This window comes from Geomicrobium sediminis, from assembly GCF_016908595.1.
GTDB classification, from domain to species: domain Bacteria; phylum Bacillota; class Bacilli; order Bacillales; family Marinococcaceae; genus Geomicrobium_A; species Geomicrobium_A sediminis.
In genome coordinates this window covers 230687-562483 of the sequence record NZ_JAFBEC010000001.1, presented here as the reverse complement: position 1 = coordinate 562483, position 331797 = coordinate 230687, and the positions used below count along the sequence as shown (strand labels likewise).

The following is a 331797-nucleotide window of genomic DNA, read 5'->3' as shown; positions in this document are numbered from 1 at the left end:
AAAACTAAAACTGGCTGGTCAAAGTCCGATTCAATATCGAACATCAACCAGCCAATCAGCTGTTTAACAAACTCTAACTTTTTGGGGTCACTACCCTCGATTAAATTCGATTGTCCGTTCTTTAGTAGATACTTTTTCAGTGCCCTCACGTTTTATTGGGGTCCTTTTAAAGAGTGACATAAATTATCCGTCAATCTCGTTACTCGAGAACCATCGTTTTAAACGATCGAACAGCTTTTCTTTTTCTTTGCTAATCTCTTCTTTTGCTTCTTCTGCATTTAGTTCATCATTTTCCAAGTACTCGGTACACGATTCAGTTGGTGCTGTGTTATGAACAAAAGCTGCAGTGTAGGCATTGCCACAAGCTTCATCAGCGAGTAAACCAGTCGCAAGATCGATGTCGACATTCTCAACACCACGAGGCACCTGGAACTCATGTTTCAGCTCTCCTTCGAGACTTTTTTCTAACGTTTTAACCCAGATTTTTTTGGCGATTTGACCGTGTTTTCGGTGGTCGAGTGGTGTATTATCATCATAGCCGACCCATACACCAGTAACGAGGTTTGGTGTATAGCCGATCATCCAATTGTCATTCGGTGTACTTCCACTCTTACCTGCCATTGGGCGTGTAATGAGATGCGAAATAGAATTCCCTGTTACAGATGTGTAATCATTTAATTCACTGTTAAACATATGACGCATCATTTCAGTCATCATGTACGTCTGTCGCTCATCAAAGGCTTGTTCGACTTCTGGTTCAGTGTCAATTAAAACGTTGCCTTCAGCGTCTTCGACACGTTCAATTAGTCTCGGTTCAACCCGAGCCCCACCATTGGCAAAGGAACTATAAGCCGCCGTTAGTTCTAATACACCAACGTCTGAAGCGCCGAGTGCAAGTGACAAGTTCGGTGATAGTGGACTTTCAATACCTGCCGCTTGAGCGGTTTCAATAAGACTTTCAGGCTCTTGTAAAACGTGCGTTTTCACAGCGTAAATATTGTCCGAATAGGCGAGTGCTTGGGTCATCGTAATAAAGTCATTGGCGTAAATTTCTCCGTAATTTCCTGGCTCATAATAATCGCCATCTTCGTTAAGTGGAAATGATGTCGGTTCACTACGCAAAAGTGTTGCAGGTGTGAAGCCATTTTTTAATGCTGCATAATATAAAAACGGTTTGAACGTAGACCCTGGCGAACGTCTCGCATCGTATGCACGATTAAAAGGACTTTCATCATAATGCACACCACCGACCATTGCCTTTACATCACCTGTCGTTGGATCGACACTAACAACCGCCGTTTGTAGAGGTTCATCTGCAGGCATTTCTTGCTCTACATATGTTTCAGCCGCTTTTTGCATGTCCGTATCGAGCGTTGTGAACACTTTCAGCCCACCTGCTTCAACGATTGCAGGGTCGAGGTCGTAACGCTCTAACAATTCACGTTCAACCACGTCTTGGAAATACGGTGCCACACGCTCCTGACTTTGCTGAGTTTCGGAGAATTCAATATTAGTCGCGAGTGCCTCTTCGTACTGTTCAGCGGTGATTTTACCTTGGTCTTTCATCTCAGAAAGGATGAGTTCTTGACGATCTTTTGCTCGTTCTGGATGGTTATATGGTGAATAATAAGATGGTCCTCGGGGCAAGCCAGCGAGTAAGGCAGCCTGTTCGAGAGAAAGGTCGTTTGCTGATACTCCAAAATACAGCTGTGCCGCTCGTTCTATTCCGTAAGCACCATGTCCAAAATTAATCGTATTTACATAACCTTCTAAGATATCATCTTTCGGTACGTGCCACTCTAGTCGCAGTGCATAGAGTGCTTCCCTCGCTTTACGATCCCATGTCTTCTCATGATTTAAAAACAAATTGCGGGCATACTGTTGGGTAATCGTACTCGCCCCTTGACTACGAGACATCGTTTGTACGTTTTTTAATACCGCAGCCCCAATTCGCATGTAATCAAAGCCATGATGATCATAGAATTTGCGATCTTCAATAGCAACAAAGGCATCCAAAACAAAAGGCGAAACATCATCAATGTTCGTCCAGTTTCGTTGATGTCCTTGCTGAGTTTCGTTTACCACATTGCCATCGTCATCATAAATGTACGTTGATTGTGCCACTTGCATCGGTGGAGGGCCTAGTAAATAGGAATAAGAAAAAATAAAAAGAAGTGCAAGAACCGATAGGATGGCGATAACCATTGTGGAACGGAAGGTAAATCGGAACCAAAACCTACGTCGTTTTTTTCTTTGGCTACGTCTCGTTGCGACTTCCACGTCGAGCACCTCATTTTGTAAATTATAGTTATAAACAGTGTCGGTAGAAATGACACAATTTAAACCTCGCTGTTAGGAAAAATTTACAATGGGATGTCGCTCGTTTACATACCCTTATGGGTATTTGTATAATGGATATAGAAAACGTAAGAAATGAAAAACTGTTTAAGAGATTTTAAAGTGATCGATGGGGGTAACTATGTCTATTGTCGTAATACTAATCTTTGCAATTGTGATCATGTATGTTATTAAGCAAATGAGTCCAGGTAACATCCGCCAAATTACAACAGAAGAATTAAAAGCAAAGCTTCGTAACAAAGATCTACGACTCGTTGATGTTAGAACAGAAGGCGAGTTTTCAAATCATAGCATCCGAGGAGCAATAAATATTCCACTTCACACGTTGAGTAACCGTATTGACGAACTAGAACACGATAAAGAGATTGCTGTAATCTGTCAGAGTGGCATGCGCAGCTTAAAAGCTTCAAAACAACTAAAGAAAAATCAGTTTACGAATGTCGTGAATGTTCGTGGTGGGATGAATAGCTGGAAGTAGAAACGTAGAACCATAGATTGTAAGACGAAGTTAAGGCCGACAAGGCGTGAAAAGCATGACACATGCGGCAACAATTAGAGGTTTGTGGAGGTTAAAATGTTTCAACTCGGACCATTTGTCATCCAATATGAGATGCTTCTCGTGTTTATTTCTGTAGCACTAGGAGTTAGTTTCTTACGCTATTTCTCCCCAATGCAACACCGTGACGACAAAGCGATTCGGGAGGTCGTATACAATGGTTTGTTAACATTGTTTGTGACGATGCAGTTTGGAACGCTTGTCATGAGGCCAGAATTGCTCGTGACAGATCCGTTATCTGCAATTGCTTATCCTAGTGGTAGGCAAGAGTTATGGTTAGCAACCATCATTGTTATGGTTTATTTTCTCTATGCATCATGGCGTCATCAACATGCGTTACAGCGCATATTCATAGGGTTATTACTCGTCTTAATTCCTGCAGAAATGGTCTATGTTACGGTGCAATCCACGGGCGTTGAAACGCTCGTTTATTTAAGCGGATTTGCCCTGATATTATGGAAGATTTTTCAACATATACAGAAACGATGGACCGGATGGATTGGTCTCGGTTTATGGGCACTCCTCCAGCTTATTGCCATTGTAGGTTTTCAAAATCCCTTCTTGTTTCACGTTGTGATCCATTGGAGTTTTCCTGTAGCAGTGATTGGGTTTGTGATCGTGATGATATTGGTTGACGCTGTGAAGTCGTTGCCAAAAGAAACGAAAGGGGGCTGATCATGAAACGTTGGGTATTACTTACGGTTTTAGTCGGGATGGTTGCTTGTGTTATGTACGATACGTTTCGTGAACAAGAAGATTCGTATGTGATTATAGACCAAGGAGAAGAAGCGGATGAAGACCTTGAGACTGGCTTAAGTCCAGGAGATCAAGCCCCTAACTTTGAGCTAGAGACGATGAGTGGTGAAACCATTCGATTATCGGATTACCGTGGGGAGAGAGTGATCTTGAATTTCTGGGCAACATGGTGTCCACCGTGCCGTGCAGAAATGCCTGATATGCAGGAGATTCATGAAGATGCAGACGCGGATGTAGAAATTATTGCAGTGAATACGACAAATAGTGAGACGAGCATAGAGAACGTAGAAAAGTTCGTCGATGAATTGCAATTAACGTTTCCGATCCCACTTGATACAAGTGCAGAGGTCGCAAATGAATACCTTGTGCAAGTGATGCCAACGACGTATTTCATTGATCGAGAAGGTCGAGTCGATCGTGTCGCTTACGGAGCGCTTAATCATGATTTGTTCCTACAACGAGTTGAAGAGATGGAGTAAGGGCCATCAGCCTTTACCCCATCTCTCTTTAACTATATAAATCCCAAGACGTCTTCAACGACTTAATGAGATAATCACTCACTTCATCAATGTCTAAGTGGTCCGTCGTAAACTTTGAGTTATGATCGGCATAGATGCCTTGTCGTTTGTAGAAAAGCTCTTCAATTTCTTCAATTGATTTCCCTTGTAGCACCGGACGGCTTGGCAATAATAATGTCAATCGCTCTTTCCAAGCGTTAAACGAAAGATCAAGGAAAAAGACGATGCAATTTTGTAAACAGACTTCGCGTATTTCTTCGTTCATAAACGCACCGCCACCGACAGAGATAATCTTTAATGGTCGCTCACAGTATCCTTTAATAAGCTCTTTTTCTTTTGAACGAAAGGCTTCTTCACCGTGAACTTTAAAAATATCGATAACGGGCATGCCATATTCTTTTTCAATTTCTTCGTCAATGTCGACAAAGTCACGATAAAGTTTCTTAGCGACTTGTTCCCCGATTGTGGTCTTACCAGAACCCATGAACCCAATGAACACAATGCTTTTTTCTCGATAAGAACTCATAAGTAATTACTGCCCCTCTGTTCGTTAATGTCGGTCGTTCTTTACTTCTGTATTGTAACAAAAGAATACAATTAATGTGCAGTGTTGTAAAAGGAGCACGATATGTATACTAGTAGGTAATGACAGTTGAATATATTTCAATACGTTGAACTAATCACGTATATTTGAATGACGAGCATAGTTACATAAGGAGACATTTGATGAAAAACTTAGGACAACTAACAGCGATCGAAAAAGATGAGCAACGTAGACCATTAATCGTAACACCGCTCGTAGGAAAAGATCGTCATCAATTGATGACCCAACTTGATGAGATTGTTAAGAAAAAACCAGATGTGATCGAATGGCGGATTGATTATGTAACTGATTTGCACGATACAGAAGGTGTGTTGCGCTTAACCGAAGAAATTTATGAACGTTCAGCGAACATCCCGCTTCTGTTTACACGTCGGTCGAGTCGTGAAGGTGGAGAAAACATCACACTTACGGAACAAGAAGTATTTGATCTTTATGAAGCTGTCGTTCAGACGGGTTTAATCTGGGCGATTGACGTAGAATTAAGTTCAGAACAAGCAGAGATCGATCGTGTGGTGGAGTTCGGGAAGGTGTATGGTGTCCAAGTACTGATGTCTTACCATAACTTTGAACGAACACCATCAAAACAAGACATTGTGCAAAAGCTAACCGAAGCGAAAGAACAAGGTGCTCATATTGGCAAAGTAGCTGTGATGCCTACATCTGTAGAAGATGTTCTAACGCTCATGCAAGCAACACAAGAAGCAGCGGCAGGCTTGCCCATTCCAATCGTAACGATGTCTATGGGACGATTAGGTGCATTGTCTCGTATGATGGGCGGGGCATGTGGTTCGGCGATGACGTTTGCTGTTGGTAGTGAGAGTTCAGCTCCTGGTCAAATTCCAATGGAAGAGCTACAAACTGTTCTTGATGTTGTAGAGCGCGTGATGGAGGAGTGAAACTGTAGCTGTGTGAATGTACAGCTGCAGTTTTTTTATTTGTACGAGGTGGAAAAAAGTATTCAAACAAAATTACACAATTAACTGAAAAAAAGGTGATATAATAAAACGATTATCATTGATTACGATATAGGAGATCGCACTTAAAAAGTAGGTGAAAGCGATTTTTATTTTATACTTCATGATTGTCTTGCTCTATATGGTTAATGAGATTTTTGCTATGTCACTTGTGAAGACGTTTATTGGAGTTATTGCCCTTCTTATTATTATTCTAAATGTTACGAAAGCCAGCCGACTTTATAAATGGGCTGGTCTTTCTTTCTTCGTGCTTGGGTTAGTATTCTACTTTGTTTCTGTTCCACAAGAAGTAAATTTCTTTCATTTGTTTGGTTCGATGACGGGGTTATTGGCGTTATTGTTCGTGTTGCCGTTTATGAGTACGATCATCAAAGTAGGGAAATACGACTTGGCATTGAGTAAAATGATCAGCATGCCGCCCAGACCAAACTTAGTACGATTGTATAAACGCACGTCGATTATGTCGTACTTATTGACGTTATTTTTAAATGTGGCGACGGTACCCGTTGTTGTAGCCACGGTCAAAAACAAGTTAACGAAGTTCGGCAAAGGAGTTATTGAGCGTTTTTTTGCGCACAGTATTTTAAGAGCGTATGCACTTGTCTTATTATGGAGCCCCACTGAGATTCTTGTTGCATCAACCATTGATATGACCGGCACAAGTTACTTGTTATTGTTACCGACACTTCTAACGATTAGCTTTATCTTTATTAGTGTTGATTGGTTTTTACATAGTCGTCAATTAAAAGGTCGAGATTTGAACATCATTCAAGAAACAGAAGATTATGGGGAGACGCTTCGGAAAAAACTACTACAATTAGGTATTGCTATTACGTGTTTCATTGTTGTTTTGCTTACGTTTAATGGGTTTATCCCTCAATCGTTTTTGTTTACAGTCACGATTTTAATTGGGCCTTTCACCTTTTTATGGTCACTGTCGATTGGAAGATTAAAACGGTTTAAAAAGCTAAGTTATACGTATTTACGTGGTAACACAACACAACTCCACGGGTTGTTTTTCTTGTTTTTATCGGCGGGTTTTTTCGTGGAAGTGTTTCCATACACCATTTGGTTCGATTACATGAACTCGTTGTTCGTATTCACGTATACAGAAGGCGTATTAATCGTTTTTTATTTGCTCGTAGCGATTTGTATTTTTAGTCTTGCACTTGTTGGTTTTCATCCTTTGATCTCAATTGCCCTAATTTCACCGTTTTTAACGGATGCCATTGCACATCACCCGTACGGCATGAGCATTTTATTGATTGGTGTTGGAATGGGTACGGTCATGATTGGCCCGTTTAACGTTACTCCAACGATATTAGCGATGCAGCTTCAAGCGAACCCATACAGCATCATTCGCAGGAATTTAGTGTTTGCAAGTTGTTATTTTCTTTTTATCGTCATCATTGCAACGCTTTTTAGTTGTTGGTTAAGGTGATAATTTTCAAAGCCATCTCTCAAAAAATTTGAGGGTGGTTTTTTAATTTCAGCAAAAGCGGAGGACAGGGCATAGGTAAGCGTCGTGACAGGCAGTACTCGTTCGCAATACAATAGAGTAGTACTGGAGGTGAGATGCATCATGGTAAGCAACTATTGTGGATGTTCAAGAGGTCGTCGTCGTCCTCAACCAAAGTCACCTGTTGAAGAGTGTGGATGTGGCTGTGGCGAAATCGTAATCAATAATAACTTAATTAACGGTCCTGGGGTCGTTACGAACCCTGCGAACAATACAAGCGGAAGACGTTTTTAGTAGTCCAAACCAGTATGCTCTTCTTCTGTAAACTCAAATCATCCTCGATTTTCCTTCAAAATATGAACGTAAAATAACCCCCTGATGTGGAATCGCAGGGGGTTTTATAATGACACGATTTGTTTTAGAGTTCGTCAAAGCCGTTATCAGCATCAACTTTCTCATAACTACGATTTCTCGCTTCAAAGAAATCGGTTTTTGTTTCATCAAAGTTATCGACAAAAGCTTTAATCCATGGCATGCCATTATCATGAGCATCTTCATAGATTGGGTCAAGTCCGAGAGTTTTTAGCATTTTGTTGGCACGGTACTTAATGTAGGTGCTCATTTCATCAAGGTCAATCCCGACAAGTCCTTGTAAAACCTCTTCTGACCACTCAATCTCAGACTCAACAGCATATTGGAATTCTTGCTCGATAAATGTTGTTAATTCTTCTGTGTTTAAGTGAGGGTTTTCACCGAGTACAGCACGTAAAAGTTCAGACATAAACTTGCCGTGTACGAGCTCATCACGGTTAATAAAGCTAATAATTTGAGCTGTTGCGTTCATTTTCTGTTGGCGTGCAAGGTTGTAGAAATATGCAAACCCGCTGTAGAAGAAAATACCTTCAAGAATAATTGAATAGATAATAACTTTCACGAGATTTTGTTCTGTTGGGTTTTTAAGAAATTCATCGTATGCGGCCATAACACGTTCATTACGTTGAATGATTGTTTTGTTTTGGCGTGCATCGTCAAAGATTTGTTTTTGCTCTTCGTAACTAAATAGGGAAGAAAGAGCATAAGAATAGCTTTCATTGTGTACAACTTCTTGTTGCGCAATGACTGCTGCAATTGCATGTACACTATCGTCACTTACGTACTCACTTACACCATGAATGAGGCGAGCTTGAGGAGTATCAAGCGTTGCAAGTAGACCGATTGTTAATTTGTATGCACGTAATTCTTCTTCTGTTAAGTCAACGATCGACTTTGAATCCGGGCTCATGTTGACTTCTTGTGGAATCCAGAAATTAGACATTAATTCTCGATACGTTCGGTAAAAAGAAGGATACGCAATGTCATTCCAATTGAGAATACCACTTGAACGGCCATTTATAATTCCTGTTGAACGAACAGGGTTGGTCGGTTCCATTATTGCTACTTTTTGCATCATATTATTCACTACCAATCGCCTCCAGCCATTCAATAATTGTTTCAAGGTCAGTTTTTGCAGGCATTTGTTCTATTTTTAGTACAGGGTCTTTTGATTGAGATTCTTTAGCAACGACATCGGCTGCATAGCAGTAGCTGTCTCCCCACTGAGTGTCTCCGGTGCCAAAAGCTGCTACATTGTACTCGGTTAAGTCGTACGTTTCGAGTAGCTCTTCAATCAGTTCAGGAGGTTGATGGGAATCATCAGTGTACGTGCCAATGAGTACTTTATCATACTGCTCAAGCTGCATTTGTGTACGCGCTTTAGGCTCATTTAAAAAGGTGCGAAGCGATTGTACGTCGACAATCGCTTCTCGTTGTTTAAGAAGTTCAGCTACAAGGTCCGCAAGACGTTTTGTGTTTCCACTTAACGATTCATGTAGCACTAAAACATGCTTCATTAACTCGCGCACCATTCACATTCTTGAATGTTAATCTTACTGCTTCGTACGTAGTACGTCGTTTTAAGTCCTGCTTTCCAAGCAGAAATGTGTAGGTCAAGTAACGTCTTTGCCTTAATTGAAGCTGGTACATAAAGGTTAAACGATTGAGATTGATCTACGTGCTTTTGACGAGCAGCGTTATGAGCAATGCTTGCAAATTGATCTTGTTGAAAGGCTGTTTTCTCATAGTATTTATAGTTTTCGCCTGTAATATCAGGTGCAGTTACTGTAATTCGATAGTTTTTCTTCTCTTCCACGTAGCTTGGACCAAATGTTGGGTCAATACCTGCAGTACTACCCGCAATCGTGGCCGTGGAACTGTTCGGTGCTACAGCCATTAAATAGCCGTTACGAATTCCTGTTTCTTGTACTTGCTTTGCAAGTTTTTGCCAACGCTCATAGTGGGAGTAGGCTTTGTCTTCGTCAACTTCAGTGTAACCATGACGTTCAAAGTATTTCCCGTCGCTCCACTCAGATCCTTCATAGGCAGGATAGCTTCCTTTTTCTTCTGCGAGTTGTGCACTTGCTTGAATCGTGCGATAAGCAATTTCCTCGTACAATTCATCGGCCAATTGCACGGCTTTAGGATCATCCCATGAAAGTTCTTTTTGAACGAGCAGGTGATGCCAACCGAACGTTCCTAACCCAATTGCACGGTATTTCTTGTTCGTAATCTGTGCTTGGAGTACAGGTAGGTTGTTAATATCGATTACATTATCAAGCATACGCACTTGAATCGGGATCAAGCGTGATAACACATCAGAACGTACGGCACGTCCTAAGTTAATTGAAGAAAGGTTACAGACGACAAAGTCACCTGGCTTTTTGCGAACGACGATCTCTCCGTCGGCTTCAATTTGTTCAATAACAACCGTCTCTGACATGTTCTGCATAATCTCTGTACAAAGGTTTGAGCTATAAACAATACCTTCATGTTTGTTCGCATTCATACGGTTTACTTCATCACGATAGAACATATATGGCGTTCCAGTCTCAAGCTGGGATTGCATGATTCGCTTCATGACATCAATTGCTTTGACTTTTTTGCGACTCGTAAGTTCTGTTGATTGTACACACATCTCATAACGATCGCGGAACGTTCCTTTACCAGGTTCTTCATCGTAACTATCTTCAAGTGACCAACCAAATACTCGGCGTACTTCGTGTGGATCGAATAAATACCAGTCACCACGTGACTCAACAGCTTCCATGAAAATATCAGGCAAGTTAACCCCTGTGAAAATGTCATGTGCACGTTTACGCTCATCACCGTTATTTAGTCTAAGGTCGAGGAATTCAAAGATATCTGCATGCCACACATCTAAATAGACGGCAACAGCTCCTGCACGTGTTCCAAGTTGGTCGACACTAACTGCTGTGTTGTTAATTTGACGGATCCATGGCACGACACCAGAAGAAGTGTTTTTGTAGCCACGAATATCAGAGTTTGCAGCACGTACTTTTCCGATATAAACCCCAACACCGCCACCGTACTTACTTACGTTTGCAATGTCTGTATTCGAATCATAAATGCCTTGAAGGCTGTCATCAATCGTATCAATAAAGCAGCTTGATAGTTGGCCAGCTTTCTTTCCTGCGTTCGCGAGTGTTGGTGTTGCAACGGTCATGTAGAGGTTGGAGAGCGCCCAATATGCTTCTTTTACGAGCGATAAACGTTTGGAGCGGTCTTCTTGAGACATGAGAGTCATTGCGATTGTCAACCAGCGTTCTTGTGGCAACTCATAGACTTCCTTACCGTCATAGCCTTTCGCTAAGTAACGATCACTTAATGTTCTTAGTCCAGCATAAGTAAGTAAGTAGTCGCGATCAGGCTCGATAAACTTGGCAGCTTCTTCAATTTCATCTTGTGTGTAATCGCGTAAAATCGTTACATCATAAATGCCGAGTTGACCAAGACGCTTTTGGAGGCCGTAGAAGCTTCCGTATCGTTGTTTTGCATCATAACTACGGTTATATGCTGCTTTTTTATAGAGGTCACGAAGGAAGATCTTCGATGCAACATATGTCCATTCAGGCACAGCGATGTCATTGTTCTCAGCGGCAGTTAAAAGCAAGAGTTGGGTGATGTCCGCTGCTGCATATTCTTCTTTTGCTTCGATGGTTTTTACGATTTTCTCTTTATATTGATCAACGTATTTAGTAATACGAATGTCGGTTGTTACTTCATCAATAAACGCAAACAAGCGCTCTTTGTCAAAAGGCATCTTACGAGCGCCATCATGCTTCATTATGATCGTCATGTATTGCCACTTCCAATCCTCTTTGTTAACTCTATCTTAGCATTATTTACCCTGAAAATCTACGCCTAAACCACAACTTGTTGTGTCAAAAATAAAAGCAAACCACTATAAGTTGTGGTTTGTCGTATTTGTGTATAATGTTCGAATTTGAAACAATAACCGTGCTGACATTGGAAGTATCTAGTTCTTCCTATCAACCATTGATTTCGTTTCACAATGTAACCATTTAGTTATAGATGGTCATTATTGTCGAATAACGAGATTTAAAAATCGACTCCGTTCGTAATTATAATGGATGTTTCGGTTCATTGTAAGAGGAGAAATTATGAAAAAAACCGACACAAATTAGAAAAGCGATGAAACCACATGTTTCATCGCAAAAAAATTATTCTACATCATACGTTTCCATTAATTCATTTAACAATTGATCAAATTCCATTAATTTTTCGTCAGCGAGATCATAATACTCGTCTCGTTCATTAAAAAGCTCATCAGCACTTTCTCCGTTTTCAAGAACGATCCGATATGCTTCTTCTTCGGCAAGCACAGCTTCTTGGTTGTAGCTCGTTTCTTCAATAAGCAGTTCATTTAATGCTTCGATGTCAGCCTCTTCAAAAGAAAGCGACGTTAAATGATCGTACATCTCATCGTATTGAGGAATTAAATCTGTTTGAATAATCTCAAGAACTTGTTCATCGTCACCTTGTGAACCAGCGTCTTCATAATCATCATAAATATAGCTAAGTTCATCATACATATCTAGAAACTCATCATAAGGACCATTTAAGTAATCTAGAAGTTCTTCTTGGGCGGAATCTTGACCACATGCGGTCAGGAGTCCAATTGTAAGTATTCCCGGTATAAGTGAAGCCTTCGATACGTTCATACAGCCGCCGCCTCTCTCTCCTTCACTGAAATTTAATAATACAAAGAAAAGGAGAGGTTTACAAGTAAGCTGTACGTGATTTCTAGGTTAGAAATCACGAATAATCAGGAACAAAGTGGTAAGGAACATAGTTCATCAATCCGTTTTTCAATTTATATGCAGGAACGATCGTGATTTTTGACGAAGAGAGTGACCCTACAAAGATCACAACATATAGAGAGACTGGAGAGTGTAATCAATGACAAACCATTCGAGATTTCTTAAAGAAGCGATAAACGTTGCTTGTGAAAACTTAGAAAGCGGTGGCGGACCGTTCGGAGCCATTGTCGTAAAAGACGGGAGCATTGTCGGTCGAGGCGGAAATGTCGTAACGAAAGACAATGATCCGACGGCTCATGCTGAAGTAACCGCCATTCGCGATGCGTGTAAAAACTTAGGGACTTTCCAGCTAGACGGTTGCATTATCTATTCAAGCTGTGAACCGTGTCCAATGTGTTTAGGGGCGATCTATTGGGCACGCCCCACACATGTGTATTATGCGATGAACAAAGACGATGCCGCAAAGATCGGTTTTGACGATGCGTTCATTTATGATGAAATTGCTAAAGTTGAAAATGAACGACTGATCCCGTTCGTTCGACTCGATTTAGATGATCAGCGGCCGTTTGAACAATGGAAAAGTAAAATCGATAAAGTGGAATACTAAACAAACGTGGGGGATTCAATTCCTCCGCGTTTTTCGATGTCTTTAGACAAAGTTAGAGACGGGGATTTCTGAAGAAAGGGCGAATGTTACTGTAGAGCAATTGCAGAGCAAAGTCAGATTGGATACACTCATTAATAGGAAAGGGGAGGCCGAAATGAGTGAACAAGGCATTCCAGTATTTGTTACAATGGAGACGAACGTAGAACAAGAGGGCGAAAAGAAAGAGATCTCAGTTAGTGGCTCTGGACAACTCGTCAAAAAGAGTCAAAGCACGTTTGTGACGTGGAACGAACAACTTGAGGACATTGGTGAAGTTAAGACGGTGCTTAAGATTCAGCCGGGCAGTCTAACGGTGCTTCGGCAAGGAGCCGTATCAATGCGCCAAGAATATACACCAGGTAAAGAAACAGAGGGGTCTTATAAAACCGCGTATGCAACTTTTCAAACGTTAGCAAAAACGGAAGACCTCCAAATAAAATGGTTTAAAGAGGAAGCATTGCTCGGTCAATTGGCCTTTACGTATGATTTAGAGTTGCAAGGACAATTGGCGGGGCATTATGATGTAAAGATAAAAATCAAGGAGGAGCAACAGTAAACAATGAACATCTTGGACCAAGCGAAGGAACAAATGAAAGAAGCCATTCAAGTAGCTGTGGTTTCTTCAGGGCTTGCAAGCAGTGAACAAGTACCTGACATCATATTAGAAACGCCAAAAGACAAAAACCATGGGGATTTTGCGACGAATGTGGCCATGCAATTAACGAAAATTGCAAAGCGAAACCCCCGCGAGATTGCACAAGCGATTTTGGATCATTTAGATCATGATAAAGCCTATGTAAAGCAAGCGGATATTGCAGGACCTGGTTTTATCAACTTGTTCCTTGATTTACGCTTTCTCCGCGATGTGTTACCTGCTGTTCTTACAGAAAATCATGAGTACGGAAGGTCGAATGCAGGAAAAGGGACGTCTGTGTTGCTCGAATTTGTTTCAGCAAATCCGACAGGTACGCTTCACCTTGGCCATGCTCGTGGAGCAGCGGTTGGAGATGCGCTTAGTAACATTTTAGACATGGCAGGATATCAGGTTGAGCGAGAATACTACATTAACGATGCAGGTAATCAAATTGATAACCTAGCAAAGTCTGTAGAGGTTCGGTACTTACAAGCACAAGGTCAAGAAGCTGAAATTCCTGAAGATGGTTACCAAGGTGCGGACATTGTCGAAATTGGAAACCGTATTTCTGAACAATACGGATCAGAATTTGTCGAGATGGATGAAACTGAACGTCTACGGAAATTTAGAGAGCTCGGACTACAAGAACTTTTAGAAAAGCTAAAACAAGATTTAGCCGATTTTAGAGTTCGCTTTGATACGTGGTTCTCTGAGACATCACTTTATACGTCGGGCAAAGTCGTTGAGACACTTGAAACACTTCGTGAGAACGGAGAAGCTTTCGACCAAGACGGCGCAACTTGGTTTAAGTCATCAGCTTACGGTGATGATAAAGACCGTGTACTCGTCAAACAAGATGGAACGTATACGTATCTACTTCCAGACATCGCTTACCATAAAGATAAGCTAGATCGTGGATTTGATCATCTCGTTGACTTGTTTGGTGCAGATCATCACGGATACATTCCTCGTATGCAAGCAGCCGTACAAGCTCTTGGCTACCCGAAAGACAAGCTCTCTTTCCAAATTGGTCAAAACGTGAACCTAATGCGTAGCGGTGAGCGTGTAAAGATGAGTAAGCGTACGGGTAACGCAGTAACAATGCGAGAGTTATGGGAAGAAGTTGGACTTGATGCGACTCGGTATTTCTTCGCGATGCGTAGCGTTGATACACATTTAGACTTTGATATGGATCTTGCAGAGCAACAGTCTAATGAAAACCCAGTGTACTACGTCCAATATGCACATGCCCGTGTTAGTAGCTTGTTTAAACAAGCTGAAGAAAAAGGCATTACCTACGATGAACAATCTCTTAATTTAGAGCTTATTGATTCAGACAAAGCTTATGAGCTGCTTAAAAAGATCGGGGAGTTCCCAAGTGTTATTGCAGGTGCGGCAGATCAATACGCACAGCACCGAATTCCGAACTATTTACACGAACTCGCCTCCACGTTCCATAGTTACTACAATGCGGAACGAATTGTAGATGAGTCGAACAAAGAATTAACGAACGTGCGATTGGCACTCGTTAAAGCAGCCCAGACTGTTTTACGAAACGGACTTACATTAATTGGTGTACACGCACCAGAGAAAATGTAAATAAAAAAGAAGCCTTGGAGTTAAGCTGATTACTTTGCTTAGCCCCAAGGCTTTTTTGTATAGATTGGCATTACTAAGCTGATTAAATTGCGGGCATCGTAAGTGTAAGAGGTGGAAGAGATGAAACGAATAAAAACAGAAGATGGCACATGGTTGCACTATTTTACTCTTGGAGAAGGCGTACCTATTTATTTTTTTCATCCACCTGCACTCGGAGCAGCGGTGTTCAGAGAGCAAAAATCATTAGCCAATGGACACAAGCTTGTAGCGCTCAATGCACGAGGACATGGATTAAGTGAGGTCGGTAAAGTCCCACTTACGATTAAAAGATGGGCAGCGGATGCGTACGACGTTACAACCGTTGAAAAAGACCATTCAGTTGTCTTGTGCGGGTATTCTTACGGTGGACTGCCAGCACTTGAGTTTGCACTATCCTACCCAAACCGTACAAAAGCGTTAATTTTAATCGGTGGTTTCCCGGTCGTTGATACGTTGTTATTAGAGAGAGAATTTCAGCTTGGTGTTTTTGCGGCTAGTCACCATTGGCAGTCTTTAATGGCATACGTGTTGTCCCATTCTCATACGAAACATCATATAACGCGTAAAAAAATCCAAGCGACCGTTAGAAGTGTACGATCTGATGTGTTACGAACGTGGTATTCAGCTGGAAAACAAACGGACTTTACTAGGCGCTTGCACCAGTTGGAAGTCCCGCTGTTGCTTATTTATGGCGTTCATGATCGCTACGTTCAAGGGTACCAAATTAACTTCTATGAGCAGGTTACAAAGGGTGAAGTTCACACCGTATACATTGATGATGTAGGTCACCAAGTACCGACAAGACGTTCAAAAGAACTGAACCATATCATTCAACGATTTACAGAGCGTTTGTGAGTAGAAGCTTAGGGATGTTTGTATGATTTATGCTTAATAAATCATACAAGTGGTTGATGAACCATAGATTGGGTTAGTGAAGGGTTAATTTAGGGCGATGCAACAACGAGTCAACGTCATAAGCAGGGGACACGGTCTATTTGTCTAAATACATGATTGACCATGGAAAGTATGTGATTCACCGTACGCGATTCGTGACGGATCAATGTGCACATAAACAAATTATCATAGAGGATCAGCAATTCCTCGTAAGTGCGGCGGAGTATGAAGGGTTAATCGCGTTAGGCTACAATCTTTGTATACATTGTCATTGAGCAAATCCAAATAGATTCGAGAAAAAAGCTAACGACAATCTGACAACGTTAGCTTTTTCGTTTCGCTCTCACTTTTTTTACTATTCTAATTACTATAATATAGAAGAAAAGGAGTGTGAACGAATGATTACGTTAGAAAACGTTAGTTTCAAACGAGATAAAGTCATTTTAGATTCGATTAATTGGCATGTAGAACGGGGAGAACATTGGGCAATTCTCGGAATGAATGGTGCTGGAAAAACAGCGCTATTGAACATTATATGTGGATATCAATTTCCATCGAGTGGTGATGTTTATTTATTTGGAAAGCAGTTCGGTCAGTACCCTTGGCAAGAGCTCCGAAAAAGAATCGGGCTCGTCAGCTTTTCGTTTTCAGAAAAGATGCATGATCAACTCCAAAATTACGGCATTGAAGTCGTATTAAGTGGGCTGCATGCAAGCATTGGCTTACATACATATCCAAGCGAACGTCAAATGCATAAAGCTAAAAAAATCTTAAGTGATTTAGGGATCAATTACCTTGAACGGCAGCCGTATGAGCAAATGTCACAAGGAGAGAAACAGCGCGTTTTAATCGGACGAGCGCTCATGGCAGAACCAGAAATACTCATGCTCGATGAACCGTGCAATGGACTGGATTTCTTTTCAAAAGCGCAGCTGCTTGAGAACGTAAAGAAATTAGCAGAAGAGCAAAAAACAACAATTCTCTACATTACACATCAAGTTGACGAAATCCTCCCCGCATTCAAATCGACCCTTTTATTGCGAGAGGGGAGGGTGTTTAGAGCAGGAAAAACAGAACAACTGCTAACATCTGAACAGCTCTCTGAGTTTTGTCGTCATCCGGTAACTATTCAAAAAGAGAACGAGCAATATCAATTAAACATTGATGAATACACCAAATGAAACCGAAAAGAATTCTAAATTAAATATTTAACAAATATAAAAGAATCCTTTATGGTTCCAAATGAGGGTGAGGAGCAATTTATGAGCAATGAGCTTAAGGGAAAGACGGTCATTGTAACAGGTGGGAGCAGTGGTCTTGGATTAGAAACTGCGCGTACACTCGCAAAAGAGCAACAAGCAAATGTAATCATTGCCGTTCGAAATGTCGACAAAGGGAAAAAAGTAGTTAAACAGCTCCAAGAGAATAAACGTACCAACTCGATCGAAGTTATGCAACTAAACCTTGCAAGCCTAAAAAGCGTAAAAGAGTTTGCGGATGCATTTCAAAAAAAGTACGAGTCATTAAGCCTTCTAATCAATAACGCTGGTGTGATGATGCCACCTCATAAGTTAACCGAAGATCGGTTTGAACTGCAATTTGGTGTGAACCATCTAGGGCATTTTGCGCTGACTGGGCATTTGTTGCCAATGCTAAAAACGAGCCCACATGCAAGGGTCGTAACGGTTAGTAGTCTTGCAGCACACAAAAAAACGATGTTTTTTGAGGATCTTCAAGGAGTGAAGCATTATCGTCCGTTTCAATATTATCGTCAAAGTAAGTATGCTAATTTACTGTTTGCACTCCGCTTGCAGCAGTTATTTAAAGATAACAATTGGGCCGTTAAGAGTGTTGCTTGCCACCCCGGGATTACGAAGTCAAATTTATTGTCACGGGGAGAGGAGCGAGTAGCCAAAGGGCTTATCTATTTGATGCAAGAGCGTTTTGCACAATCGACGCAAAGGGGAGCAAAATCAATTTTGTTTGCAGCATTACATCCGTCGATTCATGGTGGAGAATATGTCGGTCCTCACTCAAAACGACGACGAATCGGGGATCCGTTTATTGATTCGATTGGAGACGAGTTATATGACGAGGCAAGTGCATTACGTTTGTTTGAGGTTTCTGAGCATTTGACGGGTGTGTTTTATCCAAAATCGAAATCTAACGCTTAGCATAAGAGCTAAGCGTTAGGAAAGTTTAGTCGTTTAAAAATTGTCGTACCGCTTCGACCTGAATGGCAGCACCAATGGCTAGCGCAGCTTCATCAACATCAAAACGATTCGTATGCCCGCCATGAACAATTCCACGAGCATCATTACGAACACCTAGACGATAGAAGGCACCCGGTACTTCTGCTGCGAAAAAGGCAAAGTCTTCAACGCCTAAACTTGGTTTCTCAATCGGCTGTAGATGATCGTTTCCGAGAAGTGTTGTGACCGATTTTTTGATGTGATCAATCATCGAGTCATCGTTAATAAGCGCACGATAACCGGGTTCGTGATTAATCGTTGCGCTTGCTCCAAATCCTTTTGCAACGTGCTCAACGGTCTCTTTAATCCGAGAGACGACATAGTCACGTGTTTCTGGAAGTAGCGTTCGTAACGTCCCTTCAAACGTAACCGAGTCCGCAATCACATTTCGGGCGTTCCCTCCTTGAATCATTCCAAATGATAGTACAGCGCTATCACGAGCATCAACATTGCGGCTTACGATCGTTTGAAGAGCAGTAATGACATAACTTGCAACGACGATCGCATCAACACTTGAAGAAGGGTAAGCTGCATGTGAACTATTACCGTGAATGGTGATATAAAAAGCATCGGAGGCGGCGTTCATTTGTCCGTAGCGCACACCGACGTTGCCGACTGGAATCTCTGGTGCTACATGCAAACCAAAGATTCCTTCCACGTTTTCGAGTACTCCTTCTTTAATCATCGGTAATGCCCCACCTACAGTTTCTTCTGCTGGTTGGAATAACAGTTTAATCGTACCATTTAAGTGGTTGCGCTCATCTTGTAATAACTTTGCTGCCCCAAGTTGGACGGCCATATGTGCATCATGTCCGCACGCATGCATGACCCCATCGTTTTTTGAGCGATAAGGAACATCATTTTGTTCGTGTATTGGTAAGGCATCCATGTCTGCGCGAAGAGCAACGACAGGATGTTCCTTTGCTCCTTGAATGGTGGCAACAACCCCTGTATTAAAAATTCCTTTTTCATATGGAATAGAAAGTTCATCTAAGTAATGGCAAATGCGGTCCATCGTTCGAAACTCTTGTGTACTTAATTCAGGATGTTCATGAAAATCCCGTCGAATCGCAGTGAGCCAAGGAAGTAATTCGTTTGCTCGTTTTAACGTCATGAAGGAAGCACCACCTGTTCTAAAACATAAATGTGTTGAGCTGTTGCATCGATCCTTACTCGAGCTCCGAGTGGGAGCGTCAATTGAAGTCGGCTATGGCCAGCTTGTAAATTAGAAAGCATCGGTTTCTTATACGGTGTAAGAATACGTGTAAGGACGTCTTCGACGGTATCTCCATCTTTGTAGTCTTCAGACTCACAACCTTCCCACGTCCCGATTAGAAAGCCGCTCACATCGTGAAGTTTCCCTGATAAATGCAATTGTGTTAACATTCGGTCAATCGCATACGGTTCTTCACCAACGTCTTCAAGAATTAAGATCTTTCCTCGTAAATCCAATTCATATGGCGTCCCTATTAAGCTCGTTAAAACCGATAAGTTTCCACCTACTAATTCACCTTCTGCAATCCCAGGCATCATCGTTGTTAATGGTATATTCTCTGGATTCATAATCCTACCAGGATACGTTTCGGCTTGAAGTGAAGCTAGGAGATGATCAATGGATGATTGTGGTGCCTTAAGTAGATCAGAAGTTGCCATAGGAGAATGGAAGGTGACCATTTTCGCTTTTTGCCAAAGGGCGATATGCAAAGCAGTTACATCGCTATATCCTAAGAACGGTTTGTGGTGCCTAGCAATTAAATCAAAATCTAAATAGGGAAGGAGCGATGCACTTCCATATCCACCACGTAAGGAAAGGATTGCATCAACATCAGGATCGACGAATAGTGTGTGCAATTCTTCAACGCGCTCTTCAATTGACCCAGCTAAATAGCCAGGGTATTCACGAAAAGGGCGAGCTGTCGTCACGTTAAACCCTAAGTTTTGCAAAAGTGCAGTCGCTTTGTCGAAACTTTCATGCTTCGCTGGACCTGATGGACTAATTAAACCGATCGTACTCCCCGGCAATGCAGAGGATGGTTTGCGTTTTTTTTTCATAAAAACACACCTTTATCATTAGAGCTGAAAAGATCCATAGAGTAAAAGTCGGACATGCAGGGAATGGTAACTATGAAATGAAACCATAGGAGGTTACTGCGGATGTCAAATCACGAACAATTAAAAGAGCACGTGATCGAAGTGCTAAAAGAAAATCGAATTGGCGTACTTTCTACGATGAAGGATGACCGTCCATACGCTCGTTATATGACCTTTTATCATGATGGATTAATGCTTTATACACCGACAGGCAGACATACGCATAAAGTCGAGGACATTGAAGAAAATGCCCATGTTCATATTTTACTCGGTTATGATGAAAAAAACGACAGCTTTGTTGAAATTGAAGCGACCGCAACAATTGTAACGGACGCCACAGAAAAACAAAAAGCATGGTCAGAAAAAGTAGCAGAAAAATACTCAGGTCCTGAAGATGAGGAATTTGTGGTTCTTGCCTTAAAACCGAGCGTGATCCGCTATAAAAATGACGAAGAGTTTGACACCCCCCAAGAACTTCGACTGTAGTGAGTAAATATAAAAAGATGCTGTCTAATGGCAGCATCTTTTTATTTAGAGAAATTCAGAAATCATAACGGCAATCTTAGTTTTAATTTTGTTTAGCACACTACGGTTTTTGACTTCTTCAAGGGTTAGAGGGGTAGCCCCTGCAATATCTTTTCGAAGTGTCGTTGCGATCGTTTGCACAAAGGGTCCACCAGGAACAACAAGGTCAAGCTCATCGTTTAAATGAAAGCTACGTTTATCAAAATTTGCAGAACCAATTTGGGCTTCTTTTCCATCAATGACAATCGCTTTCCCGTGATAAAACCCGTCTTTGTAACGATAAAATTTGCAACCTGCTTCCATTAGAGAAGGCAAGTAACCATAGGCAGCTGATTTCACGAACGGATGGTCCTCAATATCTGGAATGAGTATTTTAACGGAAATACCTCTACGTGCTTTGTTCATAAGCGTATGGTGTAAGACTTTGCTTGGGATAAAATAAGGGGTAACAATGGTAATGGAATGCTCAGCACGATTAAGCCATTCATTTAATTTGTCGATAACCCCTTTGCCTTCCGAATAAAAAAGCTGGAAGACCTCCTTTCCTACTTTGTCACTAGGTGTTGTTGTGAGATTTGGTTTAGGTGCTCTCGCCCCTTCCCAATCGTCTAAAAATCGTTGTTGAATGTCATCTAAAATGGTCCCTTCAATGCGAATGTGTAAATCGCGCCAAAATCCGTATTTCGGATCTTTGCCAATGTATTCATCGCCCACATTAAAACCGCCTATATAAGCTGTTCGTTGGTCAATCACCGCAATTTTGCGGTGGTAACGTCGATTCGCATTATAAAACCAATAAGGAAATTTAGGTGAATGTGTGTATGCGAAAACAACACCAGACTGTTCTACTCTTGTTTTGACTTGCTTTGTAATCGCGCTTCCTAATCGATCTACAAGAATGAGCACTTGCACACCGTCTCTAGCTTTGCGCTCGCAAAGAGCGAGCAATTGTTCGCCGATTCTTCCTTCTTTCCAAATAAAAAACGATAAATGAACATGATCGCGAGCCGTTTCAATATCTCGGAATAATGTATTAAAAAAAACTTGTCCATCATCAATCAATTCGGCTTTTCCATTGCGTTTCGAAGTAATCACGGCATCTGTAGCTTGTGCTTGGTGTTTGGAGCGACCGCCACGAAAATCGAGGACGACCAAGATGACGAATAAGATGAGGAGGAAAAGAATAGAAAAGAAAATCGTTAAAGCCATAACAGTCACTCCTTTTACTGTTACTTTGCCCGAAATGAGTGGAATCATGAATGAAATTTACAAATGAATAGTCATTCAGTCGCTTTTTTGTTATACTAATTATTAATAGTAGAAAGAAAATTCATAGGGTTTGGAAAGGAGAGTCATTCGTGGAGGTCTTTCACTGGATTCATGTAATCGCTTTCATGTTAGTTACAGTGTATGCCGTATTTTTATTCGCAAAATTAGTAACAACGCGAATCGGTTTTATTAAGCTTGGACAAGAAGCGAAGTTTATTCTTACGTCAAAAGAAAGACGCGATGCCGTACTTACGAATGTTTTTGGGCAAAAGAAATTACTGAAAGATAAGAAGAGTGGTATCATTCATGTAATTTTCTTTTATGGATTTTTAATTGTTCAATTTAGTGCAATTGATGTGATTTGGAAAGGGTTAAATCCGGGAAGTCATCTGCCATTAGGACCGCTTTATCCGTGGTTTACACTTTCGCAAGAGCTCGTTGTAGTCATGATTTTATTCGGTGTTGTTTGGGCGTTTTACCGTCGTTATATTGAGAAGATTGTGAGATTGAAACGCAATTGGAAAGCTGGTCTTGTACTCATCTTCTTGTCAGGCGTTATGGTCTTTAAGCTCATGACTAAGGGTATGGATCAAATTGTACAAGGGTACGCAAGCTGGTCAGTATTTGAACCTGCATCCTCAGCTATTGCTCAAGGGATGGCATTTGTAGGTCCAGATGTAGCAACTGCATTGTTCTACGTGTTCTGGTGGTTGCACTTACTCTTCTTGCTTTCGTTCTTAGTGTACGTTCCACAATCAAAGCATGCTCACTTGATTGCAGGACCTGCAAATGTATGGCTTGGACCAACGAAGCCTACAGGTAAGCTCGAGTCAATTGATTTCGAAGACGAAAGCAAAGAAGTATTCGGTAAAGGAAAGATTGAAGATTTCGATCAAAAGCAACTTCTGGATTTATACGCGTGTGTAGAGTGCGGTCGTTGTACGAATATGTGTCCGGCAACAGGAAGTGGTAAAATGCTTTCGCCAATGGACCTTCTATTAAAGATGCGCGACCACCTTACAGAAAAAGGTGCAGCTGTTACTTCACAAAGCCCTTGGCTACCGGCTTATGCATTTAGCGGTGCAACTGCAAACCAGCTTGCAGCTAAAGGTAGCGAGGAAGCTGCAGCGAGTTATGATGTGAACTTGATCGGTGATGTTATTACTGAAGAGGAGCTTTGGGCTTGTACGACGTGTCGTAACTGTGAAGATCAGTGTCCGGTTATGAATGAACACGTCGATAAAATTATCGACATGCGCCGTTACCTCGTTTTAACTGAAGGGAAAATGAACCCAGATGCTCAACGTGCAATGACGAATATTGAGCGTCAAGGTAACCCGTGGGGGATTAACCGAAAAGAGCGCGAAAACTGGCGTGATAGTCGTGAAGATATCGATGCACCGACAGTAAAAGAAATGAAGAAGCGCGATGAAGAGTTTGAATACTTGTTCTTTGTCGGAAGTATGGGTTCATACGATAAGAGAAGTCAGAAGATAGCTGCATCGTTTGCGAAGTTAATGAATGAAGCCGATGTGAAGTTCGCAATTTTAGGCAATAAAGAAAAGAACTCTGGAGACACACCACGTCGAATCGGGAATGAATTTTTATTCCAAGAGCTTGCAACAGCGAATATCGCTGAGTTCCAAAAGAATGACGTGAAGAAAATCGTCACGATTGACCCACATGCGTATAATGTGTTCAAAAACGAGTATGGGGAATTCGGACTTGAAGACGTCGAAGTGTATCATCACACAGAGTTACTCATGGACTTAGTGAAAGACGGAAGACTTAAGCCAAGTCATGAATTAAATGAAACGATTACGTACCATGATTCCTGTTATTTAGGACGTTATAACGGGGTTTATGATCCACCACGCGAAATTCTACGTGCGATTCCAGGACTTAAAGTTGTGGAAATGGATCGCAACCGTGAAGACGGCATGTGTTGTGGTGCCGGTGGCGGTATGATGTGGATGGAAGAAGAAGCCGGGCAACGAGTTAACGTATCACGTACGGAGCAAGCGCTTGCTGTGGATCCGACGATGATTGGTAGTGCTTGTCCGTATTGCTTAACGATGCTAAGCGACGGTACAAAAGACAAAGAAGTCGAAGAATCCGTTGAAACATTAGATATCGTAGAAATTCTAGAACGTTCAGTTATTGGCGTGAAACAAAATGAAACTGTATCTGCATAACTTGTTCATCCCGAACGGCTTTGGCTGTTCGGGAATCCTTAGGATAAGAGGGTGAGTAAGTTGAAAAAGTCGTTCATAATGGAAGGTGCAAGAACACCGTTTGGTCGCATGGGCGGGGCGTTGCACACGGTGAGTGCAATGGAACTTGGCGGCCGTGCGATGGCAGAAGCATTGCGTCGAAGTGAGCTTCGACCAAATGAAGTTGACGAAGTGATTGTCGGCCATGTATTACAAGGCGGACAAGGTCAACTCACATCAAGGCAAGCAGCTAGAGCTGCACTCATTCCATGGGAAGTGAAGACAGAGACCATTAACAAAGTATGTGCCTCTGGCATGAGAAGCATTACACTTGCTGACCAAATTATTCGAAGCGGAGATGGTTCTAAAATTGTGGCGGCTGGAATGGAATCGATGAGTCAAGCGCCTCATTTTACAAAGAGTGTTCGTTTTGGTCAGAAGATGGGCGACATATCGCTCATTGATAGCATGGTTCATGATGGACTCACGTGTTCTTTTGAAAGCGTTCACATGGGTGTGTATGGAAACGAAAGTGCAACGAAATTTGGGATTGGTAGAGATGAACAAGATCGATTTGCGTATGAATCACACAAGCGTGCTAAGAACGCGCAAGAATCAGGCAAGTTTGCGGAGGAAATCGTAGGGATTACTGTGAAATCAAGACGTGGCGATGTTGTTGTGAAGGAAGATGAAGCCATCCGTCATGACATTCAGCTTGAAGCATTAGGAAAGCTTTCTCCTGTCTTTGGAAAAGACGGAACGATTACAGCAGGCAATGCTCCTGGTGTTAATGATGGGGCGAGTGCTGTTGTGGTAATGGATGAGGCGTCCGTTAAGGCAAGTGGGAAGGAGCCTTTAGCTGAGATTGTTGGACATACAGCAATTGCAGTTGAAACAGAACGTTTCCCAGAAACCCCAGGGTTAATCATTGAGAAGTTATGCGAGAAAACGGGCATCAACGTAGAGCAAGTTGATTTGTTTGAATTAAATGAAGCCTTTTCGATGGTCGCTCTTGTTGGTAAGCAACTTGGTAGTATTCCAGAAGATAAACTCAATGTAAACGGTGGGGCGGTTGCGCTTGGTCATCCAATTGGAGCGAGTGGGAATCGAATCGTATTAACCCTAGCTTATGAACTGCGAAGACGTGGTGGTGGCATTGGGATTGCCGCAATTTGTAGTGGAGGCGGTCAAGGTGACGCCATCATGATCAAAGTTCCACAGTCGTCATACTAACCGGTATAAACGTTACCTTTCTTTGGAGCGAGAATGAGCGATCGCTCAGAATTTTACGTATAAGGAGTGGCGCCGAGTGGATTTAAGAGTGAAAGAACAAGATGCTTTATTGAAACTAACGGTCCAACGATTTGTAGATCAAGAAGTGAGACGATCGATTCCATCGATGGAAGAGGATCAATTTCCATTTGAATTGATTAAGAAAATGGGGTCGCTCGGGTTAATGGGGATCCCTGTACCAGAGAAGCATGGTGGCGCTGGTATGGGAATGACCTCCTATATAACGGCTATTCACGAAATCTCTAAAGCGTCGCCATCGCTCGGTGTCATTCTTTCTGTACACACGTCAGTCGGCACACTGCCGATCGTTAAATTTGGGACAGATGATCAAAAGGATCGGTACGTTTCTGATCTTGCTCAAGGAAACAAAATTGGCGCATTTGCGTTAACCGAAGAAAGTTCAGGTTCTGACGCAGGTTCTTTAAAAATGAAAGCCGTCCGTGATGGTGACGATTACGTGCTAACGGGCTCGAAAATGTTCATTACGAATGCAGGAGCGGCTGAGGTATATGTCGTGTTTGCGATAACTGCACCAGATCGAGGGAGCAGAGGGGTTACAGCATTTATCGTAGATGGTAATACACCAGGGCTCACTGTCGGAAAAAAAGAAGAGAAAATGGGAATGCACGGTACGAATACGAGCGAACTAATTTTTGACAGTGTTCGGGTCTCAAAAGAAAACCGATTAGGTGATGAAAACAAAGGATTGAATATTGCTTTAGCGAACTTAAATGCAGGTCGAATTGGGATTGCCGCACAGGCACTCGGGATCGCAGAAGGTGCGTTACAATTAGCGATTGAATATACGAAAGGTCGAGAGCAATTTCAAAAGCCAATCCATCATTTTCAAGGTGTGTCGTTTAAATTAGCAGAACTTGCAGCGCAAGTTGAAGCAGCGAGGTGTCTCGTCTATCATGCTGCGAATCGATATGAGAATGGATTCGATTGTAAGAAGGAAGTTTCCATCGCCAAATTGCTTGCATCAAAGGCTGCAGTAACCGTTTCAACTGAAGCGTTACAACTATTTGGGGGATATGGCTATATGAAAGAGTATGACATTGAACGGTATTTCCGAGATGCAAAAGTTACTGAGATTTATGAAGGAACGAGCGAAATTCAACGTATGGTTATTGCAAAACAATTGCTCAACTAGAGGGGGAGTCAACAATGAATTTTCAACTAACAGAAGAACAACAAATGATTCAAAAAACCGTCCGTGACTTTGCGAAACAAGTCGTAGCACCAACGGCTGCTGAACGAGATCATGAAGAGCGTTTTGATCGGGAGATTTTTGAAAAGATGGCAGAACTGGGTTTGACAGGGCTTCCTTGGTCAGAAAAGTATGGTGGTGCGGATAGTGGCTATGTAAGTTATGTTCTTGCGATTGAAGAACTTTCTAGAGTGTGTGCAAGTACTGGTGTTACACTTTCGGCACATCTATCACTGGCTAGCTGGCCGATTCATCATTTTGGTAATGAAGAACAAAAGCAAAAATACTTAAAGCCACTCGCAGAAGGGAAATATTTAGGCGCATTTGCACTAACTGAAGCTGGAGCCGGTTCAGACGTTGCGTCGATGAAAACGACTGCTAAAGAAGATGGCGATGATTACATCTTAAATGGATCAAAGATTTTTATTACGAATGGCGGAGAAGCGGACGTTTATATTGCATTTGCCAAAACGGCATCCGATGAAAATCATAAAAGCATTAGCGCATTTATCGTAGAAAGTGGATATGAAGGATTTCACGCTGGCAAAAAAGAAGAAAAACTAGGGGTCCGTTCTTCCCCAACGACGGAAGTGATGTTTGAAAATTGTCGAGTTCCTAAGGAAAACCGACTCGGCAATAGTGGGGAAGGGTTTAAAATTGCGATGAAAACATTGGATGGCGGTAGAAATGGCATTGCGGCACAAGCGGTTGGGATTGCACAGGGAGCTCTCGATGCGGCGGTCGATTATGCAAAAGAACGCAAACAGTTTGGCAAGCCAATTGCCCACCATCAAGGCATATCTTTTAAGTTAGCGGATATGGCTGCCAAAATTGAAGCAGCGAGGCTGCTGACGTATCAAGCGGCATGGTTAGAAGAACATGGTGAGCCTTATGGTCATGCTTCTGCACTATCGAAATTGTATGCAGGTGATGCTGCGATGGATGTGACGACAGAAGCCGTTCAAGTGTTTGGAGGCTATGGTTATACACGAGAATATCCTGTGGAGCGCTACATGCGCGATGCGAAGATTACTCAGATTTATGAAGGTACAAATGAAATCCAAAAAATTGTGATCAGCAAAGGGTTACTCTCAGGTAAATAAGGAGGAGTGCTGATGGTAAAGCGTTACGTTCCGGCAATGGTCAAAGATGAAATACTCATTAAGAAACGACGAGAGCAAATGGTAAAAGCCGCCGTCAAACTTTTCCAAGAGAAAGGTTTTCATCGTACGACGACGAGGGAAATTGCAAAAGCCGCTGGTTTTAGCATCGGCACGTTATATGAGTACATTGAATCGAAAGAAGATGTCTTGTACCTCGTATGTGACTCAATTCATGACGGTGTAAAAACGCGATTTACTGAAATGCTCGATCGGAACTTACCTGGTCGAAAGCGGATTGAACAGCTCGTGCGTAGTCTCATTCATGTTATGGATGAATTACAAGATGAAGTATTGATTATGTATCAAGAATCAAAAGCATTATCGAAAGAATCACTAACGTATGTTTTGAACCGCGACCGTAGTATGACAGAAGGGATCCGATCGGTGCTCATCGAATGTCGTGAACATGGTGAAATTGAGTTATCAGACCTAGAAGCACAATTACTTGCTGAGAACATCATGACCAAAGGCTATATGTGGACGTTTCGCCGCTGGGCACTTCGAAAACATTTTACGCTTGAACAGTATACAGACCTTCAAGTAGAAGAGATTATGAGGTCGTTAAAAACGCCGAAATAAGAGTTTATGAAAGAAAGTCAATTTTTATAGCATAAAGGTTGTTTTTATGTTTATAATGGTAGGTATGCACGCCGCTAACGGTATGAGGAAGCGAGCGCTTACGAAAGGGTGTAGGTTGCATTGACCATTAAAGAACTTAGCAATGATGAAATCCTTGAAATGTCTGCCGTAGAGATTAGTTATATGATGTTGAAAGACAAAAACAATCCTGCGGAATTTCATACTTTCTTTAATGATGTTGCAGATTTGAAAAAAATCCCAAAATCTCAACTCGACGATCGCCGTACGAAATTGTTCACAACGTTAAATATCGACGGTCGTTTCGTACACCTCGGCAACAACCACTGGGGTCTAAAAGAATGGTATCCGGTTGATAAATCGGATGAAGATTTAAGCAACACATTCCAAGCTCCAGAAGAAGAAGTCGAAGAAGATCGTGAATTTGAAGACATTGAAGATGAGTTAGATGAAATTGCAAACGAAGACGATCACGATGAAGACAGTGATGAAGAGTTTGATGAATATGATGATGACGATGATCAAGAAAGCGATGAAGAAGACGACGAAGAAGATAATGAGTCGTAATAGAGTCTTTTGCTTAACGTCTCTTTAAACTCTTTTAGACTGATGAATTCAATAAGGCGGCCAAAGGGCCGCCTTATTTGTTTAGAAAACAATCGGGTTTGTTTGAGGAGTCGTTACAACACCAGGGCCGTTAATCAGGTTGTTGTTAATGACAATTTCAAAAGGAAGTTGAGAACATTGATTGGAATGGTAATAACCACCATCTCGAATCCAATCTCTTTTTGGGTTCCACAAATGATATGGTTGTCTCATCTTTTTCACTCCTTTTTCGTGACGTACCTTTTTACTATATGTCCAAGTTCGATAAAAGCATGTTCTTTTTAACTAGAAGTTGTTAAAAAAGGCAATTTCATTAACTTATTTCGACTGCTTGACTTTTCTATAAGGCGAAGGTAGAATCAATTTTGGGCTTGTCCAAACTGCGTATAAATTTTCTTTGAATGATAGATATTAATGAGTAACAAGCGAGAAGTGTGCCCCCCAAGTTTTGGCGGAGGTGTCACTTTTTTTTATTGAATGAGGATTTTAAGTATTGATTAGATGAATGATTGGGAAGGGGCTCATTAAATGGCGGTAAAGTATATTTTTGTTACTGGCGGTGTTGTTTCCTCACTAGGAAAAGGGATTACTGCTGCATCGTTAGGACGTTTGTTGAAAAATCGAGGACTGAATGTAACCATTCAAAAATTTGACCCATATATCAACGTGGACCCGGGTACTATGAGCCCTTATCAGCACGGCGAAGTTTTTGTCACTGATGATGGTGCAGAAACAGACTTGGACCTTGGGCATTATGAACGTTTTATTGACATTAACTTAAATCAGAACAGCAACGTAACGACAGGTAAAGTGTATTCTTCTGTTATTCGTAAAGAGCGTCGCGGTGATTATTTAGGTGGAACGGTTCAAGTAATTCCACACGTTACAAACGAGCTTAAAGACCGTGTGTACCGTGCAGGTAATGAAGCAAACGTTGACGTCGTTATTACTGAGATCGGCGGAACGGTTGGCGATATCGAAAGTCTTCCTTTCTTAGAAGCGATTCGCCAAATCAAAAGTGATGTTGGGCGTGAAAACGTCATGTACATTCACTGTACGTTGATTCCGTACCTTTCGGCAGCAGGCGAGATGAAGTCTAAACCGACACAACATAGCGTTAAAGAACTTCGTAGCCTTGGTATTCAGCCAAATGTAATTGTCGTACGTACAGAACAACCGGTTCCAGAAGAAATGAAAGAAAAGATTGCCCTTTTCTGCGACATTAACAAGAACTCAGTCATTGAAGCCCGCAACGCAAATCCACTGTATCAAGTGGCTTTAGATCTTCAAGACCAAAAGCTTGACGATATCGTTTGTAAGCACCTTGAGATTGACTCCCCAAAGCCAGAAGCAGATATGAAAGAATGGAAAGAGCTCGTTAATAAAGTGAAGCATCTTTCTAAAAAGACGACCATCGGCCTTGTTGGAAAGTACGTATCGTTACCAGATGCTTATCTTTCAATTGCTGAGTCGTTGAAACATGCAGGTTATGCATTTGATGCTGACATTGAGATTCGTTGGATCGATTCAGAAGGTGTTACTGCTGAAAATGTAAGTGATCAGCTAAAAGACGTCGATGGTGTTCTAGTACCTTACGGCTTCGGACATCGGGGGGTTGAAGGCAAGATTACAGCCATTCGTTATGCTCGTGAGAACAAAGTACCGTTCTTTGGTATTTGTTTAGGGATGCAACTCGCTTCAGTAGAGTTTGCAAGACATGCACTAGGACTCGACGATGCTGCATCGGCAGAGATGAACCCTGAGACGACGAATCCAATTATTGATTTGTTGCCAGAACAAAAAGATGTAGAAGACCTTGGTGGAACGCTACGCCTTGGACTTTACCCTTGTAAGCTTAAAGAAGGCACAATTGCTCGCCGTGCATACGGTGAAGAAGTTGTATATGAGCGTCACCGCCATCGTTATGAGTTTAACAACGCATACCGTGAAGCGTTTGAAGAAGCTGGTTTCGTATTCTCTGGAACGAGCCCTGACAATCGCCTCGTTGAGATCGTTGAGCTAAGCGACCATCCGTACTTTGTTGCAGCTCAGTTCCATCCGGAATTCGTCTCAAGACCGACACGTCCACAACCGTTGTTTAGAGAATTCATTAAGAGCTCCTTAGGAGAATAATAAAAAGCTGTTGAATTGGATCGCAATTCAACAGCTTTTTTTAATGGATTCGTGGTACACTGATTCTAAACATTAAGCGAGCAACTCTTGGATTTGAAACATTAATGCCTGGTACGTGTATACGATTGCGAGTTCTTCTGGGTACCCGCTTCTTGAACCATCAAGGTTCGGAATAAGGCCCCTGGATTCTATCGTAATATGGAACGGAGGTTCCATCCCATTTACATCGTGTAATGACGGTGCAGTAGGTCCAATGAATACAAGTGGCGTTTCACGATTTAATGCTGTTTGAAGTTGTTCAATTTCTTCCGTCGTCTCTTCTCCATCTGTAATGACAATTAATCGATCAACAGAAGTAAGCTGTGATGATTCTTTTTGGAGATTTAACGAAGCAACACGCGTAACTGTATCTTGGTTATGTACGAGCGCTTTAGCAAGTGCATCGTAGCGTGTACCCCCCACTACATAAATCGATCCTTCACCAACGAGCGCTTGGGCGAGTAGTCTTCCACATTCATCGATTTGTTCTTCTTGTTCTTGAATTTTTGTAAACACACGTTGTAGCTGAGTTGTGTACATTTTTAACATTGAACGATCACCTTTCTAGCATATCCTTTCCACAAGTCTAACCGATTATCAATTACCAAAAAAGAGGATATTACTTTGAAGTCTAGAAACCATGTCAAAGAGAAGACGCTAAGAGGTGATTGTTAGAAAGATCATTTTTTGTTCAGAGGTGAGCAAGTTGCAAAGAGTATTAATCGTAGACGATGAAGCAGGAATTCGAAAACTAATTGAAGCTGTCCTAATGGAAGAAGGGTATTATGTTCATCTCGCAAGTAACGGCTACCAAGCATTAGAAGCGATGGAGAAGATGACATTTGAACTCGTGATGTTGGATGTGAAGCTTCCAGGGTTAAGCGGCATCGACGTCCTTAAGAAAATCCGTAAACAAGGCTCAGACGTACGTGTGATTATGATGACCGCATATGAAGAGTTGAATTTTGATAAGGAATTACACGAACAAGGCGTAACAGCATCAATTGCTAAACCGTTTGACATTACCGTTATTCGACAATTGGTCGAAAAGGCAATGCTTACATAAGATATCGAAATGAAATTGGAATATGATATAATAGCGGAGAATCATTTACAGTCACTAAGGAGGAACCATTCTTATGCCATTAGTTTCCATGACAGAGATGCTGAAAACGGCTAAAGAAAACCAATATGCCGTTGGTCAATACAACTTAAACAACATGGAGTTTACACAAGCCATTTTACAAGCAGCCGAGGAGGAAAAGTCTCCTCTTATTTGCGGTGTTTCAGAAGGTGCCGCGAAATATATGGGAGGGTTTGAAGCCGTTGTTAATATGGTGAAATCCTATATGACAGCGTACAATGTAACCGTTCCTGTAGCGATTCACTTGGATCATGGATCAAGCTTTGAAACGTGTGCTCAAGCAATCAAAGCAGGTTTTACATCCGTGATGATTGACGGTTCTCACTACCCATTAGAAGAGAACATTGCCTTAACGAAGAAAGTCGTTGAAATGGCACATGCAGTCGGAGTTTCTGTTGAAGCGGAACTTGGACGCATTGGTGGTCAAGAAGACGATATCGTCGTTGATGAAGCAGAAGCGAACTATGCGATTCCAGAAGAGTGTGAGCGTCTTGTTAAAGAAACAGGTGTTGATTGCTTTGCTCCTGCACTCGGATCGGTTCATGGTCCTTATAAAGGCGAACCAAATCTTGGATTTAAGCAAATGGAAGAGATCAACAAGCTTGTTGGTTTAACACCACTCGTGCTTCACGGAGGGACAGGTCTTCCAGTTGACGATGTAAAGCGTGCAATTGAGTACGGTCACGCAAAAGTTAACGTAAACACAGAAAGCCAAATTGCTGCAACGAACGCCGTTAAAGAAGTGTTCGAGAACAGCCCGAACCAATACGACCCAAGAAAATATATGGGACCTGCACGAGATGCAATTAAAGAAACCGTTAAAGGCAAAATGCGCGACTTTGGATCAGCAGGAAAAGCAAACTAAAGGTTAGGTGTGAGAGCATGAAATTTTTCATTGATACAGCAAACCTAGAAGACATTAAAAAAGCCCACGACCTTGGCATTCTTGACGGGGTAACGACAAACCCAAGTCTTGTAGCCAAAGAGGGCATTGACTTTAAAGAACGTCTTAAAGAAATTACGTCCCTTGTAAGCGGCTCTGTCAGTGCAGAAGTGATCGCACTTGAAGCAGATGCAATGATTGAAGAAGGGAAAGAATTAGCTGCTGTAGCACCGAATGTTACGGTGAAAGTCCCGATGACAGTTGAAGGACTTAAAGCAGTTAAAGTGTTTAAAGAACTCGGCATTGAAACGAACGTAACGCTGATTTTCTCAAGTGTGCAAGCACTTTTAGCAGCACGTGCTGGGGCGACGTATGTATCGCCGTTTTTAGGTCGCGTTGATGATATTGGTGGCAATGGTTTAGACCTTGTTGAAGAGATTGCCGATATCTTTGCAACACACGACATTGATACACAAATCATTGCAGCATCTGTACGTCATCCTGTTCACGTAACAGAGTCTGCAAAACGCGGTGCAGACATTGCAACAATCCCGTATAAAGTTATTGAGCAACTTGCAGCACATCCGTTGACAGACCAAGGCATTGAGAAGTTTTTAGCAGACTGGGAAAAAGTAACAAACCAAAAAGGATAATGTCTACCTTCCTCTCTTTTTGACAATTCTAGTTAGAAAGAGGGGAAGGTTACGTTCATAGACAGTTGCTTAAAAATTAAGATTTAAACCGAAGGATGAGGAAGTGACGCAGCACATGGATAAGTTAATGGTTGAGGGTGGGCATCCACTACATGGAGAAGTTCAAATCGGTGGAGCGAAGAACAGTGCGGTCGCATTAATACCGGCTGCGCTTTTAGCGGACTCACCAGTGACGATTGACAATTTGCCGAATATTTCAGATGTGGAAGTGTTAGCTGAACTCGTTGAGCATATTGGTGGTCGTGTGAACCACAACGGTGATGCAATGACGATTGATCCAAGACAAGTGATGCCAATGCCACTTCCGAACGGGCGAGTTAAGCAGATGCGCGCATCGTACTATATGATGGGGGCAATGCTCGGACGCTTTAAAAAAGCTTCAATTGGTCTTCCTGGAGGCTGTAACTTAGGTCCACGACCGATTGATCAACATATCAAGGGATTTGAAGCACTTGGTGCTGTCGTAACAAACGAACAAGGATCGATTTACTTACGAGCAAATGAGCTAGTCGGTGCGAAGATTTATCTTGACGTCGTAAGCGTTGGTGCAACGATTAACATTATGCTTGCAGCTGTGAAAGCAAAAGGGAAGACGATCATCGAAAATGCCGCGAAAGAACCTGAAATCATCGATGTAGCGACACTTCTATCTAGCATGGGTGCAGATATTAAAGGTGCAGGTACCGATGTGATCCGTATTGAAGGTAAGGAGAAGCTTAAGGGTTGTGCACATAGCATTATCCCAGACCGGATTGAAGCGGGAACGTATATTATTGCTGCAGCTTGTATGGGCTCAGATGTAGCTGTTCAAAACGTTATTCCTGATCATTTAGAATCATTAATCGCTAAGCTCGATGAAATGGGCGTTGATGTTGATAGTGATGATGATGCCGTTTATGTAAAAGGAAGCAACAACCGTTTGAAGGGTGTCGACATTAAAACACTCGTTCATCCAGGTTTTCCGACAGATTTGCAACAACCGGTTACCTCATTGTTAGCAAAGGCCCAGGGAACGAGTATTATTACAGACACCATCTACAATGCACGTTTTAAACATATCGATGAGTTACGCCGAATGGGTGCAGACATTAAAGTCGAAGGCCGTTCAGCAATGATCAACGGTGGGAAGCGCCTCGAAGGTGCGCGTGTGAAAGCGAGCGACCTTAGAGCAGGAGCTGCTCTAGTTATTGCTGGTCTTATGGCGGATGGCGTTACGGAAATTACAGGCGTTCATCATATCGATCGAGGTTATGAATCTCTTGAAGAGAAATTAAAAGGACTCGGTGCAAAGCTTTGGCGGGAGAAGATGACTGAGGAAGAGCAAGAGCAACTAAAAAGTTCATAACAAAGGGGCATGATACAATGGAACGTAGCTTATCCATGGAACTCGTGCGTGTTACTGAAGCAGCAGCGCTTTCTGCAGCACGCTGGATGGGGCGGGGAATGAAAGAAGAAGCGGATGATGCAGCCACAAGCGCCATGCGTGATGTATTCGATACGATCCCGATGAAAGGGACCGTCGTCATCGGTGAGGGCGAGAAAGACGAAGCGCCAATGCTTTATATCGGGGAGAAGCTCGGAAATGGTTTTGGACCTCGTGTGGATGTTGCCGTTGATCCTGTTGAAGGTACGAATATTGTAGCTGCTGGTACGTGGAACGCACTTGCAGTTTTGGCAGTTGCCGACGACGGAATGTTGTTGCATGCTCCAGATATGTATATGGAGAAAATTGCTGTAGGCCCTGAGGCTGTTGGAGTCATTAGTCTTGATGCAACAGTGGAAGAGAATTTGAAAGCGGTCGCAAAAGCGAAATCCAAAGATGTTGAGGACCTCGTTGTCAGCATTTTACAACGTGATCGTCATAAGCAGTTAATAGAAGAGGTTCGCCAAGCTGGAGCGAGAATTAAGCTCATTCAAGACGGTGATGTCGCAGCGGCAATTAATACGGCATTTGATGAAACAGGTATGGATTTATTAATGGGAACAGGGGGAGCTCCTGAAGGAGTAATCTCTGCAGTAGCATTGAAATGTCTCGGGGGAGAATTCCAAGGTCGTCTATTACCAAAAGACGATGCGGAAGAAGCACGGTGTCATCAAATGGGGATTGAGGACACATCGAAAGTGTTATTTATGGACGACCTCGTCGGTGGAGATGACTGTATTTTTGCAGCGACTGGTGTTACCGATGGAGAACTATTAAAAGGTGTTCATTATAAGAGTACAAAAGCAACCACTCAATCACTTGTTATGAGGGCGAAATCAGGAACCGTACGTTTTATTGATGGTAAGCATAACGTTGCAAAGAAACCCGATTTTTTCATGAAGAATTAATTCGTAATACTAATACTTCGGAATTCGTTGTTCCCAACTCGTCCAAAAGTATGGTACGTTAGGTACAATGAATTCTCGCTTTATCTGTTTTTCCAAACCTCCCATAACATTCGAAGTTTTCCTTCTAATGTCCTGCCTTTCGTAATGATCCCAAGACAACTAACAATGAATTCAATTGAAATGATAAGTAACTTAAGAAAGTGGTGAAGACGTTTGAGTTATTCATTAGCTGAACTCGAGCAAAAGACACTTCGAGATTTATATAAGCTCGCAAAAGAGCTGAAGATCTCCTACTACAGTAAATTAACGAAGCAAGAGCTTGTTTTTGCAATATTAAAAGGACAAGCAGAACAAGATGGTCTCATGTTTATGGAAGGTGTTCTAGAGATCATTCAGACAGAAGGGTATGGATTTTTACGTCCGATCAACTATTTACCGAGCTCAGAAGATATTTACATTTCTGCCTCACAAATTCGTCGTTTTGACTTAAGAAATGGAGATCGTGTCTCAGGCAAAGTAAGAAAGCCTAAAGACAATGAGCGCTATCACGGTTTATTGCAAGTGTCGGCTGTAAATGGGGACGAGCCAGACCATGCGAAAGAACGCCCCCATTTCCCTGCACTAACGCCTTTGTTTCCGAATAAGAAAATTCAACTTGAAACAAACCCAGGGCGATTATCTGCGCGTATTATCGATATCGTAACGCCAGTTGGCTTTGGACAACGTGGACTCATTGTAGCCCCACCAAAAGCAGGGAAAACGTCTTTACTCAAACAAGTCGCAAATAGCATCTCTGAAAATCATCCGGATGCAGAGTTAATTGTATTACTGATTGATGAGCGTCCAGAGGAAGTAACGGATATTGAGCGCTCTGTTCAAGGTGAAGTTGTTCACTCGACGTTTGATGAAGTGCCAGAGAATCACATTAAAGTAACTGAACTCGTTTTAGAAAGAGCGATGCGTCTTGTAGAACAACGTAAAGACGTAATCATCTTAATGGATAGTTTAACTCGTCTTGCGCGAGCCTATAACCTTGTTATTCCTCCTAGTGGTCGTACGCTTTCTGGGGGTATTGACCCTGCAGCATTCCACCGCCCGAAACGTTTCTTTGGAGCTGCGCGTAACATTGAAGAAGGTGGAAGTATGACAATTTTAGCAACGGCTCTCGTGGATACAGGTTCACGTATGGACGATGTGATTTACGAGGAATTTAAAGGAACAGGGAACATGGAGCTACATCTTGACCGTAAGCTTGCTGAACGACGGATCTTTCCATCCATTGATATTCGCCGCTCATCGACTCGTAAAGAAGAATTGCTCGTACCAAAAGGCCACTTAGAAAGCCTGTGGGCGATGCGTAAAACGATGAGTGATTCCCCAGAGTTTGTGGATCATTTCATCCGTAGGATCAAGGATACGAAGACGAATGAAGAGTTTTTCGAACGTATGGAACAAGACAAGGCAAGACAACGTTCAAAAACAAAGTCCGGCGTTTAATGCCAATTTTTGAAAAGTCTTATTGTAGAACTTGAAAAATAGCTGTCCCATTGTTATAATCTTTTTATGTGTGAAAAGACCTCTGCGTAAGAGGGAGGAGGGAATACTTCATGAAAACGGAAATTCATCCGCAATATCAAAAAGTTGTTTTCTTAGATACAAGCACGGGCTTCAAATTCCTAGGTGGTTCTACGAAATCATCAGCTGAAACAACAGAATGGGAAGACGGCAATACGTATCCTGTAATTAAAGTTGAAATCAGCTCTGATTCTCACCCGTTCTACACAGGTAAGCAGAAGCTTGCTGATGCTGGTGGTCGTATCGATCGCTTCAAAAAGAAATACAACATGTAATGTTCAAGACAAGCCAGGGGGACTCCCACTTGTCTTTTTTTTGTTCAATTTCCTTAGATCTCCGAACATCATAACTAACACTCACGGACAAAATGATAGTGCACAATCAAAAAGATTGTTGTTGGATGACAACCTCCATTTGTATACGTATGCCACGTCTACAGATTTCATTAGGGGAAACATGGGATCATGATGAACAAGCAAGCCTTATCATAAGGCTTGCTTGTTAGCGTTCACGCCTTCTAAGCGCTTGTTGTATCGGGTCCCAAACACCGTTATAAGGTGGAGCATAAGCGAGGTCTAAATTCTCAATGTCCTCACACGTTAACTTCGAATAAAGTGCAGTAGCTGCGACATCAATACGTTTATCAGCGCCTTTACCGATAATTTGTGCACCGAGAAATTGATCGCTCGTACGATCGTAGACAAGGTTCAGGTGAATCGGCTTCTTCTCTTCGAAATAACCAGCAATATGAGAGCCTGTATAGTGAACGGTGCCAACATCATGTCCAAGAGCCGTAGCTTCTTCTTCAGATAAGCCAGTCATCGCTACATCAAGGTTAAAAAAGCGGAATATACTCGTACCTGTCATCCCTTCATAGCGACGAAGAGGGAGTCGCTCACTCATGTTCATTCCTGCAATACGCCCTTGTTTATTCGCATGTGTTCCTAATGGAGCGTAATCAGCTTCTTCTTTTAGTCGATGATATTGAAGGGCACAATCACCAGCGGCATAGATGTCGGGAACACTCGTTTGCAAGTACTCATCTACATAAATCGCTCCTTCTTTAGAGCGTGTAACAGAGCAGTCAGATAGAAAGGCTGTATTCGGCTCGATTCCTGTTGCGAAAATGACGAGATCAGTTGATATCTCGCTTTGATCTGTTTTCACAGCATGCACACGCGTTGTGCCTTGGACTGCTTCAATTTGTTCTGATAATCGCAAATCAACATTATGGAGTCGTGCTTCATCATGTAAGTGTTCAACGAGTTGGTCGTCAATACCAGGAGCCAACTGGTCGTTTCTTTGAATGAGACAAATATCATAACCTTGCGTAACGAGGGCTTCGGTCAGCTCAAGGCCGATGTACCCGCCTCCAACAATGGTGATGTGAGACACGTCTGGAAGGTCTTTTTGTAAGTTTTGTAAATCTGGAATTGTTTTTAATGTATGTGTACCTTTAAGATCTTTGCCTGGAATGTCAGGCACAATCGGGCTCGCTCCAGTGGCGATCAAAAGTGTATCGTAATCAATCGTTTCTTGTTTGTTCTCACTTTGTACGTAAACAAATTTTTTCTCACAATCAATGGATGTGACTTCACTATTCGTCCGAGCATCGATGCCATATCGACTTCGAAACGTCTCGACGTCTCGCGCGATTAAATGATCTTCGTGTTCAATTGCTCCTTCAATCACATAAGGAAGGCCGCATTGAGCATAAGAATAAATTGCACCTTTCTCTATGGTTGTAATCATCGTATCTTCTTTGTCTCGATTTCGTACTAGTTCCATTGCCGCGCTCATGCCTGCGGCATCTCCACCGATAATGACGTAACGTTTCATCGTACCCCTCCTAGTAATGTTTCACATGGAACAAGAGCAGAACCCGTTTTGACCAACTTACTTCCTTATACTATACTAAATTTAGAAGAAAAATGAGGTGAAGAATGTGCTTGAAAAACTTCAAACGGTTGAAGATCGCTACGAGCAGCTAAATGCATGGTTAAGTGATCCTGAAGTCATAAGTGATACAAACAAGCTACGTGAGTATTCTAAAGAGCAATCGAACATAGAAGAGACTGTACAGGCGTACCGCGAATATAAAACAACATCATCTGAATTGAGCGATGCAAAAGTGATGTTGAACGAAGAAGATCTTGATGCGGATATGCTTGAAATGGTTAAAATGGAGATTGAAGAGCTTCAAGAACGTAAAGTTGAAATTGAAGAACGACTGAAAATCCTCCTTATTCCTAAAGACCCGAACGACGATAAGAACGTAATTATTGAAATTCGTGGTGCGGCAGGCGGTGACGAAGCGGCACTTTTTGCAGGGGATTTATTTAAAATGTATAGCCGTTTTGCGGAGCAGAATCGCTGGAAGACGGAAATCATTGAGACGCATGCGACTGACATTGGTGGGTTCAAAGAAATTATTTTCTCCATTAATGGTGACGGTGCATACTCAAAGATGAAGTACGAAAACGGCGCACACCGTGTGCAGCGTATTCCATCTACGGAGTCGGGTGGACGAATTCATACATCAACAGCGACGGTAGCTGTACTTCCAGAAGCTGAAGAAGTTGAGGTAGAGATTCACGATAAAGACTTACGAGTGGACACATTTGCTTCAAGTGGTCCAGGCGGCCAGAGTGTTAACACGACGATGTCTGCTGTGCGAATCACACATGAGCCGACTGGGATCGTCGTGAGTTGCCAAGATGAGAAATCACAAATCAAAAACCGCGATAAAGCGATGAAAGTATTACGTGCCCGTGTGTATGATAAGTTCCAAAAGGAAGCACAAGATGAGTACGCAGAAAACCGTAAAGCTGCGGTTGGAACAGGCGACCGTTCTGAACGTATTCGTACGTATAACTTCCCGCAAAGTCGTGTTACTGACCATCGCATCGGATTAACATTGCAAAAGCTCGAACAAATTCTTCAAGGGAACTTGAATGAAATTATTGATCAACTCATTGTTGAAGAGCAAGCAAAAATGATGGAGCATACGAGCGAATGAAAGACGTAACATATGTATACGAAGCCCTAAATTGGGCTTCGTCTTTTTTAGAGTCTAAAGAAAAAGAAGCACATGCTGCGGTCTGGATTATGGAAGACCTTCTTGGCGTGGAGGGCATCGAATTTCAACTGAAACGTCGTGAGGAGTTACGAGAAGACCAAAAAGTGTCGTATCAAGCGGCTATTGAACGGTTTATCGCGGGCGAGCCAGTGCAATACATTAGTGGCCAAGCGAGTTTTTATGGCCGGAAGTTTAACGTAAACGAACATGTGCTCATTCCAAGACCAGAAACCGAAGAGCTTATTGAGCTTGCACTCAAATTGATGCAAGAAAAAGGCTTTCGTGCACCGAAGATTGCCGACATTGCTACGGGGAGTGGAGCGATTTCTGTGACGCTCTCTTTGGAATGCAAAGAAGCGAGAGTTGTGGCAACAGACATCTCAAAGCGTGCACTTGAAGTAGCCAGTGGGAATGCAAAGAAGCTTGGAGCTACCCGTGTAGCCTTTCGAGAAGGAGATTTGACTGGCCCGCTCGTAGGTGAGACGTATAACGTAATCGTCAGTAACCCACCGTACATTCCGATTGCCGAAGTGGAGAAACTTCATGAGCATGTCAAAAATCAAGAACCTCATTTAGCCCTCGCAGGTGGAGAAGATGGACTCCTGTTCTACGTGCGCTTAGCAGAGGAGCTTCCAGGTATATTAGCTGAAGACGGAATCGTGTTATTAGAAATTGGTTACGATCAAGGACCGACGGTTTCTTCGTTAATGGAAAAAGCATTTCCGCATGCTCACGTCCGCATACATCAAGACCTCAATGGTAAAGATCGAATCATAAGTATCACATAAGAAATTTGTCGTACGAAAACGAGTTTATCTCTCCCTCCCTCTGACCAAGCTTAACAGTAGAGAGGGAGAGTGAATGATCATGAAACAAGCACTTATTTATACATTTATCTGTTTATTTATGGTCGTCGGTACGTGGGAAAGCCAACAACAATATTGGATGGCGGAAGATAGCATTCCTGAAGATGCAATCCGTTTGCGAATCTTTTCGCATTCTGATGCACTTGTGCATCAACAGATTAAACGAGATGTTCGTGATGAAGTTGCCCTTTATACTCGTGAAATGCTAACAGGGGCGACGACGCAATCGGAGGCAAGAGCAACATTTACAGAGCAATTAACAAACATTGAAGACATTGCAGAAGACATCGTCGAACGACATGGTTTTGATCTACCTGTAGATGTTTCATTATCAGAAGACGTGGAGTTCCCAACAAAAGTGTATGGACCACTCGTATACCCAGCAGGATTATATGAAGCACTCGTTATTGAAATTGGTGATGGAAACGGAGAAAATTGGTGGTGTGTCTTATTTCCGCCACTCTGTTTGACTGACTTAGGGATCGGAACGGATGAAGAAATAGAAGAAGAGGAAGTCGAGTTATCAACAGAGGATGTAGACAAAACTGGGGATAATTCAGAGCCGGAATTCACATTTTTTGTGGCAGAATTATGGGACAATTGGTTTGGTGGAAAATCATAAGAGTTATCCTCAACAACAAACACCTATGTGGATAAACCCCTTCGAATTGTGGATAACTCGGCAGCGGTGTACACAGTGTCAAAAGCCTTGTTATAAAGGGGAATTTTACATTTTAAGGAGAAATACGTGTGAGTTACCAACATACAAACTGGTTGCCTGTGAATAACTTTCAAGACACTGAAAGCGTTTCAAAGGCAGTGGATATATGGAAAAAAGGCGGTCTTGTCGCCTTTCCGACAGAAACGGTTTATGGGTTAGGTGCGAATGGGTTATCCACAGAAGCGGTGGCTAAAATCTTCGAAGCGAAAGGGCGACCGAGTGATAATCCACTCATTCTACATATTGGACACATTGAACAGTTAGACACATTGGTTCTAGAAGTAAATGAAATGGCTACTATTTTGGTTGAAACATTTTGGCCGGGTCCGCTGACGTTAGTCATGAAACGAAAATCCGGGGTACCAGATATTGTGACAGCAGGACTTGATACGGTCGCTGTTCGTATGCCAGATCATCCATTAGCGTTAACGTTATTGCAATCTGTAAAATTACCGATTGCTGCCCCGAGTGCCAATCGGTCTGGTCGCCCAAGTCCAACGCGTGCTAGTCACGTAAAAGCAGATCTCGACGGCAGGATTGATGCCATTATTGATGGTGGTGCTACAGGATATGGACTTGAATCAACTGTTGTTGATGTAAGTGGTGAAGAACCTGTCATCTTGCGACCGGGCGGAGTTACTCAAGAAATGATGGAGGATGCTTTAGGGTTCCAATTTGAGCAGAATCGTTCGATCAATTTGACAGAGGAAGCACCTCGTTCACCAGGCATGAAATATCGCCATTATGCCCCGAATACAGAACTCGTGTTAACGACAGGGCTTGAGCATACGAACGACGTCCTCCGCGAATTGAAGCGATCAGGAAAACGTACGGCAGTTGCCGTCATTGATGAGTGGCGCGAACGAGTTACAGCGGATGTTGTGTTTACGCTTGGAGCGGGATCTGATTTGCATGCGATTTCTAGCAATGTCTATCGTGTCTTGCGTGAGGTAGACGATGTAGTGCCGAATGTTGATGTCCTTGTGTTTCAAACGTTTGAAGATAAAGGTCTCGGAAGAGCCATTATGAATCGATTGAATAAAGCTGCATCGAACGTCTAAAACCCTGCTTGTCTGCATACCCTTGTACAACAGACAAGGGGGTTTTTTATGTTTGAGTGGTTTAGTTTAATTGTGATGGCAGTTGCTCTAGGTATGGACGCATTTTCGATTGCGCTCGTTTTTGGTGTTGGCCCTGGCATTAATCGATCGGGAATGTGGCGAATTGCTACGAGTGTCGGTGTGTTTCATATGATTATGCCTCTTGCAGGAATGGCGCTCGGTGCATGGATCTCTAACTTTTATGGCGCAGGAGTTGCGAGTTTTGTTGCTGGAGTTATTCTGGCGTTGATCGGTATACAAATGATTTTCACAAGTGTAAGCGGGAAAAAGGAGCAATCATACCAATTAAGAGGGATCGGTGTGCTATTTTTTGCATTTATTGTGAGCCTAGATAGTTTTTCTGTCGGAGTATCACTTGGCGCACTTGGTGCGGAGGCAACTGCTGTCATTCTCATATTCGGTTTCGTAACGATGCTCATGACGCTAATTGGCTTAAGCCTAGGAAGCTTGTTTAGAAACCGGATTGGAGACTACGGTGAACTATTAGCAGGAATTGTTCTTTCATTATTTGGTGTGTATTCAGCCTATCCCTTTATTCTTCAATTTATTTAACATATGATAGTGGTATAGAGTTTTTATAAGGGGATGGATAGCGTGACGCGCGTATTATTTGTGTGCACCGGAAACACGTGTCGAAGCCCAATGGCTGAAGCACTGCTCAAACACCATACTGCAACAGTCGACGTTCAATCTGCGGGAATCCATGCATTTCCAGGTTCAAAAGCGGCAGAGCATTCAGCGATACTCGCAAAGGAATTCGGTCAAAGCTTGGACGATCACTCGGCGCAACAACTCGACGAATCGTTACTAGGTTGGGCGGATATTGTATTGACGATGACTGCGAATCATCAAGATGCAATTGCTTCAATCTTTCCAAACGAAAAGCAAAAGGTTTTCACTCTCGGTGAATTTGCAGGTGAACCCGATGCGAACATCCAGGATCCATTCGGAGGAAGCTTAGAGCAGTACCGCATCGCAAAGGAACAAATGGAAAGACTAATACAAGCTGCAAAACCAAGATTAGTGGAGGGAAAGTCATGAAGGTAATTATTGGATCAGACCATGCGGGTCTTCGTTTAAAGAAAGAAATTTTACCACTGTTAGATGAAAAGGGAATTGAGTATGAAGATGTTGGTGCTCACGAAATGGACAGCGTCGATTACCCTGATTTTGCAAAACCTGTGTCTGAAGCGGTAGCAAGCGGAGATTACGAGCGAGGCATTTTAATTTGTGGAACAGGAATTGGCATGTCGATCGCTGCGAACAAAGTCAAAGGCATCCGTTGTGCCCTCGTTCATGATTTATTTAGTGCAGAAATGACACGTCTTCACAATGACTCGAACGTGTTAGCTATGGGTGAGCGCGTTGTTGGACCTGGTCTTGCAACATCAATCGTTGAAAAGTGGCTCGATACTCCGTATGAAGGAGGACGTCACCAACGTCGTGTTGACAAGATGATGGAGCTCGATCAAACATGACAATCACAAGTGAGGTCAGAGACTTGCTCGCTGAGTTAAATGATCAGGCGTCACTTCAAGGCGGTGACGTACTTGTGATTGGTGCAAGTACGAGTGAAATTGCGGGAAAACACATTGGCACAGAAGGCTCTGAAGAAATTGCCAAAGCTATTGTAGAAGCGGTTGAACAAATCTGTTCAGAGACGGGGGTAATTCCTGCGTACCAAGGGTGTGAGCATATTAACCGAGCCCTCGTCGTACCGCGGTCGTTCGCGAATGCTCATCACCTTCCAATTGTAAACGTAATACCTGTACGTCATGCTGGTGGAGCGATGGCCGCTTATGCTTATTCAGAAGGGCAAGAGCGTGTCATCGTTGAACATATCGCGGCTGACGCAGGTGTTGATATCGGCCTCACGTTGATCGGAATGCATTTGAAACACGTGGCTGTGCCCGTTCGACCGTCGAACCCAAAGGTTGGACAAGCGATCGTCACGATGGCAAGAACTCGTCCAAAATATATTGGAGGTCCACGCTCACACTATAGCAATTCGTGATAAACTAGAAAAAAAGGATAGGGAAAGGGGAACAACTGTAAGATGAAACATGTCGCAAGTCAAGATCCTGCCATTTTTGAAGCTATTCAAGATGAATTACAACGCCAAAGAGAAAAGATCGAATTGATTGCATCGGAGAACTTTGTATCTGAAGCGGTCATGGAAGCCCAAGGTTCTGTTTTAACGAACAAGTATGCAGAAGGGTATCCGGGTCGTCGTTACTACGGAGGTTGTGAACACGTAGATGTCGTTGAAGATCTTGCACGAGATCGTGTGAAAGAAATCTTCGGTGGTGACCATGTAAACGTTCAACCCCACTCGGGTGCACAAGCGAATATGGGTGTCTACTTCACGATTCTTGAGCATGGCGACACCGTGCTCGGAATGAACCTTTCTCACGGTGGACACTTGACGCATGGTAGTCCAGTAAACTTTAGTGGTGTTCAGTACAACTTCGTTGAATACGGTGTAACGGAGAATGATCATCGCATCGATTACGACAAGGTTCTTGAGCTAGCTAAAGCTCATCAACCGAAACTCATCGTTGCAGGTGCTTCTGCTTATCCACGCGAAATTGACTTTAAACGTTTCCGTGAGATTGCCGATGAAGTTGGCGCGTATCTTATGGTCGACATGGCTCATATTGCAGGTCTAGTTGCTACTGGTCTTCACAACAACCCAGTTCCTCATTCTCATTTTGTAACGTCAACGACTCACAAAACGCTACGTGGGCCACGCGGTGGTTTGATTATTTGTGAGGAACAATTTGCGAAAAAAGTGGACAAGTCGATCTTCCCAGGTCTTCAAGGTGGTCCACTGATGCACGTCATCGCAGCAAAAGCAGTTTCTTTCCTAGAAGTATTGCAGCCGTCATTTAACGACTATGCAGCTCAAATTATTCGCAATGCAAAAAGACTCGGGGAAAGCTTACAGAAAGAAGGCATTAACCTCGTTTCTGGTGGGACAGACAACCACTTGCTTCTACTAGACTTAACAGGACTAGGTCTAACAGGTAAAGTGGCTGAAAAAGCGTTGGATGATGTTGGTGTTACAACGAACAAAAACACCATTCCGTTTGATCCAGAAAGTCCATTCGTGACAAGTGGTATTCGAATCGGGACGGCAGCCGTAACTTCTCGTGGCTTTAAAGAAGAAGATATGGATGAGATCGCTGCGATTATCGGACTCACGCTTAACAACATGGAACAAGAAGAGAAGCTTGCTGAAGCACGTCAACGTGTAAAAACGTTAACGAGTAAGTTTCCGATGTACGAATAAAGAGTGAGAGGAAAGCAGGAGGCACGTATTCCTGCTTTTTCTTATGACGGCTTTTATCTTGCCATAGTTTTGATGCAATTTGGATAAAATATGACTTGAATCAAGGTCTGTTTTTCTGTAGAATTTTCAAAGGCATTTATCGATTTCACTCTTTAGAGTTTAGAAATAGAACCAATAAAAGGAGCGTGTTTGCAGTATGGGTAAAGTATACGTATTTGATCATCCACTCATCCAACATAAACTTACGTACATTCGTGATGTATCAACAGGAACGAAGGAGTTCCGTGAGTTAACTGATGAAGTCGCGACGTTAATGGCATTCGAAATCACTCGTGATCTTCAACTTGAAGAAGTGACGATCAACACACCAGTAGGTCCAGCACAATCGTCAGTGATCGCTGGTAAGAAGCTTGGAATTGTCCCGATTCTTCGTGCAGGTCTAGGAATGGTAGAGGGCATCCTCGACTTAATCCCAACAGCAAAAGTAGGACATGTCGGTCTTTACCGCGATCCTGAAACGTTTCAACCTGTTGAGTACTACGTAAAGCTCCCTAAAGACATTGAAGAGCGTGACTTAATCGTTGTAGATCCAATGCTTGCAACTGGAGGATCTGCAGTTGAAGCGATTAACTCGTTAAAAACACGCGGAGCAAGAAACATTAAGTTAATGTGCCTCATCGCTGCTCCAGAAGGCGTTGCACAAGTACAACAAGATCACCCGGACGTTGACATCTACTTGGCAGCACTTGATGAAAAGCTAAACGAAAAAGGCTACATCGTACCAGGCCTTGGCGATGCTGGTGACCGTCTTTTCGGAACGAAGTAAATGACATTTATGAAAAAGAACCTTCTCAGCTCGGTGTGAGAAGGTTCTTTTTTTGTTGTAAAAAGTGATTGTATGTTTCGGCATCCTCTAGCGCATTCTAAATGCTATAAAGGAGGTCGGTGATGAAGAATACGTTCCGATGCATAACCGCCCTTATGATGTCGATGGTTATTTTACTAACATCATTTACGAGCGTACATGCTCAGCCGTCAAAAGAAATGTATATTGTCCAAATGAGTGAGTCGTATAGCGAAACGATGAACCGAATTGAAGAAGTAGTCGGTGGAATTGAACCGGAGTTTATATATGAGAATAGTATTAAAGGGGCAGCTTATCGGTTTACGAGCGAACAAGCAGAACGAGTAAAGGCGATTGCTGGCGTTAGTGCAGTTGACGCAAGTGTAGATTACGAAGTGTCTTTAAAAGAAAGTGTGCCGTTCATCGGCGCAGATAACCTTCGATCTGAACTAGAGGACCGCGGTGTGCGGCTGACTGGAAAAGGTGTCAAAGTCGGTGTGATTGATACAGGCATCGATTACAATCATCCTGATTTAAGCCGAAGTTATGTTAAAGGCTACGATGTTGTTGACAAAGATGACGATCCGATGGAGTCGAAGATTCGAGGAAAAGCACAGACGTTTCATGGTACTCATGTTGCAGGGATTATTGCAGCAAATGGACGTGTGAAAGGCGTAGCGCCTGAAGCGGAGCTGTACATTTATCGCGCCCTCGGTCCAGAAGGCCAAGGGTCAACATCCTTTATTCTAGAAGCAATTGAACGGGCGATTGATGACGAAGTTGACGTATTGAATTTATCACTCGGAAGCCCAATTAACGGTCCAGATTGGCCGACGAGTTTGGCGCTAGATAAAGCGACGGAAGCAGGCATTATTACAGTCACTTCAAATGGGAATAGTGGCCCGGACCTATGGAGCGTCGGTTCGCCAGGGACGTCTTCAAAGGCGATTTCAGTCGGTGCGTCTACACCACCATTAAAAGCGCCACAAATCCGTGTTTCAGACGGTGAAGAGAACATCGGTCTACACGCGATTCAAGGGTCGAAGCCTTGGGACCTAAAACGAAGTAATCTCCTCGTTGACGGTCATCTTGGGATGCCGGAAGATTTAATAAGTGTAGAAGGCAAGGTCGTGCTCATTGAGCGTGGTGGAATACCGATTAAAGCAAAATTAGAGAATGCAAAAGAAGCTGGAGCAAAAGCGGTACTTTTGATGAATAATATTCCTGGGACGTTTGCAGCGGGTGTCGAAGAACCTGTAGCCTTTACCGCTGCGACAATTGATCATCATGACGGTGTGCGGTTGCGTGAGTGGATTGAACAGAATGGTGAAGATGCCATGATTGAGACGAAGTACGTAGAAGAAACCGATCATATGGCGTTGTTTAGTTCAAGAGGTCCTGTCACGCAAACGTGGGACATTAAACCGGATGTGGTTGCACCAGGGGTTGATATCGACAGCACTGTGCCGAACGGTTACATGGCGTTGAACGGTACGAGTATGGCAGCGCCTCACATTGCCGGAGCGGCAGCGCTTTTGAAACAAGCAAAACCAGAGTGGGGACCCGAACAAGTCAAAGCAGCGCTCATGAATACGGCAGTTCCCCTCGTGTCAGAGAATGGCGAGCGCTATCCTCCATTTGTTCAAGGATCTGGTCGTGTCGATATCGAAGCAGCCGTTCGAAGTGATACACTCGTTTATCCTGGTGCGCTTTCTTTTGGTGTATGGGATGGGGATCCGAAACAACAAGAAAGCCAACGACTTGAGAAAGAACTCACGATTGAAAATCACGGTAAAGAGAAGAGAACGTATCGCTTTGATGTCCCGGCATCACTCGGTACAGGCCTAAAGTGGCAAATGCCAATGCCGGTTACAGTCGAACCGGGTCAATCGAAGGACGTGACGATCCGTGTTGAGATTGAAACCGACATTATCGACTTCAAGCGTGTTGACGGGCAAATTAAAGTAACAGGTGGGCAAGAGGATATCACGTTACCGTTTCTGTTATTCAGTGATGAGCCAGATTATCCGAGAGTTAGTGCATTTCAATTCGGGAAGCTACCTAACGGTGGGGATTGGATGTACGAAGTGTTTTTACCTGGCGGAGCAGAAGAATTGGAGATCTCTCTTTATGATCCAGATACCTTTACGTACATTATGACACTTGATCATGAAACGGATATTCCAAAAGGTGTATTTGAAAAACGCCTTCATAAGGACGCTGTGCAATTGGATCCAGGGCTTTATCACGTTCTCGTCTATGCAAAGTTAAAAGATCGAGAAGATACGGTCGAATCCAAAATTCTATTATTAGAATCGAGAAAGAAGAAGTAATGTGGATGGAGGAGCTTAACCTTAAGTTTCTCCAATCTTTTTGAGTCTTTAAAGCATAACTATCACAAAAATTTGATATTGCTGCTATGATACAAGACCTAATTTACAATTTGTCAATCTTTTGACACAAAGTAGAATTTACCGATCGCTGTTGCGGAGGGATTTTCCTTGTATATCCCTCGTTGACATCAATGTATCCCTATTGTACGATTACTGAGGGTATGATGATTGATTATCGTGTAGTAGTACAGGTGATTAATCTTAGATTCCGAAGGGAGTAACCAAATGGCAGGAGACAACGGCAAGCGAAACCCTCATAAAGGTGTCGCAATTGTGTCGTCGGTTCTTTTTTCCATGATCGGTTCGATGTTCGGAGGTTTATTATTAGGATATTGGGCTGATGGGCATTTAGGAACAACCCCATTTCTTCTTATTGTAGGCTTGCTACTTGGTATGACAGCAGGTTTTTATGGTGCGTATCAGGTAATTAAGCCATTTTTAGGAGACGATGACAAATGATGCCTACGCCACTACAAGAACGTATGAGATTATATTTTCGAGTGGTGGCAATCGTAGCAATTGTTTGTATGATTGGGCTATTCCTAACACCTTTTGAAGCCTCATTCCTCGGATTTCTTTTAGGGATTTTTTCCTCAATGATTAGCTTCACGTCCACGTACATTAAAACAGCCGTCGTAGGCTCAGCTGCAGTTGGCGAATCATCCAACTTCTTCTCAAATGTAATCGCGGGTTTTAGCATGGTCTTACGGTATGGGGTCATTGTACTAGCCGTAATCATTGCACTACTTAATCCTGAGTCATTTACGCTTTGGGCAGTACTTGCTGGGTATGGGGCCTTGTATTTGTTTGTTTCGGTGGACATGCTCTTACAATTACGAAAAGTGAGGTGAAATTATGAGCGCACAATCAATATACTGGACGCCCTTTGAACTTTTTGGCACTCCGATTACGTTCAACGTTACAACGATGATAACGTTTACGATCGCCGGATTAATCGTCTTTCTCTTTACATTCTTAGGAGCAAGAAAAATGGCGATGCGACCAACAGGTCTGCAAAACTTCATTGAATGGGTCGTCGACTTCTGTCGAGGAATCATTAAAGCGAACATGGACTGGAAAACCGGAGGCCGCTTCATCGCACTCGCATATACATTACTTTTCGTAATTTTTGTGTCGAACATGATGGGGATTCCGTTCGAGATGGCAACCTATGAAACACACAGTGTTATTTGGAAGTCACCGACATCTGATCCGTTCTTAGCACTTACACTAGCGGCATTTGTCGTTGTGTTAACACACATCTACGGAATTAAGCTAAGAGGTTCGAAAGAATACCTAATGGATTATTTCCGCCCGAAGTGGTTCTTGTTCCCGTTTAAGATCATTGAGGAGTTTGCAAACACGCTAACACTCGGAATGCGTCTTTTCGGTAACGTATTTGCGAAAGAAGTATTAATGCTTCTTATCGTAGGCCTTGGTGCCTCCAGCTTACTCTGGGGAGGAATTATGTTCGCACCAACGATGGTATGGCAAGCGTTTGGTATCTTTATTGGTTCCTTACAAGCGTATATCTTCGCGATGCTTGCAATGGTTTACATGTCTCACAAAGTTGAGTCGCACTAACTTTATGAATAACGCCTGCTCGCCTATAAGAGCATGTTATCAATTATAAATTTTTAACTACATTAAAGGAGGATGTCATTTATGCATCTTGGAATTGGATTAGCAGCTGGACTAGCAGCCGTCGGTGGAGCGATCGGTGTTGCAATTATCGTTAAAGCAGTACTTGAAGGGGTAGCACGTCAACCAGAACTTCGCGGTTCTTTACAAACTCTAATGTTTATCGGGATCCCACTTGCAGAGGCAGTTCCGATTATCGCGATCGTTGTATCAATCCTCATGCTCTTTGGTGTTGGTGCGTAAGTTTTGTCAATCGTAAGAAGATGATGGATGGCGATAGCGTTCTTGTTGTAGAACCTTCGCCATTCCTTATGTATCACTGTTTAACGAATGAGCTGAAAGGAGCGTAAACGATGGAGATACTCTCAGAAGGTATTGAGTGGGGCACGATATTTTATTCATTAGCTGCCTTTACTGTACTCATGCTTATCATTGGTAAGTTCGCCTTAAAGCCTTTAATGGGCATTATGGAGAAACGTCAAAATCAAGTGAACGACGATCTTGACAATGCCGAGAAGAGCCGTGTTGAAGCAGAAAAATACTTGGAGCAACAACGTGAAGAGTTAAAAGCAGCACGTGTTCAGGCACAAGAAACTCTTGAGCAAGCGAGCAAGATGAGTGAGCAACAATCTCGTCAAGTTCTTGAGCAAGCAAAGCAAGAGGCAGAGCGTATTAAAGAAGCTGCCGTTCAAGATATAGAGCGTGAAAAAGAGCAAGCCCTTGAGTCCGTTCGTAATCAAGTCGCCAGCCTTTCTGTTGCCATTGCAACGAAAGTGATTGAGAAAGAATTGGATGAAAAAGAACAAGAGAAGCTTATTGACAGTTACCTAAAAGAGGTTGAAGCAAAATGAGTGACTTCCAAGTAGCTGGACGTTACGGAAGTGCATTATTCCAACTGGCGAAAGAAAAGGAAGTCCTATCTCGCGTAAGCGAAGAGTTGACGACAGTCAAAAGCGTCTTCGAATCACTTCCGGAACTACAAGCCATTCTTGCTCATCCGCGTTTATCCAAGTCTGAAAAACGTGCTTTGCTTCAAGACGGGTTTTCTGCAATGCATGATTACGTAAAAAACACGTTGTACGTTCTAAATGATCGTGATCGCATGGCTGCGTTGCCATACGTCATTGATGAGTTTGTAGCACTTGCTAACGAAGCTCTTGGCATTGAAGAAGCGACCGTGTATTCCGTAAGAGCGTTAACAGACGAAGAGCTTCAAGCGATCACTTCGAAATTCCAAGCGAAGATCGGCGATCGTGAACTTCGTGTGAAGAACGAAACGGATAAAGATATGTTGGGTGGACTTATCGTTCGTATCGGTGACACTGTATACGATGGTAGTGTTCGTAACCAACTTAAGAAGCTCGAACGACAAATTATGTCAGTGTAAATTGTTAATTGTGAGGGGTGAACAGTATGAGCATCAAACCTGATGAGATCAGTGCGCTGATCAAAGAACAGATTGAAAACTTTCAATCGACAGTTGAAGCCAGCGAAGTCGGTACAATCACCCAAATTGGTGACGGTACGGCACGTGTACATGGCTTAGAAAACGCAAAAGCCGGAGAACTCCTTGAGTTTTCAAACGGTGTTATGGGTCTTGCTCAGAACCTAGAAGAAAACAACGTCGGTGTTGTTATTTTAGGACCATATGATCAAATTCGTGAAGGCGACCAAGTGAAACGTACAGGTCGTATCATGGAAGTACCTGTTGGTGAAGAACTTCTTGGCCGCGTTGTAAACCCACTTGGTCAACCAATTGATGGACAAGGACCAATTGGTACAACGAAGACTCGCCCAATTGAAGCGATCGCACCAGGCGTTATGGATCGTAAGTCGGTAGACGAGCCACTTCAAACTGGAATTAAGTCAATCGACTCGATGGTTCCAATCGGTCGTGGACAGCGTGAGTTAATTATCGGAGACCGTCAAACAGGTAAAACGCAAGTAGCGATCGATACAATTCTTAACCAAAAAGAAGAAGACGTTATTTGTATTTACGTAGCAATCGGTCAAAAGCAATCAACCGTTGTTGGTCTTACTGAGACACTTCGTCAAAAAGGTGCTCTTGACTATACAATCGTTGTTGCCGCAAACGCATCGGACCCAGCGCCACTTCTTTACCTCGCACCTTATGCGGGGGTATCAATGGGTGAAGAGTTCATGTACAACGGCAAGCACGTATTGATTATTTATGATGATCTTACGAAACAAGCAGCTGCTTATCGTGAGCTTTCATTACTTCTTCGTCGTCCTCCAGGTCGTGAAGCATATCCAGGGGATGTATTCTACCTACACTCTCGTTTACTCGAGCGTGCGGCTAAGTTGAGCGATGCAAAAGGTGGCGGTTCGATTACGGCCCTTCCATTCATCGAAACACAAGCTGGTGACATCTCTGCATACATTCCGACAAACGTAATTTCAATTACAGACGGACAAATCTTCTTGCAGTCTGACCTCTTCTACTCAGGTGTGCGTCCTGCCGTAAACGCAGGTAGCTCAGTATCTCGTGTAGGTGGTTCAGCACAGATTAAAGCAATGAAGAAAGTAGCAGGTACGCTACGTCTAGACCTCGCATCATTCCGTGAGCTTGAGTCATTCTCACAGTTCGGTTCTGACCTAGATGAGTCAACGAAAGCAAAACTTGCTCGAGGACAACGTACCGTAGAAATGTTGAAACAAGACTTGAACTCTCCGATTCCGGTTGAGAAGCAAGTTGCGATTATCTATTCTCTTGTTAACGGATTCCTCGATGATATTCCAGTAGCAGACGTTCTTCGCTTCGAGAAAGAATTGTTTACGTACATGGATAACAACGCTGCAGAATTGCTTAAAGGCATCCGCCAAACAGGTAACCTTCCTGATAAAGAAGAATTCAACGGTGTCATCTCTGAGTTCAAGAAGACATTTAGTACTTCTGACGAAGAGTAACGTTTTGAGTTCAGTGAAAAGGTGGTGAGACGACAGTGGCTTCTTTACGTGAGATAAAGTCAAGAATTAATTCTACGAAAAAGACGAAGCAAACGACCAAAGCGATGCAAATGGTTGCTGCATCTAAGCAGCGCCGTGCCCTAGCAAAAGCGCAAGCTTATCAACCATATATGGAGAAGATCCAAGAGGTTGTAGGAAGTATCGCAACTGGCGACACCGACATCAGCCATCCGATGATGGAGAGCCGTGAGGTGAAAAAGACCGGCTATGTAGTCATTACATCTGACCAAGGTCTAGCTGGTGGTTATAACGCAAGTCTCATTCGTGATTTGACGAAGAAACTCAAAGAACGACACAAGTCAACGGATGAATATACAATCATCATGGTCGGTAAAATCGGCCGTGACAATGCAAGACGACTCGGTCTCCCAGTGAGTGAGGTCGTAACTGAACTCTCTGATTCACCATCATTTGATGAGATCAAAACGATTACTCGTAAAGCGATCGGTATGTTTGAGAACGAGGAAATTGATGAGCTGTACATGTGGTACAACCACTTTGTCAGCGCGATCCGTCAAGATGTGACAGAGAACAAGTTATTACCGCTTACTGATTTGGCTGAGGAACTTGGCGAAAATGCAAGTGCTACGCCAAGCTACGAGTACGAACCAAATGAAGCTGTCATCCTAGAAGGTCTTCTCCCACAATACGGTGAGAGCTTAATCTATGGAGCTTTGCTTGATGCAAAGGCTGCTGAGTTTGGTGCGAGAATGACTGCGATGAGCGCTGCGTCCGATAACGCAGATAGCCTCGTTGGTGAGTTAACGCTCGTGTATAACCGTGCTCGTCAAGCTGCGATTACCCAAGAAATTAACGAGATTGTTAGCGGTGCGAACGCTGCCAACTAATCGATTATAGAACGACAGCAGGATTACAAAGGAGGTCAAAAGGATGAGCAAAGGAAGCATCACTCAAGTGATGGGTCCAGTTGTTGACGTTCGCTTTAATAGTGGCGAACTTCCAGAACTCAACAACGCCTTACTTGTTGAACAAAAAGCAACATCTGAAAATGATGCTGATATTAACGTTACACTTGAAGTCGCTCTCCACCTTGGTGATGATACAGTCCGTACCGTAGCCATGGGTTCAACAGACGGTTTGCAACGTGGAACTGCAGCTGTTGACACTGGAGCGCCGATTTCTGTACCGGTAGGTGAAGCAACACTTGGTCGTGTATTTAACGTAACCGGTGATGCAATTGACTTGGACGAGCCAATCCCGGCTGACGTACCAAGAGACCCAATTCACCGTCAACCACCAGAATTTGATGACATGACAACGAAAACTGAGATTCTTGAAACAGGAATTAAAGTCGTTGACTTACTCGCTCCTTACGTTAAGGGTGGTAAGATCGGTCTATTCGGTGGTGCAGGTGTAGGTAAAACTGTACTCATTCAAGAGTTAATCAACAACATCGCTCAAGAGCACGGCGGGATTTCAGTATTCGCAGGTGTAGGTGAGCGTACTCGTGAAGGAAACGACCTTTTCCACGAGATGACGGACTCTGGCGTTATTCGTAAAACTGCCATGGTTTTCGGTCAGATGAACGAGCCGCCTGGTGCCCGTATGCGTGTAGCACTTACTGGTCTTACGATGGCGGAGCACTTCCGTGATCGCGAAGGCGCGGACGTACTTCTTTTCGTTGATAACATCTTCCGTTTTACGCAAGCAGGTCAAGAGGTATCTGCTCTACTCGGCCGTATGCCTTCAGCGGTAGGTTACCAGCCAACGCTTGCAACAGAGATGGGTCAACTTCAAGAGCGTATCACGTCAACGAAAAAAGGTTCAGTTACGTCGATCCAAGCGATTTACGTACCTGCCGATGACTATACGGACCCGGCTCCAGCAACGACATTTGCTCACTTGGATGCAACAACAAACCTTGAGCGTCGTCTTTCTGATATGGGTATCTACCCTGCCGTGGATCCACTTGCATCAACATCACGTGCACTTTCTTCTGAAATCGTCGGTGAAGAGCACTATAACGTTGCGATGAGCGTACAGCAAACACTTCAAAAGTATCGTGAACTTCAAGATATCATCGCCATCCTCGGTATGGATGAGTTATCTGAAGACGATAAACTTGTCGTAGCTCGTGCGCGTCGTATCCAGTTCTTCCTTTCTCAGAATTTCCACGTTGCTGAGCAGTTCACAGGTATGGAAGGTTCTTACGTTCCAGTTGCTGAAACTGTTCGTGGCTTCAAAGAAATTCTTGAAGGTAAGCACGACGACGTTCCAGAGGACGCATTCCGTCTTGTAGGTGGAATCGATAAAGTTCTCGAAAAAGCACAGAAATAGTAAACCCGTTGGAAAAGGAGGACGATTACTTTGAAAACCATCAATGTTAGCGTCGTTACCCCCGACGGGAGCGTTTACGAAAATGATGTGCAAATGATTTCTGCGAGAACTGAAGTCGGAGAAATCGGTGTCCTACCTGGACACATTCCGCTCGTCACTCCACTAATCATCGGAACAGTCCGGTTGAAACGAGATGGCGGTGAAGATCAAATCTCTGTGAGCGGTGGCTTCATGGAAGTTCGCCCTGACAAAGTAACGATTCTCGCACAATCAGCCGAGCGCCCAGAAGATATAGATGTTGATCGCGCAAACGAGTCGAAATCTCGTGCCGAAGAACGTCTACGTAACGACAATGATGTCGATCAAAAACGGGCAAAAGCATCTCTAAAAAGAGCTGAAACTCGTTTACAAGTAGCAGGTAAATAATAAAAAGCTGTCTTGACCATTAGGTCAGGCAGCTTTTTTTGCGGGGACAGTTTCCCACTGCTTTAAAGTGATGGGGGACTGTCCCTGCACGAATTGATTATTCATACAACTGTCACAATTAAATATGTGATTTATTGGGTTCTTTGCATAGTAATAATCTTGGATTATTTGAGTAGTTTCACCATAAAAAGGCTAGGTTTTACTTAACTACAAGGGCGATTAGGAGGGATCGTCATAAACCTGTCAAAACCCTTTTAAACTGAGTCTATTCGTTCTGTCGACATGTTCAAAAGCATTTGATATAATTAACCCGTTGTGGATTTTTAGTGAGGTTCGTTTGATTAGTCGAAAGATTACATAGTAGTCGTTCGAACAGAAAGGAATTTTTCGCTTGTTGATGTTTGATCATATTGGACAACATGCACTGTTACACATAACGTTTAGTTTGTTCATTCTTGTGATCGTATGGTGGAGTTTGCAATCGCTAAAACTTGAGAAGTTAATCTGGCATCCGAAAAGTGGCAGAGGAATGATGCTATTTATTTTGATTGCTGTTGCGATTACTCACCTTGTGACAAGCTTCTTCCTTGAGTACCTAAATCAAGCGTTAAACTTGCGATATTTGTTTTGATCACTTTTTATGTATGGGGTCAATAAATTCGTAAACACTACAACGTAACAAGAAATAAAACGACACAAAGTAGTACAAAAAGCACGTTTTACAATGGTACACGTTGGGAATAGGCACTTGTAGCCTTTTAAAAAAATGAAATTTAATTTGTAACTTTTTATCACGCATGTCGTCTTAGTACGTGCGTTTTGAAAAGATACTTATGCAATGTACTTGTATGTAAGTGGATGACATAAGACATGACATGAATTTGGTTCCAGCCAAGAATGAAATGGGCGTAACGAACGAGGTCTTGATGGGAACGCCCATCCACGCTAGTGAATAGTATGAGAACGAAGTGAGCATTCCTGTCTGGTTGCCAAGCGATCCAGTATAGCCGATCCGCGGTACAGCGGAGGCGTGTTACAGTGAAATGATTTATTTATGGACGCGGAGGGGAATACGTTGGAAAAAATTAGAGTCAGAGGAGGCAAACGGCTCAAAGGAACGGTCAAAGCGGAAGGTGCAAAGAACGCCGTTTTACCTGTGCTCGCAGCCTCATTATTAGCCGAAGAAGGAACTAGCACCATATATGATGTACCAGCACTCGCAGATGTATACACGATGAAGAGTGTATTGAATCATTTGCAAATGGATGTTGATTATAAAGACGGGACATTCTATGCAAACGCAGAAGGGTCGTTACGACCGAATGCACCGTTTGAATACGTGAGAAAGATGCGCGCATCGTTTCTTGTAATGGGTCCACTTTTAGCCCGTACTGGAAACGTCCAAATTGCTCTACCTGGTGGATGTGCGATTGGTTCTAGACCGATTGATCAACACCTTAAAGGATTCGAAGCAATGGGTGCAACCGTTGAGATTGGTCAAGGATATATTGAAGCTCGTGTAGAAGGTCGTCTTCAAGGCGCGAAGATCTACATGGACTTCCCAAGTGTAGGTGCTACAGAGAACATTATGATGGCAGCAGCACTTGCTGAAGGAACGACTGTGATGGAGAACGTTGCAGAAGAACCTGAAATTGTCTGCTTGGCAAACTACTTGAATGCAATGGGAGCAAAAGTTCGCGGAGCAGGAACAGCGACAATTCGCATTGAAGGTGTTGATCGTCTCGTTGCTGCTGATCACACAATTATCCCAGACCGTATTGAAGCTGGAACGTTTATGGTTGCAGCTGCGATTACAGGTGGAGATGTGTTCGTAGAAGGTGCACTTACAGAGCACTTACGACCACTCGTTGCCAAGATGCGTGAAATGGGTGTTGTCATCGAGGAAGAAGAGAATGGAATGCGTGTTATCGGTCCAGATATTCTTCGTCCTGTAGATATTAAGACGATGCCACATCCGGGCTTCCCGACAGATATGCAAGCGCAATTCATGGCGTTGTTAACGCAAGCGAAAGGAACGAGTGTCGTTACAGAGACGGTATTTGAGAACCGTTTCATGCACATTGAAGAGTTCCGTCGTATGAATGCGAGCATTAAGATTGAAGATCGTTCAGCGATTGTAACAGGACCTACGAAGTTACAAGGTGCAGAAGTTGCTGCTACAGACTTACGTGCGGCCGCTGCATTAATTCTTGGAGGCCTTGTTGCCGAAGGTGTTACAGAGCTTACAGAGCTTCGCCACGTTGATCGTGGGTATGTGGATATTCACAAGAAGCTTGAGAGCATCGGCGCGCGCATTGAGCGTGTGACGGTTGAAGAAGCAACAGACGAAGATTCTGTGCGCTTGATTGATAACGAAGCCATCAACTAAATAGTATGATCATTAGTGCCGTAGACCGTTCGTGTCTGCGGTTGTTTTTTTGTCAAAACTTGACTGTTACGAAGCGTTTGCGTACGATTTTCTTACAGAATGTTGAAGTGAAGGAGGGAAAGTGATGGATTGGCGTTTTAAAGTTGCAAACCGTGAAGCCTGGATCGGTGTGGCACTTGCCGCGATCAATTTTCTCTGGTGGTACGGATTTGCCTATGGACTAGGTTCAGGACCTGTCTCGGAATATCAATTTATATTCGGAATGCCGGCATGGTTCTTTTACAGTTGTGTTGTGGGGTCATTTCTTATGATTATACTCGTCATCATCGTCGTAAAGTTTTTCCTAACTGAAGTTCCTTTAGATGAGGAGGAAGACCACTCATGAATTGGGGTGTGATGATTCCTCTTATTATTTTTTTGGCGATTGTATTTGTCGTTGGCTTTTGGTCATCAAAGACGGTTTATGCAAAATCGGATTTTATGCAAGAATACTTTCTTGGGAGTCGAGAGCTTGGCGGATTGATTCTTGCGATGACAATGATTGCTACATATGGAAGTGCAAGTAGTTTCGTAGGTGGACCAGGTGTTGCGTATACAGAAGGACTTGGCTGGGTGCTGTTATCGATGGCGCAAGTTGCAACAGGCTACTTCGTCTTACTTATTCTCGGGAAGAAATTCGCGATTATGGCCCGTCGTTACAATGCAGTAACGCTCGTTGATTATATGAAAGTGCGCTATGACAATAGTAAAGCGGTGGTCATTTTAAGTGCGTTTAGCATTATTATCTTCTTATTTGCTGCGATGACGGCACAATGGGTCGGCGGTGCGCGTCTTATTGAAGCGATTACGGGATTGAGCTATACAACGGCGCTTTTTGTGTTTGCGGCAGCAGTACTCGTTTACGTGATTATCGGTGGTTTTCGTGCTATTGCTGTAACCGATATGATTCAAGGTTTGATTATGTTTGCAGGAACGTTAATCCTTTTAGTCGCAACTGTGATTGCTGGAGGCGGCATGCAGAACATTATGACGGAACTCGCTCAAGAGAATGAAATGCTACTTACGCCGTTCGGTCACGATGGAAGTTTAACCCCATTATATGTGTCTTCATTTTGGATCTTAGTCGGTGTTGGGGTTGTTGGGCTTCCGCAAATCGCTGTTCGAGCCATGTCTTACAAAGATTCACGCTCAATGCACCGAGCATTGATTGTCGGAACGATCGTTGTGGCATTTATGATGTTCGGCATGCATTTAGCAGGTGTGCTTGCGCGTCCAATTTTACCTGGTATCGATGAACCGGATACGGTGATGCCAACACTTGCGATGACCGTGTTACCGGCGTGGCTCGCAGGTATAGTGCTTGCTGCACCGATGGCTGCGATTATGTCGACGGTTGATGCGTTGCTTCTTATGGTAAGTTCAGCGGTCGTAAAAGATGTGTATTATAACTATGTGAATCCAAAGGCAACGGAGAAGAAGATTAAACAAGTGAGTATTGGTGTGACGAGTGTGTTAGGGATCTCGGTCGTCTTCTTTGCACTTAGTCCCCCGGACTTGCTCATATGGTTGAATTTGTTTGCGTTTGGTGGATTGGAGTCAGCTTTCGTATGGCCATTAGTGCTTGGGCTCTATTGGGCGCGTGGAAACAAATACGGAGCATTGGCCTCGATTATTCTTGGGGTTGTCAGTTACATTGCCATTTCTGTCTTTGCTCCAGAACCGTTTGGCATGCACTCTGTCGTTCTTCCGGTCGTCTTATCACTCGTCGGTTATGTGCTTGCGAGTCTTCTTACGAGTTCAAAGCAGTCTCATACAATTGAAACGTCCTGATTCGATTTATTCCTGATGTTCTATTTGTGTTTTTGACGCCATACGATGATAGTGGTTCAGTCAAGATAGATGCAAGTGGACAAGTAGGAATGGAGGGACTTCAGATTTGAAGCAGATCTTCGTCGTCATCAGTGTACTAACTAGTGTATGTATCGTCCTTCCCGCTGTACTCGTGATGCTATTCTCTGATTCGAGGGCAGCAACGGACCTTGCCGTAGACCATGTGGCAGAAGACAAAGGAGAAAGAGCTGAAGAAGAAGTGGGCAAAGAGGAAGTTGAAGAAGTGTTTGTCCCTGTATACCGTGATGCAAGTGAGACGGTTCAAGAAGTAGAGCTTGAACAATACGTTGCTGGGGTCGTAGCAAGTGAGATGCCTGCATCATTTGAGATGGAAGCGTTAAAAGCACAAGCACTTGTTGCGAGAACGTTTGTTGTGAAGCAGATGGAGAATGAAGAAAGCATCCAATTACCAGAAGGCGCACTCGTAACCGATACGACGTCGCACCAAGTCTATCATAGTAACGAAGAGCTTCAAGAGTTGTGGGGCAGCGACTACGACGAGAAGATGGAACGAATTCAAAAAGCGGTTTACGCGACCAAAGGTGAAGTGATTACTCACGAAGGAACGCCGATTACTGCGTCGTTTTTTTCGACGAGCAATGGCTATACGGAAAATGCCGAAGATTACTGGGCAAATGAGTTACCTTATTTAAAAAGTGTTGAAAGTCCGTGGGACCAAAACAATTCCCCTCGTTTTACGAACACAGTAAGAATTCCAGTAAGTGATGCAGAAGCGAAGTTAGGTGTAAGTATCCCTGCTACGGAAGAATTCGCTCCAATTACGGAAAGAACTGAAGGCGGGCGTGTGCAAGAAGTTACGATTTCAGGGGAAACATTCCACGGTAGAGAGATTCGTGAAGCGTTAGGACTTGATTCAAGTGATTTCTCGTGGCATAGGGAAGCCGATGAACTCGTTGTAAGTACAAAAGGCTGGGGTCACGGTGTAGGCATGAGTCAATACGGAGCGGACGGTATGGCAAAGAGCGGGAAAAGTTATGATGAGATCGTCGCTCATTATTATCAAGAAATCCAAATTGAAAATCATCACTCACAGCTTGAACAGTACGCACTAAACACTGTTGAAGAGGATGAGTAATATGGAGAGTTGTCCTTTGGGGGCAACTCTTTTTGATTGTTTTTCAAGAACTATCTAAAAATTTTTTTAATAGGTGTATATCTTTCTGTGAAAATGATCAGACTGGTTGCTGAGGTGGTGATCAAATGAAAGATCAAGAGAAAAAAGTTTCTCAGGAAAAAGAAAACCAAGGCCAAATGAAACAAATAACAAAAAAACCGTGGTTTTGGCCAGCTGTTTATCTTAGCGTTTGTGCCGTGTTACTCAGTTCATTTTTTATCTTCCAAGGTGGCGGAACTGACCTTGCAGATGATGAGGGAGAACCAGCAGAAGAAGAAAGCATCTTCGACTTTGGAAACGATGCAAATGATGAAGAAGCAATGCCAGTTGGTGTTGAAGAAGAGCACATGCAACTCCCAGTTTTTGATGAGTCTGTCGTAGAAGTTGTTGGACATTTCTATGATCATAATGCGACGGCTGAAGAGCAAGAAGCTGCACTCGTTTACTACAACCAGACGTATTACCAAAATAAAGGAATTGACCTTGCGAATCCAGATGGAGAATCGTTTGACGTAACAGCAGCTCTTAGCGGTGAAGTCATTAAAGCTGAACAAGATCCACTTTTAGGACATGTTGTTGAAATCTCTCACGGTTCAGATCTTGTAACTGCGTATCATAGTTTAGAAGGGTTACAAGTTGAAGAAGGCGATACCGTAACAAAAGGAACAATCATCGGTTCAGCTGGAGAAAATGAGTACAATCAAGATGCAGGCGTACACGCACACTTTGAAGTTCGTCAAAGCGGTGTTGCGTACAACCCGATGGAAGCATTAGATCTACGTATGGCTGACATGTCATTTGATGATTCAGAAGGAATTCAAGAAGGTACAACCCCTGCAGATGAAACGGATACGCCCTCTGACGAAGAAGGCGAAGATGAAGCAGATGAACGTGAAGATGAAGACGCTCCCGTAGAAGATGAGTCAACGGATGAAGACGATTCAGACGACGAAGATACAGAAGAATAATAAATGGCAAAACGCTTAAGTCCTCGATTTCGAGGGCTTTTTTTGTTGTTTAAAACCGTCATCAGCAGAAATCTTTATGAAAGCGCTTTATTTAAATTTTCAAAAAATTATTCTTGCTTTTTCCTTTTTGAAGGATTATGATAATTTTCATAACGTTAGATGTTAACTATATTTACATAAGGGGGAGGAGCATGAAGAAAGTTGAAGCAATCATCCGTCCTGAACATTTCCAAACGCTTCGCAAACGATTAGAGAGTTTTGGCGTGAAAGGCTTAACTGTATCTGAAGTAGCGGGTTGTGGGAAGCAGAAAGGTCAAGAAGGGGTCTTTCGAGGGAATAAATTTGAAGTAACGTTGCTTCCTAAAGTTAAGATCGAAATGGTCATTGGCGAAGAACAGCTTGATGAAATTATCGAACTTATAACTGAATGTTCTTACACCGGAAAAGTTGGCGATGGTAAGATTTTTGTTTTTGATGTTCAAGAAGCGATCCGAATTCGCACGAAGGAACGCGGAGTTGAAGCAATCTCTTAAAACAAGAAAGAAACGACTAAGGAGGAACGAATATGGATGCTGTTGCAGTAGATACGATGTGGGTCATGATCGCAACGTTTTTGGTTTTCTTTATGCATGCAGGGTTCGCAATGTTAGAAACCGGGTTTTCTAGATCGAAGAACGCGGTTAATATTCTTATGAAGAACTTACTAACGATGGCAACTGCGGTCATTGCGTTTTACGTCGTTGGCTTTGCCTTTATGTTTGGCGATACGGCTGGTGGAATTCTAGGAATGAGTGGTTTTGCTTTAAGTGGCGTTGACGACATTGGCTTCTTTGCATTCCAAGCAATGTTTGCTGCTACTTGTGCGACGATCATCTCGGGGGCTGTCGCTGAGCGGATGAAGCTTGGCAGTTACATTGCACTTGCGGTAGCGATGGTTGTGATTATCTATCCAATGGTCGGACACTGGATTTGGTCAGACAATGGTTGGCTCGCAAACCTCGGTTTCGTTGATTTTGCTGGTTCGACAGTTGTTCACTTTACCGGTGCAGCAGCGGCTGCGGTAGCGGTGTTCATCCTCGGTGGTCGAATCGGGAAGTACAATAAGGACGGTTCGGCGAATGCAATTCCAGGACACAACTTGCCGCTCGGTGCTCTCGGTGTATTTATTCTTTGGTTCGGTTGGTTTGGTTTTAACGGAGGAAGTACATTGTCTCCGGCTGATCCGTTGTTAACGTCGATCGTCGTTTGTACAGCACTAAGTGCTTCAGGTGGGGTAGTCGCAACCGCCCTGTACACAATGCTTAAATATAAGCGAGTTGATGGCTCACTTACAATGAACGGTGCACTTGCTGGTCTCGTTGGGATTACTGCCGGTGCTGCTGACGTTGCACCAATTGGTGCCCTCATTATGGGTCTTGTGGCAGGGGTCATTCTTGTTGAAGCCGTTGCACTACTTGATAACAAATTAAAGCTTGATGATCCAGTTGGTGCGATTGCTGTTCATGGGATTTGTGGAATTTGGGGAACCGTAGCTGTCGGATTATTTGCCCTCGAAGGTGGGCTGTTCTATGGCGGTGGTGTTGCACTTCTAGGCATACAAGCACTCGGCGTTGCAGCAGTGATGGCTTGGGTACTCGGTTCTACTTTCGTAGTGGTTAAGATCATTGGTGCATTAGGTGGAGGCATTCGTGTTAGTGAAGAAGAAGAGCTTGCCGGTCTCGACTTTAGTGAACACGGTTCAAATGCATACGATCAAGGCTCTACTGCCTTAGGGCTCGGGAATAGACAGAGCACAGCCGGGGTGGGTGAAGATCTAATTACTCGACTTGATTCCATTGCAAAGGATAAAAAAGGTGCGAGTGTTTAAATGAATTTTTGAGGCGCGGTCTGTTGACCGTGCTTTTTTTGCGTTTAGGAGGTTAGAAGCAGTCATTTCTGAATGTACGAATCTAATCATCCCGATCGGTGCATGAGCTAGTGAGAAGCCCCATATCCTTTCTAAAGGATTATGTGATGGGTAGAAGACCTTTTCAGTTAAACGCGTGAAGTCACAGTGGATCTCCGTGAGAATGAAAGGAAATTTGGTTCGAAGTTTTAGTGAATGTTCGATGCAACATAAGTTATAAAGGGAAACGTTCTTAACTTTTTTTAGGGCAAACGGGCAGGTAGCGGTGTTTTTTGAAAGCTTTTTTTGTGCAAACCCTTGTCCTTACTGACTTTTTGGTATATCTGCCAGTCTAGGTTAATAAACTGTAATAAACCATCCAGACTGGGAGGCGAGCGGTGTGCATGACTACATCAAAGAGCGAACGATCAAGATTGGAAGGTACATTGTGGAAACCCGTAAAACCGTCCGGACAATCGCCAAGGAATTCGGTGTTTCTAAAAGTACTGTTCATAAAGATTTAACGGAGCGATTACCCGAAATTAATCCAGAACTTGCGAATGAGGTGAAAATGATTCTTGAATATCACAAATCAATTCGTCACCTTCGAGGGGGAGAGGCGACGAAAGTAAAGTATAAGAAGAACACAGAATCTGTATCGCAACGATAGTTACGTACACAACTTTTTCTGAATTTTTAACATAATTTTTTAAGAGGGTTTGATCGCTTTATTATGTTGCGATCAACCTTTTTTAACTTGGTGTAAAGACAAGCTTGTCGCTAAAACTGAGTGACGATTCAGTCAGAGTGTGATAAGCTATAAATTGAATATTCTAACGAGTTGGGAGAGAGTTCGATGCTAAAAGACGCAGTAGATTTACCCGTCATTGCAGCGCCAATGTTTCTCGTTTCTGGAACAGAGTGGGTGATCGAGACTTGTAAGCAAGGAGTGATCGGCACCTTCCCGCTACTTAATGCCCGTACTGGTGAAGCGCTTGAAGAATGGATGACGGAGATTAAGACAGAGCTTGAGAAAGCGAAAGAAGAGAATCCAGATCAAACCATCGCACCGTGGGGTGTGAACTTAATTGTTCATAAGTCCAATGCGCGTTACGAAGAAGACTTAGAGCGGATTCGTCACTTTCAGCCGCCACTCGTTATTACGTCTTTAGGAAATCCAACGCCCGTCGTTGATGTCGTACATAGTTACGGAGGCAAAGTTTACTCCGATGTCATTACGACGAAGCATGCGAAAAAGGCTGCGAGTGTCGGTGTTGATGGACTTATTCTCGTCTGCGCAGGAGCAGGTGGACACGGAGGGTTGCTCAATCCGATGGCGTTCATTTCGGAAGTGAAACAATTTTTTGATGGGACAGTCGTCCTTGCAGGTTGTATCTCAAATGGGAATGAAGTGCTCGCAGCAGAGGTTCTTGGCGCAGACTTTGCGTACATGGGAACAAGGCTGATCGCAACGACTGAATCGATGGCAAATGACGGATATAAAGAAATGCTCATTAACTCTAAAGTTGATGATATTCTCTATACAGATGCCATTAGCGGTGTAAACGCGAACTTCCTCGTACCGAGTATGCAAGCAGCAGGGCTTGACCCGGCGAATTTGCAGCCAGCAGGTGAATACGATGCTAACCGCTCAAGACGAGAAGCGAAGTCTTGGAAAGACATCTGGAGCGCGGGTCAAGGTGTTACATCAGTCAATCAGATTTCGAGCCTGAAAGATACGATTGATGAGTTAAAGCGAGAATACAAGCAGGCCATTGATGTAACCGCTGCCAAACGATAAACTATACGAACAAATGCGCATGCAAAAGCCCTGATCTTCGACGAGTAGGAGGATCAGGGCTACTTTTTTCTCTGTTTATTCATTTAGTGTCCCGAATCGATTCAAAGGCCAATAACGAAGGCTTGCTTTTCCGACGATCTCGTCTTCTGAAACGAAACCACTTGCTCGGCTGTCGATGCTGTTGTTGCGATTATCACCAACGACAAAGTATTCGCCTTTTGGGATTACTTGTCCTTCACCGATCACGTCGAACGTAAAGTCTTCGGTTGTATCATCCGTGAACGGTTCGTCAATCGGTTGTTCGTTTATATAGAGAGTATCATCCGCATATTCCACTTCATCGCCAGGGAGTCCAATTACGCGTTTTACGTGGTCGTTATGTTCATCGTAATGAAAAACGATAACATCGAAGCGATCAGGTTCTGAAAATGTATAGGCCATTTTATTAATGACCATACGGTCACCGTGTTCGACCGTGGGCATCATTGATGAGCCGTTTACGAGATAATTACCAAGTAAAAATGTTCGGACGACGAACAAAATGACGATAACGATAATAAATGTCTTAATCCATGACCAGAGTTCCTTCATCAATGCAAAGCCCCCTCTTTCTATATTGATTGTACACCAGTCATGTTTCAGTCTGCTACAAGGAATCTTCAAAGTTTCATTACAAATGAATGAAAGGTCGTGCCATCCCAATACAGAGTGACTGAAGAGTCGTTCAATATAGGGGCTTACTAAGTATGGAAAAGAGCAAGCAAAAAGCCTGCTCGCTATAAGTGCATATCATTACTCTAAATCTGCTTCGTCTGTGTTGCTATGGATTCCTTCGGAAACTTGTAAGTGTAAGTCGTCACCATTGATGTGCGCATTAACTTCTGGTTCATTTGGGGTGTTAAAATCATCATCGTTGCAAGCGGCAAGGGCGCTAATGACAAGAATGGATGAAAGAGCACCGTACATCATACGTTTATCCATTTTTAGAACCTCCTTCTTGCTAACAGGTTTCCCACTCGATTTAAGAACATGCATCGAATGAATAAAAGGACATGACCATATACTAAGGTAATAAGCAGATTGCTGTTCATTTGTGAGTCAAATGTGTATGGTGTCTTATAGGTATTAGATGCAAGAAGAAAGGATGTATCGAATGACTAAGCTCGCCTTGTCGGTATTGGATTTGGCGCCTGTATTGCCGGAACAAACCGCTACAGATGCGTTTCATAATAGTAAAGAACTTATTCAACATACAGATGAACTCGGCTACCATCGCTATTGGGTTGCAGAACATCATAATATGGAAAGTATTGCAAGTTCAGCTACGGCTGTTTTGATTGGTTACTTGGCAGGTCATAGTAAGAACATTCGTGTTGGCTCTGGTGGCATTATGCTCCCAAATCATGCGCCACTGATCGTCGCAGAGCAATTTGGGACATTGGAAAGCATGTACCCAGGACGAATCGATCTTGGAATTGGTAGAGCGCCAGGGACGGATCCGATGACGGTACAAGCGTTACGCCGTGATACGAGAAATGCCGTGAATCAATTTCCTGAAAACGTCAATGAAATTTTACAATATTTAAGTGATGCTGATCTGCCTGTAAAAGCGTATCCAGGTCACGATACGAACGTCCCTGTGTATCTTTTAGGGTCGAGTACGTACGGTGCACAATTGGCAGCAGCTATGGGGTTACCTTATGCGTTTGCCAGTCACTTTGCACCCAAGGAACTTCACAATGCGCTTAAGATCTATCACGAGCGTTTCCAGCCATCTAAGTACTTGGATGAACCTTACGCTATGGTAACGGTCAATGTGACATTAGCGGATACGGTTGAAGAAGCAGAGCGGTTAGCTTCCACAAGTAAGTTGAAGTTCCTAAGCATTATTCGTGGGAACCGTACCATTGATACAGCACCTGTTGACAACGTTGATGACTACATGTCGCCAATGGAAAGAGAACAAGTGATGAGCATGCTGAAATACTCATTCGTCGGTGATCAAGCTAAAGTTGCCGAAGAGTTAAAAGCGTTCCATGACGAAACGCGTTTCCAAGAATTAATCGTCACAACAGACATTCATGACCAACAGAAACGACGCTACAGCTACACGTTGCTAAAAGAGTTATGGAATGATCTAGACATCTAAGCAAAAGGAGCTACCTGGGCAAGGTAGCTCCTTTTGTTATTCCACAAAGCGTTTAATCGCACGTAAGTCCAAGTTCCCACCACTTGCAACAACGACAACGTTGCCACCGTGATGCGTCACTTTTCCAGAACGAAGAGCAGCGAGCGTGACACTTCCAGACGGTTCAACGACTTGTTTCATTCGTGACAAGTAAAATACGAATGCCTCGCGTATTTCCTCTTCACTGACTGTAATAATGTCATCGACATGTTCCTCGATAATTGGGAAGGTCATCTCGCCTGGTGTTGATGCCCTTAGCCCATCAGCGATTGTATCTGCACGATCAATCGTGATCCGTTGACCCGCTTTGCGAGATTTTAACGTGTCACTTGCGTTTTCAGGTTCTACACCGATGACTTTAATCTTTGGGTTGATGTGTTTAATCGCAGTGCTAATGCCAGATATGAGTCCTCCGCCCCCGATCGGAACGATGACAACTTCAGGATCGTGGACTTGCGAAAGAATTTCTAAACCGACCGTTCCTTGACCGGCCATGACCGCTTCATCATCATACGGAGGGATGAAAGTGGCATTAAGTTGTTCTACGAGTTGTTCTGCGTATTGGAGTCGCTCTGAAGACGTCGTACCAACGTGAACGACTTCTGCACCGTAATTACGAATGGCTTCTTCTTTCGCTGCATTTGCGTTCTCTGGGATGACAATCGTAGCGGGAATCCCAAGCTCTCGAGCGACAAAGGCAACCGCTTGACCGTGATTGCCTGACGAGGCGGCAACGAGATGACGCGCTCCTTGATCTTTGGCGATCATGACGCAATTTGTAGCGCCGCGAATCTTAAAGGAACCGGTTTTTTGTAAATGTTCGGATTTAATATATACGGATGCGCCAGTTTGTTCATCTAATGTGCGTGATGTAAGTACAGGGGTAACGTGTACAGTGTTGTGCAAACGAACCCGTGCTTCGTTTAATGCTTTGATCGTAATCATCAACGTTCACTCCTTTTGGTGGACATTCGCCATCGACGTTAAAATTCCTTTTTTTTCGACAAGTCAAACCGCAAAGTAGTGAATTCGGCATGTTTTCTCTGTCTTTGGTCATAATGAAAATAACAAAAGATTCGTTCCTTAGATTCATATTTCGACATCGTTGTGGTAAAATAAAGCATTAGTGAGTACGGATTTTGTTCGGTTCTAGATCATGTATATTGAGAGGAAGGTGCCAAATGTTTGGCAGAGATATAGGAATAGATTTAGGGACCGCAAATGTGCTAATGCACATTAAAGGTCGAGGCATTGTATTAAATGAGCCTTCAGTTGTCGCAATTGATAAAACGACAGGCAAAGCGCTAGCGGTTGGAGAAGAAGCGTTTCGCATGGTCGGTAGAACACCCGGTAATATCGTTGCGACACGTCCAATGAAAGATGGGGTCATTGCGGACTTTCATCTTACTGAAGCAATGCTGAGACACTTCCTTGCAAAAGTAAATGTGAAGTCTTCCTTTGTTAAACCGAGAATCTTAATTTGTTGTCCAACAGACATTACCTCTGTTGAGCAGAAAGCCATCCGTGAAACCGTTGAGAAAAGCGGCGGAAAGAACGTCTACTTAGAAGAAGAGCCAAAGGTCGCAGCAATTGGTGCTGGCATGGACATTTTCCAACCGAGCGGGAACATGGTCGTAGACATCGGCGGTGGAACGACAGACGTAGCTGTCCTTTCTATGGGCGGGATTGTTACATCGAAGTCGATCAAAACGGCTGGTGACCAATTTGATAGCGACATTTTAGCCTACATTAAACGGAAGTATAAGCTCCTTATTGGTGAGCGGACATCCGAAGAAATCAAAAAGCAAGTCGGAAGCGTTTCGCCAGGAGACCGTAACGAAGAAATGGACATTCGTGGACGAGATATGGTCAGTGGATTGCCTAGAACGATCACGGTTTATTCTGATGAGATTAAAGGAGCACTGAGTGAGTCGGTCGCAAACATTGTGGCGGCAGCGAAGTACGTGCTAGAACAGACACCACCAGAATTGTCTGCCGACATTATTGACCGAGGCGTCATCTTAACAGGTGGAGGAGCGCTTCTTCACGGAATGGATTCACTCTTAACCGACGAATTAAAAGTACCGGTCTTAATTGCTGAAGAGCCGATGCACTGTGTGGCAGTTGGAACGGGTATTATCTTAGAGAATCTCGACAAAATGTCAACGCGCCTTAAAGCCTAACGATTGGAGGAGGGTAGCTATGATCCGAGGATTTTACAACGCAGCATCAGGGATGATTACCCAGCAACGTCGTACCGACGTTCTGAACGACAATTTAGCAAACGTCACAACACCTGGATACAAAGCAGATCACGCAAGCGTTCGTGCTTTTCCGAACATGCTCATTCAAGCGATGAACACGAATTCAAGGCAACCGATTGGTGAATTGAACACAGGTGTTTACATGCAAGAGCGAACGGCTGATTTTCGTCAAGGGGATTTACGAGAGACGAATGTTGGGACGGATGTTGCCCTATTGCAAGGAATCGTCGGTGAAGGCAGTCTTCTCTTTGTCGTCAGTGATGATGATGGCGAACCGGTTTATACGAGAAATGGGAATTTCACTGTAGATAGTACGGGTTACCTTACGACGAGTAACGGCAATCGTGTGCTTGGAACGGACGGAGAACCTTTACTCGTAACTAATGAATGGTTTAGCGTGAATGACATGGGAACGGTTGTTAATCACGTTGGAGAAGAAGTTGGTCAGATGAACATTGCCTTTGCTGAGGATCATCACGACCTTGTAAAAGCAGGAGATGGACTTCTTCGTTATGATGGAGGCGAATTGCCGAGTGCTGTAGAGAACGAGGCGTTGCCTTATGCATTGCAACAAGGGTTTCTCGAACAATCAAATGTTGATCCTCTGCAAACGATGACAGAACTTATGAGTGCTCATCGTCTGTATGAAGCAAACCAAACGATCTTAAAAGCGTACGATCAGAACATGCAGCGAGCGGCCAACGACATCGGCAAGCTCGGCTAATGAAGGAGTTAGAAGATGCTTACTTCAGCCGTTTCAATGGGACAGCTTCAACAAGGCATTGATACGACCGCGCACAACTTGGCAAACGTCAATACGACGGGATATCAACGTCGAGAAGCGATGTTCTCAGACCTTTTATTCCAACAGATTAATAATCAGCAAGTTCCGCAACCAGAAGGTAACCGCTTAACACCACCTGGCATTCGTTCTGGATCAGGTGCAGCAATGGTCCAATCGGCATTAAGGTTTGAACAAGGATCAGTGAAAGAGAGCGAACGGGACCTTGATTTTGCATTGATTAGCCCGAATCATTTTTTTCCAGTTGAGCGAGAAGGCGAAACGTTTCTAACAAGAGACGGTGCGTTTTACTTATCGGAATCAGGGGATAATACGTGGCGGATCGTTTCAGGAGACGGTGCGGCGTTATTGCAAGCGGATGGCACGCCATTTGAAATTACCGGACAAGCCCAAAGTTTTACCTTACAAGCTGACGGTACCCTCGTTGCCCAAATGGCCGACGGTCAAGACGTGGAACTAGGTACTCTTAATCTTGCAAACGTCAGCAAACCTCAAATGCTCGAGTCAATCGGTAATAACTTATTTGCGTTACCGGACGTTGAGGCGCTTGATCTTACATTGGCAGATGTATTAGAATATGAAGCGGCGAACAACGGGACGGTCGTACAAGGAGCGTTAGAACAAGCGAATGTCGACATGGCCCAAGAGATGGTAAAATTGATGGAAATGCAGCGTTTGTATAGCATGCATGCGAGGTCTCTCCGTCAAACCGATCAAATGATGGGTCTTGTTAATAGCCTCCGATAAGTACATATTTCACCGATTGTCTTGGAAGAGAAGGGGACTCTCATGGCTGGACATGCAAAGGATGAAGTAAACGAAAACGAAACGAAAGCGATGCGAAAGCAGCGACGAAAAGAAAAACGACAAGAAAAGCGTGCCCTAAAGCGATCACGGAAAGTTCGCTTAGTGCCGATTTGGTTACGACTTGTCCTCATCGTCGTTCTTTTTGCTGCGATGATTGTGCTCGGACTTTTGTTCGGCTATCGAGTCATCGGTGGTGGCGAAGGGTATGATATACTGCAATGGGAAACATGGACAGATCTTTACGACTATATTAGCGGCTAAAGGACGGAGAATCGATGCTAAATACGGAAGAAATTAAAGAGATTATCGCACACCGCTATCCATTCTTACTCATTGACCGTGTACTAGAACTGGAAGAAGGCGAGCGTTGTGTCGCTCTGAAGAACGTTACTGCAAATGAAGAGTTTTTTAATGGACACTTTCCAGGATACCCACTTATGCCAGGCGTTCTAATTGTAGAAGCACTTGCACAAACGGGTGCGGTGGCCCTTTTAAAACACGAGAAATACGCAGGGAAACTAGCGGTCTTTGCAGGCATTGATAATTGCCGGTTTAAAGGACAAGTTACACCAGGCGATCAACTCATCTTAGAAACGACACTAACACGTGTGCGAGGAACGATTGGCAAAGGTCATGCTGTCGCAAAAGTAGACGATAAAGTCGTTGCAGAGCTTGATCTTATGTTTGCACTGACGGATAAAGAGGCGTAAAAACGTCTCTTTTATATATTTATATAGTAAAAGGTTCACAGAACATCCATGAATACGTTTGAAATGTGTAAGTAATAAGGTTGAAATGTAAGAAAACAATGACATTATGAAACAATGTCCAAAGACGTTCAAAAATGTACGCATTCGCTAGACGGTCGCGGATATCGTTGATATGATGTACACAAGTTAGCCGAAAGACAAATGGCTAACACAAAATCATGAACTCTTAAAGGGGACATTAACTATGAATAAGAAATTACTATATGGTGCACTTTCTTCAATCTTCGCAGTAGGTATGCTAGCTGCTTGTGGCGACGCTGAAGAGCCAGCTGAAGACGGCGTAGACGTAGACGACACTGAAGAAGAAGTAGATACTGACGCTGACGCTGATGTAGACGGCGACGATGAGCTTGAAATCGATGAGCCTGCTGACGAAGAAGAAGCAGATCTTGACGCTGACGAAGAAGAAGAAGTAGACGCTGATGCAGACGAAGACGCTGAATTAGACGTTGAAGACGAAGACGAAGACACTGAAGAGTAATTCGTAATCGATAACTAAGCTGTTTCTTGGATCACTTGATCCTTGAAGCAGCTTTTTTTATGTTTACATAAAAGAATCTCTTGGTGTTGCACACATAACTATATTAATGAAGAAATCGGTTTAAACGGTGAATCCAGTTGGATTTTTCTAGGTCTAAGGAAAACATTGCTTAAGCATAAAGTTGTGAAGTTAGTCGCTGTTAGGAATACACTGCCAACTATAAGAGTAGATGGAGACAGTAAATTTGAAAAATATCCCAAGCTTATTTTTTGTCGTTATATGTCGAATGACCTGTGTGTGATCGTGTGCTTTTTGGATACAGGAAAGACCTATGGAATAGAACCGTTGGTTGATCAAGTGTTTTCTCTTGTTATTAAGTGTTTAGTCACGATTTCTAAAATGGAGACCCGCAAGAATCAGACAGTATTGACCGTGTGATTTGTCTCATGAAATAGGTCATGCCCTCTGTATAGAATGAAAGTACTAGGTGTTTGCAGGGGGAGCTTATAGTCATGAGTAAAATAGCAGTGGTTACAGCAGTTTCAGCAGGGGCGTTATTCGTTTCACCAAGTGCAATCGATGCAGCAGAACTCATGCGTTACGGGCAACAATCAGACGATGTAAAAGAACTTCAAATCGCATTAAAAGAACAAGGTTATTTCAACGACCATAGAGCCACTGGGTATTTCGGTCAGCTTACGTTGGCTGCCGTTCGATCGTTTCAAGCCGATCACCAATTAGCGGTTGATGGAATCGTAGGTCCGAAGACATTGGCCAAACTCCACGGTGATTCACAGAATGAAGAGCCTTCGTTTCCGAATCTTAATCAACCGATTGAACTATTACAAAACGGTAGCTCAGGGGAAAAGGTAATTGCGCTTCAAGTCGAGTTAAAGCAACTCGGCTACTTTAATTCAAGAATCGATGGCTTTTTTGGCAGAATTACTCGTGATGCAGTCGTTCGTTTTCAACGGAGCCACGGATTGTCAGCGGATGGTATCGTCGGACCGAAGACGAAACAACAAATTGCCATTGCGATTGGAACTGAGGCAGTTCCAGAGGAAGTCGCACCACCGTATGAACCTGAAGAGATATTAACTGAAAAGAACCTTTCATATGGTCATACAGGAGACCGTGTGATTGAATTACAACAACTGTTAAAAGATCACGGGTATTATCATGGTGCAATGACAGGCGTGTTCGGGCAAGCGACAGAGCGTGCGGTACGTGCATTGCAATCAGAGAATGGGCTCGCCGTCGACGGAATTGCCGGACCGGATACGATGAACTGGCTACATGGGAACGAGCCGACAAATCCAGATTCGGACTTTTCGTAAGGCATAGGGGACACAGGTCCAATCGTTCAGAACATCCAACTGTATTTGCGAGACTTAGGGTATTTAGAAGACTATGCAACTGGTGAGTTTGACGAAGCCACACGAGACGCACTGCAAGCCTTTCAGCGTGCGAACAACCTTGAGGCAACCGGTGTAGCAAATCAAGCAACGATTGATCGCTTGGAAGACGTGCACGTATTGCCTGGCGAAGTTGAAGAGCCTACACCAGAACGACCAGATGTCGAGGAACGACAAGAACTGATTTACTTGGCATCCACACTTGTTGGTACACCGTTCGTCTTTGGTGGGGCGACTCTAGACGGGTTTGATGCGAGCGGGTTCATCTATTACGTGTACAGCCAGAAGGGTCATTCAATTCCAAGAACGATCCGTGACCAATATGAAGCGAGTCGATCTGTGGAACGACCGAACGTTGGCGACCTCGTCTTCTTTGATTCGTCAGGGGGACCAACTTATGTTGGGATGTACGTTGGAAATCAAACGTTCGTGCATGCTAGTCAATCTCAAGGGGTAACCGTATCAAGCTTAGAACAAGGCTATTGGAAAGAGCGTTTTATTGAAGCGCGTACGATAATTACTAAATAACGATGTAAGCTTCTTTGTTCCGTAAAGGAATGGAGGAGCTTTTTTGTTTTCTTCAATGGAGATATTCTGTGTAGCAATAGATGAAGTTGGGGATTTGTGGCATAATAGTTTCACAGAAAGGTGCGAATGGAATGACTTGGGATCTCTTAAATATTATCGGTACGCTCGCCTTTGCATTAAGTGGAGTGGTCGTTGCCATGGAAGAACGATATGACTTAATGGGCGTTTACATACTCGGATTTGTGACGGCATTTGGTGGAGGTGCCATCCGGAACTTATTAATCGGTGTTCCAGTTACCGCACTTTGGGGTCAAGGGCCGTTATTTATGATTGCATTCGTTGCAATTACGATTCTTTTTGTATTCCCGAAGTTCTTAGACCGGCGCGGCTCGATGTGGGGCGTGTTTTTTGATGCGATCGGACTTGCGGCTTTTGCTACACAAGGGGCAATCTTTGCAGCGGACATGGGTCTACCTGTGAGCGCAGCAATTGCGGCAGCAGCACTAACTGGAACCGGTGGAGGAATGGTTCGTGACTTACTTGCAGGACGTCGTCCTCTCTTCTTACAAAAAGAAATTTACATCGCTTGGACATTACTTGCAGGAATTCCAATCGGATTAGGTTTCATTACTCATCCAATCGGGTATGGAGTAATCGTTGTGAGTATTGTTGTGTTGCGGATGTTATCGGTCTATTATCAATGGCGCTTGCCGTCTAGACACCTAAGTGATGCTTAATACTTAGGTGTCAATATGGACATATAGACTATTTTTATGAAATGGAGGGAATTAAATAGTAATATTGAGTAATAAGTAGTAAAATAATTGTACTATGAGTAGTTATAACAATTAAATAATATTCGACAATATTCGACGTCGAAGAGGAGGACTGTGATGACGATCAGTACCGTGAAGAAGTTTGCAATTACTTCGGTTACTGTTACAGGAGCAGCGCTTACGGTTCCAATGATCGCTGATGCGGCGCTTGAGAACCAGGTGTTACGCTACGGGCAACAATCAGAAGACGTTCGCCACTTACAGACATTGTTAAAGGAAAAAGGATACTTTACATACCAAACCGCAACCGGGTATTACGGGGACATCACCGTTCGGGCTGTAAGGCAGTTCCAAGGTGATCATTCACTGAGTGTCGATGGCATTGCCGGACCACAAACGATCGGTGCCCTTCTAAAGGACCGACCGAGTGAACAAGTTAGAAGTAGCCAGAGTACTTCAGGAGGCTCTTCTGGTACACTTATTCGCAATGGCATGAAAGGCGAAAGCGTCTCGAATTTGCAACGACAGCTTAGAGATCTAGGATTCTTTAACTCAACGGTTGATGGCCATTTCGGTCGTGTCACACAAGCGGCTGTTCAAGACTTTCAACGATCACACGGTCTTGGGGTCGATGGCATCGTTGGTCCACAGACACAGAGACAATTACAAGTCGTTCAAGGCTCAGAAAGTGTTCTCGGCTCAGGAGGAGGCAATTCTTCCTCAGGAGATTCAGGAAACTTTACGCCGACATCGACAGGCTTAATAAGTCCTGGTGATCGTGGCAACCAAGTATCCGTCTTGCAACAACAATTAAAGGACTTAGGGTATTACAGCCATGCGGTAACGGGCGTGTTTGGTCCAGTTACAGAACGAGCAGTCCGAGACTTTCAACGAACGAACCAAATCGGAGCGGATGGCTTAGTTGGCCCGCAAACGCATCGAACACTCGCGAGCAGTCCGAAACGTGCGGGTGACAGCGTGAGTACGACACCGTCGGCACCGTCAGGTGGGAATGGGATCGTTCGCCAAGGGATGCAAGGTCAGCAAGTAACGAACTTACAGCAATTGCTTCGTGATAAGGGCTATATGAACATTGCACCAACAGGGGTGTTCGGGGATCTTACATATCAAGCAGTACGTAAGTTTCAACAAGATCAAAGCTTAGCCGTAGATGGCATCGCAGGCCCAGCAACATTTGGTGCCTTACAAGGGAACACATCAGCTCCGAGCAAGCCGTCAACACCGCCTTCATCAGGAGGAGGAAGTGGCGGGAACTTTGTGACGAACGTAGTAAATAGCGCATCGAATCACCTCGGTGTACCGTACGTCTGGGGAGGTACTTCTCCTTCAGGTTTCGATTGCTCTGGATTTATTCAGTATGTATTCAAAGAAAATGGTGTGAACACACCACGAACCGTTGCCAACATGTTTTCTAGTGGTTCGAGTGTAAGTTCACCAAGCGTAGGAGACATCGTCTTCTTTGATACGACAGGAGGACCATCACACGCAGGGATTTACATAGGAAACAACAAGTTCGTGCATGCTGGCTCTTCAACTGGCGTAACAGTCGCAGATTTGAATAACAGTTATTGGAATCCTCGTTATTTAGGAGCGAAGCGTCTTCATTAAGATTAACGTAGTCCTGTTCAACGAACAGGGCTTTTCTTTATGGATTTGACGTTTAGTCACTCGCTTGGACGGGAAAAAAGAAGGTCGAGAACTCGTACAGAAAGGTGTGTTTATGTGTTTGATTTTGATTTCCAAGCGATTATGAGCGCTGCAATTCCAGTGCTAATTGAAATTGTACTCATTATCGTCGGGTATTTGATCGTTCGTGCAGTCGGGGCGTCTGTGATTACACGGATTTTTAAGACGGTATCAGAGAAGCGTAATATTCATCCAGGACGAATTAAGACGCTAAAGAACTTGGTTCATAGCATTTTTACGTACGTATTATTATTTGTATTTGTGCTCGTCTTCTTAGGCGCCTTTGGCGTTGAGATTATGCCAATCTTAGCTGGTGCAGGTGTTGTCGGACTAGCTGTTGCGTTCGGTGCACAAGGGCTTGTGAGCGATATTGTGACAGGTTTCTTCTTATTAATAGAGAAACAAATTGATGCAGAAGATTATGTAACGGTAGCAGGGCTAGACGGGATTGTGGAAGAAGTCGGTCTTCGTACGACGCGAATTCGCGGTTTTGATGGTACCCTTCATTTCATTCCGAACCGTGACATTACGAGTGTAAGTAATCACTCCAGAGGAAATATGGAAGCATTTATTGACATCGGAATCTCTTTCAACGAAAATATCAATGAAGCCATTACAGTGCTTCAAAAAGCAACGAAAGAGTTGTATGAACAAGACGAGAATATCGTCGAAGAACCTTATGTTCTTGGGGTGTCTAGCTTCGATGAATACGACATGAAAATTCGCATCCTAACGTACACAACGAACATGAATCAGTGGGCTGTTGAACGTAAGCTTCGCCAAGTGTGTAAAGAAGCGCTAGAAGAAGCGGACATTCACATTCCAGTGCCAAAGCAAGTGTACGTGGAAGAGAAACAATCGTAGTAACGCGTTGACTCACCAGGAAACAAATTGAGGGAAAAGGGGAGCAGGGTTCTGGTGGATGCACTGCAGATGTTAAGGAATTTTCTCATTGCGTTTTTAGTCCTCATGACCATCATTGTCATCCCATTAAGTATTTTGGCAGTGGTGAACCCAGACGAACACGGCGTACCTGTCGGCACGATGATTAGCATCTCCATCGGCGCGGTCGTGTTTGTGATTAACAACCATCTTATTCGCAAGTTCGAACGACGAATTCAGAGCCGAATGAGAGAAAGTGAATCACATGGATAAAGCTACCGAGTTCAACTCGGTAGCTTTTTTTGAGTGTATGCAATTATAACGATTGCACTGCCCGTAGAATTGCACGTGCGCTTTGATCGCGCATGAGATCGGTCTGTTGCAAGCTTCGGTCATATTCATTCGTCATAAAACCAAATTCAATAAGAGCTGCAGGCATCGCGGTTTTCCTTAGGACAACGTAATTGCTCGGCAACACACCGCGATCACGCATGTCGATCTCGCGAACAGCTTCTGATTGCAAAGCATGAGCGAGCGTCTGGCCAGCCGCGCTACCAGGAGCATAGTAAGTTTCAATGCCGTTTGCGTCTAAATCAAAGGAAGCATTTGCGTGGATGCTAATAAAGATATCCGCACTTGTCCCATTTGCATAGTCCGCACGGTCGTCTAAAGCGATAAATGAATCATTTGAACGGGTCAGGCTAACGTTGTACCCGGCGTCCGTTAGGTACGCTGCTGCACGATTGGCGATGTCTAGTGTAATTTCTTTTTCATAGAAATTGTTTACGACCGCCCCGGGGTCTTGTCCACCGTGACCAGGATCAAGGACAATTCGTTGGATTGAACCAAGCGGTGCACCGTTTAACGGCGGTGACTCTGCTTCTTCATGGACGACAGTGTCTTGCGCATCGGTGTCTTCAACAGCATCAACACCCGTTTCTGTAATGTAGTCGAGGCTTACGTAACCCGTGCGACCATGATACGTAATTTGTCCCCAACCATTTCCTACATCTAAGTATTCAATCGTCTGCCGATCGACTAATGAACCGACGACCGGTGACTCAGTGTTTGCACTATCACGTACGAGCAATGAGCCGTTTGTATCGACATAGCCTGTTTGATAGGCATGTACAGAGACGGGCAAGAATAGAAATAACAGGAATAATGGTACGAATGATAACAACAATGATTTCTTCGACATGTACGAACCCCTCTCAAAATAAATCTATGAAAATGGAATAATCTAAGCGTAAGAGAATTGCAATCGAGAAGCAAGGGAAATTCCTCGCCACTTTTCGCTGAGAAAAGAACGATTCTCATACAAATTTGGAAAGGTTTGTTGAAGAAAGCAGAGGAAAAACATTTTCTCAAAAAAAATTAAAGAAAAAGGTTTAGAAACCGTTCAAAACGTGAATACAATAACTAACCCCATACCCCCTTAGTATAATAGATGATCGTTCGCAACCCCCTGAGCGAATGATCCCCCGATGAAACATAGATGACTACACCGATGTAGCGTCGCCGTTTCCTCGGCTACATATGAAGAAACCCGCCTCACGCAAATGCGGAGGCGGGTTTTGGTTTGTTAATTAGTTATGAACATTTAAAGCACGATCAAGGAATGCAGCGAAGTGACCACGATTTGCAACCCTTTCAGGGTCATAGCCACCGTCACGAGTTCCAGTAGATATTTCAGTGCCTGCAAATGCCATGATTTGATCATAGTACTCATGACCAGCTACATCATGGAAATTCTCTTCAGACTCAAAGCCTTCCAAGTTAAATGCTTCGTAGAATACTGCTGCAATTTCCCCGCGTGTGATCTTTGCTGAAGGTTTAAAATCATTACCCTTAACAATGCTATCGAAATAACCAGCGGATTCAACTGCTGAAATCACATCAGCATTATGGTGGCTAGAAGACACATCGTCATAACCTGGATTTCCATCAGGTTTGAGGTCTAAAGTACGTGCAATTAATGCAGCTGCTTGTGAGCGATCAATCTGTTGGTTAGGTCTATAAGTATAATCGCTATAGCCATTTATAATTCCTGACTCACCAAGAGATTTTATCTCGGCGTATGCAAAGTGACTTTCACGTACATCATGATATTGTCCTGCCGGAAGTGGTTTTGGCTCAGGTGGCGATGTCTCAGAAGCAACCTCTTCTTGTTCTGTAATGACACGCTGTGCACCGATATAGCGGCTACCCCAGTAGTAAGGATCATTAATGCTGACGATCGATACACCACGAGAAGATGAGGAATGGATCATATCTCCACCACCGATGTACATTCCTGAGTGCGAAACGCCTCTACCTGATGTATTAAAGAACACGAGGTCTCCTGGTTGTAGATTGCTCTTAGACACGCTGTCACCAGCACTTGCTTGCGCAGCAGCGGTTCTCGGTAAACTTTGGTCAATCGCTCTGTCAAAGATATAAACGAGATAACCTGAACAATCAAATCCGCTAGGGCTTGTCCCTCCGTAACGGTATGGTGATCCTAAATGCTTCTTACCCTCTGTAATTACTTGGTCGGCTGCGGATTGGGCGTCTGCTGTTTCGACGTCTGCAGAAAACACCGACAGTGCAAGTACTGCACTTGCCGCAGTCATTAGAAACTTACGCAATGGAATTCCCCTTCCCCTGTAGCTCCCCTGCTACGGTTCATAATTTTAATAGATTGTTGTAAAACGTTGTATGTGTAGTTCTAATAGAGTTCATCGATAGTTGGATATGTAAGTTACTTTTCAACAATTCATAGTCTATCATAGGCATTTAGATGTGTGCCTTTACAGTTGTGTAACAAGTTGGAGACATAATGAAACATTTTCTATAAAAAGACGTCAATTTAAACAGAGTCTCTCTGTACTTGCTGTAAAAAGAAGTCGTGAACGACTGTTACATGTCGATTTTTAGAGAAGAAAAGAAACTATTGTCTTTTTAGTCGTAGATCACGGGAATGTAACAGAACTGTAACAAGGCTATACAAAGAAACATGCATCCGCTAAAATAAAACGGTAAACGTTTAATCTTCAATAAAGGAGTTCCTATGAAAAAGCGACTGATGACCTTCGGAGTAATGATGTTAATTGTTGCTTCTGGTTGTACAACTACAGAAAATCCTGAAGACATTTTCAATCGTTCTAAAACGATCCTAGATGAATCGACGGAGAACGTTCATTTTAAAAAGTGGCAAAATCTACAAATCAATGGTGAAAGTATGAATGCAAACACACGAGGTGCGATGCAACTACACCCACTTGACGCATACGTGATTAGTACACTCGATCTGGTTGATTTTAATGAGCCGTTAGAGTTTCGAATTCACATCAATGATGAAGAAGCGTATGTTGAAGAAGGTGAGGACATACGACAGTTCAGTGATGACATTCAAGGTAGCTTCTTGTCGATGGTCAATCCGATTGATGAAATGAATCGATATGAACCGTTTCAAGAATCCATGTTGATGAAAGAAATAGAAGACTTCTATGAAGTATCTTTTCGAACGGATCAAGAACAACACATTCCACTTGTTCTGAATAAGATGGAACAATGGGGAATGATCGATGAAGAACTTGGTGAGGACATGGCTGACAACATAGAAATAGAACGAATTGATATGGTTGCTTTTATCGACAAAGAGACATACGAGCTTCATCAATTTGATACGCGCTATCGATTCACAGTGGAATTACAAGGAGATCTCCAGCAAGTCGATGATCAACAAAGCATTGTTTTCGATCATTGGAATGAAGTAAGTGATGATGTAGAGTCATTTGTTCACGAAATTTTAGAAGAAGAGCAACGACAAGCGCAAGACGACGAAGAGCTTGAAGAAGAAATAGAAACAGAATAGAGAAACCCACGTTGCCATCAAATTATGGTGAGCGTGGTTTTTTTTTTTTTTTTTTTTTTATGTGTGCCAAGCGTTTTAAGTTCGGGAAATGCCGAGTGATAATTTACGTACAGCGATTCAGAAAAATAGAGATAATTCACTAGGAAGAAATGTGCATGAGTAATTCATCTCATAAATATAAATTATAACAATTATCATATATAGAGAAAAAAGAACTATAAAAATATCTAAGATGTTTACTGGTATTACAAAGATATTTCATATTATTAATGCTAAAGTATCTATAAAATCAGGTTAAAATTATTAAAAATACAAAAAGTAAGAGACTAAATCACTAAAAAACTACCTTTTTATGATTAATAAAAGAAAATGCCTAGCAATATTTGCCTCCATCCTGTAAAATTGAGGTAACTTGTCGAAATATCAAAAAATACAAGACCCACGTATGGGAATCATTTCACATTAATAAGAAAAATCGACTATTTTTTGTTTGACACGTAGATTTAAAGCTCTATATAATGGGTGATGGTTAGTCTTGTTATCTAGTAAACTTTGAAGATTGACAAGAGTAAGAGGGCAAAGCGGGGTCGCAATTTAACATAACTAACTGTAATTATTTTTGTTTTGTTGTAATACTCGTAGCTTTCTGAATGTTTATGTTTATAAAGTCCAAGGCTGTGTCGTAGTTTCATCCTTCCAAGGCAGCTTTGTACTATACAAAAGGAGGAGTAATAAGAATGGCTTACCAACCAAAGTCTTATCGTAAATTTATTGCAGGAACAATGACAGCTGCAATGGCAGCATCAGCATTTGCAGTAACTACACCTCAACAGGTAGTTAACGCAGAGGAGCAAGAGCAAGCATTTTCAGATGTTTCTCCATCGTATTATGCTTATGAAGAAATCCAAAGAGCATATGAAAGAGGATTAATCAACGGTCATACCGATGGTACATACCGTCCAGGAGTAGAGTTAATTCGTGGACAAGCTGCACGTATGATTGCAAATGCTCTAGAGATGGAAATTCCTGAAGTAACTGAAGACCCATTTACTGACTTAAGTGCTGATAATGTATTTGCAGGTGTTGCAAAAGCGTTAAATGATGCTGGAATTATTGTTGGTCGACATGGTGGTACAGAATTCGGTGCAAACCTTGTCTTAACTCGTGAGCAAATGGCTACAATTCTAGTACGTGCTTTCGAATTGGAACCAATTGAAGGTGCTGAAACGAATCTTACAGATTTAGACAAAGCTTATCATGCACATACAGATAATATCGAAATCATCACTCAACATGGAATTTCATACGTTGAAAGTGGAGTATTTAAACCTCAAGATCCAGTAAACCGTGTTCAAATGGCAGTATTCCTTGATCGTGCGGTAGATGTACGTAACACACTTGACTCAGGAATTGCGGGACTTTCTGCAACGGATAACCAAACGGTTGACGTAACATACTACGAAGAAGTAGAAGAAGTTAGCGCGGAGCAGTTCGAATTCCCAGGGCTTGAAGTTCTTGATGCGAACATCATTGAAGGTGAAGACGGGGAGAACAATGTTGTTCGTCTTGTTACTGAACCACAAACTGCTGATGAAGTATACCGCCTACACTATGAAGGTGAACGTACGAGCTTGACATTCGTAGGTAGCGATGTAGATGCAGAAGCACCAGTTGAAGTTACATCTGTACGTGCAATCAATGAGAACACAGTACGTGTAAACTTTAACCAACAAATCAACAATGTAGATTTCAACAACTTTACAGTAAGTGATCGTACAGTTACGAATACTGAAATCTCTGAAGATGGAGATTATGTAGATGTAACGGTTAACCGTGCCTTTACTCGTAACCAAGAGTACACAATTAATTCTAGAAACATCGTTCCAGCACAATTTGAAGATGAGCCAAGAAACTTTGAAAATACGTTTACTTGGGTAGTCACAGAAGGAACAACAGTTTCTCTCGAAAGTACTTCATTAATTGAAGGTGATGAATCAAAACTGAATGTTGTTGACCAAAATGGTAATGCAGTTTCTGGTAGCACAGCGGTTGAATTAACTTCAAGTAACACGAATGTTGTATCGACTACAGGTCAATCCACACTTAGTGATGCAAAAGTAACAGCTATTAATGCTGGTACAGCCCAAGTGACAGCAAAAGTTACACTTGCTGATGGCTCAGTATTACGTAATACTTTTACAGTTACTGTAGATGAAAAAGTTGAAGAAATTGAAAATAGAGGATTTACTCTAGTTTCAGACATTGCAAATGCGCCTGATAACACAGTCGCTTTTGAGAACAGCTATCATGTGACAGATTTAGTTCACGGAGATAGTGCTAGCGTTGCTATGTTCGATGTTACTGATGGAGATCCTAACGATGCACCATTATCATTTGCGGGTGCAACAGTTAGAAGTTTGAACTCTACTCTTGCTAGTGCAAGTATTAACGGTAATGAATTAGTGTTAACAGCTAATGATGCAGGGCGTACCGGTGAGGCTAAATTCGAGGTTACATTCGACGATGATACGCAGCGAACGGTTACTATTGACGTCGTAGATGCTAGCAAATTCAACGATATTGGAGTAAACACTACCTCAATCAACTTATCAGGTGATACAAGAGGATCTGCTACTTATGTTGAAGGTGTAAATAGTCAAGAAGTAACAATCTCAGCTCTTGATCAGTATGATACTTGGTTTAATAGTTTCGGTTCTGAAGGTAAAATTGTAATTTCTTCTGATACAGAAGGATTGTATGTAAATGGAGACGATGATTCAGTAGAAGTACTAAATAGTGATATTACTGGTGGAGATTATACATTTGATGTCCAAGCTGGTGAGAATGAAGATTTATCAGGAACTGTAAAAGTTAACTACTTTGCTAAGGCGAGTGATGATGCGCCAACGAGCACGCATAATATCGCAGTTAATGTAGCAGATGTTGACATTACTGATACTGAACAGAGCTTAGACGTTGTAGCTCCTTCTGCTATTGACGCATTAGCTACTGCAAACGTGGGAAATTTTGTGAACTCAATTGATTTTGATAATGAAGATGAAGCTCGAGTATATGTATTAAATGATGAAGGTAATAGAATTGGACTTTCATCACCTGTGGAAATTACGTCTTCTAATGTGAATGATAACGAGTGGTTGAGCGATGTTCCAGAAACTGGAGGAACTACACTATCATTCTTTGATACTGATGAGGCTAGAACATTTTTAACAGACAGCGGCTCAGTAAATGTAGATGTAGAAGCTGATGGTATTACTCAGACGCTCTCAATCGATTACTTGAACAGTGCGAATAACCCTGCATCTGCATCTAGAGTATCATCAACAGCTGCAATCAAACTTGCGGATGCTGATACTTCAATCACTTTTGAAGAAATTCTATTTGGTAAGCCAGATGAAGAGCAGTTAGTATTAGATAGAACTCCTCTAGCATTACCTGATAACTATGCTATTGCTGTAGCTAATGCAGCTAGCAATGGTGGTTATCAATATAACAAGCCAGTATTATCATTTAAAAATCAAGCTGGAGAGGATCTAGCTACAGGTGTAAATGTCTATGGATTCGATCCTACTAGCGTTTCAGGTAATACATGGAACATCAATGCTCTAAATGATAGCTTTACACAAGATAACTTCGATGTTGATTTTACAGTGACAAATGTAAATCCAACTTCAGTAACTGTTCCAAATACAGGTGATTTATCTGACGGAGTTACATTATCGGCTGGAGATGCTGTTACTTTTACAATCGTCATTGAAGGCGTATATGTAAATGGTTACGAAGCGTTACCAATTGATAACGAAGTTCTAAACCTTTTAGATGATGCTGTAACTGTAGAAGTATCTATTTCTAAATAATAGTGAGATCTTTTGAAGCTGCACAGAGGTTAAAACCTCTGTGCAGCTTTTTATATTTGTGCTCTATATTGTTATTGAAATGACGTGAACACTTAAAATTAAAAACAAAATACACGTTTTCGCCTATACCTTTTAAAATGTAAATTATTAAATAAGCAAGGAAAGAGATCTGTGTCTCCATCCAATGATGTTAGTATGAATTAAGCTACTCGATATAGTTTTAACGTCTGCAGAAAGTACAGATTTAAAACTGACGCTATAATTGCCTATTTAATCATAGATTTTCTAAACAAACTCTCCTTTTAAATTGTCAAGAATATGAAAGAATGGAACCAGCCGATATGGTTTCAAGTTATGAGTATAAATATTTATAACAAACTAATTCCAACTAAGGGTACTGCGCTGGTTAAATGAATTCGCAGAAGAATTTTATTTAGTTGAGTATGAATTGTGATTACAATGAATGGATTTAGTGGAAGAGTACAGAACCGATCGCAAATTCGCTTATCCGTTCATTAAATGCGATTGAACGATACCATGCAAAGGGACAGTCCCCCAACGCTTTAACGCGCCAGGGGACTGTCCCTTTCTTTAATCTTCGTTAAGAATAGGTTCGAGTTCTTCTCGTAATGCAGGTCCGAGTGTCCTCGCATAGAGTGTGGAGATATGATTGTTATCTCTTAGCGTAATGACGTTACCGATAATCGGTAGGCACTCTCCGTCTACACAGAAGTGGTCCGTCAGGTCCACAAGGTGTACATTTGATGGAATATTCTCTTCACCAATCCAATCCCACGGTTGCTCCTCAGTTAATAACTCATCGCGAGGTGTCGCGCACTCAGACGAATCTGACGCTTGTTCTAAGCATTGTGGAACATCGAAATCCATCCGTTGATTGTCACGTAACGCTAGAATATCAATCTTACCTTCGAAGTTCTCCCACATCTCGACGAACCCTTCTGGCGTTAGTTCGATATTCGCATTAGCAGTCGTCACGATTAAGTCGGGTTCATGATCAATAAGCGGTTGAATAATATGCTCATTCCAATTCACACAAAGATCGGTAAGGGCTCCACCATGATTGTCTGTCGTAAAGCGACAACCGTCTTTAATGTACGTGTCGATTTGCATATTCAAGTCTCCTGCAATCTCTTCAAGTGCTGGAAACCAATGACCAGAATGGGAACCGCCGACTAATGCCACGCGATAATCAGGATCTTCTGTTTCCCCAAAGGAGCATCGATGAATGCGATCACTATCAAGTCCTGTGTAGCATTCCGAGTCGTCATACATTGACGGTAACTCTTCACTCGCTTGTAGAATCCGGTCCATCGGGTCAATGTCCGGGTTTGGTGTTACGTCATGTGAAACGGATTGGGCTCCAGGGAAATCGTTAATAGACGCTCCCTCTGAAGATACAAGGCTTTGTTGGACTTGGGTATGCTGCCACTGCCAGCCTCCGTTTGCGATGAACACCGGGATCATAAAAACTGCAAGCATAGCAATGACTTTTCCCTTGTCCTTGCGTGTTTTTACACTTCGGCTTCGAGTGGGTGATTCGATTATTTTTCCAGAGATTACAGAAAGAATAAGTGATAGTCCGAGTAATAATAACCCGTCTACGAATGAAACGGTCGCATTGTTCGTAATTGCAAAGTACATTATAAGAATCGGCCAATGCCAGAGATAAAAGGCATAAGAAATACTTCCAAAGTAAACGAAGGGCTTCGATCCGAGAACTTTTTGCACACCGAAGGTTGTACCATTTTCAGCGGCAATTAAGATAAAAATAACCCCAGAGATCGGAAGTAGTGCGGCATAACCCGGGAAGAGGTCGGAGACCGGGAGTACCATTCCGGTAAAGGCAATGATCAATAAGCCTAGCCAACCTAAAATGAAACTAACCGTACGATGTAGCGAGAAATAAGAGAGGGTAAGTGCTAAAATCCCGCCAATACTAAATTCCCACACTCGAGCGAACGTATCGAAGTACGCCCACGGCTGGTTGACCGTTGTAATGTATACAGAATAAGCAAATGATCCGAGAAAAATCGTAATAAGAACCGATAGTAACGTTTTTCGCACCGGTTGTTTGAATAGTTTCTTTGCTAAAAAATAAGCAAGTAAAATAATCAGTGGCCACGTAATGTAAAATTGGCCTTGAATGGACAACGCCCAAAAATGTTGGAGCGGGCTTGCTTCGTTATTTTGCGCAAGGTAATCAACGGAATTTGTTGCGAGCTCCCAGTTCTGAAAATAAAGTGCGGAAGCAAACACTTCTGAAATCATTTGTGACCATTGTGATTGCGGCAAATAGAAATAAGAGAAGATGATCGTAACGAACATCACGAAAAAGGCCAATGGAAATAACCGTCGCATTAATCCGAGTAAGTACGTACCAAACTGAATCGTTCCAGTCCGCTCAAGACGGGACAAAAGGGACGTTGTAATTAGAAATCCAGAAACGATAAAAAAGACATCGACGCCACCAGACACCGTGCCAAACCAAATATGATAGACCGCAACGAGCAAAGCAGCAACCGCGCGCACACCTTCTAGTTCGGGTCGGAATCGCTTATCAGGAACACGTAAATCATTCAATGACTACACCTCTTTTGCAAAAGCTACCACGCTACAGCATAGCACATATAGATGACAAAAAGATTAAATCTAATTATAGATTTTATTAAGACAAAGGGGACAGTCTCCCAGCGCTATAACGCACTGGGGAACTGCCCCCTCAGTTAATGAAGGTCTTCTTGTTTAATCTCTAGCTTGAACTTTCCGAATGCGAGCAACACAATCACGAACAGAATAAAGAAATTTGGTAACATATACCTAAAATCTTGTGCTGGTATCGCTGCAAGCATCGTTCCCCAATTTAAGATTACAGGGGTGGAGATGATCAAGAAGCGTAAGCCATTCTTTAACGTTCCTGCGCTCGTTGCTAATAGAATCAACAAGATAAATAGTGCAGGGCGCCAGATGAGTTCTAGCAGTTGCTCATCAGTAAATGTTAAATAACTTAGTAACCCTTGATGAACAGGTTCGCTGAGAGGTGACATCTCGAGCCCGTGTGGGTTATCCATTACTTGACTTGCATAAGATGCGGTATATGCGCGATTGGGTTCATGAATTTGCCAAACGATTGACGTTTGGTACAAGTAGCCTTCAACGGCTAGGCCGAAGTTATTGCCTACAATCCCCGCCCACGTACCAATGTATCCAGGAATATCATCAGCAAGTCGGTCACGATCAAGCTCTGGATGGAACTTAATATGGTCAGATAAAAATGGATGATATGCTTCCTTCCATGCGTCGACTGGCATGAAGTAATCAAGTTTTGCAGCTTGTTGCTCTGTTAGGGTCCCATCTTCATCATTTAGGATGTATCCAATTTGTTGATGTGGAATGCTTAAAGACTCGATAGATTGGGCAGCGTTTACATCTAGTGCCGAGAAGATCGGCCCTGTCACGACGATGTAAGTAACGAAGGTGACCACAATCGGTACAACAATGGCGCGCCAGTATTTTAAGTGCATCAAACCGAGTGCAATGAGTGAGACGAGCACAATCGGTAGGCCGTTATTACGGAAAAAAGCAAGCGCGAGCATTGTTACTGTAAGTAGAATTACGTTTCGCCAGACAGCGAGCCACGTTCCCTTTGAAATAACGATGTTCATAAAGTACACAGTGAATAACAATAACAATACACTATACAGAACGTCTTTCCAGAACGTCACCGCATAAATGCCAGTAATCGGAATGATCGTGACGATAGTGGTCGCAACGATTAAGGCAATGTGAGGCAGTCCGATGCGTCGCAATGAAAACATCGTATAACCCCAAACCGCTCCAATAAACAGCACTTGGAACAACGTGACGACGGCAGGATTATCCCAAAACGATGTGAGTACAATTGTCAATACTGTATAAATCATCGGATGCCAGTTACTGAAATCATAATCAAGCGACTGTCGCCAATGATGGAAAGAGTCAGGTGTCATCGGTCCTGGAAAGAACCCAATCCAATAAATAAAACCAATCAGAACGATCGGTAATCCAAAGTAAACAATCGTCCACGGAGAAGGCTGATTTTTTTTCCAATACATGTGCCAATCCGTTGCGATCATACGATACATGACGGCCCAAATGAGTAGCACGTATGTGAGTACAGCGATGATAATGATTGGCACTGGCCCAATACTACCTTCTTCTTCTAAATGAACCATTTCACCAACCGTACTAAAGTAAAATAAATAAGTAAGGATTGCTATAACGACTAGGTGAATCGGCCTTTTTAAAAAGCTAAGGAAGGACGGTCTTTCATAAACCATCTGATAAAAAAACAAAGCGAAACTTGCAATAAAGACAAGTGAGAAGATAACGACTCGCCACGGAGCGATCTCCCACGTTTCATAAACGGGCTCAAATAAAGTAAGTACGGCTCGTGCTGAAACGAGCCCCGCAATGGTTGAACTAACAATCACAGTTAAGAGTCGTAAAACATTCATTGTTCTTCTCGTCTCTTTTCTATAGCGAATCGATTCAACTCAATCTCAAATTGTTTCTTTTGCGATGATGCGACTGTGTCTAAAATTAAACCGCAAACGAAAGACAATGTACTCAATACAACAAGTCCTACTGCGAGTATTGCAGATGGTACTTTTGTTACGAAAGCGGTTTGAATGTACTCTACAATGACTGGAACACCAGCAATTAAGCCTAAAAGCATGAACAAAACACTCCATGCTGTAAAAAAGGACAAAGGTTTGTACTCTTTAAACAGAACGAAGATTTTGCGCAAGACTTTTAATCCGTCGCTATATGTATTGAGCTTGGACTCACTGCCGTCTGGCCGATCTTTGTAATCGATGGCAACCTCTTTAATAGGAAGTCTTTTGTCTAAAGCGTGAATTGACATTTCCGTTTCAATTTCAAAGCCTGAACTCATGACAGGCATTGTTTTGACGAACAAACGATCAAACGCACGGTATCCTGTGAAGATATCCTTAATGTCACTTTTAAACAGAAAATTAATTAATTTTTTAACCATATTGTTACCTAAGTCATGAAATGCTCGCTTATTCTCATCAGAATAGGAACCGTTCGTTAGACGATCACCTATGACCATGTTCGCAGTCTGATCTTTAATTGGTTGAATGAGTTCATGGACGAATGACGCAGGGTAGGTTAAGTCGCCATCAACCATAACGTAACAATCGGCGTCAATGTCACGGAACATGGACCTTACGACGTTACCTTTTCCTTGCTGGTTTTCTTGACGAACGATCGCACCGTGGGCACGCGCAATTTCTGATGTTTTATCACTCGAATTGTTATCGTAAACATAAATGGCTGCGTCCGGGAGTTCGGCTCTGAACTCGTCGATCACAGCACCAATGGTTTGTTCTTCATTATAACAAGGAATTAGTAATGCGATTTGCACAAAATTCCCTCCAAACGTACTAGTCTATAATTTCCATAAATAGTATATCAAATCTAAGACAAATAAACATATTGAATGATAAATTTACATAATTAAGAAAGCAGAACCAATAATGATTAATGTAGCTCCAATTAGTTTGCGAAATGTAATTGATTCTTTTAAGAATATAGAAGCAAGCGCAAAGGTCCATAAATAAGTAATTGATGTAAGTGGAAAGACTATGGTATATGGAAGAAATTGCAGTACATAAATGTTTAGTAATGCCCCAGAGCCGTAGGCGGCTCCACCAACCAACAAGTTTTGGATAAATGTTCGATGAAGACCAATGCCTTCACTGGTCGCTCGTTTGAAATAGTATGCACCAACGGACCCAAGTAGTGTAAACAACAAGATGAGTAGTATGAGCTGACTAATGATCGCCACCCCCGATTAACGTTGCCCCGACCATAATGAGGAGTGTCCCAACGATATTTAATGACGTAATTTCCTCTTGTAAAATAAAGACACCAAGTAATACTGCGATTACATATCCAATACTAAGCAAAGGATGCAACACAGAGAGTGAACCATAACGAAAGGCTACAATCATAAGAATAGCCCCAGCCCCATAAAAAAGAAAACCAATGACTAAATAACCATTTAAGTCAGCGTTAGAGAGCTTCCAAAGCAATTGCCCAATTGCGGTACAAAGTGAGGCAAAGAGCATGAGGACAATTCCCCAACGATTTTTAGATAAGGAATGTTGAAATAAGTTCATAAGTATCGTAGCGTACTCCTTTTCGATATTCTCTCTACAGTATACATTATTCCACTCTTCTAGAGAGATAGTCTACATCGCGGTGAAGTGTCAAAAAGCAAGGGATATGATTAATTGAAGCATTTCATACTGGATATTATGAAATGTAATTTACTAGTGTTCAGAAAAAGTCGCTCAAAGTGAGCGCTCAGGCTGTTGAGAAACTTAAACATACCAAAAGTGTACTCGTAAATGAGTAAGCGGATTCTGTGGCTACGCTTGCCGCGGGCGTTGCCCGAGCGTAGTGCTTCGCACGATGATCTTCGGCTAACGAATAAAGGAAGTTCAACAGTCATTGCTTATAGCAATGACTGTTGAACCAACCTGCTTTGCAGGCCGCCGCAGGCGTCTTCGCCACGACAGCCGCTTTTATACGGCATATTGAGTTTACAAAAGCAAAAGTAAAATGTATAACTTCAATACTTTGAAATCTACAAGTTCATTAACTTTCTACTTCATTTATATAAAACAGCACTTTTTCGACACTCTGAGTCGCTCACTTTGAGCGACTTTTTCTTCATACAAACTTATGATAGGATCAAAGAAGGTGTAACATATTACATCATCATGACGTCTGTGTGACAGGAAGGAGGTAGAGCGAATGTTGAAATGGTTTATATTTGTTGCTCTATCTACCATATCTGTTTCTATAGCTGCCTGCGCACCTGATGAAAATGATGAGATTCTTACATTAGAAGATATAGAAGCAAGTGTTGAAAAAGAAAAAAATTCAGATTTAAATGAAGAAGAGGTTAATGATAATGTTGTAATTGACTCTGTAATGGAAGAAAAGGTTGATGTGGTGGCTGAAGAAATTCTTTCTCATAGACAGTATTATAAACAGTTCAAGGATGATCAGTCAGATCGATTTGCTGAATTTGATGATGATGAGCGCTTTCTCGCTGATGAGATAGGACAAATCGAAGTCATGGAAGAGGACGGGGTAGAGCACGTCTATCATAGTTATCAAATGGATATTGTGCGTGATGGAAAAGTATTTATCCATTTAATGACCCATGAATATGTAGAGAAAGAAGGCAGCTTTGAGCTTATCAATACTACAACTAATATAGAGATTCATAGTATCGAGAGCGGGGAACAACTTGAGCTCATAGATTCGGATACAGGTAAAGTTATAGATGAAGCGAATTTCACAAATGATCAGGTGAGTAAAAAATACAGGGGAATTCATAGTGGTGATCAATATTAATTATTGGGGCTGTCCTCACATGAGGTCTTGATAGTGCTCAGATTGCGTTTTATCTGTTGATTCCAATGTTTGCTTACATGACTTATAGTGAATTTATAACTATTCCAACGTTAATTTGCATGAAATTCAAACGGGTAGAATTCTTTTGCGGTTGTAATAGTCAATCGTAGCGTAGATAATTGTAGCAATCTTGAAAGATCTATTTTTCTGACAATACATAATATAATACGATTTTAGCAATTCCTTTTTATTTGGGGCAGTCTCTCACTATGTTACAGCGTGCGATTACTGTTCTCATCAATGAGTATAACTAAAGGGGAAATTAACTCATGAAGAAAATTCACGGTGTTTCCGTAGCTCTCACATTGCCACTACTGTTGGTAGCATGTAATGGAGAGAATTTAGAAGCAGAGGAAGTTTATGAAGGGGATGGAGAGGTTGTAGATGGAGATGAAGGTGAAGTTGAAAATGAAGCATCATTTACACCGAGAACTGAAATAGAACAACTTGCCCATGAATCGGATATCGACTCACTTTATTTATATATGAGAGACGAGGATCTAGAAGAGCTCTATGAACGAGATGTTGACTCTGATGATCGTCTCACCGGACATATTCGTTTGAACTCTCCTGAAGCAGAGATAAAGCATCTTGATGGAGGTCTTCGTTTTCGGGGAAATTCAACGAGACGCATGGACAAAAAATCATTTAATGTTCGTTTCGAAGATCCACAAGCCATTACATTTGGAAGTAATCGAATGAACTTGAATGCCAATTATAGTGATTCTTCAATGATGCGGGATCAATTATCATTTCAAATGTTTAGGGACGCTGATGTTATGGCACCAAGAACAGAGTTTTTCAATCTCTTTATGAATGATTCATATGAAGGGTTATATGCACATGTAGAACGTATCGACTCTGATTTGTTACAAGCAAATGGCCGTAATGGCGATGGAACTCTCGTACGAGATCGTATACGAGATGTAGATGACATCGATATAAACTCTACCTTTTCCTATGATTTAAGCACTGTTGAAGATCAGGAAGTATTTTTTGAAGAGGTTTTCGACTATCGTGGGGACCCAGAATGGGAAGCATTAACAGAGCTAATAACGTGGGTGTATGAAACACCTGCTGGCGAAGAATTCGCGCAGAAATTCTATGAAGAAATGGACGCAGAACGAGTCATTAATTTCTTGGCAGTGCATTTTCTTGTAGGTGACATTGATGCCTTTGGTGATGATTATTGGTGGTATCTCGATCATGAAGATCCTGAAGCAAAATGGGAATTCATCCCGTGGGACAAAGACTTAACATTCGGCTCTCACAGTCGTACAGACTATGGAACGATGAACGATTTTATGCGTTATGATTACGGGTTGACTTCAGGTTGGGATAACGTTCTTTTCGAGAAGATGCTCGAAACACCGGAAATTAAAGCGCATATTGATCAGAACTTAGAGCAATTAATGGAGACGTTCAATGAGGACGAGTTAAATTCAAGAATTGATCGCTATTATGAACGCATACAGCCATTTGTATCCATTAGTTCGGACACAGAAGGGGCATTTAACATTCATCCTCAAAACCACTTCTCAGAGCTTAGCGATTTCGATGCTCAAGTGGATGTCGTAAGGGAGTATATTCCACTTCGTTATCAGACAATCAATATGCGGATTGGGAATCTTGAAGAGCAAGAACGAGATCAAGTCTCACACATGATTGATGAGAGTAACGTTGGAGAAGACGTATACTTTACGAATTCACGAGGCGATGTGTCTGCCGTCTTTACACCGTCGACGGTTGACCAAGCTGGTGAAATTACTTTAAGGGTAGATGAATTAACAGAAGGTGATGTTGTGGATGGGGTCCAGCGAACGTATACGTTTGACTCGGGTGAAGCGGATGTGAGTGGACAACTTACTTTATACTACATTAGTACGAACGACGTGACCAACTGGTACAAAGACGAAGAAGCAATCGGTGATCAATGGGGATTGTCAATTGCTGAGCGTGTTAACGGAGAGACGGACGTTTTGGAGACGGATGTGAATCCATATACGAACCGCACGACATCAGAAGGTGTGCAACTCAATGGCACTCAAGAATTTGTAATCACGCAATAATAACAAGGGGTCAGTCCCCCGGCGCGTTAACGCGCCGGGAGACTGACCCCTTAAGCTTTTACATCGTGTGATCCACGTTGTACATGTTGCCGTTCTCGAATTCGATAGAGAGTTCGACTTTGTATACGTCGTCTTCACTTAGGTCGAGCGCTTGTAGCACCTCGGTTACCATCTCTTCTTCATCGGCATCACCGTGAAGCTCAATGTCTTGTAGCAGTTGTTCAATCTCTGTGATTGCTTCATCATCTTGGATGGTTTCGTTATCACGTTCGATCGACGCTGTAACTTCACCGTCTTCATCTTCGTAGTCGTATTCCCAGTCATCGCCTTCTATGAACTCAATATCAAGTTCAAAGTCGACAACCCCACGATCATACGCCGATCCGTCCTCATCCATGGCATTGCCATCATCGCCGTCATTGTGCGCGTCAGTATCATCCTCCATGTCATCGCCAAGATCTAAGTCATCATGAGCATCTTCCTCGACGTCGTTAGCATGATTATCTTCCATGTCCATGTTCTCATTCGGTTCGTCATTCCCGTTTCCGCAACCTGTCAGTACGAGCGTAGCAATAAGACCAGATAATAAAAATTTCTTCAAGTACGTAAACCTCCTATTTCGGTTAAGATACGTATAGCCTGTCACAACTGACAGAAAGTATGCGAAAAAAATAACCGACCGAAAGGACGGTTAACGAAATGTAGAATTAATTGTTGATGCCGATGGAAAACTGCTTGAGTCGTAGTTCGTTTGCCATTCGCATATACGATAGTGCAAGTTCAAATTGCTGATCCGTCTCTAATGCTGCTGCAACCTCTTCATAAGCTTCTGTCGCTTCGAAATACAGTTCTTGATTTACTAATTCGTCAAGCCCCTGATCAACGAGTAAAAGGTCAATCGAAGAAACGTAAAGCCCTCGTGTGATCCGGTTTCTTGCAGTAAACTCAACAAGGTTAAAGGTTTTCATATCTTCTTCGGCCTCTTCTAGTAGTGCAACGCCTGAGCAATCACCTAGGCGCAATAAAACGTTCGCCAAGTTTGTTTTCGTTTTAGAACCAATAAGTGTGTCGTACTGATCTCCTGTATGAAGCGCCTCATCATAATAATCTCTCGCATCCTGAAGCATCCCGTTTCTCTCTTTATGCAAACCGTACGCCCGTAAGTGTATCGAACGATTGAACGGCTTAAGGTTCGGTTGTTCTAAACAATCAAGAAAAAACTCTTCTGCTTGATGATATAAGCGAAGCTCCGAGTAGATTGAAGCTTGTAAGCTCGTACAAGCAATGACCCGTTCATCATGTCGTGAACTAAGCTCGAAGATCTCTTTTGCTAAGTCGAGATATAGTGAAGCGTGCATATATTGATTAATTCTGTAGAAACCTTCACCGAGTAAAAAGAAAAATTCAGCTCTTTCTAGTTCACTCACTGAATGAATCGATCGCTCTGCTTTTTGATAATGACCCAATGATTGTAAATAGTTCTCGCGCTGAAACGCCATTCGACCTTCCATCAAGTGATACAAGTAATTAAGCACTTGATCAGTCTCCACAATGGATTCATCAACGTGTGCTTGATTCTCAGGAAGCGGATCTCTAAGAATTTCATTTGTAAAAATTTTATGACGAAATTCGACGAGTTGATGATACGTCTGAATCTTTTTGTCTGTTACAGCTGATCGTAAGAGCTGTTCTGTTAGCGCCTTCTGCATTTGGGCTTTCTTAGAATCATAAGAAACGATGGCATTATACCAATTCCCAATAGCACCGATGAGTAAATCTGGAGACGCAGTTGTTTTGCCCATGAGCCCCCTCCTTCTAGCGATCTCACCCCGATTATGGCAAGCATAACAGTTGCAATTCTTTATTGCTATGCGAAAAAAAAGATAGAAAGATAAAAGGCAATATCTTGACAAGATATGCTAATTTTTGTTGAACGAAATTGAATGAATTTGACATTATTTTACCAAAAGTCACGTTGAATATCGTACACACCGATTGATTCAAAAATGAACAGCGAAAATTTAAAAATGAATTATAAAGTCACTGCACCCAATGAAGTAAGCGCTTACAACTGGTATGTATTTTGCAATAACACCTTTTAAACCGATCAGCATAAAGGAGTGGTATGAATGGATGAACAGCATTATCTAGATGATTTGCGTAAACGTCGAGAAGTAAATTGGCCAAAACATTTGCCAAAGGAAGCGTACTATCCGTTTGGCAAAAAGTTCTTAACCGACTATCTTGAAGAACACGCACACAGAACACCGAACAAAGCATCGACGATTTTTTACGGTCGAGAACTGACATTCGCAGAGCTAAACGAAAAGAGTAGTCGATTCGCCACGTATTTATCAGAAATTGGGATTAAGAAGGGTGATCGGATTGCAGTATATATGCCGAATTGTCCGCAATTCATCATCGCATTTTATGCGATTTTAAAAATTGGTGCGATTCACGTTCCGGTAAATCCAATGTTTAAAGAAAAAGAACTGCACTACGAACTGACCGACTGTGACGCTCAAGTCATCGTGACGTTAGATCAATTCCTTCCACTCATTAATCAAGTGAAAGATCGTACGACCTTACACACCATCATTGCGACATCGTTGTCCGACTACCTCCCTGAAAACCCGACGTTACCAATACCCGACGGAATGACTCAAAAAGTGCAACATACTGAAATTGATTTCGAACAAGTCATCGCTTCAAGTTCTTCCACTTATCCACATGTGGATCGATCGTTAGATGACATCGCTGCATTGAATTACACAGGGGGAACGACAGGCTTGCCGAAAGGGTGCATGCATACACAAGGGGATATGGTGTATACAGCCGCCACGTCAACGACCTTTGGCTTAAGTCATAAAGGCGATCAAGTGACGCTGAACTACTTGCCAATTTTCTGGATTGCTGGGGAAGACGCCGGGGTGATCAATCCGATATTCACAGGTCATACACAGGTGTTGATGACTCGTTGGGATACGGAGACGTTTATTCAAGCTGTGGAAAAATACAGGATCACTTCGACATCAGCCATCACAGACAATCTCGTCGCAGTCATGAACGAAGCAGAAGGTCGCGACTTATCCTCATTCAAGACTACACTTGGCGTTTCTTTCGTAAAGAAAATCAATGTAGAGTACCGCAAACGTTGGTATGAACTGACAGGTACAGTTTTAAAAGAAGCTTCGTACGGCATGACAGAAACGCATACGATGGATTCGTTTACAGATGGTCAACAAGAACAAGATGCTGATTTGGATCGCCCAGGATTCGTCGGATTTCCGATGCCTGGTACTGAAATTAAAATTCTCGACTTCGATACGGGAGCATTGCTTCCGATTGGTACAGAAGGAGAAATCGCGATTCGAACACCATCGCTTATGAAAGGATATTGGAACAATGAAGAGAAAACTGCGCAAGATCTCGTCGATGGCTGGTTAAAGACGGGTGACATCGGCTTAATTAATGAGAAAGGTCAGTTTTATTTTCTAGGTCGGAAAAAAGAGATGTTAAAAGTGAACGGGATGAGTGTGTTCCCGGCTGAAATTGAAGTGATCGTCACCAATCATGCAGGCGTTGCAGTTTGTGGTGTTATTGGGATTGAAGATGAGCAAAAGGGAGAGCTACCAGTAGCCGCAGTGGTGTTAGAAAAAGAAACGACCGTTCAAGAACTGGAAGCATATTGCAAAGAGAACATGGCATCGTACAAACGACCGAGAATTGTCATTATGAAAAGCGTCCCAATGACAGCCACGGGCAAAGTAAAAAAACCTGAGCTGAAAGAGGAGATCGAGCATGGAAACTTACTTGCATGAGTTGCAAGAGCGAAAAGAGCGCGCACGTCAAATGGGTGGAGAGAAAAAGGTCGCAGCTCATAAAAAAAAGGGATTTTATACGGCAAGAGAACGGATTGCCAAACTCGTCGATGCGGGTTCATTCCTTGAACTTGGTCTACTTAATACATCGGATCAACAAGGTGCAGCTACGAAAAGCCCAACGGACGGACTGATCGGTGGCGTTGCCAAGATTGACGGGAGACCCGTCGTTATTAAAGCGTTTGATAAGACGGTCTTTGCGGCGACAGAAGGAGCCGTCTTTATGCGCAAGTCGAAGAAGCTCCATGAATACGCCGTCAAACGTGGATTTCCTTTGATTACTCTCGCTGAAGGTGGCGGACTGCGAATGCCAGATGGGATGGGCTCTGACAACATTAGTCGCTTTATGATGCCATATCAATTGTTGCATCATGACCGCAAAGTACCGTTAATAACAGGGATTTTTGGTGACAGTTACGGTGGTCCGACGTGGTTTGCTGTGAGCTCGGATTTCGTAAGCCAAGTAAAAGGAACGTGCATGGCTGTGGCAGGTCCAAGAATGCTTGAAATTGCTACGGGTGAACAGATTACACCAGAACAACTCGGTGGCTGGGAGATGCATGCAACTGAAACAGGGCAAATTGATCATGCTGCAGAAGACGAAGGTGACTGCATCCGAGCAATCAAGGAGTATTTGTCCTTCGTACCAAGTCATGCAGGTGAACAATCAGCGGTAATACCATCAAATGACGATGCAGATCGATTGCTACATGAAGCAACAGAGCTTGTCCCTACGCGTATGAAACGGGCATATGATATGAAGAAACTTATTGCATTAATTGTTGATGATCATCATTTCTTTGAGCTCAAAGAGGAGTTTGGTAAAGCGCTTATCACTGGTTTTGCGAGAATGAACGGTCGAACAGTAGGGATAATCGCAAACCAACCGATGTTTTTTGCGGGGGCAGCGGGAGCGCAAGAATGTGAAAAAGCGACAGACTTTATCGTGCAATGCGATTCATTTCATATTCCGTTAATTTTCCTACATGATATCCCTGGCTTTCGTGTATCAAGCGGGGCAGAACGCTCGAGAATTCCTTCAAAGATTATTCTCTGGAATCAAGCACTCGTACATTCAACAGTACCAAAACTGAGTGTTGTGATCCGCAAAAGCATCGGAGCTGCATATAGCAACATGTGTGGACCGGATATGGGCGGGGACTTTGTTGTCGCCTGGCCAACTGCAGATATTAACTTTACAGGTCCAGAAGTCGGTATAAATGTTGTGTATGGTCGAGAGCTTGAAGACGCCGAAGATCCAAAAGCAGCACGGCAAGAGTTACTTGATACGTGGACATTTGAGAGTTCACCCTATAAAGCTGCATCAAAGCATTTGATCGATGATATTATCGACCCTCGCGATACACGAGCGTTTCTCTGTCAGACTCTTGAATATGCTTGTCTTAATAACGGTTCAATCAGTGAGCGAAAGCTAGCGAATTGGCCAACAGGTTATTAGTAATTAACGATTAAAGGTGGCACGTCCACCTTTAATCAATCCCATTGTTCAACGTTTGAATGTTCGTTCTAAGTGATTGTACGGTATTAACGAGTTGCTGAATCGATTGGGTGCTCTCTAAGTTTTGTTGGTGTTGAGCGGTAGCAGCGGTGATCATAGCTTCGATTCGTTTTAGAAGTTCTTCGTATGTATGGACGTGATTTGAAAGCATCTTCGTTACATCATCGTATTTGACTTGCATTCCTTTCATCGACTGTTCTCCATCGGTAATCCGTTCTTCTAACCGCTTCGTTTCTTCGAACATGGTTGCGAGGTGTGTTTCTGTGTTGACGAGAGCGTCTGTTTTTACTTGTAACGTTTGTTCTTGTTCTTTTAACAATGTCGACGTACGAGTGGCTACATGTTCAATGGACTGAGCCGATTTAGCAATGACAGATCCTGTATGCTGTGATGAGACAGCGAGCTTTCGAATTTCTTCAGCAATCACAGCGAAATGCTTCCCTGCACGAGTGTGAGCCGCTTCAATTCCCGTATTAATCGCTAGAATATGTGATTGACGCGCGGTCTTTTCCACATCTTCCACGTCTTTTGCAATTTGTTGGCTAATCGTCTGGAGTTGTTCGATTCTGTTCACGATCTCTTCAGGCTGTGAGTCAATCCCTTCCATTCTCTTCGTAGCGTTTGAAATATCTTGTATCGTTTTTTCGGTCGTTTCTCAGAATGACTCGTACGAGAACGTAGCCCGACAAATGCATCGACGACATCGTCAATTTCAGTTTGCATTCGCAGTAATTCAGATTGGTCGTTTTCGGATGCGCGCACGTGCTGTTCCACTTGTTGAACGAGTTCGCCTTGAAGTTTATGAATGTGCTCATGTGCTTGTTCGCCCGTTATGGCTTGTGAAAAAACTTGATCGGACAGTTGAGTCACTTGATTTGAGCTTTGGTCGATGTCTTCAAGCAATTGGTGTAGAATCGATTGTTTTGCTGCACGCTCTTCTGCAATGGTCTGGTTCATCTTTTTGCTTGATTGGATTTGAAAGTAGAGTGCTGCTGTGAGTAGCACGACAAAGAACAAATGCATGAGCACCATGATAAACGAGTAATTAGAATCCCCGTAAACGGCTAAAGGGAAGAAAAAGAAACCGGCAACATGTTGGAAAGCGAATAGAGAGACAGAGGCGAGTAGAAACCGCGTTTGACCATAAAACGCAACGATGGCAAGCATGACAAACACGGAGAAGTGATATTCTACCATGCCATTTCCGCTTGCGATCATTGACATGCTCGTAAATGTTAATGTCAATGTTTGTAGCCAAGCATTTCGGGTTGGTTCACGAACGAGCAACGTTGCAACAAAGAGAGCGATTACAATTGCATACAAAAAAGGAACTAACGGGCTTTCCTGATTTTCGATCGTAACGTGATGGTGATGGTGGTCTGACCATGCTGCAACATCGACTAGAAACAAGAAGCTGGCAAGCAATACACTGACAGCGGTGATCAAAATCATTGTCCGGTTCTTTTGGCGCACGTTAATGACCTCCTTTCATATTTAGTATTCAATAATATACTTACTAAAAAACTATATATACAACCGTACACGAATAATTCAATAAATAACATTAATACCATTTATTTTGACTACAATTGGTCTATAAGTCATTAATTTATGGCAGGGAACTTCTAAAAAACTACAACAGCAGTTTCAGTTAGCTTTACATCTGAAAGCGAGCTAAGCTCGTTTGCATTGCTTGTGCCGAATGTGTTAATACATCACTTGATGAGGACACTTCATCCGTTGCTGCATGTTGTTCTTCTGCAACAGCGGCAACTTGTGTGGCATAGTCAGCGATGGATTGTGCGGCAGTTAGAGACTTCTGTGCAACTTGTTCAAGTGCAGTCACATGAGCGACATTCTCTTGTTGCTCGTTTTCGATCTTCGTTACATCAGTGGCAAGCGATTGGATATGAACGAGTAACGATTGAAATTGTTCTTTTGCTAGTTCGACTTGCTGTTGACTATCTGAAATCGCAACAGTTCCGGCCTGTACTGCTTGTTTTGATAAGTTCATTTCCGATTGGATTTTGTAAATCGTCTCTCGAATCTCAGTTGTTGCTTTCCCAGAATTTGTGGCCAACTTGTTGACTTCTTCAGCAACAACGGCAAAGCTTCTTCCTTGATGGCCAGCGCGAGCTGCTTCAATCGTTGCATTTAACGCAAGAAGGTGGGTTTGCTCGGCAATTTCTGAAATGACCGATACAATCTGTTCGATCGTTTCCGAATAACTGTTTAGATTATTGATCATCGTAGCCGTCGTTTCGTTACGGTCATGAAGGATGTGCATTTGTTTTGTTGCTTTGATCATCGTTGTTGAACCCTCTTCCGCGGCTGTTTGAACGTTTTGTGTTAGTGACTCGATTGATTGCAGGCGACGTAACGTTTCTTTAATCGTTTGATTCATCTGAGAAGCGTTGATGAGCGTGTGATTTGCGTGCTGCTTCTGCTCATCACTGTATTCTGCCATCGAAGAAATCGATTCGGCGGTATGAGACGCACTTGTACTAAGTTCTTCTGAACTAGCATGCAGCTCTTCGGCCGATGCTGCCACTGACTCAGATGATTCTTGAATATGAGAAAATAACTCGGCTAACTTCTTCTTCATAGTATTGTAATGTCTGGAAAGCTGTCCAAGCTCGTCTGCTGAAGAGTCATCAAGAACATTGGTGAAGTCTCCTTCACCAGCTGCTTCTAATGCATATGTGACGGCGCGGAATCGACGCTGAATTACCCGGTTAATAAATAAGAATATTATGAAAACAATCATGGTGAAAAAGACGAACGAGACAACGAATAGCAATACGTTTTGGATCGTGGCAAGTTGAATATGTTCTGTGGATTGGCCAACTGCCCACATTCCGATCATTTCAGAATTGGCATTATAAAGAGGGGAGTAAAGCAATTGGTACGACTCACCATTCATGTCGTGGTCAGCTAGGTAAGTTTCTTCTGCTTGCATAAGCGTGTTGAACGCACGATTGTCAGCTGTAAAAGACGCTGGGGTGGAGGAAGCAACCGTTTGATCTTGCGTAAATAGAAACGCTTCACCTTCGGTAAGAGACGTTACGTGTTCAACGAACTCGTCTCCAACAGCGCGGTTTCCTTTAACTAGTTGTTCGCCATCAAGTGACCAAGGTCCTCGGAATTGATAATCGATGACTTCAAAGCCAAGTTCAAGTTCAGATGACAATTTGTCGTGTACACTGGACTGTAAATGATTTACGGTCTGCCAGCCAGTTGCGACGGTGACGGCAATAACAAAGAAAAGCATGATTGCTGTGAATACCTTCATATAAGTACTCGTAATGCTCTTAGACCTCCAACGCATCGTAAGCAACCCCTGTCTACATGTAGTTATCTTTACTATCGGAGGGATTCGTCATGCCCTACAGTAAAAAAACATCGTTCGACAAAAATGGCTACAATTCGTAGGTGTAAAGTTCTATTTGGATTCTTTTGGCAATCTATTAGCATTCACTAGAAACTACTCGTAATTGCTCATAGCATTTTACTGGTAACTTCTGTATGATATGGTATAGGGAAACCTTAGTAAGAATGGAAAAGAAATCTATAAGGTTTCTTTTAGATGAATAGACAAGGAGCGATTACTGTGCTAATAGCAGCGGATCTTGGAAACTCAGAAACGAAAATGTACATTAATGATCAATTTCTTAAGCAACCTTCGGTCATTAAACGCTTGTTTTCTAAGCCTGAGAATTTAGAACTAGACGTTGAGAAGTCAATTTTGAACTTGGATCATGAGCTCCTCGTAAACGTATCAAGCCAAGCGATTCGTCGCGATGGATTGTTTATGATCGGTGAAAGAGCAAGCCGTTCAGCAGACGTTGAGAACATGAATATTAAACTAGGAAACAAATACAAGCACGACTTACCTGTCATTATGTTGCTTGGGATGGTTGCAAGCCATGAAGTGCGTAACCAGTACATGGAGCAAGGTGCCCTTCCTAACTTCTTGGAAGTGAAAGCGAAACTATCAACTGCAATTCCAGCTAGTGAGCATACGAATGAGAAGGCAGAAGCATTACGTCGCCGTATTCTCGATCACTCACACCATGTAACCCTTCATGTTGGCGAGCAACAAGTGAACGTTCAAGTCTCATTTGATGATGTGAACGTTACACAAGAAGGTATTCCAGCTCTCTACACATTACGTGCTGCAAACCATGAAATTCTAAAAGACTATGTTTCTCTTTATGATTACAACATCTCAGAAGAGAAATTGGACAAGTTGCCGAAGAAAATCGCTGAGAAGAATATCGTTCACGTGGATATCGGTGACGGCACGACAGAATTTAACTACACAGAGAAGCTGAACCCAGTACTTGATTTGAGTGATGGTCAACGTTTTGGTGTCGGTCATGCGACACAAGAAGCGATCAACTTGCTCAAGTCAGAAGTAGGCGGCTACCTTGATCTAAACCGTCAGCAATTCATGGACATTCACCGTGATCGTAACAACCCACTTCATAAAGACGCTGTGAACAAGCTCATGGAAGCGAAGTATACACAGTCTCGTTTACTTCTAGAAGCGGTACAAGAGAAAGTCGTACAAACAGCTGGTCGTGTGAACTTCATCATGGTATACGGTGGAGGAAGCATTCAATTTAAGACGGAACTCTATGAAGATCTCATTGAATTCGCAGCAGATGCGAAGCTTGAAGTAATCTGGGTTCCAGAAGAGTATGCAATTAATATGAACGTTGATGGTCTTCGAATCTTAAACGAAAAAGTTCTTTACGCATAGGTGATGAACGATGAGAAACAGCTACACTTGGAAATTAAATAAAGAAGAAAATGCCGAGAAGATTAATGAGTGGCTTGACTCCCAAAAAAACATTCGTGATTCATTGTCTTTTGCGGTTCAGTTAATGCAACAGCATTTAGGAAATGTTGACATCCGTAGTTTTGACAATGCGAATGAGTTAATGCGTTTGTTCCAAGAAGCGCAAACGACGAAACCTGAAGAAGTTGAAGCGCCTACACCGAAGGTAACGAATCGACCTGAACAACGTCATATTCCATCTCCGTTTGCGGACGATGAAGACGACGATTGGGCAGGGTTTGTTGACAAAGGTGCATTGTTTGGTAGGAAGTAAGTGAGTGAGTGAGCAGTGTTTACTGCTCACTCTTTTTCGTTTTTGTACCGAAAGGGGTAAAGGCTGCGAAGGTCGTCACGACCATGGCGAATAAGATGGAGACCAGCCAGTTTTGGCCGGTTGGAAGAGTCGTGTAAGCAAAGAAGGAAAACGCGAGTAGTGTGAAGAAGAGTAAAGTAAGGTTGAGATAGTGGATCGACCTGTTTTCCTTTTTAATAAACGGCACACTCCTTTTCGGTCATTGAAGGTAAGTCATGATCCATATTGCGTTTGGTGTTCGTGCTTTTTCTTTAAATAGTTTTCATCTTCACGAACCAATTTCCATTTCTCTTCGAAAATTGATGCTGCTTTTGCCTTTTGTTCATCAATGGATCGTTCATTTCGTTCGCCATCCGCGTTGTATTTCTTGCCACCAGGATAGTTAGCATACCGCCTTGCTCTTGTATAGCCCATTTGTAAGTATTTCCGTGCCATGTCCATGCCGACGAAATCCGCTTGTTCTTTATACGATAAGTATTGGTTGTAAATCTCATCTGCGGATGCTTGGGCAATCTCAGGGGTCTTGAATCGCCAATTCGGAAGAAGTTCACTTTTGTATGGTTCGACCATTAGCACGCCTTGTTCACCACGACCAACTCGGTATTTATCAGGCTGCTTTCGGAAGTCTGTATTGTCGAAATCCACTTCATCGTAGATGTTTCCCATAGCGAAACCTCCTTTTTAGTCAATTTGTAATACCCGTTTTAGATTATGATGAAACCTAGAATTCGAAATTGAGTTAGAGAATTCATAAATGAATCTATTGCTGGATTGAATATACTGATTTGTCAGTCTTGTTATTGGCATTAATTTTGCAATTAAAAAGGGTGCGGAGGTGTCAACGTGGAGCGATGTCGTTTATGGTTATCCAAAGAAGAAATTGATCCAGAACTATTGCAAGGAAAAACCGCGGTCATCATTGATGCATTACTTGCAACGACGACACTCATTACGATGATGGAACGTGGGGCAAAGTATGTCTATCCGGTTGATTCAATTGAAGCTTCTACTACCTTACGTGAAGAGCTGTTGCTTGAAGGCTCGGTCATTCGTGGTGGAGAACAAGGCGGTCGCCCTGTCGATGAATTTGACCTCGGTCATTTGCCGACGGATTACACAGAAGATGTTGTTTCGAATCAACGTATCGTCTTTTTGTCAACAAATGGCACGAAGGCTATTCAATGGACAGCTGCTGCTTCCAAGCGTTTGTTATGTAGCTTTCGCAATGTTCACTACGTCGCGGATTACATTCAGCGAAGTGATCCTGAAGAGCTTGTCATCGTGTGCTCTGGGGCAGGCAGTCATTTCTCAATGGAAGACTACTTGTGTGCGAGTCGTTTGATTGCTGAGCTGAACCTTGATGGTGTAAAGCTCGACGATGGTGCTATTCTAGCAAGTGAAGGGAAGTATTCGGATGAGCAGATCGTTTCGCTCGTTACGAAAAGTCGTGTAGGAAGATCGATGGTCAATGGGAATATGCAAGATCTTCTCGATTTTGTACTCGGATTCAGAACGCAAGATGTTCTCGTTGAAGCAACGGATGAGGGAATTCTTGCGGTATTGGAGAAAGGAGAGGTCGTTCATGAGTGAACAACGTGAAACGATCGCCGTTCGCTCTGGAGAAGAGTTGAATGAAGATGCAATCGTATCATTTTTGAGGAAGTCTTTACCGGAGTTCCCTCAAGATGAAACACTAACCATTCGCCAGTTTCCGGCTGGAGCTTCGAACTTAACGTATTTGCTTGAAAGTGATTCGTTTGAAGCGGTGTTGAGGCGTCCTCCGTTTGGTCCACTTCCAGCAAAAGGACATGACATGTTACGAGAGCACAACTTGCTAAAAGCGTTATCACCGAAGTTTCCTTACGCACCGAGGCCACTCGTTCTTGGCGAAGGAACGGATGTGATGGACGTAACCTTTTATGTCATGGAGAGAAAGCATGGAATCGTTTTAGACAGTAAAGATAGCGAGATTGTTCCCTCCAGAGAAGAAGCAAATCGTGTCTCAGAACGCTTTATCGATTTGCTTGCGGAGTTACACCAAGTAGATCCTACAACAGGTGGCCTTGAGAAGTTTGGGCATCCAGAAGGATTTACCAAAAGACAAGTCGAAGGTTGGCTTAAGCGTTATGAGAAAGCGAAAACCGAAGACGTACCAGGATTCGAAGAGTTACGGGCGTGGATGATCCGTGAAATACCGCCTGACGGTGAAGCGACGGTCATTCATAACGATTTCAAGTTGAATAACATGTTGTTTTCCGAAGGTTATGAGCAAGTCAATGCAGTTGTAGACTGGGAGATGGCGACTATTGGAGACCCGCTCTTTGATTTAGGTGTTGCCCTCGGTTATTGGGCTGAACCGAATGACCCACCTGGCATTCGAGCTGGATTCCAATCGGTGACGACTCATGACGGTTTTTACAACCGGCGCGACCTTATTGAACGCTACGCGAAGAAAACAGGTCGTAACCTTGATCATATTCATTTTTATCAAGTATTTGCCCATTTCAAGCTCGCCGTGATTGTTCAACAAATTTACTATCGTTGGAAAAAAGGTCAGACTCAAGATGCTCGTTTCAAAGTTTATGGTGATATGGCAACTGAACTCATTAAGCATGCAAACTCAATTAGGGGGAGTTATTCATGAACTTCGAATACAGTGATAAAGTCAAACGTCTACAACGAGATGTAAGCGCATTCATAGATCAACATGTTGTACCGAATCAAAAAGTCTTTTATGAGCAATTAAACGCAGCTCCAACGCGTTGGTCAGCGCCACCGATTATGGAAGAAATGAAAGAAAAAGCAAAGTCAGAAGGCTTGTGGAACTTATTCCTTCCTGAATCTGAACTCGGTGCGGGCCTTACAAACGTTGAATACGCACCGCTTTGTGAAATCATGGGTCGCACGCCACTTGCTCCAGAAGTGTTTAACTGTGCAGCACCTGACACAGGCAATATGGAGACGATCGTTCGGTATGGAACAGATGAACATAAAGAGCGTTGGCTTAAGCCGTTATTAAATGGTGAAATTCGTTCTGCGTTTGCGATGACTGAACCTGCAGTTGCGTCGTCAGATGCGACTAACATTGAAACACACATCATTCGTGAAGGCGATGAGTATGTGATTAACGGTCGCAAATGGTGGACATCTGGTGTGATGGATCCACGTTGTGAAATTCTCATCGTGATGGGTAAAACCGACCCGAATGGACCGACGCATACCTCTCAATCAATGGTACTCGTTCCACGTGATACTCCTGGTATTACTGTACACCGTCACCTACCGGTATTTGGTTACGACGATGCACCACACGGCCATGGGGAAGTTGAATTTAATGACGTCCGTGTACCAGTAAGCAACGTTCTATGGGAAGAAGGCAAAGGGTTTGCGATTGCTCAAGGACGTCTTGGCCCTGGCCGTATTCACCATTGCATGCGTTTAATCGGACTTGCAGAGCGGTCGCTTGAATACATGTGTGAACGTACGTATGAGCGTGCTCCATTCGGTAAGACCTTGGCAGAACAAGGAGTTGTTGGTGAATGGATCGCAGACTCACGGATTGAAATTGAGCAAGCGCGTCTTCTAACGCTTAAAGCAGCTCACATGATGGATACTGTCGGTAATAAAGAAGGGAAGAAAGAAATCGCGATGATTAAGGTCGTTGCGCCGAACATGGCACTAAAAGTCATTGATCGTGCGATTCAGACGTACGGTGGTGCAGGTGTGAGTGATGACTTCCCATTAGCTAAGGCTTGGGCAAATGCTCGTACACTTCGTCTTGCTGACGGACCAGATGAAGTTCATCGCCGTGCAATCGCAAGACAAGAACTTCGTCCATATCGTCCCAAAGAAGTTGAGGTGACAAAAGCATGAGTGTCCTTTCACTATTCAATCTAACAGGTAAAACGGCAATTATAACCGGTGGCGGACGTGGCCTTGGCGAAGCAATGGCAGAAGCACTATCAGAAGTTGGTGCAAACGTAGTCGTCTGCTCACGTAAAGTAGAGGCTTGTGTTGCTGTTAAAGAGAAAATTGAATCGAAAGGCGGTACGGCAATGGCGCTTGCTCTTGATGTTACAAATGAAGAGCAAGTTGAAAGCGTTGTCGAAGAAGTCCACCAACGGTTCGGTTCAATAGATATTCTTATTAACAATAGTGGCACGTCATGGGGTGGGTATGCGCCAGAAGACATGCCGATTGATAAGTTTAAAAAAGTTGTAGACGTTAACTTGAACGGAACGTTTATCATGACACAAGCGGTCGGAAAGCGGATGATCGCAGATGGAACAAAAGGGCGAATTATTAACATCGCTTCAATCGCTGGTTTCCGTGGATCAAATCCGGATGTCATGCAAGCCATTGGTTACAACAGTTCTAAAGGCGGCATGATCACAATGACGAAAGACTTCGCTGTGAATTGGGGTCGTTATGGGATTACGGTAAACGGTATTGCACCAGGGTTTATCCCGACGAAGATGTCCCAAGATGTAATTGCCCCAATTAAAGATCAAATGATTGCGAAAGTACCACTCAAACGATTAGGGGAAATGCAAGACATGCAAGGTGCTGCGTTGTATTTAGCATCAGATGCAGCGGCCTTTATGACAGGACAAACACTCGTCCTTGATGGTGGTGTGCTCTCTAGCTAAAGTGGATGCAAAAAGCTCCCTTCAAAGTCTACACGTTACGTGTAGGAACTTTGGAGGGAGCTTTTTTAATTTAGAGTATGCAGTCGATGTTGTTCGATAACCGTGCAGTTAATATATACGAAAAGTGTATATTTGGGTCAATCAAGTACGACTGAATCGATGAAAAGGCGCAAAGAAAGCGTTTTCTCTTTCTTTCCAAATTATGAAATGATATAATAGATAGAAAATTGCTATTAATTCTAACGTTTTGAGGGGGTGCATGTGATGTTGACGAAATCACTAGGGCATTTTCCATTTCCGACTGCCGTTACGAACGAAGAAGGCGACATCGTAGAGGCAAATAAAGCGTTTTATTCTGTCATGGATCACGCTGAAACATATATTCAAAGAGATATGCGACGGTTTTTACGTTCCAAGCAACAAGAACATAGTCCGGTTGTTATTCCCGGTACGTCTTATCGAATGATCGCTAGACCTTATGAAGATCAACAGGACATGCATGCACTCATCTTGTTTCGTGACGAACAATTTCATCAAATCAATCAGATTATTGAGCACTCGTATGACGGCTTATCGGTCACGGATGCGACTGGCGTGACGGTCATGATTAACGGAGCTGTTGAGCGATACACAGGGGTACCGAGGGAATACTTTCTAGGGAAAAGTGCCGAACGTCTCATTACGAGAGGGTTTCTGCAAGAGTCGGTGACGGCTCAAGTCATTAAAGCTCGTAAACCTGTAACGGTCTTCCAAGGTGGAACGAACGACCAACAAATTATGATGACGGGAACCCCTATTTTTAGTGGAGATGAAGTGAGACAAGTCGTCATTAATTTGCGTGACATTACAGAGCTTGTCTATCAATACCAAAGCTATCTACGAACGAAAGATACCGGTGATGATAGCACGGGTCACGTTGAGCATCAAGACGTTGAAATGGTTCAAATTAGTTCAATGGTAAGTCGGATTGCAAATGTCGATGCTTCGGTTTTGTTAATGGGCGAAACGGGTGTAGGGAAAGACGTCATTGCGAATCAACTGTACGAGAAGAGTGATCGCAAAAACCATGGTGAATTCATTAAAGTAAACTGCGGCGCAATCCCGTTTGATTTGCTAGAATCTGAATTGTTCGGGTATGAAGACGGAGCATTTTCAGGTGCGAAGCGCCATGGGAAACCAGGAATGTTCGAACTCGCAGATCGGGGAGTCATCTTTCTTGATGAAGTTGGGGAGCTTCCTAGTGCGTTGCAAGTGAAATTACTTCGCGTGCTTCAAGACGGTGAAATTAGGCGAATTGGTGGTACGGTTACGAAGAAAGTGGACGTGCGAATCATTAGTGCAACGAACCAGAACTTACGGCAGATGGTTCGCGAAGCGAAATTCCGAGAAGACCTTTATTACCGATTAAATGTGTTGCCGATTAAGATTCCACCTCTACGTGAGCGCCCGAATGATATTGATTATATTGCAACCCACTATTTGAAACAATACGGTGAAAAGTACCGTGTGCAAAAGAAATTCTCAGATGAATTTGTACAGTGGATGCATACGCATCAATGGCCAGGGAACATTCGTGAGCTAGCAAACTTAATTCAACGTTTGGTGATTACGGTCGCTGAACCAATCATTGATGTTGAGCATCTACCTAACGATTATCAGAATAAGTTTGATGATGAGGAATTAACGAATGAGAACCTTCTAAAGAAAGCCGCTGAGGATGCAGAACGCAATCTTTTAGAAAAGGCGATGGCGAAGTACAAAACGACATATAACGTCGCAAAGGCCCTTAACTCTAGCCAAGCGACGGTCGCAAGAAAAGTGAAGAACTACGGAATAACCGTGCATTAACCCTAACAATTCGTTAGGGTTTTTTTGTTGGTTCAATCTTGAATTGTATAATTCATTTTTGAATTAAACGTAAAGAATAAAGCCTAACAGAACAGCCTTCAAAGTTGGCATAGAAGTTGCAGATATAATGATCAAACTAGTATTTAGAAAGCGCTTACAATCGAATGATTAAAGGGGGATTAGATTTGGTTAAACAACCATCTAGTTATGAAGGAATTAGTATACCTGAGATGTCGTTGCCTGAATTGTTGCATGAAAGTGTAGCAAAGCATAGTCAGAAGGTCGCGATGACGTTCGGTGAAACGAGAACTTCATATGGTGACATGCTTGACCGCATTCAAAGCCTTGCTCAAAGCCTAAAAAACTTAGGAGTAAAGCGCGGAGATCATGTTGCGCTCATGCTGCCGAATTGTCCGCAATACCCGATTAGTTATTACGCAGTCTTATACTTAGGAGCAACAGTCGTGCAAGTCAATCCGATGTATAAGCCTCCAGAGTTGTTGCACATTCTTCGTGATGCAGAGGTGAGTGTGTTTTTTATCTTGGAAGACTTAATGCCTGTATACGATGCCATTAAAAATGATGTATCACTAAGAGAAATCATTCCCGTCTCTTTGACATCACCTAGTCGCTACGATGAACTAGTACAACAAGACCCCATAGAAACCGGTCCGGAGTACATTTTACCGAAACAAGACGTCGCAATTATTCAGTATACAGGTGGGACGACGGGACGCTCCAAAGGAGTTATGCTCACGCACTTTAACATTGTAGCTAATACGTTCCAAGCTGCTTCAACACAAGTGGAAACGGAGGAAGAGGAGTCGACGAGCCGTGTACTAACGGTCATTCCGTTGTTTCACGTCTATGGAATGACGAGTGCAATGGTGCTTACATTCCACCGGGGCGGAGACTTAATTTTATTGCCACGCTTTGATGTGGAGCAGGTCGTTCACGTGATTGAAACGATGAAGCCAACGTATTTCCCTGGCGTTCCGACGATGTACTTGGCGTTGTATCAGTATTATCAAAAACGTCCATTTGATTTATCTTCAATCATGAACTTTACGAGTGGATCAGCGCCATTACCTGTTGAAATGATGAACAAGTTACTCGGATTGTCGTCTGTACCTGTTCTTGAAGGATATGGTCTTTCAGAAGCTTCTCCAACCACACACCGCAACCCTGTGGATGGTGTGCAAAAGCCGGGAAGTATCGGCATTCCGATTCCGAATACGGAGTCAAAAGTTGTCGATGTTGCGACAGGTAAAAACGAAGTACTGACGGGCGAAGTTGGGGAACTTGTTGTTAAAGGTCCCCAAGTGATGAAAGGGTATTACAAGTTACCAGATGAAACAGCTGCGACGCTTCGTGACGGATGGTTATTTACCGGAGACTTAGCAAAGCAAGATGAAGATGGCTATTTCTATATTGTCGGACGCAAAAAAGAGCTCATAATTGCAAGTGGATTTAACGTTTATCCAATTGAAGTTGAAGATGTTTTATACCGAATTGATGGTGTTGAAGAAGCTGCGGTCGTTGGTGTTCCCGACCCTTATCGCGGTGAAACGGTAAAGGCATTTATCGTGAAATCTCAGGAAAAAGAACTAACGACTGAACAAATAGAACGTGAATGTAAAGAAAAGTTAGCAGCATACAAAGTACCAAAGATCATATCTTTTATTGACGAGCTACCGAAAACAGCGGTAGGAAAGATTTTGAAGCGTGAATTGATTACGTCCGAAAAGTCTAAATAAAGGGGTGGGGGAATGGATGTTTTATTGCAGCAACTGTTTAATGGGTTAACGGTTGGAAGCGTTTACAGTTTGGTGGCACTTGGTTTAACGCTCGTATATGGAATTCTTCATATTCCGAACTTTGCTCACGGTGCCCTGTATATGGTTGGGGGTTACATTACGCTTATGTCAATGGCGCTTATGGGGGTTCCGTATTTTATCGGAATTGCGATCTCCATAGTCGTTGTTGGATCTTTGGCGATGGTGATGGAGCGTCTCGTATTTAATCCACTCCGTCATGCACCGCCGATTCATGACAAAATTGCTGCAATAGGAATTCTACTCTTTCTTGAAACGCTCGTTCAACTCGTCTGGGGTGCAGATTATCGAGCGATGCCAACACCATTTGCAGACACAGTTTCATTTCTTGGTATTACGGTTACGTGGCAACGAATTATGATTATCGTTGCAGCTGTTGTCGTAATGATTTTGCTACAACTTTTCTTAAAGAAAACAATGGTCGGTGCTGCAATCGTTGCGATGTCGCAAAACCGAGAAGGAGCTTTTCTTGTCGGGGTCAACGCGAACAAAGTGGCGATGCTTACGTTCTTCGTATCCGGTGCGTTAGCTGCCATTGCGGCTTCAATTGCATCACCAATTAACCTCGTCTATCCAGGTATGGGACATCTCGTCATCTTAAAAGCATTTGTCATCATTATTATTGGGGGGATGGGAAGTGTACCAGGTGCCATCATTGGAGGCTATATTCTCGGCTTAACAGAGAGCTTAGGAGCAACCTTTATCTCAGCTGCATATAGCGACTTAATTGCATTTGTGCTGCTCGTTGTGATCTTAACGATGAAGCCACAAGGGTTGTTTGCACAGAAGGGGGCGCATTAGATGCAAGGATTGAAGAAAATGCGAATGCCGCTCATCTTTTTACTCGTTGCACTCTTGTTTCCGCTATTCACAGATAACCAGTATTACATTTACGTTGTCACACTCGCGTTCATTTATGCCATCGCAGTCTATGGGATGAACTTAGTTGGTGGGTATACGGGGCAATTATCACTCGCTCATGCAGGTTTCTTTGCAATTGGTGCGTATGCGCTCGGTTTGCTCACAGTCGATGCGAACGTTCCTTACTGGCTCGCCTTTGTTTTAGCTCTTGTTATTACAACAGTAATCGGAACACTCGTTGGACTTATTGCGCTTCGAACGAAGGAGCATTTCTTTGCCATCTATACGCTCTGTGTCGGTTACATTATTTATCTCATTATCTATGAATGGGACGCATTAACCGGAGGGGTTCGCGGATTGATCGGTATTGAGAGCCCAGCTGCGATTGGTCCAATTACGTTTGATACAGGAATCTCAAACTATTATTTAATACTCGTGTTCTTAGTGTTAACCGTGATCTTCATGAAGTTCTTGACGGAGTCGATTGTCGGTAGAACGTACGTGGCAATTCGCAATAGTGAGGAGCTTGCGCAAACGATTGGGATTAACACGATGAAACAGAAATTGATTTCATTTGTGATTTCTACGTTTCTAGCAGGTTTAGCAGGTGCATTATATGCATCGTTCGTTCGGTTTATCGGTCCTGATATCTCGTACACGATGATGACATTTGATTTCCTTATGTACGCCATTGTTGGTGGATTCGGAACGTTGTTCGGTCCAGTAGTTGGAACACTACTCATCGTTATTTTGACGCAATCTTTACAATTTATGGAAGACTTTAGAATGATCATTTTCGGACCGTTGCTCGTCTTGCTCGTTATTTTCTATCCACGAGGCATTGTTGGTGGATATCAGATGTGGAAAATGAAGCGAGCGTACAAGAAAAAGCAACGATCGGTTGATCAAGGGTCAACGTACGAGGGGGGAGATTAAATGCTCATCGAAACGAAAGGACTTACGAAGCGATTCGGGGGATTAGTTGCTGTAAATGATGTAGAAATCGGCATCGAAAAGGGTAAGATCACTGCAATTATCGGTCCTAACGGTGCCGGGAAATCGACATTGTTTAACCTAATCAGCGGGTATCACCCATCGAGTGAAGGTTCGATTACTTTCAAAGGTGAAGATATTACAAAAAAGCGTTCGTTTAACATCGCTAAATTAGGGATTGCGCGAACGTTTCAGACGACGAATCTGTTTGAAACCGCAACGGTGATGGACAACGTCATTGTAGGGCATCGCTTACGAACGAAATCGAATGTGTTTGATGCGGTTTTTCGTACTCCGCGCCTGCGCCGCGAGGAACAAGCGTCACGAGCAAAAGCAGCTGAAGTTCTAGAGTTTGTTGGCTTAGAGCATGAGGCACATCGGCTCGTTCAAGACATTTCACAAGAAGCTAAGAAACGTGTGGCCTTTGCATTAGCACTTGCTACTGACCCTGAAATTGTCTTTTTAGATGAGCCGGCTGCGGGCATTAACCCTGATGAAACTGAGAACTTAGCAGCCCTCATTCGTAAAATGATCGACCGTGGGTTAACCGTTTGCCTGATTGAACACAAGATGCAAATGATCATGGGGCTTGCGGATCACATTGTTGTCCTTAATTATGGCAAGAAGATTGCTGAAGGCACACCGGAAGAGATCCAAACGAATGAAGAAGTTATTGAAGCTTATTTGGGAGGGGGCGATAAACATGCTGAAGCTGAGTGACGTATCGGTTCGCTACGGGATGTATGAAGCACTGTCAGACATCTCTTTAACGGTTGAAAAGGGAGAGCTCGTCGTACTGCTCGGTGCAAATGGTGCCGGAAAGAGCACCATTTTCCGTACCATTAGTGGTCTTAACAAACCGGTAAAAGGTACGGTCGAGTTCAATGGAGAATCGATTGGCGGACGCTCGGCGAGTAAGCTTGTGAAAAAAGGAATTGGCCATTGTCCAGAAGGTCGTAAGTTGTTTCCCGCAATGAGTGTCTATGAAAATTTAAGAATGGGAACGTATGCGGTTCGTGGAGATAAGAAGGAAACCGCTCGAATGCTTGAGCATGTGTATGACTTGTTTCCAATCTTACGCGAAAAAGCAAAAGAAAACGCAGGATCATTAAGTGGGGGTCAACAGCAAATGCTTGCAATTGGGCGCGCGCTCATGTCGAGACCGAAAGTGGTCTTGTTCGATGAACCGTCCATAGGCCTAGCGCCACTCATTACAGAGCAAGTGTTTGATGTTATTCAAGAAATTAATAAAGAAGGTACGACGGTGCTTTTGGCTGAGCAAAATGCAAATGCAGCACTTCGTATTGCTGATCGTGGTTACGTCATTGAAAACGGAAGAATCGTCGTCTCAGGCACCCAAGATGAATTAATGCAAAATGATGAAGTTCGTAAAGCTTACATTGGTGCGTAAATTTTCTAAAGGGGGGGTTCTGTTTTGAAAAAGTTCTCGTTAATCGTTGGGTTGTCGGCAATCGTTGCTCTTAGTGCGTGTGATGCAGAAGAAACAATTGTTTCGGAAGAAGGGGCGCCAGAAAGTGAACCTGGTACTGAAGCGGATGCGGAAGCAGGTGATGATGAAGTTGAACCGGAAGAAGTTGTCACAGCGGAAGGAACGGAAGTTGTCACAATTGGCTATAGTGGTCCACTCTCAGGTGCAGCTGCTTTTTATGGGAATAACACGGTTAGTGGTTTAACGATGGCAGTAAACGAGATCAACGAAGCAGGTGGATTTGAAGTAGACGGTCAACAGTATTCGTTTAACCTTGTTGCACTCGACGATAAATATTTACCGAACGAAACAGGAGCAAATGCGAGGCGATTGATTCAAGAACACGACGTACCAATTGTGTTTATCCCGCATAGTGGAGGGATTTTTGCGACACAAGTGTTTAATGAGCAAGATGATTTCATCGTAGGGGCGTATTCAAGTGAGCCTGACATTACGGCACAAGACAATGCCCTCACTTGGCGAATTCCGAATACGTATGACATTTATGTTGAACCGTATTCTGAATACCAAATGGAACGCTTCGGTCCGAAGCTTGCGATGCTCCCACCTAGTACGCAGTACGGGTACGACTGGGCGGATGAGTTAGCTCCTGCATGGGAGGAACTTGGTGGTGAAGTCGTCTACGATGGTTCAATTGATTTCGCAAAGGAAACGGATTTCTTCACAACGATCACCAATGCGTTAAGTGATGACCCAGACGTTCTCTTTGTTGGAGGATCGTCCGAACCAACGGCTCAAGTCATGCAGCAGGCACGAGAATTAGGGTTTGAAGGTGGATTCTTCATCATGGACCAAGCAAAGCTCGATGAAATCGAACGAGTGCTTGGTGATAACGCCGCAGATGTTATTGAAGGGTCAGTTGGGGTTCCACCTCTAGTTGTGGACCAAACAGAAGGAAATCAGCAGTTTATTGAAGATTACATCGAGCACTATGACTCAATTCCTGGATCCGAGGCGGGTTATCACTATTACGTCGTCTATATTCTTGCTGAAGCGATGAAAGCTGCCGGCTCTGTCGATGATGCAGCAGCGATCCAAGCGAACTTAGGCGAAGGTGTAAATACCGTACCAGCTGATAAAGAAATCTACCCAATTACAGAAGTGAAGGCTGAGGGCGGTATGAATACAGAGTTCCGTATGGCAGTCGTTGAAGATGGAGAGATCATTCTCGTAGAGCCATAGAGAGTAAAGGAGAGATTATGGATGGGTGTTGCGAAACAGAGTCCTTTTTACCAGCTATTAGGGTTTCAGGACGGGTTGGATGGAGATGAAAATGTCTACTTGCAGCTTGAAATACGCGAAGATCATTTAAATAACAACGGTTCGTTGCATGGCGGTGTCCATGCAACGATGCTTGATAACGTATTCGGCGCAATGATTTATTACAAAACCGGATGCAGAAACTTAACGATTTCCCTTCATGTTCATTACTTAGCTCCAGCGCGTGAAGGTGTGCTAAAGGCAAAGGGTTCGTTCATGCAATTAGGATACAAATCCGCGCAACTCGAAGGTTATATCTATGATGAAGACGATCAATTAATCGCGAAGGGAAGCGGAACGTTTAAATTACTTAGGGAGGCGAAATCATGACTGAAGTTGTTATCGTATCAGCAGTTCGTACTGCCATTGCAAAGAAAGGGGGAGCCCTTGCAAAGGTTGATCATACCGTCTTTGGCGGTCAGGTAATTAAAGAAGCATTAAGACGTGCAGAAGTTGAAGGAGAGTCAGTTGAAGATGTGATCCTCGGCAACTGCCTTAGTGGTGGTGGAAATGCTGCTCGTAAATCTGCCCTTGAGGCAGGGTTACCGATTGAAGTGCCTGGTCTGACGATTGATCGTCAGTGTGGATCAGGCATTAATGCGGTCGCACTTGCTGCAGAGAAGATCTTGAGTGGTCAAGCGGACATTGTCGTTGCTGGGGGGACGGAGAGCATGTCTCGAAGACCACACTTATTGCGACCAGCAACGAGAGCGTACGATACGTTCCCACCACAATTCGTTTCACCGAGTCTTGCGCCAAAAGAAATTGGTGATCCACCGATGGGAATTACTGCTGAAAACTTAGCTGAGAAATATGAGATTAGCCGCAGTGAGCAAGATGAGTTTTCGGCACGTAGTCAAGAGCGCATGGTCAATGCGATTGAACAAGGCTACTTCAAAGAGCAAATCGTACCGATCGGTGAGTTCGATACCGATGAACACCCAAGAGCAGGAACGACGGTCGAAAAGCTCTCGAGCTTACGTCCGGTGTTTAAAGAAGGTGGAACTGTTACAGCAGGGAATAGTTCAGGCGTAAACGACGGGGCGTCGGCACTTGTTGTCATGAGTGCAAAAGAGGCGAAGCGTCGCGGGTTAACGCCACTTGCAGTCGTAAAGGACTGGTCGGTGGCAGGAGTGGACCCGAACATTATGGGGATTGGCCCAGTTCCTGCAGTTCAAAAGGTAATGAAGCGCTCTGGTGAAACACTCGATAACATGGACCTTATTGAATGCAACGAGGCGTTTGCAGCACAAACGTTAGCAGTTGACCGAGAGCTTGGATTTAACCACGACAAATTAAACGTAAACGGCGGAGCGATCTCCCACGGTCACCCTATCGCTGCAACGGGTGGGATGCTCATTACAAAGCTCGTGTACGAATTGCAACGTCGTGAGTTGAAAAAAGGCCTTGTGACAGCTTGTATCGGTGGCGGCCAAGGAATTGCATTAATCGTTGAAAGACCATAAAAAAAGACAAAAAGGAGTTTTTACGATGCATTTACGACTAACAGAAGAACAAAGAATGGTACAGTCCACAATTAGAAAGTTTGTAGAAAAAGAACTTATGCCGTTGGAAAATGACGTTTTACGTAACGAATTAGAAGGAAAACCGAGTCTTCCTGCCGAAAAGGTAAAGGAGCTGCAACAAAAAGCAAAAGCAGCGGGATTCTGGGGGATTAACACACCAGAAGAATACGGTGGAGCAGACCTCGGTCAGATGATGCTTGCGCTCGTACTTATGGAAGTTTCTAAGACCTTTGTTCCGTTTAGCTTCGGTGGTTCAGCAGACATTATTCTTTACCGTGCAAATGAAGAGCAAAAAGAGAAATACTTACTTCCAACAATTGCGGGAGACAAGAAATCTTGTTTCGCCATCACTGAACCTGGCGCAGGATCAGATACGCGTAACATTAAGATGACCGCCTACAAAGACGGCAATGATTGGGTACTAAACGGTGAGAAGACATTCATTACCGGTGGAAACGAAGCAGATTTTGTTATGGTTATTGCAATTACCGACAAAGAATTGCACGAGAAAACAGGTCGTGAAGGCGTGACGTGCTTTATTGCTGACCGTAGCATGGGCTGGACGTCAGAGTACATCCATACGATGGGTGAGTGGGGACCAGCGTCATTGTTCTTTGAAGACGTTCGTGTACCTGAAGAGAACATTCTTGGTGAAATTCATAAAGGATACGACTTAGGACTTGAGTGGATTGGATTTGCACGTTGGATCGTTGGTGCTCGCGCCGTTGGTTCTGCTGAGCGCTTGCTCAATATGGCGATTGACTATTCGAAAGAGCGTGAAACATTCGGACGCCCGATTGCAGATCGCCAAGCGATTCAGTGGCAAATTGCAGATTCTGCCGTAGAGCTAGAAGCTGCTCGATGGCTCGTCTTAAATGCAGCGTTTAGCCTTGATAATGGTGAAGACAACCGCCACCTCGCATCAATGGCAAAATTATACGGTGCAACGAAAGGGAACGACATTATCGACCGCGTTCTTCAAATCCATGGTGGAATGGGGTATACGAAAGAATTACCGATTGAACGTTGGTACCGTGAAGCACGTCTTTGGAGAATTTATGATGGAACGGATGAGATCCAACGCCTAATCATTAGCCGTAACTTAATTAAAGGTCACGTGAAACTCGGTCAATTTATCTAAATGTAACGTGGGTGAGTGCAGGTATTTCCTTACTGAGCGCTCACTCATCTTTCTAAAGGAGCGAATAAGAATGGGAAATTTCACAGGTAGATCAGCCATCGTGACGGGTGGTAGTCACGGGATTGGTTTAGGGATTGCTAAGCGCTTTGCAGACGATGGAGCGAAAGTGGCAATCGTTGATATTAATGAAGAGAACTTACAAGCAGCCAAAGCGTATTTCGAAGAACAAGGACAAGAAGCCAAGACAATTCAAGCGGACGTAAGTAATTACGAGTCGATGCAAGCAGCGGCACAAGAAGTGCATGATGACTTCGGTTCTCTAGATATTCTCGTGAACAACGCTGGCGTCATTCGTGACAACATGTTGTTTAAAATGACCGATGATGACTGGGATACCGTTATGAATGTTCACCTAAAGGGTTCATTTAATGCTGCCCGTGCTGTACAGCAATACATGGTGAATCAAAAGTACGGTCGAATCATTAACATTTCATCCACTTCAGCACTTGGTAACCGTGGACAGGCAAACTACGCAACAGCAAAAGCTGGCTTGCAAGGGTTTACGAAAACACTGGCTATTGAACTCGGGAAGTTCAACATTACGACAAATGCAATTGCACCAGGATTTATTGAGACAAATATGACAAGAGCAACGGCTGAACGCATTGGTATTTCATTCGATGATTTAATTCATGCGAGCGTTTCTAACATTCCGGTTGCTCGTAGTGGGAAGCCAGAAGACATTGCTAACACCGCGGCGTTCTTCGCAGACGAGCGTTCTGGTTTTGTAAATGGTCAAGTCATTTACGTCGCAGGTGGTCCGAAAGCCTAACAAAAGGAGGAATCGTAATGTTCCAAGATGCAGTAGGTTTAAAATCAGAGAAAATAAAGAATACCGTTGAACGTGGTGCTGTAAAGAAGTTTGCAGAATCAATTGGTGACGTCCATCCACTTTACGTAGACGAATCATACGGTAAAGACTCCCGGTTCGGGAAGAATATTGCGCCACCAACGTTTCCAAGAACGTTTGATTACGGGACAATTAAGGACTTACATTTGCCAAATGTAGGACTCATTCATGGGGAGCAACGATATCATTACAAACGCCCATTGCTCGTCGGAGAAGACGTCTATTGCTATGCAGAAGTGAAGAGTTACGCTGAAAAAGACGGAAAAAGCGGTAACATGGGCTTTTTAACACTAGCAAACAATGGTGTAGATGAAAACGGTGAAATCGTTTTTGAATCCACATCGACGGTCATTATTTCTGAGACGGTAAGGAGGAAGTTAAACGTATGACGGATGTAAAGACAATCAAAGCAGGTGAATCGTTGGAATCGATCACATTACCTCCAGTCTCCCGTATTGATTTAATCAAGTATGCCGGTGCTTCCGGTGATTTCAACCCGATTCATACGATTGATGAAGAAGCGACAGCAGCTGGACTTCCAGGCATCATTGCGCATGGCATGTGGACGATGGGCAACTTAACAAAACTATTCACACCATATCTTGAAGACGGTCTCGTTACAGATTACCAAATCCGTTTCCGAGGGATGGTATTCCTTGATGATGTCGTGACGCTTCATGCGACGGTGAAAGATCGTGATGAGAAAACGGTCACCTTTGAAATCGGAGCAAGTAAACAAAACGGAGATACTGCATTAAAAGGCGAAGCCGTTTACGAACTACACGGCGCTTAAAAAGAATAATCAACTACCTGTCCAAACGTGATGAACATTCGTGATCAAAATGATCCGAGGCGAGTCATGAGTAGGGCAGGTTTTTTTGTTAGATAAGCTGTCGAAAGTGCTGAAAAGGCTTTGTACGAGAAGGATTATAGTACAAAAGGGGGGTGTTCCTTGTTGGGTGATTTAACGTTATTAATGGTCGTCTGTTTACTGCCGATCGTTGCATCGTTCGTACTTGGTGGATATTGGCTCAAGCATGAACGGTTTCCGTGGGAGAAATAGAGAGGAGGTGGATTTTCCAAGATGATATACGTTGGGATGGCGATTGTATTTCTAATTATGATTGTGACGGGCGTATTGTCCTATATGCAATCCAAGGGGCTCGCATCGTTCTATGTGGCCGCAAGAAGCGGTCGCTGGTATTTAATTGCCGGATCATTGTTCGCCTCGGGTGTAAGTGGTGCGACTTTTCTTGGGGTAATGGCTTGGTTTTATGAGTTAGGTGCAGGAACGATGTGGATTCCGGCTGGTATTGCTTGGAGTTATTTTGTACTTTGCTTCTTAATCGGTCCTAAGTTGAGGCGTTTCGGTCAATTGACGATTTCAGATTACCTTGCTGAGCGCTTTGATAGTCCGCTTCTACGACCGGTATTCTCCATAATCGTCAGTGTATGGATGGTGATTTTACTCGGCTCACTTTATGTGCAAGGTGGATTGTTATTTTCGCAAATGTTCGGAATGAGTTACACCCAGAGTACGTTTATTACTGCAGCGTTTGTCGTCATCTTTACAGTGTTTGGTGGTATGGTCATTATTTTGAAAACGGATTTTATCGGTACGTTTATTATTATCGGATCTCTCGTCATCACGATGCCGTACTTAATTCAAGCTTCTGATGGTTGGGGAGCTGTTACGACGTCCATTCAATTGGAATCTCCGAATTATTTTACGTCTACAGGCGAATTGACAGCACTAATGGCGTTTTCTTGGTTTTTTATTTGGTTGTTCGGTTATCTTGGAAATCCTGGATACTTAACTCGTTTCTATTCAGCAGTAAACGAGCGTGAAATTATTAAAGCCGGAATTGCAATTGCTGTCATCTACTTACCGGCGTTAACGCTATTCTTTATTTCAGCAATTTATGCTCGTTCTTTGTTTCCAAGTATTGAAGATCCAGAGTTGCTCTGGATTGCTTATACGATGGAATATGCACCTCCAATTGTCATTGGGATGGCGATGGCGGGGATGTTTATGGCAGTCATGACATCGGCGACATCGTGGTTACTCGCAGGTGCATCAAGTATTGGACGAGATATTTACCAAAAGATCATCCACCGCAACGTTTCCGAAGAACGAATGCTCGTCGTTACGAAGCTACTCGTCTTAGTTTTAGCAGCACTCTCGGTACCAATTGGAATAGCAAGACCGGCGTACATTATGGAAATGATGAACCTTGCGTATTTGATTGCAGGAAGTGCGGGTGGACTCGTTATTTTACTTAGCATGTTTTATCGTAATATGACAAAAGAAGCGGCATGGGCAGGCATCATTTCGGGAGCTTTTATAGCGATTGGTGCCTCAATCCTACAAAACATTGGCATATGGCCTGCGAGCATTGATCCGATGATCCCAACTGTAATCACCGCGTTCCTCATCATATTGATTGTTAGTCGTCTTACAAAGCCAAATCACAAAATGCTTTCAGTCTATGATCGAATGAATGTGCGGGAGAGTTCAGCGTCGTCTTCAAGCAGGAATTCCTCGATTTCTGTAGAATGATCGTTTAGAGGTGATTTAAAATGAAGAAATTCCATGAGATGGAATACGATGGAATTAATGTTGAAGAAATTCAGAATAAAACCTATGCAATTACGGCACAGTTCCAAAAAGCGGACTCTTTTGACGAGCAAAATCGTCTATTGCACGACATGAACGAAATAAAAAAAGAGGTCACGACCCAAGAAACACTCGTGTCGATCCGTCATTCAGTCGATACAACGGACGAATTTTATAAGCAGGAACAAGAAAAGATGGATCAAGTTTTACCGGAACTACAAGAAGCATTTCAATCATTTTCGAAGGCGCTCGTTTCGGCAACGTACCGGGAGCAATTAGAGGAGCGATGGGGTTCCCAATTGTTTGCATTAAAAGATCTTCAGTTGAAAACATTCGCTCCAGAGATCGTACCAGACCTTCAAAAAGAAAATAAGTTATCATCCGAGTATTCCCAGCTCATCGCTTCTGCCAAGATTGAATTCCAAGGGGAAGAATATACACTTGCCCAACTGGCACCATTTGAACAAGATACAGATCGCTCGGTACGAGAAGCTGCAGCAGTTGCTCGTACGACGTTTATGGCAGATAACGAAGCTGAACTTGACCGCATTTACGATGAACTTATTCAAGTACGAACAGCCGCAGCTAAGAAACTTGGCTTTGAGAATTTCATTGAATTGGCGTATGCACGGATGTCGCGTACGGATTTTGATCCAAAAGATGTGGAGAAGTTCCGAGCACAAGTGAAAGAGCATATCGTTCCATTTGCATCAGAATTGAAAGAAAAGCAACGTCAACGCATCGGTGTAGACACGCTCATGTATTATGATGATCAATTTAAGCATCCTGATGGCAATGCGAAGCCAAAAGGTGACGCACAGTTTATTTTGGAACAAGGAAAAACGATGTATGTTGAGCTTTCTGAAGAGACGAAGTTCTTTTATCGACAGTTGCTGGATCGTGACTTAATGGATGTGCTCTCTCGAAAAGGTAAACAGAGTGGAGGGTACTGTACGTTCATCGCAAATGAAAAGGTTCCTTTCGTGTTTGCGAATTTCAATGGAACGAGTGGGGACATTGACGTGTTGACTCACGAAATTGGTCATGCGTTCCAAACGTATGAAAGCCGTGAATTAGGTGTTGAAGAATACCAGTTCCCAACGATGGAAGCTGCAGAAATTCACTCCTTTAGCATGGAATTCTTTGCATATCCTTGGATGGAGAACTTCTTCAAGGAAGATGTAGATAAGTACTTCTACGACCACCTTGCGGGCAAGGTTTTTGCCCTTCCGTACATGGTGGCTGTAGATGAGTTTCAACATCGAGTGTATGAACAACCTGAATTAACATCAGCGGAACGAAAAGCCATTTGGCGTGATTTAGAGCGTACCTATATGCCGCACATTAATTATGGAGATAACGACTACTTAGAAGGCGGTAGTCTCTGGCAACGACAGTTACACATTTTTGTGATTCCTTTTTATTATATTGATTACGGTTTAGCTCAAATTTGTGCTTTGCAGTTTTGGAAGAAGGCAAATGAAGATCGTGAAGCTGCCTGGAATGATTACCTTGCTCTCTGTAAATTAGGCGGTTCTCAATCATTTGTGAACCTCGTTGAGTCGGCAGGTCTTAACAGTCCGTTTGAAGACGGGGTTGTAGAAGACGTCATGCAAGAAGTGAAGGCATGGTTTAAGCAGTAAGAAACGACCACTTTAAGTAATGTACGTTGCTTAGAGTGGTTTTTTCGTGTCTAAACTGAATTTTTCTAGAAAAAAGTAGGACTCGTTCGACGACGCTTTGTAATCATTTTTTGTTTCATTGCTGAACGTACAGAATGCTCGACAGCAATCCCTACCGGTTGTCATCGTCTCGACAGAACCATACAAATTCTCACAGGTTTCATCATGACAATCGAAGTAAGGGTGTTGGTTCATTGGTCTCTCATTGAAGGATTGTTCACTTGAAGATTAGATGTTCCTCATCAACCATTTGTACTAAAAAATGGTAAAAACAAAAGTGGTTTATTCTCATTTTTTTAAATATTTAATCTAGTAGTATTAGAGTGACAACAAAGACTTCCGACATAAATCTTCATACTCATAAGGAGGTGACTTTCGGTTCGACATTCTCTGTTTCATGTAGAGCGTTCACCGGAGTATAAGAAAAAAGGAGGAAACGAATGAAAAAAGGTAAACTCGAAAGGCGTAGTCTGTCTGTCATGATGATTGGTGCACTTATTTTATCTCCTTATGCTAGTGTCCTCGCAACTCCCTCCATTGCAAGCGCAAATCAATCAGATGTGAACGATGTACAACGAGAGCTTGCAGATCGAGCAAGTGAAAAAATTGACGAAGAGGTAGTGCGAGCATTTCGACAAGACCAGCATGTGTCTGTACTTATTGAAATGGAAGAGCAAGTCGACACTGCTGTTGCAGCACAGCAAGGGTTGCAATCGGTTGGGTCTAATGCAACGCCACATCAACAACAGCGTGCAATCAGTAACAGTGTCTACAATGCACTAAGAAGCACAGCAACGGATACACAAGCAGCTACTGTCAGCTTACTTGAAGCCGCTGAAGAAGAAGGAAACGTCATCGAATACGAAGGGTACTACATTATGAACGTTGTCGCAGCAACCCTTGATCGAGACACCCTTCGTACTCTGTCTTATCGCCCAGAAATTAGCCGCATTAAACTCGATGAATTTATTGAGTTGGATTTACCAGAAGTCTCGAGTGAAGAAATCGAAGCGACTGACGACAATGTGGAATGGAACATTGACCGCATTGGTGCACCGGATGTGTGGGATGACATAGGCGTTACCGGTGAAGGCATTACGGTCGGTATTATTGACAGTGGAACGGATTGGACGCATGAAGCGCTTCAAGAAAACTGGCGTGGATATAATCCAGATGACCCTGAAAACTCCGATCCATACGGAAACTGGTTCGATGCTGTTGAAGGTCAGGATATGCCATATGATTTGGCTTCTCAGCCGCATGGTTCACACGTGATGGGGACTATTCTCGGTCAGGGTCCTGATGATGAGAACAAAATCGGTGTAGCTCCTGATGCCAATTGGATCTCTGCAAGGGCATTCTCGGCTCTTGGTGGTACACAGTCAGATCTCCTTGCATCGGGTCAATATATGCTTGCACCAGAAGATGACCCCTCTTTAGCACCAGACATTGTAAACAACTCTTGGGGTGGTCAACCTGGGGTGAATGATTGGTACCGACCAATGGTTCAAGCGTGGAAAGACTCAGGCATTATGCCGACATTTTCTGCAGGAAACTCCGGTCCAGGAGATGAAACAGTTACTCCTCCTGCAAACTATCCTGAAAGCTATGCAGTAGCAGCAACGGATATCAATGATGCGGTTGCAAGCTTTTCAAGTCGTGGACCTAGTCAATATGAAGGCGACCAAAAGCCAAATGTCTCCGCTCCTGGAGTGAACATCCGTTCATCAGTACCAGGTGGATATGAAGCCGGGTGGAACGGAACTTCAATGGCTGCTCCTCACATTGCAGGAACAGCGGCATTGTTGTTATCCACAGACAGTGGACTGACACCAAATGAAATTGAAGCCATCATCGATGAGACTGCAGATCCGTTAACGGACAGTCAATATACGACGGTTCCTAACGATGCATATGGCGTGGGAATGGTGAACGCATACGAAGCGGTTGCTTCGATTGCTGGTAACTTAGGAAGTATTGAAGGTTCTGTATTGCAAGAAGGAAGCGATGATTTGCCTCCTGAAATCGAACATTCTCCTTTAGAGAGTGTGTTTGCAGGGTACGATGTGCCGATCACAGCAACGATTACAGATGATGTATCTGTTACGGATGCTGAAGTTTGGATGACAAATGATGAGATTAATCACCATTACGTGTTCACGATGGAACAAGTATCGGGTGACCACGAAGAAGGTACGTACCGTGCTGTTCTTCCTGCTAACCTTCTTGGCGACGAATCATTTGAGTATTTCATTCAAGCTAGTGACTACGGTAATAACGTTGCACAAACAGAACGTTATTCTGTAGAAGTTGACTTTGGTGTTACACCTGACAACTACAGTGAAGATTTTGAATCTGAGCCAATTGGTTGGGTGCTTGAAGGTGACTGGGAGTGGGGAAGCCCTGAAGTCGGACCTGAACCTGTAAACGGGGAAAACCTCGTTGGCACAAACTTGAGCGGCAACTATAGTGATGATGAGCATGTACTTTATAGTGTTCCCATTGATTTGCGTGACGCTGAAACGGCATCACTTCGCTTAAATGAATGGCGAGAGGTCATTTCAGGTGTTGATTATGCAAATGTTCTTGTCTCGGATGACTACGGAGATCATTGGGAGCAAGCCTTAGAATTTACTGGTAACAGCGACGGATGGCAGTCCCTTTATGTAGACCTTGATGATTATGTTGGTAGTGAAGCGCCTGTTCTTGTTGCTTTTGTTCTAGAATCGAACAGTGCAACAACTGCTACAGGTTGGTATCTTGACAATGTTCATCTCGTCGGTGAAGACGTGACAGCGCCTTCAGTACCAGAGAACTTGGACGTTACATCTAGTACGGCAGGACTTCAATTAGATTGGGATGCACCAGTCGATGAAGAGCTTGATTTACACGAGTACACGGTTTACCGTGCTACAGATGACGAATTTGACTCCATTGCGACGACATCTTCTACAACGTTCCAAGATTTAAACGTTGAAGGTGGTACAGAGTATACGTACGTCGTAACAGCGAGTGATTATGATGGCAACGAAAGCGATCCTTCAAACGAAGTTTCAGCTGTTGCTCCGAACATCACCGTTTTCTATCACAATACATTCCAAGAGGATGATGGAGGTTTTGAAAGCGGTGGAACGAATAGTTCTTGGGAATGGGGAGAGCCGACCTCAGGACCAAATGAAGCACTAACAGGTGAGCGTCTGTGGGCGACGAACTTATCTGGCAACTACAATAATGCTGAAGATAGCTATATCGGTAGCCCAATCATTGAACTAGATGACGTAGATCTTGCTGAACTTCATGTAACTCATTGGCAAGACATTGAGAACAACTGGGACTATGGATTTGTGCAAGTATCAAGTGATGACGGTGAAACGTGGGATGAACTTGCTGAATTCACAGGCCGTGATCAAGCTTGGGCTCAAGCAGAGATCTCTCTTAATGATTATTTAGGCGAAAGCATTCAAATCCGCTTTGCTTTTGATTCTGACAGTATCATCGCTTACCCAGGTTGGTACATTGATGAAGTGACGGTTGTTGGAACGAGTGAAGATGTTGAACATGTTGCTGAAAATGATGACGTAAAAGCAGAACGCCCATCTGATGAGCGCATTGAGCGTGAACTTGAACAGGTGACAAATATCCCTGCTCCGGATGGCTCAACGCCTTATGAAGAGTCTGATGTACGCGAAGAAACATCAACAATTGCTCCTTCCGTAAGTGGATTACCAGTATCTTCAGCAGTCACTGTGCTTGAGACGAATCGCTCAGCGACAACGAATCCAGCGACTGGAACGTATCGCATTAACCATAGTGAAGGTACGTATACGGTCGAAGCAGATGCATATGGTTTCTACTCTGAGCAACAAGAAGTGACGGTTCAAGAGGGAGAAAGTTCAACGGCCAATTTCATGCTTACAGAGATTCCTACAGGTGAAATTACGGGAACTGTTGTAAATGAAAGAAATGATGAGCCGGTAGAAGATGCGACCGTTCGCGTCGTTGAAGACCCGGCAATTACAGATGCAATCACCGATGAAGATGGGAACTTCACATTGGAAGATGTGCTTGAAGGCGAGTACACGATCGCTGTCTCAGCACCGAGCTTCCACAGTACACAAATGAGTGGAATTGAAGTTGTCGGCGGTGAAGCAACCGAAGTAACGGTTGAAATGCGCCCATTTATCGGCTTTGATGATGAGATTGCATATGACAACGGCAATGCTGAAAATGCCGTCGTCTTAAACGCAGCAAACAACGGGATGGCTGTACAATTTACACCGAGTGAAGCTGCGAGTGTTAATGGCGTGAATCTTTACGTTTGGGGTGACGATTTCCCTGTACCAGGAGGTACAGAAACTCAAATCGCTGTCTATGATACAGACGGTGAAGGGAACCCAACGACTCAGCTCGTTGAGCCTTTTGAGATCGAAGTAGAACGTGGAGCTTGGAACTATGTTGACTTATCTGAATATGGCGTTGTAACAGATCGTGATTTCTTCGTAACGACCATTCAAACGCAAATTGGGGACTTATCTCCTGCGGTCGGTACAGATATGTCTTCCAACAACGCTGAACGCTCTTACCTGTATGTGAGCGGAAGCTTTGAACAAGAATTAAGCTATGGTAACTTTATGATCCGTGCCGACGTCTCTTATGAGTTAGAGGCACCGGTAATTGAGACGCCAGAAGATATGACGTATACGAATGAAGAGAGCATTGTTGTAGAAGGATCGTTGCATGAACAAGCAGAAGCAGAGATGGTCATTTACAACAATGAGGAAGAAGTAACGAGAACAGAGGCTGAAGCAGGTTCTTGGAGTGCGGAAGTTGATTTAACTGAAGGCGAGAACGTACTTGTCGCTCGTGCAGAAGTTGAAGACGGTCTATCTGATCCTTCAGATCCAGTAACCGTTATTAAAGACACGGTAGACCCGGTTATCACGATTGAATCACCAGAAGATGGTGAAGTCACGAACCGTGAAGCCATTACTGTTACTGGAACTGTTGAAGATGAGAACCTTGATTCTCTTACAATTAATGAACGAGAAGTAGAGGTTTCTGAGGACGGTGCATTTAGTCAACGCCTTCTTCTAGACCTTGGCGAGAACGAAATTGTTGTAGAAGCAACGGATCTCGCGGGTAATGTTTCTACAAAACAAGTTACAGTATATGCTGGGTTTGAAGCACCAACGATTGAAAATGTTCAACCAGCAGAAGATGTTCACTTGAATGCAGGGGAAACGGTTCAAATATCGTTTGATAGTGTAAGTGGATTGGATGCTTCGTTTGTCATTCAAATGCCACTCGTGAACTTGCCTGATCATGTCGTTGAATTACCGATGCGTGAAACGTCAGAAGGGCATTATGTTGGGTATTGGACAGCAATCTCAAATGCTGTAGCGAACGGTGCTGTCATTGAACTCCGTGCGACAGATCAATTCGGCAACGAAGTTCGTGAAACAGCAGATGGAAAATTGTTCATTAACGTACCGTCGGAAGAAGAGCCGGCACCAGCGCCAGATGCGCCAAGAGCTGAGTTTACTTTGCCAAATTCGATTGAATCAGGCAAGAGCTTCTTCTTAGACGCTTCGAATTCCGTTGCTGATGGGGAGATTGTAAATTACTCATGGGCATTTGGAGATGGAGAACGTGCTTCAGGTGAACAAGTGAATCATACGTATTTGCGTGAAGGTACGTACACCGTAACACTAGGAATTACAGATGAGCACGGTCAGACTGATGTCGTGACGAAACGAATTCATGCAACAGGAGAAGCATCTGTTATTCTACCAGTACCAAGACCAGGTTTTGGGCTCATGCGTTAATGATAGAAAGGGATGCAGGCTGGATTCATAGGCTTGCATCCCTTTTTTCCTATACTAAAAGAAGACTTTAAGAAAGATTTCCAGTCGCTCCCTATGTTGGGAGATTGAGTTTTCCGCCAGAATCAGCTATCTTAGTACTATAGGGTTGGGTTGAAATTGTAACAAGGGGCGATTGGAAATTAAACGTATAGGACGAAATGAACCGTGCCCATGCGGTAGCGGGAAAAAATATAAAAAATGTTGTGGGAAAAACGAAACAGTACAAATCTCTGAAACTGTAAACCAAAACTTACGTGATCTACAAGATCAATTATTCAAACACGTCATGAACAAAGAAATGAAAAAAGTAAACAACCTCGTTCATGCAAAAGTAGACAGTTCTGGATTGCACACAGAAGGAAAGAACTTTGTGCAGTTCTTCGGAGCCATTTGGGTAATGGTCTGTCATTCCTTTGAAGGTAAGACGATGATGGAGCGCTTTGTAGAAGGACGTCTGCCGAAACTGCATCGCCCTTCTGTCATTGAGAGCTTTAAGCAGTGGCCATCCGTTGCGCCATCGGTCTATGAAGTTCAAGAGATCAAAGGGGACAATGTGATTGTTGTTGATGATATTTTTACGCATGAACGTACTCACGTTCTACTTAATCAAGAGAACTATGAGCAAGGTCGCGAACCTGAAAAGGGCGAGTTGTTATTAACCGTTCTATTGCCAGCAGGTGAAATGAAGCAAGTCTTTGCAGCGCCATTGCAATTGTTAAAAGATCACGCCAAAGAACGTAAAGAGACGATCCTAGCTCAATATAACGATAGTGACTATCAAGATTCACGAGCATACATGAATGAAGAGTTCTTAAATGTACTACTCATTTGTTTATATGGTGAAAAAAGCTCATCAGAAGACAACGATGTAGAACCAGCTGCACTTGAGACGAATGAGCAACAAGAAGTTGTTGAACAGTACGCAGCGTACATGGCAGGTCAAGATAAGGAAGAGTACCGCCAAGTAGGAGAGCTGTTGTGGCGTCGTTATTGCGAACGTGAAGAGCCGAACATTCGCAAGGCAGAAGTGTTCTCAGCTACATTAAGTTACCTAATTGAAACGAAGATCGCGAAAGCGACTGTCACGAAGAAAGCCATTGCAACGCACTTTGGTGTATCACCAAGTACGCTATCAAAGCGCCTTAAAGAGCTTGAATCCTCACTAGCAGGCGATGTACGTGAAGTAAACAAGGCGTTAGAGCAATTGGAAAAAACGAATACAGGAACATGATATTGTTTAGAGCTTCCAAAAGTATAATAAAAAGGTTAGGTGTTGTGTACAAGTCAATTACAACACCTAACCTTTTTAAACTTACAAAACTAATGAAGTAAATGTTGAAAGAATTTGAGTGAACGTTTTGTGCTAAACTAGCATGCAGAACAATGAATGATGGAGGAAGAGAAAAGTGAGTCGAGCAACAGAGAATACACAATTCACATGTGAGCATTGTGGAATGGTAGTCGAACCTTTGGAAAACGGAAGTTACCGCAATCATTGTCCGAGCTGTTTATACTCCAAGCATGTGGACGTCATTCCGGGAGATCGTGCATCAACTTGTCACAGTCTAATGGAGCCTATAGACCTAAAATCTCATTCGAAAAAAGGCTTTCAATTGCTACATCGATGCCTCGCATGTGGTCATGAACAATACAACAAAATTGCCGAGAATACAGCACAAAGCGACGATATCATCGCTTTTATGCGAACACGAAGTCGTGACTAAAGACCCTTTTTCAATTTATGAAAAGGGTTATTTTTTTTGTGGGCGAAATTCTCGTATACGTCGAGACTGTTTTGCGCAAATCAGTTTATTCAAAATGTAGGGGAGTGCAGAATTTTGAAGAGACTGATCGGTATTAGCATGGTAAGTGTTTTATTATTTGGTGTTCATTATTCTTCCTTGTTTGCAACAGACACATTTATAAGTTCTGATGATGAAGTATCAACTTTGGAAGTGATGCAGATTGAACATCAACAGCATTCTACTCGAACAATTCAGCACCCGGGACAGCTGGAATTAGAGGAGAATCTTGAAGCCGATCAGTCGTTTGATTGGCGTACAGATCAAGAAGTCATTGCTGGACAATTGCTAACTGTCCACTTTGTTTTTGAGTCAAATGATCAAGCAAGTGGTACATTGACGTATAACGCTGATCAATTGGAGTTGCAAGATGTGGATTTAAGTCGTCATGGAGATGTTGATCAAAAAAAAGGATTGGTTTCTATAGAGGTATCGGATGAAGGAGTTCATAGCGGGGTTGCTACTTTTCATGTAAAAGAAGATGTGATTGGTACGACGGACATTTCGATGGAAGAACTTGTGATTGATCACAAGTCTCATGAAAGTGACGTGCTCGAAGTAAACGTCGTTCCAGGATTACATCTTGAGGTAGAAGGACGTTCTGTAGGGCATGAAACGGAGATTGTTGTTACAGATGAGAACGGGAACGGCGTAAAAGGCGCTTCGTTACACGTAGAGACTGAAATCCCGCGCGTACAGACGAAAGAGGCAACGTCGCTTTACCATGACCTTCACGAACAACAAGAGAGCCATTGGTTCCCCGTTGGACCAAACACACAGTATTATGTCTATGAAGAAACGGAGACGGGTGATGATGAATTTATTGAGATATCAGGGAATGAACAAGCGAAGACATATCTCAAAAAATCTGATGCAGAACCTGTTGATTGGAGTGAGATTCCAGTCACAAATGAAGAAGGGTATCTAGTTACTCGCATGTTAACAGCACTTGAAGGTGATGTGAGAATCCAAGCTGTTGCCCCTGATGGGCGTAAAAGCGAGGTGTGGGAAGGTGAGATTGTCAAAGCAATAGGTGATGATCAACCTGAAAATATAACGTTCGATTGGTACAATGAACACCCAAACAGACAGGCGATTCATTTTGAAGCGCACCCTAGAACAGAGTCAGGTTTTATAGAAGTTGTTGAAAAGCGAGATCCAGAGAAATTCTATAGCGCTGCGGCGAAGCGCTACGATGCGTCAACAAAATTAGTCTATGATGAACATGGTGAGAAGCGGTTGTACACGTCTTTGGCAACAGAACTTGAGCCTGGGACGACCTATGCTTATCGTGTAAACGTTGATGGAACTTGGAGTGAAGAATCATCATTTGTAGCGACCAATCGCTCTCGTGAAACGAAAGAAGAGCGATTGAGTACGGTGAAAAAGCCCAATTCGTTTCTTCCATATCACTTTAAAGAAAGTTAATTGATTGTATAGAGATCACTCACATCTCTGTGACGTTCGCATAGGCTGTAGTACGGATTTAAAGAAAGGGAGTGAGAGATCCGTGCAACACGAAACGTTATATCCTTATGCAGACGTAACCATTGATCCTAACCAGCAATCGCGTAATCATGGCGGACACGGACACGGACACGGACACGGACACGGACACGGACACGGACATGGACATGGACATGGACACGGACATGGACATGGACACGGTCATGGTCATGGTCATGGTCATGGACCACCAAGGCCGCCGTGGCCTGGATTTGGTGGAGGTTTTATTCCAGGGTTAGTAATTGGAGGGTTAGCAGGTGGCGGATTTGGTCCAGGATATTATCCATACCCACCGCCTCCGCCACCCCCACCTCCTTATCCGTACCCGCCTTATTATTAAAGGTGAGCGTAAACGCGTGCGAAAATTGCACGCGTTTTGTTTGTCACAAATTCGACAAAAGCGGTCAAAATCCTTGCCAATTGTCGAATCAAAATCCCTTTCCTTAGATGTTATTTTTTGTATTTAACAAAAAAGTTTGAAAATAAGTAGCGTTGAATGCTATGATGAAGGCAATAGTTAAGAAGTAGAGGTATATACAAAAAACAACCTTATGACTTATCTTAACTAGAGCATCGACCTATATAAAGAGAAAATAACATGTAAAAAGAAGGGTGAATACAGTGCAAATGAAGGAGATGGATTCTAGGTTTTTACGACCGATCATTGAGCAGGAGATCTTGTTTGCAAGTGAAGCGGCCGCTTATTTAGGGATTACACCGCAACGCTTAAATCAGCTTGTACATACTGGCAAGGTGAAGCCAGTTCGGACAAGCCCAAGTGGAAATTTATATTTGAGAAGTGATATGGAAGAACGTAGAAAACGTATGCACGGAAACCAAATTGCTTATATATCAGCACTTTTCGAAAAGAATGAAGCAACAACAGTCTATGAGGCGATGAATTACTTTACAATTCAATCGATTTTCAATGGTTCAGATAAGAAGGCAACGGCTGAGTTTGAACGATTAGCTGAGAAATTTCAATTAACTGAAGAATTGTCTAAAAGTTTACGTCTAATAGCTGATGATTTAGGCGTGGAGCTGGAAGTGATGGAGAAAGCGTACACTGCAGTCGTCGGTGGTTTCCAACAACTCGGAGCGGATGATTACATCGTAAAAAAAGGTCAAAATCATTATCCGAACAAACTGTCTGAAATTTCCGATGCTCCTTTATTCCTATTTATGCGTGGAAACCCTGAGTTGTTAACGAAGCGGCTGGTAACGGTTGTTGGAGGGAGAAAAACGACAGAAAACGGGGAAGCTATGGCTTACGAATTGTCGAAAGAGCTCGGACAAGAAGGCTATGTGATCGTTTCTGGATTATCGAAAGGCATTGACTCAGTCGTTCAGCAAGCGACCGTTAATCATCAATTGCCAACGGTTGCTGTTTTAGGAACACCAATCACTCATTTTCACCCACGTGAGCATCAAGTGCTCCAAGGGCAATTAGAAGATCACGGCCTTGTCATTTCTCAGTTCCCGCCTTCTGTAAAGGTGCAGCGTTGGCATTTTCCAATGCGCTACGCACTGATGAGTGGGATTTCTGAAGCGACGGTCATGATTGAGTCGACCGATAAGAGTGAAGTGCTTGAGCAAGCAGATTATGCTTGTAAATATAGACGCCCACTACTGTTACCCCAAGTTGCATTAGATGACCGCAAGTTACAATGGCCAAACCGGTATATCGATTATGGGAAAATGTACGCATACCGTAAACCTACCGACGTCTTGAAGCGTATGGAAATGTTAACAACTGAAGATGGAACGAGTGCGCGTTACGCTCAACAAACAATCGGATAGAAGGGATTATTATGACGAGAAAACCGATGATTGGCATTACTTCACATATGGATGAAAACGGAACGCACCATATGAGTCAGGATAATTTACGAAGAATTGCAAATGAAAATGGAATACCAATCATTCTTCCGAATGTTCCTGATGAAGCGTCGATTCCACGCATTATTTCATCGATTGATGGCCTTGTTGTTACAGGAGGGGGAGACATCGACCCAACTTTGTTTGGTGAAGAACCTCATCTTAAATTAGGAAGCATTCACCCTGATCGTGACGCTTTTGAAATGATGCTCATTCAAGCCGCTTTAGAAGCAAATCTTCCAATTCTTGCGATTTGTCGAGGGTGTCAAATCTTAAATATTGCTGCCGGCGGGGATATGTATCAAGACATTTACAGTCAATACGATGTAGACTTGTTACAACATCAACAACGAGCACCAAGGCAACATGTGTCCCATTTTATTGACGTTGATGAAGGTACGTTGCTACAGCGAATCTCTAAGTCTAGTCGCTATAAAGTTAATAGTTTTCATCATCAAGCGGTACGCCGACTCGCTTCAGGATTTCGGCGATCGGCAGTTTCATCTGATAACATCATTGAAGCTTTTGAAAGTGAACGCCACTCTTTTGTTATTGGAGTGCAGTGGCATCCGGAGAATTTAGTTGACGATGAGTATGCCAATCGTCTATATGAAGCGTTTATTGCGAGCACATAACAATCGGAGCAAACCGTCTTGCCAATTTAATTGGAGGCGGTTTGTTTCTCTTTTTATAGAATCGGGAATAAATAAAAAGATAATCAATGAATTGTACAGAGGGTAGATGGATAAAGAAGACGTTAACGAAAGAGAAAGGAAAAGAGCAATGAAGATCATCATTGATGCTGATGCTTGTCCCGTGCAAGATGTCGTTATTGAAGAATCAGCGAAGCGAGGGAAAGACGTGGTCCTTGTGAAAAGCTACGCCCACTACTCAAATGTCGAGCAAGAGGCCGAAGTCATTTATGTTGATCCAGGTAATGATTCGGCTGATTATAAGATCGTACAGTTAGCAGTGCCTGGTGACATTATTATTACGCAAGATTATGGTCTTGCGGCTTTAGCGCTTGAGAAGAATTGTAAAGTGTTGCACCATACGGGTTTTTTATATTCCAAAGATCGAATTGATGCGATGTTATTTGAACGCCATCAATCAGCGAAACGAAGAAGGAGCAAGCAAAGAGTTCGTGGACCTAAGCCATTTACAAATGAACAAAAAGAACATTTCAAAGAGCAATTTATAAAGGAGCTGGAAGCGTGATCAATGACTCGATTGCCATACAAGCACTGAAAGAAGTTTTAGAAATGGATACTTCAAATCCACCTGGTAATGAAGAACTTGTAGCAAACAAGCTTCAGTTCATTTTTACAGAGTATGGCATTGAAACGACAGCAATTGCTCATAGTGCAGGACGTACGAACCTCATCGCAACGCTGCCTGGAGATGGTTCAACCGATGAAGTGATTGGATTATCAGGACATATGGATGTGGTACCACCTGGAGATGTACCGTGGGATTCTCTTCCTTTTGACCCAGTAGAAGTTGATGGGAAGATTTATGCTCGAGGCGCATGTGATATGAAAAGTGGCTTAATGGCAGCTGTAGCAGTGCTTTGTCGAATTAAACATGAAGGAATAAAGCTTCCATTTGATCTTAAGCTCTTTGCTTCAATTGGAGAAGAACGGGGTGCGATAGGTGCGAAGCAATTAACCGAAGAAGGTTACACGGATTGCTTGAGTGCAATGATAATTACAGAACCTACAAACGGCAGGGTCATTACGTCTCACAAAGGTGCATTATGGCTAAGAATTACGACACATGGGAAGACTGCACACGGCTCCAAGCCTGAGCGTGGAGTCAATGCGTTGATGCATTTAATTTCCATTGTGAATGAGCTACAACGTGCCCTTCGTTTTGATGCGAATGATGAAAAGTTAGGGCGACCATCATTTAGCTTTAATGTGATGAACAGCGGTAAGAATACGAACATGGTTCCTGATCAAAGTAGTGTCGAAATCGACATTCGTACATTGCCAGGTCAAAGTCACGCATCAATCGTTCAAGACATTAAGAATCATATCCAACATGTAAGAGCCCAGCATCCTGAATTGCAAGCGAGTGTAGAAGTCATTAATGACCTGCCCCCATTAGAAACAGACGATCATCACCAGTTCGTAGAATTCGCTTGTGAACATCTTAATAGTCGGACGTTCGGAATGTCAGGCTATACGGACGGTTCAAGGTATCAAATGGGAACGAGTGATTACCCGATTATCGTGTGGAGTGGAATTGAAGGAAGCACAGCTCACCAACCAAATGAAGTCGTGTATATTGATCACTACACAAAAACAATCGAACAATTGCAATCGCTTCTAATGGCGTATAAGCCCTCAGAAGATTCATCAACTGTAAGAAAGAAAGCGTAATTCGGGATCGAGGCGAATTGCGTTTTTTATTTTGTTAAAACGATCGAACAGAGTTTGAAAAGTAGAAGGAATCCCGTCTAAATTGATCGAATTATTAAAATAGAAAGCGCATTCATAAATGGGATGGAGGTTACGAGATGAAATTAGAGCATAAAGTTGCCGTCGTTACGGGTGCAGGATCAGGCATTGGACGTGCAACGGCGATTCGTTTTGCAGCAGAAGGGGCATCTGTCATTGTTGCAGAGCTGAATGAACGTAGCGGTAAAGAGACGGAAGAATTAATTACTGAATCAGGCGGAAAGGCAACGTTCGTTCAAACAGACGTCACGAGTTTTGATGCCGTTCAAAATGCGGTCAACGTTGCAGTAGAGCAGCATGGAAAATTGGACATTATGTTCAACAACGCTGGCACTGGGACAAAACCAACGAGTGTGTTGGATATGTCCATTGAAGACTATGATAAAACGATTGCAGTTAATCAATACGGTGTTTTCTTCGGAATTAAGGCAGCTGGAAATGCAATGAAAGAAGATGGAGGAGTCATTATTAATACGGCTTCAATCTATGCATTTATCGCTGATCGCAATCGCATCTCGTATCATGCGAGTAAAGGAGCGGTTGTTTCAATGACAAAGTCAGCTGCGTTTGACTTGGCGAAATACAACATTCGAGTGAACGCAATTGCTCCTGGGTTGATTGAAACAGGGATCGTTACGGATTGGAGAAATCAACCAGAGGTATGGGAGCAAATCGAACGGGCGCAAATGCGTCGAAAAGCCGGTCAACCTGATGATGTTGCCAAACTTGTTACTTTTTTAGCAAGTGATGACGCATCATTCTTAAATGCACATGTTCACTACGTAGATGACGGCGCAGCCGCATTTAAACGATAAGGGAGGATTTTAAAAATGAAGAAATGGATCGTAGAAACGTTAGCAGACCCTACTGAAGCGCTCGTCTTAAAAGAAGATGAGAAACCGCTTCGCACAAAAGGACAGCTTCTTATTGATACGAAGGCAGCCGCTTTGAACTTCTTTGATATTCTACTCTGCCAAGGGAAATATCAAGAAAAGCCGCCCCTTCCATTTACACCAGGGGCAGAGATTTCAGGGACAATTGTCGAAGCAGACGAAGATAGTAAGTGGAACGTAGGGCAAAAAGTGTTGGCACGTCCGAAACTGCCTAACGGAGGGCTAGCAGAGTTTGTCGTTGTCGGGGAAGATGAAGTATTTGCAGTGCCGGAAGCGATGTCCTATGAAGAAGCATCGGCACTGTTTATTACGTATCAAACGTCGTATTATGCACTACACCACCGTGCGAAGCTACAACCAGGAGAAGTGCTTCTTGTCCATGCGGGAGCTGGTGGCGTAGGTTCAGCAGCGATTCAACTAGGTAAAAGCCAAGGCGCCACTGTAATTGCAACCGCAGGTGGTGAAGAGAAAGTAAACCAATGCTTAGAGCAAGGCGCTGATTACGCCATCGATTACAAAGAAGAAGATTTCGTTCAACGAGTGAAAGATTTAACGAATGGAAAAGGTGCAGACGTTATTTACGACCCTGTTGGTGGTCATGTGTTTGATCGTTCAAGGAAATGCATTGCCTTTGATGGTCGAATTCTTATCGTTGGGTTTGCAGGTGGGACGATCCCAGAAGCACCGATGAATCATGCTCTCGTCAAAAATTATTCCCTTGTAGGCGTACATTGGGGTTATTATGCACGACTGTATCCAGAGGGTGTTCATGATATTCATGAAGAATTGTGCAGGCTTTATGAAAAAGGTGACATTAAGCCACTCCTTTACAACGTGTTCCCTTTTGATGAAGTTCCTAGCGCATTAACGGCATTAGGGAATCGTTCGACTTATGGAAAGTTGGTTATTGGAGGCACATTTTCGTGAGGAATGTTGGAAACGAAGTTCAGTTTGCAATCTATCAATCACAACAAACCAATCCCTTTCCAATCCAATTTGAGGATTGGGTAAAAGGCGCTAGTGACAAGCTAACGAGTGAAGCATTTGATTATATTGCAGGCGGGGCAGGTAGTGACTACACTGTTCAAGCAAACGTTGATCGCTTTAAAGCGTACAACATCGTTCCAAGAATGTTTTGTAACGTTGAAGAGCGTGATCTTTCAGTAGAATTATTTGGACATACGTATCCGTTTCCAGTTTTGCATGCACCGATTGGTGTCCAATCTATTATCCATGAAGACAAAGAGCTTGGTTCTGCCCGAGCTTGTGCTAAGCTTGGTGTCCCTTACATTGCTAGTTCAGCAGCTTCGACTACGTTAGAGGACATTGCTGAAGCAATGGGAGATCACCCGCGCTGGTTTCAACTTTATTGGAGCCGCGATGCAGAGATTGCTGCAAGCTTTTTGCAACGTGCTGAGCGTGCTGGTTACTCGGCAATTGTGATTACGTTAGACACTCCAATGATGGCTTGGCGTGAGAAAGACTTAACGAATGCCTATTTGCCGTTTCTAAAAGGTGAAGGTGTTGCGAATTACCTGTCTGATCCTGCTTTTCGTGCAAAATTAGAAAAGCCACCTGAAGAGGACCCTCAAGCTGCCATTGAACAATGGGCTAAAGTGTTTGGGAATGCAACGCTTACGTGGGAAGACTTGTCGTTTATAAGGCAACATACAACACTTCCAATCATTCTAAAAGGAATTGTACATCCTGAAGATGCGAAGCTTGCAGTTGAGGCAAATGTCGACGGAATCATCGTCTCAAACCATGGTGGTAGACAAGTTGATGGCTCAATTACGGCAATCGATGCTTTACCAGAAATTGCAGACGTTGTCCGAGGGAGGGTTCCGATTTTGATGGACAGTGGAATTCGAAGAGGTGCAGACGTATTGAAAGCTCTTGCTCTTGGAGCCACTGCCGTCCTTGTCGGGAGGCCGTCTATGTATGCATTGGCTGTAGGAGGGGAAGAGGGTGTTGAAACGTTGTTCAAACAATTAGTAGCTGATGTTGATTTAACGTTAGCACTTGCAGGTGGCACGAACGTTCGCCACCTGGACAAGGAGTTTCTACAGTCGAGTTATGTGTCTAGTGAGCGCTCATTCAAGTAAACAATTCCTCGATTTCGTTCGGATTCAATGATTGAAGTAATCGCTTGAATTGCCTTAGACTCATCGCGTGATTGCATCGCAAAAAGCAGCTGTTCTTGTTCAGCGATACGTTCAGTAAATGATTCTCTGATTGTAGGCGCAACATAAATAAGTAGTAACGAGTGAACTGACTGTACGAGCTGAGCAAGGCGCCTGTTCGTACAGGCATCGATGAGGATCGAGTAAACGTTCACAAAAAACTCGATGCATTCATCCGGTTGCTCATTAGATAACCGTTTTGCGTAGTCAATTTGCTGCTCAATGCGTAAAAGATTCGCGTCGCTAATTGAGGTCGTAATATTTGCGATGAACTCTTTTTCAGTAATTTTCCGACAATCATACAAAGCGTCTAAATCGTCAAACTCAAGGTCAATGACGCGCAACACACCATTACGGTCTACGGTAACGAGCTGTTCCTTTAGCAGTTGCCGAAACGCTTCTCGAAGTGGTGTTCGACTTATGTTTAAGTCGTCTGCTAATTTGGCAACGATGACCTTTTCGCCCGGGGCGATTTTTCCGTAGAGGATCAGTCTTTTCACGAGATCATAAGCTTGTTCATATAAAGGTTTAACGTGATTGAAAGTCGTATTCATGGAGACCCCCTCATACATTATGAAATAAAATGAAAAAATCTATAATTAATTATTAATCTTAAGTATATTCGCAAGAACTGTCAAACATTAGGAAGTTGTTCTGTTAATCGGAATCTTCCCTCATTTGATGGTTAGCATTCAATAGAAAGAGCTCAGGCATAAGGTTGCCTGAGCTCTACTTGTTGATTTGTGTATTACTCTAGGTGATGAGTCTTTTGAAAACGCGGACCTGAAAGAATCCAGCTTAAGACGATGATTAGTCCCATCACGCCCCAGAAGATCAGCTTCCAAACGGTGCTTTCAGGGAAATGTTCAGGCAAAACGGCGAGACTTGGGTGTGCTAACGTAAACACAGCGAGCTTTACACCGACCCAGCCAACGATTAAATACGCACCGTTTTCAAGTCCTGGTCTTGAGTGGAGGACTTTGATAAAGAATCCAGCAGCAAAACGCATAATAATGACACCGGTTAATCCACCAATAAAGACGACGATAAATTGTGCACCGTCTAATGGGCCAACAGAGAACCATCCTGTCGGTGTCAATGTCATAGCTAGGGCAACTGCTGCGAGGATGCTATCAACCGCAAAAGCAATATCAGCGAGTTCTACTTTGAGAACAGTCATCCAAAAGCCTGACTTTTTAGGTTCTTTTTTCGGTTTTTCTTCTGTCGTCTTTTTACGTACAAATCGTTTGAAGAAGTGGTTCACCGTTAAGAAAATGAGATAAAGTGCCCCGATTGCTTGAACTTGCCACACATTAATTAAAACGGCAACGAAGGCAAGGGCTGCAAGTCGGAAGACGAAAGCACCTGCAAGTCCATAGAACAGTGCTCTCTTTCGTTGTTTTTCTGGTAAGTGTTTGACCATCATTGCAAGAACAACCGCGTTATCTGCTGCCAAGATTCCTTCTAGGGCAATTAAGACGATTAATACCCACCCATATTCAACTAGTAATGCTACGTCCATGTGGTTTTGCTCCTTTTTTGTATACGAAGTCTATGAGTCCATGAAAAAAGACCTTCGCCGTAATCGGCGAAGGTCAGTAATTGGTCATTTCATAGACCTCGCCCATAGTGGCAAAGGTCTTGCGACAGTCAAATAATGACTGCACTAAAGCCGGGGCGATTATATACCCGTCATGACGACTTTAGTGAGGAGCTACTCCCCTTTGATACTGTAATCGTAATGGACGGCTAAGGAAAAGTCAATAAATGTTTCACGAGAAACAAAGTTTAAAAGGATATTCGACAACTTTAGCGAAATAGTAGGTAATCACGGTTATTTAACAAAGGATGTGTCTAATGGTTACAATTCGAGCTGGTGTTGACATTGGTGGAACGTTTACAGACTTTGTGTTTTTAACGAGCGATGGGAAGAGGTTCTTTGGAAAGACGCTAACAACCTACCCTGACCCTTCCGAAGGGTTTATTAACGGGTTACAAGAGAATATGGAAAAGCACGGTTGGCGTTACGACCAACTTGAAAGTATTATTCATGGAACAACGCTCGTCGTCAATGCACTGATTGAACGTAAAGGTGCAAAAACAGGGTTAATTACGACGAAAGGGTTTCGCGATCAATTGGAAATTGCAACTGAGAGTCGCTATGATTTGTACGATTTAATGGTTGATAACCCGAAACCACTCGTACCACGTGCGTTAAGGAAGACGGTTACTGAGCGGTTGACGAGTGATGGGAGTGTCTTGACGAAGCTTGATGAGCAAGAAGTAGAGGAGACGTTGAAACAGTTCGTTAACGAAGGTGTTGAAGCAGTTGCTGTCTGTTTCTTACATAGTTATCGCAACGATCTTCACGAAAAGAAAGTGAAAGAAATTGCAGAACGAATTGCGCCACAATTACACGTTTCCATTTCGTCAGAAGTGTCCCCAGAAATTCGTGAGTACCAACGGTCTTCTACGACTGTTGCCAACGTATTTGTAAAACCGCTTGTGGAACGTTACTTAGGGAGTTTAGAGCGTGCTTTAGTGGAAAAAGGTTTTAAAGGTACATTCCTCATGATGCTCTCTGGTGGTGGTACGTGTACGCTTGAAACAGCAGCGAAGTTCCCAATTCGTATTCTAGAATCAGGCCCAGTAGGTGGAACCATTTCAGGTGCCCATTATAGTAAGCAGGCAAAAGAGAACTCTCTCATTGTGTTTGATATGGGAGGTACGACTGCAAAAGCAAGTCTCGTTGATGAAGGGGTACCGTTAACGACAACTGAATTTGAAGTAGGACGAGCAGATCGCTTTATGAAAGGCAGTGGTATGCCTGTAAAAGTACCTGTTGTTGAAATGATTGAAATTGGAGCGGGGGGCGGAAGTATTGCCCACGTGAATCGACTCGGGTTATTAAAGGTAGGTCCAGAAAGTGCTAGCAGTAAGCCAGGTCCAGCTAGTTACAATCTTGGTGGATTAGAACCTACAGTTACTGATGCGGATCTCGTTCTTGGCTATTTGAACCCAGATTATTTTCTCGGTGGAGAAATGAATCTTAGCGTGGATAAAGCAAAGGAAGCGATCCGGAAAAAAGTCGCAGAGCGACTAGGAATGTCCACGATCGAAGTTGCATGGGGAATTCATCAACTCGTCAATGAGAATATGGCAAGTGCGGCTCGAATCCATGCAGTAGAGAAAGGCAAAGACGTTCGCAAGTACGGGTTGTTTGCTTCAGGTGGGGCAGGTCCTGTTCATGTCGGCAATGTCGCTGAAATTCTCGGTGTCGATACGATTGTTCATCCTGTTGGTGCAGGCGTTAACTCTGCATTTGGCTTTTTGACGTCGCCACTTGCGTTTGATTTTGTGCGAAGTTTTTACAGTCGTTTAGATGATTTAGACTGGGCACATGTAATGCGTCTTTTAAATGAAATGGAAGCAGAGGGGTACGAGCTTCTTAAGCGTGCAGGCGTATCAGAGCAGATCTCTATTGTTCGAAAAGCGGAAATGAAATACAAAGGACAAACCCATGAAATTACTGTATCCATTCCGAACGGTACGTTAACTGAAGCTTCCAAAGGAGACATTGTAAACAATTTTAAGCAAGCTTATCGCGAGCTTTACGCTGAAGCAAATGAAGATATGGTCATTGAAACGTTGAACTGGCGTGTGGTTGTGGAAGGTCCAGATCCTGAACTCACACTCGAACAAGCCGAAGGAGGCGACGTTTTCGTTGAACCGAAGTCCACAAGACATGTTTATTTTGATGGTTGGTTTGAAACGAATGTGTACGAACGTAATGATTTAAATCCAGGCGTGGACATTGACGGACCAGCCATCATTGAGGAACGTGAATCAACGCTCGTCGTTCCACCGAGTTTCCGAGTATCGGTTGATCAATTCTACAATGTGAAGCTACATCGAAAAACTGCCAAAGGAGGCGTTTTTGTTGGCGAACACGAAAAAGCAAGAAGTGTTTGATCCGATTCAATTGGAAGTGATTTGGAATCGGCTTGTCACTTTGTTAGAAGAACAAGCAAAAACGCTCATTCGTACGTCTTTTACAAGTATTCTATCAGATGCAAATGACTTGTCTGCAGGGTTGTTTAATCAAGCAGGTGATATGATCGCACAAGCGAATACTGGAACACCGGGTCATATTAACTCAATGGCAACAGGTGTCCGTCATTTCTTGAAGAATGTCGATACAACAAAGCTTAAAGACGGCGACGTATTAATCGGTAACAATCCGTATGAAATATCAGGTCATTTGCTTGATGTAACGATCGTTACACCGGTCTTTTACAAGGAATCACTGATTGGATATTTCGCATCAACGTGTCATGTTTCTGATGTAGGTGGACGTGGATTCAGCCCAGAGGGCGAGAGTATATACGAAGAAGGCTTACATTTGCCGTACATGAAAATGTACGAGCGAGGTGTCGTAAATGAAACGTTACTTACACTCATTCGTGCCAATGTCCGTGCCCCTTATCAAGTGATTGGCGATTTGCGTGCCCAAGTAGTTGCTCAAGAGGTGGCAATTAGTCGTTTGCGGGAAACGTTAGAAGAGTTTGGTTTACGTGATGTAGAAGCCATTGGAGAAGAGATTATTGCAATCTCTGAAAAAGCGATGCGTAAAGCGATTGAAGAGCTTCCGGACGGAACCTATGAAAATGAGTTATATAGCGATGGGGCTGAAAAGCCAATTCTTTTGAAGTGCAAACTCATCGTTAAAGGAGATACGGTTCACGTAGATTTTGACGGAACATCTGATGGGAGTAAAAAGGCAATCAATGTTTGTCTTAACTACACACTTGCTTATGTGAACTACGTGTTAAAAGCGACCATTGCACCGGACGTTCCAAGTAATGAAGGTAGTTTTCGTCCAGTGAGTGTATCGGCTCCAGAAGGAAGCGTATTGAACGCAGTTCACCCAATGCCAACGGCTTCAAGACATATTATCGGTCATTTAGCACCTGTATGTGTATTAGGAGCGCTCCAACCCGTATTACCAGACAAAATCCCTGCTGAAGGTGCTGCCGCGATTTTCGCAATGCAAGTTCACGGTGTTGATCGGGCTGGGGAGTCTTTCTCGAACGTCGTATTTAATGCCGGAGGTGCTGGTGCTCGCCCAGGGAAAGATGGTCTAAATGCGACAACGTTCCCGTCAGGCGTGAAAGGAACACCGATTGAGATTATCGAAAACACATCGCCAATTCTCGTCTATGAGAAAGAACTTCGAGAAAACTCTGGAGGAGATGGTGAGTTCCGTGGAGGATTAGGTCAAACGATCACATTTGGCGTGCGGACAGACCAACCGTTCCATGTGCCATTAATGTTTGAACGTACTCGCTATGCGCCCCTTGGTTATGAAGGTGGTTTAGAAGGTGAAAAGGCTAGGGTATTTATAAATGATCAAGAAGTTGAAGAAACGAAAAAATTGTATACGCTTAATCCGGATGATACCGTAACCCTTCAATTGCCAGGTGGCGGAGGTTTCGGAGATCCTGCAAAGCGAAATGCAGAAGCAAGAGCGAGCGATGTAGAAAACGGTTATGTGATACGATCATAGATGGAGACAGATGGGAGAGATCATAATGAGGTTAGAAAACAAAGTAGCGATTGTTACAGGTGGTAGCCAAGGGATTGGCGCTGGCATTGCAAAGCGTTTTGGCCAAGAAGGAGCCAAGATCGTTGTTGCAGATGTGAATGAAGAAGCTGGAGAGAATGTAATTGCTGAATTGAAACAACAAGAAGTAGAAGCGATTTTTGTACACACGGACGTCAGTAACGAAGAAAGTGTACAAAACCTCGTGAAGGAAGCGACTTCAGCATTCGGTAAAGTCGATATTCTCGTCAATAACGCTGCGATTAACTTTCGCAAAAGCGTGACAGATACGAGCTTTGAAGAGTGGCAAACGTTATTAGGTATTAATCTAAACGGTCCATTCCTATGTTCGAAGTACAGCATTCCAGAAATGCAAAAGGTAGGCGGAGGTTCAATTATTAACATCGCTTCTTGGCACGCTGAGAAAACCATTACACGTCTAGCGGCTTATGCATCGGCGAAAGGCGCAATGACAGCGCTAACGCGACAAATGGCGCTCGACTATGGTAAAGATCAAATTCGTGTTAATGCGGTAGGTCCAAGTACGGTAGACACACCATTATTACAAAAAACATTTGAATCATTAGATGATCCAGAACAAGCATTCAAAGATACGTTAAAGTTCCAGCCGATGGGGAGAATTGGAACGGTTGAAGACATTGCGAACACATGTCTTTTCCTCGCGTCAGACGAAGCCACTTACGTGAGTGGACAAACGATTATGGTCGATGGTGGTGCGATCAACAAAATCGCTAGGCCAATTGAATTTGATTGATGATTTAGGGGGGACTCAGTGCGATAATAAGCGCTGAGTCTTTTCGATTTATCGTATGATGGCTCTGTATTCATACTAACTTCACGAGAGATCTTACAGAAAGAAGGATAACGATGGGGTCACTGTTGTCTGTGTTTGCGCTCATCCTATTTGGGCTTGGAATTGGCAGAGGCATACGCATTTACACGATAAAAGGGTATATGCCAGCGTGGGTTCCAGTTGCGAAAGTGTTACGTGTGTTAACTTTTACCGTTCTACTTGGTCTTATGCCTATTGTGTTAATCGGTGCATTTTGGAACGTTGACTTTAGTCAAACAGAATTTTTAATACTTCCTGTTATCGGTGTCTTTACGATTTTTCTAGGTGGCGGTTTGGCACTGGTCGCTTCGAAGATTCACGGTCTTACGAGGGAGCAAACAGGTTCCATGTTTCTTGCCGGCGCCTTTATTAATCTTGGGAGCTTTGGGGCGTTGTTTTCCGTATTTTTTATCGGGATTGAAGCATTGCCGTTTGTGATTTTGTTTCGTTTGTTCGAAGAAATTGTATATTATGCCATCTGTTATCCGATTGCGAAATCATTTGGTCCATTGCGACACGTTTCATCTTCTTCCGGTATTAAGAAAATTATAAAGGACCCCTTTATAATGGTGACCTTTTCTGCGCTTTGTATTGGGGCGCTTCTTAATTTTTCGCCGCTTGAGTACGGGACATTTTACGATACGATTAACAGCATTCTCGTCCCGCTTTCAGCAATTCTTTTATTAGTGCCTGTTGGATTTTCAATGAAGCTCGGTGCCGTTCGAATGTATATGAAACCGAGTGGATCGATTGCCCTTATTAAGCACATCATCGTTCCAATTACGGTGACGAGCATTGCTTACTTCATTGGTCTTGGAAACTATGGAAATGGAATCATTCTCTACGTCGTACTCATTCTTTCATCCATGCCACCAGCGGTTTCATCTCTCGTTCCGCCTCAATTGTTCAAATTGGATGTTGATCTTGCGAATGCTGCATGGGTAGTAAGCATGTGTTCATTACTGTTCACTCTCCCGATTTTGTATGTCGTAACGAATGTATTGTGATAGGACAACAGCAATGATTCATAAAGTATCATTGAGGTGAGTCGTATGAACAATGATGCATCGGTATTTTCTTTTATTTGTTGCGTGAATGACGAAGACATGTATCGTGTGTGTGAAAAGCACATTGATGCACTTTATGTTCCTGAAGGATTTACAGTTGAAAAGATCGTGATGAAAGAAGCGAAGAGTATGGTGTCGGGATATAACGAGGCGATGCGTAAGGCAAAGGGAAAGTACAAAATCTATCATCACCAAGATGCATGGATGATTGAAAAGCGGCTCCTCTATCATATGATATCGCTCTTTGAAGCATCTGAGGTAGGGATGATTGGTGTATGCGGAACGAATAACCTCCCTCCTCATGGCGTCTGGTGGGATGCACATCAGAGGGATTTATATGGTGTTGTTATTGAAGAAAGGAATACAATTGGTGTTCTTTCATTTCAAAATCCTAGTCAACGTTATGAACGAGTAGAAGCGATCGATGGTCTTGTGATGGCAACACAGTATGATTTACCGTGGGATGAGCAATTTGATGGTTGGCATTTTTATGATGTTAGTCAATCTTCTTTGTTTCAAAAAGCTGGATTAGAAGTAATTGTGCCTCATCAAGATTCACCTTGGGTTTATCATAAATGCGGGGTAGAGTTTGATCAACGGGCTTATGAACAGTATCGTAGACAATTTATTATGTGGAAGTTAGCAGTCCGAAATTGAAAAGAAGCAGCTTGGTTAACGAATACGATATGTTAACCAAGCTGCTTCTTTTTTTGAATGCATAGGTTTATGACCTGAATGCTTGCGATAATTGTTGCTTTCGAAATTCAAATATTTCTTCGAGTCGTTTCTCAACTAACATACGGTGAGCAAGCGTGCCGAGAGGTCCAAAGGGGAGAACGTAGTGAATGATGTCTTCAATTTCAACACCTAAGGGGTGATCATTAAAGTGGTGCTGGTGATGCCAAAAACGAAAGGGGCCGAATCGTTGTTCATCAACAAATAATCGTTCCTCGATCATGTGAGTAATTTCGGTTACCCATTGAACAGGGAATGCAGGGAGCGGTTTAAGGTCATAGTGAATAATCATTCCTGGGTGCATTGTTCGTGACATGGGAGATCTCATATTAAATTTCATATCACCAGGTGTTATGGATGATAGTTTGCCTGGATCAGAGAAAAATTCCCAAGCTTCCTGCTTAGAAAGTGGTAACACTTGTTTTTTGTGCAATGTGTATAAGCGCATGCGGAACGCCTCCTCTCCTCTTTTTTACCCGTTTGCACGCAACTAAACACAGCTTCTTTGTAAGATTGTGAAAATCTAGTTCTCCTACTTTGTTTTCACTACTTTTGTCCGATATAATTTGGATAGTTTGATAAGGAGAGTGGACAACATATTAAAGCCGTTAAAATGGACAATGACCGTAGGGTTGTTATCTATCGCCCTCGTTGCTTGTGGAAATGACGAAGTGGATGAGACAGAAGATGTGGACACTGAAACGGAAGAGACCGAAGAAACAGGCGCTGATGACAGTACGACAGAAGAATCGGATGACGTTAGCGTAGGTGGCAACGAAACGGATGCTGATACAGCTGAAACGTTAGAACAATTAGATGAAGTTGAAGAAGCATTAGTCGTATATGAAGGCGAAGAGTTTGTAAATGTTGACCTTACATTATCTGTATCAGAAGATGAGGCGAACGATGATCTATTCGAACGACTTGAGTCAGATGTAACAGAAGCAATCGATGAGCGTCCAATTGATTTAATTGTTATTGTCGATGGCACAGCTGTTCACCAGTCAATGATTGAAGACTAAAGATTTGATTGGTGAGAGTCAGTACGCTATGATTCTGTACAAGGAGTGATACATTCATGTACCGAACTGTAGAAGATTTTATCCAAGATTGGACACTTGAATCTCGTGGGACAGTAGCAGTCATTGCAGCGATCACGGATGAGAAGCTTGACGTGTCAATCGTTGAAGGGCATAGTTCACTAGGTTGGTTAGCTTGGCATTTGGCAACATCACCGGCGTTCTTTTTAAGTCTCGTTGGTGTGAATGTAAATCCTGTTGGAGATGGTAATGACGTGCCTTCACAAGTTGCGTCTATTCGTGACGGCTACCAACAGACTGTCGACAATACGGTTGAGGCAGTGAAGCGTGAGCTTACTGATGATGCGATGTTAGAAACGGTTGAAGCGATGGGACAAGATGTTCCACGTGGAGCATTATTACGTACGCTCGTAAATCATCAGACGCACCACCGTGGCCAAATGACTGTATTGCTACGTCAAGCTGGCTTACAAGTGCCAGGCGTTATGGGTCCTACAAAAGAGGACCAAATGTAAATGTGACAGGTTAGACCGTTTGGTCTAGCCTGTTTTTTATGACCTGGTATTAGAAGGTACTACGTTGGAGACGTCCGTTTATTATGCTAATATAGTGATAATTTCTTTCTGGAGACGTGAAGGAGGTCCTTGATGGCAGTATATAAAGAGGCTGAGTTTTACGAATTAAGTGAACGTGCAGTAACAGTTAAATTTGGTGACGGTATTGATCCAAAACTGCATGCACGTGTTAGTCAGTTTATGCAAGTAATCGATGAGCAACCGTTTCAAGGGTATGTTGAAGCGGTACCAAGTTATACTGGCATTACGTTTTTCTATAATCCTTTGAAAGTTATAAAAACGAACAATGAAACTACAATTCAACAACAGGTCATTGCGGAGTTAAAGGAGCGAATTGCTCAGCTAGAGTACGCAACGAAAAATAGCTTAGAAGCAAATAAAATCGAAATTCCTGTTTTATACGGTGGAGAATATGGTCCTGACTTGCAAGAAGTTGCACATGCCAACGGTTTATCAACAGATGAAGTGATTCAGCTTCACTCAGAGCGCACGTATCTCGTCTATATGATTGGTTTTGCGCCTGGGTTTCCCTTTATCGGTGGGATGAATGAACGTATTGCCACACCGAGAAAATCGAAGCCAAGAGAAAAGGTTCCTGCAGGATCTGTTGGAATTGCAGGGCACCAGACGGGTGTGTATCCCATGGCAACACCTGGGGGATGGCAATTGATAGGTCAAACACCGTTGAAGTTGTTTGATGTAAATAGGGATGTGCCAAGCTTATTGCAATCGGGTGATCAAGTTACGTTTAAACCAATTTCTAAAGACGCGTTTGTCGAACTTAAGGAAAGGAGTGAAAAGAGCCATGACAGTTGAAGTCGTAAAGCCTGGGGTGCAGACGACAGTACAAGACATCGGTCGATTTGGTTATTTGCGTCAAGGTGTGTTGCAAAGTGGTGCGATGGACACGATTTCGTTGCGCACTGCCAATCAACTCGTCGGGAACGATGAATTTGCTGCTGCTCTTGAACTAACGATTGCGGGTCCCTCGTTAAAGTTTGAAACCGATGCTTTACTCGCAGTTACAGGTGCTGGCATGCAACCAGTCATTGATGGAAAAGAATACAGCTTAGGTGTCCCTCTTTTCATTCCTAAAGGTCAAATGCTTTCATTTAAGCCGATTAAACACGGAATTCGTGCGTACGTTGCAGTAGCTGGTGGATTTGATGTTCCTCAAGTAATGGATAGTCATAGTACATATTTGCGCGCGGGCTTTGGTGGCTTTGAAGGACGAGCATTGCAAAAGGGGGACGTATTGGCAATTCAAGAAACAGATCATCCGTACTTTAACTGGATGAAAGAACAAGCAGGTGGTTTTGTGAAGGCTCTTAAATGGGGAGCAAATTCATTACGATTGGATGAAGAACCGAACCAAAGCATTCGTATATTTAAAGGGACGCACTGGGACCGTTTTACAGAGGATAGTCAGAAGAAGCTCATTCATACTGATTATTTCTTAACGACACAATCAGATCGAATGGGCTATCGTTTTGAAGCGGAGGAAACGCTCGAATTAAAGGAAGCCTTTAACGTACTTTCAGAAGCGGTTGATTTCGGTACTGTGCAAGTTCCAAGTGAGGGGAAGCCGATGATTTTAATGGCGGATCGTCAAACGACGGGAGGTTATCCGCGCATGGCACAAGTAATTGCTGCGGACCTTTCGCGTTTGGCACAATTGAGGCCAACAGAAACGATGCGTTTTGAACTTGTCTCATTTAAAGAAGCAGAAGACTTGTATGTACAACAAGAACGATCCATGACTGAGCGAAAAGCCGGAATTCGTTTGCGTTGGAACGAATGTTTAAAAGGAGCGGGTGTGTAATGAAAAAGCGAGAAGCTATTATGGAAGAGATCAGAAGTGCTTCATTTACAACACCAACGTCGGGAGTTGCTGACGGTTACGCTCAAGCGAACCTTGTCGTTCTTGATAAAAAGTATGCGTTTGATTTTCTCGTTTATTGTGAACGTAACAAAAAAGCATGTCCAATTCTTGACGTCACGGATGTCGGCTCACCGAAACCAGTATTGACCGGACAGCAAAACGATCTACGTACTGATCTTCCGAAGTATCAAGTGTATGAAGCAGGGAAACTCCTGAAGTCCGTCAACGATGTGACGGGGTATTGGACCGAAGACTCGGTCGCTTTCTTGCTCGGGTGTAGTTTTACGTTTGAAGAAGCACTAAGACAAAATGGCATCCCAATTCGCCACAATGAAGAGAAGTGCAATGTTCCGATGTTTGAAACGAATATTGATACCATTCCTGCAGGTCCGTTTAGTGGTCCAATGGTCGTTAGCATGCGCCCGATGTCACAGCAAGACGCGGTACGAGCAGTCCAAGTGACGTCACGTTTTCCAGATGTCCACGGGGCACCGGTTCATATTGGCGATCCTAAAGCGATTGGTATTGACGACATCACAACGCCTGATTATGGGGATGCCGTAACGATTAAAGAAGGCGAAGTTCCGGTGTTTTGGGCATGTGGTGTTACTCCTCAGGCGGCAGCGAAGGCAAATGGGTTAAGTATGATCACTCATGCTCCAGGGCATATGTATATTACGAATGTAAAAAATGAAACGCTAGGTGTACTGTAGCGCTAGGAGGAAACAAGCTCATGGGAGCAAATTTACAACGACAATTGACAGATAAGGAACGGAACCGCTTTTTGCGTGGTGCGGTCTTTTTAATGGCGACTTCTGCTATCGGTCCAGCATTTCTTACGCAAACGGCGACATTTACAGAGCAATTTATGGCGAGCTTTGCATTTGCGATTGTCGTTTCGTTGATTATTGATATCGGTGTGCAGCTAAACATCTGGCGTGTCATTTCGGTTTCGGGAATGCGGGGACAAGAAATTGCGAATAAGGTTTTACCTGGTTTAGGGTTTGTGATTGCCGGTTTGATTATTTTTGGAGGCTTTGCATTTAATATCGCGAACCTTGGTGGTGCCGGTCTTGCACTCAACGTGCTTTTTGATTTTCCACCTGCTTTAGGAGCTGGAATTACAGCAGTCATTACAATTATTATTTTCTCAATAAAGAACTATGGTAAAGTGATGGACAGACTTATGCAGGCTTTTGGTATCATTATGATTATTATGACGGGTTATGTGATGTTTTCTACAGACCCACCGTATCAAGAAGCTTTAATTCGGACATTTGTTCCTGAAGATTGGATGATTTTACTTTTACCAATTGTCACGATCGTCGGGGGAACCGTAGGTGGGTACATCTCATTTGCTGGTGGTCATCGACTTGTTGATGCGGGTGTAACAGGGAAAGAGAATGTTGGTTTTGTAAGCCGTGCAGCGTCATATGGAATCTTAACGACAGGGGTTATGCGAATCTTTTTATTCCTCGCTTTCCTTGGTGTCGTTAGTGCAGGTTTCACGTTGGATGAGAACAACCCGGCGTCTACTGCTTTTCTTGTAGGGCTTGGTGATATCGGGTATTACATGTTTGGTGTTGTGTTGTTCGTAGCAGCCATTAGTTCAGTAATTGGAGTAGGGTATACGAGTATTTCCTTCCTCCGCTCATTCCATCCCGTATTTGAGAAGTACAATAGCTGGTTTATTGCAGGATTTATTACGATTTCAGCTACAATTTTCATACTCATTGGTCAACCGGTACAGCTACTCATTATTGCTGGTGCGCTAAATGGGATGATCTTACCGATTATCTTAGTGACGATTCTCGTTGCATCACGTAAAAAGAGCATTGTTGGAGATTATAAGCATCCGATGTGGCTCATTATCTTTGGAGCGATCACAGCGGTTGTTACTGTAGGTGCAAGTATTATTGCATTCAGAGGACTATTGGACTTATTCTAGTTTGAACAGGAGGAGAAACAATGGTTAAAGTTGATTTGAACTGTGATATGGGAGAAAGCTTTGGTACGTATGTCAAAGGAACAGATGAGCAAATCTTACCTTACGTGACCTCTGCAAATATTGCTTGTGGTTTCCATGCTGGAGATGCAAGTACGATGCGGAAAACGGTGAAGCTCGCTTTGGGGCACAACGTTCGTTTAGGCGCTCACCCTGGCTTGCAAGACTTGATTGGATTTGGACGTCGTTCAATGGATCTTTCGTTTGATGAAGCGTATGACTTGGTACAATATCAAGTCGGTGCATTAATGGGCATTGTCAAAGCTGAAGGTGGTCACCTTCAACACGTTAAAGCTCATGGTGCACTTTACAATATGGCAGCAGGAAACGAAGAGATTGCGAACGGAATTGCGAAAGCTGTGTATGATATCGACGACCAGCTCATTTTGTTTGGTCTTGCTGGAAGTAAGCTGATCGAAGCAGGAGAAGCTGTAGGACTTCAAACGGCAAGTGAAGTATTTGCCGACCGGACGTATCAGAACAACGGTATGCTTACATCACGTCGTGAAGCGAATGCACTCATTGAAGATGTGAATGTCGCGAGTGAACAAGTCATTCATATGGTTACTGAGCATACAGTGAAAACGGTACAATCAAAAGACATTGCCATTCAAGCAGATACGGTCTGTATTCATGGTGATGGTGCACATGCCTTAGCCTTTGCAAAGCAAGTGCGTGAGCAAGTTGAAGCAGCAGGAATTACGGTACAAGCGTTCAAGTAATCATGTGAAACGGCCATTCGTTAGTAGAATGGCCGTTTGTTTTTAAAGTTAGAGACTACATCTTTTTGGGTGCTTCAATGACGAGAAGGTGTAAGCATTCTTTGATCGTTACGTTAATTGCGTCAACGAGGCTTAAGCGGTTTTGTAAATGGACATCGTCTTTTAGAATGTGCGTTTGACTGTAGTAACGGTTAAAGGCTTGTGAAAGTGACAGGACGTATCTAGCGACAAGCGAAGGGTCGTGGGTATCAGCCGCTCGTGCGATTGTTTCCTCTAGTTTAGAGAGGACAATAAGGCATTCCCAAGCTTCATCTTCAACATTTTGACCGTCTTGCCACGTATAGGACTGTTCACGTATTAATGAATACGTACGAACGTGAGTGTATTGTACGTAAGGACCTGTTTCACCTTCAAAACGAAGCGTGTCTTCTAATGAAAAATCAATATCGTTTCTACGGTCATTTTTCAAGTCGTTAAAAATAATCGCGCCTACACCGACTTGACGGGCGACTTCTTGGCGGTTTGGGAGATTAGGATTCTTTTCTTGCATGTACTGTTCAGCGAGAGCAGTCGCTTCGGATAAGACGTCCTCAAGATAGACAACACTGCCTTTTCGAGTGCTCATCTTTTTCCCTTCAAGACGCATCATCCCAAAGTTGATATGCTTCATCTGCTCAGACCATTCATAGCCAAGTTTACGTAAGACAGCTTTTAGTTGTTTGAAATGAAGAGTTTGTTCATTACCGACGATATAGAGTGAACGTGTAAACTGATACGTTTGTTTACGATAGATTGCTGCTGCAAGATCACGTGTAGCATAAAGCGTTGCTCCGTCTGATTTTTTGATAAGACAAGGGGGCAAATGCTCTTGATCAAGTGAGACGACTTGAGCGCCTTCGGATTGTTCGAGTAAGTGGTGAATTTCAAGCTGTTCAATGACAGCTTGCATTTTATCATTATAAAACGATTCACTGTCGTAGGAATCAAAGGCTACACCGAGTTTTGTATAGATGCCTTGAAAAGACGATAGAGACACAGTTTTAAACCATTTCCAAAGGCTAAGCGCTTCTTCGTTTCCTCGTTCAAGTTCGTAGAACCATCGTCTGCCATCAGCTTCGTCACCTTCTTTATGAAAACGTACATACAGTTTTAACAATTCTTGAATTGGCGCTTTTTCGACCTCTTCTTGTACGCCCCACTCTTTGTACGCGGCAATCAACTTTCCAAATTGAGTACCCCAGTCACCGATATGATTAATGCGAACGACCGTGTACCCTTGGTTTTCGTACAAACGAGCGATGGATTCACCGATGATGGTTGATCGTAGGTGTCCCATCGAGAATGGTTTGGCAATGTTTGGTGACGACATATCAATCGTAACGGTTCCTTGATTTGTGATCTTCTTTTTTTTCTTAGAAAATAACAAATCAGCAAATGTTGTACGGTTGAAATGCACGTTAGCATAACCTCCGATGACGTCGACTTCGTCGATACTCGTAACGGCAGAAAGTATCGTTTGAATACGCAATGCAATATCATGAGGCGACATTTTTAATTCTTTTGCGAGTATGAAGCAAGGAATAGAGAGATCGCCATGAATCGGTTGTTTAGGGTATTCAAACAGTTGTATTGAGATGGGAACGGACAGTTCTAACGATAAGACGTTCGCTATTTCTTCTTTTAGCAAATTCATAAAACGCTCCTTTTTACGACGAAAAACCCCCACCTCAAAAAAGAGGCGGGGGTCCCGCGGTACCACTCTCGTTAACGTATGAAACGTTCACTTTCACATAACGGTGTGATTGCCGGCTGTTCGTACTCAAATGTTCAGAACAGCATCTTAGAAGTCCGCTTCACGATTCTGTTCCTGCCGGCTTGCACCAAACCCGGCTCGCTGTGAGTGAACATCATCGCTACTCTCTTCATCGTCGATTGTATAGTGAGGTTTATTGTATCTTAATATCCTTGTTTGTCAAGCACTCATCTTCATGAACGAAGAAGACTGGACCTGTCATTTTTCATAACATTAGGCTTTTGTCGTTTCATATGCAGGACCTGCCTTCATGACCATGCCAGGAAGTGTTTTGCCCATCACGCGTTCTAGCCAGTTCGCGGTTTTGAGAAGTTTCTCTAAATCAACGTCTGTCGCAATGCCCATTTCATGCAACATATGGATGAGATCTTCACTCGCGACATTACCAACGGCATTTGGTGCAAATGGACAGCCACCGAGCCCTCCTAAAGCAGCATCGAATGTCGTAACACCTTCTTCGTAACCAGCAATGACATTGGCTAACCCAAGTCCACGTGTATTGTGGAAATGTAATCCAAGGGGTGTATCAGCGCCAAAGTTCTCCTTAAATAATCGCACCATTTGCTTTACTTTTGTAGGGTTCGCCATTCCAGTCGTATCGGCAAGAACAATTTCAGTCGCACCAGCGTTTAAGAAACGTTCTACGACGTGTAACACTTTTGTTTCATCAACATGACCTTCATAAGGGCATCCAAAGCTTGTAGCTAACACAGCTGCAGATGGTCGTCCGGCATTTTTCGCATCCCGAATGACGGCACTGTTTTCATCTACACCCTTATCAACTGTCCTTCTCGCATTTTTCTGATTAAATGTGTCACTCGTCGCAACGACGACGTGTAGTAAATCGACGTCTGTCTCAATTGCACGTTCAAGTCCTGAACGGCTTAACACGAGTCCGGCATACGTGACACCGTTACGCTTGTTGATCGCTTTCATTACATCTTCCGCATCAGCCATTTGTGGAACGACTTTAGGGTTCACAAATGATACAGCTTCAACTTTTTTTACGCCGGCATCAACGACTTGCTCAATAAATTGAACCTTGTCCTCTGTAGGCACATGCTTCGGTTCATTCTGTAATCCGTCTCTTGGTCCAACCTCACAAAGTGTAATCATCACAAATCACTCCTTTTTAGTTGTTCAAGGACACGATCTCTTCCTTGATAAATATGTTCATGCATTGCACTCCTTGCGCGAGCGCTATCTTGGTCTTCAATCGCACGTATAATGACTTCATGTAGTTCAAACGACTGTTCTAGTCCTCGTTGTTCAAACCAATAAAATGAATGGAACACTAGAGGTAAAACAACGACCTTACGGATGAGATCTTCAGTATGTGGGTCTTTGCTAGCTCGAATCACAGTGTCGTGGAACTTGTGGTTTTTCTTTAATACATCTTGAATATGTTCTGTTTTATTTGTCCCTCGACTCATGATAATCGTTTTAAAATCTTCGTTTGCCTTGTGCATGTCGGACAGGTCTTGCTCTGTTCGATGAATGGCACTCAAACTAGCAGCGTAGCCTTCGAGTAAAGACCGCACATCATAGATTTGACGGATATCATTTTGTGAAAAGGAACGCACGATGTACCCTCGCTTTAGCGGGGTGATGAGCCCGTCAAACTCTAATTGCTTCAATGCGCTACGAATCGGTGTACGACTCACCTTCCATTCTTCGGTTAACGCTTCTTCGGTTAAGCGATCTCCTGGTTTGTACTTTCCCGTAATTAACGCTTGTTTCATACGTTCATAAACATTCAAAGCCAACACCTCTTCGTTTATTGTAGCTGAATGTTGAGAAAACAACAAAATAAAAATCTCTTTTTGTATACAATGAAGCGTTTACACAATGTTATTTTAAATTATTATTGATCTTTTGTATACAATGGTGCTATTGTTTTCTTAATATTCAATCAGGAGTGATGGGAATGAATGAGACGTCTATGCCCCTTAAAGGCATTCGTGTACTAGAGCTTGGGACGTTGTTAGCTGGTCCTTTTGCTGGACGTTTGCTTGCGGATTTTGGTGCAGAAGTAATTAAGATTGAACCCCCTGATAAGCCCGATCCAATGAGACAGTGGGGAAAAGAAAAGGACGGAGTTGGATTGTGGTGGCCGGTGCAATCCCGCAACAAGAAATCGATTACGCTGAATTTACGCACGGTAGAAGGTCAAACCGTATTCAAAGAATTGGCAGAGAGTTCAGATGTTGTCATTGAAAATTTCCGAACAGGCACGATGGAAAAATGGGGACTCGGTTACGAAGATCTTAGGGAAATTAACCCTCGTCTCATTATGATGAGAACGACGGGTTATGGTCAGACAGGTCCTTACAAAGATCGTGCAGGGTTTGGAAGTATTGGTGAGGCGATGGGTGGTATTCGTTACGTAACCGGTTTCCAGGATCGTCCGCCAGCTCGAGTAGGTATATCAATCGGAGACACATTAGCGGCATTGTACTCGACAATTGGTTGTTTAACAGCGATTGAAGAACGACACAAGTCAGGGGAAGGGCAGATGATCGATACGGCCATTTATGAGTCGGTGTTCTCCGTAATGGAAAGTATGATTCCAGACTACTTGCTAGCTGATTATGTACGAGAGCGAACGGGCAATATTCTTCCAGGTGTTGCACCTTCAAGTATTTATCGTACAAAAGACGATACGTACGTCGTGATTGGCGCAAATGCAGATGCAGTGTTTTCAAGGCTTACGAGAGCGATGGGACAACCAGAACTTGCTGAGCATGATGATTATAAAACACATCTTGCTCGTGGAAAGAATCAAAAAGAGTTAGATGCTCTTATTGAGCGCTGGACAAAAACTCTCGATGCAAAGCATGTGCTTGAAGCGTTAGAGGAGCAAGGCGTTCCTTCGGGACTGATCTATAGTGCGGCAGATATTGTTAAAGATCCGCATTATGCAGCTCGAGACATGATCGTTAATACAGAGCATCCACAGCTTGGAGAGTTTCCGATGCCTGGAGTTGTACCGAAGTTAAGTCGTACGCCAGGGCAAATCGATCATGCGGGAAGTGTAAAGCCAGGCGAAGCAAATGAAGCGATCTATCAATCGATGTTAGGGATGACGAGTGAGAAAATAGAGCAATTGCAAGCGCGTGGTGTCATTTAAACAAATCAGTCGTAAAGGAGGGGTTTGGATGAAAGAACCCATTCAAAAGAAGTGGATTTGGGTAGGTTTTGTATTATTGATTCTGTTTAATGCTCCGTGGTATTTACCTGAGGGGATGATCGAACCGTATATTCTAGGTATTCCGTTTTGGGCGCTCATTAGTGTTGGATTGTCACTAATTCTTTGTGCGTATTTGAGTTGGCTCTGTATGACGCAGTGGAACTTAATAGAAGATGAAGAGGAAGAAGAGTTTGAAAAAGAGAGGAGACAATCATAATGGAGTTGCAATTTGGCGGTACTGATGCCCTGATCATACTAGGTGCATATGCCGTACTCATGATTGTCATCGGCTGGATCGCGGGTAGAGGAAAGAAGTTAGGGAAAAGCGTTGGAGAGTATTATCTTGCGGGACGAAACTTAGGGTTTATTACGTTGTTTTTCACTCTTTATGCGACACAGTATAGCGGAAATACGATTGTCGGTTACGCACCAACAGCCTACCGGGAAGGCTTCTCATGGTTACAGTCAATACCGTTTATGACAGCGATTATTGGTGTATACCTCATCTTCGCACCAAGGTTGTACGTCATTGCGAAGCGAGCGAAGTTCGTAACACCAACAGATTGGATTAGTTACCGTTTTGAGTCGAAGCGGGTAACGATCGTTGCAATCTTGCTCATGCTTTGGGGATTAGGGAATTACTTATTGGAACAACTTGTAGCCATTGGTCATGCTGTTTCTGGGTTAACGGCTGGAGCAATCCCATATGGGTATGCAGTTATAGGATTTATCATCGTTATGCTTATCTATGAGTGGCTCGGTGGGATGAGAGCGGTTGCAGTCACTGATGTACTTCAAGGAATCATCTTGCTTGTAGGTATTTTTGTTGTACTAATCGGTGCTTTAGCGTTAGCGGGAGGGAGTCTTAGCGGAGTTTCAGAAACGATTGCTGCAACCGAACCACAGAAAATTGGAGTACCTGATTTACAGACGAATATAAACTGGATTAGTATGATTCTTCTAGCAGGTATTGGTGCTGCCGTATATCCACATGCTGTGCAACGGATTTATTCAGCAAAGAGTGAGCGTACATTGAAACGATCATTTGCTCGTATGGCTTGGATGCCTCCGATTACGACGGGGTTAGTCCTAGTTGTTGGTATTATTTGTATCGTTTTATACCCTGGAATGGATACATGGCAATCAGAGCAAGTCATAGGTATACTTGCAAATGATATTGCTGCCATGCACCCATTCTATTATTGGATGATGATTATCTTCTTCGGTGGAATCGTTGGTGCGATTATTTCTACTGCGGATTCAGTATTACTAAGTTTCTCATCTATGGTGTCTCATGATATTTATGGGAAGTACATCAACCCTAATGCAACAGATGAGCGTAAAGTAAAAGTAGGAAAGTTCGTCGGTATTGTTGTCGTCTTCTTGTTGTTGTGGATTGCATGGAACCCACCAGGAACACTTTATCAAATCTTTGTTTTGAAATTCGAATTGTTAATTCAAGTTGCACCTTGCTTTTTGTTAGGCTTGTATTGGAAGCGTTTACGGGCAACGCCAGTGTTCTGGGGTATGGTGATTGGAGCCACAATTGCAGGGGTCATGACTCTTACAGGAAACAATACACTCTACGGAATTCACGGCGGGATCATTGGCTTGATTGCTAACTTTGTCGTCTGTGTCATTGGTTCATTGATGATGCCAGTATCCGAGGATTACAAAAAGCATATTCATACAAAAACATCTATTCATGATAACGGCGTACAAATGTAGTTCTGAGAAGGTGTAATTGTGCATACTTGTTGTTAATCAAACGTTTAATTAACGAACGAGAGCATCTTCTTTCCTTTCCGTCAGCAATGTTGTATGTTTAAAACATAAAAAATGAAACCATGACTCATTTTCAAACGTATTTAAGATTAATAAAGGAAAGGAGATGTTGGTATGTCAGAAATACAACGAACGCCGGACCGAGATGCGGAAGAAAATATGGGTTTAGGAATTGTTGCATACATTTTGTTCTTTATTCCGTTACTTGCTGGTAAAGATTCTCCATTTGCGAGGTATCATGCAAATCAAGGATTGTTGCTGTTAATCTTAGGGATTATTGTGGCGATTCTAGGATCGATTCCGATTATAGGGACATTTATTATTGGCCCAATCGGTTCATTATTTGTCCTCGCATTGTTCATTCTAGGTGTCGTGAACGCAGTGCAGAAGAAAAGAAAGCCTCTTCCAGTCATTGGTGGAATACAGATCATTAAGTAAATGGAAACGGTTGTCTAAGGTGCTAATCTTAAGGCAACTGTTTTTTTTTTGTGGTTGAAGAAAAGAAGGGTGCGCAATGAAAAGAGTTGAGCATGGTTGTCTCGACCATTCATCAAAAAAGTAGAGTATTTGTAGGCACTGGTTTCGTTAGTTAGCATGGATGTCATACTGATGGATGGTTACTTATATGTTCTAGAAGCGTTCTTTGCGAAGTGCTTACATACGGTGAAGTCGTTACGGGGGAAGTAGAAGGCACCCTTCTTTCACTTAATGCTAACATTTTTCAGATAAATTGCAATACTTTTATCATACTTTTTCACAATTTCAACGATAATAGTTCGGTTAAAAGAAGAATGGCATAAGCCTTAAGTCTGTTTTCTAATGATGATTCATTTTTCTTATAGGTAGCCATTCAGTATTCGTAGTAGTCCTTCTTGCTCTAGTACCATAAACTGAGTGTATAAAGGTAAAGAGGTGGTTATCTTGAACAACCAAAAAAATGCGGTGCAACAAACGTTCTCATCCTCTTCTCAGAACTATGTGAAAAGTGAGCTACATGCGAAAGGAAAAGATTTAGCAGCACTCGTTACGGAAATTTCAACGCTTAAACCGAAGTCATTACTAGATATTGCAGTAGGTGCTGGTCATGTTAGCAATGCGGTCGCGCCTTACGTAGAAAAAGTGACTGCAATGGATTTAACCGATGAAATGCTTACGACTGCAGAAGCTTTTATTACAGGGAACGGGCATCAAAACGTTCAGTTTGAGCGAGGGGATGCGGAATCGTTGTCCTATGAAAGCGATTGGTTTGATGTGTCGGTATGTCGAATTGCTGCGCATCACTTTGAACATCCGGTTCAGTTTTTGGACAGCGTACATCGAGTGACGAAGTCTGGTGGACGTTTCTATTTATTAGACAATACGGCACCAGAGATTGATGAGTATGATCACTTTTACAACGAAATAGAAAAAATGCGTGATCCGAGTCATTATCGAGCTTGGAAAAAAAGCGAATGGATCGCTATGATTGAACAGTCTGGACTTGTCGTTGAGCATTTAGAACGTTACCCGAAAGTTTTTCAATTTGACGATTGGTGTGAGCGTTTGAACCTTTCTAAGGAACTCCGTCAAGAACTTACTGAACGATTGAAAGATACAACTGTTGAACAGAAGAAGAAGTTCAATATTGATATTGACGAAAGCGGAGCTGTGAAGTCTTTCTCAGGGGAGTCTGTTTTAATTCGAGCAAGAAAGTTATAACCTAACTTGATAAAAATGTTTGTTTCAACGTCAATCATGTGATTGGCGTTGTTTAGTTATGCATCGTTTAGGAAAAAGTAGTGAATTCGGTTACAATAAAGGCAATTGTTGAGGTTAGAAAGGATGTTTAATATGAGTAAGAGTCATCAGTTTTTATATGAATTAGTCAATACACCGTCACCATCGGGTTATGAAGAGCTAGTGCAATCAAAATGGTTAAACTATGTTCAGCCGTTTGCGGATGAATTAAGAACGGATCATGCTGGAAACGCTTATGCGGTCTTAAATCCGAATGCGCCATTTAAAGTTCTAATCGCAGGACATGCAGATGAGATTGGGTTTTTAGTGAAATCAATTGATGAACGAGGATTTATTTATGTTGAGAAACTCGGAGGGATCTCTCCTGCGAATGCCTTAGGGATGGAAGTAACTATTCATGGTGAGCGTGGAGAAGTTACTGGAACGTTTGGGACGAATGCAGAGCACCATGGAGGTGCAAAAGATAAGATTACAGTTGATGATCTTTACATCGATATTGGGGCAACGTCAAAAGATGAGGTGATGCAATATATTCGTGTAGGAGATCCGGCGATATACGATGTAACACCTAAAACGTTACTTAACCAAAGGGTTAGTGCACGTGGCCTTGATAATCGTAGTGGTGCTTACATCGTAGCGGAAGTCATTCGTCGCTTGCAAGGTGAGAAAGTTCAAGTTGGTGTATACGGCGTGAGTACCGTCAATGAAGAAACGAATATGGGTGGCGCTTATTTTGCAGGTGCACAAGTGGAGCCGACGATGGCGATTGCTCTTGACGTTACATTTGCGACCGATTACCCGAGTGCAGATCCTAAGAAAAACGGTGATGTACAACTAGGCAAGGGACCAGTCCTTGCGATAGGTGCACCCATTAATCGCAAAATTAATGGCATCTTTGAACGTGTAGCAAGTGAAAATGGCATTGATTTACAGTATGAATTAACACCAAGAACGACAGGTACGGATGCGGATCGCCTTCGTGTTACGGGTCGCGGGGTGCCTGTAGCGGTCGTATCGCTACCGTTGCGATATATGCATGCACCTAGAGAGGTTGTTTCTCTTGAGGATATTGAACTGGAAATTGAGCTTCTCGTACGTTTTATTTTGAGCTTAGAGGGAAAAGAAGGACTAAAGCCAGTCGAAGTTCCTTCAAATTGATGATTTAAAGAAACGCCATTCCATGTTTCACGTAGAGCACGTTCTAGATGAACGTAAACGAGCACGTCTATTGAATGGAGTACGGATTCGGAATCACTCTTTGAAAGCTTTACTATTCAGAAGTACGTACATTCGATAGGAGGAATTCCATGAACGGCAAAGCAATTGCTTCAGTGATCTTAGGTCTCGTTTCGTTTTTTGTTTCATGGATTGGATTTTTAACCGGTGTTGTTGGACTCGTATTAGGAATTATGGCCGTGCGGGAACCAAACGGTGGTGGATTAGCGATTACAGGAATTATAATTAGTGGACTTTCTGTGTTCTTAAATATTTTACTCATCATTTTTGGTGTCGCGTTCCTCGGGTTTTTAATCTAATTAACAGAGCAATCGATCTAGCAATCGATTGCTCTGTTCTTTTTTGTTAAAGTTGTTCGGTGAGTTGTAAGTCTGTTAATTCATTCGATAATGTTGTTAAGGAATTAAATTCTTGCAACAACTCTTCAAAATGGTGTTGATAATCTGAAACGAACATAGAGAATTGCTCAATGGCTTCATAGTTTAATGCTACCCGTTTCGATGTTTCATTTAATCGTTCATTCATTGCAGCGGTTAACGTGTTCATCGCAAGGGCTCGCTCACTTAATGCTGTAATATCTTCATTTACATTTGACACGTGCGTCTGTGTATCTGCAATTTGAGCACGAATGCTTTCTAGTGCTGATTGCGTATCAGCTGCTAGATTCCCAACTTCTCTAGCGACTACTGCAAATCCTCTTCCGTATTCCCCAGCGCGTGATGATTCAATGGATGCATTTAACGATAAAACTTTTGTTTTTTTCGAGATTTCCCAGATTGTTTGTGTGATTTTACCGATGTTGATTGAGCTTTCTTGAAGGTGTCCTAACTGATTTTTCGATTCCTCTACTTCAGCGACCATTTCATTCAACCGCTTTATAGACGTCGTTGTTTCGTCTTGAGTGAGTTTCATTTCTGAACTCATCGCCAGAGAATCTTTCAGTAGCTGTTGAAGAGAGGTTGTCATGCGCTCCGTTTCTTGCTTTTGTGTTGATACTTTTTCTTTCATCAAGTCAGATTGAGTTTTTAAACTTTCAGCGGTATCAGAAAGCTTTAGATTTTGAGCTTTTCGTGCTTCATTGAAGTGTAGTAAAGATGTTGAATACGATTCGATATATGTTGTAATGGCTAGCTGCATGTCAATCGAACAGAGACGTTTAAATGCGTGATACGTTTTAACGGCTTCCGCTGTTTCCATCTCACGTAAAAGAATCGTTAACATTTCAGTTTGTAAGTGGTTGTAGGCGGCTAAATACCACCGTTCGTTCAGACCAATCTGATGGTGAATTTGACCGATTCGAATACGTCTATTTACATAGTCTTGTCCGACTTTACCTTGAAACATATCGAGAATGTATTCCGAGAACGTTTGCTTTAACCGTTCTGTAGATGAATATTGATCTATAATGTCGCGCAATTGTTCTTGTGCCAATATAGGTTCGTAAAATGTGTCGACGAGAGAAGTGATGTGAGGTTCAATGATTAAACGAACATGAGTTAAGTGTTCGATGTCTTCCAAAGTAAGCCCTGTAAAAACAATCATGTCTCGGTGGTCACTTTGTATAAGATCTTCGAATTCTTCTTTTAATTGTGGCGCTTCTTTCACAAGATTAGTCATAGTAAGCCAAGCCTCCCTACTCTATTCATCGGTTAACCATTTGTGTTCTTTAAGACTTCAATTAAGACTTCAATTCATAAGCACATAGTGCTACTTCAATGGATAATCGTTGAAAGCAGTCTTCGTTCAGCTTACATCCGAGTAGGTGCTCAATTTTGGATAGCCTATGGTAAAGCGTCTGGCGTGCAATGTTTAATCGTTCAGCTGTCTTTTGTTTTGAGCAATTGTTTTGCAAATATACATTTAATGTAGCCAACAGTTCTTCTCGGTTTCGTACGTGATCAATATAAAGGCCCTTAAGTTGTTGCTGGATGAAGCGATCCAATTCGTCGTTGCTAATCGTTAGTAAGAGTTGATAAATTCCGAGCTCATCATAAAAGCAAGGCGTATGAAACGACGTATGATGAAGTTGAATTACAAGTTCCGATTCTCTAGATGCTTCTTTGACGTGATGTAATTTCGTCTTTCGGCTACTAAATGAAAAATGTAACGTTTCTAGCGCTTCCGTAGAAGACATTTTGCTCAGAAAAAAATCATAAAAGTCTCTGTTGCATGCCTTTGATTCAATGATAAAAAGAATGATGGAATCATGATGGATTGTAATAAAGACTGGTATTGCCTTTTGTTCAAACAGAGCACGGATGCGTTGGATCATGTAATACTGATCACTGTTTTCAACAACTGTATGACGGTGTTGTACTTTACAGATCCGGTAATAAAAAGGTGTTTGAACAGACGGGAAACGACGTTCAATTGTCGTGAGTATTTCTCGTTCATTACACGATCGATCGTTCATTAAATCCAGAATCCACCGATTGCTTTGGAGAAGGGATTTCTCTTCATTGTACGTACGACGCAAAATCATTTGTGCAAGAGCAATCGAGGCACGGTCGAGTACGAGTTTCTCAAAAGACGTTACATCGGAGTGCTCAATTAGCAAATACCCCCAAGTTTGACCCATCGCTTCAATTTTTTGTACATAATACGTCTCATAATTAAATGTCCAATACGTTGATTCGAATTCTTCATCACGGTGTCGTTCGACTTGTTGTTGAAGAAATTGAATGTCTTCTTTAGGTTTTACAGGTATACAATAAGGCATTTCGCTTTGCAAGGGTAGATAGACGAGTGGATACGGTATGGCTTCTTTAATTTTCTTTATAAGCTTGAGCGTTCCTTGTTTGTGCAATGTAAGCTTTTGGAATGATTTTGACAGCTCATCGAGTTCGAGCAATTGGTGGTGATGGCGATCGATAAGAAACGCATGAATATCTTGTGTAAGATCAACAAATCGAACGACCTTATCGAAGACGATAATTGGAAATTGATGTTCATCTGCATAACGAATAACAGATTTCGGTACAACGTGAATATGTGTACCTAATTCAAAACAAAGCGCGGTTGCGCCTTGATCAATGAGCCCTTTGACATAATGGAGAGCATTATCATTTTGAATACCCGCACCCGTACTTAAAATTAATTCGTTACCGTGAATTAGTGATTCGAAGTTTGGTACATCAAGAATATGAACCCAACGAATCGAGCGGTTAAGACCTTCTTCACCACTAACGACTCGTGCTGTTTTGAAAAGGGGTCGAGTTAGAATCTCTTGCACAGAGATCATAAGTAGCCTCCTAAAGTGTCAAGTCTTTAACTATAAGATTAGACAACATGTAAAAGGAAATCAATCAGAATATTTGGTATAGTTTGTGTAAAATAACGGATGGAGGCTTGAGCATGAGTGACAAAACAATCGTGTCAAATGAGGAAATGGTCGAGAAAGATCGTCGTTTGCTTTGGCATCATATGACTCCTTATCAAGAGAATAGCGGAGCGATGATTGTTGATAAAGCAAAAGGAGCCTGGATCGAAGACCTTGATGGGAACCGCTTTTTAGATGCGATGGCTGGATTGTGGTGTGTAAATGCGGGCTATGGAAGAACGGAACTCGCTGAGGCGGCCTATGAGCAATTAAAGAAAATGCCTTTTTATCCACTGACACAAAGTCATCTGCCGGCAATTCGTCTTGCAGATCAATTAAATAAATGGCTTGGAGAGGAGTACCGCTTTTCGTTCTCGAATAGTGGATCAGAAGCAAATGAAACCGCGTTTAAGATCGCTCGTCAATATCATTACCAAAATGGTGATCAAGGACGTTATAAAGTCATCTCAAGATACCGTGCTTATCACGGAACAACGCTTGGGGCATTGTCAGCTACGGGCCAACCGCAACGCAAGTATCGGTATGAGCCCCTCGTTCCTGGATTTACTCATGTAACGGCACCTGATTCCTACCGTGTGCCTGAGGAGCATACTGAAGAAAGTTGGAGCAAGCATTGCGCCAATGAAATTGAACAAACCATTCGTTGGGAAAGACCAGAAACAGTTGCAGCAGTTATTATGGAACCGATTATTACAGGTGGTGGCGTACTTATGCCACATCCGTCTTATTTAAAGGAAGTTGAAATCATTTGTAAGAAGTATGGCGTATTGCTCATTATTGATGAAGTGATTTGTGGCTTTGGACGTACGGGTAAGCCATTCACTTTTCAACATTACGACATTTCTCCAGACATCGTAACGATGGCTAAAGGAATTACGAGTGCGTATTTACCGTTATCGGCAACCGCAATGAAGCCTTATTTATTTGAAGTATTTAAAGAAACTGGAGAAAATGATCATTTCAGGCATGTGAATACGTTTGGTGGGCATCCAGCTGCTTGTGAGGTTGCGATTAAAAACCTTGAAATTATGGAAAAAGAATCACTCGTTGAACAATCAAACGTACAAGGAACGAAGTTGCGAACTCAATTAGAGCCCCTTTTACGTCACCCACTCGTCGGTGACATTAGACAAAAAGGCTTGTTGCTCGGTATTGAGCTTGTCGAAGATAAGAAAACGAAAGTGCCAGCGGCACCTGAAGTGATCGCTGATTTGATGAAGCGTTGCAAACAAAAAGGATTAATTGTCGGTAAGAACTCTGACACGGTGAGTGGCTATCAAAATGTTATTGCGCTTTCACCACCACTATCCATTACAGATGAAGATGTTAATTTTATTGCTACCACGTTAAAACAAGTCTTTTCAATAGAGTAAGGTAAAAGGAATGCTGTGGTCATAGTCACAGCATTCCTTTTTTGATTGAGCTACAAATAATGATAGATTTTTTAACAAAGAAAATTTAGAATATTAAGTATAAAATAAGTGAGGAGTGATTGTGATGGCATTAGATCCTACCGTAAAAGCGATTTTGGCGGAGATGGAGAAACAAGGTTTACCAGGACTAGAAACGTTAAGTCCAGAAGAGGCTAGAGTGAACCGAAGAATTGGCACTGATGACGGTCAAGTCGTTGAAGAGGTAAACCGAGTAGAGAACTTGTCTTTTGAAAGTGAAGGGTACACGATTCCAGTGCGAATTTATCAACCAGAAGGTACAACCCCTCAACCTATACTCCTTTACTTTCATGGTGGGGGCTGGGTGCTTGGTGATTTAGATTCCCACGACCCAGTATGTCGTCGAATTGCAAATGCAAGTCAGTCGACCGTTATTTCAGTGGAGTACCGGCTTGCTCCAGAATATCCGTTTCCTGCTGCAGTTTATGATTGTTACAATGCCGTCCATTGGGTCAGAGAGCAAGCAGAGGTCCTTGGCATCGACAAAGAGAGAGTTGCCGTTGGTGGAGACAGTGCTGGTGGCAATCTAGCAGCAGTGGTCACACATTTGTTAAAAGAAAGAAACGAGCCGTTACCGGTGTATCAATTGCTAATCTATCCATCGGTTGATTTTACAAAAAAGTATCCATCTGATGAGAAGAACAAGGAAGGCTTGTTCTTAACGGGAGAGGCAATGAGTTATTTCCGTAAGCACTATTTGAGTCAGAAAGAGGATAAGTTTAATCCACTTGCTTCTCCAATGGTACGTGAAGACGTGATGGGGTTACCGCCAGCGCATATTATCACAGCAGAGTATGACCCGCTTCGAGATCAAGGTGAGGCGTATGCTACTCGATTGAAACAAGCGGGCAATGAGGTTACGTATATTGATTATAAAGGGATGGTCCATGGATTCATCAGTATGGCAAATCTTGTCCCGCAAGGTGCAGAGGCACTAACAGAAGCAGGACGAGCTCTTCAAGCTCGTTTTATTGAAGTGAAAGCAGGAAAATAAAAGAAAGAAGCAAGGGTAGGCGTGATTAACTTACCCTTGCTTCTTTAATGATTGATTGAGTTTGTTTTCCATTCGTTTGTAGTATAAGTAGAAACAAAACCAATGAATACAATAGAGGATTGTAAATGTACTAATTGCAATCGCGACGGCTGTCGTGCTAAATGGAAACCAACCTACAGCATAAGCAATCGTAAACCAAACGACAATGGACAGAGCATAGTGAATTGCCGTAGCCAATAATAAGCTCATCGAGTCATTTTCAAAGATAAGTGCAGAGATTGCGAAGTAAATGCCCATTAATATGCTGCCAAGCATTTGCGTCCAAAGGTAATGAGAACTTGGATTAATATCATTTATCATGAGAATTGTTAAAGCAATAAACATAATAAATCCACCAGCTGCAATCCCTGCTAGTATTCTAAAGAATAATTCACGAATCATAGCGTCATCCTTCCAACAATTTCTGACGTAGTGGCTTTACATATTTGCGTGATACATACTCTTTTTCTCCGGACTTAAAAAACACACAGAGATTTCCGTTAAAAGAGACTTCGAAGCGTTCAATTTGATTTAAGTTTCCAAGAACGGACTTTGAAAATCGTATGAACTGGTGCGAGGCGAGCTGCTCTTCAAGTTCATAAAGTTTCTGTTTAATTTCCGCACGTTCCCCTGCAAATACTGCAAACACTTTCCGTTCTTCTGCAACAATATAGTCAATTGTTTTTGGTTCAAGAACAATTGAGGAATCATCGGTCTCAGCAATAATTCTTCGTTGTGTCGTTGGTTCTTGATAGGCATGCACATGCTTTATAAATGATTCGACTTGATTGGACCATTCTTTCGCATGAATCGTCACACTCGTATCATTGTGTTTAGAATTTAAGTCTAGCTCGATGCGCATATGGTCGATCACCTCTTAGTATTTTCGCATCTATCTTATGTCGAACGTTATGTACATGACTGAAAGATCATCTAGAGGACATAAGTGGTCGAAATTGATGTATTAGATGTCTATACATAGTGTAAGGAATATTCATACATAGTGAAAGATAATTTTGAATTCCTAGAAATAGGTCTTTAATCTAGTTATGAGCTCCATTTATTTGAATAACGGTCATTTTTCAGGATGTATTAATGATAAAATCTATAATATAGAGCTATGACCTGCATCAAATCTATTGAACTAGTTAGATAATAATGGTAAATTAGTAGCAATAAAAGTATAAGTAAACACACATGGTAGAAAAGGAATTGATAATTGTGAGCACCCAGTTTGTCGTTGCGGATCGAGATCAAAATGACCGAATTGGAATGAAATGGGTCATTGAAACCATGGATGACCAACATTTTGTGCGCAATTTTACGACGACTTATGATGAGACCGTTGTGATGTTAGCCCAAAATGAAGCGGATATTGTGATTATAGAGTTAGATATGATTGCATCCGAAGATCATGAAGATCTCGCAAGTGCGATCGCTCGTTTTCAAGGTACAATCATCGCAGTAGCTTCAAAGGCCAATTTCGAGGCAGGAAAGTGTGCGGTTGAAATTGGAGCCAAGGCATTACTTCGTAAACCTGTTCAAGCAGATGATTTAAAGCGTGCCGTTTCCACAGTAACGAAGTGGAACTCACATAGGTTACAAACGAGTTCTCAACTGCCATCACTTTCAAAACGAGAGCGAGTATTGCAACAAATTTATGGCAAAGAGATACAAAGCGAACTCGAATTTAGTATGCTGATGTTTCGAACGCGTAATCGAGAGACTGTGTCACTCATTGAATATGTATTGCAGTTGAGTGCTTTACAGCCGTTCACTCACACGATTACATGTACGGAAGATAGCGTATTCGTAATTATTGATCAACAATCAACGAAAACGTACAATCTACCGAATGAATGTCTGAACGCATGGCCGTATTATGATCATAACCCACTCGTTGTCAGTTATTTCGTTTCAACGGGCAAAAACACCTATCATCAAGGATACTTGTCATGCCAACGAATAAACTTGCAAACATACTTTAGCGGTGAAGGAAAAGTGTTATTTGCAAACCAATCAAAAAGCGACCAACGCTTTGATTTCCCTTTTCTTACGATTGAAGATCATCGTCTTCTACTTTCATTTATTCAACATCGAGATGAATTTAGTTTTATCGAGTGGTGTAAAGAATGGCTTTATACGTATGAAGAAGAAGGTCGCAGTTTATTATTTACGAAAAAGCGGACAGCGGTCTGTATTGAATTTTTATACTATGAATTAGATTCATCGATTACAAAGGACGGAGAAACAGGCGTTCAATTAGCTACAAAAGTGCAAGAAATAGGTCACGTCGATCATGCAGAGCAAATTTTATCGATACTCACAGAAGCATTTCAAATGATCGTACAGTTACAAGCAAATGAAAAGACGACCATTAGTGTTGAAATTGTCAAATCTGCGCTTCACTATATGAAGTCCCAATATAACAATCCGTTGCTCACCTTAAAGGATGTTGCGGACTATGTTGATCGAAATCCATCCTATTTAGGACAATTATTCGTTCAACATGAGCAAGGAACGTTCCGTCAAGTGTTGAGAGATTTTCGATTAGATGCTGCTAAGAAGAAGTTAACGATGACCAGGCAATCTGTAAAACAACTTGCGTATGATGTAGGATATCGTGATCCAAATTACTTTAGTCGACAATTTAAAGACAAGACAGGTTTATCTCCGAGAGCATACCGAGATGAACATAAAGAGCCCCGCTCCTAAATTTGGATGGAACGGGGTTTATTCATTTGGGTGTATAGTTAGAGGGAAATACAACGACTGAGAGAGTCGACTTGGGAAAAATAGGTTGCTTTTAGAAATGGTAGTAGTGGTGTACGCTATAAAAGGTAAAAAAAGTTACGTTGAGGTGATTATTTCTGAAGGGTTGACGGGCTTTGTGTGTCCAGTAGAATCATCATACTTTAACTTGAGGAATCTTACGTCATCACCGATGATCTCTGTAATAAACACTCGTTCACCGTCTTCATTGACGTAATTGCGAGTCTGTATTCTACCGATGACTGCTATGAGCGCTCCTTTGTGGCAATAATGGGCGGTTGATTCTGCTTGCTTACGCCAAACTGTACAAGGCACAAAATCAACATCAAACTCTCCTTTTGCATTTCGGTAGCGTCTTTGAATCGCTAGAGAGAGTTTTACATAGGGCACGCCTGCATGTGTTACTTGTAAATTAGGATCCTTTGTCATCCTGCCAATGAGTGATACTTGATTCAATACGGCATACCTCCAATTCATTTCTAGTTATGGTTCTAGATCCTCCTTTCTGCTGTATTCTTAATGTAGCATAAGACCTGTAGTTATACTATCACTATTATTTGTATTATTGTAAAATATTTCGACAAAATGATTTTTACACTCCATAATTTTTCTAGTAAGTTCGCTGTGCTATACTGTTCATACATGCTTCACGTGTGGAAGGAGAAGATCAATGAAAGTTAAAAAGGCAGTCATTCCAGCGGCTGGACTCGGTACTCGATTTTTACCAGCTACGAAAGCTTTACCGAAAGAAATGCTCCCTGTTGTTGACAAACCAACGATTCAGTACATAGTAGAAGAGGCGATTGAATCTGGTATAGAGGATATCTTAATTATTAGTGGACGTGGAAAACGTGCAATTGAAGATCATTTTGATGTTTCATATGAATTGGAACAAACGTTAGAGCGTACGGGGAAGTACGATCGACTTGAAGAAGTGAAGAAGATCTCAAACATGGCTTCAATTCACTACGTCAGACAAAAGGAACCTAGAGGGCTTGGACATGCCATTGCTTGCGCTCGAACATTTATTGGTGATGAACCATTTGCTGTCATGCTCGGAGACGACATTGTCCGTTCCAACACGCCTTGTTTACAGCAATTGATGGAAATCTATGAAGAACAAGAGCGCTCGGTCTTAGGTGTTCAACAAGTGCCTGACCATAAAGTTTCTAGTTACGGAATTGTTTCGTCACAAGAATCAGGAGAAGTTGTGAATGTGACAGATCTTGTGGAAAAGCCAAAAGTAGAAGAAGCACCATCAAACATGGCAATTATGGGACGTTACGTGTTAACACCGGAGATTATGCCGATTCTAGATACCATCGCCCCAGGTGCAGGAAATGAAATTCAATTAACGGATGCAATTCGAGAACTCGTCAAAATTCAAGAAGTTCTTGCTTACCAATTCGATGGCAAACGTTATGATGTTGGTGATAAATTAGGGTTTTTACAAGCGACCATTGATTTTGCTTTAGAGCGAGAGGACTATCGCGAGGACCTTAAGGACTACTTACGTGGCCTAAAATTATAAAAAAACCGGAGCCGTAAATACGGCTTCGGTTTTTAATAATCAGGATTTGCCATACCAATGGAAACTTTTAAGTTCGCATTTAATTGGCGAATCGAGTCAATGATGTCTTTATCAGACGTGTTGTCTTTCGGTGTTATCATGTAAGTGAGCTGATACATCGTTCCTAAGTTTGTCGTTTCGACAGTCATTAACTTATGTTCATGCAAATACGTATCAAATGTTTCATCAAATACATTCTCATAATGCATGTTCTCTGGAATTGTAATTCTCATACGCTTCTGTACAGATTGTCCACCACCGTAATCAATCATATATAAGAAGTAAATAATGATTGATAAAGTAATTGTGAAAAGTACTGCGAGTAAGTAAAACCCAAGACCTGAAGCAATACCAGTAGCCATACCAAAGAATATAAAGGCAATGTCTTTCGGATCGCTCATCGCTGAACGAAAACGAATAATTGAAAATGCCCCGACTAAACCGAAGGCAACAGCAATGTTATTGCCAATTACAATCATGATAATTGAAACAACGATAGACATGATGACAATCGTATGTATAAATGACTGAGCATAGCGTGCGCCTTTATGTGTTTTCTGGTATAAGAAGGTAATGATCATTGAAAGAACAAAAGTAAGAGAGATGGCCATAAACCCATCGATAATCGATGACTGAGTCGTCATGTCGGTTAAGTTACGTAGTTCTTGTAGGAAACTATCCATTCAAATTCTCCTTGATCAGTTTGAAGATTTTCATTCTTAGAACCTAGGGACCTTACTATAGCAAGGTGCCCGCAGGTTCAACAACTGGGTTACGAGTGTACGGTTTCATTAAACCGTTCGAAATATCAATACATGTGCAAAACTTCGATACGGATTTACGCTCACATTCGTAATCACTTAACATACGAGATAACCAAAACGGCACACTATTAGAAACTTTTACTTCCATAATGACCATATTCGGATCTACAAACAAATCGCCATCAGGTCCATCTTCAATTTGAAGGTTGTCGCTGCGCGTCATTAAATTAAAGTCAAACGTTACACGTAGATCGGGTTCATCTATACCTGCTAATGCTTGACGGTCGTAACTGACGACAACAGAAGGTTTTAGTTCATATAATGAGCTAAATGCTGAAACCTCACCTAAGATTTGCGGATTAGAAACGTTGTAGTTTGCGCGATTGTTAGCGTTATTGTAAAGATAATCATACGCATCTTTAAGTGTAATTAACGTACGTCGTTTGTTTACCACTCGATTGTACTTTTGTTTAATTTCTAAGAATGAAGTGCTGTTTAAATCAGAGTCCCCATAAACCCTTAAACGAAGTTTCTGTCTGAAGTTCAAATTATTGCGAGTTTCATTGTATATTTTGTCATCGTCAGAATCAAAATAAAGGCTAACGATGTTATAACAACCTTGTTCATCTCCATAAGGGTCGAACTTCATGCGTTTTTGTAATAGGGAAGTAATTTCCTTGTAAGTGGAGTAGGGGATTAAATATTTCAGTTCATAGCGCTGGAATATTTCTAAAGCTTCCAACCTGTGTTCACCACCTCAAAATAACGATTCAACCGCTATTATATCATGTGTAAAAGCGGTTGTCCTTTGCAATGTCTAATTCTGAAGAAATCCCCTTCACTCATGAGCAAAGGGGAGGGTTTGCTAGTTAGCGTCTCGTTATGTTGTCTCCGATTCGCGTAAAGAACTTCATAAACGGCCTGAACTCTTTACCTACAAGTCCCACTTTCTCAGCGAACAATTCAATCAAGATCAGCAATGCTAAAACAATCAATACGGTTACCCATAACGTTGACATTGTGAGTACGATTGCGGCAATACCGAATAGTGCACTCATCGCGTAAATAATTAATACGGTCTGCTTGTGACTATATCCTAGATTGAGGAGGCAATGATGTAAGTGAGATTTATCAGCAATTGAGATTGGTTTCTTATTCACGATCCGTCTAATAATCGCAAACAGTGTATCCGAAATTGGAACGGCAAGCATAACGACTGGGATGAGAAGTGAAAATACAGTAATGTTCTTAAATCCAAGTAACGCAATAACACTAATCATAAACCCTAAAAATAATGCACCCGTATCTCCCATAAAGATCTTAGCAGGATTAAAGTTGTGAACGAGAAAACCTAGTGTACTTCCAAGCATAACGGCTCCTAAAGCCATTACGAATACGTTTGAATCGATAATTGCAACGACAGTAATTGTAGCAAGAACAATGGATGATACCCCTGCAGCTAGACCATCAAGACCATCGATTAAGTTAATCGCATTTGTAACTCCGATAATCCAAATCATCGTCAGAGGAATGCTAAGCCAACCAAGTTCCCACTGCATATCAAAAGGTAAGTTAATAAATTCAACATGCACCCCGCCAATCACGACGGCAGAAGCGGCGGCAATTTGTCCTAGTAACTTCCATTTTGCAGAAAGTTCAAAGAGGTCGTCAAGAAACCCTGTCAATGTAATAATAAACGCACCGATTAAGATCGGATAAAAGAATTCATGCGTATGTGCTTGCGTAATAAAGATTCCTGCAATAAATGCAATGAAAATTGCAAGACCACCGATTCGAGCCATTACTTTTTGGTGCACTTTACGATCATTTGGTTGATCAGTGGCACCAATCTTAATCGCAAATCGCTTAATAATCGGTGTTACGGCAAGCGCTATAATAAAACATACAATTAAGGAAATTGCAGTGATCATAACGAAACCTCCCTTAGTACCTTCTGCAAAATTAGCGAACAATATTTATAGTAAATATCGGTATCTCTTTCTCATTATAATGCGGATTAAACCTCATAAGATTATAGCATAGTTTTCTGAGGGAACACGACTTTTTTATACATTTACATAATCCATTGTCATAATATATTCGTGTATTTTGTATAAGTTTGTAGAAACAATGCGGAAGTCCTATCACTGTTTGTTTGAATTTGGTATAATTTTCACATCTTAGTTATATGTGGGGGTCTTTAACGTGAAGAAATTATTCATCACTAGTGCAATTGTTGTTGTGATGGTTAGTTCTGGGAGTTTATTGCTAAAGAATGACGCAATTGCGAATTCTCAACCAGTAGTGGCAAGTGTTGATTGGGTATTAGAACAACTCGCGCCTTATAGTGAGCGATTGACGAACTTAGAGTCTGAAATTGACCGTTTAGAATCAGAAGTAGAAGCGTTAAAAAACCGTTAGAAAGAGTGAATGAAATCTATGAAACTTAGAAAAGTAACTAAAGGAATTCTCGCTTTTCTTTTTGTCCTTACTGGCTTTTTCACTTTCTCTGATTTTAAGGCGAATGCAGCGTCTTACGATGATCAAGTAAACGTTCGACTCGTCGTACCTGAAACGTTTAAATTAACACCAACTGGATCTTATCGGCTCGTTAATGTCGATAATGGCAGATCAGTCGATTATCGTGGATCGTTAGAGTTTCGTTACTCTAGAACGAGCAATGCGATTGGTGTACGATCAGATTTGAACAATTCATACATTTATTCAGGTCGTGGTTTTCGACTTGAAGAACGTACCCCAAGTTCTGGGAATTCAGTTGTTGTGAATCAAGTGAGAGTTGCGGGGGCTGCGAGTTATACGAGCAATACATATCGTGGTTCGATGTCTGTGAGAGTCAATGAGAATGATCGTCGTCCAAGGTTACATAACGAATTAGGGATTGAGGATTATCTTAAAGGAGTTGTACCGAGAGAGGCCATCGCTAGTTGGCCAATTGAAGCCTTAAAAGCTCAATCCGTCGCAGCTAGAAACTATGCGAAGCTAAACATGTCAAAAGGGTATTTAGTCGATACAACGACGGACCAAGTGTATGCAGGGAAGACGGCAGAGCATCCGAATACAAACCGTGCTGTCGATGAAACGAAAGGCCGTTATGCGACACATAATGGCAATTTGATTACTGCGTTCTATCATTCAAGTTCGGGTGGTTATACTGATGATAGTGAAAATGTCTGGTTAAATGCTGTTCCGTACATTCGTGCAGTAGAAGATCCATACGATAATAACCCAGGTAATAGTCGTCATTCTTGGACAACGACAATGACACGCTCTCAGATCGGTGAGGCGGTTTTTGAAAGAGGATGGACGGCAACGGACATTACGATTGAAAGTAAAAGTCGGGCAGGTCGTGTTCAAAGCATGACCGTGACCGGAATGAGTCCGAGTGGTCGAGTAGATACCGTCCGAATTCCTAGTGCGAATGGATCTGCGGATTCAATACGTTGGTCACTTGGTCAGTCATTAAACAGTACAAAGTTCGATGTTGAATTTCCAGATCAAGATGCGAGAGTTCGCCTACCTGGCGGAGGGACAAGCTCTGTTGAGTTAAATGGTGCAAAGATGGCACTTCCAGGGGAACAAACGATTACACTTCGAAGCAACCAAATGCAAGTACGAACAGCGAATAGTGTCGAGGTAATTAGGCCTAGTAGTGACACTGTCGTGTTTAATGGGAATGGCTGGGGACACGGACTTGGAATGAGTCAATGGGGCGCAGCAACGATGGCACAACAAGGCTATTCCTACACAGAGATTCTGCAACATTACTATACTGATATTCGAATTGAACGAAGATAGGAAAGAGCAGTAGAATGTCAAAAGCAATTGATAAACACCCCCAATTCGTATTTCAGGAATCGAATTGGGGGTGTTTATCGTAAATGATGAATGAAACGTTTGAAAGACAATAGAGGTTTAAAGAGTACTAGTAATCGTCAATTAAAGAAGAAGTGAATACATAACAGATTCAGGGTTATTCATAATTAAGATTGAACGTTATACTCATTTTAAAATGTTGTTTGAGCAATATTTTAAAAAGGACGTGATTATGGCAGGGGGCATACTCACGTCCTTTTTACATTCTGACAAATCTAAATAGTTATATAACGTATAAAGCAAAGTAAATATTGTTAAGGTTTAGCGGTAATCTTCATTGATCGTTCGAGACATAAATAAAGCAAAATGAGAGCGTGTTGTGTGTTCTGACGGTCTAAATGCAGTGCCGACTCGATTTGTTATACCAGCGTCAGCTAATTGATTCACTTGATCATAACTAAAAGAACCTTCTCTTAAATCTGTATAAGTATATTGATTCGAAGTTTCAGGAATTTCATCTGGGAAAGCTCTTACGAGTACAACCGCCATCTGAGAACGCGTCAAAGGATTCGAGGGATTCATATGACCATCATTGTTCCCAGTCATTACCCCGTGGTATTCAACTTTTCGTAAGTCATCATAGTTTTGATGACTTTTGCTAACATCAGGTGCTTGAAGAACATAGTCATCTGGTACTGTCAAGGAAAGGTGCCTTGCGATCATGGCAGCGGTTTGCCCTCGATTGATACTATTTGACGGCCTAAATGTTTGATCAGAATACCCATTAATTATACCTAAAGAAGTTAAGTATTCAATTTCATGGAAAGCATTATGTTGTACATCAACGTCGATAAAACTGCGTCCTTCAGAGATCATTGCAATGTCTTGAGATAATTGCTCGGTGCGCGCCTCTGCTTCGGTTACTTTTGAGTCAAGTTCACGAATCTCACTATTGACCCAGCTATCACCAGCTACTTCAGGCTGTTCATCTGCTGTTGCAGAAGATGAACAACCGTAAAGCATAAGCAGGGAACCTGTAAGCGCAAGAAGCTTGGAATGTGCTTTCATGATTTCCCTCCTAAATGGTACTAGTATTAAGAATTACGTCCGATCCCGTAATAATCAATACCAGCATTTTTGTATGCGTCAGCATCAAAAGCATTTCGACCATCAATAACAAAGTTTCCTCGCATCTGTGCAAGAAGATCTGTAGGGTCTATTGATTTGTACTCTGCCCATTCGGTAATCAAAATAACTGCATCTGCATGTGCATACGTTTCTTCCATCGTTTCTACTAGTGTAACATTATTTGGTAAAAAAGGCTTGGCTGCATTTTGGGCAATTGGGTCATGAGCACGTACTATAGAACCAGCTTTAACGAGTTCATGGATAATATCTATAGAAGGTGCATAGCGCATATCGTCTGTATTCGGTTTGAAAGCAAGACCTAAAATTGCGATTTGTTTCCCCTCAATCGATCCATTGAACTTCTTTAAAAGTTGGTCTAACGGCTTGAATCGTTGTCGTTCATTAATACGATCTGCCGCATAGAGCATTTGAGGCTCGTAATTATGAGTTTCTGCCATATTAGCGAGTGCCTTCACATCTTTAGGGAAGCAAGAACCGCCATAACCAAGACCAGCATTTAAGAAATGTGGACTGATTCGTCGGTCTGAACCAATGCCTCGAACGACATCGTCAATATTTGCTCCGACATGTTCACTTATGTTTGCCATTTCATTAATAAATGAGATTTTTGTTGCTAAAAATGAGTTTGCCGCGTATTTAATCATTTCAGCGCTTTTCTCATTTGTTATCACAATTTTATCTCCTGTGGCGAGCTTTTCATGTAATTGTACGAGACGGGCTTTAGCCCAAGGAATGCTCGTGCCAATCACGATGCGATCTGGGTTCATCGTATCTTTAACAGCGGAGCCTTCACGAAGAAACTCTGGCACTGAACAAACCGCAACATCAACATCCTCATTCATGTTATGAATAATTTCTTTGACTTGATCAGCAGTTCCTACAGGAACGGTAGATTTATTGACAACCACATACTGCCCTGTAGAAGGAAGTGCTTGCCCGATTTCTTTTGCAACCGTGTGTACGTACTTCATATCTGCGGAGCCGTCCTCTGCTTGAGGCGTTCCTACTGCAATCATGATCACGTCGCTTGAAGGCGCACTTGTAGATAAATCAGTGTCAAAGGTTAGACGACCTGCCTGAATGTTCTTTTGTAGGAGTTCTTCGAGACCAGGTTCATAAATTGGGCTCTTTCCTGAGCGTAATTGTGCTACTTTATCTTCCATCTTATCTATACATACGACTTCATGTCCAAGTTCAGAAAAACAAACCCCTGAAACGAGGCCGACATAGCCTGTACCAACGATGGTCAGTTTCATCGGTCATCTCCAACTTTCCGTTTTAATAACTTTTGAATATCTTTTCGTTCTTGAAAGCGTAAGGCATACAATAGGCCAATAAATAATACTGCAAAAGTGAAACCGCCGAGCAAGATGTCAACAAGTGGGTACATAGTAATGAAGTGGTTCATGCCATAAAGAACCAAGCCAATAATAGCCGACATGACCAGTAACTTTATAAAGCCTACAAGTTGTTCTTTCATCTCTGTCGGAGCTTTTCTTTGCCATTTTAGCACATTGTTTACACCTACTAAAAGCAAGATGAAGTTAATCCCTGCACTGATGGTCATGGCCCATGCCAATCCTTCAGCTCCCATAGGACCAATCAGAACATAGCTAAGTGAAATGTTAATGGCTAGTACTGAAATTAAGCTGACGATGAGTGGATACATCGAACGCTCATAGGCATAATAAAACCTCGTTATGTATACATTTGCCGCATGGAAAAACATACCGATCACAAAAATCTGTAACAGAGGAGTAGCGACGAGTGTATCTTCTCGTGTGAAATCTTGGTACTCAAACAGTGTAATGATGATGTCCTTTGCATAGACGACGATAAATACAGTAACAGGAATGATGACCAATGCCATTAACTTTAAGCCTTGACCGTGAATCTTAGCAACCGTTTCATGTTCGCTCGCAGCAACCTTTCGCGCTAACATTGGAAAGATAACGGCGGTAACAGCTAACATTAAAACGGTTTGTGGAAGTTGCACGAATTTGGATGTTAGATTCAATGCTGCAATCGTACCTTCACCGATATGTGCACCAAAGATACGGTAGATAAGAAAGTACAACTGTAACGTTGCTCCTCCGAGCATAATCGGAATGGTGAGTCGGAACGTTCGCCAAACCTCTGGTGTAGTTTCTAGACTAGGCCTGAAGTTGAAATATCCTTTGTACCAAATAAACGCAACAAGAAAGGCAAACATTAAAAACGCACTGATTGAAGCGCCATACGCATGTGCGTAAGAAGATAAGCTTGGGTAGAATACAAAGGCAATCGCAACAAACGCACCGTTCATAATTAACGTTGACAGTGCAGCGATTGAAAATTTGTCATTCACGTTTAGTAATCCTTGCAGCCACATTGAAAGGATTAAGAAGAAAATAGCAGGAGCCATAATCATAAATAAGTTTACGGATAAAGAAATGGTTTCTGCTTGGTCTTGGAATAAGAATGGAATGAGTAATTCCGATGTTCCTATAAATAGTAGCGTGAGTAAGATCATGCTAAGCGATAACCAGCCGAACATACTTCTTAAATATTTTTTTTTACGTTCTGGATCTTCTATTTTGCTATAGACAGAAACGAATGCACTCGTTAAGGCTCCTCCGAGAACGATGTAAAGAAAGTTAGGGATCGTGTATGCAGTCGCAATACTATCTGCTTGAAAGCTAAAACCGAATTGATACGCAACGAGCATTTCTCGGAAGTAGCCAATTAAGCGCGAGACCAAATTAATGATCGTGACTGCACCAATTATCGCTATAATGTGCTTTCCCTTCATAGTTCTCAGGCCTTTCATTAAGGAGTAGTGATTAGATGTTGTTAATGTAGTTACGAATCATCGTAATAATTTGCGTTTGTCCGCTTTCGTACGGTGCTGGTTTAAATCCAGCAAAGGCGCGTTTGATATCTTCTTCGAGACTTTCGCTTGCAATAATATGTTCAGTTTCTTTAAATTGAGCAACAATTTCAGTTTGGTGATCATCATTATGTTCACCATGCTGTGAGAGACGCGCGACAGCAATTACAGGCTTGTTTTTCTTGATGCCTGTGATTAATGATCCTGTTCCTCCATGTGAGATAATGACGCTCGCCTGATCATACAGCCCGCTCATTTCATCATAGGAGAAAAACGGTGTTGCGTTTAAATGCGCAAATTGGTCGGCTGGCGTATGTCCGTTTTGGACGATAATTTCTTCTTCGATTACACCTTTTTCTTTCAGGTTATTGACTTGTTCTAAAAGACGAGTGAAGGGAAGTTCTTGTGTACCTAAAACGACGAGTATCAATAGATTGACCCCCCGTACTTTGCTTTTGGATAATGCTTTAACATCGTTTTCCACTGTACGATAAACAAATCTGCGATCGGATAAATCATTCTTCCTGATAACGTTGGAGAGTCGGTTTTCGCAAAGCTCTCAATGTAAATGACTTTCTTTCGAAACAACTTTGCGATGTAACACATCGGGACCGCAGTGTGTGTACCTGTTGTTACGACAACCTCAGGTCGCAGTTTTAAAAATAGAACGAGTGATTTGATGATGTTAAACGAGAATTTGAAGAGATAACGAACTGGGTAATTACGTGCACCATAGACAAGAAAGGATAAATTCGGATGGTCTTTCTTAAGCGCTTTCGTAACCTCTGTCTTTTCGGTAATCATGTGTGATTCGTATTCGTTCATTAGTGGTTGTAATTGCATCAGCTGTGTCAGATGTCCGCCAACCGATGAAATAAAAAGGACTCTTTTCATGAAACATCCCTCTTTGTTGTATCGTTGTAGATCGTCATGATTCGTGCGATGATCTTTTCGGTTTCATTTGCATCCGCTTTTTTGTACCCTGCTTGAACGAGCTGTTTGCGAAGTGATTCATCATATAAGACAGCGTCTATGCCACTTTTTAAGCTTTCAGGCTGTTCTGGTTCTACGAGTACACCAGCTTCATCGCTTAAGAGCGAAGGGAGTCCGCCAACGTTACTAGCAACGACAGGGGTTCCACAAGACATAGATTCAAGAACAACCAGACCAAAGCCTTCAATATGAGAAGGAAGTACAAATACGTCAGCATAAGTCATATGAATTGCGAGCTCATCTTGGGACTTAGGTCCATGGAAGAGAACAGATTCCTTAGGCAAGTGTAGTGCTTCAATCAGATTTTCAATTTCATCCTTAAAGGCGTCCGATTGGAAGGAACCAACGAGATGCAATTGTAATTGTTGGTCGTCTTCATGCAAGTGTTGAAAGGCACGAATAAGTTCTACAATCCCTTTTTGCTTAATGATGTTCCCAGCAAAAAGAATGTGTTTTTTCTCTTTATCAAACGGAGAAGGGACATCGGTTCTTTGATGGAAGACGTTGCGGTTCACGCCCATGTTTATCAAGGAAACACGATCTTCTGGGACGCCATACTCTTGAATGATTTCTTCATAAAGTGCGGGTCCAACAGCAATGACATGGGCAGCATTTTTCAGGATGCTTTTTGTCTGCTTCTTGAAAAATGCTCCCTTTTTAGCCATTTTGTTTAAATCACCACCGTGTACGGTGACGATATAAGGGACTCGACGAATTTTCGAATACAACTTCGCTAACCAGCCAGAAGGAAACGCATAATGGGCATGAACTAAATCATAGCGAGTAGAAAAACGCGTCATCGTCCCAAGTACCCAACGTGCGTATTTCTTTAAGACATTCGCTTTTCCATTTCGAGGATCACGAATTGCGGCAACGGTGATGTCAAGTTCATGTGCTTGTAATTGCTCCACTTGATTCCGAACAAAAATACCAAACGTCGGAGCTTGTGGGGCAGGGTACATATTACTAATGACGAGTACACGCATTAGACGCTTTCCTCCTTTGTTACGTGTCTGTTATTCTGGTGCCAATTTAGGACGATTCCTAAGAATAGCCAGAAGAAGATCGACAACGGATGGTTTTCCCAAGCCGTTGAGAGTAGGCCCATCAGCAAGAAGGCAATTCCGTACGTAATAACGAATACGGATAACCATCGTACAGCTGGGTTTACACTGTCAGACAACTTAAACATCCACCTGAATATGGACCAGAATAAGAATAGGAATAGTACCGTTCCAATGACGCCATATTCCACAAACACTGCAAGGGCATTGTTATCGACCGTCGTCATCAGTACCGGTAACATATCATACATGAATTGGTGGAACGGTGAGTCAAAGACAAATGCAGCGTTACTTCCAAACATTCCTGGTCCAACGCCGATTACTGGACTGAACATAAACACTTGTAAACCAGCGAATGCCATTAAAACACGATAGTTCCGTTCAAAATCAAACGTGTAAAAGTTACGCTGAGCAAACCCTTCTAAAAAGAGTAGAGCAAGCCCATATCCGATGACAAACAGTACACCGAGACCCACTGATGTGATCAGCATGATTCGGAAGGTTTTGTTGTGACGGAATAAAAGACCAATTAAACCTAGGCAACCAATTAAAGCCAAAAATGCCTGTCTTGAGAACGTGAGCGTTAAAGCTAGTAGCATAACCGCAAGCATCGATAAGAGAATAACTTTATGCTTTTTAGGTACTTCTGCTCGGTACATAAAGAGATATAAAACGATTAGAAGTACAGCGACGAGTAAGAATCCTGCAAGCGTGTTACTTGAGTCCATAAAACCAAAGGCACGAATTTCCTCACCAATCGCAACACTTCTTCGTTCTTCCATATTATGTAGTGGCAGTGGGATGCCCAGAATCACTTGGAAGATCCCAACAACGGATTGCACAAAAGCCATTCCAATAATTAAATAAAATAATTTCTTTACCCAAGTTGTTGGAATATCGAGCATTAGTACGATGATGACAAGTAGTACGAATTGGAACAATGCTCTTAGACCAAAAATTCCTTGTGCAAATGGAACGTTATTTAAAAACATACTTACAAATGCAAAAGCAACGAACAAAAGGAAGCTAAAATTAATCGGGTTTTTTAACTTCGTCCAAATATGTTTACGACCGAGTTCAGGGTGAAAAAGAACATACCCGAGAAGGGCGACGAGTAATGCTTCACCTAGATAGCCAACAACTCCAGGGAAAATTGACCATACTCGTGTGAAAAGTAGGTTAATCGTCGTCCAAAAAACGAGTAATAGGACACCTGTCAAAGCGAGTTGATTGGCTTTTTCTTTCGGATAAGCAAAGATGTTCATGAGGGTTGTCCACCATCACTTTCTTGACGTTTTTGTACGGAATGGTCGTATAACCATTCGATATTTTCCAGACTCTTAAACGATTCACGGTGCAATTTGCTGGATTTGTGAGCAACCCTTTGTTGCGTTTCATTCCAATGGCTCTGTATATCATTGATGAGTGTCACGATGCCATTACCGTGCTTGCCAATCTCTAAGCTAAAGGAACTTTCATCAATCGATTCCATAAAGTGGCGAACTTTATGATGATACTCAACACCAATTACAGGCGTTCCTACCGTCACAGATAATATTAAAGAGTGAAGCCTTGTGCCAATAATTAAGTCTTGTTCAGAGGAGACACGCATGATGTCATGTGGAAGTAGTTGTTGATCAATAATCATTGTCCGTTCTTGATGGGTCATCAACGCTTGAATATCCTTACTTACTTCAATGTCTTGTGGATATTTTGTTGAGAAGAAAGTGATAGTTGCATCATGCGTTTCAATGAGTTGGTCAGCAGCAAAAGCCATTCCTTGAATGTATTGTTGGTACTTGCTTTCATCATGTACGGGCCAATATTGTTGACTGTAATAAGGAGCTGCTGTCATCCCAATTTTAGTGAGGCGTTCTGTATGTTTTCGTTTAGGTGGCATTGGAATTGCAAATGCTGGGTCTGCAACGACTTTAATATCTTTTCTGTTTGAAATAGAAGCAATCAGTTGTTGTGAAGGTACATCACGAACACTCACGTGATCAGCCGCATTCACAAGTCTTTTTAAGAAAAACTTCCCGACTACCGTTCGAATAGGTCCTGCACCTACAGAATGAATGATAAGTTTACAACCGCATTTTTTGGCGGTCGTACCGAGCATGCTATACAAAGGCGCGTCTCTTCGGTACATATCCATTAACAATCCACCGCCGCCAATGATGACGAGTTCCAAATCTTTCATTATATGTTTAGCAGCTTTAATCGTAGCAAGCGCTGAACTTGCAGCTGTTCCTTTCTTTATTACGAGCGGAACGGCCTTTACGTTATACTGTTTAGTGGTTATGGCTGGATGGTTGCTAAATACGACGACTTCTTCTTTAGGTATCCCAATCACTTCGAGTTGCGAAAGTATACCGAGAAGAATCGCCTCATCTCCATTGTTGTTATGTCCGTAATTTCCAATAATCCCAACTCTCATATATAGAAGCTGCGCCTCTAAACGTAGAGCGCATGCCATTCACCTCACAAAAACAAACTCCTATACTTGCTTCTTGGAAACAAGCACAATGCTTTCATTATACACCGTGACCTACAAAATCGATAGGTGATTTCGTTTGGTTCCGACAATTATTCCTATCTTTCTACTCATACCAACGTTATTCGCACTGCAACGTTACACAAACCGTCCGATTTAGCAGGTATTAGACACTTATTTGCATTATTCTCCAAGTATTGACAGTTTAATGACTTTCACTTAAGCTACACCTATTATACTATGAAAAAAGGTGGGGTTTTTGTCGTGGGGAAACGGTTGTTGCGAGCACTTGGAGTATGTGCAATAGTAGGGCCATTAATGATTGCGGATGCGGGGGCGCAGTCATTGTCAACGGGAGTCAACCATGAAAGTAGTCAGGGGAATCATCATTTAAAAGTCAATCTTAATGACGTTCATACGAAGATGGGTGTCTCCTATTCACAACCTTTGAACCAGTTAACATCCACACTTTCACATGCAGAACGTGCATCAAGGGACGGTTTTGCTGTTGTAGGTGCCGTGAATGCAACGTTTTTTGATATGAATCACCGCGATCAACCATCATTTAGCTTAATTACAGATCATAATAAAATTATTAATTATGGCAGAAATTCACCAGATAGCAGTCATTATCGTCAACATCCGATTGCTTTTGGGATCATGAGTGATGGGACGGCAATGATTGATCGTTTTGAGAGTCGTTTACGAGCGAGTAGTGGAAGTCGAGAATTCTCGATACATAATATGAATGCTGAACGGTCGGCAAACTCTGTTAGTTTATATACATCTCAATATATACATGAGCGAACAGGAACGAATGAATATGGTGTGGAGGTTGTTGTTAGAGGTGCGGAACGAGATGCTGTACAAAATTTCGGATTTGGTGAAGTAATTGAAGGCACAGTAGAAACCGTAGGCTCTTACGGTCAGCCAGGTAATAGTCGAATTCCTAGTACAGGTTTTGTCTTATCAGGTCACGGAGATGGTGCAGATCACTTACGTCATTTAAGCCCTGGAGATTCAGTGAAAATTGAAGCGTCGATTGACTCGAAATGGCGCGATGCCGAGTTAATGCTAGGTAGTGGTCCACAACTCGTTAGAAACGGCCAAGTAGACGTTAGCATGGATCTTAATTCTTGGCGTGCGCAACAAGTTACTGAGCGAGCGGCTGTCGGAGTAAGTCGCGATGGACAAGAAGTGTTTATGGTAACGACACGAAACATGAACATGTTGCAGTTAGCTGAACATATGAAGAAATTAGGTGCGCATTCAGCATTGAACTTTGATGGTGGTGGGTCGTCTACACTCGTGGGTAGACAATACAATAATTTACGTGCTTTAAATCGTACAGGCTGGCTGCGTCCAGTTCCATCGGCACTCCTCGTTGGGTATACAGGTGATCTTTCTGTGCCTGTGCAAGCGAGCATAAGTTTTGGCAGTGGAAATCAATTTCTCGTTGGTTCAACATTTCCTGTTTCTGTTGACGTGTTAAATGGGATTGGACAGAAAGTCTCTAGTGACGAATCGAATGGCGAACTAAGGGTGAGCGCTTCGGTAGGAGAAGTATTAAATGGGCAAGTAACGGTTCAAAACGTGGGCTCAGGTGGGATTTCTTATTCAGTTGAAGGTAGCCAAATTGCAAGAAGACCGATTTCTTCAACGAATATCATTCATGATTTTGGATTGCCAACATCGATTACGACTTCTGTTGACGGGCGAACGAATCTCGATGTAAAGCCGAAAGATTCTAATGGGAATGAAATTCGCTATGACGGATTACTAGTCGAAAAAGAAGTTGTAGGAAACATAGGTCGAATTGATAGTCGTGGTCGTTTCCATGCTACGAGTGCCGGAGACGGCGAAGTCATTGTAACTATTGGTAAGGCAGAGACGAAGGTGCCAGTTACAGTGACGGAAGCTTCTCCATTCCAGGATGTTCCCACATCTCATCCTTCATATGAAAGTATACTTTTTGGGGTAGACAGAGGCTTTTTTAGAGGGTATTCAGACCAAACGTTTCGACCGAGTCAAAACGTTTTACGGCAGCATGTAGCTGCTGTGCTAGTGAGGGAGTTTGGATTAGAAGATTCCTCTGCTAGTGATCCGGGTTATAGAGATGTAAATGAAACTCATGGAATGTATTCTGAAATTGCAATTGCAACTGAAAAAGGATGGATAAGAGGAAGCACATCGACGGGTAAGTTTAATCCAGGAAACAATCTAACTCGTGGTCAAATGGCTCTAATCTTGTATCGTGCGTATGATTTAAGTTCTGTAGAAGGGGAAATTGAATTTAAAGATGTAACACCGGAAATGGAACAATATGAAGCGATTCAAGCTCTTGCATCAATAGGGGTAACAACTGGTTATTCTGACGAGACTTTTCGACCTGGAGAGCCGATTTCCAGAGCGCACTTTGCAACCTTTATGCACCGCTTAATTAACCATTTTGAAGAGTAGATCAAAAACCCTAGTCTATATTAGACTAGGGTTTTTGTTATAGCTATTACTAGTACGTTCACTCCGATACGATAACGATATTCTTCACATCCAACAAAGTCTAAACGATTTATTAAATGTAATATAGCAGGGTTATCGCTCGAATGAAAAGGAGTTTATATAAATCGATTGCCCCTTAGATGATTCATTCTTTTCATCGGTTACTTCAATAACCACTTCATGTACGGCATGATCAAGGTTGTTTATTTCATAGAGAAGTTCATGGTTACTCGTTTCACCATACGTATCGACCGTGTCAACGAGTTCGTCATTAATATAAACGTTAGCCGTACCATGTTCGCCACCTTGCATTCCATACCATTGAAAGCCTGTTCCTTCAAATGTGAATGTAGCTAGATCACCAGCACTGGAAGTTTTATAGGAAAAGCCAGATTCTCGAGGCGTTGCACGTTCCCATTCCCCGTCATAAAAGATGGCGCGATCACCAGCTAGTATTTCCTCTTCTTCTGTAATGGTATCAATTACTATCACATCAAAAGTTGCCACAAGATCATTGGCGTCATTAAAACCGCTAATAGTTGCTCGTCCAGCTTGACCGGTTTCGTAATTGCCGTCGGAATCTACTTTTAGAATTGTACTGTCTGAAGTGCGATAGTGTGATACATTTTCAAGTTCAAATTGACTAGTGTCATTTGCATCTAGTGTTAATGAATGTTGGTCTGGCAAATGTTCTACTTTAAAACTAACTGTGAGTAAAGGGTCACCTTCAGTAGTCGTAAAGCTTACAGTAGCCTCACCTTGTTCTTGTAAAATGATCTCGTTTTCGGTGTTAATGGTTGCCACGTTTTCATTTGAGGTTTCGACTTCTACGTTGCTGTTGTCTTGGTCCTCAAATTGAACAGTTAGTGGCGTATCAGTGTAATAGTGACCGTTCCAACCGTTATGGGCTTCAAACGTTTGATTTGCAATGGTTAGTTGGCTTCCGGAAATGTCTTCGATCGTCATTTCTGCAATTCCATTGAGGTTAAATTCGTTCGCATAATGATTTCTTAAATACATAGGACGATCATCTGCAAAAGTTCTTAAACTGTTGACTTGTCCTTCCCAATTTTCAATTGAGGCAGGTTCACCCCAACGTTCAATATGAGCAGGGATTTCAGGCTCAATAGTATTTGCCATCTCATCGATTGTAGAGACAACCGTTTCAGGATTGAAATTGGTATTTAAATATTGAGCGGAACGTTGAATAAATTCATTTCTAAAGTCCTCGTTTTCCAGTAAGGAACTAAAAAGGAATGTTGACCAAGCTTCCCTAGCTTCTCCTGTAGCCCAGGCTAATGTGTTGTGTGCAGCGTTTCGACCACTTGCAGGCAATGAGAAGCCAAAATCGGTATCGTACAATAACCAACGCCATTTTCCATTAGGACGCTCACGCCAAAAATCGATGTTATTATGTGGCCAATCTGTATTACCGAAATAAATTTGAGAGATATAATAATCTAAGAAGTTATCGAGGTCCATCTCTTGGCTAACAACCTCTAAGTTCTGATCAGACTCTACTCCGTTTTCACGGATGTAAGCAAGTAGTTGCTTATAGTCTTCGTTTGTACCTTCAATAACTTCTCCGTTCTTTTCAAGATAATCAAGGTGCTCTTGTTGGACGTTATGTGCAAATCTAAAGTAATGATGGTCATAACGTTCACGAATGTTGTAAATGCCCCAGCTTTCACCATTAACGTATAGCGTTACAGGCTGATATAGTTGTGTTTCCATATTTAAATCAGATACAAGTTCTTGCATCATGGCATCTCGAAATAAGGTTCGATTCCAATCTTGTCCAGAATTACGAAGAATAAAGCGATTAAATACATCACGTTCGTCTTCTCCAAATAACGGATGTTCAAAACGTGGTTCACCGTATTCTTGTCTAGCATAAAAACGCAAAGATTTTCGATCTACAGTGGCAGACTGACCGCCATGGATTCGAATTCCTGCATGCTGAGACAAAACGGTTCCTTCATCTGGATCAAACATTTGCATAAATACTGGGCGTTCCCATTCTTGACCACTTTGCATATAGTTCCCTGTTTGGTTCGGTCGTTCTTCATCGTAATAGATTCCCGGCACGTAAATTCCGTATTGTTCATCATACAAATTACGCTCATCTGTAGAAATTGCTATGATTGGTAATGTGGAATCTTCTTGGATGATATAGGAGTTTCCATATTCATTTGTTGATTCACCAGTTGAAGGGAAAAACTTAGCTCTTAAATTTGTATTCTCGTCAAGGGTTAAAGGGTTATTATATACAGGTGAATCTTCCGTAACTTCACTATTATCGACGGAGTAGCGTATTATTCCTTCAAGGTCGCCAGCAGTGCTTAACTCTACTTCAATAGGTTCTGTTTGAACTCCTGGTTCCTCTGAAAACTCTATTGTATACTCAGGTCTTGGAATATCAATGTTGCTAACTTCATCGTAAATCGACGATAAAAGTAGAGCATCTTCTAATGGATTGCCTTCAACATAAATGCGATCGCGTAATACAGGTAAATCAATAATTGGCTCAATAGAAGCAATTTCGTTGTATCTTAAATTGACATCTTCCAGTTGAGTTAACGATCGTAAAGGTTCCACGTCAACAATACGGTTCTCTCGAACGTTTAGTTCTGTTAGATAAATAAGTTCCAACAATGGTTCTAGTGAGGAAACATTGTTTTCTCTAATGTTTAAGCTAATAAGAGAAGAATTGTTTTCAAGTGGGGTCAGATCAGTAACTTGATTGTTCTCTATGTTCAAATCCTCAAGTCTCTCTAACGAACCAATGTGAGAGATATCTGTAATTTTGTTGTCAGCTAGATTTAAAGATGTGAGGTTTTCAAATTTCTCTAGCCCTTCTAAATTGGTAATTTGCATTGAAGAAAGGTTAAGGCTTGAAGCCGCAAAGATGTCCTCTTGCTTAATTGGCTCCCCTTCTTCAATTTGCAATTCTTCTCGCATCGCTTGTTCTAACATAGGATCTTCAAAGGTTACATTTTCACTTTGTGCAACCACGAATGCGCCTACCCATATAGCAAGAGATAAGCCGATGAGAAGTACAAGTGGTACAAATCGCTTTCTCTTCAAATTAGTTACCTCCTAAACACTGTGAAGAAGGCTGCGGAATCTTCCTTCCATCAGCCTTCTTTCATTACGATTGTTTTTGTGGCATATATACTTTCCATTTATCTAAGGAGTAGGTTTCCTTCTTTAGCATGCTCTTTGGAAAAATAAATACCCATGGTTTGCTCGTATTGGCTTTTACTTTTAAATCTTTAGGAGTAAAAGCGGCTTTAGCAAGTACATCGCCGTCAGCATCTTCTAATACGAGGGGAACTTTTTCAAGGTTAACAGTTTTCTCAGAACCGTTACGAATTAAGATAATGAGTTGGATGTCACCACTATCTCTTTTAGCAGCTTTTAACCCTAATAAATTTACTTCAGTTACTTTTGGACGTTCAAGACGGTCTACAAGTGATTTTAAGTCCGCAATATCTTTATCTGGTAAGGTTTTTTGCCATTTTTCATCGAGGTCAAGAGAGTGTTTACGTTGAGATGGTTTTAATTGAAATGCAATTTTCCAACCGTTCTCCGGCTTCTCAACGATGCTCAATTCTTCTTGCGTAAATGTAATAACCCAAGGGCGACTACTATTAGGAGGTAAATTGCCAACTTCTTTTAAATTGAGCTGTTTTCTACCAATGACTTGACCTTGGTGATCGATGAGCACCAGAGTTGTTTCTTTTAGTTCGATGGATTTATTTATGCTATGGCGTATAAATACAGTTGCATCCAAACCACCAACTTCATCCTCACGCTCTTCAATCTTAATTCCAGCGATTGATAATTGATTTGGTAGAAGTGGTGAGCATTCAATATTTAGAAATTGAAACGAATAAATATCTTCGGCTGGTAATGTCCAATCAGGATGGATCGAAAGTTCCGTTTCTATTTCATTTGTTGAATCGCTTTGAGCGGACTCATCGTTTAGAAGCTCCTGTGAAGAAACTGGAGCTTCATGTCCTTCTAACTGCATCTTCGTATCTTTCTTTGAAAAAAAGTTACGCATGATTCTTCACCCCTTTAGTCACTTGTGTAAGTGGTCGTAATATACGAGCTAAATACGTTGTGGCATCGTGTTCAATGCTGCTATACATTTGAGTGAAAAGCTCGTAACCTTCTTTATTGTAAGTTCGTAACGGATCTTCTTGACCATACGATCGTAAATTAATTCCTTCTTTTAATTTAGCCATATCTTCAAGTTGCTTTAACCAATATGAGTCGATAACATTTAGCAGTACTTTACGAGCTTGAGCCTGAACGCCACTTTTCTCATGTAGTGGTTCTAAAAGTACTAAATAATCATTGAGAGCACGCAAGCGAATATCTTGTAGATCTTTAGCTTCTTCGATGTTTTTAATTTCATAATTAGATAGCGTAGGAATCAACATCGTTAACGTTTCTTTTAGTTGATCCAAATCCCAGTTTTCTGGAACTTCATCTTGAGAAGTGTGTTCGTCTACAAGATGTTTAGATGAAGACGTTAAACTCTCGATCCACAATGACAGTGGATCTTCTGAAGTAATCACTTTATCACGCCACTCATAGACCACTTTACGTTGATCGTAAATGACATTATCCAATTTTAAGTTATACTCTCGAATCGAGAAGTTCCCTTGTTCACTCATGTCTTGCGACTTATCAATGAGTATTTTAGCTTCTTCATTGGAAATGACTCCATCATTGTCTACACTCAACTTAGGGCTTAATTCTTCAATGTCTTCTCGAGCAAAACGTTGCACCATGTCATCTTCTAAGGAGATATAAAACTGTGTTTCACCAGGGTCTCCTTGTCTGCCTGCACGTCCCTTTAATTGGTTATCAATACGACGGCTTTCATGTCGTTCTGTGCCAAGGATGAAAAGTCCACCGAGTTCGGCTACGCTTTCTCCCAACATAATATCAGTTCCACGACCAGCCATGTTCGTTGCAATCGTTACTTGCCCTTTTTGACCTGCAAGAGAAATTAATTGTACTTCGTTTTCGACACTTTTCGCATTTAATAACTCGTAAGGCACTTCGACCTCGTCCAAGTAAGAAGCCACTGTCTCTGACTGAATGATTGAGCTTGTCCCTACAATTACAGGCTGCCCTTTTGCATGCAATGATTTAACTTTTTTAGCAACTGCAGAATATTTCCCAGCGCTAGTTAGGAAAATGATGTCGCCATGATCAACTCGAATTCGCTCTTTATTAGATGGAATTTGTATAACATCCATTCCATAAAGTTGCTGCAACTCTTCTTCTTCAGTTTTAGCCGTACCAGTCATTCCTGAAAGCGTCGGATACATACGGAAATAGTTTTGTACAGTAATGGTTGCTTGAGTTTTATTTTCTTGCGTAATCTCTAAATCTTCTTTTGCCTCAATAGCTTGGTGCAAGCCTTCCCCTAAGCTTCGTCCTTCCATAATTCGACCGGTGAACATGTCGACGAGTTTAATCGTGTCTTCATCGACGATATAATCAACATCTTTATGAAACATCGCTTTGGCACGAAGAGCTTGGAGAACAAAGTGATGGAGAACATGATGGTCTAAATCATATAAATTGTCGATGCCAAATGCACGTTCCACTTTTGTAATTCCTTTATCAGTTAAATTAACTGATCGTGCAATTCGATCAAAGGTGTAATCTTTGTCTTCTTGAAATGAACGAGCCATTCGTGCGCAAACATAGTATAAATTAGGGTGAACGGTCGTTTTACCTGCGATAACGAGAGGGGTTTTTGCCTCATCAATTAATACAGAATCGATTTCATCAATAATTGCGAAATGGAATGGTCTTTGAACTCGCTCAGCATGGGTTGTTGCCATGTTGTCTCTAAGATAATCAAAACCAAATTCATTACCTACACCATATGTAATATCAGCTTGATAAGCTTTCGCTTTGTCTTCTGGAGACAATTGAGAATGATTCAATCCAACAGTAAGTCCTAGAAATTCATGGACTTTACCGATTGTTTCAAAGTCGCGTTTGGCTAAGTAATCATTAACGGTAATGACATGTACACCCTTGCCTTCAAGCGCTCTCAAGTAACTTGGTAAAGAAGCAACAAGAGTTTTTCCCTCACCAGTTCCCATTTCAGCAACGTCGCCTTGACTTATTGCTAGCCCGCCAAATAATTGGACATCGTATAGTCGCATGCCAAGTATTCGAGTTGCGGCTTCTCTTACAGCAGCAAATGCTTCTGGTGTGATTGCTTCAAGACTTTCTCCGTTTTGGACTCGTTCTTTTAAATGGCTTGTTACTTCTTGCAACTGTTCGTCTGTATAGTTCTGATAACTTGATTCTAACTCGTTAACAGTTTGAGTGATTTTCTCAAACTTTTTAATTTGTTTTTGCTGGTGGTCTGGAATGAACTTCTTAACAGCTGAAAACATCTTATGCATCCTCCTCATTATTTCCGATCAGACAAAGTAAGAGTTCGGGAAATTAGTCAACACTTTCCTCTAGGAATTGTTGATAAAAATTTAGTGTATCGTCCCCGAAATTAGTAATGAGGCTTCTAGACGGAGCAAATGCCATTTCCATCGCATCTTGTGCACGTTCATCATCGCCCATTTCTCGATAGGCTTGGCTCTGTAGATAATAAATTGACGCATCATCTGGAGAAAGCGTCGTTAGTTGATCATAAATTTCAATGCTTTCTTCGTAGTTTCCAACGTTGTGGTGTGCTCTTGCAATCGTAAAGAACCCGTCACTCCCTAATTCCTCATCGTTAGCAGTTTCTGCCCATTCAAAAATCATTTCTGCTCCACGTTCAATGTCACGTCCAGATTCCATTAGTGCTCGTGCATATCTTAAGGTACGTGTGTGATCTAAAGGATCTGATTCGTATTGCTCAGAAAAGGTTTGAATGGCATCGGTAACTAATTCCTCAGAGTTCGGGAAAGGACTTTCGATGTGTGCAAGCAGAGCATCGTAATATAAGTTTGTAAAAGGCGCAGCCTCTTCGGGCTCTTCATCCACCCAATCTCTAAAGAAAACGATCCATTCATTATAATGACCAGCATCTAGGTCGTCAGCAATAATGCTTGAGATATGGCTAGTTGATAGTTGATCAAGACGGGTTAAGTCAGACATGTTGTACATGACAGACTCATTTAAAGTGAAGTCATCGTCTTCTTCATATCCGAACTTTTCAAGGTCTACTTCCCGCTCATCAGCGAGGTGACGTTCCATTCCCATCGTTGAACAACCAGTAAGAAATAGTATCGATGAGAGGAAAATCGGAATACATTTATTCATCATAATCTCCTTTAATTTCATAAGGTCTACACGGAGGTAAATCTAGTTTTCTACATCTAATTTAGTGTATAAGAATTACATAGAAAAGAAAAGGTCATTCAAAAGATCTTTAAAGTTCTGACAATGAATTTGACGTTATTTGTCATATCGAGTTTCATCGAATTAATAATATTGATGGTTCCTACTCTATTTTTTTGTAATATAACTGTTACTCTATGACAATCTTTTCCATGATATGCTATAATGCGAGCATATTTAACTAGGAAATACGGAGGAGGGAAGATTAGGTATAATTACATAAACAAAAGGAGTTTTGGCACAAATGCGTAGAAGTATCATGCTTTTTGCTCTAGTGGCAGTCGTTCTATGCGCTCCATGGTTTGACTTGACGAAAGGTTCAATTTTCCAACCGGAAACGGTTGAAGCTGCTACTTTAGATGTGCCTTTTGAAGGAACGGTAGCTGTTGCTTCAGCTCTGAACGTTCGATCGGGTCCTGGCACAACGTTCGATCGAGTTGGCCAACTCCGAAATGGGGCGACAGTTACAGTTGTAAATGTTCATAACCAAGGTGAGTGGTATGAAGTAGAAATGAGTAACGGTACAGGGTTTGTACATAGTAGTTACATAACGAATAAGACGAGCCTTGTGCCAGAAGATGATAGTAAAGAAGTAATTGATCGTGCAATTGTAACAGCGAATACACTAGTAGTGCGTGACCAACCAAGTGGAAGTGCTACAATACTTGGGCGACTGACTTCGGGTACAGAAGTAGAAATTTTAGAATATCAAGAGAACTCTCGCTGGGTCTTGGTCATTTATAACAATGGTGTTGCGTACACTCATCTCGATCATCTTCAAATTGAAGAGGCGAGCTCCACTCCTCCTCCAGAAAATGAGGGTCCAGAGCTTAATCGCATTACATCAATTGGGATAGTGACTCATCATAACTTAGCGATTCGTAGTTTAGCAAGTGGCTCTTCAAGTCGACTTGGAGGAGCGACAACTGGTGATGCATTAGAAGTATATGGAGAAGTGAATGGTGGACCTTGGGTGAAAGTGAAGTTTAACAACGTTGACGCTTATACCCATAGTAACTACTTAACATTTCTTGATGTTGCTGATTCTTCATTGCCGATTGTTGAACGAGGAACAGTAAATCATAATAATTTGGCTGTACGAATAAGTCCAAGTGGATCATCAGAACGAATCGGCACATTAACACGGGGAGATTCAGTACTCATACATGAGCGAGTGGGTAGTGGTTCTTGGGTTAAGATTACATATAAAGGTGGATTGGCTTACACGCATCGCGATTATTTAAGAATTCAAGGTAGTGAAGAGCCACCTACTAGCCCAGAACCTCCCGAACAGATTCCAGATCCCGTCGAAGAACTTGGTGAAATTGTAGCTAAAGGTGTTGTAAACACAAGCTCAAGATTGGCAGTTCGAGTAACGCCAAGCGGTTCAGCGCAATCACTTGGCCACTTAGTAAATGGTAATGTTGTTGAAATTTATGAATTTGTTAATGGTGGACCGTGGGTGAAGATTGTCTATGACGGTCAAGTTGCATTTACACATGCGGATCACCTAAACGTTACTCAAGTTGGAGAAGCGATTGAATCGGCTAGCGTTACTCATCATAACCTTGTTGTCCGAAGTGGACCTGGAGCGAGTCATAATGTTATTCACAGATTACCACGGGGTACTCAAGTGCAAATCTATGAATATGTGAACGGTGGTCCTTGGGTTAAAATTTCATTCTCTGGTGGAGAAGGCTACACGAGTGTTGAACACTTAGCAATTGGTTCAACCGGTAGTGGCCCTCTTGCAGGAAGAACAATTGTCGTGGATGCAGGTCATGGTGGTCGCGATTCTGGTGCAACTGGCAACGGTTTAGTTGAAAAAACGATTAACCTACAAGTATCAAGAGAGCTTGCGAATCGCTTGGAGCGTGGCGGTGCAAATGTCATTATGACAAGATCTAATGATACGTTCATTGAATTAGTAGAACGTGCGCGCATTGCTAACCGGGCTAGCGCAGATCTCTTTATTAGCGTCCATGCAAACGCATTCCCAGCAGCAACTGCGAGAGGTGCAGAGACGTTTTATCATCCAAATGATGGGCCTGATAGTCGGAGGTTAGCTACCGCTCTTCAGAACCGTCTTGTTCGTGATACTGGGATGGTGCATCGTCGAGTTGATCCAGCAAACTTCTCAGTGTTAAGAAATACGAACATGACTGCCTCATTAATTGAACTTGGTTTTGTGACGAATGCAGGAGATGCTAGTATTATGCGTCAACCAGGATACCCAGCACGAGCTGGAGAAGCACTTTACCAAGGGGTTTTGGATTTCTATCGTTAATTTAAAGCGAGTAAGAAATCTGTGAGAATACTTTTTAGTAAGCAGATAAATAGTGAATGTATCGTTAGTAAATGGTATGACTCTTTAAGAGTCATACCATTTTTCATGAAAGCATCCTTCATCATAATCCCAATTCGCTTTTTATGAGTTCTAGTAAGGCTTTATGGAAATAACTAAGAGTTTCACGTTTAATAGGTTCCTTTAATAACCGAATAGCATTTCATTTCCTCAAAACTAGTAATATTTGTTATTATGAAAGAAAGAAATGGAGGCGTCATGTAGTGAAAAAGCTTATAGGTATAAGTATGATTGGAGCTATTGTGTTTACTTCACCGTTAGTAGAAGCAGAAGCAAGCTCTTTCGCAGATGTGACAAGTACACATTGGGCGTATGAAGAGATTAATTACATACTTGAAGAAGGAATTATTACAGGTTATTCTGACGGTACATTTCGTCCAACAGAAACCATTTCAAGGTCTCAAACAGCAGTGATGTTAGATCGGGCTTTGGATTTAGACGATGTTACCGAGTATCGAGAATATAATGATTTAGATGAATCCCATCAAAACTATGATGCTATCCAAAGAGTGGGCGAGGCTGGGGTGATGACTGGTGGATCAGATGGTACATTTCGTCCAACTGAAACATTGACTCGAGCTCAAATGAGTGCAGTGTTGACAAGAGCCTTTGAATTAGAAGCAGATCGTTCTGTTGAATTCAAAGACTTAAATGAATCGCATTGGGCATATGAAGAAATTGCCCCTGTTGTTACCAATTATATTTCTACAGGTAAAAATGATGGCACGTATAGTCCAAGTGAACATGTTAGTCGAGCTCAGTTTAGTATATTTATGGCAAGGGCTCTTAATGAGGAATTTCGATCGTCTTCGACCAATGAAACGTTTTATGGTGGAGACTGGTCATTTGATGGTATTAGTATCGGTGATCCACTAGAAGATGTGCAACGATTTCATGGTGATCCTGAAGAAATCCTAGATAGTGAGTATGGGTTCCGTTGGTATGTATATCACGACGATTGGGATCAATACATTCAATATGGAATTGAAGATGGGATCGTCGTTGCTGCGTTAACTCCTCAAGAGCGCTGGAGAGCAAGTGGTGAGATCAGCAAGGGAGCTAATAAAACAGACGTACGTGAGCAATATGGAAGTCCTGAATCGATAATTGTTAAGGACGGTATGCGTTATAGAATTGACAACGGACATAAAGACTTGTTCTCTGTAAACGATCATTTAGTAACGTTTTATTATGATACACACAATGATAATGAAGTTTCTAGTGTGTTTATTATTGATGAAGCAGTAGAAAATGCTTACGATCAATACTATCCAGATGCAACAGGTGCAATCCGTAGTACGTATGAAACTCAAATTGTTTATCTTGCAAATGCCATACGCGCATCTCACGATTTAGACTCACTAGAGCGTTTGGATGATGCATCAGAAACTGCCTTAAACCATAGTCGAGATATGGCAAGGCATAATTATTTTAGTCACACAAACCGTGAAGGTCTTAGCCCGTTTGATCGCATGGATGCCGACGGCGTAGATTACCGTTCGGCAGCGGAGAACTTGGCTAGAGGTCAGGTCCGCCCATTAGATGCGATTGAGGGTTGGTTGAATTCTCAAAATGGCCATCGGGAAGCTTTGCTTGGCAACTATTCACATACAGGCGTCGGAATTGCATTTGATGAATCACGTAACAATCGTCCTTATTACACGCAGCTTTATTACACGTTGCCATAAAACAAAGTTTAAATTCAAAAAAGCTAGAAGGTACATAACATGTACCTTCTAGCTTTTTTCATATTAGTTAGTTAATCGTGATTTCGTCAATACTTACATAACTGTCATCGTTTGCATCATCGCTAACATTATCAACAACAATCGTTACGACGTGTTGCCCTTCTTCCAAGTCAGCAACTTCGAAGGAACCATTGTTGTCTTGGACCGTATCATGAAGCTCACCGTTAACATAAACAGAGGCTACGCCAAACGGTAAGTTGGACATGCTCGTCCATTCAAACCCAGTACCAATAAAACTAAATGTTGCCGTTGCGGCGGTTTCTTGGGAATAACGCATAACATGATCGCTTTCATCATCACGTGTTTGTTCAGACCATCCGCCAACGAAGGTAACAGCACCTTCAGCATCAGGGTTAATCGTCGTGCCTGCTTCAGCAATTTCCTTAACGTGAGTATGATGTATTTCTACAATGTCGCCACTAGAATCCATTCCAAATAAGGTAGCAGCACCGTACTGTTGAGCTTCGAAAGTACCGTCCTCCTCAATAGCAATAATTCGATCATTACTACTAACCCAAGAGATTGTGTCGTTATGAGTAGGCGTGATGCTTCCTTCACCTAATTCAACATGCTCGACATCTTGCTCAACATGCTTAGTGTTGAAATGTAGATGAACGATAGAATTACCATCACCATTCGATATAGTAACATCTGCCTCACCTTCACCAACAAGCAAGATTGAATTATCGCTCGTTATTTGAGCAACATCTTCATTTGAAGATTGTATGTCAACTTCTTCATTAAAATCAGTTTGGATCGGTGTGTTTGTAAAGTAAATGCCTGTGTATCCAGCTTCAGTTTCGGATAAGTCAAAGCCTGCTAGGCTCCAGTTATCAAAATGAGTATTAACGACTGTCATTTCACTCCAACCATCTAACGCAAAGTGTTGAGCTAAGTGAGCACGATTAAACTGTTGACGGTTCATTGCAAAATCACGCAATATATCTACTTGGTCTTCCCATTCTTCAAGTGAATCAGGCTCATTCCAACGCTCAATATGATTCAACATCTCCGGTTCTAATGCTGAATGGAACTCATTAATACGATCTACAACATGGTTTGCTTCAAAACGAGTATTTAAATAATGCGCATAGCGATTAATGAATCCCTGTTTGAATTCTTCGTTTTGTAGTAATGAACGAAGCATAAAAGTCGACCAAGCTGCTGCTTCATTTGTCGCGTGCTCCAATGTGTTATGCATAGCAGAAGATTCAGTCGTCGGCAAGGCAAACCCAAAGTCGGTATCAAAAAGTGCCCAGCGCCACTTACCTTGAGGTCGTTCACGCCAAATGTTCACATTGTTGTGTGGCCAGTCCACATTCCCAAAGTAAATTTGTGAAATATGATAATCCATAAAGTTATTAATATCAATTTCATTCTTTAATTGTTCATACACTTCAGGATCCGATGAGTCAGAGGTCGTCAGCATTGAACGTAGTTGCATAAAGTCATGATTTGAGCCTTCTACTATTTCTCCGTGATTTTCCAATAAATCTAAGTCTTCTTCGGATACATCATGGGCAAACCTGAAATAATGATTATCGTAGCGCTCACGAATGTTAAACAATCCCCAGTCTTCACCGTTCACATAGAGCTTTGCTGGTCGATATAACTGAGTTTCCATATTTAAATCTTCAACGAGCGACTGCATCATGGCGTCTCTAAATAGTGTGCGGTTCCAGTCTTGTCCTGAATTTCTTAGTATAAAACGGTTAAAATAATCCCGCTCTTCTTCACCGAATAACGGGTGACGGAATCGGTTCTCTCCGTAATCTGAGCGAGCGTAAAATCGCAAGGACTTGCGATCTAACGAGCGTGATGCACCACCGTGGATCCGAATTCCAGCATGTTGTGTTAACCCAATTTTTCCATCTGGCTCGAATAATTGCATAAATACAGGGCGTTCCCATTGTTGTCCACTTTGATGATAGTTGCCGGTCGATCCTGGGTTTTGAGCTTCGGGATTATAGTAAATTCCAGGTGTGTAAATGCCGTATTCTTCGTCCCAAAGGTTCGCTTCATCGGTAGCAATTGAAATGATGGGCAGATGACTTGCCTCATCTATAATGTAAGATTGTCCTTCTTCAGGACCTCCTTCGCCGTTATCGCTAAAGAACTTTGCACGAACTGTCTGTCCTTCGTTAATAGATATGTTTTCATTATAAACAGGCGATTCTTCAGTGACTTCGCTGCCATCAACGGTATAGCGAAGGATACCATTGGCTTGTGCAAGGGTATTAATTTCTAGAGTAAAAGGTTCTGTATAACTGCCTCCTTCTTGAGAAAAAGTAAGATGATATTCTGGACGAGGAATGTCTATGTCTTCTAAATCATCATATACACTTGTGAGTATGAGGAGATCTTCGATTGGATTTCCTTCAATAAACAGGCGTTCACGTAAGTTAGGTAAGGTAAGGATGGGTTCAATAAGTGTAATTTCGTTGTAACGTAAATTCAAGTCTTCTATGAATTCTAAATCTTTAATCGGAACAATAGATGAAACCCTATTTTCTCGTAGGTTTAATTCTTCTAAATCAATAAGCTCTGAAATAGGTTCAATGTTTGTCACATAGTTTTCTCTTAAATTAAGACTCGTTAAAGCAGAGAGTTCAGCTAAGTAATCAATTGTATAAATATTGTTATCTTCTAGAGAAAGTGTTTCAAGCCTTCCTAGTTCTGTGAGGACAGAAAGGTCTTCAATCTTGTTATTGGCCAAATCTAAGGAATCAAGCATTTCAAAATATTCAAGGCCTGAAAGGTTTTCAATTTGTTGGTTTGATAAATCGAGTGAAGTAATTGAGCGGGCAAGCTCAGCAGTCACACCTTCGCTTTCTTCTAAATGTAAATCTTCTCGTATTGCCTGATCTAAGAATGGGTCCTCAAACGTAAGGTATTGATCTTTTGCAGCAATAAAAGCACCGCACCACGCGATCCCGGCAATAACGACAAATATAAAAAGTATCGTTATTTGCTTGCCTTTCATGTTAGCCCCCTTATCGTTACTAGTTGTTCGAAATGTAGGCATTCGTAATGCTCTTAATATATCAAATATAAAAGCAACCAGCAAAAAAGCGATGAAAAGAAGGTCTTTTCATCGCTTTTACGTAGTGTTAATCGTTTTGTTTCTCACCTGCGGTTTCAGTATGGTCCATAGGTGTGGAGTCATGATCAAGCTCTAAGTGATTGCGAAGTGCAATTCTTGAATTAGCAAGTGATGTGTCGTCCACATCAAAGTAAAACACACCATTCACGTAAGTGCCTTCACCTTCTAATTGATGTCGCTCAATGTCATCTAATGAAGTGACATAATTATGAAAAGCACTGATGTTATTGAAACTTCCAAAATTGTGCTTCATGTTGTTTTGGAGGTCTTGGAACGCTTGGCTGTAATTGGAGAGGTTAGAAACGGATGTTGCCTCTTCAATGAGTGCCTGAATCACTTCGGTTTGTCGCTCCCCACGAGCGAGGTCGCCGTCTGATTTACGGTGACGAACGTAAGCGAGAGCTTCTTCCCCAGTTAACGTTTGTTCCCCGGCTTGAATGTGATAGGCGTCTGGATTGCCATCTGCATCTTGTTCACTGAAGGCGTGAGATGCATCAACGTCTACACCGCCGAATGTATTCACAATATCAATAAATGCTTGGAAGTTAAGCGTCATATAGTAATCAACGGGCACATCAATGAAGTTCTCAACCGTCTCTACGGCAAGATCAGTACCTCCAAATGAATGAGCATGATTGATTTTGTCACGAGCTTCTCGACCTGGAATGCTTACGTATGAATCCCGAGGGATACTTAGCATCTTTACAGATTGTTCTCTGTGATTAAATGTTGCCAATACGATGGCGTCAGATATTCCCGAAACTTGACCATCACGATTGTCTACACCTAGAAATAAAACGGATATATTGTCTATGGAAGGGTCAACTTCAACATCTCGTTGCTTGGATACCGTTCCTCGATCGAGTTGTACATCGGTATCACGAGTGATTTGATCAGCTTGATAAATGGTATATGCAAGTCCAACCCCTACAGCAATAAAAGCCAGTGATGCAAGAGTAATCATTGAAACTATGATACGTTTCTTTCGACGTCTTTTGCGTTCAAGACGTAAGGAACGTGTTTGTTCTCTCGCCATAAAGCTGGCTCCTCCCATGCTTCGTTCACTTTAATTCAAAACACATTAGATATATTTTACATGATTAGTAGAACAAAAGTAAATAAAGTTATTTCTAAATGTGTCGGAATTTGTTGCCAAGCCTATGGATGCTCAGAATCATCTAATTCTAGGTGGTTTCGCAATTTCAATCGCGCATTTGCAAGTGATGTGTCGTCAATTACAATCACTTCAGACCCGTCAATTCGTTCAAACGTTCCCTCAAGCTGAAATCGTTCCATACTGTCTAAAGAAGAGGCATATGAATGAAAGGCAATAAGTTCTTGAAAACCTTCAATATTATGATTCATATTATTTTCCAAGCTTTTAAATGCATCATCATAATTACTAATGTTAGAAATTGACGTAGCTTCATTAATTAATGAGGCAATGACTTCCGTTTGACGATTTCCTCGTGCGAGGTCGCCATCTGTATTACGGTGGCGAACATAAGCGAGGGCCTCCTCGCCGTTAAGTTCTTGAACACCCTCTTCAATAAAAATAGCATCGGGATTGTGTTCTGAGTCTTGTTCGGAAAACGAAATATCGGAATCGACTGTTATGCCACCAAACGTATCAACAATCTCTATGAATGCTTGAAAATTAATCGTTGCGTAATAATCAACAGGTACGTCAAGAAAGTTCTCGACGGTTTCGACCGCTAAATCGTGCTCCCCATAAGCATGAGCATGGCTGATTCTTTCAGAGCCGCGGCCTGGAATCTCTACATAGGAGTCCCTAGGGATGCTGAGCATTTTAACGCTAGAGTCATCACGATTGAACGTAGCTAAGATCATCGCATCACTTCGGCCAGAAACTGCACCTTCGCGGCTATCCACACCTAGAAAGAGCACGGATACATGGTCGTCTTGAATGTTTACTGACTCTTGGTCAGGGCGCAAATCAGACACCTCTCTTGGGAGTGGGTTGAACGTATCGTTCGTTAAGCCTGATATTTGCGACCATGCCCACGTTAATCCGCCCCCTACAACGAGGAATAAAAGTGTCGCTACGGTTATGAAAAAGACAGCAATTCTTTTCCTTCTGCGCCTTCTACGCATTTTACGTCGTTGGAGTGTTCTTGATTGTTTTTCTTCTTCCATAGGAACCTCCTTTCTTGACTATTTCCCGGGAAATTTGTCTAACTTTGTTCATTATTGGATTATCTTTTTTCGCGATCTTCTTCAACATAGGACGTTTCTGTTGCATTGAACGTTACACGATCGTTCGAGATTTCTACGAGCCAGTTTTCATAATTTGTTGTTTCTTCAACGGGTGCAGCTGTGAGAAAGGTTACATTTTCTGCATAGTTTATGTCAATTAACGTGTACGTTGATTGACGAAGTTCATTTTCTATTTTCCCTAGCAATTCGTAGGAACACGTTACTTCGTAGTGTTGCATTAGGCTTCGCTCGACTGCCCCAATTTCTTCTATACCTACGGAAACACTGCTTCCATATGCACGAATCAACCCGCCTGCACCGAGCTTAATTCCTCCAAAGTATCGTGTTACAACGACAACTGTATCTTTTAGTTTTTGTTTGAGGAGGACATTTAGCATAGGCACTCCTGCAGTACCCGAAGGTTCGCCATCATCATTGGCTTTTTGAACTTCATCATTTTCACCGATTACATAAGCAGAGCAGTTATGAGTTGCATTCCAATGTTCCTTTTTAATCGTTTCTATGAATTCTTTAGCTTCATTTTCAGTTGTTACACGTTTCATGTGCGTAATAAATCTTGATTTTTGTATTGTTTGTTCAGCTTGACCCGTTTTTTTAACTGTATAGTACGAATTGAGCATAAAGTGGAATTTCCCCTTTCGAGACTGTAACTACTTTATAATGTTTTTGTAACACACGAAAAGCGATAAACATGATAGTGTCAGACATGTCAGCGTTTTGTATAACAACTAACGCAGAATATGTTATTTCTTGAACTTTTCTTCTTAATAGCCGTTTAGACCTCTAAGAATGTGCTAAAATAATCATATCGAATCGCACGATAGTGTCAAACAAACGATTCGAAAGGCTGGTGATTATGGAATGGGTTCTAAACAATCGCTAGACCAAATCATTGAGCAAATGATGGACACGGTTAGAGATAGTAAAGAACAGATCTTTGAAATCTGTGAGAAAACGAGAAAAGAATACGCGGGGTTGGAGATCGAATTAAAAGATTTGCGTGTGAAAGTTGCGGAGATTATTCGATTGACAGATCAGAAAGAAATCCATGCCAAATTGGCCCGCAACCGCTTAGCAGAAGTTAGTCGTGAATTTGGAAAGTACAGTAATGAAGAAGTTCGGAAAGCGTATGAGCATGCCAACGAACATCAAATACAATTGGCCGTATTAAATCAAGAAGAGAAACAAGTTAGAGAGCGACGAGATCAAGTTGAGCGCAGGTTGCTCGAGCTTGAGGACACGATTGAAAGAGCAGAATTGCTCGTTGGACAAGTGTCAGTCGTTCATAATTTCCTCGTTGGCGATTTACGTGAAGTTGGAGAAATTGTTGAAGACGCGAAAGAAAAGCAAGCTTTTGGTCTGAAGATTATCCAAGCGCAAGAAGCTGAAAGAAAACGTGTTGCGAGGGATATTCATGATGGTCCTGCCCAGCTTTTAGCGAATGTGTTACTTCGCGCTGAATTAGTTGAACGTCTCTATTATGATCAGGGCATTGAAAGTGCACTTCAAGAAGTTAAGGACGTTAGACAAGCAATTAAGATGAGCCTTGCTGACGTAAGGCGAATCATTTATGATTTACGGCCAATGGCTTTAGATGATCTTGGGCTCATTCCCACATTGCGAAAGTATTTAAGCTCAGTAGATGAGCGTGAAGACATGAATGTGAATTTACGTTTTCTCGTACTAGGCGATGAACGAAGAATGGAGCCGAATTTAGAAGTCGCGCTGTTCCGCCTCGTTCAAGAAGCTGTCCAAAACGCATTAAAGCATGCAAATGCGTCTCAAATTATTGTTAAAGTACAGTTACTACAAGAGCGGGTACTGCTCATTATCTCTGATGATGGTTTAGGGTTTGATCAGTCAGAGAAGAAAGAAGATAGTTTCGGTATAATGGGTATGAAAGAGCGAGTCAACATGCTGAAAGGTCAATTTACCATTGAGAGTGCTAAGGGTAAAGGGACTAAGTTAATGTTTTCCGTACCTGTTGAATTAAAACAAGAAGTTTAATAGACTTTGAATTTTAACGCGACGCACGAGGAGTAGATCCTTGTACGCGGAGAGGTGAGTATAGTGATGTTAGATCGAGAACAGGATCAAATAAAACTTCTTCTAATTGATGATCATAAATTATTTAGAGAAGGTGTCAAACGTATATTGGCGATGGAGAACGAATTTGATGTTGTCGCTGAAGGAGACGACGGTAGCGAAGCTGCTGAACTCGTAGCGAAACATCGACCAGACGTTGTTCTAATGGATATTAACATGCCAGGCGTTAATGGAGTAGAGGCGACAAAGCACCTCATTGAAAGATTTCCTGATGTGAAAGTGTTAATTCTTTCCATTCATGATGATGAAACGTATGTGACACACGTATTAAAAACAGGTGCTGCAGGCTATTTATTGAAAGAGATGGATGCAGATGCACTCATTGAAGCAGTGAAAGTGGTCGGTTCAGGTGGGGCGTATATTCACCCGAAAGTCACGCACAACCTAATTAAAGAGTACCGCCGATTGGCAACAGGTGATCGTGTTGCGGCAACGAGCGATCAAACTGAGGTTGGCTTTAGAGAAGTGGAATACCGCAAGCCACTGCACATTCTGACACGTAGAGAATGTGAAGTTCTACAGCTGATGACTGATGGTTTTAGTAACCGCATGATCGGTGAAGACCTCTATATTAGTGAAAAGACCGTTAAGAACCACGTAAGTAATATCCTTCAGAAGATGAACGTAAACGACCGTACGCAAGCTGTTGTTGAGTCCATTAAAAAAGGCTGGGTAAAAGTAAGATAACAAAAAGTCGGAGCATCCTACGTGCTTCGACTTTTTTTCTGTTTTTCTTTCATTTAGTTTGAAAAAAACTTATAGTATACATAGGAACATAATGGAGAAGTGGGGTCCAAATATGTCAAAAATAGCGATTGTAACCGACAGTACAGCATATCTTGATCAGGAAACGATCGAGCGATATCAAATTAAAGTACTTCCTTTAAGTGTGAACTTCGGGGAAGAGACAATTGAAGAAACAAACCTTGGATACGAGAAGTTTTACGATAAGATGAGAAGCTTCCCCAATCTACCGACGACCTCTCAACCTGCACTCGGTCATTTCATTGAAACGTACGAGCAATTAGCAAAAGACCACGATGCAATCTTGTCGTTTCATCTATCAAGTGGGATTAGTGGAACGTTCCAAACAGCTGTGAGTGCGGCACGTTCAATTGAACATGCGAAGGTATATCCTTTTGATAGTGAGATCAGTTGTGAACCTCAAGCATTTTTCATTAGGGAAGCTGCACAAATGATCGAAGACGGTAAAGATGTGGATGAAATCTTCAAGCGTTTATCAGAGGTACGTGAAACGTTACAAGCCTACTTCATCGTTGATGACTTAAATCACCTTCATCGTGGAGGCCGTTTAAGCGGTGCGCAACGCTTAATTGGTAGTGCACTTAAAATTAAGCCGATCTTAACGTTTGAAAACAAAGTCATCGTGCCTTATGAGAAAGTTAGAACGTACAAGAGAGCTCTGCAACGAGTCTTAAATTTTCTTGATCAATCAGCAAGTAAAGGTAAACAAATAAATGCTAGTGTCATTCATGCGAATGCCTTACCTGAAGCCGAGCGAATTCAAAAGGAGATCCAGGAAAAGTACGATAACGTTACCGTTTCCATCTCATATTTTGGCCCTGTTATTGGTACGCACCTCGGTGAGAATTCTATTGGAGTTACATGGTACGAAAGTAATTAAAAGACGGCTAAGCCGTCTTTTTTTAGGAGGAATGCTTTTGAAATGTGTTTGGGTTGTTCCGAAAGGACAGTTCGCGCCAGTCGTATTACCGTGTGACTTGGTCCAGCAAGATGACGACGTACAATCAGACGCTGCAGTCATTACACACCTTAAGCCAAGTCCACCACTTCCGACGCTGCAAGGGAAGTCTTTACTCATAAGTGAGCTCACTGACCAACAAATCATTACTCGTCGCCAATTGATTGCAGGAACTTTGCAGCTTAGTATAGGAATTTCATTAAAGCGTTCTGAAGCAACATGCAACCGTTGTGGGAATCAAGATCAAGAGCAATTCGCCATGTTTGATTGTTATTGGTGTGGCCGTAACAAGTGCTTATATTGTCGTTCTTGCATCATGATGGGTAAGGTAACAACGTGTACACCACTCGTACATATTCCGGTTGCTGAACCATTTCCAAAGACACGACTGAGTTGGCATGGTTTACTGACCGACGCACAAAAGAGTGCCTCTAAGCAAATGGTTGAAATTCTCCAACATCGTACAAACAATGAATTGCTCGTATGGGCGGTGTGTGGTGCAGGCAAAACTGAAATGCTTTTCCCGCTTATTATTGAAGCGATTGATCAAAAGAAAACGCTACTTATTGCGACCCCTAGAACCGATGTTGTACTTGAGTTAATCCCCCGAATCAGACAAGCATTTCCGAACTTACGGAGTATCGCTCTTTATGGCGGAAGTGAAGAACGCTTTCAATCTTCACCTTTAGTTATCTCAACAACGCACCAAACGCGACGTTATTTTCAATACTTTGACGTTGTAATCATCGACGAGATCGATGCATTTCCTTATCACTACGATGATTCTCTACGTTTTGCTGTCAATAAAGCGGCAAAGCCCTCTGCAAAATTCTACTATTTAAGTGCTACTCCTCCACACTCACTTATAAGAAAGTTAAAAACAAACAACCAAATTGCTATGATTAACCGCAGGTATCATGGCTACCCTTTGCCTGTCCCTAGCTTAAAGTGGATTGGTGATTGGCGTACTTATGTGGAACGTGGAAAATTACCTCCTAAATTAACAGCTTGGATGAACCGTCAAGAACGAGAGTCAGATCGTCAATTACTCATTTTCGTACCGAGTATCAACGTTTCTGAGCGACTGGAATCAATCATTGCTCGTAAAGATATCATTTGTGTTCACAGTCAACATGCCAAGCGAAAAGAAATTGTCGAAGCATTCCGCCATAAACAGTATCATTGTCTAATTACAACGACGATCTTAGAACGAGGTGTAACATTTCCGAGTGTTGATGTGTTTATTTTAGGTGCTGAAAACGATGTATTTACAATTGCAGCGCTCGTCCAAATTGCAGGCAGAGCGGGTCGGAGTTTAGAAGATCCAAAAGGAGACGTACTTTTTTTACATGATGGGACAACGATTGCGATGAAGCAGGCCGTTAAGCAGATTAAAAGGATGAATGAGAGATGAGCAGTTGCCTCTATTGTCAAAAAGCAATTGAAGAGCAACTAAGCTGGGATACGCTTTTTAGGCGTGAGTATCGTCGGTTTTGTTACGCTTGTTCGCAGCAAATGATATGGATTAATACTCTTCATTGCAGTCGTTGTTATAGACCTCAAGCAGACTCAGCCGTGTGTTTAGACTGCGTTCGTTGGGAGAATAGTACTTATTGGTCGAGCAAGTTAACCCGTAATGTATCGCTTCTTTCCTATAACGAATGGGCACAAGACTTTGTTGCGCGCTTTAAGTTCCGAGGAGACGTCGTTCTTGCAAAGGCATTTGAACAAGAACTTAAACGAATGTATGCAAGGAATTTCAATCAACACCTGATCGTTCCAATCCCCTTAAGCGAAAAAAGAATGATCGAGCGTGGTTTTAATCAATCAGAAGTGCTCGCACGTTGTATAAGAACAAACATTACTGATGTTCTTGTTCGTATCATTCATGAAGAAAAAACGAGCAAGAAATTGCGTTGGCAAAGGGTAGCAGGTCGCTCTCGACCATTTGAGGTGACGAATCAAAAGAGCGTAATGTCAAAGAATGTAGTGTTGGTTGATGATATTTATACAACTGGTGCTACCGTTCGTAAAGCGGCGACGGTTTTACTTGAAGCAGGGGCAACTTCTGTCAGTTCAATGACATTATTTCGGAGTTGAATTGTGAGCCTTTCGTCATACTTAAACTTCGCATGTACTAGCCGATATACTAAGTAGAAGAACAGTAGAGAGGTGGCAACGTGACAGAACTAGTTAATTGTGTATCGTGTGGGAGTTTGTACGTGAAAACGATTCGTGATCTTTGTCCTCGTTGCTATCAACAAGAAGAAGCCTATTTTAGACGAGTCAGTACGTTTTTAAGGCGACGAGAAAATCGACAATCAACGATTGCTGAAACGTCGAGTGCGACTGGAGTTTCTGAGCAGCGTATTTTGGATTACATTTCTCAAGGACGACTTCAGTTGATTGACTTACCGAATTTCGAATGGTCTTGTTACTTTTGTAAAGTGAAAACGAGATACGGAAAGTTGTGTAAATCATGCGAAAAGCAAATGTCAAAAGACCTTGCTGAACATATAGAAGAAAGCGATAATAAACGTAAACAAACGTATTTCGTCAGAAACGATCACGATGGAAGGAGATCATGAATATGAAGATTAATCCGTACGGTTCTATTCATTCTTATTACCAATCATCCGCACAAAACGTCCAGTCTAAAGCGTCAGGGCATGAGAAAAAGGATTCGGTAGAGATCTCTTCAAAAGCGTTAGAAATGCAAGAAGAGCCTGTTCCAACTGAACGTGAAAAGCGTATTCAAGAGCTACAACAAAAGATTGACAATGGTACGTATGAAATCGATGAACGAGCAGTAGTGGAGAAGCTTTATGAATTTTGGAATGGTCGTTGAGGTGAGGATTAGATGAGTCAAATTCATCAGTTTGTAGAAACGTTAGAAGAACTTCAGCAACGGCATCATTATTTGTTGTCACTTGCGAAGAAGAAGACAGAATGTCTCCAAAAAGCTGATATTCAAGGCATTCAAGACCTCGTGAAGCTGGAAGCAGAGCAGATGAAAGAGTTGCGATACCTTGAGCGGGAACGGAAGTCGAGAAGTGAAGAGGTCGTAAAGTGGTATTGTCCAAAGCACGTACAAGACTTGCCAATGAATGAATGGCTAGAGTATTTACCTGAAGAAGAGAAGAACGTCTTGCACTCTCTTAGAACAGACCTTAAAGCGACAATGGAAGAGTTGAAAGATCAAAATGAATTGAACCGCCAACTCGTAACCGATAGTTTATCTGTCGTCGAAGCGACGTTAGATATGTTACGACCAGAAGATAATTCACAGTCATATCAGCCACCGAATCAAGTACAAGGAAACGAAAATAAGCAGCATTTTTCTGCGTTTGATTCAAAAGCGTAAGGAAGGGGAACGTGATGACGTCAACATTTCACGGATTACAAACGGCTTATAAAGGGCTAATGGCCCAGCAACGAGCGTTACAGACGACTGGACATAATATCGCAAATGCGAATACACCAGGTTATACACGTCAACGGGTGAACTTCAATGCATCGCAAGCTTTTCCAGCACCTGGAATGAATGCGCCCTCGATTGCGGGGCAAATCGGTACTGGAGTCGATGTAGAATCAGTGCAACGGGTGCGTGATGAGTTTTTAGATTTACAATACCGAGGCGAGAGTTCAAGAGCAGGGTATTGGGGAAAAATGCATGAAGCGTACAACCGAATGGAAGACATTATGAATGAACCGTCAGACTCTGGCCTCGGAATTGTGATGGATGACTTTTGGCGTGCCATTGAAGTTCTAGCGGACAATCCAAGTGATAAAAGTGCTCGTGAAGTCGTACGCCAACAAGGTGAGACACTTGCGGATACGTACAACTATATCGTTGACTCATTAACAAGCGTCCAGCAAGAGCTAAAGCATGAGCTAGACGGTACGACAAAGCAAGTAAACACGTTATTAGAGCAGATTCATAATCTTAACGAGGATATCAATCGCTTAGAACCACACGGCTATTTACCAAATGACCTTTATGACGAACGCGATCGATTAATCGATGAACTGTCAGAGCTCATTCCAATTGAAGTGAAACACGCTGAAAATCAACCTAAAGATAACCGTCACCCAACTGCATTGGGCCCGTTAGAGATTCATTTGAAGAATTCAAATGGTGAAGAAAGTAAGATACTCGATGCAGATGGTTTTCTAGAGATGACAGTTAATGAAAGTGAAAGTGGAAATGCAGTAAGTACTATTACGTTCAATCATGATACGGATGAGGATAGCAACGTTTATTTGGATATCCCTTCACAACACGGAAAAGTAGCTGCCCTCGTTGAGAGTTACGGGTATGTTATGGGTGAGGGTGATGATGCTCAAGTAATTGGTGTGTATCCAGAAATGTTAGAAGAATTGCAAGGTATGATGAATGAATTTGTCACAGCATTTAATACAACACACCAAGCAGGGCAAGGATTAAATGAATCTACGGGAATCAATTTCTTTACTTTCGATCAACAGAACAATCGTCTAGGAATTGATAACGCAATCAACAACCTTGACAACATCGCAGCTTCCGGGAGTGGCGTTTCAGGTGACGGATCGAACGCGTTAGCATTGTCTAATCAAATCGAACAACTACAAGAATCATACCGTGCAATCGTCGGTGAAATGGCTGTTGCTACGAACAATGCTGCGCGTATGGATTATACGAGTGGTGTTCGTCAATCGACCATTGAACAAAACCGATTGTCGATGAGTGCGGTGAGTCTCGATGAAGAAATGGTGAATATGATTTCATTCCAGCATGCTTATAATGCGTCAGCAAGGCAGATTACAATGATTGATGAAATGTTGGATCGAATTATTAATGGTATGGGAATCGTCGGTAGGTAAAAGAAAGTGAGGTGACGATATGCGGGTCACTCAGTCTATGATCGCAAATCAAACGTTAAGGCATATCCAGTCAAACTACAACAACATTTCAAAGTACCAAAATCAACTGAACACGGGAAAGAAGTTTAGTCGTGCATCGGAAGATCCGTTATCGGCGACGAGTGGGATGCATTATCGTACTCAAGTTCGTGAAATCGAACAATTTCAACGGAATCTATCATCTGCACATACGTGGATGGAGACGAGCGATCAAGCGCTTTATGATGTAAACACGAGCTTACAACGGATGAGAGAGCTCACATCTCAAGCGGCAAATGATACGTACGATAGCGAGCAGCGCAAAGCGGCTGCAGAAGAAATTGGACAACTGATTGATCACATCAAAGACCTTGGTAATACAAAGGTCAATAACAAGTACATATTTAATGGTACGGATACAGAGAATCAGCCGATTGATAAATCGAAATTCGACATTACGGTAGAAGACCCTAACGCCCCCCCCGATGGGACGATGTTATTTTACGAAGGAGTCTTATACGAATTTACGGATGGTAGTTACCAAGAACATGGCATAGACCCTGAAGATGAAGGAAGAACACCTGGTGAGATCGATGTAAATAAAGCGGTCTTCTTTGAAAGTGGAGCCATTTCCATTAACGAAGATGACGTCGAATTGCAGATGATGAAAGGCGTAAACATGCCAATCAATGCGAATGGTGCGGATATTTTTGGTTATGAAGGGTTCGGTGAACTCATCTTACTAGAACGATCAATGAAAAGTGCGGACTCGGGTACGGAGATTGGTGACCATTTAGACGTGCTTGATCAACAGCTTGATCGTGTTTTATCAGCGGAGGCAAACATTGGTGCTCGGCAAAATCGGATTATGATGACTGAGAATCGTATGGATCAACAATTAATAACTGCTACCCGAATTATGTCGGACAATGAAGATGTTGATTTCGCGGAAGCGATTATCCAACTCGTATCGCATGAAAGTATCTTAAATGCATCTTTATCAGCAGGTGCTAGAATTATGCAACCGAGTTTAATAGACTTTTTACGTTAATAAAGCCTGAGTTTAGGCTTTATTTTTTTGTTACTAGCAAAATAATCAGGTAAAATAAAGAAAAAAAGTAGGTGAGGGTTGGTTGAACATTTCAACGAAATATTTCGGGGATGTTACTGTGGACGAAACGAAGAGCATCACATTCCCTTATGGGCTCCCAGCGTTTGAGACGGAGCATACGTTCTTTTTGCTGCCAATGGCTAGTGATGAATCTACACCCTTTCAAATTTTACAATCTGCAACAACGAAGGATTTGGCCTTTGTCGTTTGTGAAATCTTTCAATTTTTCCCGGACTTCGAAGCAGAACTTTCACCTTATGAAATTGAATCGCTACGTTTAAATGAAGCGAAAGATGCGACATTGCTCGGAATCATTACTGTGCAAGACCCATTTCAATCCTCAACGATTAATTTGGCTGCTCCGATCGTTATGAATGTAAAAGAGAGGTTTGCTAAGCAAGTGATCGTAGAAGAGAGAGTAGCGCGTCGTAGAGCGCTATTGTTTCAGAGGGAGGAAGCGTATGCTCGTACTGACACGTAAAGTCGATGACGCAATCATGATTGGGGATGACATCGAATTAAAAGTGATTAGCATCGAGAAGGATCAAGTGAAACTCGGTATTGCAGCACCAAAACATGTGAGCATACATCGAAAAGAAATTGTTGTTGATATTGCAAAAGAAAATCAAGCTGCTGCATCAATTTCACAGGAACTATTTTCCCAGATAACGAATCGGAATGAATAGCATAAATAATAGATATTTAGACTAGATATAGAAATATAAGTCTATAAGATTATATTCCAATTTACCTGTAATTGAGGAATTGGAAAAAGTTCAGAAAAGTGTACGGGAAAGCAATATAAAATACCTAGTCCTTTGCTGTCTTTTAGTAGGATCCCTTATTTTGTCATGATTATCGCACCTTGTTTGATGATTGGATCATTGTTAATCTTTCAACATAATTATGTTTTTCACCTGTGTGAAATATTAGACTTGATACAGTTTTTAGTTCTAAAGTCCTTTCATTAACTGTTGTGCTTGCTCAGTTGATGTTGGATTGATGATAAAGGAGGGATTGTTGATGCACACCTCTGCCCAACTGCACTTTGGCAATAAGACTGGAAAGACGCTTCCCTTTCTTTGGCTACAATTAGGTGGAAAAAGGAACGATGAATTCCTACTTACTGCTTTAAAGGCTAGTGGCTTTAAGACAAAGTACTTAGAACAGATCCCAGACACGGTAGACGATGTAGTAAATGATGTATCACTATTATCGAAAGAAGAGAGTTTTTATTTATTAGAGAGCGGACGACTGTATGGATTGATGAATCGTTTTCGTATCTGTGCTGCGATTCCAGCAGATACACCAGATCTTCTTAAGAAAACTGTAGAATCGGATATTACGACGTTAATTTGTATTAATCAAAGCTCAAGGTCGATTGCACAACACTTTGCTACAGCGATTGATTACTCGTCTTATGTAGATCCTCTATTACAAACGGAACTTATTGAAGTACTGCGACTAAATCGTTCGTCAGTCATTAACGAGCCTCCTTTTGAAATTGTAAAAAGGAATATGGACCCAGATGCTTTAATGCTTGATCATGCGAAAGCATCGATCCGCTTAACGGCATCTGAATGTCGAGTGCTAGATTCAATCTTAAAAGGAAAAAGCAATCGAAAGATTGCCGAAGATGATTTTTTATCTGTTTCGACCGTGAACAATCACGTCAGTCAATTGACGAAAAAGATCAACGCAAATGATCGGACACATGCTATTAAGCGGGTCATTCAATTGGGCTGGTTACGTTCTGGATAAGTCAATTAAACATTTTGACCAAACAAACCGATATAGGTAAGGGAAGCAACTCTATGAATGTTGCTTCTCAACTATCATTGTGGAGTTGGTGAATGTGCATGAACGGGAATTGTACAACCGGTTTGGCATTCTTGGTGACCGAGTCGTTTATGCTTTAGAACATGCTGAAGCTTTGATGGATTCAAAAGCAAAGTGTGATGAAGTTCTTCGGCATTTAAAAGAAGTGCTTCTGTTTTATTCTGAGCTCGAAGGTTTAATTCCTAGAACAGGTGATAATCGAGAAATTGGAAACATAAAGGCAAGGCTGACGCGAAATCGTCGTGGAATTGAGGAAGTGATGTATCTCGTGGAGCTAGGGAATACCGTGCGTGCATCTGAAATGCTCTCATTGACAATCCTACCGGCTAGTCGGCGTTTAAAAGAACAGTGCATGTCTGCATTATCACTTGAGCCAAATGTCTAAGTAGATGGAGGAACAAAGATGGATATCGCTGGTTTATCGATGTTGAAATCTCAACAGGCTACTCAACTTAATGTGAACGTTGCGCTACTTAAGAAAACGCAAGAAGTTGCTTTAGAGCAACATGAACAATTAGATCGTATGCAAGTTGATGCTAGAGTGGAAGCGGTAAAAGTTTCTGAACCGTTTAAAGGAGCATAGGTTGATATTCGTGCATAAGAACAATATCCTATTCGGATGTTGTTCTTTTTTATTATGGAATCCTGATTGTAGCAGTTTTATATGGCTAAAGAAGGATTTCTGCGTTTGGGACTATAGAGAGCGATCGATCCGCCGATATAGTAAACAAACATGTAAGAAAGTAGGTATCTGCTGTGCAAATGAATGACATTTCGGGCATGGAATTCAGAGGACGCATTAATGGAGTACAGGAACAGTTACCAAGTAAAGAGAAAACGAGAGAGCTAGAAGAGAAGGGTCGTCCAATTAGCAAGGATACGGTTCGTATTCATGTCGAAGAGGCGAATCGTCAATTTGAGTCGCGTCATACGAATTTGAGTTTTAAGATTCATGAAGATCTATCAAGGATTTATGTACAAGTCATCGATCGCCAGTCTGAAGAAGTAATCCGCGAAGTCCCTCCAGAGAAGCTTCTTGATTTGAACGCGGCAATTTTAAAGCAAGCAGGCGTGATTATTGATGTTGAACGTTGACAGTTGCATGTAGCAATTGTCTTTTTTATGGAGAGCTGAAAAGGAATTGTGATTGAACGTTAACAAGTTATGAAATGAGTCGATATAAAGAATAAGTCAAGAAGCGGGGTGGCTTTAATGAGAATTTCCGGTTTTGCGTCAGGGATGGATATTAACCAAATGGTATCAGACTTAATGAGAGCAGAACGAGCTCCGATGGATAAATTTACCCAACAACAGACATTTAAGAATTGGCAAGTCGATGCCTATAGAGAATTAAACACAAAGGTTCGGGCGTTTGAACAGTCGATCTTTGATCGCTTGTTAACACCGAGTCGTTTTTTAGCGAGAACAGGTAGTTCAACGAATGAATCACTCGTTTCAGTAACATCAACATCAGGAACAGGAAACTCTCACTATACGATCGATCGAGTAAGTCAATTGGCAAAGGCAGCTTCAACACATAGCAAAGAGAAAATTAACGGTGAAGAAGGCATTGATCCTAACACATCTTTCAAAGATCTAAATCTAGAATCAATGAATTGGGCTAAAGGTCAAGTGAAAAGAGATCTTGTAGAACGTGGTGAAGATGGCGTTTATAGGCTCGGACTCGAGGGTGAAAGCATTGGTGAGAGCCCAGTCGTTCGAGTGAATGGACGAGAATATGAAGTGGTAAGTGAGCAGGAGAAGCTTGTTGAAGGAAAGGTCTTCATCGAAAACGGAGAACTAACGTTTGCCCCAGATGAAGTCTCAGAGAATGCACGTGTTGAAGTGGAGTATGTTGACCCACATGGAGAAGGGAATTATACGAAAGCAAGCATTAGCACGTTTGACGCGAATGGCGAACAACAGACACATACGATGTTCATTACGGAAACCGATTCTTTACGTAGTGTGATGAACAATTTTAACAACAGCCCGATTGGGGTTACGATGTTTTATGATGAATTTTCGAATCGTGTGTCCGTGAGTCGAACGGAGACTGGTGTGTTTAATCCAAAAGAGGGTTCTGAGGAGATTATTTTCAATACGTTGAATCTGCCTTCAAATAATGAAGGTGATGACGTATCAAATGGTGGAGAGGCATTTAACTTTTTCAACAGTGTCCTAAATCTTGAATCAGGCCAACACGGTGCCCAAAACGCGGAGTTTGAGATTAATGGATTAAAGACTGAGAGACAATCGAATACGTTCACAATCGGCAACTTAACGATGACATTAAGAGGTCAATTTGATGAGCCGATCAGTGTTTCTTCCTCTGTTGATACAGAAAATATCGTGAAGAACATTACAGAGTTCGTTGATGAGTACAATGCGCTTATTGAAGAAATGAACGGGTTAGTCAATGAACGGCAAAATCGAGATTATCCTCCTCTTACGAGTGAACAACGAAGTGAGATGTCTGATCATGAGATTGAGCTTTGGGAAGAAAAGGCTCAAAGTGGACTAATGAGTCGGGATCGTGAGCTGCAAAGCTTCTTAACGAATATGCGGATGACGCTTTATCAATCTGTGGATCAAGATCAATCCAACATTCGCCATTTAGGTGATCTTGGGATTACAACCTCAACGGATTACTTGGATAATGGAAAGCTCGTCATTGATGAAGCGAAGCTTCAAGCAGCGGTGGAGAACGATCCAGAAGGGGCGTATCATTTCTTTGCTGGATCAGGTGAGAATCAAGGAATTGCCCGTCAACTTCGTCAAGATGTCAACAATGGTATTGACGCCATTTCTCGAAAAGCCGGTGGTTCTAACGGGCGTCACCAAAACCATCAATTTGCTATTGGTCGTGAATTGAACCAATTGGATTCGAGAATTGAGAACTTTGAACGGCGATTAGCACAAAAGGAACAGCGATATTGGCGCCAGTTCACTGCGATGGAACAAGCCATTGCCCGTTCAAACAGTCAAGGAGATATGCTGTATAACTTTATGTTTGGTAATGGTAATTTCTAAAGGGGGTTTACGGATGACGTATACTCAGACAATGTCTCAACAAGCGTATCAACAAAACCAATTTCAAACGGCTTCTCCCGGAGAGTTAACGTTGATGTTGTATAACGGCTGTTTGAAGTTTTTGAGGTTGGCAAAACGAGGATTAGAAGCAGAGAACTATGAAGAAAAGAATAAGAACATCACAAAAGCGCAAAACATTATTAGGGAATTGATGGTCACGTTGCAAGTGAACGATGAGACGAGTGAACAGATGCTCAAGCTTTATGATTACGTTCATGACCAACTCGTTCAAGCTAACGTACATAACCGCAAAGAGAACTTAGATAACGCAGAAGCGATTGTGACAGAGTTTCGTGATACGTGGAAGCAAGTCATTCAAGTCGACCGTCAAAACCGTCATCAAGGTGGGCAGTTGCCTGTATGAGCAGCTTAAACGCCTTGCATGAGTTAACGATTAAGCTATATGATCACCTTACGCTGCCGTTACCGACAAATGATGATGAACGGGATCAATACATCGAGAAAGTCGATCGTTATTTAGAGCGAAGAGAATTAAGACTGTCTTCGTTACACCAAGTTGAACGAAACAAAGAAACCATGATCGTCGCGAAAGAGATTATGGACATGAACAATAAGATCGATATGAAATTACACGAAGCAAGAAGCGTCATTGGTCGAGACTTACATCGTGTGCGTGCTCAAAAGCAGATCAATGATCAATACGAAGGAACAACACCGTCGCAACAACCGATGACGAGTTATTATTTTGATCAGAAAAACTAAGCTTCGAATTTAAATTTTCGAGGCTTTTTGCTATGGTTGCAGTGAGGTGATGACATGGAAATCGGCGTCGAGAGCCAAGTCAAATTTTTAGAGCGGTTAACAGAATATCTAGAAACCGTGACGGATGGTTTGCAGCTTGTTACTCAGTTTTACCATCAAGGTGAGACGGAGCCTGCGGATCGTTTGCGGGAAGAGCTTATTCAAGGGTTTGGACGGTTCGGGGATGAAAATGTCACGATGTATGCGATATTTCGTTCAGATGAACAGGTTTATGAAGAATGGCAAAAGCTCTTAGAAGAGGTAAAGCAACCGTTTGACTCGCTTTCTGTTAAAACAAAGCAAGAACGTATTGCTACAGTCACGTTGCCGGCATTTCAGCGTTTTTTATTAACATCACAGTGGTTACTACAAGAGAAGAAGTGAAATACAAAAATAAGCTGCCTACTGGAATAGGCAGCTTATTCAGTTCCTTCTTGTTGCATGTTTTGGAAAGCTTCTGTATCAATTTGTACAGGCTCTGCTTCTTCTTTGACAAAGTCAGGAATCGTGATGGGGTCAATCTCATTGTGGCGATCGTACGTCAGGTCTAATTGTTGATTTGCATGAATTTGTGCACCTTGTTCAGGCGAGATGAACAATTCAATCGATATTGAGAACGACTCTAAGTACTTTGATTCGCGATCGATTGTAAGTTCATAATTTAACGATTGGATGGTAAGAAGTGATTGCAAATCATCCATCATTAAACCAAACCCTCCTTGCAAAACGTCAGAAATCTGTTCACCTTGTTCATTGACAGTTTCCGTGTCACCAATTGCTGTAATCGTAATCGTCTCATCATCATTTTCTTCCATAGACAAGGAGCTTTCTACAAGATAATCAAGAAGGATCGTTAGTTGCTGTTCATCTTGGTAGTTCTGTAAAGAGTTCATGGATTGCAGCGTTTCATCGGGCATGTGCATCCACGTTTCAAAGTTAGGTTCATAAATGTAAAACCCTTCTGTTTCATGTAAATAAGTTTCAAATGTTCGTTCAAGTTCTTCATCATTCGGGTCGGTCATCGTCGCAATTTCATGATAAGCAAAGGGGTCCTTCGATACCCATTGCGTCGTTTCGGTGTGAACATAAGAAGTATTAATATTCCTTCGATTACGTTGTTCAGCAGACATGGATACTTCAAAGCTGTTTAATTGTTGCATTGCTTCCATTGATGAAGTGATCCATGAGAGCGCTTCTTCACTTTCATCTTCTTCAACGTGTTGGTCTTCGTCAGTTACACGTTCATCTTCGGGGACGTCTCGTTCTGTATCTTCTTCATCAGAATCAAGACAAGCGGTAACGACACTGACAGTTACGGCGAGAGTGATGGATAGAAGTAATTTTCGCACAGTCAGATCCCCTTTCATTGGAGCTTCTGACTGTATCGTACCATATATTTTTGGATACTGTATGTGCGACGGAATAGACGGTTAGACCCTTAGGAAGAATGTTGTCATTTTATTGTAACGAATTTGTCGTTTGAGAAGGGATTTAAGAGTGGTATATAGAAAGTGTAGACATCCTGAAAGGAGGAGTTCTTGATGATGAATTACAACATCCGTGGTGAGAACATGGAAGTAACACCATCATTACGAGACTATGTGGAAAAGAAAGTTGGCAAGGTGGAGAGGTACTTTGACTCGACCCCTGTTGCTGACGTTCATGTTAAAATGCAGGTGAGAAGCACAAATGAACACAGTATTGAAGTGACGATTCCCATGTCTCAGCTTCTTCTACGAGCAGAAGAAAAGCATTCAGATATGTACGCGGCGATTGATCTCGTCGTTGAGAAGCTCGAACGACAAATTCGCAAGTACAAAACAAAGGTTAATCGCAAGTTTCGTCAAAGTGGAACAAAGGATATCTTTAAAAACGAAATCGGTGTAACGGAACTGTCGAACGGTTATTCTCCTGAAGAGGAAGAAGATTACTTTAACCTCGTTCGTACGAAACGTTTTAATTTAAAGCCGATGGATGCTGAGGAAGCCGTTCTACAAATGGACATGCTAGGTCACTCATTCTTCGTATTTTCAAATGCAGATAACGGCGATACAAATGTTGTTTATCGAAGAAAAGATGGTCGCTACGGTTTGATTGAGCCAGAAGCTTAAAACGAGCGAAAGGGATCGCCCCAAATGATGGGCGATCCCTTTTTTTACGATACGACAAATTCCCCTCATTGTATCAAAGAAGACAAATTGTTAAAATAGGGATTGGAGACAATTGATACAAATTGGGTAAATAGGTAAAACCCTCATATACTCCATCAACATCAACCCAACTTTGAGAGGAAGATGGTCAAGTGATTGGTCTAATAAAGAAAGTTATTGGAGATACAGACGATAAAAAATTAAAGAAACTACAAAAGATTGTAGACAGTGTAAATGATCTTGGCGATGACATGAAAGCATTGTCTGACCACCAACTTGCCGAGAGAACAGAGAACTTCAAATCACGTTATGAAGGCGGAGAATCACTCGATGATCTACTGCCGGAAGCGTTTGCCGTCGTACGCGAAGGAGCAGACCGTGTGCTTGGAATGCGTCCATTTGATGTACAAGTAGTCGGTGGTGTTGTTTTGCATCGCGGTGATACAGCGGAAATGAAAACGGGTGAAGGTAAAACCCTCGTAGCAACGATGCCGGTTTACTTGAACGCGATTACTGGAAAAGGAGTCCATGTCGTTACGGTGAACGACTATCTTGCTAGGCGAGATAGTGAGCAAATGGGTGAACTGTACCGTTTCTTAGGGCTTACTGTCGGTCTAAATGAAAAAGGTCTAACAAAAGATGAGAAGCGCGAAGCATACAAGTGTGACGTCGTGTACGGAACGAACAATGAGTTTGGCTTTGACTATCTTCGTGACAATATGGTGTTATACAAAGATCAAATGGTTCAGCGTTCTCTTCACTATGCAGTGGTCGATGAAGTCGATTCAATTCTTGTTGACGAAGCAAGAACGCCACTCATCATTTCAGGTTCTGTTGAACAGAGCACAGACCTTTACGTAAAAGCCGATGGATTCGTTCGGATGCTTCGGGAAGAAGAAGATTTTACGTATGAAGAGAAATCCAAAAACGTACGTTTAACAGAAGAAGGCGTTAATAAAGCGGAGAATTATTTTGGCTTAGATAACCTATTTGATTCTGGAAACGTTCAACTTACCCATCATATTAACCAATCGTTAAAAGCGCATCGTGCAATGAACCGTGATGAAGATTATGTAGTCGAAGAAGGCGAAGTGGTCATCGTTGACTCCTTTACAGGACGTCTGATGAAAGGTCGCCGTTATGGAGACGGTCTTCACCAAGCGATTGAAGCAAAAGAAAGCTTAGCTATCCAAAAAGAAAGTATGACACTAGCATCCATTACGTTCCAAAACTACTTCCGTATGTACCAGAAACTGTCGGGAATGACCGGTACGGCTAAGACGGAAGAAGAAGAATTCCAAAACATTTACAACATGAACGTTATTTCTGTTCCGACGAACGTTCCGATTCAACGACAAGATCAATCTGATTTGATCTATCGTAAAATGGAATTTAAATTCAAAGCAGTTGCTGAACGTGTCGAGGAGATCCACAAAACAGGACAACCCATTCTAGTTGGTACAGCGAATGTGGATACGTCTGAGCTCGTTTCAAAGATGCTTAAAAAACGAAAGATTGAACACAACGTCTTAAACGCTAAGAACCACGCGAATGAAGCAAAAATCATTACAAAAGCCGGAGAAAAGGGCGCAGTTACGATTGCGACGAACATGGCCGGTCGTGGTACAGATATTAAACTTGGAGAAGGTGTACCGGAGCTAGGTGGTTTGTTCGTACTCGGTACGGAGCGTAACGAAAGTCGCCGTATTGATAACCAACTTCGTGGACGTTCAGGCCGTCAAGGTGACCCAGGAATGTCACAGTTCTATCTTTCAATGGAAGATACGCTCATGAGACGTTTTGCAAACGAACAAATGCAAAGTACGTTAGAAAAAATGGGTATGGAAGACGATGAGCCTCTTGAAAGTAAAGTTGTTACGCGAATTGTTGAGTATTCTCAAAAACGAGTTGAGGGGCACAATTTTGATGCTCGTAAACAAATTCTTCAATACGACGATGTAATGCGTGAGCAACGTGACATCATTTACAAGCAACGAATGGACGTGCTTGAGTCAGACAACCTTGAAGAAGTTGTAAGTGGCATGATGCAAAGTGTACTCGAACGAACGGTTGCGCAGTTTACGCCTGAAAATGAAGTACCGGAAGACTGGGATATTGACGGTTTGATTGCAGAGCTGAACAACTCCGTACTTTACCGTGGCGATGTTACGGTAAACGACTTGTATGGTAAGGAACCAGAAGAGATCGTTGAACTTCTTGAAGGCAAGGTCAAAGCCAACTACAAAGCAAAAGAAGCTGAAATTGGCGAAGAAAAGATGCGCGAGTTCGAAAAGGTCATTATGCTTCGTGCGGTTGATCGCAAATGGATGAATCACATTGATCAAATGGAGCAGCTTCGTCAGGGAATTCACTTACGTGCATATGCGCAAAACGACCCTCTTCGCGAATACCGTCAAGAAGGGTACAACATGTTCGAAATCATGGTTTCTGATATCGAGGAAGAAGTGACTCGTTATGTCATGAAAGCAAGAATTCGAAACAACATGCAACGTGAACAAGTCGCTGAACAACAACAAGCGACTCACGGTGAACAAAAGCAGGAACAAAAGAAAAAACAACCGATTAAAAAGACACCTGAAGCAGGTCGTAATGAGCCTTGCCCATGTGGTAGCGGTAAGAAATACAAACATTGCCACGGGGCATAATAAAGGATGATAAACATGGATAGCTCAGAAATTCGTAATGATATCTCAGCAATGACAAAACGTCTTGCGGACTTTAGGGGGTCTCTTTGACTTAGATGTCAAAGAAGATCGCATTAAAGAACTTGAACTCAAGATGACAGAGCCTGGCTTTTGGGATAACCAAAATGAATCTAAAAAGGTTATTGATGAATCAAACGGACTAAAAGACATCACGGTCACCTTCCGGAACTTAGAAGAAGAGCTCGAGAACTTGGAAGTGAGTTTCGAGCTGCTTCAAGAAGAGCCAGATGCTGATTTGGAACAAGAGCTATTAACGGGTTTGAAATCACTTGGACAACAAATTAACGATTTTGAGTTACAAATGTTATTAAGTGAGCCGTATGACAAAAGCAATGCTATTCTAGAATTGCATCCAGGTGCTGGTGGTACGGAATCCCAAGATTGGGCAGAGATGCTTCTTCGAATGTACAAACGATGGGCGGAGAAGCGAAGTTTTTCTGTAGAGACGCTAGATTACCTTGCTGGTGATGAAGCAGGTGTTAAAAGCGTAACGCTTCTCATTAAAGGTCATAATGCGTACGGATATTTAAAAGCAGAAAAAGGTGTGCACCGTCTTGTGCGGATCTCACCGTTCGACTCTTCAGGACGACGCCACACGTCTTTCGTATCGTGTGATGTGATGCCTGAAATGGACGATGACGTGAATATTGAGATTAATACAGAAGACTTAAAAGTTGATACGTATCGTGCAAGTGGTGCAGGTGGACAGCATGTCAATACGACTGACTCTGCAGTTCGAATTACACACCTCCCAACAAACACAGTCGTTCAATGTCAAAATGAACGCTCACAAATTAAAAATAGGGAACAAGCGATGAAAATGCTAAAAGCCCGTTTGTATCAATTAGAGATCGAAAAGCAGCAACAAGAAATTAATGAATTGCGTGGAGACCAAGGCGATATTGGTTGGGGTAACCAAATTCGTTCTTATGTATTCCATCCGTATAACATGGTGAAAGATCATCGGACGAACCATGAGATTGGAAATACGGGTGCGGTGATGGACGGCGGTATTGATCCATTTATTGATGAGTATTTACGTTCGACACTCTCCACAAAATAATAAAGGTCTCAATAAGCTGCCCGAATGGGCAGCTTAATTTTTGTGCATATTGAATGAAAGGGGTACGAATTCAAATGACTCAAATCGACACAAAACGAAGGCAACCGCTTGAAGGAAACGCGAGATTTTTCCTGAATTTATTTCTCGTACTTACTGGATCTGCACTCGTTGCGATATCATATAATTTATTTTTACTACCTAACCAAATTGCTTCAGGCGGAGTGAGTGGTTTTGCGACGATTGTCTACAATACGATGGGGATTGCACCGCACATTACGTTGTGGGCGTTAAATATTCCTCTGTTTTTAGTAGGGATGTTATTACTCGGAGGCTGGAAATACGGAGGCAAAACGATTGTTGGGACGTTGTTTTTACCTCTTGTTGTTTGGTTAACCGAAGATTGGACACCACTTACGAGTGATCCGTTACTCGCTTCGTTATTCGGGGGAATTGGTGTTGGTGCCGGATTAGGACTCGTATTTAGGTCAGGAGCTTCAACTGGTGGAACGGACTTGGCTGCCCAAGTTATTAATAAGTACACAGGCATTTCACTTGGTGCTTGTGTGTTTTTTATGGATGGTCTCATTGTGACACTTTCGGCTTTTGCGTTTAGTATCGAGCTGGCGTTATTTGCACTCATTGGGCTTTTTATTACAGGAAAAACGATTGATGTCGTTCAAACAGGGCTTGGGTATGACAAAATGGCATTCATTATCACGAGCGAAGAGGGCAAAGTAAAAGAGGCAATTCTTCACGATGTTGATCGTGGGGTTACGAAGTTGCAAGCAAGCGGTGGTTTCACAGATGATGAACGGCCGGTTTTGATGGTCGTTGTAAACCGTAATGAAGTCGCACTTTTAAAGCGAACGGTCCAAAAAATTGATCATGAGGCTTTCGTCGTTGTAAGCAATGCGACAGAAGTTCTTGGACGGGGTTTTAAAATGGATTGATTTAGGAACACTAAGGTCATGGGCATATGGTATGCCCCGTTTTTCCTAAAGGAAGGGAGGTATGAGGGGTGAAGAAGCTACTATTAATCACGGGTGCTCTTGCATTTATTCTTGGTGGTTGTGGAGGCGCTGATGACACTGAAGATCCAGCGATGGATGATGATGGTGCAATGGAGGAAGAAGCTGCTGATGATGGCGGTTCTGTAAGTGCTGAAGAAGGAATGGCACTGTATGAACAAAACTGTATGAGTTGTCACGGTGGTGACTTCGAAGGGATGTCAGGTCCAGCGCTTGAAGGCTATAGCGAAGACGAAGTGTTAGCAGCAATTGAAGAAGGTCCTGGTAGCATGCCAGCAGATATTGTGACTGGTGAAGATGCAGACGCTGTAGCGAAGTATGTTGCAGAAGAAGGGTAATGTACATTCAAAAAAGCTTTCGGTCAATCCGAAAGCTTTTTTTGAAGAAAGGGATGCGCTATGAAACGTTGTTTGATCATCGGAGTTGCAGTAATCGTTTTTTTAACAGGTTGTGGGGAGGATCGCGAACCGGTTAGCGATGAAGAAGGTGGAACGACTGATCAAGAAGCGGAAGTAGGTCGTACGTACGACAGCGCTGAAGCGGCTCATCTTTATGAACAAAATTGCTTAAGTTGCCACGGGCAAATGGAAGACAATGAAAGCGGTGCGACTGGCCCGCCTTTAGCAGGCTACAGTGCTGAGGAAGTACTAGACGCGATCGTTCAAGGTCCAGGGAGTATGCCAGCAGGCTTATTAGAGGGTGAAGAGGCCGAAGCTGTAGCGAATTACATTGCAGATTACGATTGAAAAACGAGCAAAATAGCTGCTCGTTTTTTCTTTTTGTTATATTTCTAGGGTAGGTTGTTAAACACATGAAATGAAACTGTAACACAAAAAAAGAGTGGGTCTGATATAATAATTTTCGTAGATCATGACAAAGAATGCCATGATTCTACATAAAACCTGAAAAGGTGTGCGATTACGTGATCAAGAAAAGTGTATTAGGTGTGGGGTTATCATGATTACGATGAAACGAGTGCGCAAGACGTATCCAAACGGGGTACAAGCGCTAAACGGAATGAATATCCATATAGACAAAGGTGAATTTGTATATGTTGTCGGCCCAAGTGGTGCCGGAAAAACGACATTTATCAAATTGATGATTCGTGAATTAAAGCCTTCTGAAGGATTAATTCAGATTAACGGGAACAACCTAGGGGATTTATCGGACAAGCAGATTCCTTATCTACGACGTAAGATCGGCGTTGTATTTCAAGACTTTAAGTTGTTTACAAAACTCTCGGTCTATGAAAACATCGCATTTGCTCTTGAGGTTATTGAAGAAGAACCAGAGCAAATTAAAACAAAGGTTATGGACGTTCTTGATATTGTAGGTCTGAAATCTAAGGCGAGGTTCAACACAAGTGAGTTATCAGGTGGAGAGAAGCAACGTATTGCGATTGCAAGAGCGATTGTTAATCAACCGGCTATCTTAATCGCTGACGAACCGACAGGGAACTTAGATCCAGAAACCGCTTGGAGTATTATGGGGACGTTAGAGGAAATTAACAATAGAGGCACCACAATTGTTATGGCAACTCATAACAGTCATATCGTCAACACGTTGAAAAAACGAGTCATTGCAATCGAAAACGGCAAAGTAGTACGTGATGAATTGGGAGGTTCTTATGGCTATCAAGCGTAAAACACTCACACGTCACGGTCGTGAAGGGTTTAAGAACATACGTCGAAATGGATGGATGAGCTTTGCATCCATGAGTGCAGTCGCAATTATGCTTTTCGTTGTTGGGGCGTTTGCATTCTTAATTGTCAACACGAATCATCTCATTGATACGATTGAGAACGATGTCGAAATTCGAGCGTTTTTTGAACATGATGTCGATGCATCAGAGCAAGAGTCTGTTCTCGAAGAAGTTGAAAGTCATGATTCAGTAGAAAACGTTGTTTATCGAGACCGTGATGAAGGTCTTGACGTGTTTATGGAAAGCATGGGTTCAGATGGTGAAGTATTCGAGAACTTGCGAGAAGAGAATCCATTAAATGATGCGTTAATCATTCAGGCTACAGATCCACAAATGACCGCTGCAGTTGCAGAAGAAGTAAACGCACAATCAGCCATCGAATCGGTCGAATATGGGGAGTCAATTCTCGGACAATTGTTCACAGTAACGAATTATGTACGAATACTAGGGGGCGCACTAGTTATTGGCCTCATCTTTACTTCTGTATTCCTCATTTCAAATACAATTAAACTTACAATTTTGTCCCGAAAAGATGAAATTCAAATCATGAAGCTTGTCGGTGCAACGAATAGCTTTGTTCGCTTCCCTTTCTTCATTGAGGGAGCGTTGATCGGACTGATTGGAGCCATCATTCCAATTGCCGGCTTAACAGTAGGTTACAGTTATCTTTACAGCTTTATGTATGACCAAGTTCCATTTTTCACATTTGTAGAGCCGAATCCAATGATCTGGCAAATCTCAGGTTTGCTACTACTAGTCAGTATTCTCGTTGGAATCTTTGGTAGTCAAATGTCGGTTCGCAAGTTTTTGAAGGTATAGATAAACGAGTAAGGTTTAGAGGAGGAGCATGCAGCATGCAGGGGAAGAAAATAATCATGTTTGCCGCAGCGTTCTTGATCGCCCTAGGAAGCTGGACGACGATTCACGATTCAGCTTCCGCCTCTAGTAGTCTAGAGCAGGAGCTACAAGATCTTGAGCGTGAACGTGAACGAATTGAAGAACGTTCCAATGAAAGAAAGCAAGAGCTTGGTGGGGTTGAAGAGGATCTAGACGCAATCAATGAAGAAATCGCTGAACTCGATCAAGAGATCGGAGAAACAACGAGCGAGATCGCGAGTCGTGAAGCAGAAATTGAAGAAATTGAAGCAGAAATCGAAGCATTAAAAGAAGAAATTAAAGAAATCGAAGCTCGAATTGCTGAACGAGATGAACTAATTAAAGATCGTGCAGCTTCAATGTATAAAAGTGGCGGCAGTTCAGTTGAATATCTAGAAGTTATTTTAGGCGCTGAAAGCTTTGGAGATTTCATTGAACGCGTACATACGTTATCAACGATTGCAGAACAAGATCGTGCGATCTTAGAAGAGCATCAAGCGGATCACGAATTGTTAGAAGAAAAGAAAGCAAAGGTTGAAGAAAATCTAGCAGCCTTGGAAACGCATTTACAAGAACTCGAAGAGTTACGTAAAGAACTTGAAGGATCAATGGCAGTTAAAGAAAGTGTTATGTCTGATCTAAAAGAAGAAGAACTCGAACTTCTTGATGAAATTAACGGATTTACGAATGAAAAGTTACTTCTTGACGATCAAGTAGCTTCTAAGCAAGCTGAGATTACGAAAGCTGAAGAAGAAGCGCGTGTTGCTGCTGCGAATGCACAAGCAGAACGTGAAGCAGTTGAAGCGGCTGAGGCAGCAGAGTCGGAAGCAGTCGCATCAGCGTCAACGTCTCCTTCATCTTCATCTGAATCAAGTTCTAACTCTAGCAACAATAACTCTTCAAATGCATCAAATCCTCCAAGCGTAGGTGATACTGGAGGCACACTTGCAACACCGGCTACAGGTAGAATTTCTTCACAGTATGGTCCCCGTTGGGGCAGCTTCCACCACGGTATTGATATCGGAGCGGGTGGACGTTCAAATGTACCAATCGTAGCAGCGGAATCAGGTACGGTTTCTTATGCTGGGTGGATGAACGGGTACGGAAACACCGTCATCGTTCGACATACGATTGGCGGACGGACTGTAGAAACACTCTATGCTCATCTTGATTCAATTGATGTTTCAAATGGTCAATCTGTAAGTCGAACACAACAAATTGGAATCATGGGTAATACGGGCGCTTCTCAGGGTGCACACCTCCATTTTGAAGTTCATGAAGGAACTTGGAATGGTAGCAAGTCGAACTCTGTTAACCCGATGAATTATCTATAATACAAAAACACAAGTTGCTTATGCGACTTGTGTTTTCTTTAGGTATGCTCTGTGATCTCATGGACGTTGCTGTATTCTTTAATCTGATGGTGAAGATCCTTTCTTGACAAGCCAGAAGAGAGGATTGTCGCTTTCAATGATTGAGCAGAAATTCCCGTAAAAACACGTCACAGAACGTGCCCATTTACCTTTTGTACTTGCTGATGAAATGTGTTTAAATGAGAAGAAGGAATAAGCGTCATACGTACGACGTGCTTGTCATACAATCATGAAGAGTCATTAGGTCTGGATATAAATAGAGGTGGAGCAACAATGAATAGAAAAGGTGTTTGGATCGTTGTTCTTGCTGTTACAGTTTTGGCAGCGGGTGGAGGAGGCTTGTTGCTCGGTATGGGTGTAAGTAATGGAAACAATTACGAAGCACCGATTGCTGGGAATCAGCTTTCATCTAGTGAAGGTGAAGGCTGGAATAAGGTTCATGATGCGTTTCAAGTCATCTCTGAATCCTATGTTGAAGATGTTAACGAAGAAGATTTGTACGAAGGAGCTATTCGAGGAATGCTCCATGAATTAGATGATCCATATTCGGTTTATATGGACCGTGAAACAGCTGCCGAGTTTACGCAATCTCTAGGTAATGAGTTTGAAGGGATCGGCGCTGAGGTGAACATGGTAAATGGTTCGGTTACGATCGTTTCACCAATTCAAGGCTCACCAGCAGAAGAAGCAGGGCTGATGCCCGATGATCGGATTTTAGAAGTTGATGGCAATTCAACGGAAGGATTGTCATTAAACGAGGCGTTAATGCAAATTCGTGGTGAGAAAGGAACAACGGTTGTTCTGACGATTGGACGTCCATCTGCAACGGATCCTTTCCAAGTTGAAATTGAGCGAGACGCAATCCCTGTTGAGACAGTACATGCGAATACGTATGAACATGAGGATCAAACAATCGGTGTGATAGATATTACATCGTTCTCAGTTGATACGGCACAAGAGTTTGAAGAAGGCTTGCATTACCTTGAGAATGAAGGGATCGACGGATTAGTAATTGATGTTCGTCAAAACCCTGGTGGATACCTAAACAGCGTTCAAGATATCGGCAGTTTACTATTGCCAAAAGGCGAAACAATTGTTCAGATTGAAGAACCAACAGGTGATATTTCACAAACGGTTTCTACACTTGAAGATCAAAAAGACTATCCAATTGTCGGTTTAATTAACGGTGGTAGTGCTTCAGCTTCAGAGATTTTAGCTGCTGCTTTACATGAAGCCGGTGGTTATGAGCTTGTAGGTGAAACGACATTTGGTAAAGGAACGGTCCAACAATCCTATGATTTTGGGGACGGAAGTGAGATGAATTTATCGATGTTCCGTTGGTTAACATCAGCGGGGAAAAACATTCATGAAGATGGGGTAGATCCGACGATTGAAATCAGTCAACCGGATTACTTCTATTCAACTGCACTATCCATTGATGAATCACTCGTTCTTAACGATAATAACGATCAAGTAAAGAGTGCTCAAGAGATCCTCCAAGGTCTTGGATTTGAGCCAGGACGAACAGACGGGTACTTTGATGAACAAACAGAAAATGCGGTTACGGCGTTTCAACAAATGCATGATGATCTTGATGTAACGGGTGAAGTCGATGATTCGACGGCACAGGCACTTCACACAAGCATTGTAGAGAAGATCCGTGACCCTGAGAATGATCGTCAATTAAACCGAGCATTAGAAGTTATCCTTGAACAGCAATAGGTGTCTATACATTTAGGTAAATACATCCGTGTAACGACGGATGTATTTATTTTATAAGCTATTTCGAACTGTTTCCGTTATACTAGAATTAATTGATTACGACAATAAAGGGGTCACACTATGCAGACATGGCTGGTCGATGTACTGACAGGGATAGGTATGTTTTTTGTACATCCACTTACATATGTAGCGATCGTTGCAATGGCGTGGGTTGGATTTAGGCGGATGAAGCGCGAGCGCAGGATGTTTCATACGTCAATTCGACCGTGGACAGAAGAATGGCTACACCCGTTAGTGCCTGGTGTGCTTGCAGGCATTATTGCATCCGTCGTTGTTGTACTACTTGGAATTGTATTATCAACAGAATACTTAATGATTACCGCTGTCGTTTACTTAATTCTTCTCGTAGTTGGAGGTACACGCTTTCTCTCTCCAATCTATAGTTTATTATTCGCTTTATTGATTGATCAATGGTTGCTTAGCTACATTACTTATGAAGCGGCTTGGCTTCCAACCGAAGCTACGACAGAGCCAGCATGGGTACTGTTGCTCGTTTTTGTACTAACAATAATTGAAGCGGTATTATTACGTGAAAGACGCAGTAGTAGACGTTATTCACCGCTGCGAATAAAGAGTTCAAGAGGGAAGTGGATTGGCGGTCAACGCTTTGATCGGCTATATTTAATCCCACTTTTTGTTTTTGTTCCTGGTGAGCTTGTGTCGAACGTAAACTGGTGGCCATTCTTACCTGTGGTTGACGGGCTTTCGGTAACACTCGTTCCATTTTTGTTAGGTGCTCATGCGGTGAGCTATTCCGAAAGGATCGGACATCAGCTTGCACGGACGAGCACTCAGCTCCTTTGGGTTGCAGCTCTTGCTGGTGCGTCTTCGTTTGCGGTTTTTTATTACCCAACCGCACTTTTGTATGTTTTGGTCGGTTTGTTAATACTGAGAATCACTGTCCAACTTTCGAAACGATTACAAGACCGCAAAGCAACTCCTTATTTTACGCCGCGAGCTGATGGTGTCGTTATATTAGCTGTTCGTCCAGGTTCGCCGGCTGAGAAGATGGGATTAATACCGGGTGAAATCGTAACGAAAGTTCACCAAGAACCTGTGAATAGTGAGTGGAGCTTCTATCAGAAACTACAAATTAACCCGGCTTACGGGAAAGTCGAAGTCGTAGATGAGCGTGGAGAAAAGCGGATTGAACAAGCGGCATTATACGACAATGAACACCATGAATTAGGCATCGTCTTTTTACGCCCAGAGATGGGTGTAGAGTGGAAGACGAAGGGGAACGAAGCAACATCAAATGAAACAAATGCGTAGTAAAAGTGATTAGACATTCCTAAAAGAGGTATTCTAGTGATATAGAATGCTGAAAAACGGGAATGTCTTTTTGTGTACAGAAATAAAAACCGAAAGTATGTTCGCTTTTATGAAATTATGATATAATTTTAGTAACAAAAGATGTGCGCACGGTAGGAGGAGAGCAACGTTGAATCAATTCGAACTAGTGTCAGCTTATGAGCCACAAGGGGACCAACCACAAGCGATTAAAGAAATTGTGAAGCAAGTGAACGAAGGAAGGAAGCATCAAGTGTTGCTCGGTGCGACAGGTACGGGTAAGACGTTTACGATGTCGAATGTCATTAAAGAAGTTAACAAGCCAACGTTAATTATTGCTCATAATAAGACGCTGGCAGGACAGCTATACAGTGAGTTTAAATCATTCTTTCCAAACAATGCTGTCGAATATTTCGTAAGTTATTATGATTACTATCAGCCAGAGGCTTATGTTCCACAGTCAGATACATTCATTGAGAAGGATGCTAGTATCAACGATGAGATTGATAAACTAAGACACTCTGCAACGAGTGCGCTTTTTGAGCGTGAAGATGTCATTATTATTGCTAGTGTATCTTGTATCTACGGCTTAGGTTCTCCAGAAGAATACCGCGATCTTGTCGTCTCACTTAGAACCGATATGGAGAAAGGTCGAGACGAACTATTAAATGATCTCGTTGATATTCAATATACGAGAAATGATATTAACTTCATACGCGGAACGTTTCGTGTACGTGGAGATGTTGTTGAGATCTTTCCTGCCTCGCGAGATGAACAATGCATACGCGTTGAATTTTTTGGCGATGAAATTGATCGCATTACTGAAGTTGATGCACTTACGGGTGAGGTGATTGGCGAACGAAATCACGTTGCCATATTCCCAGCATCTCACTTTGTTACTCGTGAAGAGAAGATGAAGCGTGCAATTGTCAACATTGAGAAAGAGTTGGAAGAACAACTAGAAGAATTAAATGCGAACAATAAATTGTTAGAAGCGCAACGTTTAGAGCAACGTACGCGTTATGATATTGAAATGATGCATGAGATGGGTTTTTGTTCAGGCATTGAGAATTATTCAAGACACTTAACATTCCGTGAAGCCGGTGATTCACCATACACATTGATCGACTTCTTTCCGAAAGATTTCTTATTAATTATTGATGAATCACACGTGACGTTACCTCAAGTTCGAGGGATGTATAACGGTGACCAAGCACGCAAGAAAGTTCTTGTAGACCACGGTTTCCGTTTGCCATCAGCAATGGATAACCGTCCGCTTAAATTCGAAGAGTTCGAGAAGCGAGTAGCACAAGCAGTATACGTGTCTGCAACGCCTGGTCCTTATGAAGGAGAGAAGGCTCCAGAAGTAGTAGAGCAGATCATTCGACCGACGGGGTTGTTAGATCCTGAAGTAGAGGTAAGACCAATCCAAGGACAAATTGATGACTTGATTGGTGAGATTAACAAAAGATCAGAACGCTCTGAGCGGGTTCTTATTACAACGTTAACGAAGAAAATGTCTGAAGACTTAAGTGCATACTTAACGGAAGTCGGTATTAAAGTGAAGTATTTGCATTCTGACATTAAAACGTTAGAACGACTAGAGATTATCCGGCAGCTTCGACTCGGGGAATTTGATTGTCTCGTTGGAATTAACTTGTTACGTGAAGGATTGGACATTCCAGAAGTATCTCTCGTCGCAATCCTAGATGCGGATAAAGAAGGGTTTCTACGAGCGGAGCGTTCATTGATTCAAACGATGGGTCGTGCGGCACGTAACGCAAACGGGCGAGTCATTATGTATGCAGATAAGATTACAGGGTCGATGCGGGTAGCGATGGATGAAACTGAGCGACGTCGTACGATTCAAATCGAATATAATGAAAAGCATGGCATTACACCACAGACGATTAACAAAGCGATCCCGGATACCGTACAAGCGACATTGTCAACGGATGATTCAGCCGAAGAGAAAACGATCAAGTCACCGAAGAAGATGACGAAAGAAGAACGGGTTGCAACCATTGAGAAAATCGAAAGCGATATGAAAGATGCTGCGCGACTGTTGGACTTTGAACGAGCAGCAGAATTGCGTGACGTTCTGATCGAATTAAAAGGGTCGTAGAACAATACCGTCATTATTGCAAGAGTTATGAAAGGAAGACGTCGATATGGGATTAGAGAACATTCGCGTGAAAGGTGCACGATCACACAATCTGAAAAACGTTGACATTACGATTCCAAGAGACAAGTTGGTCGTTTTTACGGGGCTATCTGGTTCCGGGAAATCGTCACTTGCTTTTGATACGATTTATGCGGAAGGACAACGACGTTACGTTGAATCACTGTCAGCGTATGCTCGGCAGTTTTTAGGTCAAATGGACAAGCCGGATGTGGATAGCATAGAAGGGTTATCACCGGCGATTTCGATTGACCAAAAGACGACGAGTCAAAACCCTCGCTCTACCGTTGGAACAGTAACGGAAATCTACGATTACTTGCGACTTTTATTTGCAAGAATTGGTGTGCCTTATTGTCCGAACCATAACATCCCAATCACTTCCCAAAGTGTACAACAGATGATTGATCAACTGCTAGAATATCCTGAACGTACGAAAATGCAAATTCTAGCTCCAATTGTCTCTGGACGAAAAGGTACCCATAAGAAAGTGTTTGATGATTTAAAGAAACAAGGGTACGTTCGTGTCCGAGTCGATGGAACGATTCTAGACCTCTCAGAAGAGATTGAGTTAGATAAGAATAAGAAGCACTCTATTGAGGTCGTTGTAGATCGTATCGTTATTAAGGATGGGATTGAAGCAAGATTATCAGGGTCACTTGAAACCGGTTTAGACCTTGCTGGAGGTCAAATTCTAATTGATCTAATTGATGGCGATGAAATTCGCTTCAATCAACATCATTCATGTCCACAATGTGGTTTCTCAATTGGAGAGCTAGAGCCGCGTTTGTTTTCTTTTAACAATCCGTTCGGAGCGTGTCCGACGTGTGATGGATTAGGCTCTAAATTAGAGACAGACGAAGAGTTAGTCATTCCAGACGCCTCTCTTAGCTTGCGTGAACATGCAATCTTACCTTGGAAGCCAACAAGTTCTAATTATTATCCGCAACTGTTAGAAGCGGTTTGCTCCCATTATGGTATTGATATGGATGTGCCATTTAACGAGCTTCCGAAAGAACATGTTGAAATTTTATTTTACGGTAGCGGAAAAGATTTAATTGTTTTTCGTCACGAAAATGAATTTGGATCGGTTCGAGAGCGTACTATTAACTTTGAAGGTGTTTTACGCAACATATCAAGACGTTATCATGAAACGTCGTCGGATTATGTTCGGGAACAAATGGAACAATACATGATTAGTAAGGCGTGTGGCACGTGTAAAGGACATCGTTTGAAGAAAGAAAGCTTGTCAGTTCTCGTTGCAGGAAAGCATATTGGGCAAGTAACAGACTTACCGATCCTTGAAGCGAAGAACTATATAACAACACTCGACCTTACCGATAAAGAAAAGCAGATTGCAAGGTTAATCATTAATGAAATCGATGAACGTTTAGGGTTTTTAGCAAATGTAGGGCTCGGTTACTTGACGATGAGTCGAACAGCAGGAACGTTATCAGGTGGGGAGGCTCAGCGAATTCGTTTAGCAACCCAAATTGGTTCTGCGCTGATGGGAGTACTGTACATTTTAGATGAGCCGAGTATCGGTCTTCATCAACGGGATAACACACGTTTAATTAAAACACTGGAACGGATGCGAGACCTCGGTAATACATTAATCGTCGTTGAGCACGATGAAGATACGATGTTTGCAGCAGACCATATCGTTGATATCGGTCCTGGTGCAGGCTTGGCTGGCGGCTATATTACGAGTGAAGGGACGCCTGATGAAATTATGGAGGATCCTGAATCATTGACGGGTCAATATTTATCAGGGAAGCGATTCATTCCTCTTCCTAAAGAACGACGAGCGTTAACCGATCGGAAGTTGACGATTAAAGGTGCTACGGCAAACAACTTGAAAAACGTAACGATTGACATACCACTCGGTGTTTTTAATGCAGTTACAGGCGTCTCGGGTTCAGGGAAAAGTACGTTGATTAATGATATTCTTCGTAAAGCGCTGTCCCAAAAGCTCCATCGTGCAAGGGAGAAACCAGCAAAGCACAAAGAAATTGAAGGCATTGATCAACTTGATTATGTTGTAAACATCGACCAATCCCCAATTGGTCGAACGCCAAGATCAAACCCTGCAACATACACAGGTGTGTTTGATTACATTCGTGAAGTGTATGCGATGACAAATGAAGCGAAAGTAAGAGGCTACCAAAAAGGAAGGTTTAGCTTTAACGTAAAAGGTGGACGTTGTGAAACATGTCGCGGTGACGGGATTCTGAAGATCGAAATGCATTTTCTCCCAGATGTGTATGTGCCATGTGAGGAATGCGATGGAAAACGGTACAATCGTGAAACGCTAGACATCAAATATAAAAACAAAAACATCGCTGACATTCTAGCGATGACGGTTGACGAAGCGATTGTGTTCTTTGAGAACATTCCACGGATTTACAGGAAGATAAAGACGTTACAAGATGTCGGATTAGGGTATATAAAACTAGGGCAGTCAGGAACGACGTTATCAGGTGGAGAAGCGCAACGAGTGAAGCTTGCATCTCAACTGCACCGACGTACGAGCGGACGCTCTTTGTATATTCTTGATGAACCGACGACAGGCCTTCATGTTGATGACATTAAACGTTTGCTACAAGTACTTCAACGCTTGGTAGATAATGGAGATACGGTTCTAGTTATTGAACACAATCTTGATGTCATCAAAACAGTAGATCACATTGTTGACTTAGGCCCAGAAGGTGGCGATGGTGGTGGAGAAATACTCGTAACAGGCACACCAGAAGTCGTAGCTGAAACGAAAGGTTCTTACACGGGAGATTACCTAAAACCGATCTTAGAGCGAGAAAAGAAACGCATGGATGAACTAAAGGAATCTGTTAGCTCCTAAACGCTTGAAACCTTATACCGTGGCTGTTCGTAAATAGATTGTGAGATAGCTAAATGTTAAGGAAAGCGAGGGTACCAACATGGAAGAGCGTAAGATGATTCTCAAGATGATTGACGAAGGTAAAATTAGTGCTGAGGATGGAGAAAAGCTTATGCGTGCCATAAGCAATAATTCATCGAACACTGAACCGACCGTAAGCAGCTCAACAACGAGAGACAAATCTCAACTTAGTACAGAAGTGAACTGGGAAGAAGGGAATCGCCGTTTTGATGAGCAATCGGACCAAAATGTAAATCAAGACGACAATAACCGTTGGAGTGAAGGGGCACGTTGGTTTTCGGATTTTGTTGAGTCAGCAGTTACGAAGATTAAAGAACTTGATCTTGATTTTAACTTTGGCAATGCGGTCGAAGTTAACCATATCTTTCAGCATACAGGCATGAGTGAAGACTTGTTTAACTTATCCCTCGAAAATGGTGCAGTTGAATTAAAGACGTGGGATGAGCCTGACGTGAAGCTTGAATGTACGGCGAAAGTATATAAAGCGAGCCACGTTGAAGAAGCTCGAAACAGCTTCTTAGAAAATACGGTCTTCGAATCCATTGACAACGAGCTTCATTTTTACACGAAGTCGAAGCGCATTAAATTGAATACGACTGTTTATTTGCCTAAGAAAAAGCTCGAAAAGGTAAAGTTGTATACATTTAACGGTAAGGTGACGGTTGCTGATGCAGATACAACGTATCTGTCCATTAAATCTGTTAACGGAAGTTTAGATGTTGATTCAGTAAAAACGGAGCTTCTAGAAGCAGAAGCGTTAAACGGTACCGTACACGTTAAAGGTGGTACAATTGACCGTATCGATTTGAGGACAGCTAATGGTAGCGTAGAGTTGGATGGAAGTTATAAAGACATTGATGCAGAAGCATTAAATGGAACGATCCATTGTCACTTTAAAGATGTGAAAACAGGGTATGCGTCCTTAAACGCCGGTACTGGTTCAGTGAAGGTTATTGTTCCTGATCAAGTGAGTACCAAAGCGAAGCTGAAGACAAATGTGGGAAGCTACCATTGGAAGCTCCCAAATGTTGACGTCCATGAGGAGAAGCGTGACTTTATCCAGAAAACGTTGACACTCGTTTCAAACCCTAACTTTGAGGATCAAATTCGTATTGATGCAAGTACGAAGACGGGTTCAATTTCAATTAAAACAGAGAGTGAAGAATAAAGGATAGAGCGGCGGGGTCCGCTCTCTTCTTTTATGGAAGGAGAGCTTGATCACAATGCTCGGATGTTTCTTTTATATAGTAGTAAATGCAGCAGTGTTGTTAATTACAGGATTGATTTTTGATGGGTTTGAATTAAGCGGATGGGGTGCAGCATTTATTGCTGCCGTTTTACTTGGTCTTGCCAATACGCTTGTACGTCCCATATTAGTCGTACTTACGCTACCGGTGACGGTTTTGACATTAGGTATTTTTATCTTTATTATTAATGCCTTTTTGCTCTACTTTATCTCATTTTTAATGGGAGATGCCTTTGTAATTGATCACTTCGGTACAGCGATTTTAGCTGCTGTCGTTATGGCGTTAATTAACGCATTGCTCAATCTAATTTCTAAACCTTTTACTTCTTAGTCGAAAAGGGACCTTGGCAGAAGGATAGCCAAGGTCTCTTTTTGCTGTATGTATGCTTGTCAAAGGGTGCTGGATGTCTAACATTCATCTTGAAGTTCTTTCATGCTACAATAGATAGGATCTGCAAAAAGATAATGGATAGTTTCGGAGGTGTGACGATGTCAAAAGTCACTGCGAAAAGTTTAATCGATCGATTCTCCATGGAGTTACTCGGTGGAGAAGATGGCATTTATCGACCGATTACGACGAGTGATATATCTCGACCGGGAATGGAAATGGCCGGTTTCTTTACATATTATCCGCGGCGACGGTTACAGTTGCTCGGGCGTACAGAGTTAACGTTTTTAGAACGACTTACCGATCAGCAACGTACAGAAAGAATGCAAAAGTTATGTACACCGAACACGCCAGGTGTCATTATTTCAAGAGGATTAGAAGCTCCACCGGAATTGATGGAAGCCGCTGAAGCTTCAGGCGTACCAATCATGCGTGCAGATATGACAACGACACGTCTCATCAGTATGATTACAAACTTTCTAGAAGCACAGTTAGCCGATACGACAGCTGTACATGGTGTTCTTGTAGACATATATGGAATTGGTGTATTAATCACTGGGGCGAGTGGAGTAGGTAAGAGTGAAACGGCTCTTGACCTCGTACGACGTGGTCATCGACTTGTTGCTGACGATTCCGTTGAAATTAGTCAACAACATGCGGACACATTGATGGGACAAGCACCTGAACTCATTCGCCACCTACTTGAAATCCGGGGTTTAGGGATTATAGATGTGATGACCTTATTTGGCGCTGGAGCGGTGCGACCATTTAAGCGAATTACACTAAATGTTCATTTAGAACTTTGGGATGAAAAGAAAGCGTATGACCGCTTAGGTATTGATGAAGAAAAATTACAGATCCTTGAAAGTGAAATACCGAAATATACGATTCCTGTTCGTCCAGGACGGAACTTGGCAGTAATTGTAGAAGTTGCAGCGATGAACTTCCGATTGAAGCGGATGGGAATTAATGCTGCTCAAGAATTTTCGAACAAACTAATGGATGTTATTGAAGATTACGACAAAGAAGAATTGTAATTGAAAGAGGTGACTGTAAGATGTTTTTATCCGTGCAACCTTTAAACCCCGTTGCCATTGAGATTTTTGGCTGGCCAATTTATTGGTATGGATTAATTATCATGCTCGGTGGTTTTCTAGGTTACTTATTGGCGAATCAAGAAGCAAAGCGCCGTGGTTTACCGAAAGATTTGATTTTGGACTTGCTCATTTGGGCTGTGCCGATCGCAATTGTCAGTGCCAGACTTTACTACGTCTTATTTAGGCTCGATTATTATTTAGAAAACCCTGGTCAAATCATTGCGATTTGGGAAGGTGGACTTGCAATTCATGGGGGGCTTATTGGAGCCGTCATAACTGCAATTGTTTTTGCGAAAAAGCGTGGCGTTTCTTTTTGGAAGTTAGCCGACATTACAGCACCGAGTATTTTGCTCGGGCAAGCGATCGGCCGTTGGGGTAACTTTATGAACCAAGAGGCACATGGTGGAGAAGTTTCTCGCCAGTTCCTTGAAAACCTTATGCTTCCAGAGTTCATTATTAATCAAATGTACATCAATGGTGCGTACTATCACCCGACGTTTTTATATGAATCACTTTGGAGCTTGTTAGGTGTAGCGATCTTGCTTTACTTGCGTCGAGTAAACCTTCGCCGTGGTGAGCTATTCTTAACGTATGTCATTTGGTATTCATTCGGTCGACTCTTTATCGAAGGTCTTAGAACAGATAGTCTAATGATCTTTGATTTACTACGCACGGCACAAGTGATCTCGATTGTACTCATTGTCGGTGCGATTGTACTGATCATTTACCGCCGAAAAACAGGGCAATCCGATATAAGATATTTAGATGACGAACCGAAGAAAAAATCGAAGAATACGAAGAAAAAATAATGAGTGCTTATTGAAAGAGATGAATAATGAGGTAAAGCAGTTTAAAAAATAGAATACCCTTGGGGGAGCGTATGAAGACGTTGAAAAACGGCCTAAGGTCGGGTATTAAAACAACTTGGATGTTAGCAAAAATTATTTTCCCGATCACGTTCCTCATTACAGTGCTTTCACATACGCCTGTGTTGGATTGGATTGCACGACAAATTGCACCAGTGATGAGTTGGCTTGGTTTGCCTGGGGAAGCAGCAATCCCACTCGTTCTAGGCAACTTTTTAAACCTGTATGCGGGAATTGGTGCAATTTTGTCGTTAGACCTTACTGTGAAGGAAGTTTTTATTCTTGCTGTCATGCTGTCATTTAGCCATAACTTGATCGTAGAGTCAGCAGTTGCTGCGAAGCTTGGTGTCCGAATTTCAGTGATTTTAAGTGTGCGGATTGGCCTTGCGATTTTTTCCGCCCTTATGATCAACTGGTTTTGGAACGGTGGAGGAGAACTTGCACAATATGGCTTTTTTGAGGCAAATGTTGCGGCTGAGCCTAGTGGGGTTTTAGGAATTGTTGCAGACGGACTTATCGGAGCAAGCCTTGGCATTATGCAACTCGCGTTATTTGTTTTTCCGATTATGCTACTCATTGAAGTGATGAGAGATTTACATTTGCTAGATTGGTTCTCACGTAAAATGCTGCCGTTTACGAAGATGCTAGGCATTGCGCCAAACACATCAACGACACTTGCATCAGGGCTGTTCTTTGGTCTAGCGTTAGGCGCAGGTGTTATGGTAGAAGAAGTAAAGAAAAACGGGGTAAAAAAGAAAGACGTCTACCTCGTCGTTATCTTTCTCGTAGCATGTCACGCGATTGTTGAAGATACGCTCATTTTTATTCCGTTAGGGATCCCCGTGTTACCGTTACTCGCGATTAGACTTGTAACAGCGATTCTTTTAACGATGATTGTCGCTTATTTCTGGAATCGATCTGAGAAGAAGCAAGCGTCTAAGGAGGAGATCATTCATGAAAACGGTCGATACAGTGCTTTTTGATTTAGATGGAACGCTTATTGACACGAACGAACTTATTATCGCATCGTTTGAACACACACTTGGAGAATATTATCCAGGGCATTACAAACGAGCGGATATTTTGCCGTTTATTGGCCCGTCACTTGATGAGACGTTCACTCGCCTGAACCCTAGTTTGGCGAACGATATGATTGAAATGTACATTGAACACAATCATTTGCATCACGATCAGTTACTTCGCGAATATGAAGGTGTTCGTGAAGCCGTAGCTCAACTTTTTGACAAAGGGTATAAGCTCGGTGTTGTGACAACGAAGCGCCGTCCTACAACTGAGCGCGGTTTGGAGATTACAGGTTTAAAACCTTACTTTTCAACGATCGTAACGTTTGATGATGTAGAGAATGTTAAACCGCACCCTGAACCAATTAAAAAAGCGATGGCACAGCTCGGTAGCACTCCAGAACAAACGATCATGGTTGGGGATAATACTCACGACATCGATGGAGGAAAGCGTGCAGGAACTCAAACAGCGGCAGTCGGATGGGCCGTTCGTGGACTAGAAGAAGTCCGCTCACTTTATCCTGATTACATTTTAGAAGATATGCGAGATCTACTACACATCGTAGGAGCAGACTAATTATGCCTCGAAATACTGAACGTTTCGAGGTTAATAAGGACAACTCGTTATGGCATATGTATAAGACGGTGTCGTTTTGGAAGGTTGCGAAGAACTTCATCGTCATTGAGGTTAGTCGTATTACACCGTTTTTACGTGTGAAAAACTGGATGTATCGTCATTTGCTTAAAATGGACGTTGGAGCCAAAACGTCATTTGCACTAAAAGTAACGCCGGATGTCATGTACCCAGAACGAATTTCTGTTGGCAGTAATACGATTATCGGTTTTAATACGACGATTTTGGCTCATGAATATTTGACGAATGAATACCGACTTGGTGACGTAAACATCGGAAGTAACGTCATGATTGGCGCACAGTCGCTCATCTTGCCCGGCGTCACGATTGGAGACGGTGCTGTCGTTTCAGCAGCAACACTCGTTCATAAAGACGTACCTGCTGGCGCATTTGTTGGTGGTAATCCGATGCAAGTGATCAAACGTTCTTGAAACCTTTGGCCCCTTGCATCGTACATAGAATAAGGAGGTGTTCGAATTGGCAGCAGAAGATGGTTTCTTTCTAGCTATTCTTGCATTTATGGGTATTTTTATTGTTTTTATGTTCCTTTTTGCTATTGTAATGTATTTCTTTATGGCATTTGGGTTGTATCGCATGGCTGAAAATCAAAATATTGAACTTTCTTGGTTAGCGTTTATTCCAATTGCACAGTATTACTTACTCGGTGTTCTCGTACAGAGTCGATTGACAGGTGGGATGCGAGAAGGGATTCCTTGGATTCTCGTTTCTTTGCTAGCGGCGAATTTTCTCCTCGGTATCATCGCTGGAGTCATGCCACTTATTGGTTTCTTGGCGCTACCTATTTCGTTAGCTTCAGTCGGATTTACAATCTATGCGTCCTTCCATCTCTACAAGAAATATTCAGAGCAGTACGTTGTGTTGTTTGTATTCACGATTGTTACTCTCGGAATGCTGGCACCGATCTTTGTGTTTTTCATTCGAAACAATATGCCGCTCGAAGAAGAAGCTGCAGCATAGACAGGAAAGAACGGCAAATGTGTCGTTCTTTTTTATTATGGGGATGAATTTCGTGTATAATTTTCTTATGATTCTGACTCGATTAACAAGTACATTCGATTATCGGTTGACGGATGAATGTGGAGCGTGTAAACTCATCAGTATCTTTAATTCATTATCACTCTACCAAGTTAAAGTGAAAAACGTTAAAATTGGGGGAATGAGTTATGTCTAGCCCTTTTATGTTTGAGAAGCCTCTTGGAATGAAAGACACTCTTCCGCTCCTTTATGATCGAAATGAAGAAGTGACTTCTCAAATTGCAGAAGAAGTTCGTTTATGGGGATACCAAACCTTACATACGCCTGCGTTGGAGTATTATGATACCGTCGGTGCAGCATCAGCCATTCACGATGCGAAGCTTTTTAAGCTCATGGACAGACAAGGAAGAACGCTCGTTTTAAGGCCAGATATGACAGCTCCGATTGCAAGAGTCGTGAGTTCCAGCTTAAAAGACGAACCGTTACCGTTACGCCTTGCTTATAATACAGCACTTTACCGTACACAAGAACATGAGGGGAAACCTGCGGAGTTTGAGCAATATGGTGTTGAGTTAATTGGTGATCAGACGGTAAGCGCAGATGGAGAAATTATGGCGTTGCTTATTTCCGCTTTTGAGAAGACGGGACTACGTCACTTTCGCCTTGCTTTCGGACATATCGGTTTCATGAATGCGTTGTTCACGGAAGTTGTCGGAAGTGGAGATCATGTTCATGCGCTTAAGCAGTTCTTGTTTGAAAAAAATTACGTTGGTTTCAAGCGATATGTCAGAAAGTTGCCGATTTCCGCACTAGATAAAAATCGACTAGAGCAACTCCTTTCACTACGTGGCGGTCCGGATATGTTAGAGACTGCAAAAGAGCTCGTCTCGAGCCCTGATGCACTGCGTGCATTGCAAGAAGTACAAGAAGTGTGGAATGTACTCGAAAGTTACGGTGTTAGTTCATACATGAACATTGATTTGAATGTTGTACTGCATATTGATTACTACACAGGCGTTGTGTTTGAAAGCTATGGTAAGGAATTAGGCTTTCCACTTGCGAGTGGGGGTCGGTATGACGAGCTCGTGCCGAAGTTTGGCCGTCAAGCAAGCGCTACTGGTTTTGGAATTCGAATGGATCGCCTATTGGAAGCGTTGAACCATATTGACTGCCCATTGAACCAAGAACGAACGTTAATCTTATTTAGTAAAGAGCGACAAAAAGAAGCGGTTGAAGAAGCAAAGCAATTACGAGAGTCAGGCAAACGTGTTGTGATCCAGCATGTTGCTGGCATTGAAGACTTAGACGCATACACCTCAACGTTCACAAACGTCATTCAGCGAATCGGAGGCAGTGCATCATGAATGAATGGATAACGATTGCGATGCCAAAGGGAAGAATCTTTGAAGAAGCAGCGACACTGCTAAGAAAAGCAAACTACCCATTGCCCGATGATTTTTCATTCGGTCGGAAACTGATTGTTGAAGCGCCAGAAGCGGGTATGAAGTTTTTCTTAGCGAAACCGATGGATGTAGCAACGTATGTTGAGCACGGTGTTGCCGACATTGGTGTTGCTGGTAAAGATGTTCTTATGGAAGAACAACGAGATGTCTATGAAGTGCTCGATCTAAACATTAGTGCTTGTTATTTAGCTGTTGCAGGTTTGCCGGGCGAAAGACGAGAGCAAGTGGCCCCAAAGGTCGCCACGAAGTATCCGAACGTAGCGACGCAATATTTTAAAGAACAAGGTGAGCAAGTGGAAGTGATCACGTTAAATGGATCGATTGAACTTGCACCACTGATCGGTTTAGCAGATCGAATTGTTGATATCGTTTCGACAGGACAGACGCTTAAAGAAAACGGACTCGTAGAACTTGAGACGATTGAAGCGGTAACGTCACGGTTGATCGTGAACCCAGTGAGTTATCGCATGAAAGATCAGCGAATAGATGAGATTGTTGAACGTTTATCTCAAATTGTAGAGGGGGGAGAGTCGTGAGAATTGAACGCGTAAAAGGTGAACTGAAAAGCCTACGTCGCAGTGTAGAAATGATTGATCCGAGCGTTCAGTCAAGCGTGAAAGAAATTTTGTCTGACGTGAAACAACGTGGTGATGAGGCCGTTTCGCAGTATACGAAAACGTTCGATGGTGCCGATCTCTCTTCCTTTTTTGTTACCGAAGAAGAAAAGCAAGCGGCTTATGAACACGTAAATAAAGACGTGCTGCGTGCCATCCGTCAAGCTGCTGAAAACATTCGAGAGTATCACGCACGTCAGCTGGAACAAACGTGGATGATGACAAAAGACGATGGCACGATTCTCGGTCAAAAAATTACACCGCTTGACTCGGTCGGGGTGTATGTTCCGGGAGGAACGGCCGTGTACCCATCTACCATTCTCATGAATGTCATCCCAGCTCAAGTTGCTAAAGTTGAACGCATTGTTATGGTCTCGCCGCCAAATGCAGAAGGGAAACTGCATCCAGCCGTACTCGTAACCGCTCATGAGCTAGGAGTAAAAGACATTTACAAAGCAGGTGGCGCACAGGCAGTAGCGGCACTGGCTTATGGAACAAAGACGTTAGAACCTGTAGACAAGATTGTTGGGCCAGGGAATGTATTCGTTGCTGCTGCGAAGCGGGAAGTTTTTGGACACGTTGATATTGATATGATTGCGGGTCCCAGTGAAATCGTCGTTTTATGCGATGATTCCGCGAACCCGTCTTATGTTGCTGCTGATCTTCTTTCTCAAGCAGAACACGATGAACGAGCATCGGCTATCGCTGTAACGACGTCCAATGCATTAGCAGAAAACATCCGAGATGAAGTTGAACGACAACTTCAGCAGTTGCCAAGAGAGGCGATTGCACGTCGTTCTATTGAAAGTTATGGTGCAGTTTATGTAGCAGAAACGTTGGCTGAGGCAGTTGAGGTCGTCAATCAACTAGCTCCTGAGCATCTGGAAGTCATGACGAAAGATCCATACTTACTCCTCGGGAAAATTAAGCATGCGGGTGCAATTTTCTTAGGTGAATATAGTGCAGAATCGGTCGGTGATTATTTCGCTGGAACGAATCACGTGTTGCCAACGAATGGCACTGCGCGTTTTTCTAGTCCGTTGAACGTGAGTGATTTTACGAAGAAATCAAGCATTATTTCTTATAGTAAACAAGCGTTAGATCAAAATGGACCTTTAATAGCGTCATTTGCTCGTGAAGAAGGTCTAGAAGCACATGCAAGAGCGGTCGAGATTCGTACAAAAGAAGGAGAGGTCTAATGACAGCGCGTAAAGGTGGAGTTGAGAGGAACACAGGAGAAACAGCCATCGCATTATCGTTGAATCTAGATGGAGAAGGGAATGGGAGCCTCGAGACGCCGGTGCCGTTTCTAACTCACATGCTCGACTTATTCCGAAAGCATGGACAGTTTGATTTGGATGTTAAAGCAAGCGGTGATACCGAGGTGGATGACCATCATTCAACAGAGGATATCGGAATTTGTTTAGGCGTGGCGTTAAAAGAAGCACTCGGTAATAAAGAGGGCATTAGACGTTATGGTGACGCTTTTGTTCCGATGGACGATGCGCTCGCGCACGTTGTCATTGATTTAAGTAATCGTCCTCATTTAGAGTGGCGTGTCGAGTTGCCGCAAGCGAAAGTCGGTCATTTTGATACAGAACTCGTTCGAGAATTCCTTGCGAAGCTCGCAATTGAAGCGCGAATGAACGTTCACGTAAATGTTCATTACGGCTGGAATACACATCATATTATTGAAGCAATTTTTAAGGCGCTTGGACGTGCATTGCGAGAAGCGGTAAGTCTTGATCCGCGGGTAAAAGGAATTCCTTCAACGAAAGGGATGCTCTAAATGATTGGAATTGTAGATTATGGTATGGGTAATTTACATAGTGTTTCTAAGGCGTTGGAGCGACTCGGTGCAACGTACATCGTTAGTGATAACAAAGAGAAACTGCAGTCGTGCGACGGTCTGATTTTACCAGGTGTTGGTGCGTTTAAAGATGCCATGGAGATTTTGAATGAGAACGGCCTTTCTTCGTTCTTAAAGCAATGGGTCGAAGATGAAGAGCCTCTACTTGGGATTTGTCTTGGTATGCAATTATTGTTTCAAAGTAGTGAGGAACATGGTCACACTGAAGGATTAGGGTTTCTCCCAGGTCACGTGAAACGATTTGCCGGTAAGACGAGAGCCGGAGATCGCTATAAAGTCCCGCATATGGGGTGGAATCAATTGCGTTATTTGCAACCAGAGCACCCAATCGTAGACGCAACTGAACCGGGGCATGTTTATTTCGTACATTCTTACGTTGTGCATGCGAATACGAGTGACGTAGTTGTGGCAACGGCAGATTATGATGGGGATGTTCCGGCAGTCGTCGGCAAACATCACGTATTCGGCACCCAATTTCACCCAGAAAAAAGCAGTACGCTCGGGATGAGTATGTTGAACAATTACATTCGTTATGTAGCGGAAGGGAGAGAATAAGGTGACGGCATTTTCTATTTATCCAGCGATTGATATTCGTGGAGGTAATTGTGTTCGCTTAAAGCAAGGGGATTACAATGAAGAAACGGTGTATCATGACTCTCCAGTACACGTTGCAAAACAATTCGAAAGTGAAGGAAGCCGCTATGTACACGTCGTTGATCTAGATGGTGCGAAACAAAAGGAACCTGTGAATTTTGAATCGATTAAAGCTGTGATTGAATCGACGAACCTACTGGTGCAAGTTGGCGGTGGGATTCGAACAGAAGCACACATCAAGCAATATTTAGATGCGGGTGCTAATCGTGTCATTCTAGGTTCGATTGCCGTAGCAGAACCAGCGTTCACAAAGGAAATGCTCGCTAAATACGGGAAGAGAATCGTAATCGGTCTGGATGCAAGAGACGGTTATGTTGCAGTGAATGGTTGGTTAGAAGCTTCTGAAGCCCGTGTAGAAGTGCTTGCTTCTGAAATGAAACAAGCAGGTTGTGAAACGTTTATTTTCACAGATATTCATAAGGACGGCATGATGGAAGGACCGAATGTCGAGGCGAATCAAGAACTTGCTGAGAAAAGTGGGGCGAACATCATTACGTCTGGTGGCGTTTCTTCGAATGAGGACATCTATCGTTTACTTGAACTGCGCAAATACGGTGTCACAGGTGCCATTATCGGAAAGGCGCTTTACACAGACGTTATTGAACTATCTTCATTACTTCAAGAGGTGGAACGAAGATGCTCACAAAACGATTAATCCCATGTTTAGATGTGAAAGAAGGTCGGGTCGTAAAAGGCGTCCAATTCGTTGATTTAAGGGATGCAGGTGATCCAGTTGAACTTGCCGCATTTTACGATGAGCAAGGCGCTGATGAACTCGTATTTCTCGATATTTCCGCCTCTCATGAAGGACGCAAAACGATGATTGACGTTGTAGAGGAAGTTGCGGGAACACTCGCTATTCCGTTTACGGTCGGTGGGGGAATTAACAGCGTTGAGGACATGCGCGCAATTTTAAGAGCCGGTGCCGACAAAGTATCGTTAAATACTGCAGCAGTTCTTAGGCCTGCGCTTATTGGAGAAGGAGCAGCCTTTTTCGGATCACAATGTATCGTCGTTGCTGTTGATGCAAAGTGGGATGAGTCGATTGAATCTTGGCGTGTGTATACGCACGGAGGAAGAAAGCCGACCGATTGGGATATCACGGATTGGGTTAAAGAGGCTGTTCATCAGGGAGCGGGAGAGATTCTGCTTACGAGCATGGACCAAGATGGACGGAAAACCGGCTTCGATCTGCCGTTAACGAGAACGGTCAATGAAGTTGTAGGGGTCCCTGTCATTGCGTCAGGCGGGGCAGGAAACCGACAAGACTTTGTAGAGGTGTTTGAAGATGCTGGTGCGGATGCAGCGCTTGCGGCATCAATTTTTCATTACAAAGAAACGTCAGTCGAAGAAGTGAAACAGACATTAAAAGAGAACGGAGTGGTGGTTAGGTGAAGATTGATTCTTTGCGATTTAACGACGATGGATTGATTCCTGCCGTTGTTCAAGACGCTCGAAGTAAAGAAGTGCTAACTCTTGCCTATATGAATAAAGAATCACTTCATAAGACAATTGAGACGAAAGAAACATGGTTTTACAGCCGAAGTCGAGAAGAGTTGTGGCATAAAGGCGCAACATCTGGCAATACACAGACCGTAACTGACGTAAGGTACGATTGTGACGCAGACAGTTTAGTCGTACTCGTTGAACCTCATGGCCCTGCGTGTCATACAGGTTCTTACAGTTGTTTTACTTCGTCACTTATTAAGGAGGATGTTGGGCAAGCGAACGATCCTTTCTCGATCATTCGAGATTTAGAGAAAACAATCGCTATGCGAAAGCGCGAACGTCCTGAAGGTGCGTATACGACGTATCTATTTAATGAAGGCATCGATAAAATTTTAAAGAAAATCGGTGAGGAAGCATCAGAAATTATTATTGCGGCCAAAAACCGTGACCGTGAGGAAATGCGTTGGGAGAGTGCCGACTTCCTTTTCCATTGGCTCGTATTACTAGAAGAACAAGGGATGACCGTTGATGACGTGCTAGAGACACTTAGAGAGCGGCATCAATAAGTTAAATAAACGCTTGTTTAATTTGAAGACGATCATAATGGTCGTCTTTTTTATGTGTGTTCACGTTTTTAAGCATCGACGTTAACATTGTGTCATAGTTAGAGTTGTGCTAAATTTCTAATATGTAAATTATATTTACTAGATTAAGAGAGGTGTGTGCGTATGGAGATTTTTGGTTTGCCTGCGGTCACCGCATTTTGGCTTTTCGTTCCAATGTCATTAACCATTCTTTTATCTGCAATTAGTTACATTCGCTTTAGAAGGAGGGAGTCTCAATGAGTGGTATTGAAATTCCTACCCTGATTACCTTTATTGTTTACATCATTGGTATGGCGGTATGTGGAGTTATTTTTTACCGACTGACATCGAGTATGTCTGATTATGTACTAGGTGGAAGAAGTTTAAATGGTTGGGTTGCCGCACTTAGTGCAGGGGCATCGGATATGAGTAGTTGGATCTTGATTGCTTTACCAGGAACAATTTACTTAAATGGTCTGAGTGAGATTTGGTTACCGATTGGTCTATCAATTGGTGCATACTTAAACTGGCAGTTTTTAGCGAAGCGTCTACGTCGCTATACACATATTTCAGGGGACGCCATTACACTACCTGACTTCTTGGAGAAACGATTTCGTGATACGTCTAGAACGTTACGTGTTGTATCCGCATTCTTTATTCTTCTATTCTTTACGTTCTATACGTCGTCTGGCCTCGTTGGGGGAGCGATTTTATTCGAGGGGACATTTGGTTGGGATTATCAGTTATCACTCATTGTAGGTACGATAGCAATCGTTTCGTATACGTTTTTGGGTGGATTTTTAGCGATTAGTTATACTGACTTCTTTCAAGGGACATTAATGTTACTTGCTTTAGTCATTGTGCCGATCGTAGCCATTTATGAAATTGGTACGTGGGACAGTGCCGTAGCGTCAGTTGCAGCTATTGATCCTACATATTTAGATGCATTTGCTGGAACATCACTGATTGCAATTATTTCTCTATTAGGTTGGGGATTAGGTTACTTCGGCCAACCACATATTATCACTCGTTTTATGGCAATTCGCTCTGAGCGAGAGGTTCCTGTCGCAAGGTTAGTTGGGATGACTTGGATGGTCATTTCGTTATTTGGAGCCATCTTTGTTGGGATTATTGGGATTGCATATTTTGACGGCATCGGTGCAGGTACGCCACTTGATAACCATGAAACTGTGTTTATTATGTTTAGTCAAATTCTCTTTAATCCGTGGGTCGCAGGATTTTTACTAGCAGCGATTCTTTCAGCGATTATGAGCACAGTTGATTCACAATTACTCGTGTCGTCGAGTGCCCTAGCAGAGGATTTCTACAAAGGGTTTATTCGACCGAAAGCTTCTGATAAGGAACTGGTTTGGCTCGGTCGTTTTGGTGTTGTTCTCATTGCAGTCATTGCAATGATCTTAGGATTGGATTCGGATAACACGGTGTTAGAACTCGTTGAGTATGCATGGGCAGGATTTGGGGCTGCGTTTGGACCTGTTATGTTATTTAGTGTGTTCTGGCGGAGGATGACGAGCTGGGGCGCTGTTGCCGGAATTGTAACCGGTGGTGTTACAGTGATTGTCTGGTCATTAATTGAAGGTGGGATCTTTGAACTTTATGAGCTCGTTCCAGGATTTATACTTGGAAGTCTAGCGATTGTAATCGTCAGCTTGTTGAACAAAAAACCTTCGCAAGAAATTCTAGATGAGTTCGATTTTGTTGAAGTGGCAAAATATGACGAAGAGAAACGTGAATACTATCGATAAATAGAGAGCCTGTGCAATTTCGCACAGGCTCTTTTTCTATGATTTATACCAAATGTTGGGAGAGAGTGGAATCTAATGTAGTTTTCGTATAAAATCGTACTTGAGCATTAGTTCTTAAGGTCAGGAGAGATGTATCGGGTGCGAACGAACAAATGGTTCCTAGTCATGTTCGTAGTACTTCTTTCTGCATGTACGTTGGAAGAGGAAGAACCAGTTGAAGAAGAACAACCAGAACATGAGGAACAAATTGAATCGACCTATGAGTTCGGAGAATTCTCACGCTTTGAAGGAGATTCGCCGAGCGAATGGATGCAGGCCGAACCTGGAAGTTTGTACAATGAGCCAAATGATGAAGAAAAAGCGCTAAAGATATTACGCGAGCAAGCGGAAAACGACGTTTCGGAATCTCAGTTGTACTATCAAATGTTAGATTTAGTTGCGAGTGATTATCGTGATTATCACGAGTATTTTGATCAATTAGATGACGTGTATGATGATATCGTTGAAGCGAGCGCACAAGTAAGAGAAGATGCACTGCAAATGAATGTGCATGTGATTTTTGATGCGCACATTGAAGCGTTCACAACGAGTGAAATCGAACCGTTGCTGTATGAGTTTTTAATGGACATGCCGGATGATACGAATGTTTCATTGAAATTACTCGGTTCGGGGCGAGTTGAGGAACCTTGTGAGACGAGTGTTGATGAGGATTCAGACTTACCATTTGACGAAAAAGAGGCAGAATCTTTACATGTCGAGTCGTATGACGAAACACCGATTGCTCATGCCCTAAATTCTGTTGAAAATATTTTCCCTTCGTATGATGAGGATAAGCCTGTTAAAAATGTCGTTTACTTAATCGCTGCCAATCAAGACAATTGTGATGGTGTTCCAGAGGAAGTAGCGAGCGAGTTGGATGCGATTATTAATGTAATTGGGTTTGACGTTGACGAAGAGACAGATGAATATCTGAAAGCCATTGCTACTGCGGGTAACGGAAATTACGTTCCAGTCACGACAGTTGAAGAGTTAACGCGCACAATAGAAATTGCTTCTATTGAAACGATTCAGTTATGGCGTGATTGGCAAGTAGAGTGGATGGAGGATGAGCGTGATCGTCAAATGGTTTACATTGATGAATCACGTGAACAGCAAGATGAGATGGTTGAAGAAACGAGACTTGAACAAGAGCGTTTACGTACTTTGACAGATCAATTAGAAGAAGAGTTTAATCTAAATGGTTCGATGATTCGTAGTAATGTCAACGAACGAGCGGTCGCCTTGCGCAATTACATGGAAGAAACATCGCTGAAATTCCGAGATGAAGCCTTTCAAGCAGGGACGATGACAGGAAATTAAACTAAGTTGCTATCGTGAGATTAGCGACTTAGTTTTTTTCGTGTGGAATTAATTCATTGAACAAAAAGGCGCTGTTCAGTAAGATAATGGTAACGACATAACGGTCGATGGAAAGGGGATCTAAATGACAAGCATCAATGCATTGCGCCGTTGTATGCCGTCTGATGTAGAGGCGTTACGAGCGGTGAGTATCGATACTTTTGTAGAGACTTTCGCTTCTCAAAATGAACCAGTTCAATTGGAGCGTCATTTGGAACGCGCCTTCGCCTACTCAAAGCTAGAGTTAGAGCTCCAAGAAGAACAATCAGAATTTTACGTGATTGATGAAGGTGATGAGTTTCAGGCACTTCTGAAGCTGAATGTTGGTGCTGCACAATCAGAGCCGTTTGGAGAGGACCACTTGGAGATTGAACGAATCTACATACGGTCTTCCAATCAAGGCCAAGGAATAGGGCGAGCACTACTTGAATTTGCGTTTCAGCGAGCGAAAGAGCTTAATAAAATGTATGTCTGGTTAGGAGTCTGGGAGAAAAACTTACGAGCTAAACAAGTGTATGAACGTCTCGGTTTCACAGCATTTGATGAGCATTATTTTTATTTCGGTGAGGAGCAACAAAGAGATATTCTCATGAAACGGAGTAGTGAGTGATGAACACTCGTCTGTTATCACTTTTAATCCTGATTACTGGTCTTCTTTACATCTTTATTATTCCTAATGTTTTTGAACAGAGCACAATCATCGTCGTTTTTAAAGTTATACCGATGTTGTTGATCATTCTATATGGTTTGAAAATCCGTGAACGTGGTATAAGGAACTTGGTGATGTATGGTCTGATTGTCTGTGCAATCGCTGACGTTGCTATTGCGTATTCGTTTCTTGCAGGTTTGATCATCTTTTTACTAGGGCATTTGCTTTATATTCCAGCTTTTTGGAAATATCGTAAACATACAACGTTGAAGTGGCCGTTTATTGCTATAGCGATTTACATGGGATCGATGGGGTGGATCTTTGGATCGACACTGATCGGTACGACTGAGCAAGGTCTGGTCTTACCTGTATTCTTTTATATTATTGTAATCGGACTGATGGGGATTGTCGCGATCAAAACGAGAAATCGATTAGCCATTATTGGCGCCCTTTTTTTTATCCTCTCGGATAGCATTCTTGCTTGGAATAAGTTCGTTGAACCATTATCAAGTTCTCATATATTAATTATGTCGACGTATTATGCGGCGCAGTATTGCATTGCACGAAGTCGATTGTAAGGGGATGAGGAAGATGTTTACGATCAAACAGTACTTAGAAATCGACGGTCATGAACATGGGATGATCATTGAAGGGACGAATGAAGACAATCCAATTGTTTTGTTTCTACATGGGGGGCCTGGGTATTCAGAATATCCGATGATCTCACGTGAGAAACTAGACTGGTTGCAACATGTAACAGTTTGTTATTGGGATCAACGCGGCGCAGGCATGTCTTACAATCGTTCAACACAAGGTGAGCTTTCTCCTGAACGGTTTGTTCAAGATTGCGTACACGTGACGTTGCATTTAAAACAGCAGTGGCGAAAAGAAAAGATCTATCTATTCGGTCACTCTTGGGGAAGTATAGTCGGCAGTTTAGTGGCGCATCAGTACCCTGAACATTATTACGCTTACATCGGAACCGGTCAAATCGGTCGCTATTTGGAATCGGCGAAAGATACCGTTCGTTTTGTGAAACAAAATGCTCAATACCGCGAAGATAAACGTGCGCTTAAACGAGCGAATAAAGTTGTGTTTGATCAAGAGTTACATACGAGCCGTCCGCTCGTTCAAGTGCTCAGTTACGTAAATAAATATCGTGGTGGTATGAAGCGATCTGGTTATTCTACGTGGCAAGGTTTTGTTGATGTCTTACGGAGCAAACATTATACAGATCGTCAGAAGTTTAATGTGATCCCCGGTTCTTTTCAAACGTATAAAGAAGTGGGCGAATTTATGGTTCATGCGGATTTGGCAAAATTAACTCCAAACTTTGATTTGCCTATTTATATCTTGCATGGAAGGCATGACTTCCAAACGAGCATTCTGGAGGCAGAACGTTTCTACGAATTGATCGAAGCACCTTACAAAGAGTTTCACGTTTTTGAAGAAAGTGCTCATTCACCATTTGTGGAAGAGAAAGAACAGTTCGTTACCGTTTTGCAACAAATCATTCACCAAACGAGCGCCTAAGTCGAAGGAGGAGACGATGAAACCTTACGTCTATATCGGACATCCAATTGAAAAAGAAACAGAAGCCTATATTGCCAAGCATTGTCACTATAAAATTTGGAACGAAGAAAATGAAAAAGTGCCTGAAGTGGTGTTGAAACAAGAATTAAAACATGCTGACGGGGCGATGTTGACAGCAACGAAAGTGACAGATGAGATCGTTCGTGATGCGAACCAACTAAAAGTCATTAGTACAGTGAGTGTTGGCTATGATCAATTTGATGTTGATGTGCTTTCAAAACATGGGATCTACGGTACTCACACTCCTTATGTCCTCGACGATACAGTTGCTGATTTGATCTTCGGAATCTTGCTATCAGCATCAAGGAGAATTGGCGAACTTCATCATTACGTGAAAAAGGGGAAGTGGACAATTGAGCCTGACAGTGCATTTTACGGTCAAGATGTTCACCATAAGACACTAGGCATTGTAGGGATGGGACGAATCGGAGAAAAGATTGTCCGTCGTGCAAAACTGGGGTTTGAAATGGACATCGTTTATCACAACCGTTCTCGTAAACCAGAGATTGAAGAACAATACGATGTATCGTATGTGGAGCTTGAAGAGTTGTTAAAAACAGCCGATTTTGTACTTCTTATGGTCCCGCTTACAGATGAGACTGTAAAATTGATCGGGGCAAACGAGCTTTCGCTCATGAAGTCCACAGCAGTATTGATTAACGGTGCCAGAGGCCCTGTTATTGATGAGGGCGCACTCGTTCAGGCGCTTAAGAATAAAGACATCTTCTCAGCGGCACTTGATGTGTTTGAAACGGAGCCTTTACCGAGTGATCATCCATTTTTGCAACTCGACAATGTTACGCTGACCCCGCATATTGGTTCAGCAACGTTGGCAACGACACGCGCAATGGAAATGCGTGCAGCAGAAAACGTCGTTCAAGGAGCATTGGGAAACGTTCCAAGAGACGTTATCCCTGAACTAAAATCGCGTAACCGAGTATAAAAAAACCGATGCTTAACAAGACCGAGAGCGATACGTAAACAATCATGTGAACGTATCGTTTTTGTGAGAATAAATCGAGTGCTTCGACACTGAACGTAGAGAACGTTGTAAAACCGCCAAAAAAGCCGATGGCAATAGTTGCATAGATGAACGAGTCTGATGCAAGTTGTTCAATCGCAATAAATGCACCAAGTCCAAATGAACCGAGAGCGTTCACGACGATCATGGATACAGGGATAAACGCGTTTTGAAAGGCTTTAGCTAAAGTGAGCCCAAGCAAATAACGCAAAAGACTCCCGATAGCACCGCCTATTGTCACGGCTAGAATGTTCAATGATTATCACCTCGGTTTATTCTTTTTCCAATCATGTAACCAATAAAGGCAAGCGTAATGCCACCGATGATTGAAACGCTCAAGTAGATCGTTAAGAAAGCCACACTTTCATGAAAGATTTGTACAACATCGTAACCGAAAGTCGACATGGTCGATAAGCCTCCACAAAACCCTACCCCAAGACCAACAAATAGCGGCTGTTTAAATCGTGATTTCGTTGCGGTAAGTATGCCAAGTAGAAAGCTTGCAAGTAAATTAACGATCATCGTTGCAATGTGAGGGCTTATAGGCAGTTCTAGCGCAAGATAACGCACTGCACTTCCAGTTCCGCCTCCTAGAAGAACGGCTGTGATTGTATAACAATGACCTCTATTCACAACAATCCTCCTTTAGACTCGTCCTAAATTAGTCGTAACAAAAAACTTAAGTAGCATCACGCAAAATAAACCGTAAAAACTCATGATGTAGTGCCACAAAAGAGAAACTTTTGGAAAGGATGAGAGGGTTTTTAAAGCGTCTTATCTATGGTATAATCAAAACGTTATGCTTTGTTTTAAGGTGCCTTCCTTGACAAAGTACATTTTTTATGTGAAGCCGAGAGTGAGGGTTTGTTCAATGGGTCAAGTTGTCCCTTTTATACAGAATCCAGAATACTTCTTTAAACAAGGAGTCGTTGCATATCAAAAGAAGGATTGGCAACGATCGATTCGCTATTTGCAACGTGCCATTGACTTGCGTCCCCTAGAAGGGGTTTTTCATTGTCAGCTGGCAGCCGTTTTATCGGATATGGGGCAATATGAACGCTCTAATGAAATTTTACTACATGTGATTGAACATATCGATTACAAGCTCTATGACTGTTATTACTTTCTCGCTAATAATTATGCCTATTTAGGCTTATTTGATCGCGCAAGAGACGCTGCGAATAAATATATCCAACTTATGCCTGACGGAGACTTCCGCGAAGATACAGATGAGTTATTGCAACTGTTGAATCTTGAAGACATCGGTAGCGATGATTTTTCCGATGATGAATCGTTAGATGCTCCAATGTCGGATGAGTTTATTTTACGTTTTGAAGAAGTGCACCAATTTATTAAAGATCAAAACTATCTCAAAGCAGAAGAACAACTGCGAGAATTGATCTTTGAAAACCCGAGTTATTATGCGGCTTACAGTCAGCTTGCTCGCGTATTACACCTTCTCGGGCGCACTGAAGAAGCCATTTATTTTCTTGATGAACTCTTACAAGTTGAAGCTTACGTTCCAGCAATATGTCAAATTGCATTACTGCTTGATCACGCTGGACACGACCAAGAACTTCATTATTGGAAAGAAAAATTAATCGATGTGATGCCAATTGATAAAAATCACATGTATAAAGTAGCAGCAACACTTTGCCGACTCGGTGAATACGAGGCTGCACTCCATGCTTTTCAATATTTGCATAAGCATTCGTACCAAGAAAAAGGTGTTTTCTTCTACCGATTCGGAGTTGCAGCATTTCATTGTGGTCACGATGCAAAAACGAAAAAATTCTGGTCGATGGCAAGGCGTACAGGACATGAAAAGGCCGCGCTGTTGTTACAAACTTGGGAAGAACGTTCGTTATCGAATGAAGAAGTACGGTGTGAAACGGTTCAAGATTTAGCGTTCGGTCTTGATTAAGCAGATCAATGGACGACAAGGTCTAAGATCCCATATACTCATATCAGGATAATAAATACTAGATCGCAAAGAATACTGAAAAAGGAGTGGGCAGGATGACAGGGGATATAGAAAAAATCTATGATGTCATTATTATAGGTGCTGGACCTGCAGGGATGACTGCGGCTGTTTACACGTCTAGAGCTGAAATGTCGACATTGATGATTGAACGGGGAATTCCAGGTGGACAGATGGCAAACACTGAAGACGTGGAGAACTACCCAGGATATGACCATATTTTAGGTCCGGATCTTTCCAATAAAATGTTTGATCACGCAAAGAAATTCGGTGCTGAATACGCATACGGAGACATTAAATCCATCGAAGATGGTAAAGAATACAAGACGATTCATGCTGGAAGTAAGACGTACAAAGCGCGTGCAGTGATTGTTTCCACAGGTGCGGAGTACAAAGCATTAGGAATTCCTGGCGAAAAAGAACTTGGTGGTCGTGGTGTGTCTTACTGTGCCGTTTGTGATGGCGCGTTCTTCCGTGAGCGTGAAATCATCGTCGTTGGTGGGGGAGATTCTGCGGTTGAAGAAGCGGTTTACCTGACGCGTTTTGCTAATAAGGTAACAATCGTTCATCGTCGTGACCAATTAAGAGCACAAAAGATTTTGCAACAACGTGCATTTGTAAACGACAAGATCGATTTTAAATGGAATACGATTGTTAAGGAAGTAAACGGTGAAAACGGGAAAGTGAAAAGCGTGACACTTTCTGATGTTGAAACTGGTGAAGAGTATGAGCACGAAACGGAAGGTGTATTTATTTACATCGGAATGCTCCCACTCAATGATGCAGTCAAAGATCTTGGGATTACGAACGAAGATGGTTACATCGAAACGAACGAAGAGATGGAGACGGCTGTGGCAGGTATTTACGCAGCGGGAGACATTCGTGAGAAGTCCCTTCGTCAAATCGTTACAGCGACTGGAGACGGCAGTTTAGCAGCTCAAAATGCACAACATTATGTTGAAGAATTGTTGAATCAAGTGGAAGCTGGCAAAGGTTCGTGACCAATCACCTAGGTCGTTACCCAATCTTTATAATTTCGTTATTCGCTTTTAACTGATTTGTAATCACGATGCAACACTCATGCGCTATGATGGGGTTAGTTAATTGACCCCCCTTTTATATATGTTGATGCGCAAGGCGAAATCGCCTTGCGCCTTTTTTGGGCATAAAGGTTATTGTCATGTATACTAGAGGGAGAGTTAAAGGATCGTGGCAGTATAGGGGGAGATCTTGTGAAGGAAGATATTCAAATTGTCGTCATTACGGGCATGTCAGGCGCAGGCAAAACAGTAACGGTTCAAAGCCTAGAGGATTTAGGCTATTTTTGCATCGATAACTTACCTCCAGCATTAATCCCTAAGTTATTAGATCTCATTGAAGCAGGTTCAATGAATCGAGTGGCACTCGTCATGGACTTACGTGGACGAGAGTTTTTTGAGCAAGTATTTTCAGCTGTGAGCTTGCTTGGAGATACGGCAAATTTACACACGCATATTCTTTTTCTTGATGCAGACAATGAGAAGCTCGTTTCCCGTTATAAAGAGACGAGGCGTTCCCATCCTCTAGCGCCGGACGGTTCATTGCTTGAAGGAATCGAAAAGGAACGTAAGATTCTCGAAGAAATCAAAGGTCGGGCAAGACACAGAATTGATACTACGAACTTAAAGCCAAAGCAACTTCGTGAAGAAATTAATCGCTTATTTTCATCACCGGAAGAACAGCCATTTACCGTTCATTTTATGAGTTTTGGATTTAAACACGGTGTACCGATTGATGCAGATTTAGTGTTTGACGTACGCTTCTTACCCAACCCGCATTACATTGATCGACTTCGTCCAATGACAGGCCTTGATAAAGACGTATCTGACTATGTATTGAAATGGGACGATACGAAGAACTTTATTACAAAACTTCAAGATTTACTTACGTTTATGCTCCCATTATACAAACAAGAAGGTAAAACGCAGCTTATTGTTGCCATTGGTTGTACAGGTGGACAACATCGATCTGTAACGTTAGTGGAACATTTTGCGAACCTATACGAACAAGAATACAACGTGCACAGAAGTCACCGCGATCGTAAAGTCGGGGGAGAAGAACGATAGTGGCCCCGCAAAAGGTGGTCGTAATCGGGGGCGGCACAGGCTTGGCAGTACTGTTAAGAGGTTTGAAAACGTTTGATGTCGAAATCTCCGCGATCGTAACGGTAGCTGATGATGGCGGAAGTTCAGGGAGGTTACGAAAAGAACTGAACGTGCCCCCACCTGGTGACGTACGAAATGTATTGGTTGCGCTTGCGGAAGTAGAGCCTTTAATTGAACAGCTGTTCCAACACCGCTTTAAAAACGGCGAAGGACTTAGTGGTCATTCACTAGGCAATTTGCTACTTGCTGGTATGACATCGATCACGGGTGACTTTGCTCAGGGAATTACCGAGTTGAGTCGCGTGTTGAATGTTCGCGGTAAGGTGTTACCTGCTTCAAATGATAGCTTGGAGCTTTCTGCAACGCTAACTGACGGTACAACGATTCACGGTGAATCCAATATCCCGAAAGCAAACAAGCCGATCGCTAATGTGTGGATCGAGCCTAAAAACCCAAAGGCACTTCCCGAAACATTAAAAGCGATTCATGAAGCAGACAAGATTGTCATCGGTCCAGGTAGTCTATTTACAAGTGTTCTTCCTAATTTACTCGTCCCTGAAATCTCAGAAGCGATCATGCAATCAAGTGCAAAGAAAATGTACATTTGTAATGTGATGACTCAGTTTGGAGAAACAGAACGTTATAGTGCTTCAGAACATGTAACGGCGATTCATCAACACGTGGGGACAGCACTCTTTGATTACGTGATTGTTAACGATGCCCCGATTCCGAATAAGGTGGCCATGCGTTATTTAGATGAGCAAGCAGAGGCAGTATCGTGTGATGAAGAAGCACTACTTCAACTTAAGCTACAAGTCATTCGAGATGATTTTATTCTGATTGATGATGGCGAACATATCCGTCATCATGCAAAAAAAATCTCCGAAGTAATATTATCAATATAAAAAGGTGGTGAGCGCCTATGTCTTCTTTTGCCGCAATGACAAAGAAAGAACTGACGCAAATCGATTCAGAGCATTGCTGTGAAAAGGCAGAGTTGGCTGCGCTCATAAGAATGAACGGCTCCCTTTCATTTAGCAATGGACGCTTATCTTTAGACATTTCTACAGAGAATGCTGCGATTGCTAGAAGAATTTATACGCTCTTAAAGCGATCTTATCGCAATATGAAAGCGGAACTAGTTGTTCGCAAAAAGATGAGACTTAAGAAAAACAACGTCTATATTGTTCGCCTATATGAACAAGTGAAAGAGATATTGGCAGATACAGAAATCATGAACGATGGATTTACGTTCACACGTACGATCTCAAAAGAACTCGTTAATGAGTCATGTTGCAAACGTGCATACTTACGGGGTGCGTTTCTTGCAGGGGGATCGGTCAATCACCCTGACACTTCATCGTATCATCTGGAGATATTCTCGCTTTACGAAGAGCATAACCGGGCGTTGCAACAACTGATGGCAGAGTTTGAATTGCAAGCGAAAGTGCTAGAACGTAAAAAGGGATTTATTCTCTATGTCAAAGAAAGCGAGAAGATCACTGAGTTTCTTAACATTATCGGTGCTCATCAAGCGTTGCTCTACTTCGAAGACGTCCGGATTATGAAGGATATGCGAAACTCAGTAAATCGACTAGTGAACTGTGAGACAGCGAACCTTAACAAAACGGTCGGCGCAGCACTACGACAAGTTGAAAACATTCAGTTGTTAGATCGTGAAGTAGGATTAGAGCGTTTGCCTCACAAAATTCGTGAAATCGCCGAACTTCGGGTACAACATCAAGATGTGACCCTCAAAGAGTTGGGAGAGATGGTTCCGAGTGGCAAGGTAAGTAAATCAGGGGTTAACCACCGCCTACGTAAAATCGATGAGCTCGCTGAGAAGATTCGTAATCATGAACCGATCCAAATTCCGCAAACATAACGTTTATAGAAAGGAAGACTGGCAATGATCCAACGCGAAGTGACTGTTTCCTTAAAAACGGGTTTGCAAGCACGCCCCGCGGCGTTGTTTGTACAAGAAGCAAATCGATTCGGCTCGAACGTATTTCTAGAGAAAAACGGACAAGAAGTGAACGCCAAAAGCATTATGGGTGTCATGAGTCTAGCCATACGTAAAGGAACAAGTGTTACAATTAAAGCAGATGGGAACGATGCAAACGAAGCATTAGATGCATTAGAAACGTTTGTTACAGAATAAAAAACGGCGTAGCTCCTTAAGGGCTGCGCCATTTTTTATGCCTTCGATGGTCGAAGTTAAATACTGTAAGTGTTCGCGTTATGTAGAAGCTCGCACAACAATCAAATTGAGTCCTCAAAAAACTCCCTTCAACGTAGATGTGTACGTTGAAGGGAGTATCGGAGTTAGTCTTGTACAGCTTTCCAAACGTCCCATTCGCCTGAGTCGTTCGGGTTGTTTCCTTGCGTCCACCATTTTGCTTCAAATAGTTGACCGTCATGCATGACGCGATCGCCACCGACGTAGACTTCACTTTGAGTCCAGACTGGGTATCCGTCTTCTAATTCAGGTTCTGTACAATCAGAGGCGATTTTCCAAACATCCCATTGTCCAGATTGTTCAGGGTTCTCACCTTGCGTCCACCATTTTGCTTCATAGAAATTGCCGTTGTGTTCAACGCGATCTCCACCAGTATAAATGTTTGAACTAGACCAAGCTTCGTGTTCACACAGTGGTGGGTTTTCAGGTTCGGGTTCTGGAGCAGGTTCTGTTGCTTCTTCGTCGTGAGCCAGAACTTCAAACACATCACTTTGTGCAGTGTTCGTTTGTTCGAGGTACGTCGCATAGCCAATCATGACGTACTCACCTTCATCAAGTGGGTTGCCGTTAAGTGTAGCGTCGTAGTTCGTTTCAAACGTACCACCAGTTACGTCGGAATACGTAGTTGCAAGACCTAAATACTCACCTGTTTCAGCATCATAGACCCAAAATCCGAGTTCCTCAGCTCCTCGAGGAACATTCGCGACTACATCGAACTCATTAATTTCGTCAGTCTCAAGCACATTAAGACTCGTAATACGCGGATAATCAGGCTCTCCGACGAAAAGAATTGTCGGTACTTCAATCGTATCAGTTAAACTCTGTACGGTAATCGTACCTTCATAGTAATCTTGTTCAAGTAGATCAGGATTTACCTGAATGTTAAGGCGTACTTCGCCAGAATCTCCTGGTTGAAGGGCGATATCGCTGCTTGACATCGCAGTAATTCCACTTGGATTGCCGTGGAATTCAATATCAAAGCCATAGGCTTGGCGTTGATCAGAAACGTTATTGATCGTAAATGAACTGCGCTTCGTTTGGATGCCATCTTCTTCTGTGAAAATACCGAATGAGTGGCTACCTGGTGAAACAGTTGAATCGACGGTTAATGCTTCAACGAGACGAATGCTACCTGTTCCTTGTGTGTTAAATGGATAAGCATTTCCGTCTGCATCATAAAGTGATTCAGCTGTGTTCATAAGCGCAGAACGTACATGATCAACAGATGCATTTGGATCAGCTTCGAGAAGGAGTGCAGCAGCACCGGCAACATGCGGTGAAGCCATGCTTGTTCCTTGCATTGATGAATACCCATGTGGATTCGAAGAATCGTGTGTTGGAACAGTACTCACGATCGCTACACCAGGTGCTGAAACATCTGGTTTGATCATCCAAGTGTTCATAACCGGGCCTCTTGAAGAGAAATCAGCGACAGTTTCGCCTACTTCACGTTCAAAATCAAGGTCAAAAGAAACGGTATTGTTTCCTTGAGCGATTTGAGATTGAAGTTGTTGACCATCTTCTAGTGAAAGCTTAATCGTTGGAATAGAAAGACCTGGTACGTCAGGTTGTTCACCGGCAACGTTGTTGAAAATAATTGCTCCAGTGGCACCTGCTGCTTCAGCGTTATCCGCTTTCTCAACGAATGGCAGGTCACCACGAACCATTAGCGCAATTTTGCCTTCAACATCAACGTCCTCAAAGTCTTCTGGAGCACCAATTCCTACATCAACGACTTCAAAGTCTCCGTCATTTAAGCGAAGAAGTTCTAACTCGCTCGGGAAGCCCATTACTTCTGCGGAATCAAAGCTTGCACTTCCACTCGATAATGCTGCGGAGTATTCTGGGAATGGAAGCTGAGTTGCACCGACAGAAATGGCATCTCGTGACGTTCCTGGTGATCCAACCGTCCAGTTGTTAGGACCTGAATTCCCGTTAGAAGTGACTGCAACAACACCGTCAGCCATTGCTTGATCTAAGGCAATGCTCGTTGCGAAGTCAGGGTCATTCAAGGTGTTTCCGAGTGATAAGTTCATAATATCTGCGCCATCAAGAACAGCTCGTTCGATCCCCGCAATAACGTTTGCTGTCGTACCAGATCCACCAGGACCTAATACACGGTAGGCCAAAAGATCTGCATCAGGAGCAATGCCCGTTACGAGTCCGTTACCTGCGACTGTACCTGCTACGTGCGTACCGTGGTTCGTTTGATTACCTCGAGGGTCTCCTGGAGGTGTTTCTTGTGGGTCTTCGTCGTTATCAACAAAGTCATAGCCTTTGTAAGAACCAAAGGAGCTTGCAAGGTCAGGGTGTGTGTAATCAACACCTGTATCAATTACAGCGACAGTTACACCATCCCCAGTGAACCCGAGGTCAAATGCGTCTTCATTCCCGATGAATGGACCGCTATCGAGCATATGCGGACTAAATTCCTCTTCTGTAATCGGAATTTCCTCACCGACCGTTCCTGTTTCATATTCAACGTCAGGGTAAACCGCTTTTATTCCGTCAATAGTAAGTAGTTGTGGAATTTCATTTTCAGGTAGTTCAATAGAAAAGCCTGAAAAAACGTATCCATACTCTTGAATCACATCGACTGAGCTTACGTTCAGTTCAATGTCATCGATGACGTTACTTCGTTCATCAGTAAGTACAGAGCGCGACTGACGTACCCCTCGTTGTTTTGCTTCTAGTTCGGAGTACTCTTCTAGCTCTACAATAACCGTCTTATTGGAAGAAGAAGAAAAGTCATGGTCCCCGAAAATTTGTGCCTGCATAAAGTCCTCTGCTTGTTGAGCATTAGCTCCTTGAGGTAATGCTGAAGACGCTAATAAAAAGAAAATACTAGAAAGTGCGAAAGTTTTGAATTTAGTCATCTTGTCCTCCTTTTTGCAATTAAAGCTTGTAATGTAAGTACGAATAACCCCCCTTTAATCTTCTATTGAACGACTATTTCTATATACGAAACAAAAAGCCTCCCCAAGTAATTGAATACAGTGATTTCGACCTCCATAAAAAGATGGATTTGTGACTTAGTAACTAAAAGATAGTTAGGTCTAAAATCGAGGGGGTTTTTGTTTTCATGAAGTAAAGGAGCCTAGCACACTCATTTCACAACATCATCGAAAAGATATGTATCTTTTGTGCTTGAAGATGAAATGAATGACGAACAACACAGTGGAGTCTAGATTACATTGCGTTGCATGTAAATGGGTGGGTCAAGACAGCGAATAACCATGCATCTTAAACATTCATACATATGCTGATAATAATGAGAGGAGGTTTAACATGTCGAGATCGAAAAAAGATCATTGTCACCAACAAATTGTCATTAACAATAACCTCATCAATGGTCCTGGTAACGTCCCACCGGTGCCAACACCAACGATTCCACCAGAGCCTGATATTTGTGGGAAGATCTACGTTGCAGATGGAAGGGATCGTTCAATAACTGTGTTAGACGTGGCTACCGGTGAAGTGATTGGAACGATCCCATTGTCGGGCAACCCATTCTCTGCGTATGTCAATCAAGACAAACGTCAATTGTACGTGATTGATAGTTTTGAAGGTTTATTGGAAGTGATTGACGTTGAAACAGATGAAGTTGTACAAACGATTCGAGTAGCCTTTGGAGCGGATATTGCAACCAACCTTGTTTATGACCCTGTACAAGAAATTATTTATGTAGCGGTTTCTTCAGGAATTCGTTTGTTAGATGCAAACACCTTTGAACAAGTTGGGTTTATTAATACCGATGCAAGTGCAAATAACCCTTATGATATTGCACGCGATCCAGTTACAGGTTATATATATGCAACGAATTCATTTGGTGATTTTGTTTACGTGATTGACGGTTCAACAATTATCGGCCAAATACCCGTAGGACAAAATCCAAACCAAATTACAATTGACCCAACGACGAGACGAGCGTACGTATCAAATCATGGCAGTCGAGATGTATCGGTGATCGATTTGACGACAAGTCAAGTCATTGCAACGATAACAACGGGGAATGTTACACCTTACAGAACCGCTGTTGATGTGGCAACGAATACGGTATACACCGCATTAAATAACGGTACAGTTGCTGTTATTGATGGTGATACAAACACAATTATTGATTATATTGACGTTGGGGGATTCCCAAGAGCAATTGCAATCAATGCCATTGATCGACTCGCTTACGTGAGTAACAACTTAGACAATACCGTTTCCGTCATTGACCTTAATACACGTGAAGTAATCGCTACAATTCCTGTTGGGAATGGACCGTACGGCATAGGAATTTACCAATTCCCTTGTTAACGAAGGCAAAATAAAAAACGGAGGAAATGAGACTCGCTCATCTTCTCCGTTAAATCGTTACCTTTGTTTATTTTCCAGGTTGACCGTTTTTCTCAAAGATTTGATCAACAAGACCGTACGTTTTGGCAGCTTCAGCTGTCATAAAGTTATCACGATCTGTGTCGCGTTCAATCACTTCAAGTGGTTGACCGGTTCTTTCAGAAAGAATTTGGTTTAGCTTGCCACGCATTTCGATAATACGACGAGCGTGAATCTCGATGTCAGATGCTTGACCTTGCGTTCCACCGAGTGGTTGGTGAATCATAATCTCACTGTTCGGAAGTGCGAAACGCTGACCTTCTTCTCCAGCAGCGAGAAGGAACGCTCCCATTGATGCTGCCATACCGATGCAAATCGTCGATACTTTCGGAGTAATGTATTGCATCGTATCATAAATTGCCATACCTGCTGTAATGGATCCGCCTGGGCTGTTAATATAAAGAGAGATATCTTTATCTGGGTCTTCAGCTTGTAAGAATAGCATCTGTGCAACGATGGAGTTCGCTACGTTATCATCGATTCCAGATCCTAGCATAATAATGCGGTCTTTCAATAAGCGGGAATAAATGTCATAGGCACGTTCACCGCGATTTGTTTGTTCAATAACTGTTGGGATTAAGTTCATTGTCGTACCTCCTCATATGTTCTGCATTTATCTTACCTCTTAGGTCAATAAAGGTCAAATCAAACGCATACTCTCATTATATGATTTCCGATCTGCAAATTATTCAAACCCATCTAGCATGATTTTGTGATGTAACGTATAATATAGAAAAAGTTCAACTTTTAGACATAATTTGAAGACATGATTTACGATAGGCAATTCTTATAGGGGGAGATTGTAATGAATCTGGAGATGGGCCTGTTCCAACAACAGACGATGAAGCTAGTCATGACGCAGCAATTGCGCCAGGCGATCTCACTGTTGCAGTACTCATCATTAGAATTATCGGAATACATTGAGGATCAAGCCCTTGAGAACCCGCTGCTTGAGGTATTGGAGTCTGAAGAAACGCCATTTATACCAGATGCTCCTGTACTTTGGAGAGATCGTGATGAGTCTGGAGTAGAAAACGGTGCAGAATCGTTCTTAGAACAAATTAAAGAAAGTCGTACGGACTTGACAACCATTCTGTTTGAACAGTTGCAACATTTGAATAGTGATAAAGCGACTCATGACCATATTACTTATTTAATTTATAACTTAAATGAACAAGGCTATTTACAAGTTGATGTTGATAAAGCAGTGAATGAAGGTAGTATGACTGAGTCACAATTTCATAAAGCGCTCTTTCATTTACAAGGGATGGAGCCAATCGGAGTCGGTGCAAGAAGCTTAGCAGAGTCACTATTGATTCAAATGCGTGAACATCCTGAGGAGTTTGAACTTGCAGAAACCATTGTAGAATTTTATTTGCAACCGTTTGCAGAGAAGAAATGGAAAGCGTTGAGTGAAGAATTACAAGTGACGATGAAAGAATTGCAAGACGTTCACGATTACATTCAGCAATTTAACCCTTGGCCAACGCAAGGAATGGGTGGCGAACAGCCACGTTTTATCACCCCAGATGTGTATGTCGTGCGTGAAGACGACCAATGGCGGGTGCAATTAAATGATGAATCGCTACCGAGAATTCGATTGAACCGACAGTATCGGAATTTATTAGAACAAAAGAATACCGAAAACAAGGAAGCTTTCGACTATGCCCATCAAAAGTACAAACAGCTTGTTTGGCTGTTAAAAAGCATTGATCAAAGACAGCAAACCGTTCGTCTTGTAACAGAAGCCATTGTTGACTATCAACAGCAATTTTTTGATACGGGTAATTTGCGACCGATGACGCTGAGGCATATTGCAGAGATGGCAGGTGTACACGAGTCAACAGTTTCAAGAACGACGACGTCGAAGTACATCCAAACCCCGCGGGGATGCTTTGAGCTAAAAGCCTTCTTTAGTAAAGGTTTACAACGTGCAGTTGGGGAAGATACTTCTGCGACCGTACTAAAGCAGTCGATTCGTGAGTGGATTGAGGAAGAAGATAAATGCAAACCTTTATCCGATCAGAAGATTACCGATCGATTTCAAAGTGAACAAGGGATTAAAGTTTCTCGTCGTGCAGTCGCAAAGTATCGAGATGAATTAAAGATTCCTGCATCTTCTAAAAGAAAACGTTTCGCTTAAAGGTCGGTGTTTTTTACACCGACCTTTTCAATTGGAAAGGATTATGATGATGAAAAATATCGCTCTACATAGTTTGTTAGTTTTAGCTTTTTCGATTTTGTTGATTAGTGATTTCTTCCCAAAATTTCCGGTAATCGGTGCTCTGCCTGTTTCGTTCCTATTCGTCGTTATTATTGTGATTTATATTGTCATGTTTATAACGAAAGCCATTGATTCGCGGGATCCACTTTATCGTTTTAAAACGCAGTTGTTTCTTACCACATACCTCGTTGTTATGGTGTTTGCATTAACTGCATTAGGTGGGGAATCAGAGCTTGGGATTACACCTTATCATGAGATTTTTTGGTTTATTGTCATTGTTTCTTTCGGTGACCTTCTATTTCAATGGCGACGAGTAAAGCGTCATCGCACAATGAACCCTGAAGACTAGTGAAGTCATAAGTTTAAGAGATTGCTTAGCCACTCGGCAGCAAAGATTGATAAAAGCATCATTACAATGGCAAGGATGACGACAGCAATACTAACCCATAAGGTTGCCTTGCCTTTAGAGTCTTCAAACGAGACAATAGCTGTAGCGGTCAATTGACTGCTAAGAAGGAAGGTACCTAAGAGCGAGAGACCTGCTACGCCATATTTCGTATAAAAATGTTCGAATTTAGGATTTGGTTGTTTTTTGATTCTTGTAGAGCGTCGCTTAATTCTCCGAGAGAATTTACGAATGCTGTTCCCCAAAAAAACAAAAACGACAATGCTCACAATATTTCCGACAGTCGCAACGAAGGTTGTCGTGACGGGGTGTAAGTTAAAAAGTACAATGCCTGTTGGGATCGCAATCATGACTTCCATAAACGGAATCAGACTAGCGATGAAAATGAAGAAGTAGTGTGAGAGATCGTTAAACATAAGCAATAACCTCCCTTTTATTAAGTCAATTGACTTAATAAAAGTATAACGTAAGAATTTATGAAAAAGCAAGAAAGTTGGATGCAACATGCCAAAACGAGTGGACCATCAAAAAAGAAAGCAAATCATAGCAAAAGCGGCTATGAAACTCATTGAACAAAAGGGGGCTGAGGCAACGACACTTCGAGATATTGCTAAAGAAGTCGGGCTGTCGCTCGGTTCCATTCAATACTATTTTCCAAAGCAAAGTGATTTATATCGGTATACAATGGAAACCTTATTTCAACGGACAAAGCAACGGATGGACGAAGTTGAACCGAAAGGTACGTCTGCATTTGACTATGCCGTTCAGATGATTGTTCAATACATACAAGTAGGCGATCAAGAGCAGCGAATGGAAAATGCAATCTGGATTCAATTTGCAGTGATGGAGCAAGAGGAGAATAAAGAACTATATCAGCGGTTTACAACGATTTACCGTGAATTTCTAGAAACAGTCTTTGTTCAATTGCAGAAAGGAGATTGTTTGAAAGAAGGGTTAGACCTAGATTTAGAAATAAAAAAATTAGAGATTTATACGGATGGACTTATTTTAAATGCAATTTCAAAGTTAAGAGGCTTTAGCCAAACGGAAATTGGGACATACGTTCGTCACTATTTAGCTCATATTTGTCGATAGAAATAACCTTTTTATAAAAATGGCTTTTGTGGCTTCGCCTTCAGTGGGCGTGGCCTCAGCGGTTGTGCTGTTTTTGTTTTGCCTTATAAGTGTCGACTCATGAAGGCAGTAAGAGTAAATTGTGAACAAAAAAAGTTTGTTTTATTAAATTTCTGTAAATTAATTGTGTGATGCTCATTTTAACTCTTTACGTTTAGCGCGATTTTGATATAATCTTCTTAACCCTCAGCAAGTAGGGGGTTCAAGCAGCATAGAATACGATTAATAGTTAGTGTTTTTAAAACGAATGATAATGATATGGAAAGATCGGGGTGATTGACTTTGGGAAGGTGTTAGAGCTTACAAATGGAGTGAGTTTGAGATTTTCATTTTGTTGGAGCGATTGCGTGTGCCTCTCGAAGAATTCCGAACCGATCGAACCTAAATGAACGTATAAGCGATTTGCCGGTTTGAATAGAAACACGCGAGAAGAAGTAAAATAGATGATGAATGTAAAAGTATTTCTGTTCAAAAAGAATAATAAAACAAATAATTCAAAAATAAATGTCTTTTCAAAATACGCGGAGGTGAATCCCTCTCACTGAGGGAAATAATTGGATTTAAGTACAATAATTAATCTTATTCTAATTGTGGTTTTCTTGGCATTAACTGCGTTCTTTGTGGCTTCGGAGTTTGCAGTTGTAAAGGTTCGAAGTTCAAGAATTGAACAATTAATTGCAGAAGGCAATAAAAAGGCAGTTGTCGCCAAAAAAATAACTCAAAATCTAGATTATTATTTATCCGCTTGTCAGCTTGGAATTACGATGACAGCACTAGGGCTTGGAGCATTAGGGAAACCAGCTGTCAGCAGTCTTATGTATCCGGTTTTTGATTATTTTAATGTATCACCTTCAATGTCATCGGTCATTTCTTACGCGGTTGCGTTTCTTCTTGTTACGTATTTACACGTTGTCATTGGTGAAATGGCACCGAAAACGTTAGCCATTCAGTTTTCTGAGAAGATGACATTAATGTTGTCAGGTTCTCTTTACTGGTTCGGTAAAGTGATGTTTCCTTTTATCGTCACACTTAATGGCGCTTCGCGTTTGTTGCTTCGAACGTTTGGTGTCAAACCAATCGGACACGACCAAGCGTATACGGAAGAGGAATTAAAAATTATTATGACGCAAAGCTACCAAGGCGGAACCATTGATAAAGAAGAGCTTCAATATATGGAGAATGTGTTCTCGTTTGATGAACACGTTGCAAAAGATATTATGGTCCCGCGAACTGAAATTGTGACCATTCAAGAAGGCATGACGAATGCAGAGCTCATCGCCATTTTTGATGAACACAATTTTACGAGATACCCAGTGGTTGATGATGGTGATAAGGATAAGATTATCGGTGTTGTTAATGCAAAGAAAATGCTAAAAGACATCGTTGCGGGAAAAGAGATAGACATTAAACTGTACATGCGCGATCTCCCATTTATTCTAGAACCGACGAGCATCCAAGATGTCATGGTTAAGATGCAACAAGACAAAGTTCAGATGGCGATTATTATTGATGAATACGGTGGAACTTCAGGAATCGTAACGATGGAAGAAGTCATCGAGGAGTTAGTCGGTGAAATACGAGATGAGTTTGATGAAGATGAAGAGAGCGACATTGAAAAAATAGCAAAAGATGTTTACTTCATTAACGGTCGTGTCTTACTTGATGATCTAGAAGAGCAGTTCGGGCTGGAGTTTGATAACCGAGAGCATATCGACACCATTGGTGGATGGATTCAATATATGACCCAAGAAAATGACGAATCGGCCCAAAAAGTCGAAGTGAAAATGGATGAACATCGATGGTCTGTAGTTGAAGCTGATCATCACCAGATAAAAAAAGTGAAATTCAAACAGCGCGCATCAGCGACATAACTCTAACAAAAAGCATACTGAAAACTGTGGAGGTGAGTCCCTCTCCTATTGAGAGGGAATAATTGGATCTATTTATTCTCGTTAATTTATTTTTCGTAGCCTTGTTTATTCTCTTAACTGGTGTTTTTGTAGGTGGCGAATTCGCCATTCTTAAAGTCCGCATGTCAAGGATTGACCAACTCATTGCAGAAGGCAATAAAAAAGCGATCTTAGCAAAAAAGGTTGCTCATAACCTTGATTATTACTTGTCGGCTTGTCAGTTAGGAATTACAATTACAGCTTTAGTGTTAGGTGCACTTGGTGAACCTACGGTTCAGAGAATGCTTCGTCCCGTGTTTGATTATTATAGTGTTTCTGATGCGATGGCGACTGTTCTTTCTTATGCAATCGCACTCGCTTTAGTAACGTTTCTCCATGTAGTTATTGGAGAGCTCGCGCCTAAGACATTAGCGATTCAATTCCCTGAAAAAATGACGTTATTACTCGCGCCACCACTGTATTGGTTCGGTGTCATTATGGGACCTTTTATTCGCATTCTAAATGGTTCAGCAAGGCGGATTCTCGGATGGTTTGGTGTGAAGCCAGCTGGACATGAAACAGCGTATTCCGAAGAAGAATTAAGGTTGATCGTTTCAGACAGTTATATAAAGTGGTCAAATCAATCAAACAGAACTTGCTTATTTAGAGAACTTCTTTTCATTTGATGGAAGAACGATGAATGAAATTATGGTTCCAAAAGAAAAAATGATCACGTTAAAGGTCGGGATGAAGATCGACGAAATTCTTCAAACCGTTGAAGATCATGGGTACACACGTTATCCAGTTATGGATAATGAGAATGACAAGCTGCTCGGTTTTTTGAATACAAAAGAAATGCTAACGAGCATTGCCGCAGGTCGTAACGGTGGGATTCAACAATTCCTTCATGAGATTCCACATGTGAAAGCTTCAATGGCGATTCAAGAAGTGTTCTTGAAGATGAAGAAAGCCCGAACGCATATTGTTGTTGTGACGGATTCTCAAGGTAAAATGATTGGACTTGCAACGATGGATGACATTCTTACTGAAATTGTCGGTGAAATGCGTGATGAATATGAAGATCATGCAGGCCTTGTAACGTAAGAATTCATACAATCACTAAAGAAACGCACCCTTTACGGGTGCGTTTCTTTGTTTCGTCTATAAAAGTAAGTCATTGCAAGCGGCCACCAAAGTACAGCGAAAATCGGGTAGACTGCCCAGATTTCATGGGGAGTTGTAATGAGGTTCACCACAACAAAAAAGATACTCGTCGTTGTTGCCATGAGATAAGAATAACGAATGGGGCGATTGCTCCATTGTCTCGTAAAGGGCCACCATAGTAATGCGAAGAGTAGAAAGATGCTCCAGGGAAAACGATCATCGTAAATAAAATTTAGCATTACATAATAGCCACCCAAAATTAGAAAGCTAATCCATGCAAACGGTTTTGTTTTAAATTGATGAGGATACCAAGCGGATAAAGGCCACCAAATGAGTGGAACAGTATAGAGAACCCATAAATATACCGGTGTCTCAATGACATTTATTGCAGTTAACAACCCTGCAATCCATATCGCTCCGATCGTACTGTAAACCGGATGTGGCAATAAAGAGAAAGGCCAGAGTAATAAAAACAAACTCACATAAATAGACCAACTCACGTTAGGATTTAGCAATAGATCAAGCGTGATAAAGACGATAGCAATGATTGATGTTGCGAGTAGTACCGCAGCCAATTCGGATCGTCGGCTCACGTTACTTGTCCTCCGTGCGTTTGTAAACGAACGTCATCGCTAGTGGCCACCACAGAATGGCGAACGTCGGGTAGATGAACCAAATCGTGTCGGGTGTGTAGTAAAAGTTGATAAAAAGAAACAGCAAGATTACAAGCGAGCTTCCCCATAGGGAAAAGTGCAAATTCAATTTCGCTTTTTTCTTTTTTGTAAGTGATGGATTGGTCGGGTATGATTCACGTAATTCGGCCTTTAATTCTTCGGCATCTCCAAATTCCACAATGGCTTTATTAACCGCATCTTCTTCTGACTTACCCGTTTCCATTAAGTCGCGTACCTTTTCTTCTAAGTTCCAGCAAAGATCATGAAGCATTGCTTCTTTTTCTTCGCTGTTAGGGATATCTCGAAAAAGATGTTCGACATGCGCACGTATGTCTTTCATTTGTTTCCCTCCAAAAATACATCTACAATTTCTTTCATTTCGAGCCATTCATGTTTCAGTTCTTGTAAGTATGCTTTCCCAAGAATCGTAATGGCATAATACTTGCGTTTCCCGCCGTGTGACTCAGTACCAAAGTAAGAAAGAATCAACTCTTTTCGCTCTAACCGTTGAAAGGCAGCATAGAGGGTTGCTTCTTTAATTATGAATCGTTCATTTGTTCTCAAGCTAATCTCTTTGGAAATTTCATAACCGTAACGATCTTTTTCGAGGATGAGTGTCAAAATAATGCTATCTAGGTGTCCTCGTAACAAGTCACTTCGTACCACAACGCACGGTCCTTTCTGTGTGTTCTATCTGATAGAGTAATCATAGCGTTAATTACTCTATCTGTCAAAGTAATGATGAATCAATTGCAAAAACGTCAATCTTAATTTATAATGATAATTAAGTTAGTGGGAACAGAAAAGTCAACGAGGGACTTTTTTGTTCCCGGAAAGATGAGCTGAGTAGATCATGGATGAAACATTACTAAAATGGCAGCAGAAATTGCAGCCAGATCTGATGGATAACCTTATAAGGAGGTATCATCTTTTACGTTACATTCGTGTGAGTGAACCGGTTGGTCGAAGAGCATTGGCACAAGAAATGGACATTTCGGAACGCGTGTTGAGAAGGGAAGTTGAACTGTTTAAAAATGAACAGTTGCTTTTAATTGAGACGCAAGGTATGCGCCTTACTGAAGATGGAAAGAATTTGCTCGAGGCATTAGAATCTTCGATTCAAGTGCTTACAGGTCGCACATCATTGCAGGCGAAACTTGAACGCGCGCTTCATGTGAAGCGAGTCATCGTCGCTCCAGGAAATAGTGATGAACAAGACTGGGTGAAAAAAGAGATGAGTCGCGCATGTGTGGACGAAATGATTCAAACACTTGGTGAAGGAGACGTTGTTGCAGTTGCAGGTGGAACAACGCTGGCCGCTTTGGCCGCTGCTGTGTATCCTCATGCCAGGCTTAGCAATGTCACATTTGTTCCTGCCCGTGGGGGACTTGGAGAAGACGTGGAATTGCAAGCAAATACGATTAGCGCTGATTTAGCGAAACAAGCAGAAGCGAACTATCGATTGCTTCACGTACCAGATCAATTAAGTGAAACAGCCTATGATTCATTGATTGAAGAACCGGGTATACGAGAACTACTACAGCTAATCCGTCACCCTCGTATGGTCATTCATAGTGTTGGTGATGCATTATCGATGGCGACACGAAGAGGATCAACGGAAGAACACCTTCAAGGTCTAGAAACGAAAAGCGCTCAATCTGAAGCGTTTGGGTATTACTTTGATCATCATGGGAAGATCGTTCATAAAGAACGAACGATCGGTTTACAGCTCTCTGATTTGAATGAAGAACAAATGGTCATTACGGTTGCAGGTGGTGCTTCTAAAGCTAAAGCCATTGCATCCTATATGACGCATCGACCGAGTGATTTATTGATTACAGACGAAGCAGCAGCGAAAGCTGTTTTAGATACTCTAGAGGAGGATTTATAAATGACAACGAAGATTGGTATTAACGGTTTTGGACGAATTGGGCGCTTGGTGTATCGTGCATCTTTAAACAACCCAGAGGTAGAAGTGGTAGCAATCAATGACCTTACAGACGCAGAGATGCTAGCACACCTCTTGAAATATGATACCGTACATGGAACGTTCCCTTCAGAAATTGAAGTAGACGGCGACAACCTTCTTATTGGTGGGAAGAAGATTGCGATCTCTTCTGAGCGCGATCCAGCACAAATTGGTTGGGATCAATATGGCGTTGACGTCGTAGTCGAAGCGACAGGTCGTTTTGCTTCTAAAGAAGATGCAAACAAGCACATTGAAGGTGGCGCAAAACGTGTCATTATTTCAGCACCTGGTAAAGATGTAGACGCAACGTTCGTAATGGGAGTAAACCATGAGACGTATAACCCAGAAGAGCATACGGTTGTTTCAAATGCATCGTGTACGACAAACTGTCTTGCGCCATTAGCAAAGGCATTACACGATGAGTTCGGAATTCGCCGTGGAATCATGAACACAGTACACTCGTACACGAACGACCAACAAATTCTTGATCTTCCGCACAAAGATTATCGTCGTGCGCGTGCAGCTGCGGAGAACATTATTCCTACGTCTACTGGAGCTGCAAAAGCTGTAGCGCTCGTGCTTCCTGAACTTGAAGGTAAGCTTAATGGAGCTGCGATGCGTGTGCCAACACCGAATGTATCACTCGTTGACTTCGTTGTTGAACTTAATCAAGATGTCACGGATGAGCAAGTAAACGCGAAGCTAAAAGAGCTTTCTGAAGGAGAAATGAAAGGTATTCTCGGTTATAGCGAAGAAGAGCTTGTCTCTAGCGACTATAACGGAAGTACGCTTTCTTCTACGATCGATGCGAAATCGACGATGGTTATGGAAGGAAACATGGTAAAAGTTATCTCATGGTATGATAACGAATACGGATATTCAAATCGTGTTGTCGACTTAGTCGCTCACATGGCTAGAGTTGGGTTATAATAAGATATGAAAAAGGAAAAGGGAGAGACGTACGCGTTCGCTCCCTTCTTTCTTATGAAAATTAACGTATAAATGCGTTAAGGAGGACCTTTTCCATGAATAAACGAACAATCCACGATGTAGATCTAGCAGGTCAAACGGTATTCTGCCGTGTTGATTTTAACGTACCCCTCGACGGTGAAACCGTCACTGATGATACGCGCATTCGCGCAGCAATCCCTACAATTCAACTTTTACAACAAAAAGGTGCGAAAGTGATCTTGGCAAGCCATCTCGGACGTCCAAAAGGCGAAGTCGTTGAGAAATTGCGATTAGATCCGGTCGCTAAGCGTTTAGAACAACTGCTTGGTACAACGGTACATAAAGCAGATAATGTCGTTGGCGATGATGTAACAAAAGCTGTTGATCAGTTGCAAGAACAAGGAATTCTATTACTTGAGAATTTGCGATTTGAAGCAGGCGAAGAGAAAAACGACGCTGCACTTGCTGAGCAACTGGCGAAGCTTGCGGACGTCTATGTTAATGACGCGTTTGGTGCTGCTCACCGTGCTCACGCTTCTACAGAAGGCATTGCACATCATTTACCGTCAGCTGCAGGACTTCTCCTTGAAAAGGAACTGGATGTACTCGGAAAAGCATTAGAAAATCCGAACCGCCCGTTTGTTGCGATCATCGGTGGTGCGAAAGTGAAAGATAAAATCGGTGTTATTGATCACTTATTAGATAAAGTTGATACGTTGATTTTAGGCGGAGGTTTAGCCTATACGTTTATTCGTGCACAAGGATATAGCGTCGGCAAGTCACTTCTTGAACATGACAAAATTGACATGGCAAAAACGTTCATGCAAAAGGCAAAGGATAACGGAGTTCAATTGTTACTTCCTGTTGATGTGAAAGTAGCAGACGCATTCAGTGATGATGCAAATACTGAAATTGTAACGGTCGATGCGATTCCAGATGACTGGCAAGCGCTTGATATTGGACCAAAAACGATTGAACAATTCAAGGCAGCTGTAAAAGATGCGAAACTTACCGTTTGGAATGGACCGATGGGTGTATTTGAAATGGATACGTTTGCTGATGGAACAAAAGGTGTTGCAGAAGCGATGGCAGAGAGCGGTACGTATTCTGTAATTGGTGGTGGCGACTCAGCTGCAGCAGTTGAGAAGTTTAACTACGCGGATCAAATGAGCCATATTTCTACAGGTGGAGGAGCTTCCCTTGAGTTTATGGAAGGAAAAGACCTCCCCGGTGTGACAGCACTTCAAGAAAAATAAAGGGTGATAATCAATGAGAAAACCATTTATTGCAGGAAATTGGAAAATGAACGTAACGGATGAAGAAGCCCTTCAATTCGTGACACAAGTGACAGAGAAATTGCCTTCATCTGACAAAGTTGAGTATGCACTTTGTGCTCAAGCGATTTCCTTAAAGGGAATGAAGGAAAAAGCGGTCGGCACAGATTTACAAATCGGTGCTCAAAATCTTCATGAGGAAGAAAAGGGTGCGTTTACTGGTGAGATTAGTGCCGCGGCACTCACTTCCATCGGTGTGAAGCTTGCGATTATTGGTCATTCTGAACGTAGAGAAATGTTCAACGATACAGATGAGCGTGTGAATGCCAAAGTCAAAACAGCCCTCAATCACGGAATTACACCGATTCTCTGTGTTGGAGAATTGCTTGAAGACCGAGAATCAGGAAGCGCTGATACTGTTGTGAAGGCGCAATTAGAACAAGCATTAGCGGGTATTGAATCTGCGCGAGCTGCTGAAGTTGTTGTTGCGTATGAACCGGTATGGGCAATCGGAACTGGAAAATCTTCAACGCCAGAAGATGCAGAAGCAATGTGCAAAACGATTCGTGAATTTCTTTTTGATACGTACGGACCAGAGACGGCTAATGCAATCCGCATTCAATACGGTGGCAGTGTGAAACCAGAGAACATTGCAAGCTACATGGCTCAAGATAATATTGACGGTGCCCTCGTTGGTGGTGCGAGCATAGATGTTGATTCGTACCTTGCATTGATCGAGGAGACAGTACGATGAGGCAACAACCGCCAGTTGCTCTCATCATTTTAGACGGGTTTGCTCTTCGAGATGAAGTAGAAGGCAATGCAGTTGCGAAGGCAAATACCCCTAACTTTGATCGGTTGTGGAATGAGTACCCTCATGCGACGTTAGTTGCTGCAGGTGAGGATGTTGGTCTTCCAGCTGGTCAGATGGGAAATTCTGAAGTTGGTCACATGAACATCGGTGCTGGACGAGTGATTCATCAAAACTTATCACTCATTAATAAAGGTATTGAAGCAGGAACATTTTTTGAGAACGCGGTTTTCCAAGAGGCAATTGATCACGTCAAAGCGAATAAATCTAATTTGCACATTTACGGGCTTCTCTCTGATGGAGGCGTTCATAGTCATATTGAACACCTATTTGCACTACTCGAGATGGCTAAGGAGAATGACGTGAACAACGTCTTCATTCACGGTTTTCTCGATGGGCGTGACGTAGGTCAGAAAAGCGCTAAAATCTACCTTGCTGCGTTACAAGAGAAGCTTGAGGAATTAGGTATAGGGACACTAAGTACGCTTCATGGTCGGTATTATGCAATGGATCGGGATAATCGTTGGGAACGAATTGAGAAGTCTTACCGTGTGCTCGTTCATAATGAAGGAAATGTCGCAGAAGACCCACTTGCCTTGATTGATCAGTCATATGAAGCAGGAACGTTTGATGAATTTGTTGAACCTACGGTATTGCCAGGTGCGAAGCCGATTCAATCGGGAGATGCGATCATTAGTTACAACTTCAGACCTGACCGTTCGATTCAGATTTCTAAAGTAATGACTGAACCGAGCTTTAAAGAATTCGAACGTGGGGGCAAACACCCAGAAATCTTCTACGCGACGATGACTAAGTATCATGACGATGTTGTAGGAGAGATTGCTTTTCCGCCAACGAGGCCAGTGAATACACTGGGTGAGACGATTAGTGAAGCTGGGTTCTCACAACTTCGTATTGCAGAAACGGAGAAATACCCTCATGTCACGTTTTTCTTAAACGGTGGTCAAAATAATGTCTTTCCTTTAGAAGAGCGGATTTTAATTGACTCTCCAAAAGTTGCGACGTATGACTTAAAGCCAGAGATGAGCGCTCCTGAAGTGACAGATGCTCTTCTTAAAACAATCGAAAACGACCAACACGATGCCATTGTGCTGAACTACGCCAACCCTGACATGGTTGGACATTCAGGACTACTAGAACCAACGATCAAGGCGATTGAAACTGTAGATGAAGGATTAGGTAAAATCGCTGACGCCATTCACGCAAAAGGTGGTACACTAATTGTGACGGCTGACCATGGGAATGCAGATGAAGTAGTGACAACTTCTGGAGAAGCGATGACAGCGCATACGACAAATCCAGTTCCGGTCATTGTTACGAATGATTCGTACACCCTTCGTGAAGACGGTATTCTTGCAGATTTAGCACCTACGATGTTAGAACTGATGGACATTAAGCAACCGAAAGAAATGACAGGTAAGAGCCTATTAAAGCGATAAAGGAGATTAGTTGAGCCATGACAATGATTGCAGATGTATTGGCACGTGAAGTATTGGATTCAAGAGGGAACCCTACAGTTGAGGTTGAAGTCGTAACAGAAGATGGAATTTTAGGACGTGCCCTCGTACCAAGTGGAGCTTCCACAGGTGAGCATGAAGCTGTTGAGCTTCGTGACGGTGGTACTCGTTACATGGGTAAAGGTGTTCTTAAAGCCGTTGAGAATGTGAATGAAACGATTGCACCACAACTTGTTGGCGTCGATGTAAGTGATCAAATCGGCATTGACCAGTTAATGATTGAACTAGATGGAACGACGAACAAAGGCAACTTGGGAGCAAATGCTATTCTTGGTGTCTCCATCGCTTGTGCTTATGCTGCAGCACAAGAGCAAGGTGTTGAGCTTTACGAATACCTTGGCGGGATCAACGCAAAAACGTTACCAGTTCCAATGATGAACATCTTAAATGGTGGCGAACATGCGGACAACTCTGTTGATTTGCAAGAATTTATGGTTATGCCGGTTGGTGCAGACGATTTCCGTTCTGCGATGATGATCGGAACAGAAATCTTCCATACATTGAAGAAAGTACTTCAAGAAAAAGGCTTGAATACAGCGGTCGGTGATGAAGGTGGTTTCGCACCGGATCTTGATTCAAACGAAGAAGCGCTAAGTACAATTATGGAGGCAATTGAACGCGCTGGATACAAACCAGGAGAAGATGTCGTCCTTGCGATGGATGCTGCAGCTTCTGAAATGTATGAAGACGGTAAGTACAACTTAAAAGGCGAAGGGGTCGTTAAGACTGTTGATGAAATGATCGACTTCTATGAGAACCTCGTCAACAAATACCCAATTGTCTCTATTGAAGATGGACTTGATGAAAACGATTGGGACGGATGGAAGAAGCTTACTGAGCGCATCGGTGACCGCGTGCAACTTGTCGGTGATGATTTGTTTGTCACAAACACAGTAAAGCTTGCTGAAGGCATTGAGAAAGGTGTCGGCAACTCGATCTTAATTAAAGTCAACCAAATCGGTACACTGACTGAGACGTTTGATGCAATTGAAATGGCGAAGCGTGCAGGCTATACAGCTGTCATCTCTCACCGTTCAGGTGAAACAGAAGATGCTACGATTGCGGATATCGCTGTAGCCGTAAATGCTGGCCAAATTAAAACAGGTGCACCGTCACGTACAGACCGTGTGGCGAAGTACAATCAGTTGCTTCGTATTCATGACCAACTCGGTGGACGTGGTGTTTACCCAGGTAAAGAAACGTTCTATAACTTAGACTAATTCTAAAGGGGCTGTCCAATCGATTCAGCCCCTTTTCTATGTCTAGAAGGTCAGTTTGCCTAATGTTGTCCTTTTGTGCTAAGATAAAATAAGGATAATTACGTGAAACAGGGGCAGTCCGACGGCTTCCTTTGTCGTACTTGGGAGGTGCGCACACGATGACTACCATTTTAATCGTATTATTGATCTTAAATGCGATCGCTTTAATTACAGTTGTCTTATTACAATCAGGGCGTAGTGCTGGACTATCCGGAGCCATTTCCGGTGGAGCAGAGCAATTGATGGGCAAGCAAAAAGCACGGGGTATCGAGGCTTTTCTCTCAAAAGCGACAGTTATACTGGCTGTACTTTTCTTCGTGCTAACGATATTATTAGCGTATTTCATTTAAGCAGCTAGGGAGCGTATTCTCCCAGCTGTTTTTTTGTTTGTTTGAATTACAATAAATTAGGGAATTCTACGAGCGTTAGCATTGAACGGAGGGGTAACAGTATGATCGGATGTTTATGTTTACACGGGTTTACTGGTTCCCCAGAAGAATTACAGCCCCTTACTGAGCGGCTCCAAAGAAAGAAAGGGTGGCTCGTTTATACACCAGTGCTCCCAGGTCACGGTGTAGGGGAAGATATAGGCGAAGCAGAAGGGGCAAAATGGATTTACACAGCTGACCGTGCTGCCGAAGAAATGCTAAAACACGTGGATGAATTGTATGTGATCGGTTTTTCAATGGGAGGGATGCTTGCTTGTTACTTAGCAGCAAAGTACCCAGTGAAGAAGCTCGTTCTCTTAAATGCTGCGGCTTATTATGTGAATAGACCACAGATGGTTCAAGATTTAGTGGCGAGTTATCGAGGATCTGAGAATCCTTGGCTTGATCTTGTAAATGATAAGCGTAGGGAAACGCCAATGACGGCTTTTTATCAATTTATTAAGACGATACGACTCATGCGCCCGTTCGTTGAAGGTGTTACATCACCTGTGATGATTGCGCAAGGAATGAAGGATATTCTCGTTCCTGAAAAGAGTGCCACCTATTTGTTTGAACAAATAGGTTCTAAGAATAAAACGTTAAGGATGTATGAACACTCGAATCATTTTCTATGTCATGATGTTGAACAAGACCTTGTGATTCGAGATGTTGAGCATTTTTTGAAAGGGTAGTTTCACCATGAAAATCAAACCAGCACAACCGTTTACCTTTGAAGGGGAGAACGATCATGCGATTCTCTTACTGCACGGATTTACAGGCTCATCAAGTGACGTAAGAATGCTCGGTCGATTTTTACAAAAGCATGGCTATACGTCACATGCGCCGATGTTCCCTGGTCACGGTGTCCCACCAGAACAACTAATGGAAACTTCTTGGCAGGACTGGTGGGGAGCCGTCGAGGAAGGCTACCAACACCTTGTGGATCTTGGTTACGAGAAGATTATTGTTTGTGGGCTTTCCCTCGGCGGTTTGCTCAGTTTAAAAGTCGGTTATACTTTTGATGTAAGAGGGGTTATTCCGATGTGTGCTCCAATTATGCAACAAGGGATGAATGACCGCTTATATGATGGTGTACGTCAGTATGCAAGACAATATAAACAATTTGAAAAAAAGGACGAAGAAACGATTGAAGATGAAATGGATGAGTTTGAAACACTTCCGATTTCTACACTTCATTCAATTGATGAATTGATCCTTGTAGTAAGAGAGCATTTGCATGAAATTAAACAACCAACCCTCGTTATTCAAGCAGGGAAAGACGAACTTGTTCCGCCTGAGAATGCAGATGTTATTTATGATGAAGTACAAGCCGAACCTAAAACCAAAGAGCTCTACGAAGATGCTCCACATATTATTACGCTTTGGAAAAATAAAGAGCGTGTTCACGAAAGAATCCTATCATTTATAAAAGAAATTGAAGCTAGATAGCAATAAGAAAGGAGATTAGTATGAGAGATAAAATACTAACTTATATACGAGAAGAAGCAACGAAGCCACTAAGTGTAAGTGAGCTTCAAGAAGCATTACAATTAGAAGATAACGCAGAAAACCATAAAAATTTAATGAAGACGTTAAATACGCTTGAAGAGGCTGGAGAATTAATTCGTACACGGAATAACCGTTACGGACTTCCAGACAAAATGAATTTAATAAAAGGAAGAGTGCAAGCTCATCAAAAGGGCTTTGCGTTTATTATTCCTGAAGATGAAGGTCTAGAAGATGTGTATGTAGCACCTGGTGATTTAGCTGGTGCCATGCACAAAGACATCGTATTTGTTCGAGTATCGTCACGTAAAGGCGGGAATCAAGGCGATCGTGCCGAAGGTACGGTCGTGAGAATTCTAGAGCGTGGAATGACGAGAGTTGTGGGTACGTACGAAGATTACGAACGATACGGATTTGTAATTCCAGACGATAAACACTTGTCGAGTGATGTTTTTATTCCAGAAGGGCGTAATCACGGCGCTGCTGAAGGTCATAAAGTTGTCATTGAAATTACGAAGTATCCAGAAGGTCGTCAAGGTGCTGAAGGAGAAGTCGTTCACATTCTAGGGCACAAAAACGATCCTGGAACAGATATCTTGGCGATTATTCACAAGCACGGGCTGCCAGGTGAATTCTCTGATGAAGTGCAACAACAAGCTGCAGATACTGCAGATCACATTAAGCCAGAAGAAATTGAGCGTAGACGAGATCTACGTAACGAAACAATCGTGACGATTGATGGTGCTGACGCGAAAGATTTGGACGATGCGGTGAATGTTGAAGAACTTGAAAACGGTAATTACAAATTAGGCGTTCACATTGCGGATGTAAGCCATTACGTAACGGAAGGTTCACCAATCGATGTGGAAGCGGCAGAGCGTGGGACGAGCTCATATCTTGTTGACCGTGTGATTCCGATGATCCCACACCGATTATCAAATGGTATATGCTCATTAAACCCGAAAGTGGATCGGTTAACACTTTCTTGTGAGATGGAGATTAGCCCTTCAGGTGAAGTTGTAAATCACGAGATTTTCGAGAGTGTAATTCGTACAACGGAGAGAATGACGTATCAAGCTGTAAATGAAATTCTTGCAGATCACAATGAAGAGACGAGAAAGCAATACGAATCGCTCGTGCCGTTTTTTGAGCGGATGGAGAAGTTGGCTGCAATTTTACGTAAGAAACGTTTTGATCGTGGAGCCATTGACTTTGACTTTAAAGAAGCTCAAGTCGTCATGGATGAACAAGGGAAACCTACGGATGTGAAAATTCGAGAACGTTCTGTTGGTGAGAAACTTATTGAAGAATTCATGCTTTGTGCAAATGAAACAGTTGCAGAGCATTTTCACTGGTTGAAATTACCTTTCGTCTACAGAATTCACGAAGACCCTGATGACGATAAGTTGCAAAAATTCCTTGAGTTCATTACGAGCTTCGGTTATGTCGTAAAAGGACGTGGTGACGCCATTCACCCACGTGCATTGCAAGAGATCTTGGCTTCTGTAAAAGGTGAAGCTGAAGAAACGGTTATTTCAACGGTTCTATTACGATCGATGCAACAAGCGAAATACGATCCATCGAATGTTGGTCACTTTGGACTGGCGGCTGACTTCTATACTCATTTCACCTCTCCAATTCGCCGTTATCCCGACTTGATCGTTCATCGTTTGATTCGAACGTATTTAGTGAATGGGCAAACAGGTAAGAAAACGACTGATTACTGGCAAGGGAAGCTTCCTGAGATCACATCCCATTCTTCTGAAATGGAGAGGCGTGCGGTCGACGCAGAGCGTGATGTGGATGACCTCAAGAAAGCAGAGTATATGAAAGATAAGATCGGTGAAGAGTTCACTGGTTTTGTTAGCGGCGCTGCAAACTTCGGCCTGTTTATTCGCTTAGAGAATACGATTGAAGGAATGGTTCACGTTAGTCACCTTACCGATGACTATTACCATTATGACGATCGTCAGTACGCACTCATTGGTGAACGCAGTGGGAACATGTTCCGCATTGGAGACCAAGTAGAAGTGAAAGTTCTCGAAGTGAACATGGATGAAACGACAATCGACTTTGAAGTTGTCGGCATGCCAAAGCGTAAGCGACGTGACACGCAAAAGCAAAAGGTCATTCAAGGTGAACGAGGCAAGAAGCCTGGCGACAAACGCGAAAATCGTGGAAAGAACCGTCAAAGCGGAGGAACCAAAGGCAAGGGTGGAAAAGGTCAAAAGAACCCACGCAATAAAGGTTTCCGCTCAAACAACAAGAAGAAAAAGAAATAGATCTAAAGCCATTTGAACGGTGTATGTTCAAGTGGCTTTTCTCTGGTGAAACGTTTAATCGAACGGTTTCGTAAATCATTTGATTGATTATGAGAGGAGTGTATACATGTTATATTCAGAACGTTTGCACTTAAGGAAGTTTACAGTCCACGATGCAGAAATTTATCATGCATGGCGGACAGATGAGCAAGTGATGAAAACGACGAGCTTGTCTTTAGACGATTTCACATTTGAAGAGACGAAGCAGTTTGTCCAAGAAGTACTTGTTGGTGACTCACATTCACGGACATATATGATCGTTAACACAAAATCGAACACGCCGATTGGTGTCACATCACTAATTCATATTGATACAAAAAATCGCAATGCAGAAATGATTATTGATATCGGTGAAAAAGAGTATTGGGGAAGTGGTTATGGGTTTGAAGCTGTGAATGTGCTGCTTAAATACGCATTTTTAGAACAGAACTTTCACCGTATATCCTTGAATGTATTTGCTTTTAACGAACGGGCGATTCATCTCTATGAACGAATCGGTTTCCAACAAGAAGGCAGGAACCGGGAAGCGGTCTTTCGAGATGGGTGTTATCACGACATCATACAGATGGGATTATTACAGACAGAGTTTATCGGTAAGCGCGCCGATTCTGACTCCGTAAAAAGCTCAGAATCAGAATCGGCCGTTCAGTAACAAATTCAGCGGAGTGAGTCATACGATTAGTTGATAGGAGCTTGACTATTGTCATTCTTTCTAAGTGTTTCTAAAAATGTTTTTACACGGTCGCGGTACGGACGAGTGTCGTAATGATTGTATAAGTTTGTTGATAGTCGAACAGGATCTCCATAGAAATAGCGTTCAAATTGTGTTTGCCTTGAACCAAAATCACCCATCGTCAAATCTTTGGCAAGTCGTAACAATTGGACTTTTTCTTTTGCTGAGGTGTCATAACCACCGATAAAGCGTTCGAGCAACGGAGCAATTGGAGATTGAAAGTCTTTTTCGTTCGGTGCGGCAATGAAATTACTCGCTCCGATTAATTGAATGATCTCGACAAGTCGTGGGTACGTCGTTTGGTAATAAGACACGGCAGCTTTAAGTGGTGGTGCAAATGGTACCATCATGCCATACTCATTAACCCCTGCTTGCGCTTCGGAAGAATACACGAACGCACGCATCGCTTCTAGCGCTGTGATCATTTCCGCAAGCTTTTGTTGAATGTGTTGAAACTGGCTGATCTTAAGCGTTTCAACCATCTCCTCAGCGAGACCGATGAGCCATTCCGTTTTAACAATTTGCCGGTTTGATGCGTGGAACAATAGTGCAGGTTCTAGACCTGTCTCAAAGAACAAGCCTTGTGATAAACGCTCACTTTTGTAAAGAAACACCCGATCCCACGGCACAAGGACGTTATCGAAAACAACGATTGCATCGCCTTCTTCAAATTGAGAAGAATACGGTTCGTCGTAAAGGGAATCAGTTGCGTAGGAAGGTCTGGCAAGAAACTTTAGACCTGGTGTGGCTGATGGAATGGAGAAAGCAAATAATGAGTCTTTCTCAAAACCTGCGGGCAAGACGATGACCTCATCGGTGATGCCTCCTTGAGTGGCGAGGAGTCGTGCACCATCGATGACAATTCCTTCGTCAGTTTCGTCTACAATTTTAGCAGCGATAGGCAGTTCCTCTTCTTCAGAAAAGAAAGACGATCGTTTTCTTGCTTTTGGATTCACAAACGTATGCGTAAACGTTAGATCATGTTCGAGTGCTTCTTTATGAATCCGTTCAATCCGCTCACCATACTCACTTCCCTCCATTGCAAAATAATCTTTTGCGTTCGCTAACGTTGTAATGATCGTGTTGCCGTATTCCGGGGATCTGCCGAGTAATCCCGCATTTTGATTTGCCCATACTTGTGTCGCGAGTCGGTGTTTCTCTAAGTCTTCTTTTGTTTTCATCGGTTCATATGAGAAATTGCTTTGATGATCTTTGGCACTTAAGATGTCTTCGTATTGCTTCTCATGCACAAGATCATAAAGTTTCGCTTTGCTTTGAAGTACCGCTTTGAATGCGGGATGCTCTGTTACAGGACCTTGTAACAGTGACCCCTCAAGCCATATTTCAGTTTTTAGCTTTGATATTCGATGTAAATACTCTTTACCCGTTACCGTTACCATGACATTCGCCCTCCTTACAGTTACCTTATGCAATGTCATAAAAACGGTAACGACAATCACAGGATAAAACGAAAAAGGGCCTATGTGGTATTCGTAAAAATATTATTAGGCTATACAAATATAAAATGTGATATACTTATTCTATCGATTGAAGAAAATGCGGAGGTATGAAATGGATAGAGAACTTGCATTAGAAGTAACGAGAGTAACCGAAGGAGCCGCACTTGCAGCCGCAAAGTGGTTAGGTAGAGGCGATAAGAATCAAGCTGATGGAGCTGCAACTAATGCGATGAGAGAGATTTTTGACTCCGTGAACATGAAAGGTCGCGTCGTGATCGGTGAAGGGGAAATGGATGAAGCACCGATGCTGTATATCGGTGAAGAACTAGGAACAGGTAATGGCCCTGAAGTTGATATCGCGGTCGATCCAATAGAAGGTACAACAATTGTTGCTAAAGGATATACGAACGCAATTACTGTTCTTGCAATTGCTGATCGTGGGAACTTACTCCACGCTCCAGATATGTATATGGAGAAATTAGCAGTAGGACCAAACGCAGCGGGTAAGGTAAGCATTGACGACCCTGTTGAAAAGACAATTGAAATTGTAGCAAAAGCGAATAATAAAGCGATTGAAGACGTTACGGTGATGGTTTTAGAACGTGAACGTCATCAAGATACGATTGACCGAATTCGTGAGAAAGGTGCACGTGTAAAGCTTTTCTCAGATAATGATATTAGTGCGGCAATCGCAACGTCCCTTCCTGGAACAGGTGTTGACTTATTCTTAGGAACTGGGGGAGCTCCAGAAGGAGTTGTTGCTGCTGCAGGACTGAAGTGCCTCGGTGGAGATATGCAAGGTCGCCTTGTCCCACAAAACGATGGAGAAATTGCTCGTTGTAAAGAGATGGGAATTGAAGATCCACATCGTATTCTGATGTTGAACGATCTCGTTGCTGGAGACGATGCAATTTTCTCGGCAACAGGTGTAACTTCTGGAACGTTTCTAAATGAAGCGAAGTTTCTAGGAGGCGGTCTTGTAGAAACAGATTCAATCGTTATGCGTGCGAAAACGAAAACCGTTCGTTACATCAAGACGGTTCACAATTTAGAACATAAACCGAATTATTACTTGAAAAGTAACGACTAAATGATACACTGAAGTTAATCAAATACGGAGATTTTTAGGAGGAGCCTGCCACTAAGGGACAATTATGTCTCGGTGGCAGGCTCCTTTTTTATTGGATAAGGAGTGGATGTAGATGGCAAAAGTTCAATTGTCGCATTTTAGAAATGGGCTCACACCACCAATAACCGCAATCGCCAATCATTTGAATTATATTGAACACAAAGAGCCACAGCAGCGTTTCTTTGGGAAATCGTTAACAGATCGACGAGCATTTGTTCAAAAAATTGATAGACAAACCTCCGCAATTGAACCGGCGTTTCGGTTGCAGATTTCATTTAGTTATCTTGAACTTGACTTTAAACAGGTTATTCAAGCAGCGATGTGGCGGTTGGAACGTCAATTGAGGATAGATTTCGACTGGATTGCAATGGTTCATTGTGAATCAAATGATCCACACGTTCACGTAATCATACGAGGGTGTGACTTACACGGAGAGCTCTTAATTTTCTATCCGTCCTACGTGCTTCAACTAAAAAAACAGATTGAAGCAATTGAGAACGAGCAACTGCGAAATGAAGAGAAAGAGAGGGAAATTGCCTCTTATCTTATCAACATTTCACGAAACTAACAATGTACCAGTCGTTTACAAATGAAAGAGGAAACAACTATGTTAAACTTACATGGAATGATCTTTAATGACTCAGGAGGATTATATGAACTTAGGTTTGTTCTTGTTGCTCTTAATCGGGACAACGATTGGAATTGTATGGACGCTAGCGATTGCTAAGAATCCTGGTTCGGAGAAGTATAGCAGTGAAAGTAGCTTTAATCTGTTATCGCTCCACTATTTAATTATCGTTCCAATCATACTCGTCATTTTAACGATTATATTATTCTTTCTAATGTAAAGTGAGTCAGCAATTGTTCATTGCGACTCACTTTTTCAACTTAAGGCAATGAAACGTCAGGGAACAAATACAGTGGAATCGGGAAGTAGGTAATCCCGTACACGTAAGGTAATAGTTCATATTGATTAAAAAAGATCACGAGTGTTTGGTCAGCAATGTAAAAGTTCGTATCATCATTTACTCCTGAAAAGGGGACGAGTAAATCACTTGTTAAATGGCGCTCATCGAGTTGACTTTTGATGTGCTCATTTATGATCGAACGATCTTCATTTGTTGTTAAGAACAGATCTTTAAAAGAAAGAAGTTGCCCGGTTTCTGTGTTGAACGTTAAGCCCTTCTCAAGCGTTGTTCCGTGTGCACCACCAGAAAATTGATAAATCGAAAGAGTTAAGCTTAAGATGTGTGGTTGATTTGTTTTAATGTCATACGTTCCTGTTAGCTCGGTTTCTTTTTGACCGTATCCTTGATCTTTCATCATACGCCACACCGTTTGTTTGATCGTTTGATTAATCCTCGTTTCAGCTTTTTTGTTGGTATGTTCCCGAATCGTTGGGTAGTAGACATTCACTCGAGGCTGTACAATATGATGTGACGAGACACTGAGTGGTAACTGTTCAATTAATGACATCGTATCCCTCCTAAGATAACGTATGTCGATGATGTAGAAATGGAGATGAAAAATCATGCAAAAACGTGCAAGTCATTATTTGCAGTTTGGTTCAATGCCAAAGGGTTCGAAAAATTCAATTACAGACGTGCCAGGCGTAACTGTTGGTCACGTAACCTTAGTAGAAGGAGCGGCAATCCGAACAGGGGTAACAGCGGTTTTGCCTCATCAAGATAATCTTTTTAAACATAAAGTTCTAGCGAGCTCTGCGGTCATCAATGGCTTCGGAAAAACGACGGGACTCGTCCAATTACAAGAACTTGGTACGTTAGAAAGTCCAATTATGCTCACGAATACATTTAGTGTGCCAGCCGTAACCGAAGGGACGATTCAATGGCTATTAGAACGTAACGAAGAGATTGGAACGTCGACAGGAACAGTTAATATCGTTGTTGGAGAATGTAATGACGGTTATTTAAATGATATAAGAGGGATGCACATACGCTCTCATCATGCGAGAGAAGCGATTAATAACGCAAGTTCTGAAGTAGCTGAAGGCTGTGTCGGAGCAGGAACGGGCATGAGTTGTATGGGTTACAAAGGTGGGGTTGGAACAAGTTCAAGAAAGGTTGGGAATGGTACGTTAGGTGTGCTCGTTGTCTCAAACTTCTCCCAATCTTTAGATCAACAAGAGCCTCCTGGTTCAATCATGATGATCGTTGCAACAGATTTACGAGTAAATGAAAGGCAGTTACATCGAATTGCGAAGCGAACCGCATTTGGACTTGCACGAACCGGATCGACGGCACATCATGGGAGTGGTGACATTGCAATTGCTTTTTCAACAGCACACCGAACGGCACATGATCAATCCGAACAAGTAGACACCTATTCTTTTCTTAGAGACAACGATGCAATCATGAATGAAATTTTTGATGCGACGGCGAGCGCCACAGAAGAAGCGATCTGGAACTCGTTGTTTGCTGCGGATTCAATGACCGGCAGAGAAGGTAACAAACGTTTAGCAATTACAGCAGAAAAAGCGAGAAAGATTCGAGCGAGATTTTCTTGATTGACTCGAAAAACAACTCCTTATATTTTGAATTTGTGTAATAATATAGACAAAAGGCGTTTCGAATAGAGAGGATGAGTGCCTTATCGTTCTAATCGTACAAGTATTAAGTATACTTCCTTATCTTATGTTCATGAGCGTATGGCTTTATAACACAATGAATCTGTACGAGCCAGTACGAACGTTAGTTTCTGGGATTGCGCTAACGTTGTTTTCTACACTGTCTTTTTGGGTCGTTTCATCGTCAGGTGTAATTTGGCTACCGAATTGGCAATTACTCATTGTTTGTGGGGGAGCAGGTGTCGTCTTTAGTGTTATTGGTGTGTACCAAATGAACCGAAAGGGGAATCATAATGAACATTCAGTTTCAGTCAATCACAGTAAATGAGATTACATTAAATGTGGCAAGTGCTGGAGACCTAGATGGTGAACCGATTATTTTATTGCACGGATTTCCTGAATTTTGGTATGGCTGGAGAAAGCAGATTGAACCGTTAGCAAAGGCAGGGTATCACGTCATAATCCCAGACCAAAGAGGGTATAACAAAAGTGATAAACCGACTGGACGCAGAGCCTATCAACTGGATGAACTACGAAACGACCTTGTTGGTTTAATTAAGAGCATAGGTAAAGGGAAAGTGACTGTAATTGGACATGATTGGGGAGGCGCTGTTGCTTGGCATCTTGCAACGACTCATCCTGAGTTAATCAAACGTTTAATTACCATCAATATTCCTCATCCAGCGGTCTTTCCAAAAGTACTACTCACCTCACCGATGCAATGGTTACGTAGTTCCTATATGGCTTTCTTTCAATTGCCTGAAATACCAGAACGGCTTCTAGAAGCAGGTGATTTTTCGTACATGAGTGAGGCACTTAAAATGTCGAGTAACCCGGGGACTTTTACAGAGGCGGACCTTGAGGTGTATGAAGCAAGCTGGCGTCAACCTGGAGCAATGACAGCCATGTTGAACTGGTATCGTGGGATGCCACAAAGCATTAAATCGATGGACCTTGATGTAGAAGTGACCGTACCAACGAAAATGATTTGGGGAGTCGGCGACCATTTTCTATCAACGAAACTCGCAAAGGAAAGCCAATCACTTCTAAGAAACGGTGAAGGAGTGTTTATCGGTGGAGCAACCCATTGGGTTCATCTTGAACAGCCAGAACTTGTAAATCAACACATCTTATCATTTATTAAGTAGACAAGCTGCCAGGCAACGGTGAAAAGAATAAACAGTGGTACCTAGAAATGAGTTAAGTGGCTTCACTTACTACGGTTGTTACCCAAACGATTCACTGCGCCTAACTCCATCGCAAAGCCGCTTTACTTAAAGACTAGGTTTAATCGATACTTTAAAAGGTGATCGACTTTCTTCGTTTCTGTTTTATTAAGAACGATGTGTATGTCCTTTTCTTGTGTTACGATGGACGCATCTATGTCTAGTCCATTAGGATGAATTGATAACTGATGATTTTGCTGTTTTTGATTATTTCGAAAATCGATTTTCACAAGATTGGGGAGAGTTCGATGGGGCAGCCAAAACGTAAGAATCATATTCCTTATCGTCTTAACGTACTGTTCTTTGGGGTATTTGTCTTATTTTCTATTCTTATATTGCGTCTTGGGTACGTGCAAATCGTTCAAGGAGATTCTTACGATTTAATGTTAAGTCAAGAGGAAGAGCAGACTGCGACTGTAGATGCTCCGCGTGGAATTATGTTTGATAGCAATAATTATGTTTTAGTTGATAATGACATGCAGCTCTCGCTTACGTATACGAATCGCCCAGGCAACGAACAAGAGCGTTATGAAATTGCGCATCAACTTGTCAATTACTTAGAAGTTGATGAAGAAGACGTAGAAGAAATTAACGACCGTGAGTGGCAAGATTATTTCTTATATGAAGCTTCGATTGAAGAGCGTGAGGAAGATGGTACGCTCGGGCCGATGGCAGCATTTGTAGATGAACTCGTGACGAGCGAAGAGATTTCTACAGACGACCTAAGTCAAAGTGATATTTATACAAGACAACTTAGTCGCTTAGATGCGGAGGAAATACGCGAGAGCTATAGTCTGGAAGAACAGCAAGCTGTTGTAATCTGGCGGGAGATGCTCAGCGGTTACAATCATTCACCAAACCGGATTGCTCGTGGATTAAGTGAAGAACAAGCACATCATATTGGTGAAGTCTTACATACAATGCCAGGGACAGATTTAATGAGAGATGCGGAACGAGTTTATCCGTACGGTGAACAATTTGCATCGTTTTTTGGAAGCGTAGGATCAATCCCAGCAGAGCTTGTTGATGGGTACTTAGGGAAAGGTTACGAACGTAGCGATGCTGTGGGAACGTCATACCTAGAGCAAGAGTATGAAGATCTGTTGCGTGGTGAGAAAGCGATCATGACGACATTGCCAAGTGGTGATGTAGAAATGCAAGAAGGTCGCAGAGGAAATGATTTACGACTCACGCTAGATATGCGTTTGCAACAAGAAGTTGATGCGATGGTAACACGCAGAATCGATGGGTACGGTGGGTATGCATTTCCTGCCGGGCGTGATGCGTATGTCGTCATGATTGAACCATCTACCGGTGACATCTTAGCGCTTGTCGGGTATCAAGGCCACCTCGGTACAGTAAACAATAGTTATACCGTAGGATCTTCAATTAAGCCGGCGACGGTGTTAGCAGGTTATCGTCATGGCGCAATTGGACATGGTTCAGTGATTCATGATTCCCCGATCACTCATTTACCGAATACACCATCCATTTCATCCGTTGTGAATATGGGCTATGTGAACGATATAGATGCGATTCGACGTTCATCCAACGTGTATATGGCAGAAATCGCGATGCGCCTTGCAGGTTACAACCGTAGCAACAATACGTGGAACACTCTTTCTGAATCCTACAATATGTTACGTGAGCATTATGCTCAATTTGGATTAGGGACGAGTACAGGAATTGATTTACCGTTTGAGTCTGAAGGCATTACGGGACCGAATACAGCAGGTATGGTGTTATTGTTAAGTTTTGGTCAATATGATGATTACACACCTTTACAACTTGGTCAGTATACGGCAACGCTCGCAAACGACGGAGTTCGAATGCGGACTCGCCTCGTCCGAGATGTACTTGAGCCAGGAGACATTCCAGGAGAAGCAGGTGGGAGCATACGCTATTATGAACCGGAAGTGCTGAATACGGTCGATAACCCGATCGGTGACATAAATCGTATGCAAACCGCGATGAGACAAGTGGTTAGCGTCTCAGGACAAGGTGGAGGAACGGCAAACCGTGAGCTCGGTAGTTTTGAATACCAAGCAGCTGGGAAAACAGGAACTGCCCAAGTGCAAGAAAATGGCATTCGCCTTAACAACCAAACGATGGTTGCTTATGCTCCTTATGATAACCCAGAGGTTGCCGTAGCGGTTGTTGTACCAAACGTAACCATTAGTCGTAACCGAGAATTTGCAGGAATTGCGAATAATATTGCCAGAGAAGCAATGGAGATTTTCTTTGAACAAAAAGAAAGTCACCAAGCACCAGAATTAGCGGAAGTTGAAGACATGGATATCGACCCTGACGATACAGAAGGATAAATAGTGAAAGCCGCTGATCAATCGATCAGCGGCTTTTTTTTGGGAAGATTTGTGTGCAACCAAAATGCTCATCGAAGCGCTGGTCGTTTTATGACGGTGTTCTCCCGTTTCATGACATCATTTCCGTAAACAGTCCGGTTTACGCCCTTTTGCATCAAAAGTACCGAGATAAGAGGTATTAAGCCGTACACTAGCAATAAGAAGAAATGATCAGTCGATTATTATGAATATGAAACAACGAAAAGGGTGGATGACGATGACAGCAATTTTAGAAGTTACTGATTTAAATAAATCATACAAAGACTCTTCATTTTCACTAGAGGATGTTTCCTTAACAATTCCTTACGGTTCAATTGTCGGATTCATTGGAGAGAATGGAGCTGGCAAATCGACAACGATGGGGTCTATTCTCGGAACGCTTCGCGTTGATACAGGTTCAATTCAAATGTTTGAGCGAGACGTGAACCATAAGAACAAAGCAGAAAAAGAGGACATTGGCGTCGTTTTTGATGATTTAAAGCTACCGAAGCGACTAACAGTCAAGAAGCTCAATCGAGTACTAAGTCATGTGTACAAAAATTGGAGTGAAGAAACGTTTTTCCACTATGTTGATTTCTTTCAATTGCCTAAAGATAAGGCTGTGGGTCATTTTTCAAGAGGTATGTCGATGAAGTTAAGTGTTGCAGTCGCACTGTCTCATCAAGCAAAGCTACTCATTTTGGATGAGGCCACGGCAGGACTCGATCCGACAGGGCGCGCGGAGCTACTTGAAGTATTACAAGCGTTTGTTAAAGATCAAGATCGAGGGATTTTAATGTCATCACACATTACGAGCGACATAGAGAAAATTGCGGATCAGTTAGTATTCATTAAAGGTGGAAAGATTCGTTTAAGTGTAAGTAAGCAGGTGTTATTAAACGAGTATGTTGTGGCACGGTTACGTAATGAAGAAGTACAACAATTAACAAAAACACACATCATCGCAAAAAAAGCTGACGGGGAGTATGTTGAAGTGTTGCTTACAAACCGTTCTGAAGTAAGCGAAGATCAGTTGATTCAAAATCGTACGATTGATGACATTAGTTTATTACTTATGAGGGGTGACATATAATGGTTGGATTATTCCTAAATCAATACTACTCAGTTTCTAAAACGATTCTTAGTTATGCAGTGGCTGCATTTGTTCTAGTTCTTGTCGTTATCGGAATTGGTAATGAACTTCTTGTCTTCTTCGCCATGTATATGCCGATTATTTTCCTCGTGTCCCCTGCTTTTGAAGTATTAAAGCATGAATCACAATCAGGTTGGAATAAGTTTGTGTTAACGTTGCCCGTAAATCGAGGCAATATCGTTCAAAGCCAATACCTATTCTTTCTGTTCTTAATGAGTATTGGCGTCGCAATTACAATTATGGCTTTTGTCGTTGCGGAATGGGTGCTTGGAAGTACCATGAACCAAGAATTAATGTACACGATGATGACGGGGATAGGCATTGCATTTATTATGGGTGCGATAAGTTATCCTGCAACGTATGTGTTTGGTACGGAAAAATCAGATACGATTGTTCTTGTTGCAACACTAAGTGGTGTTGGCCTCTTCCTACTTGCCCAGCAAGGGTTTGCGAGATTATTGGAACAAATGAGTATTGAAACGGTAGCATCAATGAATGGAAGTCTCGTATTTAATGGGAGCTTTCTAGTCATCGGTCTTGTACTCTTTGTAATCTCTTACTTCGTAACAATGGGCATTTACAATCGTAAGGAATATTAAAGATAAAACGCCTGTGAGAGTGACTCGCAGGCGTTTTAGGTGTAGAAAGCACGTCTGTTAGCTCGATCCGAGTGTGTGGCCGACTTGTAGACCGCTAAACAAGCAGCCTCCTAGAAATGTTCCTTCGAGAGAGCGGTAGCCGTGAACGCCACCCCCTCCAAACCCAGCTGCTTCACCTGCTGCATAAAGCCCTGGCAGCGGTTGTATTCCGTCTTTTAGAACAGCACCATCTAGGTTCGTCTGCAATCCTCCGAGGGTTTTGCGACTAAGAATATGGAGCTTGACTGCAATAAGTGGCCCGTGGTTCTGATCAAGAATTTGATGAGGTTTTGCGACGCGAATCTTTTGGTCTCCGATGTATTGTCTAGCGTTATGGATTGCTTGCACTTGTGCGTCTTTCGTAAACGGGTTGTTTAACTCACGATCTCGAGCTACGATTGTATCTTTGATCGTATCAAGGTTAAGTAACGACTCGTCAGTAAGGGTGTTCATTTTGTTAATGAGTTCTGTTAAGGACTGAGCGGTAACGAAGTCCTCTCCAAAGTCTAAAAAGCTTTGAACCGCAGTAGTAGGGCCAGGGAGTGCGCGTTTTAAAACAAGCTTTAAATTTTTTCCTGTAAGATCGGGATTTTGCTCCGATCCTGATAATGCAAACTCTCGTTCTACAATCTCTTTCGTCGTAATAAACCAAGAATAGTCATACCCGGTGTCTTGAATGGCTTTTAGTGTTGAGAGTGTATCAAACCCAGGGAAGTTTGGAGCGGAAAAACGATCTCCTGTTGCACTCAACCAAATGGAAGAAGGACCGGGTAGAATTCGTATGCCATGAGATTTCCACACCGGGTACCAGTTTCGAATCCCTTCTGTGTAATGCCACATCCGATCTTTATTGACAGTTCGGGCTCCAACTTGTTCACTAACTTGTAGTAAGCGACCGTTCACATATTCAGGAACACCGGCAATCATCTTTTTGGGTGCTTTTCCGAGCCAAGTAGGCCAATTTTTACGAACGAGATCGAGATTGCCACCAATTCCTCCACTTGCGATGACGACTGTGTCTGCTAGATAACGGAACTCACCGATTGCGGTCTTGCTTGATGCGCGACCTCGCATCGCGTTGGATTCTTCTAACCGATAACCTTCAACCCCAACGATTTTTCCGCCTGACATAATCAATTGTTCAACTCGATGCCTCGGCAAGTAAGTAAGGTTTTGTAAATCGTTCAGCTTTGTGATAAAAGGTTGTAGAATCGCAGGACCGGTACCCCAAACGATATGGAAACGAGGAACGCTATTGCCATGTTCGTGCGCTAAAGAACCCCCTCGTTCAGCCCACCCAACAATAGGGAAAAATCGAATGCCGAGAGATTGAAGCCACTCGCGCTTTCGACCTGCAGCGAAATTGACATAAGCTTCCGCCCATTTCTTTGCCCAAATATCTTCATCATAAGGGTCCGCTAAGCGATCCCAATTCGCACTTCCTTGCCAATCTTGCCAACCAAGATTGGCAGAGTCTTGAATATTCAGTTTCCTTTGTTCGGGAGAATCAATAAGAAAGAGCCCTCCGAATGACCAATACGCTTGTCCACCTAACGATTGCCTACCTTCTTGATCAATTAATAGAACACGTTTCTTTCGCTCAGCAATTTCAGTGGCTGCAACAAGTCCTGAAAGCCCTGAACCAACAACAATCGTATCGAATTTCATGAAGATCACGCTCCAATTCAGATCTCCCCAGAAAAAAATCCATGTCGATTCAAACCCGACACGGATGTAGTTATTCTAGAGGTTATATTGATTAATGAGACGTTCAATCTTTTCAGTTGTTTTGTCATAGACGACAGGGTCTCGCTTTTTAATACTAGCCATCGCGTAAAGGAAGGCTACTTCTTTAACATCATCCGGGAGCTTTCGGTACTCTTCCATAAATTCGGGTATTGTTTTCATTGCATTCACCTCGGGTCCCCTTTTTTAAAGTATACCTTGTTTTCTTAAATACTTCACTAACCATATGTATTTTGTCTATTTTTTTTATAGGTTTTAGAGAAGAGGAAGTGATCGTTGACATCTAACGATACAATAGGACAATAAACGGCAATTATTTCCCGGGAAATCGACAAACAAATGTAAAAAAGGACGCATGATTACGCCCTTTTTATGATCGATTAATGATTTAATGCAGTCTCAAGAGTTTCAATGTTCATTTCCATCATGCTAACGTAGTCTTCGCCGGCATCATAGTCCTCTTGTGAAATGCTCTCCATATTACGAAGAACAAGGCTTTCTGCACCAATCTCGGATTGAATAACTTCACTAATGGTGCTACTAACATTGTTTTCAAACACTACATAGCTAAGGTTATTTTCTCGTGCAGCTTCTACAATTGACGTTAACTCTGATTGTGAAGGTTCCTGAGTAGAAGACAAACCGTGAATACTTAATTGTTCAATGCCGTAGCGATCTTCCCAATAACCATAAGCAGCATGTGAAACGATAATTTGTTTATGATCTGCACTGTCAATCGTACTTTGAAGTGACGCGTCTAATTGTTCCAAATCAGCTTTTAATGACTCGTAGTTTTGTACGAAGTCTTCTTCGTGTTCAGGACGTAATTCACTTAACTGATTCATAATGTTTTCTGCTAGTTCAATGCTGTAAATGGGATCAAGGAAAACGTGAGGGTCAATTGCACCAGACTCCTCGTCATGATCATCGATGTGTATTGTTGTAGTTTCGGATTCAGCGACGGGTTGCTCTTCGTCGTCAATAAACGCTGCATACACTTGTTGTCCGTCTGTATCCACAGTGTCTTCAAAAGATTTGCCTGTTGAAGCTTCACTCCAGTCATCAGATTCAGAATCTCTTGTGTACCAGGTAACGTCTCCTTCGACATCTATGTCTGCGGTAGCAGTAAGGGCAATCGTATCACCGGTATGGTAGTGATCGTTGATGCCTTCAAGATCTACTGCACTCGTCTGATCTTCATTATGATCATGATCGTGCTCGTGCTCGTGCTCGTGGTCATGGGAATGGTCACTTTCGCTGTCATGACCGTGCTCACCTCGTAAAGAGAGGTGTTCACCTGCTGAAATGATCTCTACCGTTTCTTCATCGAGTAGGTCATGAATGGTATCGGCAAATGGTTCCATGCCAACGCCAGAATAAATAAAAGCATCATCTTCAGCAATTTTTACGTACGTACTAGATGAAGGGTCAAATGTATGTGCATCGGCATTAGGGGGATAGACACTTTCTACCTCGACATGTTCACCGCCAATTCGTGACGTGAAATCTTCAAGAGCAAACAAAGTTGTAGATATTTGTAAAGGTTCTGTTGCTTCTTGGTCAGTAGCATCATTCTCAGATGGTGTTTGGTCATCAGAACATGCGATTAACAAGAAAGGAAGAACTATGGATAAAGGCACTAATCGAAATTTACGCATGTAAGTAACTCCTTTAGTAATAACCGTAATGGTTACGATTCGTAATGATTACGATTTATAGAATAACGACAAATAACTGAAATGTCAAGAGCTTTCATTTCCTTTAACTGAAATTGTTTAAGGCTTTAAAAAAAGGAGTTCCATTAGTTTTGTCGAAGAAAAGCAACGTCCATCTTTTGGACGTTGCTTTTAGGTCTATTCATGAATAGGATCTTCAATTTTTCTAGTTACGATACTAATGATGAGACCAATCGTAATCATACTCGCTGCGACCCAAGTAATCGCTTGATAACCAAAGCCGATGCTCAGTAAAAACGACCCTAGTGCTGCACCTATTGCATTTGAAAGGTTAAAGACGGATGCTGCCAGAGTACCTGACAAGTTAGGGGCTTCTTTTGCTGCGAGAATGATCTTTGCATTAAGAAGTGGTGTCGTCCCGAATGTACCCGCTCCGAATAAGAAACTCATTAATATAGCCATCGGGGCAAATTGTAAGAAATAGGCGTACGTTGCTAGAACAAGTGCAAGTGCTAGCAGGGCATAAATCAATCGTGTCGTCAGTTTTGATGGTTGTACGGTTCCGGATGCAAAATTTCCGAGTACTGCCCCAAGGCCGAAGAAGAACAGGCCAATCGTAATGCCGGTTACATCAAAACCAGCAAACTCCCGGTACATCGGTTCTTTAAACGTGTAAGCTGTGAATACACCTGAAAACCCGAATACGATAATCGCCATTGTGAGCAAGACGTTTTTGTTTTTGAGCATTGATAGCTCTGTTTTGATTTTAGGAATTTCAGTCGGTTTAACATTCGGTGTAACGATGAGTAAACCAATAAGTGTCACAACGCCTAGGACAGCCATGAACCAAAAGACAATTCTCCAGTCAAAAATTCCACCTAAATAAGAGCCAAAGGGTACTCCTAGCATGATTGCAATGGTTAAACCACCTTGAACTGCGGCAATGGCGCTCGTTTTTTTAGACGCTTCTGAAATACTAACTGCGACAAACATACATAAGCCGAAGTACGGTGCATGCATCGCAGCTGATAACAGCCTTGATAAGAGCAATACTTCGAAATATGGTGCGGTCGCGGCAATGATATTACTAATGATAAACAGTGCAACAAACGCAACAAGTAAAGGTTTGGGTGAAGCCTTGAGTGTTACGATTCGTAATAGTGGTCCGAAGATGGCAACACTGATGGCATATACGGTAAGAAGCAAGCCGGTCGTCGATACATCAACGTTCAAATCACGTGCAAATTGGGTTAACAATCCGGTAACGACGTATTCTGTCATTCCAACAGCAAACGTCCCAAGCATAAAGACAGCAAGGATTGTTTTTCTAGAGAAGTTAAGGCGCATCATAAACCGCTCCCTTCGATTCTGTTTTTTAATCACGAGTGAACATACTAAAATAAGATCAAAGGGATGTCTAGTGAAATCCATAAAAAAATATAAAAGATTTACTGGAGGCGTTTTCATGTATTCTACAACGATTACACCAAGAGTCTCAGAAACGGATGGGGTTGGTCATATTAACAATACGACGATTCCAGTATGGCTTGAGGCAGGACGTAAGGAGATTTTTAAGTTGTTCAATCCTGATTTGGCATTTCATGATTGGCGTTGCATTTTACTTAAAATTGACATTCAATATCTAAGCGAAATTCACTACCATTCAGACGTTGTCGTTAACATTTGGGTTGAGAAAGTTGGGAATACGAGCTTTACTTTATATGAAGAAATTCATCAAAACGATCGTTGTTGTACAAAAGGACATGCAGTATACGTGAATGTTGCTAGAAAAGGTGGAAAGCAAACGATTCCAAATGAGATTAAGATGAAATTAATGGAACATAGTCGTTGATTACATACTACGAATAAAATAGTATAAGAATAGAGACAAGTAGGTAATGTAAGGAGGATCTTCGATGATGGAAGTGTTTGTTTTACTGTTTATCATCGGCAGCTTTGGTCTTTGTTATTGGCTGTATTCTTCAAATCAAACGCAATCAACATCATTTTTAACAACCTATCGTTCTTTCGTTGTTGATGGTGCTGTTATTAATGGCAAAGATGTCTCGTTTTATCAACTTCGCCAAGACAAACGTCAACGGTATTATTCTGTTCCTGAAGGTAAGGTTTCGATTCAGGGTAAGAATACGAAGTTGGAACTTGATATTGGGGCTAAGCTAACGAAAACAAGCGGTGGACAGTGTGAGCAATTATATATTGAATCAATGACGGTCAATCAGCGTTATGTATATTCTCATCAGCCAGGCCAATTTACACCTTACATAGTGAGCGCGAGCGAACTAGAAAATGATGTGCAGAAAGCATTATTATTTCTTTGTAGTGTACTTATGGCAAACAATAAATTAAGTAAAAGCAATCGGGCGAATCGAGCTTTTACAGATGCGTTAGAATTTAGTGAAGTCAGTCATTCCTTTTTGCATCATCAACAGAGTGCAGAGAGTTACTTGTTTGAACGTACCAAGCTGTCGAGTAAGAGCGTCATTTCATGTGTTAATGAACATATGAAAGTACTAGAATTTCAGCAACATGAGCAAGTAAGCCTTGAAGAAGTAAAGGCAAGATATCGTTTGATGGCAAAGCGTTATCACCCTGATTCGCCGACAGGTGACTCAGTCAAATTCCAGCGGGTCAAAGAAGCATATGAACAAATCAAAAAGAAACACGTCGCGATATGAAAAGTGGTTCTCCGGCAAATCTCTTGCTAGGGGAACGTTTAAAAAGAAGCTTTAAAATTTTCCGAAAAAAGTATTGAAAGCGTCTACATCTCGTGGTACTATTTCGTTATTAAGAAATGAACTTGATAGACGCGTTATTATAATGCTCCAAGCTTGTTCCCGCTTGCTTGGGTAACCATTATAAGCCAAACGATCTATCATCAGTGTTTAAGGCTAGGAGTCTGTGCGCCTTAAAGCGATGATAATTGTTTGGTTTTTATTTTGGAATTTTGTTGAAAAAGGGGAGACAAGAATGACTTCTAAGAAAGAAATCTCATTAACGGATATTTCAAAGTACATAAAAGACGGTGACCAAGTGCTCGTTGGTGGGTTTGGTCTGTCTGGCTGCCCATTGACAATCGTCGACGAGATTGCAAAGACTGACGTCAAAGATCTAACCATTGTAAGTAATAACTTAGGTGAACCTCAAAAAGGATTGGGGAAACTTCTTGTTAACGGTCAAATTAAAAAAGCTATTGGATCTTATTTCACAACACATCGTGGGGCAGTAAACGCTTGGAATGAGGGCTGGCTTGAAATTGAATTGTTGCCTCAAGGTACGATGGCTGAAGGAATTCGTGCAGCAGGAGCAGGGATTCCTGCTTTTTATACACCGACAGGAGCAGGAACGAAACTTTCTGAGAATAAAGAAGTGCGGGAATTTGATGGCAAAGAATATGTATTGGAAAAAAGCATCCCGGGGGATGTAGCTCTTATTCGAGCACATAAAGCCGATGAATATGGAAATTTAGTCTATCGCAAAACACAAGAAAACTTTAATACAGCGATGGCGATGGCAGGAAAAATTGTAATTGCAGAAGTGGATGAAATCGTTCCAACTGGCGAATTAAAACCAGAAGAAATTAAAACTCAACATTTATTTGTCGACTATCTTGTTAAGACGCGCTATGAAGTTGAAGGGGGGACTTTCGTTGAACGTACAAAATAACGTGAAAACGATGAGGCAAGACATTGCAAAACGTGCAGCAGACGAGCTAGGGGAAGGCGAAGTCATTAACTTAGGGGTTGGGATTCCTACACTTATTCCGGAGTACTTAGGTGATAAGCATGTGTTTTTGCATTCAGAAAATGGATTGCTCGGTACGGGTCCTGCACCAGAAGCTGGTCAAATTAATCCCGATTTGATTAATGCAAGTAAGCAACCCGTTACCGAATTACCAGGATCGGCAATTTTTGATAGTGCGTTATCATTCGCAATGATCCGTGGGGGTCATGTGGACACGGCTGTAATCGGAGCGCTTCAAGTGGATCAAACCGGAGAGCTTGCAAATTGGGCCGTTCCAGGTAAGGATATTCTCGGTGTTGGTGGTGCGATGGACCTTGTTGCTGGTGTACAAAAAGTAATTTTAACGATGACACACACATCCAAAAGTGGAGAAGCAAAAATCGTTGAGTCATTAACGTATCCGAGCAGTGGATATCGTAAAGCGGATGTATTGATTACCGAAAAAGCGGTCTTTACATTCAAAAACAATCAAATGTATTTAGTAGAAGTAGCTGATGGCGTGACAGTTGAAGACATTGAAGAAACGACAGCGGCATCATTTGTTGTCGCACTTTAAGACTTACATTGGGGGTGGATGACATGAAGTTTTGGAAAAGCATGATCGTATTCATGATGTTATTGGCGATTGTAAGCGGTTGCTCACAAACTGAATCAAATGCAAATGAAGATACAGAGGTCGCAGCAGGAGAACCTCCTGAAGATTTCACATTTGGTGCTGCAACCGTGGGTGGACTTTGGCACTCACTCGCAGCATCAATGAGTGAAGAGATTCGAGAGATCTATCCCGAGTCTACAGCAACGGTTGTAGAGGGAGGCTCGATTGCTAACTTAATTGGTATTCAAAACGATATTTTTGCATTAGGTTTTTCCAATGGAGAGTCGATTCCGATGGCAGCGAACGCTATTGGAGACTTTGAAGAGCCAATTACGAATATGAAAACGATTGCAACGTTCTATCCGAACGTGTTACACATCGTCGTGCCGAGTAGTTCAAACATTCATACTGTTGAAGATTTAGCAGGTCAGCGGGTAAGCCCTGGAATTCGTGGGTACAGTGGTGAGGTTATGTTCAAAGACATCCTTACGGCCTATGACATGAGCTATGATGATTTAGCACAAATTGAGTACATTGGTACGTCTGATGCTGCGGATCTAATGCGTGACGGTCACCTGGATGCTTGGGTCGGTGGTTTAGGGATTCCGGCGTCATTCGTACAAGAGCTTGATATAACACTTGGTGTACGTATTATTCCTTTAACAGAAGAAGATCAAGTGAAATTGAAAGAAATCAATGAAGGGTATAACCCATATACAATTGAGGCTGGTACTTATGGCGATCATGATGATATTTTAACATTTGCTCCAGAGACCGTTCTTGTAGCAAATGAAAACATAATTACTGAAGAAGTGGGCTATGAACTTACGAAAATGATTATTGAGAATGCAGATCTATGGAGGTCTGTTTCTAGTACGTTATCTGATTTTGATGCTGAATATTCGATCGAATATAGTATTGGTGAACTTCATCCCGGAGCGAAGCGATATTATGAAGAGATTGGAGTTTTAAACGATTAGTTGAAAACGCTTTACAAATGATCAGGGGGTGTTTTAAATGAGCCAAAAAGAGTTAAATCTAGATGTGAAAGACATGGACGAAGCACAGTCGGAAGTTCTCGGAAATAAGCAGCGGACTTTGGTCGGTGTGACGGGTAAAGTCGTTTCGTTCCTTGCAATTTTAATGTCATTATTCCACTTGTATACGGCTTTCTTTGGAGTGTTTGAGTCGATCGCACAACGCTCCATTCACTTAGCCTTTGCACTCGTTCTTGTGTTTGCCCTTTATCGACCGACAAAGAATCAAGAAGGAAAACGCATTCCTTGGTATGACATTGTTGCCATCTTACTCGTTCTCGGTTCTTTTCAATATTTTGCATTAAATGCGATTGACATTTCTGCAAGGTTAACGTATGTAACACCACTCTCTACGTTGGAGATTGTGATCGGTGTGATTGCGAGCATTCTTCTAATTGAAGCAACGCGGCGTGTCGTTGGACGGGCGTTCACAATTATTGTACTCGCATTCTTAGGCTATGGGTTTTTCGGTCAGTACTTGCCTGGAGGATTAGAACATCGTGGGTTTGACTTAATGTGGATTCTCGATCACTTATTCTATTCAACGATGGGTGTGTTCAGTACTCCACTTGGGGTTTCTGCAACGTTTATCTTCTTGTTTATTCTTTTTGGTAAGTTTCTAGAAGTATCTGGGGCAGGGAACTTCTTTATTAACTTGTCTGTAGGTTTAATGGGGAAATATCGCGGTGGTCCTGCTAAGACTGCAGTTGCCGGGAGTGCCATTCTTGGAACGATCTCAGGTAGCGCGGTCGCAAATACAGCTACGACTGGACCATTTACAATACCTCTTATGAAGCGTACTGGATATAAAGGAACATTTGCAGCAGCTGTTGAAGCCGTCTCTTCGGCTGGTGGACAGATTATTCCTCCGATCATGGGTGCGGCGGCGTTCATTATTGCGTCTTACTTAGGTGTTCCTTACATTGAAGTTGCGATTGCAGCCATTATTCCAGCAATCCTATATTACGTCTGTGTGTATTTCCAAGTTGATTTACGTGCGAAAAAAGATGGCTTAGATGGTATGCCAAAGGAAATGATTCCAAAGGTTAAAACCGTACTTGAAGAAGGTGGAATGTTCTCACTTCCACTACTTATTATCGTCATCATGCTCGTTATGGGTTACTCACCGATGCGTGCGGCATTGTTTGCGATTGCGAGTGTAATCGTTGTCGCAGCCTTTAAAGCAGCGACACGACTCTCGTTTGGAACGATGTTCAAAGCGTTAGATCTTGGGGCACGTGCAGCGCTTGAAACAGCGATCGCTTGTGCGTCTGCAGGTTTTATCATCGGGGTTATTAGCATGACAGGAATTGGCTTACAATTTAGTAGCATGATTCTTGCGATTTCTGGTGATAGTCTATTTATTACGTTGTTGCTTACGATGGTAGCTTCACTATTACTCGGTCTTGGGTTACCAACGGTTGCCGCTTATATCGTTCAAGTACCACTAACGATTCCAGCACTCGTCCAGCTCGGCGTAGAACCGATGGCGGCGCACTTGTTCGTTTTCTATTTTGCAATTTTATCGGCGATCACGCCACCCGTTGCATTGGCATCGTTTGCTGCTTCTGGAATTGCAAATACGAATCCGCTGCAAACGAGTCTCGTTGCATTAAGGCTAGGAATTGCTGGATTTATCGTGCCATTCATGTTCGTGTACGGACCGTCACTCATTTGGATCGGTACACCTGGAGAAGTCGTCATAACATTAACGACAGCATTAGTCGGTGTGTTTGCCTTAAGTGCTGCCATTGAAGGCTGGTGGCTACGAGGCACGTACTGGTACGAGCGAATTGCTTTGTTTGTAGCAGCAATTATGCTCGTTGTACCAGACTTCCTTGTCAGCCTCGCTGGTTTTGCAATCTTCGCGATCGTATTTGTTCTACAGAAATGGGTTATGCCAAAGAAAAACCATTCAGAGCACCAATATAACGAAGCACTATAACAATTAAAGTCCTAATCTCCTAAAAAAGTGTCGCTCTTTTACAAAAGAGCGACACTTTTATTATATAATAAGAACATTCAATAAGTTGTAAGGCAAGTAGACAAGCCTAACGAAAGAAGGGATTTTTGTTGGATACGATTTTAGTTACGGGTTATGCAAAGGCCCCTCAAGGAACATCTATGTATGAAGTGTACAAGCACTTTGGCATCGTGTTAGAAATTGATCGTAAGACATATGAAATTGTCGATGTAGAGCTTACCCTCGTGACATCCTTGGCCCAAAGCTATTTCAAACGTTTAATCATCGGATACGATCTAAATGAAGGTATTGATCCGCTAATGAAGAAGATTAATGAAAACTACTACGCACCTTCTGTCAATTCTGTGAATGTTGCTTTACGCACGGCTTATCAGCGATTTAAGGAACAGGTGCAAACGTCATACTAGTGTGATGATCAAAATGAGTAAATAATATAAAGTCGAAATAAGAACATAGATTAGTCGCTAAGAACATAAAAGGGATGATGGGGTTGATAACCTCATCATCCTTTCTTCTCTAACCGAGTAAGTGCTCACTAGTTGCTGTCGCTAGTCTTTTTATTCTCTCGATATCGATACCAATCATCTTTCCATTCTTCTTAACAGGATTACCTGCGACATATACTGAGTCGACGTTCGCGTTGTTTGTGCATTGGACGACCGTCCCGACTGGATCATTGACTGGGAAAATATTAAGGTCATTCTTGTTGATCATAATGAGATCGGCTTGTTTGCCCGGTGTTAACGAGCCGACTTTGTGATCGAGTCTTAGCGCTTTTGCACCGTCAATTGTTGCAGACTCCAATATGCTTTGTGCAGAGAGGTGAAGCTTTGGTCCAGGCATGATGCCTTGAGATAACTGTTCTTGATTTACTCGAGCACGATCCGCTTGCAAGGCGAACTTCATTTGTGTGAACATGTCTCCACCGGTAGACGTAACAACGTCCACGCCAAGTGCTGGTTTTACCCCGTTTTCCAAAGCAAGCCCAACAGCAGGGTAACCATGACCCATCATCATTTCAATTTCAGGCGTTACAGAGATACTGCCACCGTGCTCCGCTAGCAATCGTACCTCCTCGGGTTGTACGGCATTTGCATGGGCGAAGTTCAAATGTTCTCCTAACAACCCTGCTGCATGTAGTTTCTCTATGGAACGTTCTGTTGAGCCCCACGTTCCAAATCCTAAGTGCATGCTACAGACTGCGTCGATCTCACGTGCGAACTGAATTTCCTTTACACTCGTCTCCCAGGAACTAAATTCCGGTCCGCGAATCGCGAGCCCCATCGTAAGCAATTGATCATCTGAGCTGAAATGCCGCTCTTTCATTGCCCTAGCTTTATCGATCGTATCGAGCTTACTATCTGAATTCCAGTATTCAGCATCTCCTGGAGATCCATAACCGAAAATGGCACGGATTCCTGATTCTTTTAGCCCCCTGATCATCTCTTCCGCATGATCATTTGAAATAATCATCGTCCAGTCATATAAGGTTGTAACTCCTGATTCCAACGCTTCAAGCGCCCCTAATAGGTTCCCGACATAATCGTCTTCCGGACGTCTCTTCGATCCAATATTCCCATAATAAATGTTGCCTAAATACGTCTGTAATGACCAATCTGCACCAACGTTGCGAATGACGGATTCCCACGTATGCCTGTGTGTATCGACTAGACCCGGCATCACGATCATGTCCTTTGCATCAATGACCTCACAATCTTCAGCTGAAATGTTCGGTCCGACTTCAATGATCTTATCGTTTTCAATTAGTACATCGGCATCTTTGAAATTCCCAAGGTTGCTGTCCGAGGTAATTACTGTTCCGTTTTTAAATAGTCGCTTCATGCAAACCACTCCTTCTTAACGTCAGATTACTTATAAGAAAAGCACAAAAAAGCCATTGCACTTTCCTAGTTGCAAAGGGGTTGTCCTCTCTATCATTATGATGGATTGATGACAGGTTCGTAAGTGAGCACTTGAAAGTTATTTAGTGTTCTGGAGGAAACTTAAGAAGGAATCATGAAAAAAGAACCATATTAATTTCTCATAAAAACTTGCTTTACATTAAACTCCTTTTACGTTTGAAATGGTTAGATCCTTAAAACTCGTGTTCGTTATTTGTGGCTCTTTAAGATAAACCCAATGGCTTATTTTTCTTTATAAACATGTAACGTTACACTCTATTTCACCATTAAAAACATGCAATTAAAGTGCCGAAAAGTGCGAGCTTATATGGCTTCTAGCTACTCATGCTACCTTTGCAAGTACTACTATAGATACTAACAGACTAATCTGAAATTTTATTTACAAAATCTTCTAGGTAAACTATACTGTGTTGGCGGGCTGAGTGTATGGGAGGCTATTATGTGCGGTTTTTGTGGTCGTGTGAAGCGTACTTACATGGATTCAGTAGATTTACATCGTGTAGAGGAGCGAATGCATCATCGAGGTCCTGATGACTTTCGTTATGTTCAAGACTCAGACATTGATTTCTGTTTTTCAAGATTGAGTATTCAAGATCTATCAAATGCACACCAGCCTATGCAGAGTTTATCCAAGCAATACCTGATTGTTTTTAATGGAGAAATCTATAATTATGTTGAACTGAGACAATCATTAATAGAAGAAGGTTATTATTTTCAAACGGAAGGTGACACGGAAGTGCTTCTTGCGCTTTACGAGGTTTACGGTAAACAAATGATTTATCAGTTGCGTGGGATGTTTGCTTTTGCCATTTGGGATCGCGTGGAGCGAGAGTTGTTTGCGGCAAGAGACCCATTTGGAATTAAGCCGTTTTATTATGATGAAAATGAAGCTGGTTTTTTCTTCTCATCTGAACGGAAGTGTTTACCGCTGTTAGGTGCAGAGCATAAAGCTGTTGATAAAGAAGCATTGCATCATTATTTAACGTTTCAATATATCCCTTCCACGGACGGTTATACAGACGCAGCGTTTCAACAATTGAAGCCAGGGCATTGTCTTACGTACTCGTTTGACTTGGAGAAGGCACATGTGGAACGCTACTTTCAAGCGCAATTTTGTTCTAGTGTAGAAGGTACAAAAAATGTAGCGACAACTTTGCAACAAGCACTTCAAAGTTCTGTATCTGTTCATATGCGCAGTGACGTGAGTGTAGGAGCGTTTTTATCAGGTGGAATTGATTCAAGCACAATTGTTGCACTAGCAAAAGAACATCATCCGAATTTGCAAACGTTTACGGTCGGATTTGAACGAGAGGGGTATAGCGAGATCGAGCTAGCAAAAGAAACGGCCGATCATCTAGGGGTAGATAACCATTCGTATATCATTACAGCTCAAGAAGTGATGAACGAGATGGAGAATATCGTCTATCATTTGGACGAGCCGATTGCTGATCCAGCTGCAATCCCTAACTATTTCGTTTCCCGGCTTGCAAGTCAGCATGTGAAAGTCGTGCTATCGGGAGAAGGAGCCGATGAATTGTTCGCAGGTTATGAGATCTACAAGGAGCCTAATGCGCTGAAAGGTTTTGGCTACTTACCTAGACGACTCAATCATTGGGTACAATGGTTAGCAAGGCAATTGCCTGAAGGAATAAAAGGAAGAAATTATCTGATTCGTGGAACAACACCACTAGCTGAGCGTTATGTCGGGAATGCCAAAATTTTCAATCTTGAGGAAAAAGAATTATTGCTAGCGGATGCAGGATGCATTTATCCATATACAAACGTCACAAAACCATTGTATGACCAAGCTTTACAATGGGATGACAGCACACAAATGCAATACATTGATTTGCACACGTGGTTGCCAGGGGATATTCTGACGGTAGCAGATCGGATGTCGATGGCTCATTCAATAGAACTTCGAGTGCCTTTTTTAGACCAACAAGTGTTTGAAGTGGCATCCATGATCCCTCAGTCCATGAAACTGACGGCAGGTACGACGAAATTTATTTTAAGAGAAGCAGCAAAAGATATTTTACCAGAAGCTGTCTTTAATCGGAAAAAGCTAGGTTTTCCAGTACCAATTCGACATTGGTTGCAAAATGAAATGTATGAGTGGGTTCAATCAATCGTTCATCGAAGTAACACAGACATGTTCATAAACAAGTCGTATGTACTTAGCCTTTTAGACGAGCATGCAAAAGGGATGGCTAATCACAGTCGTAAGTTGTGGACGGCGGTCACATTCATGATATGGCACCGGGTATTTGAAGAAGAACGAACTTCTCGTGAAGTGCTCGTGTCACGTCCCATTCATGCAGTGTTATAATCGGATACATTTGATCAAATGAGGAAGAGAGACGTCCAGTGCATCATGCACTGGGCGTTTTGTGTATGCACAAGCTAAAGAGTAGTTATCCCCAACGTAAAAAGATGGGGTGAGGTCACTTATCCACATGTGGGTAAGTGGATGAAAGAGAAAAAATCCTTAGTTTCCTGTTGATTTGTGGATGAAGTTGTTAAGAACTTAGTCTTTTGTGGACTTCTTCGCGTGTTGGCATGCCTTGTTGGGCTCCGTGTTTTTCGACGGATAATGAAGCGGCAGCATTCGCAAATTCTAACGCTTCATTTAGCGGTAGTTGATCGGTCAATGCAACGGCAAGCGCACCGTTAAACGTATCGCCAGCACCTGTTGAATCCACGGCCTCTGTATCAAACCCGGCAATTCGAACGACAGAATGACCGTTACAATACATCGCCCCGTTTTTTCCGAGCGTAACGATGACTTTGTTCGGGTAGTTTCGGACAGCCTCCTCGGGGCTCACACCGAATAGAATGTCACATTCTGTTTCGTTAGGGGTAATGTACGTTGCTTGTTCAAGTATGCGTGATGATAGTTGTACAGCCGGCGCAGGATTTAGAATGATATCCACATTTTCGTAATGAGCAATAGAAATCATCTCTTCTATAAAAGGAAGTGGTGTTTCCAATTGGAAGACGACGATTGTTGACTGTTTAATCACATCACGGAATGACTCCGCCTCTTCCCTGTTCCATGCGTAATTAGCACCAGGAGCGACAATAATTGAATTATCTTGGTTCGTCACGGTAATCATTGCGACGCCACTTTTGGCTTGATCTGTAACGTGTACATAAGACGAATGGATGCCTTCGTCTTTGAGCGTTTGTATTAAGGTATTGCCATACAAGTCGTCTCCTACTTTGCCGACCATCGTCACATTTCCCGCTAAGCGTGCAGCTGCAACCGCTTGATTCGCGCCTTTACCACCAGGAAAAGTAAAAAAATCATCTCCAAGGATGGTTTCACCGATGGCAGGAACGTTCTTTGTATGAACGACAAGATCCATATTAAGGCTTCCTACGACAGTAATCATTGTTCATGCCTCCGTTAAGTACTCGACCTTTTTGTCGACTGATTAGGTTTATTATATCCTTTTCATGTAACCAACTGAAAAGCCCACCCATACGATAGGATAACAACGTATGGGAGGCGAATTTCTTATGTCCAATTCTCGAATTATTAGTATTCCGTTCCCCGGTGGAGGAGGCTTTTTCCCACCCGGCCCACCGGGACCACCACCAGGTCCACCATGGCAACCGCCGGGACCACCGTGGCAACCGCCAGGCCCACCGGGACCACGAGGAGGGCCACCACCAAATCAAGGTGCACAGCCACCTTCTGCGCCGCCACCGAATTTTATACCGATGCAGTCTCAGGCGACGCCATTTGTTGACTCGGGTGCCATTTCATTTTGCCAATTCCGTTTTACGTACATTTGGCTAAGAAATGGGCAGAGTTTTTGGTACTATCCAATTTTTGTAGGGCAACGATCGGTTGCAGGGTTCCGTTGGAATGGACGTAACTGGGTGTTCTTTGGTATTAATACAAATCAAATTACATCTTTTTCTTGCCAGTAATCGTAGCGTAGTTAATGTGAGGCATTAAATCATCTTAAAAACACACAGACTTCGGTTTGTGTGTTTGTTTTTTACATAAGAAAGATGTAATTTGTAAACTTTTGTGTAGAACGTTATTCTTTTTAAAGAAATACAAGTATACTGGAATAGAGTAGAAATGAACAAGTGCGGATTGTAATGCGTTATTTAGGAGAGAGGTTTAATGAAGGCGAATGTTATGGACAATCTTATCAAAATGGTCGACTTAATTACCGAGCTTACGACTGCTCATTATTCGCAAGAACAGTTAGCGTCATTTGTGGACTGTCCAGTTTATCGAGAAGCAGAAGAGGGACGTACCGTTTTCTTAGAGGATCGCCCATCTTGCTTAAGAGAGCATTGCCTTTGCGATTCGACGTTCATTGTTAAAACGAATAAACAAGGAATGTTAGTCGCGAAAGGGAAACCAAAAAGGCTCGAAGAAGCGTTAGACTGCTTTATTGATGCCGGAGAATACTTAGGATTTCTTTATGATTATGAAAATCTAAAAGTTGAAAATCATAAATTGAAAAAAGAACTAAAGTTAATGATAAATGAAACGAATGAAGCCGTGATGGTTGTCAATCACGAAGGAAAAATTCAGAGTGCTTCGTTACCTAGTTGTCGCATTTTCCAAGAAACTGAATCTTCAATGATTAATAAATCGATTTGTCTCTGGTCGGAAGTCTTATGGGAAGAACTTGAGAAGGTTGAGTACTCAGGGAATATCCAGGTGAAAATTCATGATCATGACGTCCATGTGATCGTTCAGACTGTAATTGAAGGTGGAATTAAAGATCGTTACGTGTTGTACCTTCAAGTGAAAGATCGAAGCCAAGCACCGATTCATACGAACTATAGTTTCTCGAACATTATCGGAACTTCACTGGCTGTTGAGCGGACGAAACGATTGGCAGAGCGGGTGGCACCGAGTGAGACGACGATTTTACTTCGGGGAGAAAGTGGAACAGGTAAGGAAGTCTTTGCGCAGTCCATTCATTCCGCGAGCAGACGGAGTGACCAACCGTTTATTGCCATCAATTGTGCCGCAATTCCAGAGGCGCTGCTTGAGAGTGAATTGTTTGGGTATGATTCCGGGGCATTTACAGGTGCAAATCAAAAAGGAAAATTAGGCAAGTTTGAAGTGGCCAAAGGTGGTACGATCTTTCTTGATGAAGTGGGAGACATGCCGCTTTCATTACAAGCAAAGTTACTTCGGCTTCTTCAAGAACGGAAGTTTGAACGGGTTGGAGGAACGATGAGTATTGACGTTGATGTCCGAATCATTGCAGCAACGCATCAAGATTTAGATGTTCTCGTTCAACAAGGGAAGTTTCGACAAGACTTATTTTTCCGGTTAAATGTCATTCAACTCGTCATCCCGAGTTTAAGAGATCGAATTGATGACCTTCCATTATTAACAGAGAGTTTTCTTAAAGAATATTCATTAAGGCAAGGTGGACGTAGCAAGCACTTCACAGAAGAAGCGTGGCTATTGTTGCAACAATATGATTGGCCGGGGAACATTCGTGAGTTAAAGAACGTAATTGCCCATGCGACGCAAATTGAAGTTGGTGATCAATTAACTGTCGATAGCCTGCCAGTAGCGTTGCGAAAAGGGTACAAGAATGTTGTCGTAACCCCTACGCACGCCAGTGAAAAAGAACGGCTATTAGAGCTATTAGATCAATACGGGCGGCATACGGCAGCTAAAAAACAAATCGCTTATGAGTTAAATATGAGCTTGCCGACGCTTTACCGACGCTTGAAAAAGCATGGCATTAAATAAAGTGAGAAAACGTGAGAAAACATGATAATTCAAGAGATATATTGTTAAAATCAACCATATTCACTAATTTTAAGTTTATCATTATCAACTTAGATGGACATCTACGTCTGAGAAAATGTCCAAAACACAGGCTTAAGACTCATAAAACAATTGGCATGAATCTTGCTTATTACTATGTAGGGAGGACAGGGGAATGTGGAAGCTTTACAAAAGAGACATATCCGCTGTTGCCATAGGTGCAAAGTTTCTCGGTTGTGGGGGAGGAGGAGACCCATTTATCGTTGAAATGCTCATTAAATCTGTGATGAATGATGAGGAAAGTATTCAAGTCCTCGAATGGCAAGATCTCACAGATCAATGGATCGCACCGATTGCGATTATTGGCTCTCCAGAGTTTTATAGTGAACAATTACCTTCAGGAGATGAAGGTCGTTCATCACTAAAGTTGTATGAAGAGTATACAAGTACAGAGCCTCAAGCCTTAATTTCGTTAGAAATTGGTGGGCTAAATGGTATTAGTCCAATTTTGACAGCACTTAGAAGTCGTTTGCCAATCGTAGATGGTGATGGAATGGGCAGGGCATTCCCTAAACTAAAGATGAGTGTTTTAAACTTAGCGGTACCTTTAACGCCAGCAGCCGTGTATACACATAACTATCAAGAGGTCATAGATTTCGTTCCGAATGAGAAAGCGAGTGAATACTTGCACAGTGTCGTTCAGCAAAATGGTGGTTTTGCACATTTAACGAGTTATGTAGGAAATGCAAAAAAAATCTCAACAGCGATGATTCCGGGTACGTTAACCGTCGCAAAAGCGATTGGAGAGATTGTAGAGAAGCAAATTAGCGCTTCTGATAAACAAGAACAGCTACAGAAAATGTTTGGTAATTCGATTTATGGAAAGGTAGAGTGGATTCTTTCTGGCGTTATTGAACAGATCGAGCGTGATTTTTATGATGGTGTCGTTACAGGTAGATGCCTCGTTCTCGAGCACTCTGTTCAAGATTATCGAATGGTTACCATATTTTTTGAAAATGAATTTGTTTATGTTGCATCTGAACATGACCGGCTTGCGACAACGCCTGATTTAATTGTCGTATGTGAAATGGAGACGCTTAGGCCACTAATGGCTTCAACGATACAAAAAGGAACTGAAATTACGATTGCTAAGGTTGCATGTCCGTCGATTTTAAAAACGAAAAAAATGCGTAACCTTTACAAGCGTAATGACTAAAAGAGGTGCACATGAGACTAGGAATTGATGTTGGACGTTCGTATACAGACGCCGTATTAACGTCAGAGAATGGAAGGATCTTTGCCAGAACGAAAAGTACACGAGGTGAAGATTCAGTCGAGAATACGAGATTGGCACTATCAACTATTTTTGGACAAATCAAAGGTAACGAGGCCAGTATAAAAGGAATATTTGTATGTTCTTCACACATCGAGCAGGCGCTTAATGAAGTAGAGCGTTTAGCGAAAACGTACCTCGTACGTATTTCACCGATGCCATCAATTTTGCAGCCAGCAGTTGATTGGCCAGAGGACCTTCAAGATCACATTGTCGGTACGACTCATTTTTCTTCAACTGAAGACGATCAAGAATGGGAAGAACTGGTTGTAAAGATCAAAGAAAGCGACGCGCAATCGATTGCAGTCGTTGGAGTAAATTCACCAATGGATGCAGAATCCGAACGACGCCTCGGCGCAAAAATCACGGTAAAATTGCCTGATCTTGCGGTTAGTTTATCTCATCAATTCGGAAGCATTGGCTTTATTGAACGAGAGAACACAACGTTACTTAACGCGATGCTTAGACCAGCTACGGTACTTTCAAAAAACTTGTTACATGAAATTCTATCTGATTACGGTGTACAGGCACCGGTTTGGATTGCCAAACACGATGGAACGCTCATGACAGAGAGTGAGGCGCTCGGTTCGCCGATTAAGACGATCGCATCAAATCGTGCGATGGCTTTTCAAGGAGCAGGTGAGCTGGCTAGGTTAACGGACTATGTTGTCGTCAACGTAGGAGAGAATGAAGCAGGAGTTGCTGTCGTTAAGAATGGCAAAGTAGATGAATCATCATTAGCGATGCGCATTGATGGCATTCGAACGACGATTTCTTTACCTAGTTACGAACATGTAGAAGCAATACCTGAACGACTCAAGGAGTATGAACGATTAGATATAGAGAGACAAAAAATACAGCATCCTAATTATATAGATGATTTTCAATTGTTTTGTTCGAACGTTCGATCCGTTATTGAACGTGTGCAACCTCGTTACGATGAATTGCCGATTGTGCTTGTCGGAAGTCGGAGTGAAACATTATTCCCGCATTTAGAGTCTAGGTATGAAACGTGGTTACTCCCAGATGCATCCAATTATTCTTGTGCATACGGTCTTTGCTTTGCGATGGTAGGAAGTGAATCTGATGGAATCTATCATCTAAAAGATTCGTCAAAACAAGAGGTTATTGAGCGTGAAATGCGTAAGGCTGAGATTTGCTTAAATGAAAAAGCGAGATTTCTTATTCGTGATCAAGAAGTAGAAGAGTATCCGTTTTGTTATTTAGATGGAGAGATATCCCGGATTCGAGTGAGGATCAAAGGTTCATTACAACTAAACTAAGCGAGTGAAAGGGCATTTCCTTTTGCTCGCTTTTTGCATAGAACAAGAGAAGGTGTGATCTAAAGAAGCGTCACAATCAGACGTAATCTGCCAATCAATATAAAGAATTCATGACAAGACTAGTTGTTATTTGCACTAGATTTTGCGGAATACATAGAGTAGTAACTTCATAGCTTCTATATATAACAAGGAGTTAAGAAGGTGGATATTATGATAAAACAATGGAAATTAAAAATTGATCGCTACTTTGATCTGGAAGAAGATCGCTATGGACAAGCATGGATGTATGGTTTAGTAAGTGTAGGTGTCTTATTCTTGCTTTTTGTAACCGTGATGATCGTTATGGCTTAGTCTAGTAAGCCTAAATTAATAAGTTTTTTCTAAAAGCTCATTATTTCACGTTTAACAAGGGGAGTTCGGTGGTAAGGATAGAAATACACATAGACAATATACCTAATTGTAGAAGTGTGGTGAGTATGAGCCGAATGAATCGCATGATTCGTAGTGATCGAAGTGAAGGATTAAAGAAGACAGCAAGGCATCGAACGAAAAACGAACGAAGTAAACATCGTGTTAATCATAAGAACTAGACCAACGAAACAGAACGTTGGTTTTTTTTGTTGTAGTTAATTAAAACATTCGTTTAAAGAAATGCGGAATGTGGTAAATACAATGGGAGTGATACTTATTTAATTTATGGAATACAGGAGGAGGGACCTTATGAAGAAGTGGCTTATCGTGTTCAGTGCAGCAGCGTTTATGCTTGCTGGATGTAATGAAGATGCAGGTGACGTTCAAGAGCCTGTTGGGGACTCATTTGAAGATAGTGGTGGTCCATCAAGCGCAAGTGAAGAAGGAGAAGACGGTGAAGGTAGTGAAGGTGAAACCGTTGACTCTGGTGAAGGTGCTTCTTTGTATGAAGAGAACTGTTTAAGCTGTCATGGTCAAGATATGCAAGGTGAATCTGGTCCAGGAATTGCTGGAATGGGCGAAGACGAAGTGATCAATGCCATTGCAGAAGGACCGGGTAGTATGCCTGAGAACCTCGTTGAGGGCGAAGATGCTGAAGCCGTTGCGGCATACGTAGCGGAAGGCGGAGAATAAATAGAAAGCTTTCGCAAAAGGGTTGCGAAAGCTTTTTTTTAATGTGTACGCATCGGAATTCGTTCAAAGATTCGGTAGGAAACAACATATTTAGAATTAACTAAACAATTCGGCGATAACGGAATAAATCCTTCACGGCGTTCTGAAAGAAGCTGGCGCAACATGTTCGCTGTATTCTCTTGGGTGTTCTTACTATGATAAAGCACTTCTTCATTGCTAATCATCTTAAATGTGACATCGCTCTTCACATGGTCACTCGGCTCATAGAGCACGCCGCTTTCATAGATTTCAATATGGGTGACTTGATCTTTATCAAGGTATAAGGTTTCGTCTAATTCGATAAAACGGTCAGTTGTATCTAGCCATTCTTTTGCAATTGCAGAAGCTGTAAAAATTGATTCCGCTTGAATAAGATGACCAATGGAATGACCTGAAGTCATATAGTAATTCACTTCATAACTGTTCATTGCAACCCCCTAAGTAAAACCTATAAAAAAGAAAAACGAATTAATTTATCTCGCTTACGAGACTTTATAACAAATAATAGCATGAAAGTAGTTTCATGATCCTGATTCTTTTCTACTGATTTTGTTGTGCGTTGTCACTTTGTTTCATCCTTAAGTATGTAAAAACAATAGATAAGCTCATTAGTCGTATACAGTATTGTAATGAAAAGTAAACGCTACCATGTTGCATGGTAGAATAAATAGGAACGAGATCGAGAAAGTGGGGTTCCTATGAAGAAAAAAGTAATCTTAGATTGCGATCCTGGACATGATGATGCAATTGCAATCTTTTTAGCTGCTGGAAGTGATGCGATTGATTTACTGGCCATTACGACGGTAAGTGGTAATGCTAGAATTGAGTATACGACAAGAAACGCACTCGTTGCTTGTGAACTAGCTGAACTTGACGACGTTCCTGTGGCAGCAGGAGCAAGTGAGCCGCTCGTCCGAGAACAAGTCATATCGGTAGATATCCACGGAACATCAGGAATGGATGGTCCAGACGTTCGACCACCTAAAAAGCAAGCGATAGAACACCATGCGGTCGATTACCTCATCGATACGATTCACCGTGAAAAAGAGAAGGTTACACTCGTCGCAACAGGTCCGTTAACGAATGTCGCCCAAGCGATCAAGAAGGATCGGTCGATCGTTGAGAAATTGGAAGAGATCGTGATCATGGGTGGAGGATCATTTGGCAACAAAACACCTGCTGCAGAATTTAATATCTATGTCGATGCCGAAGCTGCTAAGGTTGTTTTTGAAAGTGGTGCGAAGCTGACGATGGTTGGTTTA

General features: G+C 42.3%; 317 protein-coding genes, 1 pseudogene and 1 other annotated feature (1 of these 319 running past the window's edge). Of the genes and pseudogenes, 242 read left to right on the top strand and 76 right to left on the bottom strand.

From position 1 onward, the window contains the following. Positions 1 to 183: 183 nt before the first annotated feature. Positions 184 to 2280 carry a transglycosylase domain-containing protein gene (locus JOD17_RS02830; protein ID WP_338028744.1) on the bottom strand — a complete coding sequence of 699 codons (2097 nt, stop codon included), beginning with the start codon at positions 2278 to 2280 and terminating at the stop codon, positions 184 to 186. A gap of 199 nt (positions 2281 to 2479) precedes the next feature. Here JOD17_RS02830 and JOD17_RS02825 point away from each other — a divergent pair, with 199 nt between their 5' ends. From JOD17_RS02825 to JOD17_RS02815, 3 genes are all read left to right on the top strand, one after another. Next, positions 2480 to 2836 (top strand): rhodanese-like domain-containing protein, encoded by a 357-nt coding sequence (locus tag JOD17_RS02825; RefSeq protein ID WP_204695597.1) that lies wholly within the window; start codon positions 2480 to 2482, stop codon positions 2834 to 2836. Positions 2837 to 2932: 96 nt separating this feature from the next. Beyond that, the gene (locus JOD17_RS02820) at positions 2933 to 3589 is read left to right on the top strand and encodes a hypothetical protein (protein ID WP_204695596.1); all 657 of its coding nucleotides are present in this window, start codon (positions 2933 to 2935) and stop codon (positions 3587 to 3589) included. 2 nt (positions 3590 to 3591) lie between these two features. After that, positions 3592 to 4149, top strand: coding sequence for a peroxiredoxin family protein (locus tag JOD17_RS02815; protein ID WP_204695595.1), 558 nt, complete (start codon positions 3592 to 3594; stop codon positions 4147 to 4149). 28 nt (positions 4150 to 4177) lie between these two features. Here JOD17_RS02815 and JOD17_RS02810 read toward each other — a convergent pair whose 3' ends face one another. Next, entirely contained in the window at positions 4178 to 4714 is a 537-nt protein-coding gene (locus tag JOD17_RS02810) for a shikimate kinase (protein WP_204695594.1), read from the bottom strand. Between the two features lie 200 nt (positions 4715 to 4914). Between JOD17_RS02810 and aroD the strand changes: the two genes are divergently transcribed. From aroD to JOD17_RS02795, 3 genes are all read left to right on the top strand, one after another. After that, the gene (gene aroD, locus JOD17_RS02805) at positions 4915 to 5688 is read left to right on the top strand and encodes a type I 3-dehydroquinate dehydratase (RefSeq protein WP_204695593.1); all 774 of its coding nucleotides are present in this window, start codon (positions 4915 to 4917) and stop codon (positions 5686 to 5688) included. 220 nt (positions 5689 to 5908) lie between these two features. Then, positions 5909 to 7207, top strand: a complete 1299-nt coding sequence (locus tag JOD17_RS02800) for a hypothetical protein (protein ID WP_204695592.1) — start codon at positions 5909 to 5911, stop codon at positions 7205 to 7207. A gap of 141 nt (positions 7208 to 7348) precedes the next feature. Then, on the top strand, positions 7349 to 7519 hold the full coding sequence (locus JOD17_RS02795) for a hypothetical protein (RefSeq protein ID WP_204695591.1): 171 nt from the start codon (positions 7349 to 7351) through the stop codon (positions 7517 to 7519). Positions 7520 to 7643: 124 nt separating this feature from the next. Here the strand turns inward: JOD17_RS02795 and JOD17_RS02790 are convergent, their stop codons facing one another. The 4 genes from JOD17_RS02790 to JOD17_RS02775 all read right to left on the bottom strand — a co-directional run bounded on the left by JOD17_RS02790 (position 7644) and on the right by JOD17_RS02775 (position 12303). Beyond that, on the bottom strand, positions 7644 to 8675 hold the full coding sequence (locus JOD17_RS02790) for a ribonucleotide-diphosphate reductase subunit beta (RefSeq protein ID WP_204695626.1): 1032 nt from the start codon (positions 8673 to 8675) through the stop codon (positions 7644 to 7646). Between the two features lies 1 nt (position 8676). Beyond that, positions 8677 to 9114: a flavodoxin domain-containing protein gene (locus JOD17_RS02785; protein ID WP_204695590.1), complete on the bottom strand. Its 438-nt coding sequence runs from the start codon at positions 9112 to 9114 to the stop codon at positions 8677 to 8679. Further along, positions 9114 to 11417: a ribonucleoside-diphosphate reductase subunit alpha gene (locus JOD17_RS02780; RefSeq protein ID WP_042414563.1), complete on the bottom strand. Its 2304-nt coding sequence runs from the start codon at positions 11415 to 11417 to the stop codon at positions 9114 to 9116. The genes JOD17_RS02785 and JOD17_RS02780 overlap by 1 nt, the downstream gene beginning before the upstream one ends. Before the next feature lie 385 nt (positions 11418 to 11802). Continuing rightward, positions 11803 to 12303: a hypothetical protein gene (locus tag JOD17_RS02775; RefSeq protein WP_204695589.1), complete on the bottom strand. Its 501-nt coding sequence runs from the start codon at positions 12301 to 12303 to the stop codon at positions 11803 to 11805. A 238-nt stretch (positions 12304 to 12541) separates the two neighbouring features. Here JOD17_RS02775 and JOD17_RS02770 point away from each other — a divergent pair, with 238 nt between their 5' ends. The 7 genes from JOD17_RS02770 (at position 12542) to JOD17_RS02740 (ending at position 18388) form a co-directional block, all read left to right on the top strand. After that, positions 12542 to 13009 carry a nucleoside deaminase gene (locus JOD17_RS02770; RefSeq protein ID WP_204695588.1) on the top strand — a complete coding sequence of 156 codons (468 nt, stop codon included), beginning with the start codon at positions 12542 to 12544 and terminating at the stop codon, positions 13007 to 13009. 154 nt (positions 13010 to 13163) lie between these two features. Next, complete coding sequence (locus JOD17_RS02765) at positions 13164 to 13604, top strand: YwiB family protein (protein WP_204695587.1); 441 nt, start codon at positions 13164 to 13166, stop codon at positions 13602 to 13604. A gap of 3 nt (positions 13605 to 13607) precedes the next feature. Then, entirely contained in the window at positions 13608 to 15281 is a 1674-nt protein-coding gene (argS, locus tag JOD17_RS02760) for an arginine--tRNA ligase (protein ID WP_204695586.1), read from the top strand. A gap of 120 nt (positions 15282 to 15401) precedes the next feature. Then, positions 15402 to 16175: an alpha/beta fold hydrolase gene (locus tag JOD17_RS02755; RefSeq protein ID WP_204695585.1), complete on the top strand. Its 774-nt coding sequence runs from the start codon at positions 15402 to 15404 to the stop codon at positions 16173 to 16175. Between the two features lie 140 nt (positions 16176 to 16315). After that, entirely contained in the window at positions 16316 to 16489 is a 174-nt protein-coding gene (locus tag JOD17_RS02750) for a hypothetical protein (protein ID WP_204695584.1), read from the top strand. Positions 16490 to 16612: 123 nt separating this feature from the next. Further along, positions 16613 to 17395: an ABC transporter ATP-binding protein gene (locus JOD17_RS02745; RefSeq protein WP_204695583.1), complete on the top strand. Its 783-nt coding sequence runs from the start codon at positions 16613 to 16615 to the stop codon at positions 17393 to 17395. Between the two features lie 81 nt (positions 17396 to 17476). Next, a complete protein-coding gene (locus tag JOD17_RS02740) occupies positions 17477 to 18388 on the top strand; it encodes an oxidoreductase (protein ID WP_204695582.1) in 912 nt (303 codons plus the stop codon). Positions 18389 to 18413: 25 nt separating this feature from the next. On the opposite strand, the gene JOD17_RS02735 is transcribed toward JOD17_RS02740, so the two are convergent. Both JOD17_RS02735 and JOD17_RS02730 read right to left on the bottom strand, forming a co-directional pair. Beyond that, positions 18414 to 19580, bottom strand: coding sequence for a M20 metallopeptidase family protein (locus tag JOD17_RS02735; protein WP_204695581.1), 1167 nt, complete (start codon positions 19578 to 19580; stop codon positions 18414 to 18416). Beyond that, positions 19577 to 20518, bottom strand: coding sequence for a S66 peptidase family protein (locus JOD17_RS02730; protein WP_204695580.1), 942 nt, complete (start codon positions 20516 to 20518; stop codon positions 19577 to 19579). Before JOD17_RS02730 ends, JOD17_RS02735 begins: the two co-directional genes overlap by 4 nt. Positions 20519 to 20620: 102 nt before the next feature. Here JOD17_RS02730 and JOD17_RS02725 point away from each other — a divergent pair, with 102 nt between their 5' ends. Beyond that, positions 20621 to 21043 carry a pyridoxamine 5'-phosphate oxidase family protein gene (locus JOD17_RS02725; RefSeq protein WP_204695579.1) on the top strand — a complete coding sequence of 141 codons (423 nt, stop codon included), beginning with the start codon at positions 20621 to 20623 and terminating at the stop codon, positions 21041 to 21043. Between the two features lie 45 nt (positions 21044 to 21088). Here JOD17_RS02725 and JOD17_RS02720 read toward each other — a convergent pair whose 3' ends face one another. Next, positions 21089 to 22291: a phospholipase D-like domain-containing protein gene (locus JOD17_RS02720; protein ID WP_204695578.1), complete on the bottom strand. Its 1203-nt coding sequence runs from the start codon at positions 22289 to 22291 to the stop codon at positions 21089 to 21091. 185 nt (positions 22292 to 22476) lie between these two features. Between JOD17_RS02720 and JOD17_RS02715 the strand changes: the two genes are divergently transcribed. The 6 genes from JOD17_RS02715 (at position 22477) to rpoE (ending at position 29394) form a co-directional block, all read left to right on the top strand. Continuing rightward, positions 22477 to 24546, top strand: a complete 2070-nt coding sequence (locus JOD17_RS02715) for a (Fe-S)-binding protein (protein WP_204695625.1) — start codon at positions 22477 to 22479, stop codon at positions 24544 to 24546. A gap of 60 nt (positions 24547 to 24606) precedes the next feature. Beyond that, a complete protein-coding gene (locus tag JOD17_RS02710) occupies positions 24607 to 25797 on the top strand; it encodes an acetyl-CoA C-acetyltransferase (RefSeq protein WP_204695577.1) in 1191 nt (396 codons plus the stop codon). A gap of 76 nt (positions 25798 to 25873) precedes the next feature. Next, the gene (locus JOD17_RS02705; protein WP_204695576.1) at positions 25874 to 27010 is read left to right on the top strand and encodes an acyl-CoA dehydrogenase family protein; all 1137 of its coding nucleotides are present in this window, start codon (positions 25874 to 25876) and stop codon (positions 27008 to 27010) included. A 14-nt stretch (positions 27011 to 27024) separates the two neighbouring features. Beyond that, a complete protein-coding gene (locus JOD17_RS02700; protein WP_204695575.1) occupies positions 27025 to 28170 on the top strand; it encodes an acyl-CoA dehydrogenase in 1146 nt (381 codons plus the stop codon). Between the two features lie 12 nt (positions 28171 to 28182). Further along, complete coding sequence (locus JOD17_RS02695) at positions 28183 to 28809, top strand: TetR/AcrR family transcriptional regulator (RefSeq protein WP_042414597.1); 627 nt, start codon at positions 28183 to 28185, stop codon at positions 28807 to 28809. Positions 28810 to 28929: 120 nt separating this feature from the next. Beyond that, complete coding sequence (gene rpoE / locus JOD17_RS02690; protein WP_204695574.1) at positions 28930 to 29394, top strand: DNA-directed RNA polymerase subunit delta; 465 nt, start codon at positions 28930 to 28932, stop codon at positions 29392 to 29394. 81 nt (positions 29395 to 29475) lie between these two features. Here the strand turns inward: rpoE and JOD17_RS02685 are convergent, their stop codons facing one another. Further along, positions 29476 to 29646 carry a hypothetical protein gene (locus JOD17_RS02685; protein WP_204695573.1) on the bottom strand — a complete coding sequence of 57 codons (171 nt, stop codon included), beginning with the start codon at positions 29644 to 29646 and terminating at the stop codon, positions 29476 to 29478. A 315-nt stretch (positions 29647 to 29961) separates the two neighbouring features. On the opposite strand from JOD17_RS02685, the gene JOD17_RS02680 reads away from it, so the two are divergent. Beyond that, a complete protein-coding gene (locus JOD17_RS02680) occupies positions 29962 to 31566 on the top strand; it encodes a CTP synthase (protein WP_204695572.1) in 1605 nt (534 codons plus the stop codon). 72 nt (positions 31567 to 31638) lie between these two features. On the opposite strand, the gene JOD17_RS02675 is transcribed toward JOD17_RS02680, so the two are convergent. Further along, positions 31639 to 32154: a DUF2529 family protein gene (locus JOD17_RS02675; RefSeq protein ID WP_042358113.1), complete on the bottom strand. Its 516-nt coding sequence runs from the start codon at positions 32152 to 32154 to the stop codon at positions 31639 to 31641. A gap of 157 nt (positions 32155 to 32311) precedes the next feature. On the opposite strand from JOD17_RS02675, the gene JOD17_RS02670 reads away from it, so the two are divergent. The 7 genes from JOD17_RS02670 (at position 32312) to JOD17_RS02640 (ending at position 38526) form a co-directional block, all read left to right on the top strand. After that, the gene (locus JOD17_RS02670) at positions 32312 to 32671 is read left to right on the top strand and encodes a response regulator (RefSeq protein WP_042414605.1); all 360 of its coding nucleotides are present in this window, start codon (positions 32312 to 32314) and stop codon (positions 32669 to 32671) included. 73 nt (positions 32672 to 32744) lie between these two features. Then, positions 32745 to 33614, top strand: a complete 870-nt coding sequence (fba, locus tag JOD17_RS02665) for a class II fructose-1,6-bisphosphate aldolase (protein WP_042414608.1) — start codon at positions 32745 to 32747, stop codon at positions 33612 to 33614. Positions 33615 to 33631: 17 nt separating this feature from the next. Further along, positions 33632 to 34285, top strand: coding sequence for a fructose-6-phosphate aldolase (gene fsa / locus JOD17_RS02660; RefSeq protein WP_042414611.1), 654 nt, complete (start codon positions 33632 to 33634; stop codon positions 34283 to 34285). A gap of 115 nt (positions 34286 to 34400) precedes the next feature. Continuing rightward, a complete protein-coding gene (locus tag JOD17_RS02655) occupies positions 34401 to 35690 on the top strand; it encodes a UDP-N-acetylglucosamine 1-carboxyvinyltransferase (RefSeq protein WP_042414614.1) in 1290 nt (429 codons plus the stop codon). A 17-nt stretch (positions 35691 to 35707) separates the two neighbouring features. Continuing rightward, entirely contained in the window at positions 35708 to 36676 is a 969-nt protein-coding gene (glpX, locus tag JOD17_RS02650; protein WP_042358115.1) for a class II fructose-bisphosphatase, read from the top strand. Positions 36677 to 36889: 213 nt separating this feature from the next. Further along, entirely contained in the window at positions 36890 to 38173 is a 1284-nt protein-coding gene (rho, locus tag JOD17_RS02645; RefSeq protein ID WP_204695571.1) for a transcription termination factor Rho, read from the top strand. A 110-nt stretch (positions 38174 to 38283) separates the two neighbouring features. Continuing rightward, positions 38284 to 38526 (top strand): type B 50S ribosomal protein L31, encoded by a 243-nt coding sequence (locus JOD17_RS02640; protein WP_042358117.1) that lies wholly within the window; start codon positions 38284 to 38286, stop codon positions 38524 to 38526. Positions 38527 to 38752: 226 nt separating this feature from the next. Here the strand turns inward: JOD17_RS02640 and JOD17_RS02635 are convergent, their stop codons facing one another. Beyond that, positions 38753 to 40090: an FAD-dependent oxidoreductase gene (locus JOD17_RS02635; protein WP_204695570.1), complete on the bottom strand. Its 1338-nt coding sequence runs from the start codon at positions 40088 to 40090 to the stop codon at positions 38753 to 38755. 106 nt (positions 40091 to 40196) lie between these two features. On the opposite strand from JOD17_RS02635, the gene prfA reads away from it, so the two are divergent. The 31 genes from prfA to JOD17_RS02480 all read left to right on the top strand — a co-directional run bounded on the left by prfA (position 40197) and on the right by JOD17_RS02480 (position 67988). After that, positions 40197 to 41270, top strand: a complete 1074-nt coding sequence (prfA, locus tag JOD17_RS02630) for a peptide chain release factor 1 (protein ID WP_042358118.1) — start codon at positions 40197 to 40199, stop codon at positions 41268 to 41270. Next, a complete protein-coding gene (gene prmC, locus JOD17_RS02625) occupies positions 41267 to 42118 on the top strand; it encodes a peptide chain release factor N(5)-glutamine methyltransferase (protein ID WP_204695569.1) in 852 nt (283 codons plus the stop codon). Before prfA ends, prmC begins: the two co-directional genes overlap by 4 nt. A 73-nt stretch (positions 42119 to 42191) precedes the next feature. Beyond that, on the top strand, positions 42192 to 42818 hold the full coding sequence (gene spoIIR / locus JOD17_RS02620; protein ID WP_204695568.1) for a stage II sporulation protein R: 627 nt from the start codon (positions 42192 to 42194) through the stop codon (positions 42816 to 42818). A gap of 128 nt (positions 42819 to 42946) precedes the next feature. Continuing rightward, a complete protein-coding gene (locus tag JOD17_RS02615; RefSeq protein WP_338028743.1) occupies positions 42947 to 43978 on the top strand; it encodes an L-threonylcarbamoyladenylate synthase in 1032 nt (343 codons plus the stop codon). Between the two features lie 48 nt (positions 43979 to 44026). Then, complete coding sequence (locus JOD17_RS02610; protein WP_204695567.1) at positions 44027 to 44590, top strand: manganese efflux pump MntP; 564 nt, start codon at positions 44027 to 44029, stop codon at positions 44588 to 44590. 42 nt (positions 44591 to 44632) lie between these two features. After that, positions 44633 to 45079 carry a low molecular weight protein arginine phosphatase gene (locus JOD17_RS02605; RefSeq protein WP_042358119.1) on the top strand — a complete coding sequence of 149 codons (447 nt, stop codon included), beginning with the start codon at positions 44633 to 44635 and terminating at the stop codon, positions 45077 to 45079. Beyond that, the gene (gene rpiB / locus JOD17_RS02600) at positions 45076 to 45516 is read left to right on the top strand and encodes a ribose 5-phosphate isomerase B (RefSeq protein WP_042358120.1); all 441 of its coding nucleotides are present in this window, start codon (positions 45076 to 45078) and stop codon (positions 45514 to 45516) included. The genes JOD17_RS02605 and rpiB overlap by 4 nt, the downstream gene beginning before the upstream one ends. Continuing rightward, positions 45513 to 46052, top strand: coding sequence for a TIGR01440 family protein (locus JOD17_RS02595; protein WP_204695566.1), 540 nt, complete (start codon positions 45513 to 45515; stop codon positions 46050 to 46052). The genes rpiB and JOD17_RS02595 overlap by 4 nt, the downstream gene beginning before the upstream one ends. 42 nt (positions 46053 to 46094) lie before the next feature. Continuing rightward, a complete protein-coding gene (gene glyA / locus JOD17_RS02590; RefSeq protein ID WP_204695565.1) occupies positions 46095 to 47330 on the top strand; it encodes a serine hydroxymethyltransferase in 1236 nt (411 codons plus the stop codon). A 196-nt stretch (positions 47331 to 47526) separates the two neighbouring features. Continuing rightward, positions 47527 to 48156, top strand: a complete 630-nt coding sequence (gene upp, locus JOD17_RS02585; protein WP_042358122.1) for a uracil phosphoribosyltransferase — start codon at positions 47527 to 47529, stop codon at positions 48154 to 48156. Between the two features lie 122 nt (positions 48157 to 48278). Beyond that, a complete protein-coding gene (locus tag JOD17_RS02580; protein WP_204695564.1) occupies positions 48279 to 50507 on the top strand; it encodes a S8 family serine peptidase in 2229 nt (742 codons plus the stop codon). Between the two features lie 285 nt (positions 50508 to 50792). Continuing rightward, positions 50793 to 51026: an AtpZ/AtpI family protein gene (locus JOD17_RS02575; protein WP_042358124.1), complete on the top strand. Its 234-nt coding sequence runs from the start codon at positions 50793 to 50795 to the stop codon at positions 51024 to 51026. Next, complete coding sequence (locus JOD17_RS02570; protein ID WP_042414633.1) at positions 51023 to 51418, top strand: ATP synthase subunit I; 396 nt, start codon at positions 51023 to 51025, stop codon at positions 51416 to 51418. Before JOD17_RS02575 ends, JOD17_RS02570 begins: the two co-directional genes overlap by 4 nt. A 4-nt stretch (positions 51419 to 51422) precedes the next feature. Continuing rightward, a complete protein-coding gene (atpB, locus tag JOD17_RS02565; protein WP_042358126.1) occupies positions 51423 to 52151 on the top strand; it encodes a F0F1 ATP synthase subunit A in 729 nt (242 codons plus the stop codon). Positions 52152 to 52232: 81 nt separating this feature from the next. Next, positions 52233 to 52451, top strand: coding sequence for a F0F1 ATP synthase subunit C (gene atpE / locus JOD17_RS02560; RefSeq protein ID WP_042430586.1), 219 nt, complete (start codon positions 52233 to 52235; stop codon positions 52449 to 52451). 110 nt (positions 52452 to 52561) lie between these two features. Beyond that, the gene (atpF, locus tag JOD17_RS02555; RefSeq protein WP_042358128.1) at positions 52562 to 53059 is read left to right on the top strand and encodes a F0F1 ATP synthase subunit B; all 498 of its coding nucleotides are present in this window, start codon (positions 52562 to 52564) and stop codon (positions 53057 to 53059) included. Then, positions 53056 to 53595, top strand: coding sequence for a F0F1 ATP synthase subunit delta (locus JOD17_RS02550; RefSeq protein WP_204695563.1), 540 nt, complete (start codon positions 53056 to 53058; stop codon positions 53593 to 53595). The genes atpF and JOD17_RS02550 overlap by 4 nt, the downstream gene beginning before the upstream one ends. 26 nt (positions 53596 to 53621) lie before the next feature. Next, positions 53622 to 55136, top strand: coding sequence for a F0F1 ATP synthase subunit alpha (gene atpA, locus JOD17_RS02545; RefSeq protein ID WP_204695562.1), 1515 nt, complete (start codon positions 53622 to 53624; stop codon positions 55134 to 55136). Positions 55137 to 55171: 35 nt separating this feature from the next. After that, positions 55172 to 56044, top strand: a complete 873-nt coding sequence (gene atpG / locus JOD17_RS02540) for an ATP synthase F1 subunit gamma (protein WP_042358130.1) — start codon at positions 55172 to 55174, stop codon at positions 56042 to 56044. 43 nt (positions 56045 to 56087) lie between these two features. After that, on the top strand, positions 56088 to 57494 hold the full coding sequence (gene atpD / locus JOD17_RS02535) for a F0F1 ATP synthase subunit beta (protein ID WP_204695561.1): 1407 nt from the start codon (positions 56088 to 56090) through the stop codon (positions 57492 to 57494). 30 nt (positions 57495 to 57524) lie between these two features. Next, positions 57525 to 57920: a F0F1 ATP synthase subunit epsilon gene (locus tag JOD17_RS02530; RefSeq protein WP_042358131.1), complete on the top strand. Its 396-nt coding sequence runs from the start codon at positions 57525 to 57527 to the stop codon at positions 57918 to 57920. Between the two features lie 397 nt (positions 57921 to 58317). Then, positions 58318 to 58551 (top strand): DUF1146 domain-containing protein, encoded by a 234-nt coding sequence (locus JOD17_RS02525; RefSeq protein WP_204695623.1) that lies wholly within the window; start codon positions 58318 to 58320, stop codon positions 58549 to 58551. A 444-nt stretch (positions 58552 to 58995) separates the two neighbouring features. Beyond that, entirely contained in the window at positions 58996 to 60309 is a 1314-nt protein-coding gene (gene murA, locus JOD17_RS02520; RefSeq protein WP_169964064.1) for a UDP-N-acetylglucosamine 1-carboxyvinyltransferase, read from the top strand. A gap of 124 nt (positions 60310 to 60433) precedes the next feature. Continuing rightward, positions 60434 to 60694: a YhdT family protein gene (locus JOD17_RS02515; RefSeq protein ID WP_204695560.1), complete on the top strand. Its 261-nt coding sequence runs from the start codon at positions 60434 to 60436 to the stop codon at positions 60692 to 60694. Then, positions 60691 to 62139, top strand: coding sequence for a sodium/pantothenate symporter (gene panF / locus JOD17_RS02510; protein ID WP_204695559.1), 1449 nt, complete (start codon positions 60691 to 60693; stop codon positions 62137 to 62139). Before JOD17_RS02515 ends, panF begins: the two co-directional genes overlap by 4 nt. Positions 62140 to 62245: 106 nt before the next feature. Next, entirely contained in the window at positions 62246 to 63295 is a 1050-nt protein-coding gene (gene spoIID / locus JOD17_RS02505) for a stage II sporulation protein D (RefSeq protein ID WP_204695558.1), read from the top strand. A 125-nt stretch (positions 63296 to 63420) separates the two neighbouring features. Further along, the gene (locus tag JOD17_RS02500; RefSeq protein WP_204695557.1) at positions 63421 to 64302 is read left to right on the top strand and encodes a stage II sporulation protein SpoIIQ; all 882 of its coding nucleotides are present in this window, start codon (positions 63421 to 63423) and stop codon (positions 64300 to 64302) included. 191 nt (positions 64303 to 64493) lie between these two features. Then, positions 64494 to 64835, top strand: a complete 342-nt coding sequence (locus JOD17_RS02495; protein WP_204695556.1) for a P-II family nitrogen regulator — start codon at positions 64494 to 64496, stop codon at positions 64833 to 64835. Between the two features lie 32 nt (positions 64836 to 64867). Further along, on the top strand, positions 64868 to 66169 hold the full coding sequence (locus tag JOD17_RS02490) for an ammonium transporter (protein WP_204695555.1): 1302 nt from the start codon (positions 64868 to 64870) through the stop codon (positions 66167 to 66169). 418 nt (positions 66170 to 66587) lie between these two features. Beyond that, positions 66588 to 66857, top strand: coding sequence for a sporulation transcriptional regulator SpoIIID (spoIIID, locus tag JOD17_RS02485; protein WP_204695554.1), 270 nt, complete (start codon positions 66588 to 66590; stop codon positions 66855 to 66857). 186 nt (positions 66858 to 67043) lie between these two features. Beyond that, positions 67044 to 67988, top strand: coding sequence for an NAD(P)H-dependent flavin oxidoreductase (locus JOD17_RS02480; protein WP_204695553.1), 945 nt, complete (start codon positions 67044 to 67046; stop codon positions 67986 to 67988). Positions 67989 to 68063: 75 nt separating this feature from the next. Here the strand turns inward: JOD17_RS02480 and lepB are convergent, their stop codons facing one another. Both lepB and JOD17_RS02470 read right to left on the bottom strand, forming a co-directional pair. Then, entirely contained in the window at positions 68064 to 68579 is a 516-nt protein-coding gene (lepB, locus tag JOD17_RS02475) for a signal peptidase I (RefSeq protein WP_204695622.1), read from the bottom strand. A gap of 201 nt (positions 68580 to 68780) precedes the next feature. Then, positions 68781 to 68969, bottom strand: a complete 189-nt coding sequence (locus JOD17_RS02470) for a hypothetical protein (RefSeq protein ID WP_204695552.1) — start codon at positions 68967 to 68969, stop codon at positions 68781 to 68783. 172 nt (positions 68970 to 69141) lie between these two features. Between JOD17_RS02470 and JOD17_RS02465 the strand changes: the two genes are divergently transcribed. Then, on the top strand, positions 69142 to 70137 hold the full coding sequence (locus JOD17_RS02465) for an LLM class flavin-dependent oxidoreductase (protein WP_239575118.1): 996 nt from the start codon (positions 69142 to 69144) through the stop codon (positions 70135 to 70137). A gap of 36 nt (positions 70138 to 70173) precedes the next feature. Here the strand turns inward: JOD17_RS02465 and JOD17_RS02460 are convergent, their stop codons facing one another. Then, complete coding sequence (locus tag JOD17_RS02460) at positions 70174 to 71121, bottom strand: threonine ammonia-lyase (protein WP_204695550.1); 948 nt, start codon at positions 71119 to 71121, stop codon at positions 70174 to 70176. A gap of 236 nt (positions 71122 to 71357) precedes the next feature. On the opposite strand from JOD17_RS02460, the gene mreB reads away from it, so the two are divergent. The 12 genes from mreB to JOD17_RS02400 all read left to right on the top strand — a co-directional run bounded on the left by mreB (position 71358) and on the right by JOD17_RS02400 (position 80881). Continuing rightward, entirely contained in the window at positions 71358 to 72359 is a 1002-nt protein-coding gene (mreB, locus tag JOD17_RS02455; RefSeq protein ID WP_204695549.1) for a rod shape-determining protein, read from the top strand. 19 nt (positions 72360 to 72378) lie between these two features. Beyond that, entirely contained in the window at positions 72379 to 73164 is a 786-nt protein-coding gene (locus tag JOD17_RS02450) for a flagellar hook-basal body protein (RefSeq protein ID WP_204695548.1), read from the top strand. A 15-nt stretch (positions 73165 to 73179) separates the two neighbouring features. Beyond that, on the top strand, positions 73180 to 73989 hold the full coding sequence (locus JOD17_RS02445; RefSeq protein ID WP_042358139.1) for a flagellar hook-basal body protein: 810 nt from the start codon (positions 73180 to 73182) through the stop codon (positions 73987 to 73989). A gap of 42 nt (positions 73990 to 74031) precedes the next feature. Further along, positions 74032 to 74310: a DNA-directed RNA polymerase subunit beta gene (locus JOD17_RS02440; RefSeq protein ID WP_042358140.1), complete on the top strand. Its 279-nt coding sequence runs from the start codon at positions 74032 to 74034 to the stop codon at positions 74308 to 74310. A gap of 14 nt (positions 74311 to 74324) precedes the next feature. Further along, positions 74325 to 74759, top strand: coding sequence for a 3-hydroxyacyl-ACP dehydratase FabZ (gene fabZ, locus JOD17_RS02435; protein ID WP_042358141.1), 435 nt, complete (start codon positions 74325 to 74327; stop codon positions 74757 to 74759). A 244-nt stretch (positions 74760 to 75003) separates the two neighbouring features. Next, on the top strand, positions 75004 to 75300 hold the full coding sequence (locus tag JOD17_RS02430) for a DNA primase (protein WP_204695547.1): 297 nt from the start codon (positions 75004 to 75006) through the stop codon (positions 75298 to 75300). Positions 75301 to 75812: 512 nt separating this feature from the next. Then, positions 75813 to 76637, top strand: a complete 825-nt coding sequence (locus JOD17_RS02425) for a peptidoglycan-binding domain-containing protein (protein ID WP_204695546.1) — start codon at positions 75813 to 75815, stop codon at positions 76635 to 76637. 3 nt (positions 76638 to 76640) lie between these two features. Beyond that, complete coding sequence (locus JOD17_RS21680; protein WP_338028747.1) at positions 76641 to 77243, top strand: C40 family peptidase; 603 nt, start codon at positions 76641 to 76643, stop codon at positions 77241 to 77243. 131 nt (positions 77244 to 77374) lie between these two features. Continuing rightward, complete coding sequence (locus JOD17_RS02415) at positions 77375 to 77980, top strand: trimeric intracellular cation channel family protein (protein ID WP_204695544.1); 606 nt, start codon at positions 77375 to 77377, stop codon at positions 77978 to 77980. A gap of 156 nt (positions 77981 to 78136) precedes the next feature. After that, positions 78137 to 79648 carry a C40 family peptidase gene (locus JOD17_RS02410; protein ID WP_204695543.1) on the top strand — a complete coding sequence of 504 codons (1512 nt, stop codon included), beginning with the start codon at positions 78137 to 78139 and terminating at the stop codon, positions 79646 to 79648. 114 nt (positions 79649 to 79762) lie between these two features. After that, positions 79763 to 80590: a mechanosensitive ion channel family protein gene (locus JOD17_RS02405; protein WP_338028742.1), complete on the top strand. Its 828-nt coding sequence runs from the start codon at positions 79763 to 79765 to the stop codon at positions 80588 to 80590. A gap of 54 nt (positions 80591 to 80644) precedes the next feature. Further along, complete coding sequence (locus tag JOD17_RS02400) at positions 80645 to 80881, top strand: hypothetical protein (RefSeq protein WP_042358146.1); 237 nt, start codon at positions 80645 to 80647, stop codon at positions 80879 to 80881. Between the two features lie 43 nt (positions 80882 to 80924). Here JOD17_RS02400 and JOD17_RS02395 read toward each other — a convergent pair whose 3' ends face one another. Continuing rightward, positions 80925 to 81809, bottom strand: coding sequence for an N-acetylmuramoyl-L-alanine amidase family protein (locus tag JOD17_RS02395; RefSeq protein ID WP_204695541.1), 885 nt, complete (start codon positions 81807 to 81809; stop codon positions 80925 to 80927). Between the two features lie 388 nt (positions 81810 to 82197). Continuing rightward, entirely contained in the window at positions 82198 to 83238 is a 1041-nt protein-coding gene (locus JOD17_RS02390) for a C40 family peptidase (protein WP_204695540.1), read from the bottom strand. Positions 83239 to 83660: 422 nt separating this feature from the next. Between JOD17_RS02390 and JOD17_RS02385 the strand changes: the two genes are divergently transcribed. Next, a complete protein-coding gene (locus JOD17_RS02385) occupies positions 83661 to 84467 on the top strand; it encodes a DUF6612 family protein (protein ID WP_204695539.1) in 807 nt (268 codons plus the stop codon). 737 nt (positions 84468 to 85204) lie between these two features. Continuing rightward, positions 85205 to 88342 (top strand): S-layer homology domain-containing protein, encoded by a 3138-nt coding sequence (locus JOD17_RS02380; protein WP_204695538.1) that lies wholly within the window; start codon positions 85205 to 85207, stop codon positions 88340 to 88342. A gap of 591 nt (positions 88343 to 88933) precedes the next feature. Here the strand turns inward: JOD17_RS02380 and JOD17_RS02375 are convergent. The 5 genes from JOD17_RS02375 to JOD17_RS02355 form a co-directional block, all read right to left on the bottom strand. Further along, a complete protein-coding gene (locus JOD17_RS02375; protein ID WP_204695537.1) occupies positions 88934 to 90943 on the bottom strand; it encodes an acyltransferase family protein in 2010 nt (669 codons plus the stop codon). A 143-nt stretch (positions 90944 to 91086) separates the two neighbouring features. Continuing rightward, positions 91087 to 92856, bottom strand: a complete 1770-nt coding sequence (locus JOD17_RS02370; RefSeq protein ID WP_204695536.1) for a DUF6020 family protein — start codon at positions 92854 to 92856, stop codon at positions 91087 to 91089. Beyond that, positions 92853 to 93791 (bottom strand): glycosyltransferase, encoded by a 939-nt coding sequence (locus JOD17_RS02365; RefSeq protein WP_204695535.1) that lies wholly within the window; start codon positions 93789 to 93791, stop codon positions 92853 to 92855. Before JOD17_RS02365 ends, JOD17_RS02370 begins: the two co-directional genes overlap by 4 nt. 84 nt (positions 93792 to 93875) lie before the next feature. Then, complete coding sequence (locus JOD17_RS02360; protein ID WP_338028741.1) at positions 93876 to 94214, bottom strand: EamA family transporter; 339 nt, start codon at positions 94212 to 94214, stop codon at positions 93876 to 93878. Beyond that, on the bottom strand, positions 94201 to 94548 hold the full coding sequence (locus tag JOD17_RS02355) for an EamA family transporter (protein WP_204695534.1): 348 nt from the start codon (positions 94546 to 94548) through the stop codon (positions 94201 to 94203). The genes JOD17_RS02360 and JOD17_RS02355 overlap by 14 nt, the downstream gene beginning before the upstream one ends. 231 nt (positions 94549 to 94779) lie before the next feature. Between JOD17_RS02355 and JOD17_RS21480 the strand changes: the two genes are divergently transcribed. From JOD17_RS21480 to JOD17_RS02345, 3 genes are all read left to right on the top strand, one after another. Next, positions 94780 to 94905, top strand: a complete 126-nt coding sequence (locus tag JOD17_RS21480) for a hypothetical protein (RefSeq protein ID WP_275581619.1) — start codon at positions 94780 to 94782, stop codon at positions 94903 to 94905. Positions 94906 to 95188: 283 nt separating this feature from the next. Next, on the top strand, positions 95189 to 95797 hold the full coding sequence (locus JOD17_RS02350; protein ID WP_204695533.1) for a hypothetical protein: 609 nt from the start codon (positions 95189 to 95191) through the stop codon (positions 95795 to 95797). 329 nt (positions 95798 to 96126) lie between these two features. Further along, the gene (locus tag JOD17_RS02345) at positions 96127 to 97926 is read left to right on the top strand and encodes a CotH kinase family protein (RefSeq protein ID WP_204695532.1); all 1800 of its coding nucleotides are present in this window, start codon (positions 96127 to 96129) and stop codon (positions 97924 to 97926) included. 58 nt (positions 97927 to 97984) lie between these two features. Here the strand turns inward: JOD17_RS02345 and JOD17_RS02340 are convergent, their stop codons facing one another. Together JOD17_RS02340 and JOD17_RS02335 are read right to left on the bottom strand one after the other, a co-directional pair. Next, positions 97985 to 98527, bottom strand: coding sequence for a YusW family protein (locus JOD17_RS02340; protein WP_204695531.1), 543 nt, complete (start codon positions 98525 to 98527; stop codon positions 97985 to 97987). A gap of 106 nt (positions 98528 to 98633) precedes the next feature. Continuing rightward, on the bottom strand, positions 98634 to 99728 hold the full coding sequence (locus tag JOD17_RS02335) for a response regulator aspartate phosphatase (protein WP_204695530.1): 1095 nt from the start codon (positions 99726 to 99728) through the stop codon (positions 98634 to 98636). Between the two features lie 327 nt (positions 99729 to 100055). On the opposite strand from JOD17_RS02335, the gene JOD17_RS02330 reads away from it, so the two are divergent. Both JOD17_RS02330 and JOD17_RS02325 read left to right on the top strand, forming a co-directional pair. Further along, positions 100056 to 101747 carry an AMP-binding protein gene (locus JOD17_RS02330; protein ID WP_204695529.1) on the top strand — a complete coding sequence of 564 codons (1692 nt, stop codon included), beginning with the start codon at positions 100056 to 100058 and terminating at the stop codon, positions 101745 to 101747. Then, positions 101728 to 103266 carry an acyl-CoA carboxylase subunit beta gene (locus JOD17_RS02325; RefSeq protein ID WP_204695528.1) on the top strand — a complete coding sequence of 513 codons (1539 nt, stop codon included), beginning with the start codon at positions 101728 to 101730 and terminating at the stop codon, positions 103264 to 103266. The genes JOD17_RS02330 and JOD17_RS02325 overlap by 20 nt, the downstream gene beginning before the upstream one ends. Before the next feature lie 31 nt (positions 103267 to 103297). Here JOD17_RS02325 and JOD17_RS02320 read toward each other — a convergent pair whose 3' ends face one another. The 3 genes from JOD17_RS02320 to JOD17_RS02310 all read right to left on the bottom strand — a co-directional run bounded on the left by JOD17_RS02320 (position 103298) and on the right by JOD17_RS02310 (position 106654). Further along, positions 103298 to 103933: a methyl-accepting chemotaxis protein gene (locus tag JOD17_RS02320; RefSeq protein ID WP_204695527.1), complete on the bottom strand. Its 636-nt coding sequence runs from the start codon at positions 103931 to 103933 to the stop codon at positions 103298 to 103300. Next, complete coding sequence (locus tag JOD17_RS02315; RefSeq protein ID WP_204695526.1) at positions 103897 to 104799, bottom strand: hypothetical protein; 903 nt, start codon at positions 104797 to 104799, stop codon at positions 103897 to 103899. The genes JOD17_RS02320 and JOD17_RS02315 overlap by 37 nt, the downstream gene beginning before the upstream one ends. A gap of 184 nt (positions 104800 to 104983) precedes the next feature. Beyond that, a complete protein-coding gene (locus tag JOD17_RS02310) occupies positions 104984 to 106654 on the bottom strand; it encodes a methyl-accepting chemotaxis protein (RefSeq protein WP_204695525.1) in 1671 nt (556 codons plus the stop codon). Between the two features lie 258 nt (positions 106655 to 106912). Here JOD17_RS02310 and JOD17_RS02305 point away from each other — a divergent pair, with 258 nt between their 5' ends. Further along, the gene (locus JOD17_RS02305) at positions 106913 to 108091 is read left to right on the top strand and encodes a ParM/StbA family protein (RefSeq protein ID WP_238554273.1); all 1179 of its coding nucleotides are present in this window, start codon (positions 106913 to 106915) and stop codon (positions 108089 to 108091) included. A gap of 10 nt (positions 108092 to 108101) precedes the next feature. Next, the gene (locus JOD17_RS02300) at positions 108102 to 108443 is read left to right on the top strand and encodes a hypothetical protein (protein WP_042414760.1); all 342 of its coding nucleotides are present in this window, start codon (positions 108102 to 108104) and stop codon (positions 108441 to 108443) included. 252 nt (positions 108444 to 108695) lie between these two features. Here JOD17_RS02300 and JOD17_RS02295 read toward each other — a convergent pair whose 3' ends face one another. Then, a complete protein-coding gene (locus JOD17_RS02295; protein ID WP_204695524.1) occupies positions 108696 to 109148 on the bottom strand; it encodes a DUF4385 domain-containing protein in 453 nt (150 codons plus the stop codon). A gap of 177 nt (positions 109149 to 109325) precedes the next feature. On the opposite strand from JOD17_RS02295, the gene JOD17_RS02290 reads away from it, so the two are divergent. The 31 genes from JOD17_RS02290 to JOD17_RS02140 all read left to right on the top strand — a co-directional run bounded on the left by JOD17_RS02290 (position 109326) and on the right by JOD17_RS02140 (position 145824). Continuing rightward, positions 109326 to 110072: a 2-phosphosulfolactate phosphatase gene (locus JOD17_RS02290; RefSeq protein WP_204695523.1), complete on the top strand. Its 747-nt coding sequence runs from the start codon at positions 109326 to 109328 to the stop codon at positions 110070 to 110072. After that, positions 110065 to 111126, top strand: a complete 1062-nt coding sequence (locus JOD17_RS02285) for a phosphotransferase family protein (protein ID WP_204695522.1) — start codon at positions 110065 to 110067, stop codon at positions 111124 to 111126. Before JOD17_RS02290 ends, JOD17_RS02285 begins: the two co-directional genes overlap by 8 nt. Then, a complete protein-coding gene (locus JOD17_RS02280) occupies positions 111123 to 112355 on the top strand; it encodes an acyl-CoA dehydrogenase family protein (protein WP_204695521.1) in 1233 nt (410 codons plus the stop codon). Before JOD17_RS02285 ends, JOD17_RS02280 begins: the two co-directional genes overlap by 4 nt. Then, positions 112352 to 113131 (top strand): glucose 1-dehydrogenase, encoded by a 780-nt coding sequence (locus tag JOD17_RS02275; protein ID WP_204695520.1) that lies wholly within the window; start codon positions 112352 to 112354, stop codon positions 113129 to 113131. Before JOD17_RS02280 ends, JOD17_RS02275 begins: the two co-directional genes overlap by 4 nt. A gap of 264 nt (positions 113132 to 113395) precedes the next feature. Further along, a complete protein-coding gene (locus JOD17_RS02270) occupies positions 113396 to 114979 on the top strand; it encodes a sigma-54 interaction domain-containing protein (RefSeq protein WP_204695519.1) in 1584 nt (527 codons plus the stop codon). Positions 114980 to 115164: 185 nt separating this feature from the next. Then, complete coding sequence (locus JOD17_RS02265; RefSeq protein WP_239575116.1) at positions 115165 to 116736, top strand: long-chain-fatty-acid--CoA ligase; 1572 nt, start codon at positions 115165 to 115167, stop codon at positions 116734 to 116736. A gap of 12 nt (positions 116737 to 116748) precedes the next feature. After that, positions 116749 to 117615 carry a branched-chain amino acid ABC transporter permease gene (locus JOD17_RS02260; RefSeq protein ID WP_204695517.1) on the top strand — a complete coding sequence of 289 codons (867 nt, stop codon included), beginning with the start codon at positions 116749 to 116751 and terminating at the stop codon, positions 117613 to 117615. After that, positions 117616 to 118611, top strand: coding sequence for a branched-chain amino acid ABC transporter permease (locus JOD17_RS02255; RefSeq protein ID WP_042358182.1), 996 nt, complete (start codon positions 117616 to 117618; stop codon positions 118609 to 118611). Beyond that, complete coding sequence (locus tag JOD17_RS02250) at positions 118612 to 119388, top strand: ABC transporter ATP-binding protein (RefSeq protein WP_204695516.1); 777 nt, start codon at positions 118612 to 118614, stop codon at positions 119386 to 119388. It abuts the gene before it with no gap. After that, on the top strand, positions 119372 to 120079 hold the full coding sequence (locus tag JOD17_RS02245; protein ID WP_042358183.1) for an ABC transporter ATP-binding protein: 708 nt from the start codon (positions 119372 to 119374) through the stop codon (positions 120077 to 120079). The genes JOD17_RS02250 and JOD17_RS02245 overlap by 17 nt, the downstream gene beginning before the upstream one ends. Before the next feature lie 24 nt (positions 120080 to 120103). Beyond that, positions 120104 to 121360: an ABC transporter substrate-binding protein gene (locus JOD17_RS02240; protein ID WP_239575114.1), complete on the top strand. Its 1257-nt coding sequence runs from the start codon at positions 120104 to 120106 to the stop codon at positions 121358 to 121360. A gap of 21 nt (positions 121361 to 121381) precedes the next feature. After that, positions 121382 to 121768 carry a PaaI family thioesterase gene (locus JOD17_RS02235; RefSeq protein WP_204695515.1) on the top strand — a complete coding sequence of 129 codons (387 nt, stop codon included), beginning with the start codon at positions 121382 to 121384 and terminating at the stop codon, positions 121766 to 121768. Next, a complete protein-coding gene (locus JOD17_RS02230) occupies positions 121762 to 122904 on the top strand; it encodes a thiolase family protein (RefSeq protein ID WP_338028746.1) in 1143 nt (380 codons plus the stop codon). The genes JOD17_RS02235 and JOD17_RS02230 overlap by 7 nt, the downstream gene beginning before the upstream one ends. 25 nt (positions 122905 to 122929) lie before the next feature. Beyond that, on the top strand, positions 122930 to 124105 hold the full coding sequence (locus tag JOD17_RS02225; protein WP_204695513.1) for an acyl-CoA dehydrogenase family protein: 1176 nt from the start codon (positions 122930 to 122932) through the stop codon (positions 124103 to 124105). Between the two features lie 70 nt (positions 124106 to 124175). Continuing rightward, positions 124176 to 124937 (top strand): 3-oxoacyl-ACP reductase FabG, encoded by a 762-nt coding sequence (gene fabG, locus JOD17_RS02220; protein WP_204695512.1) that lies wholly within the window; start codon positions 124176 to 124178, stop codon positions 124935 to 124937. A 17-nt stretch (positions 124938 to 124954) separates the two neighbouring features. Beyond that, on the top strand, positions 124955 to 125404 hold the full coding sequence (locus tag JOD17_RS02215; protein WP_204695511.1) for a MaoC family dehydratase N-terminal domain-containing protein: 450 nt from the start codon (positions 124955 to 124957) through the stop codon (positions 125402 to 125404). Then, complete coding sequence (locus JOD17_RS02210) at positions 125401 to 125808, top strand: MaoC/PaaZ C-terminal domain-containing protein (RefSeq protein WP_204695510.1); 408 nt, start codon at positions 125401 to 125403, stop codon at positions 125806 to 125808. Before JOD17_RS02215 ends, JOD17_RS02210 begins: the two co-directional genes overlap by 4 nt. 291 nt (positions 125809 to 126099) lie before the next feature. Continuing rightward, the gene (locus JOD17_RS02205) at positions 126100 to 127575 is read left to right on the top strand and encodes a sodium:solute symporter family protein (RefSeq protein WP_204695509.1); all 1476 of its coding nucleotides are present in this window, start codon (positions 126100 to 126102) and stop codon (positions 127573 to 127575) included. 20 nt (positions 127576 to 127595) lie between these two features. After that, complete coding sequence (locus tag JOD17_RS02200) at positions 127596 to 129275, top strand: M3 family oligoendopeptidase (protein WP_204695508.1); 1680 nt, start codon at positions 127596 to 127598, stop codon at positions 129273 to 129275. A gap of 479 nt (positions 129276 to 129754) precedes the next feature. Then, a complete protein-coding gene (locus JOD17_RS02195) occupies positions 129755 to 135139 on the top strand; it encodes a S8 family serine peptidase (protein ID WP_204695507.1) in 5385 nt (1794 codons plus the stop codon). A 172-nt stretch (positions 135140 to 135311) separates the two neighbouring features. Beyond that, positions 135312 to 136409, top strand: coding sequence for a YecA family protein (locus JOD17_RS02190; RefSeq protein ID WP_204695506.1), 1098 nt, complete (start codon positions 135312 to 135314; stop codon positions 136407 to 136409). Between the two features lie 175 nt (positions 136410 to 136584). Then, positions 136585 to 136902, top strand: a complete 318-nt coding sequence (locus JOD17_RS02185) for an RNHCP domain-containing protein (RefSeq protein ID WP_338028740.1) — start codon at positions 136585 to 136587, stop codon at positions 136900 to 136902. 114 nt (positions 136903 to 137016) lie between these two features. Then, complete coding sequence (locus JOD17_RS02180) at positions 137017 to 138408, top strand: fibronectin type III domain-containing protein (protein ID WP_204695505.1); 1392 nt, start codon at positions 137017 to 137019, stop codon at positions 138406 to 138408. A gap of 82 nt (positions 138409 to 138490) precedes the next feature. Beyond that, entirely contained in the window at positions 138491 to 138826 is a 336-nt protein-coding gene (locus JOD17_RS02175; protein ID WP_204695504.1) for a hypothetical protein, read from the top strand. Between the two features lie 287 nt (positions 138827 to 139113). Then, positions 139114 to 140286, top strand: a complete 1173-nt coding sequence (locus JOD17_RS02170; protein ID WP_204695503.1) for a DNA-processing protein DprA — start codon at positions 139114 to 139116, stop codon at positions 140284 to 140286. A gap of 11 nt (positions 140287 to 140297) precedes the next feature. Continuing rightward, complete coding sequence (locus tag JOD17_RS02165) at positions 140298 to 140999, top strand: gamma-glutamyl-gamma-aminobutyrate hydrolase family protein (protein ID WP_204695502.1); 702 nt, start codon at positions 140298 to 140300, stop codon at positions 140997 to 140999. Positions 141000 to 141147: 148 nt separating this feature from the next. Beyond that, complete coding sequence (locus JOD17_RS02160) at positions 141148 to 141582, top strand: YaiI/YqxD family protein (RefSeq protein ID WP_204695501.1); 435 nt, start codon at positions 141148 to 141150, stop codon at positions 141580 to 141582. Continuing rightward, on the top strand, positions 141579 to 142748 hold the full coding sequence (locus JOD17_RS02155; RefSeq protein ID WP_204695500.1) for an ArgE/DapE family deacylase: 1170 nt from the start codon (positions 141579 to 141581) through the stop codon (positions 142746 to 142748). The genes JOD17_RS02160 and JOD17_RS02155 overlap by 4 nt, the downstream gene beginning before the upstream one ends. Before the next feature lie 137 nt (positions 142749 to 142885). Next, positions 142886 to 143641 (top strand): SDR family NAD(P)-dependent oxidoreductase, encoded by a 756-nt coding sequence (locus JOD17_RS02150; RefSeq protein WP_204695499.1) that lies wholly within the window; start codon positions 142886 to 142888, stop codon positions 143639 to 143641. Positions 143642 to 143656: 15 nt separating this feature from the next. Continuing rightward, positions 143657 to 144646: an NADPH:quinone oxidoreductase family protein gene (locus JOD17_RS02145; RefSeq protein WP_204695498.1), complete on the top strand. Its 990-nt coding sequence runs from the start codon at positions 143657 to 143659 to the stop codon at positions 144644 to 144646. Beyond that, complete coding sequence (locus tag JOD17_RS02140; protein ID WP_204695497.1) at positions 144643 to 145824, top strand: alpha-hydroxy-acid oxidizing protein; 1182 nt, start codon at positions 144643 to 144645, stop codon at positions 145822 to 145824. The genes JOD17_RS02145 and JOD17_RS02140 overlap by 4 nt, the downstream gene beginning before the upstream one ends. On the opposite strand, the gene JOD17_RS02135 is transcribed toward JOD17_RS02140, so the two are convergent. After that, the gene (locus JOD17_RS02135) at positions 145794 to 146456 is read right to left on the bottom strand and encodes a GntR family transcriptional regulator (RefSeq protein WP_204695496.1); all 663 of its coding nucleotides are present in this window, start codon (positions 146454 to 146456) and stop codon (positions 145794 to 145796) included. The genes JOD17_RS02140 and JOD17_RS02135 overlap by 31 nt on opposite strands. Positions 146457 to 146650: 194 nt before the next feature. Further along, entirely contained in the window at positions 146651 to 147424 is a 774-nt protein-coding gene (locus JOD17_RS02130) for a TerC family protein (protein WP_204695495.1), read from the bottom strand. Positions 147425 to 147759: 335 nt separating this feature from the next. Here JOD17_RS02130 and JOD17_RS02125 point away from each other — a divergent pair, with 335 nt between their 5' ends. The 5 genes from JOD17_RS02125 to JOD17_RS02105 all read left to right on the top strand — a co-directional run bounded on the left by JOD17_RS02125 (position 147760) and on the right by JOD17_RS02105 (position 154081). Continuing rightward, positions 147760 to 149874, top strand: coding sequence for a hydantoinase/oxoprolinase family protein (locus JOD17_RS02125; RefSeq protein WP_204695494.1), 2115 nt, complete (start codon positions 147760 to 147762; stop codon positions 149872 to 149874). Beyond that, the gene (locus JOD17_RS02120; protein WP_204695493.1) at positions 149843 to 151468 is read left to right on the top strand and encodes a hydantoinase B/oxoprolinase family protein; all 1626 of its coding nucleotides are present in this window, start codon (positions 149843 to 149845) and stop codon (positions 151466 to 151468) included. The genes JOD17_RS02125 and JOD17_RS02120 overlap by 32 nt, the downstream gene beginning before the upstream one ends. A gap of 25 nt (positions 151469 to 151493) precedes the next feature. After that, a complete protein-coding gene (locus JOD17_RS02115) occupies positions 151494 to 152279 on the top strand; it encodes an SDR family NAD(P)-dependent oxidoreductase (RefSeq protein ID WP_204695492.1) in 786 nt (261 codons plus the stop codon). 113 nt (positions 152280 to 152392) lie between these two features. Next, positions 152393 to 153364, top strand: coding sequence for an AEC family transporter (locus JOD17_RS02110; RefSeq protein WP_204695491.1), 972 nt, complete (start codon positions 152393 to 152395; stop codon positions 153362 to 153364). A gap of 45 nt (positions 153365 to 153409) precedes the next feature. Next, positions 153410 to 154081, top strand: coding sequence for a glycosyltransferase family protein (locus JOD17_RS02105; protein ID WP_204695490.1), 672 nt, complete (start codon positions 153410 to 153412; stop codon positions 154079 to 154081). 67 nt (positions 154082 to 154148) lie between these two features. Here JOD17_RS02105 and JOD17_RS02100 read toward each other — a convergent pair whose 3' ends face one another. Next, a complete protein-coding gene (locus JOD17_RS02100) occupies positions 154149 to 154607 on the bottom strand; it encodes an SRPBCC family protein (protein ID WP_204695489.1) in 459 nt (152 codons plus the stop codon). Positions 154608 to 154746: 139 nt separating this feature from the next. On the opposite strand from JOD17_RS02100, the gene JOD17_RS02095 reads away from it, so the two are divergent. The 7 genes from JOD17_RS02095 to JOD17_RS02065 all read left to right on the top strand — a co-directional run bounded on the left by JOD17_RS02095 (position 154747) and on the right by JOD17_RS02065 (position 160383). After that, on the top strand, positions 154747 to 155181 hold the full coding sequence (locus tag JOD17_RS02095; protein WP_204695488.1) for a hypothetical protein: 435 nt from the start codon (positions 154747 to 154749) through the stop codon (positions 155179 to 155181). 56 nt (positions 155182 to 155237) lie between these two features. After that, positions 155238 to 155714 (top strand): DinB family protein, encoded by a 477-nt coding sequence (locus JOD17_RS02090; RefSeq protein WP_204695487.1) that lies wholly within the window; start codon positions 155238 to 155240, stop codon positions 155712 to 155714. Positions 155715 to 155846: 132 nt separating this feature from the next. After that, complete coding sequence (pxpB, locus tag JOD17_RS02085; RefSeq protein WP_204695486.1) at positions 155847 to 156590, top strand: 5-oxoprolinase subunit PxpB; 744 nt, start codon at positions 155847 to 155849, stop codon at positions 156588 to 156590. Beyond that, positions 156580 to 157596, top strand: a complete 1017-nt coding sequence (locus tag JOD17_RS02080; protein ID WP_204695485.1) for a 5-oxoprolinase subunit C family protein — start codon at positions 156580 to 156582, stop codon at positions 157594 to 157596. Before pxpB ends, JOD17_RS02080 begins: the two co-directional genes overlap by 11 nt. Next, complete coding sequence (locus tag JOD17_RS02075) at positions 157596 to 158369, top strand: putative hydro-lyase (protein WP_204695484.1); 774 nt, start codon at positions 157596 to 157598, stop codon at positions 158367 to 158369. Before JOD17_RS02080 ends, JOD17_RS02075 begins: the two co-directional genes overlap by 1 nt. Before the next feature lie 20 nt (positions 158370 to 158389). Next, positions 158390 to 159604: an NRAMP family divalent metal transporter gene (locus JOD17_RS02070; RefSeq protein ID WP_204695483.1), complete on the top strand. Its 1215-nt coding sequence runs from the start codon at positions 158390 to 158392 to the stop codon at positions 159602 to 159604. Between the two features lie 20 nt (positions 159605 to 159624). Further along, positions 159625 to 160383, top strand: a complete 759-nt coding sequence (locus JOD17_RS02065) for a LamB/YcsF family protein (RefSeq protein ID WP_204695482.1) — start codon at positions 159625 to 159627, stop codon at positions 160381 to 160383. 55 nt (positions 160384 to 160438) lie between these two features. Here JOD17_RS02065 and argS (JOD17_RS02060) read toward each other — a convergent pair whose 3' ends face one another. The 3 genes from argS (JOD17_RS02060) to JOD17_RS02050 all read right to left on the bottom strand — a co-directional run bounded on the left by argS (JOD17_RS02060) (position 160439) and on the right by JOD17_RS02050 (position 163956). Further along, a complete protein-coding gene (gene argS / locus JOD17_RS02060; protein ID WP_204695481.1) occupies positions 160439 to 162076 on the bottom strand; it encodes an arginine--tRNA ligase in 1638 nt (545 codons plus the stop codon). Positions 162077 to 162114: 38 nt separating this feature from the next. Beyond that, positions 162115 to 162321, bottom strand: a binding site (T-box leader). 88 nt (positions 162322 to 162409) lie between these two features. Further along, complete coding sequence (locus JOD17_RS02055) at positions 162410 to 163312, bottom strand: hydroxymethylglutaryl-CoA lyase (protein WP_204695480.1); 903 nt, start codon at positions 163310 to 163312, stop codon at positions 162410 to 162412. After that, positions 163312 to 163956: a GntR family transcriptional regulator gene (locus JOD17_RS02050; protein ID WP_042358340.1), complete on the bottom strand. Its 645-nt coding sequence runs from the start codon at positions 163954 to 163956 to the stop codon at positions 163312 to 163314. The genes JOD17_RS02055 and JOD17_RS02050 overlap by 1 nt, the downstream gene beginning before the upstream one ends. A 167-nt stretch (positions 163957 to 164123) precedes the next feature. On the opposite strand from JOD17_RS02050, the gene JOD17_RS02045 reads away from it, so the two are divergent. The 7 genes from JOD17_RS02045 to JOD17_RS02015 all read left to right on the top strand — a co-directional run bounded on the left by JOD17_RS02045 (position 164124) and on the right by JOD17_RS02015 (position 170443). Continuing rightward, positions 164124 to 165326: a CaiB/BaiF CoA transferase family protein gene (locus JOD17_RS02045; RefSeq protein ID WP_204695479.1), complete on the top strand. Its 1203-nt coding sequence runs from the start codon at positions 164124 to 164126 to the stop codon at positions 165324 to 165326. A 28-nt stretch (positions 165327 to 165354) separates the two neighbouring features. Continuing rightward, positions 165355 to 165603 (top strand): hypothetical protein, encoded by a 249-nt coding sequence (locus JOD17_RS02040; protein WP_042358212.1) that lies wholly within the window; start codon positions 165355 to 165357, stop codon positions 165601 to 165603. Then, a complete protein-coding gene (locus tag JOD17_RS02035) occupies positions 165603 to 167114 on the top strand; it encodes a sodium:solute symporter family protein (protein WP_239575112.1) in 1512 nt (503 codons plus the stop codon). Before JOD17_RS02040 ends, JOD17_RS02035 begins: the two co-directional genes overlap by 1 nt. A 171-nt stretch (positions 167115 to 167285) precedes the next feature. Next, positions 167286 to 167609 carry a membrane protein gene (locus JOD17_RS02030; protein ID WP_042358214.1) on the top strand — a complete coding sequence of 108 codons (324 nt, stop codon included), beginning with the start codon at positions 167286 to 167288 and terminating at the stop codon, positions 167607 to 167609. Positions 167610 to 168092: 483 nt separating this feature from the next. Next, complete coding sequence (locus JOD17_RS02025; protein ID WP_239575110.1) at positions 168093 to 168869, top strand: class I SAM-dependent methyltransferase; 777 nt, start codon at positions 168093 to 168095, stop codon at positions 168867 to 168869. A 132-nt stretch (positions 168870 to 169001) separates the two neighbouring features. Beyond that, positions 169002 to 170066 carry a zinc-binding metallopeptidase family protein gene (locus JOD17_RS02020; RefSeq protein WP_204695478.1) on the top strand — a complete coding sequence of 355 codons (1065 nt, stop codon included), beginning with the start codon at positions 169002 to 169004 and terminating at the stop codon, positions 170064 to 170066. 149 nt (positions 170067 to 170215) lie between these two features. Then, the gene (locus JOD17_RS02015; RefSeq protein ID WP_204695477.1) at positions 170216 to 170443 is read left to right on the top strand and encodes a DUF4190 domain-containing protein; all 228 of its coding nucleotides are present in this window, start codon (positions 170216 to 170218) and stop codon (positions 170441 to 170443) included. A gap of 46 nt (positions 170444 to 170489) precedes the next feature. Here JOD17_RS02015 and JOD17_RS02010 read toward each other — a convergent pair whose 3' ends face one another. Together JOD17_RS02010 and JOD17_RS02005 are read right to left on the bottom strand one after the other, a co-directional pair. Then, positions 170490 to 171761 carry a globin-coupled sensor protein gene (locus JOD17_RS02010; protein ID WP_204695476.1) on the bottom strand — a complete coding sequence of 424 codons (1272 nt, stop codon included), beginning with the start codon at positions 171759 to 171761 and terminating at the stop codon, positions 170490 to 170492. Positions 171762 to 171822: 61 nt separating this feature from the next. Next, positions 171823 to 173385: a PucR family transcriptional regulator gene (locus tag JOD17_RS02005; protein ID WP_204695475.1), complete on the bottom strand. Its 1563-nt coding sequence runs from the start codon at positions 173383 to 173385 to the stop codon at positions 171823 to 171825. A 113-nt stretch (positions 173386 to 173498) separates the two neighbouring features. Between JOD17_RS02005 and JOD17_RS02000 the strand changes: the two genes are divergently transcribed. Together JOD17_RS02000 and JOD17_RS01995 are read left to right on the top strand one after the other, a co-directional pair. After that, on the top strand, positions 173499 to 174857 hold the full coding sequence (locus tag JOD17_RS02000) for an aspartate aminotransferase family protein (RefSeq protein ID WP_204695474.1): 1359 nt from the start codon (positions 173499 to 173501) through the stop codon (positions 174855 to 174857). A 124-nt stretch (positions 174858 to 174981) separates the two neighbouring features. Next, on the top strand, positions 174982 to 175929 hold the full coding sequence (locus tag JOD17_RS01995; protein WP_204695473.1) for an alpha/beta hydrolase: 948 nt from the start codon (positions 174982 to 174984) through the stop codon (positions 175927 to 175929). A gap of 30 nt (positions 175930 to 175959) precedes the next feature. Here JOD17_RS01995 and JOD17_RS01990 read toward each other — a convergent pair whose 3' ends face one another. After that, positions 175960 to 176370 (bottom strand): DUF3021 domain-containing protein, encoded by a 411-nt coding sequence (locus JOD17_RS01990; protein ID WP_204695472.1) that lies wholly within the window; start codon positions 176368 to 176370, stop codon positions 175960 to 175962. A gap of 4 nt (positions 176371 to 176374) precedes the next feature. Further along, a complete protein-coding gene (locus JOD17_RS01985) occupies positions 176375 to 176830 on the bottom strand; it encodes a LytTR family DNA-binding domain-containing protein (RefSeq protein ID WP_204695471.1) in 456 nt (151 codons plus the stop codon). Between the two features lie 359 nt (positions 176831 to 177189). Here JOD17_RS01985 and JOD17_RS21675 point away from each other — a divergent pair, with 359 nt between their 5' ends. Then, positions 177190 to 178683, top strand: a complete 1494-nt coding sequence (locus tag JOD17_RS21675; RefSeq protein ID WP_204695470.1) for a helix-turn-helix domain-containing protein — start codon at positions 177190 to 177192, stop codon at positions 178681 to 178683. Between the two features lie 135 nt (positions 178684 to 178818). Here the strand turns inward: JOD17_RS21675 and ssb are convergent, their stop codons facing one another. Further along, on the bottom strand, positions 178819 to 179196 hold the full coding sequence (gene ssb, locus JOD17_RS01975; protein WP_275581617.1) for a single-stranded DNA-binding protein: 378 nt from the start codon (positions 179194 to 179196) through the stop codon (positions 178819 to 178821). A 214-nt stretch (positions 179197 to 179410) separates the two neighbouring features. Between ssb and galU the strand changes: the two genes are divergently transcribed. Further along, complete coding sequence (gene galU, locus JOD17_RS01970; protein WP_204695468.1) at positions 179411 to 180271, top strand: UTP--glucose-1-phosphate uridylyltransferase GalU; 861 nt, start codon at positions 179411 to 179413, stop codon at positions 180269 to 180271. A 32-nt stretch (positions 180272 to 180303) separates the two neighbouring features. Here the strand turns inward: galU and JOD17_RS01965 are convergent, their stop codons facing one another. From JOD17_RS01965 to JOD17_RS01955, 3 genes are all read right to left on the bottom strand, one after another. Then, positions 180304 to 180993 (bottom strand): DUF4956 domain-containing protein, encoded by a 690-nt coding sequence (locus JOD17_RS01965; RefSeq protein ID WP_204695467.1) that lies wholly within the window; start codon positions 180991 to 180993, stop codon positions 180304 to 180306. A gap of 55 nt (positions 180994 to 181048) precedes the next feature. Beyond that, positions 181049 to 181816 (bottom strand): polyphosphate polymerase domain-containing protein, encoded by a 768-nt coding sequence (locus tag JOD17_RS01960; protein WP_204695466.1) that lies wholly within the window; start codon positions 181814 to 181816, stop codon positions 181049 to 181051. A 127-nt stretch (positions 181817 to 181943) separates the two neighbouring features. After that, positions 181944 to 183002, bottom strand: coding sequence for a glycosyltransferase family 4 protein (locus JOD17_RS01955; RefSeq protein ID WP_152549703.1), 1059 nt, complete (start codon positions 183000 to 183002; stop codon positions 181944 to 181946). Between the two features lie 277 nt (positions 183003 to 183279). On the opposite strand from JOD17_RS01955, the gene JOD17_RS01950 reads away from it, so the two are divergent. After that, on the top strand, positions 183280 to 183495 hold the full coding sequence (locus JOD17_RS01950; protein ID WP_204695465.1) for a hypothetical protein: 216 nt from the start codon (positions 183280 to 183282) through the stop codon (positions 183493 to 183495). A gap of 18 nt (positions 183496 to 183513) precedes the next feature. After that, positions 183514 to 184890 (top strand): SpoIID/LytB domain-containing protein, encoded by a 1377-nt coding sequence (locus JOD17_RS01945; protein ID WP_204695464.1) that lies wholly within the window; start codon positions 183514 to 183516, stop codon positions 184888 to 184890. Between the two features lie 339 nt (positions 184891 to 185229). Here JOD17_RS01945 and JOD17_RS01940 read toward each other — a convergent pair whose 3' ends face one another. From JOD17_RS01940 to JOD17_RS01905, 8 genes are read right to left on the bottom strand one after another with little or no spacing between them, the layout of a single operon-like run. Then, on the bottom strand, positions 185230 to 185976 hold the full coding sequence (locus JOD17_RS01940) for an S-layer homology domain-containing protein (protein ID WP_204695463.1): 747 nt from the start codon (positions 185974 to 185976) through the stop codon (positions 185230 to 185232). Positions 185977 to 186002: 26 nt separating this feature from the next. Continuing rightward, complete coding sequence (locus JOD17_RS01935; protein ID WP_204695462.1) at positions 186003 to 187313, bottom strand: UDP-glucose dehydrogenase family protein; 1311 nt, start codon at positions 187311 to 187313, stop codon at positions 186003 to 186005. Then, on the bottom strand, positions 187310 to 188848 hold the full coding sequence (gene murJ / locus JOD17_RS01930; RefSeq protein ID WP_204695461.1) for a murein biosynthesis integral membrane protein MurJ: 1539 nt from the start codon (positions 188846 to 188848) through the stop codon (positions 187310 to 187312). The genes JOD17_RS01935 and murJ overlap by 4 nt, the downstream gene beginning before the upstream one ends. Before the next feature lie 31 nt (positions 188849 to 188879). Beyond that, the gene (locus JOD17_RS01925; protein WP_204695460.1) at positions 188880 to 189356 is read right to left on the bottom strand and encodes a glycosyltransferase; all 477 of its coding nucleotides are present in this window, start codon (positions 189354 to 189356) and stop codon (positions 188880 to 188882) included. Further along, positions 189353 to 189820 (bottom strand): PssD/Cps14F family polysaccharide biosynthesis glycosyltransferase, encoded by a 468-nt coding sequence (pssD, locus tag JOD17_RS01920; RefSeq protein ID WP_042358230.1) that lies wholly within the window; start codon positions 189818 to 189820, stop codon positions 189353 to 189355. Before pssD ends, JOD17_RS01925 begins: the two co-directional genes overlap by 4 nt. Next, positions 189817 to 190905, bottom strand: coding sequence for a glycosyltransferase (locus JOD17_RS01915; protein WP_204695459.1), 1089 nt, complete (start codon positions 190903 to 190905; stop codon positions 189817 to 189819). The genes pssD and JOD17_RS01915 overlap by 4 nt, the downstream gene beginning before the upstream one ends. Then, positions 190905 to 192248: an O-antigen ligase family protein gene (locus JOD17_RS01910; RefSeq protein WP_204695458.1), complete on the bottom strand. Its 1344-nt coding sequence runs from the start codon at positions 192246 to 192248 to the stop codon at positions 190905 to 190907. Before JOD17_RS01910 ends, JOD17_RS01915 begins: the two co-directional genes overlap by 1 nt. Next, positions 192245 to 193420 carry a polysaccharide pyruvyl transferase family protein gene (locus JOD17_RS01905; protein WP_204695457.1) on the bottom strand — a complete coding sequence of 392 codons (1176 nt, stop codon included), beginning with the start codon at positions 193418 to 193420 and terminating at the stop codon, positions 192245 to 192247. The genes JOD17_RS01910 and JOD17_RS01905 overlap by 4 nt, the downstream gene beginning before the upstream one ends. Positions 193421 to 193741: 321 nt before the next feature. Here JOD17_RS01905 and JOD17_RS01900 point away from each other — a divergent pair, with 321 nt between their 5' ends. Beyond that, complete coding sequence (locus tag JOD17_RS01900; protein ID WP_204695456.1) at positions 193742 to 195937, top strand: S-layer homology domain-containing protein; 2196 nt, start codon at positions 193742 to 193744, stop codon at positions 195935 to 195937. A 132-nt stretch (positions 195938 to 196069) separates the two neighbouring features. On the opposite strand, the gene JOD17_RS01895 is transcribed toward JOD17_RS01900, so the two are convergent. The 4 genes from JOD17_RS01895 to JOD17_RS01880 all read right to left on the bottom strand — a co-directional run bounded on the left by JOD17_RS01895 (position 196070) and on the right by JOD17_RS01880 (position 203284). Then, the gene (locus JOD17_RS01895; RefSeq protein ID WP_204695455.1) at positions 196070 to 199063 is read right to left on the bottom strand and encodes a CotH kinase family protein; all 2994 of its coding nucleotides are present in this window, start codon (positions 199061 to 199063) and stop codon (positions 196070 to 196072) included. A gap of 64 nt (positions 199064 to 199127) precedes the next feature. Beyond that, positions 199128 to 200045, bottom strand: coding sequence for an accessory Sec system S-layer assembly protein (locus JOD17_RS01890; protein WP_204695454.1), 918 nt, complete (start codon positions 200043 to 200045; stop codon positions 199128 to 199130). Then, positions 200038 to 202416 (bottom strand): accessory Sec system translocase SecA2, encoded by a 2379-nt coding sequence (gene secA2 / locus JOD17_RS01885; protein ID WP_204695453.1) that lies wholly within the window; start codon positions 202414 to 202416, stop codon positions 200038 to 200040. The genes JOD17_RS01890 and secA2 overlap by 8 nt, the downstream gene beginning before the upstream one ends. A 52-nt stretch (positions 202417 to 202468) precedes the next feature. Continuing rightward, entirely contained in the window at positions 202469 to 203284 is an 816-nt protein-coding gene (locus JOD17_RS01880) for a tetratricopeptide repeat protein (protein ID WP_204695452.1), read from the bottom strand. A gap of 322 nt (positions 203285 to 203606) precedes the next feature. Here JOD17_RS01880 and JOD17_RS01875 point away from each other — a divergent pair, with 322 nt between their 5' ends. Together JOD17_RS01875 and JOD17_RS01870 are read left to right on the top strand one after the other, a co-directional pair. Further along, positions 203607 to 205649, top strand: coding sequence for an SH3 domain-containing protein (locus JOD17_RS01875; RefSeq protein ID WP_204695451.1), 2043 nt, complete (start codon positions 203607 to 203609; stop codon positions 205647 to 205649). A gap of 281 nt (positions 205650 to 205930) precedes the next feature. After that, positions 205931 to 207415, top strand: coding sequence for an S-layer homology domain-containing protein (locus JOD17_RS01870; RefSeq protein WP_204695450.1), 1485 nt, complete (start codon positions 205931 to 205933; stop codon positions 207413 to 207415). A 67-nt stretch (positions 207416 to 207482) separates the two neighbouring features. On the opposite strand, the gene JOD17_RS01865 is transcribed toward JOD17_RS01870, so the two are convergent. From JOD17_RS01865 to JOD17_RS01850, 4 genes are all read right to left on the bottom strand, one after another. Next, the gene (locus JOD17_RS01865; RefSeq protein WP_204695449.1) at positions 207483 to 210458 is read right to left on the bottom strand and encodes a CotH kinase family protein; all 2976 of its coding nucleotides are present in this window, start codon (positions 210456 to 210458) and stop codon (positions 207483 to 207485) included. A gap of 127 nt (positions 210459 to 210585) precedes the next feature. Further along, a complete protein-coding gene (locus JOD17_RS01860; RefSeq protein ID WP_204695448.1) occupies positions 210586 to 211614 on the bottom strand; it encodes an LCP family glycopolymer transferase in 1029 nt (342 codons plus the stop codon). 122 nt (positions 211615 to 211736) lie between these two features. After that, positions 211737 to 212735 carry an LCP family protein gene (locus JOD17_RS01855; protein ID WP_204695447.1) on the bottom strand — a complete coding sequence of 333 codons (999 nt, stop codon included), beginning with the start codon at positions 212733 to 212735 and terminating at the stop codon, positions 211737 to 211739. A 59-nt stretch (positions 212736 to 212794) separates the two neighbouring features. Beyond that, complete coding sequence (locus tag JOD17_RS01850) at positions 212795 to 213436, bottom strand: YigZ family protein (RefSeq protein WP_204695446.1); 642 nt, start codon at positions 213434 to 213436, stop codon at positions 212795 to 212797. Positions 213437 to 213677: 241 nt separating this feature from the next. Here JOD17_RS01850 and JOD17_RS01845 point away from each other — a divergent pair, with 241 nt between their 5' ends. The 20 genes from JOD17_RS01845 to JOD17_RS01750 all read left to right on the top strand — a co-directional run bounded on the left by JOD17_RS01845 (position 213678) and on the right by JOD17_RS01750 (position 228715). Continuing rightward, positions 213678 to 214823 carry a sensor histidine kinase gene (locus JOD17_RS01845; RefSeq protein ID WP_204695445.1) on the top strand — a complete coding sequence of 382 codons (1146 nt, stop codon included), beginning with the start codon at positions 213678 to 213680 and terminating at the stop codon, positions 214821 to 214823. Between the two features lie 66 nt (positions 214824 to 214889). Next, positions 214890 to 215609 carry a response regulator gene (locus JOD17_RS01840; protein WP_042414959.1) on the top strand — a complete coding sequence of 240 codons (720 nt, stop codon included), beginning with the start codon at positions 214890 to 214892 and terminating at the stop codon, positions 215607 to 215609. Positions 215610 to 215721: 112 nt separating this feature from the next. Next, complete coding sequence (locus JOD17_RS01835; protein ID WP_204695444.1) at positions 215722 to 216567, top strand: DegV family protein; 846 nt, start codon at positions 215722 to 215724, stop codon at positions 216565 to 216567. A 37-nt stretch (positions 216568 to 216604) separates the two neighbouring features. Further along, complete coding sequence (locus tag JOD17_RS01830; protein WP_204695443.1) at positions 216605 to 218059, top strand: ATP-dependent helicase ComFA; 1455 nt, start codon at positions 216605 to 216607, stop codon at positions 218057 to 218059. A gap of 161 nt (positions 218060 to 218220) precedes the next feature. Then, positions 218221 to 218745: a phosphoribosyltransferase family protein gene (locus JOD17_RS21670; RefSeq protein WP_204695442.1), complete on the top strand. Its 525-nt coding sequence runs from the start codon at positions 218221 to 218223 to the stop codon at positions 218743 to 218745. An 80-nt stretch (positions 218746 to 218825) separates the two neighbouring features. Then, complete coding sequence (locus JOD17_RS01820) at positions 218826 to 219233, top strand: TIGR03826 family flagellar region protein (RefSeq protein ID WP_338028738.1); 408 nt, start codon at positions 218826 to 218828, stop codon at positions 219231 to 219233. A 2-nt stretch (positions 219234 to 219235) separates the two neighbouring features. Then, positions 219236 to 219493, top strand: coding sequence for a flagellar biosynthesis anti-sigma factor FlgM (gene flgM, locus JOD17_RS01815; protein ID WP_204695440.1), 258 nt, complete (start codon positions 219236 to 219238; stop codon positions 219491 to 219493). 12 nt (positions 219494 to 219505) lie between these two features. After that, on the top strand, positions 219506 to 220009 hold the full coding sequence (locus JOD17_RS01810; RefSeq protein ID WP_204695439.1) for a flagellar protein FlgN: 504 nt from the start codon (positions 219506 to 219508) through the stop codon (positions 220007 to 220009). 14 nt (positions 220010 to 220023) lie between these two features. Continuing rightward, a complete protein-coding gene (flgK, locus tag JOD17_RS01805; protein WP_204695438.1) occupies positions 220024 to 221508 on the top strand; it encodes a flagellar hook-associated protein FlgK in 1485 nt (494 codons plus the stop codon). A gap of 19 nt (positions 221509 to 221527) precedes the next feature. Then, positions 221528 to 222577 (top strand): flagellar hook-associated protein FlgL, encoded by a 1050-nt coding sequence (flgL, locus tag JOD17_RS01800; RefSeq protein ID WP_204695437.1) that lies wholly within the window; start codon positions 221528 to 221530, stop codon positions 222575 to 222577. A gap of 82 nt (positions 222578 to 222659) precedes the next feature. Further along, entirely contained in the window at positions 222660 to 223118 is a 459-nt protein-coding gene (fliW, locus tag JOD17_RS01795) for a flagellar assembly protein FliW (RefSeq protein WP_204695436.1), read from the top strand. Further along, positions 223099 to 223323, top strand: a complete 225-nt coding sequence (gene csrA / locus JOD17_RS01790) for a carbon storage regulator CsrA (protein ID WP_042358253.1) — start codon at positions 223099 to 223101, stop codon at positions 223321 to 223323. Before fliW ends, csrA begins: the two co-directional genes overlap by 20 nt. Positions 223324 to 223660: 337 nt before the next feature. Next, on the top strand, positions 223661 to 224398 hold the full coding sequence (locus JOD17_RS01785) for a response regulator transcription factor (protein ID WP_042414981.1): 738 nt from the start codon (positions 223661 to 223663) through the stop codon (positions 224396 to 224398). A gap of 94 nt (positions 224399 to 224492) precedes the next feature. Further along, on the top strand, positions 224493 to 224861 hold the full coding sequence (locus tag JOD17_RS01780; RefSeq protein ID WP_204695435.1) for a hypothetical protein: 369 nt from the start codon (positions 224493 to 224495) through the stop codon (positions 224859 to 224861). A gap of 18 nt (positions 224862 to 224879) precedes the next feature. After that, on the top strand, positions 224880 to 225059 hold the full coding sequence (locus JOD17_RS01775; protein WP_204695434.1) for a putative motility protein: 180 nt from the start codon (positions 224880 to 224882) through the stop codon (positions 225057 to 225059). Positions 225060 to 225238: 179 nt separating this feature from the next. Continuing rightward, positions 225239 to 225571, top strand: a complete 333-nt coding sequence (locus JOD17_RS01770; protein WP_204695433.1) for a flagellar protein FlaG — start codon at positions 225239 to 225241, stop codon at positions 225569 to 225571. 117 nt (positions 225572 to 225688) lie between these two features. Beyond that, positions 225689 to 227509, top strand: coding sequence for a flagellar filament capping protein FliD (gene fliD / locus JOD17_RS01765; RefSeq protein ID WP_204695432.1), 1821 nt, complete (start codon positions 225689 to 225691; stop codon positions 227507 to 227509). Positions 227510 to 227522: 13 nt separating this feature from the next. Then, entirely contained in the window at positions 227523 to 227933 is a 411-nt protein-coding gene (fliS, locus tag JOD17_RS01760; protein WP_239575106.1) for a flagellar export chaperone FliS, read from the top strand. Then, the gene (gene fliT, locus JOD17_RS01755) at positions 227930 to 228292 is read left to right on the top strand and encodes a flagellar protein FliT (protein WP_204695431.1); all 363 of its coding nucleotides are present in this window, start codon (positions 227930 to 227932) and stop codon (positions 228290 to 228292) included. The genes fliS and fliT overlap by 4 nt, the downstream gene beginning before the upstream one ends. Before the next feature lie 54 nt (positions 228293 to 228346). Continuing rightward, the gene (locus JOD17_RS01750; protein WP_204695430.1) at positions 228347 to 228715 is read left to right on the top strand and encodes a DUF8042 domain-containing protein; all 369 of its coding nucleotides are present in this window, start codon (positions 228347 to 228349) and stop codon (positions 228713 to 228715) included. 35 nt (positions 228716 to 228750) lie between these two features. On the opposite strand, the gene JOD17_RS01745 is transcribed toward JOD17_RS01750, so the two are convergent. Continuing rightward, on the bottom strand, positions 228751 to 229680 hold the full coding sequence (locus tag JOD17_RS01745; RefSeq protein ID WP_204695429.1) for a DUF6612 family protein: 930 nt from the start codon (positions 229678 to 229680) through the stop codon (positions 228751 to 228753). 195 nt (positions 229681 to 229875) lie between these two features. Here JOD17_RS01745 and hpf point away from each other — a divergent pair, with 195 nt between their 5' ends. From hpf to JOD17_RS01570, 35 genes are all read left to right on the top strand, one after another. After that, positions 229876 to 230442, top strand: coding sequence for a ribosome hibernation-promoting factor, HPF/YfiA family (gene hpf, locus JOD17_RS01740; protein WP_204695616.1), 567 nt, complete (start codon positions 229876 to 229878; stop codon positions 230440 to 230442). A 191-nt stretch (positions 230443 to 230633) separates the two neighbouring features. After that, a complete protein-coding gene (gene secA / locus JOD17_RS01735; RefSeq protein ID WP_204695428.1) occupies positions 230634 to 233147 on the top strand; it encodes a preprotein translocase subunit SecA in 2514 nt (837 codons plus the stop codon). Positions 233148 to 233162: 15 nt separating this feature from the next. Further along, positions 233163 to 234270, top strand: a protein-coding gene (gene prfB, locus JOD17_RS01730) for a peptide chain release factor 2 (RefSeq protein WP_152549691.1) whose coding sequence is annotated in 2 segments (ribosomal slippage) — positions 233163 to 233234 and positions 233236 to 234270 — 1107 coding nt in all. Because the reading frame shifts where the segments join, the coding sequence is not laid out codon by codon here. Between the two features lie 74 nt (positions 234271 to 234344). Further along, positions 234345 to 235220 carry a YitT family protein gene (locus tag JOD17_RS01725; protein ID WP_204695427.1) on the top strand — a complete coding sequence of 292 codons (876 nt, stop codon included), beginning with the start codon at positions 234345 to 234347 and terminating at the stop codon, positions 235218 to 235220. A 68-nt stretch (positions 235221 to 235288) separates the two neighbouring features. Beyond that, positions 235289 to 235636, top strand: coding sequence for a c-type cytochrome (locus JOD17_RS21665; protein ID WP_042358263.1), 348 nt, complete (start codon positions 235289 to 235291; stop codon positions 235634 to 235636). A 60-nt stretch (positions 235637 to 235696) separates the two neighbouring features. Beyond that, a complete protein-coding gene (locus JOD17_RS01715) occupies positions 235697 to 236044 on the top strand; it encodes a c-type cytochrome (protein ID WP_204695426.1) in 348 nt (115 codons plus the stop codon). A gap of 211 nt (positions 236045 to 236255) precedes the next feature. Then, positions 236256 to 236942 (top strand): cell division ATP-binding protein FtsE, encoded by a 687-nt coding sequence (gene ftsE, locus JOD17_RS01710; RefSeq protein ID WP_204695425.1) that lies wholly within the window; start codon positions 236256 to 236258, stop codon positions 236940 to 236942. After that, positions 236926 to 237819, top strand: coding sequence for a permease-like cell division protein FtsX (ftsX, locus tag JOD17_RS01705; RefSeq protein ID WP_239575104.1), 894 nt, complete (start codon positions 236926 to 236928; stop codon positions 237817 to 237819). The genes ftsE and ftsX overlap by 17 nt, the downstream gene beginning before the upstream one ends. Positions 237820 to 237854: 35 nt before the next feature. After that, on the top strand, positions 237855 to 239210 hold the full coding sequence (locus tag JOD17_RS01700) for a murein hydrolase activator EnvC family protein (protein WP_204695424.1): 1356 nt from the start codon (positions 237855 to 237857) through the stop codon (positions 239208 to 239210). 312 nt (positions 239211 to 239522) lie between these two features. Then, positions 239523 to 240971 carry a S41 family peptidase gene (locus JOD17_RS01695; RefSeq protein ID WP_204695423.1) on the top strand — a complete coding sequence of 483 codons (1449 nt, stop codon included), beginning with the start codon at positions 239523 to 239525 and terminating at the stop codon, positions 240969 to 240971. Positions 240972 to 241091: 120 nt separating this feature from the next. Further along, positions 241092 to 242303, top strand: a complete 1212-nt coding sequence (locus JOD17_RS01690; RefSeq protein WP_204695422.1) for a PDZ domain-containing protein — start codon at positions 241092 to 241094, stop codon at positions 242301 to 242303. A 169-nt stretch (positions 242304 to 242472) separates the two neighbouring features. Continuing rightward, positions 242473 to 244446: an excinuclease ABC subunit UvrB gene (gene uvrB / locus JOD17_RS01685; RefSeq protein WP_204695421.1), complete on the top strand. Its 1974-nt coding sequence runs from the start codon at positions 242473 to 242475 to the stop codon at positions 244444 to 244446. A 46-nt stretch (positions 244447 to 244492) separates the two neighbouring features. Then, complete coding sequence (gene uvrA, locus JOD17_RS01680) at positions 244493 to 247357, top strand: excinuclease ABC subunit UvrA (RefSeq protein WP_204695420.1); 2865 nt, start codon at positions 244493 to 244495, stop codon at positions 247355 to 247357. Between the two features lie 79 nt (positions 247358 to 247436). Beyond that, positions 247437 to 248585 (top strand): DUF4097 family beta strand repeat-containing protein, encoded by a 1149-nt coding sequence (locus JOD17_RS01675; RefSeq protein WP_204695419.1) that lies wholly within the window; start codon positions 247437 to 247439, stop codon positions 248583 to 248585. Between the two features lie 55 nt (positions 248586 to 248640). Continuing rightward, the gene (locus JOD17_RS01670; RefSeq protein ID WP_204695418.1) at positions 248641 to 248994 is read left to right on the top strand and encodes a phage holin family protein; all 354 of its coding nucleotides are present in this window, start codon (positions 248641 to 248643) and stop codon (positions 248992 to 248994) included. A gap of 158 nt (positions 248995 to 249152) precedes the next feature. Beyond that, on the top strand, positions 249153 to 250088 hold the full coding sequence (gene hprK, locus JOD17_RS01665) for an HPr(Ser) kinase/phosphatase (RefSeq protein WP_042358268.1): 936 nt from the start codon (positions 249153 to 249155) through the stop codon (positions 250086 to 250088). 20 nt (positions 250089 to 250108) lie between these two features. Further along, positions 250109 to 250957: a prolipoprotein diacylglyceryl transferase gene (gene lgt, locus JOD17_RS01660; protein ID WP_204695417.1), complete on the top strand. Its 849-nt coding sequence runs from the start codon at positions 250109 to 250111 to the stop codon at positions 250955 to 250957. 71 nt (positions 250958 to 251028) lie between these two features. Then, positions 251029 to 251997: a nucleoside recognition domain-containing protein gene (locus tag JOD17_RS01655; RefSeq protein ID WP_204695416.1), complete on the top strand. Its 969-nt coding sequence runs from the start codon at positions 251029 to 251031 to the stop codon at positions 251995 to 251997. Next, a complete protein-coding gene (gene ppaX, locus JOD17_RS01650; protein WP_204695415.1) occupies positions 251969 to 252613 on the top strand; it encodes a pyrophosphatase PpaX in 645 nt (214 codons plus the stop codon). The genes JOD17_RS01655 and ppaX overlap by 29 nt, the downstream gene beginning before the upstream one ends. 2 nt (positions 252614 to 252615) lie before the next feature. Continuing rightward, on the top strand, positions 252616 to 253101 hold the full coding sequence (locus JOD17_RS01645; RefSeq protein WP_042358269.1) for an acyltransferase: 486 nt from the start codon (positions 252616 to 252618) through the stop codon (positions 253099 to 253101). A 46-nt stretch (positions 253102 to 253147) separates the two neighbouring features. Beyond that, positions 253148 to 253648 (top strand): hypothetical protein, encoded by a 501-nt coding sequence (locus JOD17_RS01640; protein WP_204695414.1) that lies wholly within the window; start codon positions 253148 to 253150, stop codon positions 253646 to 253648. Positions 253649 to 253854: 206 nt separating this feature from the next. Beyond that, positions 253855 to 255030, top strand: a complete 1176-nt coding sequence (locus JOD17_RS01635; RefSeq protein ID WP_204695413.1) for an ATP phosphoribosyltransferase regulatory subunit — start codon at positions 253855 to 253857, stop codon at positions 255028 to 255030. Beyond that, positions 255027 to 255665, top strand: coding sequence for an ATP phosphoribosyltransferase (gene hisG / locus JOD17_RS01630; RefSeq protein ID WP_204695412.1), 639 nt, complete (start codon positions 255027 to 255029; stop codon positions 255663 to 255665). The genes JOD17_RS01635 and hisG overlap by 4 nt, the downstream gene beginning before the upstream one ends. Then, positions 255662 to 256942, top strand: coding sequence for a histidinol dehydrogenase (gene hisD, locus JOD17_RS01625; protein WP_204695411.1), 1281 nt, complete (start codon positions 255662 to 255664; stop codon positions 256940 to 256942). Before hisG ends, hisD begins: the two co-directional genes overlap by 4 nt. Next, positions 256942 to 257532 (top strand): imidazoleglycerol-phosphate dehydratase HisB, encoded by a 591-nt coding sequence (gene hisB, locus JOD17_RS01620; protein WP_204695410.1) that lies wholly within the window; start codon positions 256942 to 256944, stop codon positions 257530 to 257532. Before hisD ends, hisB begins: the two co-directional genes overlap by 1 nt. After that, entirely contained in the window at positions 257533 to 258168 is a 636-nt protein-coding gene (gene hisH / locus JOD17_RS01615; protein ID WP_204695409.1) for an imidazole glycerol phosphate synthase subunit HisH, read from the top strand. Position 258169: 1 nt separating this feature from the next. Continuing rightward, entirely contained in the window at positions 258170 to 258922 is a 753-nt protein-coding gene (gene hisA / locus JOD17_RS01610; protein ID WP_204695408.1) for a 1-(5-phosphoribosyl)-5-[(5-phosphoribosylamino)methylideneamino]imidazole-4-carboxamide isomerase, read from the top strand. Then, the gene (hisF, locus tag JOD17_RS01605) at positions 258904 to 259662 is read left to right on the top strand and encodes an imidazole glycerol phosphate synthase subunit HisF (protein ID WP_204695407.1); all 759 of its coding nucleotides are present in this window, start codon (positions 258904 to 258906) and stop codon (positions 259660 to 259662) included. The genes hisA and hisF overlap by 19 nt, the downstream gene beginning before the upstream one ends. Continuing rightward, positions 259659 to 260282, top strand: coding sequence for a bifunctional phosphoribosyl-AMP cyclohydrolase/phosphoribosyl-ATP diphosphatase HisIE (hisIE, locus tag JOD17_RS01600; RefSeq protein WP_204695406.1), 624 nt, complete (start codon positions 259659 to 259661; stop codon positions 260280 to 260282). Before hisF ends, hisIE begins: the two co-directional genes overlap by 4 nt. A gap of 275 nt (positions 260283 to 260557) precedes the next feature. Next, a complete protein-coding gene (gene putP / locus JOD17_RS01595) occupies positions 260558 to 262066 on the top strand; it encodes a sodium/proline symporter PutP (protein ID WP_239575101.1) in 1509 nt (502 codons plus the stop codon). 138 nt (positions 262067 to 262204) lie between these two features. Next, positions 262205 to 263425, top strand: coding sequence for a vWA domain-containing protein (locus JOD17_RS01590; RefSeq protein WP_204695405.1), 1221 nt, complete (start codon positions 262205 to 262207; stop codon positions 263423 to 263425). Positions 263426 to 263549: 124 nt separating this feature from the next. After that, a complete protein-coding gene (locus tag JOD17_RS01585) occupies positions 263550 to 264074 on the top strand; it encodes a GNAT family N-acetyltransferase (RefSeq protein ID WP_204695404.1) in 525 nt (174 codons plus the stop codon). Next, positions 264074 to 264691, top strand: a complete 618-nt coding sequence (locus tag JOD17_RS01580; RefSeq protein WP_204695403.1) for a lysoplasmalogenase — start codon at positions 264074 to 264076, stop codon at positions 264689 to 264691. Before JOD17_RS01585 ends, JOD17_RS01580 begins: the two co-directional genes overlap by 1 nt. 13 nt (positions 264692 to 264704) lie before the next feature. After that, a complete protein-coding gene (locus JOD17_RS01575) occupies positions 264705 to 265646 on the top strand; it encodes an alpha/beta fold hydrolase (RefSeq protein WP_204695402.1) in 942 nt (313 codons plus the stop codon). A 16-nt stretch (positions 265647 to 265662) separates the two neighbouring features. Beyond that, positions 265663 to 266649 carry a 2-hydroxyacid dehydrogenase gene (locus JOD17_RS01570; protein WP_204695401.1) on the top strand — a complete coding sequence of 329 codons (987 nt, stop codon included), beginning with the start codon at positions 265663 to 265665 and terminating at the stop codon, positions 266647 to 266649. Here the strand turns inward: JOD17_RS01570 and crcB are convergent. Both crcB and JOD17_RS01560 read right to left on the bottom strand, forming a co-directional pair. Beyond that, a complete protein-coding gene (gene crcB / locus JOD17_RS01565; protein WP_204695400.1) occupies positions 266615 to 266983 on the bottom strand; it encodes a fluoride efflux transporter CrcB in 369 nt (122 codons plus the stop codon). The two genes, JOD17_RS01570 and crcB, sit on opposite strands and share 35 nt — an antisense overlap. Further along, positions 266980 to 267360 carry a CrcB family protein gene (locus tag JOD17_RS01560; protein WP_204695399.1) on the bottom strand — a complete coding sequence of 127 codons (381 nt, stop codon included), beginning with the start codon at positions 267358 to 267360 and terminating at the stop codon, positions 266980 to 266982. The genes crcB and JOD17_RS01560 overlap by 4 nt, the downstream gene beginning before the upstream one ends. A 238-nt stretch (positions 267361 to 267598) precedes the next feature. Here JOD17_RS01560 and JOD17_RS01555 point away from each other — a divergent pair, with 238 nt between their 5' ends. From JOD17_RS01555 to JOD17_RS01530, 6 genes are all read left to right on the top strand, one after another. Next, positions 267599 to 268651 (top strand): tetratricopeptide repeat protein, encoded by a 1053-nt coding sequence (locus JOD17_RS01555; RefSeq protein ID WP_204695398.1) that lies wholly within the window; start codon positions 267599 to 267601, stop codon positions 268649 to 268651. Between the two features lie 95 nt (positions 268652 to 268746). After that, positions 268747 to 269709 carry a thioredoxin-disulfide reductase gene (trxB, locus tag JOD17_RS01550; protein ID WP_042358282.1) on the top strand — a complete coding sequence of 321 codons (963 nt, stop codon included), beginning with the start codon at positions 268747 to 268749 and terminating at the stop codon, positions 269707 to 269709. A 231-nt stretch (positions 269710 to 269940) separates the two neighbouring features. Continuing rightward, a complete protein-coding gene (gene rapZ / locus JOD17_RS01545; RefSeq protein WP_255343339.1) occupies positions 269941 to 270813 on the top strand; it encodes an RNase adapter RapZ in 873 nt (290 codons plus the stop codon). Beyond that, complete coding sequence (locus tag JOD17_RS01540) at positions 270813 to 271757, top strand: uridine diphosphate-N-acetylglucosamine-binding protein YvcK (RefSeq protein ID WP_204695397.1); 945 nt, start codon at positions 270813 to 270815, stop codon at positions 271755 to 271757. The genes rapZ and JOD17_RS01540 overlap by 1 nt, the downstream gene beginning before the upstream one ends. 17 nt (positions 271758 to 271774) lie before the next feature. Further along, positions 271775 to 272737 carry a DNA-binding protein WhiA gene (gene whiA, locus JOD17_RS01535; RefSeq protein WP_204695396.1) on the top strand — a complete coding sequence of 321 codons (963 nt, stop codon included), beginning with the start codon at positions 271775 to 271777 and terminating at the stop codon, positions 272735 to 272737. 24 nt (positions 272738 to 272761) lie between these two features. Beyond that, positions 272762 to 273013, top strand: coding sequence for an HPr family phosphocarrier protein (locus tag JOD17_RS01530; RefSeq protein ID WP_042358284.1), 252 nt, complete (start codon positions 272762 to 272764; stop codon positions 273011 to 273013). 164 nt (positions 273014 to 273177) lie between these two features. Here JOD17_RS01530 and JOD17_RS21470 read toward each other — a convergent pair whose 3' ends face one another. Then, positions 273178 to 275967, bottom strand: a complete 2790-nt coding sequence (locus JOD17_RS21470; protein WP_204695395.1) for a S8 family serine peptidase — start codon at positions 275965 to 275967, stop codon at positions 273178 to 273180. Positions 275968 to 276379: 412 nt separating this feature from the next. On the opposite strand from JOD17_RS21470, the gene JOD17_RS01520 reads away from it, so the two are divergent. After that, a complete protein-coding gene (locus JOD17_RS01520) occupies positions 276380 to 277396 on the top strand; it encodes a YVTN family beta-propeller repeat protein (protein WP_204695394.1) in 1017 nt (338 codons plus the stop codon). A 67-nt stretch (positions 277397 to 277463) separates the two neighbouring features. Here the strand turns inward: JOD17_RS01520 and clpP are convergent, their stop codons facing one another. Beyond that, a complete protein-coding gene (gene clpP, locus JOD17_RS01515) occupies positions 277464 to 278060 on the bottom strand; it encodes an ATP-dependent Clp endopeptidase proteolytic subunit ClpP (protein ID WP_042358286.1) in 597 nt (198 codons plus the stop codon). A 219-nt stretch (positions 278061 to 278279) separates the two neighbouring features. On the opposite strand from clpP, the gene rpoN reads away from it, so the two are divergent. Both rpoN and JOD17_RS01505 read left to right on the top strand, forming a co-directional pair. Continuing rightward, on the top strand, positions 278280 to 279617 hold the full coding sequence (rpoN, locus tag JOD17_RS01510) for an RNA polymerase factor sigma-54 (protein ID WP_204695393.1): 1338 nt from the start codon (positions 278280 to 278282) through the stop codon (positions 279615 to 279617). 49 nt (positions 279618 to 279666) lie between these two features. After that, complete coding sequence (locus JOD17_RS01505) at positions 279667 to 280047, top strand: hypothetical protein (protein ID WP_204695392.1); 381 nt, start codon at positions 279667 to 279669, stop codon at positions 280045 to 280047. 5 nt (positions 280048 to 280052) lie between these two features. On the opposite strand, the gene JOD17_RS01500 is transcribed toward JOD17_RS01505, so the two are convergent. Beyond that, the gene (locus tag JOD17_RS01500; protein ID WP_204695391.1) at positions 280053 to 280520 is read right to left on the bottom strand and encodes a small multi-drug export protein; all 468 of its coding nucleotides are present in this window, start codon (positions 280518 to 280520) and stop codon (positions 280053 to 280055) included. 88 nt (positions 280521 to 280608) lie between these two features. On the opposite strand from JOD17_RS01500, the gene JOD17_RS01495 reads away from it, so the two are divergent. The 3 genes and pseudogenes from JOD17_RS01495 to JOD17_RS01485 all read left to right on the top strand — a co-directional run bounded on the left by JOD17_RS01495 (position 280609) and on the right by JOD17_RS01485 (position 284231). Further along, on the top strand, positions 280609 to 281199 hold the full coding sequence (locus JOD17_RS01495; RefSeq protein WP_204695390.1) for a TetR/AcrR family transcriptional regulator: 591 nt from the start codon (positions 280609 to 280611) through the stop codon (positions 281197 to 281199). Between the two features lie 593 nt (positions 281200 to 281792). Continuing rightward, positions 281793 to 283109: a hemolysin family protein gene (locus JOD17_RS01490; RefSeq protein ID WP_204695389.1), complete on the top strand. Its 1317-nt coding sequence runs from the start codon at positions 281793 to 281795 to the stop codon at positions 283107 to 283109. A gap of 62 nt (positions 283110 to 283171) precedes the next feature. After that, positions 283172 to 284231 (top strand): annotated as a pseudogene (locus tag JOD17_RS01485) (hemolysin family protein). Between the two features lie 32 nt (positions 284232 to 284263). Here the strand turns inward: JOD17_RS01485 and JOD17_RS01480 are convergent. The 3 genes from JOD17_RS01480 to JOD17_RS01470 are packed head-to-tail and all read right to left on the bottom strand — an operon-like array spanning position 284264 to position 285631. Further along, positions 284264 to 284884, bottom strand: a complete 621-nt coding sequence (locus tag JOD17_RS01480) for a hypothetical protein (RefSeq protein WP_204695388.1) — start codon at positions 284882 to 284884, stop codon at positions 284264 to 284266. A gap of 1 nt (position 284885) precedes the next feature. Further along, on the bottom strand, positions 284886 to 285305 hold the full coding sequence (locus JOD17_RS01475) for a permease prefix domain 1-containing protein (protein WP_204695387.1): 420 nt from the start codon (positions 285303 to 285305) through the stop codon (positions 284886 to 284888). Beyond that, the gene (locus tag JOD17_RS01470; protein WP_204695386.1) at positions 285302 to 285631 is read right to left on the bottom strand and encodes a helix-turn-helix transcriptional regulator; all 330 of its coding nucleotides are present in this window, start codon (positions 285629 to 285631) and stop codon (positions 285302 to 285304) included. The genes JOD17_RS01475 and JOD17_RS01470 overlap by 4 nt, the downstream gene beginning before the upstream one ends. 187 nt (positions 285632 to 285818) lie before the next feature. Between JOD17_RS01470 and JOD17_RS01465 the strand changes: the two genes are divergently transcribed. The 11 genes from JOD17_RS01465 to JOD17_RS01415 all read left to right on the top strand — a co-directional run bounded on the left by JOD17_RS01465 (position 285819) and on the right by JOD17_RS01415 (position 297674). Continuing rightward, on the top strand, positions 285819 to 286856 hold the full coding sequence (locus JOD17_RS01465; protein WP_204695385.1) for a sugar-binding transcriptional regulator: 1038 nt from the start codon (positions 285819 to 285821) through the stop codon (positions 286854 to 286856). Next, positions 286857 to 287864 carry a type I glyceraldehyde-3-phosphate dehydrogenase gene (gene gap, locus JOD17_RS01460; RefSeq protein WP_204695384.1) on the top strand — a complete coding sequence of 336 codons (1008 nt, stop codon included), beginning with the start codon at positions 286857 to 286859 and terminating at the stop codon, positions 287862 to 287864. A gap of 95 nt (positions 287865 to 287959) precedes the next feature. Continuing rightward, positions 287960 to 289141: a phosphoglycerate kinase gene (locus tag JOD17_RS01455; RefSeq protein ID WP_204695383.1), complete on the top strand. Its 1182-nt coding sequence runs from the start codon at positions 287960 to 287962 to the stop codon at positions 289139 to 289141. Positions 289142 to 289154: 13 nt separating this feature from the next. Then, positions 289155 to 289913 carry a triose-phosphate isomerase gene (tpiA, locus tag JOD17_RS01450; protein WP_204695382.1) on the top strand — a complete coding sequence of 253 codons (759 nt, stop codon included), beginning with the start codon at positions 289155 to 289157 and terminating at the stop codon, positions 289911 to 289913. Next, positions 289910 to 291430, top strand: coding sequence for a 2,3-bisphosphoglycerate-independent phosphoglycerate mutase (gene gpmI / locus JOD17_RS01445; RefSeq protein ID WP_204695381.1), 1521 nt, complete (start codon positions 289910 to 289912; stop codon positions 291428 to 291430). The genes tpiA and gpmI overlap by 4 nt, the downstream gene beginning before the upstream one ends. 17 nt (positions 291431 to 291447) lie before the next feature. Continuing rightward, the gene (eno, locus tag JOD17_RS01440; protein ID WP_042358295.1) at positions 291448 to 292728 is read left to right on the top strand and encodes a phosphopyruvate hydratase; all 1281 of its coding nucleotides are present in this window, start codon (positions 291448 to 291450) and stop codon (positions 292726 to 292728) included. Between the two features lie 158 nt (positions 292729 to 292886). Next, the gene (gene secG / locus JOD17_RS01435; protein WP_204695380.1) at positions 292887 to 293117 is read left to right on the top strand and encodes a preprotein translocase subunit SecG; all 231 of its coding nucleotides are present in this window, start codon (positions 292887 to 292889) and stop codon (positions 293115 to 293117) included. A gap of 101 nt (positions 293118 to 293218) precedes the next feature. Next, positions 293219 to 293887: an alpha/beta hydrolase gene (locus JOD17_RS01430; RefSeq protein ID WP_169964479.1), complete on the top strand. Its 669-nt coding sequence runs from the start codon at positions 293219 to 293221 to the stop codon at positions 293885 to 293887. 7 nt (positions 293888 to 293894) lie between these two features. Then, positions 293895 to 294644 carry an alpha/beta hydrolase gene (locus JOD17_RS01425; protein ID WP_204695379.1) on the top strand — a complete coding sequence of 250 codons (750 nt, stop codon included), beginning with the start codon at positions 293895 to 293897 and terminating at the stop codon, positions 294642 to 294644. 20 nt (positions 294645 to 294664) lie between these two features. Further along, positions 294665 to 296983, top strand: coding sequence for a ribonuclease R (gene rnr, locus JOD17_RS01420; RefSeq protein WP_204695378.1), 2319 nt, complete (start codon positions 294665 to 294667; stop codon positions 296981 to 296983). A 106-nt stretch (positions 296984 to 297089) separates the two neighbouring features. Further along, positions 297090 to 297674 (top strand): GNAT family N-acetyltransferase, encoded by a 585-nt coding sequence (locus JOD17_RS01415; protein WP_204695377.1) that lies wholly within the window; start codon positions 297090 to 297092, stop codon positions 297672 to 297674. 26 nt (positions 297675 to 297700) lie between these two features. Here the strand turns inward: JOD17_RS01415 and JOD17_RS01410 are convergent, their stop codons facing one another. Next, positions 297701 to 299155 (bottom strand): 4-hydroxyphenylacetate 3-hydroxylase family protein, encoded by a 1455-nt coding sequence (locus JOD17_RS01410; protein WP_204695376.1) that lies wholly within the window; start codon positions 299153 to 299155, stop codon positions 297701 to 297703. A gap of 172 nt (positions 299156 to 299327) precedes the next feature. Between JOD17_RS01410 and glpX (JOD17_RS01405) the strand changes: the two genes are divergently transcribed. The 3 genes from glpX (JOD17_RS01405) (at position 299328) to JOD17_RS01395 (ending at position 301192) form a co-directional block, all read left to right on the top strand. Next, complete coding sequence (gene glpX / locus JOD17_RS01405) at positions 299328 to 300305, top strand: class II fructose-bisphosphatase (protein ID WP_042416411.1); 978 nt, start codon at positions 299328 to 299330, stop codon at positions 300303 to 300305. Between the two features lie 112 nt (positions 300306 to 300417). Continuing rightward, positions 300418 to 300912: a hypothetical protein gene (locus JOD17_RS01400; protein ID WP_204695375.1), complete on the top strand. Its 495-nt coding sequence runs from the start codon at positions 300418 to 300420 to the stop codon at positions 300910 to 300912. 85 nt (positions 300913 to 300997) lie between these two features. Next, the gene (locus JOD17_RS01395) at positions 300998 to 301192 is read left to right on the top strand and encodes a hypothetical protein (protein WP_042358299.1); all 195 of its coding nucleotides are present in this window, start codon (positions 300998 to 301000) and stop codon (positions 301190 to 301192) included. 40 nt (positions 301193 to 301232) lie between these two features. Here JOD17_RS01395 and JOD17_RS01390 read toward each other — a convergent pair whose 3' ends face one another. Beyond that, positions 301233 to 301820, bottom strand: a complete 588-nt coding sequence (locus tag JOD17_RS01390) for a DUF3298 and DUF4163 domain-containing protein (RefSeq protein ID WP_204695374.1) — start codon at positions 301818 to 301820, stop codon at positions 301233 to 301235. 55 nt (positions 301821 to 301875) lie between these two features. On the opposite strand from JOD17_RS01390, the gene JOD17_RS01385 reads away from it, so the two are divergent. From JOD17_RS01385 to JOD17_RS01360, 6 genes are all read left to right on the top strand, one after another. After that, the gene (locus JOD17_RS01385; RefSeq protein WP_204695373.1) at positions 301876 to 302871 is read left to right on the top strand and encodes a DmpA family aminopeptidase; all 996 of its coding nucleotides are present in this window, start codon (positions 301876 to 301878) and stop codon (positions 302869 to 302871) included. Between the two features lie 157 nt (positions 302872 to 303028). Continuing rightward, positions 303029 to 303259, top strand: coding sequence for a hypothetical protein (locus JOD17_RS01380; protein ID WP_204695372.1), 231 nt, complete (start codon positions 303029 to 303031; stop codon positions 303257 to 303259). After that, entirely contained in the window at positions 303222 to 304079 is an 858-nt protein-coding gene (locus JOD17_RS01375) for an alpha/beta fold hydrolase (protein ID WP_204695614.1), read from the top strand. The genes JOD17_RS01380 and JOD17_RS01375 overlap by 38 nt, the downstream gene beginning before the upstream one ends. A 326-nt stretch (positions 304080 to 304405) precedes the next feature. After that, complete coding sequence (locus JOD17_RS01370; protein ID WP_204695371.1) at positions 304406 to 306481, top strand: peptidoglycan D,D-transpeptidase FtsI family protein; 2076 nt, start codon at positions 304406 to 304408, stop codon at positions 306479 to 306481. A gap of 256 nt (positions 306482 to 306737) precedes the next feature. Continuing rightward, entirely contained in the window at positions 306738 to 307592 is an 855-nt protein-coding gene (locus tag JOD17_RS01365; RefSeq protein ID WP_204695370.1) for an ABC transporter ATP-binding protein, read from the top strand. After that, the gene (locus JOD17_RS01360; protein WP_204695369.1) at positions 307592 to 308251 is read left to right on the top strand and encodes an ABC-2 transporter permease; all 660 of its coding nucleotides are present in this window, start codon (positions 307592 to 307594) and stop codon (positions 308249 to 308251) included. The genes JOD17_RS01365 and JOD17_RS01360 overlap by 1 nt, the downstream gene beginning before the upstream one ends. A 57-nt stretch (positions 308252 to 308308) precedes the next feature. Here the strand turns inward: JOD17_RS01360 and JOD17_RS01355 are convergent, their stop codons facing one another. The 4 genes from JOD17_RS01355 to JOD17_RS01340 form a co-directional block, all read right to left on the bottom strand. Then, positions 308309 to 309958 carry an FAD-binding dehydrogenase gene (locus JOD17_RS01355; RefSeq protein WP_204695368.1) on the bottom strand — a complete coding sequence of 550 codons (1650 nt, stop codon included), beginning with the start codon at positions 309956 to 309958 and terminating at the stop codon, positions 308309 to 308311. 75 nt (positions 309959 to 310033) lie between these two features. After that, entirely contained in the window at positions 310034 to 310207 is a 174-nt protein-coding gene (locus tag JOD17_RS01350; RefSeq protein WP_193745075.1) for a hypothetical protein, read from the bottom strand. A gap of 209 nt (positions 310208 to 310416) precedes the next feature. Further along, a complete protein-coding gene (locus tag JOD17_RS01345) occupies positions 310417 to 311694 on the bottom strand; it encodes a metal ABC transporter solute-binding protein, Zn/Mn family (protein WP_204695367.1) in 1278 nt (425 codons plus the stop codon). A gap of 195 nt (positions 311695 to 311889) precedes the next feature. Continuing rightward, positions 311890 to 313059, bottom strand: coding sequence for an MFS transporter (locus tag JOD17_RS01340; RefSeq protein WP_204695613.1), 1170 nt, complete (start codon positions 313057 to 313059; stop codon positions 311890 to 311892). Positions 313060 to 313177: 118 nt separating this feature from the next. On the opposite strand from JOD17_RS01340, the gene JOD17_RS01335 reads away from it, so the two are divergent. The 7 genes from JOD17_RS01335 (at position 313178) to JOD17_RS01305 (ending at position 319497) form a co-directional block, all read left to right on the top strand. Beyond that, a complete protein-coding gene (locus JOD17_RS01335; RefSeq protein WP_204695366.1) occupies positions 313178 to 313564 on the top strand; it encodes an acyl-CoA thioesterase in 387 nt (128 codons plus the stop codon). Between the two features lie 64 nt (positions 313565 to 313628). After that, positions 313629 to 314408: a J domain-containing protein gene (locus JOD17_RS01330; protein ID WP_204695365.1), complete on the top strand. Its 780-nt coding sequence runs from the start codon at positions 313629 to 313631 to the stop codon at positions 314406 to 314408. Between the two features lie 292 nt (positions 314409 to 314700). Then, positions 314701 to 315396, top strand: coding sequence for a CoA transferase subunit A (locus JOD17_RS01325; protein ID WP_204695364.1), 696 nt, complete (start codon positions 314701 to 314703; stop codon positions 315394 to 315396). Between the two features lie 10 nt (positions 315397 to 315406). Next, positions 315407 to 316030: a 3-oxoacid CoA-transferase subunit B gene (locus tag JOD17_RS01320; RefSeq protein WP_204695612.1), complete on the top strand. Its 624-nt coding sequence runs from the start codon at positions 315407 to 315409 to the stop codon at positions 316028 to 316030. A gap of 23 nt (positions 316031 to 316053) precedes the next feature. Then, entirely contained in the window at positions 316054 to 317049 is a 996-nt protein-coding gene (locus JOD17_RS01315; RefSeq protein WP_204695363.1) for a TAXI family TRAP transporter solute-binding subunit, read from the top strand. 37 nt (positions 317050 to 317086) lie between these two features. Then, positions 317087 to 319051, top strand: coding sequence for a TRAP transporter permease (locus JOD17_RS01310; protein WP_204695362.1), 1965 nt, complete (start codon positions 317087 to 317089; stop codon positions 319049 to 319051). Between the two features lie 128 nt (positions 319052 to 319179). After that, positions 319180 to 319497 (top strand): DUF3870 domain-containing protein, encoded by a 318-nt coding sequence (locus JOD17_RS01305; protein WP_239575097.1) that lies wholly within the window; start codon positions 319180 to 319182, stop codon positions 319495 to 319497. A 109-nt stretch (positions 319498 to 319606) separates the two neighbouring features. Here the strand turns inward: JOD17_RS01305 and JOD17_RS01300 are convergent, their stop codons facing one another. Beyond that, positions 319607 to 320932: an amidohydrolase family protein gene (locus JOD17_RS01300; RefSeq protein WP_204695361.1), complete on the bottom strand. Its 1326-nt coding sequence runs from the start codon at positions 320930 to 320932 to the stop codon at positions 319607 to 319609. A gap of 519 nt (positions 320933 to 321451) precedes the next feature. Here JOD17_RS01300 and asnB point away from each other — a divergent pair. Beyond that, a complete protein-coding gene (gene asnB / locus JOD17_RS01295; RefSeq protein ID WP_204695360.1) occupies positions 321452 to 323341 on the top strand; it encodes an asparagine synthase (glutamine-hydrolyzing) in 1890 nt (629 codons plus the stop codon). A 190-nt stretch (positions 323342 to 323531) separates the two neighbouring features. On the opposite strand, the gene rbsK is transcribed toward asnB, so the two are convergent. After that, positions 323532 to 324407: a ribokinase gene (rbsK, locus tag JOD17_RS01290; protein WP_204695359.1), complete on the bottom strand. Its 876-nt coding sequence runs from the start codon at positions 324405 to 324407 to the stop codon at positions 323532 to 323534. A 127-nt stretch (positions 324408 to 324534) separates the two neighbouring features. Between rbsK and JOD17_RS01285 the strand changes: the two genes are divergently transcribed. The 6 genes from JOD17_RS01285 (at position 324535) to JOD17_RS01260 (ending at position 330496) form a co-directional block, all read left to right on the top strand. Further along, on the top strand, positions 324535 to 324951 hold the full coding sequence (locus JOD17_RS01285; RefSeq protein WP_204695358.1) for a hypothetical protein: 417 nt from the start codon (positions 324535 to 324537) through the stop codon (positions 324949 to 324951). A gap of 202 nt (positions 324952 to 325153) precedes the next feature. Beyond that, positions 325154 to 326758, top strand: coding sequence for a sigma-54 interaction domain-containing protein (locus tag JOD17_RS01280; protein WP_204695357.1), 1605 nt, complete (start codon positions 325154 to 325156; stop codon positions 326756 to 326758). Positions 326759 to 326951: 193 nt separating this feature from the next. Further along, positions 326952 to 327992 carry a DUF917 domain-containing protein gene (locus JOD17_RS01275; RefSeq protein WP_204695356.1) on the top strand — a complete coding sequence of 347 codons (1041 nt, stop codon included), beginning with the start codon at positions 326952 to 326954 and terminating at the stop codon, positions 327990 to 327992. Between the two features lie 11 nt (positions 327993 to 328003). Then, positions 328004 to 329392 (top strand): hydantoinase/oxoprolinase N-terminal domain-containing protein, encoded by a 1389-nt coding sequence (locus JOD17_RS01270; RefSeq protein ID WP_204695355.1) that lies wholly within the window; start codon positions 328004 to 328006, stop codon positions 329390 to 329392. A gap of 201 nt (positions 329393 to 329593) precedes the next feature. Further along, a complete protein-coding gene (locus tag JOD17_RS01265) occupies positions 329594 to 329743 on the top strand; it encodes a hypothetical protein (protein ID WP_204695354.1) in 150 nt (49 codons plus the stop codon). A 369-nt stretch (positions 329744 to 330112) separates the two neighbouring features. Further along, a complete protein-coding gene (locus tag JOD17_RS01260; RefSeq protein WP_239575095.1) occupies positions 330113 to 330496 on the top strand; it encodes a c-type cytochrome in 384 nt (127 codons plus the stop codon). 38 nt (positions 330497 to 330534) lie between these two features. On the opposite strand, the gene JOD17_RS01255 is transcribed toward JOD17_RS01260, so the two are convergent. Then, entirely contained in the window at positions 330535 to 330963 is a 429-nt protein-coding gene (locus JOD17_RS01255; RefSeq protein ID WP_204695353.1) for a hypothetical protein, read from the bottom strand. Between the two features lie 270 nt (positions 330964 to 331233). On the opposite strand from JOD17_RS01255, the gene JOD17_RS01250 reads away from it, so the two are divergent. Then, positions 331234 to 331797, top strand: the 5' portion of a protein-coding gene (locus JOD17_RS01250) for a nucleoside hydrolase (protein ID WP_204695352.1). 369 nt of this gene lie beyond the right edge of the window; the window shows 564 of its 933 coding nt (coding positions 1-564); its start codon is at positions 331234 to 331236; the stop codon falls past the right edge of the window.

What these genes read in the sequence shown, in the direction of transcription:
- JOD17_RS02825 (WP_204695597.1), top strand. Translation starts at nt 2,480, where the DNA reads ATGTCTATTGTCGTAATACTAATCTTTGCAATTGTGATCATGTATGTT.
- JOD17_RS02820 (WP_204695596.1), top strand. Translation starts at nt 2,933, where the DNA reads ATGTTTCAACTCGGACCATTTGTCATCCAATATGAGATGCTTCTCGTG.
- JOD17_RS02815 (WP_204695595.1), top strand. Translation starts at nt 3,592, where the DNA reads ATGAAACGTTGGGTATTACTTACGGTTTTAGTCGGGATGGTTGCTTGT.
- JOD17_RS02810 (WP_204695594.1), bottom strand. Translation starts at nt 4,714, where the DNA reads ATGAGTTCTTATCGAGAAAAAAGCATTGTGTTCATTGGGTTCATGGGT.
- aroD (WP_204695593.1), top strand. Translation starts at nt 4,915, where the DNA reads ATGAAAAACTTAGGACAACTAACAGCGATCGAAAAAGATGAGCAACGT.
- JOD17_RS02800 (WP_204695592.1), top strand. Translation starts at nt 5,909, where the DNA reads ATGTCACTTGTGAAGACGTTTATTGGAGTTATTGCCCTTCTTATTATT.
- JOD17_RS02795 (WP_204695591.1), top strand. Translation starts at nt 7,349, where the DNA reads ATGGTAAGCAACTATTGTGGATGTTCAAGAGGTCGTCGTCGTCCTCAA.
- JOD17_RS02790 (WP_204695626.1), bottom strand. Translation starts at nt 8,675, where the DNA reads ATGATGCAAAAAGTAGCAATAATGGAACCGACCAACCCTGTTCGTTCA.
- JOD17_RS02785 (WP_204695590.1), bottom strand. Translation starts at nt 9,114, where the DNA reads ATGAAGCATGTTTTAGTGCTACATGAATCGTTAAGTGGAAACACAAAA.
- JOD17_RS02780 (WP_042414563.1), bottom strand. Translation starts at nt 11,417, where the DNA reads ATGACGATCATAATGAAGCATGATGGCGCTCGTAAGATGCCTTTTGAC.
- JOD17_RS02775 (WP_204695589.1), bottom strand. Translation starts at nt 12,303, where the DNA reads ATGAACGTATCGAAGGCTTCACTTATACCGGGAATACTTACAATTGGA.
- JOD17_RS02770 (WP_204695588.1), top strand. Translation starts at nt 12,542, where the DNA reads ATGACAAACCATTCGAGATTTCTTAAAGAAGCGATAAACGTTGCTTGT.
- JOD17_RS02765 (WP_204695587.1), top strand. Translation starts at nt 13,164, where the DNA reads ATGAGTGAACAAGGCATTCCAGTATTTGTTACAATGGAGACGAACGTA.
- argS (WP_204695586.1), top strand. Translation starts at nt 13,608, where the DNA reads ATGAACATCTTGGACCAAGCGAAGGAACAAATGAAAGAAGCCATTCAA.
- JOD17_RS02755 (WP_204695585.1), top strand. Translation starts at nt 15,402, where the DNA reads ATGAAACGAATAAAAACAGAAGATGGCACATGGTTGCACTATTTTACT.
- JOD17_RS02745 (WP_204695583.1), top strand. Translation starts at nt 16,613, where the DNA reads ATGATTACGTTAGAAAACGTTAGTTTCAAACGAGATAAAGTCATTTTA.
- JOD17_RS02740 (WP_204695582.1), top strand. Translation starts at nt 17,477, where the DNA reads ATGAGCAATGAGCTTAAGGGAAAGACGGTCATTGTAACAGGTGGGAGC.
- JOD17_RS02735 (WP_204695581.1), bottom strand. Translation starts at nt 19,580, where the DNA reads ATGACGTTAAAACGAGCAAACGAATTACTTCCTTGGCTCACTGCGATT.
- JOD17_RS02730 (WP_204695580.1), bottom strand. Translation starts at nt 20,518, where the DNA reads ATGAAAAAAAAACGCAAACCATCCTCTGCATTGCCGGGGAGTACGATC.
- JOD17_RS02725 (WP_204695579.1), top strand. Translation starts at nt 20,621, where the DNA reads ATGTCAAATCACGAACAATTAAAAGAGCACGTGATCGAAGTGCTAAAA.
- JOD17_RS02720 (WP_204695578.1), bottom strand. Translation starts at nt 22,291, where the DNA reads ATGGCTTTAACGATTTTCTTTTCTATTCTTTTCCTCCTCATCTTATTC.
- JOD17_RS02715 (WP_204695625.1), top strand. Translation starts at nt 22,477, where the DNA reads ATGTTAGTTACAGTGTATGCCGTATTTTTATTCGCAAAATTAGTAACA.
- JOD17_RS02700 (WP_204695575.1), top strand. Translation starts at nt 27,025, where the DNA reads ATGAATTTTCAACTAACAGAAGAACAACAAATGATTCAAAAAACCGTC.
- JOD17_RS02695 (WP_042414597.1), top strand. Translation starts at nt 28,183, where the DNA reads ATGGTAAAGCGTTACGTTCCGGCAATGGTCAAAGATGAAATACTCATT.
- JOD17_RS02685 (WP_204695573.1), bottom strand. Translation starts at nt 29,646, where the DNA reads ATGAGACAACCATATCATTTGTGGAACCCAAAAAGAGATTGGATTCGA.
- JOD17_RS02680 (WP_204695572.1), top strand. Translation starts at nt 29,962, where the DNA reads ATGGCGGTAAAGTATATTTTTGTTACTGGCGGTGTTGTTTCCTCACTA.
- JOD17_RS02675 (WP_042358113.1), bottom strand. Translation starts at nt 32,154, where the DNA reads ATGTTAAAAATGTACACAACTCAGCTACAACGTGTGTTTACAAAAATT.
- fba (WP_042414608.1), top strand. Translation starts at nt 32,745, where the DNA reads ATGCCATTAGTTTCCATGACAGAGATGCTGAAAACGGCTAAAGAAAAC.
- fsa (WP_042414611.1), top strand. Translation starts at nt 33,632, where the DNA reads ATGAAATTTTTCATTGATACAGCAAACCTAGAAGACATTAAAAAAGCC.
- JOD17_RS02655 (WP_042414614.1), top strand. Translation starts at nt 34,401, where the DNA reads ATGGATAAGTTAATGGTTGAGGGTGGGCATCCACTACATGGAGAAGTT.
- glpX (WP_042358115.1), top strand. Translation starts at nt 35,708, where the DNA reads ATGGAACGTAGCTTATCCATGGAACTCGTGCGTGTTACTGAAGCAGCA.
- JOD17_RS02640 (WP_042358117.1), top strand. Translation starts at nt 38,284, where the DNA reads ATGAAAACGGAAATTCATCCGCAATATCAAAAAGTTGTTTTCTTAGAT.
- JOD17_RS02635 (WP_204695570.1), bottom strand. Translation starts at nt 40,090, where the DNA reads ATGAAACGTTACGTCATTATCGGTGGAGATGCCGCAGGCATGAGCGCG.
- prmC (WP_204695569.1), top strand. Translation starts at nt 41,267, where the DNA reads ATGAAAGACGTAACATATGTATACGAAGCCCTAAATTGGGCTTCGTCT.
- spoIIR (WP_204695568.1), top strand. Translation starts at nt 42,192, where the DNA reads ATGATCATGAAACAAGCACTTATTTATACATTTATCTGTTTATTTATG.
- JOD17_RS02610 (WP_204695567.1), top strand. Translation starts at nt 44,027, where the DNA reads ATGTTTGAGTGGTTTAGTTTAATTGTGATGGCAGTTGCTCTAGGTATG.
- rpiB (WP_042358120.1), top strand. Translation starts at nt 45,076, where the DNA reads ATGAAGGTAATTATTGGATCAGACCATGCGGGTCTTCGTTTAAAGAAA.
- JOD17_RS02595 (WP_204695566.1), top strand. Translation starts at nt 45,513, where the DNA reads ATGACAATCACAAGTGAGGTCAGAGACTTGCTCGCTGAGTTAAATGAT.
- glyA (WP_204695565.1), top strand. Translation starts at nt 46,095, where the DNA reads ATGAAACATGTCGCAAGTCAAGATCCTGCCATTTTTGAAGCTATTCAA.
- upp (WP_042358122.1), top strand. Translation starts at nt 47,527, where the DNA reads ATGGGTAAAGTATACGTATTTGATCATCCACTCATCCAACATAAACTT.
- JOD17_RS02580 (WP_204695564.1), top strand. Translation starts at nt 48,279, where the DNA reads ATGAAGAATACGTTCCGATGCATAACCGCCCTTATGATGTCGATGGTT.
- JOD17_RS02575 (WP_042358124.1), top strand. Translation starts at nt 50,793, where the DNA reads ATGGCAGGAGACAACGGCAAGCGAAACCCTCATAAAGGTGTCGCAATT.
- JOD17_RS02570 (WP_042414633.1), top strand. Translation starts at nt 51,023, where the DNA reads ATGATGCCTACGCCACTACAAGAACGTATGAGATTATATTTTCGAGTG.
- atpB (WP_042358126.1), top strand. Translation starts at nt 51,423, where the DNA reads ATGAGCGCACAATCAATATACTGGACGCCCTTTGAACTTTTTGGCACT.
- atpE (WP_042430586.1), top strand. Translation starts at nt 52,233, where the DNA reads ATGCATCTTGGAATTGGATTAGCAGCTGGACTAGCAGCCGTCGGTGGA.
- atpF (WP_042358128.1), top strand. Translation starts at nt 52,562, where the DNA reads ATGGAGATACTCTCAGAAGGTATTGAGTGGGGCACGATATTTTATTCA.
- JOD17_RS02550 (WP_204695563.1), top strand. Translation starts at nt 53,056, where the DNA reads ATGAGTGACTTCCAAGTAGCTGGACGTTACGGAAGTGCATTATTCCAA.
- atpA (WP_204695562.1), top strand. Translation starts at nt 53,622, where the DNA reads ATGAGCATCAAACCTGATGAGATCAGTGCGCTGATCAAAGAACAGATT.
- atpD (WP_204695561.1), top strand. Translation starts at nt 56,088, where the DNA reads ATGAGCAAAGGAAGCATCACTCAAGTGATGGGTCCAGTTGTTGACGTT.
- JOD17_RS02525 (WP_204695623.1), top strand. Translation starts at nt 58,318, where the DNA reads ATGTTTGATCATATTGGACAACATGCACTGTTACACATAACGTTTAGT.
- JOD17_RS02515 (WP_204695560.1), top strand. Translation starts at nt 60,434, where the DNA reads ATGGATTGGCGTTTTAAAGTTGCAAACCGTGAAGCCTGGATCGGTGTG.
- panF (WP_204695559.1), top strand. Translation starts at nt 60,691, where the DNA reads ATGAATTGGGGTGTGATGATTCCTCTTATTATTTTTTTGGCGATTGTA.
- JOD17_RS02500 (WP_204695557.1), top strand. Translation starts at nt 63,421, where the DNA reads ATGAAAGATCAAGAGAAAAAAGTTTCTCAGGAAAAAGAAAACCAAGGC.
- JOD17_RS02495 (WP_204695556.1), top strand. Translation starts at nt 64,494, where the DNA reads ATGAAGAAAGTTGAAGCAATCATCCGTCCTGAACATTTCCAAACGCTT.
- JOD17_RS02490 (WP_204695555.1), top strand. Translation starts at nt 64,868, where the DNA reads ATGGATGCTGTTGCAGTAGATACGATGTGGGTCATGATCGCAACGTTT.
- JOD17_RS02480 (WP_204695553.1), top strand. Translation starts at nt 67,044, where the DNA reads ATGCTAAAAGACGCAGTAGATTTACCCGTCATTGCAGCGCCAATGTTT.
- lepB (WP_204695622.1), bottom strand. Translation starts at nt 68,579, where the DNA reads ATGAAGGAACTCTGGTCATGGATTAAGACATTTATTATCGTTATCGTC.
- JOD17_RS02470 (WP_204695552.1), bottom strand. Translation starts at nt 68,969, where the DNA reads ATGGATAAACGTATGATGTACGGTGCTCTTTCATCCATTCTTGTCATT.
- JOD17_RS02465 (WP_239575118.1), top strand. Translation starts at nt 69,142, where the DNA reads ATGACTAAGCTCGCCTTGTCGGTATTGGATTTGGCGCCTGTATTGCCG.
- JOD17_RS02460 (WP_204695550.1), bottom strand. Translation starts at nt 71,121, where the DNA reads ATGATTACGATCAAAGCATTAAACGAAGCACGGGTTCGTTTGCACAAC.
- mreB (WP_204695549.1), top strand. Translation starts at nt 71,358, where the DNA reads ATGTTTGGCAGAGATATAGGAATAGATTTAGGGACCGCAAATGTGCTA.
- JOD17_RS02450 (WP_204695548.1), top strand. Translation starts at nt 72,379, where the DNA reads ATGATCCGAGGATTTTACAACGCAGCATCAGGGATGATTACCCAGCAA.
- JOD17_RS02445 (WP_042358139.1), top strand. Translation starts at nt 73,180, where the DNA reads ATGCTTACTTCAGCCGTTTCAATGGGACAGCTTCAACAAGGCATTGAT.
- JOD17_RS02440 (WP_042358140.1), top strand. Translation starts at nt 74,032, where the DNA reads ATGGCTGGACATGCAAAGGATGAAGTAAACGAAAACGAAACGAAAGCG.
- fabZ (WP_042358141.1), top strand. Translation starts at nt 74,325, where the DNA reads ATGCTAAATACGGAAGAAATTAAAGAGATTATCGCACACCGCTATCCA.
- JOD17_RS02430 (WP_204695547.1), top strand. Translation starts at nt 75,004, where the DNA reads ATGAATAAGAAATTACTATATGGTGCACTTTCTTCAATCTTCGCAGTA.
- JOD17_RS02425 (WP_204695546.1), top strand. Translation starts at nt 75,813, where the DNA reads ATGAGTAAAATAGCAGTGGTTACAGCAGTTTCAGCAGGGGCGTTATTC.
- JOD17_RS02415 (WP_204695544.1), top strand. Translation starts at nt 77,375, where the DNA reads ATGACTTGGGATCTCTTAAATATTATCGGTACGCTCGCCTTTGCATTA.
- JOD17_RS02410 (WP_204695543.1), top strand. Translation starts at nt 78,137, where the DNA reads ATGACGATCAGTACCGTGAAGAAGTTTGCAATTACTTCGGTTACTGTT.
- JOD17_RS02395 (WP_204695541.1), bottom strand. Translation starts at nt 81,809, where the DNA reads ATGTCGAAGAAATCATTGTTGTTATCATTCGTACCATTATTCCTGTTA.
- JOD17_RS02385 (WP_204695539.1), top strand. Translation starts at nt 83,661, where the DNA reads ATGAAAAAGCGACTGATGACCTTCGGAGTAATGATGTTAATTGTTGCT.
- JOD17_RS02380 (WP_204695538.1), top strand. Translation starts at nt 85,205, where the DNA reads ATGGCTTACCAACCAAAGTCTTATCGTAAATTTATTGCAGGAACAATG.
- JOD17_RS02370 (WP_204695536.1), bottom strand. Translation starts at nt 92,856, where the DNA reads ATGAATGTTTTACGACTCTTAACTGTGATTGTTAGTTCAACCATTGCG.
- JOD17_RS02355 (WP_204695534.1), bottom strand. Translation starts at nt 94,548, where the DNA reads ATGAACTTATTTCAACATTCCTTATCTAAAAATCGTTGGGGAATTGTC.
- JOD17_RS21480 (WP_275581619.1), top strand. Translation starts at nt 94,780, where the DNA reads ATGAGTAAGCGGATTCTGTGGCTACGCTTGCCGCGGGCGTTGCCCGAG.
- JOD17_RS02350 (WP_204695533.1), top strand. Translation starts at nt 95,189, where the DNA reads ATGTTGAAATGGTTTATATTTGTTGCTCTATCTACCATATCTGTTTCT.
- JOD17_RS02345 (WP_204695532.1), top strand. Translation starts at nt 96,127, where the DNA reads ATGAAGAAAATTCACGGTGTTTCCGTAGCTCTCACATTGCCACTACTG.
- JOD17_RS02335 (WP_204695530.1), bottom strand. Translation starts at nt 99,728, where the DNA reads ATGGGCAAAACAACTGCGTCTCCAGATTTACTCATCGGTGCTATTGGG.
- JOD17_RS02330 (WP_204695529.1), top strand. Translation starts at nt 100,056, where the DNA reads ATGGATGAACAGCATTATCTAGATGATTTGCGTAAACGTCGAGAAGTA.
- JOD17_RS02325 (WP_204695528.1), top strand. Translation starts at nt 101,728, where the DNA reads ATGGAAACTTACTTGCATGAGTTGCAAGAGCGAAAAGAGCGCGCACGT.
- JOD17_RS02320 (WP_204695527.1), bottom strand. Translation starts at nt 103,933, where the DNA reads ATGGAAGGGATTGACTCACAGCCTGAAGAGATCGTGAACAGAATCGAA.
- JOD17_RS02310 (WP_204695525.1), bottom strand. Translation starts at nt 106,654, where the DNA reads ATGCGTTGGAGGTCTAAGAGCATTACGAGTACTTATATGAAGGTATTC.
- JOD17_RS02305 (WP_238554273.1), top strand. Translation starts at nt 106,913, where the DNA reads ATGAATAGACAAGGAGCGATTACTGTGCTAATAGCAGCGGATCTTGGA.
- JOD17_RS02300 (WP_042414760.1), top strand. Translation starts at nt 108,102, where the DNA reads ATGAGAAACAGCTACACTTGGAAATTAAATAAAGAAGAAAATGCCGAG.
- JOD17_RS02295 (WP_204695524.1), bottom strand. Translation starts at nt 109,148, where the DNA reads ATGGGAAACATCTACGATGAAGTGGATTTCGACAATACAGACTTCCGA.
- JOD17_RS02285 (WP_204695522.1), top strand. Translation starts at nt 110,065, where the DNA reads ATGAGTGAACAACGTGAAACGATCGCCGTTCGCTCTGGAGAAGAGTTG.
- JOD17_RS02280 (WP_204695521.1), top strand. Translation starts at nt 111,123, where the DNA reads ATGAACTTCGAATACAGTGATAAAGTCAAACGTCTACAACGAGATGTA.
- JOD17_RS02275 (WP_204695520.1), top strand. Translation starts at nt 112,352, where the DNA reads ATGAGTGTCCTTTCACTATTCAATCTAACAGGTAAAACGGCAATTATA.
- JOD17_RS02270 (WP_204695519.1), top strand. Translation starts at nt 113,396, where the DNA reads ATGTTGACGAAATCACTAGGGCATTTTCCATTTCCGACTGCCGTTACG.
- JOD17_RS02260 (WP_204695517.1), top strand. Translation starts at nt 116,749, where the DNA reads ATGGATGTTTTATTGCAGCAACTGTTTAATGGGTTAACGGTTGGAAGC.
- JOD17_RS02255 (WP_042358182.1), top strand. Translation starts at nt 117,616, where the DNA reads ATGCAAGGATTGAAGAAAATGCGAATGCCGCTCATCTTTTTACTCGTT.
- JOD17_RS02250 (WP_204695516.1), top strand. Translation starts at nt 118,612, where the DNA reads ATGCTCATCGAAACGAAAGGACTTACGAAGCGATTCGGGGGATTAGTT.
- JOD17_RS02245 (WP_042358183.1), top strand. Translation starts at nt 119,372, where the DNA reads ATGCTGAAGCTGAGTGACGTATCGGTTCGCTACGGGATGTATGAAGCA.
- JOD17_RS02235 (WP_204695515.1), top strand. Translation starts at nt 121,382, where the DNA reads ATGGGTGTTGCGAAACAGAGTCCTTTTTACCAGCTATTAGGGTTTCAG.
- JOD17_RS02225 (WP_204695513.1), top strand. Translation starts at nt 122,930, where the DNA reads ATGCATTTACGACTAACAGAAGAACAAAGAATGGTACAGTCCACAATT.
- fabG (WP_204695512.1), top strand. Translation starts at nt 124,176, where the DNA reads ATGGGAAATTTCACAGGTAGATCAGCCATCGTGACGGGTGGTAGTCAC.
- JOD17_RS02215 (WP_204695511.1), top strand. Translation starts at nt 124,955, where the DNA reads ATGTTCCAAGATGCAGTAGGTTTAAAATCAGAGAAAATAAAGAATACC.
- JOD17_RS02210 (WP_204695510.1), top strand. Translation starts at nt 125,401, where the DNA reads ATGACGGATGTAAAGACAATCAAAGCAGGTGAATCGTTGGAATCGATC.
- JOD17_RS02205 (WP_204695509.1), top strand. Translation starts at nt 126,100, where the DNA reads ATGATATACGTTGGGATGGCGATTGTATTTCTAATTATGATTGTGACG.
- JOD17_RS02200 (WP_204695508.1), top strand. Translation starts at nt 127,596, where the DNA reads ATGAAGAAATTCCATGAGATGGAATACGATGGAATTAATGTTGAAGAA.
- JOD17_RS02195 (WP_204695507.1), top strand. Translation starts at nt 129,755, where the DNA reads ATGAAAAAAGGTAAACTCGAAAGGCGTAGTCTGTCTGTCATGATGATT.
- JOD17_RS02170 (WP_204695503.1), top strand. Translation starts at nt 139,114, where the DNA reads ATGAAGGAGATGGATTCTAGGTTTTTACGACCGATCATTGAGCAGGAG.
- JOD17_RS02165 (WP_204695502.1), top strand. Translation starts at nt 140,298, where the DNA reads ATGACGAGAAAACCGATGATTGGCATTACTTCACATATGGATGAAAAC.
- JOD17_RS02160 (WP_204695501.1), top strand. Translation starts at nt 141,148, where the DNA reads ATGAAGATCATCATTGATGCTGATGCTTGTCCCGTGCAAGATGTCGTT.
- JOD17_RS02150 (WP_204695499.1), top strand. Translation starts at nt 142,886, where the DNA reads ATGAAATTAGAGCATAAAGTTGCCGTCGTTACGGGTGCAGGATCAGGC.
- JOD17_RS02145 (WP_204695498.1), top strand. Translation starts at nt 143,657, where the DNA reads ATGAAGAAATGGATCGTAGAAACGTTAGCAGACCCTACTGAAGCGCTC.
- JOD17_RS02135 (WP_204695496.1), bottom strand. Translation starts at nt 146,456, where the DNA reads ATGAATACGACTTTCAATCACGTTAAACCTTTATATGAACAAGCTTAT.
- JOD17_RS02130 (WP_204695495.1), bottom strand. Translation starts at nt 147,424, where the DNA reads ATGGACGTAGCATTACTAGTTGAATATGGGTGGGTATTAATCGTCTTA.
- JOD17_RS02125 (WP_204695494.1), top strand. Translation starts at nt 147,760, where the DNA reads ATGGTTACAATTCGAGCTGGTGTTGACATTGGTGGAACGTTTACAGAC.
- JOD17_RS02115 (WP_204695492.1), top strand. Translation starts at nt 151,494, where the DNA reads ATGAGGTTAGAAAACAAAGTAGCGATTGTTACAGGTGGTAGCCAAGGG.
- JOD17_RS02110 (WP_204695491.1), top strand. Translation starts at nt 152,393, where the DNA reads ATGGGGTCACTGTTGTCTGTGTTTGCGCTCATCCTATTTGGGCTTGGA.
- JOD17_RS02105 (WP_204695490.1), top strand. Translation starts at nt 153,410, where the DNA reads ATGAACAATGATGCATCGGTATTTTCTTTTATTTGTTGCGTGAATGAC.
- JOD17_RS02100 (WP_204695489.1), bottom strand. Translation starts at nt 154,607, where the DNA reads ATGCGCTTATACACATTGCACAAAAAACAAGTGTTACCACTTTCTAAG.
- JOD17_RS02090 (WP_204695487.1), top strand. Translation starts at nt 155,238, where the DNA reads ATGTACCGAACTGTAGAAGATTTTATCCAAGATTGGACACTTGAATCT.
- pxpB (WP_204695486.1), top strand. Translation starts at nt 155,847, where the DNA reads ATGGCAGTATATAAAGAGGCTGAGTTTTACGAATTAAGTGAACGTGCA.
- JOD17_RS02080 (WP_204695485.1), top strand. Translation starts at nt 156,580, where the DNA reads ATGACAGTTGAAGTCGTAAAGCCTGGGGTGCAGACGACAGTACAAGAC.
- JOD17_RS02075 (WP_204695484.1), top strand. Translation starts at nt 157,596, where the DNA reads ATGAAAAAGCGAGAAGCTATTATGGAAGAGATCAGAAGTGCTTCATTT.
- JOD17_RS02070 (WP_204695483.1), top strand. Translation starts at nt 158,390, where the DNA reads ATGGGAGCAAATTTACAACGACAATTGACAGATAAGGAACGGAACCGC.
- JOD17_RS02065 (WP_204695482.1), top strand. Translation starts at nt 159,625, where the DNA reads ATGGTTAAAGTTGATTTGAACTGTGATATGGGAGAAAGCTTTGGTACG.
- argS (WP_204695481.1), bottom strand. Translation starts at nt 162,076, where the DNA reads ATGAATTTGCTAAAAGAAGAAATAGCGAACGTCTTATCGTTAGAACTG.
- JOD17_RS02055 (WP_204695480.1), bottom strand. Translation starts at nt 163,312, where the DNA reads ATGATTACACTTTGTGAGGTTGGACCAAGAGACGGATTACAGAATGAA.
- JOD17_RS02045 (WP_204695479.1), top strand. Translation starts at nt 164,124, where the DNA reads ATGAATGAGACGTCTATGCCCCTTAAAGGCATTCGTGTACTAGAGCTT.
- JOD17_RS02040 (WP_042358212.1), top strand. Translation starts at nt 165,355, where the DNA reads ATGAAAGAACCCATTCAAAAGAAGTGGATTTGGGTAGGTTTTGTATTA.
- JOD17_RS02035 (WP_239575112.1), top strand. Translation starts at nt 165,603, where the DNA reads ATGGAGTTGCAATTTGGCGGTACTGATGCCCTGATCATACTAGGTGCA.
- JOD17_RS02030 (WP_042358214.1), top strand. Translation starts at nt 167,286, where the DNA reads ATGTCAGAAATACAACGAACGCCGGACCGAGATGCGGAAGAAAATATG.
- JOD17_RS02020 (WP_204695478.1), top strand. Translation starts at nt 169,002, where the DNA reads ATGAGTAAGAGTCATCAGTTTTTATATGAATTAGTCAATACACCGTCA.
- JOD17_RS02015 (WP_204695477.1), top strand. Translation starts at nt 170,216, where the DNA reads ATGAACGGCAAAGCAATTGCTTCAGTGATCTTAGGTCTCGTTTCGTTT.
- JOD17_RS02010 (WP_204695476.1), bottom strand. Translation starts at nt 171,761, where the DNA reads ATGACTAATCTTGTGAAAGAAGCGCCACAATTAAAAGAAGAATTCGAA.
- JOD17_RS02005 (WP_204695475.1), bottom strand. Translation starts at nt 173,385, where the DNA reads ATGATCTCTGTGCAAGAGATTCTAACTCGACCCCTTTTCAAAACAGCA.
- JOD17_RS02000 (WP_204695474.1), top strand. Translation starts at nt 173,499, where the DNA reads ATGAGTGACAAAACAATCGTGTCAAATGAGGAAATGGTCGAGAAAGAT.
- JOD17_RS01995 (WP_204695473.1), top strand. Translation starts at nt 174,982, where the DNA reads ATGGCATTAGATCCTACCGTAAAAGCGATTTTGGCGGAGATGGAGAAA.
- JOD17_RS01990 (WP_204695472.1), bottom strand. Translation starts at nt 176,370, where the DNA reads ATGATTCGTGAATTATTCTTTAGAATACTAGCAGGGATTGCAGCTGGT.
- JOD17_RS01985 (WP_204695471.1), bottom strand. Translation starts at nt 176,830, where the DNA reads ATGCGCATCGAGCTAGACTTAAATTCTAAACACAATGATACGAGTGTG.
- galU (WP_204695468.1), top strand. Translation starts at nt 179,411, where the DNA reads ATGAAAGTTAAAAAGGCAGTCATTCCAGCGGCTGGACTCGGTACTCGA.
- JOD17_RS01965 (WP_204695467.1), bottom strand. Translation starts at nt 180,993, where the DNA reads ATGGATAGTTTCCTACAAGAACTACGTAACTTAACCGACATGACGACT.
- JOD17_RS01945 (WP_204695464.1), top strand. Translation starts at nt 183,514, where the DNA reads ATGAAACTTAGAAAAGTAACTAAAGGAATTCTCGCTTTTCTTTTTGTC.
- JOD17_RS01940 (WP_204695463.1), bottom strand. Translation starts at nt 185,976, where the DNA reads ATGAAAGCACATTCCAAGCTTCTTGCGCTTACAGGTTCCCTGCTTATG.
- JOD17_RS01935 (WP_204695462.1), bottom strand. Translation starts at nt 187,313, where the DNA reads ATGAAACTGACCATCGTTGGTACAGGCTATGTCGGCCTCGTTTCAGGG.
- murJ (WP_204695461.1), bottom strand. Translation starts at nt 188,848, where the DNA reads ATGAAGGGAAAGCACATTATAGCGATAATTGGTGCAGTCACGATCATT.
- pssD (WP_042358230.1), bottom strand. Translation starts at nt 189,820, where the DNA reads ATGAAAAGAGTCCTTTTTATTTCATCGGTTGGCGGACATCTGACACAG.
- JOD17_RS01915 (WP_204695459.1), bottom strand. Translation starts at nt 190,905, where the DNA reads ATGCGTGTACTCGTCATTAGTAATATGTACCCTGCCCCACAAGCTCCG.
- JOD17_RS01910 (WP_204695458.1), bottom strand. Translation starts at nt 192,248, where the DNA reads ATGAACATCTTTGCTTATCCGAAAGAAAAAGCCAATCAACTCGCTTTG.
- JOD17_RS01905 (WP_204695457.1), bottom strand. Translation starts at nt 193,420, where the DNA reads ATGAGAGTTGGGATTATTGGAAATTACGGACATAACAACAATGGAGAT.
- JOD17_RS01890 (WP_204695454.1), bottom strand. Translation starts at nt 200,045, where the DNA reads ATGCGTAACTTTTTTTCAAAGAAAGATACGAAGATGCAGTTAGAAGGA.
- secA2 (WP_204695453.1), bottom strand. Translation starts at nt 202,416, where the DNA reads ATGTTTTCAGCTGTTAAGAAGTTCATTCCAGACCACCAGCAAAAACAA.
- JOD17_RS01880 (WP_204695452.1), bottom strand. Translation starts at nt 203,284, where the DNA reads ATGAATAAATGTATTCCGATTTTCCTCTCATCGATACTATTTCTTACT.
- JOD17_RS01875 (WP_204695451.1), top strand. Translation starts at nt 203,607, where the DNA reads ATGCGTAGAAGTATCATGCTTTTTGCTCTAGTGGCAGTCGTTCTATGC.
- JOD17_RS01865 (WP_204695449.1), bottom strand. Translation starts at nt 210,458, where the DNA reads ATGAAAGGCAAGCAAATAACGATACTTTTTATATTTGTCGTTATTGCC.
- JOD17_RS01860 (WP_204695448.1), bottom strand. Translation starts at nt 211,614, where the DNA reads ATGGCGAGAGAACAAACACGTTCCTTACGTCTTGAACGCAAAAGACGT.
- JOD17_RS01855 (WP_204695447.1), bottom strand. Translation starts at nt 212,735, where the DNA reads ATGGAAGAAGAAAAACAATCAAGAACACTCCAACGACGTAAAATGCGT.
- JOD17_RS01850 (WP_204695446.1), bottom strand. Translation starts at nt 213,436, where the DNA reads ATGCTCAATTCGTACTATACAGTTAAAAAAACGGGTCAAGCTGAACAA.
- JOD17_RS01845 (WP_204695445.1), top strand. Translation starts at nt 213,678, where the DNA reads ATGGGTTCTAAACAATCGCTAGACCAAATCATTGAGCAAATGATGGAC.
- JOD17_RS01840 (WP_042414959.1), top strand. Translation starts at nt 214,890, where the DNA reads ATGTTAGATCGAGAACAGGATCAAATAAAACTTCTTCTAATTGATGAT.
- JOD17_RS01835 (WP_204695444.1), top strand. Translation starts at nt 215,722, where the DNA reads ATGTCAAAAATAGCGATTGTAACCGACAGTACAGCATATCTTGATCAG.
- flgM (WP_204695440.1), top strand. Translation starts at nt 219,236, where the DNA reads ATGAAGATTAATCCGTACGGTTCTATTCATTCTTATTACCAATCATCC.
- JOD17_RS01810 (WP_204695439.1), top strand. Translation starts at nt 219,506, where the DNA reads ATGAGTCAAATTCATCAGTTTGTAGAAACGTTAGAAGAACTTCAGCAA.
- flgK (WP_204695438.1), top strand. Translation starts at nt 220,024, where the DNA reads ATGACGTCAACATTTCACGGATTACAAACGGCTTATAAAGGGCTAATG.
- flgL (WP_204695437.1), top strand. Translation starts at nt 221,528, where the DNA reads ATGCGGGTCACTCAGTCTATGATCGCAAATCAAACGTTAAGGCATATC.
- csrA (WP_042358253.1), top strand. Translation starts at nt 223,099, where the DNA reads ATGCTCGTACTGACACGTAAAGTCGATGACGCAATCATGATTGGGGAT.
- JOD17_RS01785 (WP_042414981.1), top strand. Translation starts at nt 223,661, where the DNA reads ATGCACACCTCTGCCCAACTGCACTTTGGCAATAAGACTGGAAAGACG.
- JOD17_RS01775 (WP_204695434.1), top strand. Translation starts at nt 224,880, where the DNA reads ATGGATATCGCTGGTTTATCGATGTTGAAATCTCAACAGGCTACTCAA.
- JOD17_RS01770 (WP_204695433.1), top strand. Translation starts at nt 225,239, where the DNA reads ATGAATGACATTTCGGGCATGGAATTCAGAGGACGCATTAATGGAGTA.
- fliD (WP_204695432.1), top strand. Translation starts at nt 225,689, where the DNA reads ATGAGAATTTCCGGTTTTGCGTCAGGGATGGATATTAACCAAATGGTA.
- fliS (WP_239575106.1), top strand. Translation starts at nt 227,523, where the DNA reads ATGACGTATACTCAGACAATGTCTCAACAAGCGTATCAACAAAACCAA.
- fliT (WP_204695431.1), top strand. Translation starts at nt 227,930, where the DNA reads ATGAGCAGCTTAAACGCCTTGCATGAGTTAACGATTAAGCTATATGAT.
- JOD17_RS01750 (WP_204695430.1), top strand. Translation starts at nt 228,347, where the DNA reads ATGGAAATCGGCGTCGAGAGCCAAGTCAAATTTTTAGAGCGGTTAACA.
- hpf (WP_204695616.1), top strand. Translation starts at nt 229,876, where the DNA reads ATGAATTACAACATCCGTGGTGAGAACATGGAAGTAACACCATCATTA.
- JOD17_RS01725 (WP_204695427.1), top strand. Translation starts at nt 234,345, where the DNA reads ATGACTCAAATCGACACAAAACGAAGGCAACCGCTTGAAGGAAACGCG.
- JOD17_RS01715 (WP_204695426.1), top strand. Translation starts at nt 235,697, where the DNA reads ATGAAACGTTGTTTGATCATCGGAGTTGCAGTAATCGTTTTTTTAACA.
- ftsE (WP_204695425.1), top strand. Translation starts at nt 236,256, where the DNA reads ATGATTACGATGAAACGAGTGCGCAAGACGTATCCAAACGGGGTACAA.
- ftsX (WP_239575104.1), top strand. Translation starts at nt 236,926, where the DNA reads ATGGCTATCAAGCGTAAAACACTCACACGTCACGGTCGTGAAGGGTTT.
- JOD17_RS01700 (WP_204695424.1), top strand. Translation starts at nt 237,855, where the DNA reads ATGCAGGGGAAGAAAATAATCATGTTTGCCGCAGCGTTCTTGATCGCC.
- JOD17_RS01695 (WP_204695423.1), top strand. Translation starts at nt 239,523, where the DNA reads ATGAATAGAAAAGGTGTTTGGATCGTTGTTCTTGCTGTTACAGTTTTG.
- JOD17_RS01690 (WP_204695422.1), top strand. Translation starts at nt 241,092, where the DNA reads ATGCAGACATGGCTGGTCGATGTACTGACAGGGATAGGTATGTTTTTT.
- uvrA (WP_204695420.1), top strand. Translation starts at nt 244,493, where the DNA reads ATGGGATTAGAGAACATTCGCGTGAAAGGTGCACGATCACACAATCTG.
- JOD17_RS01675 (WP_204695419.1), top strand. Translation starts at nt 247,437, where the DNA reads ATGGAAGAGCGTAAGATGATTCTCAAGATGATTGACGAAGGTAAAATT.
- JOD17_RS01670 (WP_204695418.1), top strand. Translation starts at nt 248,641, where the DNA reads ATGCTCGGATGTTTCTTTTATATAGTAGTAAATGCAGCAGTGTTGTTA.
- hprK (WP_042358268.1), top strand. Translation starts at nt 249,153, where the DNA reads ATGTCAAAAGTCACTGCGAAAAGTTTAATCGATCGATTCTCCATGGAG.
- lgt (WP_204695417.1), top strand. Translation starts at nt 250,109, where the DNA reads ATGTTTTTATCCGTGCAACCTTTAAACCCCGTTGCCATTGAGATTTTT.
- JOD17_RS01655 (WP_204695416.1), top strand. Translation starts at nt 251,029, where the DNA reads ATGAAGACGTTGAAAAACGGCCTAAGGTCGGGTATTAAAACAACTTGG.
- ppaX (WP_204695415.1), top strand. Translation starts at nt 251,969, where the DNA reads ATGAAAACGGTCGATACAGTGCTTTTTGATTTAGATGGAACGCTTATT.
- JOD17_RS01645 (WP_042358269.1), top strand. Translation starts at nt 252,616, where the DNA reads ATGCCTCGAAATACTGAACGTTTCGAGGTTAATAAGGACAACTCGTTA.
- JOD17_RS01635 (WP_204695413.1), top strand. Translation starts at nt 253,855, where the DNA reads ATGTCTAGCCCTTTTATGTTTGAGAAGCCTCTTGGAATGAAAGACACT.
- hisG (WP_204695412.1), top strand. Translation starts at nt 255,027, where the DNA reads ATGAATGAATGGATAACGATTGCGATGCCAAAGGGAAGAATCTTTGAA.
- hisB (WP_204695410.1), top strand. Translation starts at nt 256,942, where the DNA reads ATGACAGCGCGTAAAGGTGGAGTTGAGAGGAACACAGGAGAAACAGCC.
- hisH (WP_204695409.1), top strand. Translation starts at nt 257,533, where the DNA reads ATGATTGGAATTGTAGATTATGGTATGGGTAATTTACATAGTGTTTCT.
- hisF (WP_204695407.1), top strand. Translation starts at nt 258,904, where the DNA reads ATGCTCACAAAACGATTAATCCCATGTTTAGATGTGAAAGAAGGTCGG.
- putP (WP_239575101.1), top strand. Translation starts at nt 260,558, where the DNA reads ATGAGTGGTATTGAAATTCCTACCCTGATTACCTTTATTGTTTACATC.
- JOD17_RS01585 (WP_204695404.1), top strand. Translation starts at nt 263,550, where the DNA reads ATGACAAGCATCAATGCATTGCGCCGTTGTATGCCGTCTGATGTAGAG.
- JOD17_RS01580 (WP_204695403.1), top strand. Translation starts at nt 264,074, where the DNA reads ATGAACACTCGTCTGTTATCACTTTTAATCCTGATTACTGGTCTTCTT.
- JOD17_RS01575 (WP_204695402.1), top strand. Translation starts at nt 264,705, where the DNA reads ATGTTTACGATCAAACAGTACTTAGAAATCGACGGTCATGAACATGGG.
- JOD17_RS01570 (WP_204695401.1), top strand. Translation starts at nt 265,663, where the DNA reads ATGAAACCTTACGTCTATATCGGACATCCAATTGAAAAAGAAACAGAA.
- JOD17_RS01555 (WP_204695398.1), top strand. Translation starts at nt 267,599, where the DNA reads ATGGGTCAAGTTGTCCCTTTTATACAGAATCCAGAATACTTCTTTAAA.
- trxB (WP_042358282.1), top strand. Translation starts at nt 268,747, where the DNA reads ATGACAGGGGATATAGAAAAAATCTATGATGTCATTATTATAGGTGCT.
- whiA (WP_204695396.1), top strand. Translation starts at nt 271,775, where the DNA reads ATGTCTTCTTTTGCCGCAATGACAAAGAAAGAACTGACGCAAATCGAT.
- JOD17_RS01530 (WP_042358284.1), top strand. Translation starts at nt 272,762, where the DNA reads ATGATCCAACGCGAAGTGACTGTTTCCTTAAAAACGGGTTTGCAAGCA.
- JOD17_RS21470 (WP_204695395.1), bottom strand. Translation starts at nt 275,967, where the DNA reads ATGACTAAATTCAAAACTTTCGCACTTTCTAGTATTTTCTTTTTATTA.
- JOD17_RS01520 (WP_204695394.1), top strand. Translation starts at nt 276,380, where the DNA reads ATGTCGAGATCGAAAAAAGATCATTGTCACCAACAAATTGTCATTAAC.
- clpP (WP_042358286.1), bottom strand. Translation starts at nt 278,060, where the DNA reads ATGAACTTAATCCCAACAGTTATTGAACAAACAAATCGCGGTGAACGT.
- rpoN (WP_204695393.1), top strand. Translation starts at nt 278,280, where the DNA reads ATGAATCTGGAGATGGGCCTGTTCCAACAACAGACGATGAAGCTAGTC.
- JOD17_RS01505 (WP_204695392.1), top strand. Translation starts at nt 279,667, where the DNA reads ATGAAAAATATCGCTCTACATAGTTTGTTAGTTTTAGCTTTTTCGATT.
- JOD17_RS01500 (WP_204695391.1), bottom strand. Translation starts at nt 280,520, where the DNA reads ATGTTTAACGATCTCTCACACTACTTCTTCATTTTCATCGCTAGTCTG.
- JOD17_RS01495 (WP_204695390.1), top strand. Translation starts at nt 280,609, where the DNA reads ATGCCAAAACGAGTGGACCATCAAAAAAGAAAGCAAATCATAGCAAAA.
- JOD17_RS01475 (WP_204695387.1), bottom strand. Translation starts at nt 285,305, where the DNA reads ATGAAAGACATACGTGCGCATGTCGAACATCTTTTTCGAGATATCCCT.
- JOD17_RS01465 (WP_204695385.1), top strand. Translation starts at nt 285,819, where the DNA reads ATGGATGAAACATTACTAAAATGGCAGCAGAAATTGCAGCCAGATCTG.
- gap (WP_204695384.1), top strand. Translation starts at nt 286,857, where the DNA reads ATGACAACGAAGATTGGTATTAACGGTTTTGGACGAATTGGGCGCTTG.
- JOD17_RS01455 (WP_204695383.1), top strand. Translation starts at nt 287,960, where the DNA reads ATGAATAAACGAACAATCCACGATGTAGATCTAGCAGGTCAAACGGTA.
- tpiA (WP_204695382.1), top strand. Translation starts at nt 289,155, where the DNA reads ATGAGAAAACCATTTATTGCAGGAAATTGGAAAATGAACGTAACGGAT.
- gpmI (WP_204695381.1), top strand. Translation starts at nt 289,910, where the DNA reads ATGAGGCAACAACCGCCAGTTGCTCTCATCATTTTAGACGGGTTTGCT.
- eno (WP_042358295.1), top strand. Translation starts at nt 291,448, where the DNA reads ATGACAATGATTGCAGATGTATTGGCACGTGAAGTATTGGATTCAAGA.
- secG (WP_204695380.1), top strand. Translation starts at nt 292,887, where the DNA reads ATGACTACCATTTTAATCGTATTATTGATCTTAAATGCGATCGCTTTA.
- JOD17_RS01430 (WP_169964479.1), top strand. Translation starts at nt 293,219, where the DNA reads ATGATCGGATGTTTATGTTTACACGGGTTTACTGGTTCCCCAGAAGAA.
- JOD17_RS01425 (WP_204695379.1), top strand. Translation starts at nt 293,895, where the DNA reads ATGAAAATCAAACCAGCACAACCGTTTACCTTTGAAGGGGAGAACGAT.
- rnr (WP_204695378.1), top strand. Translation starts at nt 294,665, where the DNA reads ATGAGAGATAAAATACTAACTTATATACGAGAAGAAGCAACGAAGCCA.
- JOD17_RS01415 (WP_204695377.1), top strand. Translation starts at nt 297,090, where the DNA reads ATGTTATATTCAGAACGTTTGCACTTAAGGAAGTTTACAGTCCACGAT.
- JOD17_RS01410 (WP_204695376.1), bottom strand. Translation starts at nt 299,155, where the DNA reads ATGGTAACGGTAACGGGTAAAGAGTATTTACATCGAATATCAAAGCTA.
- glpX (WP_042416411.1), top strand. Translation starts at nt 299,328, where the DNA reads ATGGATAGAGAACTTGCATTAGAAGTAACGAGAGTAACCGAAGGAGCC.
- JOD17_RS01400 (WP_204695375.1), top strand. Translation starts at nt 300,418, where the DNA reads ATGGCAAAAGTTCAATTGTCGCATTTTAGAAATGGGCTCACACCACCA.
- JOD17_RS01395 (WP_042358299.1), top strand. Translation starts at nt 300,998, where the DNA reads ATGAACTTAGGTTTGTTCTTGTTGCTCTTAATCGGGACAACGATTGGA.
- JOD17_RS01390 (WP_204695374.1), bottom strand. Translation starts at nt 301,820, where the DNA reads ATGTCATTAATTGAACAGTTACCACTCAGTGTCTCGTCACATCATATT.
- JOD17_RS01385 (WP_204695373.1), top strand. Translation starts at nt 301,876, where the DNA reads ATGCAAAAACGTGCAAGTCATTATTTGCAGTTTGGTTCAATGCCAAAG.
- JOD17_RS01380 (WP_204695372.1), top strand. Translation starts at nt 303,029, where the DNA reads ATGAATCTGTACGAGCCAGTACGAACGTTAGTTTCTGGGATTGCGCTA.
- JOD17_RS01370 (WP_204695371.1), top strand. Translation starts at nt 304,406, where the DNA reads ATGGGGCAGCCAAAACGTAAGAATCATATTCCTTATCGTCTTAACGTA.
- JOD17_RS01365 (WP_204695370.1), top strand. Translation starts at nt 306,738, where the DNA reads ATGACAGCAATTTTAGAAGTTACTGATTTAAATAAATCATACAAAGAC.
- JOD17_RS01360 (WP_204695369.1), top strand. Translation starts at nt 307,592, where the DNA reads ATGGTTGGATTATTCCTAAATCAATACTACTCAGTTTCTAAAACGATT.
- JOD17_RS01355 (WP_204695368.1), bottom strand. Translation starts at nt 309,958, where the DNA reads ATGAAATTCGATACGATTGTTGTTGGTTCAGGGCTTTCAGGACTTGTT.
- JOD17_RS01345 (WP_204695367.1), bottom strand. Translation starts at nt 311,694, where the DNA reads ATGCGTAAATTTCGATTAGTGCCTTTATCCATAGTTCTTCCTTTCTTG.
- JOD17_RS01340 (WP_204695613.1), bottom strand. Translation starts at nt 313,059, where the DNA reads ATGCGCCTTAACTTCTCTAGAAAAACAATCCTTGCTGTCTTTATGCTT.
- JOD17_RS01335 (WP_204695366.1), top strand. Translation starts at nt 313,178, where the DNA reads ATGTATTCTACAACGATTACACCAAGAGTCTCAGAAACGGATGGGGTT.
- JOD17_RS01330 (WP_204695365.1), top strand. Translation starts at nt 313,629, where the DNA reads ATGATGGAAGTGTTTGTTTTACTGTTTATCATCGGCAGCTTTGGTCTT.
- JOD17_RS01325 (WP_204695364.1), top strand. Translation starts at nt 314,701, where the DNA reads ATGACTTCTAAGAAAGAAATCTCATTAACGGATATTTCAAAGTACATA.
- JOD17_RS01320 (WP_204695612.1), top strand. Translation starts at nt 315,407, where the DNA reads ATGAGGCAAGACATTGCAAAACGTGCAGCAGACGAGCTAGGGGAAGGC.
- JOD17_RS01315 (WP_204695363.1), top strand. Translation starts at nt 316,054, where the DNA reads ATGAAGTTTTGGAAAAGCATGATCGTATTCATGATGTTATTGGCGATT.
- JOD17_RS01310 (WP_204695362.1), top strand. Translation starts at nt 317,087, where the DNA reads ATGAGCCAAAAAGAGTTAAATCTAGATGTGAAAGACATGGACGAAGCA.
- JOD17_RS01300 (WP_204695361.1), bottom strand. Translation starts at nt 320,932, where the DNA reads ATGAAGCGACTATTTAAAAACGGAACAGTAATTACCTCGGACAGCAAC.
- asnB (WP_204695360.1), top strand. Translation starts at nt 321,452, where the DNA reads ATGTGCGGTTTTTGTGGTCGTGTGAAGCGTACTTACATGGATTCAGTA.
- rbsK (WP_204695359.1), bottom strand. Translation starts at nt 324,407, where the DNA reads ATGATTACTGTCGTAGGAAGCCTTAATATGGATCTTGTCGTTCATACA.
- JOD17_RS01285 (WP_204695358.1), top strand. Translation starts at nt 324,535, where the DNA reads ATGTCCAATTCTCGAATTATTAGTATTCCGTTCCCCGGTGGAGGAGGC.
- JOD17_RS01280 (WP_204695357.1), top strand. Translation starts at nt 325,154, where the DNA reads ATGAAGGCGAATGTTATGGACAATCTTATCAAAATGGTCGACTTAATT.
- JOD17_RS01275 (WP_204695356.1), top strand. Translation starts at nt 326,952, where the DNA reads ATGTGGAAGCTTTACAAAAGAGACATATCCGCTGTTGCCATAGGTGCA.
- JOD17_RS01270 (WP_204695355.1), top strand. Translation starts at nt 328,004, where the DNA reads ATGAGACTAGGAATTGATGTTGGACGTTCGTATACAGACGCCGTATTA.
- JOD17_RS01260 (WP_239575095.1), top strand. Translation starts at nt 330,113, where the DNA reads ATGAAGAAGTGGCTTATCGTGTTCAGTGCAGCAGCGTTTATGCTTGCT.
- JOD17_RS01255 (WP_204695353.1), bottom strand. Translation starts at nt 330,963, where the DNA reads ATGAACAGTTATGAAGTGAATTACTATATGACTTCAGGTCATTCCATT.